The organism is Allocatelliglobosispora scoriae, assembly GCF_014204945.1.
Taxonomy (GTDB): domain Bacteria; phylum Actinomycetota; class Actinomycetes; order Mycobacteriales; family Micromonosporaceae; genus Allocatelliglobosispora; species Allocatelliglobosispora scoriae.
Window position 1 is genome coordinate 115,344 of record NZ_JACHMN010000003.1, and the last position, 461,373, is coordinate 576,716.

A 461,373-nucleotide genomic window follows, 5' to 3' on the forward strand; every position below is an offset into this window, starting at 1 on the left:
CTGGACCGGCAGACCACCGATCAGAGCCGTGATCGGTACCTCGGCGAGGCGCCCGCTGCCATCCGCCGCTTCGAACTGCTCGCCGCCGCGCTCGGGATGCTGCTCGCCGCCGGTGCGCTGCTGCTCGCCGCCTCCGTCGAGCGCCGCGGCCGGGCCGCCGAGCTGACCGCGCTGCGCCGCCAGGGTCTGCGGGCGTCGATCGTGCGGCGGGTCGGACTCGCCGGATACGGCTGGCACGCCGCCGCCGGGGTGATCGCCGGTCTCGCCGCCGCCGCACTGGTGGGGCTGTTACCCGTACCCCCGCCGCGCATTTTCACGGACAACTGGCAGGTGCTGCCGATCCCACCCGGCGGTGTCTCGGGCCTGGCGCTGCTCCTGACCGGGCTCGGCGCGGGCGTCGTCGCGGCGATCGTCGCGGTCATCGCGGCGCGGCGGCTGTCGGGGTCGGTCGGACGGAACGGAGGCCAGCGATGATCGCCATGGTGGCGCTGTTGATCCGGGCGCGCTGGCGCCCGTTCCTGGTGATCTGCGGGCTGGCGATGATCATCGGTGGCCTCGCGGCGGCCGGTGCCTCCTACCCGGCGACCATCGCCGACCAGCTCGCGGCCGATGCGGTGGCCGACGCGCCCGTCGTTGCCCGTTCCGTGACGGTCGCGGGCAACGACGCGGAGAACGTCTCCGACCTGAGCGGCCAGATCGACTCCCTGCGCAAGCTGGACGGCTTCACCACCACCTTCGCGGCTCAGTTCAACGTGATGGGCCTGGTCAACAACAGCTACGCGCCGCTGCTCTACCGCGAGGGCTTCTGCGAGCACGTGCGCATCACCGCGGGCCGCTGCCCGACCGGCGCGGGCGAGGTGGCGATCCCCACCGACATGGGGACGCGCATCGGCGTCTACCCCGGCGCGCAACTCGAACTGTCGCAGGCGATCTACGACGAGGGGCGCAAGATCTACGTTCCCGGGCCCGACGGGCACCCGGTGGACGTGGTCGGGCACTACCAGCCGATCGACCTGGACGAGGACTACTGGGGTTCCTCGCCCTATTTCCAGATCAACCTGCGCGGGCAGCTCAGCGGGCCGATGCTCGCCACACCGGCGACCTTCAAGGCGATCCCGCACACCAGCGAGCAGTGGACCGCCGAGGCGGTGATCGATCCGGCGATCCTCGCCGAGGCGACCTGGCCCGACGTGCGGCAGCGGCTGCTGGAGGGGCGAGTCGTCGCTTCCGGTGACGACCTGCCCCGGCTGCTGGACACGATCGCTGCGAAGCGGACCTACGTCTCGATCATGGCACCCGCCGTGCTGATCCCGGTGCTCCTGCTCGGCTGTGTGGTGATCTTCATCGTCTCGTCGCGGCGGGTGCAGCACGAGCGGACGGAGCTCGGCGTCCAGGGGTTGCGCGGGCTGCCGCTGAACCAGCGCTGGTGGCTCGCGATCGGCGCACCCGGCATCGCGATCGTGCTCGGTGCGATCGTCGGCGGTGCCGTCGGGGCGACGGTCGCGGGCGGCCTGGGCTGGCTCGCCGTGCTCGCGGTGACCGCCGCGACCCTGGCCGCGATCACGGCGGTGGCACTCGCGGCCCTGCCGGTGCTGCGGGCTCGGCCCGCCGACGCGCTGCGCCGGATCTCCCCGAGCGGTCTCGCCAAGCTGCCCATCGTCGAGGCGGTCCTCGCCGCGCTCGCCATCGCCAGCCTGCTCCAGCTCCGCACGGGCGACCGCAGCGGACTCGGCGTCTTCGCCGCGGCCCTGATCGCCGCCGCGGTCGCGGCCGCTGTGGCACGGTTCCTGCCGCCGCTGGCCCGGCCGCTCACCGGCTGGGCGATCCGTCGGGGACACCTCGTGCTGGGGCTCGCCACCGCACAGATCAGCCGCCGCCAGGGCGGGCGGCAGCTGCTCGCCCTCACCGGCCTCACCGTCGCGCTGGTCACGCTCGTGGCGTCCGCGCAGAGCGTCGCCACCTCGGTACGCGAGTCCGAGGTGGGCCTCATCCTCGGCGCCGACCGCGTGCTCACCGTGCAGGCCGAGAGCTGGGGTGCCGTCTACGACGCGGTCCGCAAGGTCGATCCGGAGGGCCGCTTCGCGGTCACGGTCGGCCAGATCTCCGCCGACGCGCAGAACCCCGGCATCCTCGCCGTCGACCTCGACCGGGCCGACCTGCTGGAGTGGCCGACGGCCGCCACGGTCCGGGAGACGCTCCAGGCCAAAGAGGCCGAGGTGCCGCTGCTCGGCGGGGGCGACTTCACCGTCGAGGCCGACCTCGCCCTCCAGCCCGGGCAGGACAAGCTCATCGGGCAGCCCGCCCTCAGCATGCGGGTGGCCTTCCCCAACGGCGGATCCCGGACGGTCGAGGTCGGCACGCTGCGGCTGGGCACGCATGTCTACACCGGCGTGCTCCCCTCGGCCTGCACCGATTCGGACCAGGGCACCTGTCGGATCGTCGGGTTCCTGCTCGGCGTCGGTCCCGGCGTACACGCCGAGGTCTCGCTGCTCGGCCTGCGCTCCGGCACCACCGGGATCACCGGTTTCGCGGCCTGGCACCAGCTCGGCGCCAAGGCGCCGGTCGGACCGGTCTGGGAGCTGATCGGCGGCAGCTCGAGCGAGCGCGAGTGGCTCATGCCGGTCGACGCGCCGATCGTGCTGCCGGTCGCCTACACGCCCGGCCTCGACATCGAGGCCCGCGGGCAGGAACTCGCCGGTCCCGACGGCACCACCCCCGGGATCGACCTCGCCGAGGCCGTCGAGGTCCCGGTGCTGCCGCGCCTCGGTGATCGCGGGATCCTCGTCGACTACGGCGCGCTCGGCCGCGCCACCGGCGGCGGGACGGGCGTCGACGTGACCGAGATCTGGCTCACGGCCGCGGCTCCGTCCGACATCGTCGACAAGATCAATGCCACGGGGGTACGCGTGGCGAAGGTCGAACGCCGCACCGACGCCCGTGCCCAGGCCGACCGGACCGCACCCGCCCTCACGCTGCGGATGCACACCGTCGCCGCACTCGTGGCGCTGATCCTGCTGCTCGCGACGGTGGTCTTCGTGGCCGGGGTGGACCGCTCCACCTCCGACGTCAACGCGCTGCGCCTCGCCGGTGTCCCGATGCGGACCGTACGCCGATCGATGCGAACCGGCTACCTCGTGATCGTCGGGCTCGGCGCGCTGCTGGGGCTGGCCGCGGCGGGGGTCGCCTGGTTCGCCGCCCGAGCCGCCCTGCCACTTTTCGACAAGGATCCCTGGGCGGCGCCGCCGGAGTGGCCCGGCGCCCTCTCCGTACTGGTGCCGGTGGCCGTCGCCGCCGGTGCGCTCGCCATCACCTCCTGGCTGGCGTTCGCCCGCCGGGAAACCGCCGCGACGATGCGAGGAGCTACGTCTTGAGTGAGCACAAAATGACCGAGCACAGTGGGCTCGCCGTCGCCTGCCGTCGAGTCGTGCAGATTTACCGGGGCGAGGGCGGTGATGTCGTCGCGCTCTCCGGGGTGGACCTCTCGATCGCCCCCGGCGAGATGGTGGCACTCGTCGGCCCCTCCGGATCGGGCAAGTCGACGCTCATCGCGCTGCTGGCGGGGCTGCTGCGCCCGTCGGCCGGGCGGGTCAACGTCGGCACCTTCGACCTGGGCCGCCTCTCCGACCGCGAGGTCTCCCGGATGCGCGGTACGCAGATCGGCGTCGTGCTCCAGGGCGCCGCCCGCAACCTGCTGCCCTACGCATCGCTGTGGCGCAACATCTGGCTGGCCCAGCGCCGTGCCGCCGCGACCGCGGGCATCGCCCTGTCCGACCCGGAGTCGGTGCTCGACCTGGTCGGCCTCAGCGGTCAGGGCAACGCCAAGGTCGGCGACCTGCCGCCCGGCGCGAGGCAGCGGGCGGCGCTGGCGGTCGGCATCGCCGCGTCACCGGGCCTGCTCCTGGTCGACGAGCCGACGAGCCAGCTGGACACGGCCGGCCGCGACGAGGTGATCGCGGCACTGGCGAAGGTCAACGCCGAGCGGGGCACCACGATCGTGGTCGTCACCCACGACGCCGAGGTCGGATCCGCCCTGGGCCGCGTGGTGACGATCCGCGACGGCCGGGTGGGCGCCGAAGGCCGCGACGGCCAGGACTTCGCGGTCGTGGCAGGCGACGGCACCGTCCAGCTCCCCCCGGAGGTCCTGGAGGAGCTGCCCCCCGGCACCCTCTTCACCATCGACCAGGCCGAAGACGGAACGGTAACCCTCGTCCCCGACCGCCGCTGACCCCCAAATTCGCGTTGATCAAGGGAAGACTCGCCGCATATCGGACACCCCGGATGGTGAGTCTTCCCTTGATCAACGCGAATTTGGGGGCGGGTCGGAGCGGTGGGGAGGTGGGCGGAGGGTCGGGGGTGCATGACAGACTGTTTGTCATGAGCGATCCCCGTAGCGGTCAGTCGATTTTCACGCGTGGTGCCGTCGACCTCGGCGCCCTGGCGACGCCTCGCTCCGCATCGCCCGCTGGGGCTGTGGAGGGTGATGCAGCTGCAGGGCCGGCGGGTGTGGGTGGCTTCATGTCGGTGACCGAGGCCAACTTCCAGCAGGAGGTCGTCGACCGGTCGATGACGATCCCGGTCGTGCTCGAGTTCGTCGCCGGTCAGCAATATGCGGGTGACCCCGCCCTCGCCAAGTTCGCCGCCGAGGGCACCTTCGTCCTCGTGCGCTCGGACATCCAGGTCAGCCCCCGGCTAGCCCAGGCGCTGCGGATCCAGAACCTTCCGACGATCTTCGCCTTCGTCGGCGGCCAGCCCATCGACGGGCTCCCCGGCCAGCTCCCCGAGGCCCAGCTCCGCCAGTGGATCGACGCGGTGCTGCGGGCGGGCGGCCTCGAGGTCGAGCAGCCCGAGGATCCCCGGCTGACCGCCGCCGACGAGGCGCTCATCATGGGCGATCTCGATGCGGCCGAGAAGGCGTACCAGAAGATTCTCGCCGACACCCCCCGCGATGCCGCCGCCGAAGCGGGCCTCGCCCACGTGGCGCTGGCGAAGCGGCTCGTCGGGGTCGAGTTCGCGGCCGCGATCGCCGCGGCCGACGCCGACCCGGCGGATGTGCCCGCCCAGCTGCTCGCGGCCGATGCCGAGGCATACTCCGGCGAGGCCGAGCGGGCCTATGCCCGGCTGATCGGCCTGATCCGCCGGGTCTTCGGCGAGGAGCGGGAGAAGGTGCGCCAGCACCTCGTCTCCCTCTTCGCGGTCGCCGGGCCCGACGATCCTGCCGTCGCGACAGCCCGCCGCCAGCTCGCCTCGGCCCTCTTCTAACCAGAGGCCTTCTAACCAGAGCCCTCCTCGGCCTAGCATGGAGGGCCGATCAGTTCTCCCACTCGGGGCCTAGCATGGAGGTCCGGTCCGTCGACACCGACGGCTCCCGGGAGCAGTCACCGGGGGAGGAGGGTCGACGATGCGACGGATCGCCGTGCTGGACGCGCCGACCAACCTCGGCCTGCGCCCGCCCACCGAGACCTCCGTGCCCGGCTGCGCCAAGGCACCCGGCGCCCTGCGCGACCGCGGCCTGCTGACCCGGCTGGGGGCCCGGGACGCGGGCTGCCTCACCCCGCCCCGCTACGACCCGGGCGACTGGCGGCCCGGCGACGGGGTGGCGCACGCCGTGCAGATCTCCGGCTACTCCCAGCGGCTCGCCGACCGCATCGGAGCCATCGTCGACGCGGGCGAGTTTCCGCTGGTCCTGGGCGGTGATTGCTCGGTCCTGCTCGGCTCCGCCGTGGCGATGAACCGGCTCGGCGTCGAGGTCGGCGGTCGCATCGGCCTCATCTTCGTCGACGGCCACTCCGATTTCCGCCACCCCGGCAACGCCGCCTATGTCGGCGCCGCCGCAGGTGAGGACCTCGCCCTGGTGACCGGCCGTGGCCAGATAGAGCTGGCGGGCATAGAGGCCCGCCGCCCCTACTTCCGCGACACCGACGTGGTGGTCCTGGGCATCCGCGAACACGACACCTACAAACTCGATCTGGCGGCAGCCGGTTTCTCGATGCGCCCGGCTCCCGCACTGAGGGCCGCCGGTGCCGCCCCCACCGCCCAGTGGGCGGCGGAGCAGCTCCGAGACTGCGCCGGATTCTGGCTCCACATAGACGTGGACGTCCTGGAGCCGGCCCTCATGCCGGCGGTCGACGCCCCGGAGCCGGGCGGCATCGCCTTCACCGAGCTGGAACAGCTGATCCACGGCCTGGTGAGCCGTCCGGAATGCCTGGGCATGGAGCTGACCGTCTACGACCCCGATCACGACCCCCGAGGCGATTACGCCCAGGCGATCGTGGACACCGTCACCGGCGGTCTGAGCCCCCTGATCCACAAACCGGAACCGAAACGCCCCAAAAGCAGGGTCCCCGCACCCAGACCGGCCCCCGAGGCCAAAACGGCGGCAACGGGCATCTGACACAGCGGGGTTGCGGAGGGATCAAGCCCGGAGCAGCTCGATCCCCGCCTGAAACAGCAGGCCGCAGCCGACAAGCTTGCATAAGGTGAGTACATTTCCCATCGTGAACACGGGGACCTGGCTCTTCCTGGCAATCGGCGCGGTCGGCGTCGTGATCGCCGCCATCGCCGTCCTGGGTGGGGACCTCTTCGACCTGGGCGACGGCTTCGTCAACACCGAAGTCATCTCAGCCCTGGTCGGTGGATTCGGATTCGGCGCCGCCGCAGCCAACGAGCTGGTCGGTGCGGAAGCGGGCCAAGCCGTCGTGATCCTGCTGGGCCTGGCGATCGGCGCGATCATCGCCTGGCTGGCCTGGTTGGCCTCCAGCCGCCTGCGCAACATGCCCACGGACGCCACCCCCAACCGGGACCACCTGGCCGGCACCACGGGCGTGGTCGTCACACCGGTGCCCGCCGAGGGTTTCGGCGAGGTCCTGGTCCGGATCGGCGGCCAGCCGGTGAAGCTCAGCGCGCGCAGCGCCCGGCCGCTCCCGTTCGGCGCCAAGGTCCTCGTCCTCGATGCACTCAGCGACACCAGCGTGATCGTCGAGGAATCCACCCCCACCACCCTGTAATACCCAGCAAAGGACCCACATTGACTCCCCTCGCCATCGCGATCGTCGGCGCCCTCGTTCTGGTGCTGGTGCTCGTCCTGTTCGTCATCTCCCGCATCAAGGTCGCCGGTCCCAACGAGGCGTTCATCGTCACCGGCCGCAAGGGCCGCAAGATCGAAAGCGCCGACGGTCAGCGCTCCACCGACCTGAGCGGCCAGAAGGTCGTCATGGGCGCCTCGGTCTTTGTGCTGCCCATCGTGCAGAAGCTCAACGCGCTCGACCTCTCCAGCCGCCGGCTGCACATCGAGATCACCGGTGCCGTCAGCAAGCAGGGCATCCGCGCCAACCTGCAGGGCGTCGCGATCGTCAAGGTCGGCGGCACCGAGGACGCGATCCGCGCCGCCGCCCAGCGGTTCCTCGACCAGCAGGCCGAGATCGAGGAGTTCACCCGTGAGGTCCTCGCCGGTGCGCTGCGCTCCATCGTCGGCCGGCTCACCGTCGAGGAGATCATCCGGGACCGGGCGGCCTTCGCCAGCGCGGTCGCCGAGGAGGCCGAGCACTCCATGACCAACCAGGGTCTCGTGCTCGACACCTTCCAGCTCCAGGACATCCTCGCCGAGGGTTCCTACCTGCAGGACCTCGGTCGGCCCGAAGCCGCCCGGGTGCTCAAGGACGCCGCCATCGCCGAAGCGCTGGCCCGCCAGCAGGCCGAGCAGGCCCGCCTCCTCGCCGAGGAGTCGATCGCCGAGGCGCAGCGGAACCTCGCCCTGAAGAAGGCGGCCATCCAGGCCGAGACCGACGCGGCCGAGGCGGTCTCCAAGGCGGCCGGCCCGCTCGCCGAGGCCGAGCGCCAGCAGGTCGTCCTCTCCGAGCAGCAGAAGGTCGCCGAGCGCAACGCCGAGCTCAAGCAGCGCCAGCTCGACACCGAGGTACGCAAGCCCGCCGACGCCGCGCGTTACAAGGTCGAGCAGGAGGCCGAGGCCGACCGTAACGCCAAGGTCCTCGCCGCCGACGGTTCGCGGCAGGCGACGATCGCCGCTGCCCAGGCGAACGCCGAGCAGGCCCGCCTGATGGGTGAGGGTGAGCGGGCCCGTCGTGCGGCTCTCGCCGAGGCGAACGCCATCGAGGGTGCCAAGGAGGGTGAGGCGGAGCAGCGTCGGCGTACGGCGATCGCCGAGGCCGTCGAGCGGGAGGGCCAGGCTTCCGCCTCGGCGATCCTCGCCAACGGTCAGTCCGAGGCCGAGGCGATGCGGCTCAAGGCCGAGGCGTTCTCGAACTACAACGAGGCGGCGATCCTCGACCTGCTGGTGCGGGTGCTGCCGCAGGTCGTGGCTTCGGCCTCGGCGCCGATGGGCAACATCGACAAGCTGACGGTGATCTCGACCGATGGCGCTTCGTCGTTGACGAAGTCCGTCGCCTCCAACGTGGCTCAGGGGCTGCAGTTGGGGACCGATCTGACGGGGATCGACCTGCCGGCGTTGCTGGCCCGGTTGGCTGCTTCCGCCTCGTCGGGGGACAGCGCTGTGCCGGCTCGGCCGACTCGGCCGGCTTCGGCCAAGGGTGATAAGCCTGTGATCGAGGGCTGACGCCCCGCTCTCGGTCTCCGGCACTTGGCCGCGCTCACCTGGTGGTGTGTGCGGCCTTGTGCTGTGCGGTTGGGGGGCCGGGATCGACCCGCTCTGGGCGGTCAGGCTTGATCCCGTCGCGGGTCGATCCCGGCCCCCCAACCGGACTCTGGTCACTCTGGGGTGAGACCAGAACGAGGGGCTTACAACATATTGACGGTGGCCCTTGTCGGTTGGGCTCGACAATATTGGTGTGTGTTATTTGAGCGGGGTGTTCAGGACCCTGAGGCGGTCCTGGTACTCCTGGTCGTTGATCTCGCCCTTGGCGTAGCGCTGGGCGAGGATCACCCGGGGGTCGCTGTCTCCGCCGTGGTTCCAGCCGCCGTGGTGGCTGGCCCAGGCAGCCGCACGGAAGTGGCGGTGGCGGCGCCAGAAGAGGCCTCGGAAGAGCGCGATGACGAGGATCCAGGCGCCGATCCAGAAGAGCGGGGCGAAGATCCACCAGCCGCCGTAGGCGAGGTGTTCGTGTGCCAGCATTTCGGGTCCTCCCTCGAAGGTTTCTTGATTCGAGAGTCCCTTTTCGCCGCGGGGTTTGCGTCGTCTGTGGGGCGGCAGTCGGGCTACCCCTGCGGGAGTAGTCAGTTCATCCAGCCGGGGCGGACCAGAGCGGATTCGTAGGCCAGGACGACCAGTTGGGCCCGGTCCCGGGCGTTCAGCTTGATCATGGCTCGGCTGACGTGGGTTTTGGCTGTCAGCGGGCTCACCACCAGCCGGGCTGCTATCTCCTCGTTGGTGAGGCCCAGGGCGACCAGGGCCACGACCTCGCGTTCCCGGTCGGTGAGGGACTCGAGCTGGCGGGTCGGCTTCTCGGTGGAGCGGGAGCGGGTGGCGTACTCGGCTATCAGGCGGCGGGTCACGCCGGGGGAGAGGAGTGCTTCGCCGGCGGCCACCACGCGGACGGCGCGGACCAGGTCGGCCGGTTCGGTGTCCTTGACGAGGAAACCGGCGGCGCCGTCGCGGATCGCGGTGAAGACATACTCGTCCAGCTCGAAGGTGGTCAGGACGATCACCCTGGTGTTGACGAGTCGTTCGTCGGCCGCGATCCGGCGGGTCGCCGCCAGGCCGTCGAGCACGGGCATCCGGATATCCATGAGTACGACGTCCGGGGTGCTCTGCAGCGCCATGCTGATCGCGACCTCGCCGTTGGGCGCCTCGCCGACGACCGTGATGTCGGGCTGGGCGTCGAGCAGAGCGCGGAAACCGGCCCGGACCAGGGCCTGATCGTCGGCGAGCAGAACCGTGATCATGATTTTCCTCCGGTGCCGGTGGGGAGTAGCGCCATCACGGTGAAGCCCCCGTCGGGGGTGCTGTCGCAGCTTGCGGTGCCGCCGAGGGCGCTCGCCCGCTCGCGGATGCCGATGAGGCCGTTGCCGCCCTCGTCGCTCGTCGGCTGCTGGGGCGGACCGCCGTCGACGACGCCGATCGTCAGCGAGCCCGCCGCATGGTGCAGGTGGACGGCAGCCGTCCGCGCCTGACTGTGCCGGACCACGTTGGTCAGCGCCTCCTGAATGATCCGGTACGCCGCGAGCCCCACCGCCGCGGGCACCTCGGCAGCAGTGCCGCTGCTGGTCAGGGTAACCGTCAGCCCGGCCGTCGAGGCGTCATCGAGGAGCTCGCCGAGCCGGTCCAGATCGGGTGTCGGGCTGCGCGGCGCCGCCGAGGTGTCGTCGGGGGAGCGGAGTCCGGCGAGCACCGCGCGCACCTCGTCCAACCCGTCCCGGCTCGCCTGCTTGATCGCGAGCAGCGCTGGGCGTACCTCATCGGGATTGGTGTCCATGACCTCGAGCGCGACGGACGCGCGGACCGTGATGAGCGACAGGCTGTGGGCCAGGACGTCGTGCAGGTCGCGCGCGATGCGCAGGCGTTGCTCACCGGCCCGGCGCTGCTCCTCCTCGTGGCGGCGCAGCCGCTCCTCGGTGACGAGCTTGCGGAAGGCGATGATCCGCTGCCGCCGGTTGTCGACGAGCTCGGCGGCGAAGGCGAGCAGCGCGACGAGGCCGAGCCCGCGCAGCTCCTGCAGGGGCGTGCCGAGCGGGCGGAGGTCGGCGAGGCCGAAGCCCAGCCAGGCGAGCCAGAGGCCGGCCAGCGACAGCCAGGCACCGGGGCGAGCGCCGCGCACGACCGCGCCGATCACGGCCGCCACCAGCGACGGAACCACCGGACCCAGCGGGTAGCCGAGGGCCAGCCACCCCGCCGCGACACCGCAGACGGCGGCGACGGTCAGCGCGGTCTGCCGGTAGAGGGCGAAGAGCAGCAGCGGACCGGCGAGCAGCAGCACGATGGCGAGCGGTGCCGGACCCGCCCGGTCGCGGAACGCGACGACCGCACCGACGATCTGGAGTACGCCGATGAAGAGGGGCCAGGGCGGCCTGTGGTGCGTTCTCACCCTCGCATGATTGCTGATCGCGGGCCCTGCCGCATCCAGCCACGGCAGGCGGGTGCACTACTCCCGGGGGAGTAGTTCTACAGGTTCACTCCAGGGCCGCTACAAGTTGTCTCTGGAAAGACCGATCATGCTCACGTAGGCTCCCCCTCGATGGCAATGGAGTTCCTCCTTCTAGGTCCGTTTGAGGTCCGGCTGGATGGTCGGCCTCTGTCGATCGGTGGAGTGAAACCGCGTCAGCTGCTCGCGACCCTCCTGCTGCAGCCCGGACGGCCCGTCTCCGTCGACCGGCTCATCGAGGTGCTCTGGCCCGACGAGCCGCCCCGGTCCGCCGCCGCCAACGTGCAGACCTACGTCAGCGGTCTGCGCGGTGTGCTCGCCACCGAGGCGCTGGCACGAGGAGTGACCGAGCGAAGCGAGGGAGCCCCGCAGGGCGCGCCTAAGAATCGGGCGCTGGCACGAGGAGTGACCGAGCGAAGCGAGGGAGTCCCGCAGGGCGCGCCCGAGGGTTATCTCGTGCGCCGCCCGCCCGGCTACGCCTGCCTCCTCGGCGACGCCACGCTGGACCTCGCCGACTTCCTGGCCCGCGCCGACGAGGCGAGCCGGCTGCGGCGCCTCGGCCACGCCGCCGACGCGCTCGCCGCGGTCGAGTCCGCGCTCGCCCTGTGGCGCGGGCAGCCGCTCGCCGACCTCCCCGTCAGTCCACTGTGGCGGGTCGAGCTCGACCGCGTCGCCGAGCGGCGGCTCGCCGCGACCGAGGAGTGGCTGGAGCTGCGGATGCAGCTCGGCGACCAGGCCGGAGTCGTGGCCGAGCTGCGGGGACTCACCTCGGAGCACCCGCTCCGGGAGGGCCTGTGGGCGTTGCTGATCAGGGCGCTGGCCGAGCTGGACCGCCGTGCCGACGCCCTCGCCACCTACGCCGAGTGCCGCCGGACCTTCGCCGAGGAGCTCGGCGTCGAACCGGGTCCGGAGCTGCGCCGCCTGCACATGAACCTGCTCGCCGAGCCCGTCAGCGGCGGCAGCTCCTCACCTCGGCTCGACGCGTCGGCCGCGATCGTGCTGCGCGGCTTCGCCGTCTTCGGCGAGGAGTCGGCCCCCGCGTGGGCCGCCGGTGCGCTGCTGGGCCGCCCATCGGCCGATGAGGTGATCGACTCCCTGGTCGACGCCCGGCTCATGGTCGATGCCGGGCAGGACCGGCTGGGCCAGCGCCGCCTGCGCGTTCCGTTGCTGGTCCGGCTCGTCACCCAGGAGACCCCGGTCGATCAGGCGGGCCTGGTCCGGCTGCTCGGCGGCTACCTCTCCCTCGCCGAGCGGGCCGCACACGCGCTGCCCTCCAGCCTCTTCGGGCCGGGAGTCGTGGTCGCACCACGATGGACGGTGCCGCATCCGCCACCCGCCGTCAGCGCAGACCCGGGCGAGTGGTTCGCCGTCGAGCACCCCGTGCTGCTCGCGGCGGTCGAGGCGGCCGCCCGCGCCGACCGGGCCGACCTCGCCTGGGAGCTCGCCTTCACCCTGGTCCCGTGGTGCGGGATGGCGCTGCGGCCGGATGTCTGGGCAGCGAGCCACCTCGCCGCGCAGGAGGCGTGCCGCAGGCTCGGTGACAGCCTCGGCACCGCCGTCACGCTGCGCGGGCTCGGCCAGCTGCACCTCTATCACGACGAATACCAGCAGGCCGAAGCTGCTTTCGGCCGGGCCCGGCTGATCTTCGCGCAGCTCGGTCAGGCGGCCGGGGTCGCCGCGGCGCTCGCCGGGCTCGGCACGGTCCACCGGATCCGCGGCGAGCATCAGCAGGCACTCGACTACTACGACCGGGCGCTGCGCTCCTACCGCGAATCAGGGCAGCGGTGGGGCGAGGCCTATGCGCTCGGTGCCATCGGCCAGGTCTGGCTCGCCAAGAACGATCCGGACGAGGCCGGTTCCTGGCTGGGCCGGGCGCTCGAACTCGCCACCGCCATCGACGACCGGCACCGGGTGGCCCACCTCACCCACCAGCTCGGCGTCGTCAGCGTCCAGCAGGGCCGGGCCGGCGAGGCGGAGGCCCGCTTCAGCGCCGCGCTCGACGTCTTCGTCGCGATCGGTGACCTGCACGGCGAGGCGTACGCCCTGGTCGAGCTCGCCTCCCTCGCCGGTGGCGACGAGCGCCTGATCCGCGCGTTGGACATCTACCAGCGCCTCGGCGACCGCAGCGCCGAGGCGAGGACGGTGTCCCGCCTGAGCGACCTCTACCTGGCGAGCGGCCGCCCCGACCTGGCCGAGGCCTACCGCGACGAGGCCCGCCGCCTGGCGAACCTGCTCCACTGAAGCGCGCCGCCCTACCGGTGTGATCGCGTCGCCCGCTCGGCCGAGGCCCCAAGATCGCCGCAACTCTTGAAGAGTTGGTCCTAAGGGGTTTAGGACCAACTCTTCAAGAGTTGCGGCGATCTTGGTTCCCGGAAACGGGCGCTCAGCACACCTGCGAAGAGCTACACCCGCGTCACGCGGACGGCGTCGGCGATGACGTACTGCGTCCCGCTCGTCCACCGGCTCACCGCCACGATGTCCCGGGCACCCGACGAGAACGCGTGCGTCCCCAGGCTGACCCACTTTCCCCCGTTGGCCTGCTGGTTGACGTTGACCGTCGTCGACCCCGCCGACGAGAAGACCACGAACGGCGTCACCGCGTTGTAGCCCGTGTTCGCCGGGTACCACGTCTCCACCTTGTAGTTGCCGCTGCTCGGCAGGGTCGCCGAGTAGTAGGCGGCGTCCCCGGCCGCGATCGGCGTCGCGTATCGGTAGTCCGCCCCGTAACGCTGCGACGAGTAGGTCGAGGTGAGCCACGCCGACGATGCCCGGAACCCGGCCGACGTGTTGTCGATGATCGTGCTCCAGGCGTTGAGCTTCGCCGCCACATCGCTGCGGAGCTGCGGCAGCATGGCGTAGAACGCGTCGCCGGGGCAGGAGGTCGCGTGGAAGTCCCGGTGCCCGTAGATCGCGGTCGCGGGCAGATTGTACTGATCGGCGATGTAGGCGCAGAAGTCGACGAGCTTGTTGTAGAGCGCCGCCGGCGGTGTCAGCGAGGTGTAGGTGCCCTCGTTCTCGATGCCGATCGCCTGGTCGTTCTGGCCGGGGCAGTGCGCGCCCTGCACCATCCCGCTGCCCGCGGTGAGCTTCGACAGGCTGTTGTGCCGCCCCTCGGTGATGAAGCCGCCCCGGGAGACGGTGAAGTGCTGGCCGGTGTCGGACCAGCCGTTGCTGTCCATGTGGTAGTTCTGGATGCTCCGCGACAGGGCATAGGCGTGCGCCAGCGTGTAGTCCGTGGAGTTCGCGGTGGCGGTGTGGTGGATCAAGATCTTGTTGGGATTGTTGCCGAGGATCGTCAGCGCGTCCGAGGGGTTGCGGGCACCCCAGGTGGCGCAGCTCGCGATGGTGGGCGCGGGCACGGCGAGAGCGGGCGCGCCTGAGAGCAACTCCAGGCCGCCGGCAGCGCCGCCGACTCCGAGCAACACGGCGCCCCTCATGAGGGTACGCCGAGAAATGGGGACTCCGGTCACGACTTCCTCCGATATGGAGTGAGTGGGTAAGGAGCCCCGCGCAGCAGGTTCTTTCTACCCGGGCCGGCCCTGTCGCGCAATGGCCGATGAGTCATCCACAACGGAGCTCCTCGTCGTCCGGCATGGTCGACGAAGACTTTCGGCCAGTTCCGAAGAACGTCGACCTATCCGGGCGCCCGGTGCATGCTTCTCGCCAGCGCCCATCCCGGGTGCCTTGATCATCGACGGGGGAGTCGGCAATGCTTCCTGCGCGTATAAAAGTGAACCCACAACGAACGAGGCGGCGCCGTGCGCCGCTCATCGGCCTGATGTCATTGGCGTTGACGGCCGCCGGCGGAACCTGGCTTCCGCAGGTGGCAGCGGCCGCACCGGCCGCCTCCCCGTTCGCGGTCGCGACCGCGAACGCGAAGGTCGGCAACAAGCCGATCGAGGTCTTGAGCGAGCGCACCGAGTGGGCGCAGACCTTCGCCAATCCCAACGGCACCTTCACCCTCATCGAGAACGCGTCGCCTCAGCGGGTCCGTCGCGCGGACGGTTCGTGGGCGTCGATCGACACCAACCTGCACCGCGAGGCCGACGGGACGCTGTCGCCGGGTGCGGCGCTGGGCGGCATGAGGTTCTCGGGTGGCGGCTCCCGTACGCCGATGGCCTCGATGACCGTGAACGGCAGGGTGATGCGGCTCTGGTGGCCGGGCACGCTGCCGGCGCCGGTCGTCGAGGGCAGCACGGCGACGTACCCGAATGTGCTCAAGGATGTTGATCTCAAGGTCACGGCCGAGGCGAGCCAGTTCATCCACGTCTTCGTGATCAAGAACAGGGCGGCAGCCGCCGATCCGGCGGTCCGGAAGATCAAGCTGCGGACCACCTTCGACGGACTGCGGTTGCGCAACGGCAGGGCCGGCGCGCTGGAGGCGGTCGATCCGAGCGGGACGGTCTTCTTCACCGGTGCGTCGCCGCTGATGTGGGACTCCAGCGGCGACGCCGCTGGTGCGGAGAACGCCGTGGAGGCGCGGCAGGCCCCGGTCGCCACGTCGTTCGACGCGTCGAGCCTGACACTGGCACCGAACACCAAGCTGCTGACCGACCCCAAGGCGGTGTTCCCGCTGCACATCGACCCGCCCTGGGCGCCGGCCACCGGAAGCCGGCTGCACCACACGGTCGTCCGCAAGACCTTCCCGGACCAGTCGAACTATGACCGTTTCACCGGTCTGGGCAGCAACGACGACACGACCGGTGTGCTTCGGTCGGGCTACAACAACTCCAGCGGCTCCTACACCGACCGGTCGATGCTCCAGATGGACCTGTCCGCCGTCAAGAACGCGCGCATCGGCTACGCGAAGGTGACGCTGACGCACGCCTGGTCGGGCGCCGGCTGCGCGTCGAGCGGCAAGGGCTACTGGACGGACATGCACTCGCTGCCCTATGGCTTCGACGGTTCGACGACGTGGAACACGCTCTGGAACAAGAACGACTGGGGCTGGGGACCGATCCTCGCCTCGACCGATGTCGTGCACCGGTACGGCGAGTCCTGCGGCACCGATCGTGTCGGCTTCGACGTGACGGGCGAGGTGGCCAACCGCGCCGCAGCCGCGGACCCCAACCTGTGGGTCGGCCTTCGTGGCCGGTGCGAGACCTGCGCGAACATGTACTGGCGCCGGTTCAAGCCGGACTTCCAGGTCGAGATCCAGTACAACCGTCCGCCGAACGCACCCGACGTCCGCAAGATCGACGGGAAGCCGTGCACGACGGGCGCCGGCCGCCCCTGGGTGACGGCGGTGTCGCCGATGCCGGATGCCATGTTCTACCAGTCCGACCCCGACTCGCCGTCCTATCAGAACACGCTGTGGACGGAGCTGAACTGGTGGGAGCTCGGAACATCGACCGTCCACACGATTGCCGGGGTCGAGCGAACGGCGAACTCGGAGCAGACGATCCGGCTCGACGGCCCGCTGGTCGACGGCAAGTCCTACGCCTGGCAGGCCCGCACGAGCGACAGCATCGAGACCGGCCAGCTCTCGGCGGTGTGCGAGTTCAGCTATGACGCGAGCCCGCCGAACAACGCGGTGGCGCCGACCGCACTGGTCTACAACGGGACCACCCTGACCGGCGGTCCGGGCATCGCGGATACGTTCACCTTCAACCCGCCCACGACGAAGCCCGAGGAGGTCGTCGGCTACGCCTACGCGTTCGGCAACGTCGGCGGCGCCAACGGCGTACAGGTCGATTCGGTCGACGCGGCGCGGAAGGCGAGTGTGAGCATCGCGCCGCCTGCGGATGGCACCGTTACGCTCTATGTGTGGGCGAAGGACCGCGCCGCGCGCTATTCGGCGAGTCCGGCCACCTTCACCTTCCTGGTCAAGCCGGGCGGGCAGGCGGCGAAGTGGGATTTCGAGGGCGCGGACCCGAAGCTCGACAAATCCCCGTTCGCGCTGAACCCGCTGGCGGCTGCGACCACGACGGCGGGCCGCTCCGACCGGACCGAGCTGCCCAACAAGGCGCTGTCGCTGACGGGCTCCAACTACGCGGAGACCACCGGCAGTCCGGTGCAGACGAAGGCCAACAATGCCGTGGTCAACGTCGCCACGAACGCCTCGTTCACCGTGGCGGCATGGGTGAAGATCAACACTGCCGGTGCGACCGACCAGGTCGCGATGGCGGTCAACGCCGGCAACACCGCCGGGATCACGCTCGGCTACGGCGGTTCCGAGGGCAAGTGGGTCGCCCGGATGGCGGAGCAGAACGTGGTGAGCCCGACGGTGAAGTCGTCGGTCTCCAGCGCCGCTCCGGTCACCGGCAGATGGACTCACCTCGCCGCGACCTATGAGGGCACGAGCAAGGTGCTGACCCTCTACGTGAACGGTGTCGCGCAGACCGCGGCCGCACCGCTGGCCACGGTGTTCAACGCGACCGGCAAGCTCTCGATCGGTGCACAGTGGACCGGCTCGGCCTACGGCAGGAACCTGACCGGTGCCGTCGACGACGTCGCCTTCTACAACACGATCATCACCCCGAGCACCATCGGCGACCTGGCCCGGCCCCTGCCGCCGAAGGCGACCCAGTTGACGGCGAACCCCGTCACGGTCGGCACCTCCGTGCAGGTGAAGTTCGACTCCTACAGCGACACCAACGTCACCAAGTTCCCCTACAACGTCAATGTCCCGATCTTCAACCCGCCGACCACGCCCGAGGCGACCGCAACGGCTGCCGCCGCGACGGTGACCGTGGCCGGCACGAGCCTGAACCCGGGCTCCAACACCGTGTATGTGAAGGCCAAGGACGCAGCCGGCCGGCTGAGTGACCTGTCCGTGCTCGACATCACCGTCGTGTCGCTGCCGTCGCTGGTCGGATACGTCTTCGACGAGCAGGGCAACGCCATCGGCGGAGCGACGGTCACCCTGAACCCGGGCAACCGCACCACCACCTCGGCCGGGGACGGCTCGTTCGAGTTCACCAGCTTCCCGGCCGGCACCTACACCCTGTCCGCGATCTACGGCACGCACTGCGGGCTCAGCGGCAGCACGTCGATCACCGTCACCGACGACACCGGTGCCGACCTCGTCCTGTCTCCCACCGTCTCCGACGTCTACGGCTACGCGTGTGCCGCAGCCGGCGCGGGATCGTTCGTCGCCGGCACGGCCTCGGTGGCGCTGACGGGGGACAACGCGGTGGCGCAGGTGTCGACGCCGTTCACGTTCAACCACTACGGCAAGTCGGTGTCGACGGTCTGGATCGACTCGAACGGTGTCGCCTACACGGTCAACCCGGGCGTGTCGAACCCGGTTCCGGTGGCGATCCCGAACCGCAGCGCGCCGAGCGGCCTGATCGCGCCCTACTGGGCCGACCTGGTCCTCGACGGCTCGTCGGGTGTCTACACCGCCACGACGGGTTCGGCGCCGAACCGGACGTTCGTCATCGAGTGGCGCAACGCCGCGCTCAAGTCCGACACCACGAAGCGGCTCAGCTTCGAGGCTCTGATCGGCGAGAACGGCAGCGTCACCTACCGGTACTCCGGGATCGACAACGCGACCGAGGCCGGCATCGAGGCGATCGTCGGCATGGAGAGCGAGTTCGGTTCGGCGGGTACGTCGTACTCGTCGAAGGAGTCGGTGCTCGCCAACACCACCGAGGTCGTGTTCGCCTACCCGGAGACGCCGGTTCCGCTGCCGGTCTACACGATCTCCGGCACGGTGACCGCTGCCGGTGTCAACGCCGTCGGCGTCACGGTGACCCTGGATCCGCTGGGTCTGACCGCGGTGACCAACGCCTCCGGGTACTACCACTTCGACGGATTGCCCGAGGGCAATTACCACGTGACCGCGCAGCTGTGCCTCTCCTCGGGCGCGGCGAGCATCACGCTGACCGGCAACACCACGCAGAATTTCGCGTTGGCGCAGGTGGCAGACTCGTTCGGCTACACCTGTACCGTCCGCAGCCAGCCGTTCATCCCGGCCGATCAGCAGGTCGTCCAGCTCGCCGGTGACGACTTCACGACCCAGATCGCGTTCCCGTTCGTCGTGCCGCTCTACGGCGACTTCCGCAGCGGCGCCACGATCTCGACCAACGGGTACCTCGCCCTGGACGGCTCGACCGACGCCTTCCCCGGCAACCACGAGGCACCCATTCCCTCGACGAGCGGACCCAACGGCGTCATCGCGCCGTTCTGGGACGACCTCATCGTGGACGGCTCCGCGAGCGTCCGCACCGCGGTGATCGGCACTGCGCCCAACCGCCAGTTCATCATCGAGTGGCGCAACGTCACCCACTTCGACGACCAGTCGGTCCGCTTCTCCTTCGAGGTGATCCTCGGGGAGGACGGCGAGGTCTCCTTCGCCTATGCGGGCGGGCTCGACACGGACATCGAGAAGGGCTCCTCGGCCACGGTCGGCCTGGAGAACCTGCAGGGCACGTCGGGCCGGATCGTCTCCTACAACCAGCCGATCCTCCAGGAGGGCGAGGCGGTCGCCTTCGCCTACCCCGGCGGTGTCCCGACGCCGACCTCGACCCTGTCCGGTTCGGTACGCGTCAACGGCGCGATCGTGGCCGGCGGGGTGGACCTCGTGCTCGGCCCCGACCGGGCGACCACGATCTCCGACGCGTCGGGCAACTACCAGTTCACCAACCTCTTCCCGGGGACGTACACCGTGACGGCGTACTACTGCGGCAAGAGCGCGACCGGCACGCTGACGATCGGCGCGTCGGGCACCCTGCCCCAGCTCAACGTGGCGGCGCAGGCGAGCGGGGCATACACCTGCTCGCAGGCGACGACGGCGTTCATCCCGGGCGACACGGCGTTCAGCCTCTCCGGTGACGACGTCTTCACCCAGGTGTCGACACCGTTCCCGGTGAGCCTCTACGGGCAGACGACCAGCAGCATCACGGTCAACTCGGACGGGGCGATCTTCATGAGCCCGACCTCCGGCATCAACATCGACAACCACGCGGTCATCCCCAATGTCGCCGTGCCCAACGGATTCATCGCTCCCTTCTGGGACGACTTCTATCTGGACGGCTCCTCGGGGATGTACACGAAGACGATCGGGTCGGCACCCAACCGCAAGTTCGTCGTCGAGTGGCGCAACGCGACCTTCTACAACGTGCCGGGCAACCCGCGCGTCTCCGTCGAGGTCATCTTCTCGGAGAACGGTCAGATCACCTTCAACTATGCCGGTCTGGACACCCTCCGGGAGGGCGGCTCGCTCGCCGTCCTCGGCCTGGAGAACTCCACCGGCACCGCCGGATTCAACCTCGGCTATCACGTGCCCGCCCTGGTCAGTGGGCGTGCCATCACCTTCACACCGTAACGCTTCACCCGTGCCGGCGTCGTCCTCCACGGACGGCGCCGGCACCCCTTCCACACCCTTCCAACTAGCGGGGAGATCGAGTTGAGACGAAGGACAGGTTTGCGGGTGCGCCACGCGATAGCGCTGGTGTGCGTACCCATGATGGTGTTGTCGGGGTGGAATTCGCCCGTCTTCGCGGCGAAGCCCAAGCCGTTTGCGCCACCGGCCGCGCAGAAGATCAAGCCGGTGCCGACGCGTGACGTTCCGCTGCTCGGCGGCGTGCGCGGCGGAGCGCTGGCCCAGGCCGATCGGCGGGCCGCGCCGGTCTGGCCGGCGGCGGGCAGCGCGGAGATCGCGCTGCCGTCCGGCAAGGCCGTGCAACTCGGCCTCGAATCCTCGTCGGTACGCCCACCGGGGCTCGCGGTCGCCGTCAGCCCGAGTGTCGGCGGTCCGGCACGAGCGAAGGTGAAGGTGTTCGGGCGAGGTGAGGCCAAGGCGGCCGGGATCGACGGCGTGCTGGCACGGGTGGACTCCGCCGACGGCACCGGCAAGGGGTCGACGGTCGGTGTGAGCATCGACTACAGCGGGTTCGCGACGGCCTACGGCGCGGACTGGTCCTCCCGACTGCGGCTGGTGAGCCTCCCGGAGTGCGCGCTGACAACACCGGGCCGGCCGGAGTGCGCGTCGAAGCCGTTGGTGTCCAAGAACGACGTTTCGGCGAAGACGGTGTCGGCGGTCGTGCCCGTCGGTGGCCTGGTAGCGACCATGGCAGCGGCGGCGGGCGGTTCCGGCGACTACTCGGCGACCAAGCTCCAGGCCTCCTCGACCTGGTCGGCCGGTAGCAACACAGGTGGATTTAACTGGACCTACCCGATGCGTACGCCTCCTTCAGTTGGGGGGCCCGCACCGAGCGTCTCACTGTCTTACTCGTCGCAATCCGTTGACGGGCAGATGGCGGCCAACAACAACCAGCCAGGCTGGGCCGGGACAGGGTTCGAGCTCGCTCCTGGTGGGTCGATTGAACGTAGCTACAAGGGCTGCGCCGATGACATGACCGGTGGAAACAACTCGGTCAAGACTGGTGATCTCTGTTGGGCCACGGACAACGCGATACTGTCGCTGGCCGGACATTCAGGGGAGTTGATCTACAATTCGACCGAGAATCGCTGGCACCTGCGGGGCGACGACGGTTCGCGTGTCGAGCGAAGAACGAGCCCGAGCAACGGCGACAACGACAACGAGTACTGGGTTGTCACGACCACCGAGGGCACGCAGTACTGGTTCGGCCGCAACAGGCTTCCGGGTTGGCAGTCTGGCAACCCCGAGACGAAGTCGACGTGGACGGAACCGGTCTTCGGTAACCACGCCGGGGAGCCCTGTTATGCCGCGACGTTCGCTGCATCGTCATGTACCCAGGCGTGGCGCTGGAACCTGGACTATGTGATCGACATGAACGGCAACACGATGTCGTTCTGGTACGAGACCGCGACGAACAAGTACGCCAAGAACCAGGTGACGACCAGTCCTGTCGACTACATCCGTGACGGTTGGCTGACGAAGATCGAGTATGGAACGCGGTCGAGTAACGATCTCGCTACCGATCCCGGTCAGGCGGCCAGTGTAGATTCGATCTTCGCGGCAGCCGCCCCCATGGAGGTCGAGTTCACGGTCCTGGACCGGTGCCTGGCCAACTGCACGAACCATGATGCCGTGCACTGGACGGACACTCCATATGACCAGGAGTGCGCCGGCTCGCCATGTCCATTTATGAGTCCCACGTTCTGGTCGACGAAGCGGTTGAACCAGGTGATCACGAAGATCCGTGACGGTGCGGCCTACCGCATCGTGGAGACCTGGACTCTGAGTCACACCTACCCGGATCCGGGTGACACGACTCGCCGGCCGCTGGCGCTGAGCAAACTCGGACATTCAGGCGGAGCAGAGGCTGTCCCGGACGTCGAGTTCTTTTATATCCAGAAGAACAACCGAGTTGTGGCCAACCCGTCCGAAGGCCGAGCGCCGATGAACTGGTTCCGGTTGTCCCAGATAAAGACCGAGACCGGAGCGACCATAACGGTGAGCTACTCGCCGGTCGACTGCGTCAACTCGACGAAGATGCCCAATGTGGCAGCGTTGCAGGACAACACGTACCGGTGCTACCCGGTGCGGTGGACGCCCGAGGGCGCGACGCAGCCAATCCTGGAGTTCTTCCACAAATACGTGGTGACGGCAGTCCGGGAGAAAGACAACACCGGCGGCGCTCCGCCGTTCGGCAGCCCAGAGATTCTCACCACCTACACCTACCCCACAGACGGCGCTGCCTGGCATTACACCGACGACAACGGGCTGACCAAGGAGGAGAACAGAACCTACTCGGTGTGGCGTGGCTATACGAGCGTCACCACCAACGTCGGTGATCAGAACCAGGGTGATCCGCTCTCGTCCACGGTGAACACCTACTTCCGCGGGATGCATGGCGACAAGCTGCCGACCGGCACCCGCACGATCACGATTCCCGCCGTTGACATGAACGGAGACGGCGACACCGCCGATTCGGTAGATGCCCCGGCGGTGAATGATGAGGACGACTGGGCGGGCCAACTCCGGTCGAGCACTATTAAAAACGGCCCGGGCGGTGCCGAGATCTCCACCACCGTCTCCAAGCCCTGGCGTTCTGCGGCGACGGCGACACGCACTCTCAACGGTGTGACGGTTGACGCGAGGCATGTAGCAGTTGAGGAGACCCGGGAGCGGGTCAAACTCGACCATGCGCCATGGTGGCGGACCACGTCCACCCGCACTGAGTTCGACACTTACGGCATGCCGATCAGGGTCGATGATTACGGCGATGATTCCCTGGCCATAGATAATCAATGCACTGCGTCCACATATCTGCGTAACACCAAACCGTGGCTCCTGAGTACGGTAAAGGAGAACACGAAGTTTGCCTTAACCTGCGCTCAGGCAGTGGCAAATCCGGCCACTCTCACCGAAGCCGATGTGATATCCAATGTCCGTACGTCATTCGACGGCCAGCCATGGAACACGGCACCGGTCAAGGGGATGGCAACGCAGGCCGCCACGGCAGTGGCCTGGAGCGCGGGCACTCCCACAGACCAGGCGGTGACAACCAGGTCATACGACACGCACGGCCGAGTGATCGAGTCGATTGACGCGCTCAACCATAAGACGACTACGGCTTACACGCCGGCGACGGGCGGGCCGACGACCCAGACCGTGACGACGGATCCGATGTTGTTCACCACTACTAAGGTTATCGATCCGGCGTTCGGCCTGCCGACCAACATCACGGACACCAACGGCAAGAGCGGCGACCTGCTGTACGACGGTATGGGCAGGTTGACCAAGGTCTGGCTGCCGGGTCGGGACAAGCTCACAGAGACTGCGAATCTCTCCTTCTCCTACCTAGTGCGGAACGATGGCCCGGTTGTCGTGACCTCCAGCAGGCTCAATGCAGTCGGTGGCTACTCCACCACCTACGCGCTGCTTGACGGACTGCTGCGTGACCGGCAGACGCAGGCTGTCTCTCCTTCGGGAGGCCGGATACTCACCGATGTCTTCTACGACAGTGCGGACCGGAAGGTACGTACCTTCGCCTCGTACTACGACAACCGTGGTGGTCCTGGCACGACTCTGGTCACGCCGCTGGATCGTCATGACGTACCCGAGCAGAATGTAACGGTCTACGACGGGGCCAGTCGGGTCACCGACGTCATCTTCGTGCCCTTCGACAACGGGGAGAGGTGGCGCACGCACTCCGATTACACCGGCGACCGCACGGACGTTACTCCGCCTGCGGGTGGAACGAAGACATCCACGTTCACGGACGCACGGGGCAACGTGACTCTTCTGCGGCAGTACGACGAGCCCAACCTCGGTGACCAGGTCAATACCACCTACCTTTACAACCGCAAGAACCAGCTGGAGCGCATCACCGACCACGCAACGAACTATTGGGAGTACACCTACTTCCTGTCCGGCCTGTCGAAGACCATGCGCGATCCGGACGCAGGAACACGCAGCTATCAATACGATAAATTGGGTCAATTGACTTCAGAGACCGATGCGCTAGGCCAGAAGTTGGTCTATGACTATGACGACATCGGGCGGAAGAAGGGCCTCTATCTCACCAGCAAGTCCACCGCCAACAAACGCGCTACATGGACCTACGACACGGCCCTTTTCAGCGGCACCTCGACTCCGGCCAAGGGCTACCTCGCGGAGTCGACGCGGTGGACCAATGCGGGGACCCGTGCATACAAGACCACCGTGGTGGGATACACCGCGAACTATCAGTCGGCAGGTACCACGATCACGGTTCCTGCCGCCGAGACCGGCGTCGCCGGCTCATACACCTATCTCACTTCCTACCGTCCCGACGGCAGCCCCGGCACCTCCACCTATCCTGCGACGGGTGGATTGCCGGCGGAGGGCGTGACGCTCGACTACGAGCCCACAACGGGAATGCCCTTCGGCCTCGACACCATTCTCGGGGCAAGTGAATTCAGTCTCGTCTCCTCGACGGCCTACAACGCTCTGGCGCAGGTCGATCAGTACACCCTCTACACCGGTCGTTACTCCCTGACGGGGTCCAAGGTGTGGATGTCCTACCAGCGTCAACTCGAGACAGGACGGGTAACGGGCATAAGCACGAGCCGCGAGACAGGCACGCCCAGCACGCTCGCCGGTCTTGCCTACACGTACGACGATGCCGGCAACGTGAAGAGCATCTTCGACACTGCGGTCGGTGACAATCAATGCTTCAAATACGACGCACTTCGTCGTCTGCGCGATGCATGGACACCGTTGACTGCGGTGTGCGGGTCGCCCGGCTCTGACACGCTGGGCGGACCGGCTCCCTACCGCACCAGGTGGGAGCTCAACACCATCGGCAATCGCACTCAGCAGGTGGAGTACCCGACTCCTGCTGGCGGGACCTTGAAGACGACCAACTACACCTACCCGGCGGCGGGAGCCGATAGGCCTCACTCCGCAACCGGTACGACCGGCTCCGTCGTCGGGACGTACAAGTATGATGCCGCCGGCAACACGACTTGTCGCCCCGTAGCGGCCGGCAATACCTGTCCCACGACTGGTACCACCAACAGTCAGATCTATACGTGGGATCCGGAAGGGCATGCGGCCACCAGCACAGACAGCACGGGATCGACCACCTACCTGTATGACGCTGATGGTAATCGGATTCTCAAGACAGATCCCGCTGGCAAGACGCTCTACCTTCCCAACCAGGAACTTCGATACACCACTTCGGGCGGAACTCAGAGTTGCATCCGCTACTACGAGTTCAACGGTACGACCATTGCGAGTCGTAACAGTACTGGCCTCTCCTGGCTGAGCGGCGACCACCACGGAACCGCCAGTATCGCGATCGATTCGGTGACGCAAGCGGTCGTAGTCCGCCGTCAGACGCCGTTCGGCAATGATCGGGGCTCGACCGTTAGCTGGCCTAACAGCAAGGGGTTTGTCGGCGGCACAATCGACAAACCTGGAGTGACCCATCTTGGCGCCCGAGAGTACGACGTGGCCCTGGGCAAGTTCATCAGTGTGGATCCTCTGTTCAACAAGGAAGATCCGCAGTCGATGAACAACTACGGGTATGCCGATCATAGTCCGACTACCCTGAGCGATCCATCGGGTACCTGCATACCTGATGAAGACACAGGTCGATGCCTGAGTCCAAGACCGCGGGTCAATAGCGGTTCGAGCAACTCCGGCGGCACCGGCGGAGGCTCGGCAACTCCGTCAGGCAGCACTCTCAACACATCTGGTTGCAAGTCTGATAACTGTGTCAGTCAGAAATGGAACAGCGGTTGCAGTTTCAGCGCGAGCCTGTGCCTTTACGATCCCACTCCCACCCCAAGCCCGTGCTCTGTGACCGTCAACGGCAATGGCAACAGCGTGAGCTCGGACTGCCCCAACGTAACCATCAACGGAAACAACAATTGCGTTGGTACGAGCTGTCCGGCCCAGCCAACCTCTACCTCGGGTGATGGCACGCAGGGGCCGCCGCCTGACCCGACTTTCTGGTCGGATCTTGGGGATGTCGCTAGGGGCGGTACCTCTTTCGGGGTTGCAGGGGCGGCTATCGGCTGCGTGGTAGGCGTGGAAGTCGGGTGCCTGCCGGGCGCAGGCGGTGGTCTGCTCATCGGAGAGGCTGTTGGAGCCGTCGTTGTTATTGGCGGCATCGTCTATCGAGATGTGTGGGGAGATGGGGTGACCAATCCGGTGATGCCGATCGTTGACGATGTTCAAGAGTGGGCAATCGGAAAGGTGGAAGGACTCTTCGACTCGATCTTCGGCAAGTGAATTGGAGCTGGCGCGGGTCCTCAAGACCCGCGCCAGCTCCACACCTCGTCCACTTACGGTGGTCAGAAGTCCTCGTCCAGCGATACGGTCCCGCCGACCGCCACCTGATAGGCGGTCACCCGCCGCTCGAAGAAGTTCGCCAACTCCTGCACGTCCTGCAACGCCATGAACGGGAACGGATTCGACGACCCGAACCGAGCCCCCATCCCCAGCCGGGCCAGCCGCTGATCCGCGACATACTGCAGGTACTCCCGCATGTCGGCCAGCGTCATCCCGGCCAGCCCGTCCCCGCAGAGGTCGGCCGCGAACTGCAGCTCCGCCTCCACCGCCTCCTCCATCATCGCGACGACCGCCTTCTCCATGTCGGCGTCGAAGAGCGAAGGCTCCTCGGCCCGCACGGTGTCGACGACGGAGAACGCGAAGTCCATGTGCATCGACTCGTCGCGGAAGACCCAGTTGGTCCCCGCTGCCAGCCCGTCCAGCAGCCCACGGGACCGCAGCCAGTAGACGTAGGCGAACGCGCCGTAGAAGAACAGCCCTTCGATGCAGGCGGCGAAGCAGATCAGGTTGAGCAGGAACCGCCGCCGGTGGTCGGCCGTCTCCAGCGACGGCAGGTCGTGCACCGAATCGATCCACTTGAAGCAGAACTGCGCCTTGTTGGCGATCGACGGGATGTTCTCCACCGCGTCGAAGGCCTGCGCCCGCTCCTCCTCGTCGGGGAGATAGGTGTCGAGCAGCGTCAGGTAGAACTGGACGTGCACGGCCTCCTCGAAGAGCTGCCGCGACAGGTAGAGGCGGGCCTCGGGAGCGTTGATGTGCTTGTAGAGGTTGAGCACCAGGTTGTTGGCGACGATCGTGTCGCCGGTCGCGAAGAACGCGACCAGCCGGTTGATCAGGTGCCGCTCCTCGGGGGTGAAGGTCGCCAGGTCCGGCAGGTCGTTGGCGAGATCCACCTCCTCCACGGTCCAGGTGTTGCGGATCGCGGCCCGGTAGCGCTCGTAGAAGTCCGGGTAGCGCATCGGCCGCAGGGTCAGGTCAAGACCAGGATCAAGAAGAGCCTGCCTGGTACGCGTAGCGGGCTGAACGGGGATGGCGGTGCTGGTCACTGGCAGGCCTCGCAGATTTCGGGGTTTTCGAGATCGATGGTGACCATCGGCATGGCGACGATCGGACGCGCAGCGGCGACGGTCGGGCGGGCCGCCGTCGCAACAGGCGTGGCGGAGGCGGCCGACAGCGTCGTCTGCTTGATGCTCGTCGCCGGCCGCGACCGCAGGTAGTAGGTGGTCTTGAGACCCTTGCGCCACGCGTAGGCGTACATCGAGGAGAGCTTGCCGATCTCCGGCTGCGCCATGAAGAGGTTGAGCGACTGCGACTGGTCGATGTAGGGCGTGCGCGCGGCGGCGAGGTCGATCAGCGCCCGCTGCGGCAGCTCCCACGCGGTGCGGAACAGCGACCGCACATCGGCCGGGATCTCCTCGATGCCCGCGACCGAGCCCTCGGCCCGGACGACCCGCTCACGCAGGGCCGGGGTCCACAGCCCGCGCTCCTTGAGCGCCTGGATCAGGTATTTGTTGACCTGGAGGAACTCGCCCGACAGCGTCTCGCGCTTGAAGACGTTGGAGACGACGGGCTCGATGCACTCGGCACAGCCGGCGATCGAGGCGATCGTCGCGGTCGGCGCGATCGCGATGAGCAGCGAGTTCCGCAATCCGGTCTGGCCGATCTTCGCCCGCAACGCTTCCCAGCGGCCCCGCTGCGGCGAGGTCGACTCGAAGTGGTCGACGTGCAGCACGCCCTGGGCGGCCCGGGTCTCCGGGTAGGAGGCGTGGGCACCCAGCTCGGCGGCGAGGTCGGCGCTCGCGTCGTATGCCGCGAGCGCGATCTCCTCCGCGATCCGGGTGGAGAGCGCCAGCGCCTCGGGGGAGTCGAAGTCGAGCTTCAGCGAGAAGAAGACATCGGCGAGGCCCATGACCCCGAGGCCGATCGGGCGCCAGCGGTTGTTGGCCCCGGCCGCCTCGCCGGTGGGGTAGTAGGAGAGGTCGATGGTGCGGTCGAGCACCGTCACCGCCGTGCGGACCGACGCGGCGAGCATCTCGTAGTCGATGCCGGTGGCGCCGCAGTGCGCCGCGAGGTTGATCGAGCCGAGGTTGCAGACCGCGGTCTCGCCGTCGGAGGTGACCTCCAGGATCTCGGTGCAGAGGTTGGAGAGGTGGATCACGTTCTCCGCGCGGGCCGTCTGGTTGCTGGTCCGGTTGGCCTGGTCCTTGAAGGTCATCCAGCCGTTGCCGGTCTGCGCGAGCGTGCGCATCATCCGGCCGTAGAGCTCGCGTGCGGGCACCTGCTTCGCGGCGAGCCCGGCCGCCTCCGCCGCGCGGTAGGCCTCGTCGAACGCGTCACCCCACAGGTCGACCAGGTGCGGGACCTCCTTGGGGTCGAAGAGCGACCACGCGGTGTCCGCCTCGACCCGGCGCATGAACTCGTCCGGGATCCAGTTGGCGAGGTGCAGGTTGTGGGTGCGGCGGCTCTCGTCGCCGGTCGAGTCGCGCAGCTGCAGGAACTCGTCCACGTCGGCGTGCCACGGCTCCAGGTAGACGCAGGCCGCGCCCTTGCGCCGCCCGCCCTGGTTGACGGCGGCCACGCTCGAATCGAGGGTACGCAGCCACGGCACGATCCCGTTGGAGAGCCCGTTGGTGCCCCGGATCAGCGAACCCCGCGACCGGACCCGCGACCAGGCGATGCCGATGCCCCCGGCGTACTTGGAGAGCCGGGCGACCTGCGTGTAGCGCTCGTAGATCGAGTCCAGCTCGTCCTTCGGCGAGTCGAGCAGGAAGCAGGAGCTGAGCTGCGGCCGCTTCGTGCCCGCGTTGAACAGCGTCGGCGAGCTGGGCAGGTAGGCGAGGCGGCTCATCAGCTGGTAGAGCTCGGCGATCTGCGGCACCGAACCGTCGATGGTGACCCCGGCGGTGCCCGCGGAACCGACCCGGCCCATCAGCCCGCACGCGACGCGGAGGAAGAACTGCTGCGGCGTCTCGATCACCTTCCGGCTCGCCGGGTGACGAAGGACATACCTGTCGTAGACGGTCCGCAGCCCGAAGTATTCGAACCGGTCGTCGGCCCGGTCGTCGATGAGTTCGTCGAGCTCGGCGGCGTGCGCGGCGACGAAGTCGGCGACGTCGTTGGCGATCAGCCCCTGGGCGTGGCCGACGGCGATCGAGTCGCTGAAACGGCGTACCCCCTGGGATTGGGCTTCCTCGGCGACCTGCGTGGCGAGCAGGCGGGCCGCGAGCCGCGAATAGGCCGGCTCCTCCGTGACCAGCGCGGCGGCTGTCTCGATCGCGCGCAGCCGGAGGTCGGTGTGCTTCGCACCGGGCCAGATGCCCGCGAGCACGACCCCGGTGACCCGGGCGGCGTCGACCTCGGCAAGCCCCCGCGCTGCTGCCTGCACCTCTCCGATGAGTGGATGCGGCTCCGCCGCGACGACCTCGGGCAAAGCCTGTGCCATGACGGTAATGGTCATGATCAAATCCCCCCTCGCATGGACGCGATTCAACGCGCGAGGTGCCTCGCACCACGCGGGAACACGACCATGAGTCCAAGCCGGAAACCACCAACCGGCGCCTCAGTCACACTACATCTAGTGGCGCGGACTGCAACGCTCCCCCATAGGTTGCGGCGTGTCGCTAACTCGCCGTGTTCACCATCATCGAATTCTGTATGGCTTCACGGTGAACGGAAGTTCCACGACCGAGCCTGTAGGCAGCCTCCAGCGAGAGCCGTCCGTCAATCCGTCCCATCCAGGATGGCTGCGAAACGTGTCTCCGCGAGATCGAGTTGTTCCAATATATGCAGGCGAACGGGGCCCTCAAGCGGCGTGTCGGCACGTGTGACCAGGTCACGGAGGATCGGCAGCAGCGGGCGGTATTTCCGGGCCGAGCTCAGCGCCTTGGGGCCGGAGATGTAGATGACCCCGACACCGTTGTCCGTGAAGTCGGAGATCTTGATGACACGCGCCCACGGATCCGCGTCGAGCGACTCCTGCAGGTGCTCCCGGTACTGCAGATGGTGATCGCGGTCGGCCGTGTAGACCGGGTTCGTCACCGACGCCACCATCCCGGCCACCCGCGCGCCGAACCGCTCGCGCAGCACGGCGAGCGCCTCGTCGGTCGGCGGGTGGCCCTCGGTCGCGGGCAGCCCGGCGAGCTCGAACGGGTGGTCCTCGACCGAGTCGTGCAGCAGCGCCGCGATGATCACCTCGGTATCCGAGATGCCGTAGTAGTGGATGATCCGGATCGCGACGCGCAGCAGATGGTTGAGGTAGGGCTCGCGGATCCGGCGCTGGTGCCGGTGCAGCCGGGCCGCGAGCTCCAGGGCCGTCTCCAGCCGCTCCCGTTCGACCGGGGGGTAGTCCTCGATCTCCATGGCGAATCGATCACGGAGGCCCGTCTCGCCGTGCACCTCCGTGATCGCGTGCAGGGGCATGGTCCGGAGAGCGCCGTCCGACATGCCGTTCTGTATAGCAGTAGATGGTTACCCGGCGCGGGTGAAGATGTTGCGCGCACGCTCCGCTGTCGTCGTGGTGGGGCTGAGTGTGGACGGGTGCGGCACCGAGGAGGTCTCGAGGCGCCGGCCGTAGTGGGGCGGGTTCGGGATCGCCGCGTCGAAGGCGCGCTCGCGGGCCCGCATCAGGGTGCGGCAGACGTGACCGAAGATCCGCTGGTCATCGCTGTAGTAGAGCTGCAGCATGAGGCCGTGCGACTCGGCCCACAGGGTGTAGCCGCGTGGGCGGCGCCAGGCGGTGATCGCCGTGATGGCGGCGAGTGCGGTGATGGCGATGACGGCGCCGAGCAGGCCGATGGGCGGGAGCGAGCGCACCGTGGCACCGAGCAGGGCGATTCCGATCATGGTGGCGAGGCCGGCGCGAGTGGTCACGGGATCGAAGGGACCGCGCTGCGTGCGCAGGTCTCGCAGTTCGAGGACCGAGTAGCGCCGGTCGGCGATCATCAGCCAGCTCGTCGTGATCCGGATGCCGGGCAGGCTGAGTAAGACGTCAGAGGTTGGTGAGGCGGAATCCTGGCGGTTCTCCATGGAATTCTCCGTCATAGACGCGAAGGTGGCTCCCGGTAGAAAGGTGGGCGATGGGTGTGGGTGTCTACCTTGTGGTTAACCGAGATGTAACAGGCCCCGTGCGCTCATTGTCTTCAGTGCTCGGCGTCGAAGGGAAGCATCTCAATCGGCCAGGTGGCGAATTGGCACGTAGCGTGCCACCGGAAGGCCACTAATCGGTGAGAATAATTGGGGCAACTAACCGCTAGTCGGTCAGAACGGTCAGCTGGCCCTTCCGTCCCGCCGTTGATCACGCTACGTTACGTGGGCTGGTCAGGGCCCCGATCGTCTCCCCCAGAGGCGGCACCTGACCGGTGTCGCTGAATCCACAGTGAACCGGGGAACCACGTTTCGCGGGCCGCAGCCCCCATCGCGGCCCAGGGGTGAATCCGCGCTCGCGCGGTAGGGAGCACTTCCCTCTCGAACCCGACAGCTAACCCGGTAGGCGGCAGGTCCGCGCGCGGGGGTCACGCGTCGCGGCGGACCGCGGAAGGAAAGGCCACCCCGCTCCCGTGTCGCTGCATAGATGGACCCTGCGCGCCCTCATCCCGATCGTGCTCGCCGCCGGCGTCGCCCTTCCCGCCGCGAGCGCCTCCGCCGAACCGACGGCCGCCGAGGTCAAGAAGCAGATCGAGGTCGTCTCGGCCAAGCTGGAGAAGGCGGTCGAGACCTATAACAAGACCAACATCGACCTCACCGCGACCAAAAAGGCGATCACCGACCTGCGGGCCACCCTCGGCCCGCTCGCCGATGCCCGGGACGCGGCCCGCGGCAAGGTCGCGACGCTGGCGAGCACCGCATACACCAGCGGCGGGCTCACGGGGCTCAACGTCCTGCTCGGCGGTGCCGGTCAGGCAGACACCCTGATGGACCGGCTCGCCACGCTGGAGGTGATCGCCCGGGACCAGGCCGACGTGCTCGCCTCGTCGGTCGACGCCGGCGCCCGCTACGACAGCGAGAAGACCCGGCTCGACGCCGTCCTCGCCACCCAGACCACCCAGTTCGCGCAGATCACGGCGCAGAAGAAGCAGATCGAGGCGGATCTGGCGAAGCTGGAGGACCAGAAGCGCAAGATCGGCATCAAGGCCGCGGGCGGGACGCCCTACTCGGGCACCATCCCGGACGTCTCGGGCAAGGCCGGAATAGCCGTCCGGTACGCCTACAACGCGATCGGCACGCCCTACGTCTGGGCTGCGGACGGGCCCGACGGGTACGACTGCTCCGGCCTGACCAAGGCCGCCTGGCGTGCCGCCGGGGTGACCCTCTACCACTACGTGCCGACCCAGTGGGACGAGGTGGCACACATCAAGCGATCCCAGCTCGCCCCCGGTGACCTGGTCTTCTACTCCGGGCTCGGACACGTGGCGCTCTATGTCGGAAACGGCAAGGTGATCCACGCGCCGACCTTCGGCGAGGTCGTCAAGATCTCCAGTGTCGACATGATGACGCCGTACGGTTTCGGCCGCGTCCGCACCTGATGTCCGCTCCGTCGGCTGCCCAACGGCCCGGACGAGGGAGATCGTCACTCATCCGGGTCGTTCGGCGAACCATTTCGGCCGGTCGTGCGTCTCCTTATCAGGTGACGCCAGCTATCCGGTAACACCGGTGACCGGAGTCTCAACACCATAGTGACCTGGGTCGCTGCGTGGGCAGCGGCCAGCTGGTGTCATGAAAGGGACAAAACGAGCGACCTCAGAATAGCTCGGAGATCAGGCAAGTCCCATTGGGGATTCAGGTGTTTCACAGTTACCCGTGACACTTTCGAACCTAACCAAGGAATCATCTCCGGACGTCTTCTGTTGGACAGATGTCAGTACCGCATTCCCATTGCGGCGATTACGGGGGAGGGGCCCGAACATGGAAAACATGACGATCCTGCGCACCGACCAGGTGGCTGAAGAGCGAGACCTCGTGGGTGTCTACCTGCACGAGATCTCGCGGACGCCGCTGCTCGGTGCCGCCCAGGAGGTCGACCTCTCCAAGGCGATCGAGGCGGGCCTCCTGGCCGAGCAGCTCCTGGAGGGCGAGAAGCTCCCCAAGGGCATGAAGCGCGAGGAGCTCGAGCTCCTGCAGCGTGAGGGTGCCAAGGCCAAGGACCTGTTCATCCGGGCCAACCTCCGCCTCGTGGTCTCCATCGCCCGCCGCTACGTGCGGTCCGGGATGCCGATGCTCGACCTGATCCAGGAGGGCAACACCGGCCTGGTCCGCGCGGTCGAGAAGTTCGACTACATCAAGGGCTACAAGTTCTCCACCTACGCGACCTGGTGGATCCGGCAGGCGATCAGCCGCGCCATCGCGCAGCAGGAGCGCACGGTCCGGCTCCCCGTCCACCTGGTCGAGGACGTCAACCGGATGCGCAACGTGACCCGGCAGCTGACCCGCGAGCTCGGCGCGGACCCGGAGCCCGCCCAGATCGCGGCGGCGCTGCAGGTCCCGGTCGAGCGGGTCACCGAGCTGATCCGCTGGTCGCAGGACACGGTCTCGCTCGACACCCCGGTCGGCGACGACGGCGACACCAGCCTCGGCGACCTCGTCTCCGACACCGACTCGCCGTCGCCGGAGGAGATCGTCCTCTCCGCGATGGAGCGTCAGCGCATCGAGGGCCTGCTCAACCACCTCGACGACCGTTCGGCCGGCATCATGCGGGCCCGTTACGGCCTGGAGGACGGGCGGGAGCACTCGCTGACCGAGGTCGCCTCGCGGTTCTCCCTCTCCCGCGAGCGCATCCGCCAGCTCGAGATCCAGGCACTGGGCCGGCTGCGCGAGCTGGCGCGGTCCGAGGGCTTCCAGACCGTCTAGGACAAACGCAACGGCGGGCCGGTGACTCGATCACCGGCCCGCCGTCATGTCAGCTCTGCGGCGATCTGAGCGATGTAGGCGAGGGACGCCTGCGGGTCGAGTGCGGCGTCGGCGAGATGCCCGAAGGCCTTCCGATAGGGCGGCACACCGTCGGTGCGGTCCATGATCTGAAAGATCATCAGCGCGCTCTCGACGTAGACCGCATCGGCGTCGGCGCCGTCGGGGAACTCCAGGATGATGAACGGCCCGCTGATCGTGCTGACGAAGCCGGCGGTGAAGGGCAGCACCCGCAGCGTGATGAGCGGGTCCTCGGCCAGCCGGAGCAGGTGGTTGAGCTGGTCGCGCATGGTCGCCGGGTCGCTCGCGATCCGCCGCAGCACCGCCTCGTCCAGCACCGCGTCGATCCGGGGCCTGCTGTCGCCGCCGAGCAGCCGCTCCTGCCGCAGCCGCCGCAGCGTGGCCCGGCTGGACCGCTCGTCGTCGGAGAGCTCGGTCGCGGCACCGCCCTGCAGGGTCGACTGGGCGTACGCATTGGTCTGCAGGATCCCCGGGATCGCGATCGGCTGGAAGAAGTAGAGGCCGGTCGCCTCCTCCTCCAGGCCGAGATAGGTCGCGTAGCCCGCCGGGAGGTCCTCGCGGTGCTCGAACCACCAGGGGCGCTGGCGGCTCACCCGGGCCATCGAGATGAGCTGGCTGATCAGCTCGGCGTCGGTCACGTTGTAGAGCGAGAGCATCGCCTTCACGTCCGTGACGGCGACGCCGACGGTGCCCGCCTCGATCCGGATCAGCTTCGACAGCGACCACTCCAGCTCGTCGGCGGCGTGCTCCTGGGTCATCCCGGCTGCGTCACGGGCGCCTCTGAGTGCATGACGCAGCCGCCGCCGGGCGACGGCAGGCGCCTGAACGTCAGACATAGTTGCTACCTCGAGTCAACCTGTAGTCCGTATGGGTGACCATTGAATGTCCGGCTCATGGACACTCGGCGAGCCGCTACCTGGCAACTTGCATCCTGTCTTGACAGAGTCTATACCGGACTCCGTCTCGTTCCTGTCGATAGTGGACAGGGGCTCCACTTGGTTGATCTACTTCCGGAGCATAAATGACCCAGCCCAACTCGGCAGCATGGCTGCGGAGCACCTTCTGTGAAGCGACCGCCTGCGTCGAAGCCCGTCGTGAGGGCAATGACGTGCTTCTTCGCAACTCGACCGAGCCGGACCGCGTACTGGCGTTCGACGCCGTGGCCTGGGCCGAGTTCAGGATTGGCGTTGCAGAGGGCGAGTTCGACCTCTGATCGTTACAGAGGCTTTCGGTGTGAGACATGGGTGCTGCTGGCGTGAAGATAGCGTCGACAGCATCCATGTATGTAATGCCGATAGGCATTGGCGGGGCTTTCTGCACTAACGCATCGGCGTGAGCAGCGACCACAGGTCGATGGCGGCCGAGCGCGCGGTCGGGCGCTGGGTGCTCGACTTGTCCATGCACGAGCGCACCAGATCGGTCAGCGCCGTCGGCAGCCCGGGGATCGCCAGCACCGGCACGGGCGCGAGGCACTTCGGCGCGATGCCCCGGCGCGGGCGGCCCACGCTGCGGGTCTGGTAGGGCGAGGCGCCGGTCAGCATCCGGTAGAGCAGCACGCCCAGGGCATAGACGTCGTCGGCCCGGCACTCCTTGTCGACGGTCGACTCCGCCAGGCCGTAGTCGATGATCTTCACGCCGCCGGGTGTCAGCATCACGTTGTCAGGGTTGAGGTCGCGATGGGTCACGCCGCGCCGGTGCGCCACCGCGAGCACGTCGGCGACACTCGCCCCGATGCTCGCCGCGTCGGGCCACTTCAGCAGCGTGAGCCGGTCGAGCCGGTCGGCGAGGGACTCGCCGTGCAGGAGCTCCATCACCATGAAGCCGAGCGCAGAGCCGTCCGCGAGCGACGTGTCCCCGAAGTCGTAGACGCGAGGCACGTTCGGGTGACGCAGCCGGTTGGTGATCTGGGCCTCAGCTCGGACGAGGTCGGCGACATCGGCCCTGGACGTGAGGGTTTTGACGGCGTGTGGACGCGCGCTGACCGCATCGACCGCGCGATAGACATGGGAGACGCCACCCCGGGCCAGCCGACCGGTCAGCACATAGCGACCAGCCAACGCAGTTCCCACGGGTAGCCACACGGAAGTGAAGTGTTCCCGATACATCCATCCTGGACAATAGGCAGCCTTCCTAACCGGTAGTTCAGGGTCAGTCGGATTGATCACAGGGTCGCCGGGAACTATCCGAGCGGACTCTGCGACTATCACCGAGGTGCCCGAGAGGGCGGGTGAAGGGAGTCGCCGTGAAGGTGTCGAGCCGGGTTGCGGCAGTGGTCGCAGGTGGTCTGTTCGGTGCGTTGGTGCTGGCGGGAGCCGCGTCTGCGCATGTCGAGGTGAGTGCCAAACCGGCCCGGGCGCTCGCGTCGGACGCCGTGGTCTCCTTCGACGCCGAGGCCGAGTCGGGCAAGGCCGGGATCAAGTCCGTCCGGGTCGTGCTGCCCGCGGGGATCCTGCCGGCCGATGTCACCCTCGCCTCTGGGCCCGCGGGCTGGACGCTCACGCCGACCGAGGACGGTTACACCGTCGGGGGGACACCCCTGGCGACGAAGAAGAACGCCGTCTACTCGATCAAGGTGCGGCAGCTGCCCAACGCGGCGAGCCTCACCTTCAAGTCGCTCGTCAACTACACCGACGGCCAGGTCGACCGCTGGATCGGGGAGCCGAAGGCGGACAACCCGGCCCCGGTGCTCAAGCTCGCCGCCGCCGATCCGGCAGCCATCGCCTCGGCGTCCGCAGCGGCCGCTTCACCGTCGCCGTCGCCATCCCCGGTGACGGTCACCAGTGCCCCGGCCCCGGTGGTCTCGACCTCCGCCGCCGCGGCGGCCGATGAGGGTGGTTCCGGGGTGGGTACCTGGCTCGTCGGCGGCATCGTCGCCCTCGCCGCCGCCGGCACGCTGCTCGTCCTCCTGCGCCGCCGCGACACCGGCAACGGCCCCGAGGGCCAGTCCTGACCCTCCGGCCCCCAAGCTCACCCCAAGATCGCCGCAACTCTTCAAGAGTTGGTCCTAACGGGTTTTCCAGGACCAACTCTTGAAGAGTTGCGGCGATCTTGGCGTCCGGTCACCCCCGCTGTTGCTCAGAGGGCGTCCATGGCCTTGTAGATGCGCTTGTCGGAGACGGGGTACGCCGTGCCCAGGGTCTGAGCCCAGTAGCTGACCCGGAGCTCCTCGATCATCCAGCGGATGTGCGGCACGTTGGCGCGGAGGGACTTGTACTCCTCCTGCACCTCCTGCACCTGCCGCATGAACTGGCGGTCCTTGTCGGGCTGCTGCGGCAGCCGCTCCAGGCGCTGCTGCATCGCACCGAGGTAACGGGGGAGTTCCCGCAGCTGGGTCTGCCCGGTGCCGGAGACGAAGCCGGGGTAGACCAGCCCCGCGAGCTGCACCTTCAGGTCGGCGAGGGCGGGCAGGAGGGCCGGGGTGGGCGTACCCCGAAGCTGGTTGGAGATCTGATGCGCGGCCGTGAGGATCCGCGCGACATCGCCGATGATCGTGAACGCGACGTCGTGGACCTCGAAGCGCACCTTGTCGCGAAGCTTGACGAACCCGGCCTCGTCCCAGGGCCGGACCGCCCGCCTCCAGCATCAGCGTGTCGATCGCGCAGGCGATGCAGTCGTCGAGCAGCGCCGGGACGCTGCCGCCGGGAGCGTGGCCGAGGGCGAGCTTCTGCGCGTTGGTCAGGCGGGTGACGAGCGGCTTGAGCGGGGACGGGTTGCCGAGCAGGATGAGCCGCCGGGTGCCGAGCCACATGTGCAGGCGCTGCTCGGCCTCGGTCTCCAGGACGCGCAGGCCGACCGTGCTGCCCTCGTCATAGAGCGACGGGAAGGCCTTGACCGTGTTGCCGCCCCGGGTGCGGACGAAGCCGCGCGGGATCGTGCCGAAGGTCCAGGTGGTCTTGCCGCGCTGCTCGATCTCGTCGGCGACGGCGGAGATCGCCTCGCGGACCTTGGGGGTGAGCTTGCGCTGGAGCGCGACGAGGTCCTTGCCCTCGCCGACCACCTTGCCGCCCTCGCCGATCACCCGGAAGGTCATCCGCAGGTGGTCGGGCACCTTGGCCAGGTCGAACTCGTGGCGGGGCAGGATGATCGAGGCCATCCGGCCCAGCTCCCGGGCGAGCGCGTCCTGCATCGGCGTGCCGTCGGCCTTGAGCATCCGGACCAGGTCGTGGGCGTGGTCGGGCACGGGGACGAAGTAGCGCCGCAGCGGCTTGGGCAGCGACCGGATCAGGTGCGTGATCAGGTCCTCCCGCATGCCCGGGACGAGCCAGTCGAAGCCCTGGGGTTTCACCTGGTTGAGCGCGGGCAGCGGGATGTGCACGGTGACGCCGTCGGCGGCGGTGCCCGGCTCGAACTGGTAGGTCAGGCGCAGCTTCAGCTCGCCCTGCTCCCAGAAGTCGGGGTAGTCCTGCGCGGTGACCCGGTTGGCCGCCTCGTTGACGAGCAGCGCCTCGGTGAAGTCGAGCAGGTTGGGCTGGGTGAGCTTGACCTTCTTCCACCAGGCGTCGAAGTGCCGCGACGAGACGACGTCGGAGCCGATCCGCTCGTCATAGAAGGCGAAGAGGGTCTCGTCGTCGACGAGGATGTCGCGGCGGCGGGCCCGGTGCTCCAACTCCTCGACCTCGTCGATGAGCGCCAGGTTTTCCTTGAAGAACTTGTGGTGCGTCTCCCAGTCGCCCTCGACGAGGGCGTGGCGGATGAAGAGTTCGCGGGAGAGTTCCGGGTCGATCCGGCCATAGTTGACCTTGCGGGCGGCGACGATCGGCAGGCCGTAGAGGAGCACCTTCTCGATCGCGATCACGGCACCCTGCTTGCGCTCCCAGTGCGGCTCGCTGTAGCTGCGCTTGACGAGGTGCTCGGCGAGCGGCTCGATCCACTCGGGCTCGATCTTCGCCACCACGCGAGCCCAGAGCCGGGAGGTCTCGACCAGCTCACCCGCCATCACCCAGCGCGGCTGCTTCTTGAACAGCGACGACCCGGGCGCGATGGCGAACTTCGCGGCGCGCGCTCCGGCGTATTCATGGATGGTCCTGCCCTTGGGGTTTGCCTTCTCCTCGACCTCCTTGAGGCCGATGTGCGAGAGCAGGCCGGACAGGAGGGAGATGTGGATCTGCTGCGGTGCCGGGGCGGTCGTGTTGAGGGTCATGCCGAGCGACTTGATCGTGTGGCGGAGCTGGCTGTCGATGTCCTGCCACTCGCGCACCCGCAGGTAGTGGATGAACTCGGCCTTGCAGGTGCGGCGGAACTGGTTGCTGCTCAGCTCCTTCTGCTGCTCGCCGAGGTATTTCCACAGGTGCAGATAGGACATGAAGTCCGACTCGGGGTCGGCGAAGCGCGCATGCTTCTCGGCGGCGGCCTGCTGGTTGTCAGACGGCCGCTCGCGCGGGTCCTGAATGGAGAGTGCTGCCACGATGACCATGACTTCGCGCAGACAGCCGTTGCGATCGGCCTCCACGACCATCCGGGCCAGGCGCGGGTCGACCGGCAGCTGCGACAGCTTGCGGCCGAGCGGCGTCAGCTCCTTGCCCTTCAGGGCGCCGAGCTCTTCGAGCAGCGCGATGCCGTCGCGCACGTTGCGCTTGTCCGGCGGGTCCAGGAAGGGGAAGTCGGCCAGGTCGCCCAGGCGCAGGGCGGTCATCTGCAAGATCACAGAAGCCAGGTTGGTACGCAGAATCTCGGGATCGGTGAACTCCGGCCGACTGAGGAAGTCCTCCTCGTCGTAGAGCCGGATGCAGATCCCCTCCGACACGCGACCGCAGCGGCCCTTGCGCTGATCGGCACTCGCCTGCGAGATCGCCTCGATCGGCAGCCGCTGCACCTTGGTCCGATGGCTGTAACGGGAGATACGTGCCGTGCCGGGGTCGATGACGTATTTGATGCCCGGGACCGTCAGCGACGTCTCGGCGACGTTGGTGGCGAGCACGATCCGCCGACCGGTGTGCGGGGCGAAGACCCGGTGCTGCTCGGCGGTGGAGAGCCGGGCATAGAGCGGCAGCACCTCGGTGAAGCGCAGGTCACGCTTGTTGAGCGCGTCGGCGGTGTCGCGGATCTCCCGCTCGCCGCTGAGGAAGACCAGGATGTCGCCGGGACCCTCCGCGACGAGCTCGTCGACCGCGTCGCTGATCGCCTGGAGCTGGTCGCGGCCGTCGCCGTCCTCGTTGAGCGGGCGATATCGCACCTCGACCGGGAAGGTCCGGCCGGTGACCTCGACGATCGGGGCGTCGCCGAAGTGCTTCGCGAAGCGCTCCGGGTCGATCGTCGCCGAGGTGATGATCACCTTGAGGTCGGGGCGGCGCGGCAGGATCTGCTTGATCAGGCCGAGGATGAAGTCGATGTTGAGGCTGCGCTCGTGCGCCTCATCGATGATGAGCGTGTCATATTGCCGCAGGTCGCGGTCGTTCTGCAGCTCCGCCAGCAGGATGCCGTCGGTCATCACCTTGATGTAGCTGTTGGCGCTCACCGAGTCGGAGAACCGGATCTTGAAGCCGACCGCCTCGGGCTGGTTGAGCTCCTCGGCGATCCGGTCGGCGACCGCGCGGGCGGCGATGCGGCGCGGCTGGGTGTGACCGATCAGACCCCGGACGCCTCGACCGAGCTCCAAGCAGATCTTGGGCAGCTGGGTCGTCTTGCCGGAGCCGGTCTCGCCCGCGACGATGACGACCTGGTGGTCGCGGATCGCCGCGAGCAGGTCGTCCTTGCGCTGGCTGACCGGCAGCTCGGCCGGGTAGGTGATCGTCGGGATGCCTGATCGCCGCGTGGCCAGCCTGGCCTCGGCCCGCTCGACCTCGCTCGCGATCTCGGTGAGGGCCTGCTGGCGGGCCTCAGGTTCGCGGACCTTGCGGGTGCCATCCAGCCGCCGTTGCAGGCTGCGCTGGTCGCGCGGCATCAGCTCGGAGATGCGGGTGCGGAGATCGTGAGTCATGTCCAGCCCAGGATATGCAGGATCCGCTCCGGACTCGAACGCGTTTCCGCCGGGTGGGCTCTTTACGATCATTTGATGACTTCACGGGTACGCGAATTGCGGCTGGTGGTGACCGCTGCCGACTATGACGCGGCGCTGCGGTTCTATCGGGATGTGCTGGGGTTGGACGAGCGGGCGGCCTTCTCCTCGCCGGGCGGCCGGGTGACGATCCTGGAGGCCGGGCGGGCGACGTTGGAGATCGCCGACCCGTCGCACGCCGCCTATATCGACGAGGTGGAGGTGGGGCGCCGGGTGGCGGGGCACCTGCGGGTGGCGTTCGAGGTGGCTGACGCGCCCGGGGTCACGGCGGAGCTGGTCGAGGCGGGTGCGGAGCTGGTCGCCGAGCCGACGGTGACGCCGTGGAACTCGCTCAACTCCCGGCTGGAGGCACCCGGCGGGCTTCAGCTCACGCTCTTCGCCGAGCTGGGCTGAGACGCTCCGCCGTCACCTCTCACGACCGCCGCAACTCTTCGAGAGTTGCGGCGGTCTTGTCGATTTCTCGTAATATTAATTCCTACTAGATCGCTAGGATATGGCGCATGATCGAGGAATGACCCTCACTGTCGATGACGATCTTCTGCTCGCGCTCGGGCGTGAGGCACAGGATCTGCTCTTCCGCAACGCGCGCACCGCCAACACCTTCACCGACGAACCCGTCGACGAGGAGCAGGTGCGGGCGATCCACGAGCTCGTCCGGCTCGCGCCGACGGCGTTGAACGCCCAGCCGCTGCGTACGCTGCTGGTGCGCTCCGACGCTGCCCGGATGCGGCTCCTGGCGCACGTCTCCGACGGCAACCGGGCCAAGACCGCCACGGCGCCCCTCGTCGCGGTGCTCGCCGCCGACACCGAGTTCCACGAGAACCTGCCCGAGCTCTATCCCCGGCGGCCCAAGGCGCGGGAGTGGTTCACCGATCCGGCCTATCGGGAGGCGCAGGCGAAGTTCAACGCCACCCTGCAGATCGGGTATTTCCTGATCGGCGTGCGCGCCGCCGGGCTGGCGGCGGGGCCGATGGCCGGCTTCGACAACGCCGGGGTGGACCGGGAGTTCTTCCCGGACGGCCGGCACCGGTCGCTGCTGCTGGTCAACATCGGTCGTCCCGGCCCGGACGCGTGGGACGAGCGGCTGCCCCGCCTGGGCTTCGACGAGACGGTCTGGACGATCTGAGTCTGTCCCCGCACGGGCCGGCAGGCGGATTACTCCTGGCGGTGGCGCTGGCGGGACATCTCCAGGGCGCTGCGCAGCTCGGCCATGATCCGGGGACCGCGCCGGGCGAAGCCGAGCTCGTCGATCGCCTCGTCAAGCACGTCCTCCTCGGTCCGCAGCCGACCGTCGCTCTCGATCCACGCGAGCAGCTCCACCAGCGTGCCGACCGAGTAGTCCGCGATCGGCAGCCCCGGCTCGAAGTCGGGCCGCTGCCGGGTGCGGATCCGCTCCGGACCCGCCTCGATAGGACCAACTCTTGAAGAGTTGCGGCGATCGTGGGCGTCGGCGGGAGACGCGGGCGCGGCTGCCTCCTGCGCCGGAGCCCCGGCCGGAGCCGCGGTCGGAGCCGGTGCTGGAGTGCCGGCCGGGGCCAGGTCCGCTGCCGTCGCGGTGGAACCTGCCGCGACGGGCATGGCCTGCGCTGCCGTGGCTTCCGTCGCGGTCTGCCCGGCTGCGCCGGCGGGCTGGCGGGTGAGGTCGGTCAGGGTCGGGGCGAGCGGCTCGGAGTCGAGGCTCAGCGGGCCCGTCGCCGAGACGACGCCGGGAACCGTGCCGGGGGGCACGGGAATCGTCCCGACCGGCGCTGCGGCCGTCTCGGCGGCGGCCAGCGCCAACTGGTAAGCCTCCACGGCCCGGGCCACCTCACGGTGCGGATCGCGGGACCAGTCCGTCGACCAGATCCGGTGGAACCGCCAGCCGAGCCGCTCCAGGTGCTCCTTGCGCAGGCGCTCGCGGTCGCGAACCGTCGCGCCGGAGTGGTAGGTCGCCCCGTCGGCCTCGATCGCGAGGATCAGCTCCTCCGGCCGCTCCGGATGGGTGGCGACGAAATCGATCCGCTGCCCGCTCACGCCGTAGGAGACGGTGAGCGGGATCCCGGCGGCGACGAGCCGGTCGCGTACGTCGGTCTCGAAGGGCGTCAACCTCGGTGCCAGCGCGTCGCTGCGTCCGCCGAGCGAGCCGGTCTCGGCGAACTCCAGATAGGCCTTGAGCATCCGGGTGCCGTCGCCGGTCAGCTTCGCCGGGTCCATCTCCAGGTGGCTGAAGGAGCTGACGACCGTCACCCGGCGCTTCGCCCTGGTGATCGCGACGTTGAGCCGCCGGTGCCCGCCCGCGATGTTGAGCGGCCCGAAGCGGTAGAGCATCCGGCCGTCGGCGCTCTTGCCGTAGCCGACCGAGATGATGATCGCGTCGCGCTCGTCGCCCTGCACCCGCTCGATGTTCTTGACGAAGAACGGCTCGTGGCTCGTCGCGGAGAAGAATCCGTGCAGTTCAGGCAGCTTGGTGATCGCCTTGCGCAGCGCGGCGTCGATCTTCTCGGCATGGGTGAGGCCCATCGTGATCACGCCGAGGGACTCGTTCGGCCGCTGCCGGGCGTGGTCCAGGATCAGCTCGACCACCGTCGCGACCTCGTCGGCGCCGCCCGGGTGGTGGGTCAGGCTGCCCTTCGCCGCGGTGCCCGGGAAGGTCGTCAGCGCGTTGCCGTTGGGGGCGTAGATGTGCGAGTTGGAGAAGGCGATCAGGCGCTCGTCGCGGCTGCGGTAATGCCAGGACAGGTGCTTGACCTGCGACATCGGCAGCGCGGCGGCGAATGCCTGCAGCAGCGACTCGACATCGGCGGTGAGCTCGCCCTCGTCGTCGTCCTCGACCAGCTCCGGCGCGTCGGCCCGGTCGAAGAAGCGGGTCGGCGGGAGCTGGTGCTCATCGCCCGCGACGACGACCTGGTTGCCCCGCATGATCGCGGTGATGCCCTCGGTCGGCTCGACCTGGCTCGCCTCGTCGAAGATGACGACATCGAAGAGGCGCTGCGGCGGGAGGACCTGGCTGACGAGCAGCGGGCTCATCGCCCAGCACGGCTTCACCGCGGTGAGCACCTCGGGCGCGCGCCGGAAGAGTTCCCGCATCGGCAGGTGGCGGGCCTTCTTCGCCGCCTCCTTGCGGATGAGCTGCTGCTGCTCGGGGTGCCTGTCGAGGACCGAGACGAGGTGGGCTGCGGCGGCGTGGCGTACGCGTCCGGCGGTGGTGCCGATGTGCCCTCGGTCGGCGTCGGCGTACTCGACCGCGACGGCATGCAGGGCATCGCCGTGGAACTGGGCGTACGCGGGGTCGCTCGCCACCACGTGGTCGAGGATCGAGCTGAGCCACGCGTGGTCGAAGGCGGCCTCGGCACCGGCGGCGTCGGCGTTGCGGCGTCCGAGCTCCTCGAGCAGGCGCTGGGTCTGCCAGGGCGTGACGGCGGTGCGGAGCTCGTTGCGGCGTACCGCCCGCATGAGCCCGGATTGATCGGCGGCGAGTGTGTCGAGCATCCGCTGCAGCGCGTCCAGGGTGATCGATTCCGTGCTGAGCGGCAGGTAGGCGGCGAGCTCCGCGAGCCCGTCGTCGAGCGCGCGCAGCGACTGGCGAGCGGCGTCGAGAGCGGGCGGGACCGCCGGGATCGCACCCGGGTGGGCCGCGACCTCGCGCCAGCGGACGAGCTGGTCGCGGACGGCGAGCAGGCTCCCGTGCAGCGTTCCCTTGGCCGGTCGGCCCCGGCCGAGCCAGAGCGAGCCGACCTCGCGGACGGCGGCCCGGCGCTCGGACCAGCCGAGCTGCGGCATCGTGGCCTTGCGCTCGGCCCGCTCCGCGGTCGCGGCGAGCCACCGGTCGAGCGGCCCGGCATAGATCCGGGGCCGGAACGAGGTGAGGGTCGCCTGGACCTCCTCGACGAGGCTGATCAGGTCACGGGTCGCCGCCAGGTTGGCCGGCGGGCGCAGCCCGGTCTGGTCGAGGGCCTGCTGCAGGTGGGCCCGTGCCGTCGGCAGCAGCTCATGATCGAGGCGGCCGGCGGCGTCCATCGCGGCCGGGACCTGCGCAGACGAGGTGAGCGTGGTCCGGGCCCACGGCTCGCTCCACCGGCTGGGGGCGAACTCGCCGAGCCGGGCGAGTTCGGCGAGGGCGTCGCGGAGCTGGGCGGCCTTGTCGGCGGTGAGCTGGTCGAGCAGGGAGCCGCGCCAGCGGGTCGGCGTGGCGAAGGGGGCGAGCCCCATCAGCCGCTGCTGCGCCTCGAAGGCGGTGACCTGCCAGGGCTCGCGTCGCGCGTGCATCGACTGGTGGTGCCCGGCGAGCCGGTCGCGGCGGGTGGTGAGCCGCCGGTGCAGCTCGGCCGTCTCCGGCAGGATCTCCTGCGAGATGCGCTGCAGCCGGGTCGCCATCGCCTGGGCGAACTGCCGCCGCGACGTGCCCTCGCTGTGCAGGTTCTGCACGAGGTCGTCGAGGCCCGCGTCGGCGAGGCGGCCGACGACGGCGTCGATCGCGGCACGCTTCTCCGCGACGAACAGGGTGGTTCGCCCGCGAGCGGCGAGCGCCGCTATCAGGTTGGCGATGGTCTGGCTCTTGCCGGTGCCGGGCGGGCCCTTGATGACGAGGTTCTGCCCCGCGAGGACGGAGTTGATCGCGTGGCTCTGCGAGGCGTCGGCGTCGAGCACGAGGTATTCGTCGGCCGGCGCGGTGCGGTCCGGTGCGTCGGCGGCGATGCTCGCCGTGCTGGCGAGCCGGAGCCCGGCGGCCCGGTCACCGGCGAGGGCGGCCACCGCGTCGCTGCGGGAGAGCAGCTCGGCCGCGTTTTCCAGGTCGGTGACCATCGGCAGCTTCTCATAGCTGAAGGTGCCGATCAGCCGGGTCGGCGCGATCTGGAAGTCGGGCACCTCGTCGGCTGCCTTGATCAGCTTGGTGAAGACGAGGGCCGGGTCGATCGTGGCCTGCTCGTCGTCGATCAGCTCGTCGCCGTCGACGACGACACCGTGCTCCCGGGCGAGCTTGAAGATCAGCACCGGGTTGAGCGTGGGCATCGGGTCGACGGTCAGCCGGAAGTCGTGCTCGGCGACGGTGACGGCGTCGATGCGCAGGGAGTAGAGCAGCACCGGAGCGCGCGGCGTGCGGTCGGACTCGGCCCAGGTCGCCATGCCGACGGCGACATAACCGGCCTCGATGCCGCGCTCCTCGGCGAGGTCGCGCATCCGGGACCGGATCGTGCGGGCTCGCCGGATGGCGTCGGAGCGCAGGTCCGCGGCGGTCCGGCTGCCGGTGGTCCGCGCGACGGTCTGACCCTCGACGGGGAGGACCGCGGTGGTCTGATCGTCGCCGGTCCGGTCCGCTGCGGGCAGGATCGCGGTGGTCTGGCTCGTGCTGTCCGAACCGGCGGCGGGCGGGTTCGCGCCCTCCGGGCGGGCGGCCGTCCGAGTGGCGGCGGTCGAGCCGGCCGCCCGACTCGCCGGGAAGAGCTGGCTGATCGTCTGGGGTGCCCCGAGCAGCAGCCGGTCGACGGCCTGGGGGTCGGCACCGGAGAGGTCGAGCGTGCCGGATTTCAGGTCGCGGTAGTAGGCCAGCCGGTTGGCGGCGGTGGGGTCGATGAGGGTCTCGGCCCAGCGTGCGCTGGCGCGGCTCAGATCGAAGGCCGCGCTGTCGCTACCGGCGCCGGTGACGCCGTCGATGAGGGTGGGCTGCTCGGTGGACACCTCTCCGAGTGTGTCACGGCGGGACATGCGCCGCATGGTGCGTGCGGATGACCGATCAGGCCCCTACCGGCTGTTCCGGATGGTCGGCATACTGTCGCGGTGATTCGCCCCCTTCCGCGCCGGATGCTGCTCGCGGTCACCGCGTTCGCCCTCGCCGCGACCGCCTCCTGCTCCGGCTCCGGCGACAGCCCGACCTTCCAGCCGGGCGTGCCGGCCTCCGCCGCGCCGAGCGCCGGCGCGAGTACGGGTTCGAGCGCGGCTCCGGCCGGAAGCTGGTCGGACGCGGCCGGAGTGGGCAAGCCCTACGGTACGAAGGTCAACGGACTGCTGACCTTCCGGGGGAATCCGACCCGGACCTTCTACGGCACAGGACCGATTCCCCGGACAAAGCCGACGCAGCTCTGGAAATTCCCGAAGTCGGGCAGCCTCTGCTCGCTCTCCACCGACGAGCACGGCGAGCGCGAATGGTGCGGTTCGGGCTGGACCGGGCAGCCGTCGGTCTTCGAGCGCGACGGCAAGACCTGGGTGGTCTTCGGCGCATACGACGCGAAGATCCACTTCCTCGATGCCTCGACCGGCAACCGGATCCTGCCGGACTTCACCACCGGCGACATCATCAAGGGCTCCGTCACCATCGACCCGGACGGATATCCTCTGGTCTACTCCGGTTCCCGGGACAACTACTACCGCATCATCGCGATCGACCGGGGCAAGCCGACCGAGCTGTGGAAGCTCTCGGCCAACGCGGTCAGCCCGACGATGTGGAACAACGACTGGGACGGCGCCGGCATCATCATCGACGACTACCTCTTCGAGGGCGGCGAGAACAGCCAGTTCCACATCGTCAAGCTCAACCGCGGCTACGGCCCCGACGGCAAGGTGACCGTCAAGCCCAAGCTCGTCTTCAACGCGCCGAGCTGGGACGGTCAGCTGCTCAAGGACATCGGCGACCGGATGGTCTCGGTGGAGAACTCGGTGGCCGTCTTCGGCAACACCGTCTACTTCGCCAACTCGGGCGGCCTGGTGCAGGGCTGGGACATCAGCGGGCTCAAGGAGGGCAGGAAGCCGACACGGACCTTCCGCTTCTGGACCGGTGACGACACCGACGCCTCGATCGCGATCGACGAGACCGGCGCGCTCTATGTGGGGTCGGAGTATGAACGCGGCACGGCCCGGGCCAAGCAGGTCGGGCAGATGATGAAGCTCGATCCGACGAAGCCCGACCCGCTGGTCTGGGGGGTCAAGGACCGCCAGACCAAGCCGAAGTCGGGGATCTGGGGATCGCCCGCGCTCTACAAGGACATCGCGATCTTCGACACCCACCACGGCGACGTCTTCGGCATCGACAAGGCGACCGGGGCGGTGCGCTGGAAGTTCCACCTCACCGCACCGACGTGGCAGTCGCCGATCGTCGTCGACGGCGTCCTGCTGATCGGCGACGGCGGCGGGGTGATGCACGCCTTCGACCTCGCCGACACCACGGTGGCGCCGAAGCAGCTCTGGCAGCTCAGCGTCGGCGGCAACATCGAGTCGACCCCGGCGGTCTGGAACGGCGTGCTCTACTTCGGCACCCGGTCCGGCGCGGTGCACGCGATCGGGCTGCGCTGATCTTCCGGCGCGATGCCGCTCGCGGGTGCATCATGGCCTGATGCCCCACGATCGCGAAGAGGTGATCGAGGCCGCCCTGCGCGCCCTCGACCTGGAGACCAAGGTGCGGATTCTCGCCGGTCAGGACATGTGGTCGCTGCCCGCCGTCGAGGAGATCGGGCTCGCCTCGCTCGTCGTCTCCGACGGGCCGATCGGCGTACGCGGGACGCAGTGGAGCGCCGACGATCCGTCGATCGCGCTGCCCAGTCCGACCGCGCTCGCCGCGACCTGGGATCCGGAGCTGGCCCGGCGGGCCGGTCGCCTGCTCGGCCAGGAGGCTCATCGCAAGGGCGTGCACGTGCTGCTCGCGCCGACGGTCAACCTGCACCGCAGCCCGCTCGGCGGCCGCCACTTCGAGTGCTACTCCGAGGATCCGCTGCTCACCGGGGCGATCGGCGCCGCCTATGTGACCGGGGTGCAGGAGCAGTCGGTCGGCACGACGGTGAAGCACTTCGTCGGCAACGACGCGGAGACCGAGCGCTTCACCGTCGACAACCAGATCGGCGAGCGGGCGCTGCGCGAGCTCTACCTCGCGCCCTTCGAGACGATCGTGCGCGCCGGTGCCTGGGGTGTCATGTCGGCATACAACCAGGTCAACGGCGTCACCATGTCGGCGCACGCCGAGCTGCAGCACGACCTGCTCAAGCAGGAGTGGGGCTTCGACGGCGCGGTCGTCTCCGACTGGTTCGCCGCCCGCGATGCGGTCGGCACCGCCAACGGCGGCCTCGACATCGCGATGCCGGCGGCGGGCAGCCCGTGGGGCGAGGCCCTGGTCGCGGCAGTCCGCAACGGCGAGGTCACCGAGGAAACCATCGATCATCAGGTACGCCGGGTCCTGCGCCTCGCCGCCCGCACCGGTGCCCTCGCCGGGGCCGACCCCGAGGTGCCCGTCGATCGCCGCCCGGCACCGATCGACGGCGATGCCCTGGCCCGCGAGATCGCCGTGCGCTCCTTCGTCCTCGCCACCAACCGCGACCATGCCCTGCCCCTCGATCCGGCCGCCCTGACCAGCATCGCCGTGATCGGGGTGCTCGCCCGCGACGCCCGCATCCTCGGCGGCGGCAGCGCCCAGGTCTTCCCCGCACACGTCATCTCACCCCTCGACGGGCTCACCGCCGCGCTGCCGGACGGCGTCCGGGTGACCTACGCCGTGGGCGCCGACCCGCGCGAGAAGGTGCCGCCCGCGACGGGTCCACACTGGACGGAACTCGGCGCGACCTTCCGCGACGGCGACGGCGCCGTGCTGAGCTCCGTGAGCCTCGCCTCCGGCACCGGGCTCTGGATGGAGCTGCCGGACGGCATCGACCCCGAGGCGCTCGCGACCGTGGAGATCGCCGGACGGCTCACGGCACCCGCGACCGGCACGCACCTGCTGTCGATCCGGGGCATCGGGCAGTACGCGCTGACCGTCGACGGCGAGACGGTCTTCGAGGGGCCGATCATGCCCGACAGCGACGACCTCTCCGCGCTCTTCCTGCACCCGCCCGAGACCCGGTTCCCGGTCGAGCTGACCGAGGGCCAGCAGGTCGCCGTCGTGCTGCGCCAGCAGGTGATGATGCCGCCCGGGATGGTGATCGTCTCGCTGACGCTCGGCCACGCCCAGCCCACCGGCACTCCCGACGAGCTCATCGAGGAGGCGGTACGCGCGGCCGCCGACGCGGAGGTGGCCGTGGTCGTCGTCGGGACGACCGAGGAGGTCGAGTCCGAGGGGTTCGACCGGACCACGCTGGCGCTGCCGGGACGCCAGGACGAGCTGGTCCGGCGGGTCGTCGCCGCCAATCCGCGTACCGTCGTCGTCGTCAACGCCGGGTCACCGGTCGAGCTGCCCTGGGCCGACGAGGTCGCCGCGGTGCTGCTCACCTGGTTCCCCGGGCAGGAGGCCGGGCACGCCCTCGCCGATGTGCTGCTCGGTGCCGCCGAACCCGGCGGGCGGCTGCCGACCACGTGGCCCGTGGTCGCGGCGGACTGCCCGATCCTGTCGACGACGCCGGTGGACGGGGTGCTCGCCTACGACGAGGGCGTCTTCATCGGCTATCGGGCCTGGGACCGGACGGCTGCCGTGCCGCGCTTCGGGTTCGGTCACGGTCTCGGGTACACCTCGTGGGCGTACCGGTCGATGGAGATTGTCGATGGGGTCGCGACCGTGACCCTGCGCAACGAGGGTGACCGGGCGGGGCGCGAGGTCGTGCAGCTCTATGCCGGGCCGAGCGTCGCGGACGGTGAGCGGCCGGTGCGCTGGCTCGCGGGATTCGCCGTGGTCGAGGCGGCGGCGGGGGAGTCGGTGACCGTGACGATCCCGCTGCCCGAGCGCACCTTCCAGATCTGGGACGGCGGGTGGCGCACGGTGGAGGGCGCCTACGCGATCGAGGCCGCGCACAGCATCATGGAACGTCCACTCTCGACGGTGATCACGATCGGAGGCGCCCGGTGAGGCTGCACCTGCACGAGGCCGGTGACGGCGACCGGGTCGCCCTGCTGATCCACGGGGTGATGTCCGACCACGGGACCTGGCACGCCGTGGAGGCGGAGCTGATCACGCGCGGCTTCCGGGTCATCGCGCCGGACCTGCGGGGACACGGGTTGAGCCCGCGCGGCGACTACACCCCGGAGTTCTTCGCCGCGGACCTGGTGGAGAACCTGCCGACCGGGGCGGACCTCGCGATCGGGCACTCGCTCGGCGGGCTGGCGCTCGCGCTCGCCGTCGAGCAACTGCGACCGGTGCGCGCCGTCTACTCCGACCCGGCGCTGCTGCTGCCCGTCGTGCCGCGTGAGCTGCGCGGCGTCCTGGCCCGCGTCGCCGACGAGGCGACGGCGGAGACGATCCGGGCGGGCAATCCACGATGGAGCGACGCCGACATCGCGGCCGAGGTGGCCGGGTTCGCGCTCTTCGACCGGGCGGCCGCCGACGTGCTGGTCGAGGCCGGTGGCAGGGACTTCATGCCGGAGCGGGCGGTGGTCCCGTCGCTGGTCCAGCTCGCCGACCCGAGCAGCCTGATCAACGCCGCTGCGGCGGACCGCCTGCGCGCCCGAGGTTTCCAGGTGGAGACGATCCCCGCGACGGGCCACTGCATCCACCGCGACGACCTGTCGGCGTTCCTGACCTCCACCCTGAACTTTAATGCTGGACACACCGCGAAAAGTGCAACAGAAGTCAGGATCGATTCCGACACGCCGTCGATCCAGCATTAAAGTTCAGGGTCGTGCGGCGGCGGGTCGGCAGCACGCACACGAAAGATCGGCGCAACTCGTGAAGAGTTGCGCCGATCGTTGGTGTTAGTGGTCAGCGACCGCCGGCGCGGCTGCGGGACGAGAACGCCGCAGCGCCGCCCCGACCGCCCGTGGAGGCCGCCGCTGCGCCTGCGCCGCGTCCCGATCCGCCCGACGAACCGGCGGCACGGGTGCTCGCACCGGCACCACGGCCCGACGATCCGGCGCCGCGACCGCCGCCGGAGGACCGGCCGGTGCTCGGCGCACCGGCGATGCGGGCGTTGACGACGGTCGTGGACCGGCCGCTCGCAGCCGCCCCGCCGCGACCGCCACCGGAACCGCGCCCGGCTGACGTGGTGCCACCGGTGGTGGCGCCGCCCCGGCCGGAGCCCGAACGCCGTCCGCCACCGCCGCCGCCACGCCGTCCGCCGCCACCGCGGGAGTCGGGTTCGACGAGGGAGGCGACCGGAGGCGCGGTGAAGGTGCGCTCGCCCGGTGCCAGCTTCGCCAGCAGCGGGTCGCCCGGCCGGACCGTGGTCGTGGTCGGGCTGACACCGGCCTTGCGGGTCAGGTCGCGCACCTCGCGGGCCTGGTCGTCGGTGGAGAGGGTGATCACGATGCCGGCCGCGCCCGCGCGGGCCGTGCGGCCCGAACGGTGCAGGTAGGCCTTGTGCTCGACCGGCGGGTCGGCGTGGATGACGAGCGCGACGTCGTCGACGTGGATGCCCCGCGCCGCGATGTCGGTCGCGACCAGCGTGGTCGTCTCGCCGTTGGAGAAGGCCTCCAGGTTGCGGCTGCGGGCATTCTGCGCGAGGTTGCCGTGCAGCTCCACCGCCGGAACGCCGGAAGCGACCAACTGCCGCGTCAGCTTCTTGGCACCGTGCTTGGTACGCGTGAAGACGAGCGTCCGCCCCGGCGCGGCGGCGAGGTCGACGAGGACCGGCAGCCGGTCCTCGTGCCGCAGCTGCAGCACGTGGTGGGTCATCTTGGCGACGGGCGAGAGCGACGAGTCGACACTGTGCGTCACCGGCTTGTTGAGGAACTGCTTGGCCAGCACGTCCACGCCGCCGTCGAGCGTCGCGGAGAAGAGCAGCCGCTGGCCCGTCCGCGGGGTCGCCTCCATCAGGCGCCGGACGACCGGGAGGAAGCCCAGGTCGGCCATGTGGTCGGCCTCGTCGAGAACGGTGATCTCGACACCGCTGAGGTCGGCGTAGCCCTCGTTCACGTGGTCGGCGAGCCGACCGGGGCAGGCGACGAGGATGTCGACGCCACGGCGCAGGGCCGTGATCTGCGGCTTCGCGCCGACACCGCCGAAGACGGTGAGGGTGCGCAGCGAGAGCGCGTCGGCGAGCGGGGCCAGTGAGGCTTCGATCTGGGTGGCGAGCTCGCGCGTCGGCACCAGGATCATGGCGCGGGGGCGGCCCGGCTGGCGGGTCGCCTTGCTCGCCGCCAGACGCGTGAGCAGCGGCAGCAGGAATGCGTAGGTCTTGCCTGAGCCCGTCTGGCCTCTGCCCAGCACGTCGCGCCCGGCGAGCGTGTCCGGGAGGGACTTCGCCTGGATCGGGGTGGGCACGGTGATGCCGTTGGCGGCGAGCACCGTGGTCAGGATCGGGGGGACGCCAAGACCGGCGAAGGTCGTGGACGTGTCAGCTTGCGGGGTAAGGGGGCGGGTGACCGCCATTGAGTCTCCGAACGTGGATGGGTCGTCCTGCCCGGCGCAGACCGGATCGGTCGCGGCGCGTGGTGTCCGACAAAAAAGACCGCGGCTGAGGCAGAACGGGTCATGCCGCAGGTGAAGCATACTCCAGTACTGTTCAGTACATGTTACAGAGACGATCATCGTGAAGGTTGCTCTACTCGGGCCGGTGGCCTGGCGCACACCTCCCCGGCACTACGGACCGTGGGAGCAGGTCACGAGCCTGCTCGCCGAGGGCCTCGTCGCCAGAGGGATCGATGTCACACTCTTCGCCACCCTCGACTCGCTGACCACTGCGGTCCTCGACGGCGTCTGTCCGACGGGCTATGCCGAGACGCCGGAGCTGGACGGCCGGATCTGGGAGGCGCTGCACGTCTCCTACGCCCTGGGCCGGTCGGGGGAGTTCGACCTGGTCCACAACCACCTCGACTGGCTGCCGCTCGCCTTCTCCGAGCACTGCCGGGCGCCCATGGTCACGACGATCCACGGGTTCTCGGGACCTGCGATCCTGCCCGCCTACGCCAGGGGCCGGTCGGCCTACGTCTCCATCTCGGACTCGGACCGGTCGCCGGATCTCGACTACGCCGCGACGATCTATCACGGGATCGAGCTCGACACGTTCCCCTTCGACGCCGTGGGCGGGGAGGGGCTGGTCGCCTTCGGCCGGATCCACCCGGACAAGGGCACCCACGCGGCGATCGAGATCGCCCGGCGGGCCCGGCGTCCCCTGACGATCTGCGGGATCATCCAGGACCAGCGCTACTTCGACGAGCAGGTCGCGCCGCACATCGACGGTGCGCAGGTGACCTATCTGGGGTCGGTGGGGCCGCAGCGGCGCAGCGAGATCCTCGGCGGCAGCGCGGCGCTGCTGCACCCGATCGGGTTCGACGAGCCCTTCGGCCTGTCCGTGGTGGAGTCGATGGCGTGCGGTACGCCCGTTGTCGCCTATCGCCGTGGATCGATGGCCGAGGTCGTGGATGAGGGGGTCACGGGCTATCTGGTCGAGTCGGTGGCCGGTGCCGTGGCGGCTGTGGGGCGAATCTCAACGATTGACCGGCACCGCTGCCGTGAGCAGGCACGCAGCAGATTCGGCGCCGCTCGAATGGTCGACGACTACCTGCGTCTCTACCGCAGTTTGACCGGCTGAGATCTCGGGAATGGTAATCTCAGAGCGTCGACGGCTCTAGATCTCGACATATTGTGCCGCCCGCCACACACGCTGAGTGGGTGCGCGCCTTCACCGCGTGAGGATGATGGCCCTTTCATGTCGGGGTCAGTCCGATGATCGGAAAGGCACCTGCTGTGAGCATTAGTTATGGCTTCGTGAGCACTCATCCGCCTACCCAGTGTGGCCTCGCCACCTTCAACTCCGCCCTCGCCGGGCACCTGCTGCAGGGCGGTGCGCGGGGCGGGTTCATCCGGATGGTCGAGGGCACTCCGCCCGCGTCCGACGACCCGAGGGTGGCCTACACCTGGTCCACCGACTCCGTCGACGGCTGGCGCCGTGCCGCGAGGACTCTCAACAGCCATGATGTCGCTGTCGTCCAGCACGAGTACGGCATCTACCCCGGCCCCGACGGCGACCACATCGTGCCGATGCTCGACCAGCTCACCGTGCCCAGCATCGTCGTGCTGCACACGGTGCTCACCACGCCGTCGGCCCGGCAGAAGGCGGTGCTGGAGCAGATCGTGCAGTCGGCCCACGCCGTCGTCACGATGACCGGCACGGCCCGGGACCGGCTCATCGCCGGATACGACGTCGACCCGGCCAAGGTCACGGTCATCCCGCACGGCGCCGCCGACCACAGCGCCCAACCCGCCGCCAAGCGCACCCGTCCGCACCTGCTCACCTGGGGTCTGATCGGTCCCGGCAAGGGCATCGAGTGGGCGATCCGAGCCCTCGCGCAGCTCTCCGACGTGGAGCCCCGCCCGACCTACACGGTCGCCGGGAAGACCCACCCGAAGGTCCTCGAACACCAGGGCGAGGCCTACCGGACCAGCCTCCAGGAGCTCGCGGCGGAGCTCGGGGTCGCCGACTCCGTCCACTTCGACCCGATCTACCGCGACGACGCGTCGCTCAGCAAGCTCATCAACTCGGCCGACGTGGTGCTGCTGCCCTACGACTCGCGGGAGCAGGTGACCTCCGGAGTGCTGATCGAGGCGGTTGCGGCCGGCGTACCCGTCGTGGCGACGCCCTTCCCGCACGCGGTCGAGGTGCTGACCGACGGACCGGGACTGCTCGTGCCCTACGGCGACGCGCGGGCCATGGCCAACGCGATCCGCGACATCATCACCGAGCCCGACCTCGCCGCGATCTCCAGCGCGCCAAGCTCCACCACCCTGCTCTGGCCGGCCGTCGCCGGGCGCTACTCCGCGCTCGCGCATCAGTTGCTGGCGGCGAGTCGGATCTCGGTTCCCGCATGACGGGTCTGGTGCGGCAGTTCCCCGCAGGTGTCACCCGCTCCGTCCGCGTGCCGTCGGTCAGCTTCGCCCACCTGGCGAGGCTCACCGACGACACCGGGCTCTTCGAGCACGCCCGGCACGCCACGGTCCGACGGGAGCACGGCTACTGCACCGACGACGTCGCCCGCGGTCTCGCCGTCACCAGCCGCGAGCCGGAGCCCTCGGCCGAGGTGACGAGGCTGGCGGAGATCTACCTCACCTTCCTCACCCACGCGCAGGACGAGACCGGTGCCTTTCACAACCGGCTCGGTTTCGACCGGCGCTGGGAGGACGAGGCGACGCTCGGCGACTGGTGGGGCCGGGCGCTGTGGGGCCTCGGCACGGCGGCGGCCCGCAGCACGTCGCCGTGGATCCGGGCGGAGGCACTGCACGCGTTCCGGCTCGGTGCCACCCGTCGGTCAGAGGCGCCGCATGCGATGGCGTTCGCCGGGCTCGGGGCGTTCGAGGTGCTCCGCGCGCACCCGGGCGACGGCGAGTCCCTGGCTCTGCTCGCCGACGCGGCAGCGGCGATCGGGCCGCCGGGCGCGGACCCGACCTGGCCGTGGCCGCTGCCCCGGCTGACCTACGCCAACCCGGCGATCGCCGAGGTCGTCATCGCCGCCGGTGCCGTCGGCGGCGACTCCGAGCTGCTCGAACGCGGCCTGCGCATGCTCGCCTGGCTCCAGGAGGTCCAGCTCAACGGCGGGCGCCTCTCGGTCGTGCCGGCCGGCGGCTGGGGCCCCGGCGAGCCGCCCTCGGGCCTGGACCAGCAGTCGATCGAGGTCGCGGCGTTGGCGGATGCCTGCGCGACGGCGGCGGCGGTCACCCGCGACCCGGCGTGGGAGATCGGCGTGCAACAGGCAATCGACTGGTTCCTCGGTGACAATGATGCCGACGCGGTCATGTGGGACCCGGCAACGGGCGGCGGCTTCGACGGACTGACCCCACTGGGCCCCAATCTCAACCAGGGTGCCGAGTCGACGCTGGCTCTCATCTCCACCCTGCAACACGCGCGGAGGACAACGACGTGACAACCCCCGATCTGGCCACCCGGCTGAAGACCACGCTGGACCCCGATCCACGACGCGTCGTGATCAAACTCTTCGTCCCCGGCGAGGACGCGGCAGTCGTGCGGACGCGGGCGCTCGGGCTGGTCGAGCGCATCACCGACATGGACGACGACGAGGCGAGGGAGCTGCTGCGCGAGACCCTCGAACGTTTCGACGGCCGGCACTTCGACCTCGAAGCGACCTTCGAGCACCACTTCGAGCTGGTCCGGCACCGGGTCAACACCTCCCGGGACCTGACCGCGACCGACCGCCAGCTCATCGGCGCGTTCTTCAGCCATGAGTACGCAGTGGAGGCCGCCGCGCTCTGCAACCCCTCGATGGTGCCGCACCCCGACCAGTCCAACCTGGCGGACGGCCAGCTCCGGGTGGCGATGAGCCTGCGCCAGATCGGCGAGGGCCACATCTCCTCGATCGGCTTCGCGACCGCCGTGGTCGGACCGGGTGACGCGCTGACCGTCGAGGAACGCCCGGGCCCGCTCTCGATAGGGGCCCGCAGCAGCGCCATCCACCACCGCGACGTGCTCGCGGGTGGTCTGGCGGAGGAGGGCTGCGACAACGAGGTCTCCGCGACGGTGCTCAACTCGCTACCCGAGCGCTTCGACGACGAGGAGTTCGAGCGGGCGCTGCACCGCGTGCCCGCCGAGCTCATCACCAGGCCCAACGCGCAGTCGACCCTGGAGCAGCTGCGCCGGATGACCGCCGACAGCTACGCGATCACCTTCCCCCCGGAGACCCGGCTCGACCAGCGCGTCCTGTGGCCCAACGCCGCGTCGGAGAGCAACGGTGTCGAGGACGCCCGGTTCGTCGTGAGCAGCTACCCCGACGACGGCGGCTCGGTCTACCGCGCCACCTACACCGCCTATGACGGCCGCCAGATCGGCTCGCGGATGCTCACGAGCGAGGACCTGCGGACCTTCACCGTCACCCCGATGCGCGGGCCGGGTGCCCACAACAAGGGCATGGCGCTCTTCCCGAGGACGATCGGCGGCGAGCACCGCGCGCTGTGCCGGTCGGACGGCGAGACGCTGGGCCTGACCGTGCTCGATGAGAACAACACCTGGCGGGAGCCGGTCTCGCTGCTGCGCCCGACGCGGGCGTGGAGCCTCATCCAGGTCGGCAACTGCGGCTCCCCGCTGGAGACCGAGGCCGGCTGGCTGGTCCTCACCCATGGCGTCGGACCCATGCGGCAGTACGCCATCGGCGCACTCCTGCTCGACCTGGAGCACCCGGAGCGGGTCATCGGCGAGCTGCCCGGCGTGCTGCTCTCGCCCAATGAGGACGAACGCGACGGCTATGTGCCCAACGTCGTCTACTCCTGCGGCGGGCTCATCCACGACGGTGCCGTCTGGATCCCCTACGGCGAGAGCGACGAGCGGGTGGGCTTCGCCACGGTGCGTCTGGACATGCTCCTCGCCGCCATGAGCTGACAGTCCTGACGTGGTGCCATCGCACAGCGGGCGGCACCACGTCAAGACATTGACACATCCCTTGGTCTCGGCCATGGTCACTGTGGACAATGGACTCGACTGCGGGAGGCTTCCGTGCCGTTCCACCGATTCATCATCGTCGGCGCCGGCCCCCGCCGGTCTTCAGCTCGGCTACTACCTGCAGCAGGCCGGCTGCGACTACCTGGCGCTGGAGCGCACCGACGCCCCCGCCGAGTTCTTCCGCCGGTTCCCCCGGCACCGCAAGCTGATCTCGATCAACAAGGTGCACACGAAGAGCGAGGATCCGGAGATCCGCCTGCGCTGGGACTGGAATTCGCTGCTGCAGGAGCCCTTCGAGCTGCCCTTCGGCGACTACAGCCGGGAGTATTTCCCGCACGCCGACGACCTGGTCCGCTACCTCACCGATTTCCAGGAGCGCCACCGGCTCAACGTCGCGTTCGGCGTCGACGTGCAGCGGATCGTCAAGACCGAGGACGGCTTCACCGTGCACACCAGCGGTGAGACCTACACCTGCCAGAGCCTGATCATGGCGGCGGGCTGGGGGAAGCCCAACATCCCCGCGATCGAGGGCATCGAGCACGCGATCGGCTACGAGGACATGTCGACCGATCCGGCCGACTACACCGATCACCGGGTCCTCATCCTCGGCAAGGGCAACTCCGCCTTCGAGACCGCGTCGTCGATGCTCGGCCACGCCGCGATGATCCACCTCGCCAGCCCCAACTTCACCAAGCTCGCATGGAACACCAAACACCCCGGTGACGTACGCGGACACCACGGCGCGGTCCTCGACAGCTTCCACTTCAAGACGCTGCACTCGGTGCTCGACTGCACCGTCGACTACATCAAGCCGGTCGGCGACAAGTTCGAGGTGCACATCACCTATACGCACGCCGAGGGCGAGACGGCGGTGATGGAGTATGAATCGGTCATCCGCTGCACCGGGTTCGCGATGGACACCTCGGTCTTCGACGACGGCTGCAAGCCCGAGATGGTGCCGAGCGGCCGGCTGCCGACCGTCCAGCCGGACTGGCAGTCGACCAATGTCGACGGGCTCTACTTCGCGGGCACGATCTCGCAGGCGCGGGACTTCAAGAAGGCGTCCTCGGCTTTCATCGACGGCTTCCGTTACAACCTGCGTACGCTGACGGCGCTGCTCCGGGAGCGTTACGAGTCGGTGCCGCTCGCCTTCGACACGGTGCAGGTCGGGCCCGATGCGCTGACCAAGCTCATCCTCGACCGGGTCAACTGGAGTTCGGCGCTCTGGACCCAGTTCGAGTTCCTCGTCGACACTCTCGTGATCGACGAGGACGGGACGGCTCGCCACCACATCGACCTGCCCGAGGAGTACGCGATCGAGCGCTTCGGCAGCACGTCGGAGCACTACTACACCTTCGGGCTCTGGTGGGGGCGGGACGCGTACCCCGACGTCTTCGGCATCGAACGCCATCCGCGGCCGGAGCTGGCCGCGGAGAGCGCGTTCATCCATCCGGTGATCCGCCGTTATCGCGGCGGCGAGAAGGTCGCCGAGCTGCACCTGCTGGAGGACCTGCTCGCCGACTGGCGGCGACCGGACCGCCACATCGACCCGCTGCGGGCCTTCTTCGAGACGGAGCTGGACCAGAAGCGCTGAGCCGCACTTTGCTCTGCTTACACCGACGCAACACCGCGCGTGGTGCGCGGGTGTAAGCAGAGCCCGGGGTGGTGCGTGGGTGTAAGCAGAGCGGTGTGGTGCGCATGTGTAAGCAGAGCAAAGTCTCGCGCTACAACCGCACCAGGACCTCGTCGAGCGGCTTGCGCTCCAGGTGGGGGACGGTCGCACCGTCGGCGGGGTAGCCGACCGGGATCACCACGTTGGCCCGCTCCTCGGCCGGCCGCTCGCAGACCTCGTTGAGGAAGCGCATCGGGCTCGGCGTGTGCGTCAGCGTCGCGAGGCCCGCGTGGTGCAGTGCGGCGAGCAGGAATCCGGTCGCGATCCCGACCGACTCCTTGACGTAATAGGGCTTGGGGCTGGTCGGACCCTGGTGCACCTCGAAGACGACGATCACCGCCGGGGCGATCTCCAGGAAGGGCTTGCGCCAGTCGGTGCCGAGCGGTTCCAGCGCCTTGAGCCACTCCTGCGGCGCTCGGCGGGAGTAGAAGACCTGCTCCTCGGCCTCGGCCGCCTCGCGCAGCCGGCGTTTGCGCTCCGGATCGGTGATCACGACGAAGCGCCAGGGCTGGACGTTCGCGCCGCTCGGAGCGCTTGCGGCGGCTCGGATCGCTGCCTCGATCACGCCGTGCGGGATCGGGGTGGGTGCGAATTCGCGTACGGATCGGCGGGTGGCGACCCGGTCGGCGAAGCGCTCCGCCGCGACGGTCATCGCGGTCGGGCCCATCCGTTCCGGCTGGTAGCGCAGTGCGGTCCCGGTGGTCATCCGGCGCCTCCTCGATCATGGAGTAACCGTTCCAGGATCGCGCAGCCGGCAGCCCCGTGGTTCCGCCCGCGTGCGCACTCCCGTCCACGGGCCGCCAAGATCGCCGCAACTCTTGAAGAGTTGGTCCTATGGGCGCGCCCCGTCACGCTTTGCAGCAAAGCGTGGCCTCGCGGCGCGAAATGGCCACGCTTTGCTGCAAAACGTGACCGGGTGGTCAGGTCAGGTGCGCGATGAGGTGGTCGACGACGTCGGCCAGGTCGCCGCGCTCGGCGGCGGCTGCCCGCTGCCGGGCCGCGCTGCCGCCGATGGTGAGCAGCTCCTCCAGCCAGCCATCGACCAGATCATGGTCGCCGTTGTCACGCAGGATCGGCCGCAACCCGTCGACGAGGGTGGTGACCTGGGCGGCCATCGGTACGACGGTGCCGGTGCGCACATCGATGCCGTCGCCGTCGAGCCCGTCGCGCGCCGCTCGCCAGTAGGCGGCCCGCATGAACTCGGGCCGCACGAACGGCGCGTCCTCGCCCCGGTCGATCGCGGGGCCGACGGACATGACGAGGGCGCGGATCACCGCTGCGTAGAGTGCCGATTCCCAGGCGGTGATCGGTACGTCGGCGACCCGGATCTCCAGGGTCGGGTGGCGCAGCGACGGTCGCATGTCCCAGAAGACCGTGCCCGTGTCGACGAGCACGCCGGACGAGAGCAGCGTCATCACCGTCTCGTCGTAGTGCTCCACCGAGGTGAAGTGCGGCGGCGGCCCGGCGACCGGCCAGCGCTGCCAGATCATGGTGCGCCAACCGGCGTACCCGGTATCCCTGCCGTCCCAGTGCGGTGAATTGGCCGTGAGGGCCAACAGGACCGGGAGGTGCGGCCGGAGATGGTTGCTGACCTGGAGCGCGCGCGTGCGGTCGGGCATCTCCACGTGCACGTGGACCGCGCAGATCGCCTGATCGTCGTGGAGGCTGCGATAGGTGGCGTTGCCCCGGTCCTGCCGCGCGCCCTCGGTGATCGGCGCGGGCACGGAGCCGCTCAGCACGGGCGTCCCGGTCGCGACGACCCGCAGGCCGAGGTCGACCGCGCTCGCGGCGAGCGCCGTGCGGGCCTCGACGAGCTGGGAGTGGACCTGCGCGACCGAGGAGCACGGGTCGGTCCGGGTCTCGACCTGGAGCTTCGTCAGCTCGCCGGAGACGCGGTTGCCGAGTGCCTGCCGGGCGTGCTCGATCACCTTCTCCGCCTGGGGCGCCGTGACTCTGGTCGCCGGATCGACGACCAGGAACTCCTCCTCGACCCCGAACCGGGGCGGATCAGCGGTATTCACGGACGCAAGCGTACCGTCAATCCACTGTGGTGAGTGTGTTCTCGCGTCGAGTCGCCGCGCCCGCGCCGGGCCGCGCGACCAGGCGTGTGACCAGCGCTGACAGCAGCGCGGCGCGGTCGGGCATCTGCGAGATGTCCGCATACTCGCCCCGCGCGTGCGAGTGCCCGCCCACCGCGCCCAGACCATCCAATGTGGGTACGCCGAGCGCGCCCGTGAAGTTGGCATCCGACGCACCGGGCGCAGCCGAGCCGGTGATGTGCGGCAGACCCAGTTCCTCGGCGGCCCGCTGAGCCTGTTTCAGCAGCGGCAGCGAGACGCTGGTCTGCAGCGGGTAACGACTGATCCCGCCGTCGAAGCTCAGCGACGCCTCGGCGAGCCAGGGCTTCAGACCGCGGATCTGCCGGTCCACCCGGTGCAGCTCGTCGCGCGTCCACGCCCGCACGTCGACGCAGAAGGTGGCGGACTCCGGCACCACGTTCGTCATCGTGCCCGCCGTCAGCAGCGTCGGTGTCACGCTCGTGCTCGTCGAGCCGAATTCGCCGACCGCGAGCACGTGATGGGCGAGTTCGACCGCGGCGTTCACCCCGAGATGCGGTTCCACCCCGGCGTGCGCGGCCCGCCCGTGCACCGTGACGCGGTACATCGAGCCGCCCCGTCGAGCCACCTTCAGCTCGCCGGTCTCCGTACCCGGCTCCAGGACCAGCACCGCACCGGAGCGCCGGGCCTGCTGCTCGATCATCGGTCGGCTCGCCTCCGACCCGGTCTCCTCGTCGCAGGTGAGCAGCAACCCGACGTGATCGGTGCTCGCCATCAGCTCCAACGCGGTCAGCGCCTGCACGATCCCGGCCTTCATGTCGCAGACGCCGGGTCCGCTGGCGATCGTGCCGCTGAGGACGAAGCCCCACTCCCTCGTCGTACCGAGGGGCCAGACGGTGTCGAAGTGCCCGAGCAGCAGGACCCGCTGGTCCTCGGCCGCCCAGAGCAGGTGCGGCAGCCCGTCCAGCATGATCCGCCGGGCGGGTCGGCCGAGCGCCGCGTTGCCCCACGACTCCAGCAGGTCGGCGCAGGCCGTCAGCTCCGGCAGCGAACGTGGCGGCGACTCCTGCATGACCAGATCCTGAAGGCGGTCCAGCATCGTCGTGCCGCGTTGATGGGCTTCCTGCCGGAGCGAGCCGAGTTGTGCCACCGCAGCATCGTTTCACCGGGATTGCCCCGTTGGCTTTATCAGCGCTTGCCGATTCGGTGTCGGCTGAGGTCACGGACGGTGCAGATCGCACGATCCGAGGGCAGGTCAGGGCAGGGTGGAGGCGATGTCGATCGTGGACGGTCCGTCGGCGTGACCGTGGCGGATCACCCGGAGCACCACGGTGCCGAACCGCGAGCGCACCAGCAGCAGGGTGCCCCGGAACTCCGCGTCCAGATCGGCGGGGACCGGCGGGGCCTCGTAGCACCCGGGCGGCCACACCGGGGGAGTGCCCTGGCGGGCGCCGATCGCGGCGGCGAGCTGGTCGCCGGAGTCGGCGACGATCACCTCCACCTGGTTGTCGGCGAGGCCGCGCCGGTCCAGGAACGCGCCGGTCGGCACGAAGCACCCGGCGACCTCCGGTGTGCCGGTGCCCAGTCCGGAGAGCAGGTCCGGCATCGGTTGCCAGCGCACCGGGCTGCCGAGGACCCGGGCCGCGGCGTCCGGCGTGACCGGCGGGCGGGCTGCGGCGTTCGACGTGGCCGGCGAGCGGGCCGTGTCGTCGGGGTCGGCCGCCTCGAAGTCGAAGCCGGTCATCCGGCCCCGCCAGTCCTCGTGCAGCGAAACCCGGGCGCCCACGACCGCGCGGCGATGCAGCTCGTAGGAGACCGGACGCGCGTGCAGCCGCTCGCCGCCGTCGTCCAGCCCGATCCAGTAGGTCGAGGTGTCCGACCCGTCGTCGTAGCCGCGCTGCTCGTAACGCCAGACCAGCGTTCCCGAGCCGGGGGCGTCCCGGCCGACGCGGCGGGTCAGCCGGAGCTGCCGGGTGCCCCCGATCGCCGTCGGGATCGTGATGGCGTGCGGAAGCCGGTCACCGCGGCGCAGGGCCACGCTGACGGCGTAGATCGCGATGCCCAGCACGACAGCCAGGCCGCAGGCGCCCACCGAGTTCAGCTCCATCACGGCGAGTATCAGGCGGCGGCCGCGGACGCGGGCGGCGCCGAGGTGGCCGCCGGATGAAATGTGCCCAGCGATCGGGCGAAGGCGGTTGCTGTTTCGCGCGTCCCGCCTGTCGGGCACGGTGGCGAGCCGAGCATCTGCGCTGGTGGAGCCTTACCTGTGCGCCCGGTAGGGGTCGAACCTACGACCAACCGCTTAGAAGGCGGCTGCTCTATCCGCTGAGCTACGGGCGCGTCTGCCTGAACAGGTTACCGGGCGGGTGGCACTCTCCGCCCGGCTGTATTACCCCACCTATCACCTGAAGCACCAGCAGTGATAGGTGGGGCGGGCTCAGGCGGCGACGTAGGCACCCAGCCAGCGACCGAGCTCAGCGAAGGTCTGCTCTCTCGCCGCAGGTCGGGAGAGGGTCAGGTCGTGCTTGCCGCCGGGGATCCGGACGAGCGTGATGTGCCGTCCCAGTTTCGGCGTCCAGCGCACGATGTGGTCGACGTCGAGCACCGCATCGGCGTCGTGGGCGGCGTCGGTCCAGGTCGTCTGGCGGTAGGTCGCGTCGGAGCAGGCGACGAGCGTGGGAACCTTGATGGACAGCCCGGCGTGCAGGCGCTGCTGCCCGCGACGGATCGCCTTCAGCCAGCCGAGATAGACGGGGAAGCTGTTGATCGGCTTCCACTCCAGGTTGTAGCTCCACTCGCCGTCGTGCTCCACGTGGAGGCTGCGGCCGTAGAACCCCCGAGAGCTGACCCGCATCGTCGCGTAGGGCCGGGCTCCGGCGAGCCCGCTGACCACGACGCCGCCCGCCCGGCGGACCAGCCAGGGCGCGTTGATGTCGAAGAAGGGGCTGTTGAGGAAGAGCCCGTCGACGGCGTCACCGCCGCGCGCGTGCAGCCACAGCGAGGAGATGAGCCCGCCGGTGGAGTGGCCGTTGACGACGACCGTCTCGTGACCGTCCTCGCGGATCAGCCGGACGGCCTCGTCGATCTCCGGAAAGTAGTCGCTGATGCTGCTGATGAAGTTGGGCGTCTGGTGCGCCAGCAGTGATCGGCCGTATTTCCGCAGGTCGATGGCGTAGAAGTCGAAGCCGGCGTCGAGGTAGAAGTCGGCGAGGTGGGTCTGGAAGAAGTAGTCGTTCCACCCGTGGAGATAGAGCACCGCGCGCTTGCTCGGCTGGTCGGCGAGGCGTCGCACCAGCGTGGCGACCACGGCCCCCTCGTTGTCGTCGGGGAGCGTGATGATGCGCTGCTCGTAGGGGGCGCCCAGGATGTCGGTCTCCACGTCCCCGAGGTTACCGCCCCGTAGCCCTCGCGGGCAGGGTTGTCCACACGGCGCGGCTGTCCACAGTTTTCAAGATCAGCACGTGGCCCGGGTCGCCCGTCGATGGCGAAGCTTGTCGCCATGAACGAAACAAACATCACTCTGATCGGCAATGTCCTGACCTCGCCGGAGTGGCGATTGACCTCCACGAGCAGGCAGAAGGTCACGAGCTTCAAGGTCGCCTCCACGGCCCGGCGGCTCGACCGGGAGTCCGGCAAGTGGGTCGACGGCAACAGCCTTCGGGTACGCGTCAACTGCTGGCGGAACCTGGCGGATGGCGTCGCCCAGTCGATCATGCTGGGTGATCCGGTCATCGTCTTCGGGCGCCTCTACACCCGGGACTGGGTGGACAGCGAGGGCACCCACCGCACGCTCTACGAGTTGGAGGCGCTCTCGGTCGGCCACGACTACTCGCGGGGACGGGCGAAGTTCGCCCGCAACCGGCCGAACACGGCGACCAGTGCCAACGAGGCACCCGACGAACTCCGCATCGGCGGCGAGGCCACCATCGAAGCGCCCGACCTGTCGACAGGGCTGTCGCCGGACGACCCGCTGCACGACTCGGACGGCGATCCGGCCTACGCCGACCCGGTCGGGCTGGGCGGCCTCGGCGCGCTGGGCGACTTCGACCCGATGGGCGTGCTGCGCGAGGGGGGCCTCGACGCCCAGGTGATCGAGTCCTACCTCCGGGATGCCGTGGCGCACCCGGAGACGGGGACCAGCGGCGAGGGCGGTGACGAGGACGAATCCGACGATCACACGATCGACCCGCTGGAGGAGCGCCTCGCGACGCCCGGTCCGCGCGGTCGTCGGCGGCGGGAACCCGTACCCGTCTAGCCGGCGGCGCGGCCGACGCGGCGAAAGCCCCGGCGGCCGCCAACAGGGCTCCGCCTGCCGCATAGGCTCGTTCTGTGCGGTGGGCGGAGCTCCCACTCGCCCGACGACTCAAGGGAGCAAACGTGCGGATGGGCTGGATCGACGCGGCCGGGATGGCTGCGGGAGCGGCGGTGGACGCGCTGGTGGGCGACCCGCGACGGTTCCACCCGGTGGCCGGGTTCGGGCAGGCGGCGACCGCGCTGGAGCGGCTGCTCTACGCACCCGACCGGCGAGACGGAGCGATCTTCACCGGGATCGCGGTGGGAGCACCGGTCGCCATCGCCGTGATCGCGCAGAAGGCGACGGCCCGGCGGCCCTGGGCCCGGTTCGTGCTCGTCACCGCGGCGACGTGGGCGGTGCTCGGCGGCACGACACTGCGCCGCGAGGCGACCGTGATGGCCGACGCGCTGGAGTCCGGCGACCTCGACGCCGCCCGGGCGCGGCTGTCGCACCTCTGCGGGCGTGACCCTCGCGAGCTCGCGGCGCCGGAGCTGGCCCGGGCCACGGTCGAATCCGTCGCCGAGAACACCTCGGACGCCGTGGTCGCGCCGCTGTTCTGGGGAGCGGTCGCGGGGCTGCCGGGCTTGATCGGTTACCGCGCGGTCAACACCCTCGACGCGATGGTCGGGCACCGATCGGCGCGCTACGAGCGGTTCGGCACAGCGGCGGCCCGCGCCGACGACATCGCCAACCTGGTGCCGTCCCGGCTGACCGCCGTGCTCACCGCCGCCTTCGCGCCGGTGGTCGGCGGCGGGAGCAGGCGCACCTGGCAGACCTGGCGGCGCGACGGGAGCAAGCATCCCTCACCCAACTCGGGGCAGTGCGAGGCGGCTTTCGCCGGCGCCCTCGATCTTCGCCTGGGCGGGAAGAACGTCTACTTCGGACGATCGGAGACCCGGCCGGTTCTGGGTGACGGCACCGTGCCGGTGGCGAGCGACGCCCGGCGGGCGGCGACGCTGAGCGCGGCCGTGGGACTGGGCGCGCTGGCGCTCGCCGTGGCCTGGCGGGGAGCGAGACGGCGATGAGCGGAGGTCTGCTGGTCGCGGGGACCACCTCGGACGCGGGCAAGAGCGTGCTGACCGCCGGGGTCTGCCGCTGGCTGCACCGGCAGGGTGTCCGGGTGGCACCCTTCAAGGCGCAGAACATGTCCAACAACTCGGCGATCGCCATCGACGCCCTCGGCAACGGCGGCGAGATCGGGCGGGCGCAGGCTCTACAGGCCGCCGCCTGCGGGCTGGAGTCCGACGTCCGGTTCAACCCCGTGCTGCTCAAGCCCGGCAGCGACATGTCGAGCCAGGTCGTGCTGCTCGGCGAGGCGGTCGGCGACATCACCGCCGACAACTTCCGCGAGCTGCGGCCGAGGCTCGCCGAGACCGCCTTCGCCACCCTCGCCGACCTGCGTCGCGACTTCGACGTGGTGGTGTGCGAGGGCGCGGGCAGTCCGGCCGAGATCAACCTTCGGGACACCGACTTCGTCAACATGGGGTTGGCCCGGCAGGCCGGGCTGCCGGTCATCGTCGTCGGCGACATCGACCGGGGCGGAGTCTTCGCCTCGCTCTTCGGCACGCTGGCACTGCTCTCACCCGAGGATCAGGACCTGATCAGCGGCTTCGTCATCAACAAGTTCCGCGGCTCGGCCGAGTTGCTCGCTCCCGGGCTGTCGATGCTGCACTCGCTGACCGGCCGACAGGTGCTGGGGACGCTCCCGTTCGACCTCGACCTGTGGCTCGACGCCGAGGACTCGCTCGCCTACGGCCGGGTGCTGGGGCGGCCCGCTCCGCCCGTCGGCGAGGACTGGCTGCGGGTCGCCGTCGTCCGGCTGCCCCGGATCTCCAACGCCACCGACGCGGAAGCGCTCGCCTGCGAGCCCGGTGTCAGCGTGCGGTTCACCATCGAGCCGGCCGAGATCGCCGAGGCGGACCTCGTCATCCTGCCGGGCTCGAAGTCGACCGTCGCCGACCTCACATGGTTGCGCGAGAGCCGGCTCGCCGACGCGATCATGGATCATGCCGCCGCCGGCAAGCCGCTGCTCGGCATCTGCGGCGGGTTCCAGATGCTGTCCCGCACGATCTACGACGATGTCGAGAGCGGTGCCGGTGCCGTCGGCGGTCTCGGCCTGCTCGATGTCGACATCACGTTCGAGCAGCGCAAACACCTGGGTCGGCCGGAGGGGACGGCGCTGGGGCACCCGATCTCCGGCTATGAGATCCACCATGGCCGGGTCTCCCGCCGAGCGGACGGGCTGGCGCCCTTCGTGGGGGAGGACGGCTGCACCGACGGCAACGTCTTCGGCACGCACTGGCACGGTGCGTTCGAGTCCGACGGGTTCCGGCGTGAGTTCCTCCGGCTGGCGGCCTGGCTCGCCGGTCGCAGCGGCTTCACCGTCGCCGGGACGACGAGCTTCGCCGCCGCGCGGGAGGCGACGCTCGAACGCCTCGGCGACCTGGTCGAACACCATCTGGACACGACGGCGCTGCGACGGCTGATCGACGCCGGTCCGCCGACGGGATTGCCCTTCGTGCCACCGGGGGCCCCGACTCAACATGCCACCGGCGCACGGGCATGAACGGGCTGGTGGAGCGGGTGCTCAGCAGCCCGCCCCGCGCCGGACGGTCCCGGTTGATCGCGATCGACGGACCCAGCGGCGCCGGCAAGACCACCTTCGCCGCCCGGCTCGCGGAGCTGCTCGGCCGGGCCGGGGCGACGGTCGAGACCGTGCACACCGACGACCTTCTCGACGGTTGGGACGACCAGTTCACCTTCTGGACGAGGCTGGTCGACGGCGTGATCGAGCCGCTGCGCCGGGGCGAGGCGGGCGGCTATCGCGCCTTCGACTGGGCCGAGCTGCGCTTCGCCGATCCCGTGATCCGGGTCGAGCCCGCCGATGTCGTGATCATCGAGGGGGTCAGCGCCGCCCGCGCCGCGATGCGGGACTGGGCCGACCTGACCCTCTTCATCGACTGCGACGCGGAGATCGCCTGGGCCAGGCTCGCCGAGCGGGACGGTCCGGCGCTGCTGGCGCCCCTGCGCCGGTGGAAGGAGCGGGAGGCGGCGTTCTTCGCGCAGGATGCGACGACGGACAACGTGGACCTGCTGATCGACGGCGCTGACGCGAATAGGATCAACCGCATGACGACACCCACCCTCAGTGTTGAGGAGATCCGCGCCGCGGTGACCCGGGAGCTGCCCGGCGTCCGTGCCGACCTCGAGCGCTTGGCCCGCATCCCGGGGATCGCGTTCGAGGGCTTCGACTTCGAGCCGCTGGAGCGGTCGGCCGAGGCCGTCGCCGAGCTGCTGCGCGGCTGCGGCCTGCAGACCCAGATCACCCGCATCGGCACCGGTCACCCGGCGGTCCTCGGCGTCAGGCCGGCCCCGCCCGGGGGTAAGACCGTGCTGCTCTACGCCCACCACGATGTCCAGCCCGTCGGCGACCTCACCCTCTGGGAGAGCGACCCGTTCGAGCCGGTCGAGCGGGACGGCCGCCTCTACGGCCGGGGTTGCGCCGACGACAAGGCGGGCGTGATGGCCCACATCGCCGCGCTGCGCGCGTTCGGCGCCGGCACCGATGACGACCGGCTCCCCGTCGGTGTCGTCGTCTTCATCGAGGGGGAGGAGGAGTTCGGCTCCGACTCGCTGCCCGGACTGCTGGAGCTGCACAAGGACACGCTCCGTGCGGATGTCATGGTCATCGCCGACTCCGGCAACTGGGACACCGGCGTGCCCGCCCTGACCACGTCACTGCGCGGCATCGTCAACCTCTTCGTCGAGGTCAAGACGCTCAGCCAGGCCGTGCACTCGGGCATGGCCGGTGGCGCCATCCCCGACGCGCTGATGACCCTCTCGCGGCTGCTCTCGACCCTGCACGACGACGAGGGCGATGTCGCCGTTCCGGGGCTGCTCAGCACCACCGCCTCGCCGCTCGACTACCCCGAGGACCGGTTCCGCGAGGAGAACTGCGTCCTCGACGGCGTTCAGCTCATCGGCACGGGGCGGATCGTCGAGCGCATCTGGGCCAAGCCCGCGATCTCGATCCTCGCCATCGACGCCCCGCCGACATCCGGCGCGCCGAACGCCATCGTGCCGACCGCCAAGGCCAAGATCAGCGTACGGCTCGCGCCGGGCGAGGACCGCAAGCAGGCTTACGCGACGGTCAAGTCCCACCTGGAGAAGCAGGTCCCGTGGGGTGCCAGGGTCGAGGTGACCTTCGAGCACGACGGCGACCCGATCGTCATCGACGCCACCGGCCCGGCCTACGACGCGGCGCGGGCGGCCTTCAAGGAGGCATGGGACGGGACCGACCCGGTCGACATCGGCGTCGGCGGTTCGATCCCCTTCATCGCGGCCTTCACCGAGGCGTTCCCGGGTGCCGCGGTGCTGGTGACGGGCGTCGAGGACCCCTACAGCAAGGCGCACGGGCCCAACGAGAGCCTGCACCTGGGCGAGTTCGCCCGGGTCTGCCTCGCCGAGGCCCTGCTGCTGGCGAAGGTCGCCGAGCTCTGACGACGACGGTGCTTGACGACGACGGCCGTGACCGGTCCACCGGTCACGGCCGTCGTCGTCAGGAGACTGCTCAGAGGGCGGCGAGCGACCGCACGTAATTGACCTGCTGGTGCAGGCCCGAGACCTGGACCTGCGAGGTCACCGGGATCCGGGTGACGTACTGCTTGGTGCCGTTGGTGACGACGACCTGCACCATGCCGGTGTAGACGACCTCCTTCGCCAGCAGGAAGAGCAGGCTGAAGATGGTCAGGCAGAAGAAGAGCACGATCGCCAGGACGATCGCCCAGGTCGGCGTCTTCTGGGTCGCCTGCCACTGGTCCGTCACGGTCCACTGCGAGCCGCGCAGGGGGAATTCGCCGATCGGCGTGTAGACCGTCGTCGAGCTGACCCGGACATCGCCGATCTGCGCCACGATCGGCGACGGGGGAGCGGGCGAGGGCAGTGGAGCCGGTCGCTGCTGCGGCTGTGGTGGCGGTGGCGCCGGTCGGCTCGGCAGGGCGGGCTGCGCCGCAGGCTGCTGATAGGGCTGCGGCTGGGCGAACGCGGGCTGCTGCGGATATGCCTGGGGCTGCCCGAACGGCTGCTGCGGCTCCGGGTAGGGCGGCTGCTCGACATAGGGCTGGATCGGCGGGTTGTAGAGCGGCGGTGTGCTCGCGACCGGCGGCGCACTCACCGCCGGCGGGGCGCTGACGGCGGGCTGGCTGCTCACCGGCGGTGCGACCGCGGCCGGTGGCTCGTAGAGCGCCGGTTCGGCGTCGGGATAGCCCGGGACTCGGACCGTCTCGGCGCCATCGTCCGGCGGCACGACGGGGTTCATCGCGGTCGGATCGAAGTAGGGCACGGGCTCCGTCGGCAGTGGCAACGTCGGATCGGGCATAGTCCGCACCCTAACCGACGCGGGCTCGCTCCGCCTCGTTCGCGGGCTCGGCCGCCGGAGCCCGAGCGGCGATGATCTCCTTGCGCAGCAGGTAGAAGTACCCGAAGAGGGTCAGGGCTGCGAAGAGCCACCACTGTGCCACGTAGGCGGCGTTCTGCCATGAGTTCTCACGCTGCACGCCGACGGTCGCGTTGGTCGAGCCGGGTGTGCCGTCCACGGCGAGCAGGTAGGCACCCCACACCGGGTGAGGTACGAGCGTGGCGATCTGGGTGACGCCGATTCGGCGTACCTCAGGATGGCCGTTGATCTGCTCCGGAGCCTGCGCACCGCTCTCCGTGAGGTGGACGCGGCCGATGATCGTGACCCGTCCCGAGGGCGGGGCGGGCACGACCGGGGGCTTCGTCAGACCGGCCGGGTCCGGAGGGATCCAACCCCGGTCGACCAGCACGGCGGTCCCGTCGGAGAGGACGAGCGGGGTGACGATCTCGTAGCCGACCCGGCCCCCGACGGTGCGGTTGCGCACGAGCACCTCGTGCTGCTGGGCATATTCGCCGGTGACCTCGATGCGGCGCCACTGGGCCTCGTCGGCGGGGAGCGGTCCGGCCTGCCCGGCGGGACCGGTGGGCGCGGGGAGCACCTCGTCGAGCGCGGCCGTGGCTCCGGCGGCGCCCGCGTCGATGCGGCCGTTGATCGAGTCGCGCACCTCGTAGCGGGACAGCTGCCACACGCCGAGGAAGACCATGCCGACGGCGAGCGCTATCGCCGCCGCGAGCAGGCCCAGCCAGCGAAAGGTGAGGAAGGTGCGCACCGATCGAGACTAGCCCGACCGCGATCCGCCGAGCCGAGGGGCTCGGTCGCTGCGCTCCCTCACTCCTCAGGCCGGCGCTGTGCCGTCTGCGCGCCTTGCGGGGCTCGGTCGCTGCGCTCCCTCACTCCTCAGGCCGGCGCGGGAAAACATCCAGCCACTTCTCAGCGACAGAGAGCGCGCCGATTCGGGTCCGGCCGGTAACGTGCTCCGCGACGGGATGCCGGGCACAAGAGATCACTGATAGCACTGACAGCACCCTGACTGATCGGAGTACGGCATGACGGAGGTCGCGGTGCGGCGATTCCCTCATCTGACCGTGTCCACGCCACGGCTGGATGTTCGCCAGCTCCAGGCGTCGGATGCCGACGAGGTGGGCCGGATCTTCGGCGACAAGCTCGTGCAGCGCTGGCTGCCCTTCCCCAGCGAGTTCGGGCAGATCGAGGGCAAGGCGTGGTGCACGGAGCTCGCCACCGAGCGGCGCGACAGCGGCGCCGGTGATCATTACGGCATCATCCGGCGCGACGACCAGCGCCTCGTCGGCTGCCTGTGGACCAAGCGGACCGACTGGTCCAGCGGCGTGACCGAGGTCTCCTACGCCGTCTCCGACCAGGTCCGGGGCTTCGGGTTCGCACCGGAGGCGGTCGACGCGCTGACCCTGGCGCTGATCCTGGAGCACGGCTTCCAGCGCATCGAGCTGCGGGTCGCGCCGGGCAACACGGCGTCGCGCCGGGTCGCCGAGAAGGCCGGCTTCACCTATGAGGGCCTGCTGCGCAACTCGGGCTTCGTGCACAGCGGCCGGGTCGACCTGGAGGTCTGGTCCCTGGTCGCCGCGGACCTGCGGGGCAGCAGCCCGGTCCGGGAGAACACCGTCGTCCGGCAACCGGCTCGCGCCGCAGCGGCTGCGTAAACGCCGATGGCCGGCCCCCACGGGGGCCGGCCATCGAAACAGCGCCGATCAGCGGGTCTTCTTCTTCGGCTTGACGACCTTCACCTTGGGCTTGACCGACTTCCTCGGGGTGGACTGGGTGGCGCTGCGCGGCACCATCGCGGTCCGGTTGTTGCCGAGGATGGGCCCCGACGGCGGGGTGAAGCTCCGCTTGGGCTGCCCGGCGAGGGCGTCCCGCAGCGTGTACGCCACCGAGAAGAGCGGGACGTTGTAGTTCCAGTCGCCGACGACGTGGAACGGGTTGTCCGGGTCCGACATGAAGCTCGCCGCAGCCAGCTCCGGGGTGTACCCGACGAACCAGGCGGCCCGGGTGTCGTCCGTGGTGCCTGTCTTGCCGGCGATGGGCCGCTCGGTCCAGGAGTACATGCTCGGCGCCGTCGACCAGCTGCCGCAGCCGCCCTTCGCCGCGCCGTAGCCGGTGACGCACCGGGCGATGTCGGTGAAGCCCCGAGCCACCTGTACGGAGACCGCCTGGCGGCAGCGCGGCTTGGCGATCTCGACCGGGGCACCTCCCGGCGGGGTCCACATCGCCGCCTTGCCCTCCGGTGTGGTGATCGACTGCACCGGGATCGTCTCGCAGTATTTCCCGTCGGCGGCCATCGTGGCGTAGGCGTTCGCCATCTCCAGCGGCGACACGTCGGAGACGCCGAGGGTGAAGGCGCCCCACTCCTTCGAGCGGGGGTATTTCGCCATCATCTGGTCGACGTCGGAGCGCCAGCGCAGGCCCAGGTTCTCGGCCATCTTGACGACCTGGTCGGCGCCGACCTTCTGCTCCAGCTGCACGAAGTAGGTGTTGACGGACTTGCCGAAGCCGGACCACATGTTCTGCGTACCGGTCATGGCGCCGGAGGCGTTCGACGGGCACCAGTGGCCGCCGGCGCAGCTCTTCGGATCGTCCCAGCCGGTCCAGTACTGCGAGGTGAGCCGCTGAGGCGAGTAGAACGACGTGCTGAGCGGGTAACCGGCGCTGAGCGCGGCGACCGCGGTGAAGAGCTTGAACGTCGAGCCGGCCTGGTAACCGGGCAGGTCACCGCCGCCGAGCAGCGGGTTCACCGTGTTCGGGTAGTTGCCCCTGATCTTGCCCTGGCGGGCCGGGTCGGAGTGCTCGCCGTTGTTCTTCTGGTCCAGCGAGTAGACCCGGTTGACGCCCATCGCCTTGACCATGCCGGTGCCCGGCTGCACCAGGACGATGCCGTGGCCGAAGCTGCTGTAGGCGGAGACCTGGTTGTTGACGTTGCGCTGTGCGATCTTCTGGATGCGCGGGTCGAGCGAGGTGACGATGCGGTAGCCGCCTCGGCGGAGCTTGTCCTCGCGCTCGGCCGCGCTGTTGCCGAAGGCCGGCTGCGATGCCCACCAGCTCTTCAGGTAGTCGCAGAAGAAGCCCCAGCTGTTGTAGGCCTTCGGCACCGAGATGCAGTCGTTCGGCGGCACCGTGATCTTCAGCTTGATCGGCAGCACCTTCGCCTTGTCTGCGTCGGCGGCGGTGATGTAGCCGAGCTCCTTCATCTTGTCGATGACGTAGTTGCGGCGTTCCGTCGCGGCGCGCGGGTCCGATGCGGCCGGGTCGTACGCCGAGGGCGCCTTGACCAGACCGGCGAGCGTGGCGGCCTCGGTGACGGTGAGGTCCTTGGGCAGCTTGGAGAAGAAGATCTGCGAGGCGGCGAAGATGCCGTAGGCGCGGTGCCCGAAGTAGGCCACGTTGAGGTAGCGCTCCAGGATGTCCCGCTTGCTGATCTGCTTCTCCAGCGCGATCGCCATCCGCATCTCGCGGAGCTTGCGGGCGCTGGTCTGCTCGGTCGCCTGCATGACCTCGGCCGGGGTCTGCGCACTGTCACGCAGCGATGCCCTGACGTACTGCATGGTCAGCGTCGAGGCGCCCTGGGAGACCTCGCCGGCGCTGTGGTTGGCGACGAAGGCCCGCACGATGCCCTTGGTGTCCACGCCGTTGTGCTCGTAGAACCGGGCATCCTCGCTCGCCACGATGGCGTTGACGATGTTCTCCGAGATCTCCGGCATCGGGGTGTATTTGCGATGTTCTTCATAGAACATCGTCATCAGCGTCTTGCCGTCGTTGGCATAGACGTATGTCGTCTGCGAGGGCGGAACGATGTTGAGGTCGCTCGGCAGGGACTGGTAATAGTCGACGCCGGCCTTGACCCCCAGGCCGCCGACGGCGGCGAGCGGATACGTGACCGCGGCGACGACCACGCCCGAGATCAGTCCGGCTCGAAGGAGCGGGGTAAGCCGCCCGGCGGCAGCGAGGGTGCGCTTTATCACCTGTTCAAGGTATGACATAGCGCTCTAATACGTGATTGAAAGCGACAAACGACGCGACGAAGTTTCGCCCTCCGTCGGCTAGCCGACAGTGGCCTGTGATCTCCTAACGACGTGATCCACCCCGACATGACGGCCCTCACCCATCACGGTGACACCGAGATCGGGCCGGGGCTGGTCGACCTCGCGGTCAACGTCCGCACCGCGCCCCGCCCGTCCTGGCTGGACGAACCGATCCGCGCCGCCCTCGACGACCTGGCGAGATACCCCGACGGGCGCGAGGCCCGCGCGGCCGTCGCGGCGCGGCACCACCGCCCGGCCGCCGAGGTGCTCCTGACCGCGGGGGCCGCGCAGGCCTTCACGCTGGTCGCTCAGGCTCCGCTGGGGGTACGCCACCCGCTCGTCCTGCACCCGCAGTTCACCGAGCCGGAGGCCGCTCTGATCGGGGCGGGGCACCGGGTGGACCGGGTGGTCCTCGCGCCCCCGTTCACCCTGGACCCGGCCCTGGTCCCCGAGTCCGCCGACCTCGTGGTGATCGGCAACCCCACCAACCCGACCTCGGTGGCCCACCCGGTGGCGACGATCGAGGCGCTGGCCCGCCCCGGCCGGATCCTGCTCGTCGACGAGGCCTTCGCCGACACGATCCCCGGCGAGCCCCACTCCGTCGCCGACCGCCGCGACCTGCCCGGACTGCTCGTCCTGCGCAGCCTCACCAAGACCTGGGGCCTGGCCGGGCTGCGGATCGGCTACCTGCTCGGCCCGGCGGAGCTGATCGAGCGGCTCGCCGCGGTGGCACCGCTCTGGCCGGTCAGCACCCCCGCACTCGCGGCCGCCACGGCGTGCGCGTCACCGCTCGCCCGCTCGACGGCCGATCGAATCGCAATGGAGTTGGCTATCGAGCGGGATCATCTTGTGAGGCTGCTCCGCGAGGTCCCCGGGCTGGTCGTGAACCCCGACCCGGCGAGTTCCTTCGTTCTGGTGCAGGTCAGTGGGGCTGATCAAGCACGACTGGAGTTGAGATCACGGGGCTTCGCCGTCCGCCGTGGTGATACGTTCCCGGGGCTTGACCGGGACTGGCTGCGGATAGCCGTCCGGGACACGGCGACGAGCGAGGCATTCGTCGCCGTACTGCACGGGGTGTTGGGGGACATGGCATGAGCGAGCTGCTGGATCGCACCGTCGTCGCGATCGGGCCGCCGGACGAGGGCGCGATGGCACAGGCCCGGGAGCTGCAGGGACGGCTGACGAAGCCGGCCGGCTCGCTGGGCCGCCTGGAGGAGCTCTCGATCCGCCTCGCCGGGCTCGCCCGAACCTGCCCGCCACCGCCGGTCGATCCGGCCGCCGTGGCGGTCTTCGCGGGTGACCACGGCGTCCACGCGCAGGGTGTCACGCCCTGGCCGCGCGAGGTGACCGCCCAGATGGTGCACAACTTCGTCACCGGCGGCGCGGTCGTCAACGCCTTCGCCCGCCAGGTCGGCGCCTCCGTGACCGTGGTCGACGTCGGTGTCGCCGTGGAGCTGCCGCCCTCGCCCCACCTGCTCGACCGCAAGGTGCGCGAGGGCACCCGGGACATGACGGTCGAGACCGCGATGACCAGGGACGAGGCGATCCGGGCGATCGAGGTCGGCATCGAGGTCGCCGACCGGCTGCTCGACGCGGGCGCGCACACCCTGATCACCGGCGACATGGGCATCGCCAACACGACCCCGTCGGCCGCCCTGATCGCGGCCTTCACCGGTGCCGACCCGGGTGTCGTCACCGGCCTCGGCACGGGCATCGACAGCGAGACCCACCACCGCAAGGTCGAGGTGATCCGCGCGGCACTGGCGCTGCACCGGCCGTCACCGCAGGACCCGATCGGCGTCCTGGCCTGCGTCGGCGGGCTCGAGCACGCGGCGATCACCGGCTTCATCCTGCGCGCCGCCGCTCGCCGCCACCCCGTCATCCTCGACGGCGTCATCGCCTGCTCGGCGGCGCTGGTCGCGGCTGCGATCGCCCCCGAGTCGGTCACCGCGATGGTCGCCGGGCACCTCTCGGTCGAGCCGGGAGCGGCTGCCGCCCTCGCCCACCTGGACCTTTCGCCGCTGCTCGACCTGGGACTGCGCCTCGGCGAGGGCACCGGCGCGGTGCTGGCCCTGCCGATCGTCGCGAGCGCGGTCCGCGCCCTGCACGAGGTGGCCACCTTCGACACCGCCGGCGTCACCGACGCCGCGCACGGTGACGCCAGCCCCGACCAAGACCGCCGCAACTCTTCAAGAGTCGGTCCTATGGACGGCCATCCGGTGGGTGCCGGGCCGGTGGACGTGGTGAACGAGCCGTGAGCCAGCTCTACCCCCTCGGGCTGCGCCTCGCCGGGCTGCGGGTCGTCGTCGTCGGTGGCGGCGCCATCGCCACGCGTCGGGTGCCGTCGCTGCTCGCCTCGGAGGCCGTCGTCGTCCTCGTCTCGCCGGAGATCACCCCGGCGCTGCAGGGGCTCGTCGAGGCCGGGCGGCTGGAGTGGATCCAGCGGCGATTCGAGCCCGCCGACCTCGACGGTGCCTGGCTCGTGCAGGTCGCCGTCGACGACTCGACCGCCGCGCAGCAGGTCAGCGCGGCGGCGGCGGAGCGGCGCGTCTTCTGCGTACGCGCCGATGATCGGGACGCGGCGACGGCCTGGACGCCGGCGGTGACCCGGCAGGGCGCGGTGACCGTGGCCGTTCTCGGCGGTGGCTCGCCGCGCCTGTCGATGGCGGTGCGGGACCGGATCGCCGAGCTGCTCGCGGGCTCCGCCGCCCCGGCCGACCTCGCCGAGCTGCGCGGCACGGTCGCCCTGGTCGGCGGCGGTCCCGGCGATCCGGCGCTGATCACGGTCAAGGGGCGGCTGCTCGTCAACGCCGCCGATGTCGTCGTCGCCGACAGGCTCGCGCCGGGGCTGCTCCTCGACGAGCTCGCGCCGACGGTCGAGGTGATCGACGTGGCGAAGCTGCCCTACGGACCGGCGGCGCTGCAGGAGCACATCAACGAGATCCTGATCGACCGGGGCCCGGGCGGGCAAGTTCGTCGTGCGGCTCAAGGGCGGTGACTCGTTCGTCTTCGGCCGGGGCGGCGAGGAGCTGATCGCCTGTGCCGACGCGGGCGTACCGGTGACGATCGTGCCGGGGGTGACCAGCGCGATCTCGGTGCCCGCGATGGCCGGGATCCCGGTCACGCACCGGGGGGTCGCCCACGACTTCACCGTCCTGACCGGGCACCTCGCCCCGTCGAACCCGGGCTCGCTCATCGACTGGCCGTCGCTGGGCGGTTCGCGCGGCACGATCGTGGTGCTGATGGGGCTGCGGCACCTCGCCGAGATCGCGCAGACCCTGATCACGCACGGCCGCGATCCCGGGACACCGGCCGCCGTGGTCCAGGAGGGCACCACCTCCACCCAGCGGCAGGTACGCGCACCGCTGGCCGGAATAGCCGAGGCGGCCGAGGCGGCGGGTCTGCGTACCCCCGTGATCACGGTGATCGGCGACGTGGTCGGCGCCCTGCCTCAAGCCTGAGTCACGTTTTGCAGCAAAGCGTGGTCTAGATCGCGATCTAGACCACGCTTTGCTGCAAAACGTGACTCAGTCGGCGTCGTCGAGCAGGATGGCGCAGCGGATCAGGCCCAGGTGGCTGTAGGCCTGCGGGTGATTGCCGAGGCCCCGCTCACCGTCGGGGTCGTACTGCTCGGGGAGCAGCCCCGTCGGACCGGCCGTGTCGATCATCTGGGCGAAGAGCTCCTCGGCATCGGCCCGCCGACCCGTACGCAGGTAGGCCTCGATCAGCCACGCCGTGCAGATGTGGAAGCCGCCCTCCCGTCCGGGCATGCCGTCGTCCCAGCGGTAGCGGTAGACGACGGGACCGCTGCGCAGCTCCGCCTCGATCGCGAGCACCGTCGAGAGGAAGCGCGGGTGGTCGTCCGGGAGCAGCCCGGACAGGCCGATCCAGAGCGACGACGCGTCCATCTCCGGGTGGCCGTAAGCGACGCTGTAGGCGCCCGCCTCGGGGTGCCAGCCGAGTTCGAGGACGTTCTCGGCGATGCGGTCGGCGAGCTCGGCCCACTCGCTCCACTCGGCCCGGTCCTTGCCGTGCTGCTGGGCGACCTTGACCGCGCGGTCCACGGTCATCCAGCACATCACCTTGGAGTAGACGTGGTGGCGAGGTGCCAGCCGCGCCTCCCAGAGCCCGTGGTCGGGCTCGTGCCAGCGCCGCTCGACCGCCTGGACCATGGCGGTGAGCACCCGCCACTCCTCGTCGAAGATCTTGCCGCGCTTGTCGACCACGGCCCAGAGCAGGTCCGCGACCGGCCCGAAGACGTCGAGCTGGAGCTGCGAGTCAGCGGCGTTGCCCACCCGGACCGGCCGGGATCCGGCATAGCCGGGCAGCGCGTCGATCACCGCCTCGGCGCCGAGCAGCAGCCCGTCGATGGAGTAGAGCGGGTGCAGGCGTTCGGGGTGGCCGCCGGTGCGCTCGACACAGCCGTCGACCCAGCGCAGCAGGGCCTCCGCCTCGCTCAGCGACCCCAGGTCGACGAGCGCTCGGGCGGTCATGGAGGCGTCGCGCAGCCAGCAGTACCGGTAGTCCCAGTTGCGGATCCCGCCGAGCTCCTCCGGGAGCGACGTGGTCGCCGCCGCGAGGATGCCGCCGGTGGGCTGGTGGCACAGCCCCCGCAGGGTGAGCGCGCTGCGCAGCACCTCCTCCCGGTGCCGGGTCGGCAGCGTGAGCGACGACGCCCAGTCCCGCCACGGCCGCTCGACCTGCTCCAACCGCTCGCCGGTGGAGAGCGGGTGCGGCCCGAGCTCATCGGTGTCGAAGCGCAGCTCCAGCAGGACCTCGCCGCCCATCTCCCGCAGGTCGAACCGGGCCCGGGCGGTCTCGTTCTCGTGGTCGGGAAGGATCTCCCACTCGACCCCGGGGGAGTAGAGCGAGGTCGGCTCGTTGGAGCCGAGCAGGCGCAGCCCGTCGCCGAGCGGCTGCAGGCTGACCGCCACGGCACCGAAACCGGGCCGCGGGGCGAAGGTGACGACGACGGGAACGTTTCCGGTGATCCGGCGCAACAGGCTGTTGCCGTCGAGCCAGTCCGTCACCGTCAATCCCGACCAACGGGTCTCCACGGTCATGGTGCGGGGCCGGTAGCGCTGGCCCAGCGGCAGGCCGCCGCGCTCGGGCGAGATGGAGAAGTGCCCGGCCGGCGAGCCGCCGAGCAGGTCGGCGAAGATCGCCGCCGAGTCCGGCCGCGGGTGGCAGAGCCAGGTCAACCGGGCATCGGGGGTAAGCAGGGCGACGGTGCTCCCGTCGGCGAGCATCGAGTGGCGCTCGATCGGCACCGCCCGCTCGCCGAAGAGCCAGTTGCGCCGGGTCTGCAGCAGCAGGCCGAGGCAGCGCACCGCCTCCTCCGGATCGGCGACCCGGAAGGGTGCGGCGGTGTCGCCCTCGCCGATCTTGACGCCGAGGTCGGGGCCGTGCAGCTTGAGGAAGACCGTCTCGTCGGTGGAGTCGTCGCCGAGGAAGAGGACGGCGCTCGCTGAGAGCTGCGTACGCAGCATGTCGACGGCGGCGCTCTTCTCGCTGGAGAGCACCGAGAGCTCGGTGACCTCCTTGCCGTGTGCGACGTGCACCCCGGGCCAGGTGGCGGGGCCGTCGAGGATCTCGTCGAGGGCACGGCGCGCGATCACGGGGTCGATGCCCCGGGTGTGCACGGTGACGCTGCCGGGCTTCGGCTCCAGCCGGATGCCGGGGTGGCGTGAGATGACCTCGGTCAGCGCCACCCCCAGTCGCGTACGCAGATCGACGAGCTCCGGGTCGAGCCGTTGGACGAAGCCGACGTCGAACTCGGAGCCGTGCGACCCGATCAGGTGCACCTCGCTGGGCAGGCGCGACAGGGCGGCGAGGTCCCGTAGGGCTCGGCCGGAGACGACGGCGACGGAGGTCTGCGGGAGGGCGGCGAGCGATCTGATCGCTGCGATCGCCTCCGGCAGGGGTACCGCGGCCGTGAAGTCCTCCACCAGCGGTGCGAGCGCGCCGTCATAGCCGCAGGCGATGAGGAGCTGCGGTACGCGGGCGATGCGGTTGAGTGCCGCTCGCAGTCCGTGGTCGAAGCCGTCTGGTGTGAGTTCGGCGGTGGTGCTCGTGGCGATATTCATCTCTGCGGACCCAGGTTGAGAAGGAACGAACGCGCCGCTCGGGTCACGTCGTCGCAGCGGAGGTGGCGATTCGTGGTCCCGGCCCGTTGCGGGGCCGGTGCCGGGTCGATATGCATGGTTCAGCCTAAGGCGTTTCACCGGACAAACCTCGCCAGACGCATTCCCTTCTCCGCGTGGATGTCGCCTGGTTCTGTCGGACAGCCGGAGCGCGTCGACCCTTATCCGCGGAGGCGACTAATCGTCGCTGGGTTGGCCCACGCTCTTCAGGTCGTCGAGGAACGAGTGCGACCAGTAGGCGACATCGTGCTTGCGGATCTGGCGCTGCATCGCCGCCATCCGCCGGCGCCCCTCCTCCGGGTCCATGTTGGTGGCCCGGATGATCGCGTCCTTGAGCGCGTCGAGGTCGTGCGGGTTGCAGAGCAGTGCCTGGCGCAGCTCGTTGGCGGCTCCGGCGAACTCGCTCAGCACCAGCGCGCCGCCGGTGTCCGCGCGGGAGGCGACATACTCCTTCGCCACCAGGTTCATCCCGTCGCGCAGCGGGGTCACGATCATGACGTCGGCCGCGCGGTAGAGGGCGGCCAGTTCCCGTCGGCTGTACGACTGGTGCAGGTAGTGCACCGCCGACACCCCGACCCGCCCGAACTCGCCGTTGATCCGGCCGACCTCGCGCTCCACGCGTACCCGCAGCGTCTGGTAATGGCCGACGCGCTCCCGGCTGGGCGTCGCGACCTGGACCATCACGGTCTCCGGCACGGACAGGCGCTCCTCGGAGAGCAGCTCCCGATAGGCCTTCAGGCGCCGCTCGATGCCCTTGGTGTAGTCGAGCCGGTCGACGCCCAGGATGATCGTCTTGGGGTTGCCCAGCTCGGCGCGGATCTCCTCGGCCCGGGCGCGGATCTCCGGCTCGTTGCTGAGGTCCTCGATCTCCTTGGTGTCGATCGAGATCGGGTAGGCGGCGGCCTTGATCTGCCGGCCCTCGTACTCGATGACGTTGCCGGAGTATGCGCAGCCCAGCACGTGGTGGGCGAGGCGGACGAAATTCTGCGCGCCCATCTTCTGCTGGAAGCCGATGAGGTCGGCGCCGAGGAGGCCGCGCACGATCTCGGCCCGCTGCGGGAGCTGCATGAAGAGCTCGATCGGCGGGAACGGGATGTGCAGGAAGAAGCCGATCTTCAGGTCGGGCCGGCGGTCCCGGAGCATCGCGGGCACGAGCTGGAGCTGGTAGTCCTGCACCCAGACCGTGGCGTCGGGCGCGGCGACCTTGGCCGCTGCCTCGGCGAAGCGTTCGTTGACCTCGCGATAGGACTGCGCCCACCGGCGGCTGAAGTAGGGCGGCTCCACGGCGTCGTGGTAGAGCGGCCACAGGGTGGCGTTGGACATGCCCTCGTAGTAGCGCTCGAGGTCGTCCTCGCTGAGGGCCACCGGGTGCAGGCTGATGCCGTCGGACCGGAAGGGGACGGGAGCGGGACCGGCCGCGCCCGACCAGCCGACCCAGGTGCCCTCGTGCTCGACGAGCACGGGGTCAAGGGCGGTGACCAGCCCGCCGGGGCTACGAGCCCAGCGTTGACCATCTACGCGATCCGCTTCGGGTATCTCATCCACGGGAAGGCGATTTGCGATGATTACAAACGAAGATCTTCCGGTCATGATGACTACATACCCACCATGACCCGAGTATTACCGAGTTTTCGGCACCGTGTCGGAAGATCACATTTCTCATCACGCCCAGCCCGGCCGCGTGGACGGCGGCCGGGGAGCGTGCCGTCAGGCGGCCGTCTCGCGCCAGCGGTTGGTGATCGGCAGCCGCCGGTCGCGCCCGAACGCCTTGAAGCTGATCTTGGTGCCGGGTGCGGACTGGCGGCGCTTGTACTCCGCGAGGTCGACCATCCGCATCACCCGGTCGACGAGCGCGGGGTCGTGACCTGCGGCGATGAGGTCGTCGCGACCGCGGTCGCCCTCGACGTAGCCCAGCAGGATGTCGTCGAGCACCGCGTAATCGGGCAGCGAGTCGGTGTCGAGCTGGCCGGGGCGAAGCTCCGCGCTCGGCGGCTTGGCGATCGAGTTCTCCGGGATCGGCGGCACCTGGTCGCGCGCCGCGGCGTCGTCGTTGCGCCACCGGGCCAGCTCCCAGACGAGCGATTTTGGCACGTCCTTGAGCGGGTTGAAGCCGCCCACCGAGTCGCCGTAGAGCGTGGAGTAGCCCACCGCGAGCTCGCTCTTGTTACCGGTGGTGAGAACGAGGTGCCCCTCCTGGTTGGAGAGGGCCATCAGGATCACTCCGCGCACCCTCGCCTGAAGGTTCTCGATCGCGAGCCCGGCGAGGTTCATGTTGGCGAGGAAGGCGTCGACCATCGTCGCGATCGGTTCGGTGCGGAAGTCCAGCCCCGAGCGCTTCGCGAGGTCCGCCGCGTCGTCGCGGGAGTGACCCGAGGAGAACTCGCTCGGCATCGAGACCCCGACGACCCGCTGGCCGCCGAGCGCGTCGACCGCGATGGCGGCGACGACCGCCGAGTCGATGCCGCCGGACAGGCCCAGCACCACCGACTTGAACCGGTTTTTCTCCACGTAGTCGCGCAGGCCCAGCACGAGGGCTCCCCAGACCTCGGCGAGGTCGCTGAGCCGCTCGGCGACGCCGCCGACCTGCGGCGCACCCGCGGGCGTCTGCCAGGCGGTCGGCACCTCGACCCGGCGGACTGCCATCTCGCCCAGGCCGCCCGTGGGCGCGTCGGCGACGGCGACCGGGAGGGTCACGTCGTGGATGAGCAGCGCCTCGGTGAACTGCTGCGCGCGGGCGAGCAGCTCGCCGGAGGGCGCCACGATCATCGAGTCGCCGTCGAAGGTGAGCTCGTCCTGGCCGCCGACCATGTTGACGTAGGCGACCGTCGCGTGCGCCTCGGCCGCCCGCCGGGCAACGAGGGAGAGCCGGGCGTCGTCCTTGTCGCGCTCGTAGGGCGAGCCGTTGATGTTGAGCACGAGACCGACCCGCGCGGCTGCCGCGACGGCGAAGGGCCCGCCCGGCTGCCAGATGTCCTCGCAGATGGTGAGCGCCACGTCGACCTGCTCGTCGCCGATGCCGAGCCTTACGACGGTCAGCGTGTCGCCGGGCACGAAGTAGCGGTCCTCGTCGAAGACGCCGTAGTTGGGCAGGTGGTGCTTGAAGTAGGTGGCGGCAACACCGCCCCGGTGCAGCACCGCCTGCGCGTTGCGCGGCCCGCGCCGGACCGTCGTGTCGTCGCCGAGCCGGGCCGGGCCGTCGGCGTCGAGGTAGCCCACGACCACCGCGAGCTCACCGAAGCCGCCTGCGTCGAGGTCGGCGGCGAGCTTCGCCAGGGCGCGCTGGGACGAGGTGACGAAGGCATCCCGGAAAGTGAGGTCTTCGACCGGATATCCGGTCAGCACCATCTCGGGGAAGACGACGAGGTGCGCGCCGGATCGCGCGGCTGCTGCGGTGCGTTCGCGGATCAGGGCGGCGTTGCCACTGAGATCACCGACGACTGGGTTGACCTGTGCGAGGGCTATGCGCAAAGTCGGCATGTCAACATCATGCCCCGCCAGGGCTGGTTTTGGCTTCCGGCTGCAGGGGCAGGATCTTCGACAGGGTCTGGTCGAGCAGCTCCGCCACCTGCTGGTCGAGCTGCTGCTCGGCGCTGGTCGGGCCCAGCCTGCGCAGCACGGAGATGGCCGAGCCGACCCGCCCGACGGCGAGGTAGCCGGTCTTGGTGGAGGTGGCGGAACTCACGGTCAGCCGCACGGTGTAGGAGCGCCCCAGCAGCGGCAGGCCGGGCTTGCCGGCGTCGAGCCGGACCCGGACCCGGGCGCCGTCCACGACCGTGGTGAAGTCCCGGCAGGCCTTGGTGGTGGCGAGCAGCGAGTCGAAGGTCTTCGCCGCGTCACCGCTCGACAGCACCCGCAGGGCCTGGTCGAGGACGCTCTTGTCCGGCGCGATGTGCCTGGTCGAGGCGTCGCCGTCGGCGTTGCGGCCGCTCGCCGAGGCGAGGCTGATCAGTTCGGCCGGGTCGGCGACGAGCGCCCGGCAGCGGGAGTTGCTCGCCTCCGTGCGCGGTGCGGGCGAGGACGGCAGGGTCGCGCTGGGGGACAGGACCAACGGCAGGTCCGGCCCGGCCACCTGCGCGGTCTGCAGGTCCGCCTGGATCGCCTCGCGGGGGCCGGGGTGCGGGTCCGACCGCGGGTGCGGCCGCAACCCGAGCACGCCCAGCAGGGTGAGTACGCCGACCGTCACGCACCCCAGCGCGGCACCCGTCACGATGGCCCTGCGCCGTGCTCGGTCGAGTCTCATCGTGCCACCCCGGTATGCCTGCCAGCCCTGTGCTCCGCAGGCTCAACGGCCTGATGGGTCAGCGGTTGCGGCATGCGGGATGTGTAACCTCCGCGTAACGTGATCAGTGTTGACTGAGCGACCGGGCAGCCGAAGGCTGCGCGACCCGCCCCGCCCGGCGCTGGAAGCCATGCATGGAAGAGGTCTGGCTGTGGATCGTCAGCAGGAGTTCGTGCTCCGCACGCTCGAAGAGCGCGACATCCGTTTCGTCCGGCTGTGGTTCACCGACGTGCTCGGCACGCTGAAGTCCGTGAGCGTGGCCCCGGCCGAGCTGGAGGCCGCCTTCGAGGAGGGCATCGGCTTCGACGGCTCCGCGATCGAGGGGTTCGCCCGGGTCTTCGAGTCGGACATGGTCGCGATGCCCGATCCGACCACCTTCCAGGTCTTCCCCTTCGAGGGCGGCGCCTCCGGCGAGAGCGCCCGGATGTTCTGCGACATCCTGCTGCCCGACGGCAACGCGAGCTGGGCCGATCCGCGCCATGTGCTGCGGCGCTCGCTCTCCAAGGCCGCCGAGAAGGGCTTCACCTTCTACACCCACCCGGAGATCGAGTTCTTCCTGCTGGAGGACGGACCCAACGACGGCAGCCCGCCCAAGCCGGTCGACTCGGGCGGCTACTTCGACCACACCACGCACGTCGTCGCGCGGGACTTCCGCCGCCAGGCCGTGCTCGCGCTGGAGCGGATCGGCATCTCGGTCGAGTTCAGCCACCACGAGGTCGCCCCCGGCCAGCAGGAGATCGACCTGCGCTACGCCGACGCGCTGACGACCGCCGACAACATCATGACCTTCCGGCACGTGATGAAGGAGGTGGCGCTCTCGCACGGCGTCCGGGCCACCTTCATGCCGAAGCCCTTCACCGACCAGCCCGGCAGTGGCATGCACACGCACCTCTCGCTCTTCGAGGGTGAGCGCAACGCCTTCCACGACCCGGCCGACCCGCACAAGCTCTCCGACGTGGCGAAGGCGTTCATCGCCGGCATCCTCACCCACGCCCGCGAGTTCACCGCCGTCACCAACCAGTGGGTCAACTCCTACAAGCGGCTCTTCCCGCAGCAGCTCGCCGACCGGATCACCGAGTCGCCGGCCTACGTCTGCTGGGGGCACGTCAACCGGTCGGCGCTGGTGCGGGTGCCCGCCTATGGCAAGCCCAACTCGGCCCGGGTGGAGGTGCGCTCGATCGACAGCGCCACCAACCCCTACCTCGCCTACGCGGTGCTGCTCGGTGCCGGTCTGAAGGGCATCGAGGAGGGCTACGAGCTGCCGCCCGGCGCCGAGGACGACGTGTGGTCGCTCTCCAACGCCGAGCGCAAGGCGATGGGCTACGAGGCGCTGCCGGAGAACCTCAGCGAGGCGATCGAGGTGATGGCGGGCTCCGAGCTCGTCGCGGAGGTGCTCGGCGAGCACGTCTTCGACTTCTTCCTGCGCAACAAGCGCGCCGAGTGGGAGGAGTACAGGCGCGAGGTGACGCCCTATGAGCGGCGGCGCTACCTCGGCGCGCTGTAGTTCCCGACGACTGAAAGCGCCTCCCGTTCACCTGCCTGGGTGAACGGGAGGCGCTTTTTCGGCGTACATCGATGGGTTGTAGGGGTTTTGGAGGGCCGCTGGAGGGACGACCGCGAGGCTGAGCGCACCCCGCGCAGCAACGGGTCTTGTCCACCATCCACCGGAGGGACCGTCCATATGCGATTGAACGTCCTGCTCCGTGCCGCCGCCACCCTCGTGCTCGGCGTCACCGGAACCCTGCTCCTCGGCACACCAGCGCACGCGGCACCGTCGTTCCAGCTCCCGTTCCCCTGCGGGCAGACCTGGTCGGGCAACAGCAGCGGCAGCAGCGCCCACGTCTCGTGGGAGATCGACTTCAATCGCGGGTCGACCCCCACCGCCGACCTGGGCGACACCGTCGTCGCGGCGGCTGCGGGAACCGTCGAGGTCTCCGCGCACCAGGGCGAGGTCAACGGCTACGGCAACCTCATCGTCATCAACCACGGCGGCGGCTACTACACCTACTACGCGCACCTCGACGCCCGGGCCGTGAGCGCGGGCCAGGCGGTGCTGCGCGGCCAGGCGATCGGCGCCCTCGGCAACACCAGCCGCACCGGCAACAACATCAGCCCGCACCTGCACTACGAGGTGCGCTACCCGGACCGGTCGCAGTCGCACATCATCAAGTCGGTCTTCAACGGGAGCACCTTCCCCTACAACGTCGGCTCGGTGACGAGCAACAACTGCGCCACCTCCTACGACCCCGCCGCCGAGTGCGGTGCGGGCTTCCAGATGACCGACTCGGTGAAGCTCGGCAGCGCCGGCACGGTCAACCTGCTCTGGAAGGGCTCCACCAGCCAGAACTGCGTGATCACCCTGAAGATGGCGAGTGTCGGCACCCCCACCGCCACCAGCGCCTTCCTCGAACCACAGGGCGCATCACGCACCACCGACTCCGGCAGCTTCTCCTACTTCGCCGGGCCCGTCATCCGGACCGCGCCGAACTGCGTCAAGTGGGGCGGCAGTGCGGGCGGCACGAGTTACACCTCCCCCTTCGAACACTGCTGACGACAGGGAAATCACCATGATTGGCAAGACTCTCCGGCTCACCCTCGCCGCGGTCGTCGCCGGTGCGGCGATCATCATCCCCAGCGCCCCGGCGCTCGCCGCGCCCGTCTTCAAGGTCCCCTTCCCCTGCGGGCAGGTCTGGTCCGGCCAGACCCGCTCCGACCACAGCCCCGCCTACGCGGTCGACTTCAACCGCACCAATGACGACGGTGACCCGGTCGTCGCCAGCGCTCCCGGCACGGTCGACGTCGTCGCCAACCTGGGCAGCACGAGCTACGGCAAGTACGTCCGGATCAACCACGGCAACGGCTGGACGACCTACTACGCCCACCTGAGCAGCTTCAACACCTCCGTCGGCGCCGTGGTCGGCTACGGCAAGGTGATCGGCTACGTCGGCACCACCGGCGGATCCACCGGACCCCACCTGCACTACGAGCAGCGCTCCGGCGGCAACGACGTGCAGGTCAAGTTCGACGGCGCCACCGCGCTCTACTGGGGCACCAAGAACTACACCAGCACCAACGCCTGCTCGGGCAGCTCGACCGGCGCGGGCACGGTCAACACGGCGGGCTCGCCGCTGACGATCCGCTCCGGCCCGGGCACGGGCTACTCCTCCGTCGGCACGGTCGCGGACGGCGCGGGGGTCACGATCTACTGCCAGACATCGGGTACGACGGTGACGGGCACCTACGGCACCAGCAGCATCTGGGACCGGATCGGCACCGGCAAGTTCATCTCGGACGCCTACGTCTACACCGGATACGACGGTTACATCCCCGGCGTACCGCGCTGCTAGTCGAGTTCCTCCCCGCTACGGGCCGGCCGGCCGCACCTCGGTCGGCCCGTTCCGCTGTCCCGCCGGTGTCATCGAGCTGCTCGGCCGGTTTGGCGTCGGGTCCGCTCGGGGTCATAGGGTGGGAATCATGATCGATTCTCCGAAAGTCTGGTTCATCACCGGAGCATCGCGCGGCCTGGGTGCGGCCGTCGTCACCGAGGCACTGGCTCGCGGCCATCGGGTCGTCGCCACCGGCCGGGACGCCGACGCCGTCCGGCGCGCCTTTCCTGCCGCCGACTCGCTGCTCGCCCTCGCCCTCGACGTGACCGACGAGCAGAGCGTCCAGGCGGCGGTCGGCGCGGCCGTCGAGCACTTCGGCCGGATCGACGTGCTGGTCAACAATGCCGGGCGCGGGCTGATCGGTGCGGTCGAGGAGGTCTCGGACAGCGCTGCCCGGGCGGTCTTCGACACCAACGTCTTCGGCGTACTCACCGTGCAGCGGGCGGTCCTGCCGACCCTGCGAGCGCAGGGCTCCGGGCACGTCATCAACATCAGCTCCGTCGGCGGCTTCGCCCGTGCCGCACCCGGCTGGGGCCTCTACGCCTCGACGAAGTTCGCCCTCGAAGGGCTGACCGAGGCGCTCAACGCCGAACTGGTGCCGCTCGGCATCAACGTCACGATCGTCGAGCCGGGCGGGTTCCGGACAGACTTCCTCGACGGGTCCAGCCTGCACATCGAGCCGACCGTGATCGACGACTACGCGGCCACGTCCGGCCTGACGCGGGGGATCCCGGCGGAGCACAACCACGCTCAGCGCGGCGACCCGGCCAAGGCGGCGATCGCGATCGTCGACCTCACCGAGGCCACCGATCCGCCGCTGCGCCTGCAGCTGGGCGCCGACTCGGTGGCCCGGATCGAGGCGAAGCTGGCTCTGGTCCACACGGAGCTGGAGACGTGGCGCAAGGTGGCCCTCGCCACCGACCACGACGACGTGGTCTGACCCCGCTCGTTTCCGCTCGCTTCTCGCGCGGTGATCACGTCTGGTTCCGGGAAGCAGACCGAATCTTGGCGCGTGATCACGTCTGGTTCCCCGAATCAGACGTGATCACGCGGGCGAGGAGACGGCCAGGAGAGCGGTGCAGGCTGCGATCAGGCGCTGTCGCAGCGGAGCCGCGCGCTCGGCGAAGGTCCGCTGGCGGGCGGCGTACTCGGCGCGGCCCTCGGGGGTCTCGATCCGCACCGGGGGGTAGCCGAGATCGGCCAGGTCATAGGGGCTCGCCTGCATGTCCAGGGCGCGGATCTCGCGGGTCAGCTCGAAACAGTCCGCCGTCAGCTCGCTCGGGACCAGCGGGGCGAGCTTGTAGGCCCACTTGTAGAGATCCATATTCGCGTGCAGGCAGCCCGGCTGCTCCAGCTCCGGCTGGGACTGTCTCGTCGGGGTCAGCACGTTGAGGGACCGGGCCGGGGGAGTGAAGAAGCGAAAGGCGTCGAAGTGCGTGCAGCGTACCCCCCGGTCCTCGACGACCTGGGCCAGCGACGGCGGTGACAGGCGCAGCGGCCAGGAGTTGTGGCGGACCTCGTCGGGCTGCTGGCGGTAGACCATCGCCCACTCGTGCAGGCCGAAGCAGCCGAACTGGGCCGGGCGGGCGGCGGTCTCGCCGAGCAGCGCGGCGATCCACGCGATCGACTCCCGGCGCCGCTCGATCACGGCCGGGTCGATCATCACACCGTCGGCGACCTCGATGTAGTCGCGGGCGGTCTCGCCACCCGCCAGCACGATCCCCGCGCCCGGGTGCCAGCGGCGGAGCTGTGCCGGGCGCTGGGAGTAGTAGGTGAAGAGGAAGTCCTCGACCGGGTGCTTCGCGCCGCGCTGCCGGCGGTCGCGGTGCTGCCCCAGCCACGAGTCCACGCGCGCCTCATGGGCGGCCCGGCGCGCTCGCCACACCACCGCATCCAGCACTGTCGGATCCACCGGACCAGGGTACCCAGCGGGATTCCGACTGCCGTGGGGCGTCGATCCGCCGGGAACGGTGAAATCCCACCGGATATCGTGAGGTTGACTTGGTCGCGTGATGGGAGCAGCTGTGCGTATTGCCCGGTTCGTGCACTCCGGTGGGATGTCCTTCGGCGTTGTGGAGGGCGAGGCCGACGCGGGCGCCGAAGCGCTCACCGTCGCCGCGATCGACGGACACCCCTTCGGTGAGATCAAATACACCGGGCAGCGCTGGGCCCTCGCCGACGTGCGGCTGCTCTCGCCGATCCTGCCGAGCAAGGTCGTGTGTGTCGGGCGCAACTACGCCGATCACGCCGCTGAGCTGGGCAACGCCGTGCCCAAGGAGCCGCTGCTCTTCCTCAAGCCGACCACCTCGGTGATCGGCCCGCACGACCCGATCCGCATCCCGCCGCAGTCCAAGCAGGTCGAGCACGAGGCCGAGCTCGCCGTGGTGATCGGCGCCACCGGCGCCCGCCGGGTCGACCGCGCCGACGCGATGAAGACCGTCTTCGGGTTCACCTGCGCCAACGATGTCACCGCGCGCGACATCCAGAAGGCCGACGTGCAGTTCACCCGGGCCAAGGGCTTCGACTCGTTCTGCCCGCTCGGCCCGTGGATCACCACCGGCCTCGACGTGACCGACCTGGAGGTCCGCTGCGAGGTGGGCCGCTCCGCGGACGACATGGATGTACGCCAGCTGGGCCGCACGTCACAGCTCGTCTTCGACGTGGCGACCCTCGTCTCCTACATCTCGCACGTGATGACGCTGCTGCCCGGTGACGTGATCCTCACCGGCACCCCCGCCGGCGTCGGCATCCTCGCCGAGGGCGACATCGTCTCCGTCAAGGTCGAGGGGCTGGGCTCGCTGACCAACCCGGTGCTCAACCTGTGACCCGGGTCGCGGTGCGCCGTGCCGACCCGGATACCCGGTTTGGTTCGGGCGGACCGGTCAGGTAAAGTTCACTCCCGGCACGGTAAGCGGTCACGCGAGCAGCGCCGATGGGGTATGGGGTAATTGGCAGCCCAACTGATTCTGGTTCAGTTAGTCTAGGTTCGAGTCCTGGTACCCCAGCAAACCCGCAGCGAGATGGGCCTGATAGCCCGAATTGAAGCGGGGGAGCTGGACCTGTTAGAGTTCGGCAGGCCGCCCGGAAGGGCGGCTGACATGTGAATACGGAAGTTCCTTGGTCCCGTCGTCTAGCGGCCTAGGACGCCGCCCTCTCAAGGCGGTAGCGTGGGTTCGAATCCCATCGGGACTACAGCGATAAACAGCAGCTCGCAGGCCATCGGCCCGCGAGCTGCTGTCGTTGGGGCCCGGACTCGGAGGCTGCGGAGCTCGGACTGTCGGGTGATGCCGATCTATCGATATGGTCGGTAGCGTTCGTCGAGTGACCGGTCATGTGTTCATCAGTTATAGTCACCGGCAGGACGGCGCCTATGTCGACCGGCTGGCAGCTCATCTGACCGCCGCCGGCCTGCCCGTCTGGTATGACCGGGAGATCGTCTCCAGTCATCGGTGGGACCGGGTCATCCAGGAGAAGATCGACACGTGTGCGGCGTTCGTCGTCGTCATGACCCCGCAGGCGTACGAGTCGGAGTGGGTCTCGCGGGAGATCATCCAGGCCCAGTCCCGAGCGCGTCCCATCTTCCCGCTGCTGCTGCGCGGCGACCGGTTCTTCGCCCTTGCCAACATCCAGTCCGAGGACGTCACCGGCGGGCGCCTGCCCAGTCCGCAGTTCCTCGCCCAGCTCCGAGCACTCGCTGATGGCCGTCCGCCACAGATGGGTGCCCTACCCCTCGGTCAGCCGGTGCGTCCTGCGCCCCCGCAGGCTCCTCCCCAACGGTCGAAGCGCGCCCGCCCGCTGCTGTGGGCTGCGGTGGCGGTGAGCCTCGTCGCGGCGCTCGGCATCGCCTGCCTGGGCCCGGGGCTCTCGTTCGTGGGGACGATGATCGGTCAGTTCCCGGACCTCGGCCGGAACAGCCCCGCCCCTTCGCCGTCGACACCGGGGCAGATCGTCGTACGGGCGAGCGGCAAAGCCCCATGGACGGTCCGCGGATACGGCTACGAGTTCTCGGTCACCAGAATCACGCATGCCACCGGCCCGTTCGGACCCAACGAGGGCAAGCCGTGCCTGCTGGTGGTGGCCTCTGTCGAACGCTTCGCGGCCGAGGACCACAGGTCCATGCGGCTGGTCGTCATCGACGACAAGCACAGGATCCTCGGCGCGGACCCGTTCTCCGGGAAGGGCAGCCTGGAACCGCCGCTGCATCAGAAGACGCAGTTCGAGACCGTCGTGGTCGTCCAGGGGACCGGCGCGGCGACGCTGACGTTCACCGTTCGAGGAGCTTTCTGGCCGGATGGACAGGACTTGATCCTGGAGGGCGTCCCCGTTCCCCGCTGACGGTCTCCGGCGAGACCTTGAATGATTTCTGTCGCCAGGGCAGCACAAATCATTCAAGGTCCACGGATCTGTGCCTGGGGCGAGGACTGGGCTGGGCTAATCGATGATGATGCGGATGGGGGCGACCGAGTCCGGGGCGCTCGGAACGTTCTCCAGTGTGGACTCCGGTGCGACGGGAGCCGCTGGGGAAGGAGGGACAGGTGAGCTGGGGTGGCTCACGGTGTTCCTTTCCCGGCCGGTGAAGAGATTTGCAGCGTAACGGCTGTGCGCGAACGCCGAACCGCCCCGAACGGCCGGGACCGGTCGGGGCGGCGTGATTGTGACGAAGGCTATAGGCCGGACAGGCGCTGACCTGCTCGGACGACCGCCATGGCGTGCCGGTCGCCGGGGCGCTTGCCGAGGCGCTCGATGGGTCCGGAGACGCTGATCGAGGCGATCACGCGCCCGGTCCGGTCCCGGATCGGGGCGGAGACGCTCGCCACGCCCAGCTCGCGCTCGGCGACGGACTGCGCCCAGCCCCTACGGCGTACCTCGGCGAGGGTTTTGCCGGTGAACTTGCACCGGGGCAGCAGGGGCATGACGGCCTCGGGCGGCTCCCAGGCCAGCAGCACCTGAGCGGCGGAACCGGCCGTCATGGGCAGTATCGCGCCGACCGGCACGGTGTCGCGCAGCCCGGAGGCGCGCTCGGCGGAGGCCACGCAGATGCGCTCATCCGCCCGTCGAAGGTAAAGTTGCGCGCTTTCGCCCGTGTTGTCACGGAGCGCAGCGAGGAGGGGCTCTGCTGCGGTCAGCAGGACATCGGGAGCGGCGTTCGCCAACTCCCCTAGGCGGGGGCCTGGACGCCAGCGTCCCTGCGTGTCCCGAACCAGCATCCGATGGATCTCCAACGCCTGCGCCAGCCGGTGCGCCGTTGCTCTCGGCAGCTTGGTGCGATCAACGAGTTCAGCCAGGCTGGCGCCATCGACACAGGCGGCAAGGATCACTACCGCCTTGTCAAGGACGCCGACGCCACTCATACTGTGTCCCACACACCGAAACATACCTCCCAAAGCTTGGGATGTCCAGATGGTGGGAGATACCGTGAACAGGACCCTCGCCCAGAAGGTCTGGGACGCACACGTCGTACACCGAGCGGCCGGCGAACCCGACCTGCTCTACATCGACCTGCATCTTCTCCATGAGGTGACCAGCCCGCAGGCCTTCGACGGCCTCCGGATGGCCGGCCGTGGGGTGCGCCGACCCGACCTGACGATCGCGACCGAGGACCACAACACCCCGACCGACAATCTCATCAAGATTCTCGATCCAGTCAGCCGGACGCAGATTGAGACACTGCGTCGAAACTGCGCCGACTTCGGCGTGAAACTCCACCCGCTCGGCGATCCCGTCCAGGGCGTCGTCCACGTGATGGGGCCGCAGCAGGGACTTACCCAGCCGGGCATGACGATCGTCTGCGGTGACTCGCACACGTCCACGCACGGCGCCTTCGGCGCGCTCGCCTTCGGCATCGGCACCAGCGAGGTCGAGCACGTGCTGGCGACGCAGACCCTCTCGCAGGGCACGCCGAAGCAGATGGCCGTCAACTTCGTCGGCGACCTGCAGCCCGGCGTCACCGCCAAGGACCTGATCCTGGCGCTGATCACCCAGGTCGGCACGGGCGGCGGCCGCGGCCACGTCGTGGAGTACCGCGGTCCGGTCATCGAGGCGCTCTCCATGGAGGGCCGGATGACCATCTCGAACATGTCGATCGAGTGGGGCGCCAAGGCCGGCCTCATCGCGCCCGACGAGACCACCTTCGCCTGGCTCAAGGGCCGTCCCTACGCGCCGCAGGGCGACCTGTGGGACGCCGCCGTCGAGCACTGGCGCACGCTGCGCACCGACGAGGGCGCCCGCTTCGACACCGAGATCACGCTCGACGTGAGCTCCGTGACGCCGTTCGTCACCTGGGGCACCAACCCGGGCCAGGGCGCGCCGCTCAGCGGCGATGTGCCGGACCCGGCCTCCTTCGACGACCTGGGCGAGCGAGGCGCCGCCGAGCGGGCCCTGGAGTACATGGGCCTCACCGCCGGTCAGCGCCTGCGCGACGTCGCCGTGGACGTGGTCTTCGTCGGCTCCTGCACCAACGGGCGCCTGGAGGACCTGCGGGCCGCCGCCTCCGTCATCAAGGGCCGCAAGGTCGCCGAGGGCGTGCGGATGCTCGTCGTGCCCGGTTCCGCCGCGGTGCGGGCCGCCGCTGAGGCGGAAGGGCTCGACGAGATCTTCGTCGAGGCGGGTGCCGAGTGGCGCTTCGCCGGCTGTTCGATGTGCCTGGGCATGAACCCGGACACGCTCAAGCCGGGGCAGCGGTCGGCCTCCACCTCCAACCGCAACTTCGAGGGCCGGCAGGGCCGGGGCGGGCGTACGCACCTCGTCTCACCGCCCGTCGCCGCCGCCACCGCCGTCGTGGGACGCCTCGCCGCCCCCTCCGACCTGAACTGAGGACGCCCGATGGAGAAAATCATCGTTCACACCGGCACGGCGATCCCGCTGCGCCGATCCAACGTGGACACGGATCAGATCATCCCGGCGGTCTACCTCAAGCGGGTGACCCGGACTGGATTCGAGGACGGGCTCTTCAGCGCCTGGCGTGAGGACCCGGAGTTCGTGCTCAACAACCCGGCCTACGCGGGGGCCTCCGTGCTCATCGCCGGGCCGGAGTTCGGCACCGGCTCGTCCCGGGAGCACGCCGTCTGGGCGCTCAACGACTACGGGTTCCGGGTCGTCATCTCGCCCCGTTTCGGTGACATCTTCCGTGGCAACTCCCTCAAGCAGGGTCTGCTCACGATCGAGCTGCCGGCCGACGCGGTGGAGCAGCTGTGGGCGCGGACCGAGGCCGACCCGACCGCCACGGTCACCGTGGACCTGGAGTCGCTCACGGTCACCGCGGGCGACCTGTCGTGGGCCTTCGAGCTGGATCCGTTTGCCCGCTGGCGCATCATGGAGGGCCTCGACGACATCGGACTGACGCTGCGCAACGAGGCGGCGATCACCGAGTTCGAGACCCACCGCAACGCGTTCAGCCCCAAGGTCGCCGTCTAGGTTCCAGCGCGCAGCGCCTTCCCCGCACCGCTTTTGGGGGGTCGTTTCCACCGCATCACGGTGGAAACGACCCCCCAAAACCGTTCCCGGCGCATCTCCTTGCCCCCGTGCGGAGTTCTCCTGAAGAGCCTGACGCAATGTGGATTCGCGCAAAGCCGTGTCTTCAGGCGACACAATGCCGTTTTTCTGGCAGTTGTTTGTATATGCGTCACGTAAGGCTTACGGTGCGCGAAGAATGACTGGCACAGGTCCAGTAGGGAAAACGGAGGAAAGCCGTGAACAAGGCCGAGCTCGTCGAGGCGCTCGCCGCCCGGTTGGGGGATAAGAAGACCGCCGCCGCAGCGCTCGACGCCATCATCACCGAGATCCAGACCGCCGTGACCAAGGGCGACAAGGTGTCGCTGACCGGCTTCGGTGTCTTCGAGAAGCGGGCGCGCGCCGCGCGGACCGCACGCAATCCGCGTACGGGTGAGGCGGTCAAGGTTCCGAAGACCTCGGTTCCCGCGTTCCGCGCGGGCGCCGCCTTCAAGGAGACCGTGGCGAGCGGCAAGGGCGCGGCGTCGCCCGCGAAGAAGGCCGCCGCGAAGAAGGCCGCACCGGCGAAGAAGTCGGTCGCCAAGTCGGCGCCCGCCAAGAAGACGGCTGCCAAGTCCGCACCCGCGAACAAGGCCGTGACCAAGAAGGCGACCCCGGCGGCGAAGGCCACCAAGGCCGCAACCAAGTCTGCCACCAAGGCCGCTCCGGCCAAGAAGGTGACCGTGGCGGCGGCCAAGGCTGCTCCGGCCAAGAAGGTCGCCACCAAGGCTGCGGCTGCTGTTCCGGCCAAGAAGGCTCCGGCCGCCAAGAAGGTCGTGGCTGCTCCTGCCAAGGCTGCGGCGGCGAAGAAGGCTCCTGCTCGGAAGCGTTAGTTCGTCCTGGTTCCGTGAGGGGCGTGGCTGTTCTGCCACGTCCCTCACGCTTGTTTCGGGGTCGGTTCGGGGGTTCCGGCGGTCCTTACCGGTGGGGGTCGAGGATCGCGGTCAGCTCGCGGTTCTCGCAGCGTTTCCAGACCCGGGGGTACGCCTTGCGCAGCCTCCCGGCCGTGGCCGCCTCCCGTACGTACAGGGCTTCGGCGACCGCGGGATCGGCTGCCAGTGCCCGCCAGGCGTCCGCGGCCGTGTTGGCGTCCTGGTGCTCGCCAAGGAGGTCCTGACACCTGGCGAGGGCCCGGGTGAGGGCCTCGTCGAAGCCGGTCGCCTCCAGGGCGTAGCGGGCCTGCTTGGTGCGGATGCGCAGATTGTGCCAGCGCTCCACCGGGTCGTGCGGCCGGATCGTCCTGGCCCGGCTCGTCAGGCGCTGCCAGGGCTTGGCGAGCAGCGGTGGCAGGATCGCGGCGGCGCTGAAGTGGGCGACGCGGAGGAAGGGAATCGGCTCCGCCAGCCTCGCCAGGAGCGCGTGGTGGGGCTCCGACGCCAGGTACGCGGCGGCTGCGGCGTCGGCGTGGTCCTTGGTCTGCCGGAGCTTTCGGGCGATCTCCTCGGTGCCCGTGAGCTGGTGGTCGGCGAGGCGTTCGAGGAGGACCTCGGCGTCTCGGGCGGGGCCGAGGGCGTCGGCGAGGTCGCGTAAGCCGGTCCTTACCGGGGTGGACCAGTGGGGGTCCAGCAGGGGCTCGAAGGTGCGCAGGGTGGAGCGCAATCGGCGGGAGGCGACCCGCAGCCGGTGCGCCAGGGTGTCGCCGGGCGGGACCCGGGGCGAGTGGAGTTGGCCGACCGAGCGGGTCAGGGACTCGACCAGGACGGCTGCAGCGGTGGGTCCGGGCATGGCGGCCCGGCCTCAGACCGCTTGCGAGCGGGCCTGGAGCAGCTGCTGGAGGTCGGCGAGGCGGCCTTCTACTGTGGAGGAGCGGCGGGTCCAGACGCCGTCGGCGCCCAGATCGAAGCCGTCCGTGGTCTCGGCGAGGGCGGCGGTGAAGACCTCGCTGAGCTCGGTGACGGCGGTCTTGTCGGTGATCCTGATGATGGCCTCGACCCGGCCGTCCAGGTTCCGGCGCATCATGTCGGCGGAGCCGAGCCACCACTGCGAGGCGGCGCCCCGGCCGAAGCGGAAGACGCGGGAGTGCTCCAGGAAGCGGCCCAGGATGGAGCGGACCCGGATCGTCTCGCTCAACCCCGGTACGCCAGGGCGCAGCGAGCACATGCCCCGGACGATGAGGTCGACCCGGGTTCCCGCCTGCGACGCCCGGTAGAGGCCGTCCACGATCGGCTCGTCGACGAGCGAGTTCACCTTGAACTGGATGAGCCCCTTGTCGCCCTTGGCCGCCTGGGCCTCGATGAGCTCCAGCAAGCCGTCCCGGACACCCCGGGGCGAGGTGAGCAGGCGGCGATAGGAGGCGGGCCGACCGTATCCGGTGAGGTGGTTGAAGAGCTCCGTCAGGTCCGCGCCGACCTCGGGATCGGCGGTCAGCAGGCCGAAGTCCTCATAGAGCCTGGCCGTCTTGGGGTGGTAGTTACCCGTGCCGACGTGGCCGTAGCGGCGCAGGACGGCCCCCTCCTGGCGTACCACCAGGGCGATTTTTGCATGGGTTTTCAGGCCGACCAGGCCGTAGACGACGTGGCAGCCGGCCCGCTCCAGCGTGCGCGCCCACCCGATGTTGGCCCACTCGTCGAAGCGCGCCTTCACCTCGACCACGACGACGACCTGCTTGCCCGCCTCGGCGGCGTCGACGAGCGCGTCGACGATCGGGGAGTCGCCGGAGGTGCGGTAGAGGGTCAGCTTGATCGCGAGCACGTGCGGGTCGATCGCCGCCTGCTCGATGAAGCGCTGCACGCTCGTGGAGAACGAGTGGTAGGGGTGGTGCACCAGGATGTCGCCGTCGCGCAGCACGCTGAAGACGCTGCGTTCGCCGTCGCGCAGGCGCGGATGCGTCGCCGGGGCGAAGATCTTGTCCTTGAGGTCGGGCCGGTCGGTCTCGTTGTAGACCTGCCAGAGGCCGGAGAGGTCGAGCAGGCCGGGAACCCGCTGCACGGCCCGGGGCTGCACGTCGAGCTCGCGGATGAGCGTCTCCAGCAGGTGCTCCGACATGTGCTCGGCGACCTCCAGACGCACCGGCAGCCCGAACCGGCGCCGGGCCAGCTCGCGCTCCAGCGCCTGCAGCAGGTCCTCGTCGCGGTCCTCGTCGAGATCGACCTCGGCGTTGCGGGTGACCCGGAAGAGGTGCTGCTCGACGATCGCGACACCCGGGAAGAGCTGGGCCAGGTGCACCGCGATGAGCGCCTCCACCGGCAGGAACCGGCCGGGCGTCAGCGCGACGAGGCGCGGCACGTTCGCCGGAACCTTGACCCTGGCGAAGAGCTCGCCCTCCTTCTCCGGGTCGCGCAGCGAGACGGCGAGGTTGAGGGAGAGCCCGGAGATATAGGGGAACGGGTGCGCGGGGTCCACCGCGAGCGGGGTGAGCACCGGGAAGACGTGGTCGTGGAAGTAGGTCGCGAGGCGGTCGCGCTCGGCGCTCGTCAGGTTCTCCCAGCGCTCGATGACGATGCCCTGCTGCGCCAGGAGCGGTCCGACCTGGTCGGCGAAGCAGGCGGCGTGCCGTGCCACCAGCTCGGTCGTCGCCTCGGCGACGTGGTCGACCTGCTGGCGCGGCGGCAGCCGGTCGGCGCCGCGGACCGGCAGGCCGGTCTGCACCCGCCGCTGCAGCGCGGCGATGCGGACCATGAAGAACTCGTCGAGGTTGGTGGCGAAGATGGCGAGGAACTTCGCCCGCTCCAGCAGCGGTGTCCGGGCATCCTCGGCGAGCGCCAGCACGCGCGCGTTGAAGTCGAGCCAGGAGATCTCGCGGTTGAAGAACCGCCCCTCGGGCAGTTCCGGGGTCACGACAGTCTCCGGGAGCGGTTTCGAGGGAGGTGTCGCCTTCGCCATCTCCTCATCTTGGACCGTCACCGGCGTCGGTGGGTCGCCAATCGTAGGCTTCTGCCCGCTGCCGATCCTGCGGGGGCGTCCAGGGGTCCTGCCGGTGCCGGTCACCGGCACAGGTTGACGGACCATGGTGAAGGGAAGGTGAACACGAGTTACATGGTGGGCAGCGTCACCATGCTGATGTTTCCGTCGCCGTCACTCTCCAGCCGCAGTCGCTGGCCGACGCGGAGCAGCCGCAGACCGCCCGCGGCGAACGCGGCGCCGTCGAAGGCGACCGGCGTGCCGTCGTCGAGCAGCACGGTGCCGCTGCGGGTGTCCGGTTCGAAGCTCGCGACGGTGCCCTGCATGTCCCGCACGCTACAGGTCGAGGCCCAGCATCCGGGCCCGGGCCAGGTCCGCCGGCGTATCCACGTCGTGCCGCAGCGTCGGCCAGTCGCCGGTCAGGGCGGTCGCGCCGCTGCCCGCGTGCGCCGCCGCCGAGCCAGGTCCGAACCTCGGCTCCAACCGGTCCCCGCGCACCGCGCCCAGCAGCACGGTCCCCGTCCCCTCGGCGTCGGCGACGAACCACCGGGGGTACGCCGACCCCGCCGCCAGTGCCGCGTCCAGCTCGACCGGGACCAGGGCGCCCACGTCGCCGAGGAGCGCCGCCACGGGCCCGGTCTCGGTGTTGGCGGCGGCCCGGATCGCGGCGTTGAGCCCGCCACCGGGGTCGGCCGTGATCTCCGCACCCATCGCACCGAGCACGCTCGAAGCTTCCGCGTCCCCGGTCACCACGACGACCCGGCCGACCTCGGACGCCTTCAACGCCGCCTCGACGGTGCCGACCGCCAGCGCCAGGACGAGCCGGTCGTGGTCCAGGTGCGGTGCCGCCCCGCGCAGCCGCGACTTGCCGTCGGCGAGCGATTTCAGCGGCACCACCACCGTCCACGTCACCTGACCAGTATGTCAGCGCCCCCATCGCACCAACTCTTCAAGAGTTGGTGCGATGGGGGCGAGGGCCGGGCGGGCGGGGGATAGCCTGTGGCGATGTTCTGGTGGGTTGTGGGAATCCTCGTCGTGGCGCTCGCCGCCGTTTATGTGGTCGCTCGGCTCCGCAAGGGGGCTCCGTCGGGTGGACGCCGCCCGGTGCCGAGGCCGCCGTCGAAGCGGCCGCCGACGAAGCCGGTCGAGAAGGGGCCGACGACCGGCCCGCAGCCGGGGGAGATCTGGTGGGCCGACGTGCCTTACGAGGACGGCACCGGCCACAAGGTGCGGCCCTGCCTCGTGGTGCGCAACGGACGCAGCGTCATCGAGGTACTCAAGATCACTAGTCAGGACCAGAGCGATCGGCAGGACCACGTGCGGATCACCACGAAGACGTGGGACCCCAACGCCGATCACGACAGCTACCTCGACCTGACCGACCCGATCCCGGTGCAGGTGGCGGCGTTCGAGGACAGGGCCGGGACCCTGGATGCGCCCACGTGGCAGAAGGTACGCAAGCTCCACTCGCTCTAGCCGTCCCCTCTTTAGGGCCAACTCTTCAAGAGTTGGCCCTAAAGAAACGGGGGAACCTAGCGGCGGCGGAGGCGGGGGAGGCCGATCAGGCCCAGGGCTGCCGTGGCGAGTACGGCGATCAGGGGCAGCGGGCTCGACGGCGCCGACGGGGCGTATCCGCCTGCGGTGCCGGACTTCTCGTACGCGGAGCCCGGCTGCTTGTCGGCGTAACGGTCGTGGACCAGCCGCTGGTAGTCGGCGACCGCCATACCGGTGCCCACGGCGGAGCGGGCGTCGGCGTTGAGCGGGACGACCCGGTCGCCGCGCAGGGCGTACCAACCGTTGATCTGCGGTTCTTGAAAGAGCACCGCCCCGCTGCCGGCGGCCGCCGCGTAGCGCGCCTCGTCGTTGCCGGAGGCGATGTTCACCACCGACCAGCCGGTGGCGGAGGGCGCGGCCCAGACCGACGCGGACCTGCCGTCGGCCGAGGTCGCGGTGGTCGCGACATACTGCAGCACCGCGACCGGCGCCGACCCCGAGCGGACGAAGGCCGGGTTCAGGCTGTAGACGGCGATCGGGGCACCGCCGAGGGTCGGTGCGGCGGTGCCGGCCGGTGCGGCGAGGCCGGTTCCGCTCGTCGCACCGGCGCCGGTGGCGGCGAAGAAGCGGCCGAGAGCGGTGATCGTGGCCGGTGCGGCGGCGGCCCGGCTCGCGGCGGTGAGATCGGCGGCGGCGGGAGCGGTGGGTCCGCCGGCCGCGGCGGGAGCGGCGAGGGCGAGTGCGGCGACGATGCCGAGGCCGAGGCCCCAGCGCAGGGTGGTGGACATGGCCTCACGCGCCGATCTGGTAGAGGGAGTGGGTCCAGAAGAAGGAGCTGTTGTTGACGTAATAGCTCCAGGTGCCCCAGTTGTAGCGGCTCGACGAGGCCCACGGGTTGCCCCAGTAGACCCAGCTCTGGCTCTTGTCGTAGCCGTAGATCACCATCATGTGGCCGCCGCCGGACTGCCACTGGATCCGTGTGATGATCGGCCGGAGCGCCTCGATCTCGTTCACGACGGTGTTGTAGGAGAGGTACCCGTTGTAGTAATAGCCCGGGTCGATCCCGATCGCCGCGAACGCCGTCTGGTCGTTGCCGAGGGTCGCCTGGTTGTTGGGGCAGGACGAGTTCATCGACCGGTTGAAGGCGAGGTTGCAGAATTGGTTCTGGCTGTAGGAGTAGCCGTAGAACGCGGCGACCGTGTTGCCCGAGGCCGCCCAGCACCAGTTGGAGAGCTGCTGCGCCTGCATGGTGATGTTGAGTTTGCGCCAGGTCGCGGCAACGGCGGCGGCGGGTGCGGCGATCGGGACGGCGGCGGGGGAGGAGTGCGGGCCGGGCGATCCGGCCAGGGCGGGTGCGCCGGGCAGGGTGAGCGCCGCGAGCATCACGGCGATCACCGTGATGGCTCTGCTGCGCCGGGCCGGGCCGGGGGTGTGGTTAGACATGCGCATATGGTTTGCGCAGGCAGTGCCATGTATCAATGCCCCGGTGGCGCCCGGGGGCGACTCCGTGAATCGTGCCCGGCCGGGGGTGGCATTCCGCTGGTCAAAGTGTGAACATTCACAGGGGTTGCTGGAGGTTCGCGTGAATAACGGTCGCGATGATCTGGCCACGGTGCTGCGCACCGGGCCGTTCCATCATGCGCTGCGCGCCGCCATCGAGGTGCGCGGGCTCGCCCTGCAGCGGATCCAGGCCCGCCTCGCCGAGCAGGGCCTGCACATCGGCCTCGCCACCCTGAGCTACTGGCAGCAGGGGCGCCGCAGGCCGGAGCGGACCGAGTCGCTGCGCGCGGTCACCGCACTGGAGACGATCCTCGGCCTGCCCCCGGCCGCGCTCACCGTCCTGCTCGGCCCGCCGCGCCCGCGCGGCCGGGTGGTCGGTCTACCCCCAGGCTCCCGCCGGTACGCCGACCTGGTCGAACCCGCCGAGGCACTGGACCGGATGCTCATCGACCTCGACAACCCCGCCGACGGCCGGCTGCACACGATCAGCCTCTTCGAGGACCTCGACCTCGGCGCCGCCCGGGACGGCTGGCGCCGCCGCTGCCTGCAGGTGCTCGCCGCACACCAGGAGGTCGACCGCTACGTCACGATCTACGAGGTGGACCCCGGTGGCGACGCCGCCCGGGTCGAGGTGCGCCCGCTCGCCAACTGCCGCCTGGGTCGCGTACGCCGGGACGTCGCGGCCGGCCTGATCGTGGCGGAGCTCCTCTTCGACCGGGTCCTGCGCGTCGGCGACACCAACATCATCGAGTACGAGGTGATCGACCGCAGCGGCGTGGAGTGCCCCGGCTACCACCGAGGGGTGCGCTTCCCGACGAGGCAGCTGGTCCTCCAGGTCCGGTTCCACCCGGATGAGCTGCCGGTCCGCTGCTACCGATTCCAGCAGCGAACGGTGGGCGGCCCCGAAATCCACCGGGACGAGCTGACCCTGAGCGGCCACCGAACGGTCCACGTCATAGAGCCCGACCTCCGCCCCGGCATCATCGGCATCCGCTGGGACTGGACGTAACCCCCGAAATTCGCGTTGATCAAGGGAAGACTCGCCGCATATCGGGCACCCGAGATGGTGAGTCTTCCCTTGATCAACGCGAATTGGGGTGAGGGGTCATGAAGATCGATTCGTCACGCCCTGGCTGCCATGAGCGAGGGGGCGTGGCATGATTCGTTCACACGCCGGGTGGCTCGTTCGAAGGGGCCGGCTCGCCGGTCGCGGCGGAGAAGGACCTAGGTGGCAGGGAGGTAGCCGTGGCGCGGCGAAAGTTGGGGTTCTGGTCCCGATTTGCGGTGGCTCTGGTGAAGCCGCCGATGCTGGTCATGACGAAGCGCGACTGGCGCGGCATGGAGAACATCCCGGCCGAGGGCGGCATCATCCTCGTCGTCAACCACACCTCGCACGCCGATCCGTTCGTCGTGGCGCACTACATCTATGACAGCGGTCGCTGGCCGCAGTTCCTCGGCAAGATCGGTGTCTTCCGGATCCCGATCGCCGGCAAGATCCTCTACTGGTGCCACCAGATCCCGGTCGAGCGCGGCACGATCGATGCGGTCAAGGCGCTCAACGCGGCGGTCGAGGCGGTCAGGGGCGGCGGTGCCGCGGTGATCTACCCCGAGGGCACGATCACCCGCGAACCCGATCTCTGGCCGATGCGCGGCAAGACCGGCGCGGCCCGGCTGCGGCTGCTCACCGGTGCTCCGGTCATCCCGATCGTCGCCGAGGGCTGCGAGAACCTCTTCGACCCGCGTACCAAGAAGGTCTCCCTGAAGCCGCGGCGGCCGGTGACGGTCGTGACCGGTAAGCCGCTCGATCTCAGTAGGTGGGACGGCGCCGAGGCCAACGCCGCGACCCTGCACGAGATGACCGAGGCGATCATGTTGGGCCTGCGCGACCTGGTCGCGGAGGTACGCCAGGAGACCCCGCCTCCACTCTGGACGCCGTCGGCGCAACCGAATGATGAGAAGGCTGAGCAGGCATGAGAACCGCAGTGTTGGGTGCCGGATCCTGGGGCACGGCCTTCGCCAAGATCCTCGCCGACGCCGGAGGCGACGTCGCGCTCTGGGCCCGCCGTCCGGCGATCGCCGAGGCGATCCGATCCACCGGCTACAACCCCGATTACCTGCCCGAGTGCCGGCTGCCGGAGCGGATCGCCGCCACCGCCGACCCGTTCGAGGCGCTGGAGAAGGCCGAGATCGTCGTGCTCGCCGTGCCGTCGCAGACCCTGCGGCGCAACCTCGCCGAGTGGGCCGGCCACATCCACCCCGATGCGACGCTCGTCTCCCTGATGAAGGGCATCGAGCTCGGCACCACCAAGCGGATGAGCGAGGTGATCGTCGAGACCGCCGGGGTCGCCGCCGACCGGGTCGCCGTCGTCTCCGGGCCCAACCTGGCGCCCGAGATCGCCCTGTCCCAGCCCGCCGCGACGGTCGTGGCCTGCACCGACATCGCCCGGGCCACGCTGGTGCAGAAGGCGATCACCACGCCCTACTTCCGGCCCTACACCAACGACGACGTCGTGGGGTGCGAGCTCGGTGGCGCGGTGAAGAACGTCATCGCCCTCGCCTACGGCATCGCCACCGCGATGGGGCTCGGCGACAACACCAAGGCGAGCCTCATCACGCGCGGTCTCGCCGAGACGACCCGGCTCGGTGTCGCGCTCGACGCCGATCCGCTGACCTTCGCCGGTCTCGCCGGTCTCGGTGACCTCGTCGGCACGTGCATGTCGCCGCTGTCGCGCAACCGGACCTTCGGCGAGCACCTCGGCCGAGGGCTGTCGCTGGAGCAGGCGCAGGCCGCCACGCGATACACCGCCGAGGGCGTCAAGAGCTGCCTGGCGATCCGCGACCTCGCCCGCTCCCTGCGGGTCGAGATGCCGATCACCGAACAGGTCGAGCGGGTGTGCCACGAAGGGGTGGCCCCGAAGATCGCTCTCGCCGCGCTGATGAGCCGCGAGACCAAGCCCGAATAAGAGGTCCGCATGGACGATCTCGGTGACTCCACCCGCTGCGTGCACGCGGGCCAACCGGCAGCGGTGCCAGGCCAGCCGCTCGCGCCGGGTCCGGTCTTCGCCGCGCCCTTCCACCTGCACCCCAAGGGGGTCGAGTCCGGCGCCGACGGATACGGGCGGATGGACAGCCCCAGCCGTCGGCTGCTCGAATCCGCGATCGGCGAGCTGGAGGGCGGCGACTGCCTCGTCTTCGGCAGCGGGCAGGCGGCGATCAACGCACTCCTCATGACCGTGCTGCGCCCCGGCGACACCCTGATGATGCCGAGCGACGGCTATTACAGCGTCCGGATCTTCGCTGCCACGACCCTGGCCGAGCTGGGCATCACCACGGTCGAGGTGCCGACTGCCGGGCCGTACCCATCGATGGACGGCGTGCGTCTCGTCCTGCTGGAGTCGCCCGCCAACCCGGGGCTCGACGTGGTCGACATCACCCGCGTGGCCCCGGCGGCCCACGCGGCCGGTGCCCTCGTCGCCGTCGACAACACGGCGGCGACCCCCCTGGGCCAGCGCCCGCTCGACCTCGGCGCGGACGTCTCGGTCGCGTCGGCGACGAAGGCGATCTCCGGCCACTCGGACCTGATCATGGGGTACGTGGCGACGCGCTCGCCCGAACTGCTCGCCGGGATGACGAAGTGGCGCACGCTCGCGGGCGGCATCAGCAGCCCTTTCGACGCCTGGCTCGCCCGGCGCTCGCTCTCCACGCTCGATCTGCGGCTGCGCGCGCAGACCGCCAACGCCGCCGCGCTCGTCGAGGTGCTGCTCGCCGACCCCCTCGTCACCGGGGTGCGCTGGCCGGGGCTGCCGAGCGACCCGTCGTTCGAGATCGCGTCGCGGCAGATGCGCCGGATTCCGGGCATCGTCGGCTTCACGCTGCCGTCGGCGGACCACGTCGAGCAGTTCCTGCGGCACAGCCGGTTCGTCGCGGCCGCCACCAGCTTCGGCGGCCTGCACACGAGCGCCGACCGCCGCGAGCAGTGGGGTGATTCGACCCCGCCGGGCTTCGTGCGCCTCTCCTGCGGCATCGAGGACGCGGCCGATCTTGTGGCAGATGTCCAGAGGGCGCTGTCCGCAACAAGAGCAGGGTAAGGTCAACCGCCGTGAGCAGCACTAGGAAAACCCGCGTCGCCGTGATCTTCGGCGGACGGAGCACCGAGCACGCCATCTCCTGCGTCAGCGCGGGGAGCATCCTCAACGCGCTCGACCCCGCCGAGTTCGAGGTGGTGCCGATCGGCATCACCAAGGCCGGACGCTGGGTCCTCACCAGCGGCGACCCGGCCCTGCTCGCGATCGGCGCCGGTCAGGCCCTGCCGGAGATCACCGCCGCCGCCGGATCCGCCGTCGTGCTCCCCGCGGACCCGACCGGCCACGACGTGATCCTGCTGGAGCCCGTCGACGGCCCGGCCGCGCTCGCCTCCGTGGACGTCGTCTTCCCCGCGCTGCACGGCGCCTATGGCGAGGACGGCACCATCCAGGGCCTGCTGGAGATGGCGGGCATCCCCTATGTCGGGGCCAACGTCTTCGCCTCGGCGGCGGCGATGGACAAGGAGTTCACCAAGAAGCTCGCGATCGCCGACGGCATTCCCGTCGGGCCCTACGCGGTGCTCCGGGCCGGGCAGTCGCTCAGCCAGGAGGACCGCGACCGGCTCGGCCTGCCCGTCTTCGTCAAGCCGTCCCGGGCCGGTTCCAGCTTCGGCATCACCCGGGTCACCTCCTGGGACGACCTCGACGCCGCCGTCGCGACCGCCCGCGCCATCGACCCGAAGGTGCTGGTCGAGGCCGCGATCATCGGTCGCGAGATCGAGTGCGGCGTGCTGGAGGGCGAGCACGGCGGCGAGCCCGAGGCGTCGGCGCTGGCGGAGGTGCGTGTCGTCTCCGGACACGACTTCTACGACTTCGAGGCGAAATACCTGGACGACTCCTGCGAATTCGACATCCCCGCACCGCTGCCCGACCACGTCACGGCACGGGTGCAGGAGCTGGCGAAGCGGACGTTCAACGCCCTCGACTGCGCGGGCCTGGGGCGGGTCGACTTCTTCGTCACCCCCGACCTGGAGATCTACCTGAACGAGATCAACACGATGCCCGGCTTCACCGCGACCTCGATGTTCCCGAGGATGTGGGCCGCGAGCGGCATCGAATACCCGAAGCTCGTCACCCGCCTCATCCGCACCGCCCTCCGCCGCGGCACCGGCCTCCACTGACCGCAGAAAATTCGCGTTGATCAAGGGAAGACTCGCCGCATATCGGGCACCCCGGATGGCGAGTCTTCCCTTGATCAACGCGAATTACGGGGAGGGCGGCCCCGGCCGCGGCGAGGTGGCGGCGGGGGAGGGGTCCAGCCGCGCGAGGTGAGAGCGCTGCTCACTCTTCCGATGAGGGTACGACTGCCGTCACGCAGGTCCTGGCTGGATGCCCTGATGATGAGCCAGCCTGCTGCGGCGAGGGCCGAGTAGCGGTTGACGTCGAGCTCGAACTGCGCCCGCTCGGCGTGCTGGCGGCCCTCGTACTCCACGGCCACCTGGTAATCCGGCCAAGGCAGATCCGGGTGCACCACGAGTCCGCCGACCTGGACCGCAGCCCCCGGCGTCGGAGCGGGCAGCCGACGGTCGTGGAACCGCAGGCGCAGGACACTCTCCGGCGGCGATGCTGCGACACCGTTGAGCAGCGGAGCTATCTCGCGAGCGATGCGCACCCCGCGGACGCGCTGCGCGGTGAGCAGCCGCTCCTGGATCGCCTCGATCGTGGTCAGTCCCCGCCGCAGGAGGGCGTCGCCCAGGACGATCAGCTGCTCCCGATCGCAGCGGCCGGCGATGTCGAGGAAGAGCCGTTCCGGGCTCGTCACCCGGACATCGCGCTCCCGCCAGACGTCATACTCCGACAGCCCGGCGACGTGCGTGACGAACTCCTGGCGTTGGATCGCCGGCTCGTACGGGTCGCTGGTGATGTGCAGTCGGGGATCGCGATATCGCCCGTCGACGGGTACGCCGTACCACCGCTGCGCCGACTCGTGGCTCAGTGCCGCATAAGGCGAGGCCAATTCGAGCAGCGTGACGATGAGATCGTCATGGCTGAAGTCGGACCCGTCCGGGAAGAGCCAGGTGTCATAGGCGAGGTGCACCAGCCCGGCTCGCTCGAATTGACTGCGCTGGATCCCGTACCACGTGTAGAACTCAGATCGAAAAGCGGTCCCCGCCACCACCGCAGGCAACCGCGAAAGCATCTCCCCCACGCGGCCACCCTGCCGCGCGCTGCCGGTCGCGCGCAACAATTCGCGTTGATCAAGGGAAGACTCACCATCGGGGGTGCCCGATATGCGGCGAGTCTTCCCTTGATCAACGCGAATTATGGGGCTTACAGAGCTACCGAGCTAAAGGGGGCGGCCGTAGCTGCGGACGCCCTCGGTGTCCTTGTAGTGGCCGAAGTGGGGGATGGGGACGTAGCCCAACTTCTCGTAGAGGGCCATCGCCTCTGGCTGGGCGTGGCCGGTCTCCAGGATCATCCTGGTGCGGCCGTGGTCCTTCGCGTTCTGCTCGATCGCCCGCATCAGGGTGGTCGCCACGCCGGTGTTGCGGGCCTCGGGAGCGGCGAAGAGACGCTTGACCTCCGCCGTCGTCTCGTCATCGCCGTGGCTGCGCCAGCCCACGCAGCCGACCGGGGTGCCGTCGAGGTAGGCCACGAGGAAGCCGCCGTCCGGCGGGTCGAACTCGAAGCTCTCGATCCGCGTCTGGTCCGGGCCGCCGTAGCGCACCGTCTGGTCTGCATAGATCGCCTCGACTAGGCGTTGTACGACGGCCGATCCGTACCTCATCGGCCTGATCTCGATCTCACTCACGAGGCGTGAGGATACCGAGAATTGTGATCTTTGGTGAAGTGATCCCAGCCGACAGGCCCCTTCCACGTCCTGCCGTCCACGGTCACCTCCGGCGTGCCGACCGCCGGATGCACCCTGCCGATCGCCGTCCAGCCGATCGGCAGCTCCACCGAGGCCGGGAAGGTGGCGGCGAAGGCGTGGTCGTCGCCGCCGGCCAGGATCCAGTGGTGCACGTCGCAGCCCAGGGCCATCGCGGCGTCGCGCATCTGCCCCGGGACGTCGAACGCGTCCCGGTGCACGTCGAGCCGGACGTTGCTCGCCGCGGCGATGTGCCCGAGATCGCCGAGGAGCCCGTCCGATACGTCGATCATCGAGGTGGCGCCCGCGACGGCGGCGAGCGGGCCGGCCGGGTAGGGCACGACGGGACGGCGATAGGCGTCGACGAGGAGTTTCGGCGTACGGAACCCTCGGGAGAGCACCGTGTAGCCGGCGGCGGCGAAGCCGAGCCGACCGGCGAGCGCGATCGTGTCGCCGGCCTGGGCACCGCTGCGGGTGACGGGCGCGCGCCCGGCCAGATCGCCCAGGGCGGTGACGGAGATCATCAGCAGGGGAGAAGACGTGGTGTCGCCCCCGACGACGCTGGCGCCCACCAGGGCGGCTTCCTCGGCCAAGCCCTCGGCGAGCTCCTCCGCCCAGTCGAGCGGTGTGTCGGGCGGCGCGCAGAGCGCGACGAGCAGCGCGGTGGGCGTGGCCCCCATCGCGGCGACGTCGGCGAGGTTGGCGGCGGCGGCCCGGTGGCCGATATCGGCGGCCTCGCACCAGTCGCGCCGGAAGTGTCGGCCCTCGACCATGGCGTCGGTGCAGGCCACGACCCTTCCGTCGGGGGCGCTGACGACCGCCGCGTCATCACCGGGGCCGAGCAGGCTCGTCTCGCCCTGTGGCATCCGGGCGGTGATGCGGGCGATCATGCCGAACTCGCCGGCCCCGCTCAGGCTGTTGTCGCGGCTCACTCGCATTGATCTCCCCCGGACACCCGAGCAGCGATACCCATCAGGTGCGGTACCTTCACTTTCTGGCAACACAATCGCAGCGCAGGTGCGGGAAAAGGAGTCGTGTCGTGGTTCACGCCTACATCCTGATTCAGACGGAGGTCGGGAAGGCACGTGACGTGGCCGCGGCGATCGAGTCGATCGCCGGAGTTGCCCGCGTCGACGCTGTGACCGGCCCCTACGATGTGGTCGTTTTTGCTGAGGCGCCCAACGTGGACGAGCTGGGACGCTTGATCCTGAGCAACGTGCAGACCGTCGCGGGGATCACGCGTACGCTGACCTGCTCGGTGGTCCGTCTGTGACATCGCTCTCCCCGAGGCTGCTCGCCTCGATCGTCGCCGTGCCCGTGGCGGTCGTCACGGGCGCCATCGTGTTCCAGCAGCTCCAGCCGGCCGACGCGGGTGCGCAGGCACCCGCTCCGCAGGCCACCGGCCCGGTCACCGTCGCCGCGGCCACCCTCACCGAGCGCCAGGCCACCGTCTGCCGCGCGCTCACCGCCCGCCTGCCGGAGAAGCTCGGCCAGGCTGTTCGCCGACCCGTCACCGCAGGTCACGAGCAGAACGCCGCCTATGGGGACCCGGCCTCGGTGCTCGAGTGCGGCGTCGCGAAGCCGCAGATCGGCATGACCGACTTCCTCGTCTCCATGAACGGTGTCTGCTGGCATTCGGTGACCGGCAGCGGCAAGACGATCTGGACGACGATCGACCGCGAGGTGCCGGTCCGGGTCACCGTGCCCGGCCCGATGGAGGGCGCCGCGCAGCAGGTCGTGCCCTTCGCCACCACGATCGCGACGACGGTCCCCTCAACGAGCGAGAAGCTGCCCTCCGGCTGCTTCTGAGCACGCCCGCGTAAGCGGCAGCAAGCCCGCATAAACGAAAACCCCCGGCGCGAGCCGGGGGTTTTCGATCGCTGTGGTGCCTCAGGCGCGGGTTACCTTACCGGCCTTGATGCACGAGGTGCAGGCCTGCACCTTGCGGGTGTTGCCGCCACCGGCCGGAGTGCGCACCGTCTGGATGTTGGGGTTCCAGCGACGGTTGGTCCGCCGGTGCGAGTGGGACACGTTGTGGCCGAAGCCCGGCCGCTTGTCACAGACATCGCACACGCTAGACACGGGATACTCCTGAGATAAGTCGATAGGTCATGCCCGCACGGCGGGCGACCCGGCCAGGTTACCTGACCGACCCTGCTCCTGCCCAATCGGGCAGCGGGCGTCCGGAAAGCATAGCGTGCCGCCCGCAGGCCCTTCCAGCGGCCGGACCTGTCGGTCCCGAGCCGAGCGATGGCCCGCACCTCAGGAGTGGCCAACCCGAGGCCGCCGCAGACACGTGATCCGCCGATGTTGGCTCTACGCTAGTGGGCGTGACGGAGGCATCCCGGGTGACGTTCGACGCTGCGGTCGCGCGACGGTGGGCCGATCGAGCCGTGATCGCGCTGGAGCGGCACCGCGACGAGATCGACGAGCTCAACGTCTATCCCGTCCCCGACGGCGACACCGGCACCAACATGCTGCTCACCATGGCCGCCGCCCGCGACGGTGCCGACGGTGCCGAGGATTTCTGGGACGCGCTGGCCCACGGTGCGCTGCTCGGCGCCCGGGGCAACTCCGGCGTGATCCTGGCCCAGCTCCTGCGCGGCCTCGCCGACGGGATGACCGGCGGCGACCTCGCCGCCGCGCTCAAGGTGGCCGCCCGGGCGGCCCGCTCCGCCGTCTCCCGCCCCGTCGAGGGCACCATCCTCACCGTCGCGGACGCAGCGGCGCTCGCCGCTGCCGGTGACGACGACCCGACGATCGCCCTCGCCGCCGCACGGGCCGCCGCCGAGGCGCTCGCCCGGACACCGGAGCAGCTTCCGGCGCTCGCCGCCGCCGGTGTCGTCGACGCGGGCGGCCGAGGCCTCGTGGTGGTCCTGGAGGCGCTCGCCGCCGAGCTCTCCGGCGAGGAAATCGAGTCCTCCCCGCCGCCCCGGCTCGCCGCGTCCGTCCGTCCGGCCGCCGCGGCCGCGGAGGAGACGACGAGCTTCGGCTACGAGGTGCAGTATCTGCTCGACGCCGAACCCGACGCCGTCGACCTGCTCGGGAGCACCCTGGACCTGCTCGGCGACTCGCTCGTCATCGTGGGCGGCCCGAAGACCTGGCGGGTGCACGTGCACGTCGCCGACGTCGGTGGCGCGATCGAGGCGGGCGTGCGGGCCGGGCGGCCCTACCAGATCGGGGTGACGGACCTGTCGGTGCAGGTCGCGGGGCGCCGGTGCCTGGATCCCGACGCTCGCGGGGTGGTCGTCGTCGCCAACGGTGCGGGGCTCGCCTCGCTCTTCGAGGGGGAGGGCAGCATCACGGTCGCGGCGAATCCGTCGACCGGTGAGGTGCTCGCCGCGATCCGCCGGGCCGCCGCCGGGCGTGTCGTCGTGCTCCCCAACGACCCGAACACCCAGGCGGTCGCCGTCGCCGCCGCCAACGAGGCCTATCACGAGGGCGTGAAGGTACGCGTGGTGCCGACGAAGTCGCCGGTCCAGGCGCTTGCGGCCCTCGCCGTCCGCGATCCGGACCGCCGCTTCGAGGACGACGTCATCGCGATGGCCGAAGCGGCGAGCGCCTGCCGCTTCGCCGAGGTGACCACCGCGTCCCGCGAGGCGCTGACGATGGCCGGGCACTGCCGTCCCGGTGACGTGATCGCCCTGGTCGGCGGCGAGGTGCACCTGATCGGCGAGGAGCTCGTGGGCGTCTGCACCGATCTGCTGGACCGGCTGCTCGGCGGTGGCGGCGAGATCGTCACCCTGCTGCTGGGCGCGGGCGCCCCGGCCGACCTCGCCGATGACCTGCGGACCCACCTCGCCGGCACCTGGCCCTATGTCGAGGTCCAGTGCTATGACGCGGGTCAGCCGCACTATCCGCTGATCGTGGGGGTCGAGTGACCGCGGAGACCGAGACCGAGAACGTCCTGACCGTCCGCACGCCGCTGCACAAGCTGCTGGGGGCCAAGACGGGCAAGGCGCTCGCCGGCACCCTGAACCTGCACACCGCCAACGACCTGCTGCATCACTTCCCCCGCCGCTATGACCAGCGGGGGGAGCACACCGACATCCGCTCGCTGCAGGTCGGCGACCAGGTCACGATCATGGGCCGGATCCTGCGGACCACCGTGCGCCGGTTCAAGGCCCGCAACGGCGATCTCGTCGAGTCGATCATCGCGGACGGTTCCGGCGCGCAGATCACCCTCACCTTCTTCAACCAGAAGTGGCGCGCGGCCGATCTCGAACCGGGCCGCTGGGGCCTCTTCGCGGGCAAGGTGACCGAGTTCAACCGGGTCCGCCAGCTCAACGGTCCCGAATACATCCTGCTCGACGCCGACGGCTCCGACGACGTGGAGCAGTTCGCCGGTGCGCTAATCCCGGTCTATCCGGCGGCGGCGAAGATCCCGACCTGGCAGATCGCCAAGTGCGTGCGGATCGTGCTCGACATGGTGCCGCTCACCGAGGACCCGATGCCGTCGCAGATCCGGGTGGCGCGCAAGCTGATCGATCTGCCCTCGGCACTGCGCGAGATCCACCGGCCCGCCTCACGGGAGTCGCTGGCCCTGGCACGGCGCCGGTTGGTGTGGGACGAGGCTTTCGCCGTACAACTCACGCTTGTCCGTCGCAAACGACGGGCCGCGCAGTGGCCGGCGCGACCGCGCCCACCGCGCGACGGTGGCCTGCTCGAAGCCTTCGACGACCGGCTGCCCTTCACGCTCACCGAGGGCCAGTCGGCGGTCGGCGCGGAGATCTCCGCCGACCTCTCCGCCGCGCACCCGATGCACCGGCTGCTCCAGGGCGAGGTCGGCGCGGGCAAGACGCTCGTCGCGCTGCGGGCGATGCTCCAGGTCGTCGACGCGGGCGGCCAGGCCGCGCTGCTCGCGCCGACCGAGGTGCTCGCGACCCAGCACCACCGGACCATCGCCAAGATGCTCGGCGAGTTCGGGCGCGCGGGCGAGCTGGGCGGTCACCCCGACGGGACGCGCATCGCGCTCGTCACGGGTTCCCTCGGCGCGGTGGCCAAGCGCCGCGCGCTCGCCGAGGTCGCGTCGGGCGAGGCAGGGCTCATCGTGGGTACGCACGCCCTGCTCTACGAGGGCGTCGACTTCGCCGACCTGGGCCTCATCGTCGTCGACGAGCAGCACCGGTTCGGGGTGGAGCAGCGCGACGCCCTGCGGGCCAAGGCGGAGCAGCCACCGCACGTGCTGGTGATGACCGCGACCCCGATCCCGCGGACCGTCGCGATGACGGTCTTCGGCGATCTGGAGGTGTCCACCCTCGCCCAGCTGCCCAGCGGGCGCTCGCCGATCGCCTCGCACGTCGTGCCCGTCGCGGAGAAGCCCGCGTTCCTGGAGCGGGCCTGGCGGCGCGTGGTGGAGGAGGTCGAGAAGGGGCACCAGGCCTATATCGTCTGCCCCCGGATCGGCGACGCCGAGGCCGACGAGGACGTGCCGCCGAGCGACACGGACTCGGACAAGCGAGCGCCGATCGCGGTCAACGAGATCGCTCCACTGCTGGCCGAGGGGCCGTTGAAGGGCTTGCGGATCGGTGTCCTGCACGGCCGGCTCCCCGCCGACGAGAAGGACTCGATCATGCGGGCTTTCGCGGCGCGCGAGATCGACGTACTCGTGGCGACGACGGTCATCGAGGTCGGCGTCGACGTACCCAACGCGACGATGATGATGATCCTCGATGCTGACCGCTTCGGGGTCTCTCAGCTCCATCAGCTGCGCGGCCGGGTCGGTCGTGGTTCCGCACCGGGGCTGTGCCTGCTCGTCTCCGAGGCGCCCGAGGAGACGCCCGCGCGGGCCCGCCTCGATGCGGTCGCGTCGACCACCGACGGGTTCCGCCTCGCGGAGCTCGACCTGGAGCAGCGGCGCGAGGGCGACGTGCTGGGCTCGGCGCAGTCCGGCCACCGATCGCACCTGAAGCTGCTCTCGCTGCTCAAGGACACCGAGGTGATCGGCGAAGCGCGTACGCAGGCCGAGGAGCTCCTCGCCGACGACCCGGAGCTGACGCGTTACCCGCTGCTCGCCGAGGCGATCGACACCCTCGTCGACGACACCCGCGCGGAGTACCTGGAAAAGGGCTGACCCTGCCCGCGACGGTCCCCCAGGGCCCCAAGATCGTCGCAACTCTTGAAGAGTTGGTGTTAAGCGGCGCGTGCTGCCGGCGCCCCCCTTTTTTTTGGACCAACTCTTGAAGAGTTGGTCCCAAAGAACGCGACAGCGGCGCCGCACCCGGGAGGGGCGGCGCCGCTGTCGTACCACCCGATTACGCGGCGTCGGTCAGTCGACGACGTCGGGCACCGAGTACCAGCAGGATTCCGGCGCCCACGAGCACGGCACCGACCCCGCCGAAGAGGCCGATCTGCGTACCGGTCACGGGCAGCCCGCCACCGGTCGACGGCGACGGCGTCGGGGTCGACTCCGTCGGCGGCGTGGAGGACGGGCTCACCGACGGTGACGGCGGAGTCGGCGAAGACTCCGACGGCGACGGTGACGGCGAGCCGTTGCAGCTCGCCGGCTTGGTGTAGACGGCGGTCACCGGCGGCAGGTCGTAGTCGGTGAACGTGACCGTCGCGTCGGTGTCGGCACCGGCGGTGAAGGTGGCCTTCTCCGAGGTGCCGGGTGCGACGGTGACCCTCTTGGTCTCGCCGTTGTAGACGATCGTCGCCTCGACCGGCAGGTTGCCCGCCGGGTTGGTCACCGAGACGGCGAAGGTGTCACAGGTCGCCTCGACGGCCACGGTCGGCAGCGGGCAGTCCTCGGGGCGCTGCCACGAACCGGTCTTGATGGTCTTGCCGTCCATCTTGACCGTGATCGAGCCCGCCTTGGCGGCCGGTACGACGATGTCCTTCGACTCGCCCGGGTTGACCGATGCCGACTCGCTGAAGCCGCCCTCGGCGGTCACCGTGAACGGAGCCGCGTAGTGCGCATCGGCACCGTTGGTGAGGTGCACGTTGACCGAGCCGTCACAGGCGGAGACGAGGGTCGCCGCCGGGATGGCGCAGGTCAGGTTGCCGCCGTTGTACCACCCGGCGGGGCCCGAGGACCGGTTGCCGGGCGCGCCGCCCGAGCCGAGCTTCAGGTCGTTGTAGCGGGCACCACCGGCGACCAGCGGGTCGATGATGACGCTCTCACCGCCCCAGACCAGGTCGACCTGGGTGAAGCAGCCCGGCACGTCCACGCTGAGCTCGACCGAGGGGTGGTCGCGGTCGATCGTGGCGGTGGCCGTGTCGTAGGCGTACTGCGGCCACAGGGCGACAGCCGCCGGTGCGTAGTAGGAGACGAGCGAGAAGGACTGCGATCCGCCCTGGCACAGCGGCAGGTCGCCCTTCAGCTTCACCGAGGCGGTGCCCGCGGGACCGGCGAAGGTGTGCTCGTAGCTCGCCTTGCTCGCGTCGACGCAGGACGGCGGCGCGGTGCACGGGCCACCGCGGAAGGTGACCGTCTCGTCCTGGGTCGAGGTCTCGCTCTTGCCGTGCTCCTTCGGCCAGCTCACCTTGACGGTGAGCTTGACCTTGTCCGCGGAGCCGGGGACGGTCTGCACCGCGGTGAGCTCGCCGTCGTCGCGTCCCGACTTCTTCGGGATGACGGAGCCCTTGAGGGCGGTGCTGCCGCCCACGACGGTGACTGTGGTGTCGGGGTTGGAGGTCTTGTCGGTGATCGTGGCGTCGCGGTTGCGCTTGTTCGTCAGGGTCCAGGTGATGCGCCACTCGCCGGTGGCGCGCAGGCACTCGGCCCTGCCGTCGATGGCGAGCTGGCTGTCGTTGCCGCCGCCACCGGTGAAGGCGGTCGGGGTGGCTGCGACGGACGGAACCGCGAGCGCGATGGCGCCGACCACGGCGATCGCGGCGCCGGCCGCTACGGCCAGGGCACGGCGAATCGGGTGAGAGGGGGTCACATCGTCTCCAGGGGTACGTATCGGGGGGTGAAGACTCCCACACCGTACGGATGAGCCTGATGGGCCGCAAGATGGAACGCATCGCGTACCGTCGGTGTGTGACCAGGATTGTGGCTGGACGGTTCGGCGGACGGCGTCTCATCGCCCCACCCGGGCAGCTCACCCGACCCACCGCGGATCGAGTGCGGGAAGCCCTGTTTTCGGCCCTGGAAGCCCAGGTCGGACTGCTTGACGTGCGCTTCGTCGACCTCTTCGCGGGCTCCGGCGCGGTGGGGCTGGAGGCGCTGTCGCGTGGCGCGGCTCACAGTCTGCTCGTCGAGTCGGACGCCAAAGCGGCCCGCGCGATCCGCGACAACATCGAGCGGATCGGCGCCAAGGGGCACGCACTCTTGGTCAACGCCAAGGTCTCCACGACTCTCGCGGGCGGTCCCTCGGGTGATCCTTATGACATCGTCTTCGCCGACCCGCCCTACTCCCTCGGCGAGGACGAGCTCGCCGAGATGCTGTCGGCGCTGGTCGATCGCGGTTGGCTGGCCCCCGACGCGGTGCTCGTGATCGAGCGGGCGAGCCGCTCGCCCGAACCGCGGTGGGTGCAAGGTGTCACCGGAGAGCGACAGCGCCGTTACGGCGAGACGACTCTTTGGTACGGTCGCGCTGCCCTAGCGCCGCTACGGGAACCTCGGCAGGCAGAAGGATGAGCGCAATGAGGCGTGCGGTCTGTCCCGGCTCTTTCGATCCGGTGACCAATGGCCACGTGGACATCATCGTCCGGTCGGCGCAGCTCTTCGACGAGGTCATCGTCGGTGTGCTGATCAATCAGTCCAAGCAGGGACTCTTCTCCGTCGAAGAGCGGATTGAGATGCTCCGCGAGGTGGCGTCCGCTCATCCCAACGTACGAGTGGAATCGTTTCACGGGCTCCTCGTCGACTTCTGCCGCGCCAACGGTGCCCAGGTCGTGGTCAAGGGCCTACGTGCAGTGAGCGACTTCGATTACGAGCTGCAGATGGCGCAGATGAACGTCGGGCTCTCCGGGGTCGAGACGCTCTTCATGCCAACGAACCCTCTCTATTCCTTCATCGCCTCCAGCCTGGTAAAACAGGTAGCGAGGCTCGGTGGGGACGTGTCGCAGTATGTGCCCAAGGTGGTCGAGGAGCGGATGGTCGCGAAGCTGCGACCAACTGGCTGATAGTCCGACGCGCCGTCGGGCGTCCGGTCGGCCCGCGAAAGGCTCTCGGGACGCATGATGGATCGGCGAGCAGACAGCTCAATAGGAAGTAGGAGAGACGGTGGACCCGCTCGATCGCATCGACGAGATCATCCAACTGGTCGAGACAGCGCGCAACGTGCCCATGTCACGTAACTGCATGATCGACCGAGGCGAGATGATCGGCGCGCTGGACGAGCTGCGCGCGGAGCTTCCGAGCGAGCTGCGCCGGGCTGCGGCCCTGCTGGAGGAGCGCGACAAGATCCTCGACGCGGGCCAGCGTGAGGCGGACCGGATCATCACCGACGGTGAGCGTGAGCACGCCCGCCTGGTCTCGGTGAACGAGATCACGGTCTCCGCCGAGCACGAGGGCAACCGGATCATCGGGGAGGCGCGGGCCGAGGCCCAGCGGCTGCGCGACGAGGTCGACGACTACGTCGACACGGCGCTCGCCAACTTCGAGCAGTTCCTGACGCGGGCACTCGCCTCCATCGAGCGCGGCCGCGACAAGATGCACGCGCTGCGCGAGATCGGCTCTTTCGTCCCCGACGAGAACGACCGCCCGCTGCCGTTCTGAATTATGGAGCTGGATCATGGCGCCACCTTCGGTGGCGCGGCGGCGTCCCTTGGGACCCGGTAGTTCGCGATCCTTCTGCGCCTTCGGCGCAGCAGAATCCCGAACACCGGCGGGACGCTGGATCATGGCGCCACCTTTGGTGGCGCGGCGGCGTCCCTCGGGACCCGGTAGTTCGCGATCCTTCTGCGCCTTCGGCGCAGCAGAATCCCGAACACCGGCGGGACGCCGCGTCGTGGTCTCTGCCATCGGCGGACGGTGTTCTCGGGGTCCGGCTACGATTGGTTGTCCGGCGTTGTCGCCTGGCCGCCGGTGGTGGTTGGGCTGATTCGACTGCCCAACCGGCGTCAGGTAATCTAATACGTCGGCCTCAACCAGGCCGGGAGCCTAATTATGCGTGATCATCACTCGAAGCACCTGAATGCCCGGGCACCGCTGGTCCTCGACACGAGAGACCTGCCTCGCAGCCCGGGTGCTATGCGTGCCCTCGAACGGACGGTTCCCGCTCCTGAGGATCTCGGACTGGAGCTGATCGGTGTGCCCGCGGGCTCCGACCTGCATCTCGATCTGGAGATGACGTCGGTCTCGGAGGGTGTGTTCGTCTCGGGGACCGTCGCCGGTCCCCTTCAGGGCGAGTGCGGGCGTTGCCTGCGACCGATCGAGGACGACTTCTCCGCGCGGATCCGGGAGCTCTACGCCTACCCGGAGAGCGCGACGGAGGAGACGACCGACGAAGACGAGGTAGGACGGCTGCAGGACGACCTGATCGACCTGGAGCCGGCGCTGCGGGATGCGGTGGTGTTCGCGCTGCCGGTCAACCCGCTCTGCCGACCCGACTGCCCAGGGTTGTGCTCCGAATGTGGAGCGCACTGGGATGAGCTGCCGGAGGACCACTCCCACCGGCAGATCGACCCGCGCTGGGCGGGTCTGAGCAAGCTGACCGCAAGCACCGAGGAGTAGAGACCCATGCCAGTCCCTAAGCGGAAGACGTCGCGCAGCAACACCCGTTCCCGCCGGGCGAACTGGAAGGCGACCGTGGTCGCGACCGTCGCCTGCCCGCAGTGCAAGTCACCGAAGCTGCCGCACGCTGCCTGCACTGTGTGCGGCACGTACAACGGCCGCCAGGTCATCGCGGTCTGAGCACGCACATACACACGGCGCCGATCGCCGTCGACCTCCTCGGTGGGGATAATGCCCCGTCCGTCGTGGTCGACGGCGTTCTGCGTGCTCTGAACGCCGATCCGCAGCTCCACCTGCTCCTCGTCGGGCCGCCCTCGGTGGCCGCCACGGTCCTGGACGCGCTGACGGAGGCCGATCGGCGGCGGTGCCGGGAGCGCACCGCTCTCAAGGTGGTCGCGATGGCGGACGCCCCGCTGCGGGCCATGCGCGCCGACACCACCATCAGGTCGTCCCTGGTCGCGCTCGCCGCAGGCGAGGCCGCCGCGGTGGTCTCGGCCGGTTCCTCCGGCGCGACGGTCACGGCCGCGGTGCTCGAGCTCGGCAGACTCGACGGGGTACGCCGACCCGCGCTCGCCGCCAGCATCCCGGCCATCGCCGATCCGGTCCTGCTGCTCGACGTCGGTGCCTCGGTCGAGACGAATGTGGCGACCCTGAGTTCCCATGCCCTGCTCGGTGCCGACCACGCCCGTCGGCTGGGCCTGCACAAGCCTCGGGTGGGCCTGCTCTCCGTCGGTCGCGAACCGGGCAAGGGCGACCGGGCCCGCCGGGCCGCCGAGTCCGCCCTCGCCGAGTTGCCCATCGACTTCGTCGGCCTCGTCGAAGGCGACGACGTCTGCCTCGGCGACCGGGCCGACGTGATCGTCACGGACGGCTTCACGGGAAACGTGCTGCTGAAAGGTATCGAGGGTGCTTACGCGCTGGCCCGAGGAGTGAGCGAGCGAAGCGAGGGAGCCCCGCAGGGTGCGCCGGGGGGATCTGTGCTGGCCCGAGGAGTGAGCGAGCGAAGCGAGGGAGCCCCGCAGGGCGCGCCGGAAAATACAGCGCCGGCGCACTCCGGGCTTCGGCGGGTGGGGGTGCCGGGGGGCGCGCCTCGAGCGGCGATGCTGCTCGGCGTACCGGGAATCGTGGTTGTGTGTCATGGTGCCGCAGACGCCGACGATCTCGCGGCGGCGATCGCGCTCGCGGCTGTGACCGTGCGGGCGCGCAGATGAAGGTTGAGCTGACGGTGAAGTCATGAAGAACCGAGCGGATCTGACCGTTCTGGAGGCCGCGACCGGTGTGAGCCTCGAAGCGGAGCTGCTGGAGCGTGCCCTCACGCACCGGTCCTTCGCCTATGAGAACGGTGGCCTGCCCACCAATGAGCGGCTGGAGTTCCTCGGCGACTCCGTGCTGGGCCTGGTGATCACCGACGCGCTCTACCGCGACAATCCCGACCTGCCCGAGGGCAAGCTGGCGAAGTTGCGGGCGAGTGTCGTCAATTCTCGTGCGCTCGCGGGGGTCGCGCGTGGACTGGGTCCGCTGGGGCTGGGGGAGTACCTCCTGCTCGGCAAGGGCGAAGAGGCGACCGGCGGCCGCGACAAGGAGTCGATTCTCGCCGACGCGCTGGAAGCGCTGCTCGGCGCGATCTATCTGCAGTACGGGATCGAACGGGCCAGCGAGGTGATCCATCAGCTCTTCGACCCGCTGATGGAGGAGTCCTCGCGGCGCGGTGCGGGCCTGGACTGGAAGACGAGCCTGCAGGAGCTCACGGCGAAGTACGGCTGGGGCGTGCCCGAGTACCAGATCGACGAGGAGGGCCCCGATCACGCGAAGTCCTTCACCGCATGGGCGGTGGTGGGCGGTGAGCGCTTCGGTGGCGAGCGGGGCAAGTCGAAGAAGGAGGCTGAGCAGCGCTCGGCCGAGGACGCGTGGCGGGTGCTGTCGGGGCGGGCGGTCAGCCTGGAGCATCCCGAGGTGACGGGAGAGGATTAGTCGTGCCAGAGCTTCCCGAAGTGGAGACCGTTCGCCAGGGGCTGGACCGCTGGGTCAGCGGACGCACCATCGACACGGTGGAGGTGCTGCATCCCCGGGTGATCCGGCGCCACCTCGCCGGTCCGGTGGACTTCGCCTCCCGCCTGCGTGGCCGCACGGTGACGGGGGCGATGCGCCGGGGCAAATACCTGTGGCTGCCGCTGGACTCCGGTGACGCGCTCATCGCGCACCTGGGCATGTCCGGGCAGATGCTGGTGCAGCCCCAGGCCAATGCCGACGGTCCGCACCTGCGTGCCCGCTTCACCTTCACCGACGCGGGCTCCGAGCTGCGTTTCGTTGATCAACGGACCTTCGGCGGGCTGCTCTTCTCGCCCGATGGCGCCGAGCTTCCGAGTGAGATCGCTCACATCGCGCGGGATCCGTTCGACCCGTCCTACGTCGAGGCGGAGGTGGCGAAGGCGCTGCGGGCCCGCAAGATCGGTGTGAAGCGAGCGCTGCTCGACCAGACGCTGATCGCCGGTGTCGGCAACATCTACGCCGACGAGGCCCTGTGGCGGGCCAAGCTCCACGGCGAGCGCCCCGCGGCCAAGCTGACCCAGGCGGCGGCCCTGGAGCTGCTGCGCCACTGCAAAGACGTGATGACGGAGGCCCTGGGCCAGGGCGGCACCAGCTTCGACGCGCTGTATGTCGACGTCAACGGCGAGAGCGGCTACTTCGACCGCTCCCTGAACGCCTACGGCCGCGAGGGCGAGCCCTGCCGCCGCTGCGGTGCCGAGATGCGCCGGGAGCCGTTCATGAACCGCAGCAGCTTCTCCTGCCCGGTCTGCCAGCCCCGCCCCCGTACCTGACCCCAAAATTCGCGTTGATCAAGGGAAGACTCGCCGCAAATCGGACACCCGGGATGGTGAGTCTTCCCTTGATCAACGCGAATTTCGGGGCTATACCGCCGTGAGGGACGGGCTGGGGACCAGGCAGCCCTCCGTGGTTGCCAGGCCCCAGCCGGCTCCTCTGCCTCGCATCAGCTCCAGGCACGCTGCCAACTGGTCCGTGGGGATGGAGTGCACGATGTGGGCATCGCCGGGGCGGACGCCCTCGGTGGTGCCGTCTATGTACTCGGTCCAGGACCCCTCGAAGGTGCAGATCGTGGCGCCAAGACCTCGGTAGAGGCTGTCGGTGGGGCGCCCGGGGTTGATCAGCACGGTGTCGAAGCCCCAGCGTCTGGCGGCCCGTACGGCGACGGCCACCGGCCCCACCGAGTACGGGCTGGTCGGCACCTGGTCGAAGAAGATCCCGCCGATCGCGGTCTCGGCGAGGCTGCCGATCTCGGCGCGGACGAGCTCCACGTGCCTGGCTCCGAAACCCAGATCCACATGGCCCAGGGGCACACCCGCGACGACAGGACCGCTGAGCGGGTGGGCATACAACGTCAAGTGTCGGCTCACATCGGGGTCAACGACGAGCCCCGAAAGGTGCCACTGTCAGTGATCTGATAGATCAGCTTCGGCCGAAGTCCTGCGTCCAGTAGGGCGTGGTGCCCTTGTAGACCAGCCCGACGCCGACGGCCTTGCTCCCGCAGTTGAGAATGTTGGCCTTGTGGCCGGCGCTGCCCATCCAACCCTTGACCACGGCCGCCGGGGAGCCGTAGCCATAGGCGATGTTCTCCGACGCGGCCGAGCCTTTCGGGTAGCCGGCTCGCTCGATCCGCTGGACGAAGTCGCTGCCGTCGTGGCCCTTGTGGCTGAAGAAGTTGAACTTGACCATGTCGCCGCTGTGGGCCCGGGCCGCCTGGCGCAGGTGCTCATCGGTCCGCAGAGCACCGCAACCGGCCTTCTTGCGCTCGGCGTTGACCAGTTTTGTGACCTGGTCCTCCCAGGCGATGACGCCCGCCTCGACGGTCGGTCGACTGGTGGGGATCGGGGCGGCGGACGTCTTGGCGACAGTCGGCTTGGATGCCTCGGCCGACGGCTTGGCGGAACCGGAACCGGAACCGGTGGCGGCCGGAGGTGAGGCGTTCGTCACGGGCGACCCGTCCGCGTCGGTGGGCGCCGTCGAGGCGCCGCCGAGGTCGAGCGCGGACGGTGCGAGGGCCGGCGGCAGCAGGATGGCGACGCCGAAGAGGGTGACCAGCAGCGCGATCGCCAATGCGAGTGCGGCGGGGAAGGGCAGTCGGCGGGGGCGCACCGGACGACGTTAACCGCAGCGGCGAAATCGAACAACCTGTGCCGCATGTCGGATCCCGACAGGTCCTATTTAATGCGTATTGCGGTTACTGCGTACGGCGGCTTGACTCTTCCCGGGGTTCGGCGGAACATGGAGTGCGTCGCCAATCGCGCCCATCCGTGCCCACCCACATGCGCCGTGGTCCGGAAGCCGCGAAATACGGGCGCGCGTTGACCGGATTTCCGGTGGCGCAGAACAAGGAGATGATATGGCGAAGGCCCTCTTTGGCCACGTCGCAGCCACGCCTGATAGGCGCCTGGTGGACGAGGTCACGAAGTTGCGTGCCCGGGTGAACAATCTCGAATTCGAGATCACCCGATTGCGAGCCGAGAATGATCGACTCGCTGCGGCCGCCGTGGAAGCCGACGAACTGTTCCGTCTGGCCGAGCCGGCGATGGCCTGAAGCTCGTTTGAGCCTCTGGTCGGCTAGCCGACCGACGCTTTGACAGCAAGGCTTGCCGTAAGCCCGAAGATAGCGCGCCTGCCACATCCGTGGCGGCGCGCTGTTGTTTGTCACGCGCCTGTGGGACTTGTGCCAGGTTTGATATTTCTGACGCGCTCTGCGGGGCTCGATCGCTTCGCTCCCTCACTCTTCGTGACGACGTCGTGTCAGCGTTTGATGTTTGTGTAAGCCTGTGTTTGGGTAAACCTGAGTGAGAGTGTCCGAATAGGGCCCCAGCGGTTGAGCAGGTAATCTGTTCCCCCACCGCCCCACCGACCACACCAGCCCCCGGAGACGCGTGCACCTTAAGAGCCTGACGGTCAAGGGCTTCAAGTCCTTCGCCTCTGCGACAACGTTGAAGCTCGAGCCGGGAATCACCTGCGTGGTGGGGCCCAACGGCTCGGGCAAGTCCAACGTGGTCGACGCCATCTCCTGGGTCCTGGGTGAGCAGGGTGCCAAGGCGCTGCGCGGCGGCAAGATGGAAGACGTCATCTTCGCGGGCACGTCGGGGCGGGCACCCCTGGGCCGGGCCGAGGTCACCCTCACGATCGACAACACCGACGGTGCGTTGCCGATCGACTACACCGAGGTGTCGATCACGCGCCGGATGTTCCGTTCGGGTGAGAGCGAATACGAGATCAACGGCGACCGCTGCCGCCTCGTCGACATCCAGGAACTGCTCTCCGACTCCGGCATCGGCCGGGAGATGCACGTCATCGTCGGCCAGGGCCAGCTCGACGCGGTGCTGCACGCCAAGCCCGAGGATCGCCGCGCCTTCATCGAGGAGGCTGCGGGCGTTCTCAAGCACCGCAAGCGCAAGGAGAAGGCGCTCCGCAAGCTCGACGCGATGCAGGTCAACCTCAATCGCCTCACCGACCTCACCACGGAGCTGCGCCGCCAGCTCAAGCCGCTCGGCCGCCAGGCCGAGGTGGCGCGGCGCGCGGCCACGATCCAGGCCGATCTGCGCGACGCCCGCCTGCGACTGCTCGCCGACGACCTCTTCACCCTGCGGACGACCCTGGACAAGGAGGTCGCCGACGAGGCGGCCCTGCGGGATCGCCGCAAGGAGGTCGAGCGCGAGTTCGCCCAGGCCAACAGGCTTCTCGGCGAGCTGGAGACGGCGCACGCCGCCGACGCGCCGGCCCTCACCGAGGCCCAGGACATCTGGTACCAGCTCTCCACGCTCCAGGAGCGCTTCCGCTCCACCGCCCAGCTCGCCAGCGAGCGGCTGCGCCACCTCTCCACCGTGCAGCCCGAGGACGAGCAGCGCGGCCGCGACCCCGAGCAGCTGATCGCCGAGTCCGAGCGGGTGCGCGCCGAGGAGGCCGACCTGCGCGAGGCGCTCCTTGCCGACCAGGAGCGGCTCGCCGAGGCGGTCATGGCCCGTCAGGAGCTCGAACACGAGCTCGCCGCCGCCGAGCGAGCGCTCGTCGCCGCGGTCAAGGCGATCGCCGACCGCCGCGAAGGGCTCGCGAAGCTCGCCGGTCAGGTCAGCGCCGCCCGCGAGCGCACCTCCACCGCCGCCGAGGAGATCGCCCGCCTCTCCGCCGCCCACTCCGACGCCGCCGTCCGCGCCGCCGAGGCCCAGCTCGAGGTCGACATGGTCTCGGCCTCCTCGACCGAGGCCGACCGCGACAACGCCGCCCTCGACGAGGCGTTCGCCGAGGCGACCTCCGCGCTCGACGCCGCCAACGCGATCATCAAGCAGCTCTCCGACGCCGAGCGCGCCGCCGAGAAGGACGGCGCCGGCTGGAAGGCCCGCGAGGAGGCCCTCTCCCTGGGCCTGCGCCGCAAGGACGGGGCCGGTGCGCTGCTCGCCAAGGCCGACGAGGTCCCCGGCCTGCTCGGCAGCGTCGCCTCGCTGATCACGATCGACTCCGGCTGCGAGGTGGCGCTCGCCGCCGCGCTGGGTGTTCTCGCCGACGCGGTCGCCGTCACCGGCATCGACGAGGCCGCCGAGGCGATGCGCCAGCTGAAGATCAGCGACGCCGGGCGGGCTTCGCTGCTCGTCGCCGGGCGTGGCGGTGGCGGATACGCCTCGCAGGAGTCGAGCGAGCTGCCCGACGGTGCCCGCTGGGCCCGCGACGTGGTGCGCTGCCCCGAGCAGCTCCGCCCCGCGCTGGACCGGGCGCTCGTCGACATCGTGCTCGTCACCGACCTCAACGCCGCCACGGCACTCGTCTCGAAGCGCCCCGGTCTGCGGGCGGTGACGACGGACGGCGACATCGTCGGCGTACACGCCGCTGCTGGTGGATCTTCAAAAGCCCCGAGCCTCGTCGAGACGCAGGCCCAGGTCGAGGAGGCGCGGCAGCGGCGCACCTCGGCCGAGGCCGAGGTGGCGAAGCTGCGCGGCGAGATCGCGGAGGCCCGCGACGTCGCCGCGACCCGCAAGCAGGCCGTGGACTACGCGGCGCAGGCGAAGCGGCAGGCCGAGGGCGAGCGCAACGCCGCAGCCCGGCGCCTCGCGGAGCTCGGCGCCGCCTCCCGCTCGGCGAAGGGCGAGGCCGACCGCCTGGGCCAGGCCCGGGACAAGGCCGCGGCCAACCGCGAGCAGGACCTCATGCGCCTGGAGGAGCTTGAGGAGCGCCTGCACCTGGCCGAGGAGAGCCCGCTCGACGAGGATCCGTCCCCGGCCGCGCGCGACCAGCTCTCGGCCCTCGTGCCGCAGGCACGCCAGAACGAGATGGAGGTACGCCTCGCCGTCCGCACCGCCGAGGAGCGCGTCTCGTCGATCGCCGGTCGGGCCGACTCCCTGCTGCGTCAGGCCAACGCGGAGAAGGCCACCCGCGAGCGGGCCGCCGCCCGTCGGGCCGCCCGCGAGCGTGGCGCGCTGATCGCGAAGGCGGCCGAGGCAGGTGCCCGGTTCGCGCTGGAGAGCCTCGGCGGCACGCTCACCCTCGCCGCCCAGCGCCGGGACGAGATCGCCACCGCCCGATCGGCCCGCGAAGCGGAGCTCGCCGAGTGCCGTGCCAACGCCAAGCGCCACGGCGGCGAGCTCGACCGGCTCACGACCGAGGTGCACCGCGACGAGGTGGCCCGTGCCGAGCAGCGGCTGCGGATCGAGCAGCTGGAGCTGAAGGCGGCCGAGGAGTTCTCCCTCGATGTCGAGACCCTGCTCGGCGAATATGGCCCGCTCGTGCTCGTGCCGCCGAACGCCGACGCGATCGCGCTGGACCCCGATGCCGAGGGCGTGCAGTACGACCGGGCCACCCAGGAGAAGCGGGCGGGCAAGGCCGAGCGCGACCTGTCCCTGCTCGGCAAGGTCAACCCGCTGGCGCTGGAGGAGTTCGAGGCGATGGAGGAACGCTACAAGTTCCTCTCCGACCAGCTCGAAGACCTCAAGGCGACGCGCAAGGACCTGCTCACCGTGGTCAAGGATGTCGACGACCGGATCCTGCAGGTCTTCGCCGAGGCGTTCGCCGACACCGCCCGCGAGTTCGAGCAGGTCTTCAAGGTGCTCTTCCCCGGCGGCGAGGGGCGGCTCATCCTCACCGACCCGGACGACATGCTCACCACCGGCATCGAGGTCGAGGCGCGCCCGCCCGGCAAGAAGATCAAGCGGCTCTCGCTGCTCTCCGGTGGCGAGCGCTCGCTGACCGCGGTCGCGATGCTCGTGGCGATCTTCCGCGCCCGCCCCAGCCCGTTCTACATCATGGACGAGGTGGAGGCGGCGCTCGACGACGTCAACCTCGGCCGCCTGATCACCCTCTTCAGCCAGCTGCGCGAGAAGAGCCAGCTCATCATCATCACGCACCAGAAGCGCACCATGGAGGTCGCCGACGCGCTCTACGGCGTCACGATGCGTGCCGGTGTCACCGAGGTCATCAGCCAGCGGCTCGTCCGCGAGGACGCGGCCGGGGAGGACGACGAGTGAACCTGCGCAAGCCCGCCTTCGCACTCTTCCTGGACGAGGGCGTGATGCGCCAGGCGGGTGTGGTCGATTCGGAGGTGCTCGCCTTCGTCCGCGAGGTCCGGGCAGTCGGCCGCCCCGTCGTACTCTGCGCCAACACCGATGACGACCTGCGTGCCGAGCTTGCGGCGGCGGGGATCGCCGACGACTTCGACGCGGTGATCACCTCCGGCGAGGCCGGCTGGTTCAAGCCGAGCAAGCCGTTCTTCGAGGTCGCGACGGCCGCGGTCGAGACCGAGGCGAAGCGCTGCCTGCTCGTCGCGGCCACGGACCGGGATGTCCGCGGTGCTCGCGCGGCCGGCCTGGTCGCGATCCGCTTCACCACAACCGCTGATCTGGGGTACGCCCGCAAAGCCCTCGCCCTCCCAGCCTGATCCACTGCTCAAGATCGTCGCAACTCTTGAAGAGTTGGTGCCTCAGGCCGCCAGGTTTTAGGACCAACTCTTCAAGAGTTGCGACGATCTTGAGTGGGCTAGCCTGTCGGGGTGGCGGAGCTGGTGCTGGGGCCGATGTTGCGCCGGGTGGACGGCGATACCGCGCTGATCTGGGCGCAGACCGATGAGCCCGCGGTGGTGAGCGTCATCGCCGGTGACGTCGTCGCGTCGGCGCCCACGGTGGAGGTCGGCGGGCACCACTTCGCCCTCGTCGCGCTGGAAGGACTGCCGGTCGGGTCGACCGCCTATCAGGTGCGGGTGGACGGGGTCGAGGTCTGGCCGAAGCCTGGGCTGCCGCCGTCGGTGATCTCCATCCGGGGCGCGGGGGACGCGGACGCCGTCATCGCGTTCGGGTCCTGCCGCCGGGTCGGCGGCGACCACGCACCCGACGCGCTGATCGCCTATGCCGAGCGGCTGCTGGCCGGGGGAGCGGTGCCCGATCTGCTGATCTTCCTGGGTGACCAGATCTACGCCGACCACGCGCAGACCTTCGCCGACTATGCCCGGCTCTATCGCACGGCGTGGTCGCCCGACGAGGTGCGATGGCTGCTCTCGACGGTGCCGACCGTCATGATCTTCGACGATCACGAGATCGCCGACGACTGGAACTCCTCCGCGTCGTGGCTCGCCGACGAGGAGGCGAAGCCGGGATGGGCGGAGCACCTCGCCGCCGGGATGTCGTCCTACTGGGTGTTCCAGCACGCGGGGAACCAGCTCGGAACCGGGCTCGACGACGGGCCGGGCGGGTCGGCGTACCGGTGGAGTTATTCGCTGACGGTCGGGGCGACCCGCGTGATCGTGCTGGACAACCGCGCGGGCCGCGTGCTGACCCCCGGAGCGCGGGCGATGCTGGCGCCGCAGGATTGGGAGTGGTTCGAGGCCGAGGCGGAGCGGCCGAGCGCGCACCTGGTGATCGCCTGCTCGCTGCCGTGGCTCCTCGCACCGATGGTGCACCACGGAGAGGGCGCCTGGGAGCGGATCTGTGACCGGTGGCCCCGTGCCGAGGGGATCCGCCGCTACTTCGATCTGGAGCACTGGGCGGCCCTCGGCGACTCGTTCCGGGACCTGACGGCGCTGATCCGGCGCCTCGCCGACGGTGAGCGCTCGGTGATCGTGCTCGGCGGCGACGTGCACCACTCCTACGTCGCCCGCACCGACCTGCCCCGCGTCGTCCAGGTCGTCTGCTCGGGGTTCCGCAACCGCCTCGACGGGCCGCAGCGGCACCTGCTGCGGATCGGCTGGTGGCGGCCGCTCGGCTCGCTCGCCGGATTCGTCGCCCGGCTCGTCGGGGCGCACCCGCCGGAGCTGAGCTGGTGGGCGACCGGGCGGCCGTGGTTCGGCAACGCGATCGGCACGCTCGCGACATCGGGTCGGGCCGCCGAGATCGCGATCGAGGGGACGGAACCGTCAGGCGGGCTGTTCCTGGTAGCCCGCGAGTCGGTGCAGTGACTCCAGGAACGCGGGCTCGGCGCTGACCGGCCGGAAGAACTCCCGGTCGGCGGCCTCCACGACGGCCATGGACTCCTCGGCGAGAGTCCGGCCGGTCTCGGTGATGTCGAGCAGCCGCCGGGCCGGGTCGAACTCGCCGATCGTGCCCGCGAGCAGGTCGCGCTTCTCCAGCGAGAGCAGCACCTGCCCCACGGCCGCCACGTCGCCCCCGGCGAGCGAGGCGAGCTCCCGCTCGCTCGGTTGCCGACCCTCGCTGGTAAGCCACCACACGGCCATGAGCTGCACGAACTGCGCATGGGTGAGACCGAGCGGCGCCAGCGCCGCCGTCATCCGGCGCTGCCAGCGCAGGGTGACCCGCCAAAGCAGGAATCCCGGGCTCTCGCCCGCCGCGTCCGGGATCATCGGGTCTGTCCTGGGGTCTGTCATCGGGCCGCCACCTCGCTGCACTGGGTGACCGAAGTCGGTCTCGTCACAGAACACGAACTTTAGAGCGCCGCGACCAGTTCGGGGGCGGGACACCGGGCGGAAGCGGGATCTGTGTCACAGCCGGGCATCTGAGAGGATGTCCCGATGGAATACCTCGTCATCGCTGTGGTGGTACTGCTGCTCGCGCTCGGTACCGCGCTCCTGGTCGCACGCCGCCGCCGCACCGCACTGCCCCCATCGGAGCAGCCCGGAGCCGTCGAGGCGCCCGCGGCGGAGCGTCCGGCCACCGCCGAGGTTCCGCCCGCGGTCACGGTGCCGCCCGCGGTGGAGGCGCCACCCGCCATCGAGGTTCCACCCGCCATCGAGGTGCCGGAGCCCACGGCGGGGCGGCTGGTCCGGCTGCGGGCCAAGCTCGCCCGCTCGCAGAACGCCCTCGGCCGCGGCCTGCTCGCCGTGCTCTCGCGCGACCACCTCGACGACGACTCCTGGGACGAGATCGAGGAGAGCCTCATCGGCGCCGACGTCGGCGTGGAGGCGACCGGGCAGATCGTGACGAAGCTGCGGGAGCGTACGCGGATCCAGGGCACGCGGACCGCGACCGAGCTGCGGACCATGCTCGCCGACGAGCTGATCGCCGCCCTCGACCCGGGCATGGACCGCAGCCTCGCCGCCACCCCCAAGGACGGCAAGCCCGCGGTGATCCTCGTCGTCGGTGTCAACGGCGCAGGCAAGACCACCACCTGCGGAAAGATCGCCCGCGTGCTCGTGGCGGACGGCCACACCGTGGTGCTCGGCGCCGCCGACACCTTCCGGGCGGCCGCCGCCGACCAGCTCGCCACCTGGGGCAGCCGGGTGGGCGCCTCCGTCGTCCGCGGCCCCGAGGGCGGTGACCCCGCAGCTGTCGCGTTCGACGCCGTGCGCCGGGGCACCGAGGACGGCGTCGACACGGTGCTGATCGACACCGCGGGCCGCCTGCAGAACAAGATCGGCCTAATGGATGAGCTCGGCAAGGTCAAAAGGGTCGTCGAGAAGCACGGACCAGTCGGAGAAACCCTGCTCATCCTTGACGCCACCACCGGGCAGAACGGCCTTGAGCAGGCACGCGTCTTCACCGAGGTCTGCGACGTCACCGGCGTGGTCCTGACCAAGCTGGACGGGACCGCCAAGGGAGGTATCGTCATCGCTGTGCAGCGCAAGCTTGGGATCCCGGTAAAGCTCGTCGGGCTCGGTGAGGGCCCCGACGATCTGGCCCCGTTCGAGCCCGAAGCCTTCGTCAACGCGCTGCTGGGCGACGCGTGACTGTGGACTCCGAGCTCGAGATCCCGCTGCGCGGCGGGAATGTCAGCACCGTCGTCCGCGTCGGCGACACGGTTCGCCGCAACGTGGGCCCGTGGACACCGGCCGTGCACGCGCTCCTGCGCCACCTCGAGCTCTCCGGCTTCACCGGGTCGCCGCGCGCCCTCGGCATGGACACGCAGGGCCGCGAGGTCCTGTCCTACCTCTCCGGCGAGTGCGGGGAGTATCCGCTCAAGCCGCACTGGGTGACCGACGAGGCGCTCGTCACGGTCGCCACGATGCTGCGGATGTTCCACGACGCGCAGGCCGGGTTCCGGCAGCCCATGGGGAGCGTGTGGCGCTCCTTCGGGCCGCCGCCGCCCGACGCCGAGGTGATCTGCCACCACGACGCCGCACCGCACAACGTGATCTGGCGGCCGGACGGCACGCTCGCGATGATCGATTTCGATCTCGCCTCGCCGGGGTCCCGGATCTATGACGTCTCCTATGCCGCCTGGACGTGGGTGCCGCTCTTCAGCGACCGGGACTCGGTGACGCTGGGGTGGCACCGGCCGGATCGGCCGCGGCGGCTGCGGTTGTTCGCGGACGCCTACGGGCTGATTCCGCGGGACCGGCATCGGCTGGTGCGGACGATCCGGAAGCGGATCGTGGATCACGTCGAGGGCATTCGGCGGATGGCCGCTTCCGGGGACCCGGCGTTTGTGCGGATCGTGAACAAGGGCCATCTGCGTCGGCCGTTGCGGGACTTGCGGCTGCTGGATTACGAGCGTTACACGCTGGAGCACGCTCTTCGTTAGTGCTTGCGCTTCGGGTCGTTTGGCGGGGATCGACCCGCTCTGGGCGGTCAGGCTTGATCCCGTCGCGGGTCGATCCCCGCCAAACGACCCCCGGGGTGACCCTGAGGGGGTCGGCCGTCTTTTAGTTCGTCTCGACGGTGACCCGTGTTGGTTCAGTTGGCGTAATTGTGGTGTTTGTCCTGGTGGCGGTGTCGGCTGCCGTGCGCTTTTTGGGGCTTGGTGAAGGTTTCTTCACACGTTGGAAACAGATCGTCATGGAGATGAAACCGCGCAACGCGAATGCGCGAAACACGCGGACGGAATCCTGCCTCAACAACCGGCGCACCGGCAGTGCCGCCCCCGCCGGCCGGAGGACCTCACACACTTAGGAGGGCAGCGTGCTGCTCCTGGATGACGTGCCGACGATCGACACCGGGAATACCACCTGGCTGCTCGTGTCGACCGCACTTGTGTTGCTCATGACGCCGGGACTCGCCTTCTTCTACGGCGGTCTGAACCGGTCCAAGAGCGTTCTTAACATGATGATGATGAGCTTCTCGTGCATCGGGCTCATCTCGATTCTGTGGCTGATCTACGGCTTCACGTTCGCCTTCGGTGTGAACGACAACGCCGACCTCAACGCCTACATCGGCAACCCGACCACCTACCTCGGTGGCGAGACCTCGACGACCTTCAGCGAGTTCTGGGTCGCCGGTGGCGCGTCGACGGGCATCCCGACCTACGTCTTCATCGCCTTCCAGATGATGTTCGCCATCATCACGGTCGCGCTGATCAGCGGTGCGGTCTCCGACCGGACCAAGTTCGCCGGCTGGCTGGTCTTCGCGTTCGGCTGGTTCACGCTGGTCTACGTTCCGGTCGCGCACTGGGTGTGGGGCGGCGGCTTCATCGGCGCCAAGATCCACGCTCTGGACTTCGCCGGTGGAACCGCGGTTCACATCAACGCCGGTGCGGCGGCCCTCGGCCTCGCTCTGGTGCTCGGCAAGCGCATCGGCTGGCCCAAGGAGAAGATGAAGCCGCACAACGTGCCGTTCGTGGCGCTGGGTGCCGGTCTGCTCTGGTTCGGCTGGTTCGGTTTCAACGCGGGCTCCGAGCTCACGGCTGACGGCACCGCCGCGGTCGCGTTCATCAACACCCAGGTCGCCACGGCCGCCGCACTGCTCGGCTGGATCCTGGTCGAGTGGATCCGCGACGGCAAGCCGACCCTGGTCGGTGCCTCCTCGGGTGCGGTCGCGGGTCTCGTCGCGATCACCCCGGCCTGTGGCTTCATCTCGCCCTGGGCCGCCGTGGTCGTCGGCCTCATCGCCGGCGCGGTCTGCGCGCTCGCGGTCAGCCTGAAGTACAAGTTCGGCTACGACGACTCGCTCGACGTGGTCGGCGTCCACTTCGTCGGCGGCTGGATCGGTTCGCTCTCGATCGGTTTCTTCGCGAACGACTTCGTCAACTCGTGGATCACCGATGAGAAGATCCTGGGCGCGAGCAACGGCCTCTTCTATGGTGGTGGCTGGGACCAGCTGCTCCGTCAGTTCGAGGGCAGCGCGATCGTCTCGGTCTACTCGTTCGCGGTCGCGCTGATCCTCGGCTGGCTGATCAGCAAGACCATCGGTCTGCGGACCAAGCCCGAGGCGGAGCTGGACGGCATCGACGTCGCCGAGCACTCCGAGAGCGCGTACGACTTCACGACGGCCGGCGGCAGCAGCGGCGCCTTCGCCTTGGCCGGTATTGCGACCCCGAAGGCGTCGGCTCCGGCCGAGGTCGAGGAGTCGGCTCCGGCATCCGAGAAGGTGTCCGGATAAGGTCCTCAAGATGGAGGGATTGAGCATGAAGCTGGTCACCGCCGTCATCAAGCCTTACCAGCTGGATGCAGTGAAAGAAGCACTGCAGACGCTGGGCGTGGCTGGGATGACCGTCAGCGAGGTCCAGGGGTACGGACGGCAGAAGGGTCACACCGAGGTTTATCGGGGTGCCGAGTACACCGTCGAGTTCCTCCCGAAGATCCGCATCGAGGTCGTCACCGACGAGCTGGAGGTGGAGAAGGTGGTCGACAACATCGTGGCCGCCGCCCGTACCGGCAAGATCGGCGACGGAAAGGTCTGGGTCACCGAGGTTTCCGAGGTGGTCCGGGTCCGCACCGGCGAGCGCGGCATCGACGCGCTGTAGCAGATGACTGAATCAACGAACGGCGCCGCACGTGATCCACGTGCGGCGCCGTCCGCCTCCCTCCGACCGACCATGCCGACCGGCATCGGACCGGTCGCCCGGGAGCTGCGGGCCACCTGGCTCGACAGCTGGCTGCGCGGTGTCGTCGACACCGCCACCGAGGGCGCGGGCCTGCCGAAGGGCGTCGCGCTCGTCGCGGTGGGCGGTCTGGGCCGCCGCGAATGCTCCCCGCACAGCGATGTCGACCTGATCCTGCTCCACTCCGGGGTCTTCGGCATCGACGAGCTCGCCAGCAAGCTGTGGTACCCGATCTGGGACTCCCGCCGCGGGCTCGACCACTCGGTGCGCACGATCGCCGAGACCCTCTCCGCCGCGCACGACGACTCGAAGGTCGCCCTCGGCCTCGTCGACCTGCGCCACCTCTGCGGCGACCCGTCGCTGCTCGCCACCCTGCAACCGGCGGCGCTCGACCTCTGGCGGCGCACGGCGGTCATGCAGCTCTCCCGGCTGCGCGAGCTCACCGAGGCACGTTACGTGCAGCACGGCGAGTTGGCCCACCTGCTCGAAGGCGATCTCAAGGAGGCCGCGGGGGGCCTGCGTGACGTCGGCGTCCTGCGCGGCATCGGCCGGGCCGGGATCGCCGACGCGCTGCCGCCGGCGGTCCGGGCCGCGCAGACCCGCATCCTCGATGTCCGCGACGCGCTGCACCTGTCCGCCGGACGCAAGCTCGACCGGCTCGTCGCGCACGAGCGCGCCATCGTCGCCAAGGCACTGGGCCTCGCCGACGGGGACGCGCTGCTGCGCCGGGTCGCCACCGACGCCGCCACCATCGCGTGGACGCTGCAGGACGCGTGGCGCTCCGTGCACCGCTTCCGCGCCGATCTGCGGCGGGGCGGTGCCGTTCGCAAACCCGAGCGGCTGCCGCTCGCGGCCGACGTGGTCGAGTTCGACGGGGAGGTGGTGCTCGCCCGCTCGGCGGTCACCCCGCGACCCGACCCCGCCCTTTCGCTGCGCGTCGCCGCCGCCGCCGCGCACGCTCGGCTGCCGATCGCGCGGGCCACCCTGGAGTGGTTGTCCAGCCACGTGCCGGCCCTTCCGGTGCCGTGGCCGGACGGTGCGCGTACCGCGCTGATGTCCTTGCTCGGTTCCGGCTCTGGCCTGACCCCCACCTGGACCGCCTGCGACCGGTTCGGGCTGGTCACCACCTGGCTGCCGGAGTGGGGGCGCCTGCGTGGCGCGCCCCAGCACAATCCGGTGCATCGCTTCACGCTCGACCAGCACCTGGTCGCGGCGGCGGCGGAGGCGGGCAAGTCGCTGCGCGACGTGGCCCGGCCAGACCTGCTCCTGCTCGGCGCGCTCGTGCACGACGTGGGCAAGGGCCTGCCGGGTGATCACTCGACGGTGGGTCGCCCGATCGCCGCGGCGATCGCGGCCCGCGTGGGGCTGCCGGCTGACGACGTGGCGACGATCGAGTTCCTGGTACGCCACCACCTGCTGCTCCCCGATGTCGCCACCCGCCGCGACCTGAGCGATCCGGCGACGATCGCCACCGTCGTCGACGCCGTCGGCACGGTCGAGAGGCTCGAACTGCTGCACGCGCTCGCCAAGGCCGACGCGGTCGCGACGGGGCCGGCCGCCTGGTCGCCGTGGAAGGCGAGCCTGATCGACGAGCTCTTCACCACGACCCGCTCGGTGATGAAAGGCTCCCCGCTGCCCGCGCCGCCCGCACCCGACCCGGCCCTGCTCATCGGCGAGCTGCCGGTGGTGATCTGCGACGAGAGCCGCGTGAGCATCGCCGCCGCCGACCGGACCGGCCTCTTCGCCTCGGTGGCGGGCTCGCTGGCGACGCACCGGCTGGACGTGATGGCCGCCGACTCGGTGACGATCGACGGCCGGGCGCTGCTGCACTGGGTCGTCGCGCCGCGCTTCGGTGGCGAGGTCGACTTCGTCGCGCTCCGCGCGGACCTGCGCCGGGCCGCCCTGGGCCAGCTGCCGCCGCCGTCACACCGGGTGGTCCGCAGTGTGCCGGGCGCCGGTGAGCCCGCCCTGATGTGGCACGAGGGCGCGACCGACGCGGTGATCCTGGAGTTGCGTACCGTCGACGCTCCCGGCCTGCTCTATCGGGTCACGTCGGCGCTGGCGGATGCCGGTGTCGATGTCCGGGCGGCTCGGGTCTCGACCCTCGGCTCCTCGGTGGTGGACGCGTTCTACCTGCCACCGGATGTCGATCGGGCGGCGGCGGAGTCGGTGGTCCGGGCGGCGTTCCCCACGTCATGATCGTGCCGTTTCTGGGTAATAGCCCCTACAGCGAGGGTGACTTCCCGCAAACTGCGTGATCTTTCGACCGTGGGATACCCTTGGCCTGGCCCCTATCAGGTCTTCTTGCCTTCCGACATTTGGGACTTAAGCTGTGTTTGACACCTTGAGCGACCGGCTCTCCGGCATCTTCACGAAGCTGCGCGGCAAGGGCCGGCTCACCGATGCCGATATCGACGCCACCGCCCGCGAGATCCGGATGGCGCTGCTGGAGGCCGATGTCGCCCTGCCGGTGGTCAAGAGCTTCGTCGCGGCCCTCAAGGAGCGCGCGCGCGGTGCCGAGGTCTCCCAGGCGCTCAACCCCGCGCAGCAGATCATCAAGATCGTGCACGAGGAGCTCATCGGCATCCTCGGCGGCGAGTCGCGCCGGCTGCAGTTCGCGAAGCAGCCGCCTACGGTGATCATGCTGGCGGGTCTGCAGGGCTCCGGCAAGACCACTCTCGCGGGCAAGCTCGCGCGCTGGCTCAAGGCGCAGGGCCACCAGCCGCTCCTCGTCGCGTGTGACCTCCAGCGCCCCAACGCCGTCAACCAGCTCCAGGTGCTCGGCAAGCGGGTCGATGTCGAGGTCTTCGCACCGCAGCCGGGCAACGGCGTCGGCGACCCGGTCTCCGTCGCCCGCGAGTCGATCGAGCACGCCAAGCGCACCATGCGCGACATCGTCATCGTCGACACCGCCGGCCGACTCGGCATCGACACCGAGATGATGGCCCAGGCCGCCGCGATCCGCGACGCGGTCAACCCCGACGAGGTCATCTTCGTCATCGACGCGATGGTCGGCCAGGACGCGGTCGCGACCGCCGAGGCGTTCCGCGACGGCGTCGGCATCAGCGGCGTGGTCCTCTCCAAGCTCGACGGTGACGCCCGAGGCGGTGCCGCGCTCTCCGTGCGCCACGTCACCGGCCAGCCGATTCTCTTCGCCTCCACCGGCGAGAAGATGGAGGACTTCGACGTATTCCACCCCGACCGGATGGCGAGCCGCATCCTCGGCATGGGCGATGTCCTGACGCTGATCGAGCAGGCCGAGGCGGCCTTCGACGATCAGCAGAAGGAGAAGATGACGTCGAAACTGCTCGGTGGCGAGCAGTTCACGCTGGAGGACTTCCTCGAGCAGCTCACCGCGATCCGGCGGATGGGCCCGATCGCCAACATGCTCTCGATGATGCCCGGCATGGGCCAGATGAAGGACCAGCTCGCCGAGCTCGACGACAAGCACTTCGACCGCGTCGCTGCGATCATCCGGTCGATGACCCCGGCCGAGCGCGCCAACTCCAAGCTGATCAACGGTTCGCGGCGCCTGCGCATCGCCAACGGCGCCGGCGTGACCGTGATGGACGTCAACCAGCTGCTCAACCGCTTCGTCGACGCGCAGAAGATGATGAAGCAGATGGGCGGCGCGATGGGCCTGCCCGGCGGGCGGCGCAAGGCCACGAAGTCGCCGAAGAACAAGCGCAAGGGCACCAAGGGCGGCAACTACTCCGGCGGCGGTCGCGGTGGCCTGCCGGGGATGCCCGCGGGAATGCCGCAGCTCCCCCCGGGCCTGGACCCGGCCGCGCTGCAGCAGCTCGAGGGCGGCTTCAAGCCCCCGAAGCTCGACTTCAGCAAGATCATGAAGCGCGACAAGTAGTCCTCGGAGCCGCAACTCTTCAAGAGTTGGTGTTAAGGCCTGGCGGCCTGAAGCACCAACTCTTGAAGAGTTGCGGCTTTTTGGTGTGATCTCATGTCAGCGTGACGGCTCTGCATTTTCGCGGCGTGGTGCTCCCCGACGACGAGGTACGCGACCTGTGGCTGGTCGGGGACCGGGTGACGTTTGCCCCGGTGGCGGGTGCGACGACGGTATCCGATGGCGGCTTCATCCTGCCGGGGCTCGTGGACGCGCACTGCCACATCGGCATCGCACCGGGTGGTGCCCCGGTCGTCGAGATCGCGCAGGCTCGGGAGCTGGCCCTGATCGACCGGGCGGCGGGGGTGCTGGCGTTGCGGGACGCGGGGTCGCCGCTGGCGTACCCGGAGCTGGATTTTGATCTTGATTTGCCTCGGCTGGCCCGGGCCGGGCGGCATGTCGCACCAGTGAAGCGCTATCTGCGCGACATCGGGGTGGAGGTGCCCGCCGAGGGCGTCGCGGCGGAGGTCGCGACGCAGGCCGCCGCGGGCAACGGCTGGGTGAAGCTGGTGGGGGACTGGCTCGACCGGGACGCCGCCGATCTCGCGCCCGCCTGGGACACCGCCACGCTGGCGAGTGCCGTCGCGTCGGCGCACGCGGCGGGAGCCAGGATCACCGCCCACTGCTTCGCGGAGGAGTCGGTGGCCACGCTCGTGCGGGCCGGGATCGACTGTGTGGAGCACGGCACCGGACTCGCCACGGACGACATCGACGAGATGGCCCGGCGGGGGACCGCGCTGGTCCCGACGATGATCAACATTGAGACGTTCGGCGGGATCGCGTCGCGGGCGGCGGAGAAGTTCCCCGGCTACGCCAAGCACATGCTCGCGCTGCGTGACCGGTTCCCGTCGGTGGTGGCGCAGGCCCATGAGGCGGGCGTGCCGATCTTCGTCGGCTCCGATGCCGGCGGCGGCATCCCGCACGGGCAGGCCGCGCAGGAGATGCTGCGGCTGCAGGCGGCCGGAATGTCCACACTGGAGGTTCTCGCCGCCGCGAGCTGGGGCGCGCGGGAGTGGCTGCGCTTCCCCGGGCTGGTCGAGGGGGGTCTCGCCGACCTCGTCGTCTACCCCGAGGACCCGCGCCGGGACCTGCGTGTCGTGCAGGCCCCGGCCCGGATCGTGCTGCGCGGCCGGATCGTGGTCTAGCCGATCATTTCGTGAAGCCCCACACCTTGATCTGCCCGCTGGCGACGCAGATCAGGTGTGTGGTGTTCCAGCCGCATTCGCCCACGCCATCCACCTCCCCCAGCAGCACCGGGTCGGCCGCTATCGGCGAGGTGGCGAAGACCTCGTAGCCGTTCTTGCCGAAGCCGCGGAAGATGATCAAGGCGTTGGTGTCGAGCCAGTAGGCGTCGCCCCTGCGCCCCTCGGCACTGAGCACCTCCCGGCCGTCGCTGTCGGTCACCGTGCTCACCATGTCGCTCTGACCGGGAGAGATGCTGACCAGCAGCAGCCCGTTAACGGTCCTGAGGTCTCGCGACTCGACGTTGCGCCGCCACGCCACCTTGCCGTCGGTGGTGCTGATCGAGGTGAGCCCGTATTTCCCGGACCGGTCTCCCTCGGCGAATTCGGTGAAGCAGAGCCTGCCGGTGCCACACGGGGTCAGGCTGTGGGCGCTGGCGGCGTCGTTCGTGTAGAGCTGCCGCGTGGCCCCACCCGGGCGCAGATCCGTGGCGCGGATCACGGCCGTCGCGTTGATCCTGCTGGTGTAGAGCACGCCGTCGATGGTGAGCATCTCATCGTGCGCATCCTGGCCGGCCGGGTCGGCCGCCTTCGGGTGGCGGCTGACCTCCGCGCTCGTACGGGCATTGCGCACGATCGCCGTGCCGTCGGTGGTGACCTGCACGATCCGCGTGAAACCAAAGTCCGCCCCGGGGGAGAATCGGCCTCGATTGCTGTTGACGTCACCCATCGCAGCGGTGCTGCTGTCCGCCATCAGGTGCACCGTCGGGTTGCCCCCGTCGGGCAGCGACCACTGGACCTTGCCGGTGGCGAGGTCGTAGGCGCGAATCGTCCGGTCGAGTCGAGAATCGATGATCATCAGCGATTCGCCGATGATCACGTGGTCCTCCTCGAAGTTGTTGACGTCGACTCGCATCAACACCTTGCCGTTCTTCTGATCGAGGACGGTGACGGAGCCGTCGGGCCGGACACCGGCGTCGTGGCGGCCGCTGGCGATGACGTACCTCGGGTGCCAGCTGACGAATGCCGCGTCGCCGAAGGTGCCGATCGTCTTCGGGCCCCACGCCACCCTGCCGTTGCTCAGATTGATCGCGGTAACGGTCAGCTTCCCGTCGTCCTCCGTCTGCCGGCCGACGAACGCCCGGTCGGCGGTGGTCGGGATCGTCGTGACGCGAGTGGGGCCGTCCACCGTCACCGCCTCGCCGACCTGCCGCAGCGAACCGAACGGGATGACCGGGCCGGGGACCGAGTGGCTCGCCACGGGCTGTGGCGCGATGTCCGGGTCGCTGCCGGATCCGCCGCGCACGGCCACACCCACACCCCCGACCAGCACCAGTACGCCGGCAGCGGCGCCTGCGACCGTCCGGAGGGTCCGGCTTCGCCCCCGGCGCCTCGCCACCGCCGGTACGCCGGTCGGCACGGCGTCAGCGTCCTGGCGGAGTGCCGCGAAGAAGGGATCGAGATCAGCGGTCATGGCGTCCCCCTGTGTGCGTGCGGGGCTTGAGGTCGGAGAGGGATTCAGCGAGAGCGGCCCGTCCCCGCAGCAGCCGGGACTTGACGGTGTTGACGTTCGTGCCGGTCTCGTCGGCGATCTCCGCCAACGACCGGTCCATCAGGTGATGCAGCAGGAGCACCTGCCGCTGCTCGAAGGGGAGGCCGCGCATCGCGGCCACCAGGAGCACGGTCTCCTCCGAGGGCGGCTCCACCGCCGGGGTCGGCGGATGGGATGCCGCAGCGGCCCGCCGCACCCGCAACCGTCGCCATCTGTCCAGGGCGAGCCGGTTCACCACCAGCCTCAGCCACGCCTCCGCGTCGTCATAGGCCCGCAGGCGGCGCCAGCGTTGCCAAGCCCTGGCGTACGCCTCCTGCGCCAGATCCTGTGCCTCCCCGGGGTCGCCGGTGAGGCCGTAGGCGTACCGCGTCAACCGTTGCGAAGTGCCCCGGTAGAACGCGTCGAACGTCTCGACGTCGGTCATCTTCCCTGCCGTCAGCTAGTGAAGTGGGTTCATATGCTGACACGGCACGCCCCGGCGCGAGGTTGCCCTTCATCGATGATCAACTGCACGGGTAGGATTGCTCCTCATGGCACGCGTGCTCACTCCCCGAGCGGAAGACTTTCCCCGCTGGTACCAAGACCTGATCGCCAAGGCCGAGCTGGCCGACAACGGCCCTGTGCGCGGGACCATGGTGATCAGGCCGACCGCCTACGCCATCTGGGAGCGCATGCAGGCGGACATGGACGCCCGCATCAAGGTCACCGGTGCGGAGAACGCGTACTTCCCGCTCTTCATCCCCGAGAGCTACCTCAAGCGCGAGGCGCAGCACGTCGAGGGCTTCTCGCCGGAGCTGGCGGTCGTCACCCACGGTGGCGGCAAACCGCTCGCGGAGCCGATCGTCGTGCGCCCCACCAGCGAGACGGTCATCGGCGAGTTCATGGCGAAGTGGGTCGACTCCTACCGCGACCTGCCGCTGCTGCTCAACCAGTGGGCCAACGTGGTCCGCTGGGAGCTGCGCCCCCGGCTCTTCCTGCGCACCAGCGAGTTCCTCTGGCAGGAGGGCCACACGGCGCACGCCACCGAGGCCGACGCCAAGGACTACACGCTGCGGATCCACCACGAGGTCTACGAGCGCCACATGCGCGAGCTGCTCGCCATCCCCGTGGTCGTCGGCCGCAAGACCGACCGTGAGCGCTTCGCGGGTGCCACCAGCACCTACACGCTCGAAGCGATGATGGGCGACGGCAAGGCCCTGCAGATGGGCACGTCGCACGAGCTCGGGCAGAATTTCGCCAAGGCGTTCGACATCACCTACTCCTCGTCGACCGGCAGCCGCGAGCACGCGTGGACCACCTCCTGGGGCACCTCGACCCGGATGGTCGGCGGGCTCATCATGTGCCACGGCGATGACAACGGCCTGCGCATCCCGCCGCTGCTCGCACCGACCCAGGTGCTGGTCACGGTCGTCAAGGAGACCGACGGATCGGTCACCTCGGCCGCCAGGACGGTCTATGAGGACCTGCTCGCCGTCGGGGTCCGGGCCAAGCTCGACGACCGGGTCGACACGCCGTTCGGCCGCCGGGCCGTCGACGCCGAGCTCAAGGGCATCCCGCTGCGGGTCGAGGTGGGACCCCGCGACCTGGCCAACGGTCAGGTCGTGCTGGTACGCCGTACCGACGGCTCGAAGACGCCGCTCGCCCTCGCCGAGCTCGTGGGTGCCGCGACGGCCGCCCTGGAGCAGGACCAGAAGGCGCTCTACGACAGCGCGCTGGAGTTCCGCGAGTCGCGGACCGCCGACGTCTCTACATTGGATGATGCACTCGCCGCTGCGGCGACCGGCTGGGCCCGGCTGCCGTGGTCGGCCGTCGGTGTCGAGGGCGAGGCTCGGGCCAACGCCGAGGCGGTCACCGTGCGCTGCCTCTACCGCGCCGATGGTTCCGTGCCCGCGTCGCAGGACGAGCCCGACCTGATGGCGATCCTGGCCCGCTCTTACTGAGTCTTGAGGTGACGGTGCCCCGCCCCCCGCACCTGGGGCGGGGCACCGCGCTATTAGGCCGGCCGTTGCTCCGGTAGCCGCGTGAGGATCACGTCGAGCCTGCTGAGCACCGTCGCGACCTTCGACTCGATCGCGGCGTTGAAGGCGTCCTGCCGTTCGTTGAACTGGGCCTGATCTCCCAGCAGCTTGGTGTGGTGCGTGAGGGTCGCGCCCTGACTCTCGAGCATGGCGGTGTGCTGGTCGAGGACCTTGCCGTGGCTTGCCAGCGTGGCGGTGTGCTGGTCGAGGACCTTGCCGTGGCTTGCCAGCGTGGCGGTGTGCTGGTCGAGGACCTTGCCGTGGCTTGCCAGCGTGGCGGTGTGCTGGTCGAGGACCTTGCCGTGGCTCGCGAGCGTGGCGGTGTGCTGGTCGAGGACCTTGCCGTGGCTCGCCAGCGTGGCGGTGTGTTGATCAAGGACCTTCGCCTGGCTCGCGAGCGTGGCGGTGTGCTGGTCGAGGACCTTCGCCTGGCTCGTCAGCATGGTGCTGTGGCGGCCGAGGGTCGCAGTCTGCTCGCGCTGGGTCTCGACCAGCTCGTCGATGATGTCGCTCATGGTGCGGTCATTCTCGTCCAGCTTCTCCGTCTTTCGCGCGAGAGCCTCGAGACTGATTGGTGCGGGGGTGTTCACGTGCCTTCTCCTGGTGTCGGTGGTGCGGCCATTGCGACTGAGGAGGACCTTCTCCTGGGTATGCCTGCCCGGACAGGCGGAGGGCCAATTTACGACCGGCTGCAGTGCCTGATTTCGACTTCCCGGACGTTACCGAAGCGGTTTCAAGATTGCAAGTAGTAATGGTGGCCAGGTGGTACCAATGATCGGTAACGAACGCCACGGGCAGGGCGGTTCGTCCGTTCCGGGGCGGCATGGCAGAATGGACCACTGGTAATCGGTGCGCTATTGGCTGCCCTCTAACTTCCGGTGGCGCTGACCGAGTCCACGAGCGCCGATCGCCGTATCCCCACGCGGGGTGACGACGCTCAACCCTTATCGCAACAGGAGCGAACACACGTGGCCGTCAAAATCCGGCTTCTGCGGATGGGCAAGATCCGCAACCCGCAGTACCGCATCGTCATCGCCGACTCACGCGTCAAGCGTGACGGCAAGGCGATTGAGTTCATCGGTGTCTACCACCCGAAGGAGGAGCCGTCGCTGATCGAGGTCAAGTCCGACCGCGTGCAGCACTGGCTCTCCGTGGGTGCGCAGCCGACCGAGGCTGTCATCGCCATTCTCTCGAAGACGGGCGACTGGCAGAAGTACAAGGGCCTGCCGGCCCCGCCGCCGCTGCTCGTCAAGGCTGAGAAGCCGAGCCGCATCTCGCGCTACGAGCTCGAGTCGAAGGCCGCCGCCGGGCTGGTCGAGGCCACGCCGGTGAAGACCGCTCCGAAGAAGGCAGAGAAGAAGACCGCCGAGCCCAAGGCCGAGGCCGCTCCGGCCGAGGTGAAGGCCGAGGAGGCCCCGGTTGCGGACGCCGCCGAGTAGCAGCAAGCCTGACGGAGCGCTCCGGCCCGCGCTGGAGCACCTGGTCAAAGGCATCGTGGAGCACCCGGACGATGTCCGGGTGCGTCTCGTCGACGCGCGCCGCGGTGCGCGCCTCGAGGTGCGCGTGCACCCCGAGGACCTGGGCACGGTCATCGGTCGCGGCGGGCGCACTGCGCGCGCGCTGCGCCAGGTGATCGGCTCGGTGGGCGGTAAGGGACTGCGCGTTGACATCGTCGACGCCTGACACTTCCCGCCTGGTCGTCGGCAAGATCATCCGACCGCACGGCGTACGCGGCGAGGTTGTCGTGGACATGCGGACGGACTCTCCCGAGCAGCGCTTCACGATGGGGTCGGTGTACTTCACCGACCCCATCGCGGGGCGCACCCTGAAGCTGGAGTCGGGTCGCTGGCACCAGGGCCGGCTGCTCGCCGTCTTCGCCGAGATCCCGGACCGCAACGCGGCCGAGGACGCGCGGGGGACACTGCTCTGGCTCGACGTCGCCGAGATCGAGGCGCCCGAGGATCCCGACGAGTTCAACGACTTCCAGCTGGTCGGGCTCGACGTCGTCACGGTCGAGGGCGAGCATGTCGGCAAGATTGTTCGCATCGACCACGCTCCCGCGTCCGACCTGCTCGTCATCACCTGGTCCGACGGGCGCATCGTGCTGCTGCCATTCGTCACCTCGATGGTGCCGACCGTCGACATCGCGGGTGGTCGGGTCGTCATCAATCCGCCCGACGGGCTGCTGGATCTGTGACATGCGCGTCGACGTCGTCACGATCTTCCCGGACTATCTAGCCCCGCTGGAGCTCTCCCTGCTCGGCAAGGCCCGCGCCGAGGGACGCCTGGAGCTGGAGGTCCACGACCTGCGGCGGTGGACCTACGACGTGCACAAGACCGTCGACGACTCGCCCTACGGGGGTGGGGCCGGGATGGTAATGCGGCCCGAACCGTGGGGCGAGGCGCTCGACACGCTGGCGAAGCCGCACACCCGGCTCGTCGTCCCCGCGCCGACGGGCGTGCGCTTCACCCAGGCCCTGGCGCACGAGCTGGCGGTCGAGGAGCACCTCCTGTTCGCCTGCGGGCGCTACGAGGGCATCGATCAGCGGGTCATCGACTACGCGTCGGCCCGGATGACGGTGACCGAGGTATCGCTCGGTGACTACGTGCTCTTCGGCGGCGAGGTCGCCGTGCTGGTGATGCTGGAGGCGATGACCCGGCTCATCCCGGGGGTGCTCGGCAACGCCGACTCGCTCTCCGACGAGTCCCACGCGCACGGGCTGCTCGAAGCGCCGATGTACACCAAGCCGGCGACGTGGCGGGAGCTCGACGTGCCCGAGATCCTGCGCTCGGGGGACCACGGTCGGATCGCGCGGTGGCGGCGGGATCAGGCTCTGCTGCGTACCGGTGAGAGAAGGCCGGACCTGATCGCGGACCTGGACCCGGCGACGCTCGACAAGCGTGATGTCGCCACCCTCACCCAGGGCGGATTTCAGGTTCCCGCACGGGGTGTGGCAGAGTGATGAGGTTGCCGTTCGCGGCGCGCTTCCGCGCGTGCGGACGAGGGCCCTGCACCGGACACCCAGGCGACACCCGGGGTGGCTGGAGGGCCAGTAATATTCGCTTTGCATGCTGGTCGCATGCAATGAGCCGCTAAGGAAGCACAGCGATGAATACGCTGGACGTGCTCGATGCCGCATCGGTCCGCACCGACATCCCGAGGTTCCGCGCCGGTGACACCCTGAAGGTGTATGTCCGGGTCGTCGAGGGCAACCGGTCCCGCATCCAGATCTTCGAGGGCATCGTCCTTCGTCGGCAGGGTTCGGGTCTGACCGAGACCTTCACTGTCCGCAAGATCAGCTACAGCGTCGGTGTGGAGCGCACCTACCCGATCAACAGCCCGCAGCTGGACAAGATCGAGGTCGTGACCCGCGGTGACGTTCGTCGCGCGAAGCTCTACTACCTGCGTGATCTTCGTGGCAAGAAGGCCAAGATCAAGGAACTCCGCGACGCCAAGGTCAGCTGAACGACCCATTAGTCGTAAAAAAGCGGATGGTCCGCCGTCGCGAGACGGGGCCATCCGTTTTTTACATTTGAGCACTCCACAAATACCCGCCGAAGGCCTACAGTGCTCCGGTGACCCAGCGGTGGACCGACTACTCCGATACCCCTGACGAACCATCGCGCGACCTCGCCACCCGTGAGCCGGCAGCGGTGACGGGCGAGGTCTGGGGCCGGCGGCGCAAGCGCCGCGGGGGGCGCAGGATGCCGCTCTGGCAGGAGATACCCCTGCTGCTCATCATCGCGCTCGGGCTCGCGGTGCTGGTTCGCACATTCTTCTTCCAGGCGTTCTTCATCCCGTCGGGATCGATGGAGGACACCCTGCGCCGCGACGACCGGGTCATCGTCAACAAGCTCTCCTACGAGTTCGGCGACCCCGAGCGCGGCGACGTCATCGTCTTCAAGGGCCCCGACAACTGGGTCCCGGAGAACGCCGTCGATCCCAACTCGAGCTTCTTCACCCGGCTCGGTCGGGGTCTCGGCGACCTCGTCGGCATCAGCCAGCCGGGGGAGAAGGACTTCATCAAACGGGTCATCGGCCTCCCCGGCGACCATGTCTCCTGCTGCGACGTCAAGGGCAGGATCTATGTCAACGGCATCCCGATCGACGAGCCCTATGTCACCAGCACCAAGGACGCCAACCTCGACACCGCCAAGACCCCGGGGCGCTGCGGACCGCGCGCGTTCGACGAGGTCACCGTCGAGCCGGGCATGCTCTTCGTGATGGGCGACCACCGGCTCGTCTCGCAGGACTCCCGGTGCCAGGGCCAGGTCCCGATCGAGAATGTGATCGGCCCCGCATTCTCCATCGTCTGGCCCGTCAGCCGATGGAATGGTCTCGATGTCGGAGACACGTTTTCCAAGGTCCCGGACGGCCGTGCGAACGCATCTGGGCAGGTCAGTCCAGGTGACCCCGCACCACTGGGTGCACTGCTCGCCGGGGCCGCGGTGATGTTGCCCTGGGCGACGGCGCGCCGGGTCCGCGCGCTCAAAGGTGAGTCACGTAGGCTTCGGCCGTGATTGACGAGCAGACGAAGCCCAGTAAGCACGCCAAGAAGAGTGGCGGCTCATTCTGGAAGGAACTCCCGATCCTGCTGGGCGTGGCCCTATTGGTCGCGTTCCTGGTCCGGGCGTTCGTCGTGCAGACTTTCTATATCCCCTCGCCGTCGATGGAGCACACGCTCGACATCGACGACCGGGTGCTCGTCAACAAGCTCGTCTACGATTTCCGCTCGCCGCACCGCGGCGAGATCATCGTCTTCGAGTCGCCGTTGAGCTGGCGCTCGAACCCCGATGAGAAGGACTTCATCAAGCGCGTCATCGGCGTCGGCGGCGACAAGGTCACCTGCTGCGACGGCAAGGGCCGGATCATGATCAACGGCAAGCCGCTCGACGAGACCTACATCTTCACCGAGGACGGCGTCACCGACCCGGCAGCGACCGAGAACTTCGAGGTGACGATCCCGCCGGGCCGCCTCTGGGTGATGGGTGACCACCGGTCCGCCTCGGGTGACTCGCTCGCCAACTACCGCAAGAACAAGTCCGACCTCAACGCGGCCACGATCGCCGAGGACAAGGTCGTCGGCCGGGCCTTCGTGCTCTTCTGGCCGTTCGACCGGGCGACCTGGCTGACGGTCCCCGAGACCTACGACGACGTGCCCACCTCCGGCAGCTAGGTCGCACGATGACTGAGACCCCTCGCCGCGCCACCAGGGTGCTGCTCGTCGACGGGCTCGGCAGGGTGCTGCTCTTCCACGGAGCCGATCCGGCCGAGCCGGATCGGCCCTACTGGTTCACCCCCGGTGGCGGCCTCGACGAGGGCGAAGAGCCGCGCGTCGCGGCCGCCCGGGAGCTGATGGAGGAGACCGGTCTCGCCATCGACCCGGCGGCGCTCGGCGAGCCGGTCCACCGCGAGGTCGCCCGCTTCTCCTTCGACGGCGTCCGATACCGCCAGGAGCAGGAGTTCTTTCTGCTGCGGGTCGACTCCTTCGAGGTCTCGACGGCCGGGTTCGACGAGATCGAGCGGGATATCATCGACAAGCACCACTGGTGGACGGTGGCAGAGCTCGCGGGCACCGACGAGGTCTACTACCCGTTGGATCTGATCGACGTGTTGCGGCGTGTTTCAAGACATGAGGTGCTCTAGATGCTGGCGTCGCCCAGGACGGTCGTGCGCCGCGAGGGTGGCATCTACGCCCTGGAGCGGGCGCTGCGCCGCCGTGGCTTCGCGGTGGTGGCCGGTGCCGACGAGGCGGGGCGGGGCGCCTGTGCCGGGCCTCTCGTCGCCGCCGCCGTGGTGCTGCCGGAGGGCAAGGCCGGGGAGATCGCCGGCCTGACCGACTCCAAGCTGCTCACCGAGGCGGCTCGGGAACGGATCTTCGTCGAGGTGCAGCGCCGGGCGACGGCCTCCGCCGTCGTGGTGATCCCGCCCGGCGACGTCGACCGGCTCGGGCTCCAGGTCTGCAACCTCGCCGCGCTCCGCCGCGCGCTCGCCACCCTCACCGTACGCCCGCACTACGTCCTCACCGACGGCTTTCCGGTGGACGGTGCGGGCGTTCCCGGACTCGCCGTGTGGAAGGGTGACCAGGTCGCGGCATGTGTGGCCGGTGCCAGCGTCCTCGCCAAGGTGACCCGGGACCGGATCATGGTCGAGCTCGCCGAGACCTACCCGGAGTACGGCTTCGACCAGCACAAGGGCTATTCGACGGCGGAACACATGGCCGCTCTTCGCGCGCACGGGCCCTGCCCCGAGCACCGGCGTTCCTACGCCAATGTCGCTGCGGCCTCGGTCTAAGGAGGCACGATTGGCATCAGATGGGCGCTTCCCGGCCACGCGGGGTACCGTCGGCGTGGCGTTCTGGGAGCGGAGTGCCGGACGCGAGGGTGTGGGGGAAGATGTTGGCATGGAGGACGAGCGATGAGCGCTGAGGATCTCGAAAAGTACGAGACCGAGATGGAGTTGCAGCTCTATCGGGAATACCGCGACATCGTCCGCCAATTCTCCTACGTGGTGGAGACGGAGCGTCGCTTCTACCTCGCCAATCAGGTCGACCTGCATGTGCGGAACTCTGACGGCGAGGTCTACTTCGAGGTGGAGATGCACGACGCGTGGGTCTGGGATATGTACCGCCCAGCGCGTTTCGTGAAGAATGTCCGAGTGATGACCTTCAAGGATGTCAACATCGAGGAGCTGGAGAAGCCGGACATCTCCCTGCCGGCCGACATCTAGCCCGCTGTCCACACGGCTCGGCTGTCCACAGCCGGGCGGGTGTGGAGCTCGACCACACGTCATGCCCGGACGAAGCTCCGGGCATGACGTCTTTTCTGCTGTCGGTCCTGCTGCTCCTCGCCGGTGCCCCGGCACCCCACGACGGCTTCCGCTGGCCGCTCGGCGGCACGCCCGCCGTGGTCCGGCAGTTCTTCCCGCCGCCCGAGCCCTGGCTCCCCGGCCACCGCGGCGTCGACCTCGCCGCCGCGGCGGGAGCGGCCGTTGTCGCGGCCGGTGCCGGGGTCGTCGTCTTCGCCGGTCGCCTCGCCGGCCGGGGAGTGGTCAGCATCGCCCACCCGGGCGGCCTGCGCACCACCTACGAACCGGTGGTGGCGAGCGTCGCGGCCGGTGCGAGCGTCGGCGCCGGCGAGGTGATCGGAGCACTCGCGGGCGGGCACGCGGGCTGCCCGGTCGAAGCCTGCCTGCACTGGGGCGTTCGGCGGGGCGAGGTCTATCTCGATCCGCTCAGCCTGCTCGGGCTCGGCCGGGTCCGGCTCCTGCCCCGACCGCGCGTCGGCGGCCGGTCACAGCAGCTTGGGCAGGCCGGCGGCGAGGGCGGCGTACTCGTCGGGGGTGTTGTAGATCTGCCCGCACAGGCGCAGCAGGCCGGTGCCGTTCCAGGCGGCGATGTTGACCTCGGTGTGCAGCTCGCGGGCGATCCTTCCGAGCAGCTCGTTGGCGTCGGCCCTGGTCGACGCGGTGCCGGGCGGCAGTGGGACCACGCGCATGCTCACCTCGGGCCCGGGATCGGGCAGGTGGGTCACGCCGAGCGCCTCGGCGACGACCCGCTGCCCCTCGGCGACGAGCCGCACGTTGCGGTCGCGGGAGGCGGCGCCGAGCTCGGTGAGCAGCTCCGTCCCGGCCGGTGCGGCGATCCAGCCGCTCACGTCCCGGGTGCCCTGCTGCTCGGCGCTGGCGGGGAAACCGAGCACGGCGCCCCGCGACGGAACCGCCGGTGTCACCCGGTCCCGCCACTGCGGCGCCACGTGCAGCAGCGCGGTGCCCCGGGGGGCGTAACCCCACTTGTGCAGGTTGCCGACCCAGAAGTCCGCGCCGAGCGAGGTGACCGGGGTCGAGAGCATGCCCGGTGAGTGGGCCGCGTCGGCATGCAGCGCCACGCCCGAGCCCGCAAGGGCCGCGGCGATCGCGGTGATCGGGAAGAGTTTGGCCGTCGCGGAGGCGATGTGGTCGATGATCATCAGCTTGGTACGCCCAGGGCGCACCGCGGACACCAGCGCCGCCACGATCTCGGCGTCGGTGGCGTCGAGCCCGATCGCCACGGTGGTCACGATCACGCCCCGCTGCCGCCGCAGCTCGTCGAGCGCCACCCCCACCGCGTTGTAGAGGTGGTCGGTGACGATGACCTCGTCGCCCTCGCCGAGCGCCATGGTGTTGAGCACGATCGCGGTGCCGCTCGTGGCGTTGGCGACGAAGGCGCAGCCCTCCCGATCCGCGCCGAGGAAGTCGGCGAGCCGATCGCGCGCGTCGACGACGAGGGCTTCGCCGTCGCGGTCGTAGAAGGCCATCGGGTTCCACTCGACGAGATCGCGGACGCGCTGCTGTTCACGCTGGACGCGCAGCGGCACGGCGCCGAAGGATCCGTGGTTGAGGTGGGCGACGCCGGGATCCATGCTGAAGAGTTCTCGCATAGACCATCTTAACCGTTCGGCGACGCCTCACGCTCGCGGATGTGCCTGCTTATAGGCCGCCCGGAGCCGCTCAACTGATACATGCGTATAGATCTGTGTGCTGGCGAGCGAGGCGTGCCCGAGCACCTCCTGCACGCTGCGGAGATCCGCGCCGCCCTCCAGCAGATGGGTGGCGGCCGCGTGCCGGAGCCCGTGCGGTGACGTGTGCGGCACCCCCGCCGCGGTCGCCGCCGCGGCCACGACCCGGCGGGCCACGGCCGGCTGCAGCGGACCGCCTTTCGCCCCGAGGAGCAGCAGGTCGGCGCTGGCCGGGGTGGCGAGCTCGGGACGGCCCAGCTCCAGCCAGTCGGCGATCGCCACCGCGGCGGGTGTGCCGAAGGGCACCGATCGGTCGCGCCCGCCCTTGCCGTGCACCCGGACGACCCGTCGGCTGCTCTCCACATCGCCGAGCCGGAGACCGCAGATCTCGCTGATCCGGGCGCCGGTGGCGTAGAGCAGCTCGACGAGGGCGCGATCCCGCCGGGCGATCGGGTCGTCGGCCGTCGTCGTGGCGGTGACGAGCGCGGCGGCCTGCTCGGGGCGCAGCACGTCGGGCAGCTCGCGATGCGCCTTCGGGCCGACGAGCCGCAGCCCCGGATCCACGGTCGAGAGCCCGTTCTGCCGGGCCCAGGCGGTGAAGGTGCGGATCGACGCCGTATGCCGCGCCTGCGACGTCCGCGCCGAACCCTCGCTCTGCCGGACGGCGAGCCAGGCCCGCAGCACGCCGAGGTCGAGCCCGCTGATCGCGGCGACTCCCCGGCCGACCGCGAAGTCGAGCAGGTGCACCGCGTCCGAGACATAGGCGCGCACCGTCTCCGGCGAGCGGCCCGCCACCATGCCGAGGTGGCGGGCGAAGTCGTCGACGGCGTCCCGCAGGTCCGGCGGCAGCGCCTCGTGCCGCTCGCGTGTGCTGCTCATCGAGGTAGACGATAGCCCTCCTCGGACTCCGCGAGGACTCCTCTGGTGACGAGCGACGGCAGGCGTCCGGCCGCCGCTCGCAGCGGCACACCGGCGATCTGGGCGAGCTTGGCGGCGGTGGCCGAACCTCGGGCGGGCAGGGCGTCGACGAGCATCCTCTCGAGGTCGTCGAGCGCGTCGTGGAGACGGTCGGGACCGCTCGCCGGGATCGAGAGCTGGCCGATCGGGCCGACCTCCTCCAGCACCTGCGCGACGCTGGCGACGAGCCGGAAACCGTCCACCCGCAGCGCCTCGTGGCACCCGACCGACATGGCCGAGGTCACCGGGCCCGGCACCACCATCGGCCGTCGACCGAGCAGCCGGGCCCGGCCCAGCGTCTGCCGGGCTCCGCTGCGCGCCGACGCCTCCACCATCACGGTGCCCCGGGTCAGCGCGGCGATGACCCGATTGCGGATGAGAAAACGGTGCTTGTGGGCCATCGAACCCGGCGGCCACTCGCTGATCAGCAGCCCGTCGTCGGCGATCCGGTCGAAGAGGCCGGTGTGCGCGACCGGATAGGCCCGGTCGAGCCCGCAGGCGAGGACCGCCGCGGTCACCCCGCCCGCGGTCAACGCACCCCGGTGCGCGGCGGCGTCGATGCCGAAGGCGCCGCCGGAGACGACGGTCCAGCCCTGCTCAGCGAGCGTGAAGGCGAAATCACCGGCGATGTGGTCGCCGTAGGGGGTGCTGGCCCGGGCGCCGACGATCGCGACCGATCTCTCGAAGGCGGCGAGCAGGGTCAGCGGTCCGCGTACCCAGATGCACTGGGGTGGGAAGGTGTCGCGGGCGATCCGGTCACCGCCCTCCCGGCTGATCAGCTTGAGGTCCTCGAGCTGCGGCGGCCACTCCGGGTCCTCGGGCGTGACGATGCGCATGCCCGTCCGGTCGGCGTGCTCCAGGCGGCGAGCCGCGAGTTCCCACGGATCGCCGTTGCCGAGCCGGGCGAGCACGCCCTCACCGAGGGAGCCGGTGCCCCGGATGATCCGATCGAGTGCCTCGACCGGGCCGTGTGCCTGGACCGCCTGGAAGAGTTCCTTACTGCCGGGCTCGGCGACGCTGCCGAGAGCGATCCGGGCGAGGCGGGTCTTGTCGATCATCGGGCTGCTCCTGTTCGCAGGGTGAGGGCGGCGTTGACGTCGTCGCTGGTCGGCCGGTCTCGTCCGGCGAGGTCTGCGAAGGTCCAGGCCAACCGCAGCACGCGGACGTAGCCGCGAGCCGAGATGAGACCCAGATCGATGCGGTGGCGCAGGTCGCGGGTCGCCGACAGCGGCAGGCGCCACGGTGGTTCGTTGAGTTTGGTGCCGGTCGCCGCCGCGTTGACCAGCCAACCCTCCGACCGCCATCGCTCGGCCGCCGCTGCCCTGGCCGTCACGACCCGCTCGCCGACGGTCGCCGACGACTCCCGGATCTGATCGGTGTCGAGCAGCTCGGCAGCGGTCAGCGCGAGCGGGCGCAGGTGGATGTCGATCCGGTCGAGCAGCGGTCCGGAGAGCCGGCCCAGGTAGCGGCGGCGCGCCTGCGGCAGGCACTCGCACTGCTGATCGCCGCCGGGCTTGGCGCAGGGGCACGGGTTGGCGGCGAGGACCAGCTGCACCCGAGCGGGGAAGGTGAGCGTCTCGCGGCTGCGCCCGATCGTGATCGTGCCCTCCTCCAGCGGCTGCCGGAGGGTCTCCAGTGCCCGGGCCGGGAACTCGGGCGCCTCGTCGAGGAAGAGCACGCCGTGGTGCGCGAGGGAGAGCGATCCCGGCCGGGCCAGGCCGCTGCCGCCGCCGACCAGCGCGGCTATGCTCGCGGTGTGGTGCGGGGCCTGAAACGGCGGCCGCCGCATCAGTCCGGTGCCCGGCTCCAGCTGCCGGGCGATGGAGTGGATCGCGGTCACCTCCAGCGCCGCCTCGTCGTCGAGCGTCGGGATGATCGACGGCAGGCGCTGGGCCAGCATCGTCTTGCCCGCGCCGGGCGGCCCCACCATCGCGAGGTGGTGCCCGCCCGCTGCGGCGACCTCCAGCCCGAGGCGGCTCTCCTCCTGGCCGATGACGTCGGCGAGGTCGGGGCCCGGCGCGGTCACGCCGATCGTCTCGGGCGGCGCGACCGGCAGCGGCGCCCGACCCCGGATGAAGGCGAGCACGGAGTGCAGGCTGTCGGTCGCCCGCACCTCGATGCCCGGCACGAGGAGGGCCTCCTGGGCGTTGGCGAGCGGCACGATCGCCCGGCGGAATCCGGCCCGGGTGGCGGCGGCGACCATCGCCAGCGCGCCCCGGACCGGCCGCACCTCCCCGTCGAGGCCCAGCTCGCCGAAGATCACCACTCCGTCGAGGGGGAACAGCGGCAGCCGCCCCGTGCCGCCGAGGATTGCGACGGCGATCGCCAGATCGAAGCCGGAGCCGCGTTTCGGCAGGTCGGCGGGGAGGAGGTTGACCGTGATCCGGCGCTGCGGCCACTCCTCGCCGGAGTTGACGAGTGCCGCCCGGACCCGGTCGCGGGCCTCGTGCAGCGCGGTGTCGGGCAGACCCGAGAGGACCATGGTGGGCAGGCCGGCGGCGACGTCCGCCTCGACCTCGACGACCGAGCCGGTCAGACCGACGAGCCCCGCGCTGTAGACCTTGGCGTAGCTCATGTCAGCGCACCACGCAGATGATCGATCTCCGGCGGCCCCTGGGGCTGCGGCATGACGCAGATCACGTCAAATCGCACCTCCACCGAACCCGCCTCGCGAAGGGCGAGCCAATGCGCGGCGAGTCGCCGCAGGCGGCGGGCCTTCTGGCCGACCACGGCATCGACGGCCGGCCCGAACGCCCGGCTGCGCCGCGTCTTCACCTCGCAGAAGACGATCGTCTCCGCCTCCCGGGCGATGATGTCCACCTCGCCGTCCCGGCACCGCCAGTTGCGATCGAGCAGGATCATGCCCGAACCCAGCAGATACTCCGCGGCGATGCCCTCTCCCCAGGCGCCGAACGCCTGCCGCACCTTCGTCACGGCCGCCAGCCTGCTGAACCCTTCGGGCGGGCGCCAGCGCTCCCCGGCCCCGCCTGTGGATAGCGGCGATGTGTGGACAACCTCGTCCGATTGGCCTACGGTCAGTCGCCGTGACGGCTGATCGTGGATACCCGGACGAGCGTTGGTACGCAGAAGACCGCGGCACGCGGGACGGCTATGCCGAGCCCGACTGGAGTGAGCGCCGCAATCCCTATGGCGTTCCGGAGCAGCGGCACACGGACGACCCCCGGCGGGGGCTCGATCCACGTGGCTCCGAGCAGCGTCCCGAGGCCCGTTACGCCTCCCTGGCCGAGCTGAGCAGCGAGGCCGAGCGGCGGCGTGCCGAGCGCCCGCCCGCCGATCCCAGGCCGGCCGATCCGCGTCCGGTCGATCCGCGCCCGGCGCTGGAGGCCCGCCCGCCCGCCGACCAGCCACCGCCGGAGCCGCCGACGGAGCCGGTCGACCGGGCGTCGCTGCGGCGGGCGGCAGAGGGCCCGACCCGCCTGACCGCCGAACCGGCCCCGGACGGGGTCTACCGCAGCAAGCGGCCCGGCGTCGCGGTCGGCATCGGCCTCGCGCTCGGTGTGCTGGAGCTCGCGATGGCCCGGGTCTTCGCGGCCGGCGTCTTCGGCGACCCGCTGGACGTGTCCCGCGCGGTCGCCGGCGGCCTGATGCTGGTGGCGCTGCCGCTGCTCGGCATCGGCCTCTACGCCCTCGCCACGGGCGCCGCCCGGGCCGTCGACCTGCGCGGACCCAGGGTCTGGCTGCGCCCGCCCCTCGCCTACCTCGTCGTGGCCCTCGTGCTGATAGTCGCCGCCGGGGCAGCGGCGTAGGTTAACTGCCTGTTTCGGGGGCACGATCGAGGTGTTCCCGGCACACCGCGTATGCTTGGGATTCGGCGACCGCAGATGCGGTCGACTTCGCGCGCCTATCTCCGGCCACACGGTCGGACGGCAGCCCCCTGGTCCACGGGATCTCGATCCTCCGGTCCACCTGGCTGACGACATGGGCGCTAGGGCGAGGGCCGCCCGGCCCCCGCACTAACCAGGGAAACCCAAAGGAGCACCACCATGGCCGTCGTGACCATGCGTCAACTGCTGGAGAGCGGTGTCCACTTCGGGCACCAGACCCGCCGTTGGAACCCGAAGATGAAGCGCTTCATCTTCACCGAGCGCAATGGCATCTACATCATCGACCTCCGCCAGACCCTCGATTACATCGAGAAGGCGTACGAGTTCATCCGCGTCACCGTCGCCGAGGGCGGCTCGGTGCTCTTCGTGGGCACCAAGAAGCAGGCTCAGGAGGCCGTCGCCGGCGAGGCTTCGCGCGTCGGCATGCCCTACGTGAACCACCGCTGGCTGGGCGGCATGCTCACCAACTTCCAGACGGTGTACAAGCGCCTGCAGCGGATGAAGGAGCTCGAGGCGATCGACCAGATCGGCGCCGAGAAGGGCTACACGAAGAAGGAGACCCTGCAGCTCCAGCGCGAGAAGATCAAGCTGACGAAGACGCTTGGCGGTCTCCGCGACATGCAGAAGCTCCCGAGCGCCATCTGGGTGATCGACACCAAGAAGGAGCACATCGCCGTCGACGAGGCCCGCAAGCTGGGCATCCCGGTGATCGCGATCCTCGACACCAACTGCGACCCGGACGAGGTCGATTTCCCGATCCCGGGCAACGACGACGCGATCCGCTCGGCCGAGCTGCTGACCCGGGTCGTCGCGTCCGCGGTCGCCGCCGGTCTCCTGGCCCGTTCGGCGAAGAGCCTGCGCGGCGGTTCGGCCGAGGCGAAGCCCGAGCCGGGTGCCGTCGCCGCCGACGAGCCGCTGGCCGAGTGGGAGCGCGAGCTGCTCGAGGGTGACAAGGCGAAGACCGAAGAGGCTGCCGCCGTCGCCGCCGACGAGACCGCCGAGGCTCCGGCCGACGCTGCGGTCGAGGTCAAGGCTGCCGCCGAGTAATCGTCCGTCGATCACGTCAAGCCGAAAGAGATAGAGATGTCTGCTGTTACTGCCCAGGACGTCAAGCGCCTGCGTGAGCTCACCGGCGCTGGGATGATGGACTGCAAGAAGGCGCTCGAGGAGTCCGAGGGCGACTTCGACAAGGCCGTCGAGCTGCTGCGGGTCAAGGGTGCGAAGGACGTCGGCAAGCGCGCCGGCCGGACCACCGCCAACGGCCTGGTCGCCCACTCGGGACCGGCGCTGCTGGAGCTCAACTGCGAGACCGACTTCGTGGCGAAGAACTCCGACTTCGTCGCGCTGGCTCAGCAGCTCGTCGAGCACGTCGAGGCCACCAAGCCGGCCGATGTCGAGGCGCTGCTCGCGTCCCAGCTCGAGGGCGTCACCGTCGCCGAGCTGATCCAGGAGCGGTCCGCGAAGATCGGCGAGAAGCTGGTCATCAACCGGATCGCGATCTTCGATGGCGAGATCGCCGTCTACCTGCACCGCAAGGCCGCCGACCTGCCTCCGCAGGTGGGTGTGGCGGTGGAGTACACGGGTAAGGGCGACGAGGCTGCGGCTTCGGACGCTCGCGCCGTGGCGATGCAGATCGCGGCCATGCGGCCGAAGTACGTGACCCGCGACCAGGTTCCGGCCGAGGTCGTCGAGTCGGAGCGCCGCATCGCCGAGCAGACCGCTCGCGAGGAGGGCAAGCCCGAGGCCGCCCTCACGAAGATCGTCGAGGGTCGGGTCAACTCGTTCTTCAAGGACTACGTCCTCGTCGAGCAGCCTTCGGTGACCGACCAGAAGAAGACCGTGCAGCAGGTGCTCAACGAGGCCGGCATCACCGTGGCCCGGTTCGAGCGCTTCGAGGTTGGACAGGCCTAAGAAATCTCCCCACAGGGAGGCCGTTGGTGGAAGCCAAGGCCTCCCTGTGGCATATCGTCGTCCAGGATGTCTGCAGGAGGGGTCTCAAGCATGAGCCAGAAGAAGTTCCGTCGAGTTGTCCTGAAGCTCTCCGGTGAGGTCTTCGGCGGCGGTGCGGTCGGCATCGATCCCGACGTCGTGCAGGGGATCGCGAGCCAGATCGCGACGGTCGTCCGCCAGGGCGTCGAGGTGGCCGTGGTCGTCGGCGGCGGCAACTTCTTCCGCGGCGCTGAGCTGCAGAAGCGCGGCATGGAGCGGTCCCGGGCCGATTACATGGGCATGCTGGGCACGGTGATGAACTGCCTCGCCCTCCAGGACTTCCTGGAGAAGGAGGGCATCGAGACGCGCGTGCAGACCGCCATCACGATGGCCCAGGTCGCCGAGCAGTACATTCCGCTGCGCGCGATCCGCCACCTGGAGAAGGGGCGCGTCGTCATCTTCGGCGCGGGCGCGGGCATGCCATATTTCTCCACCGACACGGTCTCCGCCCAGCGGGCGTTGGAGATCCACGCCGACGTGGTCCTGATGAGCAAGAACGGGGTGGACGGCGTCTACACGGCCGATCCCCGGACCGATCCGACCGCGCGCAAGCTCGAGCACATCACCTTCGATGAGGCGGTCCGCGAGAACCTGAGGGTGGTCGACACTGCGTCCCTCTCCCTCTGCATGGACAATGGGCTGCCGATGCTCGTCTTCGGCGCCGAGGGTGACGACACGATCATCCGGGCGGTCAACGGCGAGAAGATCGGCACGCTGATCACCGCCGCTTAGGCATCCGGCGCAGCCTACGGCGAGCGCCAGGAACATAGTTGACGACAAGGAAGGGAGGCCCGCAATGATCGACGACACGCTCCTCGAGGCCGAGGACAAGATGGAACGCGCGGTCGAGCACGCGAAGGAGGACTTCGCGGCGATTCGCACGGGCCGCGCCAGCGCCGGGATGTTCGCCAAGATCATGGTCGACTACTACGGCACACCCACCCCGCTGCCGCAGATGGCCTCGATCGGCACTCCCGAGCCCCGCATGGTGATCATCAAGCCCTACGACGCCTCGCAGATCGGTGCGATGGAGCGGGCGATCCGCGACTCCGACCTCGGCGTCAACCCCGGCAACGAGGGTACCCAGATCCGCATCGTCATCCCCCCGATGACCGAGGAGCGGCGCCGCGAGATGGTCAAGGTCGCCCGCGGCAAGGGCGAGGACGCCAAGGTCGCGGTCCGCAACATCCGGCGCAAGGGCAAGGAGGAGCTCGATCGGCTCGTCAAGGACGGCGAGGTCGGCGAGGACGACGGCCGCCGTGCCGAGAAGGAGCTCGACGATCTGACCGGCCGCTTCGTCGGCGTGATCGACGAGATGATCAAGCACAAGGAAGTCGAGCTGCTCGAGGTATGAGCGAAGACGACCGCCGGGATCCCGGCTACGGCTCCGGGGCCAGCGCTTACTCGCGCCTCGGCGGGCTCGACGACGCCGACGCGGGTGGCGGATTCTTCGCCCGTGGCGAGGACGTCGAGCCTCCACGCCCGCCTCGGGGCCAGGCGCCCGGCCGGTCCGAGGAGACCGCCCGGCCGTCGCGGTCCCGGCGGGACTCCGGCGCTCGGGCACCCCAGGAACAGCCCCGGCGCGACACCGGCCGCCCGGAGCCGTCGGCGTGGGAGGAGCCGCCCCGCCGCGGTGCGGCCGCCCGGGGCGACGAGCCCACTCGCGGTGGCCGGCCCTCCCGAGGCCAATACGAAACCCCCGGGGGGTACGAGCACCCGCGCGCCGACGACACGGCGGAGCGTCCGGCGTACCCGGCGGAGGAGCAGCAGTCCCGTGGCGGCCGCAGTGGCCGGCGGCGCGCACCCGCCGGTGAGCCCGCGCCGCTGCCCGTGGAGCGCAAGTCCCGGGCCGGGCGCAACGTGCCGGTCTCGATCGGCGTGGGCATCCTGCTCGCGGCCGTGGTGCTGGGCACCCTGTTCTTCTACAAGCAGGCCTTCCTCGGCGTGCTCATCATCGCCGGCGCGGTCGGCAGCTGGGAGCTGATCCGGGCGATCAGGACCACCGGTGCGCAGCCACCGATGGTGCCGGTGATCGGCGGCGGCGCGGTGATGATCGCGCTCGCCTGGTTCTCCGGTCTCGACGCGCTCTCGCTGGGCCTGCTCATCGCCGTGCTCGCCACGTTCGTGTGGCGGATCGGCGACGGTCCGGAGGGTTACCAGCGCGACATGGGCGCCTCGGCCCTGATCCTCGCCTATGTGCCTTTCCTGCTCAGTTTCGGCGCGATCATGGCGACTCCCGACGACGGCAAATGGCGCATCCTGTGCTTGCTGGCGGCAGTGGTGCTCTCCGATACCGGTGGCTTCGTCGCGGGCGTTTTCCTGGGCAAACACCCCATGGCGCCGACGATCAGCCCCAAGAAGAGCTGGGAGGGGTTCGCGGGTTCGCTCATCGCCACGGCGCTGGGCAGCTCGGCGCTGCTCTACTTCCTGCTCGACGTGGACCTGTGGAAGGGCCTGGTCTTCGGCCTCGCCGTCTCCATCGCCTGCGTGCTGGGTGACCTCGCCGAATCGCTGCTCAAACGAGACCTGGGCATCAAGGACATGAGCAACCTCCTGCCGGGGCACGGCGGCATGATGGATCGACTCGACTCCATCGTCTTCGCCCTGCCCACGGCGTACGTCCTGCTGAGCGTGCTCGTACCCACAGCATGACCTGGGGCGGCGCGGCCGCGGCGACGACGTGGGAGACTGGACCGGTCATGACGAACACTCCTGTGCAATCCGACCTTCCGGCGCCGACGCCAACGCCAGAGCAGCGGCAGCTGGTGGTGCTGGAGCGCGGCTCCGGCGAGCCCGCCGCCACCGCGCGCCACCGGGCGAAGATGCCTCCGCGGCACCTCGCCGACCTCGACCTGGCCGGTCGCCGGTCCGCCGTGGCCGATCTCGGTGAGAAGGAGTTCCGGGCGGGTCAGCTCTCCACCCACTACTTCGCCCGCCTCGAGCGCGATCCGGCGGCGATGACGGACATCCCGGCGGCGTCGCGCGAGCGCCTCGCGGCTGAGCTGCTCCCCAAGCTGCTGACGCCGGTCCGCGAGCTCGCCTGCGACGACGGTGCCACGCGCAAGGCGCTGTGGCGGCTCCACGACGGCTCTCTGGTCGAGAGCGTGCTGATGGGTTACCCGGACCGGGTCACGGTCTGCATCTCCAGCCAGGCGGGCTGTGGCATGGCCTGCCCGTTCTGCGCGACCGGTCAGGCCGGCCTGACCCGCAACCTCTCCACCGCCGAGATCGTCGACCAGGTGGTCTACCTCGCCGGTGTCGCCGCTTCCGGCGCCGTGCACGGCAGCCCGCCCCGGCTGAGCCACGTCGTCTTCATGGGGATGGGCGAGCCGCTCGCCAATTATCCCCGGGTGATCGACGCGATCCGGCGCCTCGTCACGCCCGCGCCGGAGGGTCTCGGCCTGTCCCAGCGGCACATCACCGTGTCGACTGTCGGACTCGTGCCGGCAATGCGCAAGCTGGCGGAAGAGGATCTGTCCGTGACGCTTGCGCTGTCGCTCCACGCGCCTGATGATGATCTGCGCGATGAGTTGGTCCCGGTCAACCAGCGGTGGAATGTCGCCGAGGTGCTCGACGCGGCCTGGGCCTACGCGGCTCGCACCGGACGCCGCGTCTCCATCGAGTACGCCATGATCCGGGATGTAAATGATCAACCGTGGCGCGCGGACCTGCTGGGGAAGCTCCTGGCCGGAAAGCTCACCCACGTGAATCTCATCCCGCTCAATCCGACGCCGGGCAGTCGCTGGGACGCGAGCCCCAAGCCGGTGGAGCGGGAGTTCGTCCGGCGGTTGCGCGCGGCCGGGGTTGCGACCACGGTGCGTGACACCCGTGGCCGGGAGATCGACGGGGCCTGTGGACAGTTGGCGGCTAGCGAGGTGGAATCTTGAGCAATCAGGGGCAGCGGTTCCGGCGGCGCGCGGTACGCCGGGGATACAAAGTCGATGAGGTCGATTCGTTCCTCGACCGCGTGGAGGCGACGCTCAACGGCGTGCCCGGCGCTGCGGTCGGCGCGCAGGAGGTCCACGACGTGGTCTTCCGGGTGCGCTTTGGGGGATATGACGAGTGGCAGGTCGACCTGCACCTCGACCGGGTGGAGCGGCAACTCTCGGAGCTCGAGGAGCGGGCGGCGCAGCCTGGCCGCGGCGCCGAGCTGCGCGCCACCGAGCTGCGTCCGGCGGAGCCGCCGAGGATGAGCCCGCAGGCTCCGGCGTCGATGGGCTCCGGCCCGGCGACCGGCAACCTGCCCAACCGGCCGGCACCGTCTCCGGCGCCGCAGCGGTTCGAGGACCCGGCGTTCGCGGGCGCGGGTTTCGACTCGCGTGACCCGTCCCGGGATCCCGGGTTCGACCCGGGCCGCCACGGCAAGATGGACATGACTTCCGAGATCCGCATGCCGGACGCCGGGCGCTTCAACCAGCCGGCGGGCGGACCGCCGCCGAGCGGACCGCCGACCGGTGGATTCAACGGCCCGCCGCCCGGATATCAGCAGCAGCAGCCGCCGCCCGGCTACCAGCAGCAGCCGCCGCCCGTGGCGCAGCCGCCGCAGGGCTACGGCCAGCCGTCCGCACCGGGTGGATTCGGTGGCGGCTTCAACGCGCCGCCGTCAGCGGGCCCGCAGGGCGGCTTCAACGGCCCGCCCGCACCGCCCGCGAGCGCTGCTCCGACGGGTGAGGTCCAGCGGGTCGACCAGATGCGCCGGGGTTTCCAGCTGCGCCGCTTCGGCAGCGGTTACGACCCGGCCCAGGTCGACCGGCTCTTCGAGGGCGTGGTCAGTGCTCTCGCCGGGCACGGCGCGACTCCGATCAGCGACAACGAGCTCGACCCGGCGCAGTTCAGCCTGGTCCCCGGCGGCTACTACGAGGGCGAGGTCGACGCGGCTCTCCGCGAGGTCCGCGACATCGTCCGCCGCCGCTGAGCTCCCCGACGCCATGAAGAAAGGCCCCGCCTCGGCGGGGCCTTTCTCGGTGTGATCGAGAAGATCACACGTAATTCGGCGAACCAGACGCGATCACGATCCAAGATCCGGTCTGTTTCCCCGAACCATGTGTGATCTTCCTGAGGGACGTTCGAATACTCAGCGGAGCCCGTTGCGGCGCAGGACGGCATCACTGGCGATGATCGCGATGATGAGGCCGGCGACGATGTAGAGCCACGCCTGCTCCTCACCGGTGATGTTGCTGCCGATCGACAAGAGCAGCAGCGCGATGGCCGTGACGATCCCGGCGATGTAGCCCTTCTTCACGGGCGTGGGCTTGTGCTGATCGGGCGAGGTCACCGGCTCTGATCCAGCCACGGTCGTTCCCTTCGTTGCGGCGCGTAGTGCCATCAGTGTGGCATCCGATACCCGTCAGGTAGCGTCGTGGGGTCACAGCAGCGGTAACGGCGAGGAGCAGCGGTGCGCATCACGGGCACGGGTCACGCGAGCATGCGGATCGACACATCGGCGGGGAGCATCCTCTGCGACCCCTGGGTGAATCCTGCCTACTTCGCATCGTGGTTCCCCTTCCCGGACAACTCCCAGCTCGACTGGGAGCAGCTCGGCGACGTCGACTACCTCTACGTGTCGCACCTGCACCGCGACCACTTCGACGCCAAGCACCTGCGGCGGTTCGTCAGCAAGAAGGCGACCGTGCTGCTCCCGGAGTACCCGACGAGCCAGCTCGAGGACGAGCTGCGCGACCTGGGCTTCACGAGCTTCCTGCGGACGGTCTCGGACGAGGTGCACGAGCTCGACGGCGGTCTGAAGATCATGATTCAGGCGCTGATCAGCCCCACCGACGGCCCGATCGGCGACTCGTCGCTCTGGGTGGAGCACGACGGCGTCCGCGTCCTCAACCAGAACGACGCCCGCCCCACCGACCTGGTGCGCTTCACGGAGCTGGGCCACGTGCACGCGCACATGCTGCAGTTCTCCGGCGCGATCTGGTACCCGATGGTCTACGAGCTGCCCCAGTCGGCGAAGACGGCGTTCGGCAAGCAGAAGCGCGACCGGCAATACGACCGCACGTGGCGCTACATCGACGACCTGAAGCCCAGTCACGTCTTCCCGATCGCCGGGCCGCCGTGCTTCCTCGACGAGGAGCTGTGGCACCTCAACGACATCTTCGGCGACGAGGGCAACATCTTCCCCGACCAGGCCGACTTCCTGCGGGAGTACGCCAAGGTCGGCGGCACCAACGGCGTGGTCCTGCTGCCCGGCTCGGTCTCGACCCTGACCGCTGACGGCTGCACCACGACGCATCCGGTCGACGACGTGGACGACTTCTTCGCCAACAAGGCCGAGCACCTGAAGGCTTACCGCGACCGCGAGCTGGTGACGATCCAGCGGGAGAAGGCATCCTGGTCGCACCCGGAGATCGACGTGCTCGCCGGGATGAAGGCCCGGATCGACCCACTGCTGGAGGAGTCGGTCCGGCTGGCACAGGGTGTCGGCGGGCCGGTGCGGTTCGACCTGACCACGCCGTTCGAGGAGGGCGGCGAGATCATCGAGTCGATCCTGATCGACTTCCCCGGCAAGGAGGTCCGGATCGCCGCCGATGAGAAGGTGCGCTACCGGTTCAAGACCGAGCGCCGCCTCGTCGAGCACCTGCTCTTCATCGATGAGGGTGACTGGGTCAACTCGCTCTTCCTGTCGTGCCGCTTCACCGCCGCCCGCATCGGGCAGTACAACGAGTTCGTCTACGCCTTCTTCAAGTGCCTGTCCGAGGAGCGCCTGCAGTACGCCGAGGGCTGGTACGAATCCCAACGCCCGGACGCCGAGGACATCACGATGGGCGGCTGGACCTTCCAGCGCCGCTGCCCGCACCTCAAGGCCGACCTGACCCGCTTCGGCATCGTCGAGGGCGACACGCTCACCTGCCAGCTACACGGCTGGAAGTTCAACCTCGCCAGCGGCAAGTGCCTGACGAGCGTGGGCCACGAGATCCGCTCGGAGAAGGCTTCCTGACTCGCGACTCAGCTATTCTGAGCGCCATGACGGAGATCCCGGCGCGCGCGGACGTAGTGATCATCGGCTCCGGCCACAACGGTCTGGTGGCGGCGATCATGCTCGCCCGTGCCGGGCTCGCCACCGTGGTCCTGGAGGCCGACAGCACCATCGGCGGCGCCACGCGGACCGAGCGGATCTTCCCCAAGGTGCCGGGCCTGCGCCAGTCCACCGGCTCTTACCTGCTCGGACTCATGCCGCCCGAGTTGCTCGCGAAGCTCGACGTCCAGATCCCGACCCGGCGGCGTGATCCGCACTACTTCCTCCCGACACCGGGGCCGGTCGGGTCGCCGTACCTCCTGTTCGGCACCGACCGCGCCGCCGCGCGAGCACAGCTCTCGCCCGCGGACCTCGCGGCCGACGACGCGCTCCAGGCCGAGCTCGCCGACCTGCGCGAGGACCTCGCGCCCGCGTGGCTCGCCGAGCCCGGGTCCGTCGAGGAGACCGCCGAGCGCTACCTGCGGCCCGCGCTGCGCAAGACCTTCATCCGACTGGTACGCGGATCCGTCGCCGAGTATCTCGCCGGCTTCGACCTCTCCGAGCTCCTCACCGCGATGTACGCCGTGACCGACGGCCTCTCCGGTGCCCACGCGGGCCCCGACGACCCCGGCACCGGGCACAACTTCCTGCTGCACAACATGTGCCGCCTGCCCGGCGCGGACGGCACCTGGATGATCGCCGAGGGCGGCATGGGCCGGGTGGCGGAGATCCTCGCCGGAGCGGCCCGCCGCCAGGGCGCGCAGATCATCGCGAGCACTCCGGTGGCCCAGGTCCTCACCAGCGGGGGAGCGGTCAGCGGAGTCGCCCTCGCCGACGGCCGGGTGATCGAGACGACGACGGTGCTCGGCGCCTGCGACCCGTTCCGCCTCGCCGAGCTGGCCCCGCTGCCCGCGGCGCTCGCGGATCACCTGGCGAGCGTGCGGCGTTCCGGCACCACGATGAAGGTCAACCTGGCGCTGAGCGGACTGCCGCGTTTCCGCTGCCTGCCACCGGACGCGCCGTCGCCGTTCGGGTCGACGATCCACCTGCTGCCGGAGAGCCTGGGTTCCCCGATGGCGGCCCTGCGCCGGATGTGGGAGCAGGTCCGCGCGGGCGAGCTGCCCGACGAGCCCACCATCGAGTGGTATGTCCACACCACGGTCGACCCGTCGCTCCAGGACGATGCCGGTCACCACTCCTCGGCCCTGTTCGTCCAGTCGGTTCCCTACGCCCCCAACGGTGGCTGGGACGCCCAGGTGGACGGCTATGTGGACCGGCTCCTGGAGATCTGCGAGCGCTATGCGCCCGGCACGAGGTCCCTGGTGGTCGATGTGGCCCCGCTGACCCCGCCGGGCATCGAGCGCCACTTCGGCATCACCGGCGGCCACATCCAGCACCTGGACAACACGTTCGCCCTCGATCGGCGTATGCCCTACTTCACCGGCGTGGACGGCCTCTACGCAGGCAGCGCAGGCTGCCACCCCGGCGGCGGCGTGACGGGTGCCCCCGGCCACAACGCAGCGGTCCGCATCCTCACCGACCTCAACCTCCCTGAATTTTAATGCTGGACACGCCGCGAAAACTGCAACAAAAGTCAGGATCAACTCGAGGTTATCCACAGGGGCTGGAAACGGCCACGCGGACCGGCAATGTTGGTCGGCGTGGAGAGATACGCGCTCATCGAGGACGTCGCCGCCGCCCAGGACGGAGTCATCACCGCACGTCAATGTATAGAGATCGGTGTCAGCCGGAACCAGATCGCGACGCTCTGTCGGAAAAAGCTGTTGCGGCGGCTCTTCTGGGGCACCTATCTCGTCAACGCAGATCTCGTCGGCGAGCCGAGTGCTCGAGTCAAGGTTCGATCGGCGCTGCTCAGCGCGGGTGGAGTGGCGATTCGCGACACCGCGGCCGAGCTGCTCGGGATCGCGGGCGCCTTCCCCGGTGACCGCCCGGTCCACATCGCCTGTCCGGTGGGGAGCGGTCGGCGGCAGCGGGTCGTCGATCGCGAGCTCCGCTATCACGAGGTCACGCTGCGGCCGAGTGAAATCATCACAGTCGATGGGATGCGGGTCAGTTCGGTTGTGCGTACCCTCGCTGATCTGCTCTTGAGCCTTGATCGGCTGAGCGCGGTCTCAGCCGTCGACTCCGCGCTGCAGCGCGGGTTGATCCAACCCCAAGACCTCGCGGCGGTACGCGAAACGCTCGCCGGACGCCACCGTGCCGAGATGGCGGCCGACCGGATCGCCGAGGTGAACGCGCGAGCGGAGTCGCCGCTGGAGACGAGGGCCCGACTGCGCTGTGTGGACGGCGGTGTGCCGCCGGATGAGCTGCAGGCGGAGATCCTCGATGTGGACGGGAATTTCCTGGCGCGGGTCGACATGCTGTGGCGTGCCGGGCGGGTGATCGGCGAGGCGGACGGCGCGGAGTTCCACGATCGTCCGGACGCGCTCTACCGCGACCGTGAGCGGCAGAACGCGTTGATCAGCGCCGGATTCAAGGTCATCCGATTCACGTGGAAGGACACCATCCGTCCCGGCGACATCCCCGAGATGGTGCGGACCGCGCTGTCCCCGTGGCGTTGATCCTGACTTTTGTTGCAGTTTTCGCGGCGTGTCCAGCATTAAAATTCAGGGAAGTGGGTGGTGTGGCGCGACACCACTGTGGCGATCGTCTCGTTGCCCGGCGCGGCCCAGATCTGCTCGTTGAAGATCTCCACCTCGACGTGACCCTCATAACCCGCCGCCAGCACCGCCGCCGTGATCGGGGCGAACTCGATGTGGCCGTCGCCGACGTGGCCTCGGCCGAGCAGGACATCCGCCGGCAGCGGCAGGGTCCAGTCGCAGACCTGATAGGCGGAGATCCGCCCGGCCGCCCGCGCGATCTGCTCGAAGAGCTGCGGATCCCACCACACGTGATAGGTGTCGACGACGACACCCACCTCCTGCGGCGCGAAGTGCGACGCGAGGTCCAGCGCCTGCCCGAGGGTGGAGACGACGGCCCGATCGGCGCAGAACATCGGGTGCAGCGGTTCGATCGCGAGCCGTACCCCGACCTCCCGCGCATGCGGCACGAGCTGCTCCAACGCGTCGAGCACCAGCGCCCGCGCGCCGGGGAGGTCCCTGCTGTCCGGGGCGAGCCCGCCGACGACGAGGACGAGTTCGCGGGTGCCGAGCTCGGCGGCTTCGGTGATCGCGGCCCGGTTGTCGGCTTCCCAGCCCGGTCGGGTGAAGAAGCCCCCGCGGCACAGGCTGGTGACGACGAGCCCGGCGTCGCCAATGATCTTGGCTGCGGCCGCGCCGCCGCCCGCCTCCGCGACGCGGTCGCGCCAGACGCCGATGCCGGTGATGCCGGCGTCGACGCAGCCCGCGACGGCCTCGGCGAGGGTGAGGCGTTTGACGGTGGCGGTGTTGAGGGAGAGTTTCATCCGGTCACCGTCGCGAGGCGGGCGGCGGCGAACTCCGGGTCGGCGAGCGCACCGGCGGCGAGGGCGAGCTCGTGCAGCGTGACCAGGTGCTCGATGCTGCGGGCGGTCTGGAGCCCGCCGACCATCTCGAAGCGCTCCTGGTGCCCGTTGAGCCAGGCGAGGAAGACGATCCCGGTCTTATAGTTATAGGTCGGCGGCTGGAAGATGTGCCTGGCCAGCGGGACGGTCGGGTCGAGGACCGCCCGAAACCCGGCGACGTCCCCGCCGGCGAGCAGCTTCAGCGCTCGTGCGGCCGGTTCGGCGATCGGGTCGAAGACTCCGAGCAGCGCGTCGGAGTAGCCGTGCTCGTCCCCCGCGATCAGCGTCGGGTAGTTGTAGTCGTCGCCGGTGTAGAGGCGCACCCCGGCCGGCAGCGCCCGCCGGATCGCGATCTCCCGATCCGCGTCGAGCAGCGAGATCTTGATGCCGTCGATGCGGTCGGCGTGGGTCTTGATCAGCGACAGCACGGTGCCGGTCGCCTCGTCGAGATCGGCGGAGCCCCAGTAACCGTGCAGCGCCGGGTCGAACATGTCGCCCAGCCAGTGCAGGATCACCGGCCGCGACGCCTGCGAGAGCAGCTTGCCGTAGACGGCGTGGTAATCGTCCACACTGGTCGCGGTCGCGGCGAGCGCTCGGCTCGCCATCAGGATCACGTTGGCGCCGCTCGCCTCCACGACCGCGAGCTGCTCCTCATAGGCGTCGACGATCGCAGCGAGGGTGTGCTCGCCGGGTGCGAGCTGATCGGTCCCCGCACCACACGCGAGCAGCCCGCCGACCGAGGCCGCCTCGGCGCCGGAGCGCGCGATCAGCTCGCGGGTGGTCGCCCAGTCGAGCCCCATCCCGCGCTGCGCGGTGTCCATCGCGTCCGCGACACCCAACCCCAGGCTCCACAGGTGGTGCCGAAAGCGCAGGGTCGCGTCCCAGTCCAAGCTGCCATCTCCCCGCGCGCCCTGCGCCCCTTTGCCGGGTACGACATGAGCCGCCGCATACACCACCCGGTTCATCACGCCTCCAGTTCGGGGATCGTCAGCTTCGTGCCGGTCCGCCAGGACTCGATCCCGAGCTCGGCGAGCTGCACGCCCCGGGCGCCGGCGAAGAGGTCGTGGCGGTAGGGCGCGTCGGCGACCACGTGAGCGAGGAACTCCTCCCACTGGGTCTTGAAGCCGTTGTCGTACTCGTCGTTCTCCGGCACCTCCGTCCACTGTGCCCGGAAGTCGGTGGTGACGGGGAGGTCGGGGTTCCAGACCGGCTTCGGGGTGGCGTTGCGGTGCTGGATACGGCAGCCGCGCAGCCCGGCGACGGCGCTGCCGTGGGTGCCGTCGACGTGGAAGGTGACGAGCTCGGTGCGGTCCACCCGGGTCGTCCAGGACGAGTTGAGCTGGGCGACGATCCCGCCCTCCAACTCGAACACCGCGTAGGCGGCGTCGTCGGCATCCGCCTTGTACTCGTTGCCGTGCTCGTCGACGCGGGTCGGGATATGCGTACTGGCCTGGGCGTAGACGGTGCGCACCGGGGCGATGACGTGATCGAGCACGTAGCGCCAGTGCGGGAACATGTCGAGGATGATCCCGCCGCCGTCGGCGCTGCGGTAATTCCACGACGGCCGCTGGGCGGGCTGCCAATCGCCCTCGAAGACCCAGTAGCCGAACTCGCCCCGCACCGACAGGATCCGCCCGAAGAAGCCGGAGTCGACGAGCCGCTTCAATTTGAGCAGGCCGGGAAGGTAGAGCTTGTCCTGCACGACGCCGTGCTTGATCCCGGCGGTGCGAGCGGCGTCGGCGAGAGCGAGCGCGTCGTCGAGCGTCTCCGCGGTGGGCTTCTCGGTATAGATGTGCTTGCCGGCCGCGATCGCCGTGTGCAGCGCCTCGACGCGGGCGGTGGTGACCTGCGCGTCGAAGTAGATCTCGTTGGCCGGGTCGGCGAGCGCTCCGGCGAGGTCGGTGGTCCAGCGGGTCAGCCCGTGCATCTGCGCGAGCGCGGCGAGTTTCGCCTCGCTGCGGCCGACGAGGACCGGCTCCGGCCAGACGACGGTGCCGTCGGCGAGGGCGAGCCCGCCCTGCTCGCGGATGGCGAGGATGGAACGGACCAGGTGCTGGCGGTAACCCATGCGCCCGGTGACTCCGTTCATGACTATGCCGATCGTCCTGCGTGCCACGCCGGACCCCCTCTCGGTTCAAGCTCTGCCTTTTCCGGCTCGCATTCGTGCGGAAAGCGCTTTCCGCTTGCCCGCGAGGCGGTACGTTACCGGGGTGCCTGAGATTCCGTCAACCGTCACCCTGCAGCAGGTCGCCGACGCGGCCGGCGTCTCGCTCGCCACTGCCTCCCGTGTCCTGCACGGCAGCGGCGGACGAAGCCCCACCGAGGCGCTCCGAGCCCGGGTCGAGGACGCAGCAACGAGGCTGCACTACGTCTCCAACGGACCCGCGCAGGCGCTGGCCCGATCGACGACCTCGATCGTCGGCCTGATCGTGCACGACATCGCCGACCCCTACTTCGCCGCGATCGCCGCCGGTGCCATGCGGGCCGCCCGTGCCGAGGACCTGATGGTCATGGTCGCGAGCACGTTCCGGGAGCCGAAGCTCGAGCTGGACTATGTCCGGCGCCTGCGTACGCAGCGCGCCCGCGCCATCCTGCTCGCCGGCAGCGCCTTCACCACCGGGGAGTTCCTCACCGAACTGGGTGAGGAACTCGCCGCCTACACCGCGCGCGGAGGCAGGGTCGCCGCGATCGGCGGGCACGGCCTCGGTGTCAGCGCCGTCGAGCCCGAGAACCACGAGGGTGGCCGGGCCGCCGGAGAGCACCTGCTCGCCCTGGGTCACACCGCGATCGGGGTCGTCGCCGGGCCGCCCCAGCTCGCCGCGGTGACGCATCGGCTCGCCGGATTCCGCGAGGCGCTCGGCCCGCTGCCGTGCCAGGTGGCGACCGCCGACTTCACCCGTGAAGGGGGGCGGCAGGCCACCCTCGCCCTGCTGGCCGAGCATCCCGAGCTCACCGCGATCTTCGCCCTCAACGACCTGATGGCCCTCGGCGCGATGGCCGCGGCCCGGGAGCTGGGTCGACGCTGCCCGGAGGAGCTCAGCATCATCGGCTTCGACGACCTGCCGACGGCGGTCGACGCCAACCCGCCGCTCACCACGATCCGGCTGGAGTTGACGGAGCTGGGCGCCGCCGCGATGTCCCTGGTCCTAGCGGAGGAGACCCAGCCCCCCAGGTCCATCCTCGCTCCCGCCACCCTGATCCCGAGAGCCAGCACCGCCCCCGCCCCGGCCCCTGCCTCCAGCTAGCCGTCAAGATCCCCGCAACTCTTCAAGAGTTGGTGCTAAGCGAGCCCTCGCCGCTGCGTCGGCGGGGTCCGCGGCGGTGCCCGCGGGCCATGATCGCGCTGTTTCCCGGAAGTAGTCCCCTCGGCAGCGGGCCGAGGGGACTACTTCCGGGAATTAATGCGATCAAGGTGACATCGCGGGGGTGGGCGGCACCGCTTAGCACCAACTCTTGAAGAGTTGCGGCGATCCTGGCCTGTGTGTCGGGCGCCGTACCGTGCGCTGAGCGCTGCGTCGCGTGGGCCCCGAGCCCGGCGGAGTTACGGGGTCACGGTTTGCAGCGACGCGTGGCCTGGAGCGCCTGTCGACCGGACGGTTTGCTGCAAAGCGTGACGGTGAGGTGGCCGCTACCGGGCGGGGTGCTGGAGGGCGAGGCTGGTGGCGGCGTGGTGGAGCCAGGACAGCGGGTCGGCGATGGCTGCCGCTGCGGAACCGGCCAGGTCGGCCAGGGATAGCGCTGCACAGGGCGCGGCCGTGGCCACCTGACCCGCGATGATCGCCGCTGATGTGGAGCTCGCGGCGGCCAGGGAGAGGACGTTGCCGACCACCTTGCCGACGAGGCTGGTCGGGTCGAAACGACCCTCGCCGGTGATGACGAGGTCGGCGGTGATCAGGGCGGTGGGGAGGCCGACGAGGGCGGCTACGGTGGCGGCGCCGGGGGAGAGCGTCGCACCCCAACCGGCCGACAGGCCATAACCGGTGCCTCCGGCGGCACCGGTGCCGGGCAGGGCGGGGTCGCCGCCCAGGAGGCCGGCGAAGACCGCCAGCCCGGCGTCGAGGAGGGTCACATCGGCGGCGGTGGCGCCCTTCTGGGGGCCGAAGACAGCGGCGGCGCCGGTGGGGCCCAGCAGCGGCGTACCCACGTCGACGAGGCAGGACACGCCACCGGGAGGCGCCGCGCGGAGCCCGGTGAGGTCGATGCTCGCGAGGGCGGGCAGCGAGCCGCCGCCGGGCGCGAGCGGGCGACCGGACGCGTCGAGCAGGCGGGCTCCGAGTGCGGTGAGCAGGCCGGATCCGCCGTCGGTGGAGGCCGATCCGCCGAGGCCGATGACGATCCGGGTGGCGCCGTGATCGAGGGCGTCGGCGATGACCTGGCCGAGGCCGACGGTGTGCGCGCCGAGCGGGTCGAGGGCCCGCATCAGCGGCAGGCCGGACGACTCGGCGAGTTCGACGACGGCGGTGCGGTCGGGGAGTTCGAGCCAGCGTGCGTCGACCGGGCGGCCGTCGGGCCCGCTGACGCTCCGCACGGTATGCCAGACGGTGCCGGGGTTGGCGGCGGCGATCACCGAGGTGGTGCCCTCTCCGCCGTCGGCGAGCGGGATCGCGATCAGCTCGTCGTCGGGGCGGACCGATCGCCAGCCGTCGGCGATCGCGGTGGCGACGGCGGCGGCGTCCGCGCTGCCCTTGAAGGAGTCCGGTGCGATGACAACGCGCATGGCGCGCCATCATGCCAGACGGAACGCCGTTCCACAGTCACGGAGCCAGGCGGTTGACATACTCCGTCAATTCGGCCTCGAACAGCGGGCTGACATCGGTGACCGCCCAGCTCAGGTGCCCGAAGATCTCCATCGCGACGATGCCGTAGAGCTTCACCCAACCGCTGATGTAATAGGCGACCGCCTCGGGCGGCATGACACCGTCGAGCCAGCTCAGCAGCGGTCCGTCGAGGGACTGCGCGACCGCTGCGGTCGTCTGCGGATCGGTCGGGTCGGCGGTGCGGGTCACCCACAGCGCCATGAACGCCTCGGCGAAGAGTGTGCTGAAAGCCACACCCGAGGTGTGTACGCGGCATGCGGCATCGAAGTCCGTCACGCCCGGCAGGGGGCTGCCGAACATCAGGGTGAACTCCTGCCTGTTGGCGACCGCCCATGCGCGGAACCCCCGTGCCGAGGCCAGGAGCTGAGCTTTCGGGTCGGTCTCGGCGTCCCGGAGTTTGATGATCGACTCAGTCAACCGGTCGTAGGAGTCGGCTGCGAGCTCCTCGACGAGCGCGTCGAGTCCGGGGAAGTACCGATAGAGCGCCGCCGCTGTCATGCCGAGATCGCGGGCGATGGCGCGCAGTGAGATCGAGGTCGGCCCACCCGCGATGAGCTGCGCGTACGCCGCCTGCTTGATCTCCTGCACGGTCGCCTCGCGGACGCGCTCCCGACGGTTCACTCTGTTCCCCTTGACAAGTCGCCAGCACCGCTCACTAAAGTAAACGGTGTTCATTAAGTAAGTGGCGTACACATCATAACGTGCCTGTAGAGGGGAAGCCATGTTCGCGTGGTGGGGTCGAGCGGTTTTCCGCTGGCGCTGGGGAGTTCTGCTCGGAGCATTTGCACTGCTGGTGGCCGGTGGCACCTGGGGGGCCGGCGTCTTCACGGAGCTCACCGGCGGGGGATTCGAGGACCGGTCGAGCCAGTCCTGGGCAACACACGAGAAGATCACCGAGACGTTCGGATCGTCGGGCGCGGACCTGATCGTGCTCTACACCGCCGACGGCGGGATCAAGGCGCACGAGGCCGACATCGCCGCGACGCTCGCCGCGGTGAAGAACCGGCCCGAGGTCGCCGACGTGACCTGGGACCCGGCGATCCCGCAGCTCACCTCGGCGGATGGCAGGTCGACCTACGCGGCGATCCAGCTCGGGGCCGCCGACCTCGACGAGAAGGTCACGCAGTACGGGGAGATCGCGGACCTGCTCGTCGCGCCCGGTGTCAGCACGCAGGTCGGGGGGCAGATCGGCTTCCAGAAGGCGGCCAACACCCAGACGACCGAGGACATCACGATGGCCGAGATCCTCTCGATGCCGTTGCTGCTGATCCTGCTGATCTTCATCTTCCGGGGTGTCGTCGCGGCGCTGATGCCGCTCATCGTCGGGATCCTCGCGGTCCTCGGTGCGTTCGTCGGCGTCCGGGCGCTGACCGGGCTCACCGACGTCTCCGTCTTCGCGATCAACATCATCACGCTGATCGGGCTCGGCATGGCGATCGACTACTCGCTCTTCATCGTCAGCCGCTTCCGGGAGGAGCTGGCGGCCGGCCTCGACACCGCGGCGGCGATCAAGCGGACCATGTCGACCGCCGGGCGGACCGTGCTCGTCTCGGGCCTGACGATCCTGCTCGCCCTCGCCAGCCTGCTCGTCTTTCCGCAGATCTTCCTGCAGTCCATGGGCTACGGCGGCATGCTCGCCGTCGGCGTCGCCATGCTCGCGGCACTGACGGCGCTGCCCGCGTTGCTGGCGGTGCTGGGGCAGCGGGTGAACGCGTGGCGCGTACCCCTGCCGGTCTTCTTCAAGAGCAAGGAACGGGCCGAGGGCGAGGAGCGCGGGTTCTGGTGGGGCATCGCGCACAGCGTGATGCGGCGCCCGGTGATCTATGCGGTCGCCGTGGTCGGCGTGCTGCTGGCGCTGGCGAGCCCGGTGGTGCGGATGGAGTTCGGCGGCTTCGACGAGCGGGTGATGCCGCCCGGCTCGACCGTTCGCGAGGTGACCGACCGGCTCGCCTCCGGCTTCCCCGGCGGCACCGCGACATACCCGATCCAGATCGTCGTCACGGGCACGACGCCCGAGGTCGCTGCCTCCTTCGCCACCACGGTGGCGGGCGTGGACGGCGTCACCGGCGCCGCGGTCACCGGGGTCAAGGACGGCACGGCGCTGATCTCGGCGAGCTATGCCGGTGCACCGACCGACGCGGCGAGCCGCGACACGGTGGAGGCGATCCGCGCCCTGCCGGCGCCGACGGGCAGCGAGCAGGTGCTGGTCGGCGGGCGTTCCGCACTCGACGTGGACCTGCTGAGCAGCCTGACCGACCGGCTGCCCTGGCTCGCCCTGATCATGGCCTCGGCCACGTTCGTGCTGCTCTTCCTCGCCTTCGGCTCGATCGTGCTGCCGATCAAGGCGGTTTTGATGAACATGATCTCGATCGGTGCGAGCTTCGGCGTGATCGTCTGGGGCTTCCAGGAGGGCCACCTCGCCGATCTGCTCGGGTTCACCTCGACCGGCTTCATCGAACCGACGAACCCGATCCTGATGCTCGCCGTCCTCTTCGGACTCGCGACCGACTACGAGGTGTTCCTGCTGTCGCGGGTCCGCGAGGAGTGGGACGCCACGGGTGACAACACGACGGCGGTCGCGCGGGGCCTGCAGCGGACCGGCGGGATCATCACGGCGGCGGCCCTGCTGCTCGTGATCGTCGTGGCCGGTTTCGCGACCGGGGAGATGGCCTTCATCAAGCTGCTCGGCGTCGGCATGATCGTGGCGATCATCGTGGACGCGACGCTGGTGCGGGCCCTGCTGGTGCCCGCGACCATGCGGCTGCTCGGCCGGTGGAACTGGTGGGCGCCGGGTCCGCTCGGCAAGGTCTATCGGCGGTACGGGATCCGCGAGGACGATGCCGCACCGGCACCCGCCGTCGAACCCGCCCCGGCGGCGGTCTGAGGGTCGCACCATTCGCGGCTGGAGTCGCTCAGGGTTGCCCCGGGCGCTTCAGCTGCGAATGGTGCAAATTATCCCGTATCGGCGTATAACGGATGATCGTTTATGCCAGCATGACTGCGCTTCGTTTCTCCGCCGCGGTGGGCATCGCCTCCGCCGGTGTCCTTCTTGCCGGCAGTGCGGCCTCCGCCGCCCCCGCGTCGATGGACAGCTTCCTCAACGTGGGCATCGCCAACGGCATCCAGGCTTACGCGCCGATCCAGGTGCCGGTCAACGCGTGTGGCATCGCTGTCGGCCTGCTCGGCACCGCCACCGCCTCCTGCACCGGCTCCGCCACCGCCACGATGGGTGGTGGCGGCTGGGGCGGCTGGAGCGGCTTCGGCGAGGGCGGGATCGACATGAACTCCGACCTCAACATCGGCATCGCCAACGGCATCCAGGCAGCTGTGCCGGTGGAGGTGCCGGTCAACGCCTGCGGCATCGCCGTCGGCATCCTCGGCGAGGCACAGGCGGCCTGTGACGGCACCGCCACCGCCACGCAGGGCGGCACCCAGGGCCGCCCCGGCTTCACCCCGCGCCCGTGGGACCAGCGGTCCGCGCCGCCCGACGGTGCGAAGGCGGACAAGAAGGGCGGCGCGCTCGGCGGGCTGCTCGGCCTGCTGCCGATCGAGGGCCTGCTCGGCAAGAAGGCCGCCAAGCCGGCCGCCGCAGCGGACCAGGGCCACGACCTCGGCCACGGCCAGGACCAGTGGCAGGGCCAGAACCAGGGCAGCAGCCACGGTTACGACCAGGGTGGCCACGACCAGTGGCCGAGCCAGGGCCACGACCAGGGCCAGGGGCACGACCAGTGGCAGGGCCAGCAGGGTCACGGCCAGTGGCACGCGCAGCCCGTCGACAACTGGAGCTGCCGCAGCTCGGTCGACATGAGCACCTTCGGCAACGTCGGCATCGCCAACGGCATCCAGGCTTACGTGCCGGTGCAGGTGCCGGTCAACGCCTCCGGCATCGGTGTGGGCCTGCTGGGCACCGCCTCGGCGTCCGCCTGGCACACCGCCGCGACCGCGAAGATGTGCTGACGATCGACTTCTGAAACGGCGGCGGACCCGGTCGGGTCCGCCGCCTTCGTATGTGACGGGCTGGTGAAGATCGGGGTGGTCGCGGCGGGCCGGCTCGGACACAATCGGTCCGGTGAAACCGATCTTCGAAACCGAGCGGCTCGTCGTACGCCGGTGGTCCGACGATCCGGTCGATCTGGCGCGGGCGCTCGACATCTACTCCCGCCCCGAGGTCGGGAAGTGGATCGGACTGGACGAGCCGTGGCGCGACCTGGCCGAGGCGGAGGCGACCCTGGCCCGCTGGCACGCGTACTTCGCCCGGCACGGCGACCGCTACGGCGCCTGGGCGGTCGAGGTCCGCGAGACCGGCGTCGTCGCCGGAACGCTGCTGCTCCAGCCACTGCCCGAGCCGACCGACGGCGAGCCCGGTCGAGGCGAGGTCGAGGTTGGCTGGCACTTCCACCCCGACTCCTGGGGCAGCGGATACGCCACGGAGTCCGCCCGAGGCGCGTTGGTGCACGGCTTCGCCGCCGGGCTGCCCGAGATCTACGCGATCGCCGACCCGGCCAATAGTCCCAGCCTGGCGGTGATGCACCGGCTCGGGATGACCCGAGTCGGCCGGACCCGCCGGTGGCACGGTCTGGAGTCCGAGTGCTACGTCATCGCCTCACCACGATGAGGTGTCTTTCCGGTCCCCGCATGGACGCGGTGTGACGTGCTCGGGGAGAATCGAAGCGTGACCACGCCCCGCGAGATAGTGCTGCTCGGCTCGACCGGCTCCATCGGCACTCAGGCGATCGACATCGTGCGCCGCAATCCCGACCGCTTCAAGGTGGTCGCCATCGGTGCGGGCGGCGGCAACGTCGAGCTGCTCGCGGCACAGGCCCTGGAGCTGGGGGTCGAGGCGGTCGGCGTCGCGAAGGCGAGCGCCGCGCAGGACCTCCAGCTCGCGTTCTACGCGGTGGCTTCCCAGCGGGGGTACGCGACGGGCGACTTCCGCATCCCCAAGATCCTCGCCGGCCCCCAGGCGATGACCGAGCTGGCCGAGTGGCCCTGCGACGTGGTCCTCAACGGCGTCGTCGGCTCGCTCGGCCTCGCGCCGACCCTCGCGGCGCTGCGCGCCGGGCGCGATCTGGCCCTCGCCAATAAGGAGTCCCTCGTCGCGGGCGGACCGCTGGTGCGTGCGGCGATCACGCGGCCGGGCCAGATCTCGCCGGTCGACAGCGAGCACTCCGCCCTGGCCCAGTGCCTGCGCGCCGGGGCGCACGCGGAGGTCCGGCGCCTCGTGCTGACGGCGTCCGGCGGTGCGTTCCGGGGCAAGACCCGCCAGGAGCTGGAGCTCGTCTCGGTGATCGACGCGCTGAAGCACCCGACCTGGGACATGGGCCCGGTCGTCACCATCAACTCCGCCACCATGGTCAACAAGGGCCTCGAGGTGATCGAGGCGCACGAGCTGTTCGGCATCGCCTACGACCAGATCGAGGTGATGGTGCACCCGCAGTCGGTGCTGCACTCCCTCGTGGAGTTCGTGGACGGCTCGTCGATCGCGCAGGCGAGCCCGCCCGACATGCGGCTGCCGATCGCCCTCGCCCTGGGCTGGCCGGATCGGGTTCCCGACGCCGCGCCCGGGGTCGACTGGACGCTCGCGCACACGTGGGAGCTGCGTCCGCTGGACCCCGCGGTCTTCCCCGCCGTCGAGCTGGCGAAGGCCGCCGGCAGGGCGGGAGCGTGCCGACCGGCGATCTACAACGCGGCCAACGAGGAGTGTGTGGCGTCCTTCACATCGGGGGATCTGCCCTTCCTGGGCATCGTCGACACGGTGGCGAGGGTCCTCGAGGATGCCCCCGATTTCGGCGAACCGGGTACGGTCGATGACGTACTCGCCGCAGAGTCGTGGGCACGTGCCTACGCTCATGACCTGATGCATAAGGATGCTTGATGATCTACGCCCTGGGCCTCGTCGCGCTCGCCCTCGCGCTCTTCGTCTCCGTCTGCCTGCACGAGGCGGGCCACATGGGGACGGCGAAGATGTTCGGGATGCGCGTCACCCGCTACTTCGCCGGCTTCGGGCCGACCCTGTGGTCGTTCAAGCGCGGTGAGACGGAGTACGGCATCAAGGGCATCCCGCTCGGCGGCTTCGTCAAGATCGTGGGGATGACGCCGCAGGAGGACGACGCGGACGACCCCCGGGCGATGTGGCGCTACCCGGTGTGGAAGCGCACGATCGTCATGTCGGCGGGCTCCGTGGTCCACTTCATCCTCGCGTTCTTCATCTTCTGGGGAGTCGCGGCGACCGCGTCGCTGCCCAACAGCGCGATCGACACCCCCGCCGAGCAGCTCGCCCAGCCGGCGATCGTGACCGTCGCCGAGTGCATCCCGATGGTCCCCGAGAAGGGCTGCCAGGACACCGACCCGAAGGGCGCGGCGCTCACCGCCGGGCTCAAGGACGGTGACCAGATCACCCGCGTGGGCAGCACCGACACTCCGACCTACCTGGCGCTGGTGGGGGCGATCCGGACCCTGCCGGCCGAGCAGAAGGTCGACATCACCTTCCTGCGCGACGGCGTGAGCCAGACCGTCTCGGTGCAGCCGACCGTCGTCGAGCGCACCCCGATCGACGATCCCGACGGGAAGAAGACCAAGGTCGCCGCGATCGGTGTCGGCCAGGACTTCCTGCCCGCGCTCAAGGAACCGGTGCACTACAACGTGGTCGAGGCCTTCCCGGTCGCCGCCGACTACTACGGCCGCACCATCTCCGGTTCCTTCGCCGCGATGAAGAAGATCCCGGAGAAGGTCCCGGCGCTCTTCGGTGCGATCTCGGGCGACGAGCGCGACCCCAACGGGCCGATCAGCGTCGTCGGCGCCAGCCGGATCGGCGGCGAGCTCGCCGAGGTCGGCGCCTGGGCCCAGATCTTCCTGGTCATCGCCTCGCTCAACCTCTTCTTCGGCATCTTCAACCTGCTGCCGCTGCTGCCGCTCGACGGCGGCCACATCGCGATCGCGTGGTTCGAGCGCGCTCGTACGTGGGTTTACGCCCGCTTCGGCAAGGCCGATCCCGGCCGGGTCGACTACTACAAACTCATGCCGGTCACGTACGCAGTGATCTTCATATTCGGTGCGTTTACACTGCTTACCGTTACCGCGGACGTCGTCAACCCGATCAGAATCTTCAGGTGAGTTCACCGTGACCGCTATCTCCCTGGGCATGCCCGCAGCTCCGCCGCAGCCCCTCGCCCCCCGCCGCCAGACGCGTCAGATCAAGGTCGGCAACGTCCTGGTCGGCGGCGGCGCACCCGTCAGCGTGCAGTCGATGGCGACGACCCTGACCTCCGACGTCAACGCCACGCTCCAGCAGATCGCGGAGCTCGCGACCGCCGGCTGCCAGATCGTCCGGGTCGCCGTGCCGTCGCAGGACGACGTCGAGGCGTTGCCCGCGATCGCGCGCAAGTCCCCGATCCCGGTGATCGCGGACATCCACTTCCAGCCCAAATACGTCTTCGCCGCGATCGACGCGGGCTGCGCGGCCGTCCGGGTCAACCCGGGCAACATCCGCCAGTTCGACGACAAGGTCAAGGAGATCGCGGCGGCCGCCTCGGCGGCGGGCGTCCCGATCCGGATCGGCGTCAACGCCGGGTCCCTCGACAAGCGCCTGCTGGAGAAGTACGGCAAGGCGACCGCCGAGGCGCTCGTCGAGTCGGCGCTGTGGGAGTGCTCGCTCTTCGAAGAGCACGGCTTCCGTGACATCAAGATCAGCGTCAAGCACAACGACCCCGTCGTCATGATCCGTGCCTACCGGTTGCTCTCGCAGAAGTGCGACTACCCGTTGCACCTCGGGGTGACCGAGGCCGGGCCGACGTTCCAGGGCACCGTGAAGTCGTCGGTCGCGTTCGGCGCGCTGCTCGCCGAGGGGATCGGCGACACCATCCGCGTCTCGCTCAGCGCCCCGCCGGTCGAGGAGATCAAGGTCGGCAACGCGATCCTGGAGTCGCTGGGCATGAAGGAGCGGGGTCTTGAGATAATCTCCTGCCCGTCCTGCGGCCGGGCTCAAGTGGATGTCTATACCCTCGCTGAGCAGGTGACCGCTGCGCTGGAGGGCTTCCCGGCCCCGCTGCGCGTCGCGGTCATGGGCTGTGTCGTCAATGGACCCGGCGAGGCCCGCGAGGCCGACCTCGGCGTCGCCTCCGGCAACGGCAAGGGCCAGATCTTCGTCAAGGGCGAGGTCATCAAGACCGTGCCCGAGTCGATGATCGTGGAGACGTTGGTCGAGGAGGCGTTGAAGCTGTCGGTGCAGATGGGCATCGAGCTCCCCGAGGAGCTGCGTGACCTCGTCGGACCCGTGGTGACGGTGCACTGACCGTCCCACCACAAGACCAAGATCGCCGCAACTCTTCCAGGGTCGCGGCGATCTTGCTGTTTCGGGGACCGCCGCGACGGCTCCGTTAGCACCAACTCTTGAAGAGTTGGCTCCTTAAGGAGCCAACTCTTCAAGAGTTGGTGCTAACGGGCGCCGCTCAGAAGAGGACCGTGGCGAACTCGCCCACCTGACGGAAGCCGCAGCGGTCGTAGGCTCGGCGGGCGGGGACGTTGTAGTCGTTGACGTACAGGCTGACGGTGGGTGCGAAGCGGCGCAGCACGTGGTTGACGACCGTCGACATGCCACTGGTCGCGAGGCCCTGTCCGCGCCACTCCGGATGCACCCAGACGCCCTGGATCTGCGCCGTGTGCCGGGTCAGCACCGCCACGTCGGCCTTGAAGACCACCGTGTCGCCGTGGAAGCGGGCGTAGGAACGCGAGCCCCGGACCAGGGTCGCCACCCGGGAGCGGTAGCCGGTGGTGTTGGTCGCGTCGACGGGGGAGACGCCGACCTCCTCGGTGTACATCGCGATCGACGCCGGCATGAGTTTGTCGAGCTCGTCGAGCGCGACCGGGCGTACCAACGGATCCTCGGCGACCGGCGACGGCGCGTCGGCGAGCAGCAGCGGCTGTGCCGTGCGGACCTCGCGGGAGGGGCCCCAGAGGCCGGAGAGGGCCGCCCAGAGTTCGAGGACGCCCTCGGCCGGGCCGACGATCGAGCCGCAGGTACGCGCTTGGCGGGCCAGCGTCTCGGCGAAGGCGGCGACCGCCTCGCGATGGGTGGCGAGCGGCGTGACGTGCGCACCCGCCCAGCAGATCGCCTGTAACTCGCGGCGCTGGCCGTAGCCGAGCATCTTGCCGTCGGAGCGCCACCAGCTCAGCCCGCGAGCCGCGATGCGCTCGATCACCTGGGCTGCGGCGATGGGATCGCGCTCCAGCAGCCGTTCGACCGCGGATCGCTCGCTCTCGCCGAGATGACGCACCGGAGACCTAGTCAGCACCCCTCTAGCCTCGCATTTTCTGTAGATCCTTGCTTCCGACTGCTTTCCGATATATCGTTAACGCATCGACGATAGGAGAACGAGATGTTTAGCCAACACACTCATCGACACGGCCGTGACCACGGCCACATGCACGACCATGGCCACGGCCACGACCCGCGGATGTTCGCCTTCGGGCGCCCGCCCTTCCCCGGCTTCCCGCCGCCGCCGTTCGAGCGCGGTCGGGGCCGAGGAGGCGGCGGCGGTGGCGGCCGAGGCCGTGGACGCCGCGGCAACGTCCGGGCCGCGATCCTCGGGCTGCTCGCCGAGCGCCCGATGCACGGCTACGAGATGATCTCGGAGCTGGAGACCCGCACCGGCGGGGTCTGGCGGCCGAGCCCCGGCAGCGTCTACCCGACGCTGCAGCTCCTGGAGGACGAGGGCCTGATCGAGGCCGTCGCCGACGGCGGGCGCAAGAGCTACACCCTCACCGAGGCCGGCCGGACGGCTGCCGAAGCGATGCCCGAGCGGGCGCCGTGGCAGGAGTTCACCGAGTCCGAGGTCAACGAATCCCAGGACTTCCGCCAGGCGGGCTGGGGCATCATGCAGGCGCTCCGCCAGGTAGGCATGGAGGGCAACGACGAGCAGCGAGCCCGTGCGCTCGAGGTGCTCGTCGAGACGAAGCGCAAGCTCTACGCCATCCTCGCCGAGTAATCGGTGTCCGCCCGTGACGCGATCGCGCTGCTCCCCTCCGGGAGCGGCGCGATCGCTGTATAACCCAGCGGCACGCCCGAGCGGGCTGGTTCGCGACTTTGTGCACACGACCGATTACGGTACGTAACGATAGTCACACACGCAGGTTACGGCCAACGAGGTGAGAGCCCCATGGGGCGGATCGTCAAGCAGCTCTCTGACAACACCACCAAGTACTACTGGTACCCCGGAGAGAAGCAGGAGTGGGTCCGCGCGGCTGTCGCCGTCGGGTCCGGACTCGTCGCGGGAACGTTAGCGATGATGTTCCTCAAGAGCGCAATCTCTGCCGTGGTGATCGGGACATCGCTGACCCTCGCCATCGCCGGGTTCAACTTCGGTCGCCGCGACGCCCGTGCGCTCGCCGGCTTCCCGGGGATGGCGGACAAGGCGGCTCGACGTGCCGCCGCCGCCTACACCGGCAAGGCGGCCTGGCGCGGCCTGGTGATGGGGATCGGCGGCGCGCTCGCCGCGATGCTGGTGATCAACCTGTCGCCGATCGGCTGGATCAACGACTGGCTGCTGCCGGTCGTGCCCGCCGTCGCCAGCGCGCTCGCGCGGCAGCTCGGCATGGTGTGGCAGCAGATGGGCCACCAGGTCAAGACCAAGGGGCCCGCCGCGCCACCGGCACCCGCCCAGCCGGAGAAGGCATGACCGGCGGTCAGTGCCCGACGCTCTCGTAGCGGCGCAGGCCGCGCTGGAAGATGCAGTAGGCGAGAGTGAGACACGCCACCGCGACGACCGGGGTCAGCAGGCCCAGCCAGGCGAAGCCGCCCTTGCCGAGCACCCAGGCCGCCGGGAAGAACCCGGCGAAGGCGAACGGGATCGCCACCCCGATCAGCAGCCGGATCGGCGCGCCATAGATCGTCACCGGATAGCGGCCCAACTCACCGAGCTGGTAGATCGCGTCGGCGACCATCGGAAACGGCGCGCGCACCCAGAAGCTCGCGGCGTTGCTGGCGAGCGCGATCGCGATCCGGATGCCCACACCGCCCGCGAACAGCAGCACTGCGATCAGGGCGGTGCCGACGGACCAGTCGACCTCGACCCGCGTCAGCGCCCAGACGACCAGCGCCGAGGAGCCGATCGTGTCGCCGAAGCCGTTCATCCCGAGCGAGTTGCTCGCCACCTGCAGCACCGGTGGAAAGGGCCGGACCAGGCGATAGTCGAGCTCGCCGTAGTGGATCTGGTGGCTGATCCCCCAGATCCCGTCGACGAGCACCGGGATCAGCGCCGAGGTCAGCCCGGCCAGGCCGTAGATGAGCACGACCTCCTCGAAGCGCCAGCCGTTGAGCGTCGGCACCCGGGCGAAGACCGCGGCGAAGAAGAAGATGCCCAGCGTCTGGGTGAGCAGCCCGGCGACGACGAGGATCCAGAAGTCGGCCTCGTACTCCAGTTGGGCACGCAGGTGGGCGCCGAGGCTGCGCCGGTAGATCCGCAGGATTCGTGCCATCTCAGCCTCCGTGCACCGTGAGCCGGCGCGACGCCCCACGCCAGGCGAGCCGCGAGACCAGCCACAGCCCCGCCACCCAGCCGACCTGGATCGCGATCAGCCCGACCGCGTCGGCGGTCGAGACCTTGCCCAGATAGATCAGGGCGGGCGTGCTCATCACCGCGGCGAACGGCAGCAGCGAAGCGATCAGCTGCACCGCGTCCGGCAGCAGCGCCAGCGGCACCATCGCGCCGGAGAGCAGCAGCCAGATCGCCTCGCGGGCCCAGAAGACGCCGTGGTAATTCTGGGTGTAGAAGCAGATCAGCGTGCTCAGATAAACGATCAGGAACTTGAGGGGTACGACGAGCAGCAGGCTCGCCAGCAGCAACCCCCAGTGCTGCGGCGCCTCGATCGGCTGGGCGAGCAGCACGAAACCGCCCCCGGCGACGACGATCACCACCAGGTCCAGCACCACCCCGCCGAGCGTCGCCGCGAACTGTGTGGCCTGGTAGTTGATCGGCCGGACCAGGTCGAGCGCGATCATGCCGCTGTGGATCCGCTGGGCCATGGCCCAGTCGCCGACGGTCGACCCCAGGACGTTGACGACGAAACCCACCAGCAGGTAAGCCTTCATCTCCGGCAGGTCGAAGCCGCCCAGCGTGCCGCCGTTGGCGAGCAGCGCACCCCAGATCGCCACCGTGGCGAGGAGCTGGAAGCACCGGCCGAGAGTGCCGAGCGCGATCGCGGTGGAGTAGGAGATCCCGGTCCGCAGGCTCAGCGCCGCGAAGCGCAGATAGGCCCTCACTCGGCGGCCTCCGCCAGCACGAGATCGCCCGCGTAGACCCGGCGCACGACATCCTCGATCGCGGGCTCGTCGATCCGGACCTCCAGCACCTCGGCGAGGGGCAGGATCCCGGCGAGGACGGCACCTGCGGTGAGGGTGAACCGGTCGAAGGTGACGGTGAACTCGCCCGGATGGTCGCCGGCCACGACGGCCGCCGTCGGGAGCCGGTCGGCGATCGCGTCGCGGGTCACCGCCCCGGCGAGCTGCAGGTGCACCGAGCGCTCGCGCGCGTACTCATCCTTGACCTGGGCCAGGCCGCCGTCGTAGATGATGCGGCCGGAGTCGATGATGACGATCCGCTCGCAGGTGTCCTCGATGTCGCCCAGGTCATGGGTGGTGAGCATGACCGTCGTCCCCTCGTCCTTGAGGCTGCGCAGGAACTCCCGCACCCGGTCCTTGACCGAGATGTCGAGCCCGATCGTCGGCTCGTCGAGGTAGACCACCCTGGGGGAGTGGATCAGGGCGCAGGCGAGGTCGGCGCGCATCCGCTGGCCCAGGGAGAGCTTGCGGGTCACCACCGGCAGCAGCTCGGCGAGGCCGAGCACCTCGTCGAGCCGGTCCAGCCTCGCCTTGTAGGCGGCAGACGGGATGTCATAGATGTCGCGGAGCAGCGTCAGCGACTCGCGGACCGGCAGGTCCCACCAGAGCTGGCTGCGCTGTCCGAAGAGGACGCCGATCTGCCGCGCGTTGGCGTTGCGGTCGCGATGCGGCACCACGCCGCCGACCACCACCTCGCCCGAGGTCGGGTGGATGATGCCGGTGAGCAGCTTCACCGTGGTCGACTTGCCCGCGCCGTTGGGCCCGACATAGGCGACGGCTTCGCCGGCCTCGATCGAGAGGTTGACGTCGTCGACCGCCGTCACCGTGGTGAACTTGCGCTGCACCAGGTGCTTCAGCGAACCGCCGAGGCCCGGTCCCTTGTCGGGTCGGCGGAAGGATTTCGTGAGCCCGCGAACCTCGACCAGCGCCATGCCCCGGAGTCTCCCAACGACCCCGACAATGTCGACCGAGTTCCCGCACCAGTCCTCGCGCGCCCGGTAGACCCCAAGATCGCCGCAACTCTTCAAGAGTTGGTCCTAACGGGTTTCTAGGACCAACTCTTGAAGAGTTGCGGCGATCTTGGGCGCGGCGAGGCGGGTCAGTGAGGGCTGAAGGTACGGCGGAACGCGTCGATCGCCCTGGTCGTGACCCAGTGGCGGTTGTGGGCGAACGGGCCGAAGCGGCGCGGATCCAGCGAGGTGACGTCCCACTCGGCTGCGCCGCCGGTGATCTGCTCGGCGAGGGTCTTGCCGATCCCGGCCGCCAGGCCCATGCCGTGCAGGCCCATCCCGGCGGCGACCCAGAGTCCCTCCACACCGGACGGTCCGACGAGCGGCTCCCCGTCGGGCGTGAAGCCCTCCGGACCGTGCATCAGCTTCACGACGGCGGGCATGCCGGGGACGCGCTCGCGGGCGGCGGCCTCCACCTCGTCGTTCGACACCGGTTCGGCGAGGCTGCGCGGCCGGCTCAGCGGCGCGGTGCTGCCGGTCGGCCAGGCCGGTACGGGGTCCTTGGCGTAACCGCCGATGATCAGCCCGCCACCCGCCGCCCGCAGGTAGAGGTTGCGCTCGGGGTCGCGCACCGTGGGGGTGGTGTCGGGGTCCAGGGGCGGGTCGAAGGAGCCGGTCACTGCGTACTGGTGGTTGATGGGGCAGACGGGGACGGCTGCGCCGCCGAAGGCGCCGATCGAGGAGGCCGCGGCACCGGCTGCGTTGATCACGGCGGTGGCGCCGATCGTGCCGTCGGTCGTCTTGACGCCGGTCACGCGCTTGCCGGTGACGACGAGGCCGGTCACGCGTACCCCCGTGCGAATTGTCACGCCGCGGGCGACGGCGCCGGCGGCGAACGCGGCAGCGGCGTTCTTGGGCCGGATGAAGCCGTCGCCGGGCAGCCACGCGGCGGCCTGGACGCCGGTGAGGTCGAGGATGGGGGCGAGCGACGATGCCGCCGCGGCCGTGCGCAGCTCCACCGCGATGCCGGCCTCCTCGACGAGCCGGGCCTGGCGGCGCAGCTCGTCGACGCCGGCGGGGGTGCTGGCGAGCCGGAGCCCGCCGACCGAGCGCCAGCCCGCGTCGAGGCCGGTCTCGGCGGAGACCGCCCGGGTGGCCTCGGGGAGGTAGCCGACGAGCCTGCGGTGCGCCGCGTTGCCGCGCAGGGCGGTGACGAAGCCGGCCGAGTGCCAGGTCGTGCCGTCGGTGAGCTCATGCTGCTCGATCAGCGTGATCTCGGTCCAGCCCAGCCTCGCGAGGTGATAGGCGGTGGCGCAGCCCACGATGCCGCCGCCGATCACTACTGCTCGTGCCGTTTCCGTCATGAAGCACCGCCCGCAGGTATCGACGGAGGGCGCGTGCCATCCGTCAGGTGTGAAAGACCTATCACGGAACGTGCGCGACCCGCCAGGGTGTGCGGTTGACGGGCTGCGTCGACCAGGGTAGATCTAATCCGGTGAAGCCGCCGTTGAGCGTTGAGGCACTACGTGTGGGCATCGCGTCGGGAGAGATCGACACGGTGCTGCTGGCTCTGACCGACATGCAGGGGCGGCTTCAAGGAAAACGCCTGCATGCGCAGTATTTCCTGGACGAGGTGCTCGCCCACGGCAGTGAGGCATGCAACTATCTGCTCGCCGTGGATGTGGAGATGAACACCCTACCCGGTTACGCCATCTCGGGGTGGGAAACCGGGTACGGCGATTTCGTCCTTGTGCCCGATCTGGACACCCTGCGCCCCGTGCCGTGGCTGCCCGGCACCGTGATCGTCCTCGCCGACCTGCGCTGGCCCTCGGGTGGCGACGTGGTCGAGTCGCCGCGCCAGATCCTGCGCCGCCAGCTCGACCTGCTGCAGTCCGAGCACGGGCTCACCGCCTGGGTCGGCACGGAGCTGGAGTTCGTCGCCTTCGCCGACACCTATGAGCAGGCGGCGGAGCGCGGATACCGAGGTCTGACGCCGGTCAATCAATACAATGTGGACTACTCGCTGCTCGGCACGAGCCGGGTGGAGCCGCTGCTGCGGCGGATCCGGCTGCAGATGGCGGGCGCCGGGTTGGAGCCCGAGAGTGCCAAGGGCGAGTGCAACCCGGGCCAGCACGAGATCGCCTTCCGCTACACCGACGCGCTGCGCACCGCTGACCAGCACATCCTCTTCAAGCACGGGACGAAGGAGATCGCGGCCCAGGAGGGCTGCTCGATCACCTTCATGGCGAAGCCCAACCAGCGCGAGGGCAACTCCTGCCACATCCACTTCTCGCTGCGTGATGCCGACGGCCGTCCGGTGATGGGGATCGGCGACGAGCTCACCCCGACCGGTGCCGCCGTCGTCGCCGGGCTGATCGCCACCGCGCGCGATGTCTCGGTCCTGGTCGCGCCCAACATCAACTCTTACAAGCGCTACCAGCGGGGCTCCTTCGCGCCGACCGCGCTGCGCTGGGGCCGCGACAACCGCACCTGCGCCATGCGGGTCGTCGGACACGACGCGTCGCTGCGGGTGGAGAACCGGGTGCCGGGTGCCGACGTCAACCCCTACCTCGCGATCGCCGCGCTGGTCGCGGGGGCACGGCACGGGCTCTCGGCCGGACTCAGTCTCGAGGACGCCTACACGGGCAACGCGTACGCCGACCCCGACGCGCCTCGCGTACCGGGCACGCTCGGCGAGGCGCTGGCGTTGTGGCGCGCGTCGGACTTCGTCCGGGACGCATTCGGTAACGAGGTCGTGGCACACTACGCCCGGGCGGCCGAGGTGGAGCTAGAGGCCTTCAACGCCGCCGTCACCGACTGGGAGCTGATCCGGGGGTACGAGCGCCTGTGAAGATCCTCAACCCGGCGACGGGTGCCGTGCTGACCACGGTCGACGACACCTCGCCGGAGGCGGTCGACCATGCCGTCGCGACAGCGCTGCGCGCCTTCCCGGCGTGGGCGGCGATCGCACCGGGGGACCGGGCGCGGCTGCTGCACCGCTTCGCCGACATCGTCGAGGACCACGCCGACGAGCTCGCGACGCTGGAGATCGCCGAGGCCGGCCACCCCGTCGGCCAGGCCCGCTGGGAGGCGAGCCACGTCCGCGACGTGCTGCGTTACTTCGCGGGCGCGCCGGAGCGCCTGATCGGCCAGCAGATCCCGGTCGCCGGTGGCGTCACGATCACCTTCCACGAGCCGCTCGGCGTCGTCGGCGTGATCGTCCCGTGGAACTACCCGATGCCGATCGCCGCCTGGGGTGTCGTCCCCGCGTTGGCGGCGGGCAACACGGTGATCCTCAAGCCCGCCGAGACGACCCCGCTCACGGCGCTCCGCCTCGCCGAGCTGGCCCTGGCGGCCGGTCTCCCCGAGGGCGTCCTCACGGTCCTGCCCGGCCTCGGTGAGGTCACCGGTGCGCGGCTCGTCGAGCACCCGGACGTACGCAAGATCTGCTTCACCGGGTCCGGCGAGGTGGGACGGCACATCCTGCGGTCCGGCGCCGACCAGATCAAGCGGATCACCCTGGAGCTCGGCGGCAAGAGCGCCAACATCGTCTTCGCCGACGCCGACCTCGACCGGGCCGCGGCGACCGTACCCGACTCGGTCTTCGACAACGCCGGACAGGACTGCTGCGCCCGGTCCCGACTGCTCGTGCAGCGCTCGGTCTACGACGAGTTCCTGGCCCGGCTGGAGCCCGCCGTGGCCGCCTGGCGGGTCGGCGACCCCACTCTGGAGTCGACCCAGATGGGCCCGCTCATCTCCGCCGCGCAGCGCGACCGGGTCGCCTGGTTCGTCGACGGCGCCGAGGTGCTGATGCGCGGAGCATGCCCGAGCGGCGACGGCTTCTGGGCCGCCCCGACCGTGCTCGCCGCCCGTGACGGCACCGAGGCGCACTGGCGCGAGGAGATCTTCGGCCCGGTCGTCAGCGTGCTCCCCTTCGACGACGAGGCGGACGCGATCCGGCTCGCCAACGACAGCGACTACGGCCTGGCCGGCTCGTTGTGGACGCGGGACCTGGGCCGGGCGCTGCGGGTCTCCCGGGCGGTCCGCACCGGCAACCTCAGCGTCAACTCCCACTCCAGCGTGCGTTACTGGACCCCCTTCGGCGGGATGGCCCAATCGGGGCTCGGCCGCGAGCTCGGCCCGGACGCCCCGTTAGCCTTTACCGAGGTCAAAACGGTCTTCTACAGCTCGGAGGCACAGTGAAGAGGCTCGACCAGCGGGTAGCGGTCGTCACCGGCGCGGCGAGCGGGATCGGGCTCGCCACGGCGCGCCGGTTCGCCGCCGAGGGCGCGATCGTGGTCTGCGTTGACCTGGAGAGCTCCGCAGCGGCGGGCAAGCAGCTCGCCGACGAGATCGGCGGCGAGTTCGCCGACTGCGATGTCTCCGACGAGGAGCAGGTCGCCGCGCTCTATGCCGGGGTCGTGCAGCGCCGGGGCCGGGTCGACGTCGCCTTCCACAACGCGGGGATCTCGCCGCCCGACGACGACTCGATCCTGACGACCGGCATGGAGGCCTGGGAGCGGGTGCTCAAGGTCAACACGACCAGCGTCTACCTGGGCTGCAAGTACGTCATCCCGATCATGCTGGAGCAGGGCAAGGGCTCGATCATCAACACCGCGAGCTTCGTGGCGCTGCTCGGTGCCGCGACATCGCAGATCGCCTACACGGCGAGCAAGGGAGCGGTGCTCTCGATGACCCGTGAGCTGGGCGTCCAGTTCGCCCGGGAGGGGATCCGGGTCAACGCGCTGTGCCCCGGGCCGGTCGCGACGCCGCTGCTGATGGAGCTGTTCGCCAAGGACCCGGAGCGGGCCGCCCGGCGCCTCGTGCACGTGCCGCTGGGGCGCTTCGCCCAGCCCGAGGAGATCGCCGCCGCGGTGGCCTTCCTCGCCAGCGACGACGCTTCCTTCATCACCGCCGCTCAATTCATCGTGGACGGCGGGATCACCGGCGCCTACGTCACGCCGCTGTGACCGGGGCGCGACGGCCGATCATCGGGCTCTCCACCTACGTGGAGACGGCACGGTGGGGTGCGCACAACGCCCGGGCGGCGATCCTGCACATGTCCTACGTGGATGCGGTGCGGGAGGCCGGTGGGCGGGCGGTGCTGCTGCCGCCGGACGATCTCGACGCCGGGGTGCTGGAGCTGCTCGACGGGCTCGTCATCACCGGTGGCGCGGATGTGTCGCCTGCCTACTACGGCGCCGAACCGCACGCCACCACGGTCTCCCGGGCCGATCGCGACGCCGGGGAGCTGGCACTGCTGCACGGTGCCTGGGAGCGTGACATCGCCGTACTCGGCATCTGCCGGGGTATGCAGTTGATGGCGGTCGCCGCCGGCGGCGCGCTGCACCAGCACCTGCCGGAGCTGCTCGGCAGCGAGCGGCATCGGCCCGGACCCTTCGACCGGGTGGTCTTCGGCTCGCACGAGGTCGAGCTCGCCGAGGGTTCCCGCTGCCGCAGCGTGCTCGGTGACCGGCTGACCGTCAACTCGCTGCACCACCAGGCGGTCGCCGATCCGGGCAAGCTCACCGCCACCGGCTGGTGCGTCGAGGACGGGCTGATCGAGGCGGTGGAGGACCCGGCGCGGCGGTTCAGCGTCGGCGTGCAGTGGCACCCGGAGGAGAGCGACCACACCATCATCACCGCGCTGGTTCAGGCGGCTGCGCGGCGCTGAGCGGCGTCCGTCGATGCATACTTGTGCGGTGGGCGGGCAAAGCGCGTGCCCGACTGACGCCGCCTGGGCGTCGCGATAGGGTGGAGATCATGACCGTACGCGCCCCGCTGACGCCCGGCACCCTCTCCCCGTGGCGGGAGGTGCCCGCCTCGATCGAGCGACCGGAGTATGTGGGTCGCAAGGAGCCCAAGCGCTCCGCCCGCGAGGTCCAGGACGAGGAGACACTGGCGAAGATGCGCATCGCCGGGCGGATCGCCGCCCAGGCGACCCAGCTCGCCGGTGAGCACTGCAAGCCGGGTGTGACCACCGACGAGCTCGACCGGCTGGTGCACGAGTTCCTCTGCGACCACGGCGCCTATCCGTCGACGCTGGGCTACAAGGGCTTCCCGAAGAGCTGCTGCACCAGCCTCAACGAGGTCATCTGCCACGGCATCCCCGACTCGACGGTGCTGGAGGACGGCGACATCATCAACGTCGACGTCACGGCGTACATCGGCGGCGTGCACGGCGACACCGACGCGACCTTCCTCGTCGGCGACGTCGACGAGGAGGCGCGGCTGCTCGTCGAGCGCACCCGCGAGGCGACGATGCGCGGCATCAAGGCCTGTGCCCCGGGCCGCCAGATCAGCGTCATCGGGCGGGTCATCGAGGCATACGCCCGGCGCTTCGGCTACGGCGTGGTCCGCCACTTCGGCGGCCACGGCATCGGCCGCTCCTTCCACAGTGGACTTTTCGTGCCGCACGTGGACACGCCCGAGGCGACCACCGAGATGGTCCCCGGCATGACCTTCACCATCGAACCCATGATCACCCTCGGTACGGTCTCCTTCGACCTCTGGGACGACGGCTGGACCGTCGTCACCAAGGACCGGAAGTGGACCGCGCAGTTCGAGCACACCATCGTGATCACTGATGACGGCTACGAGATCCTGACCCTGCCGTGACCGCTGCCGAGGAGCCGGCCGCCGCGCTGGATCCGCACCACCACGCCGATGTCTCCGGCGGCTGGCTGCGTCCGGCCGTCTTCGGCGCCATGGACGGGCTCGTCACCAACATCGGCCTCATCGCCGGTGTCGGCGGCGGCGGCCTCGCGCCCAAGAACATCGTGCTCACCGGACTGGCCGGGCTCGTCGCCGGTGCGATCTCGATGGGCTTGGGGGAGTACACCTCCGTCAAGACCCAGAACGAGCAGGTCGAGGCCGAGGTCGACAAGGAACGCCGGGAACTCGCCCGCAACCCCGCCGCCGAGGCGGAGGAGCTGGCGCTGCGCTGGATCGACCGCGGCCTCCCCGAGGACCTCGCCCGCCAGGTGGCCGACGCGCTGCGGCGCAATCCGGCGGAGGCGCTGCGCATCCACGCCCGCGAGGAGCTGGGCGTCGACCCGGACAGCACCCCGAGCCCGTGGGTGGCGGCGGCGCTGTCGTTCGTGTGCTTCTCCATCGGCGGTGTGGTGCCGCTGCTCTCCTACCTCTTCGGCTCCACGTCGCTGGCGCTGGCGCTGGGCATCGGCGGGGTCGGGCTCTTCATCGCGGGTGCGATGTTCTCCCGGTTCACCCGGCGGCACTGGTTCGTCAGCGGCCTGCGCCAGCTGGTGCTCGGCGGGCTCGCCGCGGGCGCGACCTACCTGATCGGCAACCTGATCGAGGGCTCGATCGGCGCGTAGCCGCCACGTGGCCCGGTCACGTTTTGCAGCAAAGCGTGGCCATTTCGGCGCGCGAGGCCACGCTTTGCTGCAAAACGTGGCCGAGGGCGGCTTGCCTAGTCGTAGTGCTGGAAGAACGGCCAGAGGGCCGACCACGGCTCGCGCGGGTCGCGGCAGACCGTGATCGGCAGGGTCTGCTCCTCGTTGTCCACGCCCACCCCGTTGTCCAGCCTCGCCGCGATCTCGCACGACGCGAAGTGCGGTCCGAGCCGCCTCGGCGAGTAGCCCACCGCGATCAGCACTCGGGCGGACTCCGGCGGCCGTGCGCGGAAGTAGAGCTCGTTCTGACCGCTGTAGACCGGCAGCGCCGGGGCGTAACGGTCCACCGCGCCCGACTCGCCGTAGTTGGCGGTCACGACCACGGCATCCGCCCGGTCGGCCGCAGGCAGGGCACTGTGGACCGCCGCGACCTGGGCGACGTACGCCTCCCAGCCCACCTGGTCCACCATGAGCTGGTTGACGACGGGCACCGGGCTGTCGCCGAGCATCCCGACCGGGAAGACCGGCAGGACCAGCAGGGCCGATCCGACGACGTTGACCGCGACGGCGATCGCGGGCCACCTCCAGGTGTGCAGGCGGGCGAAACCGGCGCAGAGGACCAGGATCAGCAGCGGCGCCACGTAGTCGGGCCGACCACCGGTGGCGAGGACGATGACGCAGGCCACGGCGTACGCGATGGGTAGTGCCCTGACCCGGCGCCAAGCCTCCTCGCGGAAGAACCCGCGCGCACCGACCACCCAGATCGGCACGAGCGTGACACCGATGAGGACGAGCTGCATCGGCACGAAGAGCAGCCGGTTCTCCACGCCGTCGTTGTCGGCGAGCGCCCCCGCCATCGTGAGCTGGGGAAAGTCATGGGTGAGCTGGTAGATCAGGTTCGGCGAGCCGATGACGACCGCGAGGCCGAGCCCCGCCCAGAGCCGCCAGTCGCGGAAGACGTCCCGCGGACCCACGATGAGCAGGGCGGCGACGACGCCCAGGCCGAGCAGGATGATCAGCTGCTTGTTGTAGAGCGCGAGACCCATCACCGCCCCGGCCGCGAGCCACCAGCGACCGTCGACGCGCTTGAGCGCCCGGGTGACGAAGAGCAGCGCCAGCAGCGACAGCGGCACGTCGAAGCTCGCGGTGAGCAGGAGGTGGCCGATCCCGACCGGGAAGCCGCCGAGCGCGACCGCGGCGCCACCGAGCCACTGTCCGGTGCGTTCGCCGCCCAGCTCGCGCACGATCAGCGCCACGAGCAGCGGGATCAGCGCCGCGCAGAGCACCGCCGGAAGCCGCAGCGCGAAGAACGAATCGCCGAAGAGCTCGGTCGCGACCCGCCCGATCAGCGGCGTCGCCGGGCCCTGGTCCACATAGCCCCACGCGGGGTGCTCACCGAGCTGCCGGAAGTAGAGCTCGTCCCGGTGATAGCCGTAGCGGGTGGCGGCCAGCAGGTTCACCACGAGGGTGACGAGGCTGACGATCGTGATCGGACGCCAGGCGATGCCGGGAAGGGTCACGCAGCACAGGCTAGCCGCTGCGACGCAGTCTGAAGACTCTGATCGTGCGCCCGGCGGCGCGTTCCGCGTACGTGTCGTAGGCCGGCCACCGCTTCAGCGCGATCGCCCAGAGCCGCTCGCGCTCAGATCCAGAGGCCAGATCGGCGTGTACGCCGAACCGCTCACCCTTCAGCTCCACCGTCGCCGCGGGGTTGGCGATGAGGTTCGCCGACCACGACGGGTGCTGCTGCTGCCCCCAGTTGGACGCGATCAGGATGAACCCGTCCCCGTCGGGGAAGTAGGCGAGCGGCTGCGTGAACTCCCGACCGCTCTTGCGGCCGGTGGTCGTCAGCATCAGCCCCGGCAGCAGCCCGGCCGTGACGACCTTGCCCCTGGTCAGCTTGCCGATGAGCCGGTCGGTCGGTGCGACGACGGCCTTGCCGAGCTTGGCGAACCAGGGCTTGTGGCCGAGTCGCGCGACGATGCGGTGGACGAACATCGGCACAGTGTGAACGAGTTTCGCGTCAGTCGTCCAGTACGAAGGAGACGAGCATGTTGACCCGGTAGCCGGTGATCTCACCATCCGTGAGGGTGACCTTCTGCTCCTTGATCCACGCACCGCTGACCCCGCGCAGGGTCTTGTGGGCGCGGGTGAGGCCGGTCTTGATCGCGTCGTCGAAGCTCTTCGAGGAGGTCGAGCTGATCTCCGTGACACGCGCAACGGTAGTAGTCATAACGGCACCATATGGGGTGCTTCCGGCACCCGTCCCAGAAACCCCAAGATCGCCGCAACTCTTCAAGAGTTGGTCCTAAAACCCCCGTTAGGACCAACTCTTGAAGAGTTGCGGCGATCTTGGGGCGCGGCCGGGACGCTGCGGCCGCAGACGCTACTGGGAGCGGCGTTCGATGGGGAGGCGGGACCGGGTGAGCAGGCCCGCGCCGAGCATCGCCACCAGCGGTACGACGAACACGGTGACCAGATTGCCCCACGGCACCGCGAGCGGCAGCTCCATCGGGACGGGCCAGGCCTCCGCCGTCGAGACGTTGAGCGCCTTGATGATCGCGAACGCCCCGCCGACCCCGGCGATGACGCCGAGCAGCGTACCCAGCCCGGCGATCACCCCGGACTGGCTCAGCGACAACGTCCGGCGCAGCCGCGGGCTCGCGCCGACCGCGGCGAGCGTGGCGAGATCGGACCGCCCGTCGGCGGCGGCGAGGCCGGTCGCGACACCCGCCGCAGCGAGCGTGATCAGGGCCGACGCCAGCGCCAGGATCAGCAGCGTCGGGTCGAACTCGCCATCCGCGCCCTGCTCGACGATGGGGTAGATCGAGTTGTCGATCTCCTGCATCGCCTGGTTGAGTCCGTCGACCTCAGCGGTGGTCGGCATCTCCCGGGTCGTGGCGAAGAGGTAGGCGGGATCGCTCGTCATGCTCCCGCCGAACGCGGCGGCGAGCTGCGGCAGCGCCGACGGCGGCATGATCAGGTTGATGCTGCGCGCCCCGGTCGTCATGGCGTAGGCGGGCACCGTCACCAACGGGCCGTCGGCCTGGCCGTCGACCGTGTCGGTCCGGCGCAGGGTCACCTTTCCGCCGGAGAGGAAGCGCTCGTCGGAGACGACGACACCACCGGAGCGCAGCATCGCCACCGCCCGCTCGACATCCGCCGCCTCGCCGCCGGTGATCAGGGCGAGATTGCCGCCGTCGTCGACGACGTTGTGCAGGCCGCTGTAGGTCCCCGGACTGCCGTTGCGGCAGCGCGGATCGTCCAGCGCCGTCGGCATTTCCTCGGGGGTCGGTGGCCGCTCGGCGAACGGGCAGAGCTGCTCGGGCGGGACCACCGGATCGAGCGGGCACTGGTACGAGTCGGGGTCGGCACCGGACAGGCGGCAGGAGACGCCCGCCACCACGGCGGTCCGGTCGACCGGCAGGCTCTCGCGCAGCCGGGCCTCGATCTGCCGCATCGTGGCCTCGCCCATCCGCTGCTGACCGGCCGGACCCCAGGTGAACAGGCCGATCGTCGCCGAGCCCAGCGGGCCGGAGGGAACGTGATAGCTGTTGTTGCGGATGTTCTGGCTGTTCATGAAGATGCCGATCATCACGCTGCCGGCGACGACCGCCATCACCGCCGAGATCGCCGGGGCGGCCGAGGCGCGGTTGCGTGCCGTGTCGCGCAGGGCGATCCGGGGCGCGAGCGGCAGCCGGGAGCCGAGCCGCCCGATCACGCCGACGAGGCTCGGCGTCAGCAGCGCCAGGCTGAACTGGCCGAGGATCAACCCGACGAGGATCACCTCGGGGGACGGGACGAGCGCACCCGCCACCGCGACCAGCGAACTCACCACGAGCAGCACCGCACCGACGACGATCCACCGCGTGCGGGACCGCACGATGCCCCGGCGGCCCGAGAGCGCCGCGATCACGCTCTGCCGAGCCGCGGTGAAGGCGGGGACCAGGGCGGCGAGCAGTCCGGTGCCGATCGCGAGAATCACGATGCCGGCCAGGGCGAGCGGGAAGAAGCGGTAGCCACCGGCGCGTGAGCCGACGAGGTACTCCTCGATCAGGGGACGGCCGCCGAACGCCAGAGCCACTCCGGCGACGATGCCGAGCACGGCACCGACGGCACCGAGCACGACGCCGTCGGCGAGGACGATGCGGCGCACCTGAGCCGGCGTACCCCCCGCTGCGGCGACGAGAGCCAGCTCGCGCTGCCGACGGCGCGCGCCCACCGCGAAGGCCGGGCCCGCCAGCAGCACGATCTCGAAGATCGCCATGCCGATGACGATGACGCCGAGGGTGAGCTCCTCCTCCGCGATGGTGTTCTGGGCGGTGAACTCGTCGAGCGAGGCGTTGAGCGCCACGTCGCGAGGCATCACGCGCAAGCCGGCCGCATTGAGACGGCCGATGTCGGCGAGGCCCAGCGGGGTCGGGGTGGCCATGAGCCACTCGCTGCTCCGCAGCGGCACCCCGTCGGGGCTGGGCATCGCCTCGGCGCGGAAGAAGATGTACTCGCTGAGCTGCTCGGGCATCTCCACCAGCGCGGTCACGGTGAAGGCCCGATCGGGCACGGTGGTCCGGACGGTGCCGCCGATCACGGCACCGAGCCGGGCGGCGGCCTGCGGTGTCAGCGCCACCTCCGTGTCACTCCGGGGCGGGACGCCATCGAGCAGTGTCACCATCCCGGCGGTCACCGGGTCGGCGATCGTCAACGCGAAGGCGCTGACGTTGCCGATGCCGGTCGCGGTCCGCATCTGCGCGGTGCCCTGCATGATCGAGACAGCGCGGCTGCCGGCCGGGAAGAGCGCCTCGATCTCGGCGGTGGTGGGGATCTCGGGCGGGGTCTTGTCGCTGCCGCCGCTCTCGACACTGCCCGGTGTGAGCTGATTGACGGGGCCGCCGGCCCAGCTGACGAGAGCGTCCGCGGCGCCGAGCCGACGCTCGATCAGCTCCGGCCGGGTGAGGTTGAACATGTCATAGGAGACCGCGGCGAAGGACAGCCCCAGCACCGGCAGGCCGATCATCGCCAGGACCAGCAGCGATCGCCCCCGGTTGCGGCGCGCCTCGCGCCGGGCGATCCGCAGCGAGACCGCCCACGATCGAAGCCAGCTCATGAGGGCAGCTCCAGCAGGTGCTCGGGCCCGTTGAGCGGCGCGGAACTGTCCACTACCGAGCCGTCGCGCAGGAAGATCACCCGATCCGCCCAGGCCGCGTGCCGTGCCTCATGCGTGACGAGGACGGCGGCCGCACCCGCGTCGACCCGCGATCGCAGCAGTTTGAGCACGGATTCGCCGGTCTGCGAGTCCAGCGCGCCGGTCGGCTCGTCGGCCAGCATCAACCGCCGCTCGCCGACGAGGGCCCGGGCGATGGCGACGCGCTGCTGCTGCCCGCCGGACATCTCGTCGGGGAACCGCTCGGCGATGGCGAGCAGCCCGACCTCGTCCAGCGCCCGCTCGCCGAACGGGCGCGCCTTGCGCGGCGACACCCCGTCGAGCTCCAGCGGCAGCGTGACATTCTCCACCGCGGTCAGGCTGGGCAGCAGGTTGAGATCCTGGAAGACATAGCCGATGTGGGCCCGGCGCAGCTTCGCCAGCGCGTTGCGGCCCTGCCCGCCGAGGGAGACGCCCTCGACGAGCACCATGCCGCCGGTCGGCGAATCGAGCCCGCCGGCCAGGTTGAGCAGCGTGGACTTGCCGGAGCCCGAGGGGCCCATCACCGCGACGAGCTCGCCCGGCTGCACGGTGATGCTGACCCCGCGCAGCGCGTGCACGGCGGTGTCGCCGCTGCCGTGGACGCGGTCGACGGCGCGGAGTTCGAGGACGGTCATGCCGTCACCTCGCTCGACTCGGCGGTCACGATCGCCGGTGCGGCACCGGTGGTGGTCGCCGGCGTCGGCCGCCACCGGACCAGCGCCGACTCGCAGTGGTCGAGCCAGCGCAGCTCCGCCTCGGCCTGGAAGATGAGCGAGTCGAGCACCAGACGCCAGGAGAGCTCGCCGTCGTTGCGCTTGAGCCGGGTCAGCTCCTGCAGCGTGCGCATCGTGGCCACCCGCTGGGTCTGCACCACGCTGCGCACGTCGACGCCGGGCGTGGTGATCGCGAGCGCCAGCTTGATGGCGAGCTCGTCGCGGGGCCGGTCGGAGTGGGCGATCGGTGTCGCGAACCACATCGTCAGCTCGGCCCGGCCGGCGTCGGTGATCTCGTACGGCCGCTGCCCCCCGTTGGAATCCGGGAGCGGTCGCACGAGGCCGTCGCGTTCGAGCCGGTTGAGCGTGGTGTAGACCTGACCGATGTTGAGTGGCCAGGTGGCCCCGGTCTCCGCCTCGAAGGAGGCGCGAAGCTGGTAGCCGTACATGTGGCCGCGTTCGAGCAGCGCGAGCAGACCGTGCCTGATGGACATAGCTACGGAGTATGCATACTCGGTATGCGGGTTGTCTACCCCCGGCCGGGGAATGTGACGGTCGCCGGTGTCGTGCCCGCCGCGCGCCGCCACTGGGCAGCCCGGTTGGCGGCATCGATCATCGCGTCGAGCACCTGGCGCCGGGTGTCGCCCTCGGTCACCGCGAGTGCGGCCCGATAGGCGGCCGTCACGCGCTCCTCGATCTGCCCGGCGAGCTTGGCGGCGGCGACCGCGTCGGCGAGCGGCGGCGTGGCGTATGCGGCCGCTGCGGCGGGTGCGCCCTCGCCCAGCAATCTGCTGAACTGATCCCGCCGCCGCCGGTGCATCGCCTCGGCGGACTCGGCCGCGGACACGGAGCCCTTGGTCAGGCGGGGTCCGATGACGCCGTAACCGTAGATCGCGGCATGCTCGGCGGCGACCGCCGTCGCGAGCCGCTCCCGGCCGGCCGGGGAGAGCGCGGGCGGCGGTGACGGGGTCGCGGACGGCGTCGGCTGGGTCATGACAGCACCGTCACATGCGCGGCCCGGGCGGCGGCGATCTCGCCGAGGAGCGTGGCGCGCGCGGCGGGCACGACCAAACACGTCTCGTACGCCAGCTTCGCCCCCTCCTTCTCCAGCGCCAGCAGCGCCACCTTCGGGTCGCCGGGAGTGCCCGAGGCGGCGGCGCTCGGCGCACCCGCCCCGGCGGAGGGAGACGGCGGTTTGATCAGTGCCTCCAGCGCGGCCACATGCGCCCGATGAGCGTCGCGGATCGGGTTGATGATCGTCACCAGCGCCGGCGGCGCGCTGCCGATCGCCGTGGAGTAGGCATTGACCAGGGCCTTGGTCCGGGCCAGGAAGCCGAGCAGGGGATCGGGATCGGGCGCCGGAGTGGCGAGCAGATCGCAGCCGGCGAGCACGCCCGCGGCGCCGACCGCGGCCAGCGTGCGGAGCAGATCGCGCCGCGAGGCAGGGTCGGTGATTCGCATCTGGCTAGTGTTCACCATGCGCGCATCGACGCCAAGCGCACTTTGCCCGCGCGGCGTGAAGGGCTGCCCCGTGTCGGTGTGCCCCTGGCCTTCACCTCAGGTTACGCTCTGCCCAGCCGGAGACTCCGTCCTCGGCTTCAGGTTGTGCCCGAAGGAAGGGGTAAGGAGATGGCTCAGGGTGGCCGTTCTGTCGGCCGGGGCCGTCCCAGTGCGCCGCGCCGCACCGACAAGGGTGCGCCGCGAGAGGCGGTCGCCCCGATCAAGGCTCCGGCCGCCGATCTCGCCGCCGCGCGGGACCGGGTGCAGGCCCTCATCGAACCGGTGCTCACCACTGCCGGTTACGATCTTGAAAGTTTGACGCTCAAGCAGGTCGGACGGCGTTTCAGCTTGAAGCTGACCGTGGACGGCGACGGCGGTGTCAACCTCGACACGATCGCCGAACTCTCCCGCGCCGTCGCCGACACCCTCGACGAGGCCGAAGCGGCCGGACGCGAGATCATCGCCGGCGAGTACCAGCTGGAGGTCAGCTCCCCGGGCGTGGACCGCCCGCTGACCCTGCCCCGGCACTGGCGGCGCGCGATCGGCCGGCTCGTCGCGGTGAAGGCCGCGGAGAAGCAGGTGACCGGCCGGGTGGTCGGCACCGACGAGAGCAGCGTCACGTTCGAGATCAACGGGGCGAAGAAGACTTTCCGCCTGGCCGAGCTGGGCGCGGGCCGCGTGCAGATCGAGTTCAGTCGGCTGGAAGAGATCTCCGACGACGACCTCGAGGAGATCGCGGGAGACGAAGACGACGAAGACGACGAGGAGCAGCAGTGAATATCGACCTGGCCGCATTGCGCGCGCTGGAACGCGAGCGGGAGATCCCGTTCGAGACAATTCTGGCCGCGATCGAGACGGCGCTGCTCACCGCATACCGGCACACCGACGGTGCGCATCAGCATGCCCGAGTGGAGATCGACCGCAAGACCGGCGGAGCCATCGTGCTCGCGCAGGAGTTCGACGACGACGGCTCGATCGTCCGTGAGTTCGACGACACCCCCGACGACTTCGGCCGCATCGCGACGATGACGGCGAAGCAGGTCATCCTGCAGCGCCTGCGCGAGGCGACCGACGAGGTGCACTTCGGCGAGTACATCAACCGCGACGGCGACCTCGTCACCGGCATCATCCAGGCCCACGAGAGCCGTTCGGAGAAGGGCATCGTCTCCGTCGACCTCGGCAAGATCGAGGCGACGCTGCCCCTGTCCGAGCAGGTGCCCGGCGAGGTCTACCGGCACGGCGAGCGCATCCGGTGCGTCGTGATCCACGTGGTCAAGGGCCCGCGCGGCCCCCAGGTGACGCTCTCCCGCTCGCACCCGGCGCTGGTCAAGAAGCTCTTCGCGCTGGAGGTGCCCGAGATCGCCGACGGCACCGTCGAGATCGCCGCCATCGCCCGCGAATCGGGGCACCGCACCAAGATCGCCGTACGCTCCACCGTCTCCGGAGTCAATGCGAAGGGCGCCTGCATCGGTCCGATGGGCCAGCGCGTGCGTGCGGTCATGAGCGAGTTGCACGGCGAAAAGATCGACATCATTGACTGGTCGGAGGACGCGGCCGAGTTCGTCGGGAATGCGCTCTCGCCCGCCCGGGTTATCAAGGTCGAGGTGGTCGACCGCGAGGCTCGCGCCGCCCGGGTGACCGTCCCGGGTGAGGTGCTTTCGCTCGCCATCGGCAGGGAAGGGCAGAATGCTCGGCTTGCGGCCCGTCTGACGGGTTGGCGAATCGACATTCGTTCCGATGCACCGGAGGGCAACCCGCCCCCCGGCGCACCGCGCCCGGCCCGCTCCGTCGCAGGTGTAGGGGCCGAGCACGGAGGCGCTGATCACGAAGGCGAGGCGGCCTGATCGTCTGTCGGACGATAGGGGTAGACTTCCTCGGTGGTACGTCGCTCGCTGTCCGCTGATATCCAGCTAGCACCTCCGGTGCGAACCTGTGTCGGCTGTCGGCAGCGTGCGACCGCCTCCGAGTTGCTGCGGGTCGTGGCGATCGAGCGCGAAGCTGGTCAGTTCAGCCTCATGCCTGATCCGGCCCGCAGAGCGCCGGGCAGGGGAGCGCATCTTCATCCCGTCCCGGCATGTCTCGTGTTGGCGGAGCGGCGCAGGGCCTTCGGGCGTGCGCTGCGGGTGACCGGTGTCCTGGACATCGGCACGCTCAACGAGGCGATCCCAGGCGGGGACGGATGATCTGCGCCAGAATGGGATCAACGACATGCGATCCTTCGGGATTGCGAGCGCAGGGCGAGTTGCGGGGAGCGCAGCGCGCCTTGCAGCGTAAAGACAACGCTCAGCACCCACCGTCGTCGTGGCACCGAGTCACGGCCGGAGAAGAGCAAGGTAGGAAAACCGGCATGAGCACACGATGAAGTCGCCAAAATGACAAGGCTTCAAGTGCACAAGTGAGGTCGATGTGGGCTGCCGCCCGCACGGCCTCGGAATGAGGAGTGCAGTGGCAGGCAAGGCCCGCGTACACGAGCTCGCCAAGGAGCTCGGCGTCGAGAGCAAGACCGTTCTCGCCAAATTGAAAGAGATGGGCGAGTTCGTCAAATCCGCGTCGAGCACCGTCGAGCCCCCCGTCGCACGGCGGCTGAAAGAGGTCTTCGGATCCTCTGGCGGCCCGTCGACCGGCTCATCCGGACCGAGCGCGCCGACGTCGTCGGCGCCCGAAGCGACGTCCAGCGCGAGCGAACCCCGGGTGTCGGCACGGCCGGCTCCGCCTAAGAAGGCGACGCCGAGCAAGCCGAAGGAGCCGGCGTTGACGCCGGCGGGTTCCCAGGTGACGAAGAGCGCACACGACATCGAGGTCGAGGCGGCGGAAGCCCGCGCCTCGGCCCTGAAAGCAGAGCAGGAGGCCTCCGTCAAGGCGGCCCAGGTTGCTCGCGAGACCCGGCGTCCGTCGGGTGAGGACGGCCCCAAGCCGACCTTCATGCCGCCCCGCCCCGGTACGACCGGCGGCGCGCCCGGCGGTGCTCGTCCCGCCTCTCCCGGTGCTCCCGGTGGCGCACGTCCGGCGGCGCCGGGTGGCGCACGTCCGGCGGCTCCCGGTGGGCGTCCCGAGCGTGGTCCCGAGCGTCCCGCCGGTGACCGTGGTCCGCGCCCCGAGCGCACCGACCGGCCGGGTGCCCCGCGCCCGCCGGCTCGCAGCGGCGGCAACAACCCGTTCGGCATCACCCCTGGTGGCGGTGCCCGACCGGCTGGCGGACCCAACCCCAACAATGCGATGCCCCGGCCCAACCCGGCCTCCATGGGCGGCCCCCGGCCGAGCCCTGCTTCGATGGGCGGACCCCGGCCCAGCCCGGGCCAGATGCCTTCGCAGCGTCCGGCTCGTCCCGGCGGTCCCGGTGGCGGCACCGGTCGTCCGGGCGGTCCCGGTGGTGGCGGCGCAGGTCGTCCCAGCGGTCCCGGCGGCGGCGGCTTCCGTCCCGGTGGTCCCGGCGGCGGCACCGGTGGCGGCTTCCGCCCCGGTGGCGGCGGTGGCGCTCCCGGTGGTGGCGGCGGTTACCGCGGCGGCCCCGGTGGCGGTGGCGCTCCCGGTGGTGGCGGCGGTTACCGCGGCGGTCCCGGTGGCGGCGCTCCTGGCGCTGGTGCACCGGCCGGTGGCGGTGGTCGTCCCGGTGGCGGCGGTCGTGGTCGCGGCGGTAGCGCCGCGGGCGCGTTCGGCCGTCCGGGTGGCAAGCCCGCCCGTGGCCGTAAGAGCAAGAAGCAGCGGCGTCAAGAGTTCGACAACCTGTCGGCACCGACGATGAGCTCCGGTGCACCGCGTGGCCAGGGCCAGCTCGTCCGCCTGCCGCGCGGCGCGTCCCTGTCGGACTTCGCCGACCGCATCAACGCCAACCCGGGCTCGCTCGTCCAGGAGATGTTCAACCTGGGCGAGATGGTCACGGCGACGCAGTCGTGCACCGACGACACCCTGCTGCTCATCGGCGAGCACCTCGGCTTCGACGTGCAGATCGTCAGCCCCGAGGACGAGGACCGCGAGCTGCTCGCGCGCTTCGACATCGACCTCGACGCCGACGTCGCGGAGGACCGCCTGGTCAGCCGCCCGCCGGTTGTCACGGTCATGGGCCACGTCGACCACGGTAAGACGAAGCTGCTCGACGCGATCCGGTCGGCCAACGTCGTCGAGGGCGAGGCCGGTGGCATCACCCAGCACATCGGTGCCTACCAGGTCCACGTCGAGCACGAGGGCGAAGACCGGGCGATCACCTTCATCGACACCCCGGGTCACGAGGCGTTCACCGCCATGCGTGCTCGTGGTGCCCAGGCGACCGACATCGTCATCCTGGTGGTCGCGGCCGACGACGGCGTCATGCCGCAGACGGTCGAGGCGCTCAACCACGCCAAGGCGGCCGGTGTGCCGATCGTGGTCGCGGTCAACAAGGTGGACAAGCCGGATGCCAACCCGGGCAAGGTCCGTCAGCAGCTCACCGAGTACGGCCTGGTCGCCGAGGAGTATGGCGGCGAGACCATGTTCGTCGACATCTCCGCGAAGAGCCGGATCAACATCGACGGCCTCCTGGAGGCCGTGCTGCTGACCGTCGACGCGTCGCTCGACATGCGGGCCCCGATCGACGGGCACGCACAGGGCATCGCGATCGAGGCGCACCTCGACAAGGGCCGCGGCCCCGTCGCGACGGTGCTGGTCAACAAGGGCACCCTGCGGGTCGGCGACTCGATCGTGGCGGGCAACGCCTACGGCCGCGTCCGCGCCATGCTCGACGACAACGGCCAGCCGGTCACCGAGGCCGGTCCGGCGCGTCCGGTCATGGTGCTCGGTCTGACCGCGGTGCCGGGCGCCGGCGACAGCTTCCTCGCTGCCGACGACGACCGCACCGTGCGCCAGATCGCCGAGCAGCGGCAGGCTCGCCGCCGTGCGGCCGAGCAGGCCAACCTGCGTGGCCGGGCCACCCTTGAGACGCTCCTCGAGCAGCTCAAGGAGGGCGAGAAGACCTCGCTCGACCTCATCATCAAGGGCGACGTGGCCGGTTCGGTCGAGGCGCTCGAAGATGCACTGGTCGGCCTTCCGATCCCGGAAGAGGTCACGCTGCGGATCATCCACCGTGGTGTCGGCGCGATCACCGAGAACGACGTCAACCTGGCGAGTGCGACCTCCGACTCGACCGCGATCATCATCGGCTTCAACGTTCGGCCGATGCTGCAGGCGCGGGCCCTGGCGGACCGCAATGGCGTGGAGATCCGGTACTACACCGTTATCTACCAGGCCATCGAGGAGATCGAGGCGGCCCTCAAGGGCATGCTCAAGCCGGTCTACGAGGAGTCCATCCTCGGATCTGCGGAGGTCCGCGAGGTCTTCCGCTCGTCCAAGATCGGTACGATCGCGGGTTGCATCGTCCGGACCGGCATCCTCAAGCGCAACGCCAAGGCGCGGGTCATCCGCGAGGGCGCGGTCGTGGCGGAGAGCGTCACGATCACCTCGCTCAAGCGGTTCAAGGATGACGCGACCGAGGTCCGCGAGGGCTACGAGTGTGGTCTGACCCTGGGCGGCTTCGGCAACCCGCAGGTCGGCGACATCTTCGAGGCCTACGAGATGCGCGAGAAGCCGCGCGCCTAAGCACGACGATCAAAGGGGTGGCCGGTTCAGACCGGCCACCCCTTCTCTCTTATAGACGACAGATTAGGCTTCCATCGTGGAATATGCGCTGCTCCTGGCCCCGTCATCGAACCGGGTCTACACCGCCGGGGCCGCCGCCCTGGGCGCCGCCGAACTCGCCGCCTTCTCCGTCGGCGCTCTCGACGGCCGCCTCGGTCCCGTGGCGCCGATCGAGCTCGCCGGGCGTACCTATCTGGGGTTCTCGGTGGCCGACGGACCGCTCGGTGAGCGCGACCTGGCCTATCTCGCGAACGTCTCGTCGGCCTTCGCGCTCTTCGAGCGCGTCGAGGGCGACCTGCTGCGGCCGATCGCCGGGCAGCCGCTGGACCGCTACGACGACGATCTGATCAGCATCCAGAAATACTCCGGCAAGACCAACGAGCACTTCACCAAGCTGCTGCTCAACGTGACGGTGCTGGCGAGCGCCTTCGCCGACCGGATGCTGGAGCGCAAGCTCACCGTGCTCGACCCGGTCTGCGGTCGGGGGACGACCCTCAACCAGGCCCTGATGTACGGCTGGGACGCCATCGGCATCGAGCGGGACCAGCAGGACCTGGAGGCCTACTCGGCCTTCATGAAGACCTACCTCAAGCGCAAGCGGCTCAAGCACAACGCGGAGATGACGCCGCTGCGCCGCGAGGGCAAGAAGCTCGGCCGCCGCTTCGACGTGACGATGGCGCCCGACAAGGCGGCGCACCACGCGGGCGAGACCCAGCAGCTGACGGTCTTCGAGGCCGATACGTCGCTGGCCCGCTCGCTGCTGAAGAAGCACTCGGCGGAGGTGGTCGTCGCGGACCTGCCCTACGGCATCGTGCACGGCAGCCGGGGACCGAAGGGGATCGCCCGGGGGCCGCAGGAGCTGCTGGAGACGGCGCTGCCCGGCTGGGTGCAGCTGATCATGCCCGGTGGCACGCTCGGCTTCTCCTGGAACACCCACGTCGCGCCACGCGAGGAGGCGATCGCGCTGGTGGAGAAGGCCGGACTGCGCATCGTCCCAGCCGAGGGCTTCTCACACTGGGTGGATCAGGGGATCACCCGCGATATTGTGATCGCCCGCCGGGACTGAGAAGCAGTAGTCTCAGCACTTGTGTTTCTAGGCTCAATCGTCTTCGACGTGCTCCTGCCCGGCGACTCCCGGTCGCTCAAGGAGAAGCGCAGCTATCTGCGGCCCGTCATCGCGGCCCTCAAGAAGTTCGAGGTCTCCGCGGCCGAGGTCGGTGACCAGGATCGGCACGGTCGGGCGCAGCTCGCCGTCGCCGTGGTGGCGAGCGAGGCCGTCCACGTCCGCGAGGTGCTCGATCGCTGCGAGCGGCTCGTGGCCGGGCGGCCGGAGCTGGAGCTGCTCTCGGTCAAGACCCGCCTCATCAGCGGCGAGGACCTGGACTGACGCCAGACAAAGATCATTTCCGATTGCCTGTCGTCGCAGACGGGTAATCTAAGTAGGTCGACCTGCACTGGAGGTAGCGAAATGTCCGATCCGGCAAAGGTACGCAAGCACGCCGAGCGCGTACGGGAGCTGGTGGCCTCGGCGGTGCGGACCCAGATCAAGGACCCGCGACTGGGCATGGTGACGATCACCGACGCCCGGATCACCGCAGATCTCCGCGAGGCCACGGTCTTCTACACCGTGCTCGGTGACGTCGAGGAGCAGCAGAGCACCGCCGCCGCGCTGGAGAGCGCCAAGGGGATGCTGCGCGGCCCGGTCGGCCGTGCGCTGGGCCTGCGCCACTCGCCGTCGCTGGCGTTCGTCATGGACAACGTCCAGGAGACCGTGAAGCACATCGACGACCTGCTTGCCGAGGCGAAGATCGCCGACGCCAAGGTGCACGAGATCGCCGAGCGCGCGACCTACGCCGGTGATCCGCAGCCCTACAAGCTCGACGACGACGCCGACGAGGCGGATGACGACGACGAGGACGAGCCGGCCCGCGCGGCCGAGGTCGGCCGGTGAACGAGGGCATTACCGAGGCGGAGTGGAGCGCGGCTGTCGCGGCGATCCACTCCGCCGTCACGGCCGACGACACGATCCTGCTCGTCTGCCACGTCAACCCCGACGGCGACGCCCTCGGCAGCATGCTCGGCGTGGCGCAGGCACTCGTCGCGCTCGGCTCGACCCGGCTGCAGGCGACCTTTCCGGGACCGCTGACGATCCCGGAGCCCTTCGCGCCGATGCCCGGCCTGCACCTGCTCGTCGCCGAGGACCAGGCGATGGCGCGGCCCGACCTGCTGATCACCTTCGACGCGGCGAGCGAGTCCCGGCTCGGCAAGCTCCGCGACCGGCTGGAGACCTCCGGCGACTCCATCGTGCTCGATCACCACGCCAGCTTCACCGGCTTCGGCCGGCACCAGCTCGTCGCGCCCACCTCGGCGGCGACCGCCGTGATCGCGGCCGAGCTCGTCGACCGGCTCGGCGTCGCGCTGGACCGCTCCATCGCCGAGTGCCTCTATGTCGGGGTCATCACCGACACCGGGTCCTTCCGCTACGAGCTCACCACGCCCGCCGTGCACCGGCTCGCCGCCCGGCTCGTCGAGACCGGCATCAACCCCGGCGAGGTCTCGCAGCGGATCTTCGACAGCCGCACCTTCGGCGCCGTGAAGCTCTACGGCGAGGTGCTCAGCCGGGCCGTCCTGGAGACCGAGAAGCGTCTCGTCTGGACCGTGGCGACCCTCGACGACCTCAAGCGCCACGACCAGCCCGCGCACGTCCTCGAAGGGCTCATCGACGGCATCCGCTGCACCGTGGAGGCCGACGTGGCGTGCCTGCTCAAGCAGGTCGCTCCCGACGAGTGGTCGGTCTCGATGCGGGGCCGTGGCGGTGCCGACGTGAGCCGGGTCGCGATCGCGCTCGGCGGCGGCGGCCACCGGCTCGCGGCGGGCTTCACCGGCCGCGGCTCCGCCGACGAGGTCATGGATCAGATCCGCGCCGCACTCTGACAGCAGAGGTCCGCACCGCCTCGTGCGGTGCGGACATTCCGGCACGCAGTGACTGAAATGCCGCCCTGAGACGCTGATCAGCGGAGACAATCGGGGGATGGATCAGCCGTCCGGCATCACCTTGGCCGACGCGGCCGCCGACGGGCCGCCGTGGGCCCGCCGCATCGTCATCCTGCCGACCTTCGCGGTGCTGGCCCTCGTCGGCGGGCTGCTGCCGTCCTTCTCGGTCGTCGCCAACCTCTACGTACTCGTGATCGGCTCCGTCATCGCGTGGATCGGGTTCACCCGCAGGCTGCCCCAGCGGACGGTGCCGAACCGGGTGGGCAGGGGCGTGTTGTGGTGGCTGCTGCCGATCGGCGTCTTCGTCATCTTCGAGACCACGACCTTCGTGGGCGGCTCGACCTACGAGTACCCGACGCTGTCGCTGCTCGCCGATCCGCTGCTCGATGCGTACCTGCCGCGGGCTGCTCTGTACTTCGCCTGGCTGGCCGGGTTCTGGGGGTTGTGCCGCCGATGAACGCGCTCCGAATGCTCGCCGTCGCGGGCTTCGCGCTCGCCGGGCTGCTGGTCGTGGCCGTGGAGTGGGCCGCCCGCCGGGACGGCTCGCGGATTCCGAGCCTGGGCGATGTCGCCGCGGTGGTCATGTCGCACGAGGTGGGCGGTCTGCCGGTCGGCCGGATCGCCGTCTTCGGGTTCTGGTGGTGGATCGGCTGGCATTTCCTGGCCCGCTAGCGGGCCGTGGCGGCACGGCCTGCCAGGTTGCGGCCGGTCACGTTCTGCGGCCGGTCACGTTCTGCGGCCGGTCACGTTTTGCAGCAAAGCGTGGCATGGGCTCGCGGAATGGCGCCGGATTGCTGCAAAACGTGTCTGGAGGTCGGCAGCGCATCTCACAGTATGAAAAACATGCGCACTATGTGGAACTGAACGTTAACTTTGGTTGCTATGCAAACCAAGCAGCAACCGAAGTCGTCCACGCAGCGTCCGCAAGCCGATGAGGAGCGCGAGCAGGCTCGTCGTGCACTACAGACGTCGATGGACACGCGCCAGTAAGGTAATTATCGATATGTTGTTGACTCCTTACTTCGGAGTCGGCACGATGGTCGCGTGACCATCACCGCCCCAGCCGCGCCCGCACCCGCGAGCCTCCAGCGGATCGTCGCTCTCGCGCTGCCCGCGCTCGTCGTCCTCGCGGCCGAACCGGTCTATGTCCTCGTCGACATGGCGGTCGTCGGCCACCTGGGCCGGGTCCAGCTCGCCGCATTGGCGCTGGGTGGCAGCGTGATGGGCCTCGCCGCCTGGCTGGGCAACGTGCTCGCCATGGGCACCACCGGCCGCGCCGCCCGCCGGTTCGGCGCCGCCGAGCGCCTCCCCGCCGTGATCGAGGGCGTCCAGGCCTCCTGGCTCGCGCTCGCCGCCGGATTCGCCCTGGTCGTCGGGGTCGAGGCGGTCGCGGGGCCGCTCACCCGCTCGCTCGCCGGATCGGGCCCCGACGGTGCCCTCATCGCCGCCGGTGCCGAGCAGTGGCTGCGGATCGCAGCGCTCGGGATGCCCGGAATCCTGCTGACCTTCGCCGGAAACGGCTGGATGCGCGGCGTGCAGGACACCCGTCGGCCGCTCTACTACGTCATCGGCGCCAACGTGCTCTCCGCGATCCTCTGTCCGCTGCTCGTCTACCCCGCCGGGCTCGGGCTGACCGGTTCGGCGATCGCCAACGTCGCCGCGCAGACCATCGGCGGCCTGCTCTTCCTGCTCGCCCTCGCCCGCGAACGCGCTCCGCTCGCGCCCCGCGCCGACATGCTGCGCGGGCAGCTCTCGCTCAACGGCGCGCTGCTGGTCCGCGGTGCCGCCTTCCAGGCCTGCTTCCTCTCCGCCGCCGCCGTCGCCGCCCGCTTCGGCGCCGCCGCGATCGGCGCGCACCAGATCGCGCTGCAGCTCTGGATGTTCTGCGCGTTCGCCCTCGACTCGATCGCCATCGCGGCCCAGTCCCTGGTCGGGGCGGAGCTCGGCGCCGGGCTCGGGGACCAGGCCCGCCGCACCGCGGATCGCATCGGCCGCATCGGCGGCCTGCTCGGCCTGGGGCTCGCGGTGGTCATCGGTGTCGGTGCCGTCGCGCTCCCCGCGCTCTTCACCACCGATTCGGCGGTACGCGCACAGGCCCTCATCGTCTGGCCCTGGTTCGTGGCGATGCTCCCGATGGCCGGAGTGGTGTTCGCGCTGGACGGCGTGATGGTGGGTGCCGGCGATGCCCGCTACCTGCGCAACCTCACCCTCGTGGCGGCCCTGTGCGGTTTCCTCCCCGCGATCTGGGCGGCGTACGCGTTCGACCTCGGCCTGGGCGGCATCTGGTTCGGCCTGACCATGTTCATCGTGATCCGCCTGATCGCGCTCCTGCTCCGCATGCGCAACGGCGCCTGGGCCGTCACCGGCGCCACCCGCTAGCCAGGATGGGCGGACCCGGCGGAGCTTCTCGACGGCTGGGCTGGCAGGCTGATCGGGTGGCAGCCGAAGCAGTGACCGACGGGTTGATCATCGTGGACAAGCCGGGCGGGATGACCTCGCATGACGTGGTCGCCCGCTGCCGTCGCCTCGCCAGGACCCGGCGGGTCGGGCACGGCGGGACGCTGGATCCGATGGCGACCGGCGTACTCGTGATCGGGGTGGGGCGGGCGACGAGACTGCTCACCTACGTCGTGGGCGTGGGCAAGGTCTATCGGGGCACGATCCGGCTCGGGCAGTCGACGCTCACCGACGACGCCGAGGGCGAGGTGACCGGTGGAGCCGACGCGGGCCACGTCGCCGACGCGGAGATCGCGGCCGGGCTCGCGGCGCAGACCGGTGAGGTCGACCAGGTGCCGAGCGCGGTGAGCGCCATCAAGGTCAACGGTGTCCGCGCCTACAAGCAGGTACGCGATGGCAAGACCCCGGAGCTGGCAGCCCGTCGGGTGACGATCTCGCGGATCGAGGTCTCGGCGATCCGGCGGAGCGAACCCGGACTCGTCGACATCGACGTCGAGGTGGCCTGCTCCTCGGGAACCTATATCCGGGCGATCGCTCGGGACCTGGGCGCCCGGTTGGGGGTCGGCGGCCATCTGGCGGCTCTGCGGCGTACCCACGTGGGAGATTTTGATCTTGAGCAGGCCGCCACCCTGGAGGAGCTCGCGGAGCTCGCCGACCCGGTGACCCTGCCGCTGCCCGCGGCCCTGCGCCGGGTCTTCCAGGTCCGCGACGCCGATGTGGAGGAGACGCGGATCCTGTCGCACGGCGGACCGCTCGAACCCGTGGGAATAGCCGGGCCCTATGCGGTCTTCGGGGCGGACGGCGCGCCGCTCGCCGTGGTGTCGGAGCGCGGCGGCAAGGCCCGCGCTGAGATCGTGCTGGTAGGGGCGTCCTAGAGATGGCTATGCAACGGTGGCGGGGAGCGGACCAGGCGCCGCGCGGCTGGGGGCGTTCGGTCGTGACGATCGGCGTCTTCGACGGTGTCCACAGGGGACACCAGCAGACGATCGGCTATGCGGTGGCGCGGGCCGAGGAGCTGGGCGTGCCGTCGGTGCTGGTCACCTTCGACCCGCATCCGTCGGAGGTGGTGCGGCCCGGCTCGCACCCGGCGATGCTGACGAGCCCGACCCGCAAGGCGGAGCTGGTCGAGCAGTTCGGGATCGACGCGCTCTGCGTGATCCCCTTCACCCAGGACTTCTCGAAGCTGCCCGCCGAGGCGTTCGTGCACGACGTGCTGGTGGAGCAGCTGCACGCGTCGGCGGTCGTGGTGGGGGAGAATTTCCGTTTCGGGCACAAGGCGACCGGGGATGTCGCGCTGCTGACGAAGCTGGGACGCAGCTTCGGCTTCGCGGTGGAGGGCGCGCCGCTGCTCACCGACGACGGCACCGTCTTCTCCTCGACCTATGTCCGCGCCTGCGTGGCGGCCGGGGATGTCGAGGCGGCCGCATCGGCGCTGGGGCGGGCGCACCGGCTGGAGGGTGTCGTCGTCCGCGGCGACCAGCGGGGCCGGGAGATCGGCTTCCCGACGGCGAACCTCTTCACCGGGCGGTTCGCGGCGATCCCGGCCGACGGCGTCTATGCCGGGAGGCTGATCCGGGCCGGTCAGGCGCTGCCCGCGGCGATCTCGGTCGGCACCAACCCGACCTTCGCGGGCACCGAGCGCCGGGTCGAGGCATACGTCCTTGATTTCGACGGAGATCTATACGGTGAGCGGCTCGCGATCGACTTCGTCGCCCATCTGCGCGGGATGCTCCGCTTCGACGGCATCGATGAATTGATCACCGCCATCACCGACGACGTGGCCCGGACCAGGGTGATCTTGAACACGTGACGGATTGTTGCGGTATCTGTGTCGGAGGGTAGTCCGCCTGCTGGTAACCTTGGAGTGTCGCCGGCTTCCGGCGAGGTCTCGCGTGCCTGCCCGACGCCGCGGGTGCGAGATCGAAGGAAACCCACATCTACCGTTAGGGAGATCATGGCGCTCGCAGCAGAGCTCAAGACTCAGATCATGCAGGAGCACGCGACCGTCGAAGGGGACACCGGCTCGCCGGAGGTCCAGATCGCGGTCCTTACCCGCCGGATCAAGGACTTGACCGAGCACCTCAAGGTGCACAAGCACGACCACCACAGCCGTCGTGGTCTGCTGCTCATGGTCGGCCGCCGCAAGCGGCTGCTGGCCTACCTTTCGAAGTCGGACATCGCGCGCTACCGGACGCTCATCGAGCGCCTCGGCATCCGTCGATGACCTCGGAGGGGAGTGGCCTCGGCCGCTCCCCTTTTTTACAGCCGTGCGAGCAGCGTGCTCGCTCGGTTGCAGCGTCCGGGCAACCTGCCCGGCGCCAAAGACGTGGCAGAGGAGTTCCATCACATGACCGAGACCACTCTCGGCTCTCAGCACAGCACGGCTGTGATCAACAACGGGAAGTTCGGCACCCGTGAGGTCGTCTTCTCGACCGGGCGTCTCGCCCGGCAGGCAGCCGGTTCGGCCTTGGCACAGCTCGGCGACACCGTGGTTCTCTCCGCGACGACCGCCAGCAAGCAGCCCAAGGAGCAGTTCGACTTCTTCCCGCTGACGGTCGACGTCGAGGAGCGGATGTACGCCGCAGGGCGCATCCCCGGCTCGTTCTTCCGTCGCGAGGGCCGTCCCTCCGAGGACGCGATCCTGACCTGCCGGCTCATCGACCGCCCGCTGCGCCCGTCCTTCGTCAAGGGCCTGCGCAACGAGATCCAGGTCGTCGTGACCGTTCTCGCACTCGACCCGACGACGCCCTATGACGTGGTCGCGATCAACGTGGCCTCGCTCTCGACGCAGCTCGCGGGCCTGCCGTTCTCCGGCCCGATCGGTGCGACCCGGGTCGCCAACATCGACGGTGAGTGGGTCGCCTTCCCGACCCACGAGGAGCTCGACCGCGCCACCTTCGACATGGTGGTCGCCGGTCGCGTCGTCGGTGACGACGTTGCGATCATGATGGTCGAGGCCGAGGCCACCGAGAACACCATCGCCCTGGTCGCCGGTGGCGCCGTGGCGCCCAACGAGGAGATCGTGGCCGCCGGCCTCGAGGCCGCCAAGCCGGTCATCGCCGAGCTGTGCCGCGCACAGGCCGAGCTCGCCGCCCAGGCCGCGAAGCCGACCGGTGAGTTCCCGGTCTTCCTCGACTACTCCGACGACGTCTACGCCGCGGTCAAGGCCGCCGGTTCGGGCGACCTGGGCGAGGCTCTGAAGATCTCCGGCAAGGCCGACCGCGAGGAGGCCCTCGACCGGGTCAAGGCCGCTGTCATCGAGTCGGTCGCGCCGCAGTTCGAGGGGCGTGAGAAGGAGGTCTCGGCCGCCTTCCGCTCGCTCACCAAGGCTGAGGTCCGGGCCCGCGTCCTGCGGGACAAGGTCCGCATCGACGGCCGTGGTCCGGCGGACATCCGCCCGCTCACCGCCGAGGTGCAGGTCCTGCCCCGCGTGCACGGTTCGGCGCTCTTCGAGCGCGGCGAGACCCAGATCATGGGTGTCACCACGCTCAACATGCTCCGCATGGAGCAGGCGCTCGACACGCTGTCGCCGGCGAAGACCAAGCGCTACATGCACAACTACAACTTCCCGCCCTACTCCACCGGTGAGACGGGTCGGGTCGGTTCGCCGAAGCGCCGCGAGATCGGTCACGGCGCGCTCGCCGAGCGGGCCCTCATCCCCGTGCTGCCGGCTCGCGAGGAGTTCCCCTACGCGATCCGCCAGGTCTCCGAGGCGCTGGGCTCCAACGGCTCCACCTCGATGGGCTCGGTCTGCGCCTCCACGCTGTCGCTGCTCACGGCCGGTGTGCCGCTGAAGGCGCCGGTGGCGGGCATCGCGATGGGCCTCATCTCCGACGAGGTCGACGGCAAGACGGAGTATGTGACGCTGACCGACATCCTCGGTGCCGAGGACGCCTTCGGCGACATGGACTTCAAGGTCGCCGGCACCCGTGACTTCGTGACGGCGCTCCAGCTGGACACGAAGCTCGACGGCATCCCCTCGGAGGTCCTGGCGGCCGCACTGCGCCAGGCCCACGACGCGCGCCACACCATCCTCGACGTCATGCAGGCCGCGATCGACGCGCCCGGCGAGATGAGCGAGTACGCGCCTCGCGTCACCTCGGTGAAGATCCCCGTCGACAAGATCGGCATGGTGATCGGGCCGAAGGGCCAGACCATCAACGCGATCCAGGACGAGACCGGCGCCGAGATCTCCATCGAGGACGACGGCACGATCTACGTCGGCGCGACCAACGGGCCGTCGGCCCAGGCCGCGGTGGACCGGATCAACGCCATCGCCAACCCGACGATGCCGAAGGTCGGCGACAAGTTCCTCGGCACCGTGGTGAAGACGGCGGCGTTCGGCGCCTTCGTCTCGCTGCTGCCGGGGCGCGACGGCCTGCTGCACATCTCCAAGGTGGGCGACGGCAAGCGCGTGGAGAAGGTCGAGGACTTCCTCAACGTCGGCGACAAGGTCGAGGTCGAGATCGCCGAGATCGACTCGCGCGGCAAGATCTACCTGGACAAGGTGCTGCCGGAGGGTGTCGAGCGCCCCGCGCCCGTCGCCAACGGCGACCGGCCCGCGACGCGGGACAAGGAAGACCGTGGGCCGCGTTCGGCCGACCGTGGTGACCGTGGTCCGCGCCGTGACGGCGACGACCCGGAGCGCCGCCGCCGGACCCGTCGCGAGTGACGAGTAATTCAGCACAAGCCCTGGGGGGGACGGTCGAGCGGACCGTCCTCCCCAGCGGTTTGCGCATCATCACCGAGGAGATCCCTGCCATGCGCAGCGTCTCCTTCGGCATCTGGGTCAACGTCGGTTCGCGCGACGAGACGCCCGCCCTCGGCGGCGCGTCGCACTTCCTGGAGCACCTGCTCTTCAAGGGCACGAACAAGCGCTCCGCGCTGGAGATCTCCTCGCAGATCGAGGCGGTCGGCGGCGAGACCAACGCCTTCACCACCAAGGAGTACACCTGCTATTACGCGCGGGTGCTCGACGAGGATCTGCCGCTCGCGATCGATGTCGTCTGCGACGCGGTCGCCGACTCGATCCTCGAACCCTCCGATGTGGAGACCGAGCGCGGCGTCATCCTCGAAGAGATCGCGATGACCGAGGACGAGCCCGGCGACGAGGTCCATGACCTGCACATGGCCGCGCTCTACGGCGGCCATCCGCTGGGCCGGCTCATCTCGGGCACCACCGAGACGATCACGCCGATGACCCAACAGCAGATCAACAGCTTCTACCGGCGGTATTACAAGCCGCCGGTCATGGTCGTGGCTGCGGCCGGTCGCCTCACTCACGCCGAGGTCGTGCGCCTGGTCACCGAAGCCATCGCGGGTACGCCGTTGTCAGCCGGCACCGCCGCGCCCGCACCGCCGCGCCCGACGAGCCGCCGGGTTCCCGTCCTCGAGCCCGTGACCGTCGTGCGGGAGAAGGACACCGAGCAGGCCCACCTGGTCCTCGGCGGCCTGGCGATCGGACGGCGGGACGAGCGGCGTTTCGCGGTCGGCATCCTCAACAACGTGCTCGGCGGCGGCATGTCCTCGCGCCTCTTCCAGGAGATCCGGGAGAAGCGGGGCCTGGCATATTCGGTCTACTCCTACACCGCGCAGTACGCCGAGACCGGCACGTTCGGCGTCTACGCCGGGTGCGCGCCGGGCAAGGTCGCCGAGGTGCTCTCGATCGTCCGTGCCGAGCTCGACACGGCGGCGCGGGGCGGGATCACCGCTGATGAGCTGCGCCGGGGCAAGGGCATGCTGAAGGGCTCGCTCGTGCTCGGGCTGGAGGACACCGGCTCGCGGATGACGAGGCTCGGCAAGGGCGAACTGCTCTTCGGCGACGTGCTCTCGGTCGACGACCTGCTCGCGCGGATCGACTCGGTCACCCTGGACGAGGTGGCCGAGATCGCGGTGGAGATGCTCACCGCGCCGATGTCGCTCGCGGTGGTCGGCGCGTTCCCGTCGGACACGGTTTTCTAGCGGTTGTCACCTCCATGATCCGGCCATCTTTGCTGAAGATGGCCGGATCACGGTGCTTGATCACGCCGTTTTCGGCGAAGACGGCCGGATCATGGGGCTTGATCACGTCATCTTCAGCGAAGGTGGCCGGATCATGCCGGTGAGCTGCGCGAGCCGAGCGGGACGGGGGCGGCCGGAATGGGATCTTGGGGCGCTACCCGGGCGGCGGCGGACACGATCCGCTAGGTTACGCATGTGACGCAGGAGAATGAACCCATTCGGGTGGGTGTGCTGGGTGCTCGTGGCCGGATGGGCCAGGAGGTCTGCAAGACGATCAACAGGTCGGACGACCTGGAGCTGGTCGCCATGATCGATCAAGGTGACTGGCTCTTCAACGCCTCCGACGCCGCCGCCGAAGTCGTCGTCGACTTCACCACCCCGGACGTGGTGATGGACAACCTGCACTGGTGCATCGACCAGGGCATCAGTGTCGTCGTCGGCACCAGCGGCTTCACGCCGACCCGGCTCGACCGGGTCAAGTCGTGGCTGGACAAGAAGCCCGAGGTCGGCGTGGTCATCGCGCCCAACTTCGCGATCGGCGCGGTGCTGATGATGGAGTTCGCCGAGCGCGCCGCGAAGTACTTCGAGAGTGTCGAGATCATCGAGCAGCACCACCCGGCGAAGGTGGACGCTCCGAGCGGCACCGCGTTGCGTACGGCTCAGATCATCGGTGAGGCTCGTGCGGCGGCCGGCCTGGGCATCGTGCCGGATGCGACCAAGGACGAGGTCTCCGGCGCGCGTGGTGCCACCATCGACGGCATCCGGGTGCACTCGGTGCGGTCCATGGGCCTGGTCGCGCACCAGGAGGTCCTCTTCGGCACTCAGGGCGAGACGCTGAAGCTCCGCCACGACTCCTTCGACCGCAGCTCGTTCATGCCCGGCGTCCTGCTGGCGATCCGCGCGGTGGTAAACCGTCCCGGCCTGACGATCGGCCTGGGCGACCTCCTCTGACCACAAATTCGCGTTGATCAAGGGAAGACTCACCATCGGGGGTGCCCGATATGCGGCGAGTCTTCCCTTGATCAACGCGAATTCAGGGCCTTACAAGGCTGCGTGGAGGCGGAGTTGGGGGACCAGCATGTCCTCCACGTCCAGCGCCCTGGTTGCGCCGTCGGGGGCCCAGCCGGCTGACGTCAAGAACTTCGTCGTCGCGGAGTCCGCCTCGAAGGACCAGGCGACACCCATCCGCAGGCCCGACTCGCGCCAGAGGTCGACGCTCGCGGCCAGCAGCCGGCTGCCGTGTCCGCGGCGGCCCCAGCGAGGTTCGACGAGCATCTCTGTGATCGCCGCCACATCCTCGCCCAACGCGGTGTGATCCTCGTCGGGTGCGAGAGCGTTCTCATCTGCTGGGCCTGACGCGAGGAAGCCCACCACGTAAGATTGGTCAGGTGCTTCCATCTTCTCGTCGCCCGTCTGGTCGACGGCGATCAGCACGCGGTGTGCCTTGCTGGGTGGTGCGGTGATCGCCTCCAGCCAGCGCTCGGCGAGCAGGGGTTCCTCCAGCCCGTCCAGCACCTGCCGGGGGAGCAGCCGCCGATAGGCGACCCGCCAGGTCGCCACCTGGATACGTGCGATCTCACCGGCGTCGTCTGGACGCGCCGGTCGGACAAAGCCGACAGCCATGAGCAGAGAGCCTACGATGAGCCGTCTCGACGGCGGTCAGGGGAGGACCAGGAGTGCGAGCCGAGGGGATCAACTCCGGGCGGGTCGGCGCCGGGCGGACCGGCGCGCTCCTGGCCCGGCCGCGGGTGCGAGTCGGCCTCGTGGTGCTGCTCGTCGCCGTGGCGCTCGGTTTCGACGCGGCCTTCGCCCAGCGGCACGGCTTCTTCGACCTCAACGTCTACTGGGGCGCGATCAATTACTGGACCTCGGGCCAGGGCGAGCTCTACGACTTCATCCGCCCGGCCAGCACATACGGCTTCACCTATCCGCCCTTCGCCGCGATCGCCATGCTGCCGATGGTGCTGGTGAGCTGGCCGGTGGCGATCGTGCTCGCCTCGATCGCGACCTTCGCCGCGACCGGCCTCGTGATCTGGTGGCTGCTCGCCGAGGGCCGGGGCCGAGCGGGCTGGTTCCCGGTCGCCATCGCGCTGGCGCTGCTGATGGCGTTCGAGCCGCTGCGGGAGACGTTCCTCTTCGGCCAGGTCAACATGCTGCTCGTCGCCCTGGTCGGTGCCGACCTGCTCTTCGGTCTCCGCCGGGGCCGGTGGTGGGCCGGTGTCGGCATCGGACTCGCCACGGCGATCAAGCTGACACCGGGCGTGTTCATCATCTATCTGCTCGTCACCGGACGGATCAAGGCCGCCTTCGTGGCGATGGGGTCGGCGGCGGGGGCGACCCTGCTCGCGGCGGCGATCGCGCCGGACGCCGCACGGGAGTTCTTCACCTCGGCGATCTGGGACACCGACCGCATCGGCCGCCTCTCCTTCGTCTCCAACCAGTCGCTGCAGGGCCTCGTGGCCCGTCTCGACGACGCCCACCCGAGCAAGCTGCTCTGGCTGGTGCTGGTGCTCGCCACCCTCGCCGTCTGGATCGTGCGCTCGCGGCGCGCGGTGGCGGCGGGCGACGAGGCGACCGGCTTCGCCCTCACCGGCATCGTGGGCTGCCTGATCAGCCCGGTGACCTGGATTCACCACCTGGTCTGGCTGATCCCGGCGATCCTGCTGCTGGTGAAGCGCGGAGCGGAGCGCCGTGACTGGCGCCTGCTGGGGCTCGCCGCCGCCGTCTATGTGCTCCTGTCGAGTCGCGTCGTCTGGCTCTTCGACGCCGATTACGGTCTCGGCTGGCCGGTCACCGGCGTCGCGGGTGTGCTGGGCAGCAACGCCTATGTCTGGATCTGCCTCGCGCTGCTGCTGGCGACACCGATCGTCCGCCCGGCCCCGGCCCTAGCGGACGATGGCATAGCGGACTTCGGGCAGGCTGACGTCACTGCCACGCGGCGTCCAGAGCGCGGTCGTCCCGTCCGGGTGTAACCCGTTGCGCTCGTAGAATCGCCGGGCCCGTAGGTTGTCGGCGAGCACCCACAGCCGCACGACGGACTGCGGCAGCGCGGCGAGTCCGGCCTCGATCAGCGCCTTCCCGGTGCCGCGACCCCACTGGTCCGGGTGGCAGTAGATCGCCCAGATCTCGCCGATCGAGCTCTCCTGCCGTTCCGGATCCTGGTCCACGCGGTAGGACCCGGTCATCACGTGCCCGACCGGCACATCGCGATCATCGACGGCGACGAGCGCGGCGGGGCGCGCTGCGGCTCCGAATCCGGCTCGCCGGCGCTGCGCCCACTCGGCCGGATCGAGCGCGTCCAGCACGTCGTCGGGGATCATTCCCTGGTACGCCACCCGCCACGCCGCGATGTGGTTGCCCGCGATCGCGTCGGCGTCCTCGATCCGCTCCGCCCGAATGGTGACCATGGCGAGCAGGCTATCGACGGCGGCCGGGGCGGCCAACGGGATTTCTGTCGGACCCCGCCGGTACCGTCGACGCCGATGGACAGCATCTCGACGACCCAGGCCCGGCGGATCGCGCTCGCCGCCACCGGATTCGGCGCGGCACCGCCCCGTGGCGCCGTCACCGCACGCCACCTGCGTGGTGTCGTGGCGCGCACCGGGCTGCTGCAGATCGATTCGGTCAGCGTGCTGCAGCGGGCCCACTACATGCCGATCTACAGCCGCATCGGGGCATACCCGACGGAGCTGCTCGATCGCGCCTCGGCCCGCCGCCCGCGCTGGCTCTTCGAATACTGGGGCCACGAGGCTTCCCTCGTCCCGGTCGAGTTGCAACCGGCGCTGCGGTGGCGGATGGCGGAGGCGCACACGCGGGCGTGGGGCGGCCCTCGCAAGATCGCTTCCGAGCGGCCCGACCTGGTCGCCTGGGTGCTCGACGAGGTGGCCCGGCGCGGCCCGGTCACCGCGGCCGAGATCGAGGAGGATGTCCCCCGCGCGACCGGCCACTGGGGGTGGAACTGGTCGGATGCGAAGAAGGCGCTGGAGTTCCTCTTCTTCGCCGGCGACATCACCTCGGCGGGCCGCACGGCGTCGTTCGCCCGGCGTTACGACCTGACCGAGCGGGTGCTCCCGGCCGACGTGGTCAACCTGCCCACGCCGAGCCCGGCGGAGGCGGCCCGGCGGCTGGTGGAGATCGCCGCGGCCGGGTTCGGCGTCGCCGCCGAGCCGGAGCTGCGCGACTATTTCCGGCTGAGCCCGGCAGCCTCCCGGCAGGCCGTGGCGGAGCTGGTCGAGGCAGAGGTGCTCATCCCGGTCGCGGTGCAGGGCTGGCGGCACCAGGCTTACCTGCACCGTGACGCCCGGATCCCGCGCCGAATCCACGCCTCCACGGTCGTGAGCCCGTTCGACCCGCTGATCTGGGAGCGCCACCGCACCGAGCGCCTCTTCGACCTGCGCTACCGCATCGAGATCTACGTGCCCGAGGCCCTGCGGGTGCACGGCTATTACGTGCTGCCGTTCCTGCACGGCGACCGCTTCGCCGCCCGCGTCGACCTCAAGGCCGACCGCAAGGCCGGCGTGCTGCGGGTGCCGGCGGCCTGGCTGGAGCCGGGTGCCAAGGCCGGTGCGACAGCCGAGGCGCTCGCGATCGAGCTCCGGCGCCTCGCCGACTGGCTCGGCCTGGACAGCATCGCCCCACCGGAGCGGGGAGACCTGGCGCCGTTGCTCGGGGGCGTGCACTAGCGCGGGGGAGTTCTTGTCGTGGCGCCGTTCGGCCGAGGGATCTTCCCCGGTCGAGTGGATCTCGAGACGGGCGTCCCCGGTGTAACGTCTGATCCATGACGACGCAGGTCCAGCCGCCCATGGCGACAGGCCCCTTTGGCGCCCCGGTGCAGCGTGACCGGATGACCCGGTTGATGGACCGCATCGCCGCCCGCTCACCCCGCTGGCTGGCACCGGCCGCCGCGCTCACCTGCATCGCCGGTGCGCTGGGCTACACGATCTGGATGGACCCGACGGTCTCCCAGGCGGGTGAGGCGCCGAGCTGCCTGGTGAAGCTGACGACGGGCTTCGACTGCCCCGGCTGCGGCGGCACCCGGGCCGCTTGGTACCTGTTGCACGGCGACCTGCCCGCTGCCGCCCGGCACCACATCCTCTTCGTCTTCGCGGTCCCGTTCCTGATCTATATGTATGTGGCCTGGGCAGCCAAGACCGCCTTCGGTTGGCGGGTGCCGCAGCTGCAGGTCAGCCCCAAGACGATCGCCTACTTCCTGGCTGCCTGGGGTGTCTTCACGGTGCTGCGCAACCTTCCCTTCGCGCCGTTCACCTGGTTCTACGTCTGACGAACACCAACGCGACGAGGGGCCGGTGCGGATCCGCACCGGCCCCTCGTGTCATCCGAGTCAGGCGACCGCGCGGTGCACGTGCACGTCGCCGGACATGGTCCGCAGGTGCAGGGAGAGTTCGGCGGCGGAGCTGGTCGCGCTGGCCGAACCCGAGTCGAGATCGCTGCGGGCGCGGCCGGACATCGCGTTGACATCCAGCCAGACGCCGGTGCCGGGGGCCACACCCACGGAGAGGTCGCCGCTGGCCGAGTTGATCTTAACGAGGCCCCTGCGTACCTCACCGACCCGGATGTCGCCGGAGGCGGTGGTGGCCTTGACGTTGGCGGATGCCCGCTTGATCTCGACGTGGCCGCTCGCCGAGTGGACCTGGACGGCGCCGTCGACCGAGCCGACCTCGCTGTCGCCGGAGGCGGAGTGGATCTTCAGCTCGCCGCCGACCTGGTTGGCGCGCACGTCGCCGCTCGCGGTGTGGACGTTGACGTCACCGCTGGCCCGGTCGACGACGATGTCGCCGCTCGCGATGTGCGCCGTCACGGACCGGTAGGCGCCTTCGCAGACCGCGTCGGCGGAGGCGAGCTTCAGCTCGACGCTGCTCTCGGCCGGAACGGCGATGACGAGGCGCACCGGCGCTCCCCTGCGCTTCCACCACCCCGTCCCGCGGTCCGGGGTGTGCACGACGAGCCTGTCGCCGCGCATCTCGACGGTGGTCCGGGCCGCTGCCTCGCGGCTCTGGTCGGTCTGCTCCATCGCCTCGATCGTGACGGTGGCGGTCTGCCGGGGCTCGGCCAGGATCTCCACGCGGCCGTCGCCGATCCGGATCTCCGCGGTGATCGGTCCGGAGACAGGGAACTCGCTCATGGGAAGCACTCCTCTGGGTGGGCTGCGCAGGCTCGGGCCCGCGCGCTGCGGCTGAATCAGGCCTGGGCGAAGCCGGTGATGCGATTCCCGGCTCGGCTCGACGGATGGATGGTGGCCGGGCGGACGGCCCCGGCGATGGCCCGGACGAGCCAGGCGTTGGTCGAGACGCCCTCGGCGGCGGCAGCCCGCTCGACCGCCTCCTTGAGCGGCTCGGGCAGGCGCAGGGTGATGCGGGTCTGCTCGGCACCGTCCGGGATGGCGGCGGGGGCGGGCTGCTCGGACGACTGCTCGGTGACGGGTGCCTCGATCACGACGAAATCGGCGTCCCGCCCACGCAGCCGCACGTCGACGCTGGTGTTGGAGAGCTTGCTGGTGATCTCGGCCGCTGCGTCGGAGAGGGCCTCCAGCAAGCACAGCCGGGCGGAGGCGTCCAGCGATCCGGCGAGCAGCTCGGCGGCGCGGATGATCTGCTCGCCACCGGGCGCGGCGGCGGCCTCCAGATCGCGTTGCAGAGATTCGAGGTACGGCGACAGCTCCATGACATCACTATGACATCACTGCGACGTCATTTCAAGCGAGAGTGGCGTCTGGCGTACGTCAGGTTGACGTCACTCTCTCCGGGGGCTCGCGGAAATGGGTCGCCTCGCCGAAAATTTTGCGTGAGTCGCGCCGACCCTCCGGAAATCCAGTTGCAGGTCAACCCTGGACGGGTCGCCGAGAAAGCGTCCCGGTAATGTGCTGGGGTGACTGAGATCGTTTCGCCGCAGGTAGCCTTGATCGCTTGGACTCAATTCGCGACCCCGGCCGGGGTGCCGTGGGAGACCGATGCCGAGGGCGGGCAGGCGCTCGCGGAGTTCGCGGGGCGGGCGTGTTACCAGTCGTGGGCCAAGCCCAACCCGGCGACCGCCACCAACGAGGGGTACCTCCGGCACATCCTCGAGGTCGGGCACCTCTCCGTGCTGGAGCACGGAACCGTCACGTTCTACTTCACCGGCGTCTCGCGGTCCTTCACCCATGAGCTGATCCGGCACCGGCACTTCTCCTATTCGCAGCTCTCCCAGCGCTATGTCCCGGAGCGGGACGCGGCCATGGTCGAGCCGGGTGTCATCGCCGAGGACCCGGAGCTGCACAAGAGGTTCGTCGCGGCGAGCGAGGCCGCCGTCCGCGCCTACACGGAGCTGCTCGAGGGGCTTGAGGCCAAGTTCGCCCACGTCGGCAATGCGACGCTGCGGCGCAAGCAGGCCCGCCAGGCGGCCCGCTCCGTGCTGCCCAACGCCACCGAGACCCGGATCGTCGTGACCGGCAACTACCGGGCATGGCGGCACTTCATCGCCATGCGGGCGACCGAGCACGCCGACGTGGAGATCCGCGAGCTGGCGATCGAGTGCCTGCGCCAGCTCCAGGGCGTCGCACCCAACGTCTTCGCCGATTTCAAGATCAGCAAGCTCGCCGACGGATCCGAGATCGCGGCGAGCGAGTTCAGCTGGGAGTCGTAAGCGAGTTCGGCCGGGTGTCATCACCGCGTAGGCTCGATGAAGAGCTCCAGCTAGCGCATGTCATCAGGTTGTAAGTCCATTCTCCACGGCATACCTCCTCATATAGGTTGGAAGTCATGAAGCACGACGCCCAGCGGCCATTCGGCCGCCTGCTCACCGCAATGGTGACCCCGTTCCGAGGCGACGGTTCGCTCGACGCCGACGGTGCGGCGAAGCTGGCGACGTGGCTCGTGGATGTTCAGGGCAATGACGCACTGGTTGTCAACGGAACCACTGGCGAGAGCCCCACTACCACCGATGCTGAGAAGGAGACCGTGCTGCGCGCCGTCCTGGAGGCGGTCGGCGACCGCGCACAGGTCGTCGCCGGAGTCGGCACCTTCAGCACCGCTCACACGATCGAGCTGGCCCGCACTGCGGAAAAGGCCGGCGCCCACGGATTGCTCGTGGTCACGCCCTACTACTCCAAGCCCCCGCAGGCCGGCCTGATCCAGCACTTCACCGCGGTGGCCGACGCGACGTCGGTGCCGATCCTGCTCTATGACATCCCGCATCGCGCCGGGGTGCCGATCACCACCGAGACGCTCGTCCGGCTCGCCGAGCACGAGAACGTCATCGGGGTCAAGGACGCGAAGGGCGACATCACCGCGTCCTCCTGGGTGCTGCAGCGCAGCGACCTCGCTTTCTATTCGGGGGAGGATGCTCTCACCCTTCCCCTGCTCTCCGTCGGTGCGGTCGGTGTCGTGGGCACGTCCACGCACCTCACCGGCGCGAGCACCAAACAGATGATTCACGCCTTCGAGCGTGGCGATGTGGCGGCGGCTCTGCGCCTGCACCGGCAGCTCATGCCCCTCTACACGGGCATCTTCCGCACGCAGGGCGCGATTCTCGTCAAGGCGGCCATGAACGCCCTCGGCCAGCCCGCCGGACCGATGCGATCGCCGTTGGTCGACGCCACACCAGCCGAGCTCGAGCAGTTGAGGGCCGATGCATCGGCCGCGGGAGTAACGATATGAGTCAACCTCATCTAGACCTCGATCCGCCCGGCCCGCTCCCGGAGGGTGGTCTGCGGATCACCCCGCTCGGCGGCCTCGGCGCGATCGGCCGCAACATGACCGTCTTCGAATTCGGCGGCAAGCTGCTGATCGTCGACTGTGGAGTGCTCTTCCCCGATGTCGAGCAACCCGGCGTCGACCTGATCCTGCCCGACTTCGCGCCGATCCTGGACCGGCTGGGCGATGTGCAGGCGATCGTGCTGACGCACGGCCACGAGGACCACATCGGAGCCGTGCCCTACCTGCTCGCGCACAAGCAGGACATCCCCCTCGTCGGATCCCAGTTCACGCTGGCCCTGGTCGAGGCGAAGCTCGCCGAGCGGCGGATCAAGCCCTACACGCTCACCGTCGTCGAGGGCGGCCGCGAGCGGCTCGGCCCGTTCGAGTGCGAGTTCTTCGCGGTCAACCACTCGATCCCGGACGCCCTGGCGGTCGCGATCCGCACCCCCGCCGGGCTCGTGCTGCACACCGGCGACTTCAAGATGGACCAGTTGCCGCTCGACGGCCGGATCACCGACCTCGCGGGCTTCGCCCGGCTGGGCGCCGAGGGCGTCGATCTGCTCCTCTCGGACTCGACCAACGCCGAGATCCCGGGCTTCGTCACGCCGGAGCGCGAGATCGGCCCGGTGATCAGCTCGATCTTCAACAAGGCGACCGGCCGCGTCATCGTGGCGTCCTTCGCCTCCCACGTGCACCGCGTCCAGCAGGTCCTCGACGCGGCGGGGGAGCACGACCGCAAGGTCGCCTTCATCGGCCGCTCCATGGTCCGCAACATGGGCATCGCCCGCGACCTCGGCCTGCTGCGCATCCCGGCCGGGATGCTGGTCAGCCTCGACGAGGCGACCAACCTGCCGCCGGAGAAGATCGTCTTCATGTCCACCGGTTCGCAGGGCGAGCCGATGAGCGCGCTGGGTCGCATGTCGACCGGCGACCACCGGCACATCACCATCGCCGCGGGCGACACGGTCGTGCTGGCGTCGTCGCTGGTGCCGGGCAACGAGACCAGCGTCTATCGAGTCATCAACCAGCTCTCCCGGGCCGGTGCGAAGGTGATCCACAAGGACGTCGCCAAGGTGCACGTCTCGGGTCACGCCCCCGCCGGTGAGCTGCTCTACCTGCTCAACGTCGTCAAGCCGAGCAACCTCATGCCGGTCCACGGCGAGTGGCGCCACCTGCGCGCCCACGCCCGGCTCGGCGAGGAGAGCGGCGTGGCGCCCGACCGCATCGTGCTCTGCGAGGACGGCGACGTCGTCGACCTCGTCGACGGCATGGCCTCCGTGGTCGGCCACGTGAAGAGCCGCTACGTCTACGTGGACGGCCTCGCGATCGGCGATGTCGGCGAGAGCCTGCTGACCGAGCGCCGGATCCTGGGCGACGGCGGCTTCATCGCCACCACGGTCGTGGTCGACTCCGTCACCGGCAAGGTGGTCGCCGGCCCGACCCTCTCGGCGAAGGGCTTCTCCGAGGACCCGTCGGTCTTCGACCCGGTGCTGCCGATCATCACCGAGGCGCTGGATCGCGCCGCGGCCGACGGCGTCACCGATCCCCACCAGCTCCAGCAGGTCGTCCGCAGGGTCGTGGGCCGCTGGGTCAACGAGGCCTACCGCAGGCGCCCGATGATCGTCCCGACGGTCGTCGAGGTCTGACCGCTCAAGATCGCCGCAACTCTTCAAGAGTTGCGGCGATCCGGGGTCACGCGACGAGCTCGATCTCGCCGCGTGCCTGGAGGAAGTCCCGTCTGATCGCCGAGGCCTGGACGAAGTAGAAGGTCACCTGGCCGGCTGTCTCGCCGTCGACCCAGACACAGATCGCCATGGTCGTGCCGTCGCGGACGACATCTCCGCAGCGCGCCGTGCCGCCGAGCGGTCCGGCCGGGACCTCGGCGAAGTCGGTGGCGATCGAGGCGCCGACCCGCCGGAGGGTACGCGGAAAGGCGTCCAGCGTCGCGACCTGATCCGGGTTTCTCACCTGGAACGCGGTGAACATCCGCAGCTGCCGCTTGGCCGGGTCGCCGTAGATTCCGCTGACGACGCTGCCGGCCGCTTTCGCCGTACCCCCCAACTGCTCTTTCGCGGCGATGAGCGCGCGTTCCACCTCGGGGTTGGTGAACCGCGGGTAGCCGACCAGCTTCGTCGGGACGACCAGCCTGACCCGCGGCGCCGGGGCCGACGGCGAGGTGGACGCAGGCGGCGGGGAGGCGGGTGTCTCGATCACCTCCGCGGCGGCGGGTGCGGCGGTGCGGGGAAGCAGCAGCACGGCTGCGGCACCGCCACCGCCGAGGAGGACGACGATCAGGCCGAGCACCGGCCAGAGCCAGCGCCGCCGGGGCGGGTACGCACGATCCGGCCAGGCGAGGTCGCTCGGTGCCGCAAGCGGCCCATGATCAGACATGTGTCGATGCTCCATGACGAAGGAGCTGCCGATCCTATCGGGACGGTCCGGCGCTGTGGGGCCCGGTTGATTGGCGGTTATCAACCCGATTTGGCACGAGACTGAGACTGCAATTACCACAGGCCGGCCCGTATTGGTGGCATGACACGACGGGGAAAAGTGCGGTTCTGTTGATGATCTCCACTACGGTGTAGTGCATGGCCGGCCGAACCTCTCAACCGAGCCGCCGTCGGGCCACGACACCGACTCGCGCGGCTGCCAAATCGCGCGCCACGCCGGCCGGCCGCCGAACGACACCGGCCCGGCCCCGCCGCGGTGCCAACATCCCGGGCCCGCTCGATGTGCTGGGCAGGGTCATCACCGGAGTCTGGATGGGGCTCGCGCACGGTGTCGGCTGGTCCGTCCGCGCGCTGGGCGCTCAGGCGGCGACGGCCCGGGAGCTCGAGTCCGAGCACCGCAAGGACGGCCGGGCGCTGCTCGCCGTCGGCATGGGTCTGCTGCTCATCGTGGCGATCTGGTTCGACTCCGGCGGCCCGGTCGGCGAGTGGATCGCGTCCAAGGTGCGCTTCTTCTTCGGCTCGGTCTCGATGGCGCTGCCGTTGCTGCTGCTCTACGGCGCGGTGCGGCTGATGCGCCAACCGGACGAGGTCGCCGAGCGGCGTGGTTCGGGGCTCGTCGGCTGGGGCAGCCTGATCGTCGCCAGCACCGGGCTGCTCGACCTCAGCCAGGATCCCCAGGACGTGATCCAGTGGGAGCACGCGGGCGGGTTGCTGGGCCAGGGCTCCGGATACCTGCTCGCCAGCGGAGTGAGCGGCTGGGTCGCCGTACCCCTGCTGGTGTTGCTCTTCGGGTTCGGTCTGCTCGTGGTGACCGCGACCCCGATCCACCGCGTGCCCGCGAAGCTGCTCGCGCTGCGCGATTCCCTGCTGGGTACGGGCAGCGCGACCGACGAGGACGAGGAGGAGGACGAGCCGAGGCCGGTCCGCCAGCGGCGACCGCGACCGCTCGCCAACCCCTTCGAGGGCGACGACGACCAGGATCTCGGCGATGGCCAGCTCACGGTCGAGCTGCGTCGGCGCAAGCCGGCCAAGGTGATCGAATCGACGGCGAAGCGGCTCGAACCGCCGCAGCACACCCCGCCACCGGCGAAGATGGAGCAGCTCGCGGTCCCGGGCCTGGGCGGGGACTACATCCTGCCGCCCGCCACCATGCTGCGACCGGGCGAGGCGCCGAAGTCGCGTTCCAAGGCCAACGACGACGTCATCGCGGCCCTGCGCCACGTCTTCGAGCAGTTCGATGTGGACGCCGATGTGACCGGCTTCACCCGTGGACCGACGGTGACCCGCTATGAGGTCGAGCTCGGCCGGGGTGTCAAGGTCGAGCGGATCACGCAGCTCTCCCGCAACATCGCCTATGCGGTGAAGTCACCGGACGTGCGGATCATCAGCCCGATCCCGGGGCGCAGCGCCGTCGGCATCGAGGTGCCCAACACCGACCGGGAAAACGTCGCCCTCGGCGACGTGCTGCGCTCGCGCGCGGCCGACGACGAGACGCACCCGCTCGCGGTGGCGCTCGGCAAGGACATCGAGGGCGGCTACGTCATGGCCAACCTCGCCAAGATGCCGCACATCCTGATCGCCGGTGCGACCGGCGCGGGCAAGTCGAGCTGCCTCAACTCGCTGCTCGTCTCGCTGCTCGCGCGGTCGACCCCCGACGAGGTGCGGCTGCTGCTCGTCGACCCCAAGCGCGTCGAGCTCACCGCCTATGAGGGCATCCCGCACCTGGTCACGCCCATCGTGACCAACCCGAAGAAGGCCGCCGACGCCCTCGAATGGGTGGTCCGCGAGATGGACATGCGCTATGACGACCTCGCGGCCTCCGGTGTGCGGCACATCGACGACTACAACCGGCAGGTACGCGCGGGCAAGATCACGGCACCGCCCGGCTCGGAACGGGTGATCAAGCCCTACCCGTACCTCCTCGTCATCATCGACGAGCTCGCGGACCTGATGATGGTGGCACCGCGCGACGTCGAGGACTCCGTCGTGCGGATCACCCAGCTCGCCCGCGCCGCCGGGATCCACCTCGTGCTCGCCACCCAGCGGCCCTCGGTCGACGTCGTGACCGGCCTGATCAAGGCGAACGTGCCGTCGCGGCTGGCGTTCGCGACGAGCTCGCTCTCGGACTCGCGGGTCATCCTGGACCAGCCCGGCGCGGAGAAGCTGATCGGCCGCGGCGACGCGCTCTTCCTGCCGATGGGCGCCTCCAAGCCGATCCGGATCCAGGGCGCCTGGGTCGACGAGGACCAGATCGCCGAGATCGTCGCCTTCTGCAAGCGGCAGCGTGAGCCGGAGTTCCGCCCCGACGTGCTCGCGCCCGCGCTCGACACGAAGAAGAAGGTCGACGAGGAGATCGGCGACGACCTCCAGCTGCTGATGCAGGCGGCGGAGTTGATCGTCGTGTCGCAGCTCGGCTCCACCAGCATGCTGCAGCGCAAGCTGCGGGTCGGCTTCGCCAAGGCGGGCCGCCTGATGGACCTGCTGGAGACGCGCGGCGTGGTCGGCCCCTCCGAGGGCTCCAAGGCACGCGAGGTGCTGATCAAGCCCGACGAGCTGGCGGAGTTCCTGGACTCGCTGGGGCCGAGTGAAGAATAGGCCGTGTGACGAACAAGTCCGCACGTCAGCGATAGGACAGTATGGACAGACGGAGCGGCCATAGATAGATTCTCGTGCATTGCCTGCGCGCTGCGGGCGATGGAGAGGGAGTCATCGTGGCCACACCGTCCGCCGCCGCGCCCGTTCGGAGCATGAAGCTCTTCATCGGCATCGCCGTGGTCTGGTTCGCGCTCGCCTTCTGGGCCGGGGCGACCGGCATCGTCGCCCGCAACGCCGACGACCCGCCGCTGCGGATCGCGCTCGCCGCCGGAGTGCCCACCCTCATCGGCATCGGGCTGCTCGTCTTCTCCGGCCGGGTCCGCGCCTGGGCGCAGGGGCTCGACCTGTCACTGCTCATCTACCTGCAGGGGTGGCGGATGGCGGGCTTCTCGTTCCTCGCCCTCTATGCGCAGTCGCTGCTGCCGAACGACTTCTCGCTCGCGGCCGGGCTCGGCGATCTCGCCCTCGCCGTCACCGCGCCGTTCGTCGCCGGCTATGTCGCGCGGCGCGGCCGGGCGGCGGGTGCCGTCTTCGTCACCTGGACGGTCCTCGGGATCCTCGACTTCATCGTCGCGATCACGCTGGGAGCGATCAACGACATCACCGCGTACACGGTGCTCGCGGACGGGACGAAGGAGATCCCGCCGATGGCCGAGCTGCCGCTGTCGCTGATCCCGACCTACTTCGTACCCCTGCTGATCATCGTGCACCTGCTGGCGCTGGTGCGGTTCCGGGCACTGGATACCCTCCCTGGGTGACGCAACCGCAGGAATCCGTGGTCCGGGTCTCCACACTGGAGCTCTTCTTCGACCTGGTCTTCGTCTTCACCATCACCCAGCTCACCCAGAACCTCGCCGCCGACCTGACCTGGGCCGGCGCGGGGCGGGTGGTGCTGATGCTCGGCATCATCTGGTGGATGTACGACGGTTACGCCTGGCTCACCAACACCGTTGCGCCCACGGACAACGTCCGCCGCGGGCTGCTGCTCGCCGGGATGGGCGGCTTCCTGCTCATCGCGCTCGCGATCCCGGGCTCCTTCGACGGCAGCGGCTGGGCCTTCGGCGTCGGCTATTTCGTGGTCAACGCGATCCACAGCGGCCTGCTGCTGCGGGCCAGCCCGGCGGCGATGCGCATGCTCGCCCCGCTCAATCTGCTCAGCGCGTCGCTGGTGCTGATCGGCGGATTCCTCCCGCACGACTGGCGGCTGATCGCCTGGTGCGCCGCGCTCGTCGTGCAGGCCGCCTCGCCCTACCTGCACCCGCTCGGCGAGTGGTCGATCTCGTCGGCGCACTTCGTGGAGCGGCACGGGCTGATCGTCATCATCGCCCTGGGCGAGTCGATCGTCGCGATCGGCGTGGGCGCCGCCGACCTGCCGCTCGACGGCCCGCTGATCGCGGTGGCGATGCTGGGGCTGACGCTCGCCTTCCTGCTCTGGTGGATCTATTTCGGCGGGGACGACGAGCGGGCCGAGCACGCCCTCGACGCGACGCCGTCGAGGCTGCGCGGCCGCAAGGCGATCCACGCCTTCGGGTTCGCCCACTACCCCCTGCTCTTCGGCGTGGTCGCGTTCGCCGCGGGTGTCAAAAAAGCCGCCGCGTACGCCGACGGACACCTCTACCTCGCCCAGGCCCTCGTGCTCGGCGGCGGTGTCGCGGTCTTCCTGCTCAGCGACGCGCTCTTCCGGGGCGTCCTCGGCATCGGGACGCGCCGGTTCCGCGTCCTCGGCGGCCTGGCGGCGCTGCTGACCTGCCCCCTCGGAGTGGTCAACACCGCCGCCCAGCTCGCGGCCCTGCTGGTGGTCCTGGTGGCGGTCATCGCCGCCGAGGCGCATCGCGATCGCGCCGCTGCGGCCGTCGCTCCTCAGGCTCCTTAGAACCAACTCTTCACGATTTGCGGAGATCCTGGGCGTGCGGGGGCGTCCTCCTGGGGCGGGGGAGGGTCACTGTGGCGAGGGAGATCAGGGAGACGATCGTCCAGACGCCTTCGAGCAGCAGGAAGCCCCAGTCCCGGGTGGTCCAGGCGAGCCACGCCAGCACGCCAGCGCCCACGATGTTGAGGAGGAGATAGGCGACGGCCTTCGGATTCAGCACGCCCGATTGGGTGAGTGCGAAGGCGGTGAGGACGAGGAGGGCGCCGACGATCTGCAGCAGGTCATGATTCATGAACTGTTCTTCTGCGCGCCGTCTTCGCAGGCCGGGTACGGCGGGCTCTCGTCCGGGACCGGCGATCACGCGCGGTCTATCGACCAGGTTAGCCAATTTCCGCAGTAAAGGAGATGGTTCGGTGACCAACGGCACCGAAGGTCTGTCGGGGGCGCCCGGTACTCTCGGTAGGTGCTCGACTCCATCACGACCTCCCCGATCTCGCCGCCCACCGAGGGTTCCGGCCGCCGTGTCGCCCTCCTGACGCTGGGCTGTGCCCGCAACGAGGTCGACTCGGAGGAGCTCGCCGCCCGCCTCGCCGGTGACGGCTGGTCGATCACGACCGACGGCGAGGACGCCGACGTCGTCCTCGTCAACACCTGCGGCTTCGTCGAGAAGGCCAAGCGCGACTCGATCGAGACCCTGCTCGCGGCGTCGAGCACGGGTGCCAAGGTCGTCGCCGCCGGCTGCATGGCCGAGCGCTACGGCAAGGAGCTCGCCGAGAGCCTGCCCGAGGCCGACGCCGTGCTCGGGTTCGACGACTACCCGTCGATCGCCGCGACCCTCGACAAGGTGCTGCAGGGGGAGAAGTTCACCTCGCACACCCCGCGCGACCGCCGCGAGCTGCTGCCGCTGACCCCGGTCGCCCGCCAGGCATCCGGTGCGAGCGTCCCCGGCCACGCCACCCTCCTCAACGACTCGGCCACCCCGGCCCACCTGCGCGGGGTGCTGCGGCACCGGCTCGACTCGTCGCCGGTCGCCTCGCTGAAGCTCGCGAGCGGCTGCGACCGCCGCTGCTCCTTCTGCGCGATCCCGGCCTTCCGGGGCGCCTTCGTCAGCCGCACCCCCGACGAGCTGCTCGCCGAGGCCGAGTGGCTGGCCGGCACGGGCGTCCGCGAGCTGGTCCTGGTCAGCGAGAACTCCACTTCGTACGGCAAGGACCTCGGCGACCCCCGCGCGCTGGAGAAGCTGCTGCCGCAGCTCGCCGCGATCGCCGGCATCGTCCGGGTCCGGGTGAGCTACCTGCAGCCCGCCGAGACCCGCCCGGGCCTGGTGGAGACGATCGCGACGACACCGGGCATCGCCGCCTACTTCGACCTCAGCTTCCAGCACTCCTCCGAGGCGGTGCTGCGCCGCATGCGGCGTTTCGGGTCGACCGACCGGTTCCTGGAGCTGCTCGCCAGCGCCCGCGCCTTCGCGCCGCAGCTCGGTGCCCGCTCCAACTTCATCGTCGGCTTCCCCGGCGAGACGGCCGCCGACGTGAAGGAGCTGGAGCGCTTCCTCACCGAGGCCCGCCTCGACGCGGTCGGGGTCTTCGACTACTCCGACGAGGACGGCACCGAGGCCGCCGGGATGGACCGCAAGGTCGGTGCCCGCACGATCAAGGGCCGCTACGAGAAGCTCCTGTCGCTCTCCGAGGAGCTATGCGCCCAGCGGGCCGAGGAGCGCCTCGGCTCGACGGTCGACGTGCTCGTCGACACGATCGGCGACGGGGTCGAGGGTCGTGCCGAGCACCAGGCACCGGAGGTCGACGGATCGACGACGCTCGTCACCGGCGACGACGGGGTCGACCTGGGCGCCCTGCACCCCGGTGACCTGGTCCGGGCCCGGGTCGTCGGCACCAACGGCGTCGATCTTGTTGCGGTTCCCGTCGAAATGCTGAGCGCCGCCGCGAACGGCCGATAGCGTGTCCGCTGTGCCAGAACGAATTCGCCGGGTTCCCGTGCTCAACGCGGCGAACGCGCTCACTGTCGCGCGGATCGCTCTGGTGCCGCTCTTCGTCGTCTTCGTGGTCGCCTCCGACATGACCGATCGCTGGTGGCGGATCGCCGCAGCGCTCACCTTCGGGGTCGCCTCGATCACGGACTTCGTCGACGGCTGGATCGCCCGCCGCTTCGGCCTCATCACCTCGTTCGGCAAGGTCGCCGACCCGATCGCCGACAAGGCCCTGACCGGGTCCGCCCTGATCCTGCTCTCGATCTATGACCAGCTGCCCTGGTGGGTGACGCTGACCGTGCTGATCCGCGAGTGGGGCATCACGGCGCTGCGCTTCTGGGTCCTGCGCTACGGCGTGATCGCCGCGAGCCGGGGCGGCAAGCTCAAGACGGTTCTGCAGATCGTCGCGATCGCGTGGTACCTGTGGCCCTTCCCGCCGGGGCTCGCCGCCGTGGGCCCGTGGCTGATGGGTGCGGCGCTCGTCGTCACCGTCGTCACCGGCCTCGACTACGTCGTCACCGCCTACCGGTTGCGACGGAGCGCCCGCGCGAGCCGGTCATGACCACCGAGGCATACCTGCACCGCCTGGGCCACGACCACGAGGAGCCCACGGTGGACTACCTCTTCGCCCTGCACCGTGCCCAGGTCGAACGCGTACCGTACGAAAACCTGGAGATCATCCTCGGCCGCCCGACCACGATCGCATCAGGCGAGTCGACCGGGCGGATCGTGGCGGGCCGGGGCGGCTACTGCTACCACCTCAACGGCGCCTTCGGCGCACTTCTGCGCGAGCTGGGTTTCACCGTCAGGACGCACGTCGGCGGGGTGCATCGCCTGGGCGCGGAGCCCGTCGGCGCCAACGGCAACCACGCGGTGCTGACCGTGGAGGGGCTGCCGACGGCCGAGTGCCCGGACGGAATCTGGTTCGTCGACGCGGGCCTCGGCGACGCCATCCACGAACCGCTGCCGGCCCGGACCGGTGAATACCGGCAGGGACCCTTCACCTATCGGCTGGACCCTTCCGCCGTGGCGGTGCCCGGTTGGCACTTCACCCATGCACCGGGCGGTTCCTTCGGCGGGATGGACTTCGACGCCGCCGCCGTCGCGGGCATCGAACGCTTCGCGCCCGACCACGCGGAGCTCTCCGCCCCGGGCAGCCACTTCACCAAAATGGTCGTCTGCCAGCGGCGCGACAGCCTCGGTGCCCACATCCTCCGCGACGCGCGGCTCACCCGCTGGGACGCCGCCGGCAAGGCCCATCTCGACCTGCGTCATGCCGTCGAGTGGCGAGCCGTGTGGGCGGACGTCTTCGGCATCGTGCTCACCCCGGACGAGGTCGATCGGCTCTGGCCCGATGCCGTCAAGCGCACCGAGATCTGGCTCGCCGAGCAGGCGACCGAGGCGTCGTGACCCTCGCCGAGCGGCTCGTGGTGCGCCTGCGGGAGCGGGGGGAGACGCTCGGTGTCGCCGAATCCCTGACGGGCGGGCTGCTCGCGGCCAGCGTGGTCGAGGTGGCCGGTGCGAGTGCGGTCTTCCGGGGCGGGATCGTCGCCTATGCGACCGAGTTGAAGGCGTCGCTGGTGGGCGTACCGGCCGGGTTGTTGGCGGAGCGCGGGCCGGTGGACCCGGACGTGGCGGCGGCCCTGGCCGAAGGAGCGCGCGATCGGTGCGGCGCGACCTGGGGCCTGGGTACGACGGGCGTCGCGGGCCCCACACCGCAGGGCGGGCACGAGGTCGGTGTCGTCTACCTGGGGCTCTGCGGACCGGGTGGGGGACGGGTGCGCAGCCTGCGATTGACCGGCAGCCGCTCGGAGATTCGTGTGGCGAGTGTCACGGCCGCCCTCGATTTACTCTATAGCGCGCTCACATAGTGGGCTGGGGTGTCGAACGTGACCTGAGGGAGTACGGTTTAGGGCAACCGTTGGTGATGACCGACGGTTAGCGGCTCTTACACGGCGTGCGGGTCTTGAGGGGGTGTGCGAGATGGTACTGCTACGACGGGTCATCGGTGATGCCCTCCGTGGGCGACGACAGGGCCAGCAGCGCACGCTGCGCGAGGTCTCCACGGCGGCGAATGTCAGCCTCGGCTATCTCTCGGAGATCGAGCGCGGTCAGAAGGAAGCCTCCTCTGAGCTGCTCGCCTCCATCTGCGATGCGCTCGGCGCGCACCTGTCCGACGTGCTGCGCGAGGTGAGCGACACGATGGCTCTCGCCGAAGCGCTCGACGGCATCACCACCGGTGAGCCCGCCTCGACGCCGACGCCCCGCAAGCCCGAGGCTCGGGTCACGGATGGCGATGTCTCGGTCACGGTGCGGCGCGATTCCCCGCTGCGCACCACGCTGAAGGCGACCCGCAACCGGCGCCCCGGCACCGACCGCCCGTACGCCAACGTCTGAGGCGCTACACCGGGGCGATGAGTAGATCGTTGCGGCCCAGCTGGCCCACGATCTCGTTGAGCACCGGCACGTCCGCGCTGACCGGCCGCCGGGGGTGGCGGTCGTGGCCGGAGTGGCGGTGCCGCGAATCCCGACGGACGACCACGAAGTGAACCGCTGCCCGCACCTTCGCACGGTCGGCCGCGCTCGCACGGGCGGTCTCGGTGACGAGTCGGCGCAGGGTGATGGCGATGCGCTGGGCCAGGGGCAGATCGAGCGGCGAGCGCGCCTCCACCCAGGCGAGGTGCCCGTCGAGCTGCCGCATGAGGACATCGGACTCGTGGCGTGGATCGCGTCGGACGTTGTCGTCCGAGGAGGAGCGCTGTGCATCCATGATGCCGATCCTTCCAGCGTGTAATCGATGGACTACTGACCGTGCACAAAACCATAACCAATTAGGGCGAGTTCGGGCAAGGATGAATTAACTCCACTGAGTGCATTGGATCAAACCTGGTCAGAACGGAAATCGTCGGTGGGTGGGGGCAGGATGTCAGGTGTGAGTGCAGCGGGTGAGGTGATGGCGGCGTTCGGCCCGGCCACGCGGGCGTGGTTCACCTCGGCCTTCGCCGAGCCGACCGCAGCGCAGGAGGGTGCCTGGCGTGCGGTGGCCGCCGGGAGAAACGCCCTGGTCGTGGCCCCGACAGGCTCGGGCAAGACGCTCGCCGCCTTCCTCTGGGCCATCGATCAGCTGGCGCACGAGCCGAGCACGGGCACGACCCGGGTGCTCTACCTCAGCCCGATCAAGGCGCTCGCGGTCGATGTGGAGCGCAACCTGCGTGCTCCGCTCGTGGGCATCCGCCACGCGGCCGACCGGCTGGGCCTGCCCCGTCCGGAGATCACCGTCGGCATGCGAACGGGTGACACGCCCGCCGACGAGCGACGCGCCTTCGTCCGCCGCCCGCCCGACATCCTCATCACCACGCCCGAGTCGCTCTTCCTGCTGCTCACCTCCCAGGCCCGCGACGCGCTGCGCCACGTCGAGACCGTCATCGTCGACGAGGTGCACGCCGTCGCCGGCACCAAGCGCGGCGCCCACCTCGCCCTCAGCCTCGAGCGGCTCGACGCCCTGCTCGCCAAACCGGCCCAGCGGATCGGGCTCTCCGCGACGGTCCGGCCGGTGGAGACGGTCGCGGCGTTCCTCGGCGGCGCCGCCCCGGTCGAGGTCGTGCGCCCGCCCAGCACCAAGACGATCGAGGTCGCGGTGCAGGTGCCGCTCGCCGACATGACCGCGCTCGACGAGTCCCGCCCCGATGACGACGGCCCCCGCCGCGCCTCGATCTGGCCGGCCGTGGAGGAGCGCGTCCTCGACCTCATCCAGGCGCACCACTCGACGATCGTCTTCGCCAACTCGCGCCGCGGTGCCGAGCGGCTCTGCGCCCGCCTCAACGAGCTCGCCTTCGAGCGGGCCGGTGGCGTTCCGGCTGCTCAGAGCGGCCTGCCCGCGCAGATCATGGCCCAGGCGGGCCAGGCCGAGGGTGCGCCACCGGTGATCGCCCGGGCCCATCACGGCTCGGTCTCCAAGGAGGAGCGCAAGCAGATCGAGGAGGCGCTGAAGTCCGGCCGCCTGCCCGCCGTCGTCGCCACGTCGAGCCTGGAGCTCGGCATCGACATGGGCGCCGTCGACCTCGTCGTGCAGGTGCAGGCGCCGCCGAGCGTCGCCGCCGGGCTGCAGCGGGTGGGCCGGGCCGGCCACCAGGTGGGCGCGGTTTCCCGAGGTGTGGTCTTCCCGCTGCACCGGGGCGACCTGCTCTCCTGTGCCGTGGTCGGCCGCCGGATGGTCGACGGCGAGATCGAGGAGATCGTTCCGCCGCGCAACCCGCTCGACGTGCTCGCCCAGCAGATCATCGCGATGGTGGCGATGGAGCCGTGGACCGTCCCCGAGCTGGCGGCGGTGGTGCGGCGCTCGTCGCCCTTCGCCGAGCTGCCCGACTCCGCGCTCTGGGCGGTGCTCGACATGCTGGCGGGCCGCTACCCGTCGACCGACTTCGCCGAGCTGCGGCCCCGGCTCGTCTGGGACCGGGCGGCCGACACCCTCACCGCCCGGCCGGGCGCGCAGCGGCTCGCCGTGACGAGCGGGGGCACGATCCCCGATCGAGGGCTCTTCGGCGTCTTCCTCGCCAATGTCTCCAAGCCGTCGCGCGTGGGCGAGCTCGACGAGGAGATGGTCTACGAGTCCCGGGTGGGCGATGTCTTCGCGCTCGGGTCGAGCTCCTGGCGGATCGAGGAGATCACCCCCGACCGGGTGCTCGTCTCGCCCGCGCCCGGCCAGCCCGCTCGCCTGCCCTTCTGGAAGGGCGAGTCCGTCGGGCGTCCGGTCGAGCTCGGGCGGGCGCTGGGCCGCTTCCTGCGCCAGGGCGGCGACACCGGGCAGCTCGACGAGTGGGCGGCGAGCAATCTCCAGTCCTATCTGGACGATCAGCGCGCGGCGATCCGGCAGCTCCCCGACGACCGCACGATCGTGGTCGAGCGGTTCCGCGACGAGCTGGGCGACTGGCGCATCGCGGTGCACTGCCTGCTCGGCGCCCCGGTCAACGCCCCCTGGGCGCTCGCGATCGGCCGCCGCCTCACCGAGCGCTTCGGCCTCGACGCGCAGGTGCTGCCGAGCGACGACGGCATCGTCATCCGGCTGCCCGACACCGCCGAGGAACCACCCGCCGCCGATCTGATCGTCTTCGAGCCCGACGAGATCCAGGCGATCGTGCGCGACGCGGTCGGCACCTCCGCGCTCTTCGCCGCACGGTTCCGCGAGTGCGCCGCCCGATCGCTGCTGCTGCCCCGGCGCAATCCCGGCAAACGCCAGCCGCTCTGGCAGCAGCGCCAGCGCTCGGCCCAGCTCCTCGACGTGGCCCGTGAGTACCCGGACTTCCCGGTCACCCTGGAGGCGGCCCGGGAGTGCCTGCGCGACGTCTTCGACCTGCCGGCGCTCGGCGACCTCATGCGCGACCTGCAGAGTCGCAAGATCCGGCTGATCGAGGCCGAGACGCCGAAGCCGTCGCCCTTCGCCCGGTCGCTGCTGTTCGGCTATGTCGGCGCCTTCCTCTACGAGGGCGACGCGCCGCTCGCCGAGCGCCGGGCGGCGGCCCTCGCGCTCGACCCGACTCTCCTCGGCGAGCTGCTCGGCCGCATCGAGATCGCCGAGCTGCTCGACCCGGCCGTCATCGTCAGCACCGAGGCCTCGCTGCGCTGGCTCACCGAGGAACGCCGCCTGCGCGACGGCGAGGACGTGGTCGAGGTGCTGCGCCGCATCGGCGATCTCAGCGCCGAGGAGCTCGACGTGCGGGGGGCGCAGGCGGAGTGGCTCGACACGCTCGTCGCCACCCGTCGGATAGTCGCCGTCGGCATCGCCGGTGAGCAGCGGTACATCGTCGCCGAGGACGCCGGGCGCTACTCGGCCGCGCTGGGCACGCCGCTGCCACCGGGACTCGCCGAGGCGGTGCTCACCGCAGGCGTGGATCCGCTCGGCGACCTGCTCGGCCGTTATGCACGGACGCACACGCCCTTCACCACCCACGCGTGCGCGACCCGATTCGGGCTCGGCACCGCCGTCGTCTCGCACGCCCTGCGCGGACTCAGCGCCCGTGGCCGGCTCGTCCGCGTCGACGGCGACGACTTCGCCGGGGAGCGCTGGTGCGACCCCGAGGTCCTCCGTCTGCTGCGCCGCCGGTCGCTCGCCGCGCTGCGCAAGGAGATCGAGCCCGTGCCGCCCGCCGCGCTCGGCCGATTCCTGGCCCGCTGGCAGCGGATCGGCTTCTCCCGTCGCAGCGAGGGCCTCGACGCCGTCGCCGCCGCCATCGACCAGCTCGGCGGTGTCGCGATCCCGGCCTCCGCGTGGGAGCGGCTCGTGCTGCCGACGCGGATCGCCGACTATCGTCCGTCCTATCTCGACGAACTCTGCACCACCGGCGAGGTGCTCTGGTCCGGCAGCGGCGCGATCGCGGGCGGCGACGGCTGGGTGACCTTCGCCTTCGCGGACGCGGCGCCGCTGCTGCTGCCCCCGGCGCTGCCGATCGCCGAGGACGGCCCCGAGGCGGCCGTGCTCGCCGCGCTCGGCGACGGGCAGGCCCTCTTCTTCCGGCAGCTCGTCGAGCGGCTCTCGCTGCCCACCGAGACGGTCCTGGCGGCCCTCTGGGAGCTCGTCTGGTCGGGGTTGGTCAGCAATGACACCCTCGCCCCGCTGCGGGCGTCGCTGACCGGCACCGGTGCGCACAAAGCGCGCCCGGGTCCCGCCCGCGCCCGGGTCCGCCGTCCCTCCCTCAACTCCCTCGCCCGCGCGGCCGCGCCCCTGACCTCCGCAGGCCGGTGGTACGCGTTGCCGCCCCGCGATCTCGACCCCACGCGCCGGGGTGCCGCCGTGGCGGATGCCCTGCTGGAGCGCTACGGCGTCGTCACCCGCGGCGTCGCAGCCGGGCTCGTCGGCGGCTTCGCCGGGGTCTATCCGGTGCTCGCCGCGATGGAGGACCGGGGTGCCGTCCGGCGGGGCTACTTCGTCGACGGGCTCGGCGCCGCCCAGTTCGCCCTCCCCGGCGCCGTCGACCGGCTACGGGCGCTGACCGAGCCGTCCCGCGAGCCGGTTGCGCTGGTGCTGGCGGCGACCGATCCCGCCAATCCATACGGCGCGGCGCTGCCCTGGCCCGCGACGGAGGAGGGGCACCGGGCCGGCCGACGGGCGGGCGCGCTGGTGGTGCTCGTCGACGGCGAGCTCGCCCTCTATGTCGAGCGGGGCGGCAAGACGCTTCTCTCCTATCTCGACGGTGAAGAGGCGTTGGGGCTGGCCGCAGCGGCTCTGGCGACCGCGGCCAAGGACGGCTGGCTGGACGGGCTGCGGATCGAGCGGGCCGACGGCGAGTCCGTGCTCGACTCACCGCTCGCCGCCGCGCTGCACGTCGCGGGATTCCGGGTCACCCCTAGGGGATTAATCCTGCGTCCCTAAGCATGCCTTCAGCTATTAGGCTGCTGCTTCATGACCGTTCCCCTCGACGTGTCCTCGGTGCGGCTCCCGACCAAGCGCGACGCCTACGTCGACTTCCTCCGGGCGGCGAGCCTCATCGTCGTGGTGATCTGGCACTGGGCCTTCACGATCCTCTCCTGGAGCGCCGACGGGCCGCACGCGACGAGCCCGCTCGGCTTCACCAGGGGCTTCTGGCTCGTCACGTGGCTCTTCCAGGTGATGCCGCTCTTCTTCTACATCGGCGGCTATGTCCACCTGCGCTCCTGGGACCGGGCCAGCCAGACCGGAGTGGGGCTCGGCGTCTTCGTCTGGCGCCGCATCCGCAAGCTCGCCCTGCCCGCCCTGATCGTGCTGCTCGCCTGGGTCGTCGTGGGTTCGATCCTCGGCTCCTACTTCAAGCTCCAGGGCGCGAGCCGGGCGGTCAAGCTCATCGTCAGCCCCATGTGGTTCCTCGGCGTCTACCTGATGCTGATCGCCCTGCTCCCGGCCGCGCTCTGGCTGCACCGGCGGTTCGGCTCGATGGTGCTGATCTGGCTCGCCGGACTCGCGATGTGCGTCGACGTCGTGCGCTTCAACGTCGGCATCGAGGAGGCCGGCTGGCTCAACATGGTGCTGATCTGGGGACTCGCGCACCAGGCGGGGTTCTTCTACCACCGGGTGGTGGACGCGCCGCGCCGGTCCGACTGGACGCTGCTGTGGGCGGGGCTGTTCGGACTGATCGGGCTGGTCGGGTCCGGGCTCTACCCGGGGTCGATGGTCGGCGTACCGGGGGAGCGGTTCTCCAACATGGCACCGCCCACCTTCGTCATCGTCGCGCTGCTGCTCTTCCAGATCGGCGTCGTCGAGCTGCTGCGCCCGATGATGGAGCGGCGGCTGGAGCGCCCGCGCTGGAGCCGTGCCAACGACGTGATCAACCGGTTCTCGCTGCCGCTCTACCTCGTGCACACGACCGGACTCGCGATCTTCCTCTTCGCCGCCTGGCTGTGGTTCGGCTACGAGTTCGACGACAGCACCGATCTCAGCCTCTGGTGGTGGCTGGGCCGGCCCCTCGCCGTCGTGGGCCCGCTGGTCTGCACGCTCCCGGTGATCGTCCTTTTCACCAAGGTACGCCGCCCTCGTTCACCCGATCGCCCCTGACGAAGGTGTCCAATCCAGACTAACGTCGATGTCATGGCTGGATACACCACCGTGAGCTTCACGACCGATTACGGATTGTCGGACGGGTTCGTCGCCGCATGCCACGGCGTCATCGCCCGCATGGCGCCGACGGTCCGCATCATCGACGTCTCGCACCTCGTCGCGCCGGGTGATGTCCCACGGGGAGCGGCCGTGCTGGCGCAGACCGTGCCGCACCTGCCCAAGGGCGTTCACGTCGCCGTCGTCGACCCCGGCGTCGGCACCGCCCGGCGAGGCATCTGCATCACCACCCCCAACGGGCTGCTCGTCGGCCCCGACAACGGGCTGCTCCCCTGGGCGGCGGAGGCCCTCGGCGGCATCTCCGGCGTGGTCAGCCTGGAGAACAAGGACTGGTTCTCGTCGGTCGTCTCGCGTACCTTCCACGGCCGCGACATCTTCGCCCCCGTCGCCGCCCGGCTCGCGCTGGGGATCCCCGCCGCCGAAGCCGGTCCCCGCGTCGATCCGATGACGCTGATCCGGCTGCCCGATCCGGTCGTCGCGATCGGCGACGGCTGGCTGGAGGCGGAGGTCCTCACGATCGACCGCTTCGGCAACGTGCAGCTCGCCGCCCCGGGTTCGCTGCTCGGTGGACTGCCGGGCCGGATGACGGTCGGCGGCTGCCGTGCGGTCAACGGCTCGACCTTCGCCGACGTGCCCTCGGGCGGGATGGTCGTCTACCCGGACTCCGCCGACCGGATCGCGGTGGCGGTCAACGGCGGCCGGGCAGCGGTGGTCCTGGCCGTCACCCCCGGCGACGTGATCCGCATCGCCGCCTGAACTTTAATGCTGGACACGCCGCGAAATCTGCAACAAAAGTCAGTATCGAATCGGTCCTGACTTTTGTTGCAATTCGTCCGGCGTGTCCAGCATTAAAGTTCAGGGGTCAGGTCATCGACGACGTGGCGAGCTTCAGGCTGAAGCCGAGGAACAGCGCGCCCACCGCGCTCGTCCCGGCCGCCGCGAGCCGCTTGCGGCGCTCGAACTGCGCAGCCAGATAGGTCCCCGCGAAGATCAGCGCACTCAGGTAGATCAGGCTCGTGATCTGCAGGATCACCCCGAGCACCAGGAACGTGATCGCCGGGTGCGGGTACGCCGGGTCCACGAACTGCGTGAAGAACGAGATCAGGAAGAGGATCGCCTTGGGGTTGATGATGCTGACGATGAACGCCCGCCGGAACGGGTGCGGTTCGGCCACCTCCTGCACCGCAGCGGCCACCTCACCCCGCTGCCGCCACGACTTGACCGCGCCGATCAGCATCCGCACGCCGAGGTAGGCGAGGTAGGCCGCGCCCGCGTACTTGAGGGCGGTGTAGACCGGCGGGAACGCCCGCAGCAACGACGCCACCCCGAGCGCTGTCGCGACCATCAGGATCGCGTCGCCGAGGAAGACGCCGCTGACCGCGCGATAGCCGGCCCGCACCCCGCGCTGAGCGGCGGTGGCCAGCACGAACATGGAATTCGGTCCCGGCAGCAGGATGATCGCGATGGTGCCGATGACATAGGTGGGAAGATCCGTTACGCCGAGCATGGCTGACACTATGCCTCGCCGATCGGTCGGGGCAGTAGTCGTCCGATCAGCGCTTCCCGGGCCGCCGGCCACTCGTCGGCGGTCATGCCGAAGACCGCGGTGTCGCGCCAGGTGCCGTCGGCGAGCTTCTTGTGCCGCCGCAGGGTGCCCTCGCGGGTGGCGCCGAGCCGCTCGATCGCGGTGTGCGAGCGGACGTTGTGCGAGTGCGCCTCCCACTGCACCCGGACGCAGCCCAGCGTCTCGAAGGCGTGGGTGAGCAGCAGCAGCTTGGACTCGGTGTTGACGCCGCTGCGCCACCAGCGCTGGCCGAGCGCGGTGATGCCGATGTTGACCGACCGGTTGAGCTGGTCGATGCCGTAGTAGGACGTGGTGCCGACGATCTCGCCGGTGACCGCGTCGCGCTGCACGAAGGGCACCCGGGCGCCCTTGAGCTGCTGCACCTCGGCGTCGGCGACGAGCTGCGCCATCTCGTCGACGGTCTGCGGGGTGGCGTTGAGCAGGAAGCGCCAGACGTCGTCGTCGCGCCCGACGGCGGCGAAGAGTCCGTCGACGTGGTCCATGGTGAGGCGTTCGAGGATGACGTGCTCGCCGGTGAGGGTGGGTGCCTCGTGCCACCGCGACGGCACCTCGCGCAGGTAGTCGGGGATCGGCGCGCGGACGCCCGGCGCGGGCTCGATCTGACCGGGTGTGAGCTTGAGCGGGATCACCCCGGCCCAGTGCGGCAGGTCGAGGTCCTCGGGCTCGTCGTTGACCCCGCCTTCCCGGGTGCGCACACTCACCTCGTGCAGCGGCAGCCGCAGCATCGCGGTCTGCGCCAGCTCCTTGGCGTCCGGCGGCCGGGTCGATGCGGCGCGCCCGGTGCCGAGCTTCTCGACGAGCGCGGTGAGCACCGCCGACTTCTCCGCCTCATCGGTGACGAGGGTGGCGACACCGTGCGCCACGAGCGACCGGTAGTTGGCGCTGTGGTGGAACTGCGACCGGGCCAGCACCAGCCCGTCGAGGTGCGTGACGCTGAAGCAGATGCCGATCCCGTCGAGCCGGGCGGCGAGGAAGGGGCGTGAACCCGTGGACGCGTGCACGTAGACGGCGTCGTCGACGCGGACGAAGAGCGTGGGCAGCGTGCGGGGCTCGCCGTCGACGACGAAGGAGACCGTGCAGTGCCAGGCCTCGTCGAGGATGTCGTGGGCGGCCTGCCGGCCGTAGGTCATCCGGTCGCGCTCGCGCAGGGAGGTGGTACGAGGAGTCTTGGCATACATCGGTGCGCCGTCCCAGGGTGAGTATTTGTTCTGCTACAATCTTGAAACTGTGGCAGCACAATATCAGATCACGGGTGACTCCGCAGCCTCGATCGTCACGTCGATCGAGGAGGGAGTCCGGCAGGGTGCCCTGCGACCAGGGGATTCTCTCCCCACGGTGCGCGGGCTCGCGAGCGCGCTCGGCGTCGCGGCGAACACGGCGGCCGCCGCCTATCAGCAGCTTCGAGCCCGCGGGATGATCGAGACGGCGGGGCGGCACGGCACCCGGGTGCGTCCGGTGACACCGCTGGGGCGTACCAGTCGGGGGTTGCCTGTGCCCGTGGGGGTTGCCGACCTCTCGTCGGGGGCGCCGACGCTGCTGCCCGCCCTCGGCCCGGTGCTCGCCACGGTCGCGCGCGAGGTGGGCGACCAGCCGAGCTACGGCGCCGCGGGACCGCTGCCGGAGCTGATCGCCGCCGCGCGCGAGCGGCTGCCCGAGCTGCCGGCGGGCTGCGCGATCACCGTCGTCTCGGGCGCGCTGGACGGGCTCGACCGGCTGCTCTCGACCCAGCTGCGCCCCGGCGACCCGGTCGGTGTCGAGGACCCGGGCTGGGCCGCGCTCCTCGATCTCATCGCCGCGCTGGGCCTGACGCCCGTGCCGATGCCGGTCGACGAGGACGGGCCGACCGAGGAGGGGCTGCGCCGGGCGCTCGGGGCGGGGGTGAAGGCGATCATCGTCACCACGCGGGCGCAGAATCCGACGGGTGCGGCGGTCACCCGGGCCCGGGCGCGCGCACTGCGGCACCTGCTCGACGGCGAGGACGTGCTGGTCATCGAGGACGATCACGCCGCCGAGCTGGCCGGGGTCGAGCTCCATCCGCTCGCCGGGGCGACCGCGCGCTGGGCCTTTCTGCGCAGCGCCTCCAAGCCCTACGGTCCCGATCTGCGGATCGCCGCGCTCGCGGGCGACGACGTGACGATCTCCCGGGTGGCGGGGCGGCTCGCGCTCGGTGCGGGCTGGGTCTCCACCGTGCTGCAGCGGGTGCTGCTGCACCTGTGGGCGGAGGCCGACGTCACGGCCGCCCGGGAGGCCTACGACCTGCGGCGCCGAGCGGTCCTGGCGGCACTCGCCGAGCGCGGGGTGCCCGCGACCGGGCGCACGGGCATCAATATCTGGGTCAGCGTCGCCGACGAGACCCGGGTCGTCGCCACGCTTCGCGACGCGGGCTACGCCGTCGCGCCCGGCAGCCTCTTCCGGATCGCGGCGGCACCCGGGATCCGGGTCACCGTGGCGGGCCTTCACCCGGTCGATATAACGAATTTCGTCGATGCCCTGGTCGGCGCAGTGCAAGCTGGGGAGCGCGCGGGAAGATTCTGAACACGTATTCCGCACCGATGATCGGGAGGGATAGGGTCAGCAGCCCGCCCCTCACCGCACCGGGAGCGAATAGTGCCGATCGTCGATGCATCCTACGTCGCCCGTGTCCAGAAACGTACAGTCCGGCTCCTCGTCACCAACGAGATCATCAGCGGGTTGGGTGCCGCGATCGGCATCTCGGTCGGCGCACTGCTCGGCGCGGATCTGCTCGGCAAGGCGTTCTCCGGAGTGGCGCAGAGCAGCGCCATCATCGGCGGCGCGCTGATGGCCCTGCCGGTCGCGCGGATCATGGGGAGATACGGCCGCCGTCCCGGCCTCACGCTCGCCTATCTCGTCGGCGCGATCGGCGCGATCGGCGTGGTCCTCGCCGCCGCGAACCGCAACATCCCGCTGCTGCTCATCGGCATGTTCGGCTTCGGTGCGGCGAGCACCGGCAAGTACCAGTCGCGCTACGCCGCGACCGATCTCGCGGAGCCGCACCGCCGGGGCCGCCAGCTCTCCTGGGTGGTGTGGGCCTCCACGCTGGGCGCGGTGGCCGGGCCCAATCTGGCCGCGCCGGTCGGCCACCTGGTCGGTGGGTACGGCGTACCGACGCTCGCCGCACCCTTCGTCCTGTCGGCGGTGACATTCCTCTTCTGCTGCCTGTGGTTGACGGCGACCCTGCGCCCGGACCCGCTGCGCCTGGCGAAGCAGTTCGCCGCCGCGGACTCGGTCCGGGCCGGCACCGTCGGGGAGCCCGCGCCGCGGGTGGGGCTGCGCGAGACCTGGCGACGGGTGATGGCGATGCCCAGCGCCCGGCTCGGCCTCGCCTCGATGGCGATCGGGCACCTGGTGATGGTGGCCGTGATGTCGATGACACCGGTGCACATCGGCGAGGCGCACTCGCCCTCGAAGACGCTGAGCATCGTCGGTTTCGTGATCGGCCTGCACATCGCCGGGATGTACGCCCTGTCACCCATCGTCGGCTGGCTCACCGACCGGGTGGGCCGCGGCAACGTCATCCTGGCCGGGGTCGGGCTGCTGATCACGGCGTGCGCGGTCGCCGGGACCGCCGGGCACGACACCGCGCGGCTCGCCATCGGCCTCGTCCTGCTCGGCCAGGGCTGGTCCTGCACCATGGTGGCCGGGTCGACGCTGCTGGTCGAGAGCGTGCCGCTGGAGATCCGGGCCGGCGCGCAGGGCCTCTCCGACACGGCCACCGGGCTCTGCGGTGCCGTGGCGGGGCTGCTGTCGGGCGTCATCGTGCGCTATGGCCAGTTCCCGACACTCGCCCTCGTCGCCGGGCTCGCAACTGTGCCACTTCTCGCGCTGGCCCTGCGGGACCGCAAACCCGTCGCGAAGCCGGCGTGAGCGTCGCCGCGGGGGACGACCGGTCACTCGTCCGTGGTCGGTGGGGCGGGTTATGGTGCTTGGTGGTGGCGCTGCCCCGGTGCCGCGGAGGGGAAGATCTCGGTTGAGGCTCAGTGAGTTCTGGCGCCGGATGGGCGAGGCCTTCGGTCCCGCCTATGCCCGTTCCGTCGCGTCCGACCAGGTCGTTCCCCAGTTGGGCCGCACGGTGGACGACGCGCTGCGCTCGGGTGTCGACGCGACCGTGGTGTGGCGCGCCGTCGCCGCGGCCTATCCCGATCGAGTGCCGTCCCGGTTGCGCTGAGCGTTGGGGTCTGGCGTCGAACAGACGTTCGGTTATGCTGTGGCCTGGCCGTCGCGAGGGCCGATTTCACTACTCGCCGAGGGCCAGTTATCCACAGTCCGCCGGTGGCGACGTGATTTTGTCGGACCCGACGCATAACGTGTCGGCGTGACGAAGAGCGCGACGGCGAAGACGGCCGCTAAGACGGCAACTCAAGGGGTGGCAGGGATGGCAAGCTCCGACAGCAAGGAACGAGCGCTCGATCTCGCGCTCGCACAGATCGAGAAAAATTTCGGCAAGGGCTCGGTGATGCGCCTCGGCGAGCGCCCGCAGGTGCAGATGGCGGTCATCCCGACCGGTTCCATCGCGCTGGACGTGGCGCTCGGCATCGGCGGTCTGCCGCGAGGCAGGATCGTCGAGATCTACGGTCCGGAGTCCTCCGGCAAGACGACGTTGGCGCTGCACCTGATCGCCAACGCGCAGCGCTCCGGCGGCATCGCGGCGATCATCGACGCGGAGCACGCCCTCGACCCGGAGTATGCGAAGGCGCTCGGCGTCGACACCGACGCCCTGCTCGTCTCGCAGCCCGACACGGGTGAGCAGGCGCTGGAGATCGCCGACATGCTGATCCGCTCCGGTGCGCTGGACCTCATCGTCATCGACTCGGTCGCGGCCCTCGTGCCGCGTGCCGAGATCGAGGGCGAGATGGGCGACAGCCACGTGGGTCTGCAGGCTCGGCTCATGAGCCAGGCCCTCCGCAAGATCACGGGTGCGCTGAGCAACTCCGGCACCACGGCGATCTTCATCAACCAGCTCCGCGAGAAGATCGGTGTGATGTTCGGCTCGCCCGAGACGACCACCGGTGGCAAGGCGCTCAAGTTCTACGCCTCGGTCCGGCTCGACATCCGCCGGATCGAGAGCCTCAAGGACGGCACCGACGTCGTCGGTAACCGCACCAGGGTCAAGGTCGTGAAGAACAAGGTCGCCTCGCCCTTCAAGCAGGCCGAGTTCGACATCATGTATGGCAAGGGCATCTCCCGCGAGGGGTCGCTCATCGATGTCGGCGTGGAGCAGAGCATCATCCGCAAGGCCGGCGCCTGGTATACCTACGAGGGTGACCAGCTCGGCCAGGGCAAGGAGAAGGCCCGGGAGTTCCTGAAGGAAAACCCGGACGTCGCCGCCGAGATCGAGAAGCGGATTCTCGAGAAGCTCGGTGTCGGCCAGGGCGCCGTCTCCGACGAGGCCGGCGGTCCCGCGCTTCCTCCGGTCGACTTCTGACGGGCTGACCCGTGGCTGGCAGGCGTGCCCGCACCGGACGTGGCTGGGATGCTTCCCCTCGACGCGCGAGCAGTCGCGCGCCGGGGGGAGGCCCTCCCGAGGACGAGTCCGGCTCCGCGGAGGCTCCACTCGGCCCTCGCTCCCGTCGGGCCGAGCGCGCTGCGGAACCACCCGCGCCGCTCACTCCGCGCGAGGAGGGCGAGCGGGCGAGAGAGATTTGTCTCCGACAGCTCGCGGTCCGGCCGCGCACCCGATCCGAACTCGACACCGCTCTGCGCAAGCGCGGCATCGGCGAGGAGACGATCGCGGAGGTTCTCGACCGCTACGACGAGGTCGGCATCATCGACGACGCTGCCTTCGCCCGGGCCTGGGTGAGCAGCCGCCACTACGGCAAGGGACTCGCCGGCCGGGCGCTCGCTCAGGAGCTGCGCCGCCGAGGGGTCGAGCAGGATCTGATCACCGAGGCGGTTTCCGAGATCGATTCGGAGACGGAGGCGGCGACCGCCCTTGACCTGGCCCGTCGCAAGCTCCGCAGCCTGCACGGTGATCCGCAGTCGGTATTCCGACGGTTGGTGGGAGCGCTCGCGCGCAAGGGCTACTCCGGTGGCGTCGCGGTGGGGGCCGCCAAGCAGGCATTCGCCGAGCGGAGCGCCGAGGATGCGGAGCTCGCCGAGGCGATTGATCCTGATTCCGTTACTGAGGATTAGCACCCGGTCACACGCTGGTGGGACGATCCGCCCGAGTCATGCCTGATCATGAGTTCTTGACCGTGGGGCTTACACGCCCTAGCCTCGTGTTACGAGGACGTAGTCCGACCACTTTGAGTCTCACGCACAACATAGATCGCGTAACAGTAGAGCAACAGTTTGAGGTTCCGATGCCTTCTCCGCATCGGTGCTGGTTAGCCATGAGCGGCTGACCAGCACTCGAGTCGCGGGGTCGATGTCGTGTGCACCTCCTCGCTTTGGTCGGGCGGCTTCCGTCAGCATCGGCGTGTGGAGGGGAGACGGCCATGAGCTTGCTCGAAGGAGTGCTCGTCGTTGCAGTGGTCACCCTCGCCGCTGTCGTTGTCGTCGCACTGGTCCTCGGGCTGCGCGCGGTCAAGAACCTCGGCTCCGGCAGCGGCGGCTCCTCGCACGACCCGGAGGACCACACGCCCTGGCGGCGTCCGGCCGAGGTGGCCGAGAGCCAGGCTGAGCTCGCCGAGCTGAAGGAGCGCCACTCCGCGCTGACCAGCGCCGCCGCCGAAGCGGGCACCGCTGTCGAGCAGGCCAGGGCGCAGGCGTCCGGCGCGCGTACGGAAGCGGCGGCCGCGAAGGCCGAAGCCGCCGCGGCCAAGGCCGAGACCGTCGCCGCCCGGGCGGAGGCACAGCGGGTGCTGGACTCCGCGCACGCCGAGGCCGACGGCATCCTCGAGCGCGCCCACAAGCAGGCCGAGCAGGACGCCGAGCAGCTCCGCCTCCAGGCCCGCCGCAGTGGCGAGCGGGAGATAGCGATGCTCACCGCCACCGCCAAGGAGCAGTCCGAGGACACCGAGCGCCGGGCGCAGCGCCAGGACGAGCGGGAGCGCCGCCACGCCGAGGAGGCCGACCGGCTCGCCGAGCGGGAGCGGCTGCACGCCGAGGAGGCCGAGCGGCTCGCCGAGCGCGACCGGCGCATCGCCGCCGCCGAGCTCGACCTGGTCCGCTGGGAGCAGGAGCTCACCGGGCAGCGCGACGAGCTGGAGCGGGCCGAGGAGCAGCGGCGCCGGGCGCTGGAGCGGGTCGCCGGGCTCACCGCCGACGCCGCCAAGGCAGAGCTGGTCGAGGCGATCGAATCGCAGGCCAAGCGCGAAGCGGTGCTCCTCATCCGCGACATTGAAAACGATGCCAGGTCGACCGCGGACTCGCGGGCCAGGCACATCGTCGTCGACGCGATCCAGCGGGTGGCGAGCGAGCAGACCTCCGAGAGCGTCGTGAGCGTGCTGCACCTGCCCAGCGACGAGATGAAGGGCCGGATCATCGGCCGCGAGGGTCGCAACATCCGCGCCTTCGAGTCCGTCACCGGCGTCAACCTCATCATCGACGACACGCCCGAGGCGGTGCTGCTCTCGTGCTTCGACCCGGTCCGCCGCGAGATCGGCCGGGTCACCCTGGAGAAGCTCGTCCTCGACGGCCGTATCCACCCGCACCGCATCGAGGAGGTCTTCGAGGCGGCGAAGCACGAGGTGGAGCGGCTCTGCCAGCGCGCGGCGGAGGACGCGCTGGTCGAGGTCGGCATCACCGACATCCACGACGAGCTCGTCACCCTGCTGGGTCGCCTGCGCTACCGCACGTCTTACGGCCAGAACGTGCTCAAGCACCTGACCGAGACCGCGCACATCGCCGGGATCATGGCATCCGAGCTGGGCCTGGACCCGACCCTGATCAAGCGGTCGGCGTTCCTGCACGACATCGGCAAGGCGCTCACCCACGAGGTCGAGGGCTCGCACGCGATCATCGGCGCGGACATCGCCCGGCGGCACGGGGAGTCCGAGGAGGTCGTGCACGCGATCGAGGCGCACCACAACGAGGTGCCGCCGCAGACCCTCGAAGCGGTGCTCACCCAGGCCTCGGACGCCTGCTCCGGCGGCCGGCCGGGGGCCAGGCGGGAGAGCCTGGAGGCTTACGTCAAGCGGCTGGAGCGGATCGAGGAGATCGCCAACTCCAAGGCCGGCGTCGACAAGGTCTTCGCGATGCAGGCCGGCCGCGAGATCCGGGTCATGGTCCGTCCCGACGACGTCGACGAGATCGGCGCGGCGGTGCTCGCCCGCGACGTGGCGAAGCAGATCGAGGAGGAGCTGACCTACCCGGGGCAGATCCGGGTCACCGTGGTCCGCGAGTCGCGCACCACGGAGATCGCCCGGTAGTTCGTCAGGCGGCGGGAACCGACGCCGGGGTGACCGCCTGCTTCGCGGTGCGGTAGCCGCGCTGGGAGACGCGGCGCTGGACGTACTGGGCGAGCTTCGACAGCAGGTAGTTGACCGCGATGTACATGATGCCGATGGTGAAATACATCGGGATGCCGATCGCCAGCGACGGGGTCTCGCTGCGGAACGCCTCGACCATCAGCTTCGTCGCACCCAGCGCCTCGTCGTAGGAGATGACCAGGCCGCCGAGCGAGGTGTCCTTGAGGATCACCACGACCTGGCTGATCAGTGCGGGCAGCATCACCCGGAACGCCTGCGGCAGCAGGACGAGTCGCGAGGTCAGCGCCGGTCCGAGCCCCACCGCGAGCGCCGCCTCCGACTGGCCCTTGGGCAGGTTGTCCATGCCGGAGCGGAGGATCTCGCCGATCACCACGCTGTTGTAGAGGGTCAGGCCGAGGACGAGGAACCACATCCGGTCGTCGAAGTCGATGCCCCAGACCGGCAGCACGAGGAAGACGAAGAAGAGGGTGGTGACGACCGGCGTACCCCGCCAGACCTCGACCCAGACCCGGCTCACGGCACGGCCGACGGCCAGGCCGATGCGCCCGAGCAGGGCCGCCGGTGCGGGCCAGGACAGGAAGCGATGCCCCCGCAGATCGCGGAGCTGGCGGCGCAGGAGCGCGAGCGCGACGCCGACGGTGAGCGACGCGACGATCGAGAGACCGGCGGCCTTGAGCGTGTTGACCCAGCCGTCGCCCAGGATCTTCCAGACCTGATCGAAGTACTTGTTGTCCGGGTCGACGATCGGTCCCCAGAGCTTCATGCTCAACTGTCCGGCTCGGTCCAGCGGCTGGTAGACGAGACGGTAGAGGCCGTAGCCCAGCGCGATCGCCGCCAGGATGCTGGCGATGACGGTGATCCGGCGGGTACGCGGACCGGGGGTGTCGTAGAGAACACTGCTCATCGGCGGGCCGCCTTCATCTGCGAACGTTCGACGGCATCGATCAGGAGGCCGAGCGGGATTGTCATGATCAGGTAACCGACCACCACGCCGACGAAGACGGGCTCGGTCTGGTAGTCCTTCTGCCCGACGAGCTCGGGCACCACGCCCATCAGCACCGCGGACGCGCCGAATGCCGAGGCGAGCGCCGAGTTCTTCAGCATGGCGATGATGACGCTGCCCAGCGGCACGACCGCGTACTTCCATGCCTGCGGCAGGACGATGTGGCGCAGGTTCTGGGCGAAGGTGAGGCCGAGTGACCGCGCCGCCTCCACCTGGCCCAGCGGCACGGCGTTGATCCCGCTGCGCAGCGCCTCGCAGACGAAGGCCGCCGTGTACAGGGTGAGCGCCAGCAGGGCGAAGTGGAAGAACGGGAACGCCGACCGGAGCTCCGGAAAGACCGACGTGAGCCCGGGGATGCGCAGGAAGTCGGCGTTGGTGCTGCCGAGCACCGGCAGGGCGAAGGCGGTGAAGAACATGACCACCGTCAGCGGGATGTTGCGGAAGAGCGTGACGTAGGCCGTCCCCACCCCGCGCAGCGGCGGCAGTGGCGAGATCCGCAGGACCGCGATGAAGGCGCCGATGATCAGCGCCCCCACCGCGGCCAGCACGCACATCTGCAGGGTGCCGAGGAAGCCTCTCCAGAAGACGTCGAACTGTTCGGAAAAGACTTCCACGGCGATCCCTTCACATCAGTGCAGCGGTTTGGTCACACGAGCGGCTCAGTAGCGGACGACGCTCAGCGAGGCCGGGATCGCGATGAGGGTGCCGATGCTGGCATCCCAGGCCTTCTTGTAGCGGCCGTCCTTGAACGCCGCCTCGAGCAGGTCGTTGATCCAGTCGCGGAAGACCTTGTCGTCCTTGGTGAGGCCGATGCCGTAGGGCTCGCGGGTGAAGGGCTGACCCAGCACCTTGACCGCGTCGGGCTCCTTGCTCTGGTAGCCGGAGAGGATGACGTTGTCGGTGGTGACCGCGTCGACCTGCTTGTTCTTCAGCGCGTCCAGGCACTTGGAGTAGACGTCGAAGAGGACCAGCTGGGCGGCCTTGTCCTTGAGGTAGGTCTCGATGTTCTTCGCGGGGGTCGAGCCGGTGACCGAGCAGACCTTCTTGTCGCCGGCCTGGAAGCTCTCCGGGCCGGAGATCGCGGTCTCGTCCTTGCGCACCAGGATGTCCTGACCGGCGACGAAGTAGGGACCGGCGAAGGAGACCTTCTGCTTGCGGGTGTCGTTGATCGTGTAGGTCGCCACCACGAGGTCGACCTTGCCCTGCTCGATGAAGGGCTCGCGGTCGGCCGACTTCGACTCGATCCACTCGATCTTGTCTTCCTTGATGCCCAGCTCGCCGGCGATGACCTTGGCGATCTCGACGTCGAAGCCGGCCGGCTTGCCGTCGAGCCCCTTCAGACCGAAGAGCGGCTGGTCGAACTTCGTGCCGACCTTCAGCTTGCCGGCCTTGCTGAGCTTCTCCATGGTCGAACCGGCCGGGAACTTGCCCGCCGCCGCCGGCTCGTCGTCGTCCCCACAGGCTGCCACGCTCATGGCGAGCGCGGCGCTCAGTGCTACCGCGGCGATACGCGAGAAACGCATGAACTCTCCCTCCCTCAACCGTCGCGATGACGCGACGGAGTCATGTGTGCCGCCGAGCGCCACGGGCACTCCAGGCAGCGAAGTGTCAGTGCGTGAGGACCTTGGCGAGGAAGTCGCGGGCCCGGTCGCTGCGCGGGTTGTCGAAGAACTCTCCCGGCGGCGCGATCTCGACGAGCTGCCCGTCGGCCATGAAGGCGACCCGCTCGGCGGCGTGTCGGGCGAAGCCCATCTCGTGGGTCACCACGACCATCGTCATGCCCTCGCGGGCCAGCGACGTCATCACGTCGAGCACCTCGCCGACCATCTCCGGGTCGAGCGCGCTCGTCGGCTCGTCGAAGAGCATCGCCTTGGGCCGCATCGCCAGGGCCCGCGCGATCGCCGCCCGCTGCTGCTGGCCGCCGGAGAGCTGCGCGGGGTGCTTGTCGGCCTGATCGGCGATGCCGACCCGCTCCAGCAGGCTCATCGCGTGCTCGCGGGCCTCCGCCTTCTTCTCGCCGCGCACCTTGATCGGGCCGAGGGTGACGTTTTCCAGGATGGTCTTGTGCGCGAAGAGGTTGAAGGACTGGAAGACCATGCCCACCTCGCTGCGCAGACGGCTCAGCGCGCGTCCCTCGGCGGGCAGGGGCTGACCGTCGAAGACGATCGAACCGGAGTCGATCGTCTCCAGCCGGTTGATCGCGCGGCACAGCGTCGACTTGCCGGAGCCCGATGGCCCGATGACGACGACCACCTCACCCTTGGCGACCGAGAGGTTCACATCGCGCAGGACGTGCAGCTTGCCGAACCACTTGTTGACACCGTCCAACACGATCAGGGGCTCTTCGGTCATCCGTGGGAATCCGTTCGGGTTGGGGTACATGAGCTGTATGGTTCGCCCGCAGTGTAGAGATGTTCATGTGTCACATCGCAATACGTTTGGTCACGGAGGCGTAACACCCACCGTCGGAAGCACGTCATCCTCTGCTGAATTCCCCGGCCCGCCCTGCGGGGCTCGCTCCGCTCACTCCTCGGGCCAGTGCCCGGGTAACCTGGCTTACCGAGATGACTACTTCAGTTGAGGCTGCTGCGCCGCGGACCTATCAGGTCCGGACCTATGGCTGCCAGATGAACGCGCACGACTCCGAGCGGATCGGCGGGCTGCTCGACGCGGCCGGTTACGTGCAGGTCGGCGACGCCGGCGAGCCCGACGTCGTCATCTTCAACACCTGCGCGGTCCGAGAAAACGCCGACAACCGGCTCTACGGCAACCTCGGCCACCTGCGCCCGGCCAAGGTCCGCAACCCCGACATGCAGATCGCCGTCGGCGGCTGCCTGGCGCAGAAGGACCGGGGCGAGATCGTCCGGCGCGCGCCGTGGGTCGATGTCGTCTTCGGTACGCACAACATCGGCTCACTGCCGGTGCTGCTGGAGCGCGCCCGCCACAACGCCGGTGCCGAGATCGAGATCCTGGAGTCGCTGGAGGTCTTCCCGTCGACGCTGCCGACCCGGCGCGAGTCGACCTACGCCGGGTGGGTGTCGATCTCCGTGGGGTGCAACAACACCTGCACCTTCTGCATCGTGCCGGCCCTGCGCGGCAAGGAGAAGGACCGCCGCCCCGGTGACGTGCTCGCCGAGGTCGAGGCGCTGGTCAAGGAGGGTGTGCTGGAGGTGACCCTGCTCGGGCAGAACGTCAACTCCTACGGCGTGGAGTTCGGCGACAAGCAGGCCTTCGGCAAGCTGCTGCGGGCCTGCGGCGAGATCGAGGGGCTGGAGCGGGTGCGCTTCACCTCCCCGCACCCGAAGGACTTCACCGACGACGTGATCGAGGCGATGGCGTCGACACCCAACGTCTGCCACCAGCTGCACATGCCGCTGCAGTCGGGCTCCGACGACGTGCTGCGCTCGATGAAGCGGTCCTACCGCGCGGAGAAATATCTCGGCATCATCGACCGCGTCCGCGCGGCGATGCCGGACGCCGCGATCAGCACCGACATCATCGTGGGCTTCCCCGGCGAGACCGAGGAGGACTTCCAGCAGACCCTGGAGGTCGTCCGCAAGGCCCGCTTCGTCACCGCCTTCACCTTCCAGTATTCGGTCCGCCCCGGCACTCCCGCGGCGACCATGCCGGACCAGGTGCCCCGGGAGGTCGTCCAGGAGCGCTATGAGCGGCTGCTGGCCCTCGTGGAGCATGTCGCCTGGGAGGAGAACAAAAACCTCGTAGGCACCGTCCAGGAGGTCCTGGTGGCTGTCGAAGGACGCAAGGATCAGCGGACCGGTCGGCTCACGGGACGGTCTCGGGACGGGCGGCTGGTGCACTTCGCGGTCACCGACGAGCAGGCTTCGCGGATCCGGCCCGGTGACATCGTCACGACCGAGATCACCTACGCGGCTCCGCACCACCTCAACGCCGATCTGGAGCTGCTCACGCATCGCCGGACGCGCGCGGGTGACGCGTTCGAGGCAGGGGCGGTCACGCGTACCCCCGGAGTGAACCTGGGACTGCCCACGATCGGGCCGCGCCCCGCGGCACCGGCCGAGACGGACGCCTGCGCCGTTCGCTGACATGGAGATGGGGCCGACCCGCCGGGTCGGCCCCATCTCTCAGCTGTCAGGCGCCTTCGGCGAGGGCGAGGAACTTCTTCTTCGTCTCCAGCGCGGCCGTGGCTTCCTTGATCCGCTTGGAGTCCCCGGCGGCGGTCGCCTTCGCCAGCTTCTCCTCGGCCTCGGCGACCTGGCCGCGCATCTGCGCGAGCAGCGGGTTGGCCGACGGCTCGGTCCGCCGCCAGGCGACGTCCATCGCCTCCTTGACCTTGTCCTCGACGGCGCGCAGGCGCCGGTCGAGCCCGGTCGCGGAGTCGCGGCTGACCCGGCCCGCGTCGTGCCACTGCGCCTGGATGTCGCGCAGCGCGGCCTGAGCGGCCTTCGGGTCGGTCTCGACATCGAGCGCCTCGGCCTTGGTGAGCAGCTCCTGGCGCTTGGTCAGCGCCGCCTTCTGCTCGGCGTCACGCGCGGAGAAGACCTCGCTGCGACGCGTGAAGAACGCGTCCTGGGCGGCGCGGAACCTCTCCCACAGCTTCTGCTCGGACTCCTTGGAGGCGCGCGGAGCGGACTTCCACTCGGTCATCAGCTCCTTGAGCCGGGCCGCCGTCGCGTTCCACTCGGTCGACTCCGAGAGCTTCTCGGCCTCGACGACCAGCTCCTCCTTGCCCGACTGCGCCTGCTTGCGCTGCGAGTCGAGGGTGGCGAAGTGGGCGCCGCGGCGGCGGGTGAAGCCGTCACGGGCGGCGGCGAAACGCTTCCACAGCTCGCCGTCGGTCTTCTTGTCGACGCCGCGGATGGCCTTCCACTCGTCGAGGATCTCCTTGATGCGGTCGCCCGAGACCTTCCAGCCGGTCGCCTCGGCCGCGATGAGCTCGGCCTCCTCGACCAGGGCGGTCTTGCGTGCGACGGCCTCGATCCGGGCCGCGTCGCGGGCGGCCTTGGCGGCGCCCGCCTTCTCCTCCGCGATGATCGCGATCGCGTCGAGCCGCTTCGCCAGCGTCGGCAGGTCACCGACGACGTGGGCCTCGGGGAGGCTCGCGCTCAGCTTCTTGGCAGCGGTCAGGGAGTGCGCCGCGTCGGCACTGCCGTTGTTGAGCCGGGTCTCGATCAGCTCGACCTCGGTGAGCAGATCCGCATAGCGACGGGCGAAGTGGGCGAGGCCCTCCTCGGGAGTGCCCGCCTGCCAGGAGCCCACGACGCGCTCGCCGTCATCGGTCTTGACATAGACCGTGCCGTCCTCGTCAACCCGGCCGAAGATCGTCCAGTCGCTCATATGCCCATCCTCATTCTCCCGGCCGCGCTGGTCACCCAACGCGCCCGCCGCCGCGCGCAAAAGTTACACCCGGCATTGTCACAGGTCCGACCGGGTCCGCGTCCACCGCCTGTGGTCGACCGTGACCATACGGTGTCTTTGGACATCATGCCCCTTCCCTGCGAGGGATCCGAGCCACGATCCGATTACTTTTGTTCACGTGATGACAACTCGGGTGATCGCGGTCGTCGGTCCGACCGCAGCCGGCAAGTCGGCGTTGGCGATCGCCCTGGCCCACGCCCTCGACGGCGAAGTGATCAACTGCGATTCTATGCAACTGTACCGGGGCATGGATATAGGCACCGCGAAGCTCTCCGCGGACGAGCGAGACGGTGTGCCCCACCACCTCCTCGACATCTGGCCGGTCACCAGGACCGCGACGGTCGCGGAGTTCCAGGCCCTCGCCCGCGCCGCGATCGACGAGGTCGCGGCGCGCGGCAAGCTCCCGCTGCTCGTCGGCGGATCGGGGCTCTATCACCGCGCGGTCCTCGAGGATTTCGAGTTCCCAGGAACCGATCCGGGGGTACGCGCAGCGCTGGAAGCCGAACTCGCCGAGCACGGACCGCTGGCGCTGCACGCGCGGCTGACCACCCTCGACCCGCTCGCCGCCGAGCAGATCCTCGCCAGCAACGGCCGCCGACTGGTCCGTGCCCTCGAAGTGATCCAGATCACGGGGAAGCCGTTCACGGCGGCCCTGCCCGATCCCCGCCCGGTCTATGACACCCTGCAACTCGCCGTCGACCGCACCGATCTCGACGCCCGGGTCGAGACGAGGGTCCGCGACATGTGGGACCGCGGGCTCGTCGACGAGGTGCGCTCGCTGCTGCCGCTCGGCCTGGCCGAGGGGATCACCGCCAGCCGCGCCCTCGGCTATCAGCAGGTTCTCGCCTTCCTCGACGGCACCTGCACCGAGGAGGAGGCCTTCGCCTCGACCGTCACCGGGACCCGTCGATTCGTCCGGCGGCAGCGGTCCTGGTTCCGCCGGGACCCCTCGGTAATCTGGACGGACGGAGCCGCCGACGATCTGGTCCCGGCCGTACTCAGCCTGATCGGGGAGCGAGCATGAGGTTCGTCAAGGGCCACGGCACGGGCAACGACTTCGTCATCCTCGACGACCCGTCCGTCGAGCTCACCGCGGATCTCGTCGCCCGCCTCTGCGATCGGCGCTTCGGCATCGGCGGCGACGGCGTCCTGCGGGTCCTGCCGAGCACCGGTCCCGCCGCCTCCTGGTTCATGGACTACTGGAACTCCGACGGCTCGCTCTCCGAGATGTGCGGCAACGGGATCCGCGTCTTCGCCCGGTACCTGGAGTCGACCGGCCGCGTCGAAGGCGACTCGGTCGCCATCGACACCCGCGACGGCGTCAAGACCGCCCACTTCGACGGCGATCAGATCCGCATCGACATGGGTCCAGCGCGCCACCTGGGCCACTCCGCCGCCACCCTCGGCGGCGCCGACTACACCGGCCGCGCGATCTCGATGGGCAACCCCCACCTCGTCTGCAGCGTCACCGATGTCGCGAAGCTCGACCTCTCCGCCCCGTTCGACTACGACCGGGCGCTCTTCCCGCACGGCGTCAACCTCGAGTTCTGCCAGCCCGATGTGGCCCTGGGCGAGCCGTCCGCCTACCGCCGGATGCGGGTCATCGAGCGCGGCTCCGGCGAGACCCTCTCCTGCGGCACGGGCGCCTGCGCGGTCGGCGCCGCAGCTCTCGCCGAGGCGGGCCTGCACACCGGCACCGTCAAGGTCGACGTACCCGGCGGACGCCTCACGATCACGATCGACGAGTCCACCTGCTGGTTGACGGGCCCGGCAGTCCTGACGTTCACCGGCGAGATCACCCTCTGACCACCGCAAGATCGCACCACCTTCGGGCAAGAAGGTGTGATCTTGGGGCTTGATCGCACCTTCTTGAGGGAAATCGGTGCGATCACCCAGCCAAGATCACCCCAGCGCGAGCGAAGCGACGCGCGCCCCCCGAACCGCATCCACCCCACGGCCCGTCTGATCACTGAGCGGAGCGACGTGCGCCTCGCACTCGGCAAATGCAGTCACCCCAAGCGGAGCACCCGCAAGATCGCACCATCTTCGGCCAAGAAGGTGTGATCAAGCCCCAAGATCGCACCTTCTTCAGGGAAATCGGTGTGATCACTCGACCAAGACCACCCCAGCGCGAGCAAGCGACACACGTCCCCGCGCGAATGCGGGCTCGCGGTCGCGATCCCCGCGCGCCGGACGTGCCGAATGTCGATGACCAAGACGTATCCGGGTGACGCGATCAGGTCTGCCACCCCGACAACCGGGTGATCAACGCATAAGGATCACCGTCAAGCGGTCTAACACCCCGCCTCGGTGCCCCAGACAGGCTTTCGGGCGGGGAATGACCCGCGTCGGGATCAAGCCTGACCGCCCAGAGCGGGTCATTCCCCGCCCGAAAGCCCAGGCCGCGACCAAACTAGGAAGCAGAAGAATCCAACCGAGGCGCCCCAGCAGCCTTGGCGACAGCAGCCACCGCGGCAGCCACGGCAGGCGCCACCTTGGGGTCGAACACCGAAGGCACGATCACCGAAGCGTTGACCTTCTCGGCCCCCACCACGTCGGCGATGGCCTGAGCCGCAGCCAACGCCATCTCCTCGGTGAACTGCGAGGCCCCCGCGTCCAGCAACCCCCGGAAGACGCCCGGGAACGCGAGCACATTGTTGATCTGATTGGGCTGGTCGGACCGCCCGGTGGCCACCACGGCCGCGTACTGCCGGGCTTCCCGGGGGTCGACCTCCGGATCCGGGTTCGCCAGCGCGAACACGATCGCCTTCTCCGCCATCTGCGCGATGTCCGCCCCCACGAGCAGGTTGGGCGCGCTGACGCCGATGAACACGTCGGCGCCCTTGATTGCTCCCGGCAGGTCACCGGAGTAGTTGGCCCTGTTGGTGTTCTCCACCAGCCACTGGTGCGACGTGTTCAGCCCCGGCATGCCCCGGTGCAGGGCGCCGTTGCGGTCATAGGCGATCACGTCGCCGACGCCCTGGCGCAGCAGGAGCTTCATGATCGCCGTACCCGCCGCGCCTGCTCCGGAGACGACCACCGTGACGTCGGAGATCTGCTTGCCCACGACGCGCAGTGCGTTGGTGAGGGCGGCGAGGACGCAGATGGCGGTGCCGTGCTGGTCGTCGTGGAAGACGGGGATGTCGAGCATCCCGCGCAGCCGCTCCTCGATCTCGAAGCAGCGCGGCGCGGCGATGTCCTCGAGGTTGATGCCGCCGTAGGCCGGTGCGATCGCCTTGACGATCTTGATGATCTCCTCGGTGTCCTGGGTGTCGAGGACCACCGGCCAGGCGTCGACGCCGGCGAAGCGCTTGAAGAGCGCGGCCTTGCCCTCCATCACCGGCATCGCGGCATAGGGTCCGATGTTGCCCAGCCCCAGCACCGCGGAGCCGTCGGTGACGACCGCGACGGTGTTGCGCTTGATCGTCAGGCGCCGGGCGTCGGCGGGGTTCTCGGCGATCGCGAGGCACACCCGCGCAACCCCCGGGGTGTACGCCCGGGAGAGCTCATCGCGGTTGCGCAGCGACACCTTCGGCGTGACCTCGATCTTGCCGCCGAGGTGCAGGAGGAAGGTGCGGTCGGAGACCTTGCGGACCTCGACGCCCTCCAGCTCACGCAGCGCGGCGACGACCTGGTCGGCGTGGCCCGCGTCGGCGGTGTCGGCGGTGATGTCGGCGACGACGCGAACGTGGTCGGAGTCGACGACGTCGAGCGCGGTCACGATGGCTCCGGCCTCGCCGACGGCGGTGGTGAGGCGCCCGATCGCATAGGGGTCGGCGGTCACGGAGACCCGGACAGTGATCGAGAAACCGGCACTCGGCAGGCGGCTGGCCACGATGAACCTTCCCAACACGGCGGTGTGTACCTCGCCATTCTCACCGACCCGTTCCGCGGGGTGCGCGCCAGGTCGTTGATCGAGTGGTTACGGCACGCATATCCGGGTGCGTACTGCTCCGACACGTGTCACGATCAATGGAGAGAAGGAGGCTTGAGACTTTTGTTCGATACAGAGGTAGAGACGACCGCCGGAGAGTTCGACCTCGAGGAGCGGCGCTCCCTGCGGCGGGTGGCGGGACTCTCCACCGAGCTCACCGACGTCACCGAGGTTGAATACCGCCAGCTGCGGCTGGAGCGTGTGGTGTTGGTCGGGGTCTGGACCGAGGGCACCGCCATCGATGCTGACAATTCGCTGACCGAGCTGGCCCTGCTCGCCGAGACGGCCGGTTCGCTGGTCCTGGAGGGTCTGATCCAGCGGCGCCGGGGCGCTCCGGACGCGGCGACCTTCATCGGCCGCGGCAAGGTCGACGAGGTCAAGGCCGTGGTGGAGGAGACCGGCGCCGACACCGTGATCTGCGACGGAGAGCTCTCCCCCTCGCAGCTGCGGGCGCTGGAGCAGCAGATCAAGGTCAAGGTCATCGACCGGACCGCGCTGATCCTGGACATCTTCGCCCAGCACGCCAAGAGCAAGGAGGGCAAGGCGCAGGTCGAGCTGGCTCAGCTGCAGTATTTGCTGCCACGCCTGCGCGGTTGGGGTGAGGCGCTGTCTCGCCAGTCCGGTGGTTCCGGGCGTGGCGGCGGTGCCGGTGGCGGCGTGGGCCTGCGCGGCCCGGGTGAGACCAAGCTGGAGACCGATCGGCGGCGCATCCGCACCCGGATCTCCAAGCTCAAGGGCGAGCTCAGCGGCATGAAGGTGATGCGCGACACGAAGAAGGCGACCCGCCGGAAGAACGAGGTGCCGACGGTCGCGATCGCCGGTTACACCAACGCCGGCAAGTCCAGCGTGCTCAACCGGCTCACCGGTGCGGGCGTGCTGGTCGAGGACGCGCTCTTCGCGACCCTGGACACGACGACGCGGCGGACCACGACCTCGGACGGGCGGATCTACACCCTCTCGGACACGGTCGGATTCGTCCGGCACCTGCCCCACCAGCTCGTCGAGGCGTTCCGCTCGACGCTGGAGGAGGTCGCCGACGCGGACCTGGTCGTGCACGTCGTCGACGGTGCGCACCCGGATCCGGAGGGCCAGGTCCGGGCGGTTCGTGAAGTGCTGGCCGAGGTCGGCGCCGACAAGCTGCCCGAGCTGCTGGTGATCAACAAGATCGACGTCGCCGACGAGGAGATCCTGGTCCGGCTCAAGCGCACCTGGCCCGAGGCGGTCTTCGTCTCGGCGCATTCGGGCGCGGGCATGCCGGAACTCCAGGCCACGATCGAGTCGCGCTTGCCGCGGCCGAGAATCGAGCTGCTGGTACGCCTGCCGTACGACCGGGGCGACCTCGTCGCCCGCCTGCACAAGTGGGGTGAGGTGCTGAATACGTCACACGAGGGCGGCGGCACAGTGGTCCTGGTGCGGGTCAGCGAGGAGTTCGCAGCCCAATTGAGCGAATTTGTGATTACCGAGAGCGACCGCGTCATCGACGCTTAGTCATCGAGATATTCCTGGTCCCCATCGCGGCGGCCGAGCATGGCAAACTTGCCCGATGCGGCGAGTGACATTCTCGGTCATCGCGGTGGGGGCCATACTTCTGGTGCTCGGCAACCCCGCGCTGGCTGCTCCCACCCCTAGTCCCAGTGCCTCCGGCGTGCCCGGACCAGGGGCTGGGCCGGTGACCCCGGGCAAGAAGGTCTGCACGGTGGCCGACACGAAGCTGACCGAGATCACCGGCATCGTCGCCACCTCGGCCGGTTATGTCGTGGTCAACGGCGCCTACGAAGGTGCGCCCGAGTCGCACCTGCAGGTCTACGCGATGTCCGCCGCCTGCAAGCTGGGCAAGGCGAAGTCCTATCCGAGCAACCCGCTGGACCCGCAGGACATCGCGCGGGGCAAGGACGGGTTCCTCTGGCTCGCCGACATCGGCGACGAGAAGAAGGACCGCAACAACATCGCCCTGTGGAAGGTGCCGGCCGACCTCTCCAGCGCGCCGGTGATCCACCGGATGAGCTACCCCGACGGCAAGCACGACGCGAAAGCGCTGCTCATGTCGGGTGACGGCACCCCGATCGTGATCACCAAAGAGGGCAACGGCACGGCCAACCTCTACTCGCCGGGCACGCCGCTCGTGGCGGGCAAGACGGTGGAGCTCGCCAAGGTCGGCACGGTCACGCTGCCGAAGACCTACACGGTCAACATCTTCGGTCCGGTGGGCCGCTTCGCCGTCGTCGGCGCCGCGAGCTCGCCCGACGGCACCAAGGTCGCCCTGCGGACCTATGCCGACGCCTTCGAGTGGGACGTCAAGGACGGCAACGTCGTCGAGGCCCTCACCAAGGGCAAGGCGCGCGTCACCCCGCTCACCGACGAGTCACCGAGCGAGGCGATCACCTACTCGGCTGACGGGTCGTTGCTGATCAGCGCGTCGCACGGCACGATCACCAGCAAGCTCGTCGGCAGCAAGGTCAAGCCGATCCTGCAGAGCTACACCCCGGTGGTCGAGGAGTATGTCGCACCCGCCAACGCCCCCGACGCGAAGAAGTCGGACAAGTCGTGGCTGGTGGAGTTCGCCAGCGGGCTGTCGCTCAACCAGACCTACGGCCTGCTCGGCGGTGTCGGCGGCTTCGGCGCGCTGCTGGTCGTCATCGGGATCTTCGGCATGATCAAGGGCAAGAAGAAGCGGGCCAAGGCCGCGAAGAAGGCGGCCGCGGCGAAGAAGGCAGCGGTCGAGGACGATTTCGACTACGACGACCTCAGCCCGGTCTCCGGTGACAACTCGGCGACGACGGTTCTCGCCCCGGTCTCCGGCTACAGCCAGGGCTATGGCGGTTACGGCAGCTATGGCGGTTACCCCGAGCACCAGGGCGCCGGCTACCAGCAGCCCTACCCGCAGGGTGCCCCGCCGCAGGGTGGCGGTTACCCCGACCAGGGTGGCTACCCGCCCCAGCAGCCCGGTGGCTACCCGCCGCAGCAGCCGGGCGGTTACCCGCCGCAGCAGCCGGGCGGCTACCCGCCCCAGCCGGGTGGTTACCCCCCGCAGCAGGGCGGCGGTTACTGAGCAAGCACATACGGAGAGCGGGGCGGCCCTTCAGGGCCGCCCCGCTCTCCGTATGTCTGGTGTTAAACGCGGCGCATGACGGCGACGACCTTGCCGAGGATCGTGGCGTTGTCGCCGTCGATCGGCTCGTAGGCGGCATTGCGCGGCATCAGCAGCACCTTGCCGTCGCGCTTGCGGTAGGTCTTCACCGTCGCCTCGCCGTCGATCATCGCGGCGACGATGTCCCCGGTCTCGGCGTTGGGCTGCTGCCGCACCGCGACGAAGTCGCCGTCGCAGATCGCGGCCTCGATCATCGAGTCACCCTTGACCTGGAGCAGGAAGAGCTCGCCCTCGCCGACCAGCTCGCGCGGCAGCGGGAAGACCTCCTCGATCGACTCCTCGGCGAGGATCGGCCCACCGGCGGCGATCCGACCGATGAGCGGCACATAGGCCGGCATCGGGCGGGCGGCGCGGAGGGCGAACTCGTTGTCGTCGTTGGGCGGGCGCACATCCACGGCGCGCGGGCGGTGCGGGTCGCGGCGCAGGTAGCCCTTGCGCTCGAGCTCCTTGAGTTGATAGGCCACGCTCGACGGGCTGACCAGGCCGACCGCGTCACCGATCTCGCGCACGGTGGGCGGGTAGCCCTTGTGCTCCATCCATGACTTGATCGTCTGCAGGATGCGTCGCTGACGTGCGGTCAGCGCATTGGCGGCCGGCAGGTCCTCGAGGTTGCCCGCGACCGAAGTGACCGCGCGTCCTGCAGGCGGCTTCTCTTTGGCCGACATGTGCGTCCTCCCGTGCCCTATGGCGCCATTTCTCCGCGACGTTTGTCGCTGATGACGGTATCGCGTTATCGCATTACTTTCAAACAGTTGTACGACGCGTGTCATCCTGGACAGTAGTACGGGTGTTCTGTTAATGGACCCACCGTGACCGAGTCGCTCCGCAGCGGTTGAGTTACACGACACGCCGGCCGAAGTCTTCCGCCAACTTGCTTCAGGCGCTCGCGAGGCTTAAGTTTGAACCCAACATCTTGTGGTCCACGCGCCAAACACATCTATAGATTGTGTTTGTTGGCTCGCTGTGGGTAACCACCATCCCGGGGGGAGGAGGCGCGCGTGCGTTGCCCTTACTGCCGGCATCCGGATTCGCGTGTCGTCGACTCCCGTGAGGCCGACGACGGTCAGCTCATCCGCCGCCGACGGCACTGCCCGGAGTGCGGCAAGCGGTTCACGACGGTCGAGGAAGCTGTGCTTGCCGTGGTGAAGCGCAGCGGCGTCACCGAGCCGTTCAGCCGCACCAAGATCGTGAACGGTGTGCGCAAGGCGTGCCAGGGACGGCCGGTCGACGATGACTCGATCGCCCTGCTGGCACAGCGTGTCGAGGAGGCGGTCCGGGCCCAGGGTAAGGCCGAGGTCCCGTCCCAGGAGGTCGGGCTGGCCATCCTTCAGCCCCTGCGGGAGCTCGACGAGGTCGCTTACCTGCGCTTCGCCAGCGTCTACCGCGACTTCGAGTCGCTCGACGACTTCGAGAAGGAGATCGCCACCCTGCGGGCAGCGGCGAGCAGGGCGGCGGCGAGCGGGCGCGATGAGGTCGGCGGCGGAGAACCCGCCGGTTCGCGTACCGCCTGAATCAGGCGAAATAGATCCATAAAGCTTTCTGTTATACGCGTTGATGGAGGGGTTCACTATGTCCGGAACAGGTACGACCGCGAGCCGGGGGCGGACGCGCAGCGGGGCCAAGGATGGCGGCCTGCACATCGAGCGGGTCTGGACCACCGACGGTGTCCACCCGTATGACGAGGTCGCCTGGGAACGCCGCGACGTGGTGATGACCAACTGGCGCGACGGCTCGGTCAACTTCGACCAGCGCGGAGTGGAGTTCCCCAGCTTCTGGAGCGTCAACGCCACCAACATCGTGACCTCGAAGTATTTCCGCGGCGCGCTCGGCACTCCGGAGCGCGAGTGGAGCCTGCGCGAGCTCATCGACCGGGTCGTCAAGACCTACCGGGCGGCGGGGGAGAAGCACGGCTACTTCGCGACCGCCGACGACGCCGAGATCTTCGAGCACGAGCTCGCCTGGATGCTGCTGCACCAGGTCTTCAGCTTCAACTCGCCGGTCTGGTTCAACGTCGGGACGACGAGTCCGCAGCAGGTCAGCGCCTGCTTCATCCTCTCCGTGGACGACTCGGTCGACTCGATCATGGATTGGTACAAGGAGGAGGGGCTGATCTTCAAGGGCGGTTCCGGCTCCGGCATCAACCTCTCCCGCATCCGGGCCAGCCGCGAGCTGCTCTCCTCCGGCGGCACCGCCTCCGGCCCGGTCAGCTTCATGCGCGGCGCCGACGCGAGCGCCGGCACCATCAAGAGCGGCGGCGCCACCCGGCGCGCCGCGAAGATGGTCATCCTCGACGTGGACCACCCCGACATCGAGGAGTTCATCTCGACGAAGGCCCGCGAGGAAGACAAGATCCGCGCCCTGCGCGACGCCGGTTTCGACATGGACCTCGGCGGCAAGGACATCGTCAGCGTTCAGTACCAGAACGCCAACAACTCGGTCCGGGTCAACGACGAGTTCATGCGTGCCGTCGAGGCCGGGGAGAAGTTCAACCTGCTCGGGCGCCTCGACGGCAGCGTCGTCGACACGGTCGACGCCAAGGAGCTCTTCCGCAAGATCGCCAAGGCCGCGTGGGAGTGCGCCGACCCCGGCATCCAGTACGACGACACGATCAACGACTGGCACACCAACCCCGAGACCGGCCGGATCACGGCGAGCAACCCCTGCTCGGAGTACATGTCGATCGACGACTCGTCCTGCAACCTCGCCTCGCTCAACCTGATGAAGTTCCTCGCCGACGACGGATCCTTCGAGATCAGCCAGTTCGTCAAGTCGGTCGAGCTCGTCATCACCGCGATGGACATCTCGATCTGCTTCGCCGACTTCCCGACGCAGAAGATCACCGACAACACGCGCGCCTACCGCCAGCTCGGCATCGGCTACGCCAACCTCGGTGCGCTGCTGATGGCGAGCGGCATGCCCTACGACTCCGAGGCCGGACGCTCGCTCGCCGCGGCGATCACCACCCTGATGACGGGTACGGCGTACCGGCGCTCGGCCGAGCTCGCGTCGGTGGTCGGCGCCTACGACGGCTACGCCCGCAACGCCGACGCGCACCAGCGGGTCATGCGCAAGCACGCTTCGGCATGCGACGACATCCAGCCGCACGGTCCCGTGGCCGCAGCCGTCGTCAAGGCGGCCGCCAAGCAGTGGAAGACCGGCAACGCGCTGGGCGAGAAGGCCGGCTGGCGCAACGCCCAGGCCAGCGTGCTCGCCCCGACCGGCACCATCGGCTTCATGATGGACTGCGACACGACGGGCGTCGAGCCCGACCTGGCGCTGGTCAAGTTCAAGAAGCTCGTCGGCGGCGGCTCGATGCAGATCGTCAACCAGACCGTGCCGCGCGCCCTGCGCAACCTCGGCTACCACGACGAGCAGGTCGAGGTGATCATCGAGCACATCGTCGCCAACGGCCATGTCGTCGACGCCCCGGGCCTGAAGACCGAGCACTACCCGGTCTTCGACTGCGCCATGGGCGACCGGTCGATCTCCGCCATGGGTCACGTGCTGATGATGGCCGCCGTCCAGCCCGCGATCAGCGGCGCGATCTCCAAGACGGTCAACCTGCCGGAGTCGGCGACGATCGAGGACATCGAGCGGATCTACTTCGAGGGCTGGAAGCTGGGGATCAAGGCCCTCGCGATCTACCGCGACAACTGCAAGGTCGGCCAGCCGCTCTCGATCGCCAAGACCCCGTCGGAGAACGCCGCTGCGACCGCCCTCGCCGAGAAGATCGTCGAGAAGGTGGTGGAGTACAGGCCGGTCCGCAAGCGCCTGCCGAAGAAGCGCCCCGGCCAGACGGTCTCCTTCAGCGTCGGTGACGCCGATGGTTACCTGACGACGTCGTCCTACCCGGATGACGGCCTGGGGGAGATCTTCCTCAAGATGTCGAAGCAGGGGTCCACGCTCGCCGGGGTCATGGACGCGTTCTCGGTGGCCATCTCGATCGGGCTGCAGTACGGCGTACCCCTGGAGACTTTTGTCGGGAAGTTCACCAACATGCGCTTCGAGCCGGCGGGCATGACCGACGACCCGGACATCCGGATCGCCAACTCGGTGATGGATTACATCTTCCGCCGGCTGGCACTGGACTACCTGCCCTATGAGCGGCGGGCCGAGATCGGCATCTTCACCGCCTCCGAGCGGGCAGCCCAGCTCCGCGCCGAGGAGGAGGGCGTCGAATATGTCCCGACGACGCCGGAGCCTGCGGCCAAGCAGCTTCCGGTGGTGCCGCAGCGGGTCGGTTCGTCGACCGAGCTGCTGGAGGCCGTGATGGGCAAGGCGGCCGACGCGCCGCTCTGCTTCACCTGCGGGACCAAGATGCGGCCTGCGGGCAGCTGCTATGTCTGCGAGGGCTGCGGCTCGACCAGCGGCTGCAGCTGACCTCTCCTCTGGGCGGGCCGACGGCGAAGAACATTTCGCGGTCGGCCCGTCCTGCTAACCGATCGGGTGGTCGCGCCGGGCCAGCTCGATGATGAGCGCCCCGATGTTCCACGCATCGTCGGCGCCACTGTGGTGGCGCCCTTCCAAGGGCAGGCCCGCCACCTCCAACGCCTGCGCCATCCCCGGCCGTTTCCGCAGCTCGAACGCCGCCGTGAACGGCACCTTGGCGTTGGTGTGCCGAGCGCTGAACGGATAGGCCACCCGGCCCGCCGAGCACTGCCGCTCGAACTGCTTGCGGTCGTAATCGCCCCAGCTCGCCCACGCCCGCGAGTCGGAGTGCAGCTCGTCCCGCAGCACGCCGCAGGCATCGGCAAAGCTGATCCCGGCGTCGACCTGAGCCTGGGTGATCCCGGTCAGCTCGGTGCAGAACGCGCTGACGGTGGAGCGCTGCGGCCGCACCATGATGCTGCGCTTGAGCACCCGCTCCCACGCGACCGTGTCGACGACGCAGACGCCGATCTCGATGATCTCGTTCACGGAGCCGGGCGGCGGCATGTCTTTCCAGCAGGTGGCCTCGACGTCGATGACGTTGAGCAGCCGTCCGAACTCTTCCACGCCGGTGACGCTACGGAGCGGATCGATTCAACGCACCCGGATTACGCCGGCTCCCAGACGGAGAGGTCGTGGGCGAAGAGCACCCGCCGAGGATCGAAGGCCGCCAGCCGCTCCATCCACGGCCGATAGTCCGGCAGCGGCTGCCCGACACCGTCCGATGTGGCGAGTCGAGCCAGCTGGCCGCTGCCGTACTGGAACGCGAAATCATGAGCCTGACCAGCGAGGACAACGGTCCCGTCGGGCTGCACCACGGCGAGCGACTGGTGCCCGTCGGTGTGTCCCGGCGTCGGGATGATCCAGACTCCCGGCCAGATTTCGGCCTCGCCGTCGAGCACCTCATAGGTCGCCCCCGCGAAGTCGACCAGCTCATCCAGCGTGTAATCGCCCCGCCGAGCCGTCGCCAGCTCCGTCGCCTGGGTGAAGATCGGCTTACCGGCGAAGCTCGGATTGCCGCCGCAGTGATCGAAGTGCAGGTGGCAGTTGACGATCGCGGCGATCTCGGCCCGCTCGATCCCGGCGGTCGCGAGCGCCGCGTCGAGGGTCCGTCGCCGGGGCCGGTAGTGCTCGTCGACGCTCGGCTCGCTCCCCATCCCGGTGTCGAAGAGGATCAACCCTTCGGGACGCCGGACCAGGTAGCCGAGCACCGGCTCGACACGCGGCTCCGGCCCGCCGGTCTCGCTCGCCGGTCGCACGAAGTAGCCGTAGTCGAGCCGCCTGATGCCGTTCATGCCGTGCATCGTCGCACGATGCTTTGCACAGCGCTTTGCTCTGCTTACACCTGCGCATCACCCGAACTGTCCGGACATTCCCGGTGATGCGCAGGTGTAAGCAGAGCAAAGCGCGGCGCGCGCATTACAGCTCGCCGGGCCCGCCGGCCGGAGCGGGCCGAACCCCGAAGACCCGCGCCACATCCAGCACGCAGAGCACCTCCGGGCCGCGCTCCATCGCAATCTCGCCGGTACGCCGAAAGCCCGCCTTCTCCAGCGCCCGCAGCGACGCCACATTCGCCGGTTCGGGGCTGGCGATGACCGACGAGACCCCCGGTGCCGACGGCAGCACCACGTCCCGCAGATAGGTCCAGATCATCCGCGCACCGAGCCCTCGCCCCGCGCCCACGCCGAGCAGGTAATCGATGCCGATCGCCTCGGGCATCCCCGTGGCCGCCGCGAAGAACGGCTCGTCACCGACCCGGTAACGCTGCATGTATCCGCTCGGCACCCCGTCGACGAGCACGACATCCATCCGCACGTGGTGCCCGTCGTCGATCCGTGGACCGTACCGTTGCGTCGCGGCCGCCAGGTCGAGCTGTCGCGGGAACCACTGCCGAGCGTGCGGTGCCTGCCGCCAGGCCACCAGCGAGGGCAGGTCGTCCCTGGTCAGCGGTCGAAACGAGAGCTGCTCCGAGGGGATCGCCGCTGCCCGGGTCAGGTTCTCCGACACGGTGGCCGGGGCGCATCGGGCGACGGCGTCGTCGAGCGGCAGCCACTCGTACCGATCATGTTCGTGGTCGAGGGTGACCGGGGTGTCGAACGGGACGTCGGCGGTGAAGAGCGCCCACCCGCCGGAGATGTCGACCGGCAGGATCTCCAGGTCGCGCAGGCCGGCCTCCTCCAGGAGCTCGCGTTCCGCGCCGACGAGGACCGGCTCGCCGGGGAAGCGCGCGCCCGACGGCGGCGTCCACGCCCAGTCGCCCTCGTAGGCAGCGCCCTGGACGGCCCGGTGCAGCACCAGGAACGCGCCGTCGGCACGCCGGACGACCACCGAGGACCCGCGTGGTGAGTCCTCGGCGATCGGCAATCCGTCCCAGGTGTGTGTCATCGTCGGAGCCATACCCGGAATGGTGGCACGTCACTCGTACTCGGTGCCGCCCTTGCGGGTCAGGTAGGCGTCGGAGACGAACTTGCCGATGGCGCGCCCGCCGAGCACCGGGCTGTAGCGCTCCGTCGCCGAGCGGACCACGACACCCTCGCGGATGTGCGTGCCGCGCCCCGAGACCGTTTCGACACCACCGGCGAGCTCGATGAGCAGCGCCTCGTCGTAGGGGCCGGTGTAAAGCACTGGCGCGCTCGGCAGGCCGGTCCCGTCGGGCGAGAGCCAGCGCACCTCGCCGTCGATCTCGGCTGCGATGTCGAACGCCGCATAGCCGGGTTCGGACCGCGAAGCGTCGGCGCCGTAAGCGAGGTCCTGCACGCCCTGGCCGTAGACCTCGCCGAAGACGCCGATCCGGGTCGCGCCCAGCGACGATGCCAGCTCGGCGGCGATGACGGCCACCTTGTGCGCGACGATCGCCCGCCAGTAGAGGTTGGTCGCCGCCTCCTTGATCGCGAGGTGCTGCTTGCCGAAGCCCTTCGACGACACGAAGACCTCGCCGGTCTCGACGACATAGGTGAGCAGGCACGCCGTACCGTGGATCTTCTCCGTGGCGATGACCGGCTCACCCGCGGTGAAGATGTCGGGGTAGCGCTTGATGTTCTCGACCTCGACCCATGGCAGCAGCTCGGGTGCGGGCGTGATGTCGCCGGACATGTGCACCGGGATCGGTGGCACCCACTTGGTGATGCCGAGGCGCTCCGCGAAGTCGGTGCCGGGCTCGACCTCGGCGAGGTCCAGCTCGGCGAGCTCCGCCGGTCGGCAGACGATGCCCTGGGAGAGCTCGCCGCGCAGGCGGACCGCCTTGACCCGGTCGTGTGCCGGTCCGGCGAGCTTGCCGGTGAGCCCCAGCTCCTCGATGAGCGCCTCGGGCAGCACCGCGCCCTCCGGGATGTAGATCGCGTGGTCGCCGGTCTGGAAGGCTCCCTTCGCCACGACTGCGCGGAAGAGTCCGACCTGGGCGAGTTCCAGGGCGTCCGCGTTGTGGTGGGGGTGGATGACCAGGCGTTCCGCAGTGACCTTGAGGGTGGACATGCGGGAGACCCTAGAGGCTGCCGTAGTCTTCCTGCCATGCGTTATCTGATCCTTCCGCCACCAGCCCGCTGACGCGGGCGGCGTCTGCGCACTCTCCACTGCCTGGCTGAGCCCGGTGGTGAGGTCGTCGTTGCCCGCATGACCTGCGGACATGTCGGCTTCCACTATGGAGAGATAACAATGAAGGGTGAAGCTGCGCCGTACGGGCGCGGTCTGTTCTTTGTCGCGGCCGCGGCAACCGCGTGGGGTACGGGCGGCGCCGTCGCCGCCGTCCTCTACCGCACCAGCGGCCTGGGCCCCGTGGCGGTGTCGTTCTGGCGCCTGGTCCTCGGCATCACCGTCCTGCTGATCGTGGCGAGAATCGCCGGCGGACAGCGTGACGACACGAGGCTGACCAGCACGATCGTGCTCGGAATCGGTCTGGCGGTCTATCAGACCGCCTACTACGGCGCGATCGCGCACGTCGGCCTCGCCATAGCCACCGTCGTCACGTTGGGCGCGGGACCGGTACTCGTGGCGGTCTCGGCACGGTGGTTCCTCGCCGAGTCCCTCACGACCCGCAAGCTGCTCGCCGTCGGCGGTTCGGTGGTCGGCCTGATCCTGCTGGTGGGGGCCCCCGCCGGGGTCGGTGCCAACCCGGCACTCGGCGTGGTTCTGGCCCTCACCTCCGCGGCCGGGTACGCCATGGTCACCGTCTACGGCCGCAGGGTCGGCGGCGACCTCGCCAACGGCACGGCGGCGGCTTTCGTCGTGGCGGCGATCTGCGTCCTGCCCCTGGCCCTGGTCGAGGGCCTGCTGCCGCACCTGGCCGGCCTGGGCTCCACGACCGGCTGGCTGATCTACCTCGGTGCCGTGCCCACCGCTCTCGCGTACCGCCTCTTCTTCGCCGGCCTGGCGGTCGTCCCGGCAACGGTCACCGCGGTGGTGACCCTGGTGGAACCGGTGGCGGCCACGGTGATCGCCGTAGCCCTCCTGGGCGAGCACCTGGCCCCGCTGTCCCTGGTGGGTGCGGCCCTGATGCTCGCGGCGGTCACCCTCCTGACCCGCGAATAGCCGCACCGCAAAGGCGCAACTCTTCAAGAGTTGGTCCTCTGGCCGCCAAGGCCATGGGACCAACTCTTGAAGAGTTGCGCCGGAACCGGAACCCAGCCCGCCCAGGGGCCCGAGCCGCCCAAAGGGCGTTCCCCCTTCGAGTGCACTCCACAGTCAAGTTCCGGCAGGCAGGAGCCGGTCGCGAGCCGTTCACCAGGGAAGAGAGTAACTAGATTGTTATTAGTTACTGAGACTCACGTGATGCACCAACTGGGAGCGGCGTATTAGTCTGCGCCAGTGACTCGATACGTCGTCATCGGTGGTGGGATCGTCGGCCTGGCCGTCGCCCGCCAGCTCCTGCTCGACCACCCGGATGACCAGGTGACGGTCCTGGAGAAGGAGGACCGCCCCGGCCGGCACCAGACCGGCCACAACTCGGGCGTCATCCACGCCGGGGTCTACTACAAGGCCGGCAGCCTCAAGGCGACGCTGTGCAAGGCGGGTGCCGCCTCGATGGTCGAGTTCTGCACCGAGCACGCCGTTCCCTTCAAGATCACGGGGAAGCTCATCGTCGCCACCGACGAGTCGCAGCTCGGCCGCCTGCGCGACCTGCAGCAGCGCGCTCTCGACAACGGCCTGCCCGTGCGCATGCTCAGCCGCCACGAGGCGAAGGAGTTCGAGCCGCACGTCTCCTGCGTCGCGGCGATGCACGTCGCCTCGACCGGCATCGTCGACTACGGCCAGGTCACGACGGTGCTCGCCCGGCTCTTCGGCGAGCTCGGCGGTGACCTGCGGCTCGGCGCCAAGGTCACGGGCATCGCGGACGATGTCGTGGAGACCACCGCCGGCGACTTCCCGGCCGACGTCCTGATCAATTGCGCCGGTCTCTACGCTGACAAGATCGCAATTCTCGCGGGGGTACGCCCACCCGCCCGCATCGTGCCGTTCCGCGGTGAGTACGCCCAGCTCCGCGCCGACCGGACGGATCTCGTCAAGGGCCTGATCTACCCCGTCCCGGACCCGCGCTTCCCGTTCCTCGGCGTGCACCTCACCAAGATGATCGACGGCAGTGTCCACGCCGGACCCAACGCGGTGCTGGCGCTCGCCCGCGAGGGCTATTCGTGGCGTGACGTCAACGTCAAGGAGTTCGCCGCCACCGCCACCTATCCCGGCCTGCTGCGGCTCGCCCGGCGCAACCTGCGGTACGGCCTGTCCGAGATGGCCCGGTCGCTCTCCGCCCGGCGCTTCGCCGAGAGCGTCGCCGAGCTGATGCCCGAGATCACCCAGGCCGATCTGGAGCCCGGCGGTGCCGGGGTCCGCGCCCAGGCGATCAAGCCGGACGGCAGCCTCGTCGACGACTTCCTGATCGTGCGCACCGGTCGCCAGGTGCACGTGCTCAACGCGCCCTCACCTGCGGCGACGAGTTCCCTGGAGATCGCCAAGCACATCGTTGCCGACCTGCCGATCCCCTCGTGACGCGGGTAGGCTGCCGGGAATGAAGCTCGGGTTCGCGCTGCCGGTCGCCGGCTCTTGGGCCACGCCGGATCGCCTGCGGCACATCGCCTGGAAGGCCGAGGACCACGGCTACGCCAGCCTCTGGACCTTCCAGCGCATCCTCGCCAGCGACGGCATGGGCGAGCGGCTGGGCGACCATTACCGCAGCGTGATGGACCCGCTGGCGCCGCTCGCCTTCGTGGCCGCCGCGACCACCCGGATCCGGCTCGGCGTCGCGGTGATCAACCTGCCGTTCATCGCGCCCACGGTGCTCGCCAAGCAGCTCGCCACGCTCGACGTGCTCTCGGGCGGCCGGGTCGACACCGGGCTCGGGGTGGGCTGGTCGGCCGACGAGTTCACCGCCACCGGCGCCTCGATGGCCGATCGCGGTGCCCGCGCCGAGGAATACCTCACCGTCCTGCGCAACCTCTTCGGTCCGGATCCGGTCGAGCACGACGGCCGTTTCTACACCGTGCCCCAGGGCTCGTTCGGGCCCAAGCCGATCCAGCGGCCGATGCCGCTGCTGCTCGGCGGTGGGGCGCCGTCGGTGCTGCGCCGGATCGGACGCCGGGCCGAGGGCTGGGTGAGCGGCAGCTCCGCTGATCTCACCTCGATCGGTGAGGCGATCCCGGTGGTCCGTGCCGCCGCGGTCGAGGCCGGGCGGGATCCCGACGCGCTGCGGTTCGTCTGCCGGGGCGGGGTGCGGCTGCGGCAGGGCGGCGCGACCGACCGGCGGCCCTTCACCGGCAACCTCGACGAGATCCATGATGACCTGCACCGGATCGCCCGGCTGGGTGTCAGCGAGTTCTTCTTCGATCTCAACTTCGACCCGCGCATCGGTTCGCCGAAGGCCGATCCGGACGCCTCGATGGAGGTCGCCGAGGAGATCCTCGCCGCGTTCGGCAACCACGAGATCCGCCTCTGACGCCCGCACCCCGAGGCCCGAGCCGAGTTGAGACGGTCGCCACAGTGCGCGTAGGTTGGCCCCTGGCGTGACCGGGGAGGGTGCGGAGATGATGCGGCGATGGTTGAGCGCGGCGGCGATCGTCGTCGCGTTGGCCGGATGCGATGTGCAGGCGGACGCGAGCGTGCCCGAGCCGCCGCTGGAGCCCGCCGCGAAGGCGGGTGGTGCGTGCGAGCTCCTCGACTTCGAGCTGCTGCAGCACATGCTGGGTGCGCGCTACGCGGTCGCGGCGTCGGCCGGGCAGGACACGACGATGACCTGCGTCGCGCGGACCGCCGATGATCCCTACCCCGAGGTGACGCTCGCGGTCGCGCCGTCGATCGCCGATGTCGCGGTCTTCAAGGCCAAGGTTCAGCCGAAGGGCTCGATCGTGGTGGAGGGGCTCGGCAAGGTCGCCTACCGGGCGGAGCTGCCGGCCGCCGACGGCACCGGACCGGCGCTGGAGGTCGGCTGGCTCGCGGCGAACGCCCGGCTGCTCTGGTTGCGGGTCACCGTGCCGAGCGGAGCCAGCGCGGGTGAGCTGGGCCTGCGCCTCGTCGTGCTGGCGCAGGAGATCGACAAGGTCAAGCCCGCCGCCAAATGAGTCGTGGGCGCCCCGGGGACAGCCCCAGAACGCCCACGACGCAAGACGCCGGATCAGCGTGCGGTGACGAAGACCCGCGAGGCGACCTCGCGGGGCAGCCGGACGCTCTCGCCGGCCAGGTCGATGGTGACGCCGTCGCGCTCCTGGGCCACCGTGACGGTGGCACCGGGGTCGACGCCCGCGGCGTGGAGCTGGCGGAGCACATCGGAGTCGGTCTGGACGCTCTCGCAGATCCGTCGCACGACGACGGAGCCGGCGAGGCCGGGGAAGGCGAGGTTGCGCTCGGACTCGCTCGACGGCGACGGCGGCGCGGTGTCGAGCGCCTCCAGGCCCGGGATCGGGTTGCCGTAGGGCGAGCGCGTGGGCCGGTGCAGCAGCTCGTAGACCCTCTTCTCGACGGCGTCGCTCATCACGTGCTCCCAGCGGCAGGCCTCCTCGTGGGCCTCCTCGTAGGGCATGCCGATCACGTTGACGAGCAGCAGCTCGGCGAGGCGGTGCTTGCGCATGACGGCGACCGCGTGCGAGCGGCCGAGGTCGGTCAGCTGCAGGTGCCGGTCACCCTCGACGACGTTGAGCAGGCCGTCGCGCTCCATCCTGGCGACCGTCTGGCTGACGGTGGGTCCGCTCTGGTGCAGGCGTTCGGCGATGCGGGCGCGCAGCGGTGCCACGCCCTCCTCCTCAAGCTCGAGGATGGTGCGTAGATACATCTCGGTGGTGTCAACCAAATCGTTCATAATGCGAGAAACCCCTCCGCAGGTTGAGATGAAGTCTAGCCGTTACGACCGGCGGTCGCGGACTCGCAGAGCACAGCTGAGATAACGTAATGTGACAACGTGTCATCGTAATGGCGGCGTTGATCCCGGCAGTGTCGGTGAACTGCCGGAAGCCGGCTCGGACGCTCGTGCGGTGGAGTTACGAAGGCACCGATGCCAGCGAGTTCGCCATTGCCGAGACAGCACGAGCTTACGGGGTCGACGCAGACGTAACGTCCCTGGCCGAGTCGGCATTCCTGCGGGTGTGGGACAGAATGGTCGGGTGAGTCCTCTGGTGACGCCCGCCGAGCTGTCGGCACTGCTCAACGATGGTGATGTGACCCTGCTCGACGTGCGGTGGCGGCTGATGGGCCCGCCGGGACGCGACGACTACGACACCGGGCACCTCCCGGGCGCGGTCTTCGTCGATCTCGACGCCGACCTCTGCGGGCCGCCCGGCGCCGGTGGCCGCCACCCGCTGCCCGCCGTGCCGCAGCTGCAGTCGGCGCTGCGCCGGGCCGGTGTCCGTGCCGACCGGCCCGTCGTCGTCTACGACCTCGGCGACGGGCTCTCGGCCGCCCGGGCCTGGTGGACGCTGCGCTGGGCCGGGCACCCGGACGTACGCGTCCTCGACGGCGGCTTCGCGGCCTGGACGGGTGAGGTGACCAAGGACGTGCCCGAGGCGGACCCCGGCGACTTCACCGTCGTGCCGGGCGGGATGCCCACGGTCGTCGCCGACGATCTGCCGGAGCTCGACGGCACCCTGATCGACGTCCGAGCACCGGAGCGCTACCGGGGCGAGGTCGAGCCCATCGACCCGGTCGCCGGGCACATCCCCGGCGCCGTCAACGCGCCGACCGCGGACAACCTGGCCGACGGCCGCTTCCGGGCCGCCACCGAGCTGCGCGAACGCTTCGCGGGCATCGCACCCCGAGCCGCCGCCGTCTACTGCGGCAGCGGCGTCACCGCAGCACACACGATCCTCGCGATGCACGTCGCGGGGCGCACCGGCGACGCGCTCTACGTCGGATCCTGGAGCGACTGGATCACCGACCCGTCCCGCCCGATCGAGACCGGTGATGCGGCGTGAAGAGCCTGGTCCTCTGGGACGAGGCGATGCTCGGCTACGACATGGGCGAGCACCCCCTCGACCCGGTCCGGCTGGAGCTGACGATCGCGCTCGCCCGGGCGTTCGGCGTGCTCGACCGGCCCGGCGTGACGGTCCGGGGTCCGATCCCGGCCACCGACGCGGAGCTGCTCACCTGCCACCGCGCCGATTACCTGGCGGCGGTCCGGGCCGCGCCGGAGGATCCGTTCTTCCGGGGGTACGGGCTCAACACCTCCGACAACCCGGTCTTCGACAACATGCACGAGGTGAGCGCCCTGATCAGCGGCGCGACGCTGATGGCGACCCGCGCGGTCTGGTCCGGCGAGGTCGACCGCGCCGTCAACATCGCCGGTGGCCTGCACCACGCGATGCCCGCCCGCGCGTCGGGATTCTGCGTCTACAACGACCCGGCGATCGCGATCGCCGACCTGCTCGCGTCCGGTGCCGAGCGGGTCGCCTACGTGGACATCGACGTGCACCACGGCGACGGGGTGCAGCAGATCTTCTGGGACGACCCCCGGGTGCTCACGATCAGCCTGCACGAGTCGCCGATCTCGCTCTTCCCCGGCACCGGCTTCGCCGAGGAGGTCGGCGGTCCGGGCGCGCAGGGCACGGCGGTCAACATCGCCCTCCCGGCCGGGACGAATGATCTGGGCTGGCTGCAGGCCTTCCATGCCGTGGTGCCGAGCGTACTGCGGGCGTTTCGACCACAGCTGCTCTTCACCCAGTGCGGTGCGGACAGCCACCGGCTCGATCCCCTCGCCAACCTGCGGCTCACCGTCGACGGTCAGCGGGCGGCGCACCTGGCCCTGCGGGACCTCGCGACGGAGCTCTGCGAGGGGAAGTGGGTGGCCTCCGGCGGCGGCGGATACGCCCTGGTCGAGGCCGTTCCCCGGACGTGGACGCACCTGCTCGCCGCGATCACGGGCGAGCCGCTGGACCCGATGACCCCGATCCCGCCGGAGTGGATGAAGCTCGCCCTGTCGAGACGCCCCGGTGTTGTGGTGCCGCAGCGGATGACCGATGACGGCTTCACGGCGTACACCCCCTGGGAGCCCGGTGGGACGACGCCGCTGGACCGGGCGATCATGGCGACACGCAAGGCGGTCTTCCCCCTGCACGGCCTGGACCCGCACGACCCGAGGGACTGACCCGATGGGCCGCGACGCGGACGTGCTGCTCGCCGACGGTTCGACTGTCCACATGCGCCAGATCGAGCCGTCGGACGCGGACGCGATCGTGGCGATGCACGGGCGCTTCTCCGACCGCACGCGCTACCTGCGCTACTTCTCGCCCTACCCGCGCATCCCGCAGCGCGACCTGGACCGCTTCGTCACCGTCGACCACGCCGACCGCGAGGCGCTCATCATCGAGGTCGGCGACGAGATCATCGCGGTGGGCCGCTACGAGCGGCTCGGCCCGGACAGCGAGGAGGCCGAGGTCGCCTTCGTCGTCGCCGACGCCCACCAGGGCCGGGGCATCGGCTCGGTGCTGCTGGAGCACCTCGCCGCAGCAGCGGGGCCCGCCGGGATCAAGCGCTTCGTCGCCGAGGTGCTGCCGGTCAACGGCACCATGGTCCGCGTCTTCAGCGACGCCGGATACCAGGTGACCAGGGAATACGCCGACGGCGTCGTGCACCTGACCTTCCCCATCGCGCCCACCGAGCGCTCGCTCGGCGTGCAGCAGGAGCGCGAGCACCGCACCGAGGCGGCGTCGATCGCGCGGCTGCTGCACCCGCGCGGCATCGTCGTCTACGGCGCGAGCGCCACGGGCCGCGGTCCCGGCGCGGCCGTCCTGCGCCATCTCCGGGAGGGTGGGTACGCCGGCCACCTGCACGTCGTGCACCCCAGCGCCACCGTGATCGCCGGCCTGCCGGTGCTCCGATCGGCGGCCGACGCCCCCGACCCGGTGGACCTCGCCATCGTCGCCGTCCCCGTCGCCGGTGTGCCCGCGGTCGTCGCCGACGCGGCGAAGGGCGGCTGCCACGGCGTGCTCGTCATCACGGCCGGATACGCCGAGGTCGGCGCGGTCGGTGCCGCCGCACAGGACGACCTGGTCCGCCAGGTGCGCGCGGCCGGGCTGCGCCTGATCGGGCCCGGCAGCCTCGGCGTGGCGCACCGCGCGGTGGACCTCAACGCGACCCTGTCACCGCAGCTCCCCGAGCCCGGGCGGGTCGCCTGCTTCGCCCAGTCGGGCACGCTCGCCCTGGTCCTGCTCGCCGAGCTGCAGGCCCGTCGGCTGGGCCTGTCGAGCGTCGTCTCCGTCGGCAACCGGGCCGACGTCTCCGGCAACGACCTGCTGCAGTTCTGGCGCGACGACCCGGCGACCGACGTGATCCTCATGTACCTGGAGACCTTCGGCAACCCCCGCAAATTCTCCCGGCTCGCCCGGACCGTCGGGCGCACCAAACCGATCGTCGCGCTCGCCGCCCCGTCGCGGGGCCCGGGCCTGCGCAACGGTCCCGACCAGGCGGCGATGGCCGCGCTCGTGGCGCACTCCGGTGTCATCACCGTCAACACCGTCGCCGAGCTCGCCGATGTCGGGCTCCTCCTTGCCGGGCAGCCGCTGCCCGCCGGGCGACGGGTCGGCATCGTCACCAACTCGGCGGCCCTGGGAGCCCTGGCGACCGCGAGCGTCACCGGCGCCGGGCTCGTCCCCGCCGAGGTGGAGGTGCTCTCGACCGCCGTCGGTGCCGCCGCCTTCGCCGTCCGGCTCGCCGCGATGCTCGCCGACGCCGAGACGGATTCGCTCGTCGTGGTGCTCGCCCCGCCGCTGCCGACCGGTGCCGTGCGCGCCGACGACACCGGGCTCGCCGACTTCGCCACCGCGCTGACCAGCGTCGCGGCAGCCGGGGAGAAACCCGTGGTCGCCGCCTTCATGGTCGGTCCGCCCCCGACCGGTGTGCCCGCCTATCGCTCCGTCGAGGAGGCGGTGCGGGCACTCGCCAAGGTGTGCGGGTACGCCGACTGGCTGCGTACCCCCCTGGGTGTGCTGCCCGTGCTCGACGTGGCGCAGGTGAAGGGCCGGGCCGCGATCCGGCGGGGTGATCCGGTCGGGGCGCTCGCCGCCTATGGCGTGGACGTGGTGACGTCGGTGGTCGTCGAGTCCGCCGACGACGCGCAGCAGATCGCGGCCGAGCTGGGGCTGCCGGTCGCGATGAAGGTCTTCGGGCACCGCAACCGGCTCGATCTCGGTGCCGTGCGGCTCGACCTGCGGGAGCTCGACGACGTGTCGCGGGCCTATCGCGAACTGGTGGAGCTCTTCGGCGCCGAGGCGGAGGTGCTGGTGCAGCCGATGGTGGCGCCCGGCGTGGCCTGCGTGGTCGAGGTCGTCGACGATCCGGCGTTCGGACCGGTGATCGGGTTCGGGCTGGGCGGCGTAGCGGCCGAGCTCTTCGGCGACCGGGCTTGGCGGGCGGTGCCGCTCACCGATTTCGACGCGTCGGGGCTGGTCCGGGCGCCGCGCGGGTCCGAGCTGCTGCGTGGTTACCGCGGCGCGCCCGAGGTGGACCTCGGCCGGATGGAGCAGCTGCTGCTGCGGGTCGCCCAGCTCGCCGACGACGTCCCGGAGCTGGGTCGCCTCGTGCTGGATCCGGTACTGGCGAGGCCCGACGGCTTCTCGGTCCTGCACGTGGAGTTCACGCCCGCGACCAGCCAGGCTCAGCGCCCCGACACCGGCCCGCGCCGCCTCCGCCCGGCCTAGCCCGCACGCTTCGCGCCAAGATCGCCGCAACTCTTCAAGAGTTGCGGCGATCTCGGCATGCTTTCGGTGTAGATACGGCGAAAGACCGCCGCGACCAGCGGCGGTCTTTCGGGGATGGCAGGTCAGCTCGCGTAAGCGACCAGGCGCTGGATGCGCTCGGGTTGGCGGAGCTTGAGCAGCGTGGTCTTCTCGATCTGGCGGATGCGCTCGCGCGACAGCCCGAACTCCTTGCCGACCTCGTCGAGGGTGCGCTGGCGGCCGTCGTCGAGGCCGAAGCGCAGCCGGATCACGGCCTGCTCGCGCTGCGAGAGGGTCGCGAGCACGACCGCCACCTCGCCGCGAAGCTGGCCGAGCGCGACGCTCTCCTCGGTGCGGGGCGCGGCCGAGGCGACGAAGTCACCCAGCGCGCTCTCGCCGTCGTCGCCGACCGCCTGGTCGAGGCTGACCGGCTCGCGGTCGTAGGAGATCAGTTCGATCACCTGGTATTCGGGGATGTCGAGCGCCGCGGCGAGCTGGCTGATCGACGGCTCACGGCCGATGGTGGCCGCGAGATCCCGACGGGTACGCACCATCCGGTTGACCTGCTCGACCATGTGCACCGGGATGCGGATGGTGCGGGCCTGGTCGGCCATGGCTCGGGTGATGGCTTGTCGGATCCACCAGGTGGCGTAGGTGGAGAATTTGTAGCCCTTGGTGTAGTCGAATTTTTCGACGGCGCGGATGAGGCCGAGGTTGCCTTCCTGGATGAGGTCCAGGAAGGCCATGCCGCGACCCGTGTAGCGCTTCGCGATGCTGACGACCAGCCGGAGGTTCGCCTCCAGCAGGTGGTTCTTCGCGACGCGGCCCTCCTGCACGACGACCCGGAGGTCGGCGTCGGTCGAGCCCAGCTCGATGAGGTGCTCGGCCAGCAGGCCGGCCTCGATCCGCTTGGCCAGCAGGACCTCCTGCTCGGCGGTGAGCAGCTTGGTGCGGCCGATTGCGTTGAGATATGCCCTAACCAGGTCCGATGAGACACCGCGCTCGTCGACCGCGTCAAGGTCGTGTTCTACCGCTTCGGTGATGTCTGTCCCCGTGGTCATGTCGTTCCTCCCCGCCCGCTGTGTGTGTAATGAGAGTGCCGGTCCGTCGGTGAAGTGACGGTGAGGTCAGCTCACGTCTTGTGTCGGGTGCCCTACTCTGGGACGGGGCCGGGATTCGGCCCGGCCAGGGGAGGCGTCAGTGGTGTTTGAGCGGCTCAAGCAGGTTTTCGGTGCCGGTGGACCGAGCGTCGCGACGACGCTGACGACGGTGAAAGCCCAGCCTGGCGGTCCGGTGAGTGGCGTGGTTCACGTCATCGGCGGGAGTCGACCTGTCACGATCTCCCAGATCGCGGTCGCCCTCTCCGCCAAGGTCTGCGTCGAGGGCGAGGACATCGCGACCGCCAGCCACGTCACCGTGGCGAAGGAGGCTGTGACCGGCTCTTTCGCGCTCGCACCGGGGGAGGAGCGGGACTTCCCGTTCCGCTATACGCTGCCGTTCGAGACGCCGCTCACCACGGTCGACGGGCGCGACTTCGCCGATGTCGAGCTGGGTTTGCGTACGGAGCTCGCGGTCGCACTCGCCTTCGACAGCTCCGACCTCGATCCGATCAAGGTCGAGCCGCTGCCGGGGCAGGCCGCGATCCTCAAGGCATTCGCCGACCTGGGCTTCTCCCTGATCCGCTCCGATGTGGAGCGTGGGCAGATCCGGGGCGTCAACCAGGCGCTCCCGTTCTACCAGGAGATCGAGTTCCACCCGGCACCCAAGTTCGCCGCCGCGATCAACAAGGTCGAGGTCACCTTCCTCGCCTCGTCGCTCACGACCCAGGTGATCCTGGAGCTCGATCGGCGCGGCGGGCTCGTCGGCGGCCGGGACATCTTCGGCCGCTTCGTCGTCGACCACCAGGACATCGCGCGGATCGACTGGAAGGGCCAGCTCGACGACTGGATCATGGAATCCTGCCGTCGGCAGGGGCTACGCCCCTTCTAGCACCGGCCCCAGCTCGCCCGGTTCGTCCGGCTCGACGGCTCGTGCGCCGTCGCGGAACGAGGAGATGATGTTGCCGACGGCCACGACGATCAGCAGGCCCAGGGCGAGCCAGAAGCCGTAACGGAAGATCATGTCGATGCCGCTGTCGCCGGGAGCGGCGCCGACCGACCTGAGGGCGGTCTCCTCGATGAGGCTCGCCGCTCTGACCTCGGTCAGCACCAGTGCCAGGGCGGCGAGCAGGGCGGCGAGTGCGGTGAGCCGGTGGCGCAGCCGGGCCCACGGCAGCACGCCGGCGATCAGCCCCAGGACGAGCAGGCCGACGGTGACGGCGGCACCCTTCTGCGCCGGCAACGGGTCGATGGCGCCGTTCATCGGCGAGGAGGTGGCGTCGTCGTCCACGATCTCCTTCGTCTCGCCCTGCACGCGCGTGTCCGGGTACCGCATGTCCGGCGCGCCGCCCAGCAGCAGGTCCGTGCCGGTATAGGTACCGCTGATCTCCACGGATTCACCGACGGGTGCACCGGTCTCCGGCCCGGCGCTGCAGCTGGCGGTCACGAAGGGCAGCAGGAAGCAGAGTCCGATCAGCACGAAGCCGGTCGGGCTGAGCAGACGGCGGAGCAGCAGCACCACGAACCCCCGGTGAACGGTGTTGTTTGCGCGGACATTACTTCCCCCGGCCACCCCGCACTGCCCTCGTCACGTTTTGCGGCAAAGCGTGGCCTCGCGCAGCGAGATGGCCACGCTTTGCCGCAAAACGTGACGGGCTCGCCTCAGACGGGCAGCAGCATGCCCCGCTCGACCAGGTGCCGCACCACGCCGACGAGCACCTGCCCGAGCTCCTCCTCGCCCGCGCCGTGCGCCTCGGCGAGCAGCGCGACCTGGTCGCGCAGCGACACCTCGCCGCCGCAGCCGCTCACCAGCGCCAGGATCAGCGGGTCGATCTCCTCGCTCCAGCGCAGGCCGGTCGTGAGCGTCAGGACCTGGCGGTCCACCGCCCAACCCTCCGCCGACATCGTCGCGTCCTGCCGCAGCGTCAGGCCGTCCGCGGCCCGGAAAACCGCGTCGAGTACGCCGTCGTCATCGCGCCCGCCGAGCCACTCCTGCCGGTCGAACCACGCCGCGACCTGATCGCCGACGGGTGCCTCGATCGTCTGCCGCAGGTCCTCGCAGACGATGATCGGCTCGACCCGGTCGCTGCGGCGAGCCGTGATCAGGCCGAACCCGATCCCCTCGATCTTGTGCTGGTCGAACCAGTCGAGCCACTCGGCGGCCCGCTGCGGATCGTGCCCCTCGGAGGCGTCGCGCAGCCAGAGCCGGACGTAATCGAGCGGGTCGGTGACCTCGCGCTGGATCGCCCAGACATCGCAGCCGGTGCCCTCGAACCACCCCGCGATCCGGTCCTCCCAGTCCTCGCCCGCCACGTGCACCCAGTTGGCGAGGAACTGCATCGTGCCACCGGGGTTGAGCAGGTCCCCGGCGGCCGCGGCGAGCTCGGCGCAGATCCCGTCGCCCGGGCGGCCCGAGTCGCGATAGGTGTGCGTCGCCACGCCAGGCCCGACCACGAACGGGGGATTGCTCACCACCAGGTCGAAGCGGCGTCCGGCGACCGGGGCCAGCATGTCGCCCTCCAGCAGCTCCCACTGCTGCCCGTTGAGCGCCGCGGTGGTCGCCGCGAAACGCAGCGCACGGGCGGAGAGGTCCGTCGCGGTCACGGACTCCGCGTGGCGGGCGACGTGGAGTGCCTGGACGCCGCAGCCCGTACCCAGATCGAGGGCCGTGCCCACTGGGCGCCGGATCGTGCAGTCGGCGAGCGTCATCGACGCGCCGCCGACGCCGAGCACGTGGTCGGTGGGGAGCGCGCGGCCCGGCGCGGCCGGGAGGTCGGCGACGACGAGGAAGTCGCCGTAGAGGTCGAGGTCGACGCCCGCGCGGATGCCGCCGGAGACGAATTCGATCAGCTCCGCCTCGAGTGCCCGGGCGAGCGGCAGCGGCTTCAGCGCGCTCGCCACGTCGGCCTCGGCCTCGATCTGACCGGCGAGGAAGAGGCGGATCAGGGTGTTGAGGCGGTCCCGCTCCACGGTCGTGGCGAGCGTGGGGCGGAAGTCCTCGCGTCCGGCTGCCTCCATCGCGACCGGACCGAGGCGCTCGGCGATCCCGGCGGGGGTGAAACCGGCGCTCGACAGCGCTTCACGCAGGCGTGCGGTGTCGGCGGGGTCGAGAAGCCCGTGCTGTTCAGCCATACGCCCATCCTGCCCCATCGGTCCGAGCCCGTATGGCAGGCTCCTGGCTATGGCCACGCTCTTCCTCGCCCAGCAGCCCGACGCCGATGAACTGCTGCGTACCGACCCGCTGGCGCTGCTCACCGGCATGCTGCTCGACCAGCAGATCCCGCTGGAGAAGGCGTTCATGGGGCCCTATGTGCTGACGCAGCGCCTCGGAGTCCCGAGCCTCGACGCCGCCGCGATCGCCGATTACGACCCGGCCGAGTTCGGCAAGGTCTTCGCGCAGGTGCCGGCGATCCACCGCTTCCCCGGCTCGATGGCCGAGCGGACGCAGAAGCTCGCCCGCGCCATCGCCGACGACTACGACGGCGACGCCTCACGGGTGTGGACCGAGGCGAAGGACGGCAAGGACCTGCTCAAACGCCTCGGTGCCCTGCCGGGCTTCGGCAAGATGAAGGCGCAGATCTTCGTCGCCCTGCTCGGCAAGCAGTTCGGCGTGCAGCCGGACGGCTGGCGGGAGGCGGCCGGGGTCTACGGCGAGGACGGCTCACTCCGCTCGGTCGCCGACATCACGAGCAGGGAGACCCTGACCAGGGTGCGCGAATACAAGAAGCAGATGAAGGCGGCCGCCGCGGCTAGCTGAGGGCTGCCCGGGCCTCGTCGAGGACCTGCCGCCGCCCGTTCTCCCCGCCGAGCTCGACGACGTGGTTCAACGCCGCCCTGTACGCCACCTCCAGGGCCTGGTCGGCGGGGCACTCGACATCCGGGGTGACACCGGTGCCCTCCCAGTTGGTGCCCGTGATCGGGCTGACCGACCGGGCGACCGGGATCGTCGCCTCCAGGAACTCCGCCACCCGGAAGCCCTCGCGCGGGTGGGCGCCGCCGCGCGTCCGATCGCCGACGATCACGGCCCGGCCGAGCTGCTGCAGGTCGTAGGCGACCGCCTCGCCGCCGGAGAAGGTGGTGCCGCTGGTGAGCAGCCACAGCGGTTTCGTCGCCCCGAACCGGCGGCCGGGCACGTGGGCGGGGGTCCAGAGCTGCCGGACCCGGCCGGTGGCCGCCTCGAAGATCCCGCTCAACTCGACCGGCTCGGCACCGAGCAGGAAGGCGCAGAAGTAGCTCGTCATCGAGACCTCGCCGCCGAGGCAGCCGCGCAGGTCGATGATGAGCGCGTCGGCGGGTGCGACGAGGGTCATCGCGGCGGCGATCGCGTCGGCGGCGACGGCGGTGGGGAAGAGGATCGGCTGGATGTCGAGGTAGCCGACGTTTCCGGGCAGCCGTTCGGCGCGGGCGACGCCGTGGGCGGTGAGGTCGGCCCAGGTCCGCATCTCCGTGAGGTCGGACTCGTCGTCGCCCCGGCTCTCCGGGACCGGGTCGGTGTGGTGCAGCAGCCGCAGGTGCTTGTCGCCGTTGGCGGACTGCAGGTCGCGGGTGATCGCGATGGCGAGGGCGTCGTCGGCCAGCCCTGTGTAGGACCCCTCGGCGAGCCGGGTCCGGAGCAGCCCGGTGACCTCGGCGGCGATCTCGGGGAAGACGTAGTGCTCCTGGACCAGGTCGATGACCCGGCTGACCTTCTCGTGCTGCGGCATGTCGCCTCCTTCCGTCGAAGCTGAGCAGTCGAAGTAGAGCATTCACATTGACAAAGAGTCAAGGCCAGTTGACACTTAAGTCCATGACCGAGATACCGGAGATCATGGAGGTGTCGTCGGCCGCTCAATACAGTGCGCTCGGCCACCCGCTGCGGCTGCGGGTGCTCTTCGCCCTCGGCGAGCAGCCCGCGACGATCAGCCAGCTCGCGGCCTCGCTCGGATCTCGCAAGGGCAACATCGCCCACCACCTCGCCGTGCTCCGCGAGGCCGGGCTCGTGCGGCACTCGCACACGCGGCAGGTGCGTGGGGGGACCGAGCAGTACTTCTCGCGTACGGCGAGGAGGTTGCACTTCGTGGGTGAGCAGGCGGGTGCCCAGTCGGCTGCCGCCCTGAAGGTCGTGGCGGAGGAGATCGGGCAGGCCGCGCCCGACCCGTTCCTGGTGCTGCGGCACGTGCGGCTCACCCGGGAGCAGGTGGACTCGATCACCGCGGCGCTCGCGCACCTGGTCGAGGGGATCGAAGAGGCGCCGGAGGGGTCGCCGCGGTTCGGCGTGCTGCTCGGGGTCTATGAGCCCTCAGCCTCGCGGAGCCCGGCGGACCGGGAAACGAGCGATGAATAGCGGCAGATCGCCGGTCAGAGGCCCAGATGCGTGCGGATCGCGGCGTCGAGCAGGCGCAGCGTGGCCGGCCGGATCGAGCCGATGCGCTGGCGGATCCGGGCATAGTCGATCGAGCGGATCTGCTCGGCCTGGGCCTTCGAGGCGTGATCGAGGCCGCCCTCGCCGATCGGGATGAACACCTGGAAGGGGTAGATCCGCTCGGTGCTGGAGGTCACCGGCACGACGGTGACGACGCCCCGGTGGTGCCGCTCGGCGGCCCGGTTGGCGGCGCTGTTGCTGACGACGATCGCGGGCCGGACCTTGCGCGACTCAGAGCCCAGCGCGGGATCGAGATCGACGAGGTAGACGTCACCGCGCTGCATCGGCCAGCCCGTCGGCGGCGGTCTCCTGCCACAGCCTGCCGTCGTCGCCGTCGTGCCACTCGGCCCACGCGTCGGCGTAGGCGTCCTCCAGCTCACTCAGCCGCAGCAGCTCGATGGCGCGATGCAGCACCGCCGACCGGGAGGCGCTCCCGCGCCGGTTGGCGTAGTCATCGACGAACGACACGTCGTCGTCGGGCAGGCTGACACTCACCTTCATGCCACTCATGCTACCGGCAGTGCTACTTGCTGTCCTACCCGAGGAGTGTGACAAAGGTCAGGGCCGACCCCGGCATACGAGTCGGCCCTGACCTTTGTTGCGGTTTTCGCGGCGTGTCCAGCATTAAAGTTCAGGGGAGGGGGCGCGGCGGGGGAGGAACAGCGCGATCAGCGCACCCAGGGCGCAGATGGCTGCCGTGGCCAGGAAGATCTCGTGGTATTCGGCTCGGAGAGCCTCGCGGATCGCCTGCTCGTAAGCGGTCATCGCGGCCTTGAACTCCGCCGCCGTCATGGTGAACGGGAGCGGGGTCGGCAGGTCGGCGGTGAACTCCTGGAACCGGTGCAGGCCCCAGGCGGAGAGCGCGGCCACCCCGACGAGCATGCCCATCATCCGCGCCACGACCAGCGCCGCCGAGGCGATGCCGTGCTGGGCGGCCGGGACCACCCGCAGCACCACCGACGAGAGCGGTGCGATGACGAGGCCGAGACTCAGCCCGGCGAGGACCAGGTCGACACCCGCCCGGGGCAGGCTCAGCCCGGCGAGGTCGTAGCGCGCCGCCGCCAGCTCCACGGGCCAGCCGGCGATCAGCAGGTACGCCCCTCCGGCCAGCAGCATCCCGCCGACGACGATCCAGCGCTCGCCCAGGAGGCGGACGAGGAGACCGCCGACGACCGCCCCGATCGGCAGGGCCACGAGGAACCACGTGAGCATCAGGATCGCGTCGAACGAGCTGAGCAGCAGCAGTGTCTGCGCCACCAGCTCCACGTCGACGAGGGTCACCATCAGCGCGGCACCGGCGCAGAGGCTGGTGCCGAGGGTGGCGAGGAACGGCCGCATCGCCACGCCGCGCGGATCGAGCAGCCTGGTCCGGGCGAACCCCTCCCAGAGCAGGAAGAGCACCGTCGCCACGCCCGCCGCGATCAGCGTCGCCGGGCCCCACGAGGGCAGCATCGACTTGGCCGGCTCGGGGTTGTAGAGGCCGGCCACGGTGAGGCCGAGCGCCACGGCGAGCAGCAGCCCGCCGACGACGTCGATCTTCGGTCGCTCCTGGTCGGCCGAGCGCGGCGGCACGACCCACCACACCGCGATCGCCGCGATGGCGGCGAGCGGGATGTTGAGCCAGAAGATGCCCCGCCAGCCGACGAGAGCGGCGACTCCGGCGCCGAAGAGCGGTCCCAGCACCGCGCCGAGCTCCTGAGCCGCGCCGACGAACCCGAGCGCGGACGCCCGGGACCGCTCCGGGGCGAGGTCGGCGATGAGCGCCATCGTGACGGGGAGCAGTGCTCCGCCCGCCAGGCCCTGCACCGCCCGGCCCGCGACGAGCGGCCACAGCTCGGTGGCGGTGGCCGTGACGACCGAACCGGCGGCGAAGACGACAAGGCAGCCGACGATCACCGCGCGGCGGCCGAGCCGGTCCGAGAGGCGGCCGAGCAGCGGCATCCCGGCGACGTAGCCGAGCAGGTACCCGGTGATCAGCGGGGTGGCCCGCTCCAGGTGGTTGATGGGTACGGCGAGGTCCTTGACGATGTCGACGAGGATCGCGACCAGGACGTACGCGTCGAGCGCGCCGAGGAGGACGGCCAGGCCGCCCACCCCGACGGCGGCACGGTGCTTAAGGTGCACTGATGGTCACTGGGGCGTCGTACTTGGTGAAGGTCGCGAGCACCTTGCCCGCCGGGTCGCTGCCCGATGCGGGGATGGTGAACTCGCCCTTGACCAGCTTCTTCGTCGCCGCGTCGAGCCAGAGGTTGGCGGTGACACCGGCCGGGGCACCCGGGATGATCGCGGCGAGCGCGGTCGGGTCGGTCTCCAGGCTGATCTTGTAGGCGTCGGCGCCCTCGACCTTCTCCACCGCGAGGACCTTGGGGTTCTTGGCTGCGCTGAGCAGCTTGGCGACACCCTTGGTCGGGTCGAGGATCGCCGAGGGGTCGTAGACCGTGGCGGCGAGCGCGAGCGGGATCTCCTGGAACCCGCCGGTGGCGCCCTTGAAGTAGAGCTTCTTGTTCACCACGATGAACTCGCCCTCGATCGTCAGCCCGAGCTGCTCGATCGTGGCCGTGCCCTTCGCCGAGCCCTCACGGGTGAGGTCGCCCTCTGCCTTCTTCAGCGGCAGGTTGGCGATCTTGCCGTCCACGCTGATGGCGAAGTGGGCGGTCTGCGTGCCGGCCATGGCGAGAGCGCCCTCGCCGAGCAGCTGCTCGGCGGGCGGGAAGCTGGCGGAGGCAGAGGGCGTGGGAGTGTCCGCCTTGGCGGTGCAGCCGGTCAGGGCGAGAGAGAGCGCCGCGAGTGCCGCGAGTGCGCGAGAGGTCTTGGACATAGGTGGCATGGTAGCGGCGCCCGCACAACCGCGCCGTGATCATGCTCCCGAGCTGAGCCTATGGCTCCATGTCGATGGTCTCGCCGAGCGGCTGGGTCGGCAGGGCGTTCGGCGCGGGCGGTGCGTCGCGTTTCTGATGGCGCCAGCGGTGCTCGTCCTTCGGCGCGCGGTCGTTGGCGAGGATCACGGCGAACCAGGGCAGCAGCACCATGCCCAGGCCGCACAGCGACAGCCAGAGCCAGAGCAGGGGAACCTTCATCATCGCCAGGAACACGGCGAGGATCAGGCAGACCGCGCGGAGACCCATCATCAGGACATACCGGAGCTCGCGGCTGTGGCGCTGCTTGTCGAGGCTTTCCGGGGCGTCGGTGATGAGCACGGGTTTCGGAGCGGGGCGGTTCACCTCCCCATCCTCTCACTGATCACGGGCGGGGGCGCGCTCCGAGATGAGCGATCGCACCGGCACCGGCGTCGATCGCCATCCGCAGCGACTCCGCCTCGGACCGGCCGGTGACCAGGGCCGCGATCAGGCCCGCCGCGAAGGCGTCCCCGGCACCTGTGGTGTCCACCACGGCGACGGCCGGGGCGGGTGCCGTGACGACCCCGTGTGCGCCCGCCCACACCGCACCGTCGGCGCCGAGTTTCACGACGGCCGAGGCGGCGTACCCGGCGAGTTTTCGGGCTTGATCTCGGGGGTGACCGGGACCGGCGAGGACGTCGGCCTCGTCGCGGTTGGCGAGCAGGACCGTGACCCCCTCGCACCAGCTCAGGAAGCGTTGCGCGCCGGCTGCGCGCAAGGGCGCGGCCGAGGCCGCGTCGACGCTGCTGGTGAGTCCCAGCTCGCGCGCCGCCGCGAGCGCGGCAAGTCCGGCTCCGCGGGACGCGCTGTCCAGCAGGGTGTACGCCGAGAGATGCATGTGACCGCCCTCCGCCACCGCGGACCGGACCCACTCGGCGTCGAGCTGCAGGTTGGCACCTCGATCGGAGATCATCGTCCGTTCGCCGGCACCGGAGAGCACCACGATCGCCCCGGTCGCCGTGCCCGGGCAGACCTGCACCGTGCACTGCACCCCGGCGGCGGTCAGCTCGGCGACCCGGTCCCGACCGGCGTCGTCGTCCCCGATCGCACCGACCAGCGTGACCTCCGCACCCAGGTGGGCAAGCCAGGCAGCCGTGTTCGCGGCCTGACCGCCCCCGGTGACCCGGATCGACGCCGGGCTGTCGGAGCCGTGCTCCAGCGGCCCGGCGAGCGCCGCGAGCACGTCGGTGACGATGTCGCCGACGCAGACGATCCGAGCACTCACTCGATTGCCGCAGCCGAGGCGGCGATCTGCGCGGCGAGCTCGGCGTTGTGCAGGATGATCCGGACGTTGACCGCGAGGCTCTGCCCCTCGGTGGCGGAGTGGAAGTGCGCGAGCAGGGCCGGGGTGACGCCCTTGCCGGTGATCCCCTCCCGGGCCAGCATCGCCAGGCCCTGCGTGAGCACCCGGTCGTGCAGTGCCGGATCGAGCTGCTCGTCCGCGGGGAGCGGGTTGGCGACGACGATCCCCGCCTCGTGCAGGCCCTGGCCGTCCTGAGCCCGCATCACGGCGGCGACCTCGGCGGGCGACTGCACCGACCAGTCCAGGTCGAAGCCGGAGTCGGAGATGAAGAACCCCGGGAAGCGCTTGGTGCGGTAGCCCAGGATGCCGATGCCGAGCGTCTCCAGCCGTTCCAGGGTGGCACCGACGTCGAGGATCGACTTGACCCCGGCGCAGACCACGACGATCGGCGTCCGCGCCAGCGTGGTGAGGTCGGCGGACTCGTCGAAGGTCTGGTTGGCGTCGCGGTGCACCCCGCCGAGCCCGCCGGTGGCGAAGACCCCGATGCCGACGGCGGCGGCGACCGCCGAGGTGCTGGCGACCGTGGTCGCGCCGTCGGCTCCGGCGGCTGCTGCGGCGGCGAGGTCCCGGACCGACAGCTTCAGGACGTTGTCGCTGGTGGCGAGCCTCGTCAGCGCGGAGTCGTCGAGCCCGACGAGCAGCTCGCCGCCGACCATGCCGATCGTGGCGGGCGTGGCGCCGTTGGCGCGGACCCGGGCCTCGATCTCGCGGGCGATCCGCAGATTGTCCGGTCTCGGCAGGCCGTGCGAGATGATCGTGCTCTCCAGCGCCACCACCGGCCGGCCGGCGTCCAGCGCCTCGGCCACCTCTTCGCTCAGTCGAATGCCCACGATCATCACCCTAACCGGCTCGTGCCGACCGGGCCCGCGCTCGCCGCAATCGCCCCCGGGCAGGGGTGCTGAGCTGCGGCTCGGCAATCCCGCTGGGATTGGACGACGCCATCTGGGACACTGGGTGGGTGACCACGACCCCAGACGCCGGCACGCTCCTCGAAGAGCGCACCAGCACCGAATACCGTCTCGACGAGGGCGACCACGAGCGTTTGTCGCACTACGCGCCCAAGGACAAGCTGATGGAGGCCATGATCGAGGGAACGCCCATCCGTGCCCTCTGCGGCAAGGTGTGGGTGCCGACCCGGGACCCGAAGCGATTCCCCGTCTGCCCCGAATGTAAAGAAATCTACGAATCCATGGCGTAGTCCTGCTGATGACGCCCCGCTGTGCATAACGATGGCGGCTGCGGGGGGCTGCCATCCCTAGTCAGCCGAGGACACGACACCTAAAATCCCGCGCAGCGCGCGAACCCCGTCGCGCGTATGACACACGGGAGATGTCGTGCTCACACGGCGTTCAATGCTTATTTCCGCCGCGCTCGGCGTCACGGCCGCCACGCTTTCCACCGGCGCCGCGACCGCAGCCGAAGAAGGCCTCGCGGTGCCGGAGACCCTTGCCCGGGACCTCGTCCTGCCCGGTGCCCCCACCTCGGCGACGACCACCGAATTCCCCCTCAGCCACCTCGGCGTGAGCTGGACCGGCGATGGCGAGGTGGGCCTGCGCCTGCGTGGCGCGGCCGGCTGGGCCGACTGGCAGACCCTGCCCGGCTGCGGTGGCGGCGCCGGTGACGGCTCGGTCGCCAACACCTTCGGCGGCGTCGTCGCCGCCCCTCGCGCCACCGAATATGAGCTGGCCACCAGTGGTGCGGTCAGCGAGCTGCGGATCTCCGAGCTCAACACCGTCGACGGCCCGATCCGCCGGATCGCCAAGCCCCACGCCCAGCTGCTCCGCTTCGCCGGGCACCCCGTCCTGGCCCGCTACTACAGCCGGGCCGCCTGGGGCGCCGATGAGTCCTACCGGTTCAAGGCCAACGGCGACGAAGCCTGGATCCCCGCCTACTACCCGGTCCAGACGCTCACCGTGCACCACACCGGTGAGCCGAACGAGACCCCCGACGACGACCCGGTGGCCCGGCTGCGGGCGATCTACCGCTTCCAGGCCGTCACCTCCAACTTCGGGGACTTCGGCTACCACCTCGCCATCGACAAGCGGGGCTATGTCTACGAGGGCCGTTACTCGGGCACCGACGCCAGCCCGGTCTTCGGGCCCAACCCCGGCCCGGACGGACGCCCGATGATGGTCAACGGCGCCCACATCGGCGGCTGGAACGCGGGCAACGTCGGCATCGTGCTGATCGGCAACTTCAGCAAGCCCGACTGGCTGCCGACCGCCCCCGCCTACCGGTCCCTGCGAGCGGTGCTCTCGGGCCTGGCCCGGGTGCTCGACCTCGACGTCGAGGCGACCTGTAACTATGTCAACCCGGTCAGCGCCGCCACCAAGACGGTGATCACGCTCAGCGGCCACCGCAACTGGGTGCCGACGGAGTGCCCGGGCAACAACTTCTACCCCTACCTCGACGGACTCCGGCGCGAAGTGGCTCGCCGGTCCTGAGCTCTCCCGGCCCGGGGCGATCCCCGCCCCGGGCCGACCAGCACGATTCTGCGGCATCGAGGCCCAGCGCTTACCTTGTGGGGATGAGTTCGTACGGTGACCACCCCTCCGGCCCCGGCCGGATCACGGAGTACGACGACCAGCCGCCGCGTGCCGTGGTCGACGACCGCACCACCGGACGCCACGCCGCCCGCCCCGACGTGCTCCGATCCGGCGTGCCCTCGGCCGATGCCGTGCTCGGCGCCGATCCGGCACCGCCCGCCGCCGAGCAGCTGGCCTCTCCTGCTCCCGGTCGGCTCGCGGGCCTGCGGCGGTTCGCCCGGACCCGACGCAAGCGGATCCTGATCGTCAGCGGCATCGTGCTCGCCCTCGTCGTCTCCACCACGACGGTCGTCACCTACTACCTCGACAGCGTCGACATGCTGGACCCGAAGAACCTCGCCACCCAGACCACGAAGATCTTCGGCAGCGACGGCAAGACGCAGATAGCGCAGCTCGGCACCGAGAACCGCGAGGACATCCCCATGTCCAGCCTGTCGACCGACATCCGCAACGCCCTCATCGCTGGCGAGGACAAGGACTTCTACGACCACAGCGGCGTCTCCTTCACCGGCATCGCCCGCGCGGCCTGGAACAACGTGACCGGCGGGGACACCCAGGGCGCGTCGACGATCACGCAGCAGTACGTGAAGATTGCGACGAAAGATGTCGAGATGTCGGTCTTCCGCAAGATGCGGGAGGCGGTGCTCGCCCGCAAGCTGGAGGGGAAGTACTCGAAGGAGGAGATCCTCGGGTTCTACCTCAACAACGTCTACTTCGGTCGGGGTGCGATCGGCGTACAGGTGGCGTCGAAGACGTTCTTCGGCAAGAACGCCAAGGACCTCAGCATCGCCGAGGCTGCGGTGCTCGGTGCCGTCGTCCGCCAGCCTGAGCAGACACCGTCGTTCGCCGGGTACGACCCGCAGCTCAACGCGGAGGCGGCGAAGGATCGCTGGAGCTACGTGCTGGACAACATGGTCGACGCCGGCTGGCTCGACGAGTCCAAGCGGTCGTCGCTCGCCTATCCCACGAGCATCGCGCCCATCCGCAAGGACGCCGGAAACGCCCAGTGGGGCGTCAAGGGTGTCGGACTCACCGGCATGACCACCGGAAACGTCCTCAACTACGTGGTGGAGGAGCTGAAGGCGGCGCCCTACGGCATCACGGACCTGAAGACCGGCGGCTACCGGATCACCACGACGATCAACCCCAAGATCCAGGCGGCGGCGGAGTCGGCGGCCCGGCGGGGTGCGTCCGGGTCGCTGATGAACGGGCAGAAGGCCAACCTGATGGCAGCGCTCGTCGCGGTGGAGCCGAAGACCGGACGGGTGCTCGCCTACTACGGCGGCGACGACGGCACCGGGCACGATTACGCCGGGCTCAACATGGAGGGCGGCGCGCTCAACGGCGGCCACCCCGGCGGGTCCTCCTTCAAGGTCTACACCCTGGCCGCGGCGCTCAAGGCCGGCTACTCCCTCGCCTCGCACTTCGACCCGGCGGAGTTCCGCGACGGGGACTTCCGGATCCAGAACGCCGGCCGGGACGTCGACTCCTCCTGCGGCAACTACTGCACCCTGGAGTGGGCGACGGTGCACTCCTACAACGTGCCGTTCTACAAGATCTCCAAGCTCGTCGGGGTCGACAAGGTGGTCGCCAGCGCCAAGGCGGCGGGCATCCGGACGATGTGGAGCACCGGCCGCAAGGGCGAGCTCATCGCGAACGACCTGACCAGCAAGACCTTCAAGCAGACCAGCAACGCGCCGTTCTATTACCAGGCCGGGTTCGGGCAGTACCCGATCACCGTCCTGGACCACGCCACCGGCATGGCCACCTTCGCCAACCGCGGTGTCTACAACGCCTCGCACTTCGTCCTGAAGGTCGAGCGGCCGATCGCGGGCACGGACAAGTACCAGCTCGTCGGCGGCGAGAAGCTCAAGCCCGCGCAGACCATCGACAAGGACATCGCCGACGACGTCAACTGGGTGCTCCAGAAGATCCCGCCGACCAACGGGCACTCCCTCAGTGGCGGGCGCCCGGCCGCCGGCAAGACCGGCACCTGGCAGTGCGCCAACACCTCCCACAACTGCCACGCCTGGTATGTCGGTCACACCAAGCAGATCGCCGCGGCCGTCTGGGTCGGCAACACCGGCAAGGAGCAGGCCGTCTACGAGAAGTCCGGCCGGGACATCAGCGGTGCCGGGCTGCCCGGGGCGATCTGGGAGAAGTTCATGAACGCCGCGCACAAGGGCATGGCCGAGCAGAGCTTCGCCGACAAGGCGGGCACCGGCAACCCCAACAAGAACGAGCCCGGTCTGGTCGAACCCCGCAAGCCCGAGAAGTGCTGGCTCTGGTTCTGCATGCCGGAGACGAGGCCCACCCGCCGACCGCCCCGGCCGCGGTAGACCTGCGTGATGCGTGATGAGAAGCACAGACAAGGGCCCGGCGAGGGTGGGGCGTGCGGGCAGCGGGCGACGAGGGTCGACTAGACTCGTGTCGGGCCGTGACTGGCGCGTCGGAGTGGGATCAACCACGAGGGAGCGGCTCGTCTTCGGACTTCATGCCGTGCGCCTGGGCCCTTTCCGTCATCACGAGGAGGACCCATGCTCAGCACCGAGTCGACCGCCTTCCGCAGCGCCATCGAGGCCGTCCGCGCGGTTGAGCCGCGCATCGCCGACGCCATCGGCGCGGAGCTCGCCGACCAGCGCGAATCGCTCAAGCTCATCGCCAGTGAAAACTACGCCTCGCCGGCCGTCCTGCTCGCCATGGGCAACTGGTTCAGCGACAAGTACGCCGAGGGCACCATCGGCCGCCGCTTCTACGCCGGCTGCCGCAACGTCGACACGGTCGAGAGCATCGCCGCCGAGCATGCCCGCGAGCTCTTCGGTGCCGAGCACGCCTATGTCCAGCCGCACTCCGGCATCGACGCCAACCTCGTCGCCTACTGGGCGATCCTCGGCGCCAAGGTCGAGCTGCCGGGCCTGGCGAAGTTCAACGCCCGGACCGTCAACGACCTCTCCGACGCCGACTGGGCGGAGCTTCGCCGCGAGTTCGGCAACCAGCGCATGCTCGGCATGTCCCTCGACGCCGGTGGTCACCTCACGCACGGTTTCCGCCCCAACATCTCCGGCAAGATGTTCGACCAGCGCAGCTACGGCGTGGACCCGGCCACCGGGCTCCTCGACTACGACGCGCTGCGCGCACAGGCCCGCGAGTTCAAGCCGTTGATCCTGGTGGGGGGTTACTCGGCGTACCCCCGGCTGGTCAACTTCCGGATCATGCGCGAGATCGCCGACGAGGTCGGCGCGGTGCTCATGGTCGACATGGCCCACTTCGCCGGGCTCGTCGCGGGCAAGGTGCTCACCGGCGACTTCGACCCGGTGCCGCACGCCCAGGTCGTCACCACCACCACCCACAAGTCCCTGCGCGGCCCGCGCGGCGGCATGGTGCTCTGCACGGGCGAGTTCGCCGACCAGGTCGACCGGGGCTGCCCGATGGTCCTCGGCGGCCCGCTGTCGCACATGATGGCGGCGAAGGCCGTGGCGTTCGCGGAGGCCCGTCAGCCGTCGTTCCAGGACTACGCGCAGGCGATCGTCGACAACGCGAAGGCGCTGGCCGAGGGCCTGATGCGGCGCGGCGCGAAGCTCGTCACCGACGGCACCGACAACCACCTGGCGATCATCGACGTGTCGAGCTACGGCCTGACCGGTCGGCAGGCGGAGCTGGCGCTGCTCGACTCGGGCATCGTGACCAACCGCAACTCGGTGCCGCGCGATGCGAACGGTGCCTGGTACACGTCCGGCATCCGGATCGGCACCCCGGCTCTCACCACCCGCGGCCTGGGCGCCACCGAGATGGACGTGGTCGCGGGGCTGATGCACGAGGTGCTGGCGGCGACGCAGCCGGGCGAGTCCAAGGCCAAGCACGTGCTGGACGAGTCGATCTCGTCGAAGGTGTCGGCGCAGGCGGCTGAGCTGCTGGGCAACTTCCCCCTCTACCCCACGGTAGACCTGGGCTGACGCCTGCGGCGCGTGCGTGATCGCGTTGTTTCCCGGAAGCTGGCCCTTCGCGGTGGGGTGAGGGGATTGTTTCCGGGAAGCAGCGCGATCTTGCGTTGTGCGGCGTGGCCGTAGCTGATGGGGCCGGGCGCGATGCGTGTATTGCCCCGCATTGCTGGCCGGGCGTCGCTCACCTGTGCGGCGTGCGGGTGCGACGTGTGCATGATCGCGTTGTTTCCCGGAAGCTGGCCCTTCGCGGTGGGGGTGAGGGGATTGTTTCCGGGAAGCAGCGCGATCTTGTGCTGTGCGGCGTGGCCGTGGCTGATGCGGCCGGGCGCGATGCGCGCATTGCCCCGCATTGCTGGCCGGGCGTCGCTCACCTGTGCGGCACAGTGCGTGATCGCGTTGTTTCCCGGAAGCTGGCCCCTCGCGGTGCGGGTGAGGGGCCACTTTCCGGGAAACAACGCGATCATGCGCACTGCCTAGACCGACAACGCCTCGCGGACCCGGGGGGTCGCCTCCAGGTCGGCTGGGCCGGAGGCGGTGGTGCGGCCCGCGGCCAGGACGTAGTAGTTGTCCGCCGCCGACAGGGCGAACCCCAGATGCTGCTCCACCAGGAGAATCGCGATCCCCGCCTGGGCCAACGCGACGATCTTCTGCTCGATCTCCGCCACCACCGACGGCTGGATGCCCTCGGTGGGTTCGTCGAGCAGGAGCAGGCGGGGCCTGGTGATGAGGGCCCGAGCGATCGCGAGCTGCTGGCGCTGGCCGCCGGAGAGCAGGCCCGCCCGCCGCCGCAGCAGCTCCTTGAGGGCGGGGAACATCTCCAGGGCCTCGGCGAGGGATTCCCTGCCGTCCCGGCGGCCGTCGGCGATGAGCTGGAGGTTCTCGGCGGTGGTGAGGTGGGGGAAGCACTGCTGGCCCTGCGGTACGTAGGCCATGCCCCGCGCGACCCGATCGTGGGGAGCCAGGCGGGTGATGTCGTCGCCGTCGAGGGTGATCGTGCCGCGTTTGGGCTTGAGCAGGCCGATCGCGGCTCGCAGCAGGGTCGATTTGCCCGCGCCGTTGTGGCCGAGGACCGCCGTGACGCCCTGGGTCTCGACCGTGACGGAGACGCCGTGCAGGACGGTGCTGCGGCCGTACCCGACCTCGACGTTGGAGATCTTCAGCATCATGCCTCCACTGCTTGGTGGCCCAGGTAGACCTCCTGGACGCGGGGATCGGCCTGGACCTGGGCGACCGTGCCCTCGCTGAGCACCCGCCCGCCGTGCAGCACGGTGACCGTGCGGGCGAACCGGCGCAGGAACTCCATGTCGTGCTCGATCACGACGACCGTCCGGTGCTCGGCGAGCAGGCTGAGCAGCTCGCCGGTGGCGTCGCGCTCCTCGTGGCTCATCCCGGCGACGGGTTCGTCGAGCAGCAGCAGGCGCGCGTTCTGCACCAGCAGCATGCCGATCTCCAGCCACTGCTTCTGGCCGTGGGCCAGAGTGCCCGCGAGCTGGTCGCGCTGGTCGACGAGGCCCACGGTGGTCAGCGCTTCCGCGACATCGTCGGGTACGCCACCCCGCCGCCGCAGCATCGTCCACGCACTGCGTCCGGCGCCTGCGGCGATGTCCAGGTTCTGCAGGACCGTCAGCTCCTCGAAGACCGTGGCGGTCTGGAAGGTGCGCCCGACACCGAGCCGGGCGATCCGGTGCACGTCCCGTCCGAGCAGTTCGAGCTCGCCGAAGCGGGCCGATCCGGTCGCCTTGACCAGGCCGGTGACCGCGTCGACGAGCGTGGTCTTGCCCGCGCCGTTGGGTCCGATGAGGAACCGAAGGTCGCCGACGGGCACCGTGAGGTCGACCCCGTCGACGGCGACGAACCCGTCGAAGACGACCCGCAGATCGGTGATCTGCAACGCGGGCGGCCCGGCGGGGTGCGCCGGTGCCGCAGCGGAGGGCTCGGTGGTCATGCGGATGCTCCTTCCAGGACGGTGGCCGGTGGTTGCGCCGGGGCGGTCGGCTCGGCGGGTGCGGCCGGCCGGGTGCGCCGCCGGACCATGCCTACCAGGGAGGCGAGCCCGCCCGGCAGGAACGCCACGACCACGACGAAGAGGAGCCCCTGCAGGTAGGTCCAGGTGCCGGGGAACTTCTCCGACAGTGCAGTCCGCGCCCACGCCACGGCCACCGCGCCGAGCACCGGGCCGAGCAGTGCCGCCCGGCCGCCGACGGCGACGCCGATGACGAACTCGATCGACGGCACGATGCCGATGAGGGCGGGGGAGATGATGCCGACGGCCGGTACGAAGAGGGCTCCGGCGAGACCCGCCATGCCGGCCGCGACCACGTAGGCGACGAGCTTGACGTTGGCCGGGTTGTAGCCGAGGAAGCGGACCCGTTCCTCGGAGTCGCGGACGGCGACGAGCAGCTCGCCGTAGCGGCTCTGCATCAGCTGCCGGGCGAGGGCGAGGAGCACCAGCAGCACGGCGGCGACGATGAAGTAGACCATCCGCTTGTTGACCGGGTCGGCGAGGTCGTAGCCGAAGAAGCCCTTGATGTCGGTGAGGCCGTTGGTGCCGCCGGTGGTGCCCTGCTGGCCGATGAGGAAGATGACGAGCGCGGCGGCGAGGGCCTGGCTGAGGATCGCGAAGTAGGCGCCCCGCACCCGGCGCCGGAAGACGAGCGAGCCGAGCAGGAAGGCGACGAGCATCGGCAGCAGCATCGTCGCGGCGAGCGCGAAGAACGGGTTGGCGAACGGTTTCCACCAGCCCGGCAGCTCGTCGAGCTGGCCGTAGAGCTCCATGAAGTCCGGCATGTTGCCCTCACCGGCGTCGGCGAGCTTGAGGTGCATCGCCATGGCGTACCCGCCGAGTCCGAAGAAGACCCCCTGACCGAGCGTGAGCATGCCACCGCGACCCCAGGCGAGGCCGATCCCGACCGCGACCATCGCGATGCAGAGGTATTTCGCGAGCAGGCTGAGCCGGAAGTCGGTGAGCGCGACCGGCGCGACGGCGAAGAGCAGGATCGCGCCGAGGGCGAAGCCGAGGCCCGCGCGGGCCCGAGTGCGTTTGCTGATCCAGTCGATCATGCGAGGCTCCTGGTACGCAGCGTGAACATGCCCTGCGGCCGCCACTGGAGGAAGGCGACGATCGCCACGAAGACGATCACCTTGGCGACGCTGAGGGTGGTGAGGTATTCGACGCTGGACTGCAGGACGCCGAGGGTGAAGGCCACGATCACGCTCCCCTTGAGCTGGCCGATGCCGCCGACCACGACGACGAGGAAGGCATCGATGATGATGTTGGTGCCCATGGTCGGGCCGATCGGGCCGAGCAGTGTCAGCGCCACCCCCGCGATCCCGGCGAGGCCCGAGCCGATGAAGAAGGTGAGCCGGTCGACCCTGCCGGTGGGGATGCCGGAGACGGCGGCGAGGTCGCGGTTCTGCACGACGGCGCGGATCCGGCGGCCCAGCGACGTGAAGCGCAGCGCCATCGTCAGCGCGCCGATCGCGAGGACGACGAGCAGCAGGATGAAGAGCCGGTTGTTGGCGATCGTCAGCTCGACCCCGTCGGCGCTGGTGAAGAGCTTGACGTTGCCGGTGAGGAGGTCGGGCGCCCGGGTCTGCACGTTGGGGGTGCCGAAGATGTCGCGGGCGACCTGCTGCAGGATCAGCGAGACGCCCCAGGTCACGAGCAAGGTGTCGAGCGGCCGCGTGTAGAGGCGCCGGATGAGCAGCCACTCCAGGGCGACGCCCATGAGGCCCGCCACCGCGAAGGCGATCGGCAGCGCGATCAGCAGGGAGACACCGGCATCGCTGATCACCTGCTGCAGGACATAGGTGGTGTACGCACCGGCCATGATGAACTCGCCGTGCGCCATGTTGATCACGTTCATCTGCCCGAACGTCAGCGACAGTCCGAGCGCGATGAGCAGCAGCACAGCGCCGATGCTGATGCCGGTAAAGAACTGGCTGAGAACCAGGGTCATGGCTCGGCCTCCTCTATGGACGGTGAGGGCGGGTGGCGCATCGAGCGCCACCCGCCGGGAGAACTACCGGTCGATCAGGACAGGCCCGCGGCCCACGGGTAGCCCTTGAGGTAGGGGTCCGGCTTGACCGGCTGGCCCGAGTTCCACACCTCGGTGATCAGGCCGTCCGCGCCGATCTTGCCGATGCGGGCGGTCTTGGAGATGTGCTGGGTGGCGCCGTCGATCGTGACCAGGCCCTCCGGTGCGTCGAAGGTGATGCCGTCCGACGCCGCCTTGACCTTCTCCACGTCGAACGACTTGGCCTTCTCGACCATCGCCTTCCAGAGGTAGACCGAGACGTAGGCGGCCTCCATCGGGTCGCTCGTCGGCTTGTCCGCGCCGAACTTCGCCTTGTACGCCTTGACGAACTTGTCGTTGGCCGCACCCGGCGTCGTCTGGTAGTAGTTCCACGCCGTGAGCTGGTCGGCGAGGTACTGCGTGCCGATCGACTTGACCTCCTCCTCGGCGATCGAGACCGAGACGACCGGCATCGTCGCGGCGGTGAGCCCGGCCGACTTGTACTCCTTGAAGAAGGCCACGTTGCTGTCGCCGTTGAGGGTGTTGAAGACCGCGTCGGCCTTGGACGCCTTGACCTTGTTGGTGATCGTGCCGAACTCGGTCGAGCCGAGCGGCGCGTAGTCCTCGCCGAGCACGGTCATGCCGTTGGCGGCGGCGTACGCCTTGATGATCTTGTTTGCGGTGCGTGGGAAGACGTAGTCGGAGCCGACCAGGTAGACCGTCTTCTTGCCCTGCGCCTTGAGGTAGTCCAGGCCCGGCACGATCTGCTGGTTGGTGGTCGCACCCGTGTAGAAGATGTAGGGCGACTGCTCCAGGCCTTCATATTGCACGGGGTAGAACAGCAGCGCCTTGTTGGACTCGAAGACCGGCTTGACCGCCTTGCGGCTGGCCGAGGTCCAGCAGCCGAAGACCGCGACGACCCGGTCCTCCTTGATGAGCTTGGTCGCCTTCTCCGCGAAGGTCGGCCAGTCCGAGGCGCCGTCCTCGCTGATCGGCTCGATCTTCTTGCCGAGGACGCCACCGGCCGCGTTGATCTCCTCGACGGCGAGCTTGATCGAGTCGCGCACGGTGACCTCGGAGATCGCCATCGTGCCCGAGAGCGAGTTGAGCAGGCCCACCTTGACGGTGTCGCCGGAGGTGTCGGCCGTGACACCGGCACCGGTCGCGCCCTCGCCGGTCTTGCTGCCGCATGCGGTCAATGCGACCGCGGCGACGAGAATTGCGCTGCACGCCATCAGGCGGCGTCCGCGGAACCTGGACATCAAATCTCCTTGCTAGGCAGGGGAAGTATCAGTCGAATGCTCATTGAGTGGCACCGCTGCATTGCGGGCGGATAGATTGCGCACAACGGCCGGCCCGGCCGGTTGTGCCAGCTGGTTCCCGCCTCAGGGCTGGGTAGGCAAAGCCTCGTGGAGCCTCGTTGCGCGGATGTTTCAACACCCTTAATTGGCTGTTTCTATAAAGCCGTCCACAAAGGACTCTGAACAATAGAAAACGAGCCAGCGCATTGCTTCGCACAAATGCAGAATGCATTCATGGGATAGCCGATGCGTTGGCTCGTCGTCTTTGCTATGGGTCGGCACGCCGGGTGGTGCTACCCGAAATGCTTCACGCAGGAAGTATCTCGGCGGCGTACGTGCCGTGTCAAGGCCTACAGTTCCGCGACGACCGTGAACTCCAGCGCATGCGCTTCGGCGAGATAGATGCGCTGGCTGACGTGCCTGCGCCGCAACCGCATCAGGCCGCGCGGGCCCTCATAGGACACCGCGTCGGCGCCCGCACCGATCGCCCGCACGTCGAGGGTCCGCGCCTGTGCGATCAGCGCCGCCAGCAGCAGCACGCCCTCGTAGCAGGATTCGCCGAGGCTGCCGAGCTGCGGGGCGTCGATGCCGAAGCGCCTGGCGTACTGGCCGTGGAAGTCCAGGTTCTCCGGGGTGATCATGGAGGCGAAGAAACCGGCCGTGCTGAACAGGCCCCTGGTCGCGCCCGCACCGCTGGCGAGCAGCATGTTCTCGTCCATCAGCGTGCTCAGGCGCAGGCAGCGCTGGTCCAGACCGGACGCGGCGAACGCCCGGTTGAACCGCACCGCGTCGTTGCCGACCAGCAGCATCAGCACCGCATCCGCGCCGGACTGCTCGATGCGGCGCAGGACGTCGGCGAAGTCGTGCGTACCCAACGGGAGATAGGTCTCGCCCGCGATGCGCGAGCCGCCGTCGGTGGCGTAGCGGCGCGCGGCCCGGGCGGTCTGCCGCGGCCACACGTAGTCGTTGCCGACGATGTGCCACCGGCGCACCCGCTGCTCGCGGGTGAGCAGGCGCATCGCGGGCTGAAGCTGGTTGGCGGGCGTCTCGCTGGTCAGGAAGACGCCCTCGGTCGTCTCGCCGCCCTCATAGAGCGCCGTGTAGACATAGGGGACGCGGTGCGCGATGCGCGGCGCGAGAGCCTGGCGCACCGACGAGATGTGCCAGCCCGTGACGCCCTGCACCAGGCCGAGCGAGACGAGCGACTCGACCTCCGCCGCGACCCGCTCCGGGTGCGCGCCGCCGTCGACCGGGATCAGCCGCAGCTCCCGGCCGAGCACCCCGCCGGCCCGGTTGACCTCCTCGACCGCGAGCTGCGCGCAGAGCTCGCACGTCGGCCCGAAGATGCCCGCCGGACCCTGCATCGGAAAGACCAGCGCGACATGCAGGGTCGAGTCGTCCGGCAGTGCGAGCCGAGGCATAGCGACATGATTGCGTGGTCGGCGCCCGGACCGGAAGACCATTCCACAAGCTGGAGCCATTCTGTAGCATCGGCACCGTGGGCCTCTCCCAACCGGACCTGATGCAGTTGCTGACCCGTGCGGAGCGCCTGTTGGCCCGCCGGGTGGCGGAGATCGTCGCCGACGAGGGCCACACCATCGACGGCTGGCGGGTCATCTCGCTGCTCGCGGACGGTGCCGGGCACCCGATGACCGCCATCGCCGACCAGGTCTTCCTGCCGCCGGGCACGCTCACCAAGCTCGTCGACCACCTCGTCGAGCACAACCTGGTCCACCGCAAGGTCGATCCGGAGGACCGCCGCCGCATCCGCGCCTATCTGACCCCGCGCGGTCGGGCCATGCACGAGCGGGTCGACGCCCGGGTGCAGGCGAGCATCGCGGGCCTCTCGGCCGACGACGCCCACCTGCGTTCCCTGCTGGCCGGGCTGGTCGAAGCGATGGAGCAGCGGCCCGCACTCGTCTAGCAGCGCGGGATCCCGGGGACGAACCTGCCCGCGATGGGCGTCGAGGTGTACCAGTCGGCGACATAACCGCCGCTGGAGAGCTTGTCCCAGATCTCGCTGCCGTTGACGGAGTCGCCATAGGTCTGGCAGACGATCGTGATGGCGGCCCCCTCCTGCAGCGCTCCCAGCGGAGTGCCGGTCACCCGGGGCTCGCTGCGGACGGTCAACTCGACCCCGTCGGTGCCGGCGACCCGGTAGACCCAGCGGGTCGCGGGGCTCGGCCCGGTGATCCTGGCCGCGATCGAGAAGCCGTTGCCGAGGCCCGAGTTCTGGTTGTTGCGCCAGTCGCCGAGCAGGTCGACGATGTTCCAGAGCAGGTCGCTGCCGAGCTGCACGGCGTTGGCGACGACATTGGCCTTGGAGAGCACACCCCAGGCCGCGGCGAGCAGGTCCAGCTTGCTCTTGGCGATCCTGCCCTCCGTCACCTCCTTGGTGAAGGCGTCCCGGATGCACTGGAAGACCGCGACGGCGAAGTCGCGCAAGGTCCCCGGTCGCAGATCCTTGAGCACGTCCTTGATGCCGGGGATGCGGCAGTCCTTGAAGGACGGCAGGTTCTTGAGCGCGTTGACGACTCCGACCGCGTTGAAGACGACGAAGACGAGGTCCGTGCCGATCGTGAGTCCGGAAGGACCCGCGTGGAAGGACATCGCCGTGCTGCTCGACGCGGGCCGTTTGATGCCGATCGAGCCGTGCGTCAGCGGCGGCAGATAGAGATCGCCGTCGTCCACCTGCGAATCCACGAACGCGGCCCGGAGAACGCCGTCGATGGCGGACGGTTCGTCATGCCTGGCCCAGCTGACCTCACCGCTGAGATGGACTACCTGTCCATAGGGCCGGTTGTTCACCATCTCGACGACGAGGAGGTCTCCCTGCGAATGGGCGCAGGCGCGGACCGGCGTATTCGCTTCATTGGAGATCCCGGTCAGCTTCGCCGCCCAATCGGGTGCCGAGCCGCTGCATTTCGCGGGCCCGGATCGCGTGTCGATGAATTCGCCGAACTTCTGCGAGACGTTGTTCCACAGCTTGCCGAGATCCCAGGAGAAGGGATTCCACCACGAGAAGTGGGGGATCAACGCGACCACCATGTGGCGGGCGGCGTCGTAATTCGCGGCGAACGGCTTCCAGGTCGAGGTCTTCGCGTCATAGGTCGAGATGCCGAACCACACGGCCGGATCCACGCCGGCCGGGACGTCCTCGAAGGGGACCGGGAACTCCAGCGTCAGCAGGCCGTGGATGGCGTCGTCGGGCTCGGAGATCAGCTCCACCGGGGGACTGACCGGCTTGATGCCGTCGAAGGAGCCTTTCGGCAGGTCGTGATAGGTGGCGCTCACCTTCGCCCCGGCCTTCATCGCCCCCGGCGGGATGATCAGGTGAGCCCCGCCGTCGAGATCCAGCGTCGTGGTCTTGTCGCTGACGACGCTGACGGAGGGTGGATCGGCGGGTGGTGGCGCGGAGGTCGCCGCGAGGGTCGGCCCTGGTTGCGGCGCCGGTGGCGCCGGCTCGTCCGCGCAACCGCCCATGGCGACGGAAAGGGTCAGCACAGCGATTGTCAATGTGCGGGCACGGTGACGGTATATTGGCGACATGATCGCCCATCCCTCCATTCGTCGGCAGCATTCCTAGCCGCTGACGAATAGCAATTCTCCGGCTCGGGACGTGCGGAATGAGAGGGCTGCTCGCATCGTCTTCGCTGAATGATCGTGATGTCGGCGACGCGGCGGAGGTTATTCTCTCCGCTTTTCAGCTTCCGTTAAGGAGTGCCGTTCACCTGCGGCTTACCATGCCCGTCGAGCAGGGATCCAGCAGCGAGCGCAGGGTGTGCGCGTCCGGGGCGGTCGCGGTGATCAGCCGGGCGGGTCCGGCGAGCGGCATCGAGACCGCGGTGGGTCCCAGCACCACCGGACCCTGCTGCGGCATCGCCGCGTCGACCCGGAGCAGCGAGCCGGTCGCCTTCGCGCCCGCGAGCACCGCCGGGCCCGACCAGCCTGGCGTACTCGGGCCCACCGACAGGGACTGGCGCAGCAGGGCGCGGTCGGCGTAGGTCACGGAGGTGGCGATCTCCGCATCACCGGGCTCCTCCCGCCACCGGCCGCAGACCAGCTCGTCGCGCCACAGCAGGCGGGCGCCGGGCGCCAGCTCCACGGTGTTCACCGCGTGGTGCCGGCAGCCGGCGGCGGCGACCAGCTGCTCCGGCAGCCAGCGCAGCTCACCGCCACCGGCCACGCTCGCCGTCACGCTCACCAGCGAAGAGTCCCGGCCGCGGCCCGGCAGGGCGATGGAAGCCGCCACGGTACGCAGACAGAGCACCGCCCGCGGCCCCACCTCGATGCGCAGGCTCAACCGGTCCCCGCCGAGCGGCCCCGCCGCCCCGCCGACGAGGTGGACCTCCGCCGAACCGTCCACCGTCGGCGTCTCCCGCAGCAGCAGGGGCGGCTCGCCCCGCAGCCGGACGAGCCGGGTGATGCCGTCGTCGTCGACCTCGGCGATCACCCGGGCACTCGCCTGCATCAGTGGGCCGTGGCCCGGCTGTGGTGCACGAGGTGGCGTACCCACTCCGCGACCTTGGTCGCCTGCCGGTCCTCGGCGATCGACAGGAAGATCGTCGGTAGGTCGCCCCGTCTCGCCCGCGCGTCGCGCTCCATCACCGACAGGTCGGCCCCGACCATCGGGGCCAGATCGGTCTTGTTGATGACGAGCAGGTCGGCCGCGGTGACGCCGGGGCCGCCCTTGCGGGGGACCTTGTCGCCGCCCGCCACGTCGACCACGAAGATCTGCCGGTCGACGAGGCCCCGGCTGAACGTCGCCGTCAGGTTGTCGCCACCCGACTCGACCAGCACCAGGTCCAGCGGCCCCAGGGAATCCGCGAGTTCGTCGATCGCGTCCAGGTTGGCGGAGATGTCGTCCCTGATCGCCGTATGCGGGCAGCACCCCGTCTCGACCGCCCGGATGCGTTCCGGATCGAGTACGCCCGCCCGCTTCAGGAAATCGGCGTCCTCGGTGGTGTAGATGTCGTTGGTGACCACACCCAGGCGCAGCTCACCGGCGAACGCCCGGCACAGCGCCGCGACCAGGGCGGTCTTGCCCGAGCCGACCGGGCCGCCGATGCCGACGCGGAGTGCTCTGTCCAGAGTGGGCAGTGCGGGATGCGGGTCGACGCCCGGCTCCGGATGCGTGTGCGGAACGGACTCATCGTGGTCAACTAGCAAAGAGACGCACCTCCCAGGTGGCGTGGAGCTCGGCCGAGATGTCGGCGAGCGGTGCTGATGCGGCTGGTAGCTCCGCTGGTGACGTGCCGGCCGCTTGGGCTGCTGCGGCGGCCGTGGTGTCGCAGATCGGGGCGAGCCTGGTGAGCAGGGCCTGTATCCGGTAGGGGTCGAGGCCCTGCAGCCGTACCGCTGCGCTCGCCAGGCCGGAGAGGGTGCCGTAGACGGAGGTGAGGGCGGCTTCCTCGGTCGTCAGCCCGGCGGCGGCAGTTGTGATGCCCAGGGCGATGGGCTGGTGCGGGCCGTCCGGGTGCTGGGGAAGGTGCTGCCAGTTGCCGTGGGGCCAGATGGTTTTGCCTGCTCGGAGCAGGGCCCTGCCCTGCCGTCTTGAGGCGAGTCGCAGGGCGGGGGACGCGGTTCTGGCGTCCAGTTCGGCGTCCAGTTCGGCGAGGGTGGCGGGTAGCTCCGGCGGGGTGGTCACGAGCTCGACGACGGAGGGAGGTGCGAGGTGCGCGGGCCTGCCGTGCCCGTTGAGCTGCTGGCTGCCTGCGCTCGCCCCCGCCGTTGCGGGTGGGGTCCGGACACTCGCCGAGGCACGCAGGTCCGCGCTGGCGTCTGTGCCCGCGCCATGCGACAAGATCGCGGCGGGGGAGATCACGTCTGATTCGGGGAAAGCGCCCGGATCTTGGGCGGTGATCACGTCGGGTTCCCCGAAGTTGACGTGATCTTGCCCGGCGGCGGCCGCGGCGGCCCCGGTGGCGGCCGCGACCGCGGCGTGGGTGGCTGCGGTGAAAGCCGCCGCCACCAGAGCGGTCGTCGCCAGCCTGCCGACCAGGAAGTGCTCCAGGGCGGAGAGATCGGTCACCCGGCCGGCGGCCACCGCCGCCTCCAGGCCGCTGGAGTGGGCGTGGCCGCCGGACGGGAACCGGCCGTCGTTGAGCAGCAGCGCGATCGTGTGCATCAGAAGAGGAAATACCGCTGGGCCATGGGCAGCTCCGTGACCGGGTCGGGGTCGACCACCTCGCCGTCGATGCGGACGGTGAAGGTGTCCGGGTCGACCTCGATACGCGGCATGGCGCCGTTGTTGGGCAGGTCTGCCTTGCCCCGGGAGCGCACATTCCCGACGGGCACCATCCGGCGCCGGATGTCGAGCTGCAGACCCGCTTCGATCGCGGCGGGTGCGACGAAGGCGACGCTGGTCGCGGCCGGTACGACACCGTATGACCCGAACATCGGCCGGGGGAAGATCGGCTGCGGGGTGGGGATGGAGGCGTTGGCGTCGCCCATCTGGGCATACGCGATCATGCCGCCCTTGACGACGAGGTGCGGGCGGACCCCGAAGAACGCGGGCTCCCACAGCACCAGGTCGGCGAGCTTGCCCGGCTCGACGGAGCCGACCTCGCCCTCCAGCCCGTTCGCCATCGCGGCGCAGATCGTGTATTTCGCCACGTAGCGCCGAGCCCGATGGTTGTCGGCGGGCCCGTCACCGGGCAGGGACCCGACGCGGGCCTTCATCACGTGGGCGGTCTGCCACGTGCGCATCACCACCTCGCCGACCCGCCCCATCGCCTGGGAGTCCGAGCCGATGATGGAGATCGCGCCGAGGTCGTGCAGCAGGTCCTCGGCGGCCATCGTGGACGGTCGGATCCGGCTCTCGGCGAACGCGAGATCCTCCGGCACGGCGGCGTTGAGGTGGTGGCAGACCATCAGCATGTCGAGGTGTTCGGCGAGCGTGTTGCGGGTGTAGGGCCGGGTCGGATTCGTCGACGACGGCAGCACGTTGGGGTGGCTCGCGACGGTGATGATGTCGGGTGCGTGGCCGCCGCCCGCGCCCTCGGTGTGGTAGCTGTGGATGGCCCGGCCGTTGATCGCGGCGAGGGTGTCCTGGACGAAACCGGCCTCGTTCAAGGTGTCGGTGTGGATCGAGACCTGGACTCCGCTCGCGTCCGCCACGCGCAGGCAGGCGTCGATCGCGGCGGGCGTTGTGCCCCAGTCCTCGTGCAGCTTGAAACCACCCGCACCTGCTCTGAGCTGCTCCCACATCGACGCCTCGGAGACGGTGTTGCCCTTGCCGAGCAGCAGCACGTTGACCGGGAAGGTGTCGAGCGCCTCGTGCATCCGGGCCAGGTGGAACGCGTTGGCGGTGACCGTGGTCGCCTTGGTGCCCTCGGCCGGACCCGTCCCGCCGCCGACCAGCGTCGTCACCCCGCCCGCGAGCGCCTCGGTGACGATCTGCGGGCAGATGAAGTGCACGTGGGTGTCGACGGCTCCGGCGGTGAGGATGCGGCCGTTGCCCGCGATCACCTCGGTGCCGGGGCCGATCACCAGGTCGGGGTGCACCCCGGGCATCGTGTCGGGGTTGCCCGCCTTGCCCAGGGCCGTGATCCGGCCGTCGCGGATGCCGACGTCGGCCTTGATGACGCCCCAGTGGTCGAGCACGATCGCGCCGGTGATGACGGTGTCGAGCGCGTTCTCCGCCCTGGTGGCGAGCGATTGGCCCATCGATTCGCGGATCACCTTGCCGCCGCCGAAGACCGCCTCGTCACCTCCCGCGCACCGGTCCTCCTCGATCTCGATGAGGAGGTTGGTGTCGGCGAGACGGACGCGGTCGCCCACGGTGGGGCCGTAGAGGGCGGCGTACCGCCGACGGTCGAGCATGCTCACAGCGGACCTCCCGCCGCGCCGCGCAGGCCGGGGACGATGCGCGCGCCGCCGAGCGGGACCAGCTCGATCTCGCGCGTCACGCCCGGCTCGAACCGGACGGAGGTCCCGGCGGGTACGCCCAACCGCAACCCCCACGCGGCCGCCCGGTCGAAGCTCAGACCCGGGTTGGCCTCGGCGAAGTGATAGTGGGAGCCGACCTGGATCGGCCGGTCGGCGGTGTTGGTGACGACGAGCGTGGTGACCGGACGACCGGCGTTGATCTCGATCTCACCCGCGCCGAAGAGGATCTCACCGGGGATCATCGGATCGGGTGGTGCACTGTCACGAGCTTGGTGCCGTCCGGGAAGGTCGCCTCCACCTGCACCTCCTTCAGCATCTCGGGGATTCCGTCGAGCACGTCGGCGCTGGTGAGCACGTGGCGCCCGGCGTCCATCAGGTCGACGACGGTGCGGCCGTCGCGGGCGCCCTCGAGCAGAAACGCGGTGATGATGGCGACCGCCTCCGGGTAGTTGAGCCGCAGTCCGCGTGCCCTGCGCCGCTCGGCGACGTCCGCTGCCACGTGGATGAGCAGGCGGTCCTGCTCATGGGGGGTGAGAAACACGCATCCTCCGGACGGGAGATTCTTCCTGTGGGAAGCATTCCAGTCGCGGGTTACGGCGTCGTTTCCGATCCGGCATCCGGATGGTGGATGTTCTTGGGGGAGGGGCACACAATGGCCCTATGGGCGACGACGAGACTGTGCGATTCACCGATGAGGACAGCGCGTTCCTCCGCAACGCCCGCTTCGGCGAGCTGCCGCCCCGCGTGACCCGCGAGCAGCAGGTGGAGCTCCAGGAGACGGACACGAAGCGCGACCTGCCGGAGCCGGCCGGCGACCCCCGCGAGTGGACCAACCTCCAGGCCGGCGGCTGACCGCCCCTATTTCGCGTTGATCAAGGGAAGACTCACCATCTCGGGGGTCCGATATGCGGCGAGTCTTCCCTTGATCAACAGGAATTTCGGGGGTTACGGGAGGGTGATCAGAGTGGCGTGGACGGAGTTGGCGAAGGCGTAGCCGTTGGATGCGTCCCAGTTGATCGACCACGTCATCGCGCCGCGGATCGTCGGGTAGGCGTTCGCCGGAACGAAGCTGCCGCAGTTGGTCTTGCGGGCCAGGCAGTTCAGGGCGTTGCCGACGACGCTCGGCGCGACGTAACCGCCGCCCGCCGCCTGGGTGGTCGCGGGCAGGCCGAGCGCGATCTGGTCCGGCCGCAGCGCGGACTGCAGCTGGATGCAGGCGAGCGCGGTCAGGAAGTTGATCGTGCCCTGGCTGTACGCGAACATCTGGTCACACCCGAGCATGCTGCCCGAGTTGTAGAACTGCGTGTGCACGATCGTCAGGATGTCCTTGATGTTCAGCGCGAGCTTGAAATACTCGTTGCCGGTGGACTGCATGTCGATCGTCTGCGGTGCCATCGTGATGATCAGGTTGGCGCCCGCCTTCGACCGCAGCGACCGCAGCGCCTGCTCCATGTAGGTGGCGGAGAGGCCGTTCTCCAGGTCGATGTCGACGCCGTCGAAGCCGTAGCTCGTCATCAGGGCATGGACGCTGTTGGCGAAGTTGGTCGCCGCCGCGGCACTGCTGACCGAGACGTTGCCCTTCTCGCCGCCGACCGAGATGACGACCCGCTGGCCACGGGCGTGCAGCGTGTTGATGTCGGCCTTGAACTGCGCGTCGCTGTATCCGCCCAGCGCCGTGGACAGGCCCGGGTCGACGGCGAAGGTGACGCCGCCCGCCTGGCTCGGGTTGGCGTTGGCGAAGGCGACCGCGATCAGGTCATAGCTGGTCGGCACGGCGCTGAGCCGCAGTGGTGTGGCGCCGTTGGTGAAGTCCTGCCAGTACCCCGTGAGCAGGTGCTTGGGCAGGTTGCCCGTCGGCGGCTGAGGGCTCGTCGAGGGGGAGGGGGACGGCGGCGGGGGTGACGCCGACGGGGAGGCGGACGGCGAGCGCGATGCCGACGGGCTCACCGACGGGGTGGTGGAACGCGACGGGGATGCCGACGGCGAGGCGGGGCCGCCCGCGCCCTGCAGCGAGATGTCGTCGGCCTGGTAGGTGCCCTGGGCGTACCAACCGTGCAGGTAGACCTGGGCCGACGAGCCGGAAGCCGTGAACGTGACCGTGAGCTGCGTGTAGCTCGCGGCCGACGGCGTCCAGGTGGAGGCGCCACCGGTGACGCCGAGGTAGACGTAGTTGCCCCGGACCCACGCGGTGAGCGTGTAGGACGTGCCCGACACCGTCGGCACGGTCTGCACGCACTGCGCGTTGTCGCTCGCGGTGACCGCGCCCTGCAGGGCCTTGGTGCCGCCGTGGACGGGGGTGGAGACGACGCTGCCGGTCGAGCCGTTGCAGGTCCAGGGGGACAGGGAGCCCGTCTCCAGGCCGCCGTTGGTGATCACTTCGGCGGCGGCGGCGGGTGCGATCGTGAGGGCGACGGCGGCCGTGGTCACCGAGGCGAGGGCGGCGGCGATGGCCGCCATGCGGAAGGTTTTCATAGACCCACTCCACAAACAATAAAGTTTCTTAAATATTTGTCACCACGATAGGTAGCCGATCCCCGCTCGTCAATGCCGTCCTGGGGCGCGGACCTTGTAGAAAAGTTGTAGATCGACTAGGCATAGTGAAGGTTTACTTCCTTCACTCCACTATGGAGACTCCATGGCCACCTCTCGACTGCGCGCCGGCGTCATCGCCGGCGTGAGCGCGATCGCGCTGCTCACCACGTCGGCCGCGCCTGCGGGTGCCTCAGCGGCCCCGATCACCCATGACGAGCAGATCACCTTCCACCGCTGGTCCGACGCGAGCGACTGGCGCTCGGGCACCTCGGCCAGCACCCTGACGCTGCCCCTCGGGCTCGGCGTCACGATGCTGCGCCCGGCGGGTACGACCGACTACACGGATCCGCACACCGGGATCACGAAGACCTGGGACTACTCCACCTGGACCTCGAAGGTGACCCCGGTCGGATTCGACGCCAGCGAACTCGTCGCCTCGTGGAACGCCGAGACGCCGGCGGGCACCTGGATCCAGGTGCAGATGCAGGGCACCTACAACACCGGCGGCACCACCCCGTGGTACCTGATGGGCCGCTGGGCATCCGGTGACACCGACATCAAGCGGACCACCCTCGACGGCCAGGGCGACCCGTGGTCGACGATCTACACCGACACCTTCTCGATCGACGACGTGGACAACGGTGTGATGCTGAGCGCCTTCCAGCTCAAGCTCACCCTCTACCGGGCGCCCGGACAGTGGCAGTCGCCGCGGGTCTCGATGCTCGGTGCGATGACGTCCTACGTACCGGACCGCTTCACGGTGCCCGCCAGCGCCGGGCACATCGCCTGGGGCACCGAGCTCGCCGTGCCGCGCTACTCGCAGAACGTGCACGAGGGCCAGTACCCCGAGTACGACGGCGGTGGCGAAGCCTGGTGCTCGCCGACCTCCACCGAGATGGTCGTGGAGTTCTACGGCCGCAAGCCCTCGGCGAGCGACGTCGCCTGGGTGGACCCCTCCTATGCCGATCCGCAGGTCGACCACGCCGCGCGGATGACGTTCGACTACGAGTACGACGGCGCCGGCAACTGGCCGTTCAACACCGCCTATGCGGCGAGCTACCCGGGGCTGGACGCGATCGTCACCCGGCTGCACTCCCTCGACGAGGCCGAGCGCTTCATCAAGGCGGGCATCCCGGTCGTCGTCTCACTGTCCTTCCTCGACACCGAGCTCGACGGCTCCAACTACAGCACCTCCGGCCACCTCTTCGTCATCGTCGGCTTCACCGCCAGCGGCGACGTGGTCGTCAACGACCCGGCGTCCTCGTCCAACAGCGAGGTGCGCAACGTCTACAAGCGTTCGCAGCTCGAGCAGGTGTGGCAGCGGACCAAGCGGGTTCGCGCCAACGGCACGGTCGGCGGCGGCTCGGGCGGTGTGGCGTACCTGATCAAGCCGTGGTGGAAGCCCTGGCCGCAGGTCGCGGGCTCGACCAACTGGTGATGCTTTGCCGTTAGGGAAGGAAGCGGGGGCGGGATCCGACGGGATCCCGCCCCCGCTGCCCGCTACGGCTTGATCGGCGCGTTGAGCTTCTTGCCGGGCAGCGCGGTCGCGAGGCAGGAGACGCTGCGGTCGCCGCGGATCCAGCCGGACTCGGCCGGGTGGATGAAGAAGATGTCGTACTTGGCCTGCGCCGACTTCGACGGCAGGAAGGTCTTCATCCTGGTCGTGCAGCCGGTCTCGGCGAGATCGGCCACCTTGGCGTCGCCGGGCCAGGTCGAGCCGGTGAGGGAGAAGATGGCGTAGATCTCGGCGTCGTGCGGCTGGTTGCACGGCACGGCCGGGACCGTCGAGAACTCCACGCCCTCCTGGATCTTGCTGGTGTCGATGCAGTCGCCCTTCTTGAGGGTCGTCAGCTTCACGGTGCCGGGAGTGGTCACCGCACCGGCGCTGTTGCGGGCCGAGGTCGGGGTGGAGGTGGTGGGGGTGTAGTTGGCGCTGAGCGCGACACCGACGCCGATCACGGCCACCCAGAGGACGGTGAGGACGAGGCCGGCCACGGCCATGCCCTTGCCCCGGCCGCCGTGGCGCTTGATCTGGACCAGCGCGATGATGCCGAAGATCGTGCTGAAGAGCAGGCCGCCGCAGATGCCGAAGATCAGCGAGGCGATCGCGAAACCGTTGACCTTCGGGTTCTGCAGGGGAGCGACCGGCTGGTAGGGGGCCGGTGCTGCCAGGTAGGGCTGCTGGGGCTCGCCGTACTGCGGGTAGGGCGAGACCGGTGCACCGTACTGCTGCTGGCCGGTGTCGGGGTAGTTCTGCGGCGAGCCGTAGGGCGGGGTGCCGTATGCCGGCGGGCCGTACGCCGGTGCGCCGTATGGCTGCTGCGGCGGCACGGCGTAGGGGTCCTGGGGCGGTGGCGCACCGTACGGCTGGTACGGCGCCTGCTCCGGCTGGTAAGGCTGGCCGTAGGGGTCCGACGGCGGCTGAGGGTGGGTCACGATGCCACATCGTAGTTGTCCGGCGTCGCTCCGTGTGTCCGTGTTCTGCGTACCCGACACAGCTGCGGGAGTGACCGCGGCCACGCGCCTCCGACGGGCCTTCACCACCAACTCTTGAAGAGTTGGCGGTGACGGACGGGCGTGGGGTGCGGCCGGTGATCAGCCGGACCCCTAGCCTTGGCCGGTGGACCCCAGCGAGCTGCTCGTCATCGGCGACCTCATCGGCGTCGCGGTCTTCGCCGCCTCCGGCGCCTCGGCCGGTGTCGCGAAGCGCCTCGACATGTTCGGCGTGGTCTTCGTCGGGTTCGTCGCGGCGCTCGGCGGCGGGATCTTCCGCGACCTCGTCATCGACACCGCGCCGCTCGCCTTCACCGACTGGCGATACCCGGTCACGGCGGCCGTCGCCTCGCTGCTCACCTTCCGCTTCCACCCGCAGCTCGACAAGCTGCGCAAGTCGGTACTGCTGCTCGACGCCGCCGGGCTCGCCCTCTTCACCGTCACCGGCACGCTCAAGGGCCTGCACGCGCCGCTGCCCGCCGTCGGCGCCTGCCTCATCGGCATGCTCAGCGCCATCGGCGGGGGGCTCGGCCGGGACCTGCTCACCGCCGAGATCCCGGCCGTGTTGCGACACGAGATCTATGCCCTCGCCGCGCTCATCGGCGCGGTCGCCGTGGCCGGGCTCGTCTGGCTGAATCTGGACAGCCTGCCGACCCTGGTCGGTGCCGCGGTGATCGTCTTCGCCATCCGCGTGGTGGCGCTGCGCCGGAAGTGGTCAGCACCGGTGCCGCGTGTAGGCTAGGCCTCTGCCTTCGTGACCCGCCGTCTGGCGTGGATCGGAGGCGTTTGCTTGCCACCAGGATTGGGAGGGGTTCGTTGCCGCCCGCGTTGCCCACACTGGACACCTTCCCGCCGCTGCGGGCCTGGCAGCGCCGTGCGATGGTCGAATACCTACGGCGGCGCAGCCCCGACTTCCTCGCGGTCGCGACGCCCGGCGCCGGTAAGACGACCTTCGCCCTGCGCCTCGCCAGCGAGCTGCTGCTCGACGGCACGATCGAGCGCATCACGGTCGTCGCGCCCACCGAGCACCTCAAGGCGCAGTGGTCCAAGGCCGCGGCCTCGGTCGGCATCCAGCTCGACTCCAACTTCCGCAACGGCGACGGGTACGCCTCCAGCGACTTCCACGGCGTCGTCGTCACCTATGCCCAGGTCGGGATGGGTCCGCAGATCCACCGGCGGATGACCTTCACGAAGCCGACCCTGGTGATCCTCGACGAGATCCACCATGCGGGTGACTCGCGTTCCTGGGGTGACGGGGTCAAGGCGGCGTTCGAGCCGGCCGTCCGGCGCCTGATGCTGACCGGGACGCCCTTCCGCTCCGACGACAACCCGATCCCGTTCGTCAACTACGAGCGGCACGCCTCCGACGGGCTGCCCCGGTCCCGCTCCGACAGCACCTACGGCTACGCCGACGCGCTCGCCGACGGGGTCGTCCGGCCGGTCATCTTCCTCGCCTACTCCGGGGAGACCCGGTGGCGGACGAGCGCCGGTGACGAGCTCGCGGTCCGGCTGGGCGAGCCGATGACCCAGGACATCGTCGCCCAGGCCTGGCGGACGGCGCTCGACCCGACCGGCGACTGGATGCCCCAGGTGCTCCGTGCGGCCGACAACCGCCTCTCGGTGATCCGGGCGGGCGGGATGTCCGACGCCGGCGCCCTCGTCATCGCCACCGACCAGACCTCGGCCCGGGCCTACGCCCGCCAGCTCGAAACCATCACCGGTGAGAAGGCCGTGGTGGTCCTCTCGGACGACACCGGCTCCTCGGGGCGGATCGCCGAGTTCACGCACTCCACGGCCCGCTGGATGGTCGCGGTGCGGATGGTGTCCGAGGGGGTCGACATCCCCCGGCTCGCCGTCGGCGTCTACGCCACCAGCGCCTCCACGCCGCTCTTCTTCGCCCAGGCGATCGGCCGCTTCGTCCGGGCCCGCCGGCCGGGGGAGACCGCCAGCGTCTTCCTGCCCAGCGTCCCGCACCTGCTCGGCCTTGCCGCCGAGATGGAGGCCCAGCGCGACCACGTGCTCGGCGCCCCCAAGCAGAAGGAGGGCTTCGACGACGATCTCCTGGAGCGTGCTCAGCGCTCCGAGCAGGCCGGGGACGAGCTCACCCGCAAGATCGAGTCACTGTCCGCCACCGCCGAGCTGGACCAGGTCATCTTCGACGGCACGTCCTTCGGCCTGCCCACCCTCTCCGGTACGGCCGAGGAGGAGGAGTTCCTCGGCCTGCCCGGGCTGCTCTCCTCCGAGCAGGTCGCGGCGCTGCTCAGCAAGCGCCAGCAGGAGCAGGCGGCGGCGGCTCGCCGGTCACGGGCGGCGGCGGGTTCGGCCGAGCCCGATCGGCGGGAGGTCGTGCGGGACATGTCGGCCGCGGAGCGGCGGGTGCACCTGCGGCGGCAGCTCAACGCGCTGGTCGCGTCGCACCACCACCGGACCGGGCTGCCGCACGGCAAGATCCATGCGGAGCTGCGGAGCAAGTGCGGCGGGCCGCCGAGCGCGCAGGCGACGATCGAGCAGTTGGAAGAGCGGATCGCGACGATCCAGTCGTTCTGAGCTCTGGCAGCGTCTCAAGATCGCGCCATCTTCGGGGAAAACGGTGTGATCATGGTGCTTGATCAGCCCATCTTCCCTGAAGATGGTGCGATCTTGCGCCGGCAAGATCGCCGCAACTCTTGAAGACTTGGTGTTATTTTCGCGGCCCACCCGTGGCGCGTGCGCGGGGCGGATCGTGTGCGGGATGTGTGCCCGGGGATTCAGACGTCATCATGGAAGGTGATGACGTCTGATTCACTGACTTACCTGTGATCTTGGGGAGCGGCGGTCCGAGGCGCGCCGCAAAGTTGGCACACATGACGAAGGGGCGGGCCCTCCCGGGACCGCCCCTTGCCTAGCCCTGAGGCCTTAGTTAGACGACATCAATTCTGTGCCGCGCCAGACGAAGTCTGCGTCAGCTGCCGCCGTAACGGTGATCTTTACAAGATCTTCGGCGTACTTGTTCGCGTGGTGTCCGCAGAACACCAATTCGCCCCCACCAGCCATTACGATGCGCAGCTTGCCCGCCGCGTTGCAGCGGTCGCACCGTTCATCAGCGGCTGGAGCGGTCGCCGTCTCCGACGGCGGCGTGAGGGTCGCGGTCATCGCCTGCCTCCTCTGACTCTGATCGTCACCGATGAACACTTCACTTAGCTCGTTGCTCACGCAACCTCCAACATCGGTGTTGCTGGCGGTCTTCCCGATTTGGCCCCTGGGGATCGAGGTCACATCGGAGTGGGCACCGGGCTCACACGGACAGTCTGCCGTGCACCCAGCGTGCCACGTCAACGATCATTTGGCGACAATGCCGTTGTCACACGCGGGGTTTCGTACGCATGGTGACAACAACGACACGTTCGGTTGATGTTTTGTCGTGGCCAAAACCGACGAAATGGACTATAAGACTAATCCAGATAATCGCGAAGAACCTGGGACCTGGACGGGTGACGAAGCTTGGACATGGTCTTCGATTCGATCTGCCGGATCCGCTCCCGGGTGACCCCGTAGACCTGGCCGATCTCGTCGAGCGTGCGAGGCTGGCCGTCGGTCAGACCGAACCGGAGCCGCACGACGCCCGCCTCGCGCTCGGAGAGCGTCTGCAGGACCTGCTGGAGCTGGTCCTGCAGGAGCGAGAAGGAGACCGCGTCGACCGCGACGACCGCCTCGGAGTCCTCGATGAAGTCACCGAGCTGGCTGTCGCCCTCGTCGCCGATCGTCTGGTCCAGCGAGATGGGCTCCCGAGCGTACTGCTGGATCTCCAGCACCTTCTCGGGTGTGATGTCCATCTCCTTCGCCAGCTCCTCCGGCGTGGGCTCGCGGCCCAGGTCCTGGAGCAGCTCACGCTGGATGCGGCCGAGCTTGTTGATCACTTCGACCATGTGCACCGGGATGCGGATGGTGCGGGCCTGGTCGGCCATGGCTCGGGTGATGGCTTGTCGGATCCACCAGGTGGCGTAGGTGGAGAATTTGTAGCCCTTGGTGTAGTCGAATTTTTCGACGGCGCGGATGAGGCCGAGGTTGCCTTCCTGGATGAGGTCCAGGAATGCCATGCCGCGACCCGTGTAGCGCTTCGCGAGCGAGACGACGAGCCGGAGGTTGGCCTCGAGCAGGTGGTTCTTGGCGCGGTCACCGTCGCGGGAGATCCAGAGCAGGTCGCGCTGCATCTCGCGGACGATCGGCGCGCCGTCCTCCTCGGCCGCACGCAGCCGCTCCGACGCGAAGAGGCCGGCCTCGATGCGCTTGGCGAGCTCGACCTCCTGCTCCGCGTTGAGCAGCGGAACCTTGCCGATCTGCTTGAGATAGGCACGGACCGAGTCGGCGGAGGCGGTCAGCTCGGCGTCCTTGCGGGCCTGCTTGAGCGCCTCGGACTCGTCGGCGTCCCACTCGAAGTCGTCGGCGGTCGCGGCGTCGGCCTCGGCCGCCTGGACCAGCTCGACGGGCTCGTCGACGACGACGTCCTCGATCTCGGCCGCGAGGTCCTCGACCTCGAGTTCGACACCGTCGGGCTCGTCGCCGGCCTTCTTGGCGGCCGGATCGGCGTCCTTGGCGCCCGCCTTGGCGGGTGCGGCCTTCTTGGCCGGCATCGCCTTGGCCGGCGTCGCCTTCTTCGCGGCAGCCTTCACCGGCTTGGCGTCGTCGCCCTCGGGCTTCGCCGCCGCCTTCTTGGCGGCTGCCTTCTCGGCGCCGTCGAGCGGGCCGGCCTGAGCGGGTGCGGCCTTCTTCGCCGGCACGACCTTGGCGGGCTCCGCCTTCGCGGGAGCGGCCTTGGCCGCCTTGGCGGGCGTGGTTTTGGCGGTGGTTGCCTTGGACGCAGGCGTCGCCTGTCGTGCCGCAGCCACCTTCTTGGGCGCGCGGCCGTCGGCCACGACGGTCACTCCGGCCTCCATGAGGGCCCGAATGAGCTTCTTGGCCTGGCTCGGGGTCACGTCGGCGCCCTCTACGGAACGCGCGATCTCCGCCGACGTCAGCTGACCACCGGCCTGGGCGGCCTGGGCGATGAGAGCGTCGGTGAGCGAGCGAACGTCGGCGCCGATCTGGCGGGCTTCTGTCACGAACGACCTTCCGTCGGGCGTTTATTCGAGCATGGCCGTCCCAGCATGCCCTCGCAGGCACAGCCGGTGTGGTTTGGTGAGGGAGCCGCTCGCCGAACCGGCGGGGCGAAGTCCCCCGCGGCCTGGCGTGGGCGGCAGGCGTGAATTGTAGCGCCGTCTGCCGCGATCATCTCGTCACGCACGCCGGTTGGGGTATGCCGGGACGTTCCGGGCGGCAGTTGACAGGATGGGAGCGTGACGAACAACGACCCCGGAGCACTGCTGGAGATCGCTGTCGCGATCGCCCGCCGAGCAGCCGAGACCGCACGAACCATGCGTGACCAGGCGATCGAACAGGTCGACACCAAGAGCACCAAGACCGACGTGGTGACGGAGGCCGATCGGGCGGTCGAGCGCCAGATCGTCGCCGAACTCGCCCGGCTCCGCCCGGGCGACGCCGTCCTCGGTGAAGAGTACGGCGAGGCAGCCTCCTCGGCTCGGGTCCGCTGGGTCGTGGATCCGATCGACGGGACGGTCAATTACCTCTACGGTCTGCCCCAGTATGCAGTCTCCATCGCCGTGGAGCTCGACGGCTCCCCCATCGCGGGGGTCGTGCGCAACGCGGTGACCGGCGCGGAGTGGACCGCGACCCGGGGCGGGGGAGCGTGGCGCGACGGCCGGAGGCTGACCGGCTCGACCGAGACGGACCTGGCCCAGGCCCTGGCGGCGACAGGTTTCGGCTACGCGGCCGAGCGCCGCGCACACCAGGCCGCGGTCCTCGCGGGTCTGATCACGCGGGTACGCGACATCCGCCGCTTCGGTTCGGCGGCCCTCGACCTCTGCGCTGCTGCCGAGGGTCTGGTCGACGTCTACTACGAACAGGGCCTGGCCCCCTGGGACCTGGCGGCCGGCGGCCTCATCGCGGAGGAGGCGGGCCTGCTGGTGACGGGCCTCAACGGCGCCCCGGCGGGCACCAGGCTGGCCATAGCCGCCCCGCCCGCCCTGCACCGACCCTTGCACGACCACCTGGCCGCTCTAGACGCCTCAGGCGGTCCGTAAGCCCCCAAAATTCGCGTTGATCAAGGGAAGACTCGCCATCTCGGGAGTCCGATATGCGGCGAGTCTTCCCTTGATCAACGCGAATTTTTTTGGGGGGTCAGAAGCCGCTGTCGCAGGTGCCCTTGGGGGCTGGGGGGTGGCGGTCGACGAACGCGGGGCCGGCTGCGATGACCGCCTGGGCCACCTCGGTGGAGGTGGCGAGCTGGCGGAAGCCGGTGCCGATGACCACGTCGACCACGTCGTCGGTCCGGGCGATGTCGAATTCGTGCTTGGCGGCGTTCAGGAAGTACGCATCCAGCAGGTAGGCGGCGCCGACCGTCTTGGGTCCGTAGCGCAGCACCGCCACGTCGCCGACCGCCTTCTTCAGCGGGTCGTTGGCGGTCTTGACCACCGTGAACTTGCGGTTGCGGAAGTCCGTGCCGACATTGGTCGCCAGGTTGACCGTATCCGTGGCGTTATAGACATTGATCTTGATCGTCCGGGTCTCCTCGGGGAGCCGAAGGTTGGCCTGGACGTAGCCGGCCGGACACGCCTGCGCCTGGTGCGCGGAGTCCGTCTGGGTGTCGCGGGTGATCGCGATGACCACGAGTACGCCGGCGGCGAGCAGCAGCACCGCGACGAGGACAAGTGACCGTATCCGTGCAAAAGTCATTTTCTCGGCTCCCGAAGTATGTGCGCTGAGGTTAGCTGCTCAGCGGCGGGTCCGGTGGTAGGACCCGGCCTTTCAGGTACTACGCATGTCGCGAATGACCGGTTGCTTCCCCGCGTCACTTATTGCATCTTGCGAAAGACGAACGGACACGGCGCGTCGTGCTTGATCGGCGCGGTCCGACCCCTACCTTATGTCTCGCCATGCTGTCGGCTCAGTCACATTGGGAACATCCCGGCGCGCGTGGGCGTACAAACACCCGTGCGGGCGCGGTAAGGTGCCGCGTTCGCCGGGGATACAGTGCCCCGCGTTGCTCGGCCCGCCCGGACCGTGCCGTACCGCACCAGCACATTGAATACGGGAGTGTGAGACAACCGATGGCCACCGACTATGACGCCCCGCGCAGAGACGAGGCTGAACTCGGTGAGGACAGCCTCGAGGAGCTCAAGGCACGTCGCGTCGACTCGCAGTCGGCCAGCGTCGATGTGGATGAGGCCGAGGCAGCCGAGAATTTCGAGCTACCCGGTGCCGATATCGGCGACGAGGAGCTCAGCGTGAAGGTGGTGCCGCTGCAGGCTGACGAGTTCACCTGCTCGCGCTGCTTCCTCGTGCATCACCGCAGCCAATTGGCCGGCGAGCGCAATGGACTCCCGATATGCAGGGAATGCGCCTGACGCCGGGACGAGCGAACGGCCGCTTGACCGGTCCCCGGTCAACTGGTCGCATAGAACCCGGAGGCGACCATGTCACAGAAGAAGGACCAGGTGCCCGACGACGACTCGTCGGGCACCGCCACACCCAGCGTCGGTGCCACCGGGCAGCCGGAGGAGCCGGCGCTGGCCGTACCCCCGGATGAGCTGTCGGCGGCGGTCGTGGCCCTCGCCGAGGGCGAGCTGGACCGCGCGGGACGCACCAAGGTCCTGAGCCGGCTGGTGAGCTCGATGCGCGGCCGTGGCGTGAGCGCCCTCTTCATGCCCAAGAAGGCGGTGAAGTGGGTCGCCGACGCGGTGACCGACCTCGCGCCGCACGTCCCGATCCGGACCCTGGAGACGCTCCAGCGGCACTACCCGGGGCTGAGCCAGGACCAGCTCGCCGAGCGGCTCATCCGCAACGCGGCGCGCGCGACGGGTGGGGTCGGTGCGGTCGGCGGCGGTGTCGCCTCCGTCGAGTGGGTCGTGCCGCCCTCGCTGCTGAGCACCCCGGTGCTGCTCGCGACCGAGACGGTGGCGGTCGTCGGGATCGAGCTGAAGCTCATCGGCGAGCTGCACGAGGTCTACGGACAGCCGATCGCGGGCACGGGCGGGCAGCGCGCGGTGTCGCTGCTGCACGCGTGGGCCGGCAAGCGGGGGGTCAACCCCTTCCTGCCGGGCGTCGGTGTGGCGAGCGTGCTCGGCACCGCGGCCCGCAAGGAGCTGCGCGACATGATCCTCAAGCGGCTCGGCCGCAACCTGACGACGCTGGGCCCGCTGCTCACCGGCGCGGCGGTCGCCAGCTATCTCAACCGGCGCTCCACGAAGTCGCTCGGCGAGGCGATCAAGCGCGACCTGAGCCTGCGCCGCCCGGCGGCCCTGCCTCCCGGCACCATCGGCGGCGAGCTACTCCCGCCCGGCGGCGGCCAGTAGCGCGGACGCCAGCCGCTGCGGACGGCGGCTGGAGACCACCCAGTAGGGCGTCGGGTCGTCGGGATCGTCCAGCACGATCTGGACGGCACCGGCGACCCACGGCCGCACCACGACGAAGGCCATCGGGTCCGCCGAGACGCCGAGCAGCTCGCGCCGCCCGTTGACGTCGAGCGGGATCGCGTCGGTGACGAATCGCACCGGCAGCCTCGCGTCGTCGACGAGCAGCTCGGAGCCGCGCACCGCGACCCGCAGCCGCCCCAGCCACAGCAGGCCCGCCACGACGACGAGCCCCGTGATCGCGTACGGCAGCCACGACAGCTCCTCGGAGACACCCATCCCCAGCTCAGCGGCGGCGACACCGGCGGTCAGAAAGCCGACCGGCCACCACCACCAGGGCACACCGAGACGTTCCGCGTGCGCCGCCCGTTCCGACCCGAGGCCTGTCTCCGTTGCTGTTTGAGGTGCCACGACTCCGTAGCCTACGCAAGCACGCGTGGGCTACTCGTCTGTGCCCGCTGGTGCGCGAGCGCGCACACTGTCCATACTCCCCCCGGAGGTACATGCCATGGAGACTGTCGCCGTAGGTGTTCGCATGATCGATGCCGATCTGCCGCTGCCGGCTTACGCCCACCCGGGTGACGCGGGCGCCGACCTGCACGCCGCCGAGTCCGTCGAGCTCGCACCCGGCGAGCGCCGCCTGGTCCGGACCGGGATCGCGATCGAGTTGCCCGTGGGGTTCGTGGGGCTGGTGCATCCCCGCTCGGGCCTCGCCGCGAAGTTGGGGGTGACGCTGCTCAACGCACCAGGTACGGTCGACGCCGGTTACCGGGGCGAGATCCTCGTGAACCTGATCAACCACGATCGGGTCGCCACCGCGACGATTTCGCGGGGTGACCGGATCGCCCAACTTGTTATACAACGGGTTGAGGCAGCGCAGTTCCACCGCGTGGCGGAGCTGGGCGACTCGGCCCGCGGTGACGGCGGGCACGGTTCGACGGGCGGTCACGCGGTGCTCGCCCATCAGAGCGGAAGGACGGACCAGTGATCTTCTCCCGGCAGAAGAGCGGACGGCACGCTGCCACGGCGCAGCAGCTGGAGCTCGACTCGGCGGCACGCGCCGGGCTCGACGCGGCGGCCGACTCCGACGGTCGCGGCGAGGTGGGCCCGTTCGATCTGAGCGAGGCGCCCATCTCCAACCGCCTCGACCTCGGCAGCCTTCAGGTTCCCGCGATCGACGGGGTGGAGATCCGGGTGCAGGCCGACCCGGACGGCGCGATCCAGCAGGTGGTGCTCGTCTTCGGCGAGAGCGCCCTGCAGCTCGGCGTCTTCGCGGCACCCCGCCACGAGGGCATCTGGGACGAGATCCGCGACGAGATCCGCAAGTCGCTCTTCAACGACGGGGTCGCCGCCGAGGACGTGCCGGGGCGTTACGGCATCGAGCTGCGCGCCCGGGTGCGTACCCCCGATGGTTTGACCGATCTTCGCTTCGTCGGCGTGGACGGGCCGCGCTGGCTGGTCCGGGCGGTCTACCAGGGTCCGGCCGCGATCGACCCGGCGACCGCCGAGCCGCTCGTGGCGTGCCTGGAAGGGCTGGTCGTGGCCCGCGGCCAGGACGCCAAGCCGGCCCGCGAGCCGCTGCCGCTGCGACTGCCCCAGGAGATGGCCGACGCGGCGATCGCGGCGGGCCCGCAGCCGGCGCCGGAGCCCGAGCCCGCCGCCGACCAGGCATCGGAGAAGCGCAAGCCCTCCCCCCGTCCGCGACGCTGACCGACATCCCAATGATGGCGATGATCGACGTACGCTAGCGGTGAGGCCGACCCGAGGTGCGGGGCGGCATGGAGAGGGTGTGACGACGGGGCCATGGCAACTGACGATCAGTCCGATAGATCCGGGCTGCGCAGACTGCTGAAGCGTCTCACGGCCAGTGACCAGGAGCTGGAGTCGGAGGAGCTGCGCCGCGACAGCGCCAAACCAGGGTGCGTCTGTGCCGACACCGCCGGGCGGGGTGACGTCGTCAACGTGGCCGGTCGGCTGCGCATGGTCGTCTACACCCCGCGGACCAACCTGCCCACGCTCGAGGCCGAGCTCGACGACGGCACCGACGTGATCACGCTGGTCTTCCTCGGGCGACGCCAGATCGCCGGGATCGAGCCGGGCCGGGCATTGACGGCGCGTGGTCGCATCGCGGTCCGCGATGGCCGTAAAGTCATCTACAACCCCCACTATGAGCTGGACGCGTCGCACTGAAGGAGCGCAGGTCTCTATGACCCGGAATCTCGAGCGAGGCCGTCCGACCCGGGACGACAAGACCGGTCCGGCGCAGGTCGACGCCCCGGCCGCGGAGTCCGACGAGGAGGAGCCGCTCCCTCCGCTGAGCGAGCAGATGTCGGCTCAGCTCGGCGGCTGGCGCGGCCTGGTCGAGGCGAGCATCCCGGTCCTGGTCTTCGTGATCACCAACGTGATCCTCGGGCTCGTCTTCGACGACGACGCCACCTTCGGCGCCATCGGCACCAAGCCTGCACTCAAGCTCGCCGTGATCGCGGCGGTCGTGGTCGCCCTGGCGATGGCGGCCTGGCGGCTCAGCCAGCGCCAGTCGATCCGCCACGCGATGAACGGGCTCTTCGGCATCGCGCTCGGCGCGATCCTCGCCTGGAACTCCGGCGAGGCCCGCGACTTCTACCTGCCGGGCCTCTTCATCGGCATGGGCTACGGCGTGGCGCTGCTCAGCTCGGTCTTCTTCAAGCAACCGCTCGTCGGCTGGGTCTGGTCGGTCGTCGCCGACGGCGGCCGCAAGGACTGGCGCGACGACCCCCGGCTGGTGCGGACCTTCGCCTGGCTGACGGTGCTGTGGGCGGCGACCTACTTCGTGAAGACCGGCGTCCAGGTCGTGCTCTACGCCCAGGACATGCCCACCGCGCTCGGCATCGCCCGGATCGCCTTCGGCTACCCGCCCTACCTGCTGCTCGTCGCGCTCACGGTCTGGGCGGTTCGACGGGTACGCACACCGGCGCCCTAGCGCTCGCCGAGCAGGACCGACCGGACCTCGTCCTCGACGGCGGCGGTGCAGACGAAGATCAGCTCGTCGCCGCCCTCGATCGGGTCGTCCGGGCTGGGCGTCAGCACCCGCTTGCCGCGCACGATGGCGACGAGCGCGCTGTCGGGCGGCAGCGGCACGTTGCGCACCGGCTTGCCGACATAGGGCGCGTCGACGGGCAGCGTGATCTCGACGAGGTTGGCCTCGCCCTGCCGGAAGGTCATCAGCCGGACCAGATCGCCGACGGTGACCGCCTCCTCGACCAGCGCCGCCATCATGCGCGGCTTGCTGACGGAGACGTCGACGCCCCACTGCTCGGTGAAGAGCCACTCGTTTTCGGCGCGGTTGACACGGGCGACCACCCGGGGCACCGCGAACTCGGTCTTGGCGAGCAGCGAGACGACGAGGTTGGTCTTGTCGTCACCGGTCGCGGCGACGACGACGTCGCAGCCGGCGAGGTCCATCTCCTGCAGGCTGGTGAGCTCGCAGGCGTCGGCGAGGATCCACTCGGCCCGCGGGATGCGCTCGGGTCGCAGCGCCTTGGGCAGGCGCTCGATAAGCATCACCTGGTGGCCGTTCTCGATGAGCTCCTGGGCGATCGAACGGCCCACGTTGCCGGCTCCGGCGATGGCGACTCGCATGGCAAACCTCGCAGATCAGTGGGCGGGCGTGGGCGCGGCGCCGGTGGCGTGGCGGACGGCGTCGACGATGTCGTCGGTGACGAGCATGAAGAGCTGGTCACCGTCCTGCAGGACCGTGGAGCCCGTCGGCAGGATGCCCAGGCCGAAGCGCATGAGGTAAGCCGTCCGCGTGCCGCAGGCATCCTCGACCGCCTTGAGCGGCTGGCCGATCCAGCCCGGGTTCAGCGGCACCTCGGTGATCGAGACGACGCTCGTCGGGTCACGCCACACCTCGGGCAGCGCGTCGGGCACGAGGTGCCGGACCATCCGCAGGGCGGTCCACCGGACCGTCGCGACCGTGGGGATGCCGAGCCGCTCGTAGACCTCGGCGCGACCGGCGTCGTAGATCCGGGCGACGACCTTGCCGACGTTGAAGGTCTCCCGCGCCAGCCGGGCGGAGATGATGTTGGAGTTGTCGCCGCTGGAGACCGCCGCGAAGGCGTCGGCGTGCTCGATGCCCGCCTGGATCAGCACCTCGCGGTCGAAGCCGACCCCGGTGACGGTCACGCCGCTGAAATCGGCCGGCAGCCGCCGGAAGGCGTCACCGTCCTGGTCGATGACCGCGACGGAGTGCCCGAGCGTCTCAAGGCTGTGCGCGAGCGTCGATCCCACCCGCCCGCAGCCCATGATCACTACGTGCACCTTGGCCACCTCCCAGTCGGTTACCTAGAGCCTGCCATGGGAACCTACAGCGTGGGGTCCGCCGGGGCGGAACCGGCTGTGCCGGACCCGTGATCACTATGTGGCGGGTGGTGCGGCGGTCATGGGGTATGCACCTTAGGCTGCGTGGGTGCCGAACTCGACGTCACTGCTGAAACGGCTTCTCCTCGGGCGGCCGTTCCGTTCCGATCGGCTGGCCCACACCCTCCTGCCGAAGCGGATCGCGCTGCCGGTCTTCGCCTCCGACGCGCTCTCCTCAGTGGCCTACGCCCCGGCGGAGATCCTGCTGACCCTCTCCATCGCCGGAGCGGGCGCCTTCATCTTCTCGCCCTGGATCGCTCTCGCCGTCGCCGTCGTGATGATCACCGTGGTGGCGAGCTACCGCCAGAACGTGCACGCCTACCCGTCGGGCGGCGGCGACTACGAGGTCGCCACCGTCAACCTGGGGGCCAAGTCCGGCCTCGTCGTGGCGAGTGCGCTGCTCGTCGACTACGTCCTCACCGTGGCGGTCTCCGTCTCGGCCGGGGTGGACGCGCTCGGCGACATGTTCGGCACCGTCGGCGAGCACAAGGTCGCCTTCGCGGTCGGCATCGTCGTGGTGCTCTCGGCGATCAACATGCGCGGCATCCGGGAGGCGGGCGTCGCCTTCGCCATCCCGACCTACGGCTTCATGATCGCCATGCTGATCCTCGTCGGGTGGGGGTTCTTCCGGATCTTCGTCCAGGGCGACGAGCTGCGGGCGGCCACGGCGAACATGGAGATCAGGTCGGAGCACGGGCTCACCGTCGGCACCTCCTTCGCCTTCATCTTCCTGCTGGTCAGGGCCTTCTCGTCCGGCTGTGCGGCGCTGACGGGCGTCGAGGCGATCTCGAACGGCGTACCGGCGTTCAAGTCGCCCAAGTCGAAGAACGCGGCGACGACCCTGCTGCTGCTCGGCTCGATCGCGATCGTGATGATCGCCGGCATCATCTTCCTGGCCCGGCGGACCGGGCTGCGCTATGTCGAGTGCTGGACCGCGGATCCGCAGATCGGGTGCGCGGAGAGCCAGGTCATCGGGCCGCTGCCGTTCCCCAAGCAGCCCACGGTCACCGCGCAGCTGGCCGACACGGTCTTCGGCGACTTCCGGGTGGGGTACTTCATCGTCCTCGCCGTGACCGCGCTGATCCTGGTGCTCGCCGCGAACACCGCCTTCAACGGCTTCCCGGTGCTCGGCTCGATCCTCGCCCAGGACCGCTACCTGCCGCGCCAGCTGCACACCCGCGGCGACCGGCTCGCCTTCTCCAACGGCATCGTCTTCCTCGCCGGCTTCGCCGTGGTGCTGATCATCGCCTTCCAGGCCGAGACGACGAAGCTGATCCAGCTCTACATCGTCGGTGTCTTCGTCTCCTTCACGCTGTCGCAGAGCGGCATGATCCGGCACTGGAACCGGCTGCTCAAGACCGAGCGCGACCCCGTGGTCCGGCGCCGGATGAACCGGTCCCGCATGATCAACGGCTTCGGCATGGTGATGACCGGGTTCGTGCTCTTCCTGGTGCTGATCACCAAGTTCCTCAAGGGCGCGTGGATCTCGATCGCGGCGATGGCCGTCATCTTCGTCATCATGGTGGCGATCCGCCGGCACTACGACCACGTCGCCGAGGAGTTGGAGCCGACCGAGGACGCGATGATGCTCCCGGCCCGCAACCACGCCATCGTGCTCGTCTCCAAGCTGCACCTGCCGACGCTGCGTGCGCTCGCGTACGCCCAGGCCACCCGGCCCGACTCGCTGACGGCGCTCACGGTCAACGTCGACATCGCCGACACCCGCAACATCCAGGCCGAGTGGGACCGTCGCGGTGTCTCGGTCCCACTGACGATCATCGACTCGCCCTACCGGGAGATCACCCGGCCGATCATCAACTATGTGAAGTCGCTGCGGCAGGACAAGCCCCGCGACGTCGTCACGGTCTACATCCCGGAGTATGTGGTCGGCCACTGGTGGGAGAACATCCTGCACAACCAGTCCGCGCTGCGGATCAAGGGACGCCTGCTCTTCGAGCCGGGAGTCATGGTGACGAGCGTGCCGTGGCAGCTCACCTCGTCCATCGGTAAGAACCTGGACAAGCTCGACGCTAAGCTGTCGAATACTCCGGCTCGCGGTCCGCGCGCCGGTGAGGTGCCGATCGATGATGAGGTGCGAACGTCGTGACGCTGGAAGAAGGCGAGCGCTTCGAGGTGCTCGTCGGCGAGGTCGCCCATGGTGGCCACTGCGTCGCGCGGCTCCCCGCGGACGCGTCCGGACCGGGGATCGTGATCTTCGTCCGGCACGCCCTGCCGGGGGAGAAGGTCATCGCCGAGGTCACCGAGGTGCACAAGGGCTATGCCCGGGCCGAGGCGGTCGAGATCATCGAGGCGTCGCCGGAGCGGCGGGAAGCCCCGTGCCGTTACGCCCACGCCTTCGGCTGCGGCGGCTGCGATCTGCAGCACGTCACGCCCGCCGCGCAACTGGGGTGGAAGACGGCGGTCGTGCGCGAGCAGCTCAGCCGGCTCGGTGGCGTACCGCCGAGGGAACTTGAAGAGCTCGACGTGCGCGTCGTCGCGCTGCCCGACGTGCCGGGCGAGGCGGAAGGGCTGGGCTGGCGGACCCGGGTGCGCTACAGCATCGATGCCGCCGACCGGGCGGGCCTGCGCAAGCACCGCTCGCACGAGGTGGTCGCGATCGACGAGTGTCTCATCGCGCACCCGGCGATCCGGGCGCTGCCGGTGCTCGACCGACTCTGGCCGAGCGGTGACGACGTGCACACCGTGGCGCCGTCCGGCGGCCCAGCAATGATCATGACCGATCCGTCGGTCCGCGTCACCGAGCACACGCTGCGCCGGGACTTCGACATCGCGGCCGGCGGCTTCTGGCAGGTGCACCCCGCTGCCGCGACCACGCTCGCCGAGACCGTCCTCGACATGCTCAAACCCCAGCCGGGGGAGACCGCCTGGGACCTCTACGGCGGTGCCGGGCTCTTCGCCGCCGTGCTGGGCGACGCCGTCGGCGTCACCGGCCACGTGACCCTCGTCGACTCCGCGCCGGACCTCATCGCCTCGGCCCGGATCAACCTCGGCGACCTGCCGGTGCGGGTCATCGACTCCACGGTCGAGCGGGTGCTCACGCCCAAGCGCTCATCCAAGAAGTCGCGCGGCGGTGGCGGCTCCGCCATGCCGCTGCGCTCCGGCAGCGCCCTGCTCGGCGGACCGATCGACCTCGTGGTGCTGGACCCGCCCCGGACCGGAGCGGGTGCGGCGGTGGTCAAGGCGATCGTCGCGGCGGCACCGCGCGCCGTCGCCTACGTCGCCTGCGACCCGGCCGCGCTCGGCCGCGACGTCGCGACCTTCCGCGAGGCGGGCTGGCGCCTGGTCGAGTGCCGCGCTTACGACTGCTTCCCCAACACCCACCACGTGGAGTGCGTGGCGCTGCTCATGCCCCGGTGACGGGCGGCGGCTCGGCGATCGGCCGACGGCTGCGGACCAGGATCTCGCCGACCGTCGTCACGGGCGCTCCTCGGCCTCGCGTCCCTGAACCCGGGGTTCGCCGAGATCCGGGCGGATCTCCAGACCGGGGCGTCGGCTGCGCCTGCGGGCTGCGCGGCGTGCCAGCAGCGCGGCGACCGTCAGGACCAGCAGGAGCAGGGCGCCGGCGCCGAGGGCGACCCGCACGTTTCGCTCGCTCCGGGCGTTGCGGTCGTCCTGCGCCGCCGCGTAGGACGGGGGGACGAAGGTATTGTCGACGATGAAGGGGACGGTCGGTCTCACGGCACCCGGGCACGAGGCGCCGATCAGGTAGCGTCCGCGCCGGGTGTCTGCCGGGATCGTCACCCTCGTGGAGAACGCCCCCGTCCGCGCCCGGTCCGGCGGGACCTCCGCGGTGCCCAGCGGGGTGCCCTCGAGATCGATGTCGACCCGTGCGCAGTCGAACCCGGCCCCGGTGATCAGAACGGCGGTCCCGCCCGACCCGCCGTCCGGGCTGAGGCGGGTGATCCCCGGCACCCAGAAAGCGCCGGTCACCTGCGGGGGATTTCGCACCGGCCAGATGCATGACGCGAAGACCTGGTGCCGCCCCGGCTTGATATCGCCCGGGATCGTCGGTGCGTGATCGTCGCGGCCCGTGCCGGCGATGGAGGCGTGGACTCGGGCGGGGAAGTTGACGTCGTTGGCGCAGGAGAACCCGGAGACGCTGATGATCACGTCATCGCCGGGCAGGGCGCTGGACGGGTAGACGGTGACGGTCGGCGCGTTCGTGAGCTGATAGCGAGTGCTCGCCAGCTCCGCCTCGTCGTCCCCGCACCGAATGCCGACCGGGTGGCTGCCGTAGGCGTCCTTCGGCGCGGCGATCACGGTCAGGTAGGTCGTGCCGGGCTCGATCACCCGGTCGATGCGGGCGATCGGGCCGAGGGTGTCCCAGACCACGGTGAGGCCTGCGCCACTGGGACAGCTCGCCCCGTCCACCAGGAGAGTGAATTCGTCACCGATGTCGCCGACGGGCGGGCGGAGCTTCGCCTGCGGCCGTGCCGCCGCGGCGCTCGGTGCCGACGCCGTCGGACCGGTACGCGGTGCAGCGCCCGGCGGCTGCCCCGAGGTGCATCCGACCAGGCAGATCAGGCCTAGGAGAAGAAGCAGGAGTGCCCGCGTGGCGCGTGGGGACGACACACCCGGAACGCTACTGGGTATCCGCGATCGACGATGCCCTCCGTTCGGCGGGTGTGTCCCGTCTCCGCCCGGATGTCAAGGTCTTGTGAAGATGACGTTCCGGCGAACGTGACCTTGGGCTGTACACCGATAGACTGCACGGTTATGAGCTCAGAGCAGGCAGGTCGGACCGTCGACGGCATCCTCCCCACGGTCGGCTCACCGCAAGACCTCCGATCGCTGAGTCTCGACGAGCTGACGATGCTCAGCGCCGAGATTCGCGACTTCCTGGTGGCCAAGGTCTCCCGGACCGGCGGACACCTCGGTCCCAACCTGGGTGTGGTCGAGCTCACCCTCGCGATGCACCGGGTCTTCGACTCGCCGCGCGACAAGTTCGTCTTCGACACCGGCCACCAGGCATACGTTCACAAGATCGTGACCGGTCGGCAGGACGGCTTCGACGCGCTGCGCCAGCGCGGCGGCCTCACCGGCTACCCGAGCCAGGCCGAGAGCGAGCACGACCTCGTCGAGAACTGCCACGCCTCGACCGCGCTGAGCTACGCCGACGGCCTCGCCAAGGGATTCAGCATCCGGGGTGAGGATCGTCACGTCGTGGCGGTCGTCGGCGACGGCGCGCTCACCGGCGGCATGTGCTGGGAGGCGCTCAACAACATCGCGGCGACGAAGAACCCGCTCGTCGTCGTGGTCAACGACAACGGCCGCTCCTATGCCCCCACGATCGGCGGCCTCGCCGACCACCTCGCCTCGCTGCGGCTCAACCCGGGCTATGAGAAGGTCCTCGACCTGGTCCGCGACTCGCTGGAGCGCACCCCGCTCGTCGGTCGCCCGCTCTTCGAGGCGCTGCACGCGGTGAAGAAGGGGATCAAGGACGCGGTCGCGCCGCAGGCCCTCTTCGAGGACCTCGGCATCAAATACGTCGGCCCGGTCGACGGCCACGACCAGGCCGCGCTGGAGAGCGCCCTGCTCAAGGCGAAGCGGTTCGGCAAGCCGGTCATCGTGCACGCCGTCACCCACAAGGGCTTCGGCTACCAGCCCGCGATCGACGACGAGGCCGACAAGCTGCACTCACCGGGTGCGTTCGACCCGCTCACGGGCAAGATGCTCGCCGCGCCGAGTCTCAAGTGGACCTCGGTCTTCGCCGACGAGCTCGTCGAGATCGCGGCGGAGCGCCCGGACATCGTCGGCATCACCGCCGCGATGCCCGAGTCGACCGGCATCGACCGGCTCGCCGCCAAGTTCCCCGACCGCGCCTTCGACGTGGGCATCGCCGAGCAGCACGCGACCACCTCGGCGGCGGGCCTCGCCCTCGCCGGGCTGCACCCGGTCGTCGCCGTCTACGCCACGTTCCTCAACCGCGCCTTCGACCAGGTCCTGCTCGATGTCGCGCTGCACCGGCTGCCGGTCACCTTCGTGCTGGACCGGGCCGGGATCACCGGGCCCGACGGCCCCAGCCACTACGGCATCTGGGACATGTCGGTCTTCGGCGTCGTCCCCGGCCTGCGTATCGCGGCCCCCCGCGACGCGGCCACGCTGCGCGAGGAGCTTCGCGAGGCGGTCGCCATCTCCGACGGCCCGACGATCGTCCGCTTCCCGACCGGTTCGGTGCCCGCGGCACTGCCGGCGCTGCGCCGAATCGGCCCGGTCGACGTGCTCGCCGAGGGCATCCGCAAGGACGTGCTGCTCGTCGGGATCGGGTCCTTCGCGCCGCTCGGCGTACAGATCGCGGCGATGCTCGCCGAGCGCGGCATCGAGGTGACGGTCGTCGACCCGCGCTGGGTCCGCCCGGTCCCGGTCGAGCTGGTCGCCCTCGCCCGCGAGCACCGCCTCGTCATCACCCTGGAGGACGGCGTCCGCCAGGGCGGGGTCGGCGACGCCATCAGCAAGCTGCTCCGCGATCACGAGGTCGACGTGCCCCTGCGCGACCTCGGTGTCGAGACGGAGTGGATCGGCCACGGCACCCGCAACGAGATCCTGACCCAGATCGGCCTGACCGCGCCGGTCATCACCGACCGGATCACCTCGTGGTATTCGGCGGTTGCGGGCCTCGACGCCAAGGTCTGACAGAGCCTTAAGCTACTCCCTGACCGTGCCGGGTCCCCGGCACGGCGGGGAGGGCGGCTGTGGATGTTCCCGATGCGACGCCGATCGAGCTCGGTCAGCCGTCCTACACGGAGCGGCTCGCCGTCGGTGACGACCGGCCCCTGACAAGCTGGCGGGCGCCTTTCGCCGTGGCCGCCGCCGTGCTGCTGGTGCTGCTCTCGGGCTCGGTGCCGGTCTCCACCCAGCAGCGCCCGCAGACCGCGCTGACCGTGCCCTATCCCTACTCAATCAAGATGGTCGGCAACCTTGCGATCATCGCCAGCGACGGCTGGATCCAGGCCCGCGAGCTGCCCGGACAGCAGGTGCTGTGGCAGCGCCCGGCCGAGATCAACTCTCTGGTCAGGGCGGTCGTCGGCGATCTGGTGATCGTCAGCCACCTGCAGGGCCGGGCCGCCCAGCGGGGCGAGGCATATACGGTCGCGCTCGACCTGGTGACGGGGATCCCGCGCTGGGAGCACCCCGGCGAGGTCGTGATCGCCCGCCCCGAACTGCCCGCGATCATCCTTTTCGACGCGACCCGCTCCGATGCCGAGTCGCCCCGCGCGTCTCCCGCGCAGCTCATCTCCGTCGGGCGTGCCAGCGGCGTCGAGAAGTGGTCCGTGGCGGTCGCGGCACTCGACACCCCGGTCTTCCCGCCGGAGGGATCTGCTGCCCCGGTCGCGTTCGTCTCGCCCGCCGGCGGGGTACGCCTCATCGACCCCACGACCGGCATCGTCACGTCGCCCCGCGGGCATGTCGACCCCAGCTTCCTCGGCGGCTATGTCAAGGACGGGATCCTCGTCGCCAACCAGGGCGAGGCGACCGGCGGCGGTGCGACGGTCGCCTACGAGCTCGTCACGCTGACCGAGGTCTGGCGGCGCCCGCTCGATCCGTCCCGGATCAACCAGGTGGTGCCGTCGACGGATGTCGCCATCGCCACCGAGATCAACATGGTGGAGGCGATCGACGGCTGGACCGGCACCCGCCAATGGCGCCGGGACATGCAGTTCGAGAGCCTGCTGGCGCTGCCCGACGGTGAGGCGCTGGTGGTCGGACGGGAGCTGGACGCCGACCGGCTGCCCGGCCCGGCTGCGATCTTCCGGGCTCGGGACGGCGCACGGCTCGCAGTCCTGGATCTCTGGAGCGTCGTCGGTCTGCGGGGCGGCGAGGTGCTCGTCCTGCGGCAGGCGGACGGGCCTGGTCTGCGTACCTGGCTGGGGTGGGTCGACCTGGCGGCGGGCCGGGTGAGCGCCACCGACCTGCTCGACGGGCTGGAACCGGGTGCGGAGTGTGCAGTCGACGGCGACTGGCTCTTGTGCAGGCAGGTCGCGACGAGGACCATGCTCGTGTTCCGGCTCTGACAACCACGGGCCGGGGTCAACGCGTTCATGAGGCGCCCGGCCGGAAGCCGGCCTGGAGTCGGTGGGGAGCGGGATGGGTCCGGCGGCTGGAGAGATCGTGATCGACCTCGGCGTGGTGCCTGATGGCGACGTCGACGAGTTGCCGCGTGACCGAAGCGCCCGCTGGGCCCGACCGTGGCTCGCCGCCGCCTGCATCGTCGGGCTGCTCTGGGGCGTCGACGCCTCCACGCCACCCGCGCCGCCCACGGCCTGGGAGACGCCCTTCGTGCTCGCCGAGAACCGGGCGCAGGAGTCGGGTGTGGCGATCGTCGACGACGTTTTGGTGGCGCTAGGGCCGGGCCGGCACACGATGGACGCCTGGAACCTCGTCACCGGCGAGCGGCTCTGGTCCGTCCCGTCCGAGCTCAGCAGCCTGAACACCGCCGAACTCGTCGCCGGTGTCCTCGTCGTCTCGGGCAACAGCCAGAACTCGCCGCCCGACACCGACGGCGACGGACCGGGCTACGTACCCCACGCCTACGGGCTGGACGCCGCCACCGGTGCGCTTCGCTGGGACCGCCGGGGCAGCGCCTTCGCCCAGCCGGAGCCCCACCCGACGCTGCTCTTCCTCAACGGCAGCGATCAGGGCTTCGAGATCGCATCCGTCGACCCGGTGACCGGGGCGGACCTGTGGCGGACCGCCGAGTCCGCCGGCAGCAACATCGCGATCTCCAACGACGGCTGGGAGGCGATCCGGCAGGGCGTGCCGGTGAAGGAGGCACTCGTCAGCGACTGGCGCGAGGGGACCCTGAGCACGCTGGCGATCAGCACCGGCAAGCTCACGCCGCTCGGCAAGCTGCCGCCGAGGGCGTCCATCATGGACTTCGATGACGACATCATCATCGCCGAGATCACCCGCGACGAGAACGACGATCCCAGCGACGGTTTCGACGAGCGGGTCGTCGCCCTCTTCGACCGGGTCGACCTGCGCGAGTTGTGGCGTACGCCGGACAGCCAGATCCAGGGCGGCAGCTATCTGAACCGCTGCGGCTCCCTGATCTGCGAGACGAACGACCAGTCGACGACGGCGCGCGACGTTCACACGGGCCGGACCGTCTGGACCGCCTCCTTACAGCCCTACGGGTTGTGGCACCGCAGCGGGGGCGACCTGCTCATCGCCGCGGTGCCGCAGGGCAGCGGGACGATGACGCTGGTCAACCCCGCTGACGGCAGCTTGCGCATGGACCTGGGGCGGTGGCGGGTGCTCGGCGAGCGCGACGGTGCACTGCTCGTCGCCCTCCCGGCCGGTCCGGGTGAGCGGATGTGGTTCGGCACCATCCCCGCGACCGGGAAGCTCTCGATCCGGCCGCTGGCGCCCTTCGGCCCGCTCGGCGCGCAGCTCGACAACTGCTCGATCACGGGGTCCTGGCTCACCTGCCTGATCCTCAACGAGGCGATCGTCGTCGACCTGGCGAAGGCGCTTCAGGCGGGTCGGCGATGAGCGTCGTGATCGACCTCGGCGAGGGCTACCGGGACCGGCGTGGGCCCGAGCGCCCGCTGCGGGAGCGGATCGACACCCATCGCAACCGCCGGATGGCGGCGCTCGCCGTCCTCGCAGCGCTGGTCCTGGGCGTCACACCGGTGCCGGTGGCCGACGCACGGATCGTGTCGGTGGCGGCGTACCCCTACCTGATCCAGTCGACTCCGATCATCGTGGGCGACCTGGTCTACGCGGTGAGCCGGTCGGAGGGCAGTTCGGTCCTGCGGATCGACGCCTACCAGCTGCTCGACGGGCTCTTCCGGTGGACCGCCACCTTCAAGGGCGTCGATCGCGTCAGCGGGGCGAGGGCGAGCGGCGGGCTGGTGGTGATGAACGCCATCGGCTCCGGCGGCGACATGCTGCTCGCGATCGACCCCGTGTCCGGCCAGGTCCTCGCGGAGGAGCCCGCGCCGCAGGTGGCGGTCGTGGACGAGGTCGCCGTCCACCTGACCTACCTGATGGTGGAGGAGGAGTTCTTCGCCGATCTGCGAGGCCGTGATCTGCGCAGCGGCGAGGAGCTGTGGTCGCGCCGGTTACCGGTGCAGTCGCCCGGCTTCATCTACGCACTGCAGGCCGTACCGGGGAGCCCGGTCGTCCTGGTCACCGATCCGGGCGGGCTCGCCTACAGCGTCGAGGCCGCCGACGGCACCCTGCGTTCCAGCGCCCGGGTCGCCGCGTCGGGCATCCGCTACGCCACGACGCTGGGCGGCTTCGCGTACTTCGGTTCGGTCGCCGGCGAGCTCAGCAAATACGAACCGGTGCTGCTCCAGGAGGTCTGGCACCGGGACGCCCCGGCCGGGGTCGTCGCCTGCGGTGACGTGCTCTGCGACGATCGGGACTTCGATCCGGAGATCATCGATCCGGTGACCGGGCGCAAGCTCTTCGAACGCAGTCTGACCTGGCAGTACCTGCTGGCTGTCCCCGGTGGCTGGCTCGCCGTGACGAACAATCCGGCGGAGCTGAGCCAGGTCAACTCGACGGCGGTCGCCTACCTCGACGAGCTGGGGTACGGCGCGCGGCCGACCGGTGCCTGGTCCTACCTCGGCCGGGACACCGACGACGCGCCGGTGCTGATGCGTACCAACATCGCCCCGCCGCTGACCTGGTTCGCCCGGCTCGACGCGGCGGGCGGGCTCCAGCTCCTCGGCACCGTGCACACCGCGGTCCGCAACTGCCAGGCGGCCGGGGTGTCGATCGTGTGCACGCTCGGCTCCGACGGCTTCGAGATCTTCCGACGCCGGGGCTGAGCGTCACCAGTTGGGCTGGCTCGGCGGGTCGGGCAGGGCCGCGCCGGCCGGGTGCATCACATAGGCGACGCCGCGCGAGGAGTTGAGCCACGCGCTCTCGAACTCCGCTCGGCCCACGGGTTTGCGCACATCCTCATCGGTGGGGGAGTTGGGGTCGTTGAGGATCGGCTCGCCGTCGGCGGTGAAGCCGACGAGGGCGATCAGGTGGCCGTTGGTGGAGTAGTCGAGCCCGGGGATTTCGTGCTTGCCGAAGGAGGCCGAGAGCACGAGCGGCAGCCCGGCCTCGATGAAGAGCTCCGCCTCGTTGAGCGAGCGCAGCCGGGTGACGAAGCCCTCGAGCCCGTAGCGGCCCGCATATGCCACGTTGAACGGCCAGTTGCCGCAGCCCACGTAGTTGTAGTCGAAGCAGTGCCGCGCGGCGTGGTCGACCCAGCGGTCCTGATAGGACTGATCGACCCACGCGTAGTCGTCGGTCGGCGGCAGCGCCCCCCAGTAGCTCATCACCATCGAGGTGCAGGTCGGGCTGCACCAGGCCTGCCCGCCGTTGTCGTACTGCGGGTACTCGCCGACGTGGATCTCCTGGGAGAACCGGGGGACCTCCAGGGTCACGCCGAGGGCCGCCTGCGGCGTCGAGGGAGTGATCCGGCCCGGCTCGGGCAGGCACGACGCGACGGCGCCGAGCGAACGCAGGGTCGGGGTGAGCTCCGAGCCGATGGGGCGCAGCAGGGTCACCCGGAGCTGCCAGCGATGCAGCTCACGCCCGGGGGTCGCGACGAAGGTGTCGACGGAGACCGTGCCGTCGGCGTCGCCCTGCGCGGGGACCGAGGTGCGGCGCAGCACGGCGTCATCGGCCGCCCAGCGCGCCACGACATACCACTTCGTGAAGGAGCCGGTCGATGTCGCGCCGCGCAGCTCGATCTGGATCCAGCTCCCGCCGGGAGTGGACGCGATCCACGACGAGATGATCTCCTTGGCGCCGAAGCCCGGTGCGACCTCCATCGATGTCCACGTGGCGAACTCGTAGGTGCCGGTCGCTCCGGAGTGCGGGTCCGGGTAGGTCAGCCGCCCCGCCGGCGTGCCGAAGGTGATCGCGTCGCCACCGACCACGGTGCCGATCGCCGTCCCGGCCCGGAAATCGGCGTCGGTCCGCCAGCGGCGGAAGTAGATATCGTTGGGCGTCACTCGCCGAGTGGGGTCAGTCGGGAGCGTCTCCGCAGCCGGGGCGGCACCTGGGCCGACCACACCGGCACTGAACGCGGTGCGAAGTACACTGCGTCTTCTCATGTTCGTAAGCGTGGACGACGCGGCATTCGTTCGCAAGGCTTCGGAACGAAAGGAGGAGTGCGGATGCGTGTTCTCGTCATCGAGGACGAGCGCCACCTCGCCGATGCCATCGCTCGTGGCCTGCGCAGACACGGGATGGCGGTCGACGTCGCCTATGACGGTGACGCGGGCCAGGAAGCCGCCTTCATCACCCGTTACGACGTGGTCGTGCTCGATCGGGACCTGCCCGGCGTGCCGGGCGACCAGATCTGCGCCGAACTCGCCGCCTCCGGCACGCTGACGCGGGTGCTGATGCTGACCGCGAGCGGCTCCGTCGCCGACCGGGTGGCCGGGCTCGGCCTCGGTGCCGACGACTACCTGCCGAAACCCTTCGCCTTCGACGAACTCGTGGCGCGCGTGCAGGCGCTCGGCCGCCGGGCCACGCCGGTGACGCCGCCGGTCCTCAAGGTGGCCGATCTCACCCTCGACCCGGCGAAGCGCACCGTGCACCGGGCCGGGCAGCTCATCGAGCTCACCAACAAGGAGTTCGGCCTGCTGGAGGAGCTGCTGCGGGCCGACGGCTCGGTCGTCTCCACCGAGGAGCTGCTGGAGCGGGTCTGGGACGCCAACGCCGACCCCTTCACGACGATCGTCCGGGTCACGATGCGTACGCTGCGGCGCAAGCTCGGCGAACCACCGCTGATCGAGACCCTCTACGGTGCCGGCTACCGGATCGTGATGCCGTGACCGGTCCCGTGGTCCGGACCGAGGTCCAGCGCCGCGGCCGGCGACTGCGCCCCACGCTGCGCCTGCGGCTGACCCTGCTCAACGGCGTGCTCCTCGTCGGGGCCGGGATCCTGCTGATCAGCATGTCGTTCCTGCTCGTCTCGGACGCCCTGCACCCGGCCGAGCAGCTCCGCGACGGCACCCGGGTCGTCCTCGCCAACGGCAGCGAGCTCGACGCCCGCGAGTGGCAGGAGCTCATCTCGCGCGAGGCACGCAACGAGATCATCGCGAAGGGGCTGCTGGCCCTGCTCGCCATCAGCGTGGTCGGCGTCGCCGGCGGGTACGCCGTGGTCGGCCGCGCGCTGCGCCCCCTGCAATCGGTGACGGCGACCGCCCGGCAGCTCTCGGGGCAGACGCTGAGCCGCCGCATCAACTACGCCGGTGCCGACGACGAGGTCGCCGAGCTCGCCGACACCTTCGACGAGATGCTGGACCGGCTCGCCCTCGCCTTCGACTCGCAGCGGCGCTTCGTCGCCAACGCGTCGCACGAGCTGCGCACGCCGCTGGCGGTGATGCGTACCGAGATCGACGTGACGCTCTCCGACCCGACCGCCGACGTCAAGGAGCTGCGCCGGATGGGAACCGTCGTCAGCGACGCCTCCCAGCGCGCCAACGCCCTCGTCGACGCGCTGCTCGTCCTGGCGCGCAGCGAGGCCGCGACGGCACTGTCCCGCCGCGAACCCGCCGATCTCGCCGACGGGGTGCCGCGGGCCATCCAGGCGCTCGGCAACGAGGTGAAGCGGCTCGCCCTCGGCATCGACGTCGACCTGGAGGCGTCGCGGGTCGTCGGCGACCCCAGCCTGCTGGAGCGGCTCGCGGGCAACCTGATCGAGAACGCCGTGCGCTACAACCACCGCGGCGGCCGGATCTGGGTGCGGACCGCCTCGACCGCCGACCACGCCACGCTGGTGGTCGGCAACACCGGATTCGAGGTGGAGCAGGCCGACGTGCCCGGGCTCTTCGAGCCGTTCCGCCGGGGCGGCCGGGAACGAACCGGTGCCCGGGGCGCCGGACTCGGCCTCTCCATCGTCCGAGCGGTCTGCGACGCGCACGGCGGGACCGTGAGCGCCATCGCCCTTCCCGGCGGGGGACTAGAGGTGACCGTGGCATTGCCACTAGCATCGGCCGGGTGACTGCGTTGATTCGACACATCACAGTGGACTGTGCCGATGCCTATGCCCTCGCCGGGTTCTGGAGCGAGGTCACGGGTTATCCGCGTCACCCCGACGACAAGCCGGGGGATCCAGCGTCCCTGCTCATCGCGCCCGACGGCGAGGGCCCGGGACTGCTGTTCGTGCAGGTGCCCGACGGCAAGTCGGTGAAGAACCGGCTCCACCTCGACCTGCAGCCGACCGATCGCAAGCGCGACGAGGAGGTCGACCGGCTGATCGGGCTCGGCGCCAAGCTCGTCGACGACCACCGCAAGGGCGACGGCACCGGCTGGGCCGTGCTCGCCGACCCCGAGGGCAACGAGTTCTGCGTCGAGCGCAGCCTCGGCGAGCGCGCCTGACCCCGCATCACCGCACCGCACTCGTCGGCACCGCGCTCCGTGCTGCAACGCGCCACGCTTTGCAGCAAAGCGTGGCCTTCGGCGCGGGAATGGCCACGCTTTGCTGCAAAACGTGACACGGGCGCGGCTTGCGCCGCAGGAACGGCTCTCACCACTCCCACGTCACGCCGTAGGCGCCGGGCGTGGGGTCCAGGGTGATGAACTGGATCGTGTGCGGTGGCCGGGCGATCTCCGCCTCCCGGATCCGCTGCACCGGCAGGGTGTTGCGCGGCTGATAGTGGCTGTAGCAGCGGGCCGGCACCCGGCTCGGGTCGAACGAGACCTGCAGCGTCAGGTCCCGCGACGGCCGGGAGATCTCCAGCCGGATGTAGTTCTGGTGCTGGCCGGGCGGGTAGCGCAGGCCGAACTCGATCATCGCCAGCTCCCCGGCGGCAAGTGGATAGTCCAGCAGGAACTCGAAGACGCAGGTGGAGCTCGGCACGTCGGCCCGGAAGCGCGCCGGCCGGCACCCCTCGGCGAAGGTCACCGTCGGCGGCTGGGGCAGCGTGGCGCAGCGGGAGACGAAGATGACCCGGCGGGTGTCGTCACGATCGGCGCGGACGATGCGGCGCACGTGGATCGACTCCTCACACCCCTGCGCGTCGATCCGGTAGGCGACGCTCTGCGAGAGCTTGAGCGGCTGAGCCAGATCGTCGGGGGTGGCGTCGACCTTCGCCAGCACCCGCAGGACCGACTCCGGGTGGTACCAGAAGGCGTCGTACCGCAGATTGGTGTTGAATTTCGGCAGCCAGCTGCCGCGCGGCCGACGCGGCCCGACCAGCGCGGCGAGCGCGCCCGACGGGACGCCGAGGATCTCCTCCAGGGCTGCGAGCGCGGCGAGCGAACCCAGGCGTTCCGGTTGGGTGGCGCCGGTCTGCCAGTAGCTGATCGTGCTCGCGCTGAGCGGGGTCTCCCGCTCGCGCAGTCGGCGGGCGAGGTCGTCGAGGCTGAGTCCGCTGCGCTGGATCGCCGCGCGCAGGCTTCCGCTGAACTCGGTCGCACCGGCCCCCATCGATTCAACCACCTCCCCTCGCCTCGATGCGGCAGCAAGCCACACTAAAGAAGGACACCGTCCCCCGATCGTGAGTATGCATCCAGGGTTATCCAGACGGCTATGGCTGATGGCATTGACGAAGGTCGTCGCCTGGCTAGGGTTCGAGGCACCGAATAGCCCTACGCCGGACGAGGGACACGATGCGATTCTTGCGAAGCGGCGGATCCGCCGCACTCCTCCTCGTCGGCGGCCTGCTGGTCGGTGCCGGACCGGCCACCGCCACTGTCCCGGCACCGGACCTGGTGGCGATGGTGCTGCCGGAGCCGGCGGCCCAGGTGGCGCAGCTCGCCGAGCCGGGCACGCTGGCCCGCCATGTCGCCGTCAGCGGCGCGGGTGTGGCGGCGGCACCGCAGCTCGTCTGCGACCGGGGCGCCCACTGGCTGCGACTGCGCTTCACGGAGCTGGCCCTGCGCGGGTCGGACCGGCTGACCCTGACGGGTTCGGCGGGCGGCAGCACGGTCCTGACCGCCAAGAACTGGCCCGGCCAGGCGTTTCACACCCGTGCGCTGCGCGGCGACTGCGTCCAGGTGAGCCCCGCGATCGCCGATCCGGCGAGCCGCTTCACGATCGACGCACTGCAGTCGGGCGCGCAGCCCCTCGCGGCCGCGACGGTGACGGTCGCCGCCGCCGGTGACATCTGCGGTGAGGCGTGCAACCAGACCGACGACCTGGTCACGGCGATGGCGCCGACCGCGGTGATCACGATGGGCGACAACGCCTACGAGAGCGGCACGCTGGCGGAGTACAACGCGAATTACCAGCCCACGTGGGGTGCCTTCAAGTCGATCACCTATCCGGCGCCGGGCAACCACGAGTACCAGACCTCGGGCGCCGCGGGCTACTTCGACTACTTCAACGGTTCCGGTGTCCAGAATGGACGGGCGGGTCAGCGCGGCCAGGGCTACTACAGCTTCAACGTGGGCGACTGGCACTTCGTGGCGCTCAACTCCAACATCGCGATGACGGCCGGCTCGGCGCAGGAGGTGTGGCTGCGCAACGACCTCACCGCCAACACCAAGCCGTGCACCGCCGCCTACTGGCACCACCCGCGCTTCGCCAAGGGCAGCTACGGCGACAACACCGACGTGCTGCCGCTCTTCCAGGCGCTCTATGACAACCAGGCCGACCTCGTCTTCAACGGGCACGACCACAACTACGTACGCTTCGCGATGTCCCGCCCCGACGGCACGAAGGACACCGTCAACGGCATCCGCGAGCTGCTCATCGGCACCGGCGGGCGAGCGCTCTACACCACCACCAGCCCCACCGCCGCCACTGTGGAGGTCAGCAACAACAACACCTACGGCGTGGGCAAGCTGACGCTGACGGCGACCGGATACACCGCGGCCTTCGTACCGGTGGCCGGGCGTACCTTCACCGATTCGGTGACCGGCACCTGCAAGCGCGCCGCGACTTCACCGGACTTCACCGTCACCACGGTCCCGACCGCGCTCTCCGTGCCGCGGGTCTCGTCCGGGTCGGCGACGGTCCGGGTCACCAGCACCGGTGGCTTCGCCGCCGCGACCGCGTTGACCGTCTCGGGCCTGCCGACCGGCGTCTCCGCCGCGATCACGCCGCCCTCGGTGACGCCGCCCGCCAACGGCACCGCCACCGCGACGCTGAACCTCACCGTCTCGGCGACCGCCGCGCTCGGCACCACGAACCTCACCGTCACCGGCACGTCGGGCGCGCTGACCAGGACGGCGACGATCCAGCTCACCGTCACCGCGGGCGGCGGCACGGTCTTCACCGACGACTTCGAGACGAACAAGGGCTGGACGATCAACCCGGCCGGGTCGGACACCGCGACCTCGGGGCGGCTCGAACGCGGTGACCCCGAGCAGACCACCTCGACCGTCAACAGCCAGATCAAGCAGCTCGGCACGACGCCGAGCGGGGTCAACTGCCTCGTCACCGGGCGACTCGCCGGATCGAGCTACGGCGCCAACGACCTCGACGGCGGCACCACCTCGGCCCGCTCGCCGCTGATCACGCTGCCGACGGGCACGCTGACGCTGTCGCTGAAGTCCAACGTGGCCTACGGCAGCAACTCCTCGACCGCCGACTATCTGCGGATCTCGGTCGTCGACGGTGCCACCACGACCAAGGTCTTCGAACGGCTGGGTGCGGCGACCGAGGTCGCCGGTGCCTGGCAGACCGCCACGGTGAACCTCTCGGCCTACGCGGGCCGGTCGGTCTATCTGCTGATCACCGCAGCGGACGCGAGCACGGCAAGCCTCTTCGAGGCGCAGGTCGACGACATCGCGATCGTCACGTCGTAGCTCGGTGTGGAGAGGCGGCCGGAGGGACGAGGACCCCCTCCGGCCGATCTCCGCTTCAGCACAACCCCGGAGGTAGCACCCGCGTGTACGTCACCACTCCGTCCCTTCCCGGCGGAACCAGGGCGGTCCCGGCGACCGTGATCGGCCTCGGCATCGTCAGCCTCGTCACGGACGCGTCGGCGGAGATGGTGACCGCGATCCTGCCGCTCTACCTCGTCTACGGGCTCGGGCTGGGCTACCTGCAGCTGGGACTGCTCGACGGCCTCTACACCGGCGCCACGGCGCTGCTGCGGCTCGGCGGCGGGCACCTCGCCGACCGGTGGGGGCGCCCCAAGGCGGTGGCGGTCGCGGGCTACGGCATCTCCGCGCTCACCAAGCTCGCCTTCCCGCTGGTCGGGGCCTCCGCCGCCGGTATCGGCGCCACCATCGCCGCGGACCGGGTCGGCAAGGGGATCCGTACCGCACCGCGCGACGCCATGATCACCGCAGCCACTCCGCCGGAGACGTTGGGGCGGGCGTTCGGCGTGCACCGGGCGCTGGACACCGCCGGTGCGCTGATCGGGCCGCTGATCGCGTTCGCCCTGATCACGCTGGTGGCGGGTGGCTACGACACGGTCTTCGTGACGAGCTTCTGCCTCGGCGCGATCGCCGTCCTCATCCTGATCTTCTTCGTCGACGTGCCCGGTGCCCGACCCGCGGTCCCGATCGCCGTCCGCGAAGGGGTCCGGCTGCTGCTGCGCCCCGAACTGCGGCGGATCTGCCTCGCCGCCGGGCTGCTCGGGCTGCTCACCGTCGGCGACATGTTCCTCTTCCTCGCCGTGCAGCGCAGCGCCGGGCTCCCCAGCGAACTGCTGCCGCTGCTGCCGCTCGGGACCGCGCTCACCTTCATGGTCGCGGCGATCCCGGTGGGCAGGCTCGCGGATCGGCTCGGGCGTCGACGGGTCTTCCTCGCCGGGCACGCCCTGCTCATCGGGGCATACGGGTTCGTCGCGGTCGGCGGGGCGGGGTGGTGGGTCGCGGGTGCCGCCCTTCTCCTGCACGGGATCTTCTATGCCGCGACCGACGGCGTGCTGATGGCGCAGGCCGGACCGCTCCTCCCCGCGGAGCTGCGCGCCAGCGGGCTCGCGGTGGTGCAGACGGTGCAGGCGCTGGCGCGGTCGCTCGGCGCGGTCGGCTTCGGCTTCGCCGCCCAGGCCTTCGCTCTGACCTGGGCGTTCACCGGTTACGCGGTCGCGCTCGCGGCCGCACTCGGCCTGCTCACGCTCCGGGCCGCACGATGAACAAGCGCCACGTCGGCATCGCCCTCATCGTCGCCCTCGTGCTCGGCGGCGCGGGCTACGTCACCTGGCGCGCGCTCCCGAGCACCGAGGCCCAGGCCGCGCCGCTCGACCTGACCCGGCCCGGCACGCTCATCGCCGTCTCCACAACCGATCAGCGGGTACGCCAGACCGCGCCCTCCGGCACCGCCGGAACGGGACCGGCGTGCCAGCGCTCCTACGCCGCCGCGGGCACCCTGATCTGCCTGCGCTCCGCCCTGCCGATGGGCTTCCAGGCCGCGATCTTCGACCGGGAGATGGTGCTGCGCAAGACGATCGACCTCTGGGGCACCCCCAGCCGCGCCCGGGTCTCGCCGTCGGGCCGCCTCGTCGCCTGGACCGTCTTCCACAGTGGAGATTCCTACCTGCGCGACGGCGAGTTCTCCACGATCGCGGGCGTCTACGACCTGTCGACCGGGGAGCATTACGGCTCCCTGGAGGACTTCAGCGCGACGATCAACGGGGTGATCGTGCGGATGGACGAGCACGTGAACTACTGGGGGATCACCTTCGCCGCCGATGACCGGACCTTCTACGCCACGATGGCGCTGGCTGGTCGGACCTGGTTGGTGCGAGGCGACCTGGTCGCGCGGACGCTCGTCGCGATCGGGACCGACGTGGAGTGCCCGTCGCTGTCGCCGGACGGGACGCGGATCGCCTACAAGAAGCGGGTCGCCGGTGGGTGGCGGCTGCATGTGGCGCCGCTGGCGGGGTTCTCAGTGACGGGGTCGGCGCCGTCGGTTGCGTTGGCGGAGGTGCTCTCCGTGGACGACCAGCCCGCGTGGGCCGACGAGACGACGGTCGCTTACGGGGTGAACGGCGCGATCTATGCCGTCCCCGCCGATGGGAGCGGTGCTCCGACGTTGTTGCGCTCGGCGTCGTCGTCCCCGTCGTTCCCCTGACCCGCCGCGCCCCAAGACCGCCGCGCCCCCAGGCCGCCGCGCCCCCAGACCATCGCGCCCAAGATCGTCGCAACTCTTGAAGAGTTGGTGTTATTCGCCGCAACTCTTCAAGAGTTGCGGCGATCTTGGGGCGCGGATTTCAAGTGCTCGCCGACGAGGAGGTGGGTGGTTGCTCGGGCTGGTCCGCGTGGCGCGGGTTCGCGATCTTCTCCGTGGGAGATCACGTCGCTTTCCCTGAAGCAGACGTGATCAATGCCCAAGATCACGTCTGCTTCAGGGAAAGCGACGTGATCTTCGGGCCGCGCGCGTGGTGATCGCACCAAGTTTGGGGAAACGGTGTGATCACCGACCGCATGATCGGCGCAACTCTTGAAGAGTTGCGCCGATCATGAGAGCGAGCCTTACGCGGGGAGGGTGACTACGCCGGGGGCGGCGAAACGCTTGCCCGTCACCTTCTCCGACGTGCCGGAACGGTCCAGGTAGGGCGTGATCCCACCGAGGTAGAACGGCCATCCGCCGCCGAGGATCATGCAGAGGTCGATGTCGGCCGGGTCGGCGACGACACCCTCGTCCAGCATGATCCGGATCTCCTGGGCGAGGGCGGCGACGGCGCGGTCGCGTACCTCCGCCTCGGACAGCGGCGCGTCACCGACCTGCAGCAGCGCGACCACCTCGGGGTTGACCTCCTCATCCACGATCAGCGGGAGGCCCGACTTCACGATGGCGCCGAGGTTGGCCGACAGGCCGAACCGGTCCGGGAACGCCTCGTGCAGCACGGTGCCGACGTGCGCGCCGACGGCCGGGCCGACGAGCTGGAGCAGCTCGAACGGGCGCATCGGCAGGCCCAGCGGGTCGAGGGCGCGGTTGGCGACGTCGACCGGGGTGCCCGCGTCGATCGCGGCGTAGATCTCCGAGAAGAGCCTGGTCATGATGCGGTTGGCGACGAACGCGGGAGCGTCCTTCACCAGCACGCACGACTTGCGCAGCTTCTTGCCGACCGCGAACGCCGTCGCGAGCGTGGCGTCGTCGGTCTGCTCGGCGCGGACGACCTCCAGCAGCGGCATGATCGCGACCGGGTTGAAGAAGTGCAGGCCGACGACGCGCTCGGGGTGCTCCAGGCCGCTGGCCTGCGCGGTCACCGAGAGCGAGCTGGTGTTGGTGGCGAGCACGCAGTCGGGCTTCACGATCTGCTCGACCTCGGCCCAGACCTTCTGCTTGACGCCGAGGTCCTCGAAGACCGCCTCGATGACGAGGTCGGCATCGGCGAAGGCCGACTTGTCGACGCTGCCGGTGACGAGTCCGCGCAGCTTGGCAGCGGTGCCGACGGCCATACGGCCCTTGGCGACCGCCTTGTCGATCTCGTTGTGGACATAGCCGACACCCTTGGCGACCCGCTCGGCGTCGAGGTCGGTGAGGACCACCGGCACCTCCAGGCGCCGGGCGAACAGCAGCGCGAGCTGCGACGCCATCAGACCGGCACCGACGACGCCGACCTTGGTGATGTCGCGGGCGAGCGTGGGGCTCGGTGCACCGGCCGGGCGCTTGGCCCGCCGCTGCACCAGGTCGAAGGCGTAGAGCCCGGCCCGCAGCTCCTGGCTCATCACCAGGTCGGCGAGCGCCTCGTCCTCGGCGGCCGTGCCGTCTTCAAAGGAAGCAGTGCGGGCCAGCGCCAGCAGCTCCAGGGCCTTCGTCGCGGCCTTGGACGCGCCGTGCAGCTTCTTGTCGAGCTCGCCACCGGCGAAGCCCAGGACGGCGTCCCACATCTCGCTGCGGTCGACCTCAGCCCGCTCGACGGTGATCGTGCCGCCGACGACACCGGCGGCCCACTCCAGCGACCGCTCCAGGAAGTCGGCCGGCTCGAAGAGCGCGTCCGACATGCCGAGCTCGTGGGCCTGCTTCGGCTTGAGCATCTTGTTCTGCATGAGCGGGTTCTGCACGATGACCTGCGCGGCACCGATGACGCCGATCAGGTTCGGCAGCAGCTGCGTGCCGCCCCAGCCGGGCACGAGGCCCAGCGACACCTCGGGCAGCGCGAGCGCCGCAGCGCCCGAGCTGAGCGTCCGGTAGTGGCAGTGCAGCGCCAGCTCCAGGCCGCCGCCCATCGCAGCGCCGTTCACAAAGGCAAAGGTGGGTACGCCACTGTCGCGCAACCGGGCGAACACCCGGTGCCCGAGCTGACCGATCTCGAGAGCCTGCTCCCGTTCGGTGACGAGGGCGATCCCGGTGATGTCGGCACCGACGCAGAAGATGTAGGGCTTGCCGGTGACGGCGATGAAGGCCGGGTCGGCGGCGAGCGCGGTGGTGATCGCCTCGTCGAGGCTGGCGAGCCCCGCCGGGCCGAGCGTGTTGGGCTTGGTGTGGTCGAGCCCGTTGTCGAGCGTGATCAGTGCGGCGGGCTTGTCGAGCCCCGGCACGCGTACCGACCGGAGGAGCGCCTTGGTGACTACCTCGCTGGGGTTGACGACGGTCACTTCGACTCTCCTGTCCAGTTGGGGTTCTCCCAGATCACGGTGCCGCCCATGCCGATGCCGATGCACATCGCGGTGAGCCCGTAGCGGACCTCCGGGTGCTCGGCGAAGTGGCGGGAGAGCTGGGTCATGAGGCGTACGCCGGAGGAGGCGAGCGGGTGCCCGATCGCGATGGCGCCGCCCCACGGGTTGACGCGCGGGTCGTCGTCGGAGATGCCGAAGTGGTCGAGGAACGCGAGCACCTGCACCGCGAAGGCCTCGTTGAGCTCGAACAGGCCGATGTCGTCGATGGTGAGACCGGCCAGGCGCAATGCCTTCTCGGTCGACGGGATCGGGCCGATGCCCATGATCTCCGGCTCGACGCCGACGAATCCGTAGCTGACCAGCTTCATCCCGACCGGCAGGCCGAGCTCCTCGGCGACCTCGCCGGCGACGAGCAGGCAGGCGGTGGCGCCGTCGTTGAGTCCGGCCGCGTTACCGGCGGTGACCCGGCCGTGCGGACGGAACGGGGTCTTCAGCGTGGCGAGTTTCTCCAGGCTGGTGGCGCGGGGCGCTTCGTCCACCGTGGAGAGTCCCCAGCCGCCGTCGGCGTCGCGCACGGCGACGGAGACGAGGTCGGGCTGGAGCTTGCCGGCGGCGTAGGCCGCTGCTGTCTTCTCCTGCGAGGCGAGGCCGTAGGCGTCCACCCGCTGCTTGGTGACCTCGGGGAGCCGGTCGTGCAGGTTCTCCGCCGTCGAGCCCATGACGAGGGCGGACGGGTCGACGAGCTTCTCGGCGAGGATGCGCGGGTTGGGGTCGACGCCCTCACCCATCGGGTGGCGGCCCATGTGCTCGACGCCGCCCGCGATCGCCACGTCATAGGCGCCGAACGCGATGCCGGAGGCGACCGTGGTCACCGCGGTCATCGCGCCCGCGCACATGCGGTCGATCGAGTAGCCGGGGACGGTCTTGGGCAGGCCGGACAGGAGTGCGGCGGTGCGCCCGATCGTCAGGCCCTGGTCGCCGATCTGGGTCGTCGCGGCGATGGCGACCTCGTCGACCCGCTCCGGGGGCAGCTGCGGATTGCGGCGCAGCAGCTCACGGATGCAGCGGATGACGAGATCGTCGGCGCGGGTCTGCGAATAGACGCCGCCGGCCTTGCCGAACGGTGTGCGGACGCCGTCGACAAAGACGACGTCGCGAACGGAGCGGGGCACTGAGCCTCCTCGGGAGAGTAGGTGGTACCCCTGATGTTACTCGCGAGTAAGACTAGTTGGGGAGTGCCCCCGCCAACTCCGTCGCCAGCAGGTCGATCTGCCAGCGCCGGGCACCGTACCGAGCGAGCTCCGCAGTGATCGTTGTCACGTCGATCGGGTCCGGCGGCTCCCAGGCGAGACGGCGGACGGTCTCCGGCGTGATGAGGTTCTCCGGCGGCACGTTGAGCTCCGTGGCGATGCTCATCACCACCGCGCGGCACCGGCCCAGACGCTCCGCCGCGACCGGGTCCTTCTCGCTCCAGCGATGCGGGGGAGGCGGCCCGTCGAAGCTCGGCGTCGTCGGCAGGGCGCTGTCGGGCAGCTCCCGCGCCTCGGCGAGCGCATCGAGCCAGGTCTGGGCGAGGCGACGGATCGAGCGGCCGCCGAAGCCGGGCAGGAGCAGCAGCTCGCGCTCGTCCTTCGGGTCCATCTCGGCGGCGGCCACGATCGCGGTGTCCGGCAGCACCCGGCCCGGTGCCGTGTCGCGCCGGGAGGCGATGGTGTCGCGGGCGTACCAGAGTGCGCGTACCCGGGACTGGGCGCGCGCACCGCGGACCCGGTGCATCCCGGAGGTACGCCGCCACGGATCCACCCGGACCTTCGCCGGCTGGCCCCCGCCCACGACGAGCGCGGCGAACTCCTGCGCCGCCCACTCGGTCTTGCCCTGCTTCGCCAGCTCCTCGACGAGCAGGTCCCGCAGCTCCACCAGCAGCTCGACGTCGAGCGCGGCGTAGGTGAGCCAGGACTCCGGCAGCGGTCGGCTGGACCAGTCGGCGGCGGAGTGGTGCTTCTCCAGCGAACGGCCGAGCAGCTGCTCGGTGAGCGCGGCGAGGCCGACCCGCTCGAACCCGGCGAGCCGGGCCGCGAGCTCGGTGTCGAAGAGCTTACGGGGACGCAGTCCGACCTCGGCGAGGCAGGCGAGGTCCTGGCTGGCCGCGTGGAGAACCCACTCGGTGTCGGCGAGCACCTCGTCGAGCGACGAGAGGTCGGGCAGCGGCACGGGATCGATGAGAGCCGTGCCGGAACCACGCCGCCGCAGCTGCACCAGGTAGGCCCGCTGGCTGTAGCGGTAGCCCGAGGCACGCTCGGCGTCGAGGGCGACAGGGCCCACGCCGCCCTTGAAGCGGTCGATGATCTCGGCGAGCTGGGCCGAGGTCGTGGCAGGGACGGGCGTCCCCTCGGCCGGAGCCGTCAGGGGCGTGGAGGGCGGACCCGGGTCGCCGGGCGGGGCGACGGGCTCGGATGATGCCTCTGTTGCAGCGTCATTCGGACCTTCGCCTGCCGTGCGGGTGCGGGTCCGACGGCGCAGGGGTGGTACGTCGGTCACGCCTTACACCGTATGCGTACGCGGGGGTAGCGCGCGCGATGCCACCCCCGGCGCGTCTGTTCGGCCACATGATGCGCACCGTTTCGGTACGCCTGATCGGCACTCGGTGAATCACTGCTGACAGGTTTGCGCTGTACCGCTACTGTCTCCCGTGCCGTGACCGCGATCATGTGGAAGCGGAAACGGGGAGGTAGACCGCACATGCAGCCGCAGCTGCCGCAACAACCTGTGTACGCCCAGCAACCGCCGACATATTACGCATATCCGCCGGTTCAGCCCACGTACCCGCCACAGTACCCGCCCGCCCAGCAGCCTCCGGGCATGCAGCCGCCCGGCATGCAGCCCCCGGGTGGGCAGCCGCCGGTGCCGGTTCCGCCACCGCCGCGTCGACCGGTCTGGCGCATGATCGTCGTGGCGGTGGTTCTCGTCGCGCTGGGTGCCGTGACCACCTGGCAGGCCCTGCGCATCGATCGCCTGGAGGACCGTCTCGCCGACGCCCAGGGCGCGAGCGCGGCCGACCGGAATGCCGCGAAGGCCGCCGCCGACCTGCTCGCGGGGCGGGTCTCCAGCCTGGAGAAGGACAACTTCAAGGCTGACAAGATCGCCGCCGCGGCGCTGCCGAGCGTCTTCCGGGTGACCGCGGGGCGCTTCAGCGGAACCGCCTTCGTGGTCGGCAAGGCCAACGCCGGTGGCGGCAGCAACCTCTTCACCAACTTCCACGTGGTGCAGTCGGTCTGGGACGGCGGCGGCCGTACCGTGGCGATCGCGCACCGTGACCTGCGCTTCTCGGCCAAGATCGTTCAGGTCGACAAGGAGAAGGACCTCGCGGTCCTGGAGTCGACGGAGAAGTTCCCCAGCCTCGCGACCGCGACGAGTCAGGCGAGCCCCGGCGAGAACATCGTCGTCGTCGGCGCCCCGCTCGGTCTGGAGAGCTCGGTGACGACGGGCGTGGTCAGCGCGGTCCGCGACGTCGCGTCGCTCGGCGGCAAGACCGTCCAGTTCGACGCGCCGATCAACCCCGGCAACTCCGGCGGCCCCGTCATCAACGCGCAGCTCCAGGTCGTCGGCATCGCTAGCGCCAAGCTGCGTGACGCCGAGGGGATCGGGCTCGCGATCCCGATCGACGTCGCCTGCACGCGCTTCCCGATCTGCTCCTGATCCACCGATCGCCGTCGCCACGCGACCTGCGGCACTGGATCGACCCTCACCTGAACCGAAATAACCTTAAATAGGAGAATAAATGTCCCACCCCGAGGGCGCTCCCGCCGCCCCAGAGCCGACCTACCCCGCCGTGGTGCCGACGCAGCCGTCCGCGCCCGCCCAGGAGTCCTACGCCCCGACCGAGGCGCTGCCCGCCGTCGAGCCGACGGCCCCCATCGAGCCGGTCTACACCCCGGCCGAGTCGAGCCATGCTGCGGTCGAGCCGACATACGCCCCGGTAGAGCCGACCCACGCCGCGGTCGAGCCGGTCTATACATCTGCGGAGCCGACGTATCCGCCTGCGGAGCCGGTCTACAACCTCGTAGAGCCGGTCTACACCCCGGTGGAGCCGGTCCACGCCACGGCTGAGTCCACCCGCGCTGCGGTCGAGCCGACCTACACGCCTGCGGAGCCGACGTATCCGCCCGCTGAGCCGGTCCACACGCCGACAGAGCCGGTTTACGCTGCGGTCGAGCCGGTCCACACGCCGGTAGAGCCGACCCACGCCGCGGTCGATCCGGTCTATACCCCGGCCGAGTCGAGCCACGCTGCGGTCGAGCCGGTCTACTCGGCTGCGGAGCCCGCGTACACCCCCGCTGAGCCGGTCTACTCGCCCGTCGAGCCGGTGGCCGCGCCCGTCGAGCCCGTCTTCCTCGCACCTGAGCCGACGGTCGAGCCGGTCGTCGAGCCGGTTTCCACGCCGGTTTTCGAGCCGGTAGCGGCCCACCAGCCCGCGCCGGTCGAGCCCGTCGCGGCGTCGGTCGAGCAGCCCTACGTCGCACCGGTCAGCGCGCCGGCTACCACCGCTCCAGTCGTCGCGGCCCACCAGCCTGCGTCGGTCGAGCATGTCGCGGCGTCGGTCGACTACTCCCACCCGGCGTCCGCGGCGCCGGTCGAGCAGCCGTATGCCGTACCCGTCGTCGCGCCGATCGAGACTGCCGCTCCGGTCCCGCAGCCGGTGGCCGAGGCGGTCCCCGCCGCCCAGCAGACCCTGCCGATCGAGGCGCAGCCTGGCTACCCGCAGCAGCCGGTCCCGCAGCAGGTCGCCCCTCAGGGCTACCCGCAGCAGGGCTACCCGCAGCAGGGATACGCCCAGCAGGGCTACCCGCAGCAGGGCTACACCCCTGGCGCGGTGCCGGTGCCCGCACCGCCGGTCTTCGTCCCGGGCCAGGCGGCTCCGACCGCCTACGGTGCCCCGGTCAGCGCGGTACCGGGATATGCCCCGGTCAGCGCCGTTCCCGGCTACGGCTACCCGGTCAGCGCGATGCCTTACGGCGCGCCGCAGGCCCCCGTCGCCCCGCCGAAGCGGAGCCGAGCCGGCATCATCATCCTCTCGATCATCACGGCACTGCTGGTCCTCAGCACGGCGGCGTTCACCACGCTCTACTTCGTCGAGAAGAGCGAGCGCGAGGCCGCCGACAAGGTCGTGGCCGAGCAGAAGGCGAACCTCACCACGCTGAAGACCGAGCTGGAGGACCTGAAGATCAAGGTCCAGTCCGGCAAGGACGAGCTGACGAAGGTCAACCAGGAGCTGTCGGGGACGAAGAACAACGCGGCCGCGCTGCAGAAGTGCATCGACTCGCTCGACACGTTCTTCTCCAGCCCCACCTCGGCGCATGGCAAGGCCGTCGACAAGGCGTGCGAGGCGTACCTGTAGCTAGTGATCTTGATCACTGAGTGGGGCGGGCCGTCGGTGACGGCTCGCCCCTACTTGTTGACGGGCAGCGCGGTGACCCCGGGCGGCGGAAGCCCGGCCGTCGAGGCGAGCAGTGCGCACCAGGCCATCAGGTGGTCGTCGAAGTTCTCCCCGAGCGGGGTCCAGGAGGCCCGGATCTCCAGGTCGGTCTCGATCGGCGGTCCGGTGAGATCCCCGAAGCGGGTCGAGAGCGTCTGGGTGACGGTGCCGCCGATCGCCGCGTAGCCGGTCTCGTACGCATCGAGCGCGTCGACGAGCCACGACCAGCCGACCTGCGGCAGCAGGGGATCCGCGGCGAGCTCGGGTTCGACCTCGGCGGTGAGATAGGTGACGAGCCGCATCGTGCCGCCCCAGGCGGGGTGGCCTGCGGGATCGTGCAGCAGGATGAGGCGGCCGGTCGCGACCTCCTCGCCGTCGCGCAGCACCTCACCGCTGAGCGCGAACGCCTCGGGGGCGAGTTTCGTCGGCGCGCTGATCTCGCTGAGGGATATTTCCGGTCGAGGCTTGGTCGAGCGCAGCAGATCGACCGCGCGCGTGAAGATCTCCGTTTGCGCGGAAGAATGCGGCAGCGTGGTCGGGGGCGCCATACCCGCAGAGCCTAGGCCTGAGTTGGCCGATGCAGGGCCACGCCGCGCCGACCCGGCAAGCTCTGGCATCACAGGGGGTGGCACGATGGGCGGAATGACCAGTCAGTTCCTTAACGCCTGCCGCCGCGAGCCCGTGTCGCACACGCCGGTCTGGTTCATGCGGCAGGCCGGCCGGTCCCTGCCGGAGTACCGCGACCTGCGGGCCGGCATCGCGATGCTCGACTCGTGCCGCCGGCCCGACCTCGTCTGCGAGATCACCCTGCAGCCGGTGCGCCGCCACGGCGTCGACGCCGCCATCCTCTTCAGCGACATCGTGGTGCCGGTCGCGGCCGCCGGTGTCGACCTCGACATCGTTCCCGGCACCGGTCCGGTCGTCGCCGAGCCGATCCGCAGCCAGGCCGACCTGGCCCGCATCGGCGCCTGGGACCCGACGAGCGTCTCCTTTGTGGACGAAGCGGTCCGGCTGCTCGTCAAGGAGCTCGGTCCGACGCCGCTCATCGGCTTCGCCGGTGCGCCCTTCACGCTCGCCAGCTACCTCATCGAGGGCGGCCCGTCGCGCAACCACGCGCGGACCAAGGCGTTGATGCACGGCGACCCGCAGCTCTGGCACGCCCTCTGCGAGCGGCTCGCCGAGATCACCCTGGGCTTCCTGCGGGTGCAGATCGAGGCCGGGGTCAGCGCGGTGCAGCTCTTCGACTCGTGGGCGGGCAGCCTCTCGGCCGCCGACTACCGGTCCTTCGTCATGCCGCACTCGCAGCGGGTTCTCGGCGGCCTCGCCGACAGCGGCGTCCCGCGGATCCACTTCGGAGTCGGCACCGCACCGCTGCTGGAGGCGATGGCCGAGGCCGGTGCCGACGTGGTCGGCGTCGACTGGCGGACCCCGCTCGACGCCGCCTCCGAGCGCATCGGCCCCGACTACGCCGTGCAGGGCAACCTCGACCCGGTGCTGCTGATGGCGCCCTGGCCGGTGATCGAGGCCGAGGTCGCCCGCATCCTCACCGAGGGCGCGCGCACTCCCGGCCACATCTTCAACCTCGGCCACGGGGTGCTGCCCGAGACCGATCCGACTGTTCTGACCCGCGTCGTGGAGCTGGTTCATGCGCTCAGCCGAGGAGTGAGCGAGCGAAGCGGGGGAGCCCCGCAGGGTGCGCCGGAAACTCCGCTGAGCCAACGATGACCCGTCCCAGGGTCGTCGTCCTCGGCGGCGGCATCACCGGGCTCTCGGCGGCGCTGCGGCTCGCGGAGTCGGCCGATGTGACGCTGATCGAGGCGACCGACCGGCTCGGCGGCAAGATCAGGACTGGTGCGGACGGCATCGAGGACGGCGCCGAGCAGTTCCTCATGCGCGACCCGGCGACCGGCGGCCCCAGCGGTGCGGCCCGGCTCGCCACCACGCTCGGCCTGCCGATCGTGCACCCGGCGATCGGCGCGGCCGGCCTCTACACCGGCGGCGAGCTGCGGCCGATGCCCGGCGGCACCCTGATGGGGATCCCGTCCTCCACACTCGACGGTTTCCGGGTCGAGGCCGCGCGCGACCTCGACCTCGGGACACCGGTGCTCCCGCCAGGAGCGGACGTCGCCGTCGGTCGATTGGTACGCGAGCGGCTCGGTGACGATGTCGTCGACCGCCTCGTCGACCCGCTCCTCGGCGGCGTCTACGCCGGGCGGGCCGATCTGCTCTCCCTCGCCACCACGATGCCGGCCCTGCACGGGCTGCTCACCACCGAGCACACCCTCGGGGCGGCGGTGGCGCAGGCACAGCAGCGCAGCCGGGCGCACAGTGCCGGGGCGGGTCCGGTCTTCGGCGCCGTCGCGGGGGGACTGTCGGGGCTCGTCGACGCCGCCGAGGCCGCCGCGGTCAGGGCAGGTGTGCAGATCCGGCGCGGGGTGCGGGTGACGGCTCTTCGGCGTACCGGCGAGGGTATGGAGATCTTGCACGGCGAGGAGTGGCTCGCCGCCGCGGGCGTGCTCCTCGCGGTGCCCGCGATCCCCGCGGCCCGGATGCTGACCTTCCTGGCGCCCGAGGCGTCGACCGCGATCGCCGAGCTGGAATATGCCAGCCTGGGGCTGGTCGCGCTGGTCCTGCCCGCGTGCGAGCTGCCGGAGGCGTCGGGCTTCCTGGTGCCCGCGACCGAGGGGCTGTCGATCAAGGCGGCGACCTTCCTCAGCGCGAAGTGGCCGTCGCTCGGCGCCGACGGCGAGGTGGTGATCCGGGCCAGCCTGGGCCGCCACGGCGACAGCACCGTGCTGCAGCGGGCCGACGACGACCTGGTCGACATCGTCCGGAGCGAGGTGAGCGTGGTGATCGACCGGCCGCTGCCGCAGCCGCTGCGGACCCGGGTGACCCGGTGGGGCGGCGCGCTGCCGCAGTACGCCCCCGGTCACCTCGATCGCGTCGCCGCCGCCCGCGCCGCCCTGGCCGGGCTCCCGATCACGCTCGCCGGTGCGGCATACGACGGCATCGGCATCCCCGCCTGCGTCGCCTCGGGTGAGGCAGCGGCCGACCTGCTGACCGAATCGATGATTTGACAGGATTGATGACATGACCGAGCAGACCAACGCCGCCCGGACCCGCGAGCTCAACGACACCATCCGCTACACGATGTGGTCGGTCTTCCGCGCCACCGGGCCGCTCCCGGCGATGCGCGACGAGCTGTCGGGCGAGGTCAACGCCCTGTTCGAGCGGCTCGGCGAGAAGGACGTGACCGTGCGCGGCGTCTATGACCTCGCGGGGCTGCGCGCCGACGCGGACGTGATGATCTGGTGGCACTCGTCGTCGTCGGACGCGCTGCAGGACGCCTACGGGCTCTTCCGGCGTACGCAGCTCGGCCGCTGCCTCACCCCGGTCTGGTCGCAGGCGGCCCTGCACCGGCCGGCCGAGTTCAACAAGAGCCACATCCCGGCCTTCCTCGCCGGTGAGCCCGCGCGCGACTACATCTGCGTCTACCCGTTCGTGCGCTCCTACGAGTGGTACCTCCTCCCCGACGATCAGCGCCGCGAGATGCTCGCCGAGCACGGCAAGATGGCGCGCGGCTTCCCCGACGTGCGGGCCAACACCGTGGCGAGCTTCGCGCTCGGCGACTACGAGTGGATGCTCGCCTTCGAGGCCGACGAGCTGCACCGGATCGTCGACCTGATGCGCGAGCTGCGCGCCTCCACCGCCCGGCGGCACGTGCGCGAGGAGGTCCCGTTCTACACGGGCCGCCGCCGCGAGATCGGTGACCTGGTCGCCACCCTGCCGTGACACCGCGCCACGGCAGCGCTGTGGCGGTGGTCACGTGTGAATAACGATCACCCGGGAGCGGCAACGCACCTGCGGAGCTAGCGGTCCTCAGGGTCGTGATGCGTCTGGTATGGGGAGCCCTGCGGGCGCGGCGTTCGCAGAGCCTGGTCGTGCTCGCACTGACCGCTCTCGCGGTGGGGATCGCCGCCGCCGCGCCGTGGTACTTCTTCGCGGCCGGTGAGTCGGTGACCCAGCGCTACATGAGCGAGGCGCCGGAGTCGATGCGTACCGTCCAGGTCATCGTCTCGCCCCGCGAGGCCGGTCGCGGGCTGGTGCCCGTCGACGCCGTGCACAAGCTGGTCGACGATGCCCTGGGCGACGGCTACGAGTCGCCCGTCGGCGGGGTGAGCCTCGCCGCGCGGCTCACCAAGGGCACCCACGCCAGCGGTGCCATGCTGATCTCCCGGGAGCAGGCCTGCGACCGGGTGATCCTCACCGGCGCCTGCCCCGGCCCGAACGAGATCATGATCTCCGATCGGACGGCGGCCGAGTTCGGCATCGAGCTCGGCGAGGCCGTGGTGCTGCCCGTGGAGCGGCTGACGAAGCCCGTGGCGGTGAAGGTCGTCGGCATCTATCAGCCCGCGGACCGCGCCGATCCCTACTGGGAGGGCATCTGGCAGCCCGCCACCGCCGCGGCCGACCCGCTCTTCACCGACGCGCAGACCCTCACCGGGCTCAAGGGCATCAACCTCACGACGCGTTACCACGTGCGGCTCACCCTCGCCGCCTACGACGGCGACCTCGGTCGCCAGCTGCGAGCCGTCAAGTCGGGCTCCCAGCCGTGGGATGTGAAGGTCGAGACCGACGCGCTGGTGCTGCGGGACAAGGCGGTCGCCGACCAGCGCACGCTGAGCAGCGGCATCATCGTCTCCACCGTCCGCTTCGTGCTGCTCGCCTGGTTCGCGCTGCTCGTCGTCGTCCGCCACACCGTCAGCAGCCGTCGCAACGACATCGGGCTCACCAAGCTGCGCGGGGTGCGCTGGTGGCGTACGTGGACGATGACGCTCGGGCAGACCATGGTGCTGATGGGCGCGGGCACGGTGATCGGTGCCGCCGCCGGTGTGCTCGCCGTACGCATCGGCGTCGGCCCGATCCTCCTCCCCGAGGAGCTGGACCTCGCCATCGTGCAGAGCGCCGAGCTCACCGGCGGGGTGCTGCTCGCGGTGCTGACGCTCGCCTACGCCTCCGAGTTCGCCTCGCTGCGGCTGCCCGTCGCCGACCTGCTGCGCCGGGTGCCCGCGCGCGGTCGCCGACGCGCGGTCGACGTCGTGGAACTGATCTTCGTGGTGCTGATGGCGATCGGCGTCTGGCAGCTCACCACCGTCGACGCCTCCCGCTACGGCACCGCGCTCGCCGCCGTCGAGTCGGCGCTGATCGCGGTCGTCGTCGGCCTGCTCATCGCCAGGCTCACCACCTGGCTCGGCGGGGTCTGGGGCCGCTGGGGGATCCGGGCCGGCCGCCTCGTCATCGCGCTCGCCGGGATCACGGCCCGCCGCCGACCGGCCCTGCGCTGGGTGGTGACCCTGCTGGTCGTGGCCGTCGCCGGGTTCGCCACCACCGCCGGGGAGAACGTCCGCGCCGACACGGTCGTGGCGGCCCGCGCGGAGCAGCAGCTCGGTGCGGCCCGCGTCCTCTCGGTCGCGGCGACGAGCCGGAGCGCCGTCCGCGACGCCGTGCACGCGGTCGATCCGGCAGGCACCCGGGCCATGGCGGTCAGCCATGTCCCCGCCTCGGTGGGTTTCACGCCCGCGCTGCTCGCCGTGGAGTCGGAGCGGATGGGCTCGGTGATGCTGTGGCGCGACGAGTACGGCCCGCTCCCCAACCTCGCGCCCGAGCCCGGGACCGGTGCCGCTCAGACCGTCCAGCCCCGCCTCGCCACCGGGACGGCGACCCTCGACGTCACCGAGGAGCCGCAGCTCCACCCGCTCGGCTCCCGCCCGCTGCCGGTCCCGCAGGGTGAGCTGCCGCCGGAGGGCCCGCCACCGCTGCAGCCGTCCGGCACGGTGAGCGAACGCGTCTACGTCGAGCTCCGGATGATCACGGATGCCGGGCGGATCGAGACCGCCCTCGCCGGACCGCTGGAGCCGGGCCGCCACTCCTATCCCGTGGAGGTCGCCCGCTGCCCCGGCGGATGCCGGATCGCCGGACTCGGCCTCGTCGAGATCACCAACGGCAACCGCGCGCTCCCGGGCTGGGGAACCCGGGTGCACCTGCACAGCCTCGCCCAGGCGAACCAGTCCGTCATCGCACCGGAGCGCTTCGCCGACCGGATCTCCTGGACCACCACGCAGGAGGTCGACGGCGTCGGGCTCGACCTCAAGGCCGAGTCCGGCGGGCTTTCGCTCACCGTGCCGCCCGGCTGCGCGGCGGGGGAGGAGCGGGGCAAGTGCGTGCTCACCATCAGCCCCGTCGGAGCCCCGCTGCGCGCGCTCGCCACCGGGGACGTCTTCTTCAGCGGCCGCTCGGTCCAGGCGAGGTTCTCCGTCTCGGGCGGGCCGTCGCTGCCCGTCACCGTACGCAGCCAGAGCGCCCCGCTGCCCAGGCTCGGCCGGGTCGGCGCGATCGTCGACCTCGCCGCGATGGACGAGGCGGTCGGCATCACCGTGCCGGGCGAGCGGCTGGAGGTCTGGCTCGCCGACCCCGATGACGACGCCATCGTCGGCGAGCTCGCGAAGCTCGGCGTCATCACCACCGGCAGCCACACCGTCGACGCGCTGCGGGACAGCCTGAGCAGCCAGGCACCCGCCGCCGTACGCCGCTACCAGCTCTGGCTCTTCGGCTTCGGCCTCGTCATCGCGGCGATCGCGCTGCTGCTCGCGGCACGGGTCGAGCGGGAACACCGGGCCGGTGAGCTGGCCGCGCTGCGAGCGCAGGGCATGCGCATGTCGGCGGTACGCCGGATCAGCCTCATCGGATACGGCTGGCCCGCCGCGTTGAGCGTCCTGGCCGGGCTCGCCGTCGCCATGCTCGCCAGCCGGCTGCCGGTCGCCGTACCGGAGATCTTCGTCGATCCGTGGGCCGTGCTGCCGATCCCGCCGCCGGGGGTCTCCTCGCGCGCGCTCGGGTTCAGCGCGCTCGCCGCCACCGTGGTCGTCGCGGCGGCCGTGCTGCACGCCTCCCGCAAGCTCGTCGGTGCGGTGTCCACCCAGGGAGGAGCCCGATGATCGGGTTGACCGCGCTGCTCGTCCGCTCCCGCTGGCGCTCCTACCTCGTCGTGGTCTGGCTGGCGGCGGTGATGGGCGGCCTCGCGGTCGCCGGGACGCTGCACCCGATCTCGATCGCCGACCAGGTCGCCGAGGACGAGCTGCGGGCGGTGCCGCTGAGCGACCGCTCGCTGATCATCTCGCAGACCGCGATCGAGTCGGACTTCACCAACCTCGTCGGCCGGGCCCGGCTGCTGCCGCGCTTCACCGCGATCTACACCGAGCAGGTCACCGTGACCGGCGACGGGGTGGAGGCCGGTCCGCTCGTCTACCGCGACGGCTTCTGCGCCCACATCCGCCTCGTCGCGGGCCGGTGCCCGGTCGCCACGGGCGAGGTGGCGCTGCCGGAGCAGGTCGCGAAGCTGAAGGTCGGCGACCAGACCGCGTTCTCCCTCGCCAGGCAGTCGCTGGACGGCTGGGTCTCGGAAGGGCTCGGCGCCCAGCCGGTCGGTGTCGTCGGGATCTACGCCCCGATCGACCCCGCTGAGGACTACTGGGGGGCGCGGCGCTACTTCACCGAGCGGACCGACGTGCTCGTCTGGCCGATCCTGGCCGTCCCGGAGACGCTCAAGACTATTCCGCAGAAGTCCGCCTCCCGTGCGGTCGACCTGCTGCCCGACCGCGACCTCATCATGTCCGGCGACTACCAGCAGGTCCGGACGATCCTCGCGGACGCCCGGGTCGGCGAACCCAACAGCGGTCTGCGTCCGCTGATGGAGCGGATCGCCGCGAAGCGCGACTACACGCGCCTGATGACGCCGGTCGTGGTGCTGCCGGTGCTCGCGCTCGGATTGTGGGCCCTGATCATCGTGGTCGGCGCGCACATGCAGCGGGACCGGATGGAGGTCGGCGTACAGGTTCTGCGCGGGCTGCCCGGCCTGCGTCGATGGTGGCTGATCATGGGTGGTCCGGCCGTCATCGTGGCGGTGATGGTGCCGGTCGGTGCGGCCGCGGTGAGCATCGGCTGGGGACGGTCGTCGCTGTCGGCGCTCGTCTCGACCGCCCTGATGACCGTCGCCGCGATCGCCGCCGTGGTGATCGCCGCGCTGCCGCTGCTGCGGGCCAAGGTCGCCGATGTGCTGCGCAGCGTGCCGCCGAGGCGTGGGACGGGTCTCCCGCTGGTCGAGATCACCCTGGCCGTGGTCGCCGGAGCGGCGCTGCTCCAGCTCCGCAGCGGCGACCGTTCGGGGATCGGGCTCTACGCCGCGACGCTCGTCGCCGCTGCCGCCGCCGTTCTCGCCGCCCGGGTCGTGCCGCTCGTCGTCCGGCCGCTGGCGGGCCGGGCCATCCGCCGGGGACGCATCATCACGGGGATCGGCCTCGCCCTCTTCTCCCGCCGCGGCACCGGTCGGCAGCTGCTCGCCCTCACCGCGCTCGCGGTCTCGCTCTTCACCCTGGTCACGGCGGCCGTCTCGGTCTCCGGCATCGACCAGGAGCAGCAGGTACGCCTGGAGACCGGCGCCGCGCGTACCGTCAGCGTCAGCGGCGCCGACGCGAGCACGCTGCTCGCCGCAGTGCAGGCCCTCGACCCGGAGGGCCGGTTCGCCCTGGTGGCGGGGCAGACGGCGAGCGCCACCGGCGGCAAGGTGTTCGCGATCGATCTGAGCCGGGCGAGCCTCGTCGACTGGTCCGGTGCCGCCGACGCGGCCCGCGTGCTGCGCCCGTCGCTGCCCGCCGCGGTGCAGGTCTCGGGCACCGAGCTCACGCTGGCACTGGAGATGAGCCTGGCCTCCTCGATCGAGGGCGCGCCGGAGGACCTCTACGACGGCACCATCGGCGTCCTGCTGGAGGACGCGCGTTTCACGGTCGAGCAGTTCTCCCTCGGCCGGATCCGGCGGGGCACGGCGACATACCGCTCCCAGCTGCCCGATCGCTGCGCACAGGGCTGCCGCATCGCCGGGATCTCCATCGAGGTCGCGCCCTGGGTGGCGGGCCGGCTGAAGCTGCGCTCGCTCACCTCCGCCGGCGGCACGACGACCGACTTCGCCTCCTGGCACCTGCCGGGCAAGTCCAGCCTGACCGACGTCCCGATCGGCACCCCGTCCGGCGGGGGCCAGATCACCTGGATCCTGCCGCCCGACGCGGCGCCGACCGTACCGGTGCTGCGTACGACCGGGCAGGACACCGCCGCGAACACGGCGGTGTGGCGGGTCTCCACCAGGTCCACCGCGGTCCTTCAGTCCACAAAGGCCGGTGAGGTGCCGGTCCTGCCCCGCGTCGGCGCGGACGCCGGCCTCATCGACCTGCTGACCGTACGCCGGGCCACCGCCGACGGGCTGCGCTTCACCGGCATGGAGGTCTGGCTCACCGAGGACGCCCCGGCCGACGTGGCGGAGAAGCTGCGCGGTGCCGGGCTGATCGTCGGCGCCGAGCAGGACCGGTCGACCCTGCTGGCGGCGGCCGACCGCAGCCCCACCGCGCTGACACTGCGCATGCACAATGTCGCCGTCATCGCCGCGATCGGGCTGCTGCTCGTGGCGGTCCTCTTCATCGGTGCGGGTGAGCGCCGTGCTCCGGACCTCGCCGCGCTGCGGACGGCGGGACTGTCGCGCCGCCGGGTACGCCGAGCGGTCCGCAGCACCTATCTCGCCGTCGTCATCCTCGGTACGCTGCTCGGACTCGGTGCCGCCGCGCTCGCGTGGCTCGTCGCCAAGGACGCCCTGCCGATCGCTGCCCGGGCCGCGTGGCTGCCCGTGCGCACCTGGCCCGATCCCGTCCCGATCCTGGTGCCGCTCGCCATCGTGGCCGGTGCGCTGATCGTCGCTGTTCATCTCATCTCCGCCGATGGATTCTCTGCCGAGGGACGGAAGCGCAATGTCTGAACACAGTGGACTCGCCGTCGCGTGCCGTCGGGTCGTGCAGATCTACCGGGGTGAGGGCGGCGACGTCGTCGCACTCTCCGGTGTGGACCTGACCATCGCCCAGGGCGAGATGGTGGCACTCGTCGGGCCGTCGGGCTCCGGCAAGTCGACGCTGATCGCCCTGCTCGGCGGGCTGCTGCGCCCGTCGGCGGGCCGGGTCTCGGTCGGCACCTTCGACCTGGGTCGCCTCTCGGACCGGGAGATCTCCCGGCTGCGCGGCACCCAGATCGGCATCGTGCTGCAGGGCGCTAGCCGCAACCTGCTGCCCTACGCCTCGCTGTATCGCAACATCTGGCTGGCGCAGCGCCGGGCGGCGGCCACCTCCGGCATCGCGCTCGACGATCCCGAGCGGGTGCTGGACCTGGTGGGCCTGCCCGGCAAGGGCGGCGTGCTGCTGCGGGACCTGCCGCCGGGCGCCCGCCAGCGGGCCGCGCTCGCGGTCGGTGTCGCAGCCTCACCCGGCCTGCTGCTCGTCGACGAGCCGACGAGCCAGCTCGACTCGGCCGGCCGGGACGAGGTGATCGCCGCGCTGGAGACGATCAACGCCGAGCGCGGCACGACCGTCGTGGTCGTCACCCACGACACCGAGGTCGGCTCCCGGCTGGGCCGGGTCGTCACGATCCGCGACGGCCGGGTCGGTGCGGAAGGCCGCAACGGCAAGGACTTCGCGGTCGTCGCCGGTGACGGCACCGTGCAGCTCCCGCCGGACGTGCTGGAGGAGTTCCCGCCGGGGACGCTCTTCACCATCGACCATGCCGAGGACGGCTCGGTCACCCTCGTCGTCGGATCTTCGGGCACCGCCGGGGGCGGCGGCGCCTGATCGAAGGGAGACCCGGTGATCGGGCTGACTCTCCTGCTGGTGCGGGAGCGCTGGCGGTCCTATCTGATCGTCGCGTGGCTCGCCGCGGTCATCGGCGCCCTCGCGGCCGCCGGTGCCCTCTATCCGCCCTCGGTCGCCGACCGGGTGGCCGAGGACGAGGTACGCGTCGCCTCGCTGAGCAGCCGTTACCTCACCCTGGGCGGCAGCGCGACGAGTGACGACTTCACCAGGGTGGTGACCCGCGCCCGCACGCTGCCCCGGTTCACGGTGATCTACAACGAGCAGATCCCGGTCGTCGGGGACGGTTTCGAGGTGGCGCAGCTCCTCCACCGCGACGGCGCCTGCGCCCACATCCGCATCATCGCGGGCCGTTGCCCGGTCGCCGGCGGCGAGGTGGCACTGCCCGAACCGCAGCTCGCGCGGCTGAAGCTCGGCGATCAGACCGCGATCTCGCTGGGCCACCTCACCTCGGCCGGGTGGGTCACCCGCGGTCTCGGCGAGCAGCCGGTCGGGATCGTCGGCGTCTACGCACCGCTCGACCCGGCCGAGGACTACTGGGGGTCGCGGTCCCTCTTCGGCGCCGCCACCGATCTGCTGAGCTGGCCGATGCTGACGGTCCCCGCCACGCTGGGCACGGTCCCGCATCCGGTGACCAACCGGTCCATGGACCTGATGCCCGATCACGACCTGCTCATCTCCGGCGACTACGCCGAGGTGCGCCGGCTCCTCGCGGACGCCCGGATCGGCGAGCCCGACACGGGGATGCGCGCCCTGATGGACCGCATCGCCGCCAAGCGCCGCTACACGAGCCTCATGACGCCGGTCGTGGTCGCGCCGGTGCTGGCACTGGGGCTGTGGGCGCTGCTGATCGTCGTCGGCAGCCACCTTCGGCGGGACCGGCAGGAGGCCGGCGTACCGGCGCTGCGCGGGCTGCCGGTGCTGCGCCGCTGGTGGCTGATGCTCGGCGCGCCGGTGCTGCTCGTGGTCGTGCTGACACCGGCCGGCGCGGCCGTGGTCGTCGCGAGTTCGGACGGGCCCGGTGGACCTGCCGCGGTGGCCGCGCTCTACGCCACCCTCGCCGCCCTGGCCTTCGTCGTCGCGGCGGGGTTTCCACTGATCCGGGCCAGGGTGACCGATGCGCTGCGGTCGGTGCCGTCGCGTCGTCCCGGCGGCGGTGTCGCCGAGGTGGCACTGACCGCCCTCGCCGTGGCCGCGCTGCTCCAGCTGCGCAGTGGTGACCGCAGCGGGCTGGGACTCTATGCGGCGACACTCAGCGCGGCGGCGGTCGCCGTGCTCGCCGCCCGGCTGGTGCCGCTGCTGCTCCGGCGGCTGACCGGGCCGGTCATCCGGCGCGGCTTCGTCACGACCGGGGTCGCCCTCGCACTCTTCACCCGGCGGGACCACGGTCGGCAGCTCCTGGCCCTGACCGGGCTGACGATCGCCCTGCTGGCCCTCGTCAGCACCGCGGTCGGCATCTCGTCGACGGGCCGCAAGGCTCAGGCCACATGGGAGAGCGGCGCCGCCCGAGTGCTCACCATCCGGGGGAACGAGGCTGGGCCGCTGCTCGCCTGGGTCGGCGCCCGCGATCCGCAGGGCCGGTACGCCGTCGTGGTCGGCCGGATCGCCACGACCGGTGGGCCGCCCGTCCTCGCGATGGACCTCTCCCGGCCCGATGCCCTGCGCTGGGACCGTGCGCGACAGGTGGCCGAGGAGCTGGTCGCACCCGCTGCGCCCGCGGTACGCCTCGTCGGCGGCACCGTCAGCGTCGACCTGGACCTGGCACCCCGGTCCTTCCGCGGTGTCGCCGACCCGGGACCCGAGGCTTTCCGGCTGAGTGTGAGCGTGGAGGACGACCGGTACTTCGTCGCCGACGTCGACCTCGGCGCGCTGCGGCCGGGGCGGTCGACCTACACCGCACCGCTGCCGGGCACCTGTGCCGTCGGCTGCCGGGTGGCGGCGCTCTCGGTCTCGGCGGCCCGGGACACGGGGGCCGACATCACCGTCCACTCCCTCCGGTCGGCGGCCGGGGCGGTCACCGACCTGGGCGCCTGGCATCGTCCCCGCGAGTCGCGCCACGCGGGCGCCCTGACCGTCGGCGTGATCGCGGGCGCCGACGAGGTCACCTGGCTCCTGCCGCCGGACGCGGTCCAGAGTGTGCCCGCCGTCTTCACCGCGGGTCAGTCCACATCGGATCGCGCGCTCGCCTGGCGGGTACGCGCCAAGCACGTCACCAGCGTCGTGACCGCCACCGGCGCGGGCGAGGAGCCGGTCCTGCCCCGGCTCGGCAACAGCGGAACGATCGTCGATCTCGTCACGGCGTACCGGGCGACCGCCGGTGGACTGGACTTCACGGCGCTGGAGCTCTGGCTCACCGCGGAGGCGCCCGACGAGATCGCGGATCAGCTCACCGGCGCCGGGTTCCGTGTCACCGGCGACCAGCGGCTCGCGGACGTGCTGCGGGCGGAGGAGCTCAGTCCGGCGGTGCTGACCCTGCGGATGCACCGGGTCGCCGCGGTGGTCGGCGTAGGCCTGCTGATCTCGACGATCGGGTTCGCGGTGGCGGGTGCCCGGCAGGCACCGGACCTGGCGGCACTGCGTGCGGCGGGCCTGTCCCGGCGGCGCCTGCGCCGGGCGGTCCGGCTCACCTACCTGGCCGTCCTCGCCCTGGGTGTCGTGGTGGGCGTGGGCGCGGCGGCACTCGCCTGGCTGGTGGCGAGGGCTGCGCTGCCGACGACGGATCGACCGTCCTGGCTGCCGGAGCAGGTGTGGCCGGAGCCGTCGACGGTGCTCCTGCCGCTGGGGGTCGCGGTCGCGGTGCTGGCGCTCGCGGTCTGCCTCGTCTCCGGGCTCGGCCGCCGAAGCGCCCCGGTCTAGCCGGGCTCAGCTTGCTAGCCGGGGCTCAGCTTGCTGGCCGGGCACAGCTTGAACCGGGCTCGGCTGGAAGCGGGCTCAGCTTGAAACGGGCTCAGCCGCGGTTCATCGGCACGTGCGGGATGCCGTCGTCGAGGTACTCCGCGCCGCTGATCTCGTAGCCGTGGCGGGCGTAGAACGCCACGAGATGGGCCTGGGCGTCCAGGGTGCTGGGCCGGTCGCCGATGAGGGCGAGAGCGGCCCGCATCAGCGTGCCCGCGTGCCCGCCGCCGCGTGCGCCCGGGGCCACGACGACGCGCCCGATCCGGGCCCGCTCCCCGTCGTCGAGGACGCGCAGGTACGCCGCCGGGCCGCGCTCGTCCTCGAGCCACACGTGCTGGGTGGCAGGATCGGTGTCGCGACCGTCCGGGTCGAGGTAGACGCACTTCTGCTCCACGACGAAGACCTCGGAGCGCAGCTTGAGCAGCGCGTAGAGGGTACTGGCGTCGAGTTGCGCGAAGGTCGCTGTCCGCAGGTTCACTCGATGATCGTATGCGTGTGGCCGGTGTCACGTGGCGAGCCGGGGGAGCGTCGCGTAAGTTTTTGAACCGACCAGTCAGTTTAAGTTTAGAGGTGCGAGATGACCGCTGCGGCTCCTGCAGATCAGGAGCAGTCATCCGCACCTGATGCGACTGACCACGAGCCCGCGGGACCGGCAAGGGTCCTCGCCGCCCGCGGGCTCGGTCTGCGTACCAGGCGGGGGTGGGTGTTTCGGGATCTTGACCTTGACCTGCACGCCGGAGAGCTCGCCGTGCTGACCGGGCCGAGCGGCAGCGGGCGGACCAGCGCGCTGCTCGCGCTCGCCGGCCGCTTCCGGACCAGCCACGGCTCCCTGGAACCGGCCGCACGGCCCGCGTTGGGGCTGGTCCGCGGCGTGCACGAGCCCGACCCGATGCTCACCGTCGCCGAGCACCTCGGCGAGCGGCTGCGCCTGCACCGGCCGCTGGGCTGGCCCACCAGGTCGCGGCGGCGGGCCCACCGCGGTCTCGTCGCACGGCACGCCGCGACGCTGCCGGTCGCTCCCGAGCTGCTCGCCGGTGAGCTCGACCCGCTGCACCGGCACCTGCTGATGCTGCGTCTCGCGCTCCTCGCCGACCCCGATCTGATCGCGATCGACGACGTCGACGCCGGGCTCACCATCGACGAGTCCGTGACCCTCTGGGCCCACCTGCGCGGCCTCGCCGACCTCGGCGTCGCGGTCCTCGCCACCGCCCGCGAGGTGCACCACGACCTGCCCGACCTGACCCTGGAGCTGCCGAAGTGAGCGAACTGCGCCGGATGCGGCGGCACCGGCTGACCCGGGCCGCGCTCGTCGTCCTCACCCTCGTCCCGCTGCTCTACGGAGCGCTCTACCTCGCCGCGTTCTGGGACCCCTACGGCAACCTCAAGCGGATCCCGGTCGCGCTGGTCCTGGAGGACCAGCCGACCGGAGACGTCCACGCCGGTCAGGACCTCGCCGACCGCCTCATCGACCGGCAGGTCTTCGGCTGGGTGCGGACCGACCGGGCCGCGGCCGAGGCAGGGCTCGCCGACGGCAGCTACGACCTGGTGCTGCGGATCCCGGCCGACTTCTCCAGCGCGCTCGTCACGCCACCGGCGCCCGAGACCGCCGCGCGCGCCGGTCAGCTCATCGTGACCAGCGACGACGCGACCAACTACCTCTCCGGGCTGCTCGCGCGCAGCGCGTTCACCGAGATCAGGGCCTCGGCCGCGGCCGGGGTGTCGGCGACCTACTTCGAGCGGATGCTGATCGGCTTCGGCGACCTCAAGACCCAGACCGGCAAGGCCGCCGACGGTGCCTCGCAGCTCGCCGACGGGACATCGCGGCTGCGTGACGGTGCGGGCCGGCTCGGATCGGGTGCCTCGCGGGCCGCGTCGGGGGCGGGGACGCTCGCCGACGGGCTCGCGGACGCCAGTGACGGCGCGGCGTCGCTCGCCACCGGTCTCGCCACATTGGAGGCCGGGTCCGCGCAGCTCGCGGAGGGTGCCGATCGGGCGGCGGCGGGCGGGCGGCGGCTCGCGGCGATGGTGGACCGGGCCGCGGACGCCACTGAGCCCGTCCTACGCGAGCACGCCGGTGAGATCGCCCGGGCCGCCACCGCCATCGCCGACGGGGCCGACGCCGTCGCCGATCACCTGGACGAGCTGCCGGCGCTGGCGGAGGTCGCGGTCCGGCGTACCGGCGAGGTGGTTTCGAAGCTCGACGCCTATGCGGACGCGCACCCGGACGCGGCGGTCGACCCGGTCTTCATCGCGGCTCGTCAGGCCGCGGCCGATGCGGCGGCGAGCGCCCTGCGGCTCCGGACCCGCGCGGACCTCGGCTCGCTCGGCGACTCCCTGCACCGCGTCGCGGCGCTGGCGCGGCAGGTGGCCGAGGCCGCGCCGCGCCTCGCCGACGACATCGCCGCCGCCCGCGCGCAGGTCGACCAGCTCGCGGCCGGTCTCACCGCACTCTCCACAGGAGCACACAACCTCGTCGAGGGTACGCACACCGCCGCCACCGGCGCCCGTGACCTGCGTGGCGGGCTCTACCGGCTGGCGACCGGCGCCCGGCAGCTCGACGGCGGCCTCGCCGACCTGACCGACGGAACGAAGCAGCTCGCCACCGGCCTCGCCACGCTCGACGACGGTGCGCGGAGCCTCGCCACCGGGCTCGCCGACGGTGCTGCGCAGATCCCCGGCTACGACGTCGACGGTGCTGCCGCCCGGGCCGGTGTCCTCGCCGATCCGGTAGCCCTGCAGCGCGACACGAAACACGCGGCGGCGAGCTACGGCGTGGGCTTCGCGCCCTACTTCCTGGCGCTCGCGCTCTGGGTCGGCTGCATGGTCACCTACATGCTGCTGCGGCCCCTGAACCGGCGCAACGTGATGAGCGGCGCCCCCGCCTGGCGGGTCGCGTTCGGCGGTTGGCTGCCCGGGTTCACGATCGGTGCCGCCCAGGCCGCGCTTCTCTACGCTGTGCTCGTCGGGCTGCTCGGGCTGCGGCCGGTGCATCCGGTCGCCACGCTGGGTTTCCTGCTCCTCACCACCGCCGCCTTCACCTCGATCCTGCAGCTCATCGGTGCGCGGCTCGGGGCGGCCGGGCGGGTCGTCGCGCTGGTGCTGCTGATGCTCCAGCTGACGTCGTCCGGCGGTACCTACCCGGTGGCGACCTCGCCGGCGTTCTTCCGGGCGCTGCACCCGTTCATGCCGATGACCTATGTCGTGGACGGGCTGCGGCACCTGCTCGTCGGCGGCTCCGCGACGGTCGTCTGGGTCGGTGCCGGGGTGCTCGCCGCGATCACCGTGGCCGCCTTCGCGCTGACCACGCTCACGGCTCGGCGGCAGCGGGTGCTCACCCCGAGTGCGCTGCATCCGGCGCTGACCATGTGAGGTCCGCTTCGGCGCTCGCCCGCCGACCGTGTGCGTCTGCGTCGGCCGTGTGTGCCTGCGCCGGGCGTGCCAGACTGCGAGCGTGGACGGTGTGGCGGACGGGCGGACCCGACGGCGGGATGCGACCAGGCAGAAGCTCTTCGAATCGGCGATCATCCTCATCGCCGAGCGGGGCTTCGACGCGACCACCGTCGACGAGATCGCCGAGCGGGCGGGCGTGGCGAAGGGGACCGTCTACTACAACTTCGCCTCCAAGAACGCGCTCTTCGAGGAGCTGCTCCGCTACGGCGTCGGGCTGCTCACCGACGAGTTCCGGTCCGCGATCGACGGGCTCGAGCCACGGGAGGCGATCGCGGCACTGGTCCGGGCCCAGCTCGACTACATCCAGCGCTATCGGGCGTTTGCGCAGCTCCTGCTCGCGGAGATGTGGCGTACCAACCGGGAGTGGCAGCAGACCCTGACCATGCTGCGCGGCGAGTCGGTGAGCGTGATCGCCGAGGTGCTGACGGCCGGGGTGGCGTCGGGGGATTTCGCGGCCGACCTGGACGTGCGGCTGTCGGCGCTGGCGCTGTTCGGGGTCGGGCTGGTCGTGGCGCTGGACTGGCTGCTCTTCGAGCCGGAACGGACCGTTGACGATGTCGCGGCGGCGGTGCTCGCCATCGTGCGGAGCCGGGCCATCGCCGGCTGAACGGTCGATCCCGGCGGAGCAGCTCCCGCACTGATCGCGATCGCCCAATGTCGTCGATCTTCTATGTATCAACCTATTTTCGTTGATCGTCATCTCTTCTGATCATGGGAACGGGTGTTCTAACGTGGTGGGGTGGGGGTGACGGGGGTCGCGGAGCTGGTGGATGGCCTGGAGGCCGGCACTGGCAGCTCGCCGATCTACAGTTCGCCGATCTACCTGTCGGACGACGACCTGATCGCATCGGTCGATGCGGTGATGGTGGCGGTGTCACGACTCGCCGCCGTCCAGGCGGGGTTGGTGCGGGAGATCCACGGACGCGGGCTGGCGAAGAAGCTGGGTGCCTCGTCGACCCTCGCCTGGCTCGAGGATCGTTTTCTGCTCGCCGGTTCTTCGGCGGCGCGGCTGCTCAAGGTCGCCGTGGAGGCCGATCGTGACGCGCCCGCCGCGTCGGCGGCGCTCGCGACCGGGGCGGTCAACGCGGATCAGGTGCTGGCGATCGCTGCAGCCATGCGAGAGCTCGACGATGTGGATGCCGCGACGCGGGTCAAGGCCGAGGAGCAGCTTGTCGAGTTCGCGGCGGTCCACGACCCGCAGCGACTGGCGGTGCTGGGTCGGCGGATCCTCGACACCGTCGATCCGGCGGCCTCCGAGGCACGCGAGGCGGAGCTGCTGCGCAAGCAGGAGGAGCGGGCTTACCGGGCGCGGGCCTTCAACCTGTCTCCGGACCACCTCACGGGCCGGGTCAAGGTCTCCGGCTGGCTCGACAGTGAGAGCGCGGCGATCGTCCGGGCCGCCATCGATCCGCTGTGCGCGCCGGGCCGGGCGCGGTTGCGCCCGCACACCTCGGATGACCAAACCGCTGACCAGGCTGCGCTCCCCGATGCGGTTGACGATCGGTTGCCGACTCAGCGCCGCGCCGACGCCCTGGTCGACATCTGCCGCCTCGCGATGGCCACCGGCGACCTGCCGGACAACGGCGGCGAGCGGCCGCAGCTCGCGGTGATGGCCGAGTTCGACGTGCTCACCGGAGAGCTGAAGACCGGGACCCTGGACACGGGCGAGCAGCTGTCACCCGAGGCGGTCCGGCGCATCGCCTGCGACTGCGGGCTCCTGCCCGGTGTCATGGACGGCACCGGGCAGGTCCTGGACCTCGGGCGAGAGCGCCGGTTGTGGACGGGCGCGGCGCGCAAGGCGATCCTGCTGCGCGACCGTGGTTGCGCGTTTCCGGGCTGCGATCGGCCGCCCCGCTGGACGGACATCCACCACGTGACGCAGTGGCAGCACGGCGGCGGCACCGATCAGCGCAACGGCGCTGCTGTCTGCGGCCACCACCACCGGGTCGTCCACCAGGGGCATTGGCAGGTGCGGATCGCCGACGACGGGCTGCCGGAGTTCATCCCACCCGCCTACATCGATCGGCAACGTCGGCCGCAGCGCAACAGATACCACCGGCGGCCCTAGGCCGCGCGCTGCTGGACACCACTTACCGCCGGGGCGAGTGCCTCGTCGAGCTGGGCGCGCAGCCGTGCCCTGGGCTGGGCGCCCACCCGCTGCGAGACGACCTGCCCACCGACGAAGACGCTCAGCGTGGGCATGGAGAGGATGCCGTAACGCCGGGCGAGCGCCGGGTTCGCATCGCAGTCGACCTTGACGAATCGGATGCGGCCCGCGTACTCCTCGGCGAGCTCGTCGAGGACCGGAGCGAGGCGGTGGCACGGCGGGCACCACTCGGCCCAGAAGTCGACGAAGACCGGCAGCTCGCTGGCGATCACCTCGTCGGCGAAGGTGGCGTCGGTGACAGCCTGTGGCACGTTCGACGGCATGTTCGGTGGTGTGTTCAGCGGCATGTTCAGTGGCACGGTCGATGTCCAGCTCTGTGATGGAGGGCGGTGGTCAGCTCTTCGCTGACCTGCTCCCGAACCTCGGTCAGTGCGGCGATGCAGCGGTCCAGATCGACGAGCTTGCGGCGGAGGACCTGGATCGAGTCGGGGCAGACCGCACCGGACTCATGCCCGGCGCGCAGGCAGTCGACGAAGGGGCGAGTCTCGTCGAGCCCGAGCCCCATCGCGAGCAGCGAGCGGATCTCCCGGACCAGCCGCAGGTCGTCCTCGTCGTAGTCTCGGTACCCGTTGGACGCACGACGGGCGGGCAGAATCCCCTGCGACTCGTAGTAGCGCAGGGTGCGAGTGCTCGTCCCTGCGCGCTCCGCCAGCTCACCTATCCGCATGAACCAAACGTAAACCTTGACACCGGCGTCAACGCCAGCACATGACTCAACCTTTTCGCCGACCTGCGGCTCATCACGGGGGAGAGCGAGAGGAGACACCATGACCGAGGACGGGTTCCGCGAGTTCGTCGAAGTGCGATATACGGAGCTGCTGCGGACGGCGTTCCTGTTGACGGGCCGGATCGAGGCGGCCGAGGACCTGGTCCAGTCGTCGCTGCTGAACGCGATGGGGCGCTGGTCGTCGATCGACGAACCGATGGCCTACCTGCGACGGGCCATGGTCAACCAGCGCACCAGCATCTGGCGGCGGTTCGGCTCCCGCGAGCTGCTGGTCGGTTCGGTGCCGGATCGGGCGCGGCCGGACGAGGCCGGTCTTCGGGCCGAGCGGGACGAACTGGTGGCGGCGCTGCGCCGGCTGCCGCCGAAAATGCGGGCGGTGCTGGTGCTGCGCTACTGGGAGGACCTCTCCGAGGCGGAGACCGCCGAGATCATCGGCGTCTCCGTGGGGACGGTGAAGAGCCAGGCCTCGCGCGGGCTGGCCCGGCTGCGAGAGGCGCTCGGCGCTGCCGACATGCGAGATGGTGGATCGATGACAGTCGTGAGGAGCGCGTCATGACCGAGCAGCAGCTGAAGAACCGCTTCGCGCGAGTCGTCGTGGATGTCGTCGCGGCACCTGACCCGTACACCCGGCTGTTGCGCAACGCACGGCGGCGCCGGCGCGGCCGGTTCGCGGCTCTGGGTGCGGCGGCGCTGGCGGTGGTCGCCGCCGCCGCGATCGGAGTCGCCGTCCCGCAGGCCGGCGAGCCGGACCCGTCACCGACGGCGTCGAGGGGGCTCGACTGGATCGACGGCGAGCCTATCTCGACGTGGACGCGGCGCCTGCTGGATTCGCCGATCCGGGGCAGCCTCTCCGGCGACCGCGATTACCTCACCGAACTGGCTGCCGCTGCGGAACGCAGGGGTTTCGGCCCGAGCGAACTCACCACCGCACAGGTGCTCTTCGCCGGAGATGTCGGGCAGGCCAGGGTTGCGGGGATCGCTTATCGCAACAGCACCAACGCGATGGTGGTCTGGGTGATGAATCGCCGCGGCACCTCGGCATCGGACCTGGCGAACTCCGATCAGGACAACGTCGAGCTGGGCGGCTACCGCGCCATCGGACGGCTCAGGCCGATGACCGGGCTGGAGACGCTCGACGATCGGATCACTCCGGACCTCGTACAGGTTTCGATCGTGCCCTCGGGCTGTGTGCTGGCGACGAGCACGGATCCGGCCGATCGCCCCGGTGGCCGACGCTGGACCGCCGCGCCGACGGGTGACAACCTGGTCAGGGTGGGCGGCTCCCTGCACCGAGGCGAGTGGCTGCAGGTCACCTGCGATGGCGAGGTGACCTATCGGAACTACAAGGAGCCCAACGAGGGTGGTTACCGCCGCGCGCCGGTCACGGCCGCGGAGGCGACGGCAGCCCTTTCCGGTGTACGCGGGCAGCCGGATCGCCCAGCCGCCCACGCCGCGATGGACCAGCTCAGAGCGCACACGGCGGTGATCGGCGGGCCGACGAAGGTCTGGTTCAGCGGACCCCTGCCAACTGCACCCCACCGGGTCTACACCCTGATGACCACACCCGTCGGCGACGGCACCTACTCGGTCTTCATGACGTCCGTGGAGGTCAACGACATCGGTTACGGAGTCCTCGGCTATCTCGACCGCGAGCCGTCGCTGCTGCTGAGCATGGTCGGCATCGAGCCGATCGGCAACAACGACCACATCAACAGCACCATGGACTTCCTGATCATCACTCCGCCGAGCGCGGTCCGAGTGGTGATGCGCTCGGGCGGCCGGACACTCGCCACCGGCAAGGTGAGCGCCGGGGTCGGTTCGGTGACCGTCGTCAGCCCGTTCCTCGGAACCGTGTTCGTGGCGACCGCGTACGACGCGGCTGGCAGATCCGTAGCGACGGCATCCACCAGCGACATCCAGACCGATTCCGTTCCGTACGACCCTAAAGACATCATCACCGACTGGAAATGAGGCTGGAAAATGGGGCTGGAAATGAGGCTGGGCTAGGCTCGCCGGATGAGCGAAGTGATCGCTGATCAGGCCGTCACCAACGAAGACTGGTACGCGGAGGACATCGAGGACCGCACCTACCTGCGCTGCTCATTTGAGCACGTCGATCTGACGGAGGCGACGAGTGCGGGTGCGGTCTTCGAGGAGTGCACCTTCGGCAACGTCAAGTTCAACGCGTCACGGCACACGGACTCGGCCTTCCTGCGGTGCACCTTCAAACGGTGCAACCTCTTCGAGGCCGAGTTCGTCGGCTGCAAGCTGGTCGGCAGTTCGTTCACCGAGTCGGCGGTCCGGCCGATGCGGATCACCGGCGGCGACTGGTCCTTCGTCGGGCTCGCCGGTGCCGACCTGCGCGGGGTCACGATCACGGGGACTCGGATGCGCGAGGTCGACCTGACGGCGGCCAACTGCACTGACGCGGTGATCGTCGACACGGACCTCTCCGGCGGCCAGCTCCACAGCGCCAAATTCGGCGGCTGCGACCTGCGCGGCAGCGACCTCACCGCGCTGGACCCGACCCTCGTCGAGCTGCGCGGTGCGGTCATCAACTCGGACCAGGCGATCATCATCGCGCAGGCCCTGGGTCTGGAGATCCGCTGAGCCGGTCGCCGGGCCGGTCGCGGGGTCGATCGTCGGGTCCGTCGCCGGGTCGGTCGCTGCGGCAGCGGAGTCGTTCGCGGCGGGACCGGCTCAGCGGATGACGATGCGGAAGCCCAGGTGGCAGGTGGAGGTGTCGATCGCCTGCGCCATCCGTGCCGCCGGGCGATAGCGCCGGCAGTAGTTCGGCGCGCAGAGGTAGGAGCCGCCCTTCATCACCTTGCGCGGGATGGGCTGGTCCGGCTCGGGTCCGACCATTCGCTGCGCCTCGCCGCAGCACGGGGCCGCAGCCGCGACCTCATCAGCCCGTGACGGACGGTGCGGGCCGAACCAGTCCGCCGTCCACTCCCAGACGTTGCCGATCATGTCGAAGACGCCGAAGTCGTTGGGCGGGAAGGAACCGACGGGCGCTGTCCGCTCGTAGCCGTCGGAGACGAGATTGAGCACCGGAAACTCGCCCTGCCACACGTTGGCCATGTGCTGCCCGCCGGGGGTGAGTTCCGTACCCCAGGAGTATTCGGTGGTCGTGGGACCGCCCCGGGCCGCCCACTCCCACTCGGCCTCGGTCGGCAGTGCGCCACCGGCCCACTCGGCGTAGGCGACGACGTCCGCCCAGGCCACGTGAACCACGGGGTGGTCGTCGAGCCCGTCGATGCTGGAGTCCGGGCCGATCGGGTGCCGCCAATCCGCGCCGGGCACATAGGTCCACCACTGGTAGGGGTCGCGCAGGTCGACGCGGCGATCGGGGCGACGGAAGACGGACGAGGCGGGGGCGAGCAGGGTGGGGTCCGCATCCGGGTAGTCGGCCGGGTCGGCTGGCATCTCCGCGAGGGTCACATGGCCGGTGGCCTGCACGAATGCCCGAAACTCGGCGTTGGTGACCGCGTGGTTGGAGAGCCAGAAGCCGTTGACCCGGACCGGGTGCGCGGGCGCCTCCTCCGGATAGTGGTCGTCGGAACCCATGACGAACTGCCCGCCAGGGATCCACACCATCCCGGCTGCGCGGATGGACGGGGCGGTGAGACCGGTGCTGACACTCATTCCTGTCTTGTAGCACGATCCGGTGATGAAATGTGACTAATCACACGCATTACGACGTACCGGCCTGACGACGGGAGGGTGCCGGCGGACTCGGACTCGGACTCTGGTGGGCTCTGGCTCTGGCTCTGGCGCGGGCTCGGGCACGAAACCGGCGACGCGCCGACACCGTGCGACGATGAGATCATGACGAGGTATGCGGTGCTGCTGCGAGGAATCAATGTCGGCGGCAACAAGAAGATCGCCATGGCGGACCTGCGTGCTCTGCTCACCGGTCTCGGCTTCACCGATGTCGCCACCCTGCTGCAGAGTGGCAACGCCGTCATCACCGCTGCGGGCAAGGACCCGGCGAAGCTCGCCGCCCAGATCGAGAAGGCGATCGCCGACCAGTTCGACATGCAGGTCTCGTGCTTGATCCGTACCGGGCCGGAGCTCCGCCGGGTGATCGCCGAGGACCCGTTCGGCGAGGTCGTGACGAATCCGTCGCGCTACATGGTGATCTTCCTGTCCGGTGACCCCGACCCCGAGTGGCTCCAGGGAATCGACTCGGCCGCCTATGCCCCGGACGAGTTCCGCCTCGGCAAGCATCACGAGATCTATCTCTGGCTGCCGGACGGCGCGGCCGATTCCAAGCTGAGCGTCGTGCTGATGAACAAGAAGTCCGGCGTCATCGGCAGCGCCCGCAACTGGAACACCGTCACCAAGCTCGCGGCGATGCTGGCGGAGTGATGCCGACGCAGTGATGCCGCCGGACCAACCGGTTAGGCCGCCGGGGCGAGGCTGCGCTCGTAGAAGTCGAGCAGGTCGTGCTCCGCGCCGAGGTAGAGCCGCTTCGCGACCTTGCTGTGCGGGTAGCCATGCGTCCCGTTCGGCATGATCACCGCCGCCTCCTGCTGGTCCGCGTCATAGGTCCACTGGCCACCACCGGTACGCACGAGCAGCTCGCCGAGGTACGCACCCATCGCCATCACCATGCTGTTCTGCACGTCCTCGGGCGGGTTGGAGCGCAGGAACGCGTCGCAGATGCCGTCGAGCCGCGACGCGTCGTCGGCCTCCCAGCCGAGCTTCGCGCCCTCGTCGGCGCTGGCGCGGATGAACGCCTCGGCCATCAGCTGCATCGTTCCGGCTACTTCGGTCTGGGTGGGCATAATCCTCACGATAACGGCAGATCCGCCCCGGAGCAGCGCGGCGCCGTCGTGCCGGAGTGTCGCGGCGCGGCGGGGGCGGAATCCTGCCCGGCCCCCGCCGTCGCGCAAGGTGCAGTCGACTGGAAGCCAGCCGGCTAATCGATCAAACCGACCAGTCGATCAAGTCGGCTAGTCGAACAGCTCGTCGAGGAAGCTCTTCTTCTTTTTGTGGCCGTGCTGCCCATGCTGCCCATGGCCGTACTTCGGGTACTCGCCGGAGTCGTGGTCGCGGTAATGCGTCTGCTGCGGCTGGTAGGTGTACTGCTGCTGCGGCTGCTGGTAGGCGGGCTGCTGGTGTGTCGTGGGCGGAGCCATCGGCGGCATCGGAGCCTGCGGGACCTGCTGAGCGGCGGCAGCGGCGACAGGCGCGGCGTTGGCGGGCGAGCCGCCATGCCACGCGTTCTCGGCGTCGACGAGCTTCTCCAGCTCACCCCGGTCGAGGAAGATCCCCCGGCACTCGGTGCACTGGTCGACCGTGACACCGTTTCGCTCGTACTGCCGCATCTGTCCATGGCATTTCGGGCACGTCATCTCCATGCTGCCCACTGTAACCACCCGTTGCTGGGCGAAAGCTGTGCTCGGCCGGACCGCCGACGCCGGTCAGCCGTCCGGACATCAGCAGGACGTCACCAGCGCAGGACCGGCAGACCGGCATCCCGCCACGCCTCGAAACCACCCTCCACATCGGTCGCCCGGTGCAGGCCGATGTCCTGGAGTGCGGCCGCTGCCAGCGACGATGTGTAACCCTGCTGGCAGTAGACGATGACCCGCAGGTCGTACCGGTCGGCGATGGGAAGGCGCGCGTCGGAGCGGGGATCGAGCCGCCACTCCAGCACGTTGCGCTCGATGATGAGCGCGCCCGGGATCTCGCCGAACTCCATCCGCTGAGTGCTCGGCCGGATGTCGACGAGGACGGCGCCGTGCAGTTCGGCGATCCTGGCCTGGTCGGCGTTGAGTCGAGCCAGCCGGCCGCGTGCGTCGGCGAGAATCGTGTCGATGCCCCGGGAGCCGACGGGAGCTGTGAGAACGCTCACCACTGCACCCCCGCCTGGTCCACGCCGGTCGGCACGAGCTTGCCGTCCTCCAGGTCGTAGCGCGTCATGATCCGCAGTGCCGGGCCGTACACGTGGACGCTGATCGCGGGCACGTCGCCGTTGTTGCGAATCCGGTGTACGTGATGAGCCCCGAACCGCCGACCGGCGCCCGCGCCCAGCTCCACGCCGTGCAGCCCGTTGGCACCGACGGTCTCCTCGGTGAGTGAGCCCGCGACGACGGTGAAGGCGCCGGCTGAACCGCCGTGATCGTGCAGCTCGGTGTGCTGACCGGGTAGCCAGGTCAGCAACCACACCTCGAAGCCGGCCCGGTCCTCTCCCGGTCCGTCGGGGCCGGAGATCCGGTGGAACCAGCGCCGCTCCGGCGTGAACTGGGCCGGGACCGGCCATGTCTCGGGCCGGGCGTGCTGCAGGGCGATCGCGAGGTGATCCACGCGAAGATCGGCTACGGTGACCATGGCGGCTACTATACATAACCTAGCGGAGAAGTAGGAGATGTCCTTTCGGCATGTGGGACGATCTCGGCCATGACGCCTCCGGGCCGGGCCGCGGTCGCACTCTCCGCCGCCATCTCCGCCGCGCTGCTCGCCACCGCCTGCTCTCCGGCCAGCCCGTCTCCGGTCGGCCCGTCGACGCCCCCATCGGCAGCTCCCACCGCGGCACCCTCAGCAGCGGTCCCGTCCGGGACGGTGGCGAGCGCAGCGGCATTCGATCCGGCCGGCCTCGGTGACCCCTACTACCCCCGCGCGGGTAACGGCGGTTACGACGTGGGCTCCTACGATCTCGCGGTCGCCTATGACGTGGCCCGGGAGTCGATCACCGGGACCGCGACGATCACCGCCGTCGCGACCGCCGACCTGTCGTTCTTCCACCTGGACCTACACGCTCTCACCGTGTCCGGGGTCACCGTCGGCGGCACGGCGGCACGGTTCCGGCAGGAGGACGACGAGCTGATCATCACGCCCCGCGCCGCTCTCGCGAAGGGGGCGACGTTCCGGGTCGCGGTCCGGTACGCCGGCCGCCCGGAGCTCTACCCCGCCGGTGACCACGGTCAGAAGGGCTTCTTCGCGGGGCCGGACGGCGCGGTCGCAGCGGGCGAACCGTTCTCGGCGGCGACCTGGTTCCCCGTCAACGACCACCCCGGCGACAAGGCGACATACCGGGTGGCGATCACGGTACCGACGGGCTACGCGGCGATCACCAACGGCGTACCCGGCATCCGGTCGACGAGGAAGGGCGAGACGACCTGGCACTGGTCGGTCGGCGTACCGATGGCGAGTTACCTGCTCAGCCTCGCGATCGGGCACTACACCGTGCTGACCTCGACCCACCGGGGCAAGCCCGTGCTCTACGCCGTCGCGAGCTCGATCCGCGACCACCCGATGCTGCCGGCGCTGCGCCGTACGCCGGAGATCGCCGACTATCTGGAGACGCTCTTCGGGCCATACCCGTTCGAGACCTATGGCGGCGTCGTGGTCGACGAGCCCCGGATGCGGTTCTCCCTGGAGTCGCAGGGGCGGCCGTTCTACAACGACTCCGGCAGTGGCGACTCGGGGGTGATCGCGCACGAGCTGGCGCACCAGTGGTTCGGTGACAGCGTCTCGGTGCGGTCGTGGCGCGACATCTGGCTCAACGAGGGCTTCGCCACCTATGCCCAGCTTCTCTGGGCCGAGCACACCGGCGGCGACACGGTCGATGAGGTCTTCAACAACGCCTATGAGACCGCGGACGGCTCGATCTGGTCGGTCCTGCCGGGCGATCCCGGCCCGACGACCCTGTTCGCCGACTCGGTCTACCTGCGGGGCGCGATGACGCTGCACGCCATACGCCGCACCGTCGGCGACGAGAAGTTCTTCCGCATCCTGAAAGCGTGGACCCTGGAACACCGGTTCGCCAACGCGTCGACCGCGGAGTTCGTCGCCCTCGCCGAACGCGTTTCGGGCACAGCGCTTCGGGCCCTCATCAATGCCTGGCTCTACCAGCCAAGCCGTCCGGCCGCGCCTTGAGGCCGGCGGCGGCCGGAAGCTCTGCGGCCGGAAGCTCAGCGCACCCGCTAAAAAAGCTAGGCGTTCGGGCGGGAATCGGTGTCGGCTGATGTCGGCAGGTCCTCGCGCTGGTGCGGCAGTGCCCGACCGGCCACGAGCGCGTCCCGGATCTCGCGCAGCAGCGCGACCTCCTCGCTCACCGAGGCGGGAGCGGGCGACGCGTCGCGCTTGCGCCGCTCGGCCAGCTTGTTCATCGGCAGCACGACCAGGAAGTAGACGACCGAGGCGGTCATCACGAAGCTGATCAGGGTGCTGACGAAGGCGCCCCAGGTGATGTCGGGACCGGCGCCGGGGAGCTTGATCACCGCACCGAGCGGACCGGTCGCACCGACCAGGCCGATCAGCGGCTTGAGGAATGAATCAGTGAACGAGGTGACGACCGTGGTGAATGCCGCACCGATGACGACACCGACCGCCAGATCGACGACGTTGCCCCGCATGACGAAATCTCTGAAGCCCTTGAGCATCCGACTACCGTATCGGCGAGACGCCCGCCGCGCCCGCCAACTCCCAGGTGTCGACTGACACATCGCCTGCTGGGGCTACCGCCAGTCGTCGCCGCCGGCGAGCCGCCGTCGCAGCAGTTCGGCGAGGGCTATCGATTCGCCGTCGCGGGCGCCCTCACCGATGATCAGCTTCGGATCGTGCGGCCGGATCTCGGCGCCGAAGAGCTGGGCCCGGGCGCTGGCCGGCACGCCGAGGATGTAGTACGAGCCGTCGATCCCGACGGCGAGCGACCGGTCCGGGTGCACATACCATCCCCGTACGCTGGTGCGATAGGTCCCGCTCCCGTCATAGGCGCGAGCGCGCAGCGACTCCGTCCGCAGGCCGCGTTCGGTCGCCTGCGCGGCGAAGTCGGCCACCATCCGGCGTGCCTGGTCGGCCTCGGCCGCCCGCTTGGCCTGGAACGCCTCGGTGTGCTTGGTGATCGCCAGGTCCCGCTGGACCCGCCACGCTTCGTCGTCCGCACCCACGCGCTGAAGAGTACCCAAGCGGCGAGCTAGACCTCGGCCCCCTCGCTGCGTCCCAGCCGCCAGTAGCCCATGAACGCCACCGCCTTGCGATCCAGGCCCAGCTCACCCACGAGGTACCGGCGCAGGGCCTTGATGACACCGGACTCGCCCGCCAGCCATGCATAGGGCACGGTCGTCGGGTCTGTCCCGAGAGGCACAGCCTCCGGCACCTCCCAGAGATCGGCGTCGTCCTCCTCGAAATCGTCGGCGGGGCCGGTCGAGACCGTGCCGCTGAAGACGCCCATCACCGCCGGGGTCAGCCTGCACCCCGGCTCGCCGCCGTCGCGGGCCAGCCAGCGGATCGTCATCCCCTCGGGCGCGATCAGCGCGATCTCGTCCGCGGCGCTCGGCACCTCCAGCAGCACCCGGCCGGTCGCGGTCTCGGGCAGCCGCTCCAGGATCGAAGCTATCGCGGGCACCGCGGTCTCGTCCCCGGCGAAGAGCAGGTTCGTCGCGGTGGCGGGCGGCCGGAACTCCACGCCGCCGTGCTCGCCGTCGAAGGCCGCGTTCGGGCCGAGCAGGGCCAACTCGTCGCCGACCCTGGCGTTGAGGGCCCACCGGGAGGCGGGACCGGCCTCGCCGTGCAGCGCGAAGTCGATGTCCACTTCGGAGAGTGCTGGATCGGTGAGATCCCGGCGTACGGCGCGAGCGGTGTAGGTGCGGATCGGGCTGCGGTGCTCGGGGGGCAGGGCGCGCCAGGCGGCGTACCAGTCGGGGGTGGTGGGAAAGCCGGTGCGGCCGCTGCCCGCAACCGGCAGGATCACCTTGATGCGCTGGTCGTAGCCGTTGTCGGCGAAGTCGACGAGCTCCGGGCCGACGAGCGTGACGCGCCGGAACGTGGGGCTGAGCTGCTCGATCCGCGCGACGGAGCTGCGGAAGAGCCGGAACGGCGTGATCAACGTGGCCTTCATGTTAGGTGAGGCTACCCTAATGCGAACAGTCAACCAAGATCGCCACAACTCTTCAAGAGTTGGTCCGGAGAACCTGGTCCTTCGAACACTGACCGAGGATGTCAGTGATGGCCGCTACCGTCGGCGGCATGATCTATGAACTGCGGCGTTACACGCTGCACCCGGGCGCCCGCGACACCCTGATCGAGCTCTTCGACCGCGAGTTCGTGACCAGCCAGCAGGAGCGGGGCATCCGCGTCGTCGGGCAGTTCCGTGAGCTCGACGACCCGGACCGCTTCACCTGGATCCGAGCCTTCCCCGACATGGAGTCGCGGCTGCGGTCGCTCACCGAGTTCTACTCGGGACCCGTGTGGCAGCAGCATCGCGACGCCGCCAACGCCACGATGATCGACTCCGATGACGTCCTGCTGCTCCGCCCGATCGGGCAGGAAATCACAGAGGGCGCCGATGCTTCGCCGGATGCGCTGATCACGGCCACGATCTGCCTGCTGACCGCGCCGCTGACCGCCGAGTCCGAGCGCACCGTCACCGACCGGGTCCAGCCACTGCTCGCCGCCGCCGGTGCCGAGCCGTTCGCGCTGTTCACCACGGAGTATTCCGAGAACACCTTCCCCGCCCTGCCCGTGCGCACGGGCGAGCACGCACTCGTCTGGCTCACCCGGTTCGAGAACGCGGGCGAGCACGAAACGGTCAGCACCCGGCTGGCGGCCATGGCACCCTGGCGAGCGGCTCTCGACGAACTCGGCCTGCTGGGCGACCCGATGGAGCTGCGCCTCACGCCCACCGACCGTTCCCTGCTGCGATAGGACCCGCTGTGATTCCGCAGATCCGCACCTACCGGCACACGCCCGGCACGTTCACGGAGTTCGTGGGGTGATCGCCGTACCGCCGCGCTTGGCGGAGTTCCACGCCACGTTCGGCGGTGCGGCCGGCCGTCGATGGATCGAGGACCTGCCCGGCATCGTGGAGCGCAGGCTCGCGGCATGGGAGCTGACGGTCGACGGGCCGGTCCGGCACGGGATGGTCGCGCTGGTGCTGCCCGTCGTCCGACCGGGCGGCGAGGCTGCCGTGGTCAAGTTCCAGCGTGTCGACGAGGAGACCGCGGGTGAGGCGGTCGCGCTGCGGAGCTGGGCCGGTCAGGGAGCCGTGCGGCTGCTGGACGAGGCACCCGGCGAGGGGACGCTGCTGCTGGAGCGGCTCGACGGCGGCCGGTCGTTGGCCGACCTGCCCGATGCCGAGGAGGCGGTGCGGATCATCGCGGGGCTGCTGGCCCGGCTGCACGGGTGCCCGGCGCCGCCTGCGGTCCGGCGGCTCGGCGATGTGGTGGCGGGGATGCTGGACGGCGTACCGGCCTCGGTGGTGAAGCTGGCGGAGGCCGCGGACCGCGAGAGGGTGCGGGGTTGGGCCGCCGCGCTGCGCGACGTGGCGGGCGAGCCCGGTGACCGGCTGCTCCACTGGGACCTGCACTTCGAGAACGTGTTGGCCGGGGCCCGGGAGCCGTGGCTCGCGATCGACCCCAAGCCGCTCGCGGGCGACCCCGGCTTCGAGCTGCTGCCCGCGCTGCACAACCGGTGGGCGGAGATCGCGGCACAGACCGATGTGGACCGGGCCATCCGGCGCCGCTTCGACCTGATGGTCGAGGTGCTCGGGCTGGACCGGGACCGTGCCGTCGCCTGGACGCTGGGGCGCACCCTGCAGAACGCGCTCTGGGACATCGAGGACGGCGAGACCGTGGTCAACCCCGTCCAGGCCGCGATCGCGGCGGCGATCACGCGCTAGGAGACCACGCGCTAAAGGTCACGCGCTGGCGGGCTGCTGCTGCCGCTGGCGCGCCGCCCACCAGGCCTCGGCCTCGTCGGCGAGAGTGACCCGCTCGGTCAGGGTCGCGGCGGGCTCGTGGCGGGTGGCCGAGCCGAGCCAGCGGCCGAGCATCTCGGAGACGAGCGCCCGGTCCTGCGGGAGCACCGTCTGGTTGGTGGTGAAGTATTCCAGCAGCCGCTGCGCGTCGGCGTTGCCCGCATCGCACGTCGGGCAGAGCGCGACGGCCCGGCCCGTTTGATCGATGGTCGCGGTGAGGCACAGCTTGGCAGCACAGCGGGGGCAACGGCGATTGCCGGCGACGGTGACCTGGACGGCGCTCATCGGGACTGCTCCGTGATCATTGGCTTCGTGATCATTGGGACGACCTGCACCGGATGAACCTACACGGCCGGGCCCGGTCGGCTGATGCGACGCCCCCGGGCGCCGCGGCCGACCGGGCCCCGAGCTCTCAGCCAACCGGCGCGAGCTCGGGCTGCGTCTCGGTTGCGGCCGCGCTCACCGTGGCCCGGCGGAGCACCGTGAAGGCGATGATCGCGGCGAGCCCCATGATCACGACCGCGCCGATCGCCGCGGCGTGCATCCCGGTGGCGAAGGCCTCGCGGGCGGCCGCCAGCACCTCGTCGCCGCGCGGGCCGGGCGTGGCCTGCGCGACCATTGTCGCCCCGGCCAGCGTCTCCCGCACGCTGTCAAGAGCTTCAGGAGCCAATCCGGCCGGTACGCCATCAGCCACGCTGCTCCGATAGACCGCCGTGCCGATGCTGCCCAGCACCGCCATGCCCAGGGCGCCGCCGAACTCGGAGCACGTCTCGGCGAGCGCGGAGGCTGAGCCGGCCCGCTCCGCCGGAACCGCACCTATGATCATCTCGGTGCAGAGCGACATCACCACGACGAGCCCGCTGGCGTAGAACATCGCCGCGACGAGCAGCATCCACAGCGGAGAGTCGGCCTGGACGATGGTGATCATCGCGAATCCGGCCAGCGCGATGAGGAACCCGACGCCCATGATGGACCCCCGGTTGACGCCCTTCTTGGCGAGCGTGGCGGCGGTGGGGGCTGCGGCACCCACGCCGAGCGACGGCGCGAGGCTCCACAGTGCCGCCTCCAGGGGCTGCATGCCGAGGACGGTCTGGATGAACTGCGTGGTGAAGATCGCGAAGCCGACCAGGGCGAACATGGCGAACAGGTTCATCAGGATGGAGCCGCTGAAGACCCGGCGGCGGAAGAGGCTGAGGTCGATCATCGGGTCCGGCCGGGTCTGCTGGCGCCGCAGGAAGAGTGCTCCGACGGCGAGCCCGGCGACGATGAGCCCGGCCCGCAGGGGAGTCACGCCGTGGGCGGCGATCTCCTTGATGCCATAGATCATCGGCAGCACCGCGCTGAGCGAGAGGACGGAGCTGACCAGGTCGAAGCGCACCCGGCCGGGTACGCGGAACTCCGGGATCAGCAGCGGCGCGAGGATCACCAGCAGCACCATGAACGGCACGTTGATCAGGAAGACCGAGCCCCACCAGAAGTGCTCCAGCAGGAAGCCGCTGAGGATCGGGCCGAGGGAGATGCCGAAGGTGAGCGCGGCGGTCCAGATCGCCACGGCGGTGGCACGCTGCTTCTCGTTGTGGAACATGTTGCGCAGCAGCGCCAGCGTGGAGGGCATCAGGGTGGCCCCGCCGATGCCGAGCAGCGCCCGGGCCGCGATGAGCGCTTCGGCACTGCCCGCGTAGGCCGCCGCCAGCGACGTCGCCCCGAAAGCCGCCGCACCGATCATCAGCAGCCGGCGGCGGCCGATCCGGTCGCCGAGCGAGCCCATCGTGATGAGCAGGCCGGCGAGGACGAAGCCGTAGACATCGAAGATCCACAGCTGCTGGGTGCTGGTCGGGTGGAGGTCGTTACTGATGAACGGAACGGCGAAGTAGAGCACCGAGACGTCCATCGAGACGAGGAGCAGGGGCAGCAGGAGCACCGCGAGCCCGATCCACTCCTTGCGTCCGGCGAGCGGGGCCGCTGCCTGCGTTGTCATGAGGGGTCACCACTTTCTGGGTAAGATCTTCTGGGTACGCCGTACGCAAGTTTGCGTATGTAATACGCGATATTGCGTAAGGTATACGCGGTACTAGGATGTCGTCAAGCACGATCCGGAAGGCAGGCACAGTGGCAGCGAGCACCGACCCGAGCGAGATCGAGATCCCGGCGAGCATCGCGGCAGCGTGGGGCCTGCGGGAGCGGTCCGCCAAGGGGCCCAAACGCGGCCTGACGCTGGAGCGGATCGTGACGGCTGCCGTGGGGCTCGCGGTCGCCGAGGGCCTGGGCGCGGTCTCGATGGGCCGGGTCGCCGCCGAGGTGCAGTCCTCGACGATGGGCCTCTACCGCTATGTGACCTCGAAGGACGAGCTGCTGGCGCTCATGACCGACCAGGCGATCGGCCTGCCGCCGGAGACCCTGCCCGAACTCGGCTGGCGGGAGGGCCTGGAGCGCTGGGCGTGGGCCGAGCGGGCGGCGTTCCACCGCCACCCGTGGGCACTGCGGGTGCCGATCAGCGGCCCGCCCATCACGCCCCACCAGATCGCCTGGATGGAGGAGGGGCTCACCTGTCTGCGCGGCACCGGCCTCACCGAGAGCGAGAAGCTCTCAGTGATCCTGCTGCTCAGTGGCTATGTCCGCAACGAGGCGACGACGAGTGCGGACATCGCGGCGGCGAGCAGCGAGGCGGGTATCACCGTGGAGATCGCGATGTCCGCTTACGGGCGGCTGCTGAAGAGCCTGATCCACCCCAAGCAGTTCCCGTCGCTCAGCGCGCTCATCGCCGAGGGGGTGCTGGACAAGGCCGACGACCCGGACGAGGAGTTCATCTTCGGCCTGGCCCGGATCCTCGACGGGGTGGGCGTTCTGGTCACCCAGCGGGCGGTGCCCTAGTCACGCCTCGCGCTAGCCGGACCTCGCGCCGAAGCGCATGCCGTCCATGAGCAGGTCGAGTACGCGACCGGCCTGCTCGCGCAGCGCCGGCTCGCCGACCGCCATGGCGACTCCGCCCAGCCCGGCGAAGACGTCGGCCGGCTCGACATCCGGCCGGATCCGCCCGGCCTCGACCCCTGCCCGCAGCAGTGTCGCGAGCGCGGCGGTGATCATGGCGCGGCTCTCCGAGAACGGGTTGCCGCCGTGCGCGATGACGACCCGCAGCGCGTCGGCCATGCCCCGCTTCGTCGCCATGTAATCGATGAACCGGTCCATCCACGCCCGCAGCGCCGCATCGGCGGGCAGCTCGCGGAGCAGGTCGTCGACGGCGTCGCAGAGCCGGGTCAGCTCGTTGCGGTAGGCCGCCTCGATCAGCGCCTCGCGGGTGGGGAAGTTGCGGTAGAGGGTGCCGATGCCGACCCCGGCCGCCTTCGCGATCGACTCCAGGGTGACATCGGGACCGTCGGCGGAGAAGGCGGTCACGGCGGCGTCGAGGAGCCGGTCCCGGTTGCGCTGGGCGTCGGCGCGCAGCGGCCTGGCCTGGGTCTCCGACACGACTGCTCCCGCCTGTTGTCCGCGTCACGTATCCGTGCCGCTTGCTAACCGGAGGGACCTCCGGTTACTGTTCACGTTAGTGGAGGCGCCTCCACTTCGTATCGTAACGGGAGAACCCCGACCGCACCATCGAGCCAGACGGGAAAGATCATGACTGCGAGCACGCGTATCACCACGCCGTTCACCGCGGCATCCACCGCCGCCGAGGTCATCGCGGGCATCGACCTCACCGGCCGCCGCGCCGTCGTCACCGGCGGCGCCTCCGGCATCGGCGTCGAGACCGCCAGGGCGCTCGCCGGTGCGGGTGCGGAGGTCACCCTCGCCGTCCGGGACCTCGCCGCGGGCGAGCGCACCGCCGACGACATCGTCGCGACCACCGGCGCCAAGCAGGTCCTCGTCGCACCGCTCGACCTCGCCGACCGGGCCTCGGTCGCCGCGTTCGTGGAGGCCTGGGAGGGCCCACTGCACCTGCTCGTCAACAACGCGGGCGTGATGGCGTCGCCCGAGACGCGTACCCCCGAGGGTTGGGAGCTGCAGTTCGCCACCAACCACCTGGGCCACTTCGGGCTCGCCACCGGCCTGCACGGCGCGCTCGCGGCGGCCGGCGGCGCCCGCGTCGTCTCGGTCAGCTCGACCGGCCACCTGCGCTCGCCCGTCGTCTTCGACGACCTCCACTTCGAGCACCGCCCCTACGACCCGTGGGAGGCGTACGGCCAGTCCAAGACGGCCAACGTGCTCTTCGGCGTCGAGGCGACCCGCCGCTGGGCCGGTGACGGCATCTTCGTCAACGCCCTGATGCCGGGTGCGATCCGGACCAACCTGCAGCGCCACGTCACCGAGGAGGAGCTGGACCGGATGCGGGCGCAGTCCAACGCCCCGGCCGGATTCCGCTGGAAGAGCACCGAGCAGGGCGCGGCCACCTCGGTGCTGGTGGCGACCTCGCCGCTGCTGGACGGAGTGGGCGGGCGCTACTTCGAGGACTGCAACGAGGCCGGGCCCAACGTGCCGGGGGAGCGCAAGGGCGTCGCCGCCTGGGCGCTGGACCCGGCGGCGGCCGAGCGGCTGTGGCAGGTCTCGCTGGACCTGCTCGACCGCTGAGCAAGCGGTGATCTCGACCCGGCGGGACCCCGCCGGGCCGACGGTCGGTCAGCTCGGTTCGAGCCGCAGGCTGACCGAGTTGATGCAGTAACGCGCGTCCTTCGGCGTCATCTTCTCGCCGTCGAAGCGGTGCCCCAGGTGCGAGCCGCAGTTGGCGCAGCGCACCTCGGTGCGGACCATGCCGAAGGAGCGGTCCTCGATATAGGTGATCGTGCCCGGCAGCGCCTCGTCGAAGGACGGCCAGCCGCAGTGCGAGTCGAACTTGGTCTCGCTGCTGAACAGCGCCGTTCCGCAGGCGCGGCAGGCGTAGGTCCCGGCGGTCTTGGTGTCGACATACTCCCCGGACCAGGCGGGCTCGGTGCCGTGCTCACGGAGGACCCGGAACTCAGCCGGAGTCAGCCGGATGCGCCATTCATCCTCAGTGATCTTTTCTGACATGCTCCAACCGTACGCGGTAGCCTGGTGCGGTGGCGACCAGCAAGGGCGAGACGTTCGACGTCGGTAACCGGTCCGTAAGATTGTCCAGCCCCGACAAGGTGTATTTCCCCCAGGCGGGCTACACGAAGCGAGACGTCTTCGAGTACTACCTCGCCGTCATGGAGCCGATGCTCCGGGCGATGCGGGACCGCCCGACGATGCTCCAGCGCTTCCCCGACGGGCTCGACGGCGAGACCTTCTACCAGAAGCGGGCACCGGTCAAGGGCATCCCGGACTGGCTCGCCACGACGAAGATCATGTTCCCGAGCGGGCGGACCGCCGAGGCGCTCTGCGTCCGCGAGGGTGCCCACATCGCCTGGGCGGCGCAGATGGGCGCGATCGTCTTCCACCCGTGGCCGGTCCGGGCCGACGACACCGACAAGCCCGATGAGCTGCGCGTCGACCTCGACCCGCAGCCCGGCACCGACTTCGCCGACGCGGCCCGGGTCGCCGGGCTGGCCCGGGAGGTGCTCGCCGAGGCGGGGCTCACGGGTTACCCCAAGACCTCCGGCGGGCGCGGCGTCCACATCTATGTCCGCATCCGGCCGGAGTGGAGCTTCGTCGACGCCCGGCACGCGGTGATCGCCTTCGCCCGTGCGCTGGAGCGGCGCGACCCCGACCGCATCACCACCTCCTGGTGGAAGGAGGAGCGCGGCGAGAAGGTCTTCATCGACTACAACCAGATGGCCCGGGACCGGACCATCGCCGGTGCCTACTCGCTGCGCGCCAACCAGCGTGCCACCGTCAGCACCCCGGTCACCTGGGACGAGCTGACCCAGGTGGAGCCCGACGACTTCGACCTGCGCACGGTGCCGGCGCGCCTGGCCACCGTCGGCGATCCCTTCGCGACGATGGACGACGACCCGCACGACCTCACCACCCTGCTGGAGTGGTACGAGCGGGATCAGCGCGACCACGACCTCGGCGACCTGCCCTACCCCCCGGAGTACCCGAAGATGCCCGGCGAACCCATGCGGGTCCAGCCGAGCAAGGCCCGCAACCCGGAGTAGGACCGGCCGTTGACGGCCGGTCCACGTCACTTCGCCGGGCAGGTGAGCCCGGCCTCGGGCACCTTCAGGCTGATCAGGTAACCGTTGACCGCGTTGCTGATGCAGCGCGTCTCGGGGTAAGCGGTGTGCCCCTCACCCTCCCAGGTGAGCACCGTGCCGACACCGAGCATCTCGGCGAGCGTCGCGGTCTGCTCGTAGGGCGTGGCCGGGTCGCCTTTGGTGCCGACGACCACGATCGGCGGTGCGCCGACCGCCTTGCCGACGGGGTAGGGGTCCCGCTTGCCGGGCCACAGCGCGCAGGTCAGGCCGCCGACGGCGAGCGGCGCGCCGAAGAGCGGGTACTTGGCGCGCCAGTCGCTCTGCGCGGTGCGGACCTGGTCCACCGTCGGCGACTTGCCGTCGTCGGCGCAGTTGACCGCGGCATTGGCGTCGAAGAGGTTGGTGTAGTGGCCGGAGGGGTCGCGCTCGGCGTACCGGTCGGCGAGGTCGAAGACGCCGCTCGGGTCGCCGCCCTGCAGCGAGGAGAGCGCGTCGGCCAGGTCGGACCAGTAGTCCTGGGTGTAGAGCGATGAGACGACGGCGTAGAAGATCCAGCCCGGGGTGGCTTCGCGCCCGCCGGAACCCTTGACCGGCTTGACCCGTGCCTTGTCGAGCAGGTCGTTGATGACCGCACGAGGCTCGTCGTCGAGGTCGCAGGCGGACTTGTGCGAGGAGCACCAGGCGGAGAAGTTGTCCATCGCCCGCTCGAAGCCCTTCGCCTGGGATTCGCCGGAGGCGCTGGAGCTCTGCGTGGGGTCGACGGCGCCGTCGAGCACCATCGCCCGGATCTTCGTCGGGAAGAGCTGGGCATAGACGGCGCCGAGCAGCGTGCCGTAGGAGTAGCCCAGGTAGGTCAGCTTCTCGTCGCCGACCGTGGTCCGGATCGACTCGATGTCGCGGGCCGCCTGCTCGGTGGAGAAGAGGCTCAGCTCGTCGCCGTACTTCTGGCCGCAGGTCTCGTCGATGCGCCTCGTCATGGCCACGATCTCGTCGAACTCGGCCTGGCTCTGCGGGTCGGGGTCGGCGCCGAAGGTGGCGTCGAGGTCGGCGTCGGAGATGCACTTGACCGGGGTGGAGCGGCCGACGCCGCGCGGGTCGAATCCGATGAGGTCGAAGCGGCGCAGCACCTCGATCGGCAGGCCCCGGGTCAGGTAGACGGCGAGGTCCACACCGGACCCACCGGGCCCGCCGGGGTTGACGACGAGCGAGCCGATGCGGTCCTTCTGGCTGGTGGAGCGGACCCGGATCAGCGCGAGGTCCATCGTGGGCCCGTCGGGTTTCGCCCAGTCCCGCGGCACCTTGATCGTGGTGCAGTGGAACGCGAATCCGCTCGGCACCGCACCGAGCAGCTCCCGCGGCTCCGACCGGCACCCCTTCCAGATCCCGTCGTCGGCCTCCTCGGACGAGCCCCCGTCGGAACCGCCGCCGAAGCCGGGCAGGAAGACGCAGCCGCCCGCCATGAGCGCGATGCCGAGGAACGCGGCGACGGACGGCTTGGCCAGGCGACGGAGCAGGGTGCGCACGTAATTTCTCCCGAGGTCGGTTGCCAGCGAGCCTACTTGGCAGCGACCACCCCCGTTTGCGGGCAATCGAGAAAAAAGATTTTGCCCCTTGTTCTTTTAGTAAACCTTCCTTATAAATATCTCCAAGTTCTCTTATAGCCAGGGGAGATCATGAACAAGCACAGGGCACGCCTCGCCGCGAGCATCGCGGCGGCAATGATCGCGACGGGGTTGGGTGTGGGCATCACCCAGGCCGCAGCCGCGGGCACGGTCACCGCCACCTACTCCACCGACTCCGCATGGGGCACGGGCATCCAGGGCAAGTTCACCATCAACAACGGCTCGTCGGCCGCGATCTCCACGTGGACGATCAAGTTCGATCTGCCGGCGACGAGTGTCGTCTCGTCCGCGTGGGACGCCACGGTGACGAAGGCCGGCAACACCTACACCGCCGTGCCGACGTGGAACGGCAACGTTCCCGCGGGCGGCACCGTCAGCTTCGGCTACATCGCCTCCGGCACGGGTACGCCGTCCAACTGCACGATCAACGGAGCCTCCTGCTCGACCGGCTCCTCCCCGTCCCCGACCGCCGGGTCGCCGTCCGCTTCGCCGTCGGTCTCACCGAGCGTCTCGCCGAGTGCTTCGAAGTCGCCGTCGGCTTCCCCGAGCCCGTCGACCTCGCCGACCACGTCGCCGAGCCCGTCGACGAGCCCCACCAGCCCGTCGGGCAAGAAGATCGTGGGCTACTTCCCCAACTGGGGCGTCTACGGCCGCAATTACCACGTCAAGAACATCGAGACGAGTGGCGCGGCTGCGAAGCTGACCCACATCCTCTACGCGTTCGGCAACGTCACCAACGGCCAGTGCGTCCTGAGCGACTCCTACGCCGACTATGACAAGGCCTATGACGCGGCGGGCTCCGTCAACGGTGTCGCCGACACCTGGGACACCGGTGCGCTGCGCGGCAACTTCGGCCAGCTCCGCCGCCTCAAGGCGATGCACCCCGGTCTGAAGGTCATCTACTCCTTCGGCGGCTGGACCTACTCGCCCGGCTTCACGCAGGCGGCGCAGAACCCGACCGCGTTCGCGAACTCCTGCTACAACGTCGTCGAGGACCCCCGCTGGGCCGATGTCTTCGACGGCATCGACATCGACTGGGAGTACCCGGGCGCGTGCGGCATCGCGTGCGACAACTCGACCTTCGCGACCTACAAGAACCTGATGCAGGCGCTGCGGACCCGCTTCGGTGCGAGCGCCCTCATCACCTCGGCGATCACGGCTGACGGCACCACCGGCGGCAAGATCGAGAAGGCGGACTACGCGGGCGCCGCGCAGTATGTCGACTTCTACATGCCGATGACCTACGACTACTTCGGCTCCTTCAACGCGCAGGGCCCGACGGCCCCGCACTCGCCGTTGACCAGCTACGCGGGCATCCCGCAGGCGGGTTTCTACAGCGACGCGGCGATCCAGAAGCTCAAGTCGCTCAACATCCCGTCCAACAAGCTGCTGCTCGGCATCGGCTTCTACGGCCGTGGCTGGACCGGCGTCACCCAGGCCGCCCCGGGCGGCACGGCGACGGGCGCGGCACCGGGCACCTACGAGGCGGGCAACGAGGACTACAAGGTCCTCAAGACCAAGTGCCCGACCACCGGCACCATCGCCGGCACGGCCTACGCCTTCTGCAACGGCCAGTGGTGGAGCTACGACACTCCCACCACGATCGCCGGGAAGATGGCCTACGCCAACCAGCAGAACCTCGCCGGAGCGTTCTTCTGGGAGCTCACGGGTGACACTTCGAACGGCGAGCTGATCACCGCCATGAAGAACAACCTGTAACGACCCCCTCCACCAGGGGAGGGTGAAGGGCGGTGCGCTCCGGCGCGCCGCCCTTCTTCTCCGTCAGACGGTGACGATCGCGAGGCCCGCGGCGGCGAGCCGGTCCAGCGCGTCGCGCGGCGCGGTGGTGTCGGTGATCAGCGTGTGTACGCGATCCAGCTCGCAGATCCGTGCGAATGTCCGGCGCCCCAGCTTGGACGCGTCCGCCACGACGACCACCCGGGCGGCGTTGAAGGCCATCAGCCGGTTGATCGCCGCCTCGCCCTCATGGTGCGCGCCGACCCCGCGCTCGGGATCGATCCCGTCCACGCCGAGGAATGCGATGTCGAGGCTGATCTCCCCGAGCACCCCGCTCGCGAGCGGCCCGATCAGCTCGTAGGACTGCGGCCGCATCACCCCGCCCGGCATCACGATCTTCACGTCCGGCCGGACGGCGAGCTCGTTGGCGATGTTGACCGCGTTCGTGACGATCGTGACCGCGCGAGTGGAGAGCGCCCGCGCCACCTCGGTCGTGGTGGTGCCCCCGGTGAGCCCGACGATCGCCCCCGCGTCCACCATCGCGGCGGCCGCGGCGGCGATCCGCTGCTTCTCCGGCGCGTGCCGGGCGGTCTTGTAGCGCAGCGGCAGATCGTAAGAGACGCTGTAGGCCACCGCGCCGCCCCGCGTCCGCGTCACCATCTGCTGCTCGGTCAGCTCGTCCAGGTCCCGCCGAATCGTCGCGGACGACACCCCGAGCGTCCCGGCGGCGGCGTCGATGTCGATCTGCCCGTCGGCCGCGAGCTGCTCCAGCAGCGCATTCCACCGATCATGCTTGCGCAAAGCCACTCCTCTCGCCGGAGCCAAGATCGTCGCAACTCTTCAAGAGTTGGTCCTAAAAGCCCGTTAGGACCAACTCTTGAAGAGTTGCGACGATCTTGGCGACAACACGGGTCCCGGACCGGGGCCCGTGTTGTCGATCGGGTCCGTCAGGTCACTTTCTCACGGGGTGTATGTCCAGCGTTGGGAGGTGCTGGTGGTGCAGGTCTGCAGTTCGAGCTGGACTCCGTTGGCGGTGCCGTTGCCGACCGGGGTCAGGCACTTGCCGGTTGCTGCTGTGATGCGACCGTCGGAATTGGCGGTCCACTTCTGCGTCGTCGCGGTGGTGCAGGTCTGGATCGCGACGATCGGCGCCGACGCGTCCAGGCAGACGCCGGACTTGCCGGTGAGGGTGCCGTTGGCCTGGAACGTCCAGCGCTGGTGAGCCAGACCGTGGCAGGTGTAGAGGGTGGGCGCCGTACCGGGAGTCGTCGAGCCGCCGGGGATGTCGACGCACTTGCTCGACGCCTGGCCGACCAGTTCCACATTAGAGGGATAGGCCGGGCCGCCGGTCGCGGTGCCGGTGGCGGAGATCTCGGCGGCGCTGGTCCACTGACCCCGGCCGCCCGCCTCGCCGAGGGCGCGCAGGCGCAGGTAGCGACCGGTCTTCGCGCCGAACGTCACCGTCTTCTCGGCGGCGGTGTCGGCGAAGGTACCCGTCGCCACCGGGGTGCCCCACGCGGAGGTGGAGTCGGAGAGGTAGACCTCGTACTGCCCGATCCGGCCGTTGACGCCGCCGTCCTGGCGGGGCAGGTAGCGCAGCGAGTCCACCGAGTAGCTCGTACCCAGATCGATCTGGATCTCGTGGGGGAGCGGAGCGACCCCGGCCGACCAGGCCGTGTGCCAGATCGTGCCGGTGCTGCCGTCGAAGGCGTTGGCGGCGGGGGTGCCGGACTCCTGGCTGTCGGCGGAGACGAGCGACCAGCCGGTCTTCGGGATGAGCGGCGAACCGCCACCGCCGGGGCCGGGCACGGGCAGGGTCGCCCCGGTCATCGTGAGGCTGAAGGCACCGGACTGGCTGCCCGCCTTGAACCAGAGCAGTCCGCCGCGGTCGGCGGGGTCGAAGAACCAGCCCGTCGCCGCCGCGTCATAGGCGGCCTTCGTGGTCAGCTTCGCCAGGCCGCCGATCGCGCTCGGCGCCCCGGCGAGGTGCACCGTGAACTCGTACCCCCGGCTGGTGGGTTTGCCCGTGTAGGTGCCCGTGCTGGCGCCGACCGCGACCGTCACGTCGCCCGTGCCCGACGCGGGCGCGGTGACCGTGACCTGCTGGGTCGCGGACGAGCCGGTCTGGTAGGCGCGGGTGATGCCGTCGTCCTCATAGAGGGTGAAGCTCGACGAGCCGCGCGGGAAGAGGTCATAGGTGAGGGTGGAGACCGGCTTCTCGCCGGTGTAGTTCATCTGCGGCCACATCGGCACGATCGAGCCGCCCTTGACGAACAGCGGCAGCGTGTCCAGCGGCGCGGAGTAGCCGTTGAGCGTCGTCGGTCCGCTGTAGACCTGGCCGGTCCAGTAGTCGGTCCACGTTCCGGCGGGCAGGTAGATGCCGTCGCGGGTGGTCGTGTTGCTCACCACGGGAGCCACCAGGAACGCGTCGCCCGCCATGAACTCGCCGCTCGTCGTGTTGCCGCGGGCGATCGGGTCGTTCGGGTACTCCAGCACGAGTGCCCTGGTCGCGGGGGTGCCGGTGAGGTTGGCGTTGCGGCTCATCGTGTAGTGGTAGGGCATCAGCCGCATCTTGAGCTTGAGATATTTGCGGTTGATCGAGAGGTATGGCTCGGCGAAGCGCCACGGCTGCTTGTCGTTGTAACCCGCGGACGGATTGGTCGCGCCCCAGCCCGACATCGTCATGAAGGCCGGGGTGAACGCCTTCCACTGCAGGTCCCGGGCGTATGTCTGCGGGCTGCCGGAGAAGATCCCGTCCACGTCGCCGGTGGCGTAGTTGAGCGCGGAGAGCCCGGCACCCGCGACGGCGGGGACCGTCCAGCGCATGTCGTCCCACTGGCCGTAGGTGTCGCCGGTCCAGACGACCGCATTGCGCTGCGTGCCCGCCCAGCCGTCGACGGTCCAGACATAGCGGCGGGCGTTGGAGTTGGCCTCGATCCCGGTGACCGCCTGGTTGACGCCGGTGAAGGCGGTCTTGTATCCGCCGCCGATCCAGGCCACGTCGGTCTTCACCCCGCGCGAACCGGCGGTGCCGACCTCCCAGGCGATGTCGGACAGGCCGGTCGAGGTCCACAGGCCGGTCTTGAAGCCCTGCGCGGCGAGGCCGGAGACGGCCGACGGCAGGTTGGTGTAACCGCAGCCGTAGCCGTCGTTGGGCAGGATCCAGCCCGACGGCATGTCCTTGGTCCGGGCCTCCTGGGCGTAGGCGACGACATCGGTGGTCACCTGGTGCCCGGCCCGGTTGTGGTCACCCTGGTAGTCGGGGTTGGACGCGTTGAAGCAGTCCGCGTTGCCGAGCTCGAAACCCCACAGCGGCGCCAGGAACGGCTTGCCGGTCACGTCGGTGTAGGCGTTGAGCACCCCCTTGAGGCTGTCGCCGATGAAGTAGTAGGCGTCGAAGCGGTTCTCGTTCTGCGTCGTCGCGACCGGCGAGCCGAAGGCGTAGGAACCCGGTGCCCAGGTGTTGCGCAGCACGCCGTAACCGTTGGTGCTGAGGTAGAACGGCGCGGGGCTGGCGTTGTTGTTCTCCCGCCAGCCGTTGTCGACCTTGATCGGCACCGTCTTGTCGCGCAGCGCCCACTCGCCCAGCCGCAGGCCCGTGCCGTAGAACTGCTCGTCCGCGCCCCGGGTCAGGGTCTGCGTGGTGGCGCTGCCGGTCCAGCTCAGCCCGGTCGACTCCGACCAGATCAGGGTCGTGTTGTCGGGACGATAGGCCGCGAAGCGCAGCGGCGACTTCGTCACCCGCAGGGTCACCGCGCCTGTGTTGATGCGGTAGTAGGTGCCCGCGTCCGACCAGGTCGCACCCGTCGTGCCGAAGCTGGTGTTGATGGTGATGTCGGTGCCGGCCGGGTCGGTGAAGGTGCCGGTCGGCGCGAGCCAGATCCGGAAGATGTCGGCGCGGGCGAAGGTGACGCGGACCTGCGTCGAGCCCGCCGCGATCGTGAAGGTGTTGCCCGACTGGCTGAAGGCGGTGACATCGCCCGGCGTCGCGGCGGCCGCCGCGACGGGTCGGACCAGGATGAGGGTGGTCGAGGCCAGCAGCGCTGCCAGCACGGCACGGGTAAATGGTCGCATGTGTCAATGCAACACTTTGTTAACTGGTGTCGTCAAGAGTCTTCAATATTGCAAAACTTTGCAAGATCACAAAAGATGGTCGATCTCGGCTCGCAGCTTGGACTCCAGATCGCGGATGGATGTGTAGCGGATGCACTTGTGGCTGCGAACGTCGAACTCCAGCTTCGTGTCCGCGTCGCAGACCAGGATCGTGGGTACGCCGCGACCCCAGGCGTAGCCGACTTCCAGGTAGACGTTGGGATTGGTGCCGCTGAGATCGGCGACCATGAAGCGCGCATCGCCGATCCGGTTCTTCATCTGCACAACGATGTCGCCGGTAAATTTGATCTTATCCATGCGCTCGCAGAGAAGTCCGGCACTTCGAATGGCGGGCGCCATGCCGTAGTGGAAGAGATCGTCGAAAGCATCGGAGAACGGCATGGCGATAAAAGCATGATCCTTTGCTGCCGACGCACGCTCGCCCGGATTGTTGACGGCCGGTTGTCTATTGCTGGCCGGTTGGCTGTTGGCCCGTCCCGATGTGATCTTCCTATTGGGGATTAGGCGAACGAGTAGATGGCTGAGGCGCTCTGCTCGCCGAGGGTCGAGCTCGATGAAGGTTATCCGTTCGAGGTTGCGGGGTGATCCACCTTTGGAGATTGCCTCGAACAAGCCTGCGAGTTCTGCCTCGAAAGCTTCAGCCTCGTCCAGGCCGAAGCCCACGCCGTGGAGGGTCAGGCAGATCTCCCGCACCTCCGGCGTCGCAAGTGTGCTGACGATGAGTGCGCGCTGGGCGAATTCTCTGATCCCCTCGTAGTCGAATAGCCCCAGCGGTTGCACGCCGAGAAACAGCACCCGCCGAGCTCCGATGACTGGCGCACCGTCCACCAGCAGGTGGTTTCCGATAGCCGGCAGGATCTGCGGAGTGATACCCAGCTTCCTTGCCACCATAAGGTCGACGCCGTACAACTCCTGGGCGTGCTTCAGCACGAGAACTTCGGCCGGCCTATGAAGGGCATCAGCGACTTCAATATCGACAAGGACCTCGTATTCGCGCATGTCGGCGATTCTGTCAAACGCCGTGAGACGTCACAGTCCTAAATATGGGTCGGCAAGGTGACCCGTGGGCCATATCGGGGCGCAGAAAGGCCGGACCTTCCGAGCAGTGCGCAGACCCGGCCGCGGTGCCCGGCGAAGGGCTCCAGCAGCTCCAGCATCCGCTCGTCGGTCGCCCGAGCCTCGCCGGCCAGCGCATATGCCACATGGTTCTTCAGGTGGTAGTCGCCGACGCTCACCGCGTCCGGATCCCCGTAGACATCGCGGGTCACCTCGGCCACGGTCCAGACCCCCACCCCAGGGATCGCGCGCAGCCGCAGCCGCGCCTCGGCGAGGTCGCGGAAGACCGTCCTCCCGGCCGCCGCGCGCCGCAGCGTGTCGGCCCGTCGCTGCTCGAGCCCCACCGGGTGCAGCTGGAAGTACGCCAACCCGGCGACCGTCGCCGCATCCGGCGCGATCCACAGCTCGGGACCGTCATGCTCCACCCGTGCTCCCCAGCGCCGCACGATCCCCGCGTAGGAGCGGAACGCCTCCTGCCCGGTGATCTTCTGCTCGCAGATCGCCCGCAGCAGCCGCGGAAACACCAGCCCCGTCGCGGGCAGCCGCAGCCCGCCGTGCTCCCGGGCGAGGCGTGCCACCAGCGGGTGGGCGGCGGCGAGCTCGGTGAAGCCGGTGAGGTCGTCGCGCAGCCCGGCGATGGCGTCGCCCCGCTCGACGAGCCACGGTGTCCCGGCCGCGTGCAGAACGTCCGCTTCCCGCCAGATCCGGACATGTCCGGGCCCGTCCGGCGTGTGAGCGGCGAACCAGAACGAGCCGCCCTCGAACCGGGCGCACGGGTCGAACCGGCCCAGGGGGAGTTGCCCGACCGTGCCCGCGAAGTCGTAGCGTTCCGGCAGCTCCCAGCTCTGTCTCACGCCTCCATCGTCGCAGGCCCGGCGGGCTCGTCTCGCGCGGGCGGGCGGCTGCGGTTACCGTTCTCGCCGTGGCCCCCTCGACCATCCCCGACAATCCCTGGTTCTCCTGGACCTACATCGAGCGCAACTCCGACGTCCTTCTCGCCGCCCTCACCGAGCACGTCTGGCTCACCGTCAGCGCGGTGGTGATCGCCACGCTGATCGCGGTTCCGCTGGCGATCCTGGCATATCGGGTGAGCTGGCTCGCCGGTCCGATTCTGGGCACGTCTGGCGTTCTCTACACGATTCCGTCACTCGCGCTCTTCGCGTTCCTGGCGCCGTTCACGGGGCTGCATCCGCGTACAGTCCTGATTGGACTTGTGCTCTATGCGCTGTTGATCCTGGTACGCAGCACTCTGGTCGGACTGATGCAGGTGCCGGATGATGTCCGGGATGCCGCTCGGGGGATGGGTTACGGCTCGGCGGCGATGCTGTGGCGCATCGAGCTGCGGCTGGCGCTGCCGTCGATCATCAGCGGTGTCCGGGTGGCGACGGTCTCCACGGTCGCACTCACCACCGTCGGCCAGATCGCCGGCTTCGGCGGGCTGGGCAACCTGATCATCGCCGGGTTCACCAACAACTTCTATCGCGCGGAGATCCTCACCGCGACGCTGCTCTGCGTCGCGCTGGCACTGGTCCTGGACGCGCTGATCGCACTCGGCGGCCGGGTGGCCACCCCGTGGACGAAGGGACGGCGCACCGCATGAGCGCGATCACCGACGCGATCACCTGGCTCAACGACCCGCTGAACTGGACCAATCCCGACGGCATCGTCGTCCGGCTCGGCGAGCACCTGTGGATCGCGGGTGCCTCGATTGCGCTGGGCTGCGCGGTGGCCTGGCCGATCGGGTTGTGGCTCGGCCACATCGGGCGCGGCGGGCAGGTCCTCACCTCGCTCGCGAACGTCACCCGGGCCATCCCGATCATCGCGCTGCTGATGATCCTGCCGCTCACGAAGGTCGGCTTCGGCCAGCCCGCGATCATCCTCTCGCTCGCCTTCTTCACCTTCGCGCCGCTGCTGAGTGACGCTTATCTCGGAGTCAGGCAGGTCGATCCGGAGGTACGCGACGCGGCGCGCGGCATGGGACTGAACCCCTGGCAGGTGCTGTTCCGCGTCGAATTGCCACTCGCCGTGCCCTATCTCGCGGCCGGTTTCCGGACGACCGCAGTGCAGGTAGTGGCCACCACCACACTCGCGTCATTTGTGAACGGCGGCGGGCTCGGAATGATCATCAGCCGGGGCTTCGGCCTGGGGATGAACGCGGGCGGCGGACAGCTGCTCGCGGGCGGTTTGCTGGTGGCGCTGCTGTGTCTGGCGGTGGAGGCGCTGCTCGCGGTCGGGCAGCGGCTGGTCACCCCGGCTCCGCTGCGGGCGCGGGCTCCATTAAGGACGCGACGTGTCGTAATCAATACGTAAACACCTTCCAGCTTGCTTCACGGCAGCAGACGGGGTTGGGTGGAACGGTCGGACGGGAACTGCTCCTGTCCGTCGGACACGCGGCCGAGAACCCCTCGCGCCGGGACACGGAAGGCGGACAGTTGATGTCCTCGCGTACTCGTAAGGTTTCGTTGATCTTTACTGCGGCGTCTGCCGCGCTTACTTTTGCCCTGGCCGGCTGTGGTGAGTCGGGCTCCTCCGGCACCTCCGCGCCGCCGACCGCCGCCACCGGTGGCTGCGCCGGTGTGGCCGGGGATTCCCTGGTCGTGCTCACCGACGACAAGAAGCTGCAGAACGCCGACAACATCGTCGCTCTGATCAACACCAAGGGCTCCTCACCGGCCCTCGTCGCCGCGGTCGACAAGGTCGCCGCCGCGCTCGACACCACCAAGCTGATCGCCCTCAACAAGGCGGTCGACATCGACCGCAAGACGCCGCAGGTCGCGGCGGCCGAGTTCGCCACCGCGGCGGGCTTCGCCACCGGGCTCTCCGGTGGCAGCGGCGCGGTGAAGATCGGTGCCGCCAACTTCTCCGAGAGCCAGACCCTCGCCGAGCTCTACAAGATCGCTCTCACCGCGGCCGGCTTCAAGGCCACCGTGCAGACCGCGGGCAACCGCGAGCTCTACGAGGCCGCTCTGGAGCGGGGCGAGCTGACGGTCTTCCCGGAGTACGCCGCCACCATCACCGAGTTCCTCAACCAGAAGGCCAACGGCAAGACCGCCGCGCCCAAGGCGAGCGGTGACATCGACGCCACGATCACCGCGCTCAAGGAGCTGGGCGGCAAGGTCGGTCTCACGGTCGGCACCCCGTCGGCCGCCGCCGACCAGAACGCGTTCGCGGTGACCAAGGCCTTCGCGGAGAAGAACGGCGTCAAGACGCTGTCGGACTTCGCCGCCAAGTGCTCGGGCAAGGCCTCGATCCTCGCCGGTCCGGCCGAGTGCCCGCAGCGTCCGTTCTGCCAGCTGGGTCTGAAGGACAAGTACGGCATCGAGTTCGGCAGCTTCCAGCAGGCCGACGCCGGTGGCCCGCAGACCAAGACCGCGCTCACCACGGGGGCCGCGGCTCTCGGCCTGGTCTTCTCCTCCGACGGTGGCCTCGCCACCCTGTAGTGCGACCGCCGCGCCCGCGCGGCAGCAGCGCTCGATGATCGGCGCAACTCTTGAAGAGTTGCGCCGATCATCCGTTTGCGGGAGGTGTCGCCGCAGGCTTGGTGTGGAGGATCTCGCGGGCCTGCTCGGCGGAGCGGGTGATGCTCTCGCTGATGAAGTCGAGGAAGCGGGCGATGTTCTCCAGGCGGTTGGCGGCGGGGGTCTGCGGGCCGAGGATGGCGATGCCCTGGCGAGCGGTCGCGACGAGCTGGTCGTTGGCGCGGGCACTGGCGATCGTCGCCTGATAGAAGAGCTCGTCGTCGACGATGTAGCGGTCGCGGCGGCGCTCGTCGCGCTCCCGGCGGACGAGGCTCTGGCTCTCCAGGAAGGCGATCGCCTTGGAGATGGAGGCCGGGCTGACCTGGAGGCGCTGGGCGAGCTGGGGTGCGGTGAGGCTGCCCGCATCGGTGGTGAACAGCAGGGTCAGCACCCGGGCTGTCATCTTCGGCAGACCCGAACCCATGAGCACGGTGGTGAGCGTCTCCTCATAGTCGGCCACCGCCTGCGCATCGCGGCCGTGTGGCTGAGGTGCGGACTCCGGTCCCCGGGGCGAGGTGGGTCTGCGCCGGTGGGCACGGTGTTCGGTGGCGCGGTGGGCCAGGTCGGCGCGGTAGCCGTTGGGGCCGCCGTTGCGCATCACCTCCCGCGTGACCGTCGAGGTCGGACGGTCGAGGCGTCGGGCGATCTCGGCGTAGGGAAGGCTGTCGGCCAGCCCCGACGCGATCTGCTGGCGTTCCTGCTGGGTGAGTCTGCCTCCCGGCATGGCGATCTCCCTGGTGATCCTTCGCGGCGGCCGTTCGTGACGGCCCTGACTGCGCCACTATAGCGTTCACTTCTGAATCATTGCAACGTACGGCACGGCTATCGTTGCGTTGAAATCTGGACCGTTGCAACAATATAGGTGTATTGGCCTGCTGTTAAGCAAATACAGTGCAACAAGTGTGTTGCCTGATTATGGAAAGCAACGTAGCGTTTCTCATGTAAGAAACAACGAACGAACATGGGAGAGCACGATGCAGAAGTTCGACACCCCGGCCCCGATCTCCGCCGTCCTGACCATCCCCGCGGGACGCGTCCAGGTCATCGCCGCGGACCGCGCCGACACCACCGTCGAGGTCCGGCCGGCGAACCCCGGCAAGAACCGCGACGTCCAGACCGCCGAGCAGACCACCGTCTCCTACGCCGACGGCGTCCTGCGGATCCACACCGCCGAGCCCAAGAACCAGCTCTTCGGTCCCTCCGGGTCCCTGGAGATCACCGTCCAGCTGCCCGCCGGTTCGCGGATCGAGGCCAAGGCCGCCAGCTCCGAGCTCCGCGGCGTCGGCCGCCTGGGCGAGGTCGTGTTCGACGGGGCGTACCGGCAGATCAAGATCGATGAGGCCGCGAGCGTCCGGCTCACCGCGATCGACGGCGACGTCGAGGTCGGCCGGCTCAACGGCCCCGCCGAGATCAGCACCGCGCGGGGCGACATCCGGATCGCCGAGGCCGTGAGCGGCAGGGTGGTGCTCAGCACCCAGTCCGGCAACATCTCGGTCGCCGCAGCCCAGGGTGTCTCGGCAGCCCTCGATGCCGGCACCGGATACGGCCACATCAGCAACGCGCTCCGCAACGACGGCACCACCCAGCTCGACATCCGCGCCACCACCACCCACGGCGACATCGCCGCCCGCAGCCTCTAAACCGCCGCCAGCCAGCCTCTGACCAGGAGAAATCACCATGACGAATGCGCAGTGGACCGGCATGGTCCAGATCGACGACACCGCCCTCGCCGTCACCGACACCGGCGGCTCGGGCATCCCGGTGGTCTACCTCAACGGGCAGTTCGCTACGCAGGGCTACTGGCGCCGGGTCATCGCCGGGCTGGGGCCGGGATGGCGGCACATCACCTACGACGAACGGGCCCGCGGCAAGAAATCGAAGCGGTCGGCGGACTACTCCTTCGAGGCCGCCGTCCGGGATGTCGATGCCGTGCTCGCGGCCAGGGGAGTGGACCGGGCGCTGCTGGTGGGCTGGTCCTATGGGGCGTTCCTGGCGGCGCACTGGGCCAGCCGCCATCCGGACCGGACCATCGGTGCGGTCCTGGTCGACGGCGCCTTCCCCTACGACTGGCTCGACGAGGCGATGGAGCAGCGGATTCGCAAGATGTTCCGGCGGATGGGCTGGTTCCTGCCGCTGCTGCGCCCGACCGGGCTCGCCCCGCGGATGACCGCCGACGAGCAGGCCGACAGCAACATCGAGATCGGCAGGATCTCTCGCGAACGCGAGCTGGGTCCGGTGCTCGACGCCATCACCGTCCCGGTGCGGTATGTCGTCGCGTCGGGCACCTCCCTGGGCAGCAAGGGTGATGAGCAGGAACGCATCCGGACCAGCCTCGACAAGGTGACCGCCCGCAACTCGTACATCAAGATCAGTGCGAAGGTCGCCAGCAACCACGGAGCGATCCTCAAGAAGGACGCCCCGGCCATCGCCGACGCCGTACGCGAGGTCGCCGACCTCGACCAGGTGAAGCGCTGAGAACCCCTATGCCCGTCGACGGCGCCCCACCGGGCGGGGCGCCGTCGACGGGCGTCGCCCCGTTGCGCCGGATCGTGTCGGACGGCTGTGTTTGACTGCTGGAATGACGGCTGACACGGATCCCACGCTGGCCTTCGCGAGCAGGGCGGAGTTCGCGAGCTGGCTCGACGAGCAGCACGGGACCTCTGACGGTGTCTGGCTCAAGCTCGCCAAGAAGGAGAGCGGCATCCCCTCGGTCACCTATGCCGAGGCGCTGGAGGTCAGCCTCTGCTACGGCTGGATCGACGGTCACAAGCGCGCCGTCGACGAGCAGTTCTGGGTGCAGCGCTTCACCCCGCGCCGGGCGCGCAGCAAGTGGTCCCGGATCAACCGTGACAAGGCCGTCGAGCTGATCGCCAGCGGCGCGATGCGCCCGGCCGGGCTGCGGGAGGTCGAGGCGGCCAAGGCCGACGGTCGCTGGGAGGCGGCCTATGAGAGCCAGGCCAACGCGACGGTCCCGGATGACCTGCGGGCGGCGCTCGACGCGGTCCCTGCGGCTGCGGCGTTCTTCGCCACGCTCAAGGCCGCCAACCGCTACGCCATCCTCTACCGCGTGCAGGACGCGAAGCGCCCGGAGACGAGGGCCAAGCGGATCGCCGACTACGTCGCGATGTGTGCGGAGGGCCGCACGCTGCACTAGCGAGGTCCGGTGGCCCGGCCCGAGGACGACGGGGCCACCGGGAGTAATGCCTAGACGAGCTTCCAGAGAGCTGCGACGTTCGGCGGCTCCCAGCCGTTGAGCGACGTGTGTGCCTGGATGCACTCGTAATTCTTGCCTGCGTAACCGACCCGGTTGCCGATGGCGTAAGCCTTACCGGCGACCCACGCGGCATAGGTGCCGGTCGAGGTGCTGGGGGAGGCCGACGGCGACTTCGAGGCGCTGGGTGACACCGACGGCGACGTGGAGCGGGACGGGCTCGGCGAGGCGCTGGCGCTGGGAGAGACGCTGGCGCTGGCGGACGGGCTCGGCGGCGTGCTGGTCGGCGGGGCGCTGCCGAAGATCACGTCGGAGCAGGAGTAGAACGCCTCGGTGCTGTCGGAGCGCTGCCAGATGATGTAGATCAGGTGGCGTCCGGTGCGGCCGGTGGGCAGGTGGCCGGTGATCGTGTAATAGCCGTTGCTGACGACCGGGTTGGTGACCCGCAGGAACGGCGTGGCGTCGAGGTCCGACCACTTCAGGGCGCTGGTCGCGCTGTAGCCCTGCTTCGTGGCATAGAACTCGAAGGTGCCGACGTGCGGCGCGGTGGCACGGAACTGGAAGGTGTAAGAACCGCTGGTCGGCAGGGTCGTCGTGGGCCAGTCGGTCCGGGGAGCGTCGAAGGCGGCGTACTTGGCGCGGTTGGCGCTGCAGAGCTTGCCGTCCGGGATCAGCGTGCGGTGCTGGCCGTTGGCGGCGGCCTGGTTGATTTCGTTCCAGTCGTAGAGCGCCTGGGTCCCGCCCGCTGCCACCGCCGCCTGACACGCCGGTGTGTCGGGCGACTCGGGTCCTTCGAGGTAGCAGCCGTAAACCCGGCTGACCGGGTTGGTGGAGGTTCCGTGGCCGGAGGCCGAACCGGTCGCGATCATCGCGGCGGCCACTGTGGAGACAGCGGCGACGGCTACCGCAGTTGATGCGGCGAAACGTAAGCGCATCCTTACCCCTCAGATAATTTAGGAAACTTAACTAAAGGAAGAAGGTACGCCTAAGACCGGCCGTGATCAATGCCAACTATTCCCGGTCAAGGGAGGGACAAGGGTCGCACCGTCGATGCCGTGAGCAGCCGCCGATGCAGCAGCCTGGAGTCGCCGAGCAGACGCCGGAGCTGCTTCTCCAGCCCGGCGATCGGCATGAGCTGATGCGGTGCGCGAGGGTCCTTGACGGTGCTGCTCGCGAAGCGGGGCAGGGTGGCGGTGGAGAGGTCGGCGAGCTCGATCGCCCGCTCGACGGGAAGATCACCGGAGCACTCGACCCGGACGATGCCCGACCAGGGCGCCATCTCGTTGCCGGGCTGCCGCAGGTACCACGTATAGCGCTCCCAGGGAGCCGACATCTTGAAGATCGGGGTGCGCTGGGTGGAGCGCAGGGCACCGACGACACCGAGGAGCTTCTCGGGCAGGTAGCGCTTCTTCTGGGTCTTCACATAGCCCAGGGAGTGCGGCGATCCGCCGGGGCCGCGCAGCGGACCGTCCACGATGGTGAGCGCGCCGTCCTCGTGCAGCTCGGTGGCGATGTTGCGCTCGAGTTCGAGCAGGGACGACTGCATCGCCGCCTTGAGCGCCATCTGGTCGGCGCCCGAGTGGAAGCTGATCTCATAGGTGATGCCCTGACCGGCGTCGATGTCTTGCTGGTCGGGCGAGGCGGTGAAGAGGCCGCGCCGGATCCGGGCCGATGCGATCTCGGCGAGCCGGCCCTCGCGGCAGCGCACCACACCGGCCGCGTAGGAGCCGGCGATGCCGGGCAGTGGAGCATAGGTCGAGTCGGTCCAGATCGAGCCGTCGATCCGGCGGACGCCGTCGAGCAGGAGCACCGTCTCGGGCCGGGAAAGGCCAGGTGGCGGGCCGATCGGTGCCCAGGACTCGGGGGCGACCTCGACGGTCGGGTCGACCTTGGCAGAGCTCGGCTCGGCCGGGCCGCCCGCCTCGGAGTCGAGACTGACGCCGAAGCCCGGGTCCCATGCGTCGACGTAGAAGCCCATGGGATCAGCCCACGCGCTCCACGCGAGCGGTGCGGGCGTCCTTGGTGATCTCGAACCGGACCGGGATGCGTTCGGCCAGCGCGGCCACGTGCGTGACCACGCCGACCATTCTGTCTCCCTGTGCCGCCAGGTTCTCCAATGTCGCCGCCACGGTGTCCAAGGTAGACGAGTCAAGCGTGCCGAAGCCCTCATCCAGCATGATGGATTCCAGACTAGCCGTATGGGACATCGTCGCAAGCTGGTCCGCGAGTGCTAATGCGAGCGCGAGCGACGCCTGGAAGGTCTCGCCGCCGGAGAGCGTGCGCACCGGGCGGCGCAGACCCGCGTCGTGGTGGTCGACGACGAAGAATTCGCGGGCGTCGTGGATGAGCTCGTACTGCCCGGAGGTGAGCTCGCGCAGGATGACCGAAGCGCCGCTGACCAGGGCGTCCAGCGCCTCCTCCAGCAGCCACGCCTCGAAGTTGTTGGCCTTGAGATGACCGGCGAGGGCTGCCGCGACCCGGCGCTCGTCCTCGACGGTGCCCCGCTGGACGCGCAGCTTCTCTGCCTGGGCTCGCGCGTCGACCACCTTGTCGCGGGCCGCGGTGGCCCGCTCGACGGTGATCGTGACCGCCCGGTCGATCTCGACCTGTCCGATCACCGACGGCAGCGTCGCCTCCGCCTGGGTGAACCACTCGGTGATCCGGGCGTGCGCGGCCCGCTTCGCGGCCTGTGCGGCGGCCGCGTCGGCGCGGTGGGAGTCGCACTGGGTCTGCAGCGTGCTCGCGGCGGAGCCCGCCCAGCCCGCGAGCGCCTCCCAGGCGAGGCTGAGGTGGGCGCGGTCGACCGCGGGCAGTCCGGAGACGCCGAGGCCGGAGAGGCGGTCGCGGGTGGCGTCGAAATCGAGCCAGGAGCGGCGCAGCTTGTCGTCGGCGGCGGCGAGCCTGCTCGCGGCGGCCCGCTGCCGCTCGCGCGCGGCGCTGACGGCGGCACCGGCGGTGCCGATCTCCTCCTGCGCCTCGGCGATCGCGGCGAGACCCGAGCGCAGCTCCTCGGCGGGTGGCGCGTCGGCGAGCACCGCGTCGAGCCGGGAGAGCTGGTCGTCGAGCTGGTGAGTGCGCTCCTCGGCGGTGGCGAGCGCCCGGTCGGCGGAGCGGAGCGTGCCGGACTGCGCGTCACGGGCCCGCTGCGCGCGCTCGGCCCGCTGCTCGCCCAAAGCGAGCGCCTCGCGAGCGGCGCGCATCGCCGGGACGTCGGGGGCGGCCGGGACGATCGCGACGGTCTGCTCGCAGACCGGGCAGGAGTGCCCGGCGACGAGGGCGGGCCGCAGCGAGGCGGCCCGGTCGGCGGTCTGCGCCCGCTCCAGCGCCTCGCGCAGGACGATGACGGCCGCCTGTGCCTCGGCGGCCTGGGCGGCTGCCGTCTCGACGACGTGGGCGGCCTGGTCGTGGGCGGCCTTGGCATCGCCGAGCGCGGTCGCCATCTCGGCCCGGCGGCCACGCAGGGATGAGCGCTCCGCATAGGCCTTGAGCAGGTGGCTCAGGTGGGCCGGGTCGCCGAGGGTGGTATGCCGGGCGCGCAGCTTCTGGTCGTGCTCCTCGGCGGCGGTGACCGCCTCGGCGGCGGCGGTCGCGACGGTCTGTGCCTGGGCGGCGGCGCGGGCGATCCCGTCGGCGTCGACCGGCGGCCGGATGCCGGTGAGGGCACCGAGCTGCGCCTCCATCGCGGCGAGGCCGTCGGTGGCCTCGGCGAGCCGCCGGTCGGCCTCGCGCAGCTCCGGCAGCACGGTCGCCATCTGCTGGGCCAGGGTCTGCGCGGCGGCGACCCGGTCCTCGGCGGCGGTGAGCACGTCGTCGCCGGAGCCGGCCTCCAGGTCCTTGAGGAGCTGGTCGGAGGCGGCGAGCTTGGCGGCGGCGGCGCGCTCCACGATGGTGGCGCGGTCGCGGATCTCGTCATAGACCGAGAGGCCGAGCAGCTTGACCAGGATCTCCTGGCGCTCGGCGGGGCGTGCGTGCAGGAACGCCGCGAAGTCGCCCTGCGGCAGCAGCACGCACTTGGTGAACTGGTCGTAGGGCAGGCCCACGACCTGGACTATCACGGTGTCGAGCTCGGTCGGGGTGCCCGCGAGCACGTCGCCGAGCGCCTCGGCGGGCAGCTCGCCGCTGTCGAGCAGCGACAGGTCGAAGCCTGCCGGGAGCTCCTGCAGGCCGGCCGCCCGGGTCGTGGTGCGGCCCTTGCCGTCACGGCGGACCACCCGGGTCACCGCGTAGCGGATGCCGGCCGCCTCGAAGATGAGGCGGACGGAGGCCTCGGCGGTGGAGGGCGCGAGGGCGTTGGCGACGGATTTGGTGCCCCAGCGGGGGACCTGGCCATAGAGGGCGAAGCAGATCGCGTCCAGCACCGTCGACTTGCCCGACCCCGTCGGCCCGACCAGGGCGAAGAAATCGGTGTCGGTCAGGTCGATCACGGTCGGCTCGCGGAAGACCGTGAACCCTCGCAGGTCCACCCGCAGTGGCCGCATCAGCTCACCTCGCTGTAGAGCTTCTCGAAGAGTGCCTTGGTCGCGTCGTCGGCGTGGCCGCGCTGGGTCAGATAGTCGTTGAAGAGGTCGACCGGGGAGCGCTCGGCACGAGCCTCCCGCGACGGCCGGTCGGTCGGCAGCATCGCCGGGTCGACCCGGATCTCCAGTGCCCGGGGGAGCAGCTCCTGGACCTCCTCGCGCAGCCCGGCGCGCGGCGACTCGCTGACGACCACCCGCAGCCAGGCATCGCCGGTCTCCAACTCGGCGAGCTGGGCCAGGCTGCCCCGAACCGTCCGCAGGCCGATCCCGACCGGCAGCGGCACCTCGCGGATCACGGCCGCGGTGCGGGCGCTCACCTCGACCATCGTCACCGAGGGGGTGTTCTCCACCTCGCCGAAGTCGATCGCGATCGGGCTGCCGCAGTAGCGCACCGGGCAGCGGCCGATCAGGCTCTGCGCCCGGTGCAGGTGGCCGAGAGCGACATAGTGCGTCTGCTCGGGGAAGACCATGCTCGGCACGGCGTAACCCATGATCGTGTGCGCCTCGCGCTCGCCGCCGCCGACCAGGCCGCCGACGACGGTGAGGTGCGCGGTGATCAGGTTGATCGCATCGGGGTCGGTGAACGCCTCGTCGGCGATGCCGGTGAGCAGCCGCTGCAGGTGGTCGGCGTATGTCGACTGCGCCTCGGCCTGCGTCATCTCGAACATCTCCAGCGCACGCACCGCGAAGCGCTGCGACAGGAACGGCAGCGCGATGCAGCGCCACGCCTCGCCGCCCGCCGTGACACCGCTGACGATGTGGTCGGCCGCCTTCTCCGAGACCCGGCCGCGCAGGGTGATCCCGGCGGCGTCGGCCCAGGAGCGCAGCGCGTCGAGCGCGGCGCCGTTGTCGTGGTTGCCCGCGATGACGATGACCTCGGCACCCGTGGCGCGCAGCGCGCTCAGCGCCCGCGTGACGATCTTCTGCGAGTCGGGTGACGGCGCGGCGTTGTCATAGAGGTCACCGGCCATGATCACCAGGTCGGGCTGCTCGTCGCGGGCGACGGCGACGACCGCCGCGAGCGCGGCGATCTGCTCCTCCTGCCGGGCCTGTCCCTTGAGGACCTTGCCGACGTGCCAGTCGGACGTGTGCATCAGCTTCATCAGAATGGGATCTCATCGTCGGGAATGGCGTTGCCGCGAGCCGCACCGACGACCGCGAATGGATTTGCGCTGTTGACCAGGCTGGCTCGGATCGTGCCCGTCGCCGCGCCGGCCTCGGACGGGCGGGTGGCCCAGGCCGGGAAGGGGAATTCGACGGCGAGCGGCACCGGGATCTCGGGCTGCGCGACGAACATCGTGCCCGGCTTCGCGAGCAGTGCCCGCTGGCGCTGCGCGGGGGGCAGGAAGCCGTACTCAGGGCGGGAGGCCTCGGCCGGGTCGAGGCGACCGACGACGCGGATCGCCGAGTTGGCGACGATGCGCCGCTCCACCTCGGAGGCGGTCTGCTGCGCGCCGATCAGGATGACCCCGAGGGAGCGCCCGCGCTCGGCGATGTCGAGCAGCACCTCCTTGATCGGGCTCGATCCGTCGCGGGGGGCGTACTTGTTGAGCTCGTCGAGGACGACGAAGAGGAGCGGCTTGGCGGTGCCCGCCTTCTCCTTGCGCTCGAACTCCGACTTCAGCGTCACACCGACGACGAAGCGCTGCGCCCGATCGGGGAGATTGTGCAGGTCGACGACGGTGATCTGGCCCGAGTCGGCGGTGCTGATCTGGTGCGCCCGGCCCGAGGGCAGGTCGCCGCGGATGAGCCGGCCCAGGTCGCGCTTGCTGTTGATGAGCCGCCGGGCGAAGGCGTTGATCGTGCCGAGCCCGACCGAGCTGCCCGACCAGGTGCCGCGGCTCTCGTCGTCGTTGAGCTCGCCGACGATGTGGTCGACGAGCTGATCGTAGGAGGAGAGGCGCTGGCCGTCGATGGCGATGCCGCCGTCGGCCGGGACCGCCATCCGGGCCAGGTGCGCGGTGACCGAGTGGACCACCATCGTGTACTGCTGGCGCTCGTCATCGGCGTCGGCGAAGACATAGGGCAGCAGCCGCTGCTCGCAGAACTGGCTCAGCGTCCAGTAGAAGGTGTCGACGCCGGTGAGGCGGCTCGCCACGTCGGCGCTGCCCGACGGGTCGCCCGCGCGGGCCGGAGCGAAGATCGTGACCTGCTTGAAGGCACCCGCGCTCAGCCCGAGCTTGTCATAGGCCTCGCGGGTGCGCTGGTCCAGCCGGTTGTTTTCATGGTCGAGGAAGAGCAGGTCCTCGCCCTTGACGTTGAAGATCAGCGCCTTGGTGTTCGCCGTCTCCGAGGCGCCGCCGAGGGCGCCCGAGTGGAAGATCGAGTAGAGCAGGAAGGTGGCGAAGCTCGTCTTCGTCGCGACACCCGAGATGCCCGAGATGCTGACGTGGGCGCCGCGCGAGCCGTCGAGGAAGTCGGCGTTGAGGAAGAGCGGCTCGCCGTCGCGGCCGGTGCCGATCGGCAGCTTGCGCTTCATCCGGTCGAAGCTCAGCGCCTCGTCGCGGGCCTGGCCCTGCGCCCGGAACGCCACCGCGCCGGGCATCGGCGGGACATAGACCTCCGGCTCGACCCGGGTCACGGTGATCTCGGCCGCCTCCTGCACCTGCGCCGGCAGCATGCCGTCGGCGATGGCGAAGACGTCGGAGTCGAAGGCCGCGCCCTCATGCCGGGCGCGCACCGCCGTCACCACGCCGGAGATGGTCACCGCGCCGGCCGGTTCCGGCAGCTCACGCTGGGTGACGACGACGTCGTCCAGTTGCAGATATGCCTCTGGCCCGACCGCCACCCAGAACGTGAGCGGGGTTGCGTCCGCTGTGCCGAGCACTCGGCCGACCGGAGTGCCTAGCGTGTCACCAGTGCTGCCCACGCCAGAGACCCTAGCGGTCGGAGGCGACATCTTCTCGGCGCACGTACCGCAGGAGCGCCATGTCACCCGCCGGAATCAGGTGGATCATGCGCATCGCGACCGGTGTCGCGGCCGCCCCCGCGGTCATCCGGCCGGAGCCGGGACCGGCGAGCACCGGCGAGAGGGTCAGGCACAGCTCGTCGACGAGATCGGCGGCCGTCAACGCCCCGAGCAGACGTGCGCCGCCCTCGCAGAGGAGTTCGCGCAGGCCAAGGGCGTGCAGCGCCGTCACGGTCTCCTGTAGATCGAGTGCGCCGGTGGGCGTACCCAGCGGGAGGAGGTCGGCGACGGCGGTGAGTGGGTGAGTCGCGGCCTCGACCGGCACTGTGCCAATCTGCGCGTCCTGCGGGGCTCCCTCGCTTCGCTCGCTCACTCCTCGGACCGGCGCGGAGGTCACGATCAAGGGCCTGATCGGTGCGTGCGCCAGCGCCGGATGCGCGGGGTCGAGGTCGAGTGACGCGGATACGACAATCAACCGGGGGTACGCCGGCAGCCCTCGCGCCGACCGCCACGCGCGCCGGGCCGGATCCAGCGTGAGCGGACGGTAGCCCTCGGTCCGGAACGTGCCCGCGCCGACGAGGAGCCCGTCGCACGCCATCCGCAGCAGCCGGAAGACCCGCTTGTCGGCCTCGGACGAGAGCCCGGCGGAGAGCCCGTCGACCTCGATCGCCCCGTCGGCGCTGGTCACGAAGTTGACCCGCAGCCCGCCCGTACGCGGATAGAGGTCCGCGAGCTCGTCGTCGGTGAGCTCGTCGGCGGGCCGGACGACCGTCACGCGGGCGAGGTGACCAGCACCAGCCGGTCACCCGCGGCGAGCTTCCCGGCCTGCGCGTAGGGGAGCGCCTTGCCGCCCCGGAGCACCGCGATCACCGGCTGGTCGCAGTCGCGCGGCAGCGTGCCCACCTCGGCGGCGGTGACCTCGCGCTCGGCGAGATCGAGCCCCTCGCCGTGGATGAGCAGGTCGTTGAAGACCTCGCTGATCGCGGGCGACCTCGCCGCGACGCCGAGCAGCCGCCCCGCCGCCTCGGCGGAGGTGATCACCGCGTTGACCCCGGCGTTGAGCAGGAGCTGCTCGTTCTCCGCCTCGCGGATCGAGGCGACGAGGACGCACGCGGGGTTGAGCTGGCGGACGGTGAGCGAGACGAGCACCGCTGCGTCGTCGCGGTCGGCGGCGACGATGACCCGGGCCGCGTTGGTCACGTTGGCCTTGCGCAGCACGGCGCTGCGGGTCGCGTCGCCGTGGATCGCCGGGTAGCCGTCGCGGTTCGCCTCGGCGACGAGCTCGCGCTTCAGATCGATGACGACGAACTCCTCGGGCTCGGAGCCCTGTGCGATCAGGGTCTGGATCGCGGTGTAGCCCTTGGTGCCGTAACCCACGACGATGGTGTGTCCGGACAAGGTGGACCTCCAGCGATTCAGTCGGATCAGGTCCCGGGTCCGCCGGGTCAGCACCTCGAAGGTGGTGCCGACGAGGAGCGCGACGAAGACGATCCGCAACGGGGTGATGAGGACGACGTTGGTGAGCCGGGCGGCGTTGCTCACCGGCACGATGTCGCCGTAGCCGGTGGTGGAGAGCGTGACGGTCGAGTAGTAGAGGGCATCCAGCCAGCTCATGTCGCCGTCGTAGTTGTCCTTGTAACCGTCGCGCTCCAGCATCACGATCGCCACCGTCGCGGCCAGCATCAGCAGTGCGTAGCCGATCCGGCGGAGGATCTGCTTGATCGGCTGGACCCGGTGCTCGGGCAGGCTGATGTGCCCGCGCGTCTCGCCCAGGTGATCACTCACGCTCGCCATGGACACACCTTATGATGCCCGCGCTGAGATCACCGGTCCCGGTACCTCGCCGTGGGTCGGCCGTGCTATCCGACGTGGAAGGCGGAACCGGCGACCGGCTCGACGATCCGGATCGTCGCCCAGGTGTTCGCCGGCGGGCTGATCAGCTCGTCCTCGTCGGGGCCGGAGAAGGTCGAGATGTGCACCATGACGGTCGACGGGACGCCGACCCGGATCCCGGCCCAGACCACGCCGTCGCGCGCGACGAGCCAGGACTGCGTCCCGGGCTGTCCGATGCCGGTCCACATGATGGCCTCCGGATGCCCGTTGACCGAGATGGTGATGCGTACGGTGAGCGGAGAGTCCACCGGGAAGTCCGAATGAAGGGTGACGGCGAGCGCCACGCCGTCCAGGGTGGTCGGTGTCCACCGGTGGGTGCCGATGCGCTCGCTGAAGGCCATCGTGAAGCCGGCCACGTAGTGCCCGTTGGGCTGCGAGGGCTGCTCGGTGAGGTTCGGGCTCGGCGTCGGCCCCGGGGTGGGGCTGGCACTCGGGCTCGGCGTCGCCGCCGGTGCGGGCGGGGTCGCGCGGTGCGGCGCGACGGCGTACCCGGCGATGATCGCCAGGACCAGCGCGCAGCCGGCGCCGACGGTGGCGAGGCGGGCCCGGCGGCGGGCCGCGATCCGGGCCCGGACGCCGACCATCCGCGACCGGTCCAGCGTGGGCGGGGGCAGTTCGGACCGCTCGTCCATGAGATCGTGGAGGTTGATCATCGGTTCGCCCCTTCCAGGGTGTGGTCCAGCCGGAGCCGGCCGAGGGCCTTGTGGGTCTGGCTCTTGACGGTGCCGACGGTCACGCCAAGGATCTCGGCGACCTCCGCCTCGGGCAGGTCCTCGAAGTAGCGCAGGACCAGGACGGCACGCTGGCGCCGGGGAAGCCGCCCGAGGGCCTGCCACACCTCGTCGCGGGCGTCGACGGCGTCGTGCTCGGCGGAGCCGGACGCGCGGTCGGGCAGGGTGTCGGTCGGCCGCTCGCCGTGCCATCGCCGTCGCCACCAGGTGGCGTAGGTGTTGACGAGCACCTTGCGCACGTAGGGCTCCGGATCGCCCTCGATCCGGCGCCAGGCGCTCCAGGATCGGGCGAGCGCCGTCTGCAGCAGGTCCTCGGCGAGCGCCCAGTCCCGCGTGAGCAGGTAGCTCACCCGCAGCAGCCGTGGCGAGCGGAGCTGCACGAACTCCTCGAACGCGATCGCGTCGCTCACGTCTCGTCCCTTCCTTTCCCCGTCGGTCGCAGAAAGGTACCGGCTGGCGAACGGGAAAGGTTGCCTGCCGGAGGATGGATGATCGTCTCGCGCTGCCTGGCCGGAAGGCTGAGGATCGGAAGCGTTTCCATCAGGCGCCTCCCTGGTCACGGCAGTCCCAGGCCGGAGTGACGCGGATAACAAGTTGGGAACGCTCCCAGACTTCTCTTGACACCCGCGTAACCTGACGGCAATCTCATGGGAGCGCTCCCGTGGTTGTGGTCCAGGCCACTAACGCGGGACGTCACACCACCCCCACCTGCAAGGACTAGACCTGAGAGGGGTCACAGATGGGCGTCACCTCGCGCCGCCGCACCTTCGCGGCGATCGCCCTCGTTGCCACCACCGCCCTCGGCCTCACCGCCTGCGGCACGTCGGACGAGCCGGCGAAGGCTGAAGACATCACCCTGAACGTCGATGTGTTCGGCAACTTTGGCTACGAGCAGCTCTACAAGGACTACATGACGGCCCACCCCAACATCAAGATCGTTGAGCGGGGTACGGGTTCGCAGCTGGGTGACCACACCCAGCAGATGACGCAGCGGCTCGCGGCCGGCAGCGGCCTCGGTGACATCGTGGCGATCGAGGAAGGCACCCTGGTCGAGTTCCAGGCCAAGTCCGGCCAGTTCGTGGACCTCGCGCAGTACGGCGCCAAGGAGCTCTCCGGCAACTTCCTGCCGTTCAAGTGGAAGCAGAGCGTCACCCCCGACGGCAAGGTGCTGGGTCTCGGCACCGACGTCGGCGGCCTGGCGATGTGCTACCGCACCGACCTGTTCAAGGCGGCCGGCCTGCCGGTCGACCGGGCCGAGGTCTCGAAGCTGTGGCCGACGTGGGACGACTACATCAACGTCGGCAAGACCTTCAAGGCGAAGACCCCCAACGTGGGCTTCCTCGACGCGGTCACCAACACCTACAACACGATCCTGATGCAGAAGGCCGGCCAGACGACCGGTTACACGTACTACGACGAGGCGGGTGCGGTCACGATCGACACGAACCCGGCCGTCAAGGACTCGTTCGACCTCGCCACCAAGATCCTGGACGCGGGCCTCTCGGCCAAGCTCCAGGCCTGGTCCGAGGAGTGGAACGCGGGCTTCAAGAACGCCAAGTTCGCCACGATCGCCTGCCCCGCCTGGATGACCGGCTACATCACCAGCCAGAACGGTGACTCGGGCAAGGGCAAGTGGGACATCGCAGCGGTGCCCGGCGGCGGCGGCAACTGGGGTGGCTCGTTCCTCTCCGTGCCGAAGCAGAGCAAGCACCAGAAGGAGGCTGCCGAGCTGGTCAAGTTCCTGACCAACCCGGCCGGCCAGATCGCGTCCTTCAAGTCGAAGGGCAACCTGCCCAGCTCGCCGCAGGCCCTGGACGACCCGGCCGTCAAGGCGTACGTGAACGAGTACTTCACGAACGCCCCGACCGGCGAGATCTTCGGTGCCGGCGCCAAGAGCCTGAAGCCGGTCTACCTCGGCCCGAAGAACAACGCTGTGCGCACCGAGGTGGAGAACGCTCTCCGCTCGCTGGAGCAGGGCAAGCGCAGTGCCGCTGACGCCTGGACCGCCGCCATCAAGGACGGCAAGGCGAAGGCGTAAAGCCGCTCGCCAGACACCAGGTGCGGGGTGCGCGTCATGCGCACCCCGCACCGTTGGCGCTTCCTCCCGAGCCTCCGGCCACCGGCCACCGCAGGAGTAACCAATGACAACCCAGACCACCGCGCGCCACGAGCGCGCGGCTCCACCGGATCCTCTCGAGCCGAGGCCGGCATCGCGGCGCTTCAGCGCCCGGCTGAGCCGGATCGACCTCAAGTACTCGCCGTACCTCTACATCGCGCCGTTCTTCATCATCTTCGGCATCTTCGGCATCTTCCCGCTGATCTGGACCGCGAAGCTCGCCTTCCAGGACCGGGAGATCGGCGACGACACCTGGAACTACGTCGGGTTCGCCAACTTCGAGAAGATCCTGTCCGACCCGAACTTCTGGAACTCGGTCTACAACACCATCGGCATCTTCCTGATCTCGACGGTGCCGCAACTGTTGCTGGCGATGGTGCTGGCGAACACGCTCAACAAGAAGCTGCGGCTGCGTACCGGGTTCCGGATGGGCGTACTCATCCCGAACATCACCTCGGTCGCCGCGGTCGGCATCGTCTTCACCCGGCTCTTCAGCCGCGAGTTCGGCCTCATCAACTGGGTGCTCAACCTGGTCGGCATCGGCCCGATCGACTGGCAGGCCGACAAGTGGTCGTCCTGGATCGGCATCGCCACGATGGTCGACTGGCGCTGGACCGGCTACAACGCGCTGATCTTCCTCGCCGCCATGCAGTCGATCCCCAAGGACATCTACGAGTCGGCGGCGCTCGACGGCGCCGGCCCGTCGCGGCAGTTCTGGAAGATCACCGTGCCGATGCTGCGGCCGACGATCATCTTCACCACGATCATCTCCACCATCGGCGGGCTGCAGCTCTACACCGAGCCGCTGCTCTTCAGCGGCGGTGGTGCGAGCTCGATGCTCGGCGGCACCGTCCGGCAGTACCAGACGGTGACGATGTACCTGATGGAGCAGTTCTTCGTCGACTACGAGATGAGCGTCGCGGCCACGGTGGCCTGGCTGCTCTTCATCCTGATCATGATCATTAGCCTGGTGAACTACCTCGTCGTCTCCCGGCTCCAGTCCGCCGACCGGAAGCGAGGGAAGTCGAAGTGACCAGCACCGGCACCACCGAACCACGCCGCAAGAAGTGGCGTCGCTATCAGACCGAGCTCTTCGCCGCGAGCCCGCTCACCTACGTCACGATGATCGCGGCGATCGCGCTGTCGATCTTCCCGCTCTACTTCATGCTGGTCGTCGCGACGCGTACCAATGACGCGGTCGCGACGATCCCGCCGCCGCTCACGCTCGGCGGCGAGCTCTTCGACAACATCAACCGGCTGCTGAACAACGAGGCGGCCTACTTCCTCACCGGCATGACGAACACGGCGATCTCGTCCGCGATCGTCACGCTCTCGGTCATCTTCACCTCGACGCTGGCGGGGTTCGCCTTCGCCAAGCTGAAGTTCAAGGGCCGTAACGCGGCGATGATGTTCGTCCTCATCACCACCATGGTCCCCGCGCAGCTCGGCGTCATCCCGCTGCTGATCATGATGAGCGGCGTACCGGAGTGGATGGGCGGGCCGTGGACCGGAACGCTGCCGGCGGTCATCGTGCCGTTCCTGGTCAGCGCGTTCGGCGTCTTCATGATGCGGCAGTATGTCAGCCAGTCGGTCCCCGACGAGCTGATCGAGGCGGCACGGGTCGACGGCTGCAACACGATCCGGATCTACTGGAACGTGGTCCTGCCCGCGCTGCGGCCGGCGATCGCGGTCCTGGGCCTGTTCGCCTTCATGGCACAGTGGAACGAGTTCTTCTGGGCCTCGGTCGTCATGGGAGACCCGGCCAACCCCACCGTGCAGGTCTCCCTGCAGCACCTCTCCTCGGGCTACTACAACGACTACACGCAGGTCTTTGCGGGTACGCTGCTCTCAGTGCTGCCGTTGTTCGTCGTCTTTATTCTGTTCGGCCGTCAGCTCATCGGCGGCATCATGGAAGGTGCGATCAAGGCGTGATCATCGAACAACCGACCACCACAGTCGCCCGGGTGTTCCCGGACGGCTTCCTCTGGGGTGCGGCAACGGCGTCGTACCAGATCGAGGGCGCAGTGACCGAGGACGGTCGCACGGCGTCCATCTGGGACACCTTCAGCCACACGCCCGGGCGGGTGGTAGGCGGCGACACCGGCGATGTGGCCTGTGACCACTACCACCGCTACGCCGACGATGTCGCGATGATGTCGAAGCTGGGCCTGTCGGCCTACCGTTTCTCGATCGCCTGGCCGCGCGTGCAGCCGGGCGGTCGGGGACCGGCCAACCAGGCCGGCCTCGACTTCTACCGCCGGCTCGTGGACGAGCTGCTCGACCACGACATCCAGCCGTGGGTGACGCTCTACCACTGGGACCTGCCCCAGGAGCTCGAGGACGCCGGCGGCTGGCCGGTCCGTGACACGGCCTACCGCTTCGCGGAATACGCGAGCATCGTGCACGCGGCGCTCGGCGACAAGGTGCACCACTGGATCACGCTCAACGAGCCGTGGTGCTCCGCGTTCCTCGGCTACGGCAACGGCCACCACGCGCCGGGCCGCACCGACGGGGCCGACGCCCTCGCCGCCACGCACCACCTGCTGCTGGGCCACGGCCTCGCCACGCAGGCGATCAAGGCGGCCGACCCGTCGGCACAGGTGGGCATCACGCTCAACCTGCACTCGCTCGCGGCCCACTCGGACAGCCCGGCCGACCTCGATGCGCTGCGACGCATCGACGGCGTCGGCAACCGCGTCTTCCTGGACCCGCTCTTCAAGGCGGAGTACCCGGCCGACGTGGCGGCGGACGTCGCGCACCTCACCGACCTGGGCTTCATCCACGCGGGTGATCTGGAAACGATTGCGACACCCGCCGACTTCATGGGCGTCAACTACTACACCCGCAGCATCGTCGCGGCGCCCGTCCCCGGATCGGGCAACCACGACGGCACCTGGCCCGGCAGTGAGGACACCACCTTCCTCAAGCGCGGCCTGCCGGTCACCCAGATGGACTGGGAGATCGACGCGGCGGGCCTGACCGACCTGCTCAACCGCATCACCCGTGACTACGGCGCGATCCCGCTCTACATCACGGAGAACGGCGCGGCCTACCCCGACGAGATCGGGGCGGACGGGACGGTCTCCGACCCGGCCCGGATCGACTACTACGACCAGCACCTGCGCGCCTGCCTCGACTCGATCGGTGCCGGTGTGCCGCTGCGCGGCTACTTCGCGTGGTCGCTGATGGACAACTTCGAGTGGGCCTGGGGCTACGAGAAGCGGTTCGGACTGGTCCACGTGGACTACCAGACCCAGGTGCGCACCCCGAAGAACAGCGCCCTGTGGTATTCCAACGTCATCCGCGACAACGCCGTCTAACGCTCACTACAAGGCGCAACTCTTCAAGAGTTGGTGTTCAGCCCGCCAGGGCTGAACACCAACTCTTGAAGAGTTGCGCCGGTCGTGACTCAGACTGCCCCGTGGCTGATGCCCAAAGCGTCCCAGCGGGCCTCGTGGGCCGCGAGCCGGGTGCGGTAGCCGTCCCAGTCCCGCGACGACGCCGCGGACCAGCCGACCTCCGCGATCCCGGTCAGCCGGGGGAACGCCATGAACTCGATCTCCGCCAACGTCGTGACCGTCTCGGTCCACAGTGGCGCCTCGACGCCGAGCAGGGCGCCGTCGGGCACCTCGCCGAGCAGCTCCGCCGGGTCCCACTCGTAGGCGTGGCGTACGCTGATCAACCCCGCCCAGTCCTGCCCCAGCTCCGTGCTCTCGTCATATTTCATGTCCAGATACGTCCGCGACCCGGGCGACATGACGATCTTCGAGCCGCGCGCTGCGGCTTCGCGGATGGGCGCGAGAAAATCCTGGTCCGGATGGGTACGCCAGAACTGCACCACCGTCGAGCTCGGTGCTCCGGCCCGGGCCACCTCGTCCCAGCCGATCGCGACCTTGCCGTGCCGCTCCACCGTGGCGATCGTGCGCCGGACGAAGCCGCCGAACTCCTCGGGCGTCAGCTTCATCACCTCGTCGCCGCCGATGTGCAGATAGGGCCCCGGCGTCATCGCGGCCAGCTCCCCGATCACCGCGTCGACGAACTCGTCGGTCGCCGGGTTCGCCACGTCGAAGTTGCTGAACCCGACCTCGGTCCCGGTGAAGTGCTCGGTGAGGTAGCCCTCGGGTGCGATCTCCGGGTAGGCGACGAGAGCGGCATTCGTGTGGCCGGGCATGTCGATCTCGGGGACCACGGTGAGGTAGCGGGCGGTGGCGTGGGCGACGAGGTCGGCGTACTCCTCGCGGGTGTAGAAGCCACCGGGACCGCCGCCGACCTCGCACGCGCCGCCGACCTCGGCCAGGCGCGGCCTCGCGGCGATCTCCACCCGCCAGCCCTGGTCGTCGGAGAGGTGCAGGTGCAGCACGTTGAGCTTGTAATAGGCGATCTCGTCGATGTATCGCTTGACGTCGTCGACGCTGAAGAAGTGGCGGGCGACGTCGAGCATCGTGCCGCGCCAGGCGAAGCGGGGCTCGTCAGCGATCCTTACGCCTGGAATCGCCGAATCCGTGCAGATCTGTCGCAGTGTCTGGCTGCCCCGGAAGAGCCCTTCGGCGGTGGATGCGCGCAAGATCACACCGCCGGGCGCCGCGTCGAGCGTGTAGCCCTCGCGCGCCAGGCCCAGCTCGGGAAGAAGTTCGATGCGGATCCCGGTGGCCCCCGTCGCCGCTGCCGGGACCGTGACCGGCACGGCCAGCCCGGTCCACCGCCGGAGGTCCGCCGCGAACTCCGTCGCGATCCGGGCGACCTCACCGTCGTCCGGGGTGAAGACCACCGTCGTCGCCTCTGTCAGCACGTAGCCCTCGCCGGTCGCGAGGAGTGACCGGGGAGCCGGGATCACCGCGGAGACGCCGACAGAAAACGTTTTCACAAGGCAAACAATACGTCTGGGTGCACTGAGTCAGCAATGAGGGGCGGGAAGCAAGTAGTCTTCGCTGTTATGACCACCCCGCGCGCCCGGTCGGCCGGACGTCCTACGCTCGACCAGGTCGCCGCCCACGCCGGCGTCGGCCGCGGCACCGTCTCCCGAGTGGTGAACGGCTCGCCGCAGGTCAGCCCCGAAGCCAAGGCGATGGTCGAGAAGGCCATCGCCGATCTCGGCTATGTGCCCAACCGGGCAGCCCGTGCCCTGGTGACCCAGCGGACCGACTCCGTGGCGCTCGTCGTCTCCGAGTCCGGCGACCGCCTCTTCGGCGAGCCCTTCTTCGCCGGGATCGTGCGCGGCATCAGCACGGTGCTCGCCGACACCCAGCTGCAGCTCTGGCTCGCCATGGCCCAGTCGCCCGCCGAGCGGGTGCGGATCGAGCACCACCTCACCGACCAGCACGTCGACGGCGTTCTGCTGCTGTCGCTGCACGGTGCCGACCCGCTGCCGGCGCTGCTCGCCGAGCGCGGCCTGCCGACCGTCTTCGGCGCCCGCCCGGTCTCCGGCACCGGCTTCTACGTCGACGTCGACAACGTGGCCGGCGCTCGCGAGGCGGTCGCGCACCTCGTCTCCACCGGCCGCCGCAAGGTCGCCACGATCGCGGGCCCGCCGGACATGTCGCCCGGTGTCGACCGCCTCACCGGCTACCGCGCCGCGATCGGCACCCAGACCCCGCTCATCGAGTACGGCGACTTCAGCGAGGCGAGCGGCATCGCCGCGATGCGCAAGCTGCTCGCGGCCGATCCGGACATCGACGCCGTCTTCGCCGCCTCCGACGTGATGGCCGCGGGTGCCCTGCGGGTGCTGCGCGAGACCGGCCGGCGGGTGCCGCAGGACGTCGCCGTCGTCGGCTACGAGGACTCGATCATCGCGACCCAGACCGACCCGCCGCTGACCAGCGTCTACCAGCCGGTCGAGGAGATGGGCCGGGAGATGGCCCGGATGCTGATCGACCTGATCCGCGGCGAGATCCCGCAGCGCCCGATCCTGCTCGACACCCACCTGGTCCGCCGAGCCTCGTCGTAAGGGCTTCCGCCGACTTGCTGCAAAGCGTGGTCATTTCTCTGAAAATAGGGCCGCTTGCTGCAAAACAGCACGTGGCAAGATCGAACGGGCGTTTTGTCGCGACCGGGACACGGCGCCGCAACCATTTTGAAACGCATCTCATGCAGGCTGATCTGTATTCATTCGGGTCGGTCTCTATTGGAGGCGTCATGCTGCTGCGCATCAGGGTCGAGTTGCCGGACCGTCCGGGTTCGCTCGGCCAGCTTGCCCGCACCCTCGGCGTCGCGGGAGCTGACATCGTCCAGGTGGTCGTCCTCGAGCGCGCCGCCGGTCGGGCCGTCGACGACTTCACCGTCGTCTGGCCGAGCGGTGCCAGCGTGCGCCGGCTGCTCGCCGGGCTCGGCGCGATGCCCGGTGTCCGGGTCGACGGCGTCTGGCAGGCGATCGGCGCCCCGGTGCACGGTGGCTACGACGCGGAGCTGCTCGCCCAGGTCGCGGTCAACCCGACCGAGGGCCTCGCGACGCTGGTCGACGCCGTGCCCGCGCTCTTCGCCGCCGACTGGGCAGCGGTGCTCGTGGTCCCGGCCGACTGGGCGCTGCGCTCCAGTTCCGCCGAGTCGATCCCGGGCCGGGCCGAGGCGCTGACCCGGGCCGAGCCGGCGATCGCGTACTCCAGCTGGCGCGCTCCCGAGGTGCCGCGGCTCCCCGAGGTGACGCCGCTGCGCGGCCGGGCGATCAACGGGCCGCAGGGCGTGCGGTTCGCGGTCGCCCCGTTCGGCCGGGCCGGGCTCGTTCTGCTCGTCGCACGCGGGGGCGTCGGCACGCAGATCCCGCTCGACGAGACCGGCTTCGGCGAGCCGGTGACGGTCCCGACGGCGGCCGGGTTCCACGCCACCGAGGTCGACCGGCTCGCCCAGCTCACCAGGGCCGCCGCGCTGGTCCTCGGCGATCAGATCGACCTCGTCTCGGCGCCGCCCGCCGCCGCTGCGGCCTGAAGTCCGCGTTCAGCCGCCGGACACTCCAAGCCCGTCCCGCGAAGCGGGGCGGGCTTGACCATGCAGGTCGCGTGAGGTGTGACACAGACACAGACAGCTCTTGATTTCTTTCGGTAACGGCAGAGAAACAGGCGCGAGCCATGCTGTGATCAGCTAAGGAGTTACGAGCGGCGGCAACGTGGCGGGTCGTTGGCAACCCCTGGGACGACACGAGGAGTGCGCAATGGCTCTGTGGCGGGTGCGAGCGACAGTGGACGACCGGCCGGGTTACCTCTCGGTGCTGACGGCGAGTCTGGCCCTCAAGTCGGTGAACATCCTGGCGGTCCAGGTGCACACCACCGAGGCGGGCGCGGTCGACGACTTCCTCGTCGATGCGCCGGAGCGGTTCACCGAGGCCGACCTCATCGCCGCCGTGGAGCGCGGCCGGGGCCGGGACGCGTGGGTCGCGCGCACCGACGCGCACGGCCTCGTCGACCCGCCCACTCAGGCGCTGGGCCAGGCGGCCCGGCTCGTGAGCGACCCCGACGAGCTGGGATCGCTGCTCACCAACCAGCTCGACTGCGCGATCTCCTGGCGCCCAGCCCACGCCCAGCAGGGGTTCTCCGACAACGAGATGACCCTCGCCGATCCGCGCGGCGGCGCGCTGCGGCTGATGCGGCTCACCCCGCCCTTCACCCCGGCCGAGTTCGCCCGGGCGCAGGCGCTGGTCGAGGTCGCCAACGCCGTGGTGCTCAACAAGGCGGCCCAGGCCCAGCTGCTGCTGCCCGACGGCACCGAGCTGGTCATCCGCATCGCGACCAGCAACGACCTCGACGCGATCGAGGCGATGCACAAGCGCTGCTCGGCGGAGAGCCGTTACCGCCGCTACCTCTCCGCGTCACGCGGGCCGTCGCGCGCTCAGCTCGCCCGGCTGCTCGACGCGCCCCGGGGCGCCACTCTCGTCGCGGAGCGCGGCGAGGAGATCATCGCCGTCGCCAACCTCGTCGGCGAGGGCGCCATCGCCGAGGTGGCCCTGCTCGTCGAGGACGCCTGGCAGCGCCGGGCGATCGGCACCACCCTGCTGCGGCGGGTGCGCGCGCTCGCCGAGCCGGCCGGTTACGAGGCGATCATGCTGCACACGCACTCCGACAACGGCCCGCTGCTGCGGACGATCCGCCGACTCGGTCAGGACGGGCTCTATGACCGCGACGGCTCGCTCGTCACCGTCACGCTGGCACTCGCCAAGCGCGCTCCGGTGACAGTGCGACCCTAGGTGGCATGTTCGAGCCCCACCTGCCCGCACCAGTCGAGTCGCTCAACGACGAGCGGCTCGACCGGGCCGGAGTGACCCTGCGGCTCCAGCGCGACGACCTGATCCACTCCGAGATCCCCGGCAACAAGTGGCGCAAGCTGCACCTCAACCTCGCTGCGGCCACCGAGGCCGGTCACTCGACCCTGCTCACCTTCGGCGGTGCCTTCTCCAATCACCTGCGGGCCGTCGCCGCGGCCGGACGGATCTTCGGATTCGCCACGATCGGCATCGTCCGGGGCGAGGAGCACCTGCCGCTCAACCCGTCGCTGCGCTACTGCGCCGACCAGGGCATGACGCTGGCCTATCTGGACCGCACGACCTACCGCACCAAGCGGGATCCGGCCGTCGAGGCGGAGCTGCGGCGCCGGTGGGGCGAGTTCTTCCTGATCCCCGAGGGCGGCAGCAACCCGCTCGCCGTCCGCGGTTGCCTGCCGATCGCCGCCGGGCTCGGTGGCGCCGACGTGATCTGCTGCCCCGTCGGCACCGGTGGCACGCTCGCCGGTCTCGCCGCCGGGCTCGCCGGCCACCAGCGCGCGATCGGCTTCGCGGTCCTCAAGCCGGGCGACTTCCTCACGGCCGAGGTCGAGGCCCTGCAGCGCGCGACCTTCGGTGAGCGGTCCGGTCACTGGCGCGTCGAATCCAGATACCACTTCGGCGGGTACGCCAAGAGCACCCCCGCCCTCGCCGCCTTCATCGAGGATTTCCACACCAGGCACGGCCTGCACCTGGACCGCGTCTATGTGGCGAAGATGCTGGCCGGAGTCTTCGACCTGGTCGAGTCGGGCTACTTCCCGCCCGGTACCCGGCTCGCCGCGATCATCACCGGTTAGGCAGGATCGGCGCGGCACCCTGTCACGTTTTGCAGCAAAGCGTGGCTATTCTCGCGCCGGAAGCCACGCTTTGCTGCAAAACGTGACAGGGATTTGTCCATTGTGGAATTGTGGAATTGTGGCGACTGTAAGCGATCCGTCTGAGTTTCCACGGGTAAGCCGATCGCGGCGAGTGGATCGGTAGCGATACGCTCCGCGCGGTCTTGCCCCTATACGTGGAGGTTTCTCATGGCAGTGGTCAGGCGCCCGCCGACGATCAACCGTCAGGTCGTGGCCGTCGCTCCGAAGCAGGCCGATGCCGAGCACGACAACGAGACGACCGTCGCCGTCCCGAGGACGCCCGACGACGCGGAGACCGCCGCGTCACCGACGCCCGCGGCGCACCTCTGGGCGATGCTGCTGGGCCTGGGGCTCGCCGCCGCGGGTCTCTGGGGCGGTTACCTCATCACCGTCTACAACCCGGCTACCGCCTTCGACGCCGGCAGTGAAATGTCGATCTTCGCGGGCCTCGTGGTCGTCACCGCCGCCGTGGAGCGCTTCATGGAGCCCTTCACCCGGTGGATGCCGGGCCGTGCCGCCCAGCAGCGCTACGACTGGGCCCTCGCCGCGATGGAGAACGGTGTCGGCTCCACCGTCGCCGCCGCCAAGGCGAAGGCCGAGCGCGACCAGGCCCGCGCCGACAAGGGCATCATCACCTGGGGCCTCGCTACGGGTGTCTCGACGGCGCTGGCCGCATCCGGTGGGTTCTACCTGCTGCGGATGCTCTCGGCGACGCCGACCACCTGGGACGGCGTACCGGCCTTCATCGACGCGCTCGTCACCGGTCTGGTCATCGGCAGCGGCACCAAGCCCGTGCACGACCTGATCAGCCGGGCCCAGCCGATCCCCAAGGACGAGAAGTAGGTCTTACCGATCTGTGACGAGTCCATGACGAGCCGCCCCCGCAAGAAATTTTCCTGCGGGGGCGGCCGTACGCTCGGCAGATGGGTGAAGAGAGAGTGCTGGTCGTTGATGATGACCCCACCGTCAGCGACGTCGTGCGCCGTTATCTGGAGCGGGCGGGCTACACGGTCACCCTCGCCACCGACGGCTACGAAGCCCTCTCCGCCTACGCGAGCGCCAAGCCCGATCTCGTGGTGCTCGATCTGATGCTGCCGGGCCTCGATGGGCTGGAGGTGTGCCGGCGGCTGCGGGGCGGGGCCGACGGCGTACCCATCATCATGCTGACGGCGCTCGGCGAGGAAGTGGACCGCGTGCTCGGGCTGCAGCTCGGCGCCGATGACTATGTGACCAAGCCCTTCTCCCCGCGCGAGCTGGTGCTGCGCGTCCAGTCGGTGCTGCGGCGGGCCAGCCCGCCCGCGCCCGGCACCCGCCCGCTCGCCGACGGCGACCTCGTCGTCGACGTGGCCCGCCGGGTGGCGAAGCTGCGCGGCGCCGAACTCGCCCTCACCGTGCGGGAATTCGACCTGCTCGTCTTCTTCATGGGCGCGCCCGGCCAGGCTTTCCGCCGAGGTCAGCTGCTCGAATCGGTCTGGGGCTGGAACTTCGGCGACCAGTCCACCGTCACCGTTCACGTGCGCAGGCTGCGTGAGAAGATCGAGGACGATCCCGCCTCGCCCAAGCGCATCCAGACCGTGTGGGGCGTCGGATACCGCTACGAGCCGGGCAACACCGACGGTGATCCGGTGGGAGGCTCCTGATGCATGATGTGCTGGTGATGGCCGTGGTGGCACTGCTCGGCGCGCTCGCCGTCGGGCTGCCGGGCGCGGTCGTGCTCCGGCTGCTGCACCGAAAGTCGATCACCATCAACGTCTGCGTGCTGCTCGCCGTCACCGTGCTCGCCGTCGGCGCGGGCGTCGTCGCCGTCGCGCAGGCGATGTTCCTCTCCGAGCACGACCTGAAGGTGCTGCTCATCGTGCTCGGCATCTCCGGCGCCGTCGGGCTCGGGCTCGGTCTGTGGCTCGGCCGCCGCCTTGCCCGCGAGGCCGTCTGGGCCGAGGACGCCAGAGCCACCGAGCGCCAGCTGGTCGCCTGGGTCTCGCACGATCTGCGTACGCCGCTGGCGGGCATGCGCGCCATGGCCGAAGCGCTGGAGGACGGCATCGTCGAGGACCCGGCGACGGTGGCCGAATACCACAGCCGGATCCGCACCGAGACCGACCGGATGGCCGGGCTCGTCGACGACCTCTTCGAACTCTCCCGCATCAACGCCGGTGCCCTGCGGCTGTCGCTCGCGACCGTGCGCCTCGGCGATGTCGTCTCCGACGCGGTCTCCTCCGCCGAACCCGTCGCCGCGACCCGACGGATCCGGGTCGTCGCCTCCGCCGACGGCTGGCCCACCGTGCAGGCGAGCGAACCGGAACTCTCCCGCGTCGTGGCCAACCTGCTGCGCAACGCGATCCACTACACCCCGTCGGACGGGACGATCACCGTCACCGGCGGGCGGGACGGGGACGAGGGGTGGCTCGCCGTCGCCGACACCTGCGGCGGGATCGCCGAGTCGGACCTGCCCCGGGTATTCGACGTCGCCTATCGGGGCAGCGCGGCGCGGACACCGTCGCAGCACGGCGGCGGCGGGCTGGGCCTGGCGATCGTGCGCGGGCTGGTCGAGGCGCACGGCGGCCGGGTGGCGGTGCAGAACGTCTCCGATGGCTGCCGGTTCGTGGTCCGCCTCCCGCTGAGCTAGCGGCTGCGCTGGTCCGGGAAGGCGCGTCAGGCACGTTGTGGGAAGTAAGCCGGTCACGGCGGGTGTGAGGGCGCTCTTTCCGGGAAGTAGCGCGATCGTGGCGGCGCGGGTGGGTCCTGCCGGGAGCGGGCGTGGATAGGTGCCTCGGGTGGGTCGGGGAGCTGGGCGCGGTGCTCGGCGCTGCGCATGGGTGTGATCGCGTTGTTTCCTGGAAAGAGGGCCCTCGCGCTGGGTGGGAAGGGGCTCTTTCCGGGAAACTGCGTGATCATGTCGGCGCGGGTGGGTCTTGCCCGGGGAGCATGCGTGGATAGGCGGCTGTATTGGCTCGGGGGCTGTGCTGGCTCGGCGCTGGCTCGGGGAGCTGGGCGCGGTGCTCGCCGCTGTGCATGGGCGTGATCGCGTTGTTTCCCGGAAACAGGGCCCTCGCGCTGGGTGGGAAGGCGTTCTTTCCGGGAACAACGCGATCATGTCGGCGCGGGTGGGTCTTGCCCGGGGAGCTTGCGTGGATAGGTGGCTGTATTGGCTCGAGGGCTGTGCTGGCTCGGCGCTGGCTCGGGGGAGCTGGGCGCTGGCTCGGGGAGCTGGGCGCGGTGCTCGGCGCTGTGCATGGGTGTGATCGCGTTGTTTCCCGGAAACAGGGCCCTCGCGCTGGGTGGGAAGGCGTTCTTTCCGGGAAACAACGCGATCATGTCGGCGCGGGTGGGTCTTGCCCGGGGAGCTTGCGTGGATAGGCGGCTGTGTTAGCTCGGGGAGCTGGGCGCTAGCTCTGGGAGCTGGGCGCGGTGCTTGGCGCTGTGCATGGGCGTGATCGCGCAATTTCCCGGAAACAGCGCCTTCCCGATGGGTGGGAGGGGACTCTTTCCGGGAAACAACGCGATCACGAAGTCGCGGGCTAGGTTTTCGCGCCGACGCGGAGCCAGCGCTTGCGTGCGGGCAGACCGGAGTCGGGTTCGAGCGGATCGCGCTGGCGAGGAACCTCGTGAGGTCCGCCCACCTCGCCCCCCGAAGCCGCTGCCACCGACGGAGCCGCGGAAGCCGCCGCTGCCGGGGCCGCCGATGCCGCTGGAACCGCCGCTGCCGCCGGAGCCAGCGATGCCGCCGGAACCAGCGACGCCGCTGGGGTCGGCGACGCCGCTGGAGCCGCCGATGCCATGGAGTCCGGCGATGCCGCTGGAGCCGACGATGCCGCAGGGGCCGATGATGCCGCAGGAGCCGACGATGCCGCTGGAACCGGCGCCGTAGCGGGGACCGGCGGCGGAGTCGCAGCCGGGCTGGTTGCGGTCGCCGAGGACGGGTCCGCCATCGCCGCCAGGTGTGCCACCTCGCTGCCGTGGGCATGCGCGTGCGCGACAGCCGGATCGGTGATCATCCCGCCGCCGTGCGCCACCGGGCAGCGGGACTGCTGCTGCGCCTCGGCGTCGAGGTAGAAGTTGGGCCGCTGGTCGGCCTCGTCGTAGTAGCGGTGGTACACCGGGGTCAGCCCACCGGAGACCGGCGGCACGATCCAGCTCCAGTCGGCGGGGGTTTTCCGCCCGGCCTTCGCCTCCTTCTCGACATGGGTGAGGAAGAGCCGCGACTCGGTGTGGTGATCGGTGATCCGTGCTCCGGCCTGGGCAAACGAGTGGAGTACCGCCCGGTTGAGCTCCAGCACCGCCCGGTCGCGCCAGAGCGTCGCCTCGTGCGAGGTGTCGAGCCCGAGTTTGGCGGCGACGACGGGGAGCATGTCGTAGCGGTCGGCGTCGGCGAGGTTGCGGGCACCGATCTCGGTCCCCATGTACCACCCGGAGAACGGGGCCAGCGGGTAGTTGACCCCGCCGATCGTGAGGCGCATGTTGGCGATGGCGGGGATCGCGTGCCAGCGCAGCCCGAGCTCGGCGAACCAGGGGAGTTCGGGGTGGCTGAGCGGCACCTCCAGCACCGAGCTGTCGGGCAGGTCGAACAGGCGCGGTTCGCCGCCGGGCTCCTGGAGGACGAGCGGCAGGATGTCGAAAGCGCTGCCCTTGCCGTGCCAGCCGAGTGCGGTGACGGCTTCGGTGAAGTCGACGTACAGGGGGTCGCCGGTGCCGTCGCGGTAGCCGGCGTAGCGGATGAGCTGCTCGTTCCAGAGGACCGTGCGGGGCCGCCCCGGTACGGCCTGGGGGAAGATCGAGATGACCGGGCGGATCCGTCCCCGCTGCGCTCCCTGGCCGGACGCGACGCGCAGGTGCTCGATGAGCTGCCCGGCGATCGCCTCGGCGCCGCTGGTGCTGCGGTGGTCGCGCACCACGAGGCTGTTCCAGTAGATGCGGCCGATGCAGCGGCTGGCGTTGCGCCAGGCCATCCGCGCGCCGTAGACGAGCTCCTGGCGGGTGTGGGCGTAGGTGCCGATCGCGTCGATCTGGGTGAGGATCTGGTCGAGACGGGCCGCCGGATCGCCGAGCTTGGGATGCTCGTCGTGCAGGCGGCGGATGAACTCCTCGGCCTCACCGGCGTCGACGGGATCGTTGTCGAAGGTGGTGAGCGGAGCGTTACGGTAGCCGGGCGGTGGTGCAAGGGTCATGGACGCCTCCTGACGAAGTGGCCAATCGACGGCCCCACCCGCCTCGGAGCCGTGAGTGATGTTTCGTCACGATGCGTCACGGTCGTCGCACAGGATGTGCGATTGCTAACCGGCCAGGTCGCCGTGCTCCACACAGGACGCTGCCCAACCAACCGGCGTGACCTGCACTTTCATGCGCCGACGGCACGCAGCGCAGTATCTCGGCGGCTCCAATTTTCGAGCAGCGGCGCAACCCTCGTGGCTACCTTCCGTGGAAGGCTCCCCGCATCGATCGCAATACATCGTCACCCCTTCAACACCGATCCTGGCGCGGAGGCATCGCCCCCGCGCCAGAACGAGCACGAATCTCACAACGCTGCGGAGAGCGCCTTCACCGGCATCTTCAGCTCCGCCAGCAGAGCCAGGTCCTCACCGGCGGGGCGGCCCAGGGTGGTGAGGTAGTTGCCGACGATCACGGCGTTGACGCCGCCGAGGAGCCCCTCCCGCGTACCCAGGTCGCCGAGGGTGATCTCGCGGCCACCGGCGTACCGAAGAATGGTCTTGGGAAGCGCGAGGCGGAACGCGGCGATGGCCCGCAGCGCGTCCTTGGCGTCGACGACCGGCAGGTCGCCCATGGGCGTGCCGGGGCGCGGGTTGAGGAAGTTGAGCGGCACCTCGTGCGGCTGCAGCTCGGCGAGCTGCGCGGCGAACTCGGCCCGCTGTTCCAGCGTCTCGCCCAGGCCCAGGATGCCGCCGCAGCAGACCTCCATGCCGGACTCGCGCACCATCCGCAGCGTGTCCCAGCGCTCCTCCCAGGAGTGGGTGGTGACGACGTTGGGGAAGTGGCTGCGGCAGGTCTCCAGGTTGTGGTTGTAGCGGTGCACGCCCATCTCGACCAGCTCGTCGACCTGCTCCTGGTTGAGCATGCCGAGCGAGGCGGCGACCTGGATGTCGACGGCCGCCTTGATCGCGGCGACGCCCTCGCGCATCTGCTTCATCAGCTTGGCGTCGGGTCCGCGCACGGCGGCGACGATGCAGAACTCGCTGGCACCGGTCGCGGCGGTCTGCTTCGCGGCCTCCACGAGCGACGGGATGTCGAGCCAGACCGAGCGGACGGGCGAGGAGAAGAGCCCCGACTGCGAGCAGAAGTGGCAGTCCTCCGGGCAGCCGCCGGTCTTGAGCGAGATGATGCCCTCGACCTCGACCTCCGGCCCGCACCAGCGCATCCGCACCTCGTGGGCCAGCTGCAACGCCTCGGCGATGTGCTCGTCGCCGAGCTGGAGCACCTCGAGGATCTGCTTCTCGTCGAGGCCGATGCCCTGCTCAAGGACCTGGTCACGGGCGCGGTCAAGGATGGAAGGACGCATGGTCGTACCCTACCGAAGTGACAGATCTGCTCCGCGTGCTGGCCCGCAAGGCCGAGCTGCGCGCCCGCGCCGGCCTGCGCCGTGAGCTCCGGCCCAGGTCCGCGGGGGACACGCTGATAGATCTGGCCGGCAACGACTACCTCGGCCTCGCCGTCCACCCCGCGGTGATCGACGCGGCAGTGCAAACCCTGCGGGGGTACGGGCTGGGCGCGACCGGCTCCCGGCTGGTCCGCGGCACCACCGACCTGCACGAGCGCCTGGAGGCGGCACTCGCCGACTGGATGGGCGCCGATTTCGCCCTCGTCTACTCCTCCGGCTACCTCGCCAACCTCGGCGCCATCCGCGGCCTGGCCCTGCCGGGGACCCGGATCGTCATCGACGAGTTCGCCCACGCGTCGCTGCTGGACGGGGTACGCCTGTCGGGGATGGAGAGCCGCACCTATCGCCACGCCGACGCCGCCGACGCCGATCGGATTCTCGGCGAGTGCTCGCGCGCCGGTGACGGCCGACTGCTGCTGATCACCGAGTCGGTCTTCTCCGTCGACGGGGACCTCGCCGACCTCGCCGAGCTGCACCGGGTCGCCCGGGCGCACCGGGCGGTCCTGCTCGTCGACGACGCGCACGGGCTCGGCGTGATCGGCCCGCGTGGTGCCGGTGGTGTCGTGGGGGCCGGGATCGCGGGGGAGCCCGACGTCGTCGTCACGGCCACCCTCTCCAAGGCGCTCGGCGGGGCCGGTGGCGTGATCGCCGGTGCGTCCGGGCTCCGGCAGCATCTCGTCGACACCGGGCGTACCTTCATCTTCGACACGGCCCTGCCGCCCGCGACCGCGGCGGGCGTGGCGGCGGCGCTGGAGCTGGCCCGGTCGGCGGATGGCGGCGCGCGGCGCGACATCCTCGCGGCGCGGCGGTCGCGGCTCACCGGGCTCTTCGGCGCGGTGACCGACGGCGGGGTCTTCCCGATCCCGGCCGAGAGCGCCGAGGCCGCCCTGGCCTGGGCGAATGCCTGCCACGAGCGCGGTGTGGCGGTGGGCTGCTTCCGGCCGCCGTCGACACCGGACCACATCTCCCGGCTGCGGCTCACCCTCAACGCGGGTGTGTCCGAGGCGGATTTCGAACTGGCACTGCAGACGATCCAGGAGACCAGATGAGGCCGCTGACCGGACCGGTGATCGTCACGGGGACCGACACCGGGGTGGGCAAGACCGTCGTGACCGCCGCGATCGCCGCGGCGGCCGCCTCGGCCGGGCTGCGCGTCGCGGTGATCAAACCAGCCCAGACGGGTACGGACCTGGAGGAGGAGACGGATGCGGAGACGGTGACCCGGCTCGCCTCCCCGGCGACGGTCCGCACCATCTCCGATTACCCCGACCCGCTGGCACCGCTCGCCGCCGCCCGGGTCTCGTCGCTGCTCCCGCTCGGGCTGGGCCTGGTCGTCTCGGAGGTCTCGGCGGAGGCGGCGAAGCACGACCTGACCCTGATCGAGGGCGCGGGCGGCCTGCTGGTGCCGATGGGCCTCACCCCGGCCGGGGAGCCCTGGCACATCGCAGACCTCGCGGTCGAGCTCGGTGCGCCGGTGATCGTCGTGGCCCGGGCCGGGCTCGGCACGCTCAACCACACCGCGCTGACCCTGGAGGCGCTCGACCGCCGCGAGATCCCCTGCTGCGTGGTGATCGGCGCGTGGCCGGAGGAGCCCGCGGTCGTGCACCTGACCAACCTCGCCGACCTGCCCGGACGCCTCGTCGGCGTGGTGCCCGAGGGGTCCGGCGGGATGGACGGCCGGATCTTCCAGCGATCGGCGGCGGGCTGGCTCGCGCCGGTGCTCTATGGGACGCTCGACGACGTGCGCTCGTTCGCCGACGAGATCGAATAACGTTAGAGGACCGGGCGTGATCTGACTGGTGCGCAATCGGGATCTGATCAGTACGATCCACCGGAGATCCCTCAAAGCCCAACGGAGCACGATGAAAAGGCGCACCTGGTCGATCCGGACGCGGATCCTGACCCTGCTCTTCGCACCGCTGGTCCCACTGGTCGGCATGTGGATCTTCAGCGCGGGCGTCACCATGGGTCCCGCGCTGGCGCTGCTCGACGCACAGACCAATGTGGAGTTCGCCGGCGACCCGGCAGCGGCCGTGGTCGAGCAGCTCCAGGTCGAGCGCAAACTCTCCGTGCTCTTCGTGAGCAGCAAGTCCGACGACGGCCGGGAGCTGACGGCGCAGCGCGCCAAGACCGACGAGAAGATCGCCGATTTCCGCCGGCTCAGCGCCGATCCCGAGCTCGCCGGATCGGGCTCCTCCCAGACGATGCAGTATGTCGCTCTCGCCGCGGCCGGGCTCGACTCGCTCGTCGGCGGCCGTGCCGCGATCGACCGCCGTCAGTCCGACCGGCCGACGACGATCGGGCTCTTCACCGGGATCATCGACAAGTTCTTCGGCATCTACGGCTCGATCGCGGGCGTCGACGAGTACCGCCTGGTCCAGCAGGCGGCCACCGTCATCGCGCTGACCGAGTCCCGCGAGCTGCTCAACCGCGAGGACTCCTACATCGGCGGCGTGCTCGCCGCGGGCACGCTCACCGCCGGTGACCAGGCCCGCCTCGTCGAGCAGATCGGCGTGCAGCGCTACGGGTACCTCCGCGCCACCCGCTACCTCGTCGCCGACGACCTGCCGAAATACCGGGCGATCGTCGAGGGGCCGGCCTACCGGAGCCTGCGCGCGATGGAGGACCGGATCATGGGCGCACGTCCCGGCGCTCCGCTGCCGATCGACGCCGTGCAGTGGCGCAGCGACTTCGGCGTCGTCAACCAGCAGCTCCTGGACCTCGAGACGGTCGCCTCCGACCGCACGCTCAACGAGAGCCTGCCCGCCGCGATCGCGATCCTGGTCCGCTTCGTCGGTGCCGCGATCTTCGGTCTGGTGCTGCTGATCCTGCTCATCATCGTGGCGATCCGCAACGCCCGGACGCTGATCCACCGCATCTTCGACCTGCGCAACCAGGCCCTGGAGATGGCGACCACCCACCTGCCCCGCGTCGTGGCCCGGCTGCGCGCCGGCGAGCCGGTCGACGTCGAGGCCGAGACCTCGACGATCGACCACGGCCCCGACGAGCTCGGCCAGCTCGGTGACGCCTTCGCCGAGGTGCAGCGCACCGCCATCGCCTCCGCCGTGCAGGAGGCGTCCCTGCGGACCGGGATCAACCAGGTCTTCCTCAACATCGCCCGCCGCAACCAGGCGCTGCTGCACCGCCAGCTCTCGCTGCTCGACGCGATGGAGCGCAAGGTCACCGACCCGGTCGAGCTCGAGGAGCTCTTCCGCATCGACCACCTCGCCGCCCGGATGCGCCGCCACGCCGAGGACCTCGTCATCCTCGCGGGCGCGCACCCCGGCCGTGGCTGGCGCAATCCCGTCGCCATGGCGGACGTGCTCCGGGCGGCCGTCTCCGAGGTCGAGGAATATACGAAGGTGTCGGTGGTCGGCGTACCGGAGGTGTCGCTCGCGGGGCGCGCGGTCAGCGACGTCGTGCACCTCCTCGCCGAGCTGCTGGAGAACGCGACGGTCTTCTCACCCGGCGACACCAAGGTCAAGCTCTCCGGCCAGCTCGTCCCCAACGGGTTCGCGGTCGAGATCGAGGACCGCGGTGTCGGCATGCCGCACGACCGGATCGAGGAGGCCAACGCGCGGCTGCGCAAGCCGCCGGAGTTCGACCCGGCCAACAGCTCCCGCCTCGGCCTCTTCGTCGTGGCCAAGCTCGCGGAGCGCCACGGCATCACGGTCACGCTGCGCACCTCGCCGTACGGCGGTGTCACGGCGGTCGCGCTGATCCCGCCGGAGGTCGTGGTCAAGCCCGATGCCATCACCGACGGCCGACCCGACGACGGCGAACTGCTCGCCGGCGACACGAGGGAGCTCGCGCTCGTTGCGACGATCGCTCGGCCGAGTGTCATCGACTCCCGGGTCGTCGAGGCTCCGGCCTCGGAGAACGGCCAGCTCAAGCACCGCAACGGCGAGGTGCGCGGCGGTGGCGGGCACCGGACCGAGGCCCGCCAGATCGAGGCGGCCCCCGCGCCGCTCACCTCCGACGGGCTGCCGCTGCGCCAGCGCCAGGCGAGCCTCTCCCCGAAACTGCGCCAGCCGACCGCCGCGCCGGTGGAGGATGCGGCAGCCGCCGTCTCCGACACCGAGCAGATGCGCATCCGCCTCTCCAAGTTGCAGGCCGGCACCAACCAGGGCCGCCGTGATGCCGCTGCGGGCACGGCCGCCGATAACCAGGAGGAACCCTCATGAGCCACGCCACCGGCCCGGACTGGCTGCTGGACGACTTCGTGGAGCGTGTTCCCGCCGCGAGCCAGGCGGTGCTGCTCTCCGTCGACGGACTGCTGCTGGGCGCTTCGCAGGACCTGTCCCAGGCCGACGCCGAGCACCTCTCCGCCGTCGCCGCCGGGTTCGCCAGCCTCTCCCGCAGCGCCGGCCGCCACTTCAAGGGCGGCCCGGTGCGCCAGACGATCGTCGAGATGGACTCGGCCTTCCTCTTCGTCACCGCGGCCGGGCAGGGCGCCGTCCTCGCCGTGCTGAGCTCGGCCGACTCCGACATCGGCATGGTCGCCTACGAGATGGCGATGCTCGTCGAACGCATCGGTCACAACCTCTCCACGCCGCCCCGAGCGGTGCCGAGCGGTGCCGACGCGCGATGACGGAGGCCCACGATTGGCTTGACGCCGAGGCCGGCCCGCTGGTGCGCAACTTCGCGCTCACCGGCGGCCGGACCCGGCCCGGAGCCACGGCCTTCGACCTGCTGACCTACGTGGTCGGCATCGGGGAGGTCGATGAGGAAGTCGCGCTGCGGCTGCACCCGGAGCATCGGGCCATCCTCGCGCGCGCTGAGACCCCGGTCTCCGTCGCCGAACTCGCCTCCCACGTCAACCTGCCGCTTGGCGTGGTCCGCGTGCTCCTGCACGACCTGCTCGAACTGGGCACGATCGAGCGGCACGACCCGCGGCAGGCCACCACATTCCCAGATGACGAGCTGCTCAAGGCGGTGATCCATGGCCTCCGAGCGCGTTGACGTTTCCGGCCAGGCACGGGCGGTTCCGACCGCTCTGAAGATTTTGATCGCGGGTGGATTCGGGGTCGGCAAGACGACCCTCGTCGACGCCGTCAGCGAGATCCTGCCCCTGCAGACCGAGGAGGTGCTCACCTCGGCGAGCGCCGACTCGGATGATCTGTCCGGTGTGGAGTCCAAGACCTCGACCACGGTGGTGATGGACTTCGGCCGGATCACGCTCGCCGACGACCTCGTCATCTACCTCTTCGGCACGCCGGGGCAGGACCGGTTCTGGTTCCTCTGGGACGAGCTGGCCCTCGGCGCGCTCGGTGCCGTGGTGCTCGCCGACACCCGGCGGCTCGCGGACTGCTTCCCCTCCATCGACTATTTCGAGCAGCGCGGGCTGCCCTTCGTGGTGGCGGTCAACTGCTTCCACGGCGAGCAGCCGTTCAGCGTGCCCGCGGTGCGGACGGCACTCGACCTGGACCCGGGGGTGCCGGTCGTGCTCTGCGACGTGCGCGATCACCGGTCCGGCCGGGATGTGCTCGTGACGCTCGTCGAGCACGTCCGAGTCCTGGCCCGCCGACAGCTGACCCCGGCCTAGCCTGACCGCGCTGTTTCCGCGTCGTCGCCGGGAACAGCGCGGTCAGCAGGTCACGGCGCTGTTGATGGGACGGGCGGCGAGCACCTCGCGGGCGTGCGCCCGGCCGTGGCTGTAGGCGAACCAGCCGTCCGGCTCGGCGAGGTCGGCCTGGATCTCGCGCAGTGCGCAGGACCGGTCCGGCTCGGGCAGCTCGTCCAGCGCGTCGACCGCGTCGGCGGAGAGCGAGCTGAGCAGCTCCGGCCGGACATGGCGGTCGATGTCGGTCTGCGCGATCGTGGCGTCGGGGTTGATCAGGGCGAAGCCGAGCACGACGGCGATCGCGGCGCCGTAGATCGCCCGCGGCAGCCACAGGGCACGCATCGTGATGCCCGCGAGCACGATCAACGCGTACGCCAGCCCCACGAACACGATCACCGCCATCGCGGCGAGGCGTGCCCTGGTCAGCCCGTTGGTGTCGAGCTGGTCGAGGATCGTGCCGAACGCCACCCCGACGTGGAGCAGCACCCCGATGCAGAGCGGGCCGAGCACGAGGCGCAGCGTCATCTGCTGCGCCGTGGTGTCGCGGGGTGCGAACGTGGCGACCAGCGCGATCGCGACGGTGGCGACGCCGACCAGCACCACGAGACGCACGATGCCGCCGACGTAGATGACGGCGTGGGCGAGCACCACGAGGTCGAGCAGCGCGACCGGGACCACCCAGAACGGCGTACGCAGACCCCGGTGCACGGTCCACTGCGGGTTGACCCGGGGGCGGGTGGCGAGCACGAACATCCCGCCGATCGTGAGCGTGCCGACGACGAGGGCGATCAGCAGCCGCACCGGGTCGACGGCACCGATCGCCATCGCCGCGACGAGGGCGATCGCGGCGATCCCGGCGGCGATGAGCGACCCCATCTGCACCGCGAACCCGCTGCCCTGCAACGCTCGTCGCCAGGCGGCGGCGATGCCGCGCAGGAACCACGGCCACTGCCGGACCCCGGCGATCCAGGTGGCGACGGAGCCGTGCAGCACTCCGGCGAAGGCGGAGCCACCGGCGAGCGCCATCGAACCGGTGAGCAGGGCGGCGACGAAGCAGACGGCGACGACCCAGCCCGCGTCGCGCTGGCTGCCGATGACGGTGAAGGCGATGCTGACCGTGGCGAGCAGCCACATCCGCAGGTCGCGCAGGCGCTCCATCCGGTCCTCGGTCCGGGGCAGCTGCCACACGCCGACCGTCAGCAGCCCGGCGAAGCAGACGATCTGGGCGATGATCGTGCCGATGCCCGGCTCGCGGCCGATGAGCATGGCCGCGACGATCGAGACGACGATGGCGAGCGTCACGCCGATCGACGGGGCGCGGGGGGCCGGTGCCGGCGGTGCCTCGATGGCGCGGTGGCGTGCGCTGGTCGGGCTGGCTTCGACGGGTACCAACGTCACCGTGATCTCCTCGGTTGCGCCATCAGGGCGAGAGGGATCCTGCCACACAACCAGGTGGCTCCGGGATCGGCGAATGGCCGGTCTGCGGAGCTATTGCCGGCCGATCACGAACGTGTCGGGCATCCGGAAGCTGAGGTTGTCGGGGCACCACGGCGCGCGGAGCACCCGGGCCTGCCGCAGCAGCGGTGCCGTCCCGGCGACCACGACCGCGGCCTCCATTCTGGAGAGTTGGGCGCCGATGCAGCGGTGGGCGCCCGCCCCGAAGGCGAGGTGCTTGCGGGAGCCGCGCTGGCCGGGGACGAGCTCGTCGGGGAAGTCGACGACGTCCCGCCCCGCCTGGGCCAGCCAGAGCACGATCGGCGCCCCGGCCGGGATCGCGACGCCGTCGAGCGCGGTGTCGGCGGCGGCGACCCGGCGCCAGGTCGGGATGGGCGGCACCAGGCGCAGGCCCTCCTCCACCACGTCGTCCACGTCGACGGTGCCCGCGATCAGGCCGTCGAGGATCTCCGGCGAGCCGGTGAGCCGGTGCATCAGCAGGGTCAGGAACTGCGAGGTCGTCTCCTGCCCGGCGACGAGCAGGAAGAACAGGGCCGCGACGACGAGGTCGGGGCTGCCGAGCTCGCGCAGCTCGGCGACCATGCCGATGCCGGTCGCGGCGTGCCGGCGCAGCGCCGCGTGATAGGGGCCGACGATCCCGGCGAGCTCGACCTGGCGGTCGGTGTCGACGGGTGCCCAGAAGAGTTCGAGGGCGGCCCGGGAGAACTCCTTGACGACCCGCACCTCGTGGTCGGGGAGGTCGACGAGGCGGGCGAGCACGAGTAGGGGCAGGTCGGCGGCGAGGTCGGCGTAGAGGTCGACGGGCTCGCCCCGCTCCAGCGCGGCGGTCAGGATCACGACCCGGTCGCGGACGACCTCGGCGAGCCAGTCGCGCTGCTCGGCGACCCGGTCCGGGTGCAGTGCCCGGGCGGTGATCTCGCGGATCGCCGGGTGCGACGGGGTGCCGTTGTTGGCGAGGGTCGGCGGGAGGCGGAAGCCGTGCGCGGTGAGGACCCGCAGCGCCGCCACCGGGATCGGCGTCATCGCGTCGAGGGCGTTGTCGGGCCGGAAGAGCTCCGGATCGGCGAGCACCTGCCGGACCAGCCGATGCGAGCTGACGAGCACGTGAGGGCGGCCCAGATGGTCGGTCTGCACCCCGATCGCCGGGGCGTCCCCGATCTCCTCCCAGGTCCGAAACAGCACGTCGCGAGCCTACCCTGGCTCGGATCCGCGCTCCGCGTTGACATCGGGCGACGCAGTCAGTTAACTGAGCGATCAGTCAGTAAGGTCAGTAGGGAGAGCCACGCCATGCAGCTGCCGGTGGAGCTGGTGCCGCTCAGCGACGAGCAGCGCGGTCTGATCGACCTCTGCCGGGACTTCGGCGAGCGGGAGATCCGCCCGGCGGCCCGCGCCGTCGACGAGGCCGACATCGAGGTGCCCTGGGACCTGTGGCGGGCGGCGGCCACGGTCGGCATCACCGACTTCATGCTCCCGGCGGAGCTGGGCGGCGGCGGTTTCACCGACGTCTTCACCCAGTGCCTCGTCCAGGAGGAGCTCGGCGCCGCCGACGCCGCGATCGGCAACCTGCTCACCGCCAACGGCTTCTTCGCCGACCCGGTGCTCGAGCTCGGCAGCCCCGACCAGCGGGAACGCTGGCTGCGCCCGCTCACCGGCGCCGACCCGCCGATGACCGCGCTCGCCGTGACCGAGCCCGGGGTCGGCTCGGACGCGGCGGCGATCACCACCCGGGCGGTGCGGGTCGACGGCGGATACCGCCTCACCGGGCAGAAGGCGTGGATCTCCAACGGCGGCGTCGCCGAGCAGTACGTCATCTTCGCGACCATCGACCCCGCACTGCGCAGCCGGGGCGTCACCGCGTTCCTGCTGCGCAAGGACGCCGACGGGCTCGGCTTCGGCGAGCCGATGCGCAAGATGGGCCAGCGCGCCATCCGCAACACCGAGATCTTCCTCGACGGCGTCTTCGTCCCCGACTCCGACCGGCTCGGCGACGAGGGGCGCGGATTCCACGGCCTGATGCGTACCTTCGACATCTCGCGCACCGTCCTCGCCGCCTCCGCGACCGGGCTCGCCCGCGCCTGCCTCACCGAGGCGGTCGCCTACGCGAAGCAGCGGGAGCAGTTCGGCAAGCCGATCATCGAGCACCAGGCGGTGGCGTTCCGGCTCGCCGACATGGCCACCCGGATCGAGGCGTCCCGGCTGCTCACCTGGCGCGCGGCGAAGCGGCTCGACGCCGGGCTCCCCGCCGCCACCGAGTCGGCGATGGCGAAGCTCACCGCGAGCGAGACCGCGATGTTCTGCTCCTGGGCCGCCGTGCAGACCCTCGGCGGGTGGGGCTACTCCCGGGAGTTCCTGGTGGAGAAGTGGATGCGCGACGCCAAGCTGGAGGAGATCGAGGAGGGCACCTCGGACATCCAGCGGATCATCATCTCGCGAGGGCTGTCATGAGGCCGATCGGCTCGCTCTTCAACCCGTCGTCCGTCGCGGTGATCGGTGCCTCGCAACGGCCCGGCAGCTGGGGGAACCAGCTCGCCCGCGGTGCGCTGCGGGGCCGACACCGGCGCGAGGTCGTGCTGGTGAACCCGCGTGGCGGGCAGCTCGACGGGCACCAGTTCACCACGGCGCTCGGCGGGGAGGTGGAGCTCGCCGTGGTCGCCGTACCCCCGGATGGTTTTGAATCCGCGGTCGACGCCGCGCTGAGCGCGCACGCGCGGGCGATCGTGGGAGTGACCACCGGGCTCGCGGCGGAGGCCGTGACGCGGGTCGCCGACGCGTGCCGCGCGGCCGGTGCGGTGCTGCTGGGGCCGAACTGCATGGGGGTCGCCGACGCGGACGCGGAGCTGAGCCTGCTCTGGGGCGAGCTGCCCGGCGGAGATGTCACGCTGCTGTCGCAGAGCGGCAACCTCTCGCTGGAGCTCGGTGCGATCGCCCGGCGGGCGGGGCTGGGGTTCCGGCGCTTCGCGTCGCTGGGGGACTGCGCCGATCTCGGCCCCGCCGACCTGCTGGAGCACGTGGGCAGGGCGCCGGTGGTGGCGCTCTACCTGGAGCAGCTCGGCGATGCCCGGGCGCTGCTGCGCGCGGCGGCGGCGCTCGTCGACGAGGGGCGGCACGTGGTGCTGCTCGCGGCGGGGCGATCGACCGTGGGTGCCGCCGCGGCCGCGTCGCACACCGGGGCGCTCGCCTCCGACCACGCGATCCTGCGGTCGGCGGCGCGCGATGCCGGGGTGCAGCTGGTCCGGACGCCGACCGAGCTGATCGAGGCCACCCGCCTGCGCCGGGCCGGAAGCATCGCGCGCCCGGCGCCACGATCGCCGCAACTCTTCAAGAGTTGGTCCCATGAGCCGCGGCCCGTGCTCGGCGTCGTCGCCGACGGCGGCGGGCACGGGGTGATCGCGGCCGACCTCGCCGCCGATCTCGGGCTCGGCGTCGCACCGCCGGTCGACCTGGCCGGAGCGGGGGAGCGGGACCTGCGCAGTTACGCCCGCGCCGTCGCCGCGCTCGCCGCCGAGATCGACATCGTGCTGCTCTCGGGCTACTTCGGCGGCTACTGCGTCGACGAGCCCGCGCTCGCGGAGCAGGAGGCGTCGGTCGCCGACGAGCTCGCCGCGATCGGCAACGTCGTCGTGCACAGCATGGCCGGGAGCACCGCCACCACGCAGCGGCTGGTCGCGGCCGGCGTACCGGTCTGGTCGGCGGTGGAGCACGCGGTCGCGGCCGTGGCGCACCTCGCCGCGACGCGCCGGCCCGTGCCGCCGGCGGGTACGGGCGATGAGGCGGTGCCGGGCGGCGAACCCTACTGGTGGGGGCGGTTCCTGCTGCCCAAGGTCGGTTTCCCGCCCGCGTTGGAGGTGATCAACCGGCAGGCCGCGCTCGCGGCGGCGGAGCTGCTCGGCTACCCGGTCGCCTGCAAACGGCTCGGCGCCGCGCACAAGTCCGACGACGGCGGCGTCGTGCTCGGCATCGGCGACCCGCTGGAGCTCTTCGCGACGGTCCCGGCCGCGCCGACCGGCGTCAGCTATGCGATCGAGACGATGGTCGGCGCCCCCGGCGTCGAGATGATCGTCGGCACCCGCCGCGACCCCTCCTTCGGCCCGGTGGTCCTGGTCGGGCTGGGTGGGATCCGGGCCGAACTACTCGCCGACGCCGCCGTAGCACTGGCCCCGGTGGACCACACCGCCGCCCTCGCGATGATCGACTCACTGCGCGGGGCCCCACTGCTGCGGGGCCACCGCGGTTCGCCACCGCTCGCCGTCGACGCGCTCGCCGACGCCATCGTCGCCGTCTCCGAGCTGCTCATCCGCTGCCCCGGTCTGGATTCGCTGGAACTCAACCCGGTCCTGGTCACCGAGCAGGCCGCCATCGCCCTCGACTGCGCAGCCGAAGCAGCTCCAGCGGCTCCCGCGACCGAATCCGGCCGAGCGACCGCGACCGAATCCGGCCGAGCGACCGCGACCGGAACCGGCCGAGCGACCGGGACCGGCCGAGCGGCCGCGACCGGGACCGGTCGAGCCGGCGTGGGTCTGGACCCCTGGGAGGCGCCCCGATGACTCTCCGCACCGGCGGCGAGGTGCTCGTCCGCAGCCTGGTCCGGCACGGCGTGACCACGATCTTCGGCATCCCGGGCAGCCACAACCTGGAGATCTACCGCCACCTCGCCGCGCACGGCATCCAGCACATCACCCCCCGCCACGAGCAGGGCGCCGGCTACGCCGCCGACGGCTATGCCCGAACCTCCGGCCGACCCGGCATCGCCCTGGTCACCAGCGGCCCGGCCGCCCTCAACGCCGCCGCAGCCCTCGGGCAGTCCTATTCGGACTCCATCCCCACCCTGCTCATCGCCCCCGGCATGCCCCGCAACCACGCCCACCACGGCCTTCTGCACGAGACCCGCGACCAGCGCGCCGTCTTCGCGGGCATCGTCGGCGAGCTCGCCTACCGGGTCCACCACCACGGCGAACTCACCGAGGTGATCGCCGAGATCTTCGCCGGCTTCACCTCCGGCCGCCCCCGCCCCGCCTACCTGGAGATCCCCCTGGACCTCCTGTCGCTGGCGGCGGATACCAGGATCGTCGATCCGCTGCGGGTCAGCAGGCCCCAACCCGACCCCGGCCAGGTGGTCGAGGCCGCCCGCCTCCTGGCTCGGGCGCAGCGCCCCGGCCTCCTGGTGGGCGGCGGCGCCAAAGAGGCGTTCCACGAGGTCAAAACCCTGGCGGAACACCTCCGGGCAGGCGTGCTCACCACCACCAACGGCAAGGGGATCCTGTCCGAGGAGCACCCCCTCTCGCTGGGGGCGGCCCTGCACCTCCCCGCAGCCACCGACTGGTTGTCGACCCGCGACGTGCTGCTGATAGCCGGCTCGGAGCTGGCCCCCACGGACTTCTGGAACGGCCCGCCAACCTGGCCGCCGACCGTGATCCGCATCGACATCGACCCCGCGCAGCTCCTGGTCAACGCGCGCCCGACACTGGCCGTCTGCGCGGATGCACGACCCGCGCTGGCGGGGGTGCGGCAACTTCTGCAAGCATCCAGCGAGGCGCCGCTTGCACACGTCGGCTCACCCCCGCCTGGAGCGCAGCACCGCGAAGAGCTCAAACGGCAGCGACAGGAGGAAGGAGCACGCTGGCTCCCCTGGCTCGACGCGCTGGCGAAGGCGACACCGAGGAACACCATCGTCACCGCGGACAACGCCATGGCCGGCTACTACGGCGCCCTGGGCAACCTGCCCAGCCACGAACCCGGCAGCTTCGCCTTCCCCACCGGCTTCGGCACCCTCGGCTACGCCCTGCCCGCCGCCATCGGCGCCAAGGCCGCGCAGCCCGACCGCCCGGTGGTCGCGCTCAGCGGCGACGGCGGCCTCATGTTCAGCTGCCAGGAGATCGCGACCGCGGCGAGCGCCGGCCTGTCACTGCCCGTCGTGGTCTTCGTCAACGGGGGGTACGGGGAGATCCGCGCCGAGATGGCGGAGGCCGGGATCGGGCCGATCGCCGTCGACCTGCCCGTACCGGACTTCGCCGCCCTCGCCGTGGCCCTCGGCGGCCGTGGCGTCGACATCGCGACCCCCGACGAACTCGGGCCCGCGATCGCCGGGGCGCTCGCCCACCCCGGTCCGACCCTGCTGATGGTGGTGGAGTGATGGCGTCCTACCTGGAGGTCACCTGGACCGACGAGCCCACCGGCTGCCGCGGCTATCTGGTGATCGACCGGCTGCGTCAGGGCGCCTCCAGCGGCGGCCTGCGGATGCGGGAGGGCTGCACGCTCGACGAGGTACGCGACCTCGCCCGCGGCATGACCCTCAAGGAGGCGGCCGTCCGGGTGCCGGGGGACCGTTACCAGCCCTTCGGCGGGGGCAAGGGCGGCATCGACTGCTCGCCGCACCACCCCGACGCGAGGGGCGTGCTGAAGCGCTATGTGGCCGCGATGAAGCCGCTGCTGGAGACGGTCTGGTCGACGGGGGAGGACCTCGGCGTACGCCAGGATGTGCTCGACGAGATCGCCGCCGAGCTGGGCCTGCGGTCGACGATCGAGGCGGCGCTGCGGTTGCTGCCGGACCCCGAGGCGTCGTTGGCCCAGGTCAAGGCGGGTTTCGCGGTCGACGTCGACGGGGTGAGCCTCGCGGACCTCGTCGGCGGTTACGGCGTCGCCATCGCCGCGCTGACCGGCGCCGCCCGTGTCTTCCCCGGCCGGGACGACCTGCGCGCGGTGATCCAGGGCTTCGGCTCGATGGGTGGCGCCACCGCTCGCTACCTGGCCCGATCCGGGGTCAGCGTGGTCGGGATCGCCGACGCGGACGGGCTCGTCGTCAACCCGCACGGGCTGGACGTGGAGAAGCTGCTGCGTACCCGCGACGCCTTCGGCCGCCTGGACCGCTCGATGCTGGCCGGTGGCGACCGGGTGCTGCCGCGCGAGGCGTGGCTCGAGGTCGATGCGGAGCTGCTCGTCCCGGCGGCGGTCTCCTACGCGTTGACGGCGGCGAACGCCGACCGGGTCCGGGCGCGACTGGTGGTCGAGGCGGCGAACGTGGCGACGACACCGGACGCCGAGGCCGCCCTGCATGCCCGGGGTGTCGTGGTGGTCCCGGACTTCGTCGCCAACGTCGCGACGAACGCCTGGTGGTGGTGGACGCTCTTCGGCGACATCGAGCCGACGGCACCGGCTGCCTTCACCAAGATCTCCCAGGTCATCAGCACCCTCACCGCTGAGGTCCTGTCGACCGCCGCCACCACCGGCACCACCCCCCGAGCAGCCGCCACCCGAATAGCCGCCACCCGCCTGTCCTGACCCATGATCATTACGTTTTGCAGCAAAGCGTGGCCATTTCGCTCCGCGAGGCCACGCTTTGCTGCAAAACGTAACGATCATGGCCACGCGGCGCCCGACGCCGCGGAGCCCGACGCTGCGGGCCGCAAGATCGGCGCAACTCTTGAAGAGTTGGTCCGAAAGGGGCCTCGACGTGCCTAGGCTGAGCGCATGGAGCGGCCGATCGGGCGGCAATCGCCATACGTGATCGGGCTGCTCGGCGGGCTGGGACTGCTCACCGCCTACCTCGCCTTCCTCGCCCTGCGCAACGCCGCCTCGATCCTGGTGCTCGTCTTCGTCGCCGCGTTCCTCGCCGTCGGGCTCAACCCCGCCGTGCAGTGGCTCCAGGGCCGCGGCATGCAGCGCTGGCTCGCGGTGACCGTGATCGGCATCGCCGGCGTGATCATCATCGGCGCGGGCCTGGTCGCGGTCGTGCCGCCGCTGATCTCCGAGAGCACCTCCCTGATCAACAACCTCCCCGGCTACATCGACAAGCTCGCCCACCACGAGACCGCCCGACGGCTGGACGAGCAGTACCACCTGCTGGAACGCGCCAAATCCGTGGCGACCCCCGAGAACGGCGGCAAGCTGCTCGGCGGCCTCTTCGGCGGCCTCAGCCTGATCTTCTCCTCGCTCTTCGGGCTGCTCACCGTCGCGCTGCTCACGGTCTGCTTCCTCGCCTCCTTCGAACGCCTGGAGCGCGGCTGCTACCGCCTCGTCCCCGCGTCGAAGCGGCTACGGGTCAAGCAGCTCGGCGACCAGATCCTGACGAAGGTCGGCTGGTACATGCTGGGTTCGCTGGTGATCGCCGCCCTCGCCGGGCTGCTCTCGCTGGTCTTCATGGTGATCGTCGGGATCCCCTATCCCTTCGCGCTCGCCATGGTGGTGGCGATCCTGGATCTCGTACCGATGATCGGCGCGACACTCGCCGCGGTGCTGGTGAGCGTGGTGGGCTTTACCGTCTCGATCCCGGTCGGGATCGCGACGATCATCTTCTTCGTCGTCTACCAGCAGATCGAGAACTGGGTGATCACGCCACCGGTGATGAGCCGGGCCGTGCGGATCACCAACCTCTCGGCGATCGTCAGCGCCCTGGTCGGGGTGGCGCTGCTCGGCGTGGTCGGCGCGCTGATCGCCATCCCGCTCTGGGCGGCGATCCAGCTCGTGGCCCGCGAGGTGCTCCTGCCCCACCAGGACCGCGTCTGACCAGGCCGCCGATCCCAGCCGCCGCCGATCCCAGCCGCGGCTCCGATCGCGGCCGCCTCGCCGCCCAAGATCGCCGCAACTCTTGAAGAGTTGGTCCGATGGCTGAAGAGTTGGTCCGCTGGCGCGGAGCCGACAGGGCGGGC

406 protein-coding genes, 3 tRNA genes, 6 pseudogenes and 3 riboswitches (1 of these 418 cut by a window edge) are annotated in these 461,373 nt (G+C 70.1%); of the genes and pseudogenes, 249 read left to right on the forward strand and 166 right to left on the reverse strand.

The window, feature by feature from the left end; genetic code table 11:
- From F4553_RS27230 to F4553_RS27260, 7 genes are all read left to right on the forward strand, one after another.
- Positions 1-474, forward strand: partial view of an FtsX-like permease family protein gene (locus tag F4553_RS27230; protein ID WP_184841469.1) — the 3' end only. 2,601 nt of this gene lie to the left of the window's left edge; 474 of the gene's 3,075 nt are visible here — the last part of the coding sequence; its start codon lies beyond the left edge, outside the window; it ends in the stop codon at positions 472-474.
- Complete coding sequence (locus F4553_RS27235; RefSeq protein WP_184841471.1) at positions 471-3,371, forward strand: hypothetical protein; 2,901 nt, start codon at positions 471-473, stop codon at positions 3,369-3,371. The genes F4553_RS27230 and F4553_RS27235 overlap by 4 nt, the downstream gene beginning before the upstream one ends.
- Positions 3,372-3,382: 11 nt before the next feature.
- The gene (locus F4553_RS27240) at positions 3,383-4,225 is read left to right on the forward strand and encodes an ABC transporter ATP-binding protein (RefSeq protein WP_184841473.1); all 843 of its coding nucleotides are present in this window, start codon (positions 3,383-3,385) and stop codon (positions 4,223-4,225) included.
- 149 nt (positions 4,226-4,374) lie between these two features.
- Complete coding sequence (locus tag F4553_RS27245; protein ID WP_184841475.1) at positions 4,375-5,259, forward strand: tetratricopeptide repeat protein; 885 nt, start codon at positions 4,375-4,377, stop codon at positions 5,257-5,259.
- A 139-nt stretch (positions 5,260-5,398) separates the two neighbouring features.
- Positions 5,399-6,391, forward strand: a complete 993-nt coding sequence (locus F4553_RS27250; RefSeq protein WP_184841477.1) for an arginase family protein — start codon at positions 5,399-5,401, stop codon at positions 6,389-6,391.
- 103 nt (positions 6,392-6,494) lie between these two features.
- Positions 6,495-7,004, forward strand: a complete 510-nt coding sequence (locus F4553_RS27255) for an NfeD C-terminal domain-containing protein (protein WP_184841479.1) — start codon at positions 6,495-6,497, stop codon at positions 7,002-7,004.
- 20 nt (positions 7,005-7,024) lie between these two features.
- A complete protein-coding gene (locus tag F4553_RS27260) occupies positions 7,025-8,569 on the forward strand; it encodes a flotillin family protein (protein ID WP_184841481.1) in 1,545 nt (514 codons plus the stop codon).
- A 237-nt stretch (positions 8,570-8,806) separates the two neighbouring features.
- Here F4553_RS27260 and F4553_RS27265 read toward each other — a convergent pair whose 3' ends face one another.
- From F4553_RS27265 to F4553_RS42565, 3 genes are all read right to left on the reverse strand, one after another.
- On the reverse strand, positions 8,807-9,085 hold the full coding sequence (locus F4553_RS27265) for an SHOCT domain-containing protein (protein WP_184841483.1): 279 nt from the start codon (positions 9,083-9,085) through the stop codon (positions 8,807-8,809).
- 101 nt (positions 9,086-9,186) lie between these two features.
- A complete protein-coding gene (locus F4553_RS27270) occupies positions 9,187-9,855 on the reverse strand; it encodes a response regulator (RefSeq protein WP_184841485.1) in 669 nt (222 codons plus the stop codon).
- On the reverse strand, positions 9,852-10,994 hold the full coding sequence (locus F4553_RS42565; RefSeq protein WP_184841487.1) for a sensor histidine kinase: 1,143 nt from the start codon (positions 10,992-10,994) through the stop codon (positions 9,852-9,854). The genes F4553_RS27270 and F4553_RS42565 overlap by 4 nt, the downstream gene beginning before the upstream one ends.
- Before the next feature lie 222 nt (positions 10,995-11,216).
- Between F4553_RS42565 and F4553_RS27280 the strand changes: the two genes are divergently transcribed.
- Entirely contained in the window at positions 11,217-13,292 is a 2,076-nt protein-coding gene (locus tag F4553_RS27280; RefSeq protein WP_221470507.1) for an AfsR/SARP family transcriptional regulator, read from the forward strand.
- A 161-nt stretch (positions 13,293-13,453) separates the two neighbouring features.
- Here F4553_RS27280 and F4553_RS27285 read toward each other — a convergent pair whose 3' ends face one another.
- Positions 13,454-14,476, reverse strand: coding sequence for a golvesin C-terminal-like domain-containing protein (locus F4553_RS27285; RefSeq protein ID WP_312875404.1), 1,023 nt, complete (start codon positions 14,474-14,476; stop codon positions 13,454-13,456).
- Positions 14,477-14,829: 353 nt separating this feature from the next.
- On the opposite strand from F4553_RS27285, the gene F4553_RS27290 reads away from it, so the two are divergent.
- Complete coding sequence (locus F4553_RS27290; RefSeq protein WP_184841493.1) at positions 14,830-20,322, forward strand: NIDO-like domain-containing protein; 5,493 nt, start codon at positions 14,830-14,832, stop codon at positions 20,320-20,322.
- Positions 20,323-20,427: 105 nt separating this feature from the next.
- Positions 20,428-26,649 (forward strand): RHS repeat domain-containing protein, encoded by a 6,222-nt coding sequence (locus F4553_RS42570; protein WP_184841495.1) that lies wholly within the window; start codon positions 20,428-20,430, stop codon positions 26,647-26,649.
- A 62-nt stretch (positions 26,650-26,711) separates the two neighbouring features.
- Here F4553_RS42570 and F4553_RS27300 read toward each other — a convergent pair whose 3' ends face one another.
- The 4 genes from F4553_RS27300 to F4553_RS27315 form a co-directional block, all read right to left on the reverse strand.
- Positions 26,712-27,668: a ribonucleotide-diphosphate reductase subunit beta gene (locus F4553_RS27300; RefSeq protein WP_184846962.1), complete on the reverse strand. Its 957-nt coding sequence runs from the start codon at positions 27,666-27,668 to the stop codon at positions 26,712-26,714.
- An 83-nt stretch (positions 27,669-27,751) separates the two neighbouring features.
- On the reverse strand, positions 27,752-30,166 hold the full coding sequence (locus tag F4553_RS27305; RefSeq protein ID WP_184841496.1) for a ribonucleoside-diphosphate reductase subunit alpha: 2,415 nt from the start codon (positions 30,164-30,166) through the stop codon (positions 27,752-27,754).
- 263 nt (positions 30,167-30,429) lie between these two features.
- Positions 30,430-31,152, reverse strand: a complete 723-nt coding sequence (locus tag F4553_RS27310) for an HD domain-containing protein (protein WP_184841498.1) — start codon at positions 31,150-31,152, stop codon at positions 30,430-30,432.
- A 24-nt stretch (positions 31,153-31,176) separates the two neighbouring features.
- Entirely contained in the window at positions 31,177-31,749 is a 573-nt protein-coding gene (locus F4553_RS27315) for a DUF6232 family protein (protein ID WP_184841500.1), read from the reverse strand.
- A 321-nt stretch (positions 31,750-32,070) separates the two neighbouring features.
- Positions 32,071-32,200: riboswitch (cyclic di-AMP (ydaO/yuaA leader) on the forward strand.
- Between the two features lie 64 nt (positions 32,201-32,264).
- Between F4553_RS27315 and F4553_RS27320 the strand changes: the two genes are divergently transcribed.
- Positions 32,265-33,230 (forward strand): C40 family peptidase, encoded by a 966-nt coding sequence (locus F4553_RS27320; RefSeq protein WP_312875405.1) that lies wholly within the window; start codon positions 32,265-32,267, stop codon positions 33,228-33,230.
- A gap of 379 nt (positions 33,231-33,609) precedes the next feature.
- On the forward strand, positions 33,610-34,551 hold the full coding sequence (locus F4553_RS27325; RefSeq protein ID WP_184841502.1) for a sigma-70 family RNA polymerase sigma factor: 942 nt from the start codon (positions 33,610-33,612) through the stop codon (positions 34,549-34,551).
- Positions 34,552-34,595: 44 nt separating this feature from the next.
- Here the strand turns inward: F4553_RS27325 and F4553_RS27330 are convergent, their stop codons facing one another.
- Complete coding sequence (locus F4553_RS27330) at positions 34,596-35,465, reverse strand: helix-turn-helix domain-containing protein (protein ID WP_221470508.1); 870 nt, start codon at positions 35,463-35,465, stop codon at positions 34,596-34,598.
- A 185-nt stretch (positions 35,466-35,650) separates the two neighbouring features.
- Here F4553_RS27330 and F4553_RS27335 point away from each other — a divergent pair, with 185 nt between their 5' ends.
- Positions 35,651-35,842, forward strand: a complete 192-nt coding sequence (locus F4553_RS27335) for a DUF397 domain-containing protein (protein ID WP_184841506.1) — start codon at positions 35,651-35,653, stop codon at positions 35,840-35,842.
- 106 nt (positions 35,843-35,948) lie between these two features.
- Here the strand turns inward: F4553_RS27335 and F4553_RS27340 are convergent, their stop codons facing one another.
- The gene (locus tag F4553_RS27340) at positions 35,949-36,686 is read right to left on the reverse strand and encodes a serine/threonine-protein kinase (RefSeq protein WP_184841507.1); all 738 of its coding nucleotides are present in this window, start codon (positions 36,684-36,686) and stop codon (positions 35,949-35,951) included.
- A gap of 275 nt (positions 36,687-36,961) precedes the next feature.
- Here F4553_RS27340 and F4553_RS27345 point away from each other — a divergent pair, with 275 nt between their 5' ends.
- On the forward strand, positions 36,962-37,579 hold the full coding sequence (locus F4553_RS27345) for a DUF1775 domain-containing protein (protein ID WP_221470509.1): 618 nt from the start codon (positions 36,962-36,964) through the stop codon (positions 37,577-37,579).
- Between the two features lie 125 nt (positions 37,580-37,704).
- Here the strand turns inward: F4553_RS27345 and hrpA are convergent.
- Positions 37,705-41,545: pseudogene (hrpA, locus tag F4553_RS27350) on the reverse strand (ATP-dependent RNA helicase HrpA).
- A gap of 75 nt (positions 41,546-41,620) precedes the next feature.
- On the opposite strand from hrpA, the gene F4553_RS27355 reads away from it, so the two are divergent.
- Positions 41,621-42,016: a VOC family protein gene (locus F4553_RS27355; protein WP_184841511.1), complete on the forward strand. Its 396-nt coding sequence runs from the start codon at positions 41,621-41,623 to the stop codon at positions 42,014-42,016.
- Between the two features lie 118 nt (positions 42,017-42,134).
- Positions 42,135-42,749: a malonic semialdehyde reductase gene (locus F4553_RS27360; RefSeq protein WP_184841513.1), complete on the forward strand. Its 615-nt coding sequence runs from the start codon at positions 42,135-42,137 to the stop codon at positions 42,747-42,749.
- Positions 42,750-42,778: 29 nt separating this feature from the next.
- Here the strand turns inward: F4553_RS27360 and F4553_RS27365 are convergent, their stop codons facing one another.
- Positions 42,779-47,278: a PDDEXK-like endonuclease domain-containing protein gene (locus tag F4553_RS27365; protein ID WP_184841515.1), complete on the reverse strand. Its 4,500-nt coding sequence runs from the start codon at positions 47,276-47,278 to the stop codon at positions 42,779-42,781.
- Positions 47,279-47,377: 99 nt separating this feature from the next.
- On the opposite strand from F4553_RS27365, the gene F4553_RS42575 reads away from it, so the two are divergent.
- Genes F4553_RS42575 through F4553_RS27380 form a run of 3 tightly spaced genes read left to right on the forward strand, consistent with a single transcriptional unit; the run spans position 47,378 to position 52,114 of the window.
- The gene (locus F4553_RS42575; protein ID WP_184841517.1) at positions 47,378-48,886 is read left to right on the forward strand and encodes an outer membrane protein assembly factor BamB family protein; all 1,509 of its coding nucleotides are present in this window, start codon (positions 47,378-47,380) and stop codon (positions 48,884-48,886) included.
- Positions 48,887-48,926: 40 nt separating this feature from the next.
- Entirely contained in the window at positions 48,927-51,356 is a 2,430-nt protein-coding gene (locus tag F4553_RS27375) for a beta-glucosidase family protein (RefSeq protein ID WP_184841519.1), read from the forward strand.
- Positions 51,353-52,114, forward strand: coding sequence for an alpha/beta fold hydrolase (locus F4553_RS27380; RefSeq protein WP_184841521.1), 762 nt, complete (start codon positions 51,353-51,355; stop codon positions 52,112-52,114). Before F4553_RS27375 ends, F4553_RS27380 begins: the two co-directional genes overlap by 4 nt.
- Positions 52,115-52,205: 91 nt before the next feature.
- Here the strand turns inward: F4553_RS27380 and F4553_RS27385 are convergent, their stop codons facing one another.
- Positions 52,206-53,813, reverse strand: a complete 1,608-nt coding sequence (locus F4553_RS27385; protein WP_184841523.1) for a DEAD/DEAH box helicase — start codon at positions 53,811-53,813, stop codon at positions 52,206-52,208.
- A 160-nt stretch (positions 53,814-53,973) separates the two neighbouring features.
- Here F4553_RS27385 and F4553_RS27390 point away from each other — a divergent pair, with 160 nt between their 5' ends.
- From F4553_RS27390 to F4553_RS27410, 5 genes are all read left to right on the forward strand, one after another.
- On the forward strand, positions 53,974-54,975 hold the full coding sequence (locus F4553_RS27390; RefSeq protein ID WP_184841525.1) for a glycosyltransferase family 4 protein: 1,002 nt from the start codon (positions 53,974-53,976) through the stop codon (positions 54,973-54,975).
- Positions 54,976-55,151: 176 nt separating this feature from the next.
- The gene (locus F4553_RS27395; protein ID WP_312875406.1) at positions 55,152-56,252 is read left to right on the forward strand and encodes a glycosyltransferase; all 1,101 of its coding nucleotides are present in this window, start codon (positions 55,152-55,154) and stop codon (positions 56,250-56,252) included.
- The gene (locus F4553_RS27400; RefSeq protein ID WP_184841527.1) at positions 56,249-57,301 is read left to right on the forward strand and encodes a glycosyltransferase; all 1,053 of its coding nucleotides are present in this window, start codon (positions 56,249-56,251) and stop codon (positions 57,299-57,301) included. The genes F4553_RS27395 and F4553_RS27400 overlap by 4 nt, the downstream gene beginning before the upstream one ends.
- Positions 57,298-58,767 (forward strand): glycoside hydrolase family 130 protein, encoded by a 1,470-nt coding sequence (locus F4553_RS27405; RefSeq protein WP_184841529.1) that lies wholly within the window; start codon positions 57,298-57,300, stop codon positions 58,765-58,767. The genes F4553_RS27400 and F4553_RS27405 overlap by 4 nt, the downstream gene beginning before the upstream one ends.
- Before the next feature lie 73 nt (positions 58,768-58,840).
- Positions 58,841-60,421, forward strand: coding sequence for an NAD(P)-binding domain-containing protein (locus F4553_RS27410; protein ID WP_246467490.1), 1,581 nt, complete (start codon positions 58,841-58,843; stop codon positions 60,419-60,421).
- A 130-nt stretch (positions 60,422-60,551) separates the two neighbouring features.
- On the opposite strand, the gene F4553_RS27415 is transcribed toward F4553_RS27410, so the two are convergent.
- The 6 genes from F4553_RS27415 to F4553_RS27440 all read right to left on the reverse strand — a co-directional run bounded on the left by F4553_RS27415 (position 60,552) and on the right by F4553_RS27440 (position 65,935).
- Entirely contained in the window at positions 60,552-61,166 is a 615-nt protein-coding gene (locus F4553_RS27415) for a nitroreductase family protein (protein ID WP_246467663.1), read from the reverse strand.
- A 253-nt stretch (positions 61,167-61,419) separates the two neighbouring features.
- Positions 61,420-62,520, reverse strand: coding sequence for a carboxylate-amine ligase (locus F4553_RS27420; protein ID WP_184847529.1), 1,101 nt, complete (start codon positions 62,518-62,520; stop codon positions 61,420-61,422).
- A 16-nt stretch (positions 62,521-62,536) separates the two neighbouring features.
- Entirely contained in the window at positions 62,537-63,706 is a 1,170-nt protein-coding gene (locus F4553_RS27425) for a M20/M25/M40 family metallo-hydrolase (RefSeq protein WP_312875407.1), read from the reverse strand.
- 105 nt (positions 63,707-63,811) lie between these two features.
- Positions 63,812-64,663, reverse strand: a complete 852-nt coding sequence (locus F4553_RS27430) for a hypothetical protein (RefSeq protein ID WP_184841531.1) — start codon at positions 64,661-64,663, stop codon at positions 63,812-63,814.
- Between the two features lie 160 nt (positions 64,664-64,823).
- Positions 64,824-64,896, reverse strand: a tRNA-Arg gene (locus F4553_RS27435).
- Positions 64,897-64,993: 97 nt separating this feature from the next.
- On the reverse strand, positions 64,994-65,935 hold the full coding sequence (locus F4553_RS27440; protein WP_184841533.1) for an alpha/beta hydrolase: 942 nt from the start codon (positions 65,933-65,935) through the stop codon (positions 64,994-64,996).
- Between the two features lie 120 nt (positions 65,936-66,055).
- On the opposite strand from F4553_RS27440, the gene F4553_RS27445 reads away from it, so the two are divergent.
- The 5 genes and pseudogenes from F4553_RS27445 (at position 66,056) to F4553_RS27460 (ending at position 71,350) form a co-directional block, all read left to right on the forward strand.
- Entirely contained in the window at positions 66,056-66,811 is a 756-nt protein-coding gene (locus F4553_RS27445; protein WP_184841535.1) for a single-stranded DNA-binding protein, read from the forward strand.
- Positions 66,812-66,939: 128 nt separating this feature from the next.
- The gene (locus tag F4553_RS27450) at positions 66,940-67,875 is read left to right on the forward strand and encodes a cobalamin biosynthesis protein (protein ID WP_184846970.1); all 936 of its coding nucleotides are present in this window, start codon (positions 66,940-66,942) and stop codon (positions 67,873-67,875) included.
- The gene (locus F4553_RS27455; RefSeq protein WP_184841537.1) at positions 67,872-69,416 is read left to right on the forward strand and encodes a cobyric acid synthase; all 1,545 of its coding nucleotides are present in this window, start codon (positions 67,872-67,874) and stop codon (positions 69,414-69,416) included. The genes F4553_RS27450 and F4553_RS27455 overlap by 4 nt, the downstream gene beginning before the upstream one ends.
- Positions 69,413-69,841 (forward strand): annotated as a pseudogene (locus F4553_RS41255) (uridine kinase family protein); the annotation flags it as partial. The gene F4553_RS27455 and the pseudogene F4553_RS41255, both read left to right, overlap by 4 nt.
- 138 nt (positions 69,842-69,979) lie before the next feature.
- Positions 69,980-71,350, forward strand: a complete 1,371-nt coding sequence (locus tag F4553_RS27460) for a dipeptidase (protein WP_246467669.1) — start codon at positions 69,980-69,982, stop codon at positions 71,348-71,350.
- A gap of 70 nt (positions 71,351-71,420) precedes the next feature.
- On the opposite strand, the gene F4553_RS41260 is transcribed toward F4553_RS27460, so the two are convergent.
- Both F4553_RS41260 and F4553_RS27470 read right to left on the reverse strand, forming a co-directional pair.
- Entirely contained in the window at positions 71,421-72,227 is an 807-nt protein-coding gene (locus F4553_RS41260) for a hypothetical protein (protein ID WP_246467491.1), read from the reverse strand.
- A gap of 10 nt (positions 72,228-72,237) precedes the next feature.
- Complete coding sequence (locus tag F4553_RS27470) at positions 72,238-73,035, reverse strand: SURF1 family cytochrome oxidase biogenesis protein (protein WP_184841541.1); 798 nt, start codon at positions 73,033-73,035, stop codon at positions 72,238-72,240.
- A gap of 277 nt (positions 73,036-73,312) precedes the next feature.
- Between F4553_RS27470 and F4553_RS27475 the strand changes: the two genes are divergently transcribed.
- Positions 73,313-73,942: a GNAT family N-acetyltransferase gene (locus F4553_RS27475; protein WP_184841543.1), complete on the forward strand. Its 630-nt coding sequence runs from the start codon at positions 73,313-73,315 to the stop codon at positions 73,940-73,942.
- Positions 73,943-73,990: 48 nt separating this feature from the next.
- Here the strand turns inward: F4553_RS27475 and F4553_RS27480 are convergent, their stop codons facing one another.
- Positions 73,991-76,258 (reverse strand): transglycosylase domain-containing protein, encoded by a 2,268-nt coding sequence (locus tag F4553_RS27480; RefSeq protein ID WP_184841545.1) that lies wholly within the window; start codon positions 76,256-76,258, stop codon positions 73,991-73,993.
- Positions 76,259-76,384: 126 nt separating this feature from the next.
- Here F4553_RS27480 and cobC point away from each other — a divergent pair, with 126 nt between their 5' ends.
- From cobC to cobA, 3 genes and pseudogenes are all read left to right on the forward strand, one after another.
- Positions 76,385-77,413, forward strand: coding sequence for an Rv2231c family histidinol phosphate aminotransferase CobC (cobC, locus tag F4553_RS27485; protein WP_184846974.1), 1,029 nt, complete (start codon positions 76,385-76,387; stop codon positions 77,411-77,413).
- A 5-nt stretch (positions 77,414-77,418) separates the two neighbouring features.
- Positions 77,419-78,465 (forward strand): annotated as a pseudogene (cobT, locus tag F4553_RS27490) (nicotinate-nucleotide--dimethylbenzimidazole phosphoribosyltransferase); the annotation flags it as partial.
- Between the two features lie 107 nt (positions 78,466-78,572).
- A pseudogene (gene cobA / locus F4553_RS27495) lies at positions 78,573-79,779 on the forward strand (uroporphyrinogen-III C-methyltransferase).
- A 66-nt stretch (positions 79,780-79,845) separates the two neighbouring features.
- On the opposite strand, the gene otsB reads toward cobA, so the two are convergent.
- From otsB to F4553_RS27515, 4 genes are all read right to left on the reverse strand, one after another.
- Positions 79,846-82,404, reverse strand: a complete 2,559-nt coding sequence (gene otsB / locus F4553_RS27500) for a trehalose-phosphatase (RefSeq protein WP_184841546.1) — start codon at positions 82,402-82,404, stop codon at positions 79,846-79,848.
- A gap of 234 nt (positions 82,405-82,638) precedes the next feature.
- Positions 82,639-84,051, reverse strand: a complete 1,413-nt coding sequence (locus F4553_RS27505) for an alpha,alpha-trehalose-phosphate synthase (UDP-forming) (protein WP_184841548.1) — start codon at positions 84,049-84,051, stop codon at positions 82,639-82,641.
- Positions 84,052-84,168: 117 nt separating this feature from the next.
- A complete protein-coding gene (locus F4553_RS27510; protein WP_184841550.1) occupies positions 84,169-85,938 on the reverse strand; it encodes an NAD+ synthase in 1,770 nt (589 codons plus the stop codon).
- 7 nt (positions 85,939-85,945) lie between these two features.
- On the reverse strand, positions 85,946-86,701 hold the full coding sequence (locus F4553_RS27515; protein WP_184841552.1) for a hypothetical protein: 756 nt from the start codon (positions 86,699-86,701) through the stop codon (positions 85,946-85,948).
- A gap of 190 nt (positions 86,702-86,891) precedes the next feature.
- Between F4553_RS27515 and F4553_RS27520 the strand changes: the two genes are divergently transcribed.
- The 4 genes from F4553_RS27520 (at position 86,892) to F4553_RS27535 (ending at position 91,066) form a co-directional block, all read left to right on the forward strand.
- A complete protein-coding gene (locus F4553_RS27520) occupies positions 86,892-88,244 on the forward strand; it encodes a glutamine synthetase family protein (RefSeq protein WP_184841554.1) in 1,353 nt (450 codons plus the stop codon).
- A 177-nt stretch (positions 88,245-88,421) separates the two neighbouring features.
- Positions 88,422-89,291, forward strand: coding sequence for a M23 family metallopeptidase (locus tag F4553_RS27525; protein WP_184841556.1), 870 nt, complete (start codon positions 88,422-88,424; stop codon positions 89,289-89,291).
- A gap of 16 nt (positions 89,292-89,307) precedes the next feature.
- On the forward strand, positions 89,308-90,087 hold the full coding sequence (locus F4553_RS27530) for a M23 family metallopeptidase (RefSeq protein WP_184841558.1): 780 nt from the start codon (positions 89,308-89,310) through the stop codon (positions 90,085-90,087).
- 127 nt (positions 90,088-90,214) lie between these two features.
- Positions 90,215-91,066 carry an oxidoreductase gene (locus tag F4553_RS27535; protein ID WP_184841560.1) on the forward strand — a complete coding sequence of 284 codons (852 nt, stop codon included), beginning with the start codon at positions 90,215-90,217 and terminating at the stop codon, positions 91,064-91,066.
- 105 nt (positions 91,067-91,171) lie between these two features.
- Here the strand turns inward: F4553_RS27535 and F4553_RS27540 are convergent, their stop codons facing one another.
- Positions 91,172-92,038, reverse strand: a complete 867-nt coding sequence (locus F4553_RS27540) for a 3-methyladenine DNA glycosylase (protein WP_184841562.1) — start codon at positions 92,036-92,038, stop codon at positions 91,172-91,174.
- 112 nt (positions 92,039-92,150) lie between these two features.
- Between F4553_RS27540 and F4553_RS27545 the strand changes: the two genes are divergently transcribed.
- The 4 genes from F4553_RS27545 (at position 92,151) to F4553_RS27560 (ending at position 94,461) form a co-directional block, all read left to right on the forward strand.
- Positions 92,151-92,951 (forward strand): fumarylacetoacetate hydrolase family protein, encoded by an 801-nt coding sequence (locus tag F4553_RS27545; RefSeq protein ID WP_184841564.1) that lies wholly within the window; start codon positions 92,151-92,153, stop codon positions 92,949-92,951.
- Between the two features lie 108 nt (positions 92,952-93,059).
- A tRNA-Gln gene (locus F4553_RS27550) sits at positions 93,060-93,131 on the forward strand.
- A gap of 114 nt (positions 93,132-93,245) precedes the next feature.
- Positions 93,246-93,318: transfer RNA gene (locus F4553_RS27555), tRNA-Glu, on the forward strand.
- Positions 93,319-93,447: 129 nt separating this feature from the next.
- Entirely contained in the window at positions 93,448-94,461 is a 1,014-nt protein-coding gene (locus tag F4553_RS27560) for a toll/interleukin-1 receptor domain-containing protein (protein WP_184841566.1), read from the forward strand.
- Between the two features lie 329 nt (positions 94,462-94,790).
- Here F4553_RS27560 and F4553_RS27565 read toward each other — a convergent pair whose 3' ends face one another.
- Positions 94,791-95,477 (reverse strand): IclR family transcriptional regulator, encoded by a 687-nt coding sequence (locus tag F4553_RS27565; RefSeq protein WP_184841568.1) that lies wholly within the window; start codon positions 95,475-95,477, stop codon positions 94,791-94,793.
- 49 nt (positions 95,478-95,526) lie between these two features.
- Between F4553_RS27565 and leuC the strand changes: the two genes are divergently transcribed.
- The 3 genes from leuC (at position 95,527) to F4553_RS27580 (ending at position 98,447) form a co-directional block, all read left to right on the forward strand.
- Positions 95,527-96,939, forward strand: a complete 1,413-nt coding sequence (gene leuC, locus F4553_RS27570; RefSeq protein WP_184841570.1) for a 3-isopropylmalate dehydratase large subunit — start codon at positions 95,527-95,529, stop codon at positions 96,937-96,939.
- A 9-nt stretch (positions 96,940-96,948) separates the two neighbouring features.
- A complete protein-coding gene (gene leuD, locus F4553_RS27575; RefSeq protein ID WP_184841572.1) occupies positions 96,949-97,539 on the forward strand; it encodes a 3-isopropylmalate dehydratase small subunit in 591 nt (196 codons plus the stop codon).
- Positions 97,540-97,814: 275 nt separating this feature from the next.
- Positions 97,815-98,447: an HU family DNA-binding protein gene (locus F4553_RS27580; RefSeq protein WP_184841574.1), complete on the forward strand. Its 633-nt coding sequence runs from the start codon at positions 97,815-97,817 to the stop codon at positions 98,445-98,447.
- Between the two features lie 85 nt (positions 98,448-98,532).
- Here F4553_RS27580 and F4553_RS27585 read toward each other — a convergent pair whose 3' ends face one another.
- From F4553_RS27585 to cofC, 4 genes are read right to left on the reverse strand one after another with little or no spacing between them, the layout of a single operon-like run.
- Positions 98,533-99,339, reverse strand: coding sequence for a CHAD domain-containing protein (locus F4553_RS27585; protein WP_184841576.1), 807 nt, complete (start codon positions 99,337-99,339; stop codon positions 98,533-98,535).
- 12 nt (positions 99,340-99,351) lie between these two features.
- The gene (locus F4553_RS27590; protein WP_184841578.1) at positions 99,352-101,562 is read right to left on the reverse strand and encodes an RNA degradosome polyphosphate kinase; all 2,211 of its coding nucleotides are present in this window, start codon (positions 101,560-101,562) and stop codon (positions 99,352-99,354) included.
- Positions 101,563-101,585: 23 nt separating this feature from the next.
- The gene (locus F4553_RS27595; RefSeq protein ID WP_184841580.1) at positions 101,586-101,780 is read right to left on the reverse strand and encodes a cold-shock protein; all 195 of its coding nucleotides are present in this window, start codon (positions 101,778-101,780) and stop codon (positions 101,586-101,588) included.
- A gap of 10 nt (positions 101,781-101,790) precedes the next feature.
- Positions 101,791-102,366 carry a 2-phospho-L-lactate guanylyltransferase gene (gene cofC / locus F4553_RS27600; RefSeq protein WP_184841582.1) on the reverse strand — a complete coding sequence of 192 codons (576 nt, stop codon included), beginning with the start codon at positions 102,364-102,366 and terminating at the stop codon, positions 101,791-101,793.
- A gap of 93 nt (positions 102,367-102,459) precedes the next feature.
- Between cofC and F4553_RS27605 the strand changes: the two genes are divergently transcribed.
- On the forward strand, positions 102,460-102,930 hold the full coding sequence (locus F4553_RS27605; RefSeq protein ID WP_246467493.1) for a type II toxin-antitoxin system PemK/MazF family toxin: 471 nt from the start codon (positions 102,460-102,462) through the stop codon (positions 102,928-102,930).
- Between the two features lie 56 nt (positions 102,931-102,986).
- On the opposite strand, the gene F4553_RS27610 is transcribed toward F4553_RS27605, so the two are convergent.
- Positions 102,987-103,736, reverse strand: a complete 750-nt coding sequence (locus F4553_RS27610) for a hypothetical protein (protein ID WP_184841584.1) — start codon at positions 103,734-103,736, stop codon at positions 102,987-102,989.
- 4 nt (positions 103,737-103,740) lie between these two features.
- The gene (locus F4553_RS27615) at positions 103,741-104,391 is read right to left on the reverse strand and encodes a papain-like cysteine protease family protein (protein ID WP_246467494.1); all 651 of its coding nucleotides are present in this window, start codon (positions 104,389-104,391) and stop codon (positions 103,741-103,743) included.
- Between the two features lie 139 nt (positions 104,392-104,530).
- Between F4553_RS27615 and F4553_RS27620 the strand changes: the two genes are divergently transcribed.
- From F4553_RS27620 to F4553_RS27640, 5 genes are all read left to right on the forward strand, one after another.
- On the forward strand, positions 104,531-105,457 hold the full coding sequence (locus F4553_RS27620) for a hypothetical protein (RefSeq protein ID WP_184841588.1): 927 nt from the start codon (positions 104,531-104,533) through the stop codon (positions 105,455-105,457).
- Positions 105,458-105,693: 236 nt separating this feature from the next.
- Positions 105,694-106,422: a lysophospholipid acyltransferase family protein gene (locus F4553_RS27625; protein ID WP_184841589.1), complete on the forward strand. Its 729-nt coding sequence runs from the start codon at positions 105,694-105,696 to the stop codon at positions 106,420-106,422.
- Positions 106,419-107,411: an NAD(P)H-dependent glycerol-3-phosphate dehydrogenase gene (locus F4553_RS27630; protein ID WP_184841591.1), complete on the forward strand. Its 993-nt coding sequence runs from the start codon at positions 106,419-106,421 to the stop codon at positions 107,409-107,411. The genes F4553_RS27625 and F4553_RS27630 overlap by 4 nt, the downstream gene beginning before the upstream one ends.
- 9 nt (positions 107,412-107,420) lie before the next feature.
- A complete protein-coding gene (locus tag F4553_RS27635; RefSeq protein ID WP_184841593.1) occupies positions 107,421-108,536 on the forward strand; it encodes a cystathionine gamma-lyase in 1,116 nt (371 codons plus the stop codon).
- A gap of 11 nt (positions 108,537-108,547) precedes the next feature.
- Positions 108,548-109,651, forward strand: a complete 1,104-nt coding sequence (locus tag F4553_RS27640; protein WP_184841595.1) for a D-alanine--D-alanine ligase family protein — start codon at positions 108,548-108,550, stop codon at positions 109,649-109,651.
- Between the two features lie 74 nt (positions 109,652-109,725).
- On the opposite strand, the gene F4553_RS27645 is transcribed toward F4553_RS27640, so the two are convergent.
- From F4553_RS27645 to F4553_RS27655, 3 genes are all read right to left on the reverse strand, one after another.
- A complete protein-coding gene (locus F4553_RS27645; protein ID WP_184841597.1) occupies positions 109,726-110,679 on the reverse strand; it encodes a hypothetical protein in 954 nt (317 codons plus the stop codon).
- 138 nt (positions 110,680-110,817) lie between these two features.
- Complete coding sequence (locus F4553_RS27650; protein WP_184841599.1) at positions 110,818-111,282, reverse strand: GNAT family N-acetyltransferase; 465 nt, start codon at positions 111,280-111,282, stop codon at positions 110,818-110,820.
- A complete protein-coding gene (locus tag F4553_RS27655) occupies positions 111,279-112,277 on the reverse strand; it encodes a thiamine-phosphate kinase (protein ID WP_184841601.1) in 999 nt (332 codons plus the stop codon). The genes F4553_RS27650 and F4553_RS27655 overlap by 4 nt, the downstream gene beginning before the upstream one ends.
- A 101-nt stretch (positions 112,278-112,378) precedes the next feature.
- Here F4553_RS27655 and F4553_RS27660 point away from each other — a divergent pair, with 101 nt between their 5' ends.
- Both F4553_RS27660 and F4553_RS27665 read left to right on the forward strand, forming a co-directional pair.
- Positions 112,379-112,612, forward strand: a complete 234-nt coding sequence (locus tag F4553_RS27660) for an Lrp/AsnC ligand binding domain-containing protein (protein ID WP_184841603.1) — start codon at positions 112,379-112,381, stop codon at positions 112,610-112,612.
- On the forward strand, positions 112,609-113,148 hold the full coding sequence (locus F4553_RS27665) for a DUF3515 domain-containing protein (RefSeq protein WP_184841604.1): 540 nt from the start codon (positions 112,609-112,611) through the stop codon (positions 113,146-113,148). The genes F4553_RS27660 and F4553_RS27665 overlap by 4 nt, the downstream gene beginning before the upstream one ends.
- An 81-nt stretch (positions 113,149-113,229) precedes the next feature.
- On the opposite strand, the gene rpmB is transcribed toward F4553_RS27665, so the two are convergent.
- The gene (rpmB, locus tag F4553_RS27670) at positions 113,230-113,421 is read right to left on the reverse strand and encodes a 50S ribosomal protein L28 (protein WP_184841606.1); all 192 of its coding nucleotides are present in this window, start codon (positions 113,419-113,421) and stop codon (positions 113,230-113,232) included.
- Positions 113,422-113,669: 248 nt separating this feature from the next.
- Here rpmB and F4553_RS27675 point away from each other — a divergent pair, with 248 nt between their 5' ends.
- Both F4553_RS27675 and recG read left to right on the forward strand, forming a co-directional pair.
- On the forward strand, positions 113,670-115,220 hold the full coding sequence (locus F4553_RS27675) for a fatty acid kinase ATP-binding subunit FakA (RefSeq protein WP_312875408.1): 1,551 nt from the start codon (positions 113,670-113,672) through the stop codon (positions 115,218-115,220).
- Positions 115,217-117,412 (forward strand): ATP-dependent DNA helicase RecG, encoded by a 2,196-nt coding sequence (gene recG, locus F4553_RS27680; protein WP_312875409.1) that lies wholly within the window; start codon positions 115,217-115,219, stop codon positions 117,410-117,412. The genes F4553_RS27675 and recG overlap by 4 nt, the downstream gene beginning before the upstream one ends.
- 181 nt (positions 117,413-117,593) lie before the next feature.
- Here the strand turns inward: recG and F4553_RS27685 are convergent, their stop codons facing one another.
- Positions 117,594-119,225 (reverse strand): cell wall anchor protein, encoded by a 1,632-nt coding sequence (locus tag F4553_RS27685; protein WP_184841608.1) that lies wholly within the window; start codon positions 119,223-119,225, stop codon positions 117,594-117,596.
- A gap of 98 nt (positions 119,226-119,323) precedes the next feature.
- Here F4553_RS27685 and rsmD point away from each other — a divergent pair, with 98 nt between their 5' ends.
- From rsmD to mutM, 8 genes are all read left to right on the forward strand, one after another.
- A complete protein-coding gene (gene rsmD, locus F4553_RS27690; RefSeq protein WP_184846982.1) occupies positions 119,324-119,923 on the forward strand; it encodes a 16S rRNA (guanine(966)-N(2))-methyltransferase RsmD in 600 nt (199 codons plus the stop codon).
- Positions 119,924-119,928: 5 nt separating this feature from the next.
- Complete coding sequence (gene coaD, locus F4553_RS27695) at positions 119,929-120,411, forward strand: pantetheine-phosphate adenylyltransferase (protein WP_184841610.1); 483 nt, start codon at positions 119,929-119,931, stop codon at positions 120,409-120,411.
- 100 nt (positions 120,412-120,511) lie between these two features.
- Positions 120,512-121,006, forward strand: a complete 495-nt coding sequence (locus tag F4553_RS27700) for an ATP synthase subunit B family protein (protein WP_184841612.1) — start codon at positions 120,512-120,514, stop codon at positions 121,004-121,006.
- A gap of 390 nt (positions 121,007-121,396) precedes the next feature.
- Entirely contained in the window at positions 121,397-121,963 is a 567-nt protein-coding gene (locus tag F4553_RS27705) for a YceD family protein (protein ID WP_184841614.1), read from the forward strand.
- Between the two features lie 6 nt (positions 121,964-121,969).
- Positions 121,970-122,143: a 50S ribosomal protein L32 gene (gene rpmF, locus F4553_RS27710; RefSeq protein ID WP_184841616.1), complete on the forward strand. Its 174-nt coding sequence runs from the start codon at positions 121,970-121,972 to the stop codon at positions 122,141-122,143.
- 8 nt (positions 122,144-122,151) lie between these two features.
- A complete protein-coding gene (locus tag F4553_RS27715; RefSeq protein ID WP_184846984.1) occupies positions 122,152-123,174 on the forward strand; it encodes a phosphate acyltransferase PlsX in 1,023 nt (340 codons plus the stop codon).
- Between the two features lie 22 nt (positions 123,175-123,196).
- On the forward strand, positions 123,197-123,934 hold the full coding sequence (gene rnc / locus F4553_RS27720) for a ribonuclease III (protein WP_184841618.1): 738 nt from the start codon (positions 123,197-123,199) through the stop codon (positions 123,932-123,934).
- A 2-nt stretch (positions 123,935-123,936) separates the two neighbouring features.
- Complete coding sequence (gene mutM, locus F4553_RS27725) at positions 123,937-124,782, forward strand: bifunctional DNA-formamidopyrimidine glycosylase/DNA-(apurinic or apyrimidinic site) lyase (RefSeq protein WP_184841620.1); 846 nt, start codon at positions 123,937-123,939, stop codon at positions 124,780-124,782.
- A 90-nt stretch (positions 124,783-124,872) separates the two neighbouring features.
- Here mutM and F4553_RS27730 read toward each other — a convergent pair whose 3' ends face one another.
- Positions 124,873-125,376 (reverse strand): spherulation-specific family 4 protein, encoded by a 504-nt coding sequence (locus F4553_RS27730; RefSeq protein ID WP_312875410.1) that lies wholly within the window; start codon positions 125,374-125,376, stop codon positions 124,873-124,875.
- Between the two features lie 52 nt (positions 125,377-125,428).
- Positions 125,429-126,115 (reverse strand): CAP domain-containing protein, encoded by a 687-nt coding sequence (locus F4553_RS41265; RefSeq protein WP_312875411.1) that lies wholly within the window; start codon positions 126,113-126,115, stop codon positions 125,429-125,431.
- Between the two features lie 247 nt (positions 126,116-126,362).
- On the opposite strand from F4553_RS41265, the gene F4553_RS27740 reads away from it, so the two are divergent.
- The 4 genes from F4553_RS27740 to F4553_RS27755 all read left to right on the forward strand — a co-directional run bounded on the left by F4553_RS27740 (position 126,363) and on the right by F4553_RS27755 (position 132,389).
- On the forward strand, positions 126,363-126,557 hold the full coding sequence (locus tag F4553_RS27740; RefSeq protein ID WP_184841624.1) for a hypothetical protein: 195 nt from the start codon (positions 126,363-126,365) through the stop codon (positions 126,555-126,557).
- A 337-nt stretch (positions 126,558-126,894) separates the two neighbouring features.
- Positions 126,895-130,470, forward strand: coding sequence for a chromosome segregation protein SMC (gene smc, locus F4553_RS27745; RefSeq protein ID WP_184841626.1), 3,576 nt, complete (start codon positions 126,895-126,897; stop codon positions 130,468-130,470).
- Positions 130,467-130,880 carry an HAD family hydrolase gene (locus tag F4553_RS27750; RefSeq protein ID WP_184841628.1) on the forward strand — a complete coding sequence of 138 codons (414 nt, stop codon included), beginning with the start codon at positions 130,467-130,469 and terminating at the stop codon, positions 130,878-130,880. The genes smc and F4553_RS27750 overlap by 4 nt, the downstream gene beginning before the upstream one ends.
- Before the next feature lie 111 nt (positions 130,881-130,991).
- The gene (locus F4553_RS27755) at positions 130,992-132,389 is read left to right on the forward strand and encodes an alkaline phosphatase D family protein (protein ID WP_312875412.1); all 1,398 of its coding nucleotides are present in this window, start codon (positions 130,992-130,994) and stop codon (positions 132,387-132,389) included.
- Here the strand turns inward: F4553_RS27755 and F4553_RS27760 are convergent.
- Positions 132,348-132,815, reverse strand: a complete 468-nt coding sequence (locus F4553_RS27760) for a MarR family winged helix-turn-helix transcriptional regulator (protein ID WP_221470513.1) — start codon at positions 132,813-132,815, stop codon at positions 132,348-132,350. The genes F4553_RS27755 and F4553_RS27760 overlap by 42 nt on opposite strands.
- A 144-nt stretch (positions 132,816-132,959) precedes the next feature.
- On the opposite strand from F4553_RS27760, the gene ftsY reads away from it, so the two are divergent.
- The 7 genes from ftsY (at position 132,960) to F4553_RS27795 (ending at position 142,186) form a co-directional block, all read left to right on the forward strand.
- Positions 132,960-134,114, forward strand: a complete 1,155-nt coding sequence (gene ftsY / locus F4553_RS27765; protein ID WP_184841630.1) for a signal recognition particle-docking protein FtsY — start codon at positions 132,960-132,962, stop codon at positions 134,112-134,114.
- Positions 134,111-134,908: a phosphotransferase gene (locus F4553_RS27770; protein WP_184841632.1), complete on the forward strand. Its 798-nt coding sequence runs from the start codon at positions 134,111-134,113 to the stop codon at positions 134,906-134,908. The genes ftsY and F4553_RS27770 overlap by 4 nt, the downstream gene beginning before the upstream one ends.
- Positions 134,909-135,294: 386 nt before the next feature.
- Positions 135,295-136,701: an ammonium transporter gene (locus F4553_RS27775; RefSeq protein ID WP_184846992.1), complete on the forward strand. Its 1,407-nt coding sequence runs from the start codon at positions 135,295-135,297 to the stop codon at positions 136,699-136,701.
- A 25-nt stretch (positions 136,702-136,726) separates the two neighbouring features.
- Positions 136,727-137,065: a P-II family nitrogen regulator gene (locus F4553_RS27780; RefSeq protein WP_184841634.1), complete on the forward strand. Its 339-nt coding sequence runs from the start codon at positions 136,727-136,729 to the stop codon at positions 137,063-137,065.
- Positions 137,066-137,137: 72 nt separating this feature from the next.
- Positions 137,138-139,342: a [protein-PII] uridylyltransferase gene (locus F4553_RS27785; RefSeq protein ID WP_184841636.1), complete on the forward strand. Its 2,205-nt coding sequence runs from the start codon at positions 137,138-137,140 to the stop codon at positions 139,340-139,342.
- A 133-nt stretch (positions 139,343-139,475) separates the two neighbouring features.
- Positions 139,476-141,005, forward strand: a complete 1,530-nt coding sequence (gene ffh, locus F4553_RS27790) for a signal recognition particle protein (protein ID WP_184841637.1) — start codon at positions 139,476-139,478, stop codon at positions 141,003-141,005.
- Positions 141,006-141,106: 101 nt separating this feature from the next.
- Positions 141,107-142,186, forward strand: a complete 1,080-nt coding sequence (locus F4553_RS27795; RefSeq protein WP_184841639.1) for an amidohydrolase family protein — start codon at positions 141,107-141,109, stop codon at positions 142,184-142,186.
- A gap of 4 nt (positions 142,187-142,190) precedes the next feature.
- On the opposite strand, the gene F4553_RS27800 is transcribed toward F4553_RS27795, so the two are convergent.
- Positions 142,191-143,696, reverse strand: coding sequence for an outer membrane protein assembly factor BamB family protein (locus F4553_RS27800; RefSeq protein WP_184841641.1), 1,506 nt, complete (start codon positions 143,694-143,696; stop codon positions 142,191-142,193).
- On the reverse strand, positions 143,686-144,198 hold the full coding sequence (locus F4553_RS27805; protein ID WP_184841643.1) for a SigE family RNA polymerase sigma factor: 513 nt from the start codon (positions 144,196-144,198) through the stop codon (positions 143,686-143,688). The genes F4553_RS27800 and F4553_RS27805 overlap by 11 nt, the downstream gene beginning before the upstream one ends.
- Before the next feature lie 106 nt (positions 144,199-144,304).
- Here F4553_RS27805 and proS point away from each other — a divergent pair, with 106 nt between their 5' ends.
- Positions 144,305-145,714: a proline--tRNA ligase gene (proS, locus tag F4553_RS27810; protein WP_184841645.1), complete on the forward strand. Its 1,410-nt coding sequence runs from the start codon at positions 144,305-144,307 to the stop codon at positions 145,712-145,714.
- Between the two features lie 53 nt (positions 145,715-145,767).
- Here proS and F4553_RS27815 read toward each other — a convergent pair whose 3' ends face one another.
- Positions 145,768-146,307: a hypothetical protein gene (locus tag F4553_RS27815; protein WP_184841647.1), complete on the reverse strand. Its 540-nt coding sequence runs from the start codon at positions 146,305-146,307 to the stop codon at positions 145,768-145,770.
- Positions 146,308-146,760: 453 nt separating this feature from the next.
- Here F4553_RS27815 and rpsP point away from each other — a divergent pair, with 453 nt between their 5' ends.
- The 11 genes and pseudogenes from rpsP to F4553_RS27870 form a co-directional block, all read left to right on the forward strand.
- Positions 146,761-147,231: a 30S ribosomal protein S16 gene (gene rpsP / locus F4553_RS27820; protein ID WP_184846994.1), complete on the forward strand. Its 471-nt coding sequence runs from the start codon at positions 146,761-146,763 to the stop codon at positions 147,229-147,231.
- Entirely contained in the window at positions 147,212-147,475 is a 264-nt protein-coding gene (locus tag F4553_RS27825) for an RNA-binding protein (RefSeq protein WP_184841649.1), read from the forward strand. Before rpsP ends, F4553_RS27825 begins: the two co-directional genes overlap by 20 nt.
- 67 nt (positions 147,476-147,542) lie before the next feature.
- Entirely contained in the window at positions 147,543-147,989 is a 447-nt protein-coding gene (gene rimM, locus F4553_RS27830) for a ribosome maturation factor RimM (RefSeq protein ID WP_246467680.1), read from the forward strand.
- A 1-nt stretch (position 147,990) separates the two neighbouring features.
- On the forward strand, positions 147,991-148,755 hold the full coding sequence (gene trmD / locus F4553_RS27835; protein WP_184841651.1) for a tRNA (guanosine(37)-N1)-methyltransferase TrmD: 765 nt from the start codon (positions 147,991-147,993) through the stop codon (positions 148,753-148,755).
- A 146-nt stretch (positions 148,756-148,901) separates the two neighbouring features.
- Positions 148,902-149,258: a 50S ribosomal protein L19 gene (rplS, locus tag F4553_RS27840; RefSeq protein ID WP_184841652.1), complete on the forward strand. Its 357-nt coding sequence runs from the start codon at positions 148,902-148,904 to the stop codon at positions 149,256-149,258.
- A gap of 239 nt (positions 149,259-149,497) precedes the next feature.
- Positions 149,498-150,313 carry a signal peptidase I gene (lepB, locus tag F4553_RS27845; RefSeq protein WP_184846999.1) on the forward strand — a complete coding sequence of 272 codons (816 nt, stop codon included), beginning with the start codon at positions 149,498-149,500 and terminating at the stop codon, positions 150,311-150,313.
- Positions 150,310-150,969, forward strand: a complete 660-nt coding sequence (gene lepB, locus F4553_RS27850; protein WP_184841654.1) for a signal peptidase I — start codon at positions 150,310-150,312, stop codon at positions 150,967-150,969. Before lepB (F4553_RS27845) ends, lepB (F4553_RS27850) begins: the two co-directional genes overlap by 4 nt.
- An 8-nt stretch (positions 150,970-150,977) precedes the next feature.
- Positions 150,978-151,439, forward strand: a complete 462-nt coding sequence (locus F4553_RS27855; RefSeq protein ID WP_184841656.1) for an NUDIX hydrolase — start codon at positions 150,978-150,980, stop codon at positions 151,437-151,439.
- A pseudogene (locus F4553_RS27860) lies at positions 151,440-152,214 on the forward strand (ribonuclease HII).
- Entirely contained in the window at positions 152,211-152,522 is a 312-nt protein-coding gene (locus tag F4553_RS27865) for a DUF2469 domain-containing protein (protein ID WP_184841660.1), read from the forward strand. The pseudogene F4553_RS27860 and the gene F4553_RS27865 overlap by 4 nt, the downstream one beginning before the upstream one ends.
- 122 nt (positions 152,523-152,644) lie before the next feature.
- Positions 152,645-153,064: pseudogene (locus tag F4553_RS27870) on the forward strand (peptidoglycan DD-metalloendopeptidase family protein); the annotation flags it as partial.
- A 21-nt stretch (positions 153,065-153,085) separates the two neighbouring features.
- Here the strand turns inward: F4553_RS27870 and F4553_RS27875 are convergent.
- From F4553_RS27875 to F4553_RS27895, 5 genes are read right to left on the reverse strand one after another with little or no spacing between them, the layout of a single operon-like run.
- On the reverse strand, positions 153,086-154,210 hold the full coding sequence (locus tag F4553_RS27875) for an aminotransferase class V-fold PLP-dependent enzyme (protein WP_184841662.1): 1,125 nt from the start codon (positions 154,208-154,210) through the stop codon (positions 153,086-153,088).
- Positions 154,211-154,237: 27 nt separating this feature from the next.
- Complete coding sequence (locus tag F4553_RS27880) at positions 154,238-155,167, reverse strand: tyrosine recombinase XerC (protein ID WP_184841664.1); 930 nt, start codon at positions 155,165-155,167, stop codon at positions 154,238-154,240.
- Positions 155,164-156,303, reverse strand: coding sequence for a DNA-processing protein DprA (dprA, locus tag F4553_RS27885; RefSeq protein ID WP_184841666.1), 1,140 nt, complete (start codon positions 156,301-156,303; stop codon positions 155,164-155,166). Before dprA ends, F4553_RS27880 begins: the two co-directional genes overlap by 4 nt.
- Complete coding sequence (locus F4553_RS27890; protein ID WP_184841668.1) at positions 156,300-157,820, reverse strand: YifB family Mg chelatase-like AAA ATPase; 1,521 nt, start codon at positions 157,818-157,820, stop codon at positions 156,300-156,302. The genes dprA and F4553_RS27890 overlap by 4 nt, the downstream gene beginning before the upstream one ends.
- Positions 157,817-158,179 carry a YraN family protein gene (locus tag F4553_RS27895; protein WP_184841670.1) on the reverse strand — a complete coding sequence of 121 codons (363 nt, stop codon included), beginning with the start codon at positions 158,177-158,179 and terminating at the stop codon, positions 157,817-157,819. The genes F4553_RS27890 and F4553_RS27895 overlap by 4 nt, the downstream gene beginning before the upstream one ends.
- 110 nt (positions 158,180-158,289) lie before the next feature.
- On the opposite strand from F4553_RS27895, the gene F4553_RS27900 reads away from it, so the two are divergent.
- From F4553_RS27900 to F4553_RS27935, 8 genes are all read left to right on the forward strand, one after another.
- On the forward strand, positions 158,290-159,012 hold the full coding sequence (locus tag F4553_RS27900) for a hypothetical protein (RefSeq protein WP_184841671.1): 723 nt from the start codon (positions 158,290-158,292) through the stop codon (positions 159,010-159,012).
- A 237-nt stretch (positions 159,013-159,249) separates the two neighbouring features.
- Complete coding sequence (gene rpsB / locus F4553_RS27905; RefSeq protein WP_184841673.1) at positions 159,250-160,137, forward strand: 30S ribosomal protein S2; 888 nt, start codon at positions 159,250-159,252, stop codon at positions 160,135-160,137.
- Positions 160,138-160,173: 36 nt separating this feature from the next.
- Entirely contained in the window at positions 160,174-161,001 is an 828-nt protein-coding gene (gene tsf / locus F4553_RS27910) for a translation elongation factor Ts (RefSeq protein ID WP_184841675.1), read from the forward strand.
- Between the two features lie 90 nt (positions 161,002-161,091).
- On the forward strand, positions 161,092-161,811 hold the full coding sequence (gene pyrH / locus F4553_RS27915) for a UMP kinase (RefSeq protein ID WP_184841677.1): 720 nt from the start codon (positions 161,092-161,094) through the stop codon (positions 161,809-161,811).
- Positions 161,812-161,875: 64 nt separating this feature from the next.
- On the forward strand, positions 161,876-162,433 hold the full coding sequence (gene frr, locus F4553_RS27920; RefSeq protein ID WP_184841678.1) for a ribosome recycling factor: 558 nt from the start codon (positions 161,876-161,878) through the stop codon (positions 162,431-162,433).
- Entirely contained in the window at positions 162,430-163,731 is a 1,302-nt protein-coding gene (locus F4553_RS27925; protein WP_184841680.1) for a phosphatidate cytidylyltransferase, read from the forward strand. Before frr ends, F4553_RS27925 begins: the two co-directional genes overlap by 4 nt.
- 170 nt (positions 163,732-163,901) lie before the next feature.
- Entirely contained in the window at positions 163,902-164,966 is a 1,065-nt protein-coding gene (gene rlmN / locus F4553_RS27930; RefSeq protein WP_221470710.1) for a dual-specificity RNA methyltransferase RlmN, read from the forward strand.
- Positions 164,963-165,994, forward strand: coding sequence for a DivIVA domain-containing protein (locus tag F4553_RS27935; RefSeq protein ID WP_184841684.1), 1,032 nt, complete (start codon positions 164,963-164,965; stop codon positions 165,992-165,994). Before rlmN ends, F4553_RS27935 begins: the two co-directional genes overlap by 4 nt.
- A 159-nt stretch (positions 165,995-166,153) precedes the next feature.
- Here the strand turns inward: F4553_RS27935 and F4553_RS27940 are convergent, their stop codons facing one another.
- Entirely contained in the window at positions 166,154-166,372 is a 219-nt protein-coding gene (locus tag F4553_RS27940; protein WP_312875413.1) for a hypothetical protein, read from the reverse strand.
- Between the two features lie 108 nt (positions 166,373-166,480).
- Between F4553_RS27940 and F4553_RS27945 the strand changes: the two genes are divergently transcribed.
- From F4553_RS27945 to F4553_RS27955, 3 genes are all read left to right on the forward strand, one after another.
- Positions 166,481-168,025, forward strand: coding sequence for a Rieske 2Fe-2S domain-containing protein (locus F4553_RS27945; RefSeq protein ID WP_184847001.1), 1,545 nt, complete (start codon positions 166,481-166,483; stop codon positions 168,023-168,025).
- A 26-nt stretch (positions 168,026-168,051) separates the two neighbouring features.
- Positions 168,052-169,605 carry a phytoene desaturase family protein gene (locus tag F4553_RS27950; RefSeq protein WP_184841688.1) on the forward strand — a complete coding sequence of 518 codons (1,554 nt, stop codon included), beginning with the start codon at positions 168,052-168,054 and terminating at the stop codon, positions 169,603-169,605.
- 99 nt (positions 169,606-169,704) lie between these two features.
- Positions 169,705-170,625, forward strand: coding sequence for a type IV toxin-antitoxin system AbiEi family antitoxin domain-containing protein (locus F4553_RS27955; RefSeq protein ID WP_184841690.1), 921 nt, complete (start codon positions 169,705-169,707; stop codon positions 170,623-170,625).
- 38 nt (positions 170,626-170,663) lie between these two features.
- Here F4553_RS27955 and F4553_RS27960 read toward each other — a convergent pair whose 3' ends face one another.
- From F4553_RS27960 to F4553_RS27970, 3 genes are read right to left on the reverse strand one after another with little or no spacing between them, the layout of a single operon-like run.
- Entirely contained in the window at positions 170,664-171,467 is an 804-nt protein-coding gene (locus tag F4553_RS27960) for a sugar phosphate isomerase/epimerase family protein (protein WP_184841692.1), read from the reverse strand.
- Positions 171,464-172,510 (reverse strand): dihydrodipicolinate synthase family protein, encoded by a 1,047-nt coding sequence (locus tag F4553_RS27965; RefSeq protein WP_184841694.1) that lies wholly within the window; start codon positions 172,508-172,510, stop codon positions 171,464-171,466. The genes F4553_RS27960 and F4553_RS27965 overlap by 4 nt, the downstream gene beginning before the upstream one ends.
- Positions 172,510-173,661, reverse strand: coding sequence for a Gfo/Idh/MocA family protein (locus F4553_RS27970; RefSeq protein WP_184841696.1), 1,152 nt, complete (start codon positions 173,659-173,661; stop codon positions 172,510-172,512). The genes F4553_RS27965 and F4553_RS27970 overlap by 1 nt, the downstream gene beginning before the upstream one ends.
- Positions 173,662-173,755: 94 nt before the next feature.
- Here F4553_RS27970 and F4553_RS27975 point away from each other — a divergent pair, with 94 nt between their 5' ends.
- On the forward strand, positions 173,756-174,790 hold the full coding sequence (locus F4553_RS27975; protein WP_312875414.1) for a LacI family DNA-binding transcriptional regulator: 1,035 nt from the start codon (positions 173,756-173,758) through the stop codon (positions 174,788-174,790).
- A 383-nt stretch (positions 174,791-175,173) separates the two neighbouring features.
- Here the strand turns inward: F4553_RS27975 and F4553_RS27980 are convergent, their stop codons facing one another.
- Together F4553_RS27980 and F4553_RS27985 are read right to left on the reverse strand one after the other, a co-directional pair.
- Positions 175,174-176,262, reverse strand: a complete 1,089-nt coding sequence (locus tag F4553_RS27980) for a glycerate kinase (protein ID WP_184841698.1) — start codon at positions 176,260-176,262, stop codon at positions 175,174-175,176.
- Positions 176,263-176,299: 37 nt separating this feature from the next.
- Complete coding sequence (locus F4553_RS27985; protein WP_184841700.1) at positions 176,300-176,983, reverse strand: TetR/AcrR family transcriptional regulator; 684 nt, start codon at positions 176,981-176,983, stop codon at positions 176,300-176,302.
- 100 nt (positions 176,984-177,083) lie between these two features.
- Between F4553_RS27985 and F4553_RS27990 the strand changes: the two genes are divergently transcribed.
- The 6 genes from F4553_RS27990 (at position 177,084) to ispG (ending at position 184,652) form a co-directional block, all read left to right on the forward strand.
- Positions 177,084-179,246, forward strand: coding sequence for an MMPL family transporter (locus F4553_RS27990; RefSeq protein WP_184841702.1), 2,163 nt, complete (start codon positions 177,084-177,086; stop codon positions 179,244-179,246).
- Positions 179,247-179,356: 110 nt separating this feature from the next.
- On the forward strand, positions 179,357-180,319 hold the full coding sequence (locus F4553_RS27995) for a chaplin family protein (RefSeq protein ID WP_184841703.1): 963 nt from the start codon (positions 179,357-179,359) through the stop codon (positions 180,317-180,319).
- 112 nt (positions 180,320-180,431) lie between these two features.
- Positions 180,432-180,977, forward strand: coding sequence for a GNAT family N-acetyltransferase (locus F4553_RS28000; RefSeq protein ID WP_184841704.1), 546 nt, complete (start codon positions 180,432-180,434; stop codon positions 180,975-180,977).
- Positions 180,978-181,034: 57 nt separating this feature from the next.
- Positions 181,035-182,237, forward strand: coding sequence for a 1-deoxy-D-xylulose-5-phosphate reductoisomerase (gene dxr / locus F4553_RS28005; RefSeq protein WP_184841705.1), 1,203 nt, complete (start codon positions 181,035-181,037; stop codon positions 182,235-182,237).
- Positions 182,237-183,475 (forward strand): M50 family metallopeptidase, encoded by a 1,239-nt coding sequence (locus F4553_RS28010; RefSeq protein ID WP_184841706.1) that lies wholly within the window; start codon positions 182,237-182,239, stop codon positions 183,473-183,475. Before dxr ends, F4553_RS28010 begins: the two co-directional genes overlap by 1 nt.
- A 7-nt stretch (positions 183,476-183,482) precedes the next feature.
- On the forward strand, positions 183,483-184,652 hold the full coding sequence (gene ispG / locus F4553_RS28015; protein WP_184841707.1) for a flavodoxin-dependent (E)-4-hydroxy-3-methylbut-2-enyl-diphosphate synthase: 1,170 nt from the start codon (positions 183,483-183,485) through the stop codon (positions 184,650-184,652).
- A 157-nt stretch (positions 184,653-184,809) separates the two neighbouring features.
- Here ispG and F4553_RS28020 read toward each other — a convergent pair whose 3' ends face one another.
- On the reverse strand, positions 184,810-185,649 hold the full coding sequence (locus F4553_RS28020) for a GNAT family N-acetyltransferase (protein WP_184847004.1): 840 nt from the start codon (positions 185,647-185,649) through the stop codon (positions 184,810-184,812).
- A 132-nt stretch (positions 185,650-185,781) separates the two neighbouring features.
- Between F4553_RS28020 and F4553_RS28025 the strand changes: the two genes are divergently transcribed.
- Both F4553_RS28025 and F4553_RS28030 read left to right on the forward strand, forming a co-directional pair.
- Positions 185,782-186,345: a PadR family transcriptional regulator gene (locus tag F4553_RS28025; RefSeq protein WP_246467497.1), complete on the forward strand. Its 564-nt coding sequence runs from the start codon at positions 185,782-185,784 to the stop codon at positions 186,343-186,345.
- 171 nt (positions 186,346-186,516) lie between these two features.
- The gene (locus tag F4553_RS28030; RefSeq protein WP_184841710.1) at positions 186,517-187,035 is read left to right on the forward strand and encodes a hypothetical protein; all 519 of its coding nucleotides are present in this window, start codon (positions 186,517-186,519) and stop codon (positions 187,033-187,035) included.
- Positions 187,036-187,042: 7 nt separating this feature from the next.
- Here F4553_RS28030 and F4553_RS28035 read toward each other — a convergent pair whose 3' ends face one another.
- The 4 genes from F4553_RS28035 to F4553_RS28050 all read right to left on the reverse strand — a co-directional run bounded on the left by F4553_RS28035 (position 187,043) and on the right by F4553_RS28050 (position 191,010).
- Positions 187,043-187,834, reverse strand: a complete 792-nt coding sequence (locus tag F4553_RS28035; protein WP_184841712.1) for an ABC transporter permease — start codon at positions 187,832-187,834, stop codon at positions 187,043-187,045.
- Position 187,835: 1 nt separating this feature from the next.
- Positions 187,836-188,618, reverse strand: a complete 783-nt coding sequence (locus tag F4553_RS28040) for an ABC transporter permease (protein WP_184841714.1) — start codon at positions 188,616-188,618, stop codon at positions 187,836-187,838.
- Positions 188,615-189,628: an ABC transporter ATP-binding protein gene (locus tag F4553_RS28045; RefSeq protein WP_184841716.1), complete on the reverse strand. Its 1,014-nt coding sequence runs from the start codon at positions 189,626-189,628 to the stop codon at positions 188,615-188,617. The genes F4553_RS28040 and F4553_RS28045 overlap by 4 nt, the downstream gene beginning before the upstream one ends.
- 167 nt (positions 189,629-189,795) lie before the next feature.
- Positions 189,796-191,010 carry an NAD(P)/FAD-dependent oxidoreductase gene (locus tag F4553_RS28050; protein ID WP_184841718.1) on the reverse strand — a complete coding sequence of 405 codons (1,215 nt, stop codon included), beginning with the start codon at positions 191,008-191,010 and terminating at the stop codon, positions 189,796-189,798.
- 143 nt (positions 191,011-191,153) lie between these two features.
- Here F4553_RS28050 and F4553_RS28055 point away from each other — a divergent pair, with 143 nt between their 5' ends.
- The 6 genes from F4553_RS28055 to F4553_RS28080 all read left to right on the forward strand — a co-directional run bounded on the left by F4553_RS28055 (position 191,154) and on the right by F4553_RS28080 (position 196,983).
- On the forward strand, positions 191,154-192,497 hold the full coding sequence (locus tag F4553_RS28055) for a glutamine synthetase family protein (RefSeq protein WP_246467498.1): 1,344 nt from the start codon (positions 191,154-191,156) through the stop codon (positions 192,495-192,497).
- Entirely contained in the window at positions 192,494-193,849 is a 1,356-nt protein-coding gene (locus F4553_RS28060) for an aldehyde dehydrogenase family protein (protein WP_184841720.1), read from the forward strand. Before F4553_RS28055 ends, F4553_RS28060 begins: the two co-directional genes overlap by 4 nt.
- Complete coding sequence (locus F4553_RS28065) at positions 193,846-194,616, forward strand: 3-oxoacyl-ACP reductase (protein ID WP_184841722.1); 771 nt, start codon at positions 193,846-193,848, stop codon at positions 194,614-194,616. The genes F4553_RS28060 and F4553_RS28065 overlap by 4 nt, the downstream gene beginning before the upstream one ends.
- Entirely contained in the window at positions 194,613-195,320 is a 708-nt protein-coding gene (locus tag F4553_RS28070) for a gamma-glutamyl-gamma-aminobutyrate hydrolase family protein (protein ID WP_312875415.1), read from the forward strand. The genes F4553_RS28065 and F4553_RS28070 overlap by 4 nt, the downstream gene beginning before the upstream one ends.
- 89 nt (positions 195,321-195,409) lie before the next feature.
- Complete coding sequence (gene map, locus F4553_RS28075; protein ID WP_184841724.1) at positions 195,410-196,264, forward strand: type I methionyl aminopeptidase; 855 nt, start codon at positions 195,410-195,412, stop codon at positions 196,262-196,264.
- Positions 196,261-196,983, forward strand: a complete 723-nt coding sequence (locus tag F4553_RS28080) for a VIT1/CCC1 transporter family protein (protein ID WP_184841726.1) — start codon at positions 196,261-196,263, stop codon at positions 196,981-196,983. Before map ends, F4553_RS28080 begins: the two co-directional genes overlap by 4 nt.
- Positions 196,984-197,078: 95 nt before the next feature.
- Here the strand turns inward: F4553_RS28080 and F4553_RS28085 are convergent, their stop codons facing one another.
- The 8 genes from F4553_RS28085 to F4553_RS28120 all read right to left on the reverse strand — a co-directional run bounded on the left by F4553_RS28085 (position 197,079) and on the right by F4553_RS28120 (position 204,357).
- Positions 197,079-198,521 (reverse strand): glycosyltransferase family 39 protein, encoded by a 1,443-nt coding sequence (locus F4553_RS28085; RefSeq protein ID WP_184841728.1) that lies wholly within the window; start codon positions 198,519-198,521, stop codon positions 197,079-197,081.
- 10 nt (positions 198,522-198,531) lie between these two features.
- Positions 198,532-198,999, reverse strand: coding sequence for a nitroreductase family deazaflavin-dependent oxidoreductase (locus F4553_RS28090; RefSeq protein WP_184841729.1), 468 nt, complete (start codon positions 198,997-198,999; stop codon positions 198,532-198,534).
- Between the two features lie 25 nt (positions 199,000-199,024).
- Positions 199,025-199,234 carry a dodecin family protein gene (locus F4553_RS28095; protein ID WP_184841731.1) on the reverse strand — a complete coding sequence of 70 codons (210 nt, stop codon included), beginning with the start codon at positions 199,232-199,234 and terminating at the stop codon, positions 199,025-199,027.
- A gap of 153 nt (positions 199,235-199,387) precedes the next feature.
- Positions 199,388-202,105: an ABC transporter permease gene (locus tag F4553_RS28100; RefSeq protein WP_184841733.1), complete on the reverse strand. Its 2,718-nt coding sequence runs from the start codon at positions 202,103-202,105 to the stop codon at positions 199,388-199,390.
- Positions 202,102-202,818 carry an ABC transporter ATP-binding protein gene (locus F4553_RS28105; protein WP_184841735.1) on the reverse strand — a complete coding sequence of 239 codons (717 nt, stop codon included), beginning with the start codon at positions 202,816-202,818 and terminating at the stop codon, positions 202,102-202,104. Before F4553_RS28105 ends, F4553_RS28100 begins: the two co-directional genes overlap by 4 nt.
- The gene (locus F4553_RS28110) at positions 202,815-203,390 is read right to left on the reverse strand and encodes a PadR family transcriptional regulator (RefSeq protein WP_184841737.1); all 576 of its coding nucleotides are present in this window, start codon (positions 203,388-203,390) and stop codon (positions 202,815-202,817) included. Before F4553_RS28110 ends, F4553_RS28105 begins: the two co-directional genes overlap by 4 nt.
- A gap of 35 nt (positions 203,391-203,425) precedes the next feature.
- On the reverse strand, positions 203,426-203,890 hold the full coding sequence (locus F4553_RS28115) for a DUF4439 domain-containing protein (protein ID WP_184841739.1): 465 nt from the start codon (positions 203,888-203,890) through the stop codon (positions 203,426-203,428).
- Positions 203,887-204,357, reverse strand: coding sequence for a twin-arginine translocation signal domain-containing protein (locus F4553_RS28120; protein ID WP_184841741.1), 471 nt, complete (start codon positions 204,355-204,357; stop codon positions 203,887-203,889). Before F4553_RS28120 ends, F4553_RS28115 begins: the two co-directional genes overlap by 4 nt.
- A 168-nt stretch (positions 204,358-204,525) precedes the next feature.
- Here F4553_RS28120 and rimP point away from each other — a divergent pair, with 168 nt between their 5' ends.
- The 17 genes from rimP (at position 204,526) to dapB (ending at position 222,405) form a co-directional block, all read left to right on the forward strand.
- Positions 204,526-205,173, forward strand: coding sequence for a ribosome maturation factor RimP (gene rimP / locus F4553_RS28125; RefSeq protein WP_184841743.1), 648 nt, complete (start codon positions 204,526-204,528; stop codon positions 205,171-205,173).
- Complete coding sequence (gene nusA / locus F4553_RS28130; RefSeq protein WP_184841745.1) at positions 205,170-206,240, forward strand: transcription termination factor NusA; 1,071 nt, start codon at positions 205,170-205,172, stop codon at positions 206,238-206,240. Before rimP ends, nusA begins: the two co-directional genes overlap by 4 nt.
- 60 nt (positions 206,241-206,300) lie before the next feature.
- Complete coding sequence (locus F4553_RS41270; protein ID WP_376776348.1) at positions 206,301-206,579, forward strand: YlxR family protein; 279 nt, start codon at positions 206,301-206,303, stop codon at positions 206,577-206,579.
- Positions 206,580-206,841: 262 nt separating this feature from the next.
- Positions 206,842-209,964: a translation initiation factor IF-2 gene (gene infB / locus F4553_RS28140; protein WP_184841747.1), complete on the forward strand. Its 3,123-nt coding sequence runs from the start codon at positions 206,842-206,844 to the stop codon at positions 209,962-209,964.
- A 76-nt stretch (positions 209,965-210,040) separates the two neighbouring features.
- On the forward strand, positions 210,041-211,069 hold the full coding sequence (locus F4553_RS28145) for a TRM11 family SAM-dependent methyltransferase (protein WP_312875416.1): 1,029 nt from the start codon (positions 210,041-210,043) through the stop codon (positions 211,067-211,069).
- Positions 211,070-211,090: 21 nt separating this feature from the next.
- Complete coding sequence (locus tag F4553_RS28150; protein WP_184841749.1) at positions 211,091-211,390, forward strand: DUF503 domain-containing protein; 300 nt, start codon at positions 211,091-211,093, stop codon at positions 211,388-211,390.
- Positions 211,391-211,471: 81 nt separating this feature from the next.
- Entirely contained in the window at positions 211,472-211,954 is a 483-nt protein-coding gene (gene rbfA / locus F4553_RS28155; protein WP_184841751.1) for a 30S ribosome-binding factor RbfA, read from the forward strand.
- Positions 211,951-212,937 (forward strand): DHH family phosphoesterase, encoded by a 987-nt coding sequence (locus F4553_RS28160; protein WP_184841753.1) that lies wholly within the window; start codon positions 211,951-211,953, stop codon positions 212,935-212,937. Before rbfA ends, F4553_RS28160 begins: the two co-directional genes overlap by 4 nt.
- Before the next feature lie 97 nt (positions 212,938-213,034).
- Positions 213,035-213,454, forward strand: a complete 420-nt coding sequence (locus F4553_RS28165) for a hypothetical protein (protein ID WP_184841755.1) — start codon at positions 213,035-213,037, stop codon at positions 213,452-213,454.
- A complete protein-coding gene (locus F4553_RS28170) occupies positions 213,451-213,669 on the forward strand; it encodes a DUF6186 family protein (protein ID WP_184841757.1) in 219 nt (72 codons plus the stop codon). The genes F4553_RS28165 and F4553_RS28170 overlap by 4 nt, the downstream gene beginning before the upstream one ends.
- Positions 213,670-214,047: 378 nt before the next feature.
- A complete protein-coding gene (locus F4553_RS28175; protein WP_184847014.1) occupies positions 214,048-215,376 on the forward strand; it encodes an MATE family efflux transporter in 1,329 nt (442 codons plus the stop codon).
- Positions 215,377-215,381: 5 nt separating this feature from the next.
- Positions 215,382-216,329 carry a tRNA pseudouridine(55) synthase TruB gene (gene truB / locus F4553_RS28180; protein WP_184841759.1) on the forward strand — a complete coding sequence of 316 codons (948 nt, stop codon included), beginning with the start codon at positions 215,382-215,384 and terminating at the stop codon, positions 216,327-216,329.
- Between the two features lie 8 nt (positions 216,330-216,337).
- The gene (locus F4553_RS28185) at positions 216,338-217,264 is read left to right on the forward strand and encodes a bifunctional riboflavin kinase/FAD synthetase (protein WP_184847016.1); all 927 of its coding nucleotides are present in this window, start codon (positions 216,338-216,340) and stop codon (positions 217,262-217,264) included.
- A gap of 144 nt (positions 217,265-217,408) precedes the next feature.
- Entirely contained in the window at positions 217,409-217,678 is a 270-nt protein-coding gene (gene rpsO / locus F4553_RS28190; protein WP_184841761.1) for a 30S ribosomal protein S15, read from the forward strand.
- Positions 217,679-217,801: 123 nt separating this feature from the next.
- Positions 217,802-220,126: a polyribonucleotide nucleotidyltransferase gene (locus F4553_RS28195; RefSeq protein ID WP_184841763.1), complete on the forward strand. Its 2,325-nt coding sequence runs from the start codon at positions 217,802-217,804 to the stop codon at positions 220,124-220,126.
- Entirely contained in the window at positions 220,123-221,415 is a 1,293-nt protein-coding gene (locus F4553_RS28200) for a M16 family metallopeptidase (protein WP_312875417.1), read from the forward strand. Before F4553_RS28195 ends, F4553_RS28200 begins: the two co-directional genes overlap by 4 nt.
- Positions 221,416-221,649: 234 nt before the next feature.
- Positions 221,650-222,405 carry a 4-hydroxy-tetrahydrodipicolinate reductase gene (gene dapB / locus F4553_RS28205; protein ID WP_184841767.1) on the forward strand — a complete coding sequence of 252 codons (756 nt, stop codon included), beginning with the start codon at positions 221,650-221,652 and terminating at the stop codon, positions 222,403-222,405.
- Positions 222,406-222,495: 90 nt separating this feature from the next.
- Here dapB and F4553_RS28210 read toward each other — a convergent pair whose 3' ends face one another.
- Positions 222,496-223,077, reverse strand: coding sequence for a GNAT family N-acetyltransferase (locus tag F4553_RS28210; RefSeq protein WP_184841769.1), 582 nt, complete (start codon positions 223,075-223,077; stop codon positions 222,496-222,498).
- 68 nt (positions 223,078-223,145) lie between these two features.
- On the opposite strand from F4553_RS28210, the gene F4553_RS28215 reads away from it, so the two are divergent.
- Positions 223,146-224,426 (forward strand): glycosyltransferase 87 family protein, encoded by a 1,281-nt coding sequence (locus F4553_RS28215; RefSeq protein WP_376776349.1) that lies wholly within the window; start codon positions 223,146-223,148, stop codon positions 224,424-224,426.
- Here F4553_RS28215 and F4553_RS28220 read toward each other — a convergent pair.
- Complete coding sequence (locus F4553_RS28220) at positions 224,340-224,861, reverse strand: GNAT family N-acetyltransferase (protein ID WP_184841771.1); 522 nt, start codon at positions 224,859-224,861, stop codon at positions 224,340-224,342. The two genes, F4553_RS28215 and F4553_RS28220, sit on opposite strands and share 87 nt — an antisense overlap.
- Before the next feature lie 75 nt (positions 224,862-224,936).
- Between F4553_RS28220 and F4553_RS28225 the strand changes: the two genes are divergently transcribed.
- A complete protein-coding gene (locus F4553_RS28225) occupies positions 224,937-226,136 on the forward strand; it encodes a winged helix-turn-helix domain-containing protein (protein ID WP_184841773.1) in 1,200 nt (399 codons plus the stop codon).
- Between the two features lie 95 nt (positions 226,137-226,231).
- Entirely contained in the window at positions 226,232-226,735 is a 504-nt protein-coding gene (locus F4553_RS28230; protein ID WP_184841775.1) for a DUF2752 domain-containing protein, read from the forward strand.
- A 60-nt stretch (positions 226,736-226,795) separates the two neighbouring features.
- On the opposite strand, the gene F4553_RS28235 is transcribed toward F4553_RS28230, so the two are convergent.
- Both F4553_RS28235 and F4553_RS28240 read right to left on the reverse strand, forming a co-directional pair.
- Entirely contained in the window at positions 226,796-227,596 is an 801-nt protein-coding gene (locus tag F4553_RS28235) for a DUF4097 family beta strand repeat-containing protein (RefSeq protein WP_184841777.1), read from the reverse strand.
- Between the two features lie 56 nt (positions 227,597-227,652).
- Entirely contained in the window at positions 227,653-228,135 is a 483-nt protein-coding gene (locus tag F4553_RS28240; RefSeq protein WP_184841779.1) for a YlcI/YnfO family protein, read from the reverse strand.
- Positions 228,136-228,348: 213 nt separating this feature from the next.
- Here F4553_RS28240 and thyX point away from each other — a divergent pair, with 213 nt between their 5' ends.
- The 3 genes from thyX to F4553_RS28255 all read left to right on the forward strand — a co-directional run bounded on the left by thyX (position 228,349) and on the right by F4553_RS28255 (position 231,790).
- Positions 228,349-229,092, forward strand: a complete 744-nt coding sequence (thyX, locus tag F4553_RS28245; protein ID WP_312875566.1) for an FAD-dependent thymidylate synthase — start codon at positions 228,349-228,351, stop codon at positions 229,090-229,092.
- A gap of 116 nt (positions 229,093-229,208) precedes the next feature.
- Positions 229,209-230,105, forward strand: coding sequence for a 4-hydroxy-tetrahydrodipicolinate synthase (gene dapA, locus F4553_RS28250; RefSeq protein ID WP_184841783.1), 897 nt, complete (start codon positions 229,209-229,211; stop codon positions 230,103-230,105).
- Positions 230,102-231,790 (forward strand): ribonuclease J, encoded by a 1,689-nt coding sequence (locus tag F4553_RS28255; protein ID WP_184841784.1) that lies wholly within the window; start codon positions 230,102-230,104, stop codon positions 231,788-231,790. Before dapA ends, F4553_RS28255 begins: the two co-directional genes overlap by 4 nt.
- A gap of 46 nt (positions 231,791-231,836) precedes the next feature.
- Here the strand turns inward: F4553_RS28255 and F4553_RS28260 are convergent, their stop codons facing one another.
- The gene (locus F4553_RS28260; RefSeq protein WP_184841786.1) at positions 231,837-232,535 is read right to left on the reverse strand and encodes a hypothetical protein; all 699 of its coding nucleotides are present in this window, start codon (positions 232,533-232,535) and stop codon (positions 231,837-231,839) included.
- A 197-nt stretch (positions 232,536-232,732) separates the two neighbouring features.
- Here F4553_RS28260 and F4553_RS28265 point away from each other — a divergent pair, with 197 nt between their 5' ends.
- From F4553_RS28265 to F4553_RS28275, 3 genes are all read left to right on the forward strand, one after another.
- On the forward strand, positions 232,733-235,189 hold the full coding sequence (locus tag F4553_RS28265; RefSeq protein ID WP_184841788.1) for an FtsK/SpoIIIE family DNA translocase: 2,457 nt from the start codon (positions 232,733-232,735) through the stop codon (positions 235,187-235,189).
- Positions 235,190-235,305: 116 nt separating this feature from the next.
- On the forward strand, positions 235,306-235,947 hold the full coding sequence (locus F4553_RS28270) for a DUF8737 domain-containing protein (protein ID WP_184841790.1): 642 nt from the start codon (positions 235,306-235,308) through the stop codon (positions 235,945-235,947).
- Positions 235,944-237,062, forward strand: coding sequence for a low temperature requirement protein A (locus F4553_RS28275; RefSeq protein ID WP_184841792.1), 1,119 nt, complete (start codon positions 235,944-235,946; stop codon positions 237,060-237,062). The genes F4553_RS28270 and F4553_RS28275 overlap by 4 nt, the downstream gene beginning before the upstream one ends.
- Before the next feature lie 10 nt (positions 237,063-237,072).
- Here F4553_RS28275 and F4553_RS28280 read toward each other — a convergent pair whose 3' ends face one another.
- Positions 237,073-237,351: a CBU_0592 family membrane protein gene (locus F4553_RS28280; RefSeq protein WP_184841794.1), complete on the reverse strand. Its 279-nt coding sequence runs from the start codon at positions 237,349-237,351 to the stop codon at positions 237,073-237,075.
- A gap of 12 nt (positions 237,352-237,363) precedes the next feature.
- Positions 237,364-237,431: riboswitch (guanidine-III (ykkC-III) riboswitch) on the reverse strand.
- Positions 237,432-237,549: 118 nt separating this feature from the next.
- Between F4553_RS28280 and rimO the strand changes: the two genes are divergently transcribed.
- The 5 genes from rimO to F4553_RS28305 all read left to right on the forward strand — a co-directional run bounded on the left by rimO (position 237,550) and on the right by F4553_RS28305 (position 241,443).
- Entirely contained in the window at positions 237,550-239,016 is a 1,467-nt protein-coding gene (gene rimO, locus F4553_RS28285) for a 30S ribosomal protein S12 methylthiotransferase RimO (RefSeq protein WP_312875567.1), read from the forward strand.
- A gap of 1 nt (position 239,017) precedes the next feature.
- Positions 239,018-239,608, forward strand: coding sequence for a CDP-diacylglycerol--glycerol-3-phosphate 3-phosphatidyltransferase (gene pgsA, locus F4553_RS28290; protein ID WP_376776302.1), 591 nt, complete (start codon positions 239,018-239,020; stop codon positions 239,606-239,608).
- Entirely contained in the window at positions 239,605-240,456 is an 852-nt protein-coding gene (locus F4553_RS28295) for an arylamine N-acetyltransferase family protein (protein ID WP_184841800.1), read from the forward strand. The genes pgsA and F4553_RS28295 overlap by 4 nt, the downstream gene beginning before the upstream one ends.
- Positions 240,453-240,917 carry a CinA family protein gene (locus F4553_RS28300; RefSeq protein WP_184841802.1) on the forward strand — a complete coding sequence of 155 codons (465 nt, stop codon included), beginning with the start codon at positions 240,453-240,455 and terminating at the stop codon, positions 240,915-240,917. Before F4553_RS28295 ends, F4553_RS28300 begins: the two co-directional genes overlap by 4 nt.
- Before the next feature lie 112 nt (positions 240,918-241,029).
- Positions 241,030-241,443, forward strand: coding sequence for a helix-turn-helix domain-containing protein (locus F4553_RS28305; RefSeq protein ID WP_184841804.1), 414 nt, complete (start codon positions 241,030-241,032; stop codon positions 241,441-241,443).
- Positions 241,444-241,447: 4 nt separating this feature from the next.
- Here the strand turns inward: F4553_RS28305 and F4553_RS28310 are convergent, their stop codons facing one another.
- Positions 241,448-241,816: a hypothetical protein gene (locus F4553_RS28310; protein WP_184841806.1), complete on the reverse strand. Its 369-nt coding sequence runs from the start codon at positions 241,814-241,816 to the stop codon at positions 241,448-241,450.
- Positions 241,817-241,969: 153 nt separating this feature from the next.
- On the opposite strand from F4553_RS28310, the gene F4553_RS28315 reads away from it, so the two are divergent.
- Genes F4553_RS28315 through F4553_RS28325 form a run of 3 tightly spaced genes read left to right on the forward strand, consistent with a single transcriptional unit; the run spans position 241,970 to position 248,383 of the window.
- The gene (locus F4553_RS28315) at positions 241,970-246,412 is read left to right on the forward strand and encodes an ATP-dependent helicase (RefSeq protein ID WP_184841808.1); all 4,443 of its coding nucleotides are present in this window, start codon (positions 241,970-241,972) and stop codon (positions 246,410-246,412) included.
- Positions 246,413-246,442: 30 nt separating this feature from the next.
- Entirely contained in the window at positions 246,443-247,567 is a 1,125-nt protein-coding gene (locus tag F4553_RS28320; protein WP_184841810.1) for an acyltransferase family protein, read from the forward strand.
- Between the two features lie 33 nt (positions 247,568-247,600).
- Positions 247,601-248,383 carry an SAM hydrolase/SAM-dependent halogenase family protein gene (locus tag F4553_RS28325; protein WP_184841812.1) on the forward strand — a complete coding sequence of 261 codons (783 nt, stop codon included), beginning with the start codon at positions 247,601-247,603 and terminating at the stop codon, positions 248,381-248,383.
- 106 nt (positions 248,384-248,489) lie between these two features.
- Here the strand turns inward: F4553_RS28325 and leuE are convergent, their stop codons facing one another.
- Positions 248,490-249,146 carry a leucine efflux protein LeuE gene (leuE, locus tag F4553_RS28330; protein WP_184847019.1) on the reverse strand — a complete coding sequence of 219 codons (657 nt, stop codon included), beginning with the start codon at positions 249,144-249,146 and terminating at the stop codon, positions 248,490-248,492.
- Entirely contained in the window at positions 249,143-250,390 is a 1,248-nt protein-coding gene (locus F4553_RS28335; protein WP_184841814.1) for a bifunctional pyridoxamine 5'-phosphate oxidase family protein/GNAT family N-acetyltransferase, read from the reverse strand. The genes leuE and F4553_RS28335 overlap by 4 nt, the downstream gene beginning before the upstream one ends.
- Before the next feature lie 49 nt (positions 250,391-250,439).
- Between F4553_RS28335 and F4553_RS28340 the strand changes: the two genes are divergently transcribed.
- From F4553_RS28340 to rny, 6 genes are all read left to right on the forward strand, one after another.
- Positions 250,440-251,747, forward strand: a complete 1,308-nt coding sequence (locus F4553_RS28340) for an aminotransferase class I/II-fold pyridoxal phosphate-dependent enzyme (RefSeq protein ID WP_184841816.1) — start codon at positions 250,440-250,442, stop codon at positions 251,745-251,747.
- 72 nt (positions 251,748-251,819) lie between these two features.
- Positions 251,820-253,097: an MFS transporter gene (locus F4553_RS28345; protein ID WP_312875418.1), complete on the forward strand. Its 1,278-nt coding sequence runs from the start codon at positions 251,820-251,822 to the stop codon at positions 253,095-253,097.
- Between the two features lie 103 nt (positions 253,098-253,200).
- Positions 253,201-253,398 (forward strand): DUF3046 domain-containing protein, encoded by a 198-nt coding sequence (locus F4553_RS28350; protein WP_184841818.1) that lies wholly within the window; start codon positions 253,201-253,203, stop codon positions 253,396-253,398.
- A gap of 207 nt (positions 253,399-253,605) precedes the next feature.
- Complete coding sequence (recA, locus tag F4553_RS28355; RefSeq protein WP_184841820.1) at positions 253,606-254,655, forward strand: recombinase RecA; 1,050 nt, start codon at positions 253,606-253,608, stop codon at positions 254,653-254,655.
- Positions 254,656-254,666: 11 nt separating this feature from the next.
- The gene (locus tag F4553_RS40255; protein ID WP_184841822.1) at positions 254,667-255,362 is read left to right on the forward strand and encodes a regulatory protein RecX; all 696 of its coding nucleotides are present in this window, start codon (positions 254,667-254,669) and stop codon (positions 255,360-255,362) included.
- A gap of 305 nt (positions 255,363-255,667) precedes the next feature.
- Positions 255,668-257,542 (forward strand): ribonuclease Y, encoded by a 1,875-nt coding sequence (gene rny, locus F4553_RS28365; RefSeq protein WP_184841824.1) that lies wholly within the window; start codon positions 255,668-255,670, stop codon positions 257,540-257,542.
- Positions 257,543-257,546: 4 nt separating this feature from the next.
- On the opposite strand, the gene F4553_RS28370 is transcribed toward rny, so the two are convergent.
- From F4553_RS28370 to F4553_RS28385, 4 genes are all read right to left on the reverse strand, one after another.
- Positions 257,547-258,506, reverse strand: a complete 960-nt coding sequence (locus F4553_RS28370) for an amino acid ABC transporter permease (protein ID WP_184841826.1) — start codon at positions 258,504-258,506, stop codon at positions 257,547-257,549.
- Positions 258,503-259,159, reverse strand: a complete 657-nt coding sequence (locus F4553_RS28375) for an amino acid ABC transporter permease (protein WP_221470735.1) — start codon at positions 259,157-259,159, stop codon at positions 258,503-258,505. Before F4553_RS28375 ends, F4553_RS28370 begins: the two co-directional genes overlap by 4 nt.
- A 105-nt stretch (positions 259,160-259,264) precedes the next feature.
- On the reverse strand, positions 259,265-260,128 hold the full coding sequence (locus F4553_RS28380; RefSeq protein ID WP_184841830.1) for a glutamate ABC transporter substrate-binding protein: 864 nt from the start codon (positions 260,126-260,128) through the stop codon (positions 259,265-259,267).
- Positions 260,129-260,213: 85 nt separating this feature from the next.
- A complete protein-coding gene (locus F4553_RS28385) occupies positions 260,214-260,957 on the reverse strand; it encodes an amino acid ABC transporter ATP-binding protein (protein WP_184841832.1) in 744 nt (247 codons plus the stop codon).
- Positions 260,958-261,169: 212 nt separating this feature from the next.
- On the opposite strand from F4553_RS28385, the gene miaB reads away from it, so the two are divergent.
- Positions 261,170-262,669, forward strand: coding sequence for a tRNA (N6-isopentenyl adenosine(37)-C2)-methylthiotransferase MiaB (miaB, locus tag F4553_RS28390; protein WP_184841834.1), 1,500 nt, complete (start codon positions 261,170-261,172; stop codon positions 262,667-262,669).
- A gap of 46 nt (positions 262,670-262,715) precedes the next feature.
- On the opposite strand, the gene F4553_RS28395 is transcribed toward miaB, so the two are convergent.
- Positions 262,716-263,921, reverse strand: a complete 1,206-nt coding sequence (locus F4553_RS28395) for a DUF349 domain-containing protein (protein ID WP_184841836.1) — start codon at positions 263,919-263,921, stop codon at positions 262,716-262,718.
- A gap of 202 nt (positions 263,922-264,123) precedes the next feature.
- Here F4553_RS28395 and miaA point away from each other — a divergent pair, with 202 nt between their 5' ends.
- Positions 264,124-265,026, forward strand: coding sequence for a tRNA (adenosine(37)-N6)-dimethylallyltransferase MiaA (gene miaA, locus F4553_RS28400; protein WP_184847023.1), 903 nt, complete (start codon positions 264,124-264,126; stop codon positions 265,024-265,026).
- Positions 265,023-265,808 (forward strand): diaminopimelate epimerase, encoded by a 786-nt coding sequence (gene dapF, locus F4553_RS28405; protein WP_184841838.1) that lies wholly within the window; start codon positions 265,023-265,025, stop codon positions 265,806-265,808. Before miaA ends, dapF begins: the two co-directional genes overlap by 4 nt.
- A 607-nt stretch (positions 265,809-266,415) precedes the next feature.
- Here the strand turns inward: dapF and F4553_RS28410 are convergent.
- Positions 266,416-267,840, reverse strand: coding sequence for an NAD-dependent malic enzyme (locus F4553_RS28410; RefSeq protein ID WP_184847025.1), 1,425 nt, complete (start codon positions 267,838-267,840; stop codon positions 266,416-266,418).
- Positions 267,841-267,999: 159 nt separating this feature from the next.
- Here F4553_RS28410 and hflX point away from each other — a divergent pair, with 159 nt between their 5' ends.
- Together hflX and F4553_RS28420 are read left to right on the forward strand one after the other, a co-directional pair.
- A complete protein-coding gene (gene hflX / locus F4553_RS28415) occupies positions 268,000-269,424 on the forward strand; it encodes a GTPase HflX (RefSeq protein ID WP_184841841.1) in 1,425 nt (474 codons plus the stop codon).
- Between the two features lie 55 nt (positions 269,425-269,479).
- Complete coding sequence (locus F4553_RS28420) at positions 269,480-270,985, forward strand: WD40 repeat domain-containing protein (RefSeq protein WP_184841843.1); 1,506 nt, start codon at positions 269,480-269,482, stop codon at positions 270,983-270,985.
- A gap of 62 nt (positions 270,986-271,047) precedes the next feature.
- Here the strand turns inward: F4553_RS28420 and lexA are convergent, their stop codons facing one another.
- A complete protein-coding gene (lexA, locus tag F4553_RS28425; RefSeq protein ID WP_184841844.1) occupies positions 271,048-271,749 on the reverse strand; it encodes a transcriptional repressor LexA in 702 nt (233 codons plus the stop codon).
- Between the two features lie 333 nt (positions 271,750-272,082).
- On the opposite strand from lexA, the gene nrdR reads away from it, so the two are divergent.
- Together nrdR and F4553_RS28435 are read left to right on the forward strand one after the other, a co-directional pair.
- Positions 272,083-272,595: a transcriptional regulator NrdR gene (gene nrdR / locus F4553_RS28430; protein ID WP_184841846.1), complete on the forward strand. Its 513-nt coding sequence runs from the start codon at positions 272,083-272,085 to the stop codon at positions 272,593-272,595.
- 58 nt (positions 272,596-272,653) lie between these two features.
- Positions 272,654-275,464: a vitamin B12-dependent ribonucleotide reductase gene (locus tag F4553_RS28435; RefSeq protein WP_184841848.1), complete on the forward strand. Its 2,811-nt coding sequence runs from the start codon at positions 272,654-272,656 to the stop codon at positions 275,462-275,464.
- 54 nt (positions 275,465-275,518) lie between these two features.
- Here F4553_RS28435 and F4553_RS28440 read toward each other — a convergent pair whose 3' ends face one another.
- From F4553_RS28440 to F4553_RS28455, 4 genes are all read right to left on the reverse strand, one after another.
- Positions 275,519-276,079 (reverse strand): 3'-5' exonuclease, encoded by a 561-nt coding sequence (locus F4553_RS28440; RefSeq protein ID WP_184841850.1) that lies wholly within the window; start codon positions 276,077-276,079, stop codon positions 275,519-275,521.
- Positions 276,080-276,120: 41 nt separating this feature from the next.
- Positions 276,121-276,807: an N-acyl homoserine lactonase family protein gene (locus F4553_RS28445; RefSeq protein WP_246467499.1), complete on the reverse strand. Its 687-nt coding sequence runs from the start codon at positions 276,805-276,807 to the stop codon at positions 276,121-276,123.
- A 124-nt stretch (positions 276,808-276,931) separates the two neighbouring features.
- Complete coding sequence (locus F4553_RS28450; protein WP_221470518.1) at positions 276,932-277,897, reverse strand: GNAT family N-acetyltransferase; 966 nt, start codon at positions 277,895-277,897, stop codon at positions 276,932-276,934.
- A gap of 30 nt (positions 277,898-277,927) precedes the next feature.
- Complete coding sequence (locus F4553_RS28455) at positions 277,928-278,983, reverse strand: RNA ligase (ATP) (RefSeq protein WP_184841856.1); 1,056 nt, start codon at positions 278,981-278,983, stop codon at positions 277,928-277,930.
- Between the two features lie 180 nt (positions 278,984-279,163).
- Here F4553_RS28455 and F4553_RS28460 point away from each other — a divergent pair, with 180 nt between their 5' ends.
- The 4 genes from F4553_RS28460 to F4553_RS28475 all read left to right on the forward strand — a co-directional run bounded on the left by F4553_RS28460 (position 279,164) and on the right by F4553_RS28475 (position 283,056).
- Positions 279,164-280,036, forward strand: a complete 873-nt coding sequence (locus F4553_RS28460) for an EamA family transporter (protein ID WP_184841858.1) — start codon at positions 279,164-279,166, stop codon at positions 280,034-280,036.
- A 276-nt stretch (positions 280,037-280,312) separates the two neighbouring features.
- Positions 280,313-281,491 (forward strand): L-2-hydroxyglutarate dehydrogenase, encoded by a 1,179-nt coding sequence (gene lhgD / locus F4553_RS28465; RefSeq protein WP_184841860.1) that lies wholly within the window; start codon positions 280,313-280,315, stop codon positions 281,489-281,491.
- Positions 281,492-281,510: 19 nt separating this feature from the next.
- Positions 281,511-282,434 (forward strand): TIGR03619 family F420-dependent LLM class oxidoreductase, encoded by a 924-nt coding sequence (locus F4553_RS28470; protein WP_184841862.1) that lies wholly within the window; start codon positions 281,511-281,513, stop codon positions 282,432-282,434.
- Positions 282,435-282,501: 67 nt separating this feature from the next.
- Positions 282,502-283,056: a hypothetical protein gene (locus F4553_RS28475; protein WP_221470519.1), complete on the forward strand. Its 555-nt coding sequence runs from the start codon at positions 282,502-282,504 to the stop codon at positions 283,054-283,056.
- Between the two features lie 53 nt (positions 283,057-283,109).
- Here F4553_RS28475 and F4553_RS28480 read toward each other — a convergent pair whose 3' ends face one another.
- The gene (locus F4553_RS28480) at positions 283,110-283,790 is read right to left on the reverse strand and encodes an iron-dependent transcriptional repressor DtxR (RefSeq protein ID WP_184841866.1); all 681 of its coding nucleotides are present in this window, start codon (positions 283,788-283,790) and stop codon (positions 283,110-283,112) included.
- Between the two features lie 301 nt (positions 283,791-284,091).
- On the opposite strand from F4553_RS28480, the gene F4553_RS28485 reads away from it, so the two are divergent.
- From F4553_RS28485 to F4553_RS28495, 3 genes are read left to right on the forward strand one after another with little or no spacing between them, the layout of a single operon-like run.
- Positions 284,092-284,898, forward strand: a complete 807-nt coding sequence (locus tag F4553_RS28485; protein WP_184841868.1) for a sulfurtransferase — start codon at positions 284,092-284,094, stop codon at positions 284,896-284,898.
- Between the two features lie 26 nt (positions 284,899-284,924).
- Positions 284,925-286,067 carry an acetoin utilization protein AcuC gene (locus F4553_RS28490; RefSeq protein ID WP_184847027.1) on the forward strand — a complete coding sequence of 381 codons (1,143 nt, stop codon included), beginning with the start codon at positions 284,925-284,927 and terminating at the stop codon, positions 286,065-286,067.
- 4 nt (positions 286,068-286,071) lie between these two features.
- Positions 286,072-288,618, forward strand: coding sequence for a bifunctional acetate--CoA ligase family protein/GNAT family N-acetyltransferase (locus F4553_RS28495; RefSeq protein WP_184841870.1), 2,547 nt, complete (start codon positions 286,072-286,074; stop codon positions 288,616-288,618).
- Positions 288,619-288,740: 122 nt separating this feature from the next.
- Here F4553_RS28495 and sigB read toward each other — a convergent pair whose 3' ends face one another.
- Positions 288,741-289,697 carry an RNA polymerase sigma factor SigB gene (sigB, locus tag F4553_RS28500; protein ID WP_184841872.1) on the reverse strand — a complete coding sequence of 319 codons (957 nt, stop codon included), beginning with the start codon at positions 289,695-289,697 and terminating at the stop codon, positions 288,741-288,743.
- Positions 289,698-289,836: 139 nt separating this feature from the next.
- Between sigB and F4553_RS28505 the strand changes: the two genes are divergently transcribed.
- On the forward strand, positions 289,837-290,625 hold the full coding sequence (locus tag F4553_RS28505) for a sporulation protein (protein WP_184841874.1): 789 nt from the start codon (positions 289,837-289,839) through the stop codon (positions 290,623-290,625).
- On the opposite strand, the gene F4553_RS28510 is transcribed toward F4553_RS28505, so the two are convergent.
- On the reverse strand, positions 290,611-291,255 hold the full coding sequence (locus tag F4553_RS28510; RefSeq protein WP_184841876.1) for a hypothetical protein: 645 nt from the start codon (positions 291,253-291,255) through the stop codon (positions 290,611-290,613). The two genes, F4553_RS28505 and F4553_RS28510, sit on opposite strands and share 15 nt — an antisense overlap.
- Positions 291,256-291,395: 140 nt before the next feature.
- Positions 291,396-292,865: a DUF7782 domain-containing protein gene (locus tag F4553_RS28515; RefSeq protein ID WP_184841878.1), complete on the reverse strand. Its 1,470-nt coding sequence runs from the start codon at positions 292,863-292,865 to the stop codon at positions 291,396-291,398.
- Positions 292,866-292,914: 49 nt separating this feature from the next.
- Here F4553_RS28515 and F4553_RS28520 point away from each other — a divergent pair, with 49 nt between their 5' ends.
- A complete protein-coding gene (locus F4553_RS28520) occupies positions 292,915-293,490 on the forward strand; it encodes an HhH-GPD-type base excision DNA repair protein (protein WP_184841880.1) in 576 nt (191 codons plus the stop codon).
- On the opposite strand, the gene F4553_RS28525 is transcribed toward F4553_RS28520, so the two are convergent.
- The gene (locus tag F4553_RS28525) at positions 293,483-294,436 is read right to left on the reverse strand and encodes a S41 family peptidase (RefSeq protein ID WP_184841882.1); all 954 of its coding nucleotides are present in this window, start codon (positions 294,434-294,436) and stop codon (positions 293,483-293,485) included. The genes F4553_RS28520 and F4553_RS28525 overlap by 8 nt on opposite strands.
- Before the next feature lie 83 nt (positions 294,437-294,519).
- On the opposite strand from F4553_RS28525, the gene F4553_RS28530 reads away from it, so the two are divergent.
- Positions 294,520-295,056, forward strand: coding sequence for an ArsR/SmtB family transcription factor (locus F4553_RS28530; protein WP_184841884.1), 537 nt, complete (start codon positions 294,520-294,522; stop codon positions 295,054-295,056).
- A 14-nt stretch (positions 295,057-295,070) separates the two neighbouring features.
- Here the strand turns inward: F4553_RS28530 and F4553_RS28535 are convergent, their stop codons facing one another.
- The 7 genes from F4553_RS28535 to F4553_RS28565 form a co-directional block, all read right to left on the reverse strand.
- Positions 295,071-295,418, reverse strand: a complete 348-nt coding sequence (locus tag F4553_RS28535) for a type II toxin-antitoxin system PemK/MazF family toxin (protein WP_184841886.1) — start codon at positions 295,416-295,418, stop codon at positions 295,071-295,073.
- Positions 295,405-295,635, reverse strand: coding sequence for a ribbon-helix-helix domain-containing protein (locus F4553_RS28540; RefSeq protein WP_184841888.1), 231 nt, complete (start codon positions 295,633-295,635; stop codon positions 295,405-295,407). The genes F4553_RS28535 and F4553_RS28540 overlap by 14 nt, the downstream gene beginning before the upstream one ends.
- 123 nt (positions 295,636-295,758) lie before the next feature.
- Positions 295,759-297,258, reverse strand: a complete 1,500-nt coding sequence (locus tag F4553_RS28545) for an MFS transporter (RefSeq protein ID WP_184841890.1) — start codon at positions 297,256-297,258, stop codon at positions 295,759-295,761.
- Positions 297,248-297,952 carry an LppX_LprAFG lipoprotein gene (locus F4553_RS28550; protein ID WP_184841900.1) on the reverse strand — a complete coding sequence of 235 codons (705 nt, stop codon included), beginning with the start codon at positions 297,950-297,952 and terminating at the stop codon, positions 297,248-297,250. The genes F4553_RS28545 and F4553_RS28550 overlap by 11 nt, the downstream gene beginning before the upstream one ends.
- 58 nt (positions 297,953-298,010) lie before the next feature.
- Positions 298,011-298,355, reverse strand: coding sequence for a DUF3099 domain-containing protein (locus F4553_RS28555; RefSeq protein WP_184841902.1), 345 nt, complete (start codon positions 298,353-298,355; stop codon positions 298,011-298,013).
- A 19-nt stretch (positions 298,356-298,374) separates the two neighbouring features.
- Positions 298,375-299,256: a carbohydrate kinase family protein gene (locus F4553_RS28560; protein WP_312875419.1), complete on the reverse strand. Its 882-nt coding sequence runs from the start codon at positions 299,254-299,256 to the stop codon at positions 298,375-298,377.
- A complete protein-coding gene (locus F4553_RS28565) occupies positions 299,253-300,164 on the reverse strand; it encodes a pseudouridine-5'-phosphate glycosidase (protein ID WP_376776303.1) in 912 nt (303 codons plus the stop codon). Before F4553_RS28565 ends, F4553_RS28560 begins: the two co-directional genes overlap by 4 nt.
- Before the next feature lie 128 nt (positions 300,165-300,292).
- Between F4553_RS28565 and F4553_RS41965 the strand changes: the two genes are divergently transcribed.
- The 4 genes from F4553_RS41965 to F4553_RS28585 all read left to right on the forward strand — a co-directional run bounded on the left by F4553_RS41965 (position 300,293) and on the right by F4553_RS28585 (position 305,833).
- Entirely contained in the window at positions 300,293-300,532 is a 240-nt protein-coding gene (locus F4553_RS41965; protein ID WP_184841908.1) for a DUF3039 domain-containing protein, read from the forward strand.
- A gap of 154 nt (positions 300,533-300,686) precedes the next feature.
- Entirely contained in the window at positions 300,687-301,778 is a 1,092-nt protein-coding gene (locus tag F4553_RS28575) for a peptidoglycan recognition protein family protein (RefSeq protein ID WP_184841911.1), read from the forward strand.
- 83 nt (positions 301,779-301,861) lie between these two features.
- Positions 301,862-304,219, forward strand: coding sequence for a transglycosylase domain-containing protein (locus F4553_RS28580; protein ID WP_184841914.1), 2,358 nt, complete (start codon positions 301,862-301,864; stop codon positions 304,217-304,219).
- 88 nt (positions 304,220-304,307) lie between these two features.
- Positions 304,308-304,398: riboswitch (ZMP/ZTP riboswitch) on the forward strand.
- A gap of 19 nt (positions 304,399-304,417) precedes the next feature.
- The gene (locus F4553_RS28585) at positions 304,418-305,833 is read left to right on the forward strand and encodes a glycine hydroxymethyltransferase (RefSeq protein ID WP_184841917.1); all 1,416 of its coding nucleotides are present in this window, start codon (positions 304,418-304,420) and stop codon (positions 305,831-305,833) included.
- On the opposite strand, the gene F4553_RS28590 is transcribed toward F4553_RS28585, so the two are convergent.
- From F4553_RS28590 to F4553_RS28620, 7 genes are all read right to left on the reverse strand, one after another.
- Positions 305,809-306,285 (reverse strand): hypothetical protein, encoded by a 477-nt coding sequence (locus F4553_RS28590; RefSeq protein ID WP_184841920.1) that lies wholly within the window; start codon positions 306,283-306,285, stop codon positions 305,809-305,811. The genes F4553_RS28585 and F4553_RS28590 overlap by 25 nt on opposite strands.
- Before the next feature lie 9 nt (positions 306,286-306,294).
- Positions 306,295-306,987 (reverse strand): urea ABC transporter ATP-binding subunit UrtE, encoded by a 693-nt coding sequence (gene urtE / locus F4553_RS28595; protein WP_246467500.1) that lies wholly within the window; start codon positions 306,985-306,987, stop codon positions 306,295-306,297.
- A complete protein-coding gene (gene urtD, locus F4553_RS28600) occupies positions 306,984-307,766 on the reverse strand; it encodes an urea ABC transporter ATP-binding protein UrtD (RefSeq protein ID WP_184841923.1) in 783 nt (260 codons plus the stop codon). The genes urtE and urtD overlap by 4 nt, the downstream gene beginning before the upstream one ends.
- Complete coding sequence (gene urtC / locus F4553_RS28605) at positions 307,763-308,881, reverse strand: urea ABC transporter permease subunit UrtC (protein ID WP_184841926.1); 1,119 nt, start codon at positions 308,879-308,881, stop codon at positions 307,763-307,765. Before urtC ends, urtD begins: the two co-directional genes overlap by 4 nt.
- Positions 308,878-309,780 (reverse strand): urea ABC transporter permease subunit UrtB, encoded by a 903-nt coding sequence (gene urtB / locus F4553_RS28610; RefSeq protein WP_184841929.1) that lies wholly within the window; start codon positions 309,778-309,780, stop codon positions 308,878-308,880. Before urtB ends, urtC begins: the two co-directional genes overlap by 4 nt.
- 74 nt (positions 309,781-309,854) lie before the next feature.
- Positions 309,855-311,099, reverse strand: a complete 1,245-nt coding sequence (gene urtA / locus F4553_RS28615) for an urea ABC transporter substrate-binding protein (RefSeq protein WP_221470521.1) — start codon at positions 311,097-311,099, stop codon at positions 309,855-309,857.
- A 389-nt stretch (positions 311,100-311,488) separates the two neighbouring features.
- The gene (locus F4553_RS28620; RefSeq protein ID WP_184841932.1) at positions 311,489-312,559 is read right to left on the reverse strand and encodes a substrate-binding domain-containing protein; all 1,071 of its coding nucleotides are present in this window, start codon (positions 312,557-312,559) and stop codon (positions 311,489-311,491) included.
- Positions 312,560-312,636: 77 nt separating this feature from the next.
- Between F4553_RS28620 and F4553_RS28625 the strand changes: the two genes are divergently transcribed.
- The gene (locus tag F4553_RS28625) at positions 312,637-313,062 is read left to right on the forward strand and encodes a MarR family winged helix-turn-helix transcriptional regulator (RefSeq protein ID WP_312875420.1); all 426 of its coding nucleotides are present in this window, start codon (positions 312,637-312,639) and stop codon (positions 313,060-313,062) included.
- Here the strand turns inward: F4553_RS28625 and F4553_RS28630 are convergent.
- The 7 genes from F4553_RS28630 to F4553_RS28660 all read right to left on the reverse strand — a co-directional run bounded on the left by F4553_RS28630 (position 313,059) and on the right by F4553_RS28660 (position 319,569).
- Complete coding sequence (locus tag F4553_RS28630; protein ID WP_184841934.1) at positions 313,059-314,642, reverse strand: hypothetical protein; 1,584 nt, start codon at positions 314,640-314,642, stop codon at positions 313,059-313,061. The two genes, F4553_RS28625 and F4553_RS28630, sit on opposite strands and share 4 nt — an antisense overlap.
- Positions 314,643-314,865: 223 nt before the next feature.
- Positions 314,866-315,609, reverse strand: a complete 744-nt coding sequence (locus tag F4553_RS28635; RefSeq protein WP_184841937.1) for an urease accessory protein UreD — start codon at positions 315,607-315,609, stop codon at positions 314,866-314,868.
- Positions 315,609-316,307, reverse strand: a complete 699-nt coding sequence (gene ureG, locus F4553_RS28640) for an urease accessory protein UreG (protein WP_184841940.1) — start codon at positions 316,305-316,307, stop codon at positions 315,609-315,611. Before ureG ends, F4553_RS28635 begins: the two co-directional genes overlap by 1 nt.
- Positions 316,297-317,265 (reverse strand): urease accessory protein UreF, encoded by a 969-nt coding sequence (locus tag F4553_RS28645; RefSeq protein WP_184841943.1) that lies wholly within the window; start codon positions 317,263-317,265, stop codon positions 316,297-316,299. Before F4553_RS28645 ends, ureG begins: the two co-directional genes overlap by 11 nt.
- Positions 317,265-318,968, reverse strand: coding sequence for an urease subunit alpha (locus tag F4553_RS28650; RefSeq protein ID WP_184841946.1), 1,704 nt, complete (start codon positions 318,966-318,968; stop codon positions 317,265-317,267). The genes F4553_RS28645 and F4553_RS28650 overlap by 1 nt, the downstream gene beginning before the upstream one ends.
- The gene (locus F4553_RS28655; protein ID WP_184841949.1) at positions 318,965-319,270 is read right to left on the reverse strand and encodes an urease subunit beta; all 306 of its coding nucleotides are present in this window, start codon (positions 319,268-319,270) and stop codon (positions 318,965-318,967) included. The genes F4553_RS28650 and F4553_RS28655 overlap by 4 nt, the downstream gene beginning before the upstream one ends.
- Positions 319,267-319,569 (reverse strand): urease subunit gamma, encoded by a 303-nt coding sequence (locus F4553_RS28660; protein ID WP_184841952.1) that lies wholly within the window; start codon positions 319,567-319,569, stop codon positions 319,267-319,269. Before F4553_RS28660 ends, F4553_RS28655 begins: the two co-directional genes overlap by 4 nt.
- Positions 319,570-319,688: 119 nt before the next feature.
- On the opposite strand from F4553_RS28660, the gene F4553_RS28665 reads away from it, so the two are divergent.
- Complete coding sequence (locus tag F4553_RS28665) at positions 319,689-319,880, forward strand: hypothetical protein (RefSeq protein WP_184841956.1); 192 nt, start codon at positions 319,689-319,691, stop codon at positions 319,878-319,880.
- Between the two features lie 93 nt (positions 319,881-319,973).
- On the opposite strand, the gene F4553_RS28670 is transcribed toward F4553_RS28665, so the two are convergent.
- Entirely contained in the window at positions 319,974-321,500 is a 1,527-nt protein-coding gene (locus F4553_RS28670; RefSeq protein ID WP_184841959.1) for a chitinase, read from the reverse strand.
- A 163-nt stretch (positions 321,501-321,663) separates the two neighbouring features.
- Between F4553_RS28670 and F4553_RS28675 the strand changes: the two genes are divergently transcribed.
- Complete coding sequence (locus F4553_RS28675) at positions 321,664-322,998, forward strand: C39 family peptidase (protein WP_184841963.1); 1,335 nt, start codon at positions 321,664-321,666, stop codon at positions 322,996-322,998.
- 62 nt (positions 322,999-323,060) lie between these two features.
- Here the strand turns inward: F4553_RS28675 and F4553_RS28680 are convergent, their stop codons facing one another.
- Positions 323,061-323,996, reverse strand: a complete 936-nt coding sequence (locus F4553_RS28680; protein WP_184841966.1) for a DUF4190 domain-containing protein — start codon at positions 323,994-323,996, stop codon at positions 323,061-323,063.
- Between the two features lie 184 nt (positions 323,997-324,180).
- Here F4553_RS28680 and F4553_RS28685 point away from each other — a divergent pair, with 184 nt between their 5' ends.
- Both F4553_RS28685 and F4553_RS28690 read left to right on the forward strand, forming a co-directional pair.
- Positions 324,181-324,795, forward strand: coding sequence for a trimeric intracellular cation channel family protein (locus F4553_RS28685; RefSeq protein WP_184841969.1), 615 nt, complete (start codon positions 324,181-324,183; stop codon positions 324,793-324,795).
- A 74-nt stretch (positions 324,796-324,869) separates the two neighbouring features.
- Positions 324,870-326,600: a DEAD/DEAH box helicase gene (locus F4553_RS28690; protein WP_184841972.1), complete on the forward strand. Its 1,731-nt coding sequence runs from the start codon at positions 324,870-324,872 to the stop codon at positions 326,598-326,600.
- A 348-nt stretch (positions 326,601-326,948) separates the two neighbouring features.
- On the opposite strand, the gene F4553_RS28695 is transcribed toward F4553_RS28690, so the two are convergent.
- Together F4553_RS28695 and F4553_RS28700 are read right to left on the reverse strand one after the other, a co-directional pair.
- Positions 326,949-327,185, reverse strand: coding sequence for a DUF7455 domain-containing protein (locus tag F4553_RS28695; protein ID WP_184847037.1), 237 nt, complete (start codon positions 327,183-327,185; stop codon positions 326,949-326,951).
- Positions 327,186-327,484: 299 nt separating this feature from the next.
- Complete coding sequence (locus F4553_RS28700; RefSeq protein WP_184841975.1) at positions 327,485-329,131, reverse strand: RNA polymerase sigma factor; 1,647 nt, start codon at positions 329,129-329,131, stop codon at positions 327,485-327,487.
- A 234-nt stretch (positions 329,132-329,365) separates the two neighbouring features.
- Here F4553_RS28700 and F4553_RS28705 point away from each other — a divergent pair, with 234 nt between their 5' ends.
- Positions 329,366-330,169 (forward strand): inositol monophosphatase family protein, encoded by an 804-nt coding sequence (locus F4553_RS28705; RefSeq protein ID WP_184841979.1) that lies wholly within the window; start codon positions 329,366-329,368, stop codon positions 330,167-330,169.
- 97 nt (positions 330,170-330,266) lie between these two features.
- On the opposite strand, the gene F4553_RS28710 is transcribed toward F4553_RS28705, so the two are convergent.
- Positions 330,267-330,821, reverse strand: a complete 555-nt coding sequence (locus F4553_RS28710; RefSeq protein WP_221470522.1) for a LytR C-terminal domain-containing protein — start codon at positions 330,819-330,821, stop codon at positions 330,267-330,269.
- Positions 330,822-331,195: 374 nt separating this feature from the next.
- Here F4553_RS28710 and F4553_RS28715 point away from each other — a divergent pair, with 374 nt between their 5' ends.
- Together F4553_RS28715 and F4553_RS28720 are read left to right on the forward strand one after the other, a co-directional pair.
- A complete protein-coding gene (locus tag F4553_RS28715; RefSeq protein WP_184841982.1) occupies positions 331,196-331,492 on the forward strand; it encodes a DUF4193 domain-containing protein in 297 nt (98 codons plus the stop codon).
- Positions 331,493-331,561: 69 nt separating this feature from the next.
- Positions 331,562-332,440 carry a hypothetical protein gene (locus F4553_RS28720; RefSeq protein WP_246467502.1) on the forward strand — a complete coding sequence of 293 codons (879 nt, stop codon included), beginning with the start codon at positions 331,562-331,564 and terminating at the stop codon, positions 332,438-332,440.
- Here the strand turns inward: F4553_RS28720 and F4553_RS28725 are convergent.
- Complete coding sequence (locus F4553_RS28725) at positions 332,414-332,839, reverse strand: DUF3093 domain-containing protein (RefSeq protein ID WP_376776304.1); 426 nt, start codon at positions 332,837-332,839, stop codon at positions 332,414-332,416. The genes F4553_RS28720 and F4553_RS28725 overlap by 27 nt on opposite strands.
- 166 nt (positions 332,840-333,005) lie before the next feature.
- Here F4553_RS28725 and dut point away from each other — a divergent pair, with 166 nt between their 5' ends.
- The 4 genes from dut (at position 333,006) to F4553_RS28745 (ending at position 335,456) form a co-directional block, all read left to right on the forward strand.
- Positions 333,006-333,485, forward strand: a complete 480-nt coding sequence (dut, locus tag F4553_RS28730) for a dUTP diphosphatase (RefSeq protein ID WP_184841988.1) — start codon at positions 333,006-333,008, stop codon at positions 333,483-333,485.
- Entirely contained in the window at positions 333,482-334,207 is a 726-nt protein-coding gene (locus F4553_RS28735) for a DUF3710 domain-containing protein (RefSeq protein ID WP_184841991.1), read from the forward strand. The genes dut and F4553_RS28735 overlap by 4 nt, the downstream gene beginning before the upstream one ends.
- A 93-nt stretch (positions 334,208-334,300) precedes the next feature.
- Positions 334,301-334,687, forward strand: a complete 387-nt coding sequence (locus F4553_RS28740) for an OB-fold nucleic acid binding domain-containing protein (RefSeq protein ID WP_184841994.1) — start codon at positions 334,301-334,303, stop codon at positions 334,685-334,687.
- A 136-nt stretch (positions 334,688-334,823) separates the two neighbouring features.
- Positions 334,824-335,456, forward strand: a complete 633-nt coding sequence (locus tag F4553_RS28745; RefSeq protein WP_246467714.1) for a DUF3159 domain-containing protein — start codon at positions 334,824-334,826, stop codon at positions 335,454-335,456.
- Here F4553_RS28745 and F4553_RS28750 read toward each other — a convergent pair.
- Both F4553_RS28750 and F4553_RS28755 read right to left on the reverse strand, forming a co-directional pair.
- Complete coding sequence (locus F4553_RS28750) at positions 335,453-336,115, reverse strand: potassium channel family protein (protein ID WP_184841999.1); 663 nt, start codon at positions 336,113-336,115, stop codon at positions 335,453-335,455. The two genes, F4553_RS28745 and F4553_RS28750, sit on opposite strands and share 4 nt — an antisense overlap.
- A 15-nt stretch (positions 336,116-336,130) precedes the next feature.
- Positions 336,131-336,796: a potassium channel family protein gene (locus tag F4553_RS28755; protein WP_184842002.1), complete on the reverse strand. Its 666-nt coding sequence runs from the start codon at positions 336,794-336,796 to the stop codon at positions 336,131-336,133.
- Positions 336,797-336,944: 148 nt separating this feature from the next.
- Here F4553_RS28755 and F4553_RS28760 point away from each other — a divergent pair, with 148 nt between their 5' ends.
- Together F4553_RS28760 and F4553_RS28765 are read left to right on the forward strand one after the other, a co-directional pair.
- Positions 336,945-339,002 carry an APC family permease gene (locus F4553_RS28760; protein WP_184842007.1) on the forward strand — a complete coding sequence of 686 codons (2,058 nt, stop codon included), beginning with the start codon at positions 336,945-336,947 and terminating at the stop codon, positions 339,000-339,002.
- Entirely contained in the window at positions 338,999-340,273 is a 1,275-nt protein-coding gene (locus tag F4553_RS28765; protein ID WP_184842010.1) for a class I SAM-dependent RNA methyltransferase, read from the forward strand. The genes F4553_RS28760 and F4553_RS28765 overlap by 4 nt, the downstream gene beginning before the upstream one ends.
- A gap of 57 nt (positions 340,274-340,330) precedes the next feature.
- Here F4553_RS28765 and F4553_RS28770 read toward each other — a convergent pair whose 3' ends face one another.
- Positions 340,331-341,488 (reverse strand): hypothetical protein, encoded by a 1,158-nt coding sequence (locus F4553_RS28770; protein ID WP_184842013.1) that lies wholly within the window; start codon positions 341,486-341,488, stop codon positions 340,331-340,333.
- A 144-nt stretch (positions 341,489-341,632) separates the two neighbouring features.
- Here F4553_RS28770 and dxs point away from each other — a divergent pair, with 144 nt between their 5' ends.
- The 4 genes from dxs (at position 341,633) to F4553_RS28790 (ending at position 347,694) form a co-directional block, all read left to right on the forward strand.
- On the forward strand, positions 341,633-343,549 hold the full coding sequence (dxs, locus tag F4553_RS28775) for a 1-deoxy-D-xylulose-5-phosphate synthase (RefSeq protein WP_184842016.1): 1,917 nt from the start codon (positions 341,633-341,635) through the stop codon (positions 343,547-343,549).
- Between the two features lie 59 nt (positions 343,550-343,608).
- Positions 343,609-344,928 (forward strand): outer membrane protein assembly factor BamB family protein, encoded by a 1,320-nt coding sequence (locus tag F4553_RS28780; protein WP_184842019.1) that lies wholly within the window; start codon positions 343,609-343,611, stop codon positions 344,926-344,928.
- 97 nt (positions 344,929-345,025) lie between these two features.
- Positions 345,026-346,408, forward strand: a complete 1,383-nt coding sequence (locus tag F4553_RS28785; protein WP_184842022.1) for an outer membrane protein assembly factor BamB family protein — start codon at positions 345,026-345,028, stop codon at positions 346,406-346,408.
- Positions 346,405-347,694 (forward strand): PQQ-binding-like beta-propeller repeat protein, encoded by a 1,290-nt coding sequence (locus F4553_RS28790; protein WP_184842025.1) that lies wholly within the window; start codon positions 346,405-346,407, stop codon positions 347,692-347,694. The genes F4553_RS28785 and F4553_RS28790 overlap by 4 nt, the downstream gene beginning before the upstream one ends.
- A gap of 3 nt (positions 347,695-347,697) precedes the next feature.
- Here the strand turns inward: F4553_RS28790 and F4553_RS28795 are convergent, their stop codons facing one another.
- Complete coding sequence (locus F4553_RS28795) at positions 347,698-348,876, reverse strand: C39 family peptidase (RefSeq protein WP_312875421.1); 1,179 nt, start codon at positions 348,874-348,876, stop codon at positions 347,698-347,700.
- 165 nt (positions 348,877-349,041) lie between these two features.
- On the opposite strand from F4553_RS28795, the gene F4553_RS28800 reads away from it, so the two are divergent.
- From F4553_RS28800 to F4553_RS28810, 3 genes are read left to right on the forward strand one after another with little or no spacing between them, the layout of a single operon-like run.
- On the forward strand, positions 349,042-349,704 hold the full coding sequence (locus tag F4553_RS28800) for a response regulator transcription factor (RefSeq protein ID WP_184842030.1): 663 nt from the start codon (positions 349,042-349,044) through the stop codon (positions 349,702-349,704).
- Positions 349,701-350,876: a sensor histidine kinase gene (locus F4553_RS28805; protein WP_312875422.1), complete on the forward strand. Its 1,176-nt coding sequence runs from the start codon at positions 349,701-349,703 to the stop codon at positions 350,874-350,876. The genes F4553_RS28800 and F4553_RS28805 overlap by 4 nt, the downstream gene beginning before the upstream one ends.
- Positions 350,873-351,253: a VOC family protein gene (locus tag F4553_RS28810; protein WP_184842033.1), complete on the forward strand. Its 381-nt coding sequence runs from the start codon at positions 350,873-350,875 to the stop codon at positions 351,251-351,253. The genes F4553_RS28805 and F4553_RS28810 overlap by 4 nt, the downstream gene beginning before the upstream one ends.
- 148 nt (positions 351,254-351,401) lie before the next feature.
- On the opposite strand, the gene F4553_RS28815 is transcribed toward F4553_RS28810, so the two are convergent.
- Positions 351,402-352,316 (reverse strand): helix-turn-helix domain-containing protein, encoded by a 915-nt coding sequence (locus tag F4553_RS28815; protein WP_221470523.1) that lies wholly within the window; start codon positions 352,314-352,316, stop codon positions 351,402-351,404.
- 170 nt (positions 352,317-352,486) lie between these two features.
- Between F4553_RS28815 and F4553_RS28820 the strand changes: the two genes are divergently transcribed.
- The 4 genes from F4553_RS28820 to F4553_RS28835 all read left to right on the forward strand — a co-directional run bounded on the left by F4553_RS28820 (position 352,487) and on the right by F4553_RS28835 (position 357,160).
- Positions 352,487-354,628: a metallophosphoesterase gene (locus tag F4553_RS28820; RefSeq protein ID WP_246467503.1), complete on the forward strand. Its 2,142-nt coding sequence runs from the start codon at positions 352,487-352,489 to the stop codon at positions 354,626-354,628.
- 83 nt (positions 354,629-354,711) lie between these two features.
- Complete coding sequence (locus F4553_RS28825; RefSeq protein ID WP_312875423.1) at positions 354,712-355,908, forward strand: MFS transporter; 1,197 nt, start codon at positions 354,712-354,714, stop codon at positions 355,906-355,908.
- Positions 355,905-356,846, forward strand: coding sequence for a TolB family protein (locus F4553_RS28830; RefSeq protein WP_184842036.1), 942 nt, complete (start codon positions 355,905-355,907; stop codon positions 356,844-356,846). Before F4553_RS28825 ends, F4553_RS28830 begins: the two co-directional genes overlap by 4 nt.
- Positions 356,847-356,989: 143 nt before the next feature.
- Positions 356,990-357,160, forward strand: a complete 171-nt coding sequence (locus F4553_RS28835) for a hypothetical protein (protein WP_184842039.1) — start codon at positions 356,990-356,992, stop codon at positions 357,158-357,160.
- 87 nt (positions 357,161-357,247) lie between these two features.
- On the opposite strand, the gene F4553_RS28840 is transcribed toward F4553_RS28835, so the two are convergent.
- Genes F4553_RS28840 through F4553_RS28850 form a run of 3 tightly spaced genes read right to left on the reverse strand, consistent with a single transcriptional unit; the run spans position 357,248 to position 361,876 of the window.
- Positions 357,248-359,317 (reverse strand): 3-hydroxyacyl-CoA dehydrogenase NAD-binding domain-containing protein, encoded by a 2,070-nt coding sequence (locus F4553_RS28840; protein ID WP_184842042.1) that lies wholly within the window; start codon positions 359,315-359,317, stop codon positions 357,248-357,250.
- Positions 359,314-360,510, reverse strand: coding sequence for a thiolase family protein (locus tag F4553_RS28845; protein WP_184842045.1), 1,197 nt, complete (start codon positions 360,508-360,510; stop codon positions 359,314-359,316). The genes F4553_RS28840 and F4553_RS28845 overlap by 4 nt, the downstream gene beginning before the upstream one ends.
- Positions 360,511-360,562: 52 nt before the next feature.
- Positions 360,563-361,876 carry a ribonuclease D gene (locus F4553_RS28850; protein WP_184842048.1) on the reverse strand — a complete coding sequence of 438 codons (1,314 nt, stop codon included), beginning with the start codon at positions 361,874-361,876 and terminating at the stop codon, positions 360,563-360,565.
- A 321-nt stretch (positions 361,877-362,197) separates the two neighbouring features.
- Between F4553_RS28850 and F4553_RS28855 the strand changes: the two genes are divergently transcribed.
- Positions 362,198-363,034: a S1C family serine protease gene (locus F4553_RS28855; protein WP_246467505.1), complete on the forward strand. Its 837-nt coding sequence runs from the start codon at positions 362,198-362,200 to the stop codon at positions 363,032-363,034.
- Positions 363,035-363,116: 82 nt separating this feature from the next.
- On the forward strand, positions 363,117-364,733 hold the full coding sequence (locus F4553_RS28860; RefSeq protein WP_184842051.1) for a hypothetical protein: 1,617 nt from the start codon (positions 363,117-363,119) through the stop codon (positions 364,731-364,733).
- Positions 364,734-364,783: 50 nt separating this feature from the next.
- Here F4553_RS28860 and F4553_RS28865 read toward each other — a convergent pair whose 3' ends face one another.
- Positions 364,784-365,359, reverse strand: coding sequence for a DUF3000 domain-containing protein (locus F4553_RS28865; protein ID WP_184842054.1), 576 nt, complete (start codon positions 365,357-365,359; stop codon positions 364,784-364,786).
- Between the two features lie 85 nt (positions 365,360-365,444).
- Between F4553_RS28865 and hemE the strand changes: the two genes are divergently transcribed.
- The 7 genes from hemE (at position 365,445) to F4553_RS28900 (ending at position 378,400) form a co-directional block, all read left to right on the forward strand.
- A complete protein-coding gene (hemE, locus tag F4553_RS28870; RefSeq protein WP_184842057.1) occupies positions 365,445-366,536 on the forward strand; it encodes a uroporphyrinogen decarboxylase in 1,092 nt (363 codons plus the stop codon).
- Positions 366,533-367,888, forward strand: coding sequence for a protoporphyrinogen oxidase (hemG, locus tag F4553_RS28875; protein WP_184842060.1), 1,356 nt, complete (start codon positions 366,533-366,535; stop codon positions 367,886-367,888). The genes hemE and hemG overlap by 4 nt, the downstream gene beginning before the upstream one ends.
- A 13-nt stretch (positions 367,889-367,901) precedes the next feature.
- Positions 367,902-368,603 (forward strand): hydrogen peroxide-dependent heme synthase, encoded by a 702-nt coding sequence (gene hemQ, locus F4553_RS28880; protein WP_184842063.1) that lies wholly within the window; start codon positions 367,902-367,904, stop codon positions 368,601-368,603.
- 98 nt (positions 368,604-368,701) lie between these two features.
- Entirely contained in the window at positions 368,702-371,806 is a 3,105-nt protein-coding gene (locus F4553_RS28885; protein WP_312875568.1) for an FtsX-like permease family protein, read from the forward strand.
- The gene (locus F4553_RS28890; RefSeq protein ID WP_184842068.1) at positions 371,803-374,667 is read left to right on the forward strand and encodes an FtsX-like permease family protein; all 2,865 of its coding nucleotides are present in this window, start codon (positions 371,803-371,805) and stop codon (positions 374,665-374,667) included. The genes F4553_RS28885 and F4553_RS28890 overlap by 4 nt, the downstream gene beginning before the upstream one ends.
- Positions 374,660-375,526, forward strand: a complete 867-nt coding sequence (locus F4553_RS28895; protein WP_184842072.1) for an ABC transporter ATP-binding protein — start codon at positions 374,660-374,662, stop codon at positions 375,524-375,526. The genes F4553_RS28890 and F4553_RS28895 overlap by 8 nt, the downstream gene beginning before the upstream one ends.
- Before the next feature lie 15 nt (positions 375,527-375,541).
- The gene (locus F4553_RS28900) at positions 375,542-378,400 is read left to right on the forward strand and encodes a hypothetical protein (protein WP_184842075.1); all 2,859 of its coding nucleotides are present in this window, start codon (positions 375,542-375,544) and stop codon (positions 378,398-378,400) included.
- 91 nt (positions 378,401-378,491) lie between these two features.
- Here F4553_RS28900 and F4553_RS28905 read toward each other — a convergent pair whose 3' ends face one another.
- Positions 378,492-378,917: a GNAT family N-acetyltransferase gene (locus tag F4553_RS28905; RefSeq protein ID WP_184842078.1), complete on the reverse strand. Its 426-nt coding sequence runs from the start codon at positions 378,915-378,917 to the stop codon at positions 378,492-378,494.
- Between the two features lie 225 nt (positions 378,918-379,142).
- On the opposite strand from F4553_RS28905, the gene F4553_RS28910 reads away from it, so the two are divergent.
- From F4553_RS28910 to F4553_RS28925, 4 genes are all read left to right on the forward strand, one after another.
- Positions 379,143-379,700 carry an ATP-binding cassette domain-containing protein gene (locus F4553_RS28910; protein ID WP_184842080.1) on the forward strand — a complete coding sequence of 186 codons (558 nt, stop codon included), beginning with the start codon at positions 379,143-379,145 and terminating at the stop codon, positions 379,698-379,700.
- Positions 379,697-381,808, forward strand: a complete 2,112-nt coding sequence (locus tag F4553_RS28915) for a YhgE/Pip family protein (protein ID WP_312875425.1) — start codon at positions 379,697-379,699, stop codon at positions 381,806-381,808. Before F4553_RS28910 ends, F4553_RS28915 begins: the two co-directional genes overlap by 4 nt.
- A 91-nt stretch (positions 381,809-381,899) precedes the next feature.
- Entirely contained in the window at positions 381,900-382,496 is a 597-nt protein-coding gene (locus F4553_RS28920) for a TetR/AcrR family transcriptional regulator (protein WP_184847055.1), read from the forward strand.
- A 132-nt stretch (positions 382,497-382,628) separates the two neighbouring features.
- Positions 382,629-383,957: an HNH endonuclease signature motif containing protein gene (locus F4553_RS28925; protein WP_312875426.1), complete on the forward strand. Its 1,329-nt coding sequence runs from the start codon at positions 382,629-382,631 to the stop codon at positions 383,955-383,957.
- On the opposite strand, the gene trxA is transcribed toward F4553_RS28925, so the two are convergent.
- On the reverse strand, positions 383,954-384,307 hold the full coding sequence (gene trxA / locus F4553_RS28930) for a thioredoxin (RefSeq protein WP_184842083.1): 354 nt from the start codon (positions 384,305-384,307) through the stop codon (positions 383,954-383,956). The genes F4553_RS28925 and trxA overlap by 4 nt on opposite strands.
- A gap of 38 nt (positions 384,308-384,345) precedes the next feature.
- Positions 384,346-384,723 carry a MerR family transcriptional regulator gene (locus F4553_RS28935; RefSeq protein WP_184842085.1) on the reverse strand — a complete coding sequence of 126 codons (378 nt, stop codon included), beginning with the start codon at positions 384,721-384,723 and terminating at the stop codon, positions 384,346-384,348.
- A gap of 100 nt (positions 384,724-384,823) precedes the next feature.
- On the opposite strand from F4553_RS28935, the gene F4553_RS28940 reads away from it, so the two are divergent.
- The 3 genes from F4553_RS28940 to F4553_RS28950 are packed head-to-tail and all read left to right on the forward strand — an operon-like array spanning position 384,824 to position 387,393.
- Positions 384,824-385,339 (forward strand): SigE family RNA polymerase sigma factor, encoded by a 516-nt coding sequence (locus F4553_RS28940; protein ID WP_184842088.1) that lies wholly within the window; start codon positions 384,824-384,826, stop codon positions 385,337-385,339.
- Entirely contained in the window at positions 385,336-386,754 is a 1,419-nt protein-coding gene (locus F4553_RS28945) for a hypothetical protein (protein ID WP_184842091.1), read from the forward strand. The genes F4553_RS28940 and F4553_RS28945 overlap by 4 nt, the downstream gene beginning before the upstream one ends.
- 45 nt (positions 386,755-386,799) lie before the next feature.
- Complete coding sequence (locus F4553_RS28950; protein WP_184842094.1) at positions 386,800-387,393, forward strand: pentapeptide repeat-containing protein; 594 nt, start codon at positions 386,800-386,802, stop codon at positions 387,391-387,393.
- 90 nt (positions 387,394-387,483) lie between these two features.
- On the opposite strand, the gene F4553_RS28955 is transcribed toward F4553_RS28950, so the two are convergent.
- Positions 387,484-388,431 carry a formylglycine-generating enzyme family protein gene (locus F4553_RS28955; protein WP_246467506.1) on the reverse strand — a complete coding sequence of 316 codons (948 nt, stop codon included), beginning with the start codon at positions 388,429-388,431 and terminating at the stop codon, positions 387,484-387,486.
- Between the two features lie 183 nt (positions 388,432-388,614).
- Between F4553_RS28955 and F4553_RS28960 the strand changes: the two genes are divergently transcribed.
- Positions 388,615-389,157, forward strand: a complete 543-nt coding sequence (locus F4553_RS28960) for a DUF1697 domain-containing protein (RefSeq protein ID WP_184842096.1) — start codon at positions 388,615-388,617, stop codon at positions 389,155-389,157.
- Positions 389,158-389,189: 32 nt separating this feature from the next.
- Here F4553_RS28960 and F4553_RS28965 read toward each other — a convergent pair whose 3' ends face one another.
- The 4 genes from F4553_RS28965 to F4553_RS41285 form a co-directional block, all read right to left on the reverse strand.
- The gene (locus tag F4553_RS28965) at positions 389,190-389,576 is read right to left on the reverse strand and encodes a hypothetical protein (RefSeq protein ID WP_184842099.1); all 387 of its coding nucleotides are present in this window, start codon (positions 389,574-389,576) and stop codon (positions 389,190-389,192) included.
- Between the two features lie 168 nt (positions 389,577-389,744).
- Complete coding sequence (locus tag F4553_RS28970; protein WP_184842103.1) at positions 389,745-390,152, reverse strand: TFIIB-type zinc ribbon-containing protein; 408 nt, start codon at positions 390,150-390,152, stop codon at positions 389,745-389,747.
- Between the two features lie 89 nt (positions 390,153-390,241).
- Positions 390,242-390,649, reverse strand: a complete 408-nt coding sequence (locus tag F4553_RS41280; RefSeq protein WP_312875427.1) for a rhodanese-like domain-containing protein — start codon at positions 390,647-390,649, stop codon at positions 390,242-390,244.
- Positions 390,646-391,125: a cysteine dioxygenase gene (locus F4553_RS41285; protein WP_246467508.1), complete on the reverse strand. Its 480-nt coding sequence runs from the start codon at positions 391,123-391,125 to the stop codon at positions 390,646-390,648. The genes F4553_RS41280 and F4553_RS41285 overlap by 4 nt, the downstream gene beginning before the upstream one ends.
- A 69-nt stretch (positions 391,126-391,194) precedes the next feature.
- On the opposite strand from F4553_RS41285, the gene F4553_RS28980 reads away from it, so the two are divergent.
- Entirely contained in the window at positions 391,195-392,673 is a 1,479-nt protein-coding gene (locus tag F4553_RS28980) for a M1 family metallopeptidase (protein WP_184842109.1), read from the forward strand.
- 56 nt (positions 392,674-392,729) lie between these two features.
- Here the strand turns inward: F4553_RS28980 and mscL are convergent, their stop codons facing one another.
- The 3 genes from mscL to F4553_RS28995 form a co-directional block, all read right to left on the reverse strand.
- Complete coding sequence (gene mscL / locus F4553_RS28985) at positions 392,730-393,179, reverse strand: large conductance mechanosensitive channel protein MscL (RefSeq protein ID WP_184842112.1); 450 nt, start codon at positions 393,177-393,179, stop codon at positions 392,730-392,732.
- 75 nt (positions 393,180-393,254) lie between these two features.
- Positions 393,255-393,686, reverse strand: coding sequence for a hypothetical protein (locus tag F4553_RS28990; RefSeq protein WP_184842115.1), 432 nt, complete (start codon positions 393,684-393,686; stop codon positions 393,255-393,257).
- Between the two features lie 26 nt (positions 393,687-393,712).
- Positions 393,713-394,636, reverse strand: a complete 924-nt coding sequence (locus F4553_RS28995) for a siderophore-interacting protein (RefSeq protein WP_184842118.1) — start codon at positions 394,634-394,636, stop codon at positions 393,713-393,715.
- Between the two features lie 107 nt (positions 394,637-394,743).
- On the opposite strand from F4553_RS28995, the gene F4553_RS29000 reads away from it, so the two are divergent.
- Together F4553_RS29000 and F4553_RS29005 are read left to right on the forward strand one after the other, a co-directional pair.
- Complete coding sequence (locus F4553_RS29000) at positions 394,744-395,442, forward strand: NIPSNAP family protein (protein WP_246467509.1); 699 nt, start codon at positions 394,744-394,746, stop codon at positions 395,440-395,442.
- A gap of 67 nt (positions 395,443-395,509) precedes the next feature.
- Positions 395,510-396,415, forward strand: a complete 906-nt coding sequence (locus F4553_RS29005) for an aminoglycoside phosphotransferase family protein (protein WP_184842124.1) — start codon at positions 395,510-395,512, stop codon at positions 396,413-396,415.
- Positions 396,416-396,433: 18 nt separating this feature from the next.
- Here F4553_RS29005 and F4553_RS29010 read toward each other — a convergent pair whose 3' ends face one another.
- Positions 396,434-396,778, reverse strand: coding sequence for a DUF6300 family protein (locus F4553_RS29010; protein WP_184842127.1), 345 nt, complete (start codon positions 396,776-396,778; stop codon positions 396,434-396,436).
- A 127-nt stretch (positions 396,779-396,905) separates the two neighbouring features.
- Positions 396,906-398,471, reverse strand: coding sequence for an MFS transporter (locus F4553_RS29015; protein ID WP_184842129.1), 1,566 nt, complete (start codon positions 398,469-398,471; stop codon positions 396,906-396,908).
- Between the two features lie 131 nt (positions 398,472-398,602).
- On the opposite strand from F4553_RS29015, the gene F4553_RS29020 reads away from it, so the two are divergent.
- On the forward strand, positions 398,603-399,364 hold the full coding sequence (locus F4553_RS29020; RefSeq protein ID WP_312875428.1) for a TetR/AcrR family transcriptional regulator: 762 nt from the start codon (positions 398,603-398,605) through the stop codon (positions 399,362-399,364).
- A gap of 12 nt (positions 399,365-399,376) precedes the next feature.
- On the opposite strand, the gene F4553_RS29025 is transcribed toward F4553_RS29020, so the two are convergent.
- Positions 399,377-399,958, reverse strand: coding sequence for a TetR/AcrR family transcriptional regulator (locus tag F4553_RS29025; RefSeq protein WP_184842135.1), 582 nt, complete (start codon positions 399,956-399,958; stop codon positions 399,377-399,379).
- 150 nt (positions 399,959-400,108) lie between these two features.
- On the opposite strand from F4553_RS29025, the gene F4553_RS29030 reads away from it, so the two are divergent.
- Positions 400,109-401,056: an SDR family NAD(P)-dependent oxidoreductase gene (locus F4553_RS29030; protein ID WP_184842138.1), complete on the forward strand. Its 948-nt coding sequence runs from the start codon at positions 400,109-400,111 to the stop codon at positions 401,054-401,056.
- A gap of 48 nt (positions 401,057-401,104) precedes the next feature.
- On the opposite strand, the gene msrB is transcribed toward F4553_RS29030, so the two are convergent.
- Positions 401,105-401,494 (reverse strand): peptide-methionine (R)-S-oxide reductase MsrB, encoded by a 390-nt coding sequence (gene msrB, locus F4553_RS29035; protein WP_184842141.1) that lies wholly within the window; start codon positions 401,492-401,494, stop codon positions 401,105-401,107.
- Positions 401,495-401,523: 29 nt separating this feature from the next.
- Here msrB and ligD point away from each other — a divergent pair, with 29 nt between their 5' ends.
- Entirely contained in the window at positions 401,524-402,543 is a 1,020-nt protein-coding gene (gene ligD, locus F4553_RS29040) for a non-homologous end-joining DNA ligase (RefSeq protein ID WP_184842144.1), read from the forward strand.
- A 26-nt stretch (positions 402,544-402,569) separates the two neighbouring features.
- On the opposite strand, the gene F4553_RS29045 is transcribed toward ligD, so the two are convergent.
- Positions 402,570-404,042, reverse strand: a complete 1,473-nt coding sequence (locus tag F4553_RS29045; RefSeq protein ID WP_184847060.1) for an alpha/beta hydrolase — start codon at positions 404,040-404,042, stop codon at positions 402,570-402,572.
- A gap of 213 nt (positions 404,043-404,255) precedes the next feature.
- Between F4553_RS29045 and F4553_RS29050 the strand changes: the two genes are divergently transcribed.
- The gene (locus F4553_RS29050) at positions 404,256-405,923 is read left to right on the forward strand and encodes a glycosyl hydrolase family 18 protein (protein WP_184842147.1); all 1,668 of its coding nucleotides are present in this window, start codon (positions 404,256-404,258) and stop codon (positions 405,921-405,923) included.
- A 63-nt stretch (positions 405,924-405,986) separates the two neighbouring features.
- Here the strand turns inward: F4553_RS29050 and F4553_RS29055 are convergent, their stop codons facing one another.
- The 4 genes from F4553_RS29055 to F4553_RS29070 form a co-directional block, all read right to left on the reverse strand.
- Positions 405,987-406,742 (reverse strand): DeoR/GlpR family DNA-binding transcription regulator, encoded by a 756-nt coding sequence (locus F4553_RS29055; protein WP_184842150.1) that lies wholly within the window; start codon positions 406,740-406,742, stop codon positions 405,987-405,989.
- 159 nt (positions 406,743-406,901) lie between these two features.
- The gene (locus F4553_RS29060) at positions 406,902-410,015 is read right to left on the reverse strand and encodes a TIM-barrel domain-containing protein (RefSeq protein WP_184842152.1); all 3,114 of its coding nucleotides are present in this window, start codon (positions 410,013-410,015) and stop codon (positions 406,902-406,904) included.
- A 66-nt stretch (positions 410,016-410,081) separates the two neighbouring features.
- Positions 410,082-411,053 (reverse strand): hypothetical protein, encoded by a 972-nt coding sequence (locus F4553_RS29065; protein WP_184842155.1) that lies wholly within the window; start codon positions 411,051-411,053, stop codon positions 410,082-410,084.
- Between the two features lie 38 nt (positions 411,054-411,091).
- Entirely contained in the window at positions 411,092-411,964 is an 873-nt protein-coding gene (locus F4553_RS29070; RefSeq protein ID WP_184842158.1) for a DNA-3-methyladenine glycosylase family protein, read from the reverse strand.
- Positions 411,965-412,032: 68 nt separating this feature from the next.
- Between F4553_RS29070 and F4553_RS29075 the strand changes: the two genes are divergently transcribed.
- From F4553_RS29075 to F4553_RS29085, 3 genes are all read left to right on the forward strand, one after another.
- Positions 412,033-412,710 (forward strand): ABC transporter permease, encoded by a 678-nt coding sequence (locus tag F4553_RS29075; RefSeq protein WP_184842160.1) that lies wholly within the window; start codon positions 412,033-412,035, stop codon positions 412,708-412,710.
- Entirely contained in the window at positions 412,707-413,420 is a 714-nt protein-coding gene (locus F4553_RS29080; protein ID WP_184842163.1) for an ABC transporter permease, read from the forward strand. The genes F4553_RS29075 and F4553_RS29080 overlap by 4 nt, the downstream gene beginning before the upstream one ends.
- Positions 413,421-413,572: 152 nt before the next feature.
- On the forward strand, positions 413,573-414,550 hold the full coding sequence (locus tag F4553_RS29085; protein ID WP_246467510.1) for a glycine betaine ABC transporter substrate-binding protein: 978 nt from the start codon (positions 413,573-413,575) through the stop codon (positions 414,548-414,550).
- 67 nt (positions 414,551-414,617) lie between these two features.
- Here the strand turns inward: F4553_RS29085 and F4553_RS29090 are convergent, their stop codons facing one another.
- The gene (locus tag F4553_RS29090; protein ID WP_184842166.1) at positions 414,618-415,352 is read right to left on the reverse strand and encodes a MarR family transcriptional regulator; all 735 of its coding nucleotides are present in this window, start codon (positions 415,350-415,352) and stop codon (positions 414,618-414,620) included.
- A 250-nt stretch (positions 415,353-415,602) separates the two neighbouring features.
- Here F4553_RS29090 and F4553_RS29095 point away from each other — a divergent pair, with 250 nt between their 5' ends.
- The 3 genes from F4553_RS29095 to F4553_RS29105 all read left to right on the forward strand — a co-directional run bounded on the left by F4553_RS29095 (position 415,603) and on the right by F4553_RS29105 (position 417,782).
- The gene (locus F4553_RS29095) at positions 415,603-416,268 is read left to right on the forward strand and encodes a DUF4097 family beta strand repeat-containing protein (RefSeq protein WP_184842169.1); all 666 of its coding nucleotides are present in this window, start codon (positions 415,603-415,605) and stop codon (positions 416,266-416,268) included.
- 37 nt (positions 416,269-416,305) lie between these two features.
- On the forward strand, positions 416,306-417,103 hold the full coding sequence (locus tag F4553_RS29100) for an alpha/beta fold hydrolase (protein ID WP_184842172.1): 798 nt from the start codon (positions 416,306-416,308) through the stop codon (positions 417,101-417,103).
- Between the two features lie 103 nt (positions 417,104-417,206).
- Positions 417,207-417,782 carry a YdeI/OmpD-associated family protein gene (locus F4553_RS29105; protein ID WP_184842175.1) on the forward strand — a complete coding sequence of 192 codons (576 nt, stop codon included), beginning with the start codon at positions 417,207-417,209 and terminating at the stop codon, positions 417,780-417,782.
- A gap of 50 nt (positions 417,783-417,832) precedes the next feature.
- Here F4553_RS29105 and F4553_RS29110 read toward each other — a convergent pair whose 3' ends face one another.
- From F4553_RS29110 to F4553_RS29150, 9 genes are all read right to left on the reverse strand, one after another.
- On the reverse strand, positions 417,833-418,774 hold the full coding sequence (locus tag F4553_RS29110; protein ID WP_184842178.1) for a lytic polysaccharide monooxygenase: 942 nt from the start codon (positions 418,772-418,774) through the stop codon (positions 417,833-417,835).
- Between the two features lie 86 nt (positions 418,775-418,860).
- Entirely contained in the window at positions 418,861-419,817 is a 957-nt protein-coding gene (locus tag F4553_RS29115; protein WP_184842181.1) for a hypothetical protein, read from the reverse strand.
- Positions 419,818-419,821: 4 nt separating this feature from the next.
- Positions 419,822-422,317, reverse strand: a complete 2,496-nt coding sequence (locus tag F4553_RS29120) for an AAA family ATPase (protein ID WP_184842185.1) — start codon at positions 422,315-422,317, stop codon at positions 419,822-419,824.
- The gene (locus F4553_RS29125; RefSeq protein WP_184842189.1) at positions 422,317-423,459 is read right to left on the reverse strand and encodes an exonuclease SbcCD subunit D; all 1,143 of its coding nucleotides are present in this window, start codon (positions 423,457-423,459) and stop codon (positions 422,317-422,319) included. The genes F4553_RS29120 and F4553_RS29125 overlap by 1 nt, the downstream gene beginning before the upstream one ends.
- The gene (locus F4553_RS29130) at positions 423,459-425,255 is read right to left on the reverse strand and encodes an ATP-binding protein (protein ID WP_221470526.1); all 1,797 of its coding nucleotides are present in this window, start codon (positions 425,253-425,255) and stop codon (positions 423,459-423,461) included. Before F4553_RS29130 ends, F4553_RS29125 begins: the two co-directional genes overlap by 1 nt.
- Entirely contained in the window at positions 425,236-426,039 is an 804-nt protein-coding gene (locus F4553_RS29135; RefSeq protein ID WP_184842195.1) for a pyrimidine reductase family protein, read from the reverse strand. The genes F4553_RS29130 and F4553_RS29135 overlap by 20 nt, the downstream gene beginning before the upstream one ends.
- Positions 426,036-427,058, reverse strand: coding sequence for a potassium channel family protein (locus F4553_RS29140; RefSeq protein ID WP_184842197.1), 1,023 nt, complete (start codon positions 427,056-427,058; stop codon positions 426,036-426,038). The genes F4553_RS29135 and F4553_RS29140 overlap by 4 nt, the downstream gene beginning before the upstream one ends.
- Before the next feature lie 65 nt (positions 427,059-427,123).
- Positions 427,124-427,810: a hypothetical protein gene (locus F4553_RS29145; RefSeq protein ID WP_184842200.1), complete on the reverse strand. Its 687-nt coding sequence runs from the start codon at positions 427,808-427,810 to the stop codon at positions 427,124-427,126.
- Positions 427,807-428,298, reverse strand: a complete 492-nt coding sequence (locus tag F4553_RS29150; protein WP_184842203.1) for a SigE family RNA polymerase sigma factor — start codon at positions 428,296-428,298, stop codon at positions 427,807-427,809. Before F4553_RS29150 ends, F4553_RS29145 begins: the two co-directional genes overlap by 4 nt.
- Positions 428,299-428,627: 329 nt before the next feature.
- On the opposite strand from F4553_RS29150, the gene F4553_RS29155 reads away from it, so the two are divergent.
- From F4553_RS29155 to F4553_RS29170, 4 genes are all read left to right on the forward strand, one after another.
- Entirely contained in the window at positions 428,628-429,926 is a 1,299-nt protein-coding gene (locus F4553_RS29155) for an ABC transporter substrate-binding protein (protein ID WP_184842206.1), read from the forward strand.
- 103 nt (positions 429,927-430,029) lie between these two features.
- On the forward strand, positions 430,030-431,037 hold the full coding sequence (locus F4553_RS29160; protein WP_184842209.1) for a carbohydrate ABC transporter permease: 1,008 nt from the start codon (positions 430,030-430,032) through the stop codon (positions 431,035-431,037).
- 89 nt (positions 431,038-431,126) lie between these two features.
- Complete coding sequence (locus F4553_RS41290) at positions 431,127-431,936, forward strand: carbohydrate ABC transporter permease (RefSeq protein ID WP_184847065.1); 810 nt, start codon at positions 431,127-431,129, stop codon at positions 431,934-431,936.
- Positions 431,933-433,324, forward strand: a complete 1,392-nt coding sequence (locus tag F4553_RS29170) for a GH1 family beta-glucosidase (RefSeq protein WP_184842212.1) — start codon at positions 431,933-431,935, stop codon at positions 433,322-433,324. Before F4553_RS41290 ends, F4553_RS29170 begins: the two co-directional genes overlap by 4 nt.
- 89 nt (positions 433,325-433,413) lie before the next feature.
- On the opposite strand, the gene F4553_RS29175 is transcribed toward F4553_RS29170, so the two are convergent.
- Positions 433,414-434,868 carry a beta-N-acetylhexosaminidase gene (locus F4553_RS29175; RefSeq protein ID WP_184842216.1) on the reverse strand — a complete coding sequence of 485 codons (1,455 nt, stop codon included), beginning with the start codon at positions 434,866-434,868 and terminating at the stop codon, positions 433,414-433,416.
- A 69-nt stretch (positions 434,869-434,937) separates the two neighbouring features.
- Between F4553_RS29175 and F4553_RS29180 the strand changes: the two genes are divergently transcribed.
- From F4553_RS29180 to F4553_RS29210, 7 genes are all read left to right on the forward strand, one after another.
- The gene (locus F4553_RS29180; protein ID WP_184842219.1) at positions 434,938-435,948 is read left to right on the forward strand and encodes a LacI family DNA-binding transcriptional regulator; all 1,011 of its coding nucleotides are present in this window, start codon (positions 434,938-434,940) and stop codon (positions 435,946-435,948) included.
- Positions 435,949-436,136: 188 nt separating this feature from the next.
- Positions 436,137-436,922, forward strand: a complete 786-nt coding sequence (locus F4553_RS29185) for an ACT domain-containing protein (RefSeq protein ID WP_184842222.1) — start codon at positions 436,137-436,139, stop codon at positions 436,920-436,922.
- Between the two features lie 223 nt (positions 436,923-437,145).
- Positions 437,146-438,174, forward strand: coding sequence for a GNAT family N-acetyltransferase (locus F4553_RS29190; protein ID WP_184842225.1), 1,029 nt, complete (start codon positions 437,146-437,148; stop codon positions 438,172-438,174).
- Between the two features lie 5 nt (positions 438,175-438,179).
- Positions 438,180-439,043: a 1-aminocyclopropane-1-carboxylate deaminase/D-cysteine desulfhydrase gene (locus tag F4553_RS29195; protein WP_184842227.1), complete on the forward strand. Its 864-nt coding sequence runs from the start codon at positions 438,180-438,182 to the stop codon at positions 439,041-439,043.
- A gap of 228 nt (positions 439,044-439,271) precedes the next feature.
- A complete protein-coding gene (locus tag F4553_RS29200) occupies positions 439,272-439,946 on the forward strand; it encodes a hypothetical protein (protein WP_184842231.1) in 675 nt (224 codons plus the stop codon).
- An 80-nt stretch (positions 439,947-440,026) separates the two neighbouring features.
- Complete coding sequence (locus tag F4553_RS29205; protein ID WP_184842234.1) at positions 440,027-440,743, forward strand: response regulator transcription factor; 717 nt, start codon at positions 440,027-440,029, stop codon at positions 440,741-440,743.
- Complete coding sequence (locus tag F4553_RS29210) at positions 440,743-441,729, forward strand: sensor histidine kinase (protein WP_184842237.1); 987 nt, start codon at positions 440,743-440,745, stop codon at positions 441,727-441,729. Before F4553_RS29205 ends, F4553_RS29210 begins: the two co-directional genes overlap by 1 nt.
- Before the next feature lie 892 nt (positions 441,730-442,621).
- Here F4553_RS29210 and F4553_RS29215 read toward each other — a convergent pair.
- From F4553_RS29215 to bioB, 3 genes are all read right to left on the reverse strand, one after another.
- Positions 442,622-444,268 carry a nitric oxide synthase oxygenase gene (locus F4553_RS29215; RefSeq protein WP_184842240.1) on the reverse strand — a complete coding sequence of 549 codons (1,647 nt, stop codon included), beginning with the start codon at positions 444,266-444,268 and terminating at the stop codon, positions 442,622-442,624.
- 105 nt (positions 444,269-444,373) lie between these two features.
- Positions 444,374-444,550: a biotin synthase auxiliary protein BsaP gene (gene bsaP / locus F4553_RS43150; protein WP_446680440.1), complete on the reverse strand. Its 177-nt coding sequence runs from the start codon at positions 444,548-444,550 to the stop codon at positions 444,374-444,376.
- A gap of 65 nt (positions 444,551-444,615) precedes the next feature.
- A complete protein-coding gene (gene bioB / locus F4553_RS29220; protein ID WP_184842243.1) occupies positions 444,616-445,614 on the reverse strand; it encodes a biotin synthase BioB in 999 nt (332 codons plus the stop codon).
- Between the two features lie 17 nt (positions 445,615-445,631).
- Between bioB and F4553_RS29225 the strand changes: the two genes are divergently transcribed.
- The 6 genes from F4553_RS29225 to F4553_RS29250 all read left to right on the forward strand — a co-directional run bounded on the left by F4553_RS29225 (position 445,632) and on the right by F4553_RS29250 (position 451,258).
- The gene (locus F4553_RS29225) at positions 445,632-446,762 is read left to right on the forward strand and encodes an 8-amino-7-oxononanoate synthase (RefSeq protein ID WP_184842246.1); all 1,131 of its coding nucleotides are present in this window, start codon (positions 445,632-445,634) and stop codon (positions 446,760-446,762) included.
- Positions 446,759-447,484: a dethiobiotin synthase gene (gene bioD, locus F4553_RS29230; protein ID WP_184842249.1), complete on the forward strand. Its 726-nt coding sequence runs from the start codon at positions 446,759-446,761 to the stop codon at positions 447,482-447,484. Before F4553_RS29225 ends, bioD begins: the two co-directional genes overlap by 4 nt.
- 91 nt (positions 447,485-447,575) lie before the next feature.
- The gene (locus tag F4553_RS29235) at positions 447,576-449,897 is read left to right on the forward strand and encodes a sensor histidine kinase (protein WP_184842251.1); all 2,322 of its coding nucleotides are present in this window, start codon (positions 447,576-447,578) and stop codon (positions 449,895-449,897) included.
- Positions 449,894-450,304 carry a roadblock/LC7 domain-containing protein gene (locus tag F4553_RS29240; RefSeq protein ID WP_184842253.1) on the forward strand — a complete coding sequence of 137 codons (411 nt, stop codon included), beginning with the start codon at positions 449,894-449,896 and terminating at the stop codon, positions 450,302-450,304. Before F4553_RS29235 ends, F4553_RS29240 begins: the two co-directional genes overlap by 4 nt.
- Positions 450,301-450,675 (forward strand): DUF742 domain-containing protein, encoded by a 375-nt coding sequence (locus F4553_RS29245; RefSeq protein ID WP_184842256.1) that lies wholly within the window; start codon positions 450,301-450,303, stop codon positions 450,673-450,675. Before F4553_RS29240 ends, F4553_RS29245 begins: the two co-directional genes overlap by 4 nt.
- A complete protein-coding gene (locus tag F4553_RS29250) occupies positions 450,656-451,258 on the forward strand; it encodes a GTP-binding protein (RefSeq protein WP_184842259.1) in 603 nt (200 codons plus the stop codon). Before F4553_RS29245 ends, F4553_RS29250 begins: the two co-directional genes overlap by 20 nt.
- 42 nt (positions 451,259-451,300) lie before the next feature.
- Here F4553_RS29250 and F4553_RS29255 read toward each other — a convergent pair whose 3' ends face one another.
- Positions 451,301-452,674, reverse strand: coding sequence for a DUF4153 domain-containing protein (locus F4553_RS29255; RefSeq protein WP_184842262.1), 1,374 nt, complete (start codon positions 452,672-452,674; stop codon positions 451,301-451,303).
- Between the two features lie 90 nt (positions 452,675-452,764).
- Positions 452,765-453,913: a cytochrome P450 gene (locus tag F4553_RS29260; protein WP_376776307.1), complete on the reverse strand. Its 1,149-nt coding sequence runs from the start codon at positions 453,911-453,913 to the stop codon at positions 452,765-452,767.
- A 105-nt stretch (positions 453,914-454,018) separates the two neighbouring features.
- Between F4553_RS29260 and F4553_RS29265 the strand changes: the two genes are divergently transcribed.
- From F4553_RS29265 to F4553_RS29285, 5 genes are all read left to right on the forward strand, one after another.
- Complete coding sequence (locus F4553_RS29265) at positions 454,019-455,176, forward strand: acyl-CoA dehydrogenase family protein (RefSeq protein ID WP_184842265.1); 1,158 nt, start codon at positions 454,019-454,021, stop codon at positions 455,174-455,176.
- Positions 455,173-457,275, forward strand: a complete 2,103-nt coding sequence (locus F4553_RS29270) for an acetate--CoA ligase family protein (RefSeq protein ID WP_184842268.1) — start codon at positions 455,173-455,175, stop codon at positions 457,273-457,275. Before F4553_RS29265 ends, F4553_RS29270 begins: the two co-directional genes overlap by 4 nt.
- A complete protein-coding gene (locus tag F4553_RS29275; RefSeq protein WP_184842271.1) occupies positions 457,272-458,861 on the forward strand; it encodes a thiamine pyrophosphate-binding protein in 1,590 nt (529 codons plus the stop codon). Before F4553_RS29270 ends, F4553_RS29275 begins: the two co-directional genes overlap by 4 nt.
- Complete coding sequence (locus F4553_RS29280; RefSeq protein WP_184842274.1) at positions 458,861-460,006, forward strand: Glu/Leu/Phe/Val dehydrogenase dimerization domain-containing protein; 1,146 nt, start codon at positions 458,861-458,863, stop codon at positions 460,004-460,006. Before F4553_RS29275 ends, F4553_RS29280 begins: the two co-directional genes overlap by 1 nt.
- A 189-nt stretch (positions 460,007-460,195) precedes the next feature.
- Entirely contained in the window at positions 460,196-461,230 is a 1,035-nt protein-coding gene (locus F4553_RS29285) for an AI-2E family transporter (RefSeq protein ID WP_184842277.1), read from the forward strand.
- The last annotated feature ends 143 nt before the right edge of the window (positions 461,231-461,373 follow it).

What these genes read in the sequence shown, in the direction of transcription:
- F4553_RS27235 (WP_184841471.1), top strand. Translation starts at nt 471, where the DNA reads ATGATCGCCATGGTGGCGCTGTTGATCCGGGCGCGCTGGCGCCCGTTC.
- F4553_RS27240 (WP_184841473.1), top strand. Translation starts at nt 3,383, where the DNA reads ATGACCGAGCACAGTGGGCTCGCCGTCGCCTGCCGTCGAGTCGTGCAG.
- F4553_RS27245 (WP_184841475.1), top strand. Translation starts at nt 4,375, where the DNA reads ATGAGCGATCCCCGTAGCGGTCAGTCGATTTTCACGCGTGGTGCCGTC.
- F4553_RS27250 (WP_184841477.1), top strand. Translation starts at nt 5,399, where the DNA reads ATGCGACGGATCGCCGTGCTGGACGCGCCGACCAACCTCGGCCTGCGC.
- F4553_RS27265 (WP_184841483.1), bottom strand. Translation starts at nt 9,085, where the DNA reads ATGCTGGCACACGAACACCTCGCCTACGGCGGCTGGTGGATCTTCGCC.
- F4553_RS27270 (WP_184841485.1), bottom strand. Translation starts at nt 9,855, where the DNA reads ATGATCACGGTTCTGCTCGCCGACGATCAGGCCCTGGTCCGGGCCGGT.
- F4553_RS27290 (WP_184841493.1), top strand. Translation starts at nt 14,830, where the DNA reads ATGTCATTGGCGTTGACGGCCGCCGGCGGAACCTGGCTTCCGCAGGTG.
- F4553_RS27300 (WP_184846962.1), bottom strand. Translation starts at nt 27,668, where the DNA reads ATGCGCTACCCGGACTTCTACGAGCGCTACCGGGCCGCGATCCGCAAC.
- F4553_RS27305 (WP_184841496.1), bottom strand. Translation starts at nt 30,166, where the DNA reads ATGACCATTACCGTCATGGCACAGGCTTTGCCCGAGGTCGTCGCGGCG.
- F4553_RS27310 (WP_184841498.1), bottom strand. Translation starts at nt 31,152, where the DNA reads ATGTCGGACGGCGCTCTCCGGACCATGCCCCTGCACGCGATCACGGAG.
- F4553_RS27315 (WP_184841500.1), bottom strand. Translation starts at nt 31,749, where the DNA reads ATGACGGAGAATTCCATGGAGAACCGCCAGGATTCCGCCTCACCAACC.
- F4553_RS27325 (WP_184841502.1), top strand. Translation starts at nt 33,610, where the DNA reads ATGGAAAACATGACGATCCTGCGCACCGACCAGGTGGCTGAAGAGCGA.
- F4553_RS27330 (WP_221470508.1), bottom strand. Translation starts at nt 35,465, where the DNA reads ATGTCTGACGTTCAGGCGCCTGCCGTCGCCCGGCGGCGGCTGCGTCAT.
- F4553_RS27335 (WP_184841506.1), top strand. Translation starts at nt 35,651, where the DNA reads ATGACCCAGCCCAACTCGGCAGCATGGCTGCGGAGCACCTTCTGTGAA.
- F4553_RS27355 (WP_184841511.1), top strand. Translation starts at nt 41,621, where the DNA reads ATGACTTCACGGGTACGCGAATTGCGGCTGGTGGTGACCGCTGCCGAC.
- F4553_RS27360 (WP_184841513.1), top strand. Translation starts at nt 42,135, where the DNA reads ATGACCCTCACTGTCGATGACGATCTTCTGCTCGCGCTCGGGCGTGAG.
- F4553_RS27375 (WP_184841519.1), top strand. Translation starts at nt 48,927, where the DNA reads ATGCCCCACGATCGCGAAGAGGTGATCGAGGCCGCCCTGCGCGCCCTC.
- F4553_RS27385 (WP_184841523.1), bottom strand. Translation starts at nt 53,813, where the DNA reads ATGGCGGTCACCCGCCCCCTTACCCCGCAAGCTGACACGTCCACGACC.
- F4553_RS27400 (WP_184841527.1), top strand. Translation starts at nt 56,249, where the DNA reads ATGACGGGTCTGGTGCGGCAGTTCCCCGCAGGTGTCACCCGCTCCGTC.
- F4553_RS27410 (WP_246467490.1), top strand. Translation starts at nt 58,841, where the DNA reads ATGGTCACTGTGGACAATGGACTCGACTGCGGGAGGCTTCCGTGCCGT.
- F4553_RS27415 (WP_246467663.1), bottom strand. Translation starts at nt 61,166, where the DNA reads ATGGGCCCGACCGCGATGACCGTCGCGGCGGAGCGCTTCGCCGACCGG.
- F4553_RS27430 (WP_184841531.1), bottom strand. Translation starts at nt 64,663, where the DNA reads ATGGAGCTGAACTCGGTGGGCGCCTGCGGCCTGGCTGTCGTGCTGGGC.
- F4553_RS27445 (WP_184841535.1), top strand. Translation starts at nt 66,056, where the DNA reads ATGAACGAAACAAACATCACTCTGATCGGCAATGTCCTGACCTCGCCG.
- F4553_RS27450 (WP_184846970.1), top strand. Translation starts at nt 66,940, where the DNA reads ATGGGCTGGATCGACGCGGCCGGGATGGCTGCGGGAGCGGCGGTGGAC.
- F4553_RS27455 (WP_184841537.1), top strand. Translation starts at nt 67,872, where the DNA reads ATGAGCGGAGGTCTGCTGGTCGCGGGGACCACCTCGGACGCGGGCAAG.
- F4553_RS27460 (WP_246467669.1), top strand. Translation starts at nt 69,980, where the DNA reads ATGACGACACCCACCCTCAGTGTTGAGGAGATCCGCGCCGCGGTGACC.
- F4553_RS41260 (WP_246467491.1), bottom strand. Translation starts at nt 72,227, where the DNA reads ATGCCCGATCCGACGTTGCCACTGCCGACGGAGCCCGTGCCCTACTTC.
- F4553_RS27475 (WP_184841543.1), top strand. Translation starts at nt 73,313, where the DNA reads ATGACGGAGGTCGCGGTGCGGCGATTCCCTCATCTGACCGTGTCCACG.
- cobC (WP_184846974.1), top strand. Translation starts at nt 76,385, where the DNA reads ATGACGGCCCTCACCCATCACGGTGACACCGAGATCGGGCCGGGGCTG.
- otsB (WP_184841546.1), bottom strand. Translation starts at nt 82,404, where the DNA reads ATGAATATCGCCACGAGCACCACCGCCGAACTCACACCAGACGGCTTC.
- F4553_RS27505 (WP_184841548.1), bottom strand. Translation starts at nt 84,051, where the DNA reads ATGACCGGAAGATCTTCGTTTGTAATCATCGCAAATCGCCTTCCCGTG.
- F4553_RS27510 (WP_184841550.1), bottom strand. Translation starts at nt 85,938, where the DNA reads ATGCCGACTTTGCGCATAGCCCTCGCACAGGTCAACCCAGTCGTCGGT.
- F4553_RS27515 (WP_184841552.1), bottom strand. Translation starts at nt 86,701, where the DNA reads ATGAGACTCGACCGAGCACGGCGCAGGGCCATCGTGACGGGTGCCGCG.
- F4553_RS27525 (WP_184841556.1), top strand. Translation starts at nt 88,422, where the DNA reads ATGCGATTGAACGTCCTGCTCCGTGCCGCCGCCACCCTCGTGCTCGGC.
- F4553_RS27530 (WP_184841558.1), top strand. Translation starts at nt 89,308, where the DNA reads ATGATTGGCAAGACTCTCCGGCTCACCCTCGCCGCGGTCGTCGCCGGT.
- F4553_RS27535 (WP_184841560.1), top strand. Translation starts at nt 90,215, where the DNA reads ATGATCGATTCTCCGAAAGTCTGGTTCATCACCGGAGCATCGCGCGGC.
- F4553_RS27565 (WP_184841568.1), bottom strand. Translation starts at nt 95,477, where the DNA reads ATGAGTGGCGTCGGCGTCCTTGACAAGGCGGTAGTGATCCTTGCCGCC.
- leuC (WP_184841570.1), top strand. Translation starts at nt 95,527, where the DNA reads ATGGTGGGAGATACCGTGAACAGGACCCTCGCCCAGAAGGTCTGGGAC.
- leuD (WP_184841572.1), top strand. Translation starts at nt 96,949, where the DNA reads ATGGAGAAAATCATCGTTCACACCGGCACGGCGATCCCGCTGCGCCGA.
- F4553_RS27585 (WP_184841576.1), bottom strand. Translation starts at nt 99,339, where the DNA reads ATGCCCGGACCCACCGCTGCAGCCGTCCTGGTCGAGTCCCTGACCCGC.
- F4553_RS27590 (WP_184841578.1), bottom strand. Translation starts at nt 101,562, where the DNA reads ATGGTCCGTCAACCTGTGCCGGTGACCGGCACCGGCAGGACCCCTGGA.
- F4553_RS27595 (WP_184841580.1), bottom strand. Translation starts at nt 101,780, where the DNA reads ATGCAGGGCACCGTCGCGAGCTTCGAACCGGACACCCGCAGCGGCACC.
- F4553_RS27605 (WP_246467493.1), top strand. Translation starts at nt 102,460, where the DNA reads ATGTTCTGGTGGGTTGTGGGAATCCTCGTCGTGGCGCTCGCCGCCGTT.
- F4553_RS27610 (WP_184841584.1), bottom strand. Translation starts at nt 103,736, where the DNA reads ATGTCCACCACCCTGCGCTGGGGCCTCGGCCTCGGCATCGTCGCCGCA.
- F4553_RS27615 (WP_246467494.1), bottom strand. Translation starts at nt 104,391, where the DNA reads ATGTCTAACCACACCCCCGGCCCGGCCCGGCGCAGCAGAGCCATCACG.
- F4553_RS27630 (WP_184841591.1), top strand. Translation starts at nt 106,419, where the DNA reads ATGAGAACCGCAGTGTTGGGTGCCGGATCCTGGGGCACGGCCTTCGCC.
- F4553_RS27635 (WP_184841593.1), top strand. Translation starts at nt 107,421, where the DNA reads ATGGACGATCTCGGTGACTCCACCCGCTGCGTGCACGCGGGCCAACCG.
- F4553_RS27655 (WP_184841601.1), bottom strand. Translation starts at nt 112,277, where the DNA reads ATGCGAGTGAGCCGCGACAACAGCCTGAGCGGGGCCGGCGAGTTCGGC.
- coaD (WP_184841610.1), top strand. Translation starts at nt 119,929, where the DNA reads ATGAGGCGTGCGGTCTGTCCCGGCTCTTTCGATCCGGTGACCAATGGC.
- F4553_RS27705 (WP_184841614.1), top strand. Translation starts at nt 121,397, where the DNA reads ATGCGTGATCATCACTCGAAGCACCTGAATGCCCGGGCACCGCTGGTC.
- rpmF (WP_184841616.1), top strand. Translation starts at nt 121,970, where the DNA reads ATGCCAGTCCCTAAGCGGAAGACGTCGCGCAGCAACACCCGTTCCCGC.
- rnc (WP_184841618.1), top strand. Translation starts at nt 123,197, where the DNA reads ATGAAGAACCGAGCGGATCTGACCGTTCTGGAGGCCGCGACCGGTGTG.
- F4553_RS27740 (WP_184841624.1), top strand. Translation starts at nt 126,363, where the DNA reads ATGGCGAAGGCCCTCTTTGGCCACGTCGCAGCCACGCCTGATAGGCGC.
- F4553_RS27760 (WP_221470513.1), bottom strand. Translation starts at nt 132,815, where the DNA reads ATGACAGACCCCAGGACAGACCCGATGATCCCGGACGCGGCGGGCGAG.
- ftsY (WP_184841630.1), top strand. Translation starts at nt 132,960, where the DNA reads ATGGAATACCTCGTCATCGCTGTGGTGGTACTGCTGCTCGCGCTCGGT.
- F4553_RS27780 (WP_184841634.1), top strand. Translation starts at nt 136,727, where the DNA reads ATGAAGCTGGTCACCGCCGTCATCAAGCCTTACCAGCTGGATGCAGTG.
- F4553_RS27785 (WP_184841636.1), top strand. Translation starts at nt 137,138, where the DNA reads ATGCCGACCGGCATCGGACCGGTCGCCCGGGAGCTGCGGGCCACCTGG.
- F4553_RS27800 (WP_184841641.1), bottom strand. Translation starts at nt 143,696, where the DNA reads ATGACCGCTGATCTCGATCCCTTCTTCGCGGCACTCCGCCAGGACGCT.
- F4553_RS27805 (WP_184841643.1), bottom strand. Translation starts at nt 144,198, where the DNA reads ATGACCGACGTCGAGACGTTCGACGCGTTCTACCGGGGCACTTCGCAA.
- proS (WP_184841645.1), top strand. Translation starts at nt 144,305, where the DNA reads ATGGCACGCGTGCTCACTCCCCGAGCGGAAGACTTTCCCCGCTGGTAC.
- F4553_RS27815 (WP_184841647.1), bottom strand. Translation starts at nt 146,307, where the DNA reads ATGAGCGACATCATCGACGAGCTGGTCGAGACCCAGCGCGAGCAGACT.
- rimM (WP_246467680.1), top strand. Translation starts at nt 147,543, where the DNA reads ATGCGGACGGACTCTCCCGAGCAGCGCTTCACGATGGGGTCGGTGTAC.
- trmD (WP_184841651.1), top strand. Translation starts at nt 147,991, where the DNA reads ATGCGCGTCGACGTCGTCACGATCTTCCCGGACTATCTAGCCCCGCTG.
- rplS (WP_184841652.1), top strand. Translation starts at nt 148,902, where the DNA reads ATGAATACGCTGGACGTGCTCGATGCCGCATCGGTCCGCACCGACATC.
- lepB (WP_184846999.1), top strand. Translation starts at nt 149,498, where the DNA reads ATGCCGCTCTGGCAGGAGATACCCCTGCTGCTCATCATCGCGCTCGGG.
- F4553_RS27855 (WP_184841656.1), top strand. Translation starts at nt 150,978, where the DNA reads ATGACTGAGACCCCTCGCCGCGCCACCAGGGTGCTGCTCGTCGACGGG.
- F4553_RS27865 (WP_184841660.1), top strand. Translation starts at nt 152,211, where the DNA reads ATGAGCGCTGAGGATCTCGAAAAGTACGAGACCGAGATGGAGTTGCAG.
- F4553_RS27875 (WP_184841662.1), bottom strand. Translation starts at nt 154,210, where the DNA reads ATGCGAGAACTCTTCAGCATGGATCCCGGCGTCGCCCACCTCAACCAC.
- F4553_RS27880 (WP_184841664.1), bottom strand. Translation starts at nt 155,167, where the DNA reads ATGAGCAGCACACGCGAGCGGCACGAGGCGCTGCCGCCGGACCTGCGG.
- dprA (WP_184841666.1), bottom strand. Translation starts at nt 156,303, where the DNA reads ATGATCGACAAGACCCGCCTCGCCCGGATCGCTCTCGGCAGCGTCGCC.
- F4553_RS27890 (WP_184841668.1), bottom strand. Translation starts at nt 157,820, where the DNA reads ATGAGCTACGCCAAGGTCTACAGCGCGGGGCTCGTCGGTCTGACCGGC.
- rpsB (WP_184841673.1), top strand. Translation starts at nt 159,250, where the DNA reads ATGGCCGTCGTGACCATGCGTCAACTGCTGGAGAGCGGTGTCCACTTC.
- tsf (WP_184841675.1), top strand. Translation starts at nt 160,174, where the DNA reads ATGTCTGCTGTTACTGCCCAGGACGTCAAGCGCCTGCGTGAGCTCACC.
- pyrH (WP_184841677.1), top strand. Translation starts at nt 161,092, where the DNA reads ATGAGCCAGAAGAAGTTCCGTCGAGTTGTCCTGAAGCTCTCCGGTGAG.
- frr (WP_184841678.1), top strand. Translation starts at nt 161,876, where the DNA reads ATGATCGACGACACGCTCCTCGAGGCCGAGGACAAGATGGAACGCGCG.
- F4553_RS27925 (WP_184841680.1), top strand. Translation starts at nt 162,430, where the DNA reads ATGAGCGAAGACGACCGCCGGGATCCCGGCTACGGCTCCGGGGCCAGC.
- rlmN (WP_221470710.1), top strand. Translation starts at nt 163,902, where the DNA reads ATGCCTCCGCGGCACCTCGCCGACCTCGACCTGGCCGGTCGCCGGTCC.
- F4553_RS27950 (WP_184841688.1), top strand. Translation starts at nt 168,052, where the DNA reads ATGACGGAGATCCCGGCGCGCGCGGACGTAGTGATCATCGGCTCCGGC.
- F4553_RS27960 (WP_184841692.1), bottom strand. Translation starts at nt 171,467, where the DNA reads ATGAAACTCTCCCTCAACACCGCCACCGTCAAACGCCTCACCCTCGCC.
- F4553_RS27965 (WP_184841694.1), bottom strand. Translation starts at nt 172,510, where the DNA reads ATGAACCGGGTGGTGTATGCGGCGGCTCATGTCGTACCCGGCAAAGGG.
- F4553_RS27980 (WP_184841698.1), bottom strand. Translation starts at nt 176,262, where the DNA reads ATGCGCGTTGTCATCGCACCGGACTCCTTCAAGGGCAGCGCGGACGCC.
- F4553_RS27990 (WP_184841702.1), top strand. Translation starts at nt 177,084, where the DNA reads ATGTTCGCGTGGTGGGGTCGAGCGGTTTTCCGCTGGCGCTGGGGAGTT.
- F4553_RS27995 (WP_184841703.1), top strand. Translation starts at nt 179,357, where the DNA reads ATGACTGCGCTTCGTTTCTCCGCCGCGGTGGGCATCGCCTCCGCCGGT.
- F4553_RS28010 (WP_184841706.1), top strand. Translation starts at nt 182,237, where the DNA reads ATGATCTACGCCCTGGGCCTCGTCGCGCTCGCCCTCGCGCTCTTCGTC.
- F4553_RS28025 (WP_246467497.1), top strand. Translation starts at nt 185,782, where the DNA reads ATGCACGACCATGGCCACGGCCACGACCCGCGGATGTTCGCCTTCGGG.
- F4553_RS28030 (WP_184841710.1), top strand. Translation starts at nt 186,517, where the DNA reads ATGGGGCGGATCGTCAAGCAGCTCTCTGACAACACCACCAAGTACTAC.
- F4553_RS28035 (WP_184841712.1), bottom strand. Translation starts at nt 187,834, where the DNA reads ATGGCACGAATCCTGCGGATCTACCGGCGCAGCCTCGGCGCCCACCTG.
- F4553_RS28045 (WP_184841716.1), bottom strand. Translation starts at nt 189,628, where the DNA reads ATGGCGCTGGTCGAGGTTCGCGGGCTCACGAAATCCTTCCGCCGACCC.
- F4553_RS28050 (WP_184841718.1), bottom strand. Translation starts at nt 191,010, where the DNA reads ATGACGGAAACGGCACGAGCAGTAGTGATCGGCGGCGGCATCGTGGGC.
- map (WP_184841724.1), top strand. Translation starts at nt 195,410, where the DNA reads ATGACCGTACGCGCCCCGCTGACGCCCGGCACCCTCTCCCCGTGGCGG.
- F4553_RS28090 (WP_184841729.1), bottom strand. Translation starts at nt 198,999, where the DNA reads ATGTTCGTCCACCGCATCGTCGCGCGACTCGGCCACAAGCCCTGGTTC.
- F4553_RS28095 (WP_184841731.1), bottom strand. Translation starts at nt 199,234, where the DNA reads ATGACTACTACCGTTGCGCGTGTCACGGAGATCAGCTCGACCTCCTCG.
- F4553_RS28100 (WP_184841733.1), bottom strand. Translation starts at nt 202,105, where the DNA reads ATGAGCTGGCTTCGATCGTGGGCGGTCTCGCTGCGGATCGCCCGGCGC.
- F4553_RS28105 (WP_184841735.1), bottom strand. Translation starts at nt 202,818, where the DNA reads ATGACCGTCCTCGAACTCCGCGCCGTCGACCGCGTCCACGGCAGCGGC.
- F4553_RS28110 (WP_184841737.1), bottom strand. Translation starts at nt 203,390, where the DNA reads ATGTCCATCAGGCACGGTCTGCTCGCGCTGCTCGAACGCGGCCACATG.
- F4553_RS28115 (WP_184841739.1), bottom strand. Translation starts at nt 203,890, where the DNA reads ATGACCCAGCCGACGCCGTCCGCGACCCCGTCACCGCCGCCCGCGCTC.
- F4553_RS28120 (WP_184841741.1), bottom strand. Translation starts at nt 204,357, where the DNA reads ATGCGAATCACCGACCCTGCCTCGCGGCGCGATCTGCTCCGCACGCTG.
- rimP (WP_184841743.1), top strand. Translation starts at nt 204,526, where the DNA reads ATGGCTCAGGGTGGCCGTTCTGTCGGCCGGGGCCGTCCCAGTGCGCCG.
- rbfA (WP_184841751.1), top strand. Translation starts at nt 211,472, where the DNA reads ATGTCCGATCCGGCAAAGGTACGCAAGCACGCCGAGCGCGTACGGGAG.
- F4553_RS28165 (WP_184841755.1), top strand. Translation starts at nt 213,035, where the DNA reads ATGGATCAGCCGTCCGGCATCACCTTGGCCGACGCGGCCGCCGACGGG.
- F4553_RS28170 (WP_184841757.1), top strand. Translation starts at nt 213,451, where the DNA reads ATGAACGCGCTCCGAATGCTCGCCGTCGCGGGCTTCGCGCTCGCCGGG.
- truB (WP_184841759.1), top strand. Translation starts at nt 215,382, where the DNA reads ATGGGCGGACCCGGCGGAGCTTCTCGACGGCTGGGCTGGCAGGCTGAT.
- F4553_RS28185 (WP_184847016.1), top strand. Translation starts at nt 216,338, where the DNA reads ATGCAACGGTGGCGGGGAGCGGACCAGGCGCCGCGCGGCTGGGGGCGT.
- rpsO (WP_184841761.1), top strand. Translation starts at nt 217,409, where the DNA reads ATGGCGCTCGCAGCAGAGCTCAAGACTCAGATCATGCAGGAGCACGCG.
- F4553_RS28195 (WP_184841763.1), top strand. Translation starts at nt 217,802, where the DNA reads ATGACCGAGACCACTCTCGGCTCTCAGCACAGCACGGCTGTGATCAAC.
- F4553_RS28210 (WP_184841769.1), bottom strand. Translation starts at nt 223,077, where the DNA reads ATGGCTGTCGGCTTTGTCCGACCGGCGCGTCCAGACGACGCCGGTGAG.
- F4553_RS28220 (WP_184841771.1), bottom strand. Translation starts at nt 224,861, where the DNA reads ATGGTCACCATTCGGGCGGAGCGGATCGAGGACGCCGACGCGATCGCG.
- F4553_RS28225 (WP_184841773.1), top strand. Translation starts at nt 224,937, where the DNA reads ATGGACAGCATCTCGACGACCCAGGCCCGGCGGATCGCGCTCGCCGCC.
- F4553_RS28230 (WP_184841775.1), top strand. Translation starts at nt 226,232, where the DNA reads ATGACGACGCAGGTCCAGCCGCCCATGGCGACAGGCCCCTTTGGCGCC.
- F4553_RS28235 (WP_184841777.1), bottom strand. Translation starts at nt 227,596, where the DNA reads ATGAGCGAGTTCCCTGTCTCCGGACCGATCACCGCGGAGATCCGGATC.
- F4553_RS28240 (WP_184841779.1), bottom strand. Translation starts at nt 228,135, where the DNA reads ATGGAGCTGTCGCCGTACCTCGAATCTCTGCAACGCGATCTGGAGGCC.
- dapA (WP_184841783.1), top strand. Translation starts at nt 229,209, where the DNA reads ATGAAGCACGACGCCCAGCGGCCATTCGGCCGCCTGCTCACCGCAATG.
- F4553_RS28255 (WP_184841784.1), top strand. Translation starts at nt 230,102, where the DNA reads ATGAGTCAACCTCATCTAGACCTCGATCCGCCCGGCCCGCTCCCGGAG.
- F4553_RS28260 (WP_184841786.1), bottom strand. Translation starts at nt 232,535, where the DNA reads ATGTCTGATCATGGGCCGCTTGCGGCACCGAGCGACCTCGCCTGGCCG.
- F4553_RS28265 (WP_184841788.1), top strand. Translation starts at nt 232,733, where the DNA reads ATGGCCGGCCGAACCTCTCAACCGAGCCGCCGTCGGGCCACGACACCG.
- F4553_RS28280 (WP_184841794.1), bottom strand. Translation starts at nt 237,351, where the DNA reads ATGAATCATGACCTGCTGCAGATCGTCGGCGCCCTCCTCGTCCTCACC.
- F4553_RS28295 (WP_184841800.1), top strand. Translation starts at nt 239,605, where the DNA reads ATGACCACCGAGGCATACCTGCACCGCCTGGGCCACGACCACGAGGAG.
- F4553_RS28305 (WP_184841804.1), top strand. Translation starts at nt 241,030, where the DNA reads ATGGTACTGCTACGACGGGTCATCGGTGATGCCCTCCGTGGGCGACGA.
- F4553_RS28310 (WP_184841806.1), bottom strand. Translation starts at nt 241,816, where the DNA reads ATGGATGCACAGCGCTCCTCCTCGGACGACAACGTCCGACGCGATCCA.
- F4553_RS28315 (WP_184841808.1), top strand. Translation starts at nt 241,970, where the DNA reads ATGTCAGGTGTGAGTGCAGCGGGTGAGGTGATGGCGGCGTTCGGCCCG.
- F4553_RS28320 (WP_184841810.1), top strand. Translation starts at nt 246,443, where the DNA reads ATGACCGTTCCCCTCGACGTGTCCTCGGTGCGGCTCCCGACCAAGCGC.
- F4553_RS28325 (WP_184841812.1), top strand. Translation starts at nt 247,601, where the DNA reads ATGGCTGGATACACCACCGTGAGCTTCACGACCGATTACGGATTGTCG.
- F4553_RS28335 (WP_184841814.1), bottom strand. Translation starts at nt 250,390, where the DNA reads ATGTATGCCAAGACTCCTCGTACCACCTCCCTGCGCGAGCGCGACCGG.
- recA (WP_184841820.1), top strand. Translation starts at nt 253,606, where the DNA reads ATGGCAAGCTCCGACAGCAAGGAACGAGCGCTCGATCTCGCGCTCGCA.
- rny (WP_184841824.1), top strand. Translation starts at nt 255,668, where the DNA reads ATGAGCTTGCTCGAAGGAGTGCTCGTCGTTGCAGTGGTCACCCTCGCC.
- F4553_RS28370 (WP_184841826.1), bottom strand. Translation starts at nt 258,506, where the DNA reads ATGAGCAGTGTTCTCTACGACACCCCCGGTCCGCGTACCCGCCGGATC.
- F4553_RS28375 (WP_221470735.1), bottom strand. Translation starts at nt 259,159, where the DNA reads ATGTGCGTGCTGGCCGCGGTGGGGGCGCTGATCATCGGCGCCTTCATC.
- F4553_RS28380 (WP_184841830.1), bottom strand. Translation starts at nt 260,128, where the DNA reads ATGCGTTTCTCGCGTATCGCCGCGGTAGCACTGAGCGCCGCGCTCGCC.
- F4553_RS28385 (WP_184841832.1), bottom strand. Translation starts at nt 260,957, where the DNA reads ATGACCGAAGAGCCCCTGATCGTGTTGGACGGTGTCAACAAGTGGTTC.
- miaB (WP_184841834.1), top strand. Translation starts at nt 261,170, where the DNA reads ATGACTACTTCAGTTGAGGCTGCTGCGCCGCGGACCTATCAGGTCCGG.
- F4553_RS28395 (WP_184841836.1), bottom strand. Translation starts at nt 263,921, where the DNA reads ATGAGCGACTGGACGATCTTCGGCCGGGTTGACGAGGACGGCACGGTC.
- miaA (WP_184847023.1), top strand. Translation starts at nt 264,124, where the DNA reads ATGACAACTCGGGTGATCGCGGTCGTCGGTCCGACCGCAGCCGGCAAG.
- dapF (WP_184841838.1), top strand. Translation starts at nt 265,023, where the DNA reads ATGAGGTTCGTCAAGGGCCACGGCACGGGCAACGACTTCGTCATCCTC.
- F4553_RS28420 (WP_184841843.1), top strand. Translation starts at nt 269,480, where the DNA reads ATGCGGCGAGTGACATTCTCGGTCATCGCGGTGGGGGCCATACTTCTG.
- lexA (WP_184841844.1), bottom strand. Translation starts at nt 271,749, where the DNA reads ATGTCGGCCAAAGAGAAGCCGCCTGCAGGACGCGCGGTCACTTCGGTC.
- F4553_RS28435 (WP_184841848.1), top strand. Translation starts at nt 272,654, where the DNA reads ATGTCCGGAACAGGTACGACCGCGAGCCGGGGGCGGACGCGCAGCGGG.
- F4553_RS28445 (WP_246467499.1), bottom strand. Translation starts at nt 276,807, where the DNA reads ATGAACGGCATCAGGCGGCTCGACTACGGCTACTTCGTGCGACCGGCG.
- F4553_RS28450 (WP_221470518.1), bottom strand. Translation starts at nt 277,897, where the DNA reads ATGACACACACCTGGGACGGATTGCCGATCGCCGAGGACTCACCACGC.
- F4553_RS28455 (WP_184841856.1), bottom strand. Translation starts at nt 278,983, where the DNA reads ATGTCCACCCTCAAGGTCACTGCGGAACGCCTGGTCATCCACCCCCAC.
- F4553_RS28460 (WP_184841858.1), top strand. Translation starts at nt 279,164, where the DNA reads ATGAAGGGTGAAGCTGCGCCGTACGGGCGCGGTCTGTTCTTTGTCGCG.
- F4553_RS28470 (WP_184841862.1), top strand. Translation starts at nt 281,511, where the DNA reads ATGAAGCTCGGGTTCGCGCTGCCGGTCGCCGGCTCTTGGGCCACGCCG.
- F4553_RS28480 (WP_184841866.1), bottom strand. Translation starts at nt 283,790, where the DNA reads ATGAACGATTTGGTTGACACCACCGAGATGTATCTACGCACCATCCTC.
- F4553_RS28490 (WP_184847027.1), top strand. Translation starts at nt 284,925, where the DNA reads ATGCTCGGCTACGACATGGGCGAGCACCCCCTCGACCCGGTCCGGCTG.
- F4553_RS28495 (WP_184841870.1), top strand. Translation starts at nt 286,072, where the DNA reads ATGGGCCGCGACGCGGACGTGCTGCTCGCCGACGGTTCGACTGTCCAC.
- sigB (WP_184841872.1), bottom strand. Translation starts at nt 289,697, where the DNA reads ATGACCACGGGGACAGACATCACCGAAGCGGTAGAACACGACCTTGAC.
- F4553_RS28515 (WP_184841878.1), bottom strand. Translation starts at nt 292,865, where the DNA reads ATGGCTGAACAGCACGGGCTTCTCGACCCCGCCGACACCGCACGCCTG.
- F4553_RS28520 (WP_184841880.1), top strand. Translation starts at nt 292,915, where the DNA reads ATGGCCACGCTCTTCCTCGCCCAGCAGCCCGACGCCGATGAACTGCTG.
- F4553_RS28525 (WP_184841882.1), bottom strand. Translation starts at nt 294,436, where the DNA reads ATGCCGCAGCACGAGAAGGTCAGCCGGGTCATCGACCTGGTCCAGGAG.
- F4553_RS28530 (WP_184841884.1), top strand. Translation starts at nt 294,520, where the DNA reads ATGACCGAGATACCGGAGATCATGGAGGTGTCGTCGGCCGCTCAATAC.
- F4553_RS28535 (WP_184841886.1), bottom strand. Translation starts at nt 295,418, where the DNA reads ATGCAGCGCGGTGACGTCTACCTCGTCGATCTCGATCCCGCGCTGGGC.
- F4553_RS28540 (WP_184841888.1), bottom strand. Translation starts at nt 295,635, where the DNA reads ATGAAGGTGAGTGTCAGCCTGCCCGACGACGACGTGTCGTTCGTCGAT.
- F4553_RS28550 (WP_184841900.1), bottom strand. Translation starts at nt 297,952, where the DNA reads ATGTCCAAGACCTCTCGCGCACTCGCGGCACTCGCGGCGCTCTCTCTC.
- F4553_RS28575 (WP_184841911.1), top strand. Translation starts at nt 300,687, where the DNA reads ATGCTTATTTCCGCCGCGCTCGGCGTCACGGCCGCCACGCTTTCCACC.
- F4553_RS28580 (WP_184841914.1), top strand. Translation starts at nt 301,862, where the DNA reads ATGAGTTCGTACGGTGACCACCCCTCCGGCCCCGGCCGGATCACGGAG.
- F4553_RS28585 (WP_184841917.1), top strand. Translation starts at nt 304,418, where the DNA reads ATGCTCAGCACCGAGTCGACCGCCTTCCGCAGCGCCATCGAGGCCGTC.
- F4553_RS28590 (WP_184841920.1), bottom strand. Translation starts at nt 306,285, where the DNA reads ATGATCGCGTTGTTTCCCGGAAAGTGGCCCCTCACCCGCACCGCGAGG.
- urtE (WP_246467500.1), bottom strand. Translation starts at nt 306,987, where the DNA reads ATGATGCTGAAGATCTCCAACGTCGAGGTCGGGTACGGCCGCAGCACC.
- urtD (WP_184841923.1), bottom strand. Translation starts at nt 307,766, where the DNA reads ATGACCACCGAGCCCTCCGCTGCGGCACCGGCGCACCCCGCCGGGCCG.
- urtC (WP_184841926.1), bottom strand. Translation starts at nt 308,881, where the DNA reads ATGATCGACTGGATCAGCAAACGCACTCGGGCCCGCGCGGGCCTCGGC.
- urtB (WP_184841929.1), bottom strand. Translation starts at nt 309,780, where the DNA reads ATGACCCTGGTTCTCAGCCAGTTCTTTACCGGCATCAGCATCGGCGCT.
- urtA (WP_221470521.1), bottom strand. Translation starts at nt 311,099, where the DNA reads ATGTCCAGGTTCCGCGGACGCCGCCTGATGGCGTGCAGCGCAATTCTC.
- F4553_RS28620 (WP_184841932.1), bottom strand. Translation starts at nt 312,559, where the DNA reads ATGCCTCGGCTCGCACTGCCGGACGACTCGACCCTGCATGTCGCGCTG.
- F4553_RS28635 (WP_184841937.1), bottom strand. Translation starts at nt 315,609, where the DNA reads ATGCAGGCGAGTGCCCGGGTGATCGCCGAGGTCGACGACGACGGCATC.
- F4553_RS28645 (WP_184841943.1), bottom strand. Translation starts at nt 317,265, where the DNA reads ATGCACACGATCGCGCTGCTGCTCAACGACGGCCGGTTCCCGTCCGGC.
- F4553_RS28655 (WP_184841949.1), bottom strand. Translation starts at nt 319,270, where the DNA reads ATGATCCCCGGTGAGATCCTCTTCGGCGCGGGTGAGATCGAGATCAAC.
- F4553_RS28665 (WP_184841956.1), top strand. Translation starts at nt 319,689, where the DNA reads ATGGGCGACGACGAGACTGTGCGATTCACCGATGAGGACAGCGCGTTC.
- F4553_RS28670 (WP_184841959.1), bottom strand. Translation starts at nt 321,500, where the DNA reads ATGAAAACCTTCCGCATGGCGGCCATCGCCGCCGCCCTCGCCTCGGTG.
- F4553_RS28675 (WP_184841963.1), top strand. Translation starts at nt 321,664, where the DNA reads ATGGCCACCTCTCGACTGCGCGCCGGCGTCATCGCCGGCGTGAGCGCG.
- F4553_RS28695 (WP_184847037.1), bottom strand. Translation starts at nt 327,185, where the DNA reads ATGACCGCGACCCTCACGCCGCCGTCGGAGACGGCGACCGCTCCAGCC.
- F4553_RS28710 (WP_221470522.1), bottom strand. Translation starts at nt 330,821, where the DNA reads ATGACTTTTGCACGGATACGGTCACTTGTCCTCGTCGCGGTGCTGCTG.
- F4553_RS28715 (WP_184841982.1), top strand. Translation starts at nt 331,196, where the DNA reads ATGGCCACCGACTATGACGCCCCGCGCAGAGACGAGGCTGAACTCGGT.
- F4553_RS28720 (WP_246467502.1), top strand. Translation starts at nt 331,562, where the DNA reads ATGTCACAGAAGAAGGACCAGGTGCCCGACGACGACTCGTCGGGCACC.
- dut (WP_184841988.1), top strand. Translation starts at nt 333,006, where the DNA reads ATGGAGACTGTCGCCGTAGGTGTTCGCATGATCGATGCCGATCTGCCG.
- F4553_RS28740 (WP_184841994.1), top strand. Translation starts at nt 334,301, where the DNA reads ATGGCAACTGACGATCAGTCCGATAGATCCGGGCTGCGCAGACTGCTG.
- F4553_RS28745 (WP_246467714.1), top strand. Translation starts at nt 334,824, where the DNA reads ATGTCGGCTCAGCTCGGCGGCTGGCGCGGCCTGGTCGAGGCGAGCATC.
- F4553_RS28750 (WP_184841999.1), bottom strand. Translation starts at nt 336,115, where the DNA reads ATGCGAGTCGCCATCGCCGGAGCCGGCAACGTGGGCCGTTCGATCGCC.
- dxs (WP_184842016.1), top strand. Translation starts at nt 341,633, where the DNA reads ATGAGCTCAGAGCAGGCAGGTCGGACCGTCGACGGCATCCTCCCCACG.
- F4553_RS28790 (WP_184842025.1), top strand. Translation starts at nt 346,405, where the DNA reads ATGAGCGTCGTGATCGACCTCGGCGAGGGCTACCGGGACCGGCGTGGG.
- F4553_RS28800 (WP_184842030.1), top strand. Translation starts at nt 349,042, where the DNA reads ATGCGTGTTCTCGTCATCGAGGACGAGCGCCACCTCGCCGATGCCATC.
- F4553_RS28820 (WP_246467503.1), top strand. Translation starts at nt 352,487, where the DNA reads ATGCGATTCTTGCGAAGCGGCGGATCCGCCGCACTCCTCCTCGTCGGC.
- F4553_RS28830 (WP_184842036.1), top strand. Translation starts at nt 355,905, where the DNA reads ATGAACAAGCGCCACGTCGGCATCGCCCTCATCGTCGCCCTCGTGCTC.
- F4553_RS28855 (WP_246467505.1), top strand. Translation starts at nt 362,198, where the DNA reads ATGCAGCCGCCCGGCATGCAGCCCCCGGGTGGGCAGCCGCCGGTGCCG.
- F4553_RS28860 (WP_184842051.1), top strand. Translation starts at nt 363,117, where the DNA reads ATGTCCCACCCCGAGGGCGCTCCCGCCGCCCCAGAGCCGACCTACCCC.
- F4553_RS28865 (WP_184842054.1), bottom strand. Translation starts at nt 365,359, where the DNA reads ATGGCGCCCCCGACCACGCTGCCGCATTCTTCCGCGCAAACGGAGATC.
- hemE (WP_184842057.1), top strand. Translation starts at nt 365,445, where the DNA reads ATGGGCGGAATGACCAGTCAGTTCCTTAACGCCTGCCGCCGCGAGCCC.
- hemG (WP_184842060.1), top strand. Translation starts at nt 366,533, where the DNA reads ATGACCCGTCCCAGGGTCGTCGTCCTCGGCGGCGGCATCACCGGGCTC.
- hemQ (WP_184842063.1), top strand. Translation starts at nt 367,902, where the DNA reads ATGACCGAGCAGACCAACGCCGCCCGGACCCGCGAGCTCAACGACACC.
- F4553_RS28885 (WP_312875568.1), top strand. Translation starts at nt 368,702, where the DNA reads ATGCGTCTGGTATGGGGAGCCCTGCGGGCGCGGCGTTCGCAGAGCCTG.
- F4553_RS28890 (WP_184842068.1), top strand. Translation starts at nt 371,803, where the DNA reads ATGATCGGGTTGACCGCGCTGCTCGTCCGCTCCCGCTGGCGCTCCTAC.
- F4553_RS28895 (WP_184842072.1), top strand. Translation starts at nt 374,660, where the DNA reads ATGTCTGAACACAGTGGACTCGCCGTCGCGTGCCGTCGGGTCGTGCAG.
- F4553_RS28935 (WP_184842085.1), bottom strand. Translation starts at nt 384,723, where the DNA reads ATGCGGATAGGTGAGCTGGCGGAGCGCGCAGGGACGAGCACTCGCACC.
- F4553_RS28940 (WP_184842088.1), top strand. Translation starts at nt 384,824, where the DNA reads ATGACCGAGGACGGGTTCCGCGAGTTCGTCGAAGTGCGATATACGGAG.
- F4553_RS28945 (WP_184842091.1), top strand. Translation starts at nt 385,336, where the DNA reads ATGACCGAGCAGCAGCTGAAGAACCGCTTCGCGCGAGTCGTCGTGGAT.
- F4553_RS28950 (WP_184842094.1), top strand. Translation starts at nt 386,800, where the DNA reads ATGAGCGAAGTGATCGCTGATCAGGCCGTCACCAACGAAGACTGGTAC.
- F4553_RS28955 (WP_246467506.1), bottom strand. Translation starts at nt 388,431, where the DNA reads ATGAGTGTCAGCACCGGTCTCACCGCCCCGTCCATCCGCGCAGCCGGG.
- F4553_RS28960 (WP_184842096.1), top strand. Translation starts at nt 388,615, where the DNA reads ATGACGAGGTATGCGGTGCTGCTGCGAGGAATCAATGTCGGCGGCAAC.
- F4553_RS28965 (WP_184842099.1), bottom strand. Translation starts at nt 389,576, where the DNA reads ATGCCCACCCAGACCGAAGTAGCCGGAACGATGCAGCTGATGGCCGAG.
- F4553_RS28970 (WP_184842103.1), bottom strand. Translation starts at nt 390,152, where the DNA reads ATGGAGATGACGTGCCCGAAATGCCATGGACAGATGCGGCAGTACGAG.
- F4553_RS41285 (WP_246467508.1), bottom strand. Translation starts at nt 391,125, where the DNA reads ATGGTCACCGTAGCCGATCTTCGCGTGGATCACCTCGCGATCGCCCTG.
- F4553_RS28980 (WP_184842109.1), top strand. Translation starts at nt 391,195, where the DNA reads ATGACGCCTCCGGGCCGGGCCGCGGTCGCACTCTCCGCCGCCATCTCC.
- mscL (WP_184842112.1), bottom strand. Translation starts at nt 393,179, where the DNA reads ATGCTCAAGGGCTTCAGAGATTTCGTCATGCGGGGCAACGTCGTCGAT.
- F4553_RS28995 (WP_184842118.1), bottom strand. Translation starts at nt 394,636, where the DNA reads ATGAAGGCCACGTTGATCACGCCGTTCCGGCTCTTCCGCAGCTCCGTC.
- F4553_RS29000 (WP_246467509.1), top strand. Translation starts at nt 394,744, where the DNA reads ATGGCCGCTACCGTCGGCGGCATGATCTATGAACTGCGGCGTTACACG.
- F4553_RS29010 (WP_184842127.1), bottom strand. Translation starts at nt 396,778, where the DNA reads ATGAGCGCCGTCCAGGTCACCGTCGCCGGCAATCGCCGTTGCCCCCGC.
- F4553_RS29015 (WP_184842129.1), bottom strand. Translation starts at nt 398,471, where the DNA reads ATGACAACGCAGGCAGCGGCCCCGCTCGCCGGACGCAAGGAGTGGATC.
- F4553_RS29030 (WP_184842138.1), top strand. Translation starts at nt 400,109, where the DNA reads ATGACTGCGAGCACGCGTATCACCACGCCGTTCACCGCGGCATCCACC.
- msrB (WP_184842141.1), bottom strand. Translation starts at nt 401,494, where the DNA reads ATGTCAGAAAAGATCACTGAGGATGAATGGCGCATCCGGCTGACTCCG.
- F4553_RS29045 (WP_184847060.1), bottom strand. Translation starts at nt 404,042, where the DNA reads ATGGCGGGCGGCTGCGTCTTCCTGCCCGGCTTCGGCGGCGGTTCCGAC.
- F4553_RS29050 (WP_184842147.1), top strand. Translation starts at nt 404,256, where the DNA reads ATGAACAAGCACAGGGCACGCCTCGCCGCGAGCATCGCGGCGGCAATG.
- F4553_RS29060 (WP_184842152.1), bottom strand. Translation starts at nt 410,015, where the DNA reads ATGCGACCATTTACCCGTGCCGTGCTGGCAGCGCTGCTGGCCTCGACC.
- F4553_RS29065 (WP_184842155.1), bottom strand. Translation starts at nt 411,053, where the DNA reads ATGCGCGAATACGAGGTCCTTGTCGATATTGAAGTCGCTGATGCCCTT.
- F4553_RS29080 (WP_184842163.1), top strand. Translation starts at nt 412,707, where the DNA reads ATGAGCGCGATCACCGACGCGATCACCTGGCTCAACGACCCGCTGAAC.
- F4553_RS29090 (WP_184842166.1), bottom strand. Translation starts at nt 415,352, where the DNA reads ATGCCGGGAGGCAGACTCACCCAGCAGGAACGCCAGCAGATCGCGTCG.
- F4553_RS29095 (WP_184842169.1), top strand. Translation starts at nt 415,603, where the DNA reads ATGCAGAAGTTCGACACCCCGGCCCCGATCTCCGCCGTCCTGACCATC.
- F4553_RS29100 (WP_184842172.1), top strand. Translation starts at nt 416,306, where the DNA reads ATGACGAATGCGCAGTGGACCGGCATGGTCCAGATCGACGACACCGCC.
- F4553_RS29105 (WP_184842175.1), top strand. Translation starts at nt 417,207, where the DNA reads ATGACGGCTGACACGGATCCCACGCTGGCCTTCGCGAGCAGGGCGGAG.
- F4553_RS29110 (WP_184842178.1), bottom strand. Translation starts at nt 418,774, where the DNA reads ATGCGCTTACGTTTCGCCGCATCAACTGCGGTAGCCGTCGCCGCTGTC.
- F4553_RS29115 (WP_184842181.1), bottom strand. Translation starts at nt 419,817, where the DNA reads ATGGGCTTCTACGTCGACGCATGGGACCCGGGCTTCGGCGTCAGTCTC.
- F4553_RS29120 (WP_184842185.1), bottom strand. Translation starts at nt 422,317, where the DNA reads ATGCGGCCACTGCGGGTGGACCTGCGAGGGTTCACGGTCTTCCGCGAG.
- F4553_RS29125 (WP_184842189.1), bottom strand. Translation starts at nt 423,459, where the DNA reads ATGAAGCTGATGCACACGTCCGACTGGCACGTCGGCAAGGTCCTCAAG.
- F4553_RS29130 (WP_221470526.1), bottom strand. Translation starts at nt 425,255, where the DNA reads ATGTCGCCTCCGACCGCTAGGGTCTCTGGCGTGGGCAGCACTGGTGAC.
- F4553_RS29140 (WP_184842197.1), bottom strand. Translation starts at nt 427,058, where the DNA reads ATGGCGAGCGTGAGTGATCACCTGGGCGAGACGCGCGGGCACATCAGC.
- F4553_RS29145 (WP_184842200.1), bottom strand. Translation starts at nt 427,810, where the DNA reads ATGATCAACCTCCACGATCTCATGGACGAGCGGTCCGAACTGCCCCCG.
- F4553_RS29155 (WP_184842206.1), top strand. Translation starts at nt 428,628, where the DNA reads ATGGGCGTCACCTCGCGCCGCCGCACCTTCGCGGCGATCGCCCTCGTT.
- F4553_RS29160 (WP_184842209.1), top strand. Translation starts at nt 430,030, where the DNA reads ATGACAACCCAGACCACCGCGCGCCACGAGCGCGCGGCTCCACCGGAT.
- F4553_RS41290 (WP_184847065.1), top strand. Translation starts at nt 431,127, where the DNA reads ATGATCGCGGCGATCGCGCTGTCGATCTTCCCGCTCTACTTCATGCTG.
- F4553_RS29180 (WP_184842219.1), top strand. Translation starts at nt 434,938, where the DNA reads ATGACCACCCCGCGCGCCCGGTCGGCCGGACGTCCTACGCTCGACCAG.
- F4553_RS29185 (WP_184842222.1), top strand. Translation starts at nt 436,137, where the DNA reads ATGCTGCTGCGCATCAGGGTCGAGTTGCCGGACCGTCCGGGTTCGCTC.
- F4553_RS29190 (WP_184842225.1), top strand. Translation starts at nt 437,146, where the DNA reads ATGGCTCTGTGGCGGGTGCGAGCGACAGTGGACGACCGGCCGGGTTAC.
- F4553_RS29195 (WP_184842227.1), top strand. Translation starts at nt 438,180, where the DNA reads ATGTTCGAGCCCCACCTGCCCGCACCAGTCGAGTCGCTCAACGACGAG.
- F4553_RS29200 (WP_184842231.1), top strand. Translation starts at nt 439,272, where the DNA reads ATGGCAGTGGTCAGGCGCCCGCCGACGATCAACCGTCAGGTCGTGGCC.
- F4553_RS29205 (WP_184842234.1), top strand. Translation starts at nt 440,027, where the DNA reads ATGGGTGAAGAGAGAGTGCTGGTCGTTGATGATGACCCCACCGTCAGC.
- F4553_RS29210 (WP_184842237.1), top strand. Translation starts at nt 440,743, where the DNA reads ATGCATGATGTGCTGGTGATGGCCGTGGTGGCACTGCTCGGCGCGCTC.
- F4553_RS29215 (WP_184842240.1), bottom strand. Translation starts at nt 444,268, where the DNA reads ATGACCCTTGCACCACCGCCCGGCTACCGTAACGCTCCGCTCACCACC.
- bsaP (WP_446680440.1), bottom strand. Translation starts at nt 444,550, where the DNA reads ATGTATTGCGATCGATGCGGGGAGCCTTCCACGGAAGGTAGCCACGAG.
- bioB (WP_184842243.1), bottom strand. Translation starts at nt 445,614, where the DNA reads ATGCGTCCTTCCATCCTTGACCGCGCCCGTGACCAGGTCCTTGAGCAG.
- bioD (WP_184842249.1), top strand. Translation starts at nt 446,759, where the DNA reads ATGAGGCCGCTGACCGGACCGGTGATCGTCACGGGGACCGACACCGGG.
- F4553_RS29235 (WP_184842251.1), top strand. Translation starts at nt 447,576, where the DNA reads ATGAAAAGGCGCACCTGGTCGATCCGGACGCGGATCCTGACCCTGCTC.
- F4553_RS29240 (WP_184842253.1), top strand. Translation starts at nt 449,894, where the DNA reads ATGAGCCACGCCACCGGCCCGGACTGGCTGCTGGACGACTTCGTGGAG.
- F4553_RS29245 (WP_184842256.1), top strand. Translation starts at nt 450,301, where the DNA reads ATGACGGAGGCCCACGATTGGCTTGACGCCGAGGCCGGCCCGCTGGTG.
- F4553_RS29250 (WP_184842259.1), top strand. Translation starts at nt 450,656, where the DNA reads ATGGCCTCCGAGCGCGTTGACGTTTCCGGCCAGGCACGGGCGGTTCCG.
- F4553_RS29265 (WP_184842265.1), top strand. Translation starts at nt 454,019, where the DNA reads ATGCAGCTGCCGGTGGAGCTGGTGCCGCTCAGCGACGAGCAGCGCGGT.
- F4553_RS29270 (WP_184842268.1), top strand. Translation starts at nt 455,173, where the DNA reads ATGAGGCCGATCGGCTCGCTCTTCAACCCGTCGTCCGTCGCGGTGATC.
- F4553_RS29275 (WP_184842271.1), top strand. Translation starts at nt 457,272, where the DNA reads ATGACTCTCCGCACCGGCGGCGAGGTGCTCGTCCGCAGCCTGGTCCGG.
- F4553_RS29280 (WP_184842274.1), top strand. Translation starts at nt 458,861, where the DNA reads ATGGCGTCCTACCTGGAGGTCACCTGGACCGACGAGCCCACCGGCTGC.
- F4553_RS29285 (WP_184842277.1), top strand. Translation starts at nt 460,196, where the DNA reads ATGGAGCGGCCGATCGGGCGGCAATCGCCATACGTGATCGGGCTGCTC.